General features: G+C 60.8%; 418 protein-coding genes, 1 tRNA gene and 22 pseudogenes (1 of these 441 running past the window's edge). 225 read left to right on the top strand and 216 right to left on the bottom strand.

Translation table 11 applies throughout. The features are described from left to right. Positions 1–221: 221 nt before the first annotated feature. The 5 genes from FZ934_RS12415 to FZ934_RS12395 all read left to right on the top strand — a co-directional run bounded on the left by FZ934_RS12415 (position 222) and on the right by FZ934_RS12395 (position 6,191). Positions 222–1,400: a hypothetical protein gene (locus tag FZ934_RS12415; RefSeq protein WP_153271316.1), complete on the top strand. Its 1,179-nt coding sequence runs from the start codon at positions 222–224 to the stop codon at positions 1,398–1,400. 331 nt (positions 1,401–1,731) lie between these two features. Then, a complete protein-coding gene (locus FZ934_RS12410) occupies positions 1,732–2,784 on the top strand; it encodes a hypothetical protein (RefSeq protein WP_153271315.1) in 1,053 nt (350 codons plus the stop codon). A gap of 116 nt (positions 2,785–2,900) precedes the next feature. Continuing rightward, positions 2,901–3,443: a hypothetical protein gene (locus tag FZ934_RS12405; RefSeq protein WP_153271314.1), complete on the top strand. Its 543-nt coding sequence runs from the start codon at positions 2,901–2,903 to the stop codon at positions 3,441–3,443. Continuing rightward, positions 3,436–5,415 (top strand): ATP-binding protein, encoded by a 1,980-nt coding sequence (locus tag FZ934_RS12400; RefSeq protein WP_153271313.1) that lies wholly within the window; start codon positions 3,436–3,438, stop codon positions 5,413–5,415. The genes FZ934_RS12405 and FZ934_RS12400 overlap by 8 nt, the downstream gene beginning before the upstream one ends. Beyond that, a complete protein-coding gene (locus tag FZ934_RS12395) occupies positions 5,412–6,191 on the top strand; it encodes an ATP-dependent Zn protease (RefSeq protein ID WP_153271312.1) in 780 nt (259 codons plus the stop codon). The genes FZ934_RS12400 and FZ934_RS12395 overlap by 4 nt, the downstream gene beginning before the upstream one ends. A 387-nt stretch (positions 6,192–6,578) precedes the next feature. Here FZ934_RS12395 and FZ934_RS27935 read toward each other — a convergent pair whose 3' ends face one another. The 3 genes from FZ934_RS27935 to FZ934_RS12380 form a co-directional block, all read right to left on the bottom strand. Continuing rightward, the gene (locus FZ934_RS27935) at positions 6,579–6,749 is read right to left on the bottom strand and encodes a hypothetical protein (RefSeq protein WP_246737796.1); all 171 of its coding nucleotides are present in this window, start codon (positions 6,747–6,749) and stop codon (positions 6,579–6,581) included. Between the two features lie 120 nt (positions 6,750–6,869). Then, positions 6,870–8,498, bottom strand: coding sequence for a chaperonin GroEL (gene groL, locus FZ934_RS12385; protein WP_153271310.1), 1,629 nt, complete (start codon positions 8,496–8,498; stop codon positions 6,870–6,872). A 56-nt stretch (positions 8,499–8,554) separates the two neighbouring features. Next, a complete protein-coding gene (locus FZ934_RS12380; RefSeq protein ID WP_153271309.1) occupies positions 8,555–8,869 on the bottom strand; it encodes a co-chaperone GroES in 315 nt (104 codons plus the stop codon). 481 nt (positions 8,870–9,350) lie between these two features. On the opposite strand from FZ934_RS12380, the gene FZ934_RS12375 reads away from it, so the two are divergent. The 3 genes from FZ934_RS12375 to FZ934_RS27810 all read left to right on the top strand — a co-directional run bounded on the left by FZ934_RS12375 (position 9,351) and on the right by FZ934_RS27810 (position 10,895). Beyond that, positions 9,351–9,821: an Hsp20 family protein gene (locus FZ934_RS12375; RefSeq protein WP_153271308.1), complete on the top strand. Its 471-nt coding sequence runs from the start codon at positions 9,351–9,353 to the stop codon at positions 9,819–9,821. Positions 9,822–9,890: 69 nt separating this feature from the next. Continuing rightward, on the top strand, positions 9,891–10,190 hold the full coding sequence (locus tag FZ934_RS12370; protein WP_153271307.1) for a DUF982 domain-containing protein: 300 nt from the start codon (positions 9,891–9,893) through the stop codon (positions 10,188–10,190). Positions 10,191–10,724: 534 nt separating this feature from the next. Beyond that, the gene (locus tag FZ934_RS27810) at positions 10,725–10,895 is read left to right on the top strand and encodes a hypothetical protein (protein ID WP_194273706.1); all 171 of its coding nucleotides are present in this window, start codon (positions 10,725–10,727) and stop codon (positions 10,893–10,895) included. A 253-nt stretch (positions 10,896–11,148) separates the two neighbouring features. Here the strand turns inward: FZ934_RS27810 and FZ934_RS12365 are convergent, their stop codons facing one another. Next, a complete protein-coding gene (locus FZ934_RS12365) occupies positions 11,149–11,454 on the bottom strand; it encodes a DUF982 domain-containing protein (RefSeq protein WP_153271306.1) in 306 nt (101 codons plus the stop codon). A gap of 415 nt (positions 11,455–11,869) precedes the next feature. On the opposite strand from FZ934_RS12365, the pseudogene FZ934_RS12360 reads away from it, so the two are divergent. Next, positions 11,870–12,067, top strand: a pseudogene (locus FZ934_RS12360) (Hsp70 family protein); the annotation flags it as partial. A gap of 85 nt (positions 12,068–12,152) precedes the next feature. Here the strand turns inward: FZ934_RS12360 and FZ934_RS12355 are convergent. The 4 genes from FZ934_RS12355 to FZ934_RS12340 are packed head-to-tail and all read right to left on the bottom strand — an operon-like array spanning position 12,153 to position 15,088. Then, positions 12,153–12,686 (bottom strand): lipocalin family protein, encoded by a 534-nt coding sequence (locus FZ934_RS12355; protein ID WP_153271305.1) that lies wholly within the window; start codon positions 12,684–12,686, stop codon positions 12,153–12,155. A gap of 28 nt (positions 12,687–12,714) precedes the next feature. Next, entirely contained in the window at positions 12,715–13,257 is a 543-nt protein-coding gene (locus tag FZ934_RS12350; protein ID WP_153271304.1) for a hypothetical protein, read from the bottom strand. Further along, the gene (locus FZ934_RS12345; protein ID WP_153271303.1) at positions 13,257–14,300 is read right to left on the bottom strand and encodes an SAM-dependent methyltransferase; all 1,044 of its coding nucleotides are present in this window, start codon (positions 14,298–14,300) and stop codon (positions 13,257–13,259) included. The genes FZ934_RS12350 and FZ934_RS12345 overlap by 1 nt, the downstream gene beginning before the upstream one ends. Then, positions 14,297–15,088 (bottom strand): DUF1295 domain-containing protein, encoded by a 792-nt coding sequence (locus FZ934_RS12340; protein ID WP_153271302.1) that lies wholly within the window; start codon positions 15,086–15,088, stop codon positions 14,297–14,299. Before FZ934_RS12340 ends, FZ934_RS12345 begins: the two co-directional genes overlap by 4 nt. Positions 15,089–15,607: 519 nt before the next feature. Here FZ934_RS12340 and FZ934_RS12335 point away from each other — a divergent pair. The 4 genes and pseudogenes from FZ934_RS12335 to FZ934_RS12320 all read left to right on the top strand — a co-directional run bounded on the left by FZ934_RS12335 (position 15,608) and on the right by FZ934_RS12320 (position 17,526). Next, positions 15,608–15,979 carry a DUF2147 domain-containing protein gene (locus FZ934_RS12335; protein ID WP_194273705.1) on the top strand — a complete coding sequence of 124 codons (372 nt, stop codon included), beginning with the start codon at positions 15,608–15,610 and terminating at the stop codon, positions 15,977–15,979. 17 nt (positions 15,980–15,996) lie between these two features. Further along, positions 15,997–16,266, top strand: a complete 270-nt coding sequence (locus tag FZ934_RS12330) for a DUF2177 family protein (RefSeq protein WP_348649072.1) — start codon at positions 15,997–15,999, stop codon at positions 16,264–16,266. Then, positions 16,199–16,375: pseudogene (locus tag FZ934_RS12325) on the top strand (transposase domain-containing protein); the annotation flags it as partial. The gene FZ934_RS12330 and the pseudogene FZ934_RS12325, both read left to right, overlap by 68 nt. Positions 16,376–16,581: 206 nt before the next feature. Beyond that, positions 16,582–17,526, top strand: coding sequence for an aromatic alcohol reductase (locus FZ934_RS12320; protein WP_153271301.1), 945 nt, complete (start codon positions 16,582–16,584; stop codon positions 17,524–17,526). 148 nt (positions 17,527–17,674) lie between these two features. Here the strand turns inward: FZ934_RS12320 and FZ934_RS12315 are convergent, their stop codons facing one another. Further along, positions 17,675–18,085 carry a winged helix-turn-helix transcriptional regulator gene (locus FZ934_RS12315; protein ID WP_246737890.1) on the bottom strand — a complete coding sequence of 137 codons (411 nt, stop codon included), beginning with the start codon at positions 18,083–18,085 and terminating at the stop codon, positions 17,675–17,677. Between the two features lie 216 nt (positions 18,086–18,301). After that, entirely contained in the window at positions 18,302–21,424 is a 3,123-nt protein-coding gene (locus FZ934_RS12310; RefSeq protein WP_153272442.1) for a response regulator, read from the bottom strand. 160 nt (positions 21,425–21,584) lie between these two features. Here FZ934_RS12310 and FZ934_RS12305 point away from each other — a divergent pair, with 160 nt between their 5' ends. Then, positions 21,585–22,586, top strand: a complete 1,002-nt coding sequence (locus FZ934_RS12305; protein WP_153271299.1) for a sensor histidine kinase — start codon at positions 21,585–21,587, stop codon at positions 22,584–22,586. A gap of 193 nt (positions 22,587–22,779) precedes the next feature. Here FZ934_RS12305 and catE read toward each other — a convergent pair whose 3' ends face one another. The 5 genes from catE to FZ934_RS12280 all read right to left on the bottom strand — a co-directional run bounded on the left by catE (position 22,780) and on the right by FZ934_RS12280 (position 27,622). After that, positions 22,780–24,933 carry a catalase C gene (catE, locus tag FZ934_RS12300; RefSeq protein WP_153271298.1) on the bottom strand — a complete coding sequence of 718 codons (2,154 nt, stop codon included), beginning with the start codon at positions 24,931–24,933 and terminating at the stop codon, positions 22,780–22,782. Between the two features lie 79 nt (positions 24,934–25,012). Continuing rightward, positions 25,013–25,516 carry a ferritin-like domain-containing protein gene (locus tag FZ934_RS12295; RefSeq protein ID WP_153271297.1) on the bottom strand — a complete coding sequence of 168 codons (504 nt, stop codon included), beginning with the start codon at positions 25,514–25,516 and terminating at the stop codon, positions 25,013–25,015. Positions 25,517–25,866: 350 nt separating this feature from the next. Continuing rightward, positions 25,867–26,184, bottom strand: coding sequence for a hypothetical protein (locus FZ934_RS12290; RefSeq protein ID WP_153271296.1), 318 nt, complete (start codon positions 26,182–26,184; stop codon positions 25,867–25,869). Positions 26,185–26,531: 347 nt separating this feature from the next. After that, entirely contained in the window at positions 26,532–27,155 is a 624-nt protein-coding gene (locus tag FZ934_RS12285) for a TetR/AcrR family transcriptional regulator (RefSeq protein ID WP_153271295.1), read from the bottom strand. 2 nt (positions 27,156–27,157) lie between these two features. Then, the gene (locus tag FZ934_RS12280; RefSeq protein ID WP_058321991.1) at positions 27,158–27,622 is read right to left on the bottom strand and encodes a DUF1348 family protein; all 465 of its coding nucleotides are present in this window, start codon (positions 27,620–27,622) and stop codon (positions 27,158–27,160) included. Positions 27,623–27,943: 321 nt separating this feature from the next. Between FZ934_RS12280 and FZ934_RS12275 the strand changes: the two are divergent. The 5 genes and pseudogenes from FZ934_RS12275 to FZ934_RS12260 all read left to right on the top strand — a co-directional run bounded on the left by FZ934_RS12275 (position 27,944) and on the right by FZ934_RS12260 (position 30,213). Continuing rightward, a pseudogene (locus tag FZ934_RS12275) lies at positions 27,944–28,719 on the top strand (IS5 family transposase). Between the two features lie 256 nt (positions 28,720–28,975). Next, complete coding sequence (locus FZ934_RS12270; protein ID WP_183758739.1) at positions 28,976–29,185, top strand: cold-shock protein; 210 nt, start codon at positions 28,976–28,978, stop codon at positions 29,183–29,185. A 120-nt stretch (positions 29,186–29,305) separates the two neighbouring features. Further along, positions 29,306–29,518 carry a hypothetical protein gene (locus FZ934_RS28140; protein ID WP_246737795.1) on the top strand — a complete coding sequence of 71 codons (213 nt, stop codon included), beginning with the start codon at positions 29,306–29,308 and terminating at the stop codon, positions 29,516–29,518. A gap of 124 nt (positions 29,519–29,642) precedes the next feature. Then, positions 29,643–29,765, top strand: coding sequence for a hypothetical protein (locus tag FZ934_RS28680; RefSeq protein ID WP_432443581.1), 123 nt, complete (start codon positions 29,643–29,645; stop codon positions 29,763–29,765). 172 nt (positions 29,766–29,937) lie between these two features. Then, entirely contained in the window at positions 29,938–30,213 is a 276-nt protein-coding gene (locus FZ934_RS12260; RefSeq protein ID WP_153271293.1) for a hypothetical protein, read from the top strand. A 95-nt stretch (positions 30,214–30,308) separates the two neighbouring features. On the opposite strand, the gene FZ934_RS12255 is transcribed toward FZ934_RS12260, so the two are convergent. Further along, positions 30,309–31,349, bottom strand: coding sequence for a substrate-binding domain-containing protein (locus tag FZ934_RS12255; RefSeq protein ID WP_153271292.1), 1,041 nt, complete (start codon positions 31,347–31,349; stop codon positions 30,309–30,311). Between the two features lie 11 nt (positions 31,350–31,360). Further along, positions 31,361–32,713, bottom strand: coding sequence for an ROK family protein (locus tag FZ934_RS12250; RefSeq protein ID WP_153271291.1), 1,353 nt, complete (start codon positions 32,711–32,713; stop codon positions 31,361–31,363). A 185-nt stretch (positions 32,714–32,898) separates the two neighbouring features. Between FZ934_RS12250 and FZ934_RS12245 the strand changes: the two genes are divergently transcribed. The 6 genes and pseudogenes from FZ934_RS12245 (at position 32,899) to FZ934_RS12220 (ending at position 39,004) form a co-directional block, all read left to right on the top strand. Further along, the gene (locus tag FZ934_RS12245; RefSeq protein ID WP_153271290.1) at positions 32,899–33,711 is read left to right on the top strand and encodes a sugar phosphate isomerase/epimerase family protein; all 813 of its coding nucleotides are present in this window, start codon (positions 32,899–32,901) and stop codon (positions 33,709–33,711) included. Between the two features lie 44 nt (positions 33,712–33,755). Next, on the top strand, positions 33,756–34,877 hold the full coding sequence (locus FZ934_RS12240; RefSeq protein ID WP_153271289.1) for a substrate-binding domain-containing protein: 1,122 nt from the start codon (positions 33,756–33,758) through the stop codon (positions 34,875–34,877). A gap of 113 nt (positions 34,878–34,990) precedes the next feature. After that, complete coding sequence (locus tag FZ934_RS12235; protein ID WP_153271288.1) at positions 34,991–36,157, top strand: Gfo/Idh/MocA family protein; 1,167 nt, start codon at positions 34,991–34,993, stop codon at positions 36,155–36,157. Further along, a complete protein-coding gene (locus tag FZ934_RS12230; protein ID WP_153271287.1) occupies positions 36,154–37,728 on the top strand; it encodes a sugar ABC transporter ATP-binding protein in 1,575 nt (524 codons plus the stop codon). Before FZ934_RS12235 ends, FZ934_RS12230 begins: the two co-directional genes overlap by 4 nt. Next, positions 37,721–38,655, top strand: a pseudogene (locus FZ934_RS12225) (ABC transporter permease). Before FZ934_RS12230 ends, FZ934_RS12225 begins: the two are co-directional and overlap by 8 nt. Before the next feature lie 4 nt (positions 38,656–38,659). After that, entirely contained in the window at positions 38,660–39,004 is a 345-nt protein-coding gene (locus tag FZ934_RS12220; protein WP_153271286.1) for a putative quinol monooxygenase, read from the top strand. 18 nt (positions 39,005–39,022) lie between these two features. On the opposite strand, the gene FZ934_RS12215 is transcribed toward FZ934_RS12220, so the two are convergent. Next, entirely contained in the window at positions 39,023–39,466 is a 444-nt protein-coding gene (locus FZ934_RS12215; RefSeq protein ID WP_153272441.1) for a pyridoxamine 5'-phosphate oxidase family protein, read from the bottom strand. 116 nt (positions 39,467–39,582) lie between these two features. On the opposite strand from FZ934_RS12215, the gene FZ934_RS12210 reads away from it, so the two are divergent. Together FZ934_RS12210 and FZ934_RS12205 are read left to right on the top strand one after the other, a co-directional pair. After that, positions 39,583–40,539 carry an SDR family oxidoreductase gene (locus FZ934_RS12210; RefSeq protein ID WP_153271285.1) on the top strand — a complete coding sequence of 319 codons (957 nt, stop codon included), beginning with the start codon at positions 39,583–39,585 and terminating at the stop codon, positions 40,537–40,539. A 190-nt stretch (positions 40,540–40,729) separates the two neighbouring features. Then, the gene (locus FZ934_RS12205; RefSeq protein WP_153271284.1) at positions 40,730–41,017 is read left to right on the top strand and encodes a PRC-barrel domain-containing protein; all 288 of its coding nucleotides are present in this window, start codon (positions 40,730–40,732) and stop codon (positions 41,015–41,017) included. Positions 41,018–41,057: 40 nt separating this feature from the next. Here FZ934_RS12205 and FZ934_RS28555 read toward each other — a convergent pair whose 3' ends face one another. Next, the gene (locus tag FZ934_RS28555) at positions 41,058–41,402 is read right to left on the bottom strand and encodes a response regulator (RefSeq protein ID WP_348649078.1); all 345 of its coding nucleotides are present in this window, start codon (positions 41,400–41,402) and stop codon (positions 41,058–41,060) included. 231 nt (positions 41,403–41,633) lie between these two features. Between FZ934_RS28555 and FZ934_RS12195 the strand changes: the two genes are divergently transcribed. Continuing rightward, positions 41,634–42,434: a Crp/Fnr family transcriptional regulator gene (locus FZ934_RS12195; RefSeq protein ID WP_153271282.1), complete on the top strand. Its 801-nt coding sequence runs from the start codon at positions 41,634–41,636 to the stop codon at positions 42,432–42,434. A gap of 67 nt (positions 42,435–42,501) precedes the next feature. Here the strand turns inward: FZ934_RS12195 and FZ934_RS27805 are convergent, their stop codons facing one another. Beyond that, complete coding sequence (locus FZ934_RS27805; protein ID WP_194273704.1) at positions 42,502–42,801, bottom strand: BA14K family protein; 300 nt, start codon at positions 42,799–42,801, stop codon at positions 42,502–42,504. 298 nt (positions 42,802–43,099) lie between these two features. Between FZ934_RS27805 and FZ934_RS28420 the strand changes: the two genes are divergently transcribed. Beyond that, on the top strand, positions 43,100–43,222 hold the full coding sequence (locus FZ934_RS28420; RefSeq protein WP_281409912.1) for a hypothetical protein: 123 nt from the start codon (positions 43,100–43,102) through the stop codon (positions 43,220–43,222). Positions 43,223–43,232: 10 nt separating this feature from the next. On the opposite strand, the gene FZ934_RS12185 is transcribed toward FZ934_RS28420, so the two are convergent. Further along, positions 43,233–43,466: a DUF6894 family protein gene (locus FZ934_RS12185; RefSeq protein WP_153271280.1), complete on the bottom strand. Its 234-nt coding sequence runs from the start codon at positions 43,464–43,466 to the stop codon at positions 43,233–43,235. A 93-nt stretch (positions 43,467–43,559) separates the two neighbouring features. After that, a complete protein-coding gene (locus FZ934_RS12180; protein WP_246737794.1) occupies positions 43,560–44,267 on the bottom strand; it encodes a Crp/Fnr family transcriptional regulator in 708 nt (235 codons plus the stop codon). A gap of 237 nt (positions 44,268–44,504) precedes the next feature. On the opposite strand from FZ934_RS12180, the gene FZ934_RS12175 reads away from it, so the two are divergent. Genes FZ934_RS12175 through FZ934_RS12165 form a run of 3 tightly spaced genes read left to right on the top strand, consistent with a single transcriptional unit; the run spans position 44,505 to position 46,995 of the window. After that, on the top strand, positions 44,505–45,368 hold the full coding sequence (locus FZ934_RS12175) for a TIGR02587 family membrane protein (RefSeq protein ID WP_153271279.1): 864 nt from the start codon (positions 44,505–44,507) through the stop codon (positions 45,366–45,368). Positions 45,369–45,377: 9 nt separating this feature from the next. After that, positions 45,378–45,782, top strand: coding sequence for a hypothetical protein (locus FZ934_RS12170; RefSeq protein ID WP_153271278.1), 405 nt, complete (start codon positions 45,378–45,380; stop codon positions 45,780–45,782). A 25-nt stretch (positions 45,783–45,807) separates the two neighbouring features. Then, positions 45,808–46,995 carry a low temperature requirement protein A gene (locus FZ934_RS12165; protein WP_153271277.1) on the top strand — a complete coding sequence of 396 codons (1,188 nt, stop codon included), beginning with the start codon at positions 45,808–45,810 and terminating at the stop codon, positions 46,993–46,995. Between the two features lie 9 nt (positions 46,996–47,004). Here FZ934_RS12165 and FZ934_RS12160 read toward each other — a convergent pair whose 3' ends face one another. Further along, complete coding sequence (locus FZ934_RS12160) at positions 47,005–47,388, bottom strand: response regulator (RefSeq protein ID WP_194273703.1); 384 nt, start codon at positions 47,386–47,388, stop codon at positions 47,005–47,007. 59 nt (positions 47,389–47,447) lie between these two features. Further along, complete coding sequence (locus tag FZ934_RS12155; RefSeq protein WP_153271275.1) at positions 47,448–47,954, bottom strand: sigma-70 family RNA polymerase sigma factor; 507 nt, start codon at positions 47,952–47,954, stop codon at positions 47,448–47,450. 291 nt (positions 47,955–48,245) lie between these two features. On the opposite strand from FZ934_RS12155, the gene FZ934_RS12150 reads away from it, so the two are divergent. Further along, positions 48,246–48,614 carry a response regulator gene (locus FZ934_RS12150; protein WP_153271274.1) on the top strand — a complete coding sequence of 123 codons (369 nt, stop codon included), beginning with the start codon at positions 48,246–48,248 and terminating at the stop codon, positions 48,612–48,614. A 374-nt stretch (positions 48,615–48,988) separates the two neighbouring features. After that, on the top strand, positions 48,989–49,261 hold the full coding sequence (locus FZ934_RS28130; protein ID WP_246737793.1) for a hypothetical protein: 273 nt from the start codon (positions 48,989–48,991) through the stop codon (positions 49,259–49,261). A 446-nt stretch (positions 49,262–49,707) separates the two neighbouring features. Here FZ934_RS28130 and FZ934_RS12140 read toward each other — a convergent pair whose 3' ends face one another. Continuing rightward, entirely contained in the window at positions 49,708–50,124 is a 417-nt protein-coding gene (locus tag FZ934_RS12140) for a DUF2267 domain-containing protein (protein ID WP_153271273.1), read from the bottom strand. A 514-nt stretch (positions 50,125–50,638) separates the two neighbouring features. Here FZ934_RS12140 and FZ934_RS12135 point away from each other — a divergent pair. From FZ934_RS12135 to FZ934_RS12125, 3 genes are all read left to right on the top strand, one after another. Next, positions 50,639–51,511 (top strand): bile acid:sodium symporter family protein, encoded by an 873-nt coding sequence (locus FZ934_RS12135; RefSeq protein WP_194273702.1) that lies wholly within the window; start codon positions 50,639–50,641, stop codon positions 51,509–51,511. A gap of 438 nt (positions 51,512–51,949) precedes the next feature. Continuing rightward, positions 51,950–53,035 (top strand): hypothetical protein, encoded by a 1,086-nt coding sequence (locus tag FZ934_RS12130; protein ID WP_153271271.1) that lies wholly within the window; start codon positions 51,950–51,952, stop codon positions 53,033–53,035. Between the two features lie 99 nt (positions 53,036–53,134). Then, the gene (locus tag FZ934_RS12125; protein ID WP_065690765.1) at positions 53,135–53,641 is read left to right on the top strand and encodes a DUF4405 domain-containing protein; all 507 of its coding nucleotides are present in this window, start codon (positions 53,135–53,137) and stop codon (positions 53,639–53,641) included. Here the strand turns inward: FZ934_RS12125 and FZ934_RS12120 are convergent. The 10 genes from FZ934_RS12120 to FZ934_RS12080 form a co-directional block, all read right to left on the bottom strand. After that, entirely contained in the window at positions 53,635–54,816 is a 1,182-nt protein-coding gene (locus FZ934_RS12120) for an acetate/propionate family kinase (protein ID WP_153271270.1), read from the bottom strand. The two genes, FZ934_RS12125 and FZ934_RS12120, sit on opposite strands and share 7 nt — an antisense overlap. A 23-nt stretch (positions 54,817–54,839) precedes the next feature. Beyond that, positions 54,840–55,130, bottom strand: coding sequence for a hypothetical protein (locus tag FZ934_RS12115; RefSeq protein ID WP_065690767.1), 291 nt, complete (start codon positions 55,128–55,130; stop codon positions 54,840–54,842). After that, positions 55,117–56,742 (bottom strand): MBL fold metallo-hydrolase, encoded by a 1,626-nt coding sequence (locus FZ934_RS12110; RefSeq protein ID WP_153271269.1) that lies wholly within the window; start codon positions 56,740–56,742, stop codon positions 55,117–55,119. The genes FZ934_RS12115 and FZ934_RS12110 overlap by 14 nt, the downstream gene beginning before the upstream one ends. Before the next feature lie 97 nt (positions 56,743–56,839). Continuing rightward, entirely contained in the window at positions 56,840–57,562 is a 723-nt protein-coding gene (locus tag FZ934_RS12105) for a CBS domain-containing protein (protein ID WP_153271268.1), read from the bottom strand. Between the two features lie 110 nt (positions 57,563–57,672). Beyond that, a complete protein-coding gene (locus FZ934_RS12100) occupies positions 57,673–58,686 on the bottom strand; it encodes a lysylphosphatidylglycerol synthase transmembrane domain-containing protein (protein WP_246737792.1) in 1,014 nt (337 codons plus the stop codon). Between the two features lie 35 nt (positions 58,687–58,721). After that, a complete protein-coding gene (locus FZ934_RS12095; RefSeq protein WP_246737889.1) occupies positions 58,722–59,660 on the bottom strand; it encodes an ABC transporter ATP-binding protein in 939 nt (312 codons plus the stop codon). Positions 59,661–59,834: 174 nt separating this feature from the next. Next, complete coding sequence (gene mgtA / locus FZ934_RS12090; RefSeq protein WP_348649071.1) at positions 59,835–61,571, bottom strand: magnesium-translocating P-type ATPase; 1,737 nt, start codon at positions 61,569–61,571, stop codon at positions 59,835–59,837. Beyond that, positions 61,538–62,455 carry a cation-transporting P-type ATPase gene (locus tag FZ934_RS28550; RefSeq protein WP_348649070.1) on the bottom strand — a complete coding sequence of 306 codons (918 nt, stop codon included), beginning with the start codon at positions 62,453–62,455 and terminating at the stop codon, positions 61,538–61,540. The genes mgtA and FZ934_RS28550 overlap by 34 nt, the downstream gene beginning before the upstream one ends. 56 nt (positions 62,456–62,511) lie before the next feature. After that, complete coding sequence (locus FZ934_RS12085) at positions 62,512–62,910, bottom strand: DUF5335 family protein (RefSeq protein WP_244499449.1); 399 nt, start codon at positions 62,908–62,910, stop codon at positions 62,512–62,514. 106 nt (positions 62,911–63,016) lie between these two features. Then, the gene (locus tag FZ934_RS12080; protein ID WP_065690771.1) at positions 63,017–63,529 is read right to left on the bottom strand and encodes an Hsp20/alpha crystallin family protein; all 513 of its coding nucleotides are present in this window, start codon (positions 63,527–63,529) and stop codon (positions 63,017–63,019) included. Positions 63,530–64,182: 653 nt separating this feature from the next. Here FZ934_RS12080 and FZ934_RS12070 point away from each other — a divergent pair. Both FZ934_RS12070 and FZ934_RS12065 read left to right on the top strand, forming a co-directional pair. Beyond that, positions 64,183–64,833, top strand: a complete 651-nt coding sequence (locus tag FZ934_RS12070; protein WP_065690773.1) for a BON domain-containing protein — start codon at positions 64,183–64,185, stop codon at positions 64,831–64,833. Positions 64,834–65,089: 256 nt separating this feature from the next. After that, on the top strand, positions 65,090–65,548 hold the full coding sequence (locus FZ934_RS12065; protein ID WP_153271266.1) for a pyridoxamine 5'-phosphate oxidase family protein: 459 nt from the start codon (positions 65,090–65,092) through the stop codon (positions 65,546–65,548). Between the two features lie 81 nt (positions 65,549–65,629). On the opposite strand, the gene FZ934_RS12060 is transcribed toward FZ934_RS12065, so the two are convergent. Continuing rightward, complete coding sequence (locus FZ934_RS12060) at positions 65,630–65,863, bottom strand: hypothetical protein (protein WP_065690775.1); 234 nt, start codon at positions 65,861–65,863, stop codon at positions 65,630–65,632. A 235-nt stretch (positions 65,864–66,098) separates the two neighbouring features. On the opposite strand from FZ934_RS12060, the gene FZ934_RS12055 reads away from it, so the two are divergent. Together FZ934_RS12055 and FZ934_RS12050 are read left to right on the top strand one after the other, a co-directional pair. Beyond that, positions 66,099–66,839 (top strand): Crp/Fnr family transcriptional regulator, encoded by a 741-nt coding sequence (locus FZ934_RS12055; protein WP_153271265.1) that lies wholly within the window; start codon positions 66,099–66,101, stop codon positions 66,837–66,839. 13 nt (positions 66,840–66,852) lie between these two features. After that, positions 66,853–68,760, top strand: a complete 1,908-nt coding sequence (locus FZ934_RS12050; RefSeq protein ID WP_153271264.1) for a hybrid sensor histidine kinase/response regulator — start codon at positions 66,853–66,855, stop codon at positions 68,758–68,760. A gap of 8 nt (positions 68,761–68,768) precedes the next feature. On the opposite strand, the gene FZ934_RS12045 is transcribed toward FZ934_RS12050, so the two are convergent. From FZ934_RS12045 to FZ934_RS11995, 11 genes are all read right to left on the bottom strand, one after another. After that, complete coding sequence (locus tag FZ934_RS12045) at positions 68,769–69,458, bottom strand: CBS domain-containing protein (RefSeq protein ID WP_153271263.1); 690 nt, start codon at positions 69,456–69,458, stop codon at positions 68,769–68,771. A gap of 42 nt (positions 69,459–69,500) precedes the next feature. Next, the gene (locus tag FZ934_RS12040; protein ID WP_153271262.1) at positions 69,501–69,956 is read right to left on the bottom strand and encodes a host attachment protein; all 456 of its coding nucleotides are present in this window, start codon (positions 69,954–69,956) and stop codon (positions 69,501–69,503) included. A 142-nt stretch (positions 69,957–70,098) separates the two neighbouring features. Next, positions 70,099–71,511 carry a trypsin-like peptidase domain-containing protein gene (locus FZ934_RS12035; RefSeq protein ID WP_153271261.1) on the bottom strand — a complete coding sequence of 471 codons (1,413 nt, stop codon included), beginning with the start codon at positions 71,509–71,511 and terminating at the stop codon, positions 70,099–70,101. Positions 71,512–71,650: 139 nt separating this feature from the next. Beyond that, positions 71,651–73,000: a sensor histidine kinase gene (locus FZ934_RS12030; RefSeq protein WP_153271260.1), complete on the bottom strand. Its 1,350-nt coding sequence runs from the start codon at positions 72,998–73,000 to the stop codon at positions 71,651–71,653. Continuing rightward, positions 72,997–73,674, bottom strand: coding sequence for a response regulator transcription factor (locus tag FZ934_RS12025; RefSeq protein WP_153271259.1), 678 nt, complete (start codon positions 73,672–73,674; stop codon positions 72,997–72,999). Before FZ934_RS12025 ends, FZ934_RS12030 begins: the two co-directional genes overlap by 4 nt. Then, positions 73,671–74,237 (bottom strand): cytochrome b/b6 domain-containing protein, encoded by a 567-nt coding sequence (locus tag FZ934_RS12020; RefSeq protein WP_153271258.1) that lies wholly within the window; start codon positions 74,235–74,237, stop codon positions 73,671–73,673. The genes FZ934_RS12025 and FZ934_RS12020 overlap by 4 nt, the downstream gene beginning before the upstream one ends. 1 nt (position 74,238) lies before the next feature. Next, positions 74,239–74,505, bottom strand: coding sequence for a PepSY domain-containing protein (locus tag FZ934_RS12015; protein WP_065690784.1), 267 nt, complete (start codon positions 74,503–74,505; stop codon positions 74,239–74,241). Between the two features lie 96 nt (positions 74,506–74,601). Beyond that, the gene (locus FZ934_RS12010) at positions 74,602–75,393 is read right to left on the bottom strand and encodes a sulfite exporter TauE/SafE family protein (RefSeq protein ID WP_153271257.1); all 792 of its coding nucleotides are present in this window, start codon (positions 75,391–75,393) and stop codon (positions 74,602–74,604) included. A 39-nt stretch (positions 75,394–75,432) separates the two neighbouring features. Then, the gene (locus FZ934_RS12005; protein WP_153271256.1) at positions 75,433–75,873 is read right to left on the bottom strand and encodes a YeeE/YedE family protein; all 441 of its coding nucleotides are present in this window, start codon (positions 75,871–75,873) and stop codon (positions 75,433–75,435) included. Next, complete coding sequence (locus FZ934_RS12000; protein WP_153271255.1) at positions 75,870–76,301, bottom strand: YeeE/YedE family protein; 432 nt, start codon at positions 76,299–76,301, stop codon at positions 75,870–75,872. Before FZ934_RS12000 ends, FZ934_RS12005 begins: the two co-directional genes overlap by 4 nt. A gap of 6 nt (positions 76,302–76,307) precedes the next feature. Beyond that, on the bottom strand, positions 76,308–77,246 hold the full coding sequence (locus FZ934_RS11995) for an MBL fold metallo-hydrolase (protein WP_153271254.1): 939 nt from the start codon (positions 77,244–77,246) through the stop codon (positions 76,308–76,310). A 103-nt stretch (positions 77,247–77,349) separates the two neighbouring features. Between FZ934_RS11995 and FZ934_RS11990 the strand changes: the two genes are divergently transcribed. From FZ934_RS11990 to FZ934_RS11980, 3 genes are all read left to right on the top strand, one after another. Further along, positions 77,350–77,997 (top strand): peroxiredoxin, encoded by a 648-nt coding sequence (locus FZ934_RS11990; protein ID WP_153271253.1) that lies wholly within the window; start codon positions 77,350–77,352, stop codon positions 77,995–77,997. After that, positions 77,994–78,428 carry an ArsR/SmtB family transcription factor gene (locus FZ934_RS11985; RefSeq protein ID WP_153271252.1) on the top strand — a complete coding sequence of 145 codons (435 nt, stop codon included), beginning with the start codon at positions 77,994–77,996 and terminating at the stop codon, positions 78,426–78,428. Before FZ934_RS11990 ends, FZ934_RS11985 begins: the two co-directional genes overlap by 4 nt. Before the next feature lie 152 nt (positions 78,429–78,580). After that, on the top strand, positions 78,581–79,333 hold the full coding sequence (locus FZ934_RS11980) for a response regulator (RefSeq protein WP_153271251.1): 753 nt from the start codon (positions 78,581–78,583) through the stop codon (positions 79,331–79,333). Here the strand turns inward: FZ934_RS11980 and FZ934_RS11975 are convergent. Further along, positions 79,287–79,733, bottom strand: coding sequence for a hypothetical protein (locus FZ934_RS11975; RefSeq protein ID WP_153271250.1), 447 nt, complete (start codon positions 79,731–79,733; stop codon positions 79,287–79,289). The two genes, FZ934_RS11980 and FZ934_RS11975, sit on opposite strands and share 47 nt — an antisense overlap. A gap of 129 nt (positions 79,734–79,862) precedes the next feature. On the opposite strand from FZ934_RS11975, the gene FZ934_RS11970 reads away from it, so the two are divergent. Continuing rightward, positions 79,863–81,725, top strand: coding sequence for a heavy metal translocating P-type ATPase (locus FZ934_RS11970; protein ID WP_246737791.1), 1,863 nt, complete (start codon positions 79,863–79,865; stop codon positions 81,723–81,725). Here FZ934_RS11970 and FZ934_RS11965 read toward each other — a convergent pair. Both FZ934_RS11965 and FZ934_RS11960 read right to left on the bottom strand, forming a co-directional pair. Continuing rightward, positions 81,722–82,534 carry a universal stress protein gene (locus FZ934_RS11965; RefSeq protein WP_153271249.1) on the bottom strand — a complete coding sequence of 271 codons (813 nt, stop codon included), beginning with the start codon at positions 82,532–82,534 and terminating at the stop codon, positions 81,722–81,724. The two genes, FZ934_RS11970 and FZ934_RS11965, sit on opposite strands and share 4 nt — an antisense overlap. Before the next feature lie 75 nt (positions 82,535–82,609). Continuing rightward, positions 82,610–83,443, bottom strand: a complete 834-nt coding sequence (locus FZ934_RS11960) for a universal stress protein (RefSeq protein ID WP_153271248.1) — start codon at positions 83,441–83,443, stop codon at positions 82,610–82,612. 294 nt (positions 83,444–83,737) lie between these two features. Here FZ934_RS11960 and yghU point away from each other — a divergent pair, with 294 nt between their 5' ends. The 6 genes from yghU to FZ934_RS11935 all read left to right on the top strand — a co-directional run bounded on the left by yghU (position 83,738) and on the right by FZ934_RS11935 (position 88,729). Next, positions 83,738–84,634, top strand: coding sequence for a glutathione-dependent disulfide-bond oxidoreductase (gene yghU / locus FZ934_RS11955; protein ID WP_153271247.1), 897 nt, complete (start codon positions 83,738–83,740; stop codon positions 84,632–84,634). Between the two features lie 248 nt (positions 84,635–84,882). Beyond that, a complete protein-coding gene (msuE, locus tag FZ934_RS11950; RefSeq protein WP_153271246.1) occupies positions 84,883–85,440 on the top strand; it encodes an FMN reductase in 558 nt (185 codons plus the stop codon). A 12-nt stretch (positions 85,441–85,452) separates the two neighbouring features. Beyond that, a complete protein-coding gene (locus tag FZ934_RS27800; protein WP_194273815.1) occupies positions 85,453–85,623 on the top strand; it encodes a hypothetical protein in 171 nt (56 codons plus the stop codon). A 248-nt stretch (positions 85,624–85,871) separates the two neighbouring features. After that, the gene (locus FZ934_RS11945) at positions 85,872–86,471 is read left to right on the top strand and encodes an RBBP9/YdeN family alpha/beta hydrolase (protein WP_153271245.1); all 600 of its coding nucleotides are present in this window, start codon (positions 85,872–85,874) and stop codon (positions 86,469–86,471) included. A 239-nt stretch (positions 86,472–86,710) separates the two neighbouring features. Beyond that, positions 86,711–87,370: a peroxiredoxin gene (locus tag FZ934_RS11940; RefSeq protein ID WP_153271244.1), complete on the top strand. Its 660-nt coding sequence runs from the start codon at positions 86,711–86,713 to the stop codon at positions 87,368–87,370. A 30-nt stretch (positions 87,371–87,400) separates the two neighbouring features. Next, entirely contained in the window at positions 87,401–88,729 is a 1,329-nt protein-coding gene (locus tag FZ934_RS11935; protein WP_153272436.1) for an LLM class flavin-dependent oxidoreductase, read from the top strand. 64 nt (positions 88,730–88,793) lie between these two features. Here the strand turns inward: FZ934_RS11935 and FZ934_RS11930 are convergent, their stop codons facing one another. The 7 genes from FZ934_RS11930 to FZ934_RS11900 form a co-directional block, all read right to left on the bottom strand. After that, the gene (locus tag FZ934_RS11930; protein WP_153271243.1) at positions 88,794–90,185 is read right to left on the bottom strand and encodes an LLM class flavin-dependent oxidoreductase; all 1,392 of its coding nucleotides are present in this window, start codon (positions 90,183–90,185) and stop codon (positions 88,794–88,796) included. 34 nt (positions 90,186–90,219) lie between these two features. After that, positions 90,220–91,197, bottom strand: coding sequence for an ABC transporter permease (locus FZ934_RS11925; RefSeq protein ID WP_153271242.1), 978 nt, complete (start codon positions 91,195–91,197; stop codon positions 90,220–90,222). 2 nt (positions 91,198–91,199) lie between these two features. Beyond that, the gene (locus FZ934_RS11920; RefSeq protein ID WP_153271241.1) at positions 91,200–92,219 is read right to left on the bottom strand and encodes an ABC transporter permease; all 1,020 of its coding nucleotides are present in this window, start codon (positions 92,217–92,219) and stop codon (positions 91,200–91,202) included. Continuing rightward, on the bottom strand, positions 92,209–93,750 hold the full coding sequence (locus FZ934_RS11915) for a sugar ABC transporter ATP-binding protein (protein ID WP_153271240.1): 1,542 nt from the start codon (positions 93,748–93,750) through the stop codon (positions 92,209–92,211). Before FZ934_RS11915 ends, FZ934_RS11920 begins: the two co-directional genes overlap by 11 nt. Before the next feature lie 59 nt (positions 93,751–93,809). Next, positions 93,810–94,820 carry a substrate-binding domain-containing protein gene (locus tag FZ934_RS11910; RefSeq protein ID WP_153271239.1) on the bottom strand — a complete coding sequence of 337 codons (1,011 nt, stop codon included), beginning with the start codon at positions 94,818–94,820 and terminating at the stop codon, positions 93,810–93,812. Between the two features lie 119 nt (positions 94,821–94,939). Then, complete coding sequence (locus FZ934_RS11905) at positions 94,940–95,992, bottom strand: ABC transporter permease (RefSeq protein ID WP_153271238.1); 1,053 nt, start codon at positions 95,990–95,992, stop codon at positions 94,940–94,942. Then, positions 95,989–97,473 carry a sugar ABC transporter ATP-binding protein gene (locus tag FZ934_RS11900; RefSeq protein WP_153271237.1) on the bottom strand — a complete coding sequence of 495 codons (1,485 nt, stop codon included), beginning with the start codon at positions 97,471–97,473 and terminating at the stop codon, positions 95,989–95,991. Before FZ934_RS11900 ends, FZ934_RS11905 begins: the two co-directional genes overlap by 4 nt. Before the next feature lie 232 nt (positions 97,474–97,705). On the opposite strand from FZ934_RS11900, the gene FZ934_RS11895 reads away from it, so the two are divergent. After that, entirely contained in the window at positions 97,706–98,749 is a 1,044-nt protein-coding gene (locus tag FZ934_RS11895; protein ID WP_153271236.1) for a substrate-binding domain-containing protein, read from the top strand. Positions 98,750–98,822: 73 nt separating this feature from the next. Next, positions 98,823–100,022 carry an acyl-CoA dehydrogenase family protein gene (locus FZ934_RS11890; RefSeq protein ID WP_153271235.1) on the top strand — a complete coding sequence of 400 codons (1,200 nt, stop codon included), beginning with the start codon at positions 98,823–98,825 and terminating at the stop codon, positions 100,020–100,022. 278 nt (positions 100,023–100,300) lie between these two features. Here FZ934_RS11890 and FZ934_RS11885 read toward each other — a convergent pair whose 3' ends face one another. The 4 genes from FZ934_RS11885 to FZ934_RS11870 form a co-directional block, all read right to left on the bottom strand. Then, positions 100,301–101,518 (bottom strand): SfnB family sulfur acquisition oxidoreductase, encoded by a 1,218-nt coding sequence (locus FZ934_RS11885; protein ID WP_153271234.1) that lies wholly within the window; start codon positions 101,516–101,518, stop codon positions 100,301–100,303. A 166-nt stretch (positions 101,519–101,684) separates the two neighbouring features. Continuing rightward, the gene (locus tag FZ934_RS11880; protein ID WP_153271233.1) at positions 101,685–101,924 is read right to left on the bottom strand and encodes a tautomerase family protein; all 240 of its coding nucleotides are present in this window, start codon (positions 101,922–101,924) and stop codon (positions 101,685–101,687) included. 18 nt (positions 101,925–101,942) lie between these two features. After that, entirely contained in the window at positions 101,943–102,656 is a 714-nt protein-coding gene (locus FZ934_RS11875) for an SDR family NAD(P)-dependent oxidoreductase (protein WP_153271232.1), read from the bottom strand. Positions 102,657–102,797: 141 nt separating this feature from the next. After that, the gene (locus FZ934_RS11870; RefSeq protein WP_153271231.1) at positions 102,798–103,724 is read right to left on the bottom strand and encodes a LysR family transcriptional regulator; all 927 of its coding nucleotides are present in this window, start codon (positions 103,722–103,724) and stop codon (positions 102,798–102,800) included. Between the two features lie 182 nt (positions 103,725–103,906). On the opposite strand from FZ934_RS11870, the pseudogene FZ934_RS11865 reads away from it, so the two are divergent. The 3 genes and pseudogenes from FZ934_RS11865 to FZ934_RS11855 all read left to right on the top strand — a co-directional run bounded on the left by FZ934_RS11865 (position 103,907) and on the right by FZ934_RS11855 (position 106,299). After that, positions 103,907–104,382 (top strand): annotated as a pseudogene (locus FZ934_RS11865) (BON domain-containing protein). Between the two features lie 127 nt (positions 104,383–104,509). Next, positions 104,510–105,214: a GntR family transcriptional regulator gene (locus FZ934_RS11860; RefSeq protein ID WP_153271230.1), complete on the top strand. Its 705-nt coding sequence runs from the start codon at positions 104,510–104,512 to the stop codon at positions 105,212–105,214. 122 nt (positions 105,215–105,336) lie between these two features. Beyond that, positions 105,337–106,299 (top strand): dihydrodipicolinate synthase family protein, encoded by a 963-nt coding sequence (locus tag FZ934_RS11855; RefSeq protein ID WP_153271229.1) that lies wholly within the window; start codon positions 105,337–105,339, stop codon positions 106,297–106,299. Positions 106,300–106,424: 125 nt separating this feature from the next. Here the strand turns inward: FZ934_RS11855 and FZ934_RS11850 are convergent, their stop codons facing one another. Both FZ934_RS11850 and FZ934_RS11845 read right to left on the bottom strand, forming a co-directional pair. Beyond that, a complete protein-coding gene (locus FZ934_RS11850) occupies positions 106,425–107,057 on the bottom strand; it encodes a hypothetical protein (protein ID WP_153271228.1) in 633 nt (210 codons plus the stop codon). 72 nt (positions 107,058–107,129) lie between these two features. Continuing rightward, positions 107,130–108,163, bottom strand: a pseudogene (locus FZ934_RS11845) (Ldh family oxidoreductase). 147 nt (positions 108,164–108,310) lie between these two features. Here FZ934_RS11845 and FZ934_RS11840 point away from each other — a divergent pair. Next, positions 108,311–109,828 carry an aldehyde dehydrogenase (NADP(+)) gene (locus FZ934_RS11840; protein ID WP_153271227.1) on the top strand — a complete coding sequence of 506 codons (1,518 nt, stop codon included), beginning with the start codon at positions 108,311–108,313 and terminating at the stop codon, positions 109,826–109,828. 177 nt (positions 109,829–110,005) lie between these two features. Further along, on the top strand, positions 110,006–111,247 hold the full coding sequence (locus FZ934_RS11835) for an NAD(P)/FAD-dependent oxidoreductase (RefSeq protein WP_153271226.1): 1,242 nt from the start codon (positions 110,006–110,008) through the stop codon (positions 111,245–111,247). Between the two features lie 81 nt (positions 111,248–111,328). On the opposite strand, the gene FZ934_RS11830 is transcribed toward FZ934_RS11835, so the two are convergent. After that, complete coding sequence (locus FZ934_RS11830) at positions 111,329–113,104, bottom strand: cytochrome c biogenesis protein DipZ (RefSeq protein ID WP_153271225.1); 1,776 nt, start codon at positions 113,102–113,104, stop codon at positions 111,329–111,331. Positions 113,105–113,424: 320 nt separating this feature from the next. On the opposite strand from FZ934_RS11830, the gene FZ934_RS11825 reads away from it, so the two are divergent. The 8 genes from FZ934_RS11825 (at position 113,425) to FZ934_RS11795 (ending at position 121,988) form a co-directional block, all read left to right on the top strand. Beyond that, the gene (locus tag FZ934_RS11825; RefSeq protein WP_153271224.1) at positions 113,425–114,468 is read left to right on the top strand and encodes an alpha/beta fold hydrolase; all 1,044 of its coding nucleotides are present in this window, start codon (positions 113,425–113,427) and stop codon (positions 114,466–114,468) included. 104 nt (positions 114,469–114,572) lie between these two features. After that, the gene (locus tag FZ934_RS11820) at positions 114,573–115,313 is read left to right on the top strand and encodes a response regulator (protein WP_113360343.1); all 741 of its coding nucleotides are present in this window, start codon (positions 114,573–114,575) and stop codon (positions 115,311–115,313) included. Continuing rightward, positions 115,310–116,632 carry an ATP-binding protein gene (locus FZ934_RS11815; protein ID WP_153271223.1) on the top strand — a complete coding sequence of 441 codons (1,323 nt, stop codon included), beginning with the start codon at positions 115,310–115,312 and terminating at the stop codon, positions 116,630–116,632. Before FZ934_RS11820 ends, FZ934_RS11815 begins: the two co-directional genes overlap by 4 nt. 172 nt (positions 116,633–116,804) lie before the next feature. Beyond that, positions 116,805–117,221: an organic hydroperoxide resistance protein gene (locus FZ934_RS11810; RefSeq protein WP_153271222.1), complete on the top strand. Its 417-nt coding sequence runs from the start codon at positions 116,805–116,807 to the stop codon at positions 117,219–117,221. 59 nt (positions 117,222–117,280) lie between these two features. Further along, positions 117,281–117,409 (top strand): hypothetical protein, encoded by a 129-nt coding sequence (locus tag FZ934_RS28415; RefSeq protein ID WP_281409911.1) that lies wholly within the window; start codon positions 117,281–117,283, stop codon positions 117,407–117,409. Positions 117,410–117,550: 141 nt separating this feature from the next. Further along, positions 117,551–120,112: a GcvT family protein gene (locus FZ934_RS11805; RefSeq protein ID WP_153271221.1), complete on the top strand. Its 2,562-nt coding sequence runs from the start codon at positions 117,551–117,553 to the stop codon at positions 120,110–120,112. Positions 120,113–120,286: 174 nt separating this feature from the next. After that, positions 120,287–121,321: a CorA family divalent cation transporter gene (locus FZ934_RS11800; protein ID WP_153271220.1), complete on the top strand. Its 1,035-nt coding sequence runs from the start codon at positions 120,287–120,289 to the stop codon at positions 121,319–121,321. A 163-nt stretch (positions 121,322–121,484) separates the two neighbouring features. Further along, on the top strand, positions 121,485–121,988 hold the full coding sequence (locus tag FZ934_RS11795; RefSeq protein ID WP_153271219.1) for an RrF2 family transcriptional regulator: 504 nt from the start codon (positions 121,485–121,487) through the stop codon (positions 121,986–121,988). A 121-nt stretch (positions 121,989–122,109) separates the two neighbouring features. Here the strand turns inward: FZ934_RS11795 and FZ934_RS11790 are convergent, their stop codons facing one another. Both FZ934_RS11790 and FZ934_RS11785 read right to left on the bottom strand, forming a co-directional pair. Then, entirely contained in the window at positions 122,110–123,153 is a 1,044-nt protein-coding gene (locus tag FZ934_RS11790; RefSeq protein ID WP_153271218.1) for a porin, read from the bottom strand. A gap of 340 nt (positions 123,154–123,493) precedes the next feature. Next, a complete protein-coding gene (locus FZ934_RS11785) occupies positions 123,494–124,561 on the bottom strand; it encodes an NAD/NADP transhydrogenase subunit alpha (protein WP_153271217.1) in 1,068 nt (355 codons plus the stop codon). A gap of 257 nt (positions 124,562–124,818) precedes the next feature. Between FZ934_RS11785 and FZ934_RS11780 the strand changes: the two genes are divergently transcribed. The 4 genes from FZ934_RS11780 (at position 124,819) to FZ934_RS11765 (ending at position 128,046) form a co-directional block, all read left to right on the top strand. Further along, positions 124,819–126,870 (top strand): NAD(+) synthase, encoded by a 2,052-nt coding sequence (locus FZ934_RS11780; RefSeq protein WP_153272435.1) that lies wholly within the window; start codon positions 124,819–124,821, stop codon positions 126,868–126,870. A gap of 66 nt (positions 126,871–126,936) precedes the next feature. Then, entirely contained in the window at positions 126,937–127,140 is a 204-nt protein-coding gene (locus tag FZ934_RS11775; protein WP_153271216.1) for a hypothetical protein, read from the top strand. Between the two features lie 50 nt (positions 127,141–127,190). Continuing rightward, complete coding sequence (locus FZ934_RS11770) at positions 127,191–127,397, top strand: hypothetical protein (RefSeq protein WP_153271215.1); 207 nt, start codon at positions 127,191–127,193, stop codon at positions 127,395–127,397. A 184-nt stretch (positions 127,398–127,581) separates the two neighbouring features. After that, the gene (locus tag FZ934_RS11765; protein WP_153271214.1) at positions 127,582–128,046 is read left to right on the top strand and encodes an RrF2 family transcriptional regulator; all 465 of its coding nucleotides are present in this window, start codon (positions 127,582–127,584) and stop codon (positions 128,044–128,046) included. Positions 128,047–128,049: 3 nt separating this feature from the next. On the opposite strand, the gene FZ934_RS11760 is transcribed toward FZ934_RS11765, so the two are convergent. Then, a complete protein-coding gene (locus FZ934_RS11760) occupies positions 128,050–129,153 on the bottom strand; it encodes a monooxygenase (RefSeq protein WP_153271213.1) in 1,104 nt (367 codons plus the stop codon). A 188-nt stretch (positions 129,154–129,341) separates the two neighbouring features. Between FZ934_RS11760 and FZ934_RS11755 the strand changes: the two genes are divergently transcribed. Then, positions 129,342–130,079, top strand: a complete 738-nt coding sequence (locus tag FZ934_RS11755) for a metallophosphoesterase family protein (RefSeq protein WP_153271212.1) — start codon at positions 129,342–129,344, stop codon at positions 130,077–130,079. On the opposite strand, the gene FZ934_RS11750 is transcribed toward FZ934_RS11755, so the two are convergent. The 7 genes and pseudogenes from FZ934_RS11750 to FZ934_RS11725 all read right to left on the bottom strand — a co-directional run bounded on the left by FZ934_RS11750 (position 130,080) and on the right by FZ934_RS11725 (position 138,534). Next, positions 130,080–132,440: a polysaccharide biosynthesis tyrosine autokinase gene (locus FZ934_RS11750; protein WP_153271211.1), complete on the bottom strand. Its 2,361-nt coding sequence runs from the start codon at positions 132,438–132,440 to the stop codon at positions 130,080–130,082. Further along, positions 132,437–133,453, bottom strand: coding sequence for a glycosyltransferase family 2 protein (locus tag FZ934_RS11745; RefSeq protein ID WP_153271210.1), 1,017 nt, complete (start codon positions 133,451–133,453; stop codon positions 132,437–132,439). Before FZ934_RS11745 ends, FZ934_RS11750 begins: the two co-directional genes overlap by 4 nt. Then, positions 133,450–134,376: a glycosyltransferase gene (locus tag FZ934_RS11740; protein WP_153271209.1), complete on the bottom strand. Its 927-nt coding sequence runs from the start codon at positions 134,374–134,376 to the stop codon at positions 133,450–133,452. The genes FZ934_RS11745 and FZ934_RS11740 overlap by 4 nt, the downstream gene beginning before the upstream one ends. Beyond that, entirely contained in the window at positions 134,376–135,371 is a 996-nt protein-coding gene (locus tag FZ934_RS27795; RefSeq protein ID WP_194273803.1) for a glycosyltransferase family 2 protein, read from the bottom strand. The genes FZ934_RS11740 and FZ934_RS27795 overlap by 1 nt, the downstream gene beginning before the upstream one ends. Before the next feature lie 75 nt (positions 135,372–135,446). Next, a pseudogene (locus FZ934_RS28545) lies at positions 135,447–136,580 on the bottom strand (glycosyltransferase); the annotation flags it as partial. Positions 136,581–136,615: 35 nt separating this feature from the next. Further along, positions 136,616–137,407, bottom strand: a complete 792-nt coding sequence (locus FZ934_RS11730; protein WP_153271207.1) for a glycoside hydrolase family 16 protein — start codon at positions 137,405–137,407, stop codon at positions 136,616–136,618. A gap of 5 nt (positions 137,408–137,412) precedes the next feature. Beyond that, positions 137,413–138,534 (bottom strand): acyltransferase family protein, encoded by a 1,122-nt coding sequence (locus FZ934_RS11725; RefSeq protein ID WP_153271206.1) that lies wholly within the window; start codon positions 138,532–138,534, stop codon positions 137,413–137,415. A gap of 537 nt (positions 138,535–139,071) precedes the next feature. Between FZ934_RS11725 and FZ934_RS11720 the strand changes: the two are divergent. Next, positions 139,072–140,039: pseudogene (locus FZ934_RS11720) on the top strand (glycosyltransferase family 2 protein). Here the strand turns inward: FZ934_RS11720 and FZ934_RS11715 are convergent. Continuing rightward, positions 140,036–141,037: a glycosyltransferase family 2 protein gene (locus FZ934_RS11715; protein WP_153271205.1), complete on the bottom strand. Its 1,002-nt coding sequence runs from the start codon at positions 141,035–141,037 to the stop codon at positions 140,036–140,038. The pseudogene FZ934_RS11720 and the gene FZ934_RS11715 sit on opposite strands and share 4 nt — an antisense overlap. A gap of 134 nt (positions 141,038–141,171) precedes the next feature. Next, entirely contained in the window at positions 141,172–141,444 is a 273-nt protein-coding gene (locus tag FZ934_RS11710; protein ID WP_153271204.1) for an exopolysaccharide production repressor protein, read from the bottom strand. A 769-nt stretch (positions 141,445–142,213) separates the two neighbouring features. On the opposite strand from FZ934_RS11710, the gene FZ934_RS11705 reads away from it, so the two are divergent. From FZ934_RS11705 to FZ934_RS11690, 4 genes are all read left to right on the top strand, one after another. Continuing rightward, positions 142,214–142,894 carry a sugar transferase gene (locus FZ934_RS11705; RefSeq protein ID WP_153271203.1) on the top strand — a complete coding sequence of 227 codons (681 nt, stop codon included), beginning with the start codon at positions 142,214–142,216 and terminating at the stop codon, positions 142,892–142,894. Between the two features lie 134 nt (positions 142,895–143,028). Further along, a complete protein-coding gene (locus FZ934_RS11700) occupies positions 143,029–144,240 on the top strand; it encodes a polysaccharide biosynthesis/export family protein (RefSeq protein WP_246737888.1) in 1,212 nt (403 codons plus the stop codon). A gap of 9 nt (positions 144,241–144,249) precedes the next feature. Continuing rightward, a complete protein-coding gene (locus tag FZ934_RS11695) occupies positions 144,250–145,515 on the top strand; it encodes an O-antigen ligase family protein (RefSeq protein ID WP_153271201.1) in 1,266 nt (421 codons plus the stop codon). A 58-nt stretch (positions 145,516–145,573) separates the two neighbouring features. Beyond that, on the top strand, positions 145,574–146,581 hold the full coding sequence (locus FZ934_RS11690; RefSeq protein WP_153271200.1) for an acyltransferase family protein: 1,008 nt from the start codon (positions 145,574–145,576) through the stop codon (positions 146,579–146,581). Here FZ934_RS11690 and FZ934_RS11685 read toward each other — a convergent pair. Both FZ934_RS11685 and FZ934_RS11680 read right to left on the bottom strand, forming a co-directional pair. Beyond that, complete coding sequence (locus tag FZ934_RS11685; RefSeq protein ID WP_153271199.1) at positions 146,576–149,770, bottom strand: efflux RND transporter permease subunit; 3,195 nt, start codon at positions 149,768–149,770, stop codon at positions 146,576–146,578. The two genes, FZ934_RS11690 and FZ934_RS11685, sit on opposite strands and share 6 nt — an antisense overlap. After that, positions 149,767–150,941 (bottom strand): annotated as a pseudogene (locus tag FZ934_RS11680) (efflux RND transporter periplasmic adaptor subunit). The gene FZ934_RS11685 and the pseudogene FZ934_RS11680 overlap by 4 nt, the downstream one beginning before the upstream one ends. Positions 150,942–151,384: 443 nt before the next feature. Between FZ934_RS11680 and FZ934_RS28120 the strand changes: the two are divergent. From FZ934_RS28120 to FZ934_RS11665, 3 genes are read left to right on the top strand one after another with little or no spacing between them, the layout of a single operon-like run. Next, complete coding sequence (locus tag FZ934_RS28120; RefSeq protein WP_246737790.1) at positions 151,385–151,546, top strand: hypothetical protein; 162 nt, start codon at positions 151,385–151,387, stop codon at positions 151,544–151,546. Between the two features lies 1 nt (position 151,547). Further along, on the top strand, positions 151,548–153,065 hold the full coding sequence (locus tag FZ934_RS11670; protein WP_246737789.1) for an HlyD family efflux transporter periplasmic adaptor subunit: 1,518 nt from the start codon (positions 151,548–151,550) through the stop codon (positions 153,063–153,065). Next, positions 153,058–154,599: a DHA2 family efflux MFS transporter permease subunit gene (locus FZ934_RS11665; protein ID WP_113360400.1), complete on the top strand. Its 1,542-nt coding sequence runs from the start codon at positions 153,058–153,060 to the stop codon at positions 154,597–154,599. Before FZ934_RS11670 ends, FZ934_RS11665 begins: the two co-directional genes overlap by 8 nt. 3 nt (positions 154,600–154,602) lie before the next feature. Here FZ934_RS11665 and FZ934_RS11660 read toward each other — a convergent pair whose 3' ends face one another. From FZ934_RS11660 to FZ934_RS11650, 3 genes are read right to left on the bottom strand one after another with little or no spacing between them, the layout of a single operon-like run. After that, positions 154,603–155,193, bottom strand: a complete 591-nt coding sequence (locus FZ934_RS11660; protein ID WP_153271197.1) for a DNA-3-methyladenine glycosylase — start codon at positions 155,191–155,193, stop codon at positions 154,603–154,605. Between the two features lie 28 nt (positions 155,194–155,221). Continuing rightward, positions 155,222–155,542: a hypothetical protein gene (locus FZ934_RS11655; protein ID WP_153271196.1), complete on the bottom strand. Its 321-nt coding sequence runs from the start codon at positions 155,540–155,542 to the stop codon at positions 155,222–155,224. Between the two features lie 46 nt (positions 155,543–155,588). Then, complete coding sequence (locus tag FZ934_RS11650) at positions 155,589–156,479, bottom strand: LysR family transcriptional regulator (protein WP_153271195.1); 891 nt, start codon at positions 156,477–156,479, stop codon at positions 155,589–155,591. 122 nt (positions 156,480–156,601) lie between these two features. Here FZ934_RS11650 and FZ934_RS11645 point away from each other — a divergent pair, with 122 nt between their 5' ends. Then, positions 156,602–157,342 carry an SDR family oxidoreductase gene (locus FZ934_RS11645; protein ID WP_153271194.1) on the top strand — a complete coding sequence of 247 codons (741 nt, stop codon included), beginning with the start codon at positions 156,602–156,604 and terminating at the stop codon, positions 157,340–157,342. Positions 157,343–157,427: 85 nt separating this feature from the next. Continuing rightward, the gene (locus FZ934_RS11640; RefSeq protein ID WP_153271193.1) at positions 157,428–158,327 is read left to right on the top strand and encodes an SDR family oxidoreductase; all 900 of its coding nucleotides are present in this window, start codon (positions 157,428–157,430) and stop codon (positions 158,325–158,327) included. A 241-nt stretch (positions 158,328–158,568) separates the two neighbouring features. Here FZ934_RS11640 and FZ934_RS11635 read toward each other — a convergent pair whose 3' ends face one another. Continuing rightward, positions 158,569–159,480, bottom strand: a complete 912-nt coding sequence (locus FZ934_RS11635) for a LysR family transcriptional regulator (protein WP_153271192.1) — start codon at positions 159,478–159,480, stop codon at positions 158,569–158,571. A gap of 168 nt (positions 159,481–159,648) precedes the next feature. Between FZ934_RS11635 and FZ934_RS11630 the strand changes: the two genes are divergently transcribed. From FZ934_RS11630 to FZ934_RS11590, 9 genes and pseudogenes are all read left to right on the top strand, one after another. Next, the gene (locus tag FZ934_RS11630; protein WP_153271191.1) at positions 159,649–160,470 is read left to right on the top strand and encodes an alpha/beta hydrolase fold domain-containing protein; all 822 of its coding nucleotides are present in this window, start codon (positions 159,649–159,651) and stop codon (positions 160,468–160,470) included. A 41-nt stretch (positions 160,471–160,511) separates the two neighbouring features. Next, positions 160,512–161,702, top strand: a complete 1,191-nt coding sequence (locus tag FZ934_RS11625; protein ID WP_153271190.1) for an efflux RND transporter periplasmic adaptor subunit — start codon at positions 160,512–160,514, stop codon at positions 161,700–161,702. Between the two features lie 122 nt (positions 161,703–161,824). Continuing rightward, positions 161,825–165,025 carry an efflux RND transporter permease subunit gene (locus tag FZ934_RS11620; RefSeq protein WP_153271189.1) on the top strand — a complete coding sequence of 1,067 codons (3,201 nt, stop codon included), beginning with the start codon at positions 161,825–161,827 and terminating at the stop codon, positions 165,023–165,025. 178 nt (positions 165,026–165,203) lie between these two features. Then, positions 165,204–165,653, top strand: coding sequence for a GNAT family N-acetyltransferase (locus FZ934_RS11615; RefSeq protein ID WP_153271188.1), 450 nt, complete (start codon positions 165,204–165,206; stop codon positions 165,651–165,653). Between the two features lie 193 nt (positions 165,654–165,846). Further along, the gene (locus FZ934_RS11610) at positions 165,847–166,530 is read left to right on the top strand and encodes a dimethylsulfonioproprionate lyase family protein (protein ID WP_246737788.1); all 684 of its coding nucleotides are present in this window, start codon (positions 165,847–165,849) and stop codon (positions 166,528–166,530) included. A gap of 80 nt (positions 166,531–166,610) precedes the next feature. Beyond that, positions 166,611–166,826 (top strand): hypothetical protein, encoded by a 216-nt coding sequence (locus FZ934_RS11605; protein WP_153271186.1) that lies wholly within the window; start codon positions 166,611–166,613, stop codon positions 166,824–166,826. A 159-nt stretch (positions 166,827–166,985) separates the two neighbouring features. Next, positions 166,986–167,969, top strand: coding sequence for a D-erythronate dehydrogenase (denD, locus tag FZ934_RS11600; protein WP_153271185.1), 984 nt, complete (start codon positions 166,986–166,988; stop codon positions 167,967–167,969). Beyond that, positions 167,969–168,865, top strand: a complete 897-nt coding sequence (locus FZ934_RS11595) for an NAD(P)-dependent oxidoreductase (protein ID WP_153271184.1) — start codon at positions 167,969–167,971, stop codon at positions 168,863–168,865. Before denD ends, FZ934_RS11595 begins: the two co-directional genes overlap by 1 nt. A 111-nt stretch (positions 168,866–168,976) precedes the next feature. Next, positions 168,977–170,763, top strand: a pseudogene (locus FZ934_RS11590) (putative bifunctional diguanylate cyclase/phosphodiesterase). Positions 170,764–170,772: 9 nt separating this feature from the next. Here FZ934_RS11590 and FZ934_RS11585 read toward each other — a convergent pair. The 4 genes from FZ934_RS11585 to FZ934_RS11570 form a co-directional block, all read right to left on the bottom strand. Then, positions 170,773–171,786 carry an NAD-dependent epimerase gene (locus tag FZ934_RS11585; protein ID WP_153271183.1) on the bottom strand — a complete coding sequence of 338 codons (1,014 nt, stop codon included), beginning with the start codon at positions 171,784–171,786 and terminating at the stop codon, positions 170,773–170,775. A gap of 2 nt (positions 171,787–171,788) precedes the next feature. Beyond that, on the bottom strand, positions 171,789–173,105 hold the full coding sequence (locus tag FZ934_RS11580; RefSeq protein WP_153271182.1) for a UDP-glucose dehydrogenase family protein: 1,317 nt from the start codon (positions 173,103–173,105) through the stop codon (positions 171,789–171,791). Between the two features lie 104 nt (positions 173,106–173,209). Further along, positions 173,210–174,637, bottom strand: a complete 1,428-nt coding sequence (locus FZ934_RS11575; protein ID WP_153271181.1) for a mannose-1-phosphate guanylyltransferase/mannose-6-phosphate isomerase — start codon at positions 174,635–174,637, stop codon at positions 173,210–173,212. 34 nt (positions 174,638–174,671) lie between these two features. Continuing rightward, a complete protein-coding gene (locus FZ934_RS11570) occupies positions 174,672–176,096 on the bottom strand; it encodes a phosphomannomutase (RefSeq protein ID WP_153271180.1) in 1,425 nt (474 codons plus the stop codon). A gap of 154 nt (positions 176,097–176,250) precedes the next feature. Between FZ934_RS11570 and ung the strand changes: the two genes are divergently transcribed. The 9 genes from ung to FZ934_RS11525 all read left to right on the top strand — a co-directional run bounded on the left by ung (position 176,251) and on the right by FZ934_RS11525 (position 186,219). Continuing rightward, positions 176,251–176,952, top strand: a complete 702-nt coding sequence (gene ung / locus FZ934_RS11565; protein WP_153271179.1) for a uracil-DNA glycosylase — start codon at positions 176,251–176,253, stop codon at positions 176,950–176,952. Between the two features lie 138 nt (positions 176,953–177,090). Beyond that, positions 177,091–178,023: a VOC family protein gene (locus FZ934_RS11560; RefSeq protein ID WP_153271178.1), complete on the top strand. Its 933-nt coding sequence runs from the start codon at positions 177,091–177,093 to the stop codon at positions 178,021–178,023. An 11-nt stretch (positions 178,024–178,034) separates the two neighbouring features. After that, the gene (locus tag FZ934_RS11555; protein WP_153271177.1) at positions 178,035–178,643 is read left to right on the top strand and encodes an alpha/beta hydrolase; all 609 of its coding nucleotides are present in this window, start codon (positions 178,035–178,037) and stop codon (positions 178,641–178,643) included. Positions 178,644–178,805: 162 nt separating this feature from the next. Continuing rightward, a complete protein-coding gene (locus FZ934_RS11550) occupies positions 178,806–180,608 on the top strand; it encodes a polysaccharide biosynthesis tyrosine autokinase (RefSeq protein WP_246737787.1) in 1,803 nt (600 codons plus the stop codon). Positions 180,609–180,821: 213 nt separating this feature from the next. Next, positions 180,822–182,021, top strand: a complete 1,200-nt coding sequence (locus FZ934_RS11545) for a glycosyltransferase family 4 protein (RefSeq protein ID WP_153271176.1) — start codon at positions 180,822–180,824, stop codon at positions 182,019–182,021. A 19-nt stretch (positions 182,022–182,040) separates the two neighbouring features. Beyond that, entirely contained in the window at positions 182,041–183,009 is a 969-nt protein-coding gene (locus FZ934_RS11540; RefSeq protein ID WP_153271175.1) for an NAD-dependent epimerase/dehydratase family protein, read from the top strand. Next, positions 183,006–184,307: a hypothetical protein gene (locus FZ934_RS11535; protein WP_153271174.1), complete on the top strand. Its 1,302-nt coding sequence runs from the start codon at positions 183,006–183,008 to the stop codon at positions 184,305–184,307. Before FZ934_RS11540 ends, FZ934_RS11535 begins: the two co-directional genes overlap by 4 nt. After that, complete coding sequence (locus tag FZ934_RS11530; protein ID WP_153271173.1) at positions 184,304–185,629, top strand: hypothetical protein; 1,326 nt, start codon at positions 184,304–184,306, stop codon at positions 185,627–185,629. The genes FZ934_RS11535 and FZ934_RS11530 overlap by 4 nt, the downstream gene beginning before the upstream one ends. A gap of 5 nt (positions 185,630–185,634) precedes the next feature. Continuing rightward, the gene (locus FZ934_RS11525) at positions 185,635–186,219 is read left to right on the top strand and encodes a DapH/DapD/GlmU-related protein (RefSeq protein ID WP_153272433.1); all 585 of its coding nucleotides are present in this window, start codon (positions 185,635–185,637) and stop codon (positions 186,217–186,219) included. Here FZ934_RS11525 and FZ934_RS11520 read toward each other — a convergent pair. Then, a complete protein-coding gene (locus FZ934_RS11520) occupies positions 186,206–188,047 on the bottom strand; it encodes an SGNH/GDSL hydrolase family protein (protein WP_153271172.1) in 1,842 nt (613 codons plus the stop codon). The two genes, FZ934_RS11525 and FZ934_RS11520, sit on opposite strands and share 14 nt — an antisense overlap. 349 nt (positions 188,048–188,396) lie before the next feature. Between FZ934_RS11520 and FZ934_RS11515 the strand changes: the two genes are divergently transcribed. After that, the gene (locus FZ934_RS11515) at positions 188,397–189,242 is read left to right on the top strand and encodes a GNAT family N-acetyltransferase (RefSeq protein WP_153271171.1); all 846 of its coding nucleotides are present in this window, start codon (positions 188,397–188,399) and stop codon (positions 189,240–189,242) included. A gap of 127 nt (positions 189,243–189,369) precedes the next feature. Here FZ934_RS11515 and FZ934_RS11510 read toward each other — a convergent pair whose 3' ends face one another. Next, positions 189,370–190,287 carry a DMT family transporter gene (locus FZ934_RS11510; protein ID WP_153271170.1) on the bottom strand — a complete coding sequence of 306 codons (918 nt, stop codon included), beginning with the start codon at positions 190,285–190,287 and terminating at the stop codon, positions 189,370–189,372. A gap of 197 nt (positions 190,288–190,484) precedes the next feature. Between FZ934_RS11510 and FZ934_RS11505 the strand changes: the two genes are divergently transcribed. Next, positions 190,485–191,780: an adenylosuccinate synthase gene (locus FZ934_RS11505; protein ID WP_113360447.1), complete on the top strand. Its 1,296-nt coding sequence runs from the start codon at positions 190,485–190,487 to the stop codon at positions 191,778–191,780. A gap of 60 nt (positions 191,781–191,840) precedes the next feature. Then, positions 191,841–194,342 (top strand): hypothetical protein, encoded by a 2,502-nt coding sequence (locus FZ934_RS11500; RefSeq protein ID WP_153271169.1) that lies wholly within the window; start codon positions 191,841–191,843, stop codon positions 194,340–194,342. A gap of 71 nt (positions 194,343–194,413) precedes the next feature. On the opposite strand, the gene rpoH is transcribed toward FZ934_RS11500, so the two are convergent. Further along, positions 194,414–195,322, bottom strand: coding sequence for an RNA polymerase sigma factor RpoH (gene rpoH, locus FZ934_RS11495; protein ID WP_113360453.1), 909 nt, complete (start codon positions 195,320–195,322; stop codon positions 194,414–194,416). 161 nt (positions 195,323–195,483) lie between these two features. Then, the gene (locus tag FZ934_RS11490) at positions 195,484–196,518 is read right to left on the bottom strand and encodes an RluA family pseudouridine synthase (RefSeq protein ID WP_153271168.1); all 1,035 of its coding nucleotides are present in this window, start codon (positions 196,516–196,518) and stop codon (positions 195,484–195,486) included. 45 nt (positions 196,519–196,563) lie between these two features. On the opposite strand from FZ934_RS11490, the gene FZ934_RS11485 reads away from it, so the two are divergent. Continuing rightward, positions 196,564–196,950, top strand: coding sequence for a hypothetical protein (locus FZ934_RS11485; RefSeq protein WP_113360630.1), 387 nt, complete (start codon positions 196,564–196,566; stop codon positions 196,948–196,950). 4 nt (positions 196,951–196,954) lie between these two features. Further along, positions 196,955–197,776, top strand: a complete 822-nt coding sequence (locus FZ934_RS11480; RefSeq protein ID WP_153271167.1) for a TrmH family RNA methyltransferase — start codon at positions 196,955–196,957, stop codon at positions 197,774–197,776. On the opposite strand, the gene FZ934_RS11475 is transcribed toward FZ934_RS11480, so the two are convergent. Together FZ934_RS11475 and FZ934_RS11470 are read right to left on the bottom strand one after the other, a co-directional pair. Next, positions 197,777–198,937 (bottom strand): hypothetical protein, encoded by a 1,161-nt coding sequence (locus FZ934_RS11475; RefSeq protein ID WP_153271166.1) that lies wholly within the window; start codon positions 198,935–198,937, stop codon positions 197,777–197,779. It lies immediately after the preceding gene. A gap of 117 nt (positions 198,938–199,054) precedes the next feature. Then, positions 199,055–199,651 (bottom strand): DUF1134 domain-containing protein, encoded by a 597-nt coding sequence (locus tag FZ934_RS11470; RefSeq protein ID WP_153271165.1) that lies wholly within the window; start codon positions 199,649–199,651, stop codon positions 199,055–199,057. A gap of 192 nt (positions 199,652–199,843) precedes the next feature. Here FZ934_RS11470 and chpT point away from each other — a divergent pair, with 192 nt between their 5' ends. Together chpT and FZ934_RS11460 are read left to right on the top strand one after the other, a co-directional pair. Beyond that, the gene (gene chpT, locus FZ934_RS11465) at positions 199,844–200,491 is read left to right on the top strand and encodes a histidine phosphotransferase ChpT (RefSeq protein WP_153271164.1); all 648 of its coding nucleotides are present in this window, start codon (positions 199,844–199,846) and stop codon (positions 200,489–200,491) included. 109 nt (positions 200,492–200,600) lie between these two features. Next, positions 200,601–200,963 carry a response regulator gene (locus FZ934_RS11460; RefSeq protein WP_113360464.1) on the top strand — a complete coding sequence of 121 codons (363 nt, stop codon included), beginning with the start codon at positions 200,601–200,603 and terminating at the stop codon, positions 200,961–200,963. Positions 200,964–201,092: 129 nt separating this feature from the next. Here the strand turns inward: FZ934_RS11460 and ctrA are convergent, their stop codons facing one another. Beyond that, on the bottom strand, positions 201,093–201,794 hold the full coding sequence (ctrA, locus tag FZ934_RS11455) for a response regulator transcription factor CtrA (protein ID WP_003542362.1): 702 nt from the start codon (positions 201,792–201,794) through the stop codon (positions 201,093–201,095). A 441-nt stretch (positions 201,795–202,235) separates the two neighbouring features. Here ctrA and FZ934_RS11450 point away from each other — a divergent pair, with 441 nt between their 5' ends. After that, positions 202,236–202,586, top strand: coding sequence for a flagellar export protein FliJ (locus FZ934_RS11450; protein WP_153271163.1), 351 nt, complete (start codon positions 202,236–202,238; stop codon positions 202,584–202,586). Between the two features lie 108 nt (positions 202,587–202,694). Here the strand turns inward: FZ934_RS11450 and FZ934_RS11445 are convergent, their stop codons facing one another. Together FZ934_RS11445 and FZ934_RS11440 are read right to left on the bottom strand one after the other, a co-directional pair. Beyond that, the gene (locus FZ934_RS11445; RefSeq protein WP_153271162.1) at positions 202,695–202,976 is read right to left on the bottom strand and encodes a GNAT family N-acetyltransferase; all 282 of its coding nucleotides are present in this window, start codon (positions 202,974–202,976) and stop codon (positions 202,695–202,697) included. A 287-nt stretch (positions 202,977–203,263) separates the two neighbouring features. Continuing rightward, positions 203,264–203,539 carry a DUF1153 domain-containing protein gene (locus FZ934_RS11440; RefSeq protein WP_007533628.1) on the bottom strand — a complete coding sequence of 92 codons (276 nt, stop codon included), beginning with the start codon at positions 203,537–203,539 and terminating at the stop codon, positions 203,264–203,266. A 402-nt stretch (positions 203,540–203,941) separates the two neighbouring features. Here FZ934_RS11440 and FZ934_RS11435 point away from each other — a divergent pair, with 402 nt between their 5' ends. Continuing rightward, the gene (locus FZ934_RS11435) at positions 203,942–204,679 is read left to right on the top strand and encodes a helix-turn-helix transcriptional regulator (protein ID WP_153271161.1); all 738 of its coding nucleotides are present in this window, start codon (positions 203,942–203,944) and stop codon (positions 204,677–204,679) included. 7 nt (positions 204,680–204,686) lie between these two features. On the opposite strand, the gene FZ934_RS11430 is transcribed toward FZ934_RS11435, so the two are convergent. Together FZ934_RS11430 and cysQ are read right to left on the bottom strand one after the other, a co-directional pair. Beyond that, positions 204,687–205,724: a DUF2793 domain-containing protein gene (locus FZ934_RS11430; RefSeq protein ID WP_153271160.1), complete on the bottom strand. Its 1,038-nt coding sequence runs from the start codon at positions 205,722–205,724 to the stop codon at positions 204,687–204,689. A gap of 126 nt (positions 205,725–205,850) precedes the next feature. Beyond that, entirely contained in the window at positions 205,851–206,645 is a 795-nt protein-coding gene (gene cysQ, locus FZ934_RS11425) for a 3'(2'),5'-bisphosphate nucleotidase CysQ (protein ID WP_113360474.1), read from the bottom strand. Between the two features lie 396 nt (positions 206,646–207,041). Here cysQ and FZ934_RS11420 point away from each other — a divergent pair, with 396 nt between their 5' ends. The 7 genes from FZ934_RS11420 (at position 207,042) to FZ934_RS11390 (ending at position 213,665) form a co-directional block, all read left to right on the top strand. Next, positions 207,042–207,944 carry a branched-chain amino acid ABC transporter permease gene (locus FZ934_RS11420; RefSeq protein WP_113360476.1) on the top strand — a complete coding sequence of 301 codons (903 nt, stop codon included), beginning with the start codon at positions 207,042–207,044 and terminating at the stop codon, positions 207,942–207,944. Between the two features lie 4 nt (positions 207,945–207,948). After that, positions 207,949–209,340 carry a high-affinity branched-chain amino acid ABC transporter permease LivM gene (gene livM, locus FZ934_RS11415; protein ID WP_113360478.1) on the top strand — a complete coding sequence of 464 codons (1,392 nt, stop codon included), beginning with the start codon at positions 207,949–207,951 and terminating at the stop codon, positions 209,338–209,340. Then, positions 209,340–210,212 (top strand): ABC transporter ATP-binding protein, encoded by an 873-nt coding sequence (locus FZ934_RS11410; protein ID WP_113360480.1) that lies wholly within the window; start codon positions 209,340–209,342, stop codon positions 210,210–210,212. Before livM ends, FZ934_RS11410 begins: the two co-directional genes overlap by 1 nt. Continuing rightward, entirely contained in the window at positions 210,212–210,940 is a 729-nt protein-coding gene (locus tag FZ934_RS11405; protein WP_113360482.1) for an ABC transporter ATP-binding protein, read from the top strand. Before FZ934_RS11410 ends, FZ934_RS11405 begins: the two co-directional genes overlap by 1 nt. Positions 210,941–210,964: 24 nt before the next feature. Beyond that, positions 210,965–211,318: a DUF6867 family protein gene (locus FZ934_RS11400; protein WP_113360484.1), complete on the top strand. Its 354-nt coding sequence runs from the start codon at positions 210,965–210,967 to the stop codon at positions 211,316–211,318. A gap of 121 nt (positions 211,319–211,439) precedes the next feature. Next, positions 211,440–212,561, top strand: a complete 1,122-nt coding sequence (locus tag FZ934_RS11395; RefSeq protein WP_113360486.1) for a branched-chain amino acid ABC transporter substrate-binding protein — start codon at positions 211,440–211,442, stop codon at positions 212,559–212,561. A 132-nt stretch (positions 212,562–212,693) separates the two neighbouring features. Next, complete coding sequence (locus FZ934_RS11390) at positions 212,694–213,665, top strand: 2-hydroxyacid dehydrogenase (protein ID WP_153271159.1); 972 nt, start codon at positions 212,694–212,696, stop codon at positions 213,663–213,665. A gap of 6 nt (positions 213,666–213,671) precedes the next feature. On the opposite strand, the gene FZ934_RS11385 is transcribed toward FZ934_RS11390, so the two are convergent. The 4 genes from FZ934_RS11385 to FZ934_RS11370 all read right to left on the bottom strand — a co-directional run bounded on the left by FZ934_RS11385 (position 213,672) and on the right by FZ934_RS11370 (position 219,713). After that, positions 213,672–214,856: an acyltransferase family protein gene (locus FZ934_RS11385; RefSeq protein ID WP_153271158.1), complete on the bottom strand. Its 1,185-nt coding sequence runs from the start codon at positions 214,854–214,856 to the stop codon at positions 213,672–213,674. Between the two features lie 103 nt (positions 214,857–214,959). Further along, on the bottom strand, positions 214,960–215,370 hold the full coding sequence (locus FZ934_RS11380) for a GNAT family N-acetyltransferase (RefSeq protein WP_153271157.1): 411 nt from the start codon (positions 215,368–215,370) through the stop codon (positions 214,960–214,962). Between the two features lie 49 nt (positions 215,371–215,419). After that, positions 215,420–216,334 (bottom strand): response regulator transcription factor, encoded by a 915-nt coding sequence (locus FZ934_RS11375; protein ID WP_153271156.1) that lies wholly within the window; start codon positions 216,332–216,334, stop codon positions 215,420–215,422. Then, the gene (locus FZ934_RS11370) at positions 216,327–219,713 is read right to left on the bottom strand and encodes a hybrid sensor histidine kinase/response regulator (RefSeq protein ID WP_153271155.1); all 3,387 of its coding nucleotides are present in this window, start codon (positions 219,711–219,713) and stop codon (positions 216,327–216,329) included. The genes FZ934_RS11375 and FZ934_RS11370 overlap by 8 nt, the downstream gene beginning before the upstream one ends. A 216-nt stretch (positions 219,714–219,929) precedes the next feature. On the opposite strand from FZ934_RS11370, the gene urtA reads away from it, so the two are divergent. The 16 genes from urtA (at position 219,930) to ureG (ending at position 233,663) form a co-directional block, all read left to right on the top strand. Beyond that, positions 219,930–221,222 carry an urea ABC transporter substrate-binding protein gene (gene urtA / locus FZ934_RS11365; protein ID WP_113360496.1) on the top strand — a complete coding sequence of 431 codons (1,293 nt, stop codon included), beginning with the start codon at positions 219,930–219,932 and terminating at the stop codon, positions 221,220–221,222. A gap of 193 nt (positions 221,223–221,415) precedes the next feature. Beyond that, a complete protein-coding gene (gene urtB / locus FZ934_RS11360) occupies positions 221,416–223,035 on the top strand; it encodes an urea ABC transporter permease subunit UrtB (RefSeq protein ID WP_153271154.1) in 1,620 nt (539 codons plus the stop codon). Continuing rightward, on the top strand, positions 223,032–224,195 hold the full coding sequence (gene urtC / locus FZ934_RS11355) for an urea ABC transporter permease subunit UrtC (RefSeq protein WP_153271153.1): 1,164 nt from the start codon (positions 223,032–223,034) through the stop codon (positions 224,193–224,195). Before urtB ends, urtC begins: the two co-directional genes overlap by 4 nt. Positions 224,196–224,201: 6 nt before the next feature. Beyond that, positions 224,202–224,957 (top strand): urea ABC transporter ATP-binding protein UrtD, encoded by a 756-nt coding sequence (gene urtD, locus FZ934_RS11350; protein WP_153271152.1) that lies wholly within the window; start codon positions 224,202–224,204, stop codon positions 224,955–224,957. 208 nt (positions 224,958–225,165) lie between these two features. Then, positions 225,166–225,861: an urea ABC transporter ATP-binding subunit UrtE gene (gene urtE, locus FZ934_RS11345; RefSeq protein ID WP_153271151.1), complete on the top strand. Its 696-nt coding sequence runs from the start codon at positions 225,166–225,168 to the stop codon at positions 225,859–225,861. A gap of 180 nt (positions 225,862–226,041) precedes the next feature. After that, a complete protein-coding gene (locus tag FZ934_RS11340; RefSeq protein ID WP_153271150.1) occupies positions 226,042–226,863 on the top strand; it encodes an urease accessory protein UreD in 822 nt (273 codons plus the stop codon). A gap of 20 nt (positions 226,864–226,883) precedes the next feature. Next, positions 226,884–227,186, top strand: coding sequence for an urease subunit gamma (locus FZ934_RS11335; RefSeq protein ID WP_003561955.1), 303 nt, complete (start codon positions 226,884–226,886; stop codon positions 227,184–227,186). 7 nt (positions 227,187–227,193) lie between these two features. After that, the gene (locus FZ934_RS11330) at positions 227,194–227,448 is read left to right on the top strand and encodes a DUF1272 domain-containing protein (protein ID WP_153271149.1); all 255 of its coding nucleotides are present in this window, start codon (positions 227,194–227,196) and stop codon (positions 227,446–227,448) included. A gap of 10 nt (positions 227,449–227,458) precedes the next feature. Beyond that, positions 227,459–227,764, top strand: a complete 306-nt coding sequence (locus FZ934_RS11325) for an urease subunit beta (RefSeq protein WP_056812021.1) — start codon at positions 227,459–227,461, stop codon at positions 227,762–227,764. A gap of 18 nt (positions 227,765–227,782) precedes the next feature. Continuing rightward, positions 227,783–228,193, top strand: a complete 411-nt coding sequence (locus tag FZ934_RS11320) for a lysozyme inhibitor LprI family protein (RefSeq protein WP_153271148.1) — start codon at positions 227,783–227,785, stop codon at positions 228,191–228,193. Positions 228,194–228,209: 16 nt separating this feature from the next. Further along, complete coding sequence (locus FZ934_RS11315) at positions 228,210–228,833, top strand: Urease operon accessory protein (RefSeq protein ID WP_153272432.1); 624 nt, start codon at positions 228,210–228,212, stop codon at positions 228,831–228,833. Between the two features lie 3 nt (positions 228,834–228,836). Then, positions 228,837–230,549 carry an urease subunit alpha gene (gene ureC / locus FZ934_RS11310; protein WP_153271147.1) on the top strand — a complete coding sequence of 571 codons (1,713 nt, stop codon included), beginning with the start codon at positions 228,837–228,839 and terminating at the stop codon, positions 230,547–230,549. 341 nt (positions 230,550–230,890) lie between these two features. Next, positions 230,891–231,730: a GGDEF domain-containing protein gene (locus FZ934_RS11305; protein ID WP_153271146.1), complete on the top strand. Its 840-nt coding sequence runs from the start codon at positions 230,891–230,893 to the stop codon at positions 231,728–231,730. Positions 231,731–231,810: 80 nt separating this feature from the next. Beyond that, positions 231,811–232,296: an urease accessory protein UreE gene (gene ureE, locus FZ934_RS11300; protein ID WP_153271145.1), complete on the top strand. Its 486-nt coding sequence runs from the start codon at positions 231,811–231,813 to the stop codon at positions 232,294–232,296. A 1-nt stretch (position 232,297) separates the two neighbouring features. Further along, entirely contained in the window at positions 232,298–232,969 is a 672-nt protein-coding gene (locus tag FZ934_RS11295) for an urease accessory protein UreF (RefSeq protein WP_153272431.1), read from the top strand. An 82-nt stretch (positions 232,970–233,051) separates the two neighbouring features. Beyond that, the gene (gene ureG, locus FZ934_RS11290) at positions 233,052–233,663 is read left to right on the top strand and encodes an urease accessory protein UreG (RefSeq protein ID WP_113360522.1); all 612 of its coding nucleotides are present in this window, start codon (positions 233,052–233,054) and stop codon (positions 233,661–233,663) included. Between the two features lie 8 nt (positions 233,664–233,671). Here ureG and FZ934_RS11285 read toward each other — a convergent pair whose 3' ends face one another. The 7 genes from FZ934_RS11285 to FZ934_RS11255 all read right to left on the bottom strand — a co-directional run bounded on the left by FZ934_RS11285 (position 233,672) and on the right by FZ934_RS11255 (position 243,459). Further along, positions 233,672–234,355: a Crp/Fnr family transcriptional regulator gene (locus tag FZ934_RS11285; protein ID WP_153271144.1), complete on the bottom strand. Its 684-nt coding sequence runs from the start codon at positions 234,353–234,355 to the stop codon at positions 233,672–233,674. 135 nt (positions 234,356–234,490) lie between these two features. Next, entirely contained in the window at positions 234,491–237,784 is a 3,294-nt protein-coding gene (locus tag FZ934_RS11280) for an efflux RND transporter permease subunit (RefSeq protein ID WP_153271143.1), read from the bottom strand. Positions 237,785–237,794: 10 nt separating this feature from the next. Continuing rightward, positions 237,795–238,985 carry an efflux RND transporter periplasmic adaptor subunit gene (locus FZ934_RS11275; RefSeq protein ID WP_153271142.1) on the bottom strand — a complete coding sequence of 397 codons (1,191 nt, stop codon included), beginning with the start codon at positions 238,983–238,985 and terminating at the stop codon, positions 237,795–237,797. A 400-nt stretch (positions 238,986–239,385) separates the two neighbouring features. Beyond that, positions 239,386–240,357, bottom strand: coding sequence for an ABC transporter substrate-binding protein (locus FZ934_RS11270; protein ID WP_153271141.1), 972 nt, complete (start codon positions 240,355–240,357; stop codon positions 239,386–239,388). Positions 240,358–240,413: 56 nt separating this feature from the next. Continuing rightward, the gene (locus tag FZ934_RS11265; protein WP_153271140.1) at positions 240,414–241,541 is read right to left on the bottom strand and encodes an ABC transporter permease; all 1,128 of its coding nucleotides are present in this window, start codon (positions 241,539–241,541) and stop codon (positions 240,414–240,416) included. Further along, positions 241,538–242,422, bottom strand: a complete 885-nt coding sequence (locus tag FZ934_RS11260) for an ABC transporter permease (protein ID WP_153271139.1) — start codon at positions 242,420–242,422, stop codon at positions 241,538–241,540. The genes FZ934_RS11265 and FZ934_RS11260 overlap by 4 nt, the downstream gene beginning before the upstream one ends. A 206-nt stretch (positions 242,423–242,628) precedes the next feature. Beyond that, positions 242,629–243,459, bottom strand: a complete 831-nt coding sequence (locus tag FZ934_RS11255; protein ID WP_194273701.1) for an ABC transporter ATP-binding protein — start codon at positions 243,457–243,459, stop codon at positions 242,629–242,631. Positions 243,460–243,512: 53 nt separating this feature from the next. Between FZ934_RS11255 and FZ934_RS11250 the strand changes: the two genes are divergently transcribed. Beyond that, positions 243,513–243,926 (top strand): cupin domain-containing protein, encoded by a 414-nt coding sequence (locus FZ934_RS11250; RefSeq protein ID WP_153271138.1) that lies wholly within the window; start codon positions 243,513–243,515, stop codon positions 243,924–243,926. A gap of 9 nt (positions 243,927–243,935) precedes the next feature. Here FZ934_RS11250 and hydA read toward each other — a convergent pair whose 3' ends face one another. Next, positions 243,936–245,390: a dihydropyrimidinase gene (gene hydA / locus FZ934_RS11245; RefSeq protein ID WP_153271137.1), complete on the bottom strand. Its 1,455-nt coding sequence runs from the start codon at positions 245,388–245,390 to the stop codon at positions 243,936–243,938. Between the two features lie 78 nt (positions 245,391–245,468). Continuing rightward, positions 245,469–246,722, bottom strand: coding sequence for a Zn-dependent hydrolase (locus tag FZ934_RS11240; protein WP_153271136.1), 1,254 nt, complete (start codon positions 246,720–246,722; stop codon positions 245,469–245,471). 303 nt (positions 246,723–247,025) lie between these two features. Between FZ934_RS11240 and FZ934_RS11235 the strand changes: the two genes are divergently transcribed. Then, the gene (locus FZ934_RS11235) at positions 247,026–247,682 is read left to right on the top strand and encodes a TetR family transcriptional regulator C-terminal domain-containing protein (RefSeq protein ID WP_153271135.1); all 657 of its coding nucleotides are present in this window, start codon (positions 247,026–247,028) and stop codon (positions 247,680–247,682) included. Here FZ934_RS11235 and FZ934_RS11230 read toward each other — a convergent pair. The 4 genes from FZ934_RS11230 to FZ934_RS11215 all read right to left on the bottom strand — a co-directional run bounded on the left by FZ934_RS11230 (position 247,677) and on the right by FZ934_RS11215 (position 252,464). Continuing rightward, the gene (locus tag FZ934_RS11230; RefSeq protein ID WP_153271134.1) at positions 247,677–250,250 is read right to left on the bottom strand and encodes an HWE histidine kinase domain-containing protein; all 2,574 of its coding nucleotides are present in this window, start codon (positions 250,248–250,250) and stop codon (positions 247,677–247,679) included. The two genes, FZ934_RS11235 and FZ934_RS11230, sit on opposite strands and share 6 nt — an antisense overlap. Continuing rightward, positions 250,247–250,786, bottom strand: coding sequence for a biliverdin-producing heme oxygenase (locus FZ934_RS11225; RefSeq protein ID WP_153271133.1), 540 nt, complete (start codon positions 250,784–250,786; stop codon positions 250,247–250,249). The genes FZ934_RS11230 and FZ934_RS11225 overlap by 4 nt, the downstream gene beginning before the upstream one ends. A 108-nt stretch (positions 250,787–250,894) precedes the next feature. Then, positions 250,895–251,956 carry a glycosyltransferase family 4 protein gene (locus tag FZ934_RS11220; RefSeq protein ID WP_153271132.1) on the bottom strand — a complete coding sequence of 354 codons (1,062 nt, stop codon included), beginning with the start codon at positions 251,954–251,956 and terminating at the stop codon, positions 250,895–250,897. A gap of 94 nt (positions 251,957–252,050) precedes the next feature. Next, the gene (locus FZ934_RS11215; protein ID WP_153271131.1) at positions 252,051–252,464 is read right to left on the bottom strand and encodes a rhodanese-like domain-containing protein; all 414 of its coding nucleotides are present in this window, start codon (positions 252,462–252,464) and stop codon (positions 252,051–252,053) included. A gap of 67 nt (positions 252,465–252,531) precedes the next feature. On the opposite strand from FZ934_RS11215, the pseudogene ftrA reads away from it, so the two are divergent. After that, positions 252,532–253,535: pseudogene (ftrA, locus tag FZ934_RS11210) on the top strand (transcriptional regulator FtrA). A gap of 390 nt (positions 253,536–253,925) precedes the next feature. Here the strand turns inward: ftrA and preA are convergent. From preA to FZ934_RS11190, 4 genes are all read right to left on the bottom strand, one after another. Next, positions 253,926–255,239 (bottom strand): NAD-dependent dihydropyrimidine dehydrogenase subunit PreA, encoded by a 1,314-nt coding sequence (preA, locus tag FZ934_RS11205; RefSeq protein WP_153271130.1) that lies wholly within the window; start codon positions 255,237–255,239, stop codon positions 253,926–253,928. A gap of 15 nt (positions 255,240–255,254) precedes the next feature. Continuing rightward, on the bottom strand, positions 255,255–256,616 hold the full coding sequence (locus tag FZ934_RS11200) for an NAD(P)-dependent oxidoreductase (RefSeq protein WP_153271129.1): 1,362 nt from the start codon (positions 256,614–256,616) through the stop codon (positions 255,255–255,257). Positions 256,617–257,025: 409 nt separating this feature from the next. Next, positions 257,026–258,036 (bottom strand): PAS domain-containing sensor histidine kinase, encoded by a 1,011-nt coding sequence (locus FZ934_RS11195; RefSeq protein WP_246737786.1) that lies wholly within the window; start codon positions 258,034–258,036, stop codon positions 257,026–257,028. 194 nt (positions 258,037–258,230) lie between these two features. Continuing rightward, on the bottom strand, positions 258,231–259,025 hold the full coding sequence (locus FZ934_RS11190; protein ID WP_056811934.1) for a response regulator: 795 nt from the start codon (positions 259,023–259,025) through the stop codon (positions 258,231–258,233). 280 nt (positions 259,026–259,305) lie between these two features. On the opposite strand from FZ934_RS11190, the gene FZ934_RS11185 reads away from it, so the two are divergent. Together FZ934_RS11185 and FZ934_RS11180 are read left to right on the top strand one after the other, a co-directional pair. Next, positions 259,306–259,467 carry a NepR family anti-sigma factor gene (locus FZ934_RS11185; protein WP_246778240.1) on the top strand — a complete coding sequence of 54 codons (162 nt, stop codon included), beginning with the start codon at positions 259,306–259,308 and terminating at the stop codon, positions 259,465–259,467. Between the two features lie 9 nt (positions 259,468–259,476). Further along, positions 259,477–260,031, top strand: coding sequence for an RNA polymerase sigma factor (locus FZ934_RS11180; RefSeq protein WP_056811928.1), 555 nt, complete (start codon positions 259,477–259,479; stop codon positions 260,029–260,031). Between the two features lie 77 nt (positions 260,032–260,108). Here FZ934_RS11180 and FZ934_RS11175 read toward each other — a convergent pair whose 3' ends face one another. The 7 genes from FZ934_RS11175 to hemP form a co-directional block, all read right to left on the bottom strand. Continuing rightward, positions 260,109–260,510, bottom strand: a complete 402-nt coding sequence (locus FZ934_RS11175; RefSeq protein WP_153271128.1) for a hypothetical protein — start codon at positions 260,508–260,510, stop codon at positions 260,109–260,111. 8 nt (positions 260,511–260,518) lie between these two features. Next, entirely contained in the window at positions 260,519–260,869 is a 351-nt protein-coding gene (locus FZ934_RS11170; RefSeq protein ID WP_153271127.1) for a DUF883 family protein, read from the bottom strand. A gap of 148 nt (positions 260,870–261,017) precedes the next feature. Then, entirely contained in the window at positions 261,018–261,809 is a 792-nt protein-coding gene (locus tag FZ934_RS11165) for a heme ABC transporter ATP-binding protein (protein ID WP_153271126.1), read from the bottom strand. A gap of 9 nt (positions 261,810–261,818) precedes the next feature. Next, positions 261,819–262,910: a FecCD family ABC transporter permease gene (locus tag FZ934_RS11160; protein WP_153272428.1), complete on the bottom strand. Its 1,092-nt coding sequence runs from the start codon at positions 262,908–262,910 to the stop codon at positions 261,819–261,821. 20 nt (positions 262,911–262,930) lie between these two features. Beyond that, positions 262,931–263,830, bottom strand: a complete 900-nt coding sequence (locus tag FZ934_RS11155; protein ID WP_153271125.1) for a heme/hemin ABC transporter substrate-binding protein — start codon at positions 263,828–263,830, stop codon at positions 262,931–262,933. Between the two features lie 14 nt (positions 263,831–263,844). Next, positions 263,845–264,894, bottom strand: a complete 1,050-nt coding sequence (locus tag FZ934_RS11150) for a hemin-degrading factor (RefSeq protein WP_153271124.1) — start codon at positions 264,892–264,894, stop codon at positions 263,845–263,847. A 10-nt stretch (positions 264,895–264,904) separates the two neighbouring features. Continuing rightward, entirely contained in the window at positions 264,905–265,087 is a 183-nt protein-coding gene (gene hemP / locus FZ934_RS11145) for a hemin uptake protein HemP (protein ID WP_153271123.1), read from the bottom strand. Positions 265,088–265,230: 143 nt separating this feature from the next. Between hemP and FZ934_RS11140 the strand changes: the two genes are divergently transcribed. The 5 genes from FZ934_RS11140 (at position 265,231) to FZ934_RS11120 (ending at position 268,127) form a co-directional block, all read left to right on the top strand. Continuing rightward, positions 265,231–265,662, top strand: coding sequence for a hypothetical protein (locus tag FZ934_RS11140; protein WP_153272427.1), 432 nt, complete (start codon positions 265,231–265,233; stop codon positions 265,660–265,662). Positions 265,663–265,719: 57 nt separating this feature from the next. Continuing rightward, complete coding sequence (locus FZ934_RS11135; protein ID WP_153271122.1) at positions 265,720–267,015, top strand: cell envelope integrity protein TolA; 1,296 nt, start codon at positions 265,720–265,722, stop codon at positions 267,013–267,015. Between the two features lie 111 nt (positions 267,016–267,126). Beyond that, positions 267,127–267,534 (top strand): DUF2325 domain-containing protein, encoded by a 408-nt coding sequence (locus FZ934_RS11130; protein WP_153271121.1) that lies wholly within the window; start codon positions 267,127–267,129, stop codon positions 267,532–267,534. Further along, positions 267,531–267,800: a hypothetical protein gene (locus FZ934_RS11125; RefSeq protein WP_153271120.1), complete on the top strand. Its 270-nt coding sequence runs from the start codon at positions 267,531–267,533 to the stop codon at positions 267,798–267,800. The genes FZ934_RS11130 and FZ934_RS11125 overlap by 4 nt, the downstream gene beginning before the upstream one ends. A gap of 12 nt (positions 267,801–267,812) precedes the next feature. Beyond that, positions 267,813–268,127 carry an antibiotic biosynthesis monooxygenase family protein gene (locus FZ934_RS11120; RefSeq protein ID WP_153271119.1) on the top strand — a complete coding sequence of 105 codons (315 nt, stop codon included), beginning with the start codon at positions 267,813–267,815 and terminating at the stop codon, positions 268,125–268,127. Here FZ934_RS11120 and FZ934_RS11115 read toward each other — a convergent pair. The 3 genes from FZ934_RS11115 to FZ934_RS11105 all read right to left on the bottom strand — a co-directional run bounded on the left by FZ934_RS11115 (position 268,124) and on the right by FZ934_RS11105 (position 269,270). Beyond that, positions 268,124–268,432: a hypothetical protein gene (locus tag FZ934_RS11115; RefSeq protein ID WP_153271118.1), complete on the bottom strand. Its 309-nt coding sequence runs from the start codon at positions 268,430–268,432 to the stop codon at positions 268,124–268,126. The two genes, FZ934_RS11120 and FZ934_RS11115, sit on opposite strands and share 4 nt — an antisense overlap. Positions 268,433–268,502: 70 nt before the next feature. Continuing rightward, complete coding sequence (locus tag FZ934_RS11110; protein WP_153271117.1) at positions 268,503–268,874, bottom strand: DUF423 domain-containing protein; 372 nt, start codon at positions 268,872–268,874, stop codon at positions 268,503–268,505. Between the two features lie 6 nt (positions 268,875–268,880). Next, complete coding sequence (locus FZ934_RS11105) at positions 268,881–269,270, bottom strand: group II truncated hemoglobin (RefSeq protein WP_153272426.1); 390 nt, start codon at positions 269,268–269,270, stop codon at positions 268,881–268,883. Positions 269,271–269,415: 145 nt separating this feature from the next. Between FZ934_RS11105 and FZ934_RS11100 the strand changes: the two are divergent. From FZ934_RS11100 to FZ934_RS11090, 3 genes and pseudogenes are all read left to right on the top strand, one after another. Next, a pseudogene (locus FZ934_RS11100) lies at positions 269,416–269,978 on the top strand (TetR/AcrR family transcriptional regulator). A 38-nt stretch (positions 269,979–270,016) separates the two neighbouring features. After that, on the top strand, positions 270,017–270,349 hold the full coding sequence (locus FZ934_RS11095; protein ID WP_432443620.1) for an SMR family transporter: 333 nt from the start codon (positions 270,017–270,019) through the stop codon (positions 270,347–270,349). Positions 270,350–270,518: 169 nt separating this feature from the next. Continuing rightward, the gene (locus FZ934_RS11090) at positions 270,519–271,364 is read left to right on the top strand and encodes an aspartyl/asparaginyl beta-hydroxylase domain-containing protein (RefSeq protein ID WP_153271116.1); all 846 of its coding nucleotides are present in this window, start codon (positions 270,519–270,521) and stop codon (positions 271,362–271,364) included. Between the two features lie 35 nt (positions 271,365–271,399). Here FZ934_RS11090 and FZ934_RS11085 read toward each other — a convergent pair whose 3' ends face one another. From FZ934_RS11085 to FZ934_RS11075, 3 genes are all read right to left on the bottom strand, one after another. Then, positions 271,400–271,795: a DUF1236 domain-containing protein gene (locus FZ934_RS11085; RefSeq protein WP_153271115.1), complete on the bottom strand. Its 396-nt coding sequence runs from the start codon at positions 271,793–271,795 to the stop codon at positions 271,400–271,402. A 216-nt stretch (positions 271,796–272,011) separates the two neighbouring features. Beyond that, a complete protein-coding gene (locus FZ934_RS11080) occupies positions 272,012–272,236 on the bottom strand; it encodes a hypothetical protein (protein WP_113360608.1) in 225 nt (74 codons plus the stop codon). 232 nt (positions 272,237–272,468) lie between these two features. Beyond that, positions 272,469–273,884, bottom strand: a complete 1,416-nt coding sequence (locus tag FZ934_RS11075; RefSeq protein ID WP_153271114.1) for an efflux transporter outer membrane subunit — start codon at positions 273,882–273,884, stop codon at positions 272,469–272,471. A gap of 179 nt (positions 273,885–274,063) precedes the next feature. Between FZ934_RS11075 and FZ934_RS11070 the strand changes: the two genes are divergently transcribed. The 5 genes from FZ934_RS11070 to FZ934_RS11050 all read left to right on the top strand — a co-directional run bounded on the left by FZ934_RS11070 (position 274,064) and on the right by FZ934_RS11050 (position 279,022). Beyond that, on the top strand, positions 274,064–274,519 hold the full coding sequence (locus FZ934_RS11070) for a MarR family winged helix-turn-helix transcriptional regulator (protein ID WP_153272425.1): 456 nt from the start codon (positions 274,064–274,066) through the stop codon (positions 274,517–274,519). Next, positions 274,509–276,602 carry an FUSC family protein gene (locus FZ934_RS11065; protein WP_153271113.1) on the top strand — a complete coding sequence of 698 codons (2,094 nt, stop codon included), beginning with the start codon at positions 274,509–274,511 and terminating at the stop codon, positions 276,600–276,602. Before FZ934_RS11070 ends, FZ934_RS11065 begins: the two co-directional genes overlap by 11 nt. Continuing rightward, on the top strand, positions 276,599–276,808 hold the full coding sequence (locus tag FZ934_RS11060; protein ID WP_113364908.1) for a DUF1656 domain-containing protein: 210 nt from the start codon (positions 276,599–276,601) through the stop codon (positions 276,806–276,808). The genes FZ934_RS11065 and FZ934_RS11060 overlap by 4 nt, the downstream gene beginning before the upstream one ends. Further along, a complete protein-coding gene (locus FZ934_RS11055) occupies positions 276,805–277,671 on the top strand; it encodes an efflux RND transporter periplasmic adaptor subunit (protein WP_153271112.1) in 867 nt (288 codons plus the stop codon). Before FZ934_RS11060 ends, FZ934_RS11055 begins: the two co-directional genes overlap by 4 nt. Positions 277,672–277,813: 142 nt before the next feature. Next, positions 277,814–279,022 carry an adenylate/guanylate cyclase domain-containing protein gene (locus FZ934_RS11050; protein WP_153271111.1) on the top strand — a complete coding sequence of 403 codons (1,209 nt, stop codon included), beginning with the start codon at positions 277,814–277,816 and terminating at the stop codon, positions 279,020–279,022. Positions 279,023–279,034: 12 nt separating this feature from the next. Here the strand turns inward: FZ934_RS11050 and FZ934_RS11045 are convergent, their stop codons facing one another. Next, the gene (locus FZ934_RS11045) at positions 279,035–280,036 is read right to left on the bottom strand and encodes a PLP-dependent aminotransferase family protein (protein WP_246737785.1); all 1,002 of its coding nucleotides are present in this window, start codon (positions 280,034–280,036) and stop codon (positions 279,035–279,037) included. Further along, positions 280,033–280,455: a GntR family transcriptional regulator gene (locus FZ934_RS28115; RefSeq protein ID WP_246737784.1), complete on the bottom strand. Its 423-nt coding sequence runs from the start codon at positions 280,453–280,455 to the stop codon at positions 280,033–280,035. Before FZ934_RS28115 ends, FZ934_RS11045 begins: the two co-directional genes overlap by 4 nt. Before the next feature lie 122 nt (positions 280,456–280,577). Between FZ934_RS28115 and FZ934_RS11040 the strand changes: the two genes are divergently transcribed. Beyond that, entirely contained in the window at positions 280,578–281,240 is a 663-nt protein-coding gene (locus FZ934_RS11040) for a GNAT family N-acetyltransferase (RefSeq protein ID WP_153271110.1), read from the top strand. 99 nt (positions 281,241–281,339) lie between these two features. On the opposite strand, the gene FZ934_RS11035 is transcribed toward FZ934_RS11040, so the two are convergent. From FZ934_RS11035 to FZ934_RS11010, 6 genes are all read right to left on the bottom strand, one after another. Beyond that, positions 281,340–281,858, bottom strand: coding sequence for a DUF1269 domain-containing protein (locus tag FZ934_RS11035; protein ID WP_153271109.1), 519 nt, complete (start codon positions 281,856–281,858; stop codon positions 281,340–281,342). Between the two features lie 135 nt (positions 281,859–281,993). Further along, entirely contained in the window at positions 281,994–283,142 is a 1,149-nt protein-coding gene (locus tag FZ934_RS11030; RefSeq protein WP_153271108.1) for an alpha/beta hydrolase, read from the bottom strand. Between the two features lie 289 nt (positions 283,143–283,431). Then, positions 283,432–284,589: a UDP-galactopyranose mutase gene (gene glf, locus FZ934_RS11025; protein ID WP_153271107.1), complete on the bottom strand. Its 1,158-nt coding sequence runs from the start codon at positions 284,587–284,589 to the stop codon at positions 283,432–283,434. Positions 284,590–284,755: 166 nt separating this feature from the next. Continuing rightward, on the bottom strand, positions 284,756–286,813 hold the full coding sequence (locus FZ934_RS11020; RefSeq protein ID WP_153271106.1) for a glycosyl transferase: 2,058 nt from the start codon (positions 286,811–286,813) through the stop codon (positions 284,756–284,758). A gap of 201 nt (positions 286,814–287,014) precedes the next feature. After that, complete coding sequence (locus FZ934_RS11015; protein ID WP_153271105.1) at positions 287,015–290,851, bottom strand: beta strand repeat-containing protein; 3,837 nt, start codon at positions 290,849–290,851, stop codon at positions 287,015–287,017. A 494-nt stretch (positions 290,852–291,345) separates the two neighbouring features. After that, entirely contained in the window at positions 291,346–292,221 is an 876-nt protein-coding gene (locus FZ934_RS11010) for a LysR family transcriptional regulator (protein WP_153271104.1), read from the bottom strand. Positions 292,222–292,323: 102 nt separating this feature from the next. Here FZ934_RS11010 and FZ934_RS11005 point away from each other — a divergent pair, with 102 nt between their 5' ends. Next, a complete protein-coding gene (locus FZ934_RS11005; RefSeq protein WP_153271103.1) occupies positions 292,324–292,539 on the top strand; it encodes a DUF1127 domain-containing protein in 216 nt (71 codons plus the stop codon). 58 nt (positions 292,540–292,597) lie between these two features. Here the strand turns inward: FZ934_RS11005 and FZ934_RS11000 are convergent, their stop codons facing one another. After that, positions 292,598–297,646: a beta strand repeat-containing protein gene (locus FZ934_RS11000; RefSeq protein WP_153271102.1), complete on the bottom strand. Its 5,049-nt coding sequence runs from the start codon at positions 297,644–297,646 to the stop codon at positions 292,598–292,600. 592 nt (positions 297,647–298,238) lie between these two features. Between FZ934_RS11000 and FZ934_RS10995 the strand changes: the two genes are divergently transcribed. Both FZ934_RS10995 and FZ934_RS10990 read left to right on the top strand, forming a co-directional pair. Beyond that, positions 298,239–299,324, top strand: coding sequence for an NAD(P)H-dependent flavin oxidoreductase (locus FZ934_RS10995; protein ID WP_153271101.1), 1,086 nt, complete (start codon positions 298,239–298,241; stop codon positions 299,322–299,324). Positions 299,325–299,365: 41 nt separating this feature from the next. Next, entirely contained in the window at positions 299,366–299,713 is a 348-nt protein-coding gene (locus FZ934_RS10990; protein ID WP_153271100.1) for a hypothetical protein, read from the top strand. Positions 299,714–299,897: 184 nt separating this feature from the next. Here FZ934_RS10990 and FZ934_RS10985 read toward each other — a convergent pair whose 3' ends face one another. From FZ934_RS10985 to xylF, 6 genes and pseudogenes are all read right to left on the bottom strand, one after another. After that, positions 299,898–301,421, bottom strand: a complete 1,524-nt coding sequence (locus tag FZ934_RS10985) for an aldehyde dehydrogenase (NADP(+)) (RefSeq protein WP_153271099.1) — start codon at positions 301,419–301,421, stop codon at positions 299,898–299,900. 287 nt (positions 301,422–301,708) lie between these two features. Continuing rightward, positions 301,709–302,434: a hypothetical protein gene (locus FZ934_RS10980; protein ID WP_153271098.1), complete on the bottom strand. Its 726-nt coding sequence runs from the start codon at positions 302,432–302,434 to the stop codon at positions 301,709–301,711. A 392-nt stretch (positions 302,435–302,826) separates the two neighbouring features. After that, positions 302,827–302,903: transfer RNA gene (locus tag FZ934_RS10975), tRNA-Arg, on the bottom strand. 118 nt (positions 302,904–303,021) lie between these two features. Then, complete coding sequence (locus FZ934_RS10970; RefSeq protein ID WP_016554837.1) at positions 303,022–303,804, bottom strand: ATP-binding cassette domain-containing protein; 783 nt, start codon at positions 303,802–303,804, stop codon at positions 303,022–303,024. Between the two features lie 14 nt (positions 303,805–303,818). Next, positions 303,819–305,128 (bottom strand): annotated as a pseudogene (locus FZ934_RS10965) (sugar ABC transporter permease). A gap of 251 nt (positions 305,129–305,379) precedes the next feature. Next, entirely contained in the window at positions 305,380–306,420 is a 1,041-nt protein-coding gene (gene xylF, locus FZ934_RS10960; protein WP_065690824.1) for a D-xylose ABC transporter substrate-binding protein, read from the bottom strand. 227 nt (positions 306,421–306,647) lie between these two features. Between xylF and FZ934_RS10955 the strand changes: the two are divergent. Next, positions 306,648–307,861 (top strand): annotated as a pseudogene (locus FZ934_RS10955) (ROK family transcriptional regulator). Here the strand turns inward: FZ934_RS10955 and FZ934_RS10950 are convergent. Then, positions 307,858–309,003, bottom strand: coding sequence for an acyltransferase family protein (locus FZ934_RS10950; protein ID WP_153271097.1), 1,146 nt, complete (start codon positions 309,001–309,003; stop codon positions 307,858–307,860). The pseudogene FZ934_RS10955 and the gene FZ934_RS10950 sit on opposite strands and share 4 nt — an antisense overlap. A gap of 252 nt (positions 309,004–309,255) precedes the next feature. Then, entirely contained in the window at positions 309,256–310,248 is a 993-nt protein-coding gene (gene iolG, locus FZ934_RS10945; RefSeq protein WP_153271096.1) for an inositol 2-dehydrogenase, read from the bottom strand. Between the two features lie 152 nt (positions 310,249–310,400). Between iolG and FZ934_RS10940 the strand changes: the two genes are divergently transcribed. Next, complete coding sequence (locus tag FZ934_RS10940) at positions 310,401–310,643, top strand: hypothetical protein (protein ID WP_153271095.1); 243 nt, start codon at positions 310,401–310,403, stop codon at positions 310,641–310,643. On the opposite strand, the gene FZ934_RS10935 is transcribed toward FZ934_RS10940, so the two are convergent. Together FZ934_RS10935 and FZ934_RS10930 are read right to left on the bottom strand one after the other, a co-directional pair. Then, the gene (locus FZ934_RS10935; protein ID WP_153271094.1) at positions 310,640–311,143 is read right to left on the bottom strand and encodes a hypothetical protein; all 504 of its coding nucleotides are present in this window, start codon (positions 311,141–311,143) and stop codon (positions 310,640–310,642) included. The genes FZ934_RS10940 and FZ934_RS10935 overlap by 4 nt on opposite strands. A gap of 56 nt (positions 311,144–311,199) precedes the next feature. After that, on the bottom strand, positions 311,200–312,207 hold the full coding sequence (locus FZ934_RS10930; RefSeq protein ID WP_153271093.1) for a LysR family transcriptional regulator: 1,008 nt from the start codon (positions 312,205–312,207) through the stop codon (positions 311,200–311,202). 274 nt (positions 312,208–312,481) lie between these two features. On the opposite strand from FZ934_RS10930, the gene chvE reads away from it, so the two are divergent. The 5 genes from chvE to FZ934_RS10905 all read left to right on the top strand — a co-directional run bounded on the left by chvE (position 312,482) and on the right by FZ934_RS10905 (position 318,995). Next, complete coding sequence (chvE, locus tag FZ934_RS10925; protein WP_153271092.1) at positions 312,482–313,546, top strand: multiple monosaccharide ABC transporter substrate-binding protein; 1,065 nt, start codon at positions 312,482–312,484, stop codon at positions 313,544–313,546. 95 nt (positions 313,547–313,641) lie between these two features. Next, on the top strand, positions 313,642–315,177 hold the full coding sequence (mmsA, locus tag FZ934_RS10920) for a multiple monosaccharide ABC transporter ATP-binding protein (RefSeq protein ID WP_153271091.1): 1,536 nt from the start codon (positions 313,642–313,644) through the stop codon (positions 315,175–315,177). Continuing rightward, positions 315,177–316,382 (top strand): multiple monosaccharide ABC transporter permease, encoded by a 1,206-nt coding sequence (gene mmsB / locus FZ934_RS10915; RefSeq protein WP_153271090.1) that lies wholly within the window; start codon positions 315,177–315,179, stop codon positions 316,380–316,382. The genes mmsA and mmsB overlap by 1 nt, the downstream gene beginning before the upstream one ends. 111 nt (positions 316,383–316,493) lie before the next feature. Continuing rightward, positions 316,494–317,489, top strand: a complete 996-nt coding sequence (gene araD1 / locus FZ934_RS10910; RefSeq protein ID WP_194273801.1) for an AraD1 family protein — start codon at positions 316,494–316,496, stop codon at positions 317,487–317,489. Positions 317,490–317,561: 72 nt separating this feature from the next. Then, positions 317,562–318,995, top strand: coding sequence for an aldehyde dehydrogenase family protein (locus tag FZ934_RS10905; RefSeq protein WP_153271088.1), 1,434 nt, complete (start codon positions 317,562–317,564; stop codon positions 318,993–318,995). A 57-nt stretch (positions 318,996–319,052) separates the two neighbouring features. On the opposite strand, the gene FZ934_RS10900 is transcribed toward FZ934_RS10905, so the two are convergent. The 4 genes from FZ934_RS10900 to FZ934_RS10885 form a co-directional block, all read right to left on the bottom strand. After that, entirely contained in the window at positions 319,053–320,120 is a 1,068-nt protein-coding gene (locus FZ934_RS10900; protein ID WP_153271087.1) for an HD domain-containing phosphohydrolase, read from the bottom strand. Positions 320,121–320,371: 251 nt separating this feature from the next. Then, positions 320,372–321,196: a transglutaminase family protein gene (locus tag FZ934_RS10895; RefSeq protein WP_153271086.1), complete on the bottom strand. Its 825-nt coding sequence runs from the start codon at positions 321,194–321,196 to the stop codon at positions 320,372–320,374. An 11-nt stretch (positions 321,197–321,207) separates the two neighbouring features. Then, positions 321,208–322,149, bottom strand: a complete 942-nt coding sequence (locus FZ934_RS10890; protein WP_153271085.1) for an alpha-E domain-containing protein — start codon at positions 322,147–322,149, stop codon at positions 321,208–321,210. Next, positions 322,149–323,558, bottom strand: a complete 1,410-nt coding sequence (locus tag FZ934_RS10885; RefSeq protein ID WP_153271084.1) for a circularly permuted type 2 ATP-grasp protein — start codon at positions 323,556–323,558, stop codon at positions 322,149–322,151. Before FZ934_RS10885 ends, FZ934_RS10890 begins: the two co-directional genes overlap by 1 nt. A 355-nt stretch (positions 323,559–323,913) precedes the next feature. On the opposite strand from FZ934_RS10885, the gene FZ934_RS10880 reads away from it, so the two are divergent. Next, positions 323,914–324,825: a DMT family transporter gene (locus FZ934_RS10880; protein ID WP_153272424.1), complete on the top strand. Its 912-nt coding sequence runs from the start codon at positions 323,914–323,916 to the stop codon at positions 324,823–324,825. Here FZ934_RS10880 and FZ934_RS10875 read toward each other — a convergent pair. From FZ934_RS10875 to FZ934_RS10865, 3 genes are all read right to left on the bottom strand, one after another. After that, positions 324,822–325,463: a bleomycin resistance protein gene (locus FZ934_RS10875; RefSeq protein WP_153271083.1), complete on the bottom strand. Its 642-nt coding sequence runs from the start codon at positions 325,461–325,463 to the stop codon at positions 324,822–324,824. The two genes, FZ934_RS10880 and FZ934_RS10875, sit on opposite strands and share 4 nt — an antisense overlap. A gap of 177 nt (positions 325,464–325,640) precedes the next feature. Beyond that, positions 325,641–327,338 carry a DEAD/DEAH box helicase gene (locus FZ934_RS10870; RefSeq protein WP_153271082.1) on the bottom strand — a complete coding sequence of 566 codons (1,698 nt, stop codon included), beginning with the start codon at positions 327,336–327,338 and terminating at the stop codon, positions 325,641–325,643. 333 nt (positions 327,339–327,671) lie between these two features. Continuing rightward, positions 327,672–328,061: a hypothetical protein gene (locus FZ934_RS10865; RefSeq protein WP_153271081.1), complete on the bottom strand. Its 390-nt coding sequence runs from the start codon at positions 328,059–328,061 to the stop codon at positions 327,672–327,674. Between the two features lie 309 nt (positions 328,062–328,370). Between FZ934_RS10865 and FZ934_RS10860 the strand changes: the two genes are divergently transcribed. Then, the gene (locus tag FZ934_RS10860; RefSeq protein WP_153271080.1) at positions 328,371–331,598 is read left to right on the top strand and encodes a response regulator; all 3,228 of its coding nucleotides are present in this window, start codon (positions 328,371–328,373) and stop codon (positions 331,596–331,598) included. Here FZ934_RS10860 and mnmD read toward each other — a convergent pair. Beyond that, entirely contained in the window at positions 331,588–332,304 is a 717-nt protein-coding gene (gene mnmD / locus FZ934_RS10855) for a tRNA (5-methylaminomethyl-2-thiouridine)(34)-methyltransferase MnmD (RefSeq protein WP_153271079.1), read from the bottom strand. The genes FZ934_RS10860 and mnmD overlap by 11 nt on opposite strands. On the opposite strand from mnmD, the gene FZ934_RS10850 reads away from it, so the two are divergent. The 9 genes from FZ934_RS10850 to FZ934_RS10810 all read left to right on the top strand — a co-directional run bounded on the left by FZ934_RS10850 (position 332,303) and on the right by FZ934_RS10810 (position 338,127). Next, on the top strand, positions 332,303–333,478 hold the full coding sequence (locus FZ934_RS10850) for an NAD(P)/FAD-dependent oxidoreductase (protein ID WP_153271078.1): 1,176 nt from the start codon (positions 332,303–332,305) through the stop codon (positions 333,476–333,478). The genes mnmD and FZ934_RS10850 overlap by 2 nt on opposite strands. 113 nt (positions 333,479–333,591) lie before the next feature. Then, a complete protein-coding gene (locus FZ934_RS10845; RefSeq protein WP_113358785.1) occupies positions 333,592–334,314 on the top strand; it encodes a DUF1045 domain-containing protein in 723 nt (240 codons plus the stop codon). Between the two features lie 99 nt (positions 334,315–334,413). Then, positions 334,414–335,337, top strand: a complete 924-nt coding sequence (puuE, locus tag FZ934_RS10840; protein ID WP_153271077.1) for an allantoinase PuuE — start codon at positions 334,414–334,416, stop codon at positions 335,335–335,337. Further along, positions 335,337–335,834, top strand: a complete 498-nt coding sequence (uraD, locus tag FZ934_RS10835; RefSeq protein WP_153271076.1) for a 2-oxo-4-hydroxy-4-carboxy-5-ureidoimidazoline decarboxylase — start codon at positions 335,337–335,339, stop codon at positions 335,832–335,834. The genes puuE and uraD overlap by 1 nt, the downstream gene beginning before the upstream one ends. 44 nt (positions 335,835–335,878) lie before the next feature. Further along, positions 335,879–336,169, top strand: a complete 291-nt coding sequence (locus FZ934_RS10830) for a nucleotidyltransferase family protein (protein WP_153271075.1) — start codon at positions 335,879–335,881, stop codon at positions 336,167–336,169. Further along, positions 336,166–336,528 (top strand): HepT-like ribonuclease domain-containing protein, encoded by a 363-nt coding sequence (locus FZ934_RS10825; RefSeq protein ID WP_153271074.1) that lies wholly within the window; start codon positions 336,166–336,168, stop codon positions 336,526–336,528. The genes FZ934_RS10830 and FZ934_RS10825 overlap by 4 nt, the downstream gene beginning before the upstream one ends. Before the next feature lies 1 nt (position 336,529). Continuing rightward, the gene (locus tag FZ934_RS10820; RefSeq protein ID WP_153271073.1) at positions 336,530–337,030 is read left to right on the top strand and encodes an ureidoglycolate lyase; all 501 of its coding nucleotides are present in this window, start codon (positions 336,530–336,532) and stop codon (positions 337,028–337,030) included. Continuing rightward, positions 337,027–337,383, top strand: a complete 357-nt coding sequence (uraH, locus tag FZ934_RS10815) for a hydroxyisourate hydrolase (RefSeq protein WP_153271072.1) — start codon at positions 337,027–337,029, stop codon at positions 337,381–337,383. The genes FZ934_RS10820 and uraH overlap by 4 nt, the downstream gene beginning before the upstream one ends. Positions 337,384–337,386: 3 nt before the next feature. Continuing rightward, the gene (locus FZ934_RS10810) at positions 337,387–338,127 is read left to right on the top strand and encodes a metallophosphoesterase family protein (RefSeq protein ID WP_153271071.1); all 741 of its coding nucleotides are present in this window, start codon (positions 337,387–337,389) and stop codon (positions 338,125–338,127) included. Positions 338,128–338,134: 7 nt separating this feature from the next. Here the strand turns inward: FZ934_RS10810 and FZ934_RS10805 are convergent, their stop codons facing one another. Together FZ934_RS10805 and FZ934_RS10800 are read right to left on the bottom strand one after the other, a co-directional pair. Then, complete coding sequence (locus FZ934_RS10805; protein ID WP_153271070.1) at positions 338,135–339,277, bottom strand: alpha-hydroxy acid oxidase; 1,143 nt, start codon at positions 339,275–339,277, stop codon at positions 338,135–338,137. A 76-nt stretch (positions 339,278–339,353) separates the two neighbouring features. Then, positions 339,354–340,322 (bottom strand): quinone oxidoreductase family protein, encoded by a 969-nt coding sequence (locus FZ934_RS10800; protein WP_153271069.1) that lies wholly within the window; start codon positions 340,320–340,322, stop codon positions 339,354–339,356. A 94-nt stretch (positions 340,323–340,416) separates the two neighbouring features. On the opposite strand from FZ934_RS10800, the gene FZ934_RS10795 reads away from it, so the two are divergent. Then, on the top strand, positions 340,417–341,268 hold the full coding sequence (locus FZ934_RS10795; RefSeq protein ID WP_153271068.1) for a LysR family transcriptional regulator: 852 nt from the start codon (positions 340,417–340,419) through the stop codon (positions 341,266–341,268). A 69-nt stretch (positions 341,269–341,337) separates the two neighbouring features. On the opposite strand, the gene FZ934_RS10790 is transcribed toward FZ934_RS10795, so the two are convergent. From FZ934_RS10790 to FZ934_RS10780, 3 genes are read right to left on the bottom strand one after another with little or no spacing between them, the layout of a single operon-like run. After that, on the bottom strand, positions 341,338–342,075 hold the full coding sequence (locus FZ934_RS10790; protein ID WP_153271067.1) for an SDR family oxidoreductase: 738 nt from the start codon (positions 342,073–342,075) through the stop codon (positions 341,338–341,340). A 31-nt stretch (positions 342,076–342,106) separates the two neighbouring features. Next, complete coding sequence (locus tag FZ934_RS10785) at positions 342,107–343,096, bottom strand: aldo/keto reductase (RefSeq protein WP_153271066.1); 990 nt, start codon at positions 343,094–343,096, stop codon at positions 342,107–342,109. Between the two features lie 14 nt (positions 343,097–343,110). Then, positions 343,111–343,506 (bottom strand): (R)-mandelonitrile lyase, encoded by a 396-nt coding sequence (locus FZ934_RS10780; protein WP_153271065.1) that lies wholly within the window; start codon positions 343,504–343,506, stop codon positions 343,111–343,113. Between the two features lie 123 nt (positions 343,507–343,629). Here FZ934_RS10780 and FZ934_RS10775 point away from each other — a divergent pair, with 123 nt between their 5' ends. Further along, the gene (locus FZ934_RS10775; RefSeq protein WP_153271064.1) at positions 343,630–344,523 is read left to right on the top strand and encodes a LysR family transcriptional regulator; all 894 of its coding nucleotides are present in this window, start codon (positions 343,630–343,632) and stop codon (positions 344,521–344,523) included. A 56-nt stretch (positions 344,524–344,579) separates the two neighbouring features. Here the strand turns inward: FZ934_RS10775 and guaD are convergent, their stop codons facing one another. From guaD to puuD, 3 genes are read right to left on the bottom strand one after another with little or no spacing between them, the layout of a single operon-like run. After that, positions 344,580–345,887: a guanine deaminase gene (guaD, locus tag FZ934_RS10770; RefSeq protein ID WP_153271063.1), complete on the bottom strand. Its 1,308-nt coding sequence runs from the start codon at positions 345,885–345,887 to the stop codon at positions 344,580–344,582. 38 nt (positions 345,888–345,925) lie between these two features. After that, the gene (locus FZ934_RS10765; RefSeq protein WP_153271062.1) at positions 345,926–346,399 is read right to left on the bottom strand and encodes a hypothetical protein; all 474 of its coding nucleotides are present in this window, start codon (positions 346,397–346,399) and stop codon (positions 345,926–345,928) included. Next, the gene (gene puuD / locus FZ934_RS10760) at positions 346,396–347,634 is read right to left on the bottom strand and encodes a urate hydroxylase PuuD (RefSeq protein WP_153271061.1); all 1,239 of its coding nucleotides are present in this window, start codon (positions 347,632–347,634) and stop codon (positions 346,396–346,398) included. The genes FZ934_RS10765 and puuD overlap by 4 nt, the downstream gene beginning before the upstream one ends. A 331-nt stretch (positions 347,635–347,965) precedes the next feature. Here puuD and FZ934_RS10755 point away from each other — a divergent pair, with 331 nt between their 5' ends. Next, complete coding sequence (locus FZ934_RS10755) at positions 347,966–348,298, top strand: hypothetical protein (RefSeq protein WP_153271060.1); 333 nt, start codon at positions 347,966–347,968, stop codon at positions 348,296–348,298. Here the strand turns inward: FZ934_RS10755 and FZ934_RS10750 are convergent, their stop codons facing one another. Further along, positions 348,299–349,225, bottom strand: coding sequence for a LysR substrate-binding domain-containing protein (locus tag FZ934_RS10750; protein ID WP_153271059.1), 927 nt, complete (start codon positions 349,223–349,225; stop codon positions 348,299–348,301). It abuts the gene before it with no gap. Here FZ934_RS10750 and FZ934_RS10745 point away from each other — a divergent pair. Beyond that, complete coding sequence (locus FZ934_RS10745; protein ID WP_348649069.1) at positions 349,220–349,507, top strand: hypothetical protein; 288 nt, start codon at positions 349,220–349,222, stop codon at positions 349,505–349,507. The genes FZ934_RS10750 and FZ934_RS10745 overlap by 6 nt on opposite strands. On the opposite strand, the gene xdhC is transcribed toward FZ934_RS10745, so the two are convergent. The 4 genes and pseudogenes from xdhC to FZ934_RS10725 form a co-directional block, all read right to left on the bottom strand. Next, positions 349,483–350,334: a xanthine dehydrogenase accessory protein XdhC gene (xdhC, locus tag FZ934_RS10740; RefSeq protein WP_153271058.1), complete on the bottom strand. Its 852-nt coding sequence runs from the start codon at positions 350,332–350,334 to the stop codon at positions 349,483–349,485. The two genes, FZ934_RS10745 and xdhC, sit on opposite strands and share 25 nt — an antisense overlap. 1 nt (position 350,335) lies before the next feature. Beyond that, positions 350,336–352,674, bottom strand: a pseudogene (gene xdhB / locus FZ934_RS10735) (xanthine dehydrogenase molybdopterin binding subunit). Further along, entirely contained in the window at positions 352,674–354,140 is a 1,467-nt protein-coding gene (gene xdhA / locus FZ934_RS10730) for a xanthine dehydrogenase small subunit (protein ID WP_153271057.1), read from the bottom strand. The pseudogene xdhB and the gene xdhA overlap by 1 nt, the downstream one beginning before the upstream one ends. A 32-nt stretch (positions 354,141–354,172) precedes the next feature. Further along, the gene (locus FZ934_RS10725; protein WP_432443580.1) at positions 354,173–355,015 is read right to left on the bottom strand and encodes a 3-hydroxybutyrate dehydrogenase; all 843 of its coding nucleotides are present in this window, start codon (positions 355,013–355,015) and stop codon (positions 354,173–354,175) included. A gap of 117 nt (positions 355,016–355,132) precedes the next feature. Between FZ934_RS10725 and glpK the strand changes: the two genes are divergently transcribed. Continuing rightward, the gene (gene glpK / locus FZ934_RS10720; protein WP_153271055.1) at positions 355,133–356,626 is read left to right on the top strand and encodes a glycerol kinase GlpK; all 1,494 of its coding nucleotides are present in this window, start codon (positions 355,133–355,135) and stop codon (positions 356,624–356,626) included. Between the two features lie 55 nt (positions 356,627–356,681). Here the strand turns inward: glpK and FZ934_RS10715 are convergent, their stop codons facing one another. Beyond that, complete coding sequence (locus tag FZ934_RS10715) at positions 356,682–357,644, bottom strand: hypothetical protein (RefSeq protein ID WP_153271054.1); 963 nt, start codon at positions 357,642–357,644, stop codon at positions 356,682–356,684. Positions 357,645–357,860: 216 nt separating this feature from the next. Here FZ934_RS10715 and FZ934_RS10710 point away from each other — a divergent pair, with 216 nt between their 5' ends. The 7 genes and pseudogenes from FZ934_RS10710 to FZ934_RS10680 all read left to right on the top strand — a co-directional run bounded on the left by FZ934_RS10710 (position 357,861) and on the right by FZ934_RS10680 (position 364,035). Continuing rightward, a complete protein-coding gene (locus FZ934_RS10710; protein WP_153271053.1) occupies positions 357,861–358,793 on the top strand; it encodes an MYG1 family protein in 933 nt (310 codons plus the stop codon). Positions 358,794–358,956: 163 nt separating this feature from the next. Next, positions 358,957–359,331: a YciI family protein gene (locus FZ934_RS10705; RefSeq protein ID WP_113358641.1), complete on the top strand. Its 375-nt coding sequence runs from the start codon at positions 358,957–358,959 to the stop codon at positions 359,329–359,331. Further along, on the top strand, positions 359,328–360,584 hold the full coding sequence (locus tag FZ934_RS10700) for an RNA polymerase sigma factor (protein WP_153271052.1): 1,257 nt from the start codon (positions 359,328–359,330) through the stop codon (positions 360,582–360,584). The genes FZ934_RS10705 and FZ934_RS10700 overlap by 4 nt, the downstream gene beginning before the upstream one ends. Positions 360,585–360,685: 101 nt before the next feature. Continuing rightward, on the top strand, positions 360,686–361,153 hold the full coding sequence (locus FZ934_RS10695; RefSeq protein ID WP_153271051.1) for an SRPBCC family protein: 468 nt from the start codon (positions 360,686–360,688) through the stop codon (positions 361,151–361,153). A gap of 213 nt (positions 361,154–361,366) precedes the next feature. Further along, complete coding sequence (locus FZ934_RS10690; RefSeq protein ID WP_153271050.1) at positions 361,367–362,428, top strand: LLM class flavin-dependent oxidoreductase; 1,062 nt, start codon at positions 361,367–361,369, stop codon at positions 362,426–362,428. Positions 362,429–362,530: 102 nt separating this feature from the next. After that, on the top strand, positions 362,531–363,289 hold the full coding sequence (gene map, locus FZ934_RS10685) for a type I methionyl aminopeptidase (RefSeq protein ID WP_153271049.1): 759 nt from the start codon (positions 362,531–362,533) through the stop codon (positions 363,287–363,289). A 246-nt stretch (positions 363,290–363,535) separates the two neighbouring features. Continuing rightward, positions 363,536–364,035: pseudogene (locus tag FZ934_RS10680) on the top strand (AAA family ATPase). Between the two features lie 34 nt (positions 364,036–364,069). Here the strand turns inward: FZ934_RS10680 and FZ934_RS10675 are convergent. Continuing rightward, positions 364,070–364,642 (bottom strand): PadR family transcriptional regulator, encoded by a 573-nt coding sequence (locus FZ934_RS10675; protein WP_153271048.1) that lies wholly within the window; start codon positions 364,640–364,642, stop codon positions 364,070–364,072. 150 nt (positions 364,643–364,792) lie between these two features. Between FZ934_RS10675 and FZ934_RS10670 the strand changes: the two are divergent. The 6 genes and pseudogenes from FZ934_RS10670 (at position 364,793) to FZ934_RS10645 (ending at position 372,418) form a co-directional block, all read left to right on the top strand. After that, a pseudogene (locus FZ934_RS10670) lies at positions 364,793–365,976 on the top strand (YbfB/YjiJ family MFS transporter). A 156-nt stretch (positions 365,977–366,132) separates the two neighbouring features. Further along, on the top strand, positions 366,133–367,401 hold the full coding sequence (sbmA, locus tag FZ934_RS10665; RefSeq protein ID WP_153271046.1) for a peptide antibiotic transporter SbmA: 1,269 nt from the start codon (positions 366,133–366,135) through the stop codon (positions 367,399–367,401). A 356-nt stretch (positions 367,402–367,757) separates the two neighbouring features. After that, positions 367,758–369,716 (top strand): elongation factor G, encoded by a 1,959-nt coding sequence (locus FZ934_RS10660; RefSeq protein WP_153271045.1) that lies wholly within the window; start codon positions 367,758–367,760, stop codon positions 369,714–369,716. A gap of 637 nt (positions 369,717–370,353) precedes the next feature. Then, the gene (locus FZ934_RS10655) at positions 370,354–371,247 is read left to right on the top strand and encodes an aminoglycoside phosphotransferase family protein (RefSeq protein WP_153271044.1); all 894 of its coding nucleotides are present in this window, start codon (positions 370,354–370,356) and stop codon (positions 371,245–371,247) included. A gap of 179 nt (positions 371,248–371,426) precedes the next feature. Then, positions 371,427–371,912 (top strand): DNA topology modulation protein FlaR, encoded by a 486-nt coding sequence (locus tag FZ934_RS10650; protein WP_246737783.1) that lies wholly within the window; start codon positions 371,427–371,429, stop codon positions 371,910–371,912. A 236-nt stretch (positions 371,913–372,148) separates the two neighbouring features. Next, a complete protein-coding gene (locus tag FZ934_RS10645) occupies positions 372,149–372,418 on the top strand; it encodes a hypothetical protein (RefSeq protein WP_153271043.1) in 270 nt (89 codons plus the stop codon). Between the two features lie 146 nt (positions 372,419–372,564). Here FZ934_RS10645 and FZ934_RS10640 read toward each other — a convergent pair. After that, positions 372,565–372,781: pseudogene (locus FZ934_RS10640) on the bottom strand (polysaccharide deacetylase); the annotation flags it as partial. A 286-nt stretch (positions 372,782–373,067) separates the two neighbouring features. Here FZ934_RS10640 and FZ934_RS10635 point away from each other — a divergent pair. Further along, positions 373,068–374,084: a DUF1214 domain-containing protein gene (locus tag FZ934_RS10635; RefSeq protein WP_153271042.1), complete on the top strand. Its 1,017-nt coding sequence runs from the start codon at positions 373,068–373,070 to the stop codon at positions 374,082–374,084. Positions 374,085–374,156: 72 nt separating this feature from the next. Here FZ934_RS10635 and FZ934_RS10630 read toward each other — a convergent pair whose 3' ends face one another. Then, positions 374,157–375,155 carry a polysaccharide deacetylase gene (locus FZ934_RS10630; RefSeq protein WP_153271041.1) on the bottom strand — a complete coding sequence of 333 codons (999 nt, stop codon included), beginning with the start codon at positions 375,153–375,155 and terminating at the stop codon, positions 374,157–374,159. Positions 375,156–375,273: 118 nt separating this feature from the next. Between FZ934_RS10630 and FZ934_RS10625 the strand changes: the two genes are divergently transcribed. From FZ934_RS10625 to der, 3 genes are all read left to right on the top strand, one after another. Next, positions 375,274–375,858, top strand: a complete 585-nt coding sequence (locus tag FZ934_RS10625; protein ID WP_153271040.1) for an NnrU family protein — start codon at positions 375,274–375,276, stop codon at positions 375,856–375,858. A 105-nt stretch (positions 375,859–375,963) separates the two neighbouring features. Beyond that, positions 375,964–376,647, top strand: coding sequence for a tetratricopeptide repeat protein (locus FZ934_RS10620; protein WP_153271039.1), 684 nt, complete (start codon positions 375,964–375,966; stop codon positions 376,645–376,647). 15 nt (positions 376,648–376,662) lie between these two features. After that, positions 376,663–378,102 carry a ribosome biogenesis GTPase Der gene (gene der, locus FZ934_RS10615; RefSeq protein WP_153271038.1) on the top strand — a complete coding sequence of 480 codons (1,440 nt, stop codon included), beginning with the start codon at positions 376,663–376,665 and terminating at the stop codon, positions 378,100–378,102. A gap of 64 nt (positions 378,103–378,166) precedes the next feature. Here der and FZ934_RS10610 read toward each other — a convergent pair whose 3' ends face one another. Further along, entirely contained in the window at positions 378,167–378,400 is a 234-nt protein-coding gene (locus FZ934_RS10610) for a hypothetical protein (RefSeq protein WP_153271036.1), read from the bottom strand. 257 nt (positions 378,401–378,657) lie between these two features. Here FZ934_RS10610 and FZ934_RS10605 point away from each other — a divergent pair, with 257 nt between their 5' ends. Beyond that, complete coding sequence (locus FZ934_RS10605) at positions 378,658–379,872, top strand: MFS transporter (RefSeq protein WP_153271035.1); 1,215 nt, start codon at positions 378,658–378,660, stop codon at positions 379,870–379,872. Between the two features lie 56 nt (positions 379,873–379,928). On the opposite strand, the gene FZ934_RS10600 is transcribed toward FZ934_RS10605, so the two are convergent. Continuing rightward, positions 379,929–381,074, bottom strand: coding sequence for a glycosyltransferase family 4 protein (locus FZ934_RS10600; protein WP_153272421.1), 1,146 nt, complete (start codon positions 381,072–381,074; stop codon positions 379,929–379,931). A 157-nt stretch (positions 381,075–381,231) separates the two neighbouring features. Next, positions 381,232–382,152 carry a sugar kinase gene (locus tag FZ934_RS10595; protein ID WP_153271034.1) on the bottom strand — a complete coding sequence of 307 codons (921 nt, stop codon included), beginning with the start codon at positions 382,150–382,152 and terminating at the stop codon, positions 381,232–381,234. Between the two features lie 234 nt (positions 382,153–382,386). Between FZ934_RS10595 and FZ934_RS10590 the strand changes: the two genes are divergently transcribed. Then, positions 382,387–384,030, top strand: a complete 1,644-nt coding sequence (locus FZ934_RS10590) for an alpha-glucosidase family protein (RefSeq protein WP_246778214.1) — start codon at positions 382,387–382,389, stop codon at positions 384,028–384,030. 5 nt (positions 384,031–384,035) lie between these two features. Here the strand turns inward: FZ934_RS10590 and FZ934_RS10585 are convergent, their stop codons facing one another. Both FZ934_RS10585 and FZ934_RS10580 read right to left on the bottom strand, forming a co-directional pair. Further along, a complete protein-coding gene (locus tag FZ934_RS10585) occupies positions 384,036–385,391 on the bottom strand; it encodes a GAF domain-containing protein (RefSeq protein ID WP_246737782.1) in 1,356 nt (451 codons plus the stop codon). Continuing rightward, positions 385,388–385,858 carry a pyridoxamine 5'-phosphate oxidase family protein gene (locus FZ934_RS10580; protein WP_153271032.1) on the bottom strand — a complete coding sequence of 157 codons (471 nt, stop codon included), beginning with the start codon at positions 385,856–385,858 and terminating at the stop codon, positions 385,388–385,390. The genes FZ934_RS10585 and FZ934_RS10580 overlap by 4 nt, the downstream gene beginning before the upstream one ends. A gap of 127 nt (positions 385,859–385,985) precedes the next feature. On the opposite strand from FZ934_RS10580, the gene FZ934_RS10575 reads away from it, so the two are divergent. Continuing rightward, complete coding sequence (locus FZ934_RS10575) at positions 385,986–386,798, top strand: arylamine N-acetyltransferase family protein (RefSeq protein ID WP_153271031.1); 813 nt, start codon at positions 385,986–385,988, stop codon at positions 386,796–386,798. A 32-nt stretch (positions 386,799–386,830) separates the two neighbouring features. Here FZ934_RS10575 and ade read toward each other — a convergent pair whose 3' ends face one another. The 8 genes from ade to FZ934_RS10535 all read right to left on the bottom strand — a co-directional run bounded on the left by ade (position 386,831) and on the right by FZ934_RS10535 (position 395,733). Continuing rightward, positions 386,831–388,525: an adenine deaminase gene (gene ade, locus FZ934_RS10570; protein WP_153271030.1), complete on the bottom strand. Its 1,695-nt coding sequence runs from the start codon at positions 388,523–388,525 to the stop codon at positions 386,831–386,833. Between the two features lie 136 nt (positions 388,526–388,661). After that, the gene (locus FZ934_RS10565; protein ID WP_113363136.1) at positions 388,662–389,765 is read right to left on the bottom strand and encodes a branched-chain amino acid ABC transporter substrate-binding protein; all 1,104 of its coding nucleotides are present in this window, start codon (positions 389,763–389,765) and stop codon (positions 388,662–388,664) included. Positions 389,766–390,019: 254 nt separating this feature from the next. Then, complete coding sequence (locus tag FZ934_RS10560) at positions 390,020–391,345, bottom strand: aspartate aminotransferase family protein (RefSeq protein WP_153271029.1); 1,326 nt, start codon at positions 391,343–391,345, stop codon at positions 390,020–390,022. 253 nt (positions 391,346–391,598) lie between these two features. After that, positions 391,599–391,916: an ArsR/SmtB family transcription factor gene (locus FZ934_RS10555; protein ID WP_056823324.1), complete on the bottom strand. Its 318-nt coding sequence runs from the start codon at positions 391,914–391,916 to the stop codon at positions 391,599–391,601. A 98-nt stretch (positions 391,917–392,014) separates the two neighbouring features. Continuing rightward, positions 392,015–392,770, bottom strand: coding sequence for a HugZ family protein (locus FZ934_RS10550; protein WP_153271028.1), 756 nt, complete (start codon positions 392,768–392,770; stop codon positions 392,015–392,017). Between the two features lie 32 nt (positions 392,771–392,802). Then, the gene (choV, locus tag FZ934_RS10545) at positions 392,803–393,852 is read right to left on the bottom strand and encodes a choline ABC transporter ATP-binding protein (RefSeq protein WP_153271027.1); all 1,050 of its coding nucleotides are present in this window, start codon (positions 393,850–393,852) and stop codon (positions 392,803–392,805) included. After that, positions 393,849–394,694 carry a choline ABC transporter permease subunit gene (gene choW, locus FZ934_RS10540; RefSeq protein ID WP_113363132.1) on the bottom strand — a complete coding sequence of 282 codons (846 nt, stop codon included), beginning with the start codon at positions 394,692–394,694 and terminating at the stop codon, positions 393,849–393,851. The genes choV and choW overlap by 4 nt, the downstream gene beginning before the upstream one ends. Before the next feature lie 82 nt (positions 394,695–394,776). After that, on the bottom strand, positions 394,777–395,733 hold the full coding sequence (locus FZ934_RS10535; RefSeq protein WP_113363131.1) for a choline ABC transporter substrate-binding protein: 957 nt from the start codon (positions 395,731–395,733) through the stop codon (positions 394,777–394,779). Positions 395,734–395,970: 237 nt separating this feature from the next. On the opposite strand from FZ934_RS10535, the gene FZ934_RS10530 reads away from it, so the two are divergent. The 3 genes from FZ934_RS10530 (at position 395,971) to FZ934_RS10520 (ending at position 398,941) form a co-directional block, all read left to right on the top strand. Next, complete coding sequence (locus FZ934_RS10530) at positions 395,971–396,573, top strand: thymidine kinase (protein WP_153271026.1); 603 nt, start codon at positions 395,971–395,973, stop codon at positions 396,571–396,573. A gap of 65 nt (positions 396,574–396,638) precedes the next feature. Further along, on the top strand, positions 396,639–397,712 hold the full coding sequence (locus FZ934_RS10525; RefSeq protein ID WP_153271025.1) for a hypothetical protein: 1,074 nt from the start codon (positions 396,639–396,641) through the stop codon (positions 397,710–397,712). A gap of 98 nt (positions 397,713–397,810) precedes the next feature. Further along, entirely contained in the window at positions 397,811–398,941 is a 1,131-nt protein-coding gene (locus tag FZ934_RS10520; protein WP_153271024.1) for a DUF2333 family protein, read from the top strand. Between the two features lie 5 nt (positions 398,942–398,946). Here FZ934_RS10520 and FZ934_RS10515 read toward each other — a convergent pair whose 3' ends face one another. Both FZ934_RS10515 and FZ934_RS10510 read right to left on the bottom strand, forming a co-directional pair. Continuing rightward, positions 398,947–399,666: a helix-turn-helix transcriptional regulator gene (locus FZ934_RS10515; RefSeq protein ID WP_153271023.1), complete on the bottom strand. Its 720-nt coding sequence runs from the start codon at positions 399,664–399,666 to the stop codon at positions 398,947–398,949. Positions 399,667–399,920: 254 nt separating this feature from the next. After that, on the bottom strand, positions 399,921–400,433 hold the full coding sequence (locus FZ934_RS10510; protein WP_153271022.1) for a TIGR00645 family protein: 513 nt from the start codon (positions 400,431–400,433) through the stop codon (positions 399,921–399,923). Between the two features lie 133 nt (positions 400,434–400,566). Between FZ934_RS10510 and FZ934_RS10505 the strand changes: the two genes are divergently transcribed. After that, positions 400,567–402,246: a formate--tetrahydrofolate ligase gene (locus FZ934_RS10505; protein WP_153271021.1), complete on the top strand. Its 1,680-nt coding sequence runs from the start codon at positions 400,567–400,569 to the stop codon at positions 402,244–402,246. A gap of 96 nt (positions 402,247–402,342) precedes the next feature. Here the strand turns inward: FZ934_RS10505 and FZ934_RS10500 are convergent, their stop codons facing one another. After that, a complete protein-coding gene (locus FZ934_RS10500; protein ID WP_153271020.1) occupies positions 402,343–403,209 on the bottom strand; it encodes an extensin family protein in 867 nt (288 codons plus the stop codon). A 267-nt stretch (positions 403,210–403,476) separates the two neighbouring features. On the opposite strand from FZ934_RS10500, the gene FZ934_RS10495 reads away from it, so the two are divergent. The 7 genes from FZ934_RS10495 (at position 403,477) to queF (ending at position 411,392) form a co-directional block, all read left to right on the top strand. Continuing rightward, the gene (locus FZ934_RS10495) at positions 403,477–405,594 is read left to right on the top strand and encodes a TonB-dependent receptor domain-containing protein (protein WP_153271019.1); all 2,118 of its coding nucleotides are present in this window, start codon (positions 403,477–403,479) and stop codon (positions 405,592–405,594) included. Between the two features lie 261 nt (positions 405,595–405,855). Further along, positions 405,856–408,045, top strand: a complete 2,190-nt coding sequence (locus tag FZ934_RS10490) for an anthranilate synthase (protein WP_153271018.1) — start codon at positions 405,856–405,858, stop codon at positions 408,043–408,045. 255 nt (positions 408,046–408,300) lie between these two features. Continuing rightward, entirely contained in the window at positions 408,301–408,711 is a 411-nt protein-coding gene (locus tag FZ934_RS10485; protein WP_246737781.1) for a hypothetical protein, read from the top strand. Between the two features lie 95 nt (positions 408,712–408,806). Beyond that, the gene (locus FZ934_RS10480; protein WP_153271017.1) at positions 408,807–409,058 is read left to right on the top strand and encodes a hypothetical protein; all 252 of its coding nucleotides are present in this window, start codon (positions 408,807–408,809) and stop codon (positions 409,056–409,058) included. A gap of 10 nt (positions 409,059–409,068) precedes the next feature. Next, entirely contained in the window at positions 409,069–409,788 is a 720-nt protein-coding gene (locus FZ934_RS10475; RefSeq protein ID WP_246737780.1) for a DUF2161 domain-containing phosphodiesterase, read from the top strand. A 224-nt stretch (positions 409,789–410,012) separates the two neighbouring features. Continuing rightward, entirely contained in the window at positions 410,013–410,927 is a 915-nt protein-coding gene (gene emfA, locus FZ934_RS10470) for a CDF family cation efflux transporter EmfA (protein ID WP_153271016.1), read from the top strand. Further along, positions 410,928–411,392 carry a preQ(1) synthase gene (gene queF, locus FZ934_RS10465; protein WP_112432626.1) on the top strand — a complete coding sequence of 155 codons (465 nt, stop codon included), beginning with the start codon at positions 410,928–410,930 and terminating at the stop codon, positions 411,390–411,392. Between the two features lie 114 nt (positions 411,393–411,506). On the opposite strand, the gene FZ934_RS10460 is transcribed toward queF, so the two are convergent. After that, positions 411,507–412,301, bottom strand: coding sequence for a DUF2076 domain-containing protein (locus FZ934_RS10460; protein ID WP_153271015.1), 795 nt, complete (start codon positions 412,299–412,301; stop codon positions 411,507–411,509). 211 nt (positions 412,302–412,512) lie between these two features. Between FZ934_RS10460 and FZ934_RS10455 the strand changes: the two genes are divergently transcribed. Both FZ934_RS10455 and FZ934_RS10450 read left to right on the top strand, forming a co-directional pair. Next, on the top strand, positions 412,513–413,097 hold the full coding sequence (locus tag FZ934_RS10455) for an ATP-dependent Clp protease proteolytic subunit (RefSeq protein WP_037184235.1): 585 nt from the start codon (positions 412,513–412,515) through the stop codon (positions 413,095–413,097). A gap of 162 nt (positions 413,098–413,259) precedes the next feature. Next, positions 413,260–414,444, top strand: coding sequence for a benzoate/H(+) symporter BenE family transporter (locus FZ934_RS10450; protein ID WP_153271014.1), 1,185 nt, complete (start codon positions 413,260–413,262; stop codon positions 414,442–414,444). On the opposite strand, the gene FZ934_RS27790 is transcribed toward FZ934_RS10450, so the two are convergent. Further along, positions 414,415–414,717 carry a hypothetical protein gene (locus FZ934_RS27790; protein ID WP_194273699.1) on the bottom strand — a complete coding sequence of 101 codons (303 nt, stop codon included), beginning with the start codon at positions 414,715–414,717 and terminating at the stop codon, positions 414,415–414,417. The two genes, FZ934_RS10450 and FZ934_RS27790, sit on opposite strands and share 30 nt — an antisense overlap. A 58-nt stretch (positions 414,718–414,775) precedes the next feature. On the opposite strand from FZ934_RS27790, the gene leuA reads away from it, so the two are divergent. Beyond that, entirely contained in the window at positions 414,776–416,491 is a 1,716-nt protein-coding gene (leuA, locus tag FZ934_RS10445; RefSeq protein WP_153271013.1) for a 2-isopropylmalate synthase, read from the top strand. Positions 416,492–416,561: 70 nt separating this feature from the next. Here the strand turns inward: leuA and FZ934_RS10440 are convergent, their stop codons facing one another. The 4 genes from FZ934_RS10440 to FZ934_RS10425 all read right to left on the bottom strand — a co-directional run bounded on the left by FZ934_RS10440 (position 416,562) and on the right by FZ934_RS10425 (position 419,686). Beyond that, positions 416,562–417,398, bottom strand: coding sequence for an anti-sigma factor family protein (locus tag FZ934_RS10440; RefSeq protein ID WP_153271012.1), 837 nt, complete (start codon positions 417,396–417,398; stop codon positions 416,562–416,564). Between the two features lie 3 nt (positions 417,399–417,401). Further along, the gene (locus FZ934_RS10435; protein WP_153271011.1) at positions 417,402–417,905 is read right to left on the bottom strand and encodes an RNA polymerase sigma factor; all 504 of its coding nucleotides are present in this window, start codon (positions 417,903–417,905) and stop codon (positions 417,402–417,404) included. A gap of 162 nt (positions 417,906–418,067) precedes the next feature. Further along, the gene (locus tag FZ934_RS10430) at positions 418,068–418,619 is read right to left on the bottom strand and encodes a tetratricopeptide repeat protein (RefSeq protein WP_246737887.1); all 552 of its coding nucleotides are present in this window, start codon (positions 418,617–418,619) and stop codon (positions 418,068–418,070) included. 158 nt (positions 418,620–418,777) lie between these two features. Continuing rightward, positions 418,778–419,686, bottom strand: coding sequence for a metallophosphoesterase family protein (locus tag FZ934_RS10425; RefSeq protein ID WP_432443579.1), 909 nt, complete (start codon positions 419,684–419,686; stop codon positions 418,778–418,780). Between the two features lie 110 nt (positions 419,687–419,796). Between FZ934_RS10425 and FZ934_RS10420 the strand changes: the two genes are divergently transcribed. After that, entirely contained in the window at positions 419,797–420,234 is a 438-nt protein-coding gene (locus tag FZ934_RS10420) for an NUDIX domain-containing protein (protein ID WP_153272418.1), read from the top strand. Between the two features lie 17 nt (positions 420,235–420,251). On the opposite strand, the gene FZ934_RS10415 is transcribed toward FZ934_RS10420, so the two are convergent. Next, positions 420,252–421,238, bottom strand: coding sequence for a glutathione S-transferase family protein (locus FZ934_RS10415; protein WP_153271009.1), 987 nt, complete (start codon positions 421,236–421,238; stop codon positions 420,252–420,254). A gap of 270 nt (positions 421,239–421,508) precedes the next feature. On the opposite strand from FZ934_RS10415, the gene FZ934_RS10410 reads away from it, so the two are divergent. Both FZ934_RS10410 and FZ934_RS10405 read left to right on the top strand, forming a co-directional pair. After that, positions 421,509–422,009, top strand: a complete 501-nt coding sequence (locus FZ934_RS10410) for a GNAT family N-acetyltransferase (protein ID WP_113363140.1) — start codon at positions 421,509–421,511, stop codon at positions 422,007–422,009. Between the two features lie 82 nt (positions 422,010–422,091). Next, entirely contained in the window at positions 422,092–423,405 is a 1,314-nt protein-coding gene (locus FZ934_RS10405) for an MFS transporter (RefSeq protein WP_153271008.1), read from the top strand. Positions 423,406–423,409: 4 nt separating this feature from the next. Here the strand turns inward: FZ934_RS10405 and FZ934_RS10400 are convergent, their stop codons facing one another. The 5 genes and pseudogenes from FZ934_RS10400 to FZ934_RS10380 form a co-directional block, all read right to left on the bottom strand. Beyond that, a complete protein-coding gene (locus tag FZ934_RS10400; RefSeq protein WP_153271007.1) occupies positions 423,410–423,835 on the bottom strand; it encodes a GNAT family N-acetyltransferase in 426 nt (141 codons plus the stop codon). Between the two features lie 67 nt (positions 423,836–423,902). Then, positions 423,903–425,972: a hypothetical protein gene (locus FZ934_RS10395; protein WP_153272417.1), complete on the bottom strand. Its 2,070-nt coding sequence runs from the start codon at positions 425,970–425,972 to the stop codon at positions 423,903–423,905. A 78-nt stretch (positions 425,973–426,050) separates the two neighbouring features. Further along, positions 426,051–428,789, bottom strand: a pseudogene (locus tag FZ934_RS10390) (DUF4159 domain-containing protein); the annotation flags it as partial. Then, on the bottom strand, positions 428,786–429,706 hold the full coding sequence (locus FZ934_RS10385) for a DUF58 domain-containing protein (protein WP_153271006.1): 921 nt from the start codon (positions 429,704–429,706) through the stop codon (positions 428,786–428,788). The pseudogene FZ934_RS10390 and the gene FZ934_RS10385, both read right to left, overlap by 4 nt. A gap of 13 nt (positions 429,707–429,719) precedes the next feature. After that, positions 429,720–430,730, bottom strand: a complete 1,011-nt coding sequence (locus FZ934_RS10380; protein ID WP_153271005.1) for an AAA family ATPase — start codon at positions 430,728–430,730, stop codon at positions 429,720–429,722. Positions 430,731–430,889: 159 nt separating this feature from the next. Here FZ934_RS10380 and FZ934_RS10375 point away from each other — a divergent pair, with 159 nt between their 5' ends. Genes FZ934_RS10375 through FZ934_RS10365 form a run of 3 tightly spaced genes read left to right on the top strand, consistent with a single transcriptional unit; the run spans position 430,890 to position 433,404 of the window. Further along, positions 430,890–431,513, top strand: a complete 624-nt coding sequence (locus FZ934_RS10375; protein ID WP_153271004.1) for a DUF1285 domain-containing protein — start codon at positions 430,890–430,892, stop codon at positions 431,511–431,513. After that, a complete protein-coding gene (locus tag FZ934_RS10370; protein WP_153271003.1) occupies positions 431,510–432,148 on the top strand; it encodes a CoA pyrophosphatase in 639 nt (212 codons plus the stop codon). The genes FZ934_RS10375 and FZ934_RS10370 overlap by 4 nt, the downstream gene beginning before the upstream one ends. Beyond that, positions 432,145–433,404, top strand: coding sequence for a CCA tRNA nucleotidyltransferase (locus FZ934_RS10365; protein ID WP_153271002.1), 1,260 nt, complete (start codon positions 432,145–432,147; stop codon positions 433,402–433,404). The genes FZ934_RS10370 and FZ934_RS10365 overlap by 4 nt, the downstream gene beginning before the upstream one ends. Before the next feature lies 1 nt (position 433,405). Here FZ934_RS10365 and FZ934_RS10360 read toward each other — a convergent pair whose 3' ends face one another. The 3 genes from FZ934_RS10360 to hemF form a co-directional block, all read right to left on the bottom strand. Continuing rightward, on the bottom strand, positions 433,406–433,591 hold the full coding sequence (locus tag FZ934_RS10360) for a DUF1059 domain-containing protein (RefSeq protein WP_153271001.1): 186 nt from the start codon (positions 433,589–433,591) through the stop codon (positions 433,406–433,408). Between the two features lie 111 nt (positions 433,592–433,702). Beyond that, the gene (locus tag FZ934_RS10355) at positions 433,703–433,963 is read right to left on the bottom strand and encodes a hypothetical protein (RefSeq protein WP_153271000.1); all 261 of its coding nucleotides are present in this window, start codon (positions 433,961–433,963) and stop codon (positions 433,703–433,705) included. Positions 433,964–434,063: 100 nt separating this feature from the next. Continuing rightward, entirely contained in the window at positions 434,064–434,978 is a 915-nt protein-coding gene (hemF, locus tag FZ934_RS10350) for an oxygen-dependent coproporphyrinogen oxidase (RefSeq protein WP_153270999.1), read from the bottom strand. A gap of 177 nt (positions 434,979–435,155) precedes the next feature. On the opposite strand from hemF, the gene FZ934_RS10345 reads away from it, so the two are divergent. Beyond that, on the top strand, positions 435,156–435,419 hold the full coding sequence (locus tag FZ934_RS10345) for a hypothetical protein (RefSeq protein WP_153270998.1): 264 nt from the start codon (positions 435,156–435,158) through the stop codon (positions 435,417–435,419). Between the two features lie 9 nt (positions 435,420–435,428). Here the strand turns inward: FZ934_RS10345 and FZ934_RS10340 are convergent, their stop codons facing one another. Both FZ934_RS10340 and FZ934_RS10335 read right to left on the bottom strand, forming a co-directional pair. Continuing rightward, entirely contained in the window at positions 435,429–437,075 is a 1,647-nt protein-coding gene (locus FZ934_RS10340) for a Na/Pi cotransporter family protein (protein ID WP_153270997.1), read from the bottom strand. Positions 437,076–437,276: 201 nt separating this feature from the next. Continuing rightward, positions 437,277–437,738 carry a tRNA (cytidine(34)-2'-O)-methyltransferase gene (locus FZ934_RS10335; protein ID WP_153270996.1) on the bottom strand — a complete coding sequence of 154 codons (462 nt, stop codon included), beginning with the start codon at positions 437,736–437,738 and terminating at the stop codon, positions 437,277–437,279. A gap of 386 nt (positions 437,739–438,124) precedes the next feature. On the opposite strand from FZ934_RS10335, the gene FZ934_RS10330 reads away from it, so the two are divergent. Further along, complete coding sequence (locus FZ934_RS10330) at positions 438,125–439,978, top strand: ABC transporter ATP-binding protein (protein WP_153270995.1); 1,854 nt, start codon at positions 438,125–438,127, stop codon at positions 439,976–439,978. Between the two features lie 50 nt (positions 439,979–440,028). On the opposite strand, the gene FZ934_RS10325 is transcribed toward FZ934_RS10330, so the two are convergent. Then, positions 440,029–440,271, bottom strand: a complete 243-nt coding sequence (locus tag FZ934_RS10325; protein ID WP_153270994.1) for a hypothetical protein — start codon at positions 440,269–440,271, stop codon at positions 440,029–440,031. Between the two features lie 162 nt (positions 440,272–440,433). Here FZ934_RS10325 and FZ934_RS10320 point away from each other — a divergent pair. The 5 genes and pseudogenes from FZ934_RS10320 to FZ934_RS10300 all read left to right on the top strand — a co-directional run bounded on the left by FZ934_RS10320 (position 440,434) and on the right by FZ934_RS10300 (position 446,297). Then, positions 440,434–442,336 (top strand): annotated as a pseudogene (locus tag FZ934_RS10320) (ABC transporter ATP-binding protein). Between the two features lie 539 nt (positions 442,337–442,875). Further along, positions 442,876–443,454 carry a ubiquinol-cytochrome c reductase iron-sulfur subunit gene (gene petA, locus FZ934_RS10315; protein WP_113363092.1) on the top strand — a complete coding sequence of 193 codons (579 nt, stop codon included), beginning with the start codon at positions 442,876–442,878 and terminating at the stop codon, positions 443,452–443,454. Between the two features lie 13 nt (positions 443,455–443,467). Next, entirely contained in the window at positions 443,468–444,745 is a 1,278-nt protein-coding gene (locus FZ934_RS10310) for a cytochrome b (protein WP_153270993.1), read from the top strand. 25 nt (positions 444,746–444,770) lie between these two features. Further along, the gene (locus tag FZ934_RS10305; protein WP_153270992.1) at positions 444,771–445,640 is read left to right on the top strand and encodes a cytochrome c1; all 870 of its coding nucleotides are present in this window, start codon (positions 444,771–444,773) and stop codon (positions 445,638–445,640) included. Between the two features lie 114 nt (positions 445,641–445,754). Beyond that, positions 445,755–446,297, top strand: a complete 543-nt coding sequence (locus tag FZ934_RS10300; protein WP_113361809.1) for an adenine phosphoribosyltransferase — start codon at positions 445,755–445,757, stop codon at positions 446,295–446,297. Between the two features lie 7 nt (positions 446,298–446,304). On the opposite strand, the gene FZ934_RS10295 is transcribed toward FZ934_RS10300, so the two are convergent. Together FZ934_RS10295 and FZ934_RS10290 are read right to left on the bottom strand one after the other, a co-directional pair. Beyond that, on the bottom strand, positions 446,305–446,772 hold the full coding sequence (locus FZ934_RS10295; protein ID WP_153270991.1) for a MaoC family dehydratase: 468 nt from the start codon (positions 446,770–446,772) through the stop codon (positions 446,305–446,307). Beyond that, complete coding sequence (locus FZ934_RS10290) at positions 446,769–447,239, bottom strand: MaoC family dehydratase (protein WP_153270990.1); 471 nt, start codon at positions 447,237–447,239, stop codon at positions 446,769–446,771. Before FZ934_RS10290 ends, FZ934_RS10295 begins: the two co-directional genes overlap by 4 nt. An 81-nt stretch (positions 447,240–447,320) precedes the next feature. On the opposite strand from FZ934_RS10290, the gene FZ934_RS10285 reads away from it, so the two are divergent. After that, the gene (locus FZ934_RS10285; protein WP_153270989.1) at positions 447,321–448,400 is read left to right on the top strand and encodes a hypothetical protein; all 1,080 of its coding nucleotides are present in this window, start codon (positions 447,321–447,323) and stop codon (positions 448,398–448,400) included. Between the two features lie 23 nt (positions 448,401–448,423). Here the strand turns inward: FZ934_RS10285 and ychF are convergent, their stop codons facing one another. Next, complete coding sequence (gene ychF / locus FZ934_RS10280) at positions 448,424–449,527, bottom strand: redox-regulated ATPase YchF (protein ID WP_153270988.1); 1,104 nt, start codon at positions 449,525–449,527, stop codon at positions 448,424–448,426. A gap of 180 nt (positions 449,528–449,707) precedes the next feature. On the opposite strand from ychF, the gene clpS reads away from it, so the two are divergent. Beyond that, positions 449,708–450,019, top strand: a complete 312-nt coding sequence (gene clpS / locus FZ934_RS10275; RefSeq protein ID WP_153270987.1) for an ATP-dependent Clp protease adapter ClpS — start codon at positions 449,708–449,710, stop codon at positions 450,017–450,019. Between the two features lie 3 nt (positions 450,020–450,022). On the opposite strand, the gene FZ934_RS10270 is transcribed toward clpS, so the two are convergent. The 4 genes and pseudogenes from FZ934_RS10270 to FZ934_RS10255 all read right to left on the bottom strand — a co-directional run. Continuing rightward, the gene (locus FZ934_RS10270; RefSeq protein WP_153270986.1) at positions 450,023–450,472 is read right to left on the bottom strand and encodes a GNAT family N-acetyltransferase; all 450 of its coding nucleotides are present in this window, start codon (positions 450,470–450,472) and stop codon (positions 450,023–450,025) included. Positions 450,473–450,474: 2 nt separating this feature from the next. Beyond that, positions 450,475–451,193, bottom strand: a pseudogene (gene pth, locus FZ934_RS10265) (aminoacyl-tRNA hydrolase). Positions 451,194–451,277: 84 nt separating this feature from the next. Then, positions 451,278–452,000 carry a substrate-binding periplasmic protein gene (locus FZ934_RS10260; protein WP_153270985.1) on the bottom strand — a complete coding sequence of 241 codons (723 nt, stop codon included), beginning with the start codon at positions 451,998–452,000 and terminating at the stop codon, positions 451,278–451,280. Between the two features lie 19 nt (positions 452,001–452,019). Further along, positions 452,020–453,058 (bottom strand): annotated as a pseudogene (locus FZ934_RS10255) (EAL domain-containing protein); it runs 1,321 nt beyond the window's last position.

Raw genomic sequence — 453,058 nt, 5'->3', positions numbered from 1 at the left:
ATGAAGTGAAAAATTTCTAGTAATATCGTATATATTGACATTAATTGATTAATGCGTCATTTATACGTAAATATAACCGCCGGAAACTAAAGATGATAATCGAATGTATACTATGAAGATATTTTACTTGAATTTGCATTACATCTGAATTGGCGCGATCATATATTCATCCGATGCGTTTTTCGTCGGATATATTGTAGACGCGTCACACGGAGACTTCCATGCGCACCAGAAATACCAAGACCACTGCGACCGCCGCCTTCTCCTATAACTACGAAGAAGAGGGGATCGGGCACACAACGCGCGATCTGCTCGAAAGCAGCGCGGCCCATATCTTCGACCTCGGGCGCCGCACCACCGAGCAGACTTTCGAGCTCGGCGATCATCTGGCGAAAGCCGCGGACCTGTTGGCCGACGGCCGGTTCGACAAATGGGTAAAGATGCGCTGCGGCCTCGCACCGCGCAGCGGTCGCAACTATATGGCGGTGTTCCGCAACCTCGGCCATGTTCGAGATGAACTGGTCGATCTCTCGGTCGGCGCGACGGTGTTGTTCCACCTGAGTTCGGCAACCGACGATCAGGTGAAGGCGGCCATTGCCTTTGCCGAGGAGAACGGGCGCCTTCAGGTCGCTGACGTGAGGGCCATTCTTGCCGGCGGCGAGGAGGGTGGTGACAAGGCCGAGAAGGCCGATCAGTTCTCGACCGGCGGTGTTGGCGGGCTGAAAGTGTTGATTGCGACCAAGATCCGCGATGGATTGAAGGCGTTCATCGAGCACCTCGTCACGATCTGCAAGGCGGTCGAGGCTGCGTTGGGCAGAAGCCGCGTGATCAAGGAAGCGCTGGCGAAGGAAATCCAGGACATCGCCCGCGTCGCGCGTCAGGAACTCGAAAGCCTGGCCTTGTTCCTCGAGCCGGAGCTCGATTATGGCCGCAACACCCGTCCGACCAAGTTCCCGAAAGGAAGCGGCTGGGCCGAGGTCAACGATACACTCTATAGATTGGGTGGTGTCGATGGCTGGCCGAAGTCGAAAGACATGCGTGACTGGCTTGCGCTGCATGTGCTTCCGGTGCTCGGCTGGGCGGTGTCCAGAGAGCGGAAGCCGGAATGGCCGCTTGCGGCGCCAACTGCTCCGGCTTCCGAACCGGCGGTTCCGGCAGAAGCGGACAGCGTCGGCGATCGTCACGATGTCGAGCCGGCAATGTTGGACGAGATCTCGACTGATGTCGATGTCCCGGATGAGGTGATCGACCGGTTCGGCGCGGCGCTGGAGGAGGCGACGGGCGGCTTCATGACGGTCAGCCGTGAGGCGCCGCGCAACCGCAAGCAGTTTGCCAGGGTGCCGGCGCTTGCCGATGACAGCGTTGCCGAGGCTGGACTCGCACCCGCCGTCACGCCTTAAGATGCAGTTGCATGAAGGCCGGTGAACCGGCCTTCCCGCCAAACTCGAAAGGGCCGCATGTCGGCCCTTTTCCTTTTGTCTGATGACGGCGAGTGAAACGCTGAGGCCGACCGTTGTGATCGCCGGAAGCGTTCATCGTGACCGAACGTTGTGAGCCCGACGTTAACCTTGTACCGGCTTCGTTCTCTTTTTTGTTCCCGGGTCCTTGAGCCCGGCTCCCGGTCCTGCCAGGGTAAGGCCGTTCGGAAGACCGGACGCAAAACGGCCCAAGCCGATGCTGGTAACATCGACAAGGGCCTGACCCTCAGCCTTCTGGAAAAGGAATCGGGCTATGACCACGCATACTCTCTCTGTCCCCGCCGGGGAAGTTCTCCGTTCGACCGCGGCTGCGGCGTCCGCCTTCTCGCAGCGCTCGCTCGGCCTTGGCGCCCGGAGCAGCATCCACGAACCGGCCGTGCTGCGCCGCCATCCGCATATCGTTCGCTTCGCCGAGGTCGAGGCCGATCTTGGTCTGCTGATCGATCGCGCCATTGCCGCCATCGCCGACGGTGAGCCGATCGACGACGAGATCCTCGGTCACTACGTTCACATCGCGTCGCTCGTCCGCGCGGTGTCGTTCCGGGAAGGCAAGCTGCTCGAGCAGGCGGTCGAGCGTCTGGCAAAAGCCAACCCGAACATCACGGTGCTGACCCAGTCGCTGAAATTGCCGCTGGTGAAGGCGGCGCTCGAAGCCGTGTCCGGAAACGACTGGCAGAGTCTTGATGGGGTCAAGCTCGATTGCGAAGCACCCGCGAAGGGCAGCTATACGCCGGACCTGATCGTCGTCAACCGCGCCCGGCACACCGCCTACATCCTCGACCTGAAGCGGTCGTTGGCGTCGTACGGCGACACCAGTCGTCTCGAAGAGTTGAAGCTGAAGATGATGGCGTCGGCGATGGTGCTGCCGGACTGGCTCTATAAAAACCACAAGCGCCTGATGGTCGACACGGTGGAGGTCGCGATCGTCGACGGCGCCAGCCGCCCGAGCGACCACGCCACCGGCATCTGGGCCTTGTCCGAGATCGACGACCTGCTGGAGATCGACGGTGTCGCCACCTGCATGGCCGAACTGCGTCTGCGCTTCGGCCGCCGCGTGCAGCAGCTTCTCCAAGCCGAAGCTAGCAAGGCGCTCGGTGTGATGATGGTCGCTTCGGCCTCGGCCGTTTCCGGCAAGTCGCTGATTGCCTTGAACGGTCCCGCGCGAAGCTACGAGGAAGAGCAGGCGATGGCCGCGCCGGATGAGGATGATGGCCATTACGATCTTGGCTGCTTCGACGATCAGGACGACGAGCCCGAACCGGTCCGTATCCGGGTCGGCTTCGCCCGCCGTCCACGCCGGCACTGACGAGCCGCCAGCTTAACGGTACTGATCGCGGCCGCGCCTGAAACGCGTGGCCGGCTTCTCCAGTCCTTTCCATTCCACCAACGCCGGATGCGATGCGCTCCGGCGAGGAGACAGTCATGTCCATCGATACCCACAGCCCGTCCGTGGCCGGCTTCCGTTGCGAAGCGGTCACGACCGATACCGTCGCGTCGCTCTGCCTTCACGGCAGGCTCGCGAATATCCCTCCTGTACAATCCGATGACGTGGATCGCGGTTCGAGCTATCGCGACGACCCCGCCGTTCTGATCGGGCTGGCGCTCGCCTTCGTCCGGCAAGGTAGTTTGTTGGGTGGCCTTGTGCCGGAACCTCTGATGCTGCGGTTGAGTGCACTTGCCGCCAGCGGCAATGCGGCATGCTGCCTGCTGCTCGATTGGCTGCGAAGCCGCAACCGGGATCTCGATCGGTCCCGGAACGAACACCTGAGCCTGTCTGTCTCGACCGGTTCGTCGGCTGACGCGTATCCATCGCGTCGTTCGCCGCGCGAGCGTGTGTTGGCGCGGATCCCGAATCCCGGTGGCATTGACGGGCGGCGGCGTGGTCGGACGCGTCCGCGCGATCCGGTGCAGAACGCCCAAACGGCAATTATTGCCGCGGAGACGGGAGGTCGGATTGATGGATAAGCTTGCTCGTCTGTTTATCCGCCGCCTCCGTCATCTTAGCCTTCGCGAGGCGCGCCGGATCGCTCTGCGCAACGGTCTGCTGGAAAGCAAGATCGTCGATGTCGATGGTCATCTCACCTGCCGCTACAGCCCGGCTTTCGACACGACACGACTGAGCGGCGATCCGATCCGTGACGATACCTGGTTTCGGCGGAATTTTGGTGACTGGCTTGTCGCACCGAAGGAGACCGGCAATCCGACGCCGGGTTCCGGTGGCGATGGTGTCGTGACCTCCGGGATCGTTCATCCGCCGTTCGCTTCGCAACTCATGGGCCTTCCTCGGGCGCGTCGTGGCGCAATCGCGCAAGACGCGGTGCTGGGCAACAGTATCGATCGGCGTGCCTATGCCGTCGGTCTTGTGGATCGGGCGGCGGCCGAGCCGCTGGTCAGTCACATCGTTGCAACCCTGGTTCTGGCCCGCGCGGTGCAAAGGAGCGGACGGTCGCTTCGGGAGATCGTTTATACGCTGACCCGTGTGACACCGGTCGTCACCCTCCATGCGCCACTTGCAGGCTTCGAGGGGCAAGTGCTGCGGCTCCTTGCAAAATCCCGGCTGGTACCCGGCGGCCCGTTCGCAGTCATCGAGTCCGATCACATGTTCAATGACGATCACTTCGATGTCCTCGAAGCTGAGACACGCAGGCGTCTGATGACCTTCTCGGGCGCCGGCGTGCATCGTGTCACGGGCAATGCCCTGCGCCGGCGGATGCTCAGCGCGCTGTCCCGTGACTTGTCCGTCCTCGCCATCGCGGAGAAGCGATCGGACATTCCCTCGTTGCTACAGATCTCCGCCGACCTGTCGCTGGAAACGGGAAAGCTCGATCGCAGGTTCGTCGCCGACCTGGTCGAGGTGCTTTATCCGGACACGGCAATCGAGATGCTGGGCCTGCCGTCGAATTCCGATGCGCGCTGGCTGTCGCTGGAGGATCTGGTTCTTGCCTTCCGTCCCGGGCGACATGTTCGCGACGTGCTGCATGTCCTTGCAGTGCTCATTGAGCGCAATCGCAGTGACTTCGAGGAAGAGGAGGACGGTGGTGGCGGGAGCGACGACAAGGCATCCGGTTCGGCATCCTCCAGCACATCCACCGAGAAAACTTCAAAACCGGAAGAGAAGCCTAAGTCATCCTCGAGTGAAGGCAACAGCGGCTGGAAGAAGGACAAGCCGTCCGGCGCCGAAGTGATCCGGCCGGAACCTCCGCCGACGGTGGGCGAGATCGGCCACAAGCCGCCATTTACCGTCGAAACGCTATCCGGATATGGCCGAGCGAAGGACTGGGCGCTCGATCTCAAGGCAGATCTGGATGATTACCGCGCCAGCACCCTGGCATGGTCGGAGATGAGCACCAAGCTGCTGCTGACCGGTCCGCCCGGGACCGGCAAGACCACCTTTGCCCGGGCGCTGTGCAACAGCCTGCAAATCCCGTTGGTAGTCACGTCCGTCTCGACCTGGCTGCAGGGCGGACATTTGAACGACGTCATCGACAGGATGAGCAAGACATTTGTCGAAGCGCGGGCCATGGCGCCGGCGATCCTGTTCGTCGACGAGATCGACGGTATCGGCAAAAGGCAGCCGGCCGAGCGGGAATATGCCGACTATTGGAATACCATCGTCAACAAGGCGTTGGAACTGCTCGATGGCGCGATCAAGAACGAAGGGCTGATCGTCGTCGGCGCCACAAACCGGCCCGATCATATCGACGAGGCCATCAAACGATCCGGACGATTGGAGACCCACATCGAAATTGAGAAGCCCGATGTGCCGGCGCTCTCGGAAATCCTGGCCCATCATCTCGGCGACGATGTTCAGTCGCTGATCCGGGAGCCGGTGGCGAAGAGCCAGGCAGAAGCCGATGAAGGGTTCTCGCTGAGGAAGATCGTCGCCGATCACCTGAAGGAAGAGGCGGAAGACGAACGGAAAGGAGCAGGCCGATGACCGCGACCCAGAAGAGCAATACGACGGAGACGCCAGCCGCCGCACAGCAAGTCAATCCCGGCGACGCGATCCTGCGGCGTCTGGCGACACGGGCGATGGGGCTGACGGGCGCCGATATCGAGCGCATCGTCCGGGAAGCGCGATTGAAGGCGCGCCGCGGCAAGCGGGAGATTCGCTACGAGGATATCGAAGAGGGCATTCGCGGCAATCGTCTGCCCGTGCCCTACAATCTGCGTTGGCGGTGGGCGTTTCATGAGGCAGGGCACGCAGTTGTCCATCATGCTCTCGATCTCGGTCCCGTCCGAGGGCTCAATATCGATACCGGGCAGGGTGGTTACAATCTCGTCGGGTTCCACGTCTGGGCGACCGACACCCGTGACTGGTACGAAAATATGCTGACCATGCTGATGGCCGGGCGGGCCGCCGAGCAACTGATGCTCAAGCGCGTCTCGAGCGGCTCCGGTGGTTCCGACGACAGCGATCTGGCGCGGGCCACGCGGCTCGCCTTCGAGTTGGAGCGGACACTTGGCTTTGGGACTGAACACCCGCTGCTCTATCGCCCGCATCGCGATCCCGGCGCGGTTCTCGACAGCGACACCGACCTAGCCACACGCGTTCATGCCAGGCTGGAAGCGGCACTCGATCGGGCGGGAGCAATCCTCAGGCGACGCCGAGCGGTCTTTCATGCCCTCGCCAAGGCGCTGTTCGATGCCCAGGCCATGGATGAAGAGGCCGTGATGCATATCCTGGCGGAGGCGGAGATCTCCATGGGCTAAATGCTCAGCTAGCCCGACCCGGCCCTTTCGCCAAGTTACGTCGGATCGCGGGAGAGGCCTTCTACCTCAAAATTAGGAAAGAAGGTGTCTACAAATCTAGGGGCTATTCACTCCGCCTCTATGCAGGTTCGCTGAAAACTGAGGCTCCTCCGCCTTTGTGGAGGATCAGTCCGGCCAGCTCATTCGGCCTGTCTGGAAGTTTTCTGCCATAGGCGTCGCTACACATCTGGCCTTGTGCCCGTCATGCCTTGAACGTCTTGTGATTTCGAGGCGCTAGGCGGCCGTTTTCTCGAGGAAGAGGCTGCCGACGCAGGGAATCCAACGGTCCGAGCAGCAAGTTGAGAAGTACGGTTCGCAGAACGTTAGGCCTGCGAACCGGGAACGGTCCTAATGGTCCGTAGGCGCGATAATCGGATTGCTCGGCATGCCAGCAGACTTCATCGCGGCCGACATCAGCTCTTCGCGGGTGCGCAGTCCGCTGTTGAAAAGCCGAGCGACCAGAACGGTCAGTTTGCCGATCGCGACAGGATCATCTGCAAGGCTTAGGTCACGGGCCAAATCCCTGACCACACTCGCACATAAGCGCGCTTCATCCTTCGAGGGTAATAGTGTCGGAGTCATGGTTTATCTTGCAAAGTGGCTCGCTCTTACGACAGAAGAGCGAGCCGTTCCTACCGGTTAGAAATCCATGCTGGCGCCTGAAGGCAGCGCCGGTGCGGCGTCCTTCTTCGGTTTTTCGGCGATCATGGCTTCCGTCGTCACCAGCAGACCGGCAACCGAGGCTGCATCCTGAAGCGCGGTGCGCACGACTTTAGCGGGGTCGATAACGCCCTGCGCGTAGAGATCACCATACTCGCCAGTCTGGGCATTCCAGCCATAGGAGAGGTCGGTCTTCTCGCGCAGCTTTCCGACAATGACCGAACCCTCGGCCCCGGCATTCTCGGCGATCTGGCGGACCGGAGCTTCGATAGCACGACGAACGATTTCAACGCCGACCTTCTGATCCTGATTGACCGTTGAAAGCTCGTCGAGCACATTGACCACACGAAGGAGCGCCACGCCGCCGCCCGGCAGGATCCCTTCTTCGACGGCCGCCCGAGTTGCATGCAATGCATCGTCGACACGATCCTTCTTCTCTTTGACTTCGACTTCCGTCGAACCACCAACACGGATGACGGCAACGCCGCCGGCAAGCTTTGCGAGGCGCTCCTGCAGCTTTTCGCGGTCGTAGTCGGAAGTCGTATCCTCGATCTGCGCCTTGATCTGGGCGACACGTCCATCGATTTCGGACTTCGAGCCCACGCCGTCGATGATTGTGGTGTTCTCTTTTTCTATCGCCACCTTCTTGGCGCGGCCGAGCATAGTGAGCGTGACATTCTCGAGCTTGATACCGAGATCTTCGGATATGACAGTTCCGCCCGTCAGGATTGCGATGTCTTCCAGCATCGCCTTGCGGCGGTCGCCGAAGCCGGGAGCCTTGACGGCGGCGATCTTCAGGCCGCCGCGCAGCTTGTTGACGACAAGCGTGGCGAGAGCTTCACCTTCGACATCCTCCGCGATGATCACCAGCGGCTTCCCAGACTGGACCACCGCCTCCAGAACAGGAAGCATCGACTGAAGGTTCGACAGCTTTTTCTCATGGATCAGGATATAGGGATCCTCGAACTCCACGCGCATCTTCTCGGCATCCGTGACGAAGTACGGGCTGAGATAGCCGCGGTCGAACTGCATGCCCTCGACGACTTCGAGTTCCGTTTCGGCCGTCTTGGCTTCCTCGACGGTGATAACACCTTCATTGCCGACCTTTTCCATCGCTTCGGCGAGGAAGCGCCCGATCTCGGTATCCCCATTCGCCGAAATGGTGCCAACCTGGGCGATTTCCGAGTTGCTCGTGATCTTGCGGGCGCGAGACTGGAGCTCCCTGACGACGGTGTCCACGGCCAAGTCTATGCCGCGCTTCAGATCCATCGGATTCATGCCCGAAGCAACTGCCTTGGCGCCCTCCTTCACAATTGCCTGTGCAAGTACCGTCGCCGTCGTCGTGCCGTCGCCGGCCAGATCGTTGGTCTTCGACGCGACCTCACGCAGCATCTGGGCACCCATGTTCTCGAACTTGTCTTCCAGTTCGATTTCCTTGGCCACGGACACGCCGTCCTTGGTGATACGCGGAGCACCGAACGACTTGTCTATGACGACGTTGCGGCCCTTGGGGCCGAGCGTAACCTTGACGGCATTGGCAAGCACATCGACCCCACGAAGCATCCGTTCACGGGCGTCGGCGTGGAATTTGACTTCTTTCGCAGCCATGTCTTTAACTCCTCAATAGGCAGCTATTGTTGACTGATGGTCTCACACGGTCGCATTCAAGCGACTTTTTTCTGCTTCGCCTGGGCGTCGACAATACCCATGACGTCGCTCTCCTTCATAATCAGCAGATCCTCGCCGTTGATCTTGATTTCGGTACCGGACCATTTGCCGAACAGGATTCGATCGCCGGCCGTGACGTCCAGTGCCTGCAGCTGGCCAGCCTCGTTGCGCATGCCTGGGCCGACGGCGATAATCTCCCCTTCCTGCGGCTTCTCCTTGGCAGTATCTGGAATGATGATGCCGCCCTTGGTCCTTTCCTCGGACTCGATGCGGCGGACAAGAATGCGATCATGAAGCGGTCGGAACGACATGTTTTCCTCCGTTGGACAAAAAATATGACGTTGAAATCCCCTCGCGGACAGGATGGAGGTCCGGGAGAAGGCGAACCTCACATGAGCGTTCGCGCTTTTGATTTATTTTCGGGATTTTTCCATTTCAAGAGGATGAAACGAAAAAATTCATGCTCGGCCTCGGTTCCACTAAGACACGGAAAAGAAAGGAAAAAATATCGGAGAATTTACAATTAGGCGAGGGCGCTAGGAAGAGACGCTGCATATTTTCAGCCCGCCATCGCGAGCGATCACCCAGCCGGATAACGCGTTCTGACCTGATCCTTTGCTGCACGTCGAGCGGGATTGTCCGAATGCCGCTAAAAAATTCTGAGGGTCGTACCTTGAAACCGAAATCCGCGAAAACCAGATCAATTTTCGTCAGCCGCTAAACAGGGCTGGCCTTGCTGGGAGCGCTGTCTTTCGGCGCTCATACCCATGTTGCTTCAAGGAGGATATGGCTATGGCAACATCTTATGACTACACACCCCTCTTCCGGTCCAGCGTTGGCTTTGACCGAATCTTTAATCTCCTGGAGAACGCTCAGCGTGCTCGCTCCGTCAGCGACTGGCCGCCGTATGACATCGTCAAGACTGGCGATGATAGCTATCGGATTTCGATCGCTGTTGCGGGCTTCGCGCGCGAGGATATCGACATCACCTTCCAGTCGAACCTCCTGACCGTGACAGGCCAGAAGCAGGACACGACTGCGGAAGGCTATCTGCATCGCGGAATCGCGTCGCGACCCTTCGAACATCGCTTCGAGCTTGCCGATCATGTCAGGGTCAACGGAGCGGAGCTGGTCAACGGTTTGCTGTCAGTCGATCTCACTCGTGAGATTCCCGAAGCTCTAAAGCCGCGGAAAATCGACATTCAGATCGATCAGGCACTACCGAGCCTGATGACCCATATCGAAGGACAAAAGGCTGCTTAATTGAACGCTGAAGAACGAGGCGCCGCTGCGGCGGCGCCTCACAGCATGATGCTTGGGAAGGAGAAAAGCATGACACCCGATACGTTTAGGGAACCTGTATCCGTGCTCGTCGGTCTCGGATTGCCCGTCCAGGTAAAGTCGGTCATGGATGCTTACCGGTATCTTGTTGAGTGGCCAGTCTCGACGAGAGACGCCTCGCACTCGATGGCCATAAATGCCTGCAGGGCTGCGTTGCTCGGTGAAGTCGAAGCAGAAACCGTGCGTGGCCTTTTTACTGCGTTCGCCGAGAAACACGATCTGCTCGCGCCAACGATTGACCCGGTCGTCGCATCTCGGTCCCGTCGTGATCGGGACCCGCACATTCGCTGAGGCTTGATGATGATGGACGCAGTGCTTCAGCAGATAGTCAACGATGCTCTGACGAAAGGGCCAACTTCCTTGGTGCCACGCCATGTAGCGCTTCGACGTCCGATTGATATCGTCAATTCGCGCGTCCTTTCGGCGCATGACAAGAGGGCGATACTCGCGGCGTGGGCATCTGATTACTATGCAGTCGGTTCCGAGCCATCTCTGAGAAAAATACCCGGTACGCCTGAACCGGTAACGGTAGACGAGGTTCATTCGGCTCTCTTGGAACTCGATCGCCGCTTTAGTATCTAGTTGAGATAGTTCATACAGCGGCAGCATAGCCCTTTATGCTGCCGCCGTCCGGTCTCCCTTCTCGGGAGGATCAGCATTCAGATGACCGCCGTCGAACGCGCTAGACGATTCTCGGGATCGCGTGGGAGGTGCAGGGGCTTGGATAATCGGCGGCGGAATTACTCTTGAGCAATCGTGCGAAACGAAATCCGACGCTAGCATTTCGAGAAGATCGAGTGATATGCCGCCGTGCTAGGCACCGGCATGTACTTCGCCATCAAGTGGCATTACGATCAAAAGGAGAAGGGCGAGAGAGGGGCCGTGCTACGCATGGCCGGCAAGATGGCTGCAGTCTTCGTGCTAGTGCTGCTGGGCGTGGGGCTTCTCGCCTTCGTGCTTAGCAGGATGCTCGGTTTGGACCTGAGCTTTCCATGAGCCATCATTGATCGCGCAGCCCAAGTAGCGTCCGGAGAGCCGACGACGCTTCAGTGTGATTGGTCATAGGGAGTCTCGCGGGCCACGTGAAGCTCACGTTCCCAATAACGCGTCGTTGCCATCTCCATCGCCGTGGCTCTCGCTAAAAAGGCCCCGCTAGAAGAGCGGGGCAAGCGTTTGGACATATAGCGGGAGAAGCGGAGCCACTGATCGACAAAGGCGGTTTCCTGCCATTTATTTCATTGTTGTCGGATCAGAAAGGGCGATGCGCGGTTTCCGAAAAGCGTTGGACACTCGCTCGCCTGGGCCCGCCTCGAACCGCAAAGCCTGCCTCCAGGCATGCCGCGAGAAAAAGCTCTTTGCTTACGGCGGGAGGAGTTTGTCGCTTCAGGGCGTTCCGACAACTCGCCACTGCTGCATCGTGATACGCACCGTGCACCTTGGGCCATTGATTTTCAAGCAAATCCAAGGCGTCGTGGATACTGTGTAACGACTTCTCAGTGCCATTCTGAAGCCGAACATTTATCGGGGTATTCCAAAGGATATCTGGCGTCGGCATTTTTTCCTCCTTTTCCTACCAACGACAAACAAACAAAAATTTAGTATTCGAGACGGGCGTGCGCAAGGGCCGGCGGGCGACACCGGCAGGAGGTAAAGCCACTATTTTGGCGGTACGCCGCGAGGGTCTCACAAAGCCGGCCCCTCAGCGAAATGCCTCGGATTTCGCCAGAGTTCGTTCGGCTCCGGCGGGTGGGTCCGTTCAGGGTGACGCGCCGGGTGACGCTCGAGCGCCTGGGCGATCTCCCGCTCTCAAAATTCGATCCAGACCCATGGCTCGGTAGCGAACCGCTGGCTCACCGCTGACGCCGCAATGGTGTGAAACTGACGACCGTCAAGGCCGGTCGCCGCTCAATCGGCAAGACTTTGCACGTGGCGCGGCAGTAACGCTTGCGCCCGACTTGGGAGATACGGCTATGGCAGGCAAGGTGATCGGTATCGATCTGGGCACGACAAATTCCTGCGTCGCAGTGATGGAAGGGGCGCAGGCCAAAATCATCGAGAACGCAGAGGGTGGTCGCACCACCCCGTCCGTTGTGGCGTTCACCAAGGATGGGGAGATCCTCGTCGGGCAGCCGGCAAAGCGTCAGGCCGTGATCAACCCCGAAAATACGATCACCAGATACTTACAAGTCGGAGTTGACCATATTTTGGCCGGGTCCATCGCAACGTTGGGTGCCGAAATCAGCCACTCGTTTCTCAGCGCTGCTCTGGAAATTCAAGCTTCCGCACGTCGTAGCCAAGCTTTCCGGCCCTCAGCACCATCTGCTTCAGATGGCCTTTCGACGGTACCGTTCTCGAATAAATCCAGAGGTCCGTCATCGATGGGTTGGCGCTGATGAACCAGGTTTTGTCGGGAGATTTGTAGAGGACCCAGTAATTGAACGTAATCAGCAGCGGGTAGCGAACGCGCATCTTGGCGTTTGTCGTCCCGAAATCCTCGATTCTTCCTTTTCCGCGGATCGTCTTCAAACGACCCTTCGGCGTATCGACGCGGCAACCGTCCTCGACGATGACCTCATCAGCGGTCTTGCCCTTTCGATAAGTCGAGTACCCGGCGACGCAGCCATCGGTCAGCAACATTGGCGTCCGCCCGATCTCGAGCCAGGTCCCTCGGTAGTGGTCCGGCCCGACCTTGACGACTTTTGGCGCGGCAACGACGTCCGTCGCGCAACCGATAACCAGCGCGAGCGCGGCACCGAGGACTGCCGACAACTGAAATCGTGATGACATGTTGATCTCCTCCAGATGAACAGGTTTTCTATTGATCGTTGGCTTTGGCGGCTTGCCGAACCCCCGCGTAGCGCAGGGCGATGAAGGCCATGAGACTGGCGACGGCAAACGCGTTGAGGTTGATCAGGGTGGAAAGATCGGCGTCGCTCCAGGCATGCAGCGGCGCGCCGATGGCATATCGGGAAAGGACGAAGACCAGGAATACGAATGCGGCCATGCCACGTTGCCACCATGTCTCTTCCGAGCGGAAGGAGAGCGCGGCCAGCATGATGCAAGGCGCCAGGAAAAGCTGCGTGCCGGAACCGGTGCCGAACAGCTTTGTTTCGAATAGCGTATCGAGCGTGCCGACCAACGGCAGGGCGAGGCGGGCGGCCAGTGGCGCGTGGCGGGCAATGAACGGAATGGCGAGGAAAAACGGCGCGGCCAGCAGGGTTCCGAGCGATGCCGTCACACCGTTGCCGACCAGATACCAGACATAGAGCGGATAAAAGGGTTTGTTGGCGAAGATCACCCAGGCGACCGTTACCGTCGCCTGGGTCAGTGGATCGAGTGGCGGCCGCGAGTCGGCCATCAGGTGTGCTGCTCGGTCAGGCTTGGGGCCAGGAGATAATGGCCTACGCCCCAGACATCGCCGTTGTCATGGCCGAACAGCCCGGCTGTGGCGAGGAAGAATAGCCGCCAGCGGCGACGCCAGAGTAAGGCGTCCTTTCCATAGACCTGCCGGAAGATCGGCTTGATGAGGTCGATCCGACGATCGAACGCGGCGAGCCAGTCGAGCGCCGTGCGGCGATAATGCGTGCCTGACCAGCGCCATTCCTGCTCGACTTTGAAAAGATCGCCAAACCGGTGCGGCAGATCGTGGGCCGGCATGATGCCGCCGGTGAAGAAGTGACGTGCGATCCAATCGGTAGGATCGTCATGATCGAAGCGGTAGGAGCGGTCTTTGTGGGCGAATATGTGCAGGAAGAGTTTGCCGTCTGGCTTTACCCAGCCACGAACGCGTTCCAGCAGCATGCGCCAGTTGGACATATGCTCGAACATTTCCACCGAGACGATACGGTCGAAGCGTTCATCGGTCGCGAAATCGTTCATGTCGGCGGTGACCACGGTGAGATTGGTCAATCCGCGGCTGGCAGCAAGGCCCAGGATATAGGCGCGCTGCGAGGCCGAGTTTGACACCGAAGTGATATGGGATCTGGGAAACTGCTGGGCGAGATAGAGCGACAGGGAACCCCAGCCGCAGCCGAGTTCGAGAATGCTCATGCCATCCTCGATCGCCGCGTGTTTCACCGTTTCGGCGAGCGCATAGGTTTCCGCTTCTTCGAGCGTCGTGTCGGGGGTGGGGTAAAGACAGCTGGAATATTTCCGCTGTGGGCCAAGCGCCAGTGCGAAAAACTCCGCCGGTACCTCATAATGCTGACGGTTGGCTTCTTCGGTATGGGTGGCGACGGGAAAGCGTGACATGGTTTCCGCGAAAGCCTGTTCTTCCGCAGCAGGGCTTGCGGCCAGCTTCCGCTTGGTGCGAACGCACAGGAAATCGATGCCCGCCAGCGTCATGCCGTCGGTCAACGGCGCGCGCTCGGCGGTATTGATTGCAAAGGCCAGCATGTTCAAGGCAGTTCTCCGTGTCTACGGGGGCCGGGAAAAAAGGCGTTGACGCGTTTCTGGAGGGCGCGGAACTTGTCTCCGCGCGAGCGCAGCATGTGTTCTTCGAGCGGCGGGATGCCGGAGACATGCACTAGCAGCCAATACATCAGTGTCGGCGCGAGCAGCGCCGCCCATGTCCACGCGGATGCCGTCAGCGCGAAGAGCGGCCAGGCGCACCAGAAAAGCCATTCGAAGAAATAGTTTGGGTGGCGGGAGTATCCCCACAGTCCGACCTCGCAAACCTCGGTCCTGGCGGTAGGCATGTGGCGGAAGCGGGCAAGCTGCCCGTCAGAGATAGCCTCTCCGGCCAATGCGACGATGGCGACGAGGATAGCGAACCCATCCAGCAGGCCCGGGAAGGGTGTATCGTTCGCGGCGGCGAGATAGACGGCCAGCACGAGGATAAAGGCGGCCAACGCCTGGATCTGCAGAAACAGGAACAACCGCCACCCGGCGCTATTGCCCCATTCCTCGATGAACTTGGCATAACGCGGATCTTCCCCGCCGCCATGGGTGCGCGAGCCGATATGGCTCGCAAGCCGTGCCGCCCAGGCAGCAATCAGGACCAGAATCGCCATGCGCCGCCCGAATTCGCCATTTGCGAAGAGCGTGGCCGTGATGCCGCCAAGACCGACGGCTAGCGACCAGATCGCGTCGATCCAGCCGCTCAAACCCGTGGCGCGCTGTACACCCCAGGCGCCAGCCATGGCTACCGACAACCCCATAGCAACCAAGATCAAAAGCTCCACGTCCATCCTTTCGCAATGCGTGGAAGGCGAACCACGCAGCTCATTACGGGACGCGAGTGCAATCAGTTTCGTTCGGCGAATAAAAATCTCAGAAAAAATCCGGCGGCTCAGGAAACCAAGTCGGGCAATGTCTCGTAACTTCGTGATGAACGCGAAAAAGATGATCGGGATACACGGGTGTGAAACGAGAGAAATTGATGACATTCGATCAATTTATCCCGAGCAGGAAGCCCCTGAATTTCAGTCGTGGGGAGCCGTGCAGAGCCGCCAAAGGAACCAACCAAGCACAATCGCGATTTCTAACCGAAGGATCGAAACGCATGGGCCAGCCTGCCGACATTTCTGACACGCTCCGGCAGGCTCGGTTTCGGCGTCCGTGTCGTGGCTCGCCTCATCGCTTCGACGAGCGCGTCAAGCGGCTTTGGCAATACTACCTTTGTTGATGAGACCGGATTCGAGGAAGGAAGCATCGACGACGGCCTCTATTATCTAGCATGCGAAACGATGCCAAAAGGAGGATCATGCATGATGAAGTTGTTGGCGGCTACGACCCTGTCTGCCCTTGCAGCCTTCACTCTTGCCCATGCCGCCGATATTGAGGGCGAATGGGCGCGGGGTGATGGCAATGCCAAGGTCCGCATTGCCTCCTGCGGGTCGGACATCTGTGCCACGAACACGTGGATCAAGCCGGGCACGCCCAAGGAAAAGACGGGCGACACGCTGGTCATGACTATCAAACCGGGTACCGATGGCGTCTATTCCGGTACGGCTTTCGATCCGCAGCGAGACCTGACATACAAACTCACGGTAACGGTGAACGGAGATCAGATGACCACCAAGGGGTGCATCGTGGCCGGTCTTCTATGCAAGGGAGTCGGTTGGACCCGGATCGATTGAGCTTGTAAGATCTAGCGATGAAAGCGATGGGCATGAAGCGTGTTCTCGTCCCATATTTCGTGACGCTTGTCGTCTTCGTCGCAATCGACCCCGTCTGGCCGAGCGTTATGGCAAACAGGCTTTATCAACCGGTCATGGCGGATATGCTTTTCTCCGCCTTCAGGCTTGCGGCCGCCGTCGCCTTCTACCTTTTCTACTCGGTCGGCCTAACGTTTCTGGCGAAGCATCAGACCGACAGCCCTCAATCACAAGAACGCGCTCTTCGCAGGCCACGATGCTGGGGCTGAGAATTGGGCGGCCACAGCCTTACTCATCGAGAAGTGCAAACTCAATGCGGTCGATCCGCAAGCCTATTTAAAAGCCACCCTCACCGCCATTGTAAATGGCCACAAGTAGAACTGGATAGGTCAGTTGTTGCCGTGAAATTTCTTGGTGCGAAGAGACGGCTAAAGTCTGCTTGACCAACGATCAAGTCGGATAGCTGATCCAACGGGAACTGTCGTCCCTCGATTTTGCAGCAGTATCATTCGTGTACCTTCTTTTCTTCGCGGCAGCGCCTTGCCAAATAGCGGCGACACAGGATCTTCGAAGGATTGAAATCGATGAACAAAGCAGTTTCCAACGTGAAGTCACGGAACATTCTCGTGCTTGGTGCCGGGGAACTCGGGATGCCGGTACTACGCAACCTGGCCCGTCGCGCCAAGGATATCGAAGGGGCGAAGATCAGCGTCTTGCTGCGCGCCAGTGCCGTGGAATCCGATATCCCGGCCAAGCAGCGCGACATCGCTGAAATCCGTGAATTGGGTATCGCGATCGTCTTGGGCGATCTGGTGAAAAGTTCGATTGACGAGCTGGCGTCCGTCTTCTCGCAGTACGACACCGTAATCGGCTGTACGGGCTACGCGGCAGGGATCAATACTCCAATGAAGCTCGCCAAGGCGGCGTTGCAGTCGGGCATTCCTCGCTATTTCCCCTGGCAGTTCGGTGTCGATTTCGAGGCGATCGGTCGAGGTGGTCCGCAGGACATCTTCGACGCTCAGCTCGATGTGCGTGAACTCCTGCGCTCTCAAAGCAAGACCGAATGGGTCATCATCTCCACCGGCATGTTCATGAGCTATCTCTTCGAACCAGAATTCGGCGTCGTTGATCTGGAGAAGAGCAAGGTCAACGCGCTGGGCAGCTTCGATACTGCCGTCACGTTGACGACGCCCGACGACATCGGCGTGCTCACCGCTGAAATCGTCTTCTATGAACCGACCATCAGCAACGAGATCGTTTTCCTGGCGGGCGACACCGTCACCTATGGCGAACTTGCGGACAAGCTGGAGGCGGGCTTAAATCGGTCCTTTGACCGGTCCGAATGGACCGTGCCCGTCCTTATGGATGAACTGGCAAAAGACCCCCAAAACATGATGCGCAAGTACCGTGCAGCGTTCGGCATCGGGCGAGGCATGGCATGGGACAAGGCGGGGACGTTCAACGTGCGCGAAGGCATCAAGGTGACGGAAGTGTCGGATTGGATCGTCGCGAACCTGATCGCAAGGTAACGCCGTTCCTTTGGGGCAGAAGTCGACGTGAGCTTGTGATAAGACACGGGGAGCGCGGTATGCCGCACTCTCCCGGTTCGTCCGCTTCGCCCATTCCCCATCCGGTCAAGGTCGTTATGTAATAAAGGAGTGGCGTGTTTCTCGACCGTTAGAACGTTTGCCAGGAAGGCTTCTCCGGCGGCCGGGAATCGAATTCCTCGCGTGACTTTCGGAATCGTTCGGAATTCTCCACAACCCATGTCCACAAGGGGATCATACGAATGAGGAGACCCATTCCCATTTCTGTCAGTTCGTATTCCACCCGAGGGGGCATCTCGACGAGATCGTGGCGCGTGACAAGGCCATCTCTTTCGAGTTGGCGGAGTGTGCGAGTTAGCATCCTCTGCGTTACGCCGTGCATCCGTCTACCGATATCCGCGTGCCGAAGTTTGCCATAAACGCCGAGGGTGTGTATGACGCCGAGCGACCACCTGTTTCCTGCGTGGGCAAGAACCTCGCGTCTCACCCCGTCTTCATCCTCGCGAAGGCCATCACAAACCGCTTGAGAATAGCTCAGCATTTCTTCTCTGTTCATCACTGTTGCCTCCGGTATTCCGGCCGGTTCGTCTTCCCAGCCTTAAGAGCGCATTTCACGTGTCTCTCCGTGTCGCGCACCCTTCGAAGAATTGCGCGGCGATACTGCTAATGGCATGGCCTGATAGCCGAGTTCCAGATATTGTCCATGCATCTCATATGATTGCGCGAAAGGCGCCGATTTCGCTAATGCTGTCCGAAGTCACCGTGATGATTTTGCTTGGTCAAGCACAGCAACCAAATCGTCCAATGTGAACGGCTTGGACAATTGAAATGCGTCCGCAATGCCTGAGGCCGACGTGGCGTTGCTGTCGCCACTGGCGAAGACGATACGCACTTCGGGCCAGTTGTTTCGAACTTTGTGCGCAAGATCGGTCCCTGACATGCCGTGCAGTCCGACGTCCGTAAGCAGTACGTCAACTTTCTCGGTTTCCAATATCGTAAGCGCGTCCTCGGCCGTGCTGGCCTCGAGGACCATATAGCCCAGTTCACTTGCCATATCGACCGTTGACATAAGGATCAGGGGCTCATCTTCCACAACCAGCAGCCGCGTTGGATCGTTGTCGAGCGCTTGCGCGGCGTTGTAGACAGGCGCTTGTTCTTGACGCTCCAGCCGGACCAAGGCGATCTGGTGTTGCCGGGCGTTTCTCAGTACGTGGCGAACCTTGCGCGCCAAGGCTTCACGGGTGTAGGGCTTGGAGAGCAGCTCAACGCCAGCATCGAGTCTGCCGCCGTGCACGATCGAGTTTTCCGTATAGCCGGACGTGTAAAGCACGGCCATCCCGGGACAAAGCGCCTTGGCCTTTCTGGCGAGCTCGGTGCTGCGCATCTGGCCCGGCATCACAACGTCGGTAAACAGCAGGTCGATCCGAATGCCGCTGTTAACGATGGCAAATGCCGACTGCGCGTCGTGGGCTTTTAGAACCCGGTATCCAAGGTCGCTCAGCAGCGCCACCGATGTTTCTCTAACGCCGTCATCGTCCTCGACGACGAGCACAGTCTCCGTTCCCCCCTCTGCCGGACTGGCGTTCACGTCGGTCAAACTGTCTTCGACCTGCATCGTGCGGGGCATATATAGCTTCATCGTGGTGCCGTGACCGACTTCACTGTAGATCTTCAGGTGACCGCCGGATTGTTTCAGGAATCCGTAGACCATGGAAAGACCCAAGCCGGTGCCCTTGCCATCTGCCTTCGTGCTGAAAAAAGGCTCGAGTACTTGCTCGATGATCTCCGGCGAAATCCCCGATCCAGTATCGGTTACGGCCACAAGAACGTACTGGCCGGGCCTCACGTCCTCGTGCTTGCGTGCGTAATCGTCATCGAGAATCGAATTGGCAGTCTCAATCGTCAGCTGCCCGCGGCCATTCATTGCATCTCTTGCATTGATCGCAAGGTTAAGGATCGCGTTCTCCAACTGGCTCGGGTCAATCAGCGTGTTCCAGAGCCCGCCAGAGACGACGGTTTCAAGTTCGATCTCTTCGCCTAGCGCTCGGCGCAGCATGTCGTCCATGTTCTTGACAAGCTTGCTAACGTTGATGACCTTCGGCTCGAGCGGCTGTCGGCGTCCGAACGCCAGGAGCTGGGACGCCAGTTTAGCCCCACGCTCGACGCCTGCCAGCGCGTTTTGGAGCCGCTGCGCAGCGCGCGAATTGCCGTCGACATCCCTGGACAGGAGCTGAAGATTGCCGCCTACGACCTGTAGAAGATTGTTGAAATCGTGCGCGACACCGCCAGTGAGATTACCCAGCGCTTCCATTTTTTGTGCTTGCCTCAAAGCAAGCTGAGCGTTCTCGCGCTCGACTGTTTCCTTTTCCAAATCGAGAAGAGCGGTTCTCAGCTCATGGGTGCGCTGCTCCACCCTTTGCTCAAGGGTATAATTCAGGCTTTGAAGCTGATCCTCGGCGCGTTTCTGGTGCGTGACGTCGAAGCCGTCGACGAAAATTCCGGTGACTGCACCTTCCAAATCGAAAATTGGTTGGTAGATCAAATTGATGAAGCGCTCATCCGGCTTTTGCTCGCCCTCGCGCTTCAACGTGACCTGGAGGTAACGGCCAATGTAGGGCTTGCCTGACTGGTAGACGCCGTCGAGCAATTCGAAGAAACCTTGCCCGGCAACGTCCGGAAGCGCGTCCCTGACGCTTAGGCCCACGAGCTGCCTATTGCCTACGAGTTGGAGGTAGGCATCGTTGACGAGTTCGAATATGTGATTGGGGCCGCTCAGGATACACATAAAGCTCGGCGCTTGTTGAAACAAAGCGCGCATGCGGTCCCGTTCAGCCGTACGAAGTTCGACCTCCGAGTTGAGCTGGCGATTGAGTTGCTCCAGTGCCAAAGCCGCCTTTTCGCGCATTTCGGCAGCGTCGGCTAGCGCCGCAGCCCGTCGTTTTTCCGTTTCGAAAGCTTCAACGCTAGCAAGCCGAGAGGTAATCTGCCCTGCGATCAAACCTAGAAAATCCAGGTACTCATCGTTGAGCGTCCGATGGGGATTGTGTCCGCAGACCAATATCCCTTTCGGCCTGTCACCACCCTGTCCGACAAGGGGAATTATCGCCGCCTTGGACGGTGATTTTGGCCACGGTCCGGATGGGACGTTATCAGTCGCCGATAGGTCTACCAACGCGATGGCCTGTTTGGACCACGCGTCTTCGAGGCTCCAGATGCCTTGGCCACGATGGATTTCGCCAGGCATCAGAGCATGATCTTCCGCAGCCCCGCAGACCCACTTGCGCCGCGCATTGCCTTCGTTGTCGAAAAGATAGAGAGCGCTGAAAGGAAGGTCCTTTAAATTCGCTTCGAGCGCGGAATGCGAGGCGTTGAAGACTTCACATTCCGTGTTTGCCGCCGCTAGTCCCGAAGCAAGCACGCGCATCGTCGACATGCGGCGTTCACTGATGACCCGCTCGGTCTCTTCGGTAACGGCGCAGAAAACACCTTCAACTTTGCCGTCATCTCCAATAAGCGGGCTGTACGAGAACGTGTGATAGGTCTCCTCCGAGTAGCCATTGCGCTCCAGTAAAAGTGGAAGCGCCTTGTCCCATGTCGCTTGGCCGGTCTCATAAACGGTATCGAGGCGGCCTTTGATGTCGTCCCAAATCTCCGACCATAGTATCTTCGTAGGTACAGCCAGGGCATTCGGATGCTTGTTGCCTAGGGTCGGTCGATAAGCGTCATTGTAGAAAAATGCGATATCCGGCCCCCATCCGAGCCACATTTCGAACTTTGACGTCAGCAAAAGGCGAATAGCTACCTTGAGGGCTTCGGGCCATGCGTTCGGCAGACCGAGTGAACTGCTCGCCCAGTCGTGTTGGCGCATCATCTGTGCCATCTCGCCGGTGCCGACAAATATGTCCTGATATTGATCCGAGATTACCGTCATCACATTTCCATCGGGAGATCGCAGAGCTCACTTAGGCCATTGATAACGCTTGTCCAGCCCACTAGTTCTGGGTCCAGGTCAGTTTTGCATCTGCTGGAAGAGATTTATAATGAGCCAAGCAAAGTCGCAGCCAGAATGGAGTGTCGACGAGCTTCGGCGGGCTGTTAAGTCTGCCGGAGTGGCCCTTTGGACTTGGATCGTCGACGACGACACATTCGTGATGGACGCAAAGGCATACGAACTTTGGGACATTCCAGTCGAGACAGACCTCACCTTCGAACATCTTTCCGCCAAGGTCCATCCAGCAGACCGAGACCGGGTGAGGGCGGCGTTCGTTGCGACCCGCGTGATTGATGGCCCCTTCGAAATTGACTTCCGCATTCTGACGAACGCCTCAGACGTTCGATGGATTTCTGCTCGGGGTCAAGGCAACGAAGGCGACGCGACGACCAATAAGATGACCGGCATTTTTCTTGACGTGACGGGCCGCAAGCAGGCGGAGGAGGGGCATGAGTTGCTCGCCGGGGAAATGAGCCACCGTGTCAAAAATCTGCTGGCACTGGCAGCCGGTCTTACGACCATCACCTCGCGGTCGACTGATACGAAGGAGGAGATGGTCAAGCAGTTGACGCAGCGGCTGACGGCACTCGGACGCGCTCACGAACTGGTTCGTCCTCTTCCAGACAATCAGGGAAGCGCTGCCTTGCTAGGCGACTTGCTTAGTGTGTTGCTCGCGCCATACGATGATGTCGGCGCGTTTGCCGGCCGCATCCGCGTCGCGGTTCCACGCATGGGCTTAGGCGAAAGGGCAGCGACCAGTTTAGCGCTCGTCATCCATGAGCTGGCAACAAACTCCCTGAAGTATGGTGCTTTGTCGAATGATGCTGGATTGCTCGATATCTCCGGAACGGTGGTCGAAGACGATATCGAGATCGTATGGAGCGAGCATGGCGGGGTGAGCGCCGAGTCTTCAAATGTACCGGAGGGGTACGGAAGTAAGTTGTTGCATCGAACAATCTCGGGGCAGCTAGGTGGGTCGATCGACTACAACTGGGTCGAGGGGGGCGTGGTGGTCACACTGCGGATGAGGGAAAGCCGGCTCTCCGCCTAAAGCGCTCGCCGTCTGCACCATCAACCTGCCCGGCAAGCTCCTACGGTAGCGGCGACTGTCAGCGCTCTGTTGACTTGGTCGACATCGTATGGGTTGCAAAGGACTACCCGAACGGCATCCCGCACGATCGAAGCGTTGCCGGTCGCAAACCGTGAGAACTGACCGGCGCGGATTGCTCCGCGCCTCGGCCGCGTTAGTCGAGCGGCGGCGATGCTTTTCCAAGCTTCACGGATGGCTCCCGGCCCCACACTCGCAGTTTCCCGAGCTGGCCCACAAAAGCAGAGATGTCCTTCGGGTCCGATAGCTGGATTGTACCCTCATCAAGCGATGCAGCGATGCCGGCCTTGTCCAGCAGGGGCTGGGAAGACGGATCAAAACCGATAAACTTGCAATGCTGGAAGGCGTCGGCAACGAAGTCGCGAGCCGTGGCTTCTTTTGCAACGTCGTCGATCGCCTGGTGAGACGTCAACAGCGCGACGGCGTCGAAGAGGACGGATGGCCCGCCGTCGATCATGTGATGTGCCTCGATCCAATTTCCGTCGTCGGCGGTCACGCCACCCACCTTGGGCGCAATGATCTCGACAGTCCCCTTTTCCGCGGTAACCGCTTTCGTCAGTGCCTTGAGTAGCTTCGCATCCACACCCTCCGAGACGAAAATGCCCAGTTTCCGTCCCTCGAAGCGCTTCGGGCCACGCTCCACAATGCTCAGCGCCGGCGATGCCTCAAGATCTTGGCGGGTCGGTATTGCGGCGTCGGCCGGTCCCGGCATGGAACGAAAGCCCAGCTTCTGGGCCACCGTCGTTGCGAGCGTCTCATCGATATTCAGCAGATGCGCGACCATCCGCTCGCGTATTACCGGTGTCTCCACCTTGCTCAGTTCGAAGGTCAGTGCCATGGCGATGTGCCGCTGTTCGGCCCCGGTCTGGCTAATATAGAACTGGCGAGCCTGGCTGTAGTGATCGGCGAAGCTTTCAGCGCGCAAGCGAACCTTGGTTCCCTGTTCCTGCGCGGCGAAGTGACGGTAGCCCTTCGCGGGCGATTCCCGTGGGCCCTCGCCAAAAGAATTTGGCTGGTAATTGGTGCGCCCGACCGGATTGCGCATGGCCATGTGGCCGTCCTGCTGGAAATGATGGAAGGGACACTTCGGCGCATTGATCGGCAGATGGGTGAAATTGGGGCCGCCAAGACGCTTGAGCTGAGTGTCGAGGTAGGAGAAGTTCCTTCCTTGCAGCAAGGGATCGTTGCTGAAGTCAATGCCGGGAGGAACGTTTTGCGTCATGAACGCCACTTGCTCCGTCTCGGCGAAGAAATTGTCGGGCATGCGATCAAGGACCAATCTGCCAACCGGACGCACCGGCAAGATCTCCTCCGGAATGATCTTCGTCGGATCAAGGATGTCGAAATCGAAGCTATCGGCAAAATCCTGATCGAAAAGCTGCACCGATAGTTCCCATTCGGGAAAGTTTCCCGATGTAATGGATTGCCAGAGATCACGACGATGAAAATCGGGATCGGCGCCGTTGATCTTGACGGCCTCGTTCCAGGCAACAGACTGCAGACCGAGCTTCGGCTTCCAGTGAAACTTGACGAAGGTAGACTGGTCGTCGGCGTTGACAAAGCGGAACGTGTGAACGCCAAAGCCTTCCATGAAGCGGAAGGAGCGGGGGATCGCCCGGTCGGACATGATCCACATGATCATATGCATGCTTTCCGGCGTCAGGCTGATGAAGTCCCAGAAATTGTCATGGGCAGTTTGGGCCTGCGGGAATGCCCGATCCGGCTCCTGCTTAGCGGCATGAACCATGTCCGGAAACTTGATCGCGTCCTGTATGAAAAAGACTGGGATGTTGTTGCCCACAAGGTCCCAGTTGCCTTCCTTTGTGTAGAACTTCACCGCAAAGCCCCGAACGTCTCTTGCGAGATCGGCAGACCCCTTGTTGCCTGCAACGGTGGAGAAGCGAACGAAAACGGGCGTCTTTTCGCCAGCTCGCTGAAAAATATCGGCGCGCGTAACATCGGACAAAGATTCATATGTTTCAAAGAAGCCGTGGGCGCCGTAGCCGCGCGCATGTACGACGCGTTCGGGAATCCGCTCGTGATCGAAATGAAAGATCTTCTCGCGAAAGTGAAAATCCTCGATGAGAGCAGAGCCGCGTGCTCCAACCCGCAGCGTATTTTGGTCATCCGCGACGGGGCCGCCTTGGGATGTCGTCAGGACATCTTGGCGATTTTCGGCAAACTGATGGAGCTCGCCGCCGGCGCCGCGATGAAGGTGCTGGTCATGGATGGAAACAGTATGCGGATCGCTTGTCTTGGACCGGGTCGATTTCGTTAAGCGCTTGGCCATGGTGCTTGTTCTCTCTGAACGATGGTTCGGACGACCAAAAAGGCCGCCTTGTGGGGCGGCCTCTCCAGCAGTTGATAGTTCAGGCAGCTTTGCTTGCGCCCTTGGAATTGGCCTGGGCTTGGGCCAGCTTTGTGAGTTTCTTATCCGTTGCATCTTCTTCGGCGAGGTTTGCCTGGAGAAGCGGCACGGCTTCCTTCAGTCCGAGCTGGTTCGCCCAGGCGATCAAGGTGCCGTACCGGGCGATTTCGTAATGTTCGACCGCCTGCGCCGATGAAATCAGGCCAGCATCAAGGGCAGGCGAGCCCTTGAACTCCTCCATGATCTCTTCGCCCTCGGCGAGGATACCCTGGATCGCTTCGCAGGTTTTGCCGCGCGCTGATTTTCCGAGAGTTTCGAAGACCTGTTCGAGGCGCTCGATCTGATTCTGCGTTTCGTCGCGATGCTGCAGGAAGCCGGCTCTGCCCTCTTCCGACTGAGCAGCCCGGGCCATCTTAGGAAGCGCCTTGAGAATCTGCTTCTCCGCGAAGTAAATGTCCTTGAGGGTGTCGAGAAAGAGGTCGTCGAGAGTTTTAGTGGTTGCCATTTTATGTCCTCCAAATTGAATTGACGGACCAGAACAACGGGCTACCCGAATGGTTCCCTGCAAATGTTGCGAGCGCCGGCGCGCTTCCAGGTGACTTTATGCGGCGTGTAACGAACGGCGATGCAGAAGGGCAAACCGCAACTATTTCGTCGAGGAGGGGGACGATCCGCCTTCATTGCTCAACCAGATCATGCAGATCCTTCAGCTAATTCGGGCACGTGGATTCGTGGGCGGTTTGGATATGGTTCCCGAAGACCAATAACGACAGCGCACTCGCCTGCCTCAGAACGCGCGGAAACGAATTGATTTGTGCGCCGCCGCCAGCCTGTCATGCTCCTGACCGGGTGGTGTCAGATGAGCGGCTGGAAGTTTGCCCCCTGATGATCTTTTCCCTGCGGCGTAATGCCCTGAATTGCAAGTCGATTCATACCGGTGAAGTGAAGGAGTTTGCCTCTGGGAGAGGTGCCGAAGTTTCGATGCAGTGCATTGGCTAGCTGGTCGTGGTCATGGACGCCTCGCCTGAAAAGCTTGATGATCAACTTGGTTGCTGGCGTATCCTGGAGGGTGCGCGACGAGATTTGACTGGTATAGCCGCATGCCGCGAGTACGCCGTGCAGCATTTCAATACTCTTGCCGTCTATGCCATCGATAATGAATTCGGAAGACATACAGTCCTCCTTTCGGTCAGGGCACGGGCGCAAAGCCCGAACGGCAGCGCCCGTTCAATGGCTGCCGAAGCCGGAGTCGTGCAGCGTTTCATACAATTTATCAAACGAATAATTGTGATGTACCGAGATCATCCAGCTAGCCGCCGCCGCTGAAGAACTTTGCAAAGGCATCTCACGTCCACGTCTCCGGCGTCCGAACCAAAGCTAAGGCTCTGTTGACAAGGTTTTGTTCCGTCTCCCTGCGGACGCTTTGCCGAAACTCCGGCCGCTGGCCTTTGACCGCTCATGGAGTGGCAAGATTGCCCGAAATCCTGCCGCTCCGCGTTGTGTTGATATCTCCGCTAATATTAGACAAGCCGACCTTCATTTTGCGGTGAAACGTCGGTTGTGCCCGCGTAGTTAGAGGTATCGTTTTCGATCACCAATCGTCTCCGGAGTTGGTCGATAGCCCGTTGGAAAACGGTTGGATCGTCCATTGCCCGAGAAAGAATAATTGCTCCTTGGATAGCGAGAACTGCCTCTTCCGCGAGGAGGCGCGATTGATCGGCTTCACGGCCCTGCCGAATAAGCGCTGACTGCAATGCGTCCACCCAAGCTACGAAATAACCTCGGATGGCTTGCGCGAAGAGGTCACGCGTATTGGCCACCGCCAAGGCACCGACGAGGCACACGCGCCTGCCGGACCGAAAATATTGGTCCGTCGAGGCGAGCATTGCACGGATGGCACCATTAACATCGCTCTCGTTACGCAACGGGGAATATACGGCATCCTCGAACCATTGGCCGATCTCGCCGAGAACAGCACGCACCATTTCTTCCTTTCCGTTCGGGAAGAAGTGGTAGAGGCTGCCCTTGCCAAGACCGGTAGCCTTGCCGATCAAGGCAAGGCTTGCGCCTTCGTAGCCATGTTCGCGGAAAACTTCGGCCAACGGGGCTATGGCGTCGGCTCTTTCAGCGACCATCCGGGCCATGATTAGAGGCCTAGATCGCTGAGGCTGGCGTGATCATCCGGCCGACGGCCAAGAGGCCAGTGGAACAGACGATCACTTTCAGCAATCGGCATTTCATTGATGCTCGCGTGTCTGTGCGCCATCAGACCGTCCTCTGCGAATTCCCAGTTCTCGTTACCATATGCACGGTACCAGCGGCCGCCATCGTCGCGATATTCATACGCGTAGCGTACCGCGATGCGGTTACCGGTGAAAGCCCATAGCTCCTTTATGAGCCGGTATTCGTGCTCCTTGTTCCACTTACGTGTCAGAAATGCCTGAGCTTCTTCGCGATTGCTCGCGAACTCGACGCGGTTCCGCCAGCGGGTGTCGAGCGTATAGGCCAGAGCGACTTTCGCCGCGTCTCTAGTGTTCCAGCCGTCTTCGGCCAACCGAACCTTTTCGATGGCGCTTTCGCGGGTGAAGGGGGGGAGTGGGGGACGTGACATCTATAGTTCCTTGTTGAATTGATGGGTTTGTACCGAACGGTAATATGTTTACCGATCGGTACAATCTCGTATGAACATTTGGTTGTCAAGTGGCATTTCCGTGTGGCTGTTTGAGATCGATTTGGAGCGGCCCGCGGTAGACTCGTCGGCGGCCGCTACCGACTAGGCCGGAGCGTTCTCACTCTGGCGCGATCGCGAGGGAGGCCGTACGCGACAGCGTATTGTCTTGAAGACGGAGTTAATCTGGCACAGGTCCTGTTACCCAAACTGATTCCCAAGTCAGCGGAAGCGTGATTCAGAACTGCCTTTTAGGAGGCGGTTTTGGCTCGTGGCGACCTGACGGATATGGAGTGGCGGATCATTGAGGGGCTCTTGCCCACCGAACGTGGCAGGAAGTATCGCCCCGCGCACGATAATCGGCTATATCTGAACGGCATGCTGCATGTTCTTCGGGTCGGCTGCCCTTGGCGCGACACGCATGAGCGCTACGGAAAGTGGAATTCGGTCTATGTGCGCTTTCGCCGTTGGGCGGAACAGGGCGTGTGGGATGCTCGCTTGAGACTCTCGTTGAACCGGGGCTGCCGGATGATTGGCAGCACATGATCGACAGCACCAGGGTTCGCGGCCACTCTCAGGCTGCGGGCGCTAAAGGGGGACTTATCAGGAGGCTTTTGGTCGATCACGCGGCGGCTTTACGACAAAATCCACGCCCGTGCAGACGGTCAAGGACGCCCTCTCGGCTTCATCCTGACGGGTGGCGAGGCTTCCGATTACAACGCCATGATCTGCTGGCGATACCAGTCGGCAAGCCGAAGCACTCCCTTGCCGATAAAGGCTACGACGGCGATTTCCTGCGTGAGGAACTCCTGATCCATGAGATCAGGCCGGTCATTCCGCCAAAGGCCAACCGCAAGAACCCGCTTGCCTGCGACTACCGGGCCTACAAGGACCGAAACCGTATTGAGCGGATGTTCAATCGCCTCAAGCAGTTCCGTCGCGTTGCGACCCGATACGACAAGACACGAAAATCCTTCTCAGAATTCCCCGCCCTGGCCGCTGCAAAGATATGGCTGCCATACTTTGTCAACTGGGCCTAGCTTGACGAGCTATATCCCTCGTGTCTGCCTCGATCGCTGCAACCCATGGGGGAGGTGTAGATTAGACAAAAACTAATCGTTGACTTGGTGTTCTCATTGCCTTACTGATGCGTTATCGATCTTTTGCTTGCCGAGCTTTGTTCACCGCGCGATTGGCACCGCGCTCTAAGCGAACTTCCGTTTCAAAAATAGTCGGTTTTTACCCGCGCAGCATCGGCTTCGCGGTTCTTCAATCTATGCTTTGAAAGGGTTCATCATGACCACCGGCACAGTTAAATGGTTCAATTCCACCAAAGGCTTCGGCTTTATCCAACCCGACAACGGCGGCGCTGACGCGTTCGTTCACATCTCTGCTGTCGAGCGTGCAGGAATGCGCGAACTCGTCGAAGGCCAAAAGGTTGGCTTCGAGCTTGAGCGCGACATGAAGTCGGGCAAGATGTCGGCCACAAATCTGCAGTCCGCATAATCGAAATCCGCTTCCCTTTGACCACGGATGTACTGGCACTGCCGGAAGCTATTTCATCAAGGCCAGGCGTTTTGCCTGGCCTTTTTTGTTTCGGCTACAGCCGAACCCGTTGAGGTACTAATGACAGACTCACACAGTAAATCCCGCCAGCGGGCGGAGATAGCCTTCAGTAGCGTGCAAACGCAATTCTTCGCCAGGAGCGGGGCAGTGGAAGAACATGAATCCGTCGCTCGCGCCCGAGACGCGAAGACAGTTCGGTTGCGAGAGGCGCGACTTGCCAAGGAGCTGGCCGATAGCTTGTCGACAGCATCCGCCCGCATCGTGAAACGCTAAACAGCGCGCTGATTTCTGCGAGGATTGCCACCGGGGCAAGAACGAAGAACGCCGGCAATGAAGACGTCTCGGACCGCCACGCTGCATCCGCTGACACCAAAGCGGCTCTTCTTCTGAATGCAAGTTGACCAACCAGGCCGACCGCGCCGCCATCGCCACCGCTGGTGAAGAGCGACGCGTCGAACGCGAGCGTTTGAAGCTCGGTGAGCAAAAGCGCATCGAAATTGACATGGTAGGTCGCCGCTGAGGCGGCAGCAGCCGCCGAAACGCGCGCAGCGCCGGCGATCGAAGATGAGGCGTTACGAAAGGCCGACCGCGACCGGCGCTATGACAATCGCTACGCACGGCGAAGCTAGCTGTTACTGTTACCCGATAGCGTGGCGATGTCATGCGGGGGCACTCAACCGAAGGGGAACCGGATGGCAACGGACACGAGGGAACTCCAGGCGATCAACACGGCCTGGCAAATTGCAATCCAGGAAATTTTGCGCATGGTTATCCGTGACATGTACCATGCCGGCGGCGAGGCCAATTTCCTGTCGCATATCAAACGCATCGAGGAAGCCGCCGTCGACAGCATCTACGCTGATCTGAGACTCCGAGGGACAGATGAGTGGACCGAGGTGCTTGTGAAGGAGCGAGCGAGCAATTTTGTAACGACCCTGCTGACGTCCTTCACCTACGATCGAGCCTGACCGAGGCGTGAAGCTACGTTAGATGGTCATGTGAGGCGATGGTCATCCGGCCGATTCGGGAATCGCGTATCGGCCACTTAACCCCGGAAAGGGCTTCAACTCCCTCTTGGCGGATGCCGGTCCGATCTCTTGAGGCCGACGAGACTGAGCTTGCGGAGAACTTCATGTGGCGCAGGCATGCGCCACACAGTTTGGAAACACTCGACGACATTGCGCGCCGTCACGGCGAGGCCCGGAAGGGCGACCCAGGCCGGAGCGAGGCGTCCGAGCAGGGCGGTGACGGTGATGGAAGCAGCGCTTTCGCCTTGGCGGAATGGCTGCTGGGCGGCAATGGCCACAAGCGGCTCGTTGGCCGCAAGGCTGATTGTGGCCTCCTGGCCAAGATCCACCGTCGCCATCGAAATCTTGCGACCCATCGTTTCGAGAGCCTGGGCGGCCGTCATTGCCGGCGTGTCCCAGACGACAAAGAGTCCGGCAAGTTGGGAGTGGGCTTCGGCAAGCGCCCGCGTGGTTGTTGCGACCCCCGATAGCGCTGGAAAACGCTGTACGTGCAGCGAAACGTCCGGACGGTTGACCTGCATCCATTTCACGAAGGCGATCTCGCGTTCGTTGGTCGCGAAGAAATCGGCGTCATAGCCGAGCACGCCGACCTCGGCGCCCTCCCGCAGATGCGGCGACAAGCCTTCCGCCGCGATCTTCCCGAGCCCGAAATTGTCCGCCGAGACCAGAGAGATATAGTCCTTGCCGGGAAGAAGGCCGGTCGGCACGTTGTCGAGCAGGACGAGTTTTATGCCGGCCGCCGAGACGCGCGAATGGGCCGCCGCCACTTTCGAATTGGCGACGGGCAGCGATATGATCGCGTCAGGCGCTTCGAGGATCAGGCGCTCCAGTGCTTCGATCTGCACCTCCGGGCTGAAGCCGCAATCGATCACGTCGATGACCGCGACCCCGCAATTGCCAAGCGTGCCGACGATGCCCGAAAGCTGCTGCTTGGCCCAGTCGCTCTCAAGCGTGTGCAGCACGATCGCGACGCGGAAGCCGCTTGCCCGTGCCCGCTCCATGTCCTCGGGCAGGAGGAGCACCCGCTCGGGTGCCGACGCGCGCTCGCCGTGAGGGCCAAGACCAGTAATCGCCATTCATTCCTCCCTCACACGTCCGGCGGCCGGACATTGTCTCCCTTGATGGCCTTCCGCTGCGCGATCTCGTGCTTCATCTGCTGGAATAGCGGATGCGCCTGAGGCAGGCCCGACATGATCCAGTCTCGCAGCATTGGTGCTGCGAACAGGCCTTCGGTCGCGACGATGGCGGCCCCGACAAGCCCCGACGAGCTGCCCATCTGGGAGCGGATGATCTGCAGATCGCGGCTGACGAGCGGATGGCAAGCACCGTAGATTGCCTCCCGCGCCGAGGCGAGAAGAATGTCGTTGGTCTGGGCGATCGAACCGGATAACACGATGAGCGCCGGGTTCAGCATGTTGGCGAGCGTCGCGACGACCTGGCCGATCAGCCGGCCACTCTGGGACAGGATCTCGATTGCGGCGGCATCGCCAACCTGGGCGGCCTGAGCGACTTCCAGCGCCGTAATGTCGCCGCCGCGTCGCACAAGCTCGGCGAGGACCGGGCTCGCTCCGTTTTCCGCCGCGAGCCTGCCGTCCTGCGCGATGTGGTCCGATCCCGCCATCGCTTCGAGCGTTCCGGTCCTATCGCCCATCGTCACCGGTACGGAACCGATGAGGCCGACCGTACCCTGAGCGCCGCGAAACAGCATCCCGTCGCTTGCCAGCCCGGCGCCGATGCGTTTGCCGACCTTGACCAGCAGCATTGTGCGTTGATTGCGTCCGGCCCCGGCGTGGAGTTCGCCCATCGTCATCGTTTCGACGCTGGAGCGAAGCCAGACTGGAGCATCGAAGGCTGCAACCAGTGTCTCGACCAGCGGAAAGCTCTCCCAACCCGGGAGGACACCCGGTGTGGCACGCTGAAAAAGCGCCTCGCCGCCGTCGGAAACGGCGCCGGGTACGGAAATGGAGATGCCGTAGAGCTGAGGATTTGACTGCCGCTCGAGAATCCAGCGGAAGAGCGTCACCAGTCGTTCTGCGAGGGCCGAGACCGGCTGAGCGAGTTCGGTCGCCTCGTGATGTTCCATCAGCAGCGAGCCGGCGAGATCGGCAACGCCGACGCCGAGTGCGGTCTGGTCGAGCGTTGCGACGAGAATGCGTCCGCGATCCGCCGAAAACCGCACGAGGCGTGGCGCCCGGCCTCCCGCGGCGGTGCCGAGCTCGCTTTCGTCGACGAGACCCAGTTCGCCGAGCATTCCGAGCCTATCGGCAACGACGGCGCGCCCAAGCTCGCTTTGGCGCTCGATTTCCTGGCGGGTGGTGGCCTGTTCGGTGCGGACAAGATTGAGGATATCGACGAGGCTGGGTGCGGCGGTCTCGGAGACGCGCGGACGGCCTTTGCGGCGCGGATGTCCATCAGTTTGCATGCTCGCCGTCGTCGGCATGGTTTTTCCTTCCTGGCCGCTTCGCCTTCCTTCCCTTGATAAAGCTGCTCGTTTCGACTGGCAACACCATACTTTTGCATTAAAACAGCAAAAGAATGACATGATATGCTGATAAACAATTGACATCGATTTTTCTTCGACGTAAGACGGTTGCAATCCACGACGGTCACTGGGAGGAGGCGCCGATGTCGAACTTCAAGCTCGCTTATCATGCGAATTGCTGGGGCAGCCTTGGCGGGGATGCGGTCGGCGTCACGTCGATCACCAATCTCGCCTACCGGACGTTCGGCGACATGCGCCGCGCCTTCTCTGATATCGCCGCTGCGGGCTACGAGGGCGTTGAGCTTTTCGACGGCAACCTTCTCGATTTCGGTCCCAAGGAGATGCGCTCCCTGCTTGCAGACAACGGTCTCACACTCGTTGCGACCTATGCCGGGGGCAATTTTATCTTTGATGATATCCTGCCGGAGGAGCTTGCCCGGGTCGTTCGTGCTGCCGATCGCGCCGCTGAACTCGGCGCGCCGCATCTCGTCGTCGGCGGCGGCGCGAAGCGCTTCGATGGCATCCGCGAAGCGGACTATCACAAGCTCGCGGCAGCACTCGACCGGGTGAAGGAGATCGCCGAAGCGCGGGGTCTTGCCGCCCACTATCACCCGCATCTTTCGACGATCGTCGAAGGACCGGCGCAAGTGTGCAAGATCTTTGCACTCACCGGTATCAATTTCTGCCCGGACACGGCCCATCTCGCCGCTGCCGGCGGCGACCCCGCGGCGCTGGTCCGCGAGCATGCGGCACGCATCTCCTATGTGCACCTGAAGGGGTTCCAGAGAGAGCCCTTCGCCTTCACACCGATCGATCGCGGCGACGTCCCAACGGACGGGATCATCGCGGCCTTGCGAGAGACCGGCTTCGCCGGCTGGGTTTGTACCGAACTCGATTCCTGGCCCGATCCGCTGGAGGGAGCGAAAGCGAGCATGGCCTATCTTAAATCGGCCTGACGGCCGTGACCGGGGCGGGAGCCCCATTTTCGGGAGGAAAAGTGATGATAAAAAGACGAACTCTGTTAGGCACGGCTGCTGTGCTGGCGCTCACCTTTGCACATGGCGTACCGGCATTCGCGGATCCGGACAGCGCGCTGGCGCAACTTCAGAAGACGGTTCTCTCCAAGGGACCTTCGGGCGAATCTCCGTCGCCGGCCTCCGATGTGACGCTGACCGACGAAGAGCTGACGAAGATCAAGGCGATGAACGCGACGGCTGCGATCGTCATGCACTACGGCGGCAACGACTGGTCGCGCGCCCAGATTAACGGTCTGAAGACACAGTTCGCCGCCATGGGCATCAAGGTGCTTGCCGTGACCGACGCCGGCTTCAAGCCGGAAAAGCAGGTCTCCGACATAGAGACCATCATGGCGCAGAAGCCGAGCATAATCGTCTCGATCCCGACAGACCCTACGGCGACCGCCGGGGCATACAGGGCGGCAGCGGAGGCCGGCACCAAGCTTGTGTTCATGGATAACGTGCCGACCGGTTTCGTGGCCGGGAAGGACTACGTTTCAGTCGTGTCGGCAGACAACTACGGCAACGGCGTCGCCGCGGCACATCTCATGGCGAAGGCGCTGAAGGGAGAGGGCGATATCGGACTGGTCTTCCATGCCGCCGACTTCTTCGTGACCAAGCAGCGCTACGATGGCTTCAAGGCTACGATCGCGTCCGACTACCCCAATATCAAGATCGTGGCCGAGCAGGGCATCGGCGGACCAGATTTCTCGGGCGATGCGGAAAAGGCGGCTTCGGCTATCCTCACCTCCAATCCGACCATCAAGGGCATTTGGGCGGTTTGGGACGTGCCGGCCGAAGGTGTGATCTCGGCGGCGCGCGTTGCCGGTCGAGACGATCTCGCCATCACCACGATCGATCTCGGCGAGAACGTGGCGATCTCGATGGCCCAGGGCGGTTTCGTCAAGGGGCTTGGCGCGCAGCGGCCCTACGACGCCGGCGTGGTGGAAGCCAAGCTTGCCGGCTATGCGCTGCTCGATAAGCAAGCACCCGCCTTCGTCGCGCTGCCGGCGCTACCGGTGACGCGCGAGACGCTGCTCGACGGCTGGAAAGCGGTCTATTCCACCGACGCGACCGACAACATCAAGTCAAGCCTCGGACAGTGACCGACCAGGCCCGGGGCGCGACGACCGTGCCCCGTGCCGAATGATATGATCCGGCTTGCGCCGGCAGATGAACGCGGCTCGTTGCAGCCAACCTCTTTCATTGGAGAAAACTGATGACCAAAGTGATGAACGTCGCCATGATCGGCGGCGGCTTCATGGGCAAGGCGCATGCCATGGCGTATGCTTCCATGCCGATGTTCTTTTGGCCGGCGCCGGCCATTCCCCATCGCAAGGTCGTTGTCGACGTGACAGACGGCATGGCTGAGGAAGCGCGCGAGCGCTACGGTTTCGAAGAAGCGTCCTCTGACTGGCGGGCCGTCGTCAACCGGCCGGATATCGACGTCGTGGACATCTGCACGCCGAACAACGTGCATGCCGAGATCGCCATTGAGGCGGCGAAGGCCGGAAAGCATATCATCTGCGAGAAGCCGCTCGCCCGTACCGTCGAGGAAGCGAGGGCAATGCGCGACGCGGCAAAGGCCGCCGGCATCTTTCACATGGTTGCCTTCAACTACCGCCGTACGCCGGCGGTGGCGCTCGCCAGGAAATATATCGAAGAGGGCCGCATCGGCCGGATCCTGAATTTCCGCGGCACTTATCTGCAAGACTGGTCGGCAGACCCGGATTCACCGCTCTCCTGGCGCTTCCAGAAGAAGATCGCCGGATCAGGTTCGGTCGGCGACATCGCCACCCATGTGGTCGATCTTGCGCACTATCTCGTCGGCCCGATCGCCGAGGTGAACGCGCTGACCACGACCTACAACAAGACGCGGCCCCTCCAGCAAGGCGGCATCGACAAGCTCGGCGCGGCGGAGAAGGCGACTGATGCCGAACGGGGTGAGGTGGATGTCGACGACGAGGTCGTCTCTATGCTGAAATTCGAGGGCGGTGCGATCGGCAGTCTCGAAGCCACCCGTAATGCCTATGGCCGCAACAACTTCATCACGCTGGAAATTCACGGCACCAAGGGCTCGATCCACTTCAATTACGAGCGCCGCGACGAGCTGCAGGTGATGTTCGCCGACGATCCGGGCGATGCCCGCGGCTTCCGCACCATTTATACCGGCCCGGCGCATCCCTATGGCAACGGCCTGTGGCCGATCCCTGGCCTGGGCATCGGTTATTCGGAGACGAAGATCGTCGAGTGCTACGATTTCTTCTCGGCCATCGTGAAGAACCGGCAGCCAAGCCCGAACTTCGAGGACGGCCTGCTGACCGAACTCGTCGCCGACGCCCTTATCCGCTCCGGTGAGACGGGACAATGGGAGAAGGTGGGATGACTGCGAGCGCCGCTGCCGTCCGCATGACCGGCATTTCGAAGGCTTTCGGCGGCGTGCGCGCGCTCGACGACGTATCCTTCGAGGTCCTGCCGGGGGAAGTTCATGCTCTGCTTGGCGGCAATGGCGCCGGCAAGTCGACGATCCTCAAGGTGCTGAACGGGGTGCATCGCCCCGACCAGGGGGCGATCGAGGTCGGCGGCGTGCCTCTGACGACGCATACGCCGGAGGCGTCGCGCGCGGCCGGCATCGCGATGAACTACCAGGAAATGAGCCTGGTCCCGACGTTGACGGTCGCTCAGAACATCTTCCTGACGCGCGAGTGCCGTGACGGAACAGGGTTTATCGATGACCGGGAAGCCGAGCGGCGCGCGGCCGACATCTTCGCACTCCTCGATGTCTTCGTCGATCCGAAGGCCGTGGTCGGCGATCTCGGCGCCGGCCAGAAACAGTTGACGGAGATCGCCAAGGCGATCTCGCAGGATGCCAAGGTGCTGGTTCTGGACGAACCATCGACGGCGCTTGCCGTTTCCGATGTCGAGCGGCTCTTCATCTTCCTGCGCAAGTTGAAGGCGAAAGGGGTGGCGATCATCTATGTCAGCCACCGCATGGACGAGATTGCTCGCATCGCCGATCGCGCGACGATTCTGCGCGACGGTCGCCACGTCATCACTGCGCCACTTAGTGAATTGCCGATCGACACGATGATCGAACATATCGTCGGCCGGCGCTCCAAAGGGCTGTCGGACGTCGAGCGCGGCGAGGCCGTGAAGGGCGAAGTTCTGTTGGAACTCGCGAATGTCAGCGGTCGTCAAAAGCCGGAGAACATTTCCCTGACGTTGCATCGTGGCGAAATCCTTGGGCTTGCAGGGCTGCTCGGGTCGGGCCGTTCGTCGCTTGCCCGGGTGATTGCCGGCATCGACCCGGCCGTCAATGGAGAGATATACATCAAGCGCCGCGCGGTCGCGTTCCGCAAGCCCGGCGACGCGATCGCTGCAGGTGTTGCGCTGGTGCCGGAAGCGCGTGCGACGCAGGGCATCATCCCCGCCCATTCTGTTGCCTCAAACATGATCCTTGCCGTCATTGATCGGCTTTCCACGGGCGGCCTCCTTGATACGAAGGCCGCAAACGAGCTGACCGACGCGCAAATCGAGCGCCTTCGCGTGAAAACGGCGAGCCGCGATCACGCCGTCTCGACGCTTTCAGGCGGAAACCAGCAAAAGGTCGTCATCGGCAAGTGGCTGGCGACCAACCCCGACATCCTCATTCTCGACGAGCCTACCGCAGGAATCGATATAGGCTCCAAATCCGAGATCATCCGCCTGGTGCGCGAGCTTGCCGCCGCCGGCAAGGGCATCATCATGATCTCGTCCGAGCTTTCCGAGCTTTTGACCGCCTGCGACCGCATTCTCGTTATGTCCGAGGGGCGCGTCCACCAAGACCTGGCGCGCGAGGCGCTTGAAGACCCGTCGGTGCCTCGCGATGACCTTGCGCACCGTCTCCAGGCGGCTGAACAGCGGCTGCAGATCGAAATCCAGAAAGCCCTTGCGGTTCAAGAGGTATCCAATGGCTAACGCCATCTTCGCCAACTGGCGCCAGAACATCATCTACATTGGTTTCATCGTCATCTTCCTCGTCTTCGCGGTCGCGTTGGCTGACAAGGGGTTTCTGAATCCCAACAATTTGCTAAACATCGTGCGGCAAACGGCGATGATCGCGGTCATGGCGATCGCCATGACCTTCGTGCTTTCGGCCGGTGAGATCGATCTTTCGATCGGCGCGGTCGCTGGCCTCTCGACCGTCACCGTTGCCATGGCGATTGCCGCCGGAGGTCCGCTCCTCGGCGTCGGGCCGGCATCGCCACCGGGCTTGCGGTCGGCATGTTCAACGGCTGGCTGACCACCCGCATTGGCATTCCCTCGTTCCTCACCACGCTGGCCATGATGGGCATCGCCAAGGGCGTCGCCATGTGGATATCCGCAACGGCGGCGGTACCGATCCTGTCACCCGGCTATGCCTGGCTGTTCGGCGGTGGCAATCTCGGGCCGGTGCCGGTGCTGCTGTTCTGGATGGCCGTGCTTGGCGGAATCGGCCATGTCGCGCTGCGGCGCTCGGGCTTCGGCCGACGGGTGCTGGCAACCGGCGGCGGCGAGACGGCGGCGCGCTATTCCGGCATCGACACGAAGGCAATCAAGTTCAAGGTGCTGGTCATCTCTTCGCTGGCGGCAGCGCTCGCCGGCATGCTCTATGCGGGGCGTCTGCAATCTGGCCGCTTTCAGCTTGGTGAGGGCGACGAACTTTCGGTCATCGCGGCTGCGGTGCTCGGCGGTACAAGCCTATTCGGCGGCAGGGGAACGGTGATCGGAACCATCGTCGGCGCCCTGATGATCGGCCTCATCAACAACGGTCTCATTCTGATGGGGCTCGAATTCAGCCAGCAACTGATCGCCCGCGGCGGCATCATAATCCTTGCCGTCGCGCTCAGCCAGAAGCGGAGCTGATGCCATGACCGTTTCGCTCATTGCGACACTGACAGCCCGCCCGGAAACGCGAGAAGAACTTTTCCGCCTTCTCGTCGAGCAAGTGGAGCCAACCCGGGCCGAACACGGCTGCATAGATTACAATCTTCACGTCGATGCCAGGGATCCACGCGTCTTCGTGTTCTACGAGAAATGGAAGAGCCAGGCGGATCTTGACGCCCACATGGAAATGCCTCACCTGAAGCCGCTGCTGAGCCAGATCGACCGCTTGCTCGCAAAACCGGTCGACATATGGCGGCTGCTTCCGGCGGAGCCCGCTTCTCCTCAACTTACAATGATGACCACAGAAGGGCCGATATCTCAGGTCTGACGTATCGGTTGCGGCAGGCTACCTATCCGGGACGGCGATTTCGCCGTTCTCTTCGCCGTCCCAATAATAGACCGATGAAGCCACCACTTTGAGCAGGACGAGGTCGGTCGTGTCTACGCCTTCCGGAAACCAGCGTTCCAAGCCCGAAACCCAATGTTCCTCGAAGGCCGTTCTGTCTCGAACGATCGACGCCTTTCCCTGAATCGCGATGAAGATGCCCGGTTTACCGAGGAGGCTCGGAGGTTCGGTGAAAGTCAGCGAGACGTGCTCGAATCCTTTGATCTCACCGATTTTTCGAGTGTTCTCGTAGGAAAAGAACCAAGAGTCACCGTCGTATTCCACGTCACCGTTGTTGCTCATCGGACGGCTGGAAATTTTTCCCATGCCGTCGTTCGTCGACAGCATGCAGAAATCGATCTTCTTAATCTTCGATGCAAGGTCTTCGAATCTCATCGTGGACATCGCTGATCTCCCGTTTTCTTGTGCGGGGTATCGTGCGGCAAGCCCGATTGTTCCGCCATGCCGCAAACCTTTTGCTTTTAGCGACGTTAGGCCTTCGAACAACAAGGAGAAGCCAAATGTCATCGGAAGCGACCGCCGCGAAGCAGCGCGAAATCCAGCAACAGGTCGAGAAAGCCGACAAGAAGGAGAAACCTACGGCGGAGGGCGCTATGCAGGCAGGTGCCCGTCGGTATCCGGAGCCACCTTTGCCCGCCGTTCATCAGGATAAGCCCGGTTCCGAAGCAGACCTTCCATTGGCACCGATGTGCGATGCGCCATTTTACAAAGGTTCCGAGAAGCTCAACGGCAAGGTTGCCCTCATCACCGGAGGCGACTCCGGTATCGGTCGTTCGGTCGCCATTCTTTTCGCCCGGGAAGGGGCCGACGTTGCGATCGTCCACCTCGATGAGAGCGAGGACGCGGAAGTGACAAAGGCTTTGGTCGAAAAGGAAGGGCGCAAGTGCCTCGTCATTCGCGGCGACGTGAAGGATCCAGCTTTCTGCCGCAAGGCGGTCGAGAAGACCAAGATGCAGTTTTCGAAGCTCGACATCCTGGTCAACAACGCCGCCTTCCAAGTGCACACGGCGGACATCCAAGACCTTACGGACGCACACTTCGATGAGACGCTGAAAACGAACCTTTACGGATACTTTTATATGGCAAAAGCCGCGATCCCGCATCTGACGAACGGTTCAGCCATCATCAATACCGGATCGGTGACGGGGCTTGAAGGCTCGAAGGAGTTGCTCGACTACTCGATGACGAAGGGCGGCATCCACGCGTTCACGAAGGCGCTGTCCAGCCAGCTCGTGCCCAAGGGCATCCGCGTTAATGCGGTCGCTCCCGGTCCCGTCTGGACGCCGCTAAATCCATCCGACAAGCAGGCGGAGGACGTAGCGAAATTCGGAAGCAAGACGCCTATGCGGCGCGCCGCCCAGCCGGAAGAAATCGCTCCCGCCTACGTCTTCCTCGCGTCACCGCAGATGTCGAGCTACATCACGGGTGAGATTCTGCCAATCGTCGGCGGTTACTAGACCGCCAGTCGTCACGAAAGCAGAGGCACCCACCTTGCCGAAGCGCAATCGAGGCCGGTGTCAGTCGGTTGCCCACGGAAACGCTGAACGCTGCCATTGATGGCGGGAAACGACACCATCGCCGTCGATCTGCCTCCAGGAACAAAGCCGGCGTTTGGAAGTTTTGGCCCAAGTAAAAAGGAGAACCACAATGGATCATTCAAATCATGTCCGTCTGACCGCTGCCGAACTGGCCGCAGAAAACCTGGAAGGCGCCACGGTATACGGTGCCGATGACGATAAGGTGGGATCGGTCGACCATGTTCATGGTAGCAGCTCGGTTGTGATCGATGTTGGCGGATTCCTCGGAATTGGGGCCAAGCCGGTTGCCGTTGCCTTTTCCGATCTCGACTGGATGCGGGATGAGGACGGCGAAATTCATGCTGTTACGAGTTGGACCAAGGATCAGCTGAAAGCCATGCCCGAGCATCGCGACTGAAGACGCTCTCGCAATCCTGTCCGCAGCTTCGTCTCAATTTCTACGATGAACTCTTCAGTGCCACAGTCAGGCAGGCGTGGCACTGAAGTAGCAAGGAGACAAGCAGTGAGCCCGGCCACGAACGCGACTTTATAGGTCGCCACCGGTTAATTCCGCCACGCGCCGAGCCAAGGTGTCGGCGAACTGCATCAGCCAACTGCCGTCCGTTCATTCCATTCGGCGATCCGACGTCGGTTACGAGAAGATCGATATCGGGTCTCGCCTGAAGGATTCTCAAAGCAGTTGGAGCATCCTCTGCCTCGAGAACGGCATACCCCAACTCTTCAAGAATCTCGACCACGACCATTCGGACAAGCGTTTCGTCGTCGTCGACCAATACGGTCATTTGCCCAGATGCTTGAGGTGACGGAGGGCTAGGCGGCAATATTTCATCCTCGGTGGCATCCGCGATGGCGGTCGAAACCGGCAGCGACGACGCAAGCGTTTGTTGCCGACAGCCTGGTGAAATGTCTGCCACCGTACCCAAAAACATGGGTAACAACAGGATGTTATACAGCCGACACATTTCGGCGCGTGGCGCAGGTTCGCCTGCCTCATCCCTCATTATTAAAGTCTCATGCTCGCCTCTGATCAATCGACAATGCAAAACCGGCTTCTGGCGCGTCTGCCCGACGGCGAATTCGATTCCATCCTAGGCCGGCTCGAGACGGTCGACCTTCGCCAGGGCTACGTCATTGTTAAAGCCGATCGGCCGATCGACTACGTCTATTTTCTGTGCAGCGGCATCGGTTCGGTGATTACCGTGTCCTCGGGCGGTCATCAGGCGGAAGCGGGGATGTTCGGACGCGAGGGGTTCTCGCCGACTTCGGCTGGGGTGGGTGGCACGGTCAGCATTCACGAGGTGCTGATGCAGGTTGCCGGGTGGGGTTACAGGATGACGCTGGAAGCGACGATCGATGCGATCGCGCGCCATCCCCATTTCGCCAACCTGCTTGCCCGCTTTATCCAGAGCTTCGCCTCGCAGATTTCCTATACGGCACTGTCGAACGTCAACTATCAGATCGACATCCGGCTCGCCCGATGGCTCCTCATGTCGCATGACCGGGTCGACGGGGACGAGATCGCGCTAACTCACGATTTCATTTCCTTGATGCTGGGTGTCCGCCGACCAAGCGTCACGACGGCGCTTCACGTCCTCGAGGGCGAGAAGTTCATTCGTTCTGAACGTGGGCTGATCACCATTCGTGACAGGCGCGGCATGGAGGAATTCGCCGGCGATTCCTACGGCAAGCCGGAAGAGGAATATCGACGCCTTATCGGCGAATTGCGAGCGGCGTTTCGAACGCCCGTCGGAACTTTGTCGGCAGCGAGCGGTCAGCATTGCACCACGCTAGCACGGAGAAGGCGCACGTGCTGACTGCGCGGCGTCCCAGGACCGCCTAACTGCCATTCCGACGATAAGGTACGAGTCTGGAAATCGAACTTTACCGCGGGGAGCGGCAGGCTGCGCGCGTTCCGCCAGACGAGACGAATGTATCTTCCGTCGGATCATAGGAGCGATACTGTCCCGCGCACCAGCGGATATGCTTGATGTCTGCGGGTGACAGCAGGCTGCCATCGTTGCCCGTGTTTCGGTCTTCCTGGACAAAACCAGCCAACGCGCCGTGCGTTTCTGATGGCGTTGGCCCCGACGAACCAGTCCTGCTCAGGGCCTGCGCCTGTCCGCAAAGCATCGTTGCGACCGCCGACACGTAAAGCACCATGCAGAGGTTTCGCGTTCGCATTTCGATATCCTCATCACTTTGCGCCCTAGACGGCAGGCGAGTTGGCTTGAGCGAGCAGTGTTCGCCCTTGTTGTCGCTAGAAATCGCCCGTGGCGGCAAAAGTTCCGAGGGTGCGCGACACGCGGAATTGCACCGCGATCTGCCGGGCTTTGTACGCTGGCTGACAATCGATTGCCTTTTCATTGCAGCGGTTTACGTTTGAAGGATGTGGAAACCTGAAAACTCAGAGCCTCGTCGTCGTGTCTCCAGAAGCGCCGCTGAGCGGCGTGAACTGCTTGAGGCGACAACGCGGGCAGCGATGGCGGCGATCAACGTCGAAGAGGAAGCGCGCCGGGCAAAGACCGAGCGGCTTCGCATCATTCGGGAGGCTTCGCTCGCACAAAAAGCCGACGGTGCTGCCAGCGGTGGAAAAAGCACGTGATGCCGGTTCCCTAGTCGAATTTGATCACGTCTCTGAACAGAATCGCGGCAAGCACGTCCCCGCTGGAGTCGGTTATCTCGAACCGCATGCCGGCGATGCGCCTGTCGTGCAAGACGAGCTCGGCGACCATCTCACGCGCCGACTTCCTCGCTTCGGATCTCGCCGCCTCCAGTGTCGGAAGATCAACGCCCTCCTCATCGATGTCGTAACTGTTCTCGGAACGTACATTGAAATAGAAAAGCATATCGACCTCCATGCGCTGACGAAACGACAGGCAAGTGGCGCCAGTTCCATAGGAGGAGAGGCGATCTTCAAGTCCAAGGCAGCCGGCGTTGGATCAGGCGCCGATCAGGCGTTCGAACTCACGCTCGGGCAGGCCGTAGCACCCGGCCGTAAACCGCTCCAGGCCCTTGCGGTTAATCACGACGATCGATCCGCGGTTCGAGCGAATAAGCCTGTGCCCCTCCAGGATATGCAGAGCGGTGGTCACGCTGGGTCTCCGGATGCCGAGGAGAAATGCGATGTATTCGTGGGTGATTTCCAGAGTGTCAGATCGTACCCTGTCATGGCACATCAGAATCCACCGGGCGAGCCGCTGTTCCACGCGGAACTTGGCATTGGCGAGCGCCGTGTAGGAGACCTGGACGGCGAAGACGTGCATAAATTTGATGAAGGGAAGCTGAATCGTGGAACTTCTCGCAGTAGCGTCTCGCATCCTGTCGATAGGAATGCGATAGCCGCTCCCTCCAACCTGCATCTCGATCAGATAAGGCACCATCGTGTCGCCGATGATCGTCGACGTCGGGACGAAACCCTCGCGCCCGAACATGCCGGCTTCCGCTCTTTTACCATCCGGAAGCACGCTCATCACGGCGCCGATACCGCTATCGGGGAAATAGATATGCTCAAGCAACGCGTCGGGATGAGCAATCGTGTAGCGTGATGGCAGGTCGACCTTCTCAAGGTGTGGCGCGAGCAATGCAAGATCGCTATCTTGCAGCGATGCCAACATCCGATTGGAAATGTCTATTTCATCGAGTGGCACTCTTTGCTCCCCGCGTAGCCTTCAACGAACATAGCGCAGCTTATTCGGCCTTTCGATCCACGCAAGGTCGACAATCGAAGTCTGCTGCGCCGAGGCGTGGTGCGCCCCGTGGGTGCCTGCGTATCAGACGGCTGTGCGCCGTCGGTCGTTTTTCGGCCGAGAGGATCAAAAGCATCCAACTCTGCCAATTTCAAATAGACCAGTCGCCTTTTCTCGTTTCTCAACTATCTCAATTTCATGAGGTCATCAGCGTCTGCGGAAGCATCGAGTGGTTGGGACGGTTCGCGGTTCGCGGCGGGGATCGGGCGCGGATTTGCCGGCGCGCTGATCTTCGCGCTGCCGATGTTCATGACAATGGAAATGTGGGAGCTGGGCTTCTCGATGGACCGGCTGAGGCTGCTCCTGCTTCTCGTCCTCAACGTCCCTTTGCTGATTATCCTGTCCGACCGGGTCGGCTTCGAGGAGACGACCTGCTGGCGTGACGCCGTTCGGGACGCGATGGTCGCGTATGCGATCGGCATTCTGTCGAGCCTCGTCATCCTGTTCAGCGTCGCCGTTCTCAAGCTTGACCAGCCACTGTCGGAAATGGTCGGCAAGGTTGCCGTTCAATCGGTGCCGGCAAGCATCGGCGCTTTGCTTGGGCGCAGCCAGCTCAACGGAGATGTGGACGACAGCGGGGAGAGCGATGATCCGGTGCAGACGACGAACTACGATTATCCCGGAGAAATGTTTCTGATGGCGCTGGGCGCGCTTTTCCTCGGCCTAAACGTGGCGCCGACCGAGGAGATGATCCTCCTCTCTTACAAGATGACGCCATTGCATGCGCTGGCCGTGGTGATCCTCTCGCTCGCCGTCATGCATGGTTTCGTTTACGCCGTTTCCTTCAAGGGAGGCCACGAGATCGGCGACGACGTTCCGCGTTGGCATACGGTGATCCGCTTCACCCTTCCGGGCTACGTGATCGCGCTTCTAGTGAGCGCCTACGCGCTCTGGACGTTCCAGCGTTTCGATGACACAGCCGCCTCCCAAATGCTTTTGACGACGATTGTGCTCGGCTTGCCATGTTCCATAGGCGCGGCGGCCGCGCGCCTGATCTTGTAAGGAGCCGCGATGTCCCGCCGAAAGACCGCGGCCAATGCTTCACCCCATGTCGTCGAATGGATTGTCGGGCTTGCAAGCACGCTTCTCGTTGTCGCGATGATCGGCTTTATCGGCTTCGAAGTGCTAAGCGAGGAGGGCGGGCCGCCCCGGCTCGCGGTTTCGATCCTGGACCAACGCTCAAAGGCGGCACCAAACGAGCTTCTTTTCGAAGTCGCCAACTCCGCCGACACTACTGCGGCGGCTGTGGTCGTGCGCGGCGAGTTTCATAGCGGTGAGGGAGCCGAAGCGGAAACGTCGGAAGCGCGGTTCGATTACGTGCCGGCCCATTCGAAGGCACGCGGCGCGCTTATCTTCACGTCGCCGGTGGACGGTGGAAACGTCGCCATCCGCGTCGTCGGTTATGCTGATCCATAAAAACAAACCGAAGGAACTGCAATCGATGAGCAAGGCCGATCACAGGCGCCGATGGATCCGTGAGGAGGGGGCGGAAAAGTCCAGGGCGAGCTTTCCGGAACTGTTCTTCGATCTGGTTTTCGTTTTCGCGCTGGTTCAACTTTCCCACACGCTTGCCTCCGATTTTACGTCGGCTACGGCGGGCGAGGCGGCGTTGCTGATCCTGGCAATCTGGTGGGTCTGGATCAATACCACCTGGGTGACGAACCTTCTGAATACGGAGCGCGAGGCGGTGCGCCACATGCTCTTTATTCTGATGTTTGCCGGCATCCTCATGGCGATCGCCTTGCCCGAGGCGTTCGGGGAGCATGCCATGGCCTTCGCCGCGATCTATGCGGCTATGCAGATCGGCCGCTCGATCTTTACTGCCTACGCGTTTTTCGGCGCCGACCGACAGAGCGCCGTGGCGTTCATGCGCATCAGCATCTGGATGGTCGCCACGAGCCTCCTATGGATATTTGGCGCACTGGCGGATTTCGAAGGTCGAGTTGTCTTGTGGGGACTGGCAATCGCCGTGGAGTACGCTGTGCCGCTGATCCGTTACTGGGTGCCGTGGCTGGGAGCAGCGCCCAAGGAGACGTTGAGCTTGGCCGGCGAACACATGGCCGAGCGCTGCGCCCTGTTCGTCATCATCTGCCTCGGCGAAACAATCCTGACTACGGGACGCAACGCGGTGGAGCACATGGGCAGCGACATGACCTTCGCGGTCTTTTGCAGTGCCTTCGTCAGTACGGTGGCAATGTGGTGGATCTATTTCCACCATGGCCAGGAGAAGGCTGCCGAAAAGGCGGAAAACACCGGCACACCGGAAGCAGTTGCCCACAATCTCTTCACATATGGTCATTTACCGATCGTTGACGGCATCATCCTGACCGCCGTCGGCGAGGATTTCTCTCTGTCGCACAGCGAAGACAGGGGCGAGGCAACGCATGTTGCCGCCATCGTTGGGGGCCCGGCTCTGTTCCTGCTCGGCAACATATGGGTGAAAGTCAGCGCCGGGAGCCGCTTTCCACTGTCGCACATTGTCGGCGTTTGTTTGTTGGCCGGGATATCGGTGGCGAGTTTCGCATTGCCAAATTATGCGACCAGCCTATGCGCGACGATCGCGCTGCTGATTGCCGCCTTATGGGAATATGTAGCACTTCGCCGGATGTCTTCGGCCATGCAGGGTTAACCAACGCGATCAGTGCCGCGTGTCGAGCTTGGAAAGGATGACGGCGAGCAGCACCATCATCTCGTCGAGTTCCACCGGCTTTAAGAGCCGCTGCACCGTCTTGAAGCGCTCTGGTATCTCTCCGCCATCGTAGCCGGTCACGAACAGAAAAGGGATTTTGAGCATCGCCAGCCGATCCGCCAGTTCGAACACCCGCTCTGTCCCAAGGCGAATGTCGAGAATCGCGACATCGACCGCCCCGCGGCTGAGCGCCGACATACCACCCTGCAAATCGGAGAACGGCCCGACCACATCGCTTCCATGATCCTCGAGAGCGACTGTCAGATTGCTCGCCTGGAGGTAGTCGTCCTCCATCACGAGAACGCGTCGGCCGAGAAGCTCGCTGAACATCATTGCCATTCCACCAGTGATTCGGCTCCAGGCAGTGTCGCCTTGTCCGAGGGTTTCAACGCTTAGGCGGCAGTCTCGCCAAGATCGTCGGCGATGCGCTGGCGAGCGCGGTTTACCCGGCTCTTGATGGTGCCGGTGGCGCAATGAAAACGTCGCGCGGCCTCCTCGTAGGAGCGGCCCTCTATGAAAACGAACTTGAAGGCCGATCTGAAAGGTTCCTGCAGGCTTCCGCAGGCCCGTTCCAGTTCGTGGCCGCGCACACGCCATTCCTGCTCAGGGGCAACACTGCCGGCGTGGGAAGCGCACTCTTCAAGGCCGATAACCTCCCGCTTGCCGACGCGAAACCGTGTGCAGAACGAGTTTCTCATGATGGTGAAGAGCCACGACTTGAGCTTTGTGCCCGGTCGAAAATGATCGATATTGGACAGCCCCTTGAGGAGCGTTTCCTGAACTAGATCATCCACGTCCACGGGGCTCTTGTGAAAGGTTCTGGCGAAAGCATTTAAAGCGGGAATGAGAAGAACGACCTCCTCTTCGATCGAGCAGGCTTTGGTGTATTCGGAAACCATGTTGGATCCTCCAGTCATCGAAGGAAGCGGTGCAGAGGCGCTTTGTTCCGTGTTGTTGTAGCCGTGTACGCTAACGTACAATCACGCTAGTGCCATGCGCGCGCCTGATCGAACACAGCACGGGCAATATCGCCACGCCCATGCGCTACGCTCTCTCTTTGCTCCATTCACCTGAACCAAACCAAGATCGCATGCCGGGGTTTCCGTCAGGCGGAGATACCGCGGATGTACGGTAGCGTACGCTGCGACCGAACCTCTTGCTGTCGGCCTTTTTCACTATATTTTTGAGGAATGAAGGGATCGGATGGCAATGCTGCGTTGATCGTCGAGGATGAACTCTTCATCGTACTCGAACTCGAGGATATTCTGCTCGAGATGGGGTATGGGAAAGTCAACGCATTTTCCGAGGTCGCTGCGGCGCTCTCCTGGCTTGAACACGGTAAGCCCGCCATCGCGATCGTCGACTATCACCTGAAAGGCGGGACGGCGGAAGATCTGATCGCCGTTCTCGCCGAGGCGAGCGTCCCTACCGTGATCTATTCCGGCCGCTCATACGACCCCCAGATTGATCAAGCTCTTTCCGCCTACGAGTGGTTGATGAAGCCTGCCGATGAAACAATGCTCGCTGCCGCGATCGCCCGCGCATCGGGCGATGTCTAGGGAATTCCCCTAGCGAACGGGCTGGAACTTTTGAAAGACGGCAAGGTTTGGGTTGCTGTGTCTGCAAGGAGAATGAGATGGCCCTCAAGGCAATTGCACTGAACGGCACGCTGACGGATCACGACGTCGGACGGCGATATCCTCCCAGCCGGGATTGATCGGCATCGTGTCAATCACATTTGTGATCCTTCCTGGGACTTGAAATGAGGACGCCACAAACACTGGCTTCGCACGTAACCCCTGATGACATGCCGAGGAGTTAGGGCAGTACGCTCAAAAGCAAGTGATTGTTGAAACGGGATGAATGGCGCTTGGGCGGGAACAATGCTGCCGCGGTCAGTTAAATAGCGAGTTACAGCTGTTTGGATTGCATCATGACCTATGTCGTTTCCCAACCTGTCCCGCGCGCACTTAGATTTCCTCTTCGCGCGATACCCTTCCACTTTGCGGCCGCCTGCTTCATCGGCGCATTGCGGACCGATATCGCCTACTGGCAAACAGTGCTGATGATGTGGACCAACTTTTGCGCTTGGTCTCGTGGCCGGCCTCTGGTGGATGCCTTTCGCGGGATGCTCGTGCTGCGGACCCCGATCGGATGGCTCTACGTCGTGGGTAGTTTGATCGTCCTTGAATTCCTTCGTTCATAGCCGGGACGCCTGGACGTCGGTTATGCCGATGGGGCTCACCCTTTCCTCGGCGACTGCCGTCCTCGTCCTGCTCGTTACCGTCCTCGGCCCTCGGGTTCATCGCTTGGCCGTGGGAGGATGGTAAGATGTTGTTCCAATATTCCCACCCACAAACCATATTCGCCGGGTTGTTTGGCGGCGCCGCTGCATTGTCGCTTGTCGGCTGCAGCGATGATGAGCCCGTGCAAATTTTGCAAGTCTCCGTGGACTCAGGCCCCCGCAACCAAATCTTCACAAACGAAATACCCAGAAACATATCAAAGAAGACCCGCATCGGGCCGTAGAGACGCAAGGGCCGCGGGAAAGAGAAGGTAGTGAGGAAGGGGCCCGCACCCGGGGGAGGCTAACGCGTGACATACGCACGGTATTTGTTGCCCGTCGCGTGATTGGTTTTCATTGCGGATAACTCAGAGCCTCGCGGTGGTTACGCAGTGCCTCAGCGCAATGTCGAGCTTGTTCGATCTTTTACGAGGAAGGCGGGCTTCGAACAGCTGCAGGACCTTCGGCAGCAGCTCGGCGTCTGAGGCAATACTCTTGGGCAAAGCCGCGTTGAGCAGTGTTGGCAGATCGCGAAGATCATCGTGCCCTCGGCTCCTCATCGGATCCCAAGCCTCGAAATAGAGACCGCGAAGCATCATCGGCAAATCGTTGCCAACCTTAGCGTTATCGTCCACCGAAAGCCTGTCTCGCACTCCGTGAAGGATCGTGCGCAGCACCTCATATGCGACGCGCTGCTCGCAGCCGAGCAGTTCCGAGAGTTCCCGGATCCAGACCGTAGCCTCCTGTGCGGCATCCGGAAAGGTGAGAATAGGGCTGTAGCGCATGCGACCCTCCGTATTGCAGTCCTTCGGCAGTTTCGATTTGCAAAAAGAATAAATGTCAGTGTCGTCCTGTAATCTCCGTCCACTACGCGGTCGGCGGCAGGAAAGCGTGGGACGAAGATCGCGTGGCCTCCAGGGCGCGCGCTCACCTCAAGGCGCGTCGATGCGATTGAAATCCTGCACGAGCGACGCGAGTTCGATCAAAGCAACAGCGGGCACGGAGACGAGACGCGCCAGAAGCGGCGCCTGTCGCAGTTCGCCTTTCAGCCGCTTTCTCAACCCGGACGGCTGGGGCGATTTGCTGGACGTTACCCATCGCTACCTGCCAGAGTGCTCATCTGCGACGGAGAGAATAGGAGCACGATTGCAACGCGCATTGACGGGGATCAAAGCGGGGATGCCGTATTGATCAATCCATCGTCCCTAGCCGTGATTTCGCTGCGCACATTGAAGGAGATCAACGACGGGTATCGGACATCGCAGTATGTTTGCCCCTAAAAGCCGGAAGGTGCCGAGGATGTCGGATCTGCTGAACTACACCCTGCATGTGGCGCTGGTCTCATTCATGCTCGGCAGTCTGGTCGATGTAGGCCTCAAGCTCGAGATAAGGGAAGCCTGGGCTGCACTGCACGACAAGCGGTTCGTGATATCCAGCGTTCTAGCGGCTTTCATCGTCGGGCCTCTCCTTGCCCTGTTTATCGCGCGCGCACTCGCATTGCCGGAGCCTTACGCACTCGGGCTGTTGCTGCTTGGCCTGACGCCATGTGCGCCGTTTCTGCCCCTGCTTTCAGATGTCGCGAAAGGTGATCCGGCCTACACGGCAGCGTTCATCGTGATCGCAGCGCTTGGCACGATCGTCGTGATGCCAATCGCGGTGCCCTTCGTCGCGCCGGACCTGCATGCGGGCGCGGGCGTTGTCGTGCGGCCTCTGCTGCTGTTGGTGCTTGCGCCGTTCGCCAGCGGCATCGCCGTTCGAAGCCTCTCAAAGAGATGGGCCGACAGAAGTGATCCGATCATCAGAAAGCTGGTCGCGGTGAACATTGTCATACTTCTTGTCGTTGCCGTGCTGCAGAACTGGCAGGAGATGCTGAGTGCGGTTGGCACCTGGGCGATCGCCGCGCAGTTCATATACTACATCGCACTGGCGGCTTGTTCCTATGCGCTTTCGTTCGGGCTGAGATACGACAAGCGCAGCGTTGTCACGCTCGGAGTGTCCACCAGGAATGTCGGCGCAGCGCTTGCGCCGTTATCCGCCGTTCCAGACGCGGACCCGCGGTCCAGCACAATGTGCATTCTTGCCGCCTGCATCACTCTTCTCGTTGGATTTGCTGTTGCAAGGCTGGTCGGCCGGCTGGCTCCTGCCCCTCGTCTTGAAATCAACCGCGGTTAGCGTGTCTGAACCGTCTTCCGGTGCCGCCCGCATGCATCGGGCCTCATCAAGCGGAAGCTCTCTCATTTTGATTTAACTCAATGTGGGACAGCGTCAGCCTGATAGCCTTTAATCACAAGTTGGCACTCCCGGTTTGCGGGGGCGTGCGCGTCGCGATCAAATACGTCCGAGAGCAGGCATCGAGGGAGCTACGCATGAGCTTCACAAGCAAAACCAAGTACATCTGCGTGCCGACTCGCCATGGTCTTTTCAACGTCGTTGATGCCGCGACCGGCGCGCCTGCTGAAGTCGATGCCACGGCGATCTTTCTTACACGCAGGGAAGCGCATCGCCTTATCGCAAGGCTCGGTAGGGCCGCTTCACATGGAAGCGACGATCAACGTCTGATCGTCCCGCAACAATCCCTCGGGGCTACGCGTGAGTACGAAGGGGAAGGCAATGGTACATGCAGGAGCTGTTGAAGAAGCTGCCGCGGCACCCTCAAAATCGGACGTGCAAGATCAGCTAGACAGGATCCTCGCAAGCGAGGATCTCCGTCTCCCGACGCGTGCGCAGAACTTCCTGCGGTATGTGGTCGAGGAGACGCTTGAGGGACGGTCGCACTACCTGAAGGCCTACACGATCGCCGAGACGGTCTTTGCAAGACGAAACTTCGACGCGCAGAATGATCCCGCGGTCCGCATCGAGGCTTGCCGGATCAGGAGAGAGCTGGAGCGCTTCTATCTGCTGTCGCAACAGCCTGAACCTGTCCTGATCACGATTCCCAAAGGTGGCTACGTTCCGTCATTCGCGACCAATCCGGATTTCGGAGTGCAGATTGCGGCGGTCGCGACGAACCCCCCGCCCATTTTGGTGAGGCGCGCCGAGTGGCTCAATGGTCCTTCGAGGCAATCGGCCGGCCTCAAGAGGGCATTCGTTGGATTTTCGATCATCGGGACCGCGACAATCTCTGTTATTGCCCTGCAACTTGCCTCAACGCCACCGGTACAAAAGCCGGCTGAGGTGCAGGCGGCGCCAACGATCGTCGTGGAGCCTATCGATGATGCTGGCGGCGGCGGCCAGGCAGCGGAGATCTCTCGCTTCCTCAGAGACGAGCTTGTCGTCAAACTCGTGTCGGGCGGAAAGCTGACAGTGATGCTGCAGCCTGCAGCATCCGGCGCCAACGGGGATGAGCGCTACTTGCTGCAAAGCAGTGTAAGGGAGAACGAGGAGCGGCTTCGTCTCACAGCTCGCCTCGTGCGCCAGAGCGATGGAGCCGTCCTCTGGTCGGACAGCTACGACCTGAACCAGCGCCCGGACACATCGCTGGGGACGGAGGAGGCGGTGGCAGACCAGATCGCACATGACATTGCGCAGCCACTCAAGATCGGGTCGTCTCTGACGCTGCCCACAGTTTCGCTATCGGACAAAGGAGACGCCAAGGGTAGCAGCGGGGCGCATATGTCGATGCCCGCAGGCGTTGAACCTCAATCCTTGGCGAGCAACAGGGAAAAACGCACTGCGATGGGCGGTCTATCATTCTAGGGAGCGGCGAAGGTAGGTGAGGCACCCACTATGAACGATGTTTAACTATGGCCATGCGAAGTGCCATGTCATGATCCCGCCATTACCAACAGGTGGACAATGACGAACCTCATAAAGCGTTACGCAACCCCATTCATCACCGGCTTGTTTCTTGTTTCATTGATTTCTGGTATCGCGCTCTTCTTCCATGTCGGCCAAGGCTGGTTTCATGGCATGCACGAGTGGCTCAGTATGGTTCTGATCGCTCCCTTCGCTTTTCACCTCTGGAAGAACTGGAAGGCGTTTTCCAGTTATTTCCGACGGGCGCCGATGGCGATTGCGTTGGTGATCTCGCTGGCTGCCGCCCTCTATTACGCGGTGCCGTCGGGAGCCGAGGGTGGCCGCGCTGGCGGCCCTCCTCACTTCGCCTTTGCCAGCGCCATCCTGAAAAATCCCGCATCCCAGGTCGCGCCGCTTCTAGGGACGACGCCCGAGGCCCTTGTCCAGAAGTTGACCAGTGCTGGATTTGCCGCTGCCGCATCCGAGGCAACCCTTAGTGATATAGCGGTGCGCTCCGGCAAGGATGAGGCGGCGCTTCTTCAGATATTGGTTGCGAAGCCTCAATGATATCCATGTCGATTGATGGTAGCGAGTGCCTCGTCGGCGATGACTTGCTCTTCGTCAGTGGGAATGACGAATGCAGCAATGGTGCTGTCCTTGGCATTCAACACGGTTGCGCTGGTTTTGTTGGCCGCCTCGTTCAGGGAAAGGCCCATCCATAACAGGTGCCGCTCGATCCCCCGGCGGATCTCAGGCTGGTGCTCTCCAATACCGCCGGTAAAGACGATCGCGTCGACGCCGCCAATCGAAACGGCGAGACGGCCGATTTCGCCCGCAACTCTGAAGCAGAACAGATCGATGGCTTCCCTGGCGGCGGGGCGGAAGTCCTCCAGGAGGGCTTGGGTATCGCCGCTTGTCCCCGAGACCCCGAAAAGCCCGCATCGATGATAGAGAAAATCCTCCAGCTTGTCGGCATCCGACAATTCGGATCTGAGTAGATGAAGCAGGACGCCGGGATCCATAGCTCCCGGCCGCGTGGCCATCGGGACGCCATCGAGAGCTGAAAAACCCATGCTGGTGTCAATGCTCACTCCATCGACCATGCCGCAAAGGCTGGCGCTGTTTCCAAGGTGAGCGCAGACAACTCTGCCGCCGCCTATGTCTGGCGCAAGTCTATGCAGACAGGCCGATACATGTTTGTAGGAGAGACCGTGGAAGCCGTATCTCCGCACGCCCGCCTCGTGCATCGAGGTGGGGATTGCCAGTCTCGTCGCCAGGCTGCATTGCGAGGCGTGAAAGGCCGTGTCGAAGGATGCGGTTTGCACGACTGGCGGATAGAGCGAGAAGATGGCGTCGATTACTTGCAGCGCCTGCGACTGCTCCCGAGGCGCCAGTCGTGACAAACCGTCGATTTGGGACATTGTGCTCGCGTTGAGCGGCGTCGGCCCGTTGAAAAGGAGTCCGCCATGTATGATGCGGTGGCCGACAAATGCCATGTGGCAGTCAGCATGCACCAGACGATCGATAACATTCGCGATTACCTTGATGCCAATGCCGTCTGCGATAATCGGCAGGTCGATTTCCTGGATATCCTCGCCCACCTGATATGTGAACCGCGGGCTCTGACCGAAACACAAAGTGCCTCGGCCGACACGCTTGGCCACCCCGGAGCCGACATCGAACACGCCAATCTTCAAACTCCAAGAACCGGCATTGAAGACTACTCCCACTTCCCTGGTCATGCTGAACCTCACTTGGTCGCCAGCTACCGGGAGCTGGCTTCCGCCACGGCGGACTCCAATAGCTGCAAGGCGTAGTCTGCCGTCGACTTCTCATCATCGGCGCAGAGCTTCAACGCGCGGCACCGATTCTTCAGATCTCGCAGGATCCGGCGCCGAACTCTCTCGATGACAGGCGCATGCTCCTTCTTCAGAAGCTCCTGCAGGCAGGCGACGGCGACCAGTTCTGACACCAGAAGCCTGCCTTCCACTTCGCCCTGCGTGGGAACGGCGAAGTGTTCGCCAGCGGGTTTGAAATCCCGGTCAGTGCATAGCATTGTGGTTCTCCTTTGCCTTGATGTCTTCTTCGCCAGGGTCGAGCGCGCGCCTGACCTTGCGAAGGATCACAGCCCGGCCTTTCTGATCGGCGGCTTGGCTCAGACGGTCGGAGAGGTCGAGGACGAAGCTCTGGAAGTCATTATGCCAATCCGGGCGACCAAGTTGCTCGGGTGCAAGCCGGACATGGGCTGCGTCTTCGATCAGGCGCGCGCCCTCCCTGGTCAGGGAGAAGCTGTCATCGAGACGGGGCTCCATCACAGGGACCATCAGGGATTTTGACAGGCGGCTCGTCAGGGCGCTACGCGCTTCCGGCTCACCATGGACCAGAAATACTCCCTTGCCGATCGGCGCCCGGGCCGAAACCCATTCCTCCAGATCCGAGGCATCCGCGTGACCACTATAGGCGTCGAAGGTTACGATCGTCGCCTGCACCTGAATCTCGTCGCCCTGGATCCGCACCACGCGGGCACCATCCTGCAGGATGCGTCCAAGAGTTCCCGATGCCTGGAAGCCCACCAGAAGGACGGTGCATTCCGGTCGCCAGAGCCAGTTTCGCAGACGGTGACGGATACGCCCCGCTTCGCACATGCCGCTCGCCGCAATGATGATGTGGAAACCACGGACCAGATCGAGCGCCTTCGACTGCTCGGCGGACTCGGTGAACCTGACGTTCGGCGCGTTGAGAGCACGTATGAAGGCGGCCGCGTTGGCAAGCTCTCCGGCCTGGGTCTTGAACACCTCGGTTGCCCTCGACGCCAGTGGCGAGTCGATCATGATCGGCAAACGCGGAAGGCTGCCGTCGTCCATCAACGCGATGAGATCCGTCAAGACCTCCTGGGTCCGCTCGACGGCAAAGGACGGGATCAGAAGCGCGCCGCTTGGGCTGTGCGCCTTCGCGACGATTTCCTTCAGGCGGTTGCGGCGTGCATCCTGCGTCAGGTCCTCGCGCTCACGGTCTCCATAGGTGCTTTCGCAGATGAGATAGTCGATGCCTGAAGGAGCCTGGGGCAATCCCTCCAGCAGTTTGAAGCGGGTGCCGACGTCGCCGGAAAATAGCAGGCGTCGCGCATCGTCTGCGCCCGCCACCTCGATCTCTATGGAGGCGGATCCGAGCATGTGGCCGGCGTTCCAGAAGCGGAACCTGATCCCGTCGCCCATGTCCCGCCATTGCAGGTACGGCACGCTGATGAACTGGGGCATCACCATGCGGGCGTCGTCGGCGGTGTAAATGGGCTCCACGGGAGCGCGTGAGCGCCTGCGGCTGCGGCGGTTGAGCTGCTTGACTTCGGACTCCTGGATATGTCCGGAATCCTGCAGCATGACCCCGCATAGTTCCATGGTCGGCCGCGTGGCGTAGATCGGCCCGCTGAACCCCTCCTTCGCCAGCTTCGGAAGGAGACCCGAGTGATCAATGTGAGCGTGTGTCAGGAGAACGGCATCGATCTCCGTCGGATCGAAGGGGAAGGGGCGGTAGTTAAGCTCTTTTTCGCTCTTCGAGCCCTGGAACATGCCACAATCGATCATGATCCGGCGATCTGCAGCCTCCAGAATGAAGCAGGAGCCGGTGACAGATCCGGCTGCGCCATGGAAGGATAATTTGGGGTCCGGCATGTTCCACCTGTCAGCGTTCGGGCAGAGCATAAAGGAGAGGGGCAGGCCGTCCTTGATGAAGGTCAATCTGTGAACGACATGCCGAACTAAAACTGTGTCAGACGCGATCTTCCTCACCGACTGGCGGTGGCAGCGCCACTCCATAGTAGGGGTCGATCCATGTCAGATGGTCGGAAATCGCCGTTACACCCGGCACATTCTCCGCCGCGACCTTCGCAGCCAGTCTTTCCCGTTCGTCGAAGATGGTGCCGGCCAATTCCGCGACCCCGTTTCTAACTATGCAGCGGATGAAGCCATTCTTGCTCCAGATCTGCTTTGCGAGCTCGGCTTCGACGGCGAGTTGTATCTGAGCATCGGCTGTCGATGGAGCCGACGGTCTCTGCATCCTTGTCAGCGCGCGCAGCAGATCCGACCGCGCGATGATCCCGACCAGCTTCCCGTCCGAAATGACCGGCAGTCGCTTCACGTCGTTTCGTTCCATCAACTGGACAGCATCGGACAGCGATGCAGTCGGAGCAACGACGACAACGTGCTCGTTCATCACCTCTGCTACGCGGCGGCCGTGAGAGCGGACATATTCGTCAGCGATCTTGCCGGGGCTGGCGAGCCAGCCTTGCAGCCAGGAGCGCTTGCGGTCCGTGGCGAGCTCATGTCGACGCAGGAAGTCGCCTTCGGTGATCATGCCGACAAGGACGCCCTTGTCGTCCACCACCGGCAGCCCGCTGATCCGGTTGGCGAGCATGATGTCGGCGGCCTCAAGGACCGTGGCGGAAGCATTGACGGTCATCGGGGATGGCGTCATTGCGTTTTCGACGAGCATGTCTTTTTCTCCTGATCATCGCTTCATTTAGAAGCTAGCCCTCCCGTCGCCATGGCGGGAAGAGTCACGAGTACAATCCTGCCTTCGGTCGACCCATGCATTGACGCAGGTCAAAGATCCGCCTGTGCCTCCCGATGGGTCAGCCACATTCCGGGAAGCATCGGGATCCAGAACGACAATCCTCGGAAGATCAGGGTGGCGGCGAGGGCGACCTCGATGCTGACTCCAAAAAGGTGAAGGACTGCTACGCAGCCGCCTTCGAAGGAGCCAAGACCGAGCGGAATGGGGGAAACCGTTGCCACGACCGACGCGAGGACAAAGGCGAGAAACGCAGGTGAAACCGCAATGCTGGTGCCAAGGGCGTAGATGGCAAGCCAAAGCGTTGTCGCGTCCAGGACGAAAATTGCCAGCTGCAGGAAAATCGTGATGCCGAGCATACCGGGAGAACTCACCATGTCGGTCCGAACCTGTTCAAGCGCTTTCGCGAGGCGTGTCACTACCGGCCGCTGCAGGAGCGTGCGGGGGATCCAGCGCCCCTTGCTGACAGTGACGGCGACCAGGCAGGTTGTCATGACGACGATGATCGCGGCGAAGATGATGGAGAGCAGCGGCCAGGTGCCGCTGAGGTCGCCTGTTGACCACAGCAGGGCGAAGGCGAGCGCTGCCATCAGAAAGTAGGCGGCGTAATAGGAGAGGGCGGCAATCAGCAGGGCGGTTAATGCGATCGCGGACGGAATTTGTCGCCGCACCAGACCGCGCGCAACCAGCAGGCTTCCGCTCAGGCCGCCCGTCGGTATCGCCTGGTTTGCGAAAAGCTCCATCACCGCGAGTTTGAGCAGGTCCCGAAGCTCGAGCGGATAACCGGCCCGCCTGGTTACCACCTGCCAAACTGCCGCGGCGCAGGCGTAGGTCGCCATCTGGCATGACAGGGCGGCAAGTATCCAAAGCGGATTGGCGGCTCTCAATACAGCCAGAAACTCGGCCAGATCCGCGAAGTGCAGGAGAAGTGCCATCACGCCGGCGAATATCAGCGCGCCGGTCAGCCAGCCCATGATTGCTCGGCCGGTCGATCGGTCACGCTTCAGCAGGAGGTCGTCAGGTTCGGCCCAATGTTCGTTCGCCACCGGCTGCCTCCGTCGTTAGCCCAACCGCGTCCCGTCTAGTTCGCTCCACCACTCGACGGGCGCTGATCGAGGGCGCTCGCGTCGCGGATCAGTTCGTATTTCACCTGAGTGACGCGCAGGTCGCGATACCAGTCGACGAGCGCGCCCCAAGGGTCAGACACCTTGTTGAGGCCGGCGATGAAAGCGACAACCGTCCCGATCTCGATCTTGCCCGTGATGACGTAGTAGCCACCGAGCGCGAAGATCCCGGCGTATCCGAGCTGAAACATCAGGTTCATCAGGAAGTTGAGCGAGTATTTCAGCTTGTAGATGCTCATATTCGTCGAGAAGAGGCGTTGCACGCGGGCGGCCTGATGCTTCGGTGATTTTGGCGAGGAATGGTCGACCATTTCCTCACTTAGGTGCCGCATGACGGTGATCTTCGTTTTCACGCGCTGATTTATCAGCCCCTGAAGAACCGGGACGAGGATGGCCTGGGGAACGAATACCGCGATGACGGCCAGGGCAAGCAACGGCTGCAGATAGATCATGTAGCTGCCTACGGCGAGGAGCACGCCAGCCTGCAGCACCGGTTCGGTTATGCTGGTGCCAACGAAACCGCCAACCGGCTCGGCCTCTGCGAGCACGATCGACATCTCGATGCCCTCGGCCACCGTCGTGAGCCCCTCGGCATGGCGCTCGCCGGCATCGATGACCACCATGCGTAACCAGCGGATGGCAACTTCACCAATCCAGCCACGATATACGTTGAGAACGAGCTTGATCCCGCCTTCGCTCAAGACGAGCGCCAGGTAGGCTGCGACGAGAGCCAGGATTGCGTTCAGACTTGCTCCCTGCGTCGCGTCATTCACGATCCGCCGCTGGACCTCGAGCGGAAGGATGCCCACCGCAAACAGGAGAACTGACAGCAATACCAGCAGCGCCTGGTGACCCCGCCCCATCCTTGAAATGAAGCCGGAGAGCTTTCGCGGCATCGTCGCATCTGCCTTGTCGGATCGCACATCGGCCTCCGTCTCCTGCTGCATCAGCGCCTCGCGTTGCCTGCTCTCCGCCCCCATCACAGTATCCTTTTGCTAGCACAGTCAGCCAGGTCGCAGCATTCTCTTCATTGATACATCGCAATTGGGCGCCCGCAGGCCGCGCCGCTCCTATAAGCCCCATCTCCGGACAAACCAAAGTTTCGCAAGATGCGCGAATACTGCGTAGAGAAGCAGGATGACCACGAGCAGTGGCCAGTACGGAAGTGGCAGCGGAACGAACCCAAGCGCTGCGCCGAGGCCGGTCGTTGGCAGGATGACACCCACGACCGCAACAAGGAGACTGGCGGTCATCAATGCCGTGCTGGCGGAGCTCTCGATGAAGGGTATGCGCGACGTCCTGATGACGTGGATGATCAGCGTCTGCGTCAGCAGCGATTCCACAAACCATCCTGTCTGGAATAACGCCGGGTTTGCCCAGGCATTGAAGACGAACAGCATCATGGCGAACGTGGCGTAGTCGAAGATAGAGCTTACGGGGCCGAGCAGGACCATGAACCTGAAGACGCCGGCTATTTCCCACCGCCTTGGCGAAGCGACAAATTCATCGTCGACCGTGTCTGTCGGAATGGCTGTCTGCGAGAGGTCGTAGAGCAGATTGTTGGCGAGCACCTGGATTGCGGTCATGGGCAGGAATGGAAGGAAAATGCTCGCGCCCACGACGCTGAACATGTTTCCGAAGTTCGAGCTTGCGCCCATCCTGATGTATTTGGTGATGTTGGCGAATACCTTGCGGCCCTCGATCACGCCATCGCGAAGCACGAGCAGGTTTTTTTCCAGGAGGATGATGTCGGCCGACTCCCGGGCGATGTCGACGGCACTATCGACCGATATGCCAACGTCGGCGCTCTTCAGCGCCGGGCCGTCGTTGATGCCGTCGCCCAGAAACCCGACGACGTGTCCGCTTGCCCGCAGGAGCTGAACGATACGCTCCTTCTGGTCGGGCGTGAGCTTGGCAAACACGGTTGCCCTTGCCGTCGCGGCCGCGACTTCGCCTTCCGTCATCTTGCTGAGCAGTGGGCCGAGAACAATATCCTGCGCATCGATGCCGACGTCACCGCAGATCTTGCGGGTGATGACCTCGTTATCGCCCGTCAGGATCTTTACGCGTACGCCACTGGCTTCGAGCGCGGCGATCGCCTTCGATGCGCTCTCTTTTGGCGGGTCGAGGAACGAGATGTAGCCGAGAAGAACAAGGTCTCTTTCGTCTTCGACACCGTAGCTCGGCTTCGTGTCATTCATCTCCCTGTATGCAACCGCGACTACCCGAAACCCGCTCTTGTTCAGCAGTACGGTCTCTTGCTTTGCCGTCTCCAGGTGCCCGGGATCGAGGGTGCCGATGACGCCGGCGTCTTCGTATCGTGTAGAGACGTCGAATATCTCCTCAACGGCCCCCTTGCAGATGAGAACATGCTTTTCTTGTCCATCGGAGACGATCACGGACAACCGGCGGCGCGAGAAGTCGAACGGGATCTCTCCCACCTTCTTGAAATGCTCGTCAACGCGGAGCGCTTCATGGACGTCACCATGCTCCAGGACGGCGACATCCAGAAGATTCTTCAGTCCGGATTGGAAATAGCTGTTGAGGTATGCGTAGTGCAGCACGCGCGGCGAGTCCTCGCCATGAATGTCGACATGCTGCTTGAGGATGATCTTGTCCTGCGTCAGCGTACCGGTCTTGTCGGTACACAGAACATCCATTGCGCCGAGGTTCTGGATTGCGTTCAACCGCTTTACGATTACCTTGGACTTCGCCATCGCCAGGGCGCCTTTGGCGAGGTTGACCGTCACCGCCATCGGCAGCATTTCAGGCGTCAATCCGACAGCGACCGCCACCGCAAAAAGCAAGGCCTCCAGCCAATTTCCCTTGGTGATGCCGTTGATGACAAAGACGAGGGGCCGAGGACAACGGTCACGCCGATCATCAGCCAGGTGAACCGCCGGATGCCGCGATCGAATGCCGTCTCCTCCTGCTGTGCCGCGACCTTTTCGGCCAGTGCGCCAAAGAAGGTGTTGGCTCCTGTCCGGATCACCAGGGCCCGGGCGAAGCCGCTTACAACGTTCGACCCCATAAAACAGAGATTGCTCCGGTCCAGAGCCCCCTCGATATTGTCATGACAAGGAGCCGCCTGCTTTTCGACCGGCATTGCCTCGCCGGTCAGCGCGGACTGGTTGACGTAGAGATCCGTGGCCTCGAGCAGGCGGACATCGGCCGGCATGAGATCACCCGCCGAAAGCTGCACCACATCTCCAGGCACGAGGTCTTCGACCGCAATTTCTTCTAACGTGGAACGCCCATCCCCGGGTCGATGAACGGTCGCAGTGGTCTTCACCATCGCGCGCAACTGCGCCGCCGCCTGACTGGAACGATGCTCCTGGATGAAGGCCATGCCGACAGAAAGGACCACGATTGCGAATATGACGATCGAGGCTCTGACGTCTCCGAGCGTATAGGACACGAATGCGAGAACCAACAGCAGCGCATTCAGAGGGCTCTTGGCGCGAGACCAGATCTCGGCAAGCAGCGGCATACGCTGCTCCCGGCTGACAATATTCGGCCCGTATTGATCGCGCCGGAGCTGAGCCTCGGACGAAGATATGCCGGCCTGGCTCGAACGAAGCAGGTCGCAAGCCTTGTCCTGCGAGCCCTCGCTTATGGTCGCGAGGTCTTCCGCATCACGCGTGGCGGCGTTGCCCGCCTCGAAGCTCACTGTCCCCGCCCTCACGTTCATCGATCGCGAGCCTCCATTTCATCCGCGCATCGGCCGCCGATCAGATACGGCATCGACTAGGCGAATGTCATGAGTTGATGCCGGTCTCCAACGTCGACCACCTCGATGGCGAGGATCTTGCCGTTGTCGTCCTGCACCGAGACCTTTTGCGGCCGATCAACAACGTGGGTCATTCCCTTGACGGAGATTTCGAGGGCATCCTCCTTCGGTTCGTATGTGGCACCGATAAGCGAAGCCGAGCGCACCAGAACTTGGTCGCCGAGCGCTTCTCCGAGGACCTCGATCTTGATTGTTCTTCCCTCGACGGCCTTTCCAAGCCGCGAGAAGTATGCCGGCCAATCGGCCTTCGAAAGCACAGTGACGCCCATCGTCTCGTCTCCTCCTGATCGCTCCTCAGCGCAGTATCCGGCAGCTGAAAGCAGTGCATCTGTCGTGCGTGATGTCTCGTTGATCATTGGCCTGATCCATTCCTGTGACCTCCGCCAGCGCGGGAAGGCACAGCGCGTCCAAAGGCAGGTAGCGCAGGGTGGTGCCACGGATGCGCGCCACCCTTATGCGGCCTCAGCTGGCTGTGATCTCGATCTTCCGATCATTGCGCTTTGCATTTGGGGTTTTCGGAAGCGTGACCTTGAGAACGCCCTTGGCGAAGGCTGCTTTCACCTTGTCGGCGTCAACATATTCCGGAAGCTGGAAGGACCGCTGGAATGAGCCGTAGTGCCGCTCCGAAACATGATAGGACTTGTCCTTTTCTTCCTTCTCTTCGGACTTTTCTCCGCGGATCGTCAGGACGCCGTTGGCCAGCTTGACTTCGATGTTCTTCTCGTCAAGTCCTGGGACCTCCGCGGTGATTTCGAAGGCATCGTCCTTCTCGACCACATCGACAGCCGGCGACACGACCCATTCGTTTGCAGCCCGCCCTGAGAATGAGCGGGTCAGCGGGCGCCATGAAGACGGACCGAAGTCGTCGAACAGGCGGTCGATCTCCGTTCGCAGTGATTCAAAGGGCGACCAGAAACCGCCTTGAGCCGGAGCTGGCGGTTTGGGTTCTGTTTTGACAGGGAATGTATCTGGCATGATCGTCTCCTGTGTACCGGGAGATCCGGAGGCCGGATCCCACTACAGTTGCGCTCGAAACCGAGCCCAATGATCAAAGCATGTCCGATAATTCGGAACCTTGATCCCGGTCAAAGAAGAAGGCCAGTCGGTTCGCCATACTCCCGCGGTCTCAACGAGCGAGGAGCATAGAGATGTTTGTCCGACATCCCCAACGCCATCAAATGCAGCCTGAGCCGCCACAGACTCTGGAACAGCACAGTTCGCTCCCCGACTTCATTGTTGAAAAGAGCAGCGAGAAACATTGGGAGGTGTCCGTCAGCACTCAACGCGGGCTTCATTGGATTTCAGCTAACTATTCCGACCGTATTGCCGACGAAAGCGGTCGGCTACGCTCGATGTCATTGTTCGAGGTGAACGATTTTCTTCGCCGGGTGCGCAGGAACGGTCTTCGCACTCGGTATTGCGGTCCCCATAGGGTCGAGATGCTGTGATTGTAGTGGCGGAGCAATGGCCTCGCTCTCGATTGGCAAGCCGCATGAAATTCGCGCTGGAGCTATTGCCGGAACCTCGGCGGACAATTTCGTCTGGTTTGATCAAACGCAATGTGACCTCGGCAAAACGGGAGGATTCTCAGCGGAAATCTCGTGGAAGCTGTTCAACGGAGAAGTGTCATGAACGATCTCGCAATACGGCAGGACATCATCGACGAACTTGGCTTTGAGCCGAGCGTCGATGCAGCCAATATCGGCGTCGCTGTGGAGGAGGGCGTTGTCACTCTTTCAGGCCATGTCGGCAGCTATGCGGAGAAGATTGCCGCCGAGATGGCCGTTAAGCGGGTCAAGGGCGTACGCGCGCTCGCCGAGACACTTGAGGTGCGGTACGCGGGGCGCAAGCAGCATGCCGACGACGAGATCGCCGCCCGCGCTCTCGATATCATTGAATGGGATGCGCTTTTACCAAACGGTGCGATTGACGTCAGAGTTCAGAAGGGCTGGGTGACGTTATCGGGCGAGGTTCCGTGGCACTTCCAGCGAATTGCGGCGGAAAAGGCAGTGATGAAGCTCGGCGGTGTCATCGGCGTGACGAATGTCCTGTCGATCAAGCCCGCGGCGTCAATCCCCGACGTGAAAAGCCGCATCGTGGGTGCGTTGAAGCGCAACGCGGAGGTAGAGGCAGACCATATAGAGGTCGCTGTTGCCGGCGGTAATGTCACGCTGAAAGGCGGCGTTGCCGGCTGGCGTGAGCGCACCGCCGCGGAGCGCGCGGCCTGGTCGACGCCCGGTGTTATCAGCGTCACCAACAACCTCGCCGTCACCGGCTGAGCCCAGTCGTACCCTATATTGGTAGGGCTGAAACCAGCCCTGCTGAACACGCGGAGTCGCCAACATGCACGCCCAGGATGGCTATAGATGGCTGCGATGGTTCTTGCTCGACCACGCGTTGCTTCTTGTCCTCATCCTGATGATCGCGACGATATTGAGCGTTCTCTTCTATCGCGCGGATGGCGATTTCACCCGATCAGATTCTCATCTCCAAAGATCGGTCGACGATCGTCTTTGATTGAACGGAGCGATTGAAATGTCGATGGCCCTCAAAAACATGACGCATGCGGAATGCCTTCAAATGCTGACAGCCGCTCATTTCGGCCATTTGGGCTGTAGCAACGACGGGCAGCCTTACATCGTGCCCATCTACTTCGCGTTCCAGTCGAGGGTGGCGTACAGTTTCTCGATGCCGGGGCATAAGGTGGATTGGATGCGGCAGAACCCGAAGGTGTGCCTCCAGGTCGAAGAATGGAAGACCAAGGGAGGCTGGCAAAGCGTGGTGCTGGACGGCACTTTTCAGGAGTTCCCGGACAACGATGCCTGGCACGAGGAGCGGCTTCACGCGTGGACGTTACTCCAGAAACACCTGAACTGGTGGGAGATCGGGTCGTTGAAGCCGGACGAGGTTGCGCCGGCGCACGCATCGCCGCATCTCTTTTACGGCATCTATATGAACGATATCTCCGGCCGCGTTGCGATCCAGACCGACTAGGGTCTTCCGGTTCGTTGTCGTGGAGCGCCACATCGCGAGCGCGCCACTGTCGGACGCTGCTCGGCATGCCGAAGCGCCAGACTACTGGAGGGTTTGGGGCATCTTTGCGGATACCTGCCCGGGCGGAACTCGGGCGATAAGCAATCGCGAGATGTCATCGATGCTGATTGCACCATCCTGGTAGATTGCGATCGCTGCCGCGCAGACGTGGGACGAAATCGTCTCGTCCAGTGGCAGATGATAATGCCTGTACCAGTTCTGCACCGCGACAGACAGTTTCTTGAGGTCGGTTGATGTCAGCGCGGGATGGTTCATCGGTCGTTCTCCGCTTACGTTCTCCTCATTGTTTTCTCATCCGGCCTCGATGGCCTTGACCCATGTCAAAACGTTGCGCGTGGGGTTCTCCTGAGTGGGGAAGATTTGTTCGTCGCAGGGCGGGGCAGCCTTGTCACACAACGTCACACATTTGCACCAAGAGACACAGAAGCGGCATCACGATGTGACGTTGCGGCTCTCTACTGCAGTCATCATGATTGGAGGAAGCAACATCATGCTGGCGAGCAATCTCACTATCCGCCCCCTCTTCGAAGAAGCAGCAACGGTGGACGAACCCTGCGGGCTCGCCATGCTTTTCGTACGCAACCCTATCGAGCGTGCGGCGCCAGGACAGATCGTCTTTTTCGAAGGCGATCGCGCGCTCCACCTTTTCGTGATCCGCGAGGGCAACGTGCGCATCTGCCGCCAGCTTCACGACGGCCGCCGCGTCATCACGGGATTTCTGGCGAAGGGCGATGTCGTCGGTGTCTCGTTCAAGAACCGCTACCTGTATAGTGCCGAGGCCTTGGACAACGTCTCATTCCAGCGGCAGACAAAAGTGGAATTCGAAAAGCAGCTGCTCGCGAGGCCCGACTTGCGCCCGATGCTTCTGACCCAACTTTGCGACGAGGTTGCAGCAGCGCAGGACCAGATGGTGCTCTTGTCGTGCCGCAGCGCGGAAGAGCGCCTGTGCAGCTTTCTCCTCGCCCGCCTGCAGAAAAGCATGGCGCAGGGCTGCGAGCCGAACGTGATCAACCTTCCCATGACGCGGCTGGACATTGCGGACTATCTCGGACTGACGATAGAGACAGTCTCTCGCACGATTACGAAGTTGGCCGGGCAGGGCATCCTGTCGGCTGGACGCAGGCATGAAATACTCGTGCTGAAAAAGTCGGCGCTTGTGCAACGGGCCGGAGAAGACGAAGCTGACGGCGATGACACCGTTGACGATGCGCCAAGGCACTATCATCACTAGAAAGTAGGCTTCAATGCCAGCTGATGTCACAGCTCCGTTTGCCCCCGCGCAGGATCTCGATGTAATCGCGCGCGTCTTCGACGATATCAGCGTCATCATTCACGGCGTGGATGGCGTCATCAGTCACTGGACCTCCGGCTGCGAACGTCTTTATGGCTGGAAGCGGATGGAGGCCGTGGGGCAGGTGGTCCACACGCTGCTCCGCACGAAGCTGCCGCGCTCAATCGAGGATATCCGCAGGGATGTCTACGCCGGCCTGACCTGGGAAGGCGACGTCGTTCATCATCACAAGGACGGCCATCCGATGACGATTGCCACGCGCTGGGTGGTCTTCGACGCGACTTCGCCTGCGCCCGTCGTCATCCAGACGAATACGGATGTTTCGGAAACGCGCAAGGTTCAGGAGGACCTTGCCGGGCGTGAGGCGCACCTGAGATCCATCCTCGCAACCGTGCCGGATTCGATGGTCGTCATCGATGAAACAGGATCGATTGCCTCCTTCAGCAGCGCCGCCGAACAGCTGTTCGGCTACTCCTCCCGCGAGGTGATCGGCCGAAACGTGCGCATGCTGATGCCGTCCCCCTACCGCGAAGAGCACGACAGATACATTGCCGACTACCTGCGCACCGGAAAGGCCAGGATCATAGGGCTCGGACGTGTGGTCAAGGGACGCAAGAAGGACGGATCTATCTTTCCGATGGAACTGTCGGTCGGCGAAACGGTGACCAACGACACACGGATATTCACCGGATTCATCCGCGATCTGACAAGCCGCCAGCGTATCGAGGAAGAGCTTCGGCAATCACAGAAGATGGAAGCCGTCGGACAGCTCACCGGTGGGATCGCCCATGACTTCAACAACCTTCTGACCGTGATCAGCGGCAATCTCGAGATGCTCGAAAGCAGCCTGCACGATGAAGCGCAGAAGGAACTGCTGCGGGAGGCGCAGGATGCCGCGGACGACGGCGCCAAGCTTACCAGCCAGCTCCTTTCCTTCGGTCGGCGTCAGCCCCTCGATCCGAAAAGCGTCGATGTCGGGTCGCTTTTGTCGAGCTTCTCCGAACTTCTCCGGCGGACGTTGGGTGAAGCCATCGAGCTTCGAACCCGCATTCGGGGGAGTGGTCATACGGCATTGGTGGACAGCTCGCAGCTTCAAAGCGCCTTGCTCAACCTGGCGCTCAACGCACGGGATGCGATGCCGACCGGCGGAAGCCTGACGCTGGAGATCTCGCGGGCCCAACTGGATCGGGACTATGCGAACATGTACCCCCAGGTGAGGCCGGGCGATTATATCCTGGTGGCCGTGACGGATACGGGAACCGGGATGTCCGAGGAGGTGAAGGCACGGGCCTTCGAACCGTTCTTCACGACCAAGGGAGTGGGGTCAGGCACCGGCCTTGGTCTCAGCATGGTCTATGGTTTCGTCAAGCAGTTGGGCGGACACATCCAGCTCTATAGCGAGATCGACAAGGGAACGACGATCCGCATCTATCTGCCCGCAGTCGGCGCTGCGCCGATGCGCGATCCCCGGGATGCGGCAAGGCCGGATGCGCAGCGCGGCGGACGCGAGAAAATCCTGGTCGTGGAAGACGACGAGCGCGTGCGGCGGATTGTTGTCGCGAGGCTTACCAAGGCCGGCTACTCCGTTATCGAAGCGTCGACCGGCGCACATGCGCTTGAATTCCTGTCGAAGGACGAGCCGATAGACTTGCTGTTCACGGATATTGTGATGCCAGGGGGGATGACGGGGGACGAACTTGCCCGCAAGGCCGTGTTGCTCAGACCCGATCTGAAGGTGCTGTTTACGTCGGGTTATGCCGAGCCGAGCATAGCCCGTCGCCCGATGCCGAAGGCGAGCTGGTTGAAGAAGCCCTATACCGCGCAGGATCTTGCGATCCGCCTCCGGCAGCTCCTCGACTGATCCCGCCATCAGGCCGACGGCTTCATGCGGCTCACCATATGACGAGCGATCTGGATATCGCTATGCACACCTCTCACACCGGGCACACTTTCAGCCGCGACCCTAGCTGCCTCGCGCTCAAGCGGCGTTTCAACGTCACCGTGAAGGCTTGCCAGTCCGTCCTGCACCGAGACCTGCACGCTCGCGGGTCCAATTGCCAATTCCGCTTCCAGCCTGGCCTTCACGGCCGTCCGGATCGCATCGTCGCCGAGAGCAACCAGGCTCGAAGGCTCGTTCATTATTGCGTGCATGAGGTCACGGCGGCTAATCATGCCGACCAGACGGCCTGCGTCCACGACCGGGACGTGCTTGATGACATGCGCAAGAAGCAGATCGGCAATTTGCGTGATCGTTGCAGTCGGTAGCGCGCTGATGACCGGCGTTGTCATGACGTCCTTGATGCGCCAGCTCCGTGCCTTGATGTAATCCGCCAGCGCATCATTGCGATCCCGCGTGTTCGGAACCGGACGTCTGCCGCCCGCGGAGGAGATGCGGCGCAGGAGGTCGCCCTCCGTCACGATCCCAACGAGTTGTCCCTTGTCATCGACGACCGGGACTGCCCCGATCCTACTTGCGTTGACGATGTCGATCGCACGCCGGACGTTCTGATCTTCTCCGATCGTTTCGACCGGACTGGTCATGATGTCCCTCGCAAACATTGTGGCACCTCCTGTTGGCAGCGCGGCCGATGGCGGAGATCTTTATTGGTTGAAGGCCCGCAATCGGGACTCGATCTCGGGGACCGGCATCTTCGTGAAGTCTTTCGCGATCTCTGCAACAATCGCGCTCGTCGACGCAGGCTTGAGATGTGAGCGCAGAAAACCCATCGCGCGTGGTGGAGCGATCAGGAGAAGCCGCTTGACCGCGCCGCTGGCAATGTCGCTATCCACCTCTGCGGCCACGCCGGCGAGGAAAGCCTGTTCCGCGCGGTCGTGCAGATCAGGAGCCTCGACGGCGCTCCTGATGCCGCTGACGGAGCCGTAGACCCGCCCCGGTCGATCGTCCCCCAGATCGTGTGTTGCTGCGCCTTCGTTGATTGTCGTTCGAACTTCGACAAGGTTGAAGTCTTGCGCATCTCCGTCGTTGCGCAGGAGCAGTGCCTTCGATCCGTCACACACCAGAATCCAATCCTGCGCGCGAATTCGTTCCCTACTCATCTCCTCGTCCTCCTTCGCAGGGCCAGTTTTGACTTCGTAGATCCAATCTACCGATCGAGCAGCGGCGCTGCATTGCACTGGATCAAACTTGCGTCACCAAGCGCCCATGGGCGAGGGCGGCAAGTTTTATCGGCGATGCGGGCTACCGCTTCACCACGACAAAGGTCTTGTGATCGTCCCGAAAAATTCCGAGGAGCAGGACGTCCGTCGCGGCCTTTGACAGGTCGACCACCATCTGCGGTGTCGTCGCGTTGGTCTGGTGAACGCTGATGATGACGTCGCCCGGCTGCAGGCCGGCGGCTCCGGCGGGGCTGCTGTCTGAAATAGAGGAAATCACGGCACCCTGCACCTTTCCGAATGCGTCGGATGTGCTATCGAGGGTCTGCAATATGATCTGGTCGAGCAATCCCACGCCATCCACATAGTCAACAGACCCACTCGTCGCGTCCGCCGCTGAGGCGGTTCCAAGTCTTGCCGTGATCTCGGCTTTGCCGCTGCGTCGTAGGACAGTCAGCTTCACGACGGTTTCCGGCGGAAGGGCCGATATCCGTGCGCTGAGTTGCGCCGCGCCGGAGATCGACACGCCGTCGATGGCAGCGACAATGTCACCTGCGATGAGACCGGCCTTTTCGCCCGGAGATTGAGGGAGGACCTCATTTATCAGGGCTCCGGTGGTGGCATCGACGCCAAGGGCCTTTGCGAAATCCGCGCTGCTATCTTGAACCTGCACGCCAAGCTGGCCACGGCGAATTTCTCCATGAGCAACGAGTTCGCGCATGATCACACTCGCGGTATTCATCGGCACCGCGAATCCAATGCCTATGTTTGCTCCGGACGGTCCGAGGATTGCCGTATTGATGCCGACGACCTTGCCCTCCAGATCCACGAGTGCACCTCCGGAGTTGCCGGGGTTCAAGGATGCGTCGGTCTGGATGAAACCCTCCTGTGAACTCAACCCCAGCCCGGATCGATCCAGCGCGCTGACAATGCCGAAGGTCGCAGACTTGCCCAGGCCGTAGGGGGTGCCGATTGCGACAACGTAATCGCCGACCTTGAGAGAACTGGAATCCCCCAGTACGGCCTGGGCCAAACCCACGGCCTTGATCTTGATAACGGCCAGATCGGTTTGCCCGTCGGTTCCAACGGTCGCCGCGTCGTAGGTTTCGCCACTGGCGATCGTCACCTTGATGGAGGTGGCGCCTTCAATGACGTGGTTGTTCGTCAGGATGTAGCCATGCTGCGCATCCGTTATAATCCCGGCTCCCGTGGTCTCGGAGGTCTGGCCCACGGCGGTGCCACTCGACGACGGTCGGCTCTGTGCTCCTGGTGTCAGGTACAGCGTATCATCCTGTTGGTCCGCCGATTTTCCGCGCACCGATATGCTCACGATCGTCGGAATGACACGGCTGAGCATCGGTGCAAGAGACATCGGCGCAAGAGATGCAGAGAGCGGTTGTCTCGCATCGGCAATATCAAACGAGCCGAGGATGAAGAGCAGTGCACCGACGGCCATTGCCACGCTGCGCAAACGGTAGGGGACGCAATCGCCGGCCATGGCTCATCTCCTGTCTCGAAAGAGTGCAGGAACAGGCATAGGACAAAGCGTGGCAGGCGCATTGATCAAGCGCAAACTGGCCTATGGCAGGCTGTCGACGAGCGGTAAAAGTCGCTTGCCGATCGACTGGCGCCGTCCCCTATTCGTGGCGGAATGGGACGTGTTTGGGCTGGTCGGCGAGAGTGATCTCGAAGACGTGGCCCGACCTAGTCGTCGACTGCCGAAGGACGCCTCCGTGCAATTCGGCGATCCGCGCGACGATTTTCAAGCCGATGCCCAAGCTGTCGGCGTGATCGGTTGTCTTTGCTTCGGCTCGGATTTCGCCCGCATGCTGATCCTCGACGCGGATCTTGTTGCTGCCCACGTGCACAACGATGGCAGTCCCCTTGGGTGTATGGCGTACGGCGTTCTCGACGAGGTTGCGCAAGGCATCCTTCAAGAGAGCGGGTGCGCCCCGGATAGATGCAGTCCGCACCTCGGGGCTGAACTCGAGCGAATGATTGTGCTCGTAGACCCAGGGGGCGAGCTGCTCGACGACGGAGGACGACAGTCCCACTAGATCAATGGCTTCGAAGATGCCGTGGTCAAAGCTATCGAGGCGGGCGAGGGTGGTCAGCTCCGCGACAAAGCGCACGAGGTCGTCCAGATCGGCTTCTGCCCTGCGGGCGCGAGGATGATCGATGTTGCCCAGCTCAAGCTTCATGGCAGCGAGAGGCGTGCGGATCTCGTGCGCGATGCCTGACGTGAATAGCTTCTGCGAAGCCATCAGCTCGCCGACACGCTCAAACGCGCGATTCACGGCGATCGCGAGGTGCGCAACCTCCCGTGGCATTCCATCGAAATTCAGGTGCGAGCGAGCATCCATCGGATCAATGCTGTCGGCAGCGTCCGCAGCGGCGCGGACAGGCTTCAGCGCCTGACGGACGGACAACAGGGTAGCACCGAGTACCAGGACGAGCAGAATGCTCATTGGCACCAGCATATGTTCGATGACTTCGTTCCAGAATACGGAGGAGACAACATTCTGCGGATCATCGATCGTTGCGACATCAACGACGAAGCGTTGATTTCCGATCAGGAACGCGCGGCCGCCGACCAAGGCCAGTGGCTTGCCGGGTCGCAGAGATCGGAGCCAGAAATCCGGCGGGTTGACGTCGGCTGGAAGGAAGCGGTTTTCGCAGGCTTCGTCGCAAGACTCGAATACCAGCGCGCCGCTGGCGTCGCGAATTCGAGCGACGTAGCCGGTCGATCGCTCGTGGTAACGCTGCCTGACGCTATCGGGGAGCCGATATTGCACGCTTTGGCCATCGATGGTGATGCCTGCGGCCAGCCGCTCGGTCTCCTGTTCGACGAACAGACGCGACAGCTCGCCGACATTCCAGTAGTAGTCCGAGAAAATCACTGCCAGCTGGAGGACCATGGCCAGCACGGCGAAGAATGCGATCCGTCTTGTCAGGATCGCGCCGAGGGTAGGGTGGGCGCGGCTCACGCGCGTTCCTCGCGCATCATGTAGCCGACGCCCCGCACCGTTTCGATCGACGAGCCGGTTGGATGGCCTTCAAGCTTCTTGCGCAGCCTGGATACCGCCAGTTCGACGGCATTGGTGCTTCTCTCGTCGCCGTATTCCGAAAATGCGTGCTCTATCTTGGCCTTGGAGACAACCCTGCCGCCATTGCGCATCAGGAGTTCAAGCAGATCCTTCTCTGACGGGGCGAGCGCGATGTCGACGCCTGCACAGGCTACCCGTTGCGAGGCGACCTCGAACGTGAGGTTGGCGAATTCCAATGTCGGCATGGTCGTGTGCGGGGCACGGCGTATCAATGCACGAATGCGCGCGATGAGTTCTCCGTTGTGGAAAGGCTTCGCGAGGTAGTCGTCGGCGCCCGCGTCCAGGCCAGCGATACGCTCGTCGATCGCTCCGCGCGCCGTCAGTACGAGGACGGGCATCTGAACTCTTGCTGCTCGCAGTGATTTCAATACGTCTATTCCGTCTTCATCGGGCAACCCCAGATCAAGAAGCAGCAGATCGTAGTCGGCACCGTCAAGCGCAAGACGGCCCTCCTGTGCTGTCTCGAAAGCGTCGATCTTCCAACCCACGCTTCTGATGGCTTCGCAAAGCAGTTCGCGAAGCCGGAAGCTGTCCTCGATCAGCAGAATTCTCATGCTCTCTTTCGACCAGTAACCATCGACCAGACCAGATTTTCCCTGTGCCTCCAGCTTTCGACGACGGCGGCGCCGGCATGGATGAAGGCGAGCACCATGATGCTGTTGGCGATCGTACCATGCAATTCCTCCAGCCACTTTTCTCCCCAGAAGGCATCGAGCGTCGTCATCCAGCCGGTCAGGGCGGTTGCCGCCAGCAAGGCCATCAGGCAAAGCATCATCACCGAGGCAAGCGGGTTATGGCCGACATATCGCTTCTCGTTTCTGTCGACGATATCGAGGATCTGACCAACCACTTTCGAAGGGGTGGGCAGGAAATCGCTGAAGCGGGAATGCTTCGTGCCGATGAAGCCCCAAACAACACGGATGATGATAGCGGCGGCCACGACATAACCGGTGACGCGATGCCAGTATTTGCCCTCCTCAAGGATGAAGAGGTTGAGCACACATGCGGCGACTACGGTCCAATGAAACGCCCGGACAATGGGATCCCAGACCTTCACCGTGCGCTGGGCGGAGGTGGAGGGCACTGAGCCCTCCTTCTTCTTAGAGACGGATGTCATATCAGTCGCCCTTCTGGGCAATGGCGCCGGACACCGGATTGAAATAGACCTCTGCCCGATTGCCGCTCTTGTCCTTGCCGTAGATCTCGTAGCAATTGCCCGTGATCTCGAAGGTCTTCACCTTGTAGCCCATGGCGTCGATCTTCGCCTTCATGGCGTCTTCCGACATCCACTTGGACTTCGGCTCGGCGGTGCAGCTCGGGCTGGCGAGCGCCAACGCGGGTGTTGCGGATACGATGGCGATAGCGGCGATAAGCTTCAGCGTCATGAAAAATGTCCTCTGTTGGTGCCCGTTGCGGGCGACGGGGACATCGATACGGCTGCCAAGCTGTCGGTTTCCTGTCGGCGTGTCGTTTTGCCGATATCAGGCAACAGAGGGCTGTCCGACGCTCCGATAGATCATGTAGGCGGCGACCGCGAAGATGAGTGTTGCGAACAGGCTGTTCAGAACGCCCTTGCGCGCCGAAAGATGCCTGGCGAGATTGGCGCCGACCAAGCCTCCGACCACGCCGCCAGCTATGAAAACCGCCGCAAGCAGCCAGTCCACATATCCGGACAGGGCATAGTTCAGCGCTGTCGTCAGCCCGAACGCGGTGACCGCGACAAGCGACGAACCGATCGCGAAGATGATGGGCATTCCCGTCGACGCAATCAGGCCGGGAACGATCAGAAAACCCCCGCCGATGCCGAAGAAACCGGAGAAGATGCCAGTCAGTCCGCCAAAGCCGGCGACTTTGTGCACGTTTTCTCGTGAGCATTGCGCCCCCGGGTCGCCGTCTGCGCCCCGCTTGCGGAGCATCAGAATGCCGATGACGAGCATGAGAAGAGCGAAGAGGAAGAGCAGCTTCTGTCCATCGATCATCTTCCCAATACTCGAGCCAATGAACGCACCGATGATGCCTGCTACACTGTAGATGCCCGCGCAGCGCCATTTGACGTTGCCAAGCCTCGCATGCCCGAGAAGGTTGGCGAATGCGTTGGCGGCGACCGCGAAGGCACTCGTTCCGATCGCCAGGTGAGCGCTCGGAACCCCGACGAGGTAGACCATCAGGGGAACAGCAAGGATTGACCCACCACCGCCGAACATTCCGAGTGTGAAGCCGACAAGTGCGCCGGAAACGGCCCCGAGATTATATTGCATTGGATCGAGGTACATGGCGATGATCTTGGGCCGTCGGACGGCCTCTCCTGATACTCAACGCAGCTGAAGCTGCGTGCTTTGCCCGGATTGGACGATGCGGTAGGCGAACATGCCGGCCAGCATGGCGGCGGCGAACAGCGCGGTCTCCCAACGGCCGGTAACGAGCGATGCGATGGCCGGGCCGGGGCAAAGGCCCACGAGACCCCAGCCAAGGCCGAAGAGAGCCGCGCCGAGGACGAGCTTGGTGTCGATGGAGCGGCTGGTCGGCACATGGAATTGGGTATCGAGCGCGGGGCGGGATCGAGACCTCTTGATCGCATAGGCGATGGATGACGGGATCAGTGCACCGCCCATCACAAAGGCAAGCGAGGGATCCCAGTTCCCGCCAACATCGAGGAAGGCGATGACGCGGGCCGGGTTGACCATGTCCGAAACGACGAGGCCGATGCCGAAAAGGATGCCGCAGAGGATCGAGGCGAGAATTCGGTTGCTCATGCCACGCCTCCGATCAGATGACGCGTCACGAAAACCGTCAGTGCCGCGACGGCCATGAAGGTGCCAGTTGCCACAATCGAACGCGGCGACAACCTTGCGAGGCCGCAGACGCCGTGACCGCTGGTGCAGCCCGAGCCGAGCCGTGTGCCGAAGCCCACAAGCAAACCGCCGGCGATCAGCAGCAGCGGCGACGAGGATATCGTGAGTTCGGCGTGCCTGATGTAAGCAAATGCCACCCCGGCGCCGCCAATAATTCCTCCCATGAAGCCGATGCCGAGCGGGCTGACGCCCGCTCCCGTCCACCCGAAGGCTGAGGCGACCAGGCCGGATATGCCGGCGACGCGGCCATCCAGCAGCAGATAAAGCGCCGCCGAGAGGCCTATGAGCAATCCGCCGGAGAGCGGCCATATGTAACTGAGTTGGGACATGTGTGCCTACAGCGCGTTGATCGGGATCTTCAGGTATTGGACACCGTTGTCTTCCGCCGGAGGCAGCTTGCCCCCGCGCATGTTGACCTGCACGGACGGCAGGATCAGCTTCGGCATCGCCAGCGTGGCGTCACGCGCATTGCGCATCGTGACAAATTCGTCTTCGGTCACGCCCTCGTGGACGTGGACATTGCCATCGCGCTCGGCGCCCACGGTCGTTTCCCAGGCGTAGTGATCGCGGCCAGGCGCTTTGTAGTCATGGCACATGAACATGCGTGCCTCCGCCGGAAGCTGGGTCAGACGCTTGATGGAACGGTAGAGCGTCCGGGCGTCACCACCCGGGAAATCGCAGCGCGCGGTGCCATAGTCAGGCATAAAGAGTGTGTCACCCGGGAAAACGGCATCGCCGACGACATAGGCTAGACAGGCCGGGGTGTGGCCGGGCACATGAAGGACTGTGGCCTCCAGATCGCCGATCTTGAAGCGATCGCCATCCTGGAAGAGCTGGTCGAATTGGCTTCCGTCTCGCTGGAATTCTGTCCCGGCGTTGAAGATCTTGCCGAAGACCTCCTGAACGCGAACGATTTCGCGACCGATGGCGAGCTGGCCACCGAGCTCCGCCTGGAGAAGCGGTGCGGCGGAGAGGTGATCCGCGTGGGCATGCGTCTCCAGCAGCCAGTGCACTTCCAGTCCCTCGGACCGCACGTAGTCGATGAGAGCCCTCGCGGAAGCATTCGTCGTTCGACCGGATGCCGGATCGTAGTCGAGCACGCTGTCGATGATAGCGCAGGCCTTCGAGCTCGGGTCGCGAACGACGTGACTAACGGTGTAGGTCGCCGGATCAAAGAAAGACCGAACGATGGGGCGCTTGGAGTGATCCGGCAATGCTTGGCGGACGATCTCGAGTGCGTGGATGAGGTTTGGATCGGTAGCGGCAGTTGGCATGGTACTTTCCATTTGATGATTCTAAAATATATATTTACATTAAATGTGCAAGTGTATATTTTCGTTGTCACCATAATGATGCGTTGAGCAAGCGGAGAGAGACATGGACGGATCGAGCGATAGGGCGGGGATCGTGCCGGCGGCATTGCGGATCAATGACGTCGCGCCCGGGTTCTCGGCCCGCTCCACCGCTGGCGAGATATCGCTTTCACAATATCGGGGGCGTTGGCTGCTGTTTTTTTCCCACCCCGCGGACTTCACCTCGGTATGCACCAGCGAGTTCATCGCCTTCGCACGCGCTCATGAGAGCTTTGCCGGGCTTGGCTGCGATCTCCTCGGGTTGTCGGTCGACAGCCTTTACTCTCATGTTGCCTGGTTGCGGGATATCGAGCGCAGCTTTGGGGTGAAGATACCGTTCCCGGTAATCGAGGACTCGGCGATGGTGATCGCGAGAGCTTACGGGATGCTGGACAGCGCGTCGGCGAACAGCGGAACCGTCCGGGCAACCTATGTGATCGATCCGAAAGGCGTCATCCGCGCGATTGTTTGGTATCCGATGAATGTCGGCAGGTCGGTTGCAGAACTTCTCCGCCTTGTCGAGGCGTTGCAGACATCGGAAAGGGAAGGGGCGGTGACGCCTGAAGGATGGCAGCGCGGAGACGCTCTATTCGAGCCTGCTATGGCTTCCATGGGGGAAATCGACGAGATGCCCGAAGGCGAAAGCTGGTACTATCGAAAGCGGCGCGCATGACCGGCATGGTTCCTTCCCTCGAAGAGATGCAGGACAAGGCCGCGGAGGCTGCGGAGTTCATGCGTGTTTTCAGCACGCCGAGCCGGCTGATGCTGCTTTGCTACATTGCGCAACGCGAGCGGTCCGTCAGCGAAATCCAGGAGGATCTGCACTTCAAGCAGCCCGCGCTGTCACAGCAACTCGCGGACCTGCGCCAAGCGGGCCTCGTCGAGACCCGCCGGCAATCGCGCCAGATCTATTACTCGATCGCCGATGGGCGTGTAGCGATCGTGATGAACATGCTCGTGCATATGTTCTGCGAGACGCCCTCGGCCGCAGACCTGCAATCGGCCGCAGTTCCTCCCGCCGCTCGCCACGCCTCAGGTGGTGGCGGTACCTCCTCGCTGGAGGAGATGGCGCATTGGGCGCGGCTTGATGTGCCCTCTGGCTAGAAGGCGAACGGAAATGAACAACAGCTGATATCGTCGCGAACCGGTCCCACAGGAGGACCGAAAGCCTGATTGACGCAGACGAATCCTGACGTATTCTCGCCCGATCCAGCATTTCGGGTTCGTTAGACAGTAATGATCCAGGGATGGTTCTGATGACGACGGTGAGGTCTCAAGCCAAAACGCAAATTCTTGTTGTCGACGATGATCCGCGCATCCGGCAGATGCTTCAGCGGTACTTCGAACAGGAGGGCTATAAGGTCACCTGTGCCGCGAACGGCAAGGAAATGAGATCCGCCCTCGGCGCGGCGAACTTCGATATCGTGCTCCTCGATCTCGTGCTTCCGGATCAGGACGGGATAGACCTCGCTCGTGAAATACGAAGCGGCTCAAATGTGCCGATCATGATACTCACCGGTCGCGAGGACGTCGTCGATTGCGTCGTCGGCCTGGAGGTGGGCGCGGACGACTACGTGGTCAAGCCGTTTCATCTGCGTGAGGTTCACGCGAGGCTGAAGTCGATCCTGCGCCGCTACAAGGCGTCTCCCAACCCGATTTCGAATGGGGACGACGTACTTGTTTTTGAGGGCTGGCAGCTCGACAGGGATAAGCGCAAGCTCCTCAACCCCGAGAGTATCGAGATCGAGCTTTCCACCGGCGAGTTCGAGATGCTGGACGCATTTGTGCGCAACGCAGGCCGAGTCCTCAGCCGCGACATGCTAATGGACCTGACGAGACACCGTGAGCGTGACGCCTTCGACCGGTCGATCGACACGCAGATCTCGCGGCTAAGGCGAAAGATCGAGATCGATCCGGCTCGACCCGAACTCATAAAATCCGTTCGATCGGTCGGCTATGTGTTCACAGCGAAGCCGGGCCGTGTTCCTGCGGTCGAACGCGATAGATGAGGCCATGATTCCAGCGCCGAAACAGCTCGGGGCCTTCCAACTCTTCAAGGCTTTCCGGCAGCTTGTTCCAAACGCGCATGAACTGGCAGGCGGACGCCTGGACCTCCAGGCTCGCAAACAGGCTCTCGGCAAGATGGTTGTGGTCGGCGGCACTAAGCGCGATGAAGATCGGCACATCCATGAGCCAGCCGACTTCCGGATGCATGAGGAACCGGAACACCGCCAGCCCTCTCACTCTCCCCGCCAGATCGCTCGCTCCGATACACCGCCATCGTCGGCTGCCGTCGAAGAGGCCATGCCAATCCTTTTCCTCGAAGGCTGGCGCCACGCTGCAGATCAGCGCAAACGCCGAAAGCGCATTGTCGGGTTGCAGTTCGCAGATGACATAGTTGTCCAGCATGGCGTCCTCCGCTGCTTTGTGAGCTTCAGTTGTCGCGCAGCCCGCATCCGCGAACATTGTCCTAGATCAATGAACGGCCCGGGCTTCCTGTCACGCTCTGTCGGCCTGGATCTGCACGGGAGGGACGACGTGGACGCACCTGACATCGCTTTGGGCGGCAGTGCCCTTCTCGGAGTTCGCATGATGGATTTCGCCAGGCGCTATTGGCCGCTTGTCCTGATTCTTGTCTCGGCGGCCAGCGTTTTGGTCGGTGTCGCTCTGGAGTTGCTTGGTGTAACCCCGATCGCCAACGCTTTCCTGGTTTTCAGTAACATCCTGGTGCTGTCGTGCCTGGTCATCGAAATCGTGGGCAAGCTTCGGCAGGGAGAATTCGGGCTCGATCTGATCGCGGCCCTGGCCATGGCGGCGGCCCTGTGGTTCGGCCAGTATCTGGCCGGAGCTATCGTCTCCGTGATGTACGCCGGTGGTCATTTTCTCGAGTTTTACGCTCATCGTCGCGCCGAAAGCGGCATGACGGATCTGCTCTCGCGGGTCCCGCGAAGCGCGTTGCGGATCACTGGCGAGGAATTCGCGGAAGTGCCGATCGGTGCGATCGTCTCTGGGGATCGTCTTCTCATTCGACGGGGCGACGTGGTGCCCGTTGACGGGCAGGTGGAGAGCGCCACTGCGCTCGTCGACCAGTCTGCCCTGACCGGCGAGCCGCTGCCCGTTCGCATCATGCAGGGAGAGGCGGTCGCAAGCGGTGCCATGAACGCGGGCGAAGCGTTCGACATGGTGGCATCGATGGCCGCCAAGGATAGCACCTATGCGCATATCCTGCGTCTGGTTGAAAAAGCCAAGGCATCCAAGGCACCTATCTACAGGGTGGCGGACCGGATGGGGCTGTGGTTCCTCGGGCTCACACTGGTGGTGGCGGCCGTCGCCGTCGCCGCCTCGGGAGACAGTGCGAGGGTCCTTGCCGTTCTTGTTGTCGCGACGCCCTGTCCGCTGATCCTTGCAGTGCCCGTTGCGTTGGTCGCAGGCATCTCGAAGGCCGCGCGTCGAGGGATCCTGGTCAAAGGCGCCGGTGTGCTCGAGGCGCTGTCAAAGGTGGATGTCGTCGTATTCGACAAGACGGGAACCCTGACGGTCGGGGCGCCCGAGGTTGCGGAGGTGCTTGGGACGCAGCATCCGGATGAACTGCTGCGTCTGGCCGGATCGGCGGAACTGGCATCGGCTCACAGCCTTGGCCGGGCGATCGTATCGGAAGCGCAACGGCGGGGCCTCGCGCTGAGCAAACCAGACCAGGCCGCCGAAGTCCCGGGGGAGGGTGTCGAAGCGTTGGTCGACGGCAGGAAGGTCCTCGTCGGCGGCCCTGCATTCGTGAGGTCGCGGGGCGTGGAGCCGGATCTTTCTGCAACAGGCGTGTCGGCGAGTGCCTTCGTGTGCGCCGACGGGCGCCTTGTTGGTGCGGTCCGCTTCGAGGATCGTCTGAGGCCGGAGGCCGCCCGGACTGTCGAAGGTCTGCGCGCGTTGGGGGTAAGGCGGACCGTCCTGGCGAGTGGCGATCGGCTTGAGGTCGCCAAGGCGATCGGTGACTATCTTCAATTTGATGCCGTCGAGGCGGATCTCAGTGCGGCCGACAAGGTCGATATCGTTCGCAGGGAGAGCGAGCGCGGCCATGTGATGATGGTGGGCGACGGTGTCAATGACGCACCGGCGCTGGCGGTAGCCAGTGTTGGCTTGGCTGTGGCGCGCGGTAATCTTGCGGCGGCAGCGGAAGCCGCCGACGTGGTCCTTCTCCAAAACGACGTCGGCGGCGTGGCCGAGGGGCTCAGAATAGCCCGGCGCGCCAAATCCATTGCACTTCAAAGCGTGGGAGTCGGTATCGGGCTGTCGAGCATCGCCATGATCGTCGCCGGTGCCGGGTTCTTGCCGCCGGTGCAGGGCGCGCTGATCCAGGAGGCGATCGATGTGGCCGTGGTGCTGAACGCGCTGAGGGCGCTCAGCTAGTGTGACAGGAGCGTTGGGATCCTCAGGTTGTCGAGCAGCCCTCGTGTGACGCCGCCGACAATGGCTTCGCGAAGCTTCGAGTGCCCGTAGGCGCCGGCGACAAGAAGGTCGGCATGGCCTTCAAGCGCTGCATCCTGGATCGCGGTTGGGATGTCGTCTCCGTTGCAGTGCAGGGCGGCCAATTCGACTTGGAGACCGGAATGTCCCAGCGCCTCGAGATACCGATCAAGGATCTCGTCGCTCCACAGTGCTGCGTCGCGGACACGAATGACCGTCGCGCGCGTGGCTGTCTGCATCATCGGATAGGCGTTGGAGAGGGCGCGCGCCGCCGTCGCGCTCCCGTCCCATGCGATCGCGATATTGTCGATGCGGCCGTAGTAGTCGCCTGATGGCAGCAGGAGGAGCGGCCGACCGCTATCGAAGAACAGACCCTCGATAACCGGTCGCGCCAGTTCGGTATTTTCCAGGATCGTGACGTCGTAGGCACGCGCAAATTCTGCCAGCCGCAGCGTTGCCGACATCGCTTCCACCTCAATCGGGATAAGTCTGACATCGAGTGCAACGCGGGCAGCGTGTTCTTTCAAGTGCCTGACGAGCTGGGCGGCAACCTCACGATCGAACCGGTCCGCCTGAAACTCGTCGTCGTCGGAGTAGGTCGCCGCCGCCTCATGGCCGTGACGCCGCGCTGCCGCAAGACTCGCGACGAGATCAGCGCCCTGATGCAAGGCAAACTGGATCGCGTTCTCGATGATCGCAAACGAACTCGCTTCCGGATGCGTCGTTAGTGGCAGATGGAACTGCGGCCTCATTGCGTTCTCCCGCGACCGAGACTGGGACGTTTGAAATCCGGCAGCCCCGGCAGGCGCCGGGGCTGCCGGATGGTGTTACCGCGACAGAAACAGTGGGACCCGGCTATCCTTCAACATCGAGCGGGTGACACCACCGAACAGGCGCTGCTGTATCCGCGGATGATTGTAGGCTCCCATGACCACCATGTCGGCGGCGACGTCAACGGCATGCTGGCGCAAGGTTTCGTCGATCCGGCGGCCGCCGCTTGCAACGCGCTCGACTTCGACCTTGACGCCATGGCGGGTCAGAAACATCGCGATGTCGGCTCCCGGCTCCTCGCCATTTTCCCAACTCCTCGCAACGGGATCCACGAGCGTCACATGCACGGCATCGCAGCCCTTCAGGAATTCCATCGACTGGCGCGTGGCGCGCGCCGCCTCGTCACTGGAATCCCAGGCGAGCAATATCGACTTGGGAGAGGACGAGACCGTTTGCATGCGCGGATTGATCAGGATCGGCGTCGGAGATTGGAACAAGGCGCCATCGACGATACGGCGCTGAAGCGGCTCGTCACCCGCGGCTTGCGCGCCGACCAGCACGAGGTCGGCATAAAGTGCGTGCTGGGCGATATCCTCATCCGCCCACGCGAACTCGGTATAGATTTCCTGCACATCGAAGGAGAGGCCGGAGCGCTCCAGCAATTTCTGAACGGCCCTCGTCTCTTCGGTGAGGCGCTCGATCTCCTTGCGCTGCTCGTCCAGCCATGCGGTCGAGATAGCTTCGTATGTCGCGATCGCCGGTACGCCGCCCAAGCAGACCACCAGCGCGGTCATGTGTGCGCTTTGCGCTTCGCAGAAATCGATCGCCTGCTTGATGTCCTGGTCCCAACGCTCGACGCTGAACACGCACATCACGGTCTTGATGCTCATGGCATTGCCCTCCTTGTTTTGTCATGGAGAGCCTATGCCGTTCTTAAGGGTTGTCTTTGATGTTGGTCAAAGTGGCGGAGCACGAACGCGAGACTACGTCGCCCTCGACGAACGCATGGGCATATTGGTGCACGAGATCGGTACCATCTCGCCTGAATGCCAATGCTCGAACGGCTCATCGCAAAACGCCAGAAAAACAGTTGTCCACTATGGCATCGACGCCTGCTCGACCATACCTATAGCGCTCGTTTGTGGTTCCACGACGCGTGTGTTTCTGAGCAAGGACAGATACTGATGACCGAGAAATCCCCCGCCGACAACTTCCCCGCCGGATACGAGCTTCCCAAGGTTTGGACCTGGGAGAAGGGGAATGGCGGACAGTTCGCCAATATCAACCGTCCGATCGCCGGGCCGACACATGACAAGGAGCTTCCGGTCGGAAAGCATCCGTTGCAGCTCTATTCGCTGGCGACACCGAATGGCGTCAAGGTCGGGATCATGCTCGAGGAGCTCCTGGCGGCAGGCCATTCCGGCGCGGAATATGATGCATGGCTGATCAAGATCGGCGAGGGCGAGCAGTTCGGGTCGGGCTTTGTCGGTGCGAACCCTAACTCGAAGATTCCCGTCCTGGTGGATCATTCGACGACTGAACCGACCCGGGTGTTCGAGAGCGGCGCGATCCTTCTCTACCTTGCCAACAAATTCGATGCGTTCCTGCCGAAGGAGCACAAGGCCCGGACGGAGGCCATGAACTGGCTTTTCTGGCAGATGGCATCGGCGCCGTATCTCGGCGGTGGCTTCGGTCATTTCTACGCCTATGCGCCGATGCTCATCCAGTATGCGGTCGATCGCTTCTCGATGGAAGTCAAGCGCCAGCTCGACGTCCTTGACCGGCATCTGGCCGACCATCGCTATATGGCGGGCAGCGATTACTCCATCGCCGATATCGCCATCTGGCCCTGGTACGGCGCTCTCGCACAGGGCAAGACCTATGGGGATGCGGGTAACTTCCTCGACGTCCAGAGCTATCGCAACCTGCAGCGCTGGACGGCCGAGATCGCGGAGCGTCCTGCGGTGAAGCGTGGACGGATGGTCAACCGGATGTCCGGCGATCCGTCCGAGCAGCTGCACGAGCGCCACGACGCATCCGACTTCGATACCAAGACGCAGGATAAGATCGGCCAAGCCTGATCGCCGGCGCCTGCGGGCAGCCATAATCAAGAGACCGATTTGCGGCTCCGCGCTCGATAAGGGTGTCGGGGCCGCAACTGCTTCTGGAATCCTATTGCCAGGGCGACCCAGTTAGCCTTGGGCCCAACCGTGCCGGGAGCCGAGGCCGGAGCAGTGAATTTCACGGTTTCCGATAATAACGAAACGCGATTTCTTTTGTATATTAAATTTATAGACAATATTTGGCGCAACATAGAAGGAGAGATCACATGTCGTTGCGCCTGGTGGGCATTGCCGGAAGTTTCAACCGCCCGTCGAAGACTTACGCCCTCGTCAAGCACATTGCAGGACTTGCGGCCGAAAGCTACGGCTTCTCGACGACGATCCACGATCTGACGGATGTGGGGCCGTCGCTTGGAACGGCCTTGTGGCCGAACGAGCTGGATGCGCAGGCAAAGGCGGTTGTCGACGACATTGTCAGCGCTGATGTTCTGGTCATCGGTTCGCCGACCTACAAGGGATCCTATCCCGGCCTTTTCAAGCACCTGATCGATCTGATCGATCCCAACGATCTTCGCTCGAAGCCTGTCATCATCAGTGCGACCGGCGGCGGCGATCGTCATGCCCTGATGGTCGAGCACCAGCTGCGGCCGCTGTTCGGCTTCTTCATGGCGCACACCCTGCCGACGGCTGTCTATGCCTCCGACCGGGACTTTGTGGACTATGCGGTCGCATCGGACGCTCTCAGTGGCCGGATCAATTCCGTCGTCGGCGAGCTGTCGACCTTCTTTCCGCCTGCTAAGGCCGCCTTGCAGGCCGCGGAATAGGGAGGGCGTGTGGTGGGCGGCACGGACAAGGCCTCGATGGCAACAGAGTTGTGGAGCGTCTTCGACTTCGCACGGCGTTATCGGCTGACAATGCGCGAACAGAACCGTCTTCTGATGCTGTTCGGTCCGGTTGCCAGCGCCGACGCTCTGCTCTCAACCGCAAGACGGAGCCAGTTGCTCTAAATCCAAAGGGAGACGTGACGATGCGATTGCTTGTGTCCGAACTTTTTTCTCTTGCCGACCGCTGGCTGCTGGTCTGGCGGCAACCGTTGCAAGACGAGGCTTCCGAGCTCGTGATGGACGCGAGGGCGAGCGATTATGAGATCTACTATTGGAACCCGTCGTGTGGGCCCTGGTATTGATGCGGATGTCGCGAAGTGGCCTTCGACTGCGGTTGGCTCCAGGCAATGCGACGAGATGAGGATTTGACGATGACCCCGGTACTCGTTCTTCCCGGCCTGTTCGGATCCGAGGACGCTCACTGGCAAAGCGCTTGGCTGAAGGACCATCCCGAAAGCCGGCTTGTCGAGCAGGATAACTGGGATCGGCCACAGCTCAACGTCTGGCTCGAGAGGCTCGAGGCATCGCTTGAAGAGGCCGGGGAGGCCTACATCGTCGCGCATAGTCTTGGGTGCGTTCTTGCGGCAAGCCTTGCGGGGCGTCCCTCGGCATCACGTGCGAAGGGCGCGCTGCTGGTTGCCCCATGTGACCTGCCGGCGACCGAAAGACTGCACGCCGGCCAGATCGCGTTTGGCACGATGCCCACCGCGAGATTGCCGTTTGCCAGCCTGCTCGTCGGCAGCCTGAACGATCATTACATGTCGCTCGACCGACTGACCCTCTTTGCCCGCCTCTGGGGCAGCGAGTTGCGCAATGTCGGCCTTGCGGGGCATATCAATGTCGCAAGCGGCTATGGTCGCTGGCCCGGCGGATATCGGCTCTTCGAAACGCTCAAGGCCAGAATTCGCCATCTCGACAAGATACCGCCGATGAAGCCTGCGCTTGGGCGGGCGGTTCCTTCTCTTCTGTAACAGCTGGCCAGCGCCTATCTTCTCCTTGACTATGTGCGCAACCTCGCCGATCAATCACACCGCGCCGAAGATGGAGCAGCGCTGCAAGATCATCGACAGAATAGCTGCAGACATCACGACGGCCGATTGGTCCGATCTTGCCGCCCGTCTCGCTCGTTTCCGGCGAAGGCGGTCAAACAGACCGGTTGTCTATCCGATATTGAAATAACCACGCCATTTATCAACAAGGGTCACCGCTCATGAGCCTCCGTATCAACGATATTGCACCTGATTTCACCGCCGACACCACGCAGGGCGCCATCCAGTTTCATGACTGGATCGGCAACGGCTGGGCCGTCCTTTTCTCTCATCCGAAAAACTTCACGCCGGTCTGCACGACCGAGCTCGGTGCGATGGCAGGCCTCGAGCCCGAGTTCCGCAAGCGCGGCGCGAAGATCATCGGCATCTCCGTCGATCCGGTCGAAAGCCACAGCAAGTGGAAGAACGACATCAAGACGGCGACCGGCTTCGACGTGGACTATCCGCTGATCGGCGACAAGGACCTGCAGGTCGCCAAACTCTACGACATGCTGCCGGCTGGTGCGGGCGAGACGTCGGAAGGCCGCACGCCCGCCGACAACGCAACCGTACGCTCGGTTTTCATCATCGGCCCGGACAAGAAGATCAAGCTGATCCTCACCTACCCGATGACAACAGGACGCAATTTCAATGAGATCCTGCGCGCGATCGATTCCATCCAGCTGACGGCCAAGCACCAGGTTGCAACGCCCGCCAACTGGCAGCAGGGCGAGGATGTCATCATCACCGCGGCTGTCTCGAACGAGGATGCGGTCACTCGCTTCGGTTCGTTTGACACCGTGCTGCCGTATCTGCGCAAGACCAAGCAGCCGCAGGCGTAATCAGCGATAGCGACAAGACGGGGAAGCATGATGGCACACGAGCGACAATTGCACCTCGGCGCCTTCATGCGCCCCGTCAGTCTGCATACCGGAGCCTGGCGCTATCCTGGCGGCTATCCGGACGCGAACTTCAATTTCAGCCACATGAAGGAATTCGTGCGGAAGCTGGAAGCGGCGAAGTTCGACGCCTTCTTCATGGCCGACCATCTGGCGGTGTTGAACATGCCCATCGAGGCGCTGAAGCGAAGTCAGACGGTGACCTCATTCGAGCCGTTTACGCTTTTGTCGGCTCTTGCCGCCGTCACCGACCGGATCGGCCTCGTCGCGACAGCTTCGACCACCTTTGACGAGCCCTATCACGTGGCTCGCCGCTTCGCCTCGCTCGATCACATCTCCGCCGGCAGGGCAGGGTGGAACATCGTGACGACGGCAAATCCGGATGCGGCGCTGAATTTCGGGCTTGAGGAGCATGTCGAGCACGGCGAGCGCTACCAGCGCGCCCGCGAATTCTACGATGTCGTGACCGGTCTCTGGGACAGCTTTGCCGAAGATGCCTTCACCCGCGACGTCGAGAGCGGGCAGTTTTTTGATCCGGCAAGGATGCACGTCCTTGATCATAAGGGCGAGGAATTCAGCGTCCGTGGTCCTTTGAACATTGCCCGGCCGCCGCAGGGCTGGCCCGCGATCGTACAGGCCGGCCAGTCCGAGCCGGGCCGTCAGCTTGCTGCCGAGACGGCCGAAGTTGTCTTCTGCTCGCCGCGCGATCTGGAAGCGGCGAAGGCACTCTATGCCGACATCAAGGGGCGGATGCCCGCCATTGGCCGTGATCCACTCTATCTCAAGATCCTGCCCGCAGCCTTCGTCGTCATCGGCGACAGCATCGATGAAGCGCGCGAAAAGCGGGCGAGGCTCGATGGCCTCGTCCACTATGATAGCGCCATCGCATCGCTTTCGATCGCCCTCGGCCATGATGCATCGGGTTTCGATCCGGATGGACCGCTGCCTGAGATTCCGGAGACGAATGCCAGCAAGACCGGCCGTGCGCAGGTCTTGAAGCTGGCGCGTGAGGAGCAGTTGACGGTTCGCCAGCTTGCACAACGTTATGGCGGCTATTCCGGCCTGGCGTTTGTCGGCACGGCGGCATCGATCGCCGATGAAATGGAGCAATGGCTTGTCGAGCGCGGAAGTGACGGTTTCAACGTCGTCTTTCCCTATCTGCCGCAGGGGCTCGACGATGTGGTGAACCTGCTCGTTCCCGAACTGCAGCGGCGCGGGCTCTTTCGATCGGAGTACGAGGGTGCCACCTTGCGCGATCATCTCGGACTGCCACGGCCAGCGAACAGATTCTTTGCCGATTGATCGGCGTATGGCTCGTTAGTGCAACGGACGTGTCGCCACGCCCGTTGTCATGCTCAGGTCGGTTTTAGATCGCGATCTTTCTCGAGGCTTCGCCGAGCACGCGATAGCCGGCGCCGGGATGCGGAGCCTGCAGACGGGGGCCTTGGCCGCCCAGTTTCTCGCGAAGAGTTCCCTGGCGATACTCGGTCTTGTAGACGCCGCGCTTCTGCAGTTCCGGGACAAGAAGATCGACGGCGTCCTCGAAGCTCTCGGGCGTCACGGCGTAGGCCAGATTAAAGCCGTCGACGTCAGTATCCTCGACCCATTCCTGCATCAGGTCCGCGACCGTAGAGGGCGAGCCGACGAAGACAGGTCCGAAGCCGCCGACGCCGACCCAGTCCGCCATTTCGCGCACAGTCCATTCCTTGTCGGGATCGATCGTTGTGAAGGTCTCGACGGCTGACTGCACGGCGTTGGTATGGCGGTGGCGCAGCACCTCATCCGGGCCGAACTGGCCGAAGTCGATGCCCGTCCAGCCGGAGATCAGCGTCAACGCGCCTTCGAACGAGGCGTATTGGCGGTATTCGTTGAACTTGCGCTGCGCTTCGGCATCCGTCTCACCGAGGATGACTGTCTGCAGGTTGAAGGCGAGGATTTCGCGCGGGTTGCGACCGGACCGCTCGGCGGCCTGCCGGACATTCGCGACGTAGCGCTTGAGGACCGGCTTCGACGGCGCGGCCACGAAGATGCACTCGGCATGGGCGCCGGCAAAGTCCTTGCCTCGGCTCGAGGCGCCGGCCTGATAAAGAACCGGCGTGCGTTGCGGCGAAGGTTCGCTGAGGTGGATGCCGGGCACGCTGAAATGCTTGCCCGAGTGGCGGATGGGGTGCACTTTCCGCGGATCGGTGAAAACGCCCTTCTGGCGGTCGCGGACGACGGCGTCGTCCTCCCAGCTTCCTTCCCACAGCTTGTAGCAGACTTCGAGATATTCATCGGCGAGGTCGTAGCGATCGTCGTGTCCCGTCTGCGCCGGCTGGCCGACATTGAGGGCGCCGCTGTTCAGATAGGAGGTGACGATGTTCCAGCCAACCCGGCCCTTGGTCAGATGGTCGAGCGTCGAGATCCTGCGGGCGAAGGTATAGGGGTGCTCGAAGGAGAGCGAAGCCGTCAGGCCGAAGCCGAGATGCTCGGTCTCGTAGGCCATGGTGGGAATGAGCTGCAGCGGGTCGTTGACCGGCACCTGAGCCGAATGGCGAAGGGCGGCATCGACATTGCCGTTCAGCACGTCGTAGACGCCCAACACGTCGGCGATGAAGAGCCCGTCGAATTTGCCGCGTTCGAGCGTTTTGGCAAGATGCACCCAGTAGTCGAGATCCTTGTAGGTCCAGGATTTGTCGCGCGGGTGGCGCCAGAGGCCGGGCGACTGGTGTCCGACGCAGTTCATATCGAAGGCGTTCAGCCTGATTTCTCGGCTCATGTCATAGTTCCTGGATTGTCCGGGTTGCGTCGGCTCAGGCGCCGACTGCTTTCCTGTTGATGAAGCTGAAGGCCAGCACTGCGAAGATGAGGCTGCCGGTACCGACCTGCTGCCAGTAGAAATTCAGGCCGGTCAGAAGCAGCCCGTTGGCAACGATGCCGAGCAGCAGAACGCCAAGCACGGTTCCGGCGACATTCGGGCGCCCGAGCGGCGAGAAGGTCGTGCCGATGAAGGTTGCGCCGATGGCGTTCAGCAGGAACGCGTTGCCTGAGGAGGGGATGTAGACCGTGACCGTCGATGTCAGGATGATCCCGGCGATTGCTGCGACCACGCCTGCAAGGATGAAGGTCACAGCGACATGCCGGCCGAGACCGATGCCTGAATAGCGTACGACACTCGGCTGGATGCCGATCGAAAGCACGACCCGCCCAAAGCGCGTGAACGCGAACAAGATGGCGGCGCCCGCGATGACCGCCGCTGAGATCAGTAGCGGAACAGGGATGCCGGCAATCGTTCCATGGCCGACGAAGCGAAAGGCATCCGGAACGCCTGTTGGTGGCAGATAGACCGGGTTGCCGCCATTCGTCAGCAGCTGCTGGATGCTGCGGCCGATAAAGAGCGTACCGAGCGTTGCCAGGAATGGCGAGACGCCGATCGCGGAGATGAGGATCGCGTTGAAGGCTCCGACCAGGGCACCGGCCAGAAGTGCGGCAAGCAGCGCCAGCACGACGGGCTTTCCGGCAAGGACCAGCGACACGAAGGCGAAGCTTGCGAAATCAACCGCGGTGCCGACCGAGAGGTCGATCCCGCCGGCGGAAACCGCGAGCGTCATCGCTATGGAGACGATGGCCAGCAGAGTGAAATTGTTGACGAGAATGCTCTGCAGGTTGCCCGGCGTCAGGAACGTCGGGGCGGCTGCCGAGAAGATGGAGAAGACGGCGATGAGAGCGAGTATCAGGCCATAGCGGGAGAGATTGGCGAGCGGTCGCCCTGATGTAATTGAGGCGGACAAGATCAGATCTCCCGTTTGCGCAGCAGGGTCGTGGCGGAGACGACGATCAGGATGAGGACGCCCTGCACGCCGCTGACGAGGGTGCTCGGGAGGTTCAGAAGCTGGAAGCCATTGACAAGGAAGCCGACGAAGAGCGCCGATATCAGGGTGCCGGTGATCGTCGGCACCAGGCGGCCCGAAAAGACAGCACCCAACAGAGCGGTGACGACAACAGGCAGGAGCATTTCTCCGGAGCCGGTCGTGCTGCCGCTGAGGTAGGACACCGAGAGAATGCCGGCTATGCCGCCGCATAGACCGCTTGCGACGAATGCGCCGGCGACAAGCCGCTTCAAGGGAAGGCCGGCCGCACGGGCCGCGTCCGGAAACTCACCGACTGCATAGAGTCTGAGCCCAATCGGCGTGTACTGGACGATTGCCGCGACGATGGCCGTGAAGCCGATGAGGATATAGGCGAGGACGGGGATGCCGAAGCCGTCTGACGTCGAGATCGCGGTCAGTAGGTCGGTCGAGGCCGGTACCACGGTATTCTGCGTCAGGACCAGCTCGAGGCCGGCGACGATATTCATCACGGCAAGGGTGGCCAGGAGCGGTACGATGCCTGCGAGCACGACCGCCGCCGCGTTGACGGCGCCGATCGCAAGGCCGGTGAGGATCGCGCCGACGGCTGCCGTCGCATCGCCGTAACCGAACTGGATCAGCGAGGCATAGACCGCGGCACTCAGGCCCATATTCGCGGCCAGCGACAGATCGATGCCGCCGGTCACCACATTCGAACCACCGGCGATCAGCACAATCGTCAATCCGATGGCGAGAACGCCCGCGATTGCCGACTGGCCGAGAACGTTGCCGATATTGCCGATGGTGAAGAAGTAGGGTGCCGTCAGCGAGAAGATGACAAGAATCGAGGCAAAGGCGAGCAGCGAGCCGAAGCGAAGTGCTGCCGCCGCGAGATTGCCTTTCGACCTCGGCGCATCGTCGCCGGTAATGGCGGGCAGGGAACCGAACTGAATATCAGCCGACATGACGTAATCCTTCCGAAGCGCCTGTCGATGCCGCCAGCACTTCATCCGTTGTGGTCTCCGAGGAGACGAGTTCGCGAACAACGCGTCCGCGGAAGAAGACGAGGATCCGATCGGTGATGCCGACGAGTTCTGGCAGATCGGAGGACAACACGATGACGCCGGCACCGCGGGCGGCGAGTTCGCCGATCAGCGCGTAGATCTCCACCTTCGAGCCGATATCGACGCCGACTGTCGGCTCATCCAGGAGGTAGACTTCCGATTGCCGGCTCAGCCATTTGGCGATCGCGACCTTCTGCTGGTTGCCGCCGGAGAGCGTGCGCACCAGAGCGTCTCGTCCTGCCGTCTTGATCTGCAGGCGCCGGATCAGATCATCGGTGTCCGAACGTTCGCGTTTCCGCCTCAGGAAGCCGAAGCGGGTGTATCGCGCAAGACTCGATAAGGTGATGTTTTCTGACAGGCTGAGATCGAGCCCCACGCCATGACCGCGCCGATCCTCCGGCACCAGCGCGACGTCCTGATCGACGGCCTCGATCGGATTGCGCAGTTTGGCGGGCTTGCCGCCCATCTCGATCAGGCCGGAAGCTGCCTGCTCCAGTCCGAAGAGCGTGCGGATAAGATCCTTGGCGCCGGATCCAAGCAAACCGGTGACGCCAAGCACCTCGCCACGGCGCAATGTGAAGCTCACCTCATCGTAACGGTTCGGTGCCGAGAGGTTTTCAACCTTGAGGATTTCAGCGCCCGGCTCGACATGGGATTTGGGGAACATCTCGGTGATGTCGCGCTCGATCATCAGGCCAGCGATGGCCTTCGCCGAGGTTTCGGCAATTGGCAGTGAGGCGACGTCGAGCCCGTTGCGGAGCACCGTCACATGGTCGCACAATTCCTCGATCTCGTTGAGATAATGCGAGATGTAGATGATGGTGACACCTTCGTCGCGAAGGCGCCGGATCAGCCGGAAGAGGGTTTCGGCCTCGCGCCGGACGAGCGCCGCCGTCGGCTCGTCGAAGACCAGGACCTTTGGCTGATTGAGCAGGGCTCGGGTGATCTGCACGATCTGCCGCTCGGCGGTGGAAAGCTCGCCGATCAGGGCATCCTTCGGCAGTCGCAGGCCGAAATAGTTGAGAAGGATCTCTTCGGCTCGCCGCTGCATGGTGCGGCGATCGAGAAACGGTGTTCCCGGAAGGCGGGCCTCGCGGCCGAGAAAAAGCGCCTCTCCGACGGTGAAGGTCGGCACCAGCAGCCGGTCCTGATGGATGAAATGAATGCCAAGCTCTTCGCAGAGGTGCGGCGTCAGGCTCTCATAGGCGCGCCCTTCGACCTCGATGCGGCCTTCGTCCGGCCGGTGCAGGCCGGCGAGGATCTTGATCAGTGTGGATTTGCCGGCGCCATTCTGGCCGACAAGACCGTGCACGGTGCCGCGTCGAACCGCGAGCGAGGCGCCTGCCAGCGCCTGCGCGCCGCCGAAGCGTTTCACGATGCGTTCAAAACGGATGATGTCGCTGCCGGTATCGGCGGGTTCAGCTGCGGTCATGGTGCTGGCTCTTCAGAGAAAGGGATGCGATGCGGCGATGCCGCATCGCGAGACTGCTATCAGCCGATGCCGAGCTTCTTGGTGATTTCGCCGACGTTCTCCTTGTTGGCGAGGAGAGCAGGGACGTAGGTTTCCCGCGGCAATGTCTGACCTGCCAGCAGCTTGGCAACGTTGCGGATCGCGACGCGACCGATCTCGGCCGGCTGCTGGGCCGCATCGGCTCCTGCCGGAGACTTCGGATCGGCAACGAGCTGCAGGACCTCGGGGCTGCCGTCGACGCCATAGGTGCGGATCTCGTTGCGGCCGGCTGCGGCAATCGCCTGCGTGGCGCCGAGCTGCGGAATATCCCAGGCTGACCAGACGGCCTTGATCGAACCCTTTTCCGGATACTTGTTGAGGATCGCGGTGATCTGCGTGAAGGCGTCCTGAACAGTGTTCGGGATGACGTCGCGCAGTTCCGGCTGAATGATCTTCACCTTCGGGAAATACTTGATGACGTTGACCAGCTGGTCGTAGCGGATGGCGCAGGGCGTCACACCGTAGAACCCGTTGAAGACGACAATGTTGCCTTCGCCGCCGATATCGGAGACGAGCTGCAGGGCGAGGTCCTTGCCGATGCCCCAGTTGTCCGAGGTCGTGTTGTTGAGCGAATTGGTCGAACCGACATCGACGGTCAGCACGGGAATGCCCGCGTCGCGGGCCTTCTTCAGCCACGGATCGATGACGCTGAGCGTACCCAGGATCTGCACGATGGCGTCGGGCTTCTGGGCAACCAGCGTCTGCAGCTGGGCAATCAGCTTGCCGTCGTTGCGGCCGGCGTCGACGGCAATCGGCTCGCCGCCGAGGCGCTTCACTTCTTCGATCTGGGCGTTGTAGACCTGCAGGTCGAAATAGTGGTCGGTGCCGGTGGCGCTGATCGCGACGCGCTTGCCCTTGAGCGAAAGCCCGTCTTCAGCCGCGTTGGCCGACGCCGAGGCTAGGACGCCGGCGCCTGCAAATGTTGCACCGGCAACTGCCGCCAGCTTCAGGATTTCGCGGCGCCCCAGGCCGGATACAGTCGATTCACTCATTGAAATAAACCCTCTCGTTTCAATTAGTATATAAAATATATAGATTTATCGTGTTAAAGAGGAACGTTATTCCAAATGCGCGGGGCGTCGGGAAAATTTCGGCAGGCGAGAATGCCGCCTCAGCGATCTCCGTTGCGACCAAGTCCATAGGTGAGGGCCAGGGCTCCGACGAGCACCGCGCCCTTCACGAAATCCTGCGTGTAGTAGGGCGCATTGAGCATGGTCAGTCCGTTGAGGAGAACGCCGACAAACACGGCGCCGACGATTGTGCCAAGCACGTTGGGGCGGCGAAGGTTGAGCACCGCAAAGCCGATCAGCGCGGCGGCTACCGCATCCATGAGAAGGGAACCGCCGGATGAGACATCACCACGACCGACACGGGCGGCAATGACGATGCCGCCAAGTGAAGCGAGCGCTCCTGAAATGACGTAAGCGAGTGTTTTCAGCCGCGCGGGCGAGGCTCCCGCGAGCCGCGTCGCCACTTCGTTGCCGCCGGTCGCAAACAGCAGCCGGCCAATGCGCGTCCTTTCCGTCAGGACGTAAAGAACGAGAGCCACGAGCGCCATCAGTACGACGGAGACCGGCAGGGTGGCGAAAAGGCTGTAGCGGCCGATGAGAAGGAAGGCGGGATCATAGGCGCCCGCCGCCTTCGAACCATCCGGCAGAGTGAGCCCTGCCGAGATCGAGCGGCCGGCTGTGGGGATGAGCTGCAACCCGGACAGTAGAAACATCATGGCAAGCGTGGCCAACAGATCAGGGACACGCAGGCGCACGATGAGGAAGGCGTTGATCAGGCCGATCGCCGCGCCGAAGGCGAGGACCAGCGGCACCGTTGCGAAGGCATCCAGTTGCCAGACGATCATGGCGTAGCTCGCAGCCATGACGCTGGAGGCGGCGACGGCGCCGATCGAGAGATCGAAGCCGCCGACGGCGAGCGTCACCGTGACGCCGGCCCCCAGGATCGCAACCACCGAGACCGCCTGCAGGATGCTCATCAGGTTGCTGATGTTGATGAAGGCGGGCTCTGCGAGTGCGAAGCCGACAAGCAGCAGGCCGAGGAGCAGAAACACTGCGCCGGCACGCAGAGTTCCCCCGAAGGAGCCGCGCGGTGTACCGGATGCGTCTGGTATCGCGACTCGCTCCGGTAGCGCGGTATCGTCCAATGTGGTCATGCATGTGTTCCTTGAAACGCTGGATTGACGGTCGCGTCGACGGCGATCGGTTGCAGGGTGTGGCGATCGATGCTCAGAATGCGGTCGGCGACCTCGTGGGCTTCCTCCGGATCCGAGGTGGCGATCAGGGTGGCGCGGTCGCTGCGTGCGCGGATCGCTTCGATGATGTCGCGGCGCGCGCCGACATCGACGCCCTGAAACGGCTCGTCGAGAAGCAGCAGCCGGCTTGGCTCAGCTTCCCAACGCGCGATCACGGCTTTCTGCTGGTTGCCGCCGGAAAGGCTCCAAACGGAGGCGAGCGGATCGGAGGCTTTTATGCCGAGGCGGGTGATGGCGGCTGCAGCCTCGCGCCGTTCGCGCCCACCGAACAGGAGGCCTTGCGGATACCATGTCTTCAGATGTGGGAGGCTGATGGTGGCGGCAAGCGAGTGCCCCGGCCATCCCGATGGCATCAACGAGGAGCGGTGGCGGTCTTCCGCGGCCATCGCAACGCCCGACGCGATCGCTTCGGCAGGCGAGCGCGGCGCATAAGGCTTGCCGCCGAGCAGCATTGCACCGGCCGCGAGTTTGCTTGCGCCGAAGATCGCGGAAAGCAGGCGGCTCTTGCCGGCGCCAAGCACGCCGGTGACGGCGACGACCTCGCCTTCGCGGATCGAAAGGTCGAAAGGGCTGCTTGTCGGCAGAAGCCGGGCTTCACGCATCTCGAAGACGGTGGTTGCGGCTTGCGGGCGAACGGCAGGCTGGAGCGCGTCCAGTCTGCGGCCGATCATCGCTTCTATGGCGCTTGAGAAGTCGATCGGACGCGCGAAACTGCCGACGACCCGGCCGCCGCGGATGACAATGGCGCGATCGGCGATCGCTTCGAGATCGGCGGTACGGTGCGAAATATAGAGGATGGCAAGACCCTGAGCCCGCAATCGGAGGAGGATGTCGAACAGCCGCCGGCTTTCCTCGCCGGAAAGGCTTGCGGTCGGCTCGTCGAGGATCAACAGGTCGGCGCGGTTGGCCAGCGCTCGGGCGATCGCCACAAGCTGGCGTTCGGCGGCCGAGAGATCGCCGAAGTCGCGATCGAGCGGCAGCGAGAATCCCGCCGTCGTAAGCATTGCGTCTGCCTGGCGGCGAAGGCTGCGGCGTGAGACGAAAAACGGTGTGCCGCCCTCGGCGAAGCGATGCAGGAGGAGGGCGTCGGCAACGGTCTGTCCCGGTGCGCCGACGATATCCGTCGATTGATGGACCGTTGCGATGCCGGCGCGCGCAGCGTCGTGCGGTGTCTTCGGCGCGATGGTGCTGCCGTTCAGGGTGATGGTGCCGCCGTCGGCGGCGATCGCGCCTGACAGAATCTTGACCAGCGTCGACTTTCCTGCGCCGTTGGCTCCCATCAGGGCGACGATCTCTCCGCGCTCGACCGATATGTCGATACCGGCCAGGGCGCGTGTCGCGCCGAAGCTTCGGGTGAGATTTTCAATGTGAAGAACTGGCATCGTGATTGTCCCGATCGGCTTCGCGTGCCTGATATTGGCCCGGCGGACGGGAGATTTTCCAGGCAAGCCTTTGCCGGCCGGGTCTTCCCGACGAAACAAAGAATCTCCGCAGGCCGGTAAAAACGGACGTTTTAATCTACTAAAAACATAGAGATTATATCTAATAATTCCTGCGTCGCGGGGATCTGCCGTCCGTCAGACGACGCTTTCGATTGTTTAGAGGAACGCGACGATGAAACTTCTTCTGCGGCTGGCCCTGAGCGCTGCCATTCCACTTTTCGTATCCCAGGCAGCTTTCGCCGGCGGTGTCAGCGGTGCGCCCGCTCCATTCGACAAGGGCGGCGTCAAGATTGCTCTGATCAGCTATATTTCCGCTGGCGACTTCTTCCAGTCGTACCAGGCCGGCGCCGAGGCTCAGGCGAAGTCACTCGATATCGATCTGCGCGTCTTTCCCGGACGCCAGGATGCTGCCCAGCAGCGTGAACAGGTGCTGCAAGCCATCAACCTCGGCGTCTCCGCCATCGTGATCGATCACGGCCTGCCGGAGTCTCTCGGTGACGTTGCCCAGCAGGCGCTCGACAAGGGCATCAAGGTCGTCGCCTTCGACGTGAACCTCAACAATCCAAAGATCCCGCAGGTCGAACAGAGCGACCATGAACTTGCGAAGCTCGCGCTCGAACAGGCGGCAAAAGACAACGGCAAGAGCTTCGTGGCGGGCTATGCCTACGTCGCCGGATTTGCACCACTCGATCGCCGCAATGAGGTCTGGGAAAAGTTCAGATCGGAAAATCCTGGTGTCGTCGAGAAGGCCCGCTTCGGCGTCGTGAACGATACGACGGCGACTTCCACGGCCGACCAGGCCAAGGCGGTGCTCTCGGCCAACCCCGATATCACGGTTGTCTTCGCGCCCTATGACGAGTTCGCGCGTGGCGTCAAGCTCGCGGCAAATGATCTCGGCATCGCGAAGAAGCTGAAGATCTATTCCGCTGACGTCTCGACCGCCGATATCCAGGAGATCACCGAAGAGGGCAGCCCGTGGGTCGCGACAGTTGCCACCAATCCGGCGGTCGTCGGGGCGGTCTCCGTGCGGGCTGCGGCACTGCAGGTCGCAGGGCAGGATCTTCCTCACCAGATTACCGTGAAGCCGACGCTGCTGACCCAGGAGAGCCTGCGCGCTGCCGGCGTCAAGACGATCGAGGAACTGGCCCAGAAGGTGCCGGCCTTCAGCGTAAGCGACGCGGCGACCGCAAGCTGGATTCCGGACAAGCTTTTCTAAGCGGCCTGCCTCGACCAGCCGGCGGGAGCAGCGATGCCCCCGCCGGCATCTTTTCAAAAATGGAGTTCCGACCATGAGCCAATCCAACGTGCTCTTTGCCACCAATCGCAACACCAGCCGGGAGGCTCTTTTCGCGCGCGCTGAGGAGATTTCCGCCGATCTTTCCAGGCGGGCTGCCGAGCTTGATCGCGACGGCCAGCCGCCGCTTGCCGAGATCGTCAAACTCAAGAGCGCCGGCCTCCTGAACGCATTGCACGCACCCGAAATCGGTGGCGGCGGACTGGACTGGGTGGACGGCCTGAAGCTGGTGCGGATCCTCGCACGTGGCGAGAGTTCCATCGCGCAGTTGCTCGGCTATCACTTCGTCAACAGCCAGTTTATCTACTGGGCGCTCGACGAGGTGAGGGCCCGAGTGCTTGGGAGCGAGACGGTTGCCAAGAACCTTTATTGGGGCGCCGCCGTCAATCCGCGCGATCCCGGTCTGGTACTGACGCGACGCGGCAGCGGCTATGTGCTCAACGGTCGCAAGTCGTTTTCCACTGCGGCGCATGTCTCTGACTACATCAATGCGAATGCAAACCTTGACGGCAAGATCGTCGGTTTTGCGGTGCCGACAAGCCGCCCGGGCTATACCGCCAACGACGACTGGGACAATTTCGGCCAGCGTCTTTCCGATAGCGGCAGTGTCGAGTTCCACGATTTTCCCGTTTACGAGGAGGATTTCGTCGGAGCGCCGGATGCACCGCCGCCGGTGCTTGCGACCTTCAACACGCCGCTGATCCAGCTGGTTTTCGTCAATTTCTACCTCGGCACTGCCGAAGGGGCATTGCAGGAGGCACTCAACTACGTGCGAACGACGACGCGGCCGTGGGTTACATCAGGCGTCGAGCGCGCTGCTGACGATCCGTATATTCTCGAGCGCATCGGCGAGTTCACGGCTGCGTTGAAAGCGTCGGCAGCCCTGGCGGACAGTGCGGCGGCGGCCGTTCAGGCAAGTCTTGCCCGAGGCCAGCACGTTACGGCACGCGAACGCGGCGAGGCGGCGGCGGAAGCCTATGCGGCCAAGGTGAACGCGACGCATGTTTCGCTCGACATCACGTCACGCGTCTTCGAACTGACGGGCGCCCGTTCGACAGCGGAGCGATATCGCTTCGATCGCTACTGGAGAAACGTTCGGACGCACACGCTGCACGATCCGGTCTTCTACAAGGCCAAGGAGGTCGGCGAGTTCGTTCTGAACGACAAGGTTCCCGAGGTCAGCCTCTACAGCTGAGGCACGTCATTCCCAACAACACAAAACCCCGTTCCCGGGCCGGGAATGGGGTTCAGCTGTTGATAAAACCTCGGGCGTATCACGGTGGATGCTCTATCCACCGTCACCCCGGCCGATGAGCCGGGTCCAGCGCGCGCAAGTCCTTGCGTGCAAAGAAGATCTTTCGCACCGCTGACGCGGCGCCGCTGGATGCCGGCTCAAGGCCGGCATGACGAAGAAACAGATCGTTTAACCCCATTTCCGGTCCGGGAATGGGGTTTTGTTTTGGCTGAGTTTTTTTAAAGCGCGCCGCTCTTCGGCGGTATGACGCCATTCAGATGGTAGTTGCCGACGACGTGGTGCTTCCAGCGCACGGGATCGTGCAGCGTATGGGTTCGCGCGTTACGCCAGTGGCGATCGAGATTGAGATCGAGCTTCACCGACGCGGTGCCGGCAAGCTCGAAGAGCGCGTTGGTCGCTTCAAGGGCGATCTCGGTCGTCAGAACCTTTGCGGCCGCCACAGCAAGCGACGCGTCCACGACGTTTTCTTCCGTGGTGTCGATCTGTGCCACGTCGACCTTGCGTCCGGCCCGCTCGACGGTTGCTAGAGCGGCTTCCAGCCGGACGGCGAGCTGGCCGACCTTGGCGATCGTCAACGGGTCATCCGCAGCATTGTCGACGCCGCTGTTCGTCCAGGGGCGCGACTTGGTCCGAACGAAATCCAGGGTTTCCGCAAAGGCGGCACGGGCGATCCCGAGGTCGATGCCCGCATGAATGATCTGTCCGACCGAGCCGATGGTCGTCGGTCGCTCGAACCCCTTGTGATGATGTACGACCGAATCCGCGTGGACGTAGACATTGTTGAGCAATGTCGTGCCGCTGCCGGTCACGCGCTGGCCGAAGCCATCCCAGTCGTCGATGATTTCGACGCCTTCCGTGCCCTTCGGCACGAAGGCCATGACCAGACGCTCTTCTTCGTCGAGTGCGAAGACCGTGATCCAGTCGGCGAAGAGAACGCCCGTCGAGTAGTATTTGCTGCCGTTGACCCGATAACCGATGCCGTCACGGGTGATGCGCGTGTTGTAGTGGCCGACGGTCTTTGTCCCGCGCTCCGAGAGGGCGTTGCCGAACCGGTCGCCGGCGAGCGCGCGGCCGAAATAGTAGCGCTTCTGTTCCTCGGTGCCATCAGTGCGCAAGGCCTCCAGAATATAGAAATGGTTCTGGGGGATCTGGCCGATCGATCCATCGGCTTCGGACAGGATGGCCGTGATCTCGGCCAGCACGGTATTCGAGACGTCGAGGCCGCCATACTGCTCCGGCACGGTGATGCCGAGCAGGCCGGACTGTGACAGCGCGTCCAGTTCCGCAAACGGCAGAAGCCGTTCCTTGTCCCGTCGGGAGGCACTGGCCTTGAAACGTTGGGCAAGCGCCCGCGCAGCGGCGATCGCTTCATGTTCGTTGTCCAGCTTCGCGGTCGCTATCCGATCCGGCGTGATGTGGTGCAGCTGCGCATTCATAGGTGACTCCCGTTACTTTTCAGGCGTCACGATGCAGCATTCATCCGGCATCTGCGAGAAACGGCTTTTCCTTTTTGGCCAGTCTCTCCGGCATTTATTTCTTTGTCTATAGAAATAATAAATAACCCGCTGCCTCGGAGGCAGCGGGTTAACGTCGACGGTGGTGTCAGGATTTAGCGGCGGCGGCTCTTTGCTTCCGGTATTGGACCGTTGGCAGGCCACCCCATCCCCAGTTGTCGAGATCGACTTCTTCGATCACCACATAAGTCGACTCCAGCGGCTTGTTGAGGACGTCGAGCAGGACCTGGCTGACGCCCTTGATGATGGCCGCTTTCTCCTCGGCGGAGACCGAGCTACGATCCGGCGTCGTACCTTCGCGAGTGACCTGGACAGTTACGATAGGCATTACGATCTCCTTCCGTGGTTACCAGCGGCCGGCGTTCTGGCCGCCATCGACATGCAGGATTTCGCCGGTGACGAAGCCCGCGCTTTCAAGATAGAGGACGGCATCAACGATATCCCGGATTTCGCCCATGTGGCCAACCGGATGCAGGGCGGAAAGGCCTGCGTGGGTTTCCTCCGGGTGCATCGGGGTCTTGATGATGCCGGGGGACACGGCATTCACACGGATACCGCTCTTGGCATATTCGATCGCCAGCGATTGTGTCACCGAGTTCAATCCGCCCTTGGTCAGCGCGGCAAGGGCTGCGGGAACGCCGGCGATCGGCTGGTTGACCAGGCTCGTGGTGATGTTGACGATATGGCCTGAGCCCTGCTTCAGCATCTGAGCGGCGACACGCTGGGTAATGTGGAAGAAGCCAGCGACGTTCACGCCCATGTTGTGATCGTAGTCTTCCTGCGTGAAGTCCACGAAGGGCTTGGCGAGAAAGACGCCGGCGTTGTTGACAAGCGTGTCGACGCGGCCGAAACGCTCGATGGCTTCGCGAACGGCGCGCTCCGCCGTTTCCGGCTTGGCGATGTCGCCGGCGACGGCAATCACGCCCTTGTCGGCACTTTCGCTGATCGAGCGCGAGGTGGCGACGACGCGGTAGTTCCGATCCCTGTAGGCCTGAACCAGTGCAGCGCCGATACCCTGCGATGCGCCGGTGATGATAGCGACCTTCTGTTCCGTGCTCATGATATGATCCTTTCAAGGTGCGGCGGTCTGTCGAGACCGTCCCCAAGCCCTCGGCGTTGGTGCACCTGATTTAGATCCATCCGCATGGCGAGAGAATTGCCACGCATTGAACGACAATCATCCGAAATTCGGCATAATCAGTTAGAATGACGCTTCGGAAGCCATTCGCGCAAACTCCGACCGCAGGCGAGGCACCGCAAAATCGACGAACGTACGCACTTTCGGAACGGACATGCGCCCCTGTGGCGCCAACAGATGTGCGGGCAGGGCGGGGTGCTCCGCCTCGGGCAATACGATCTTCAAGCGGCCTTCGCTGACATACCGCGCCACATGGTACGAATAGAGACGCGTGATACCCACGCTGGCCGCAGCTGATGCGGCTGCCGAGCGCACGCTGTTGACGATGTACCGGGGCGTGAAGTGGACGGTGCGGGCAATGCTTGAGCCCGGAGACGGGGTGAAGCTCCAGGAATCGAGGCCGAAATTGCTGAAGGCGACGATCTCGTGTGTCGCCAGATCTGACGGCTCTTCGATTGGGGAATGCTTGGCGAGATAATCAGGCGAGGCGACGATGACGCGCCGGACGTCGCCGCCGAGCCTGGTCGAGATGTGTGACGAATCCTGCAGTTGGCCGATGCGGACGGCGAGATCCACGCCTTCATCCACGAGGTTCACAAAGCGGTCGAGCATGAGGAGGCGGACAGACACGGCTGGATGCAGGCCGAGGAATTCGTCCACGATCGGCCGCAAGATTTCCTCGCCGAGGATCGGCGGCGCGGAAATGCTGAGGGTGCCGCGTGGCGCAGACCGTTCTCCGGCGGCCAGAATGTCCGCCTCCTCGAGATCGACAAGCACGCGCCGACAGGCAGCCAGATAGCGCTGACCGGCCTCGCTCAGCTTCAGGGTTCGGGTGGTTCTGTGCACCAGTTCCACGCCCACATGCGCTTCCAAGAAGCCGAGTGCGCGGCTGACGGCGGTCGGCGATCGTTTCAATGTGCGGGCAGCGCCGGCAAGGCTGCCCTCGTCGATGGCGGTGACAAAGACTTTCATTGCGTCGATGCGATCCATTCTGCCGTTCCTCGGTATAGTCGTGATGGAAGTTCGACTATTGCTCCGAATTCGGAATGGCGCAACGAGCCGGACAGCGAGGCGATCCGGAAGCTATCCGAAAGTCTGGCGGCGTGACGCCGAACAATTCAGGGACCGATGAGTTTCTCTTTTCGACAGTGCAACGGAACGGAGAAACCGAGATGGCCAAGGACAAGGACGACCTATCCCGCGAGGAGGATTATCGCGACTTCGAGGAACGGGATATCGAAGAGGGCTGGCCCTATGCGGATAAGGGCCGAACCCGGGTGCTCCCGCCAACCGGCCCTATGGTGCCGAAGATGCTACCGGCAACAGCGGTTTTCGCATCGATGGCGTCGATGATAAGGGCAACGAGAACGGTTTGAGAGACAGTCTTCGCCCCGGAATGATCGACCGAGAGGATAGCGACGAGTTGGAGGCCAAGGTGACCGATAATCTCGAGAACATTCCTGATGTCGACATCGACAGCATCGATGTGCATGCGGAAGGTCATACGGTCACGCTGGAGGGGCATGTTGAAACGATCGGCATGGCCAGAAAGGTCGAGCTTGCGGCGCTCGCTGTCGATGGCGTGCATCACGTCAGGAACAACATCGAAACGACTGGCGTCGATTCTCGTATCCCCAACGAAGATTGACGGTTCTCGATCGGTTAGACGCAAAATTTCGCCGGAGTGGGTGGATACGCCCCGATATCTCGACGAAATCTGTTGATCGGGCGAAGATCGGAACTTACTCGATGTTGTCGAGATAAGGATTCGCCCGATGACCAACACCGATGCAAGTTTTCCCCCTGAGCGCAAACGCGGTTCCGGCGTGAAGGTGGTCTACGAGGTCCTGCGCGACGAAATTCTCGATCTGGTGCTGCCGCCCGGCAGCCCGATCGATGAGTTGCAGTTGGCGGAACGTTTCAAGATGTCGCGCACGCCGATTCGTGAAGCGCTCGTGCGGCTCGCCGGCGAGGGGTTGATCGATACGCTTCCCAATCGATCGACGATGGTGGCGAACATCGACTTCCTCAACATGCACACCTTCTTCGACGCGCTTGTTCTGATGTATCGCGTCACGACGAAGCTCGCCGCCCAGTATCATCGCCCCGAGGATATTGCCATCATCAGGGCGCATCAGGCCCGGTTTGCCGCTGCTGCCGAAGCGCAGGATGCGCTTGCGATGATCGCGACCAACGCGGCGCTTCATTCGGCGATCGCCGATGCTGGCCGAAATCCCTATTTCACCGGGCTCTTCAATCGCTTGCTCGATGAAGGCCGGCGGATACTCCGGTTGTACTACCAGTCCTATGGTGACCGCCTGCCGAAGCAGTTCGTCGACGAGCACGAGGACATGATCGCCGCCATCGCCGCCCGCGACGCCGAGACCGCGGACCGCTTGGCGAAAGTGCATGCCGAGCAGATTGTGAAACAAATTCAGACGTTTTTCTCCAGAAACGAGCGCATCGACATCGCCCTGTGAGGGGCTGTCGATTTTTTGTCGACAAATAAAATACAAGACGCTATTGTGTCTCTCGAGGGCACGGCTCCCGCGTGGGCTTATAGCCACGGCGATGTCAGTCCATTCGGCCAACAGGAGTTAGCATGAAAGCCAAGATTTTCTCCGGTGTCATTCCGGCATTGATGACGCCTTGCAAGGAAGACCGCAGCCCGGATTTCGAGGGTCTGGTCCGCAAGGGCAAGGAACTTATCGCTCAGGGCATGTCGGCGGTCGTCTATTGCGGCTCGATGGGCGATTGGCCCCTTTTGACGGACGCCCAGCGCATGGAAGGCGTCGAGCGCCTCGTTAAGGCCGGCGTACCCGTCATCGTCGGCACTGGCGCCGTCAACACGGCTTCTGCCGTCGCCCACGCTGCCCATGCGCAGAAGGTTGGCGCGCAGGGCCTGATGGTCATCCCGCGCGTTCTCTCCCGCGGTTCGTCGGTTGTCGCCCAGAAGGCGCATTTCAAGGCGATCCTGGCGGCGGCTCCCGACCTTCCTGCCGTCATCTACAACAGCCCCTACTACGGCTTCGCGACCCGCGCCGACCTGTTCTTCGTGATCCGCGCCGAGCACCCGAACCTAGTCGGCTTCAAGGAGTTCGGCGGTCCTGCCGATATGCGTTATGCGGCCGAGTACATCACCAGCCAGGACGATGGCGTTTCGCTGATGATCGGTGTCGATACGGCCGTTTTCCACGGCTTCGTCAACTGCGGCGCGACCGGCGCGATCACCGGCATCGGCAACGTTCTGCCGAAGGAAGTGATCCATCTCTGCAATCTGTCGCAGGCAGCCGCCAAGGGCGACGTCGATGCACGTCAGCGCGCCCAGGAACTGGAGCAGGCCTTGGCGGTTCTGTCGTCCTTCGACGAAGGCGCCGATCTTGTTCTCTATTTCAAGCACATGATGGTGCTGAAGGGCGACAAGGAATACACGCTGCACTTCAACGAAACCGACGCGCTGACACCTAGCCAGCGTGGCTACGTCGAAGCCCAGTTCGAGCTTTTCAACACGTGGTACGCCACCTGGAGCAAGCTCCCGGGCGCCGTCGAAGCCTACAAGGCCTAAGCCTTCAGGCAACGAAAAGGGGCCGGCCGTTTTGGCCTGCCCTATGGATAAGCATCGGCCGCAAATGAACTTTTGCGCCGATGCTTTCAGTCAAATTCAGAGCGGCATTAGGCCTTCGCAGCCTGCTATCCGCAGGAGAATTCTAGGCCGAGGCGCGGTTCGGAGCTCTTGTCTGCCGGAGTAAATCCGACGTCGCTGCCACGTTCCTCCGATCTGATCAGCCCAAACTTCCCGAGATAGACGAGGTTTTCGTAGTATCTCGAACTGAGCGGCAGTGACGGGAGCGTCCCCTGCTGGTCTGCCTCGATATAGTTGAACAGGTGCTGCGCTCCGGGGTCCAGCGCTTCAATGCGCTCGTGCCCTATCCGTTTTGAAAGCTGCATGCCGAGTTCGGTATGGGTGGGGATGTCATCGGGGTTGCACGATGATTTCAGATATCCGGATGACGGCCTGAACGTGAAAAGCTTATAGCCCAAGCCAAGATAATAGGTTGCGCCGTCGACGGAACGGTAGAGCGCGAGCCCTGAGTTGTATGGCTTCTTCCATATGTCGATCGATCCGCTCGATGGTCCCGATACCGACGAACCCGTACGCGCGAAGCTGAATTCCTGATCCATGCCGAAGCCCCAGGTCATCGTGTAGGTCAGATCGTATCCGGTTGGTTCCAACCCGATCGTTGTCGACCGGGTCATCTCAAGCGTCCAGAAGCTGTAGCCCGCGCTGGCCAACGACAGGCCTATGACCAAGAGCAGTCGCATGCGGTCCCTCGCTCGGTTGCCAGGAACCTCGCTTTCCTGCGAGGCCCGCGAACGTCTTTTCGTGACTGGCCTTCAGGCGATGGCGTCGAGGCCGAGTGCCTCCAGCCGATCGAGTTGCGCGACCTCCGCTGCCGTCAAAGCAATGCCGTTGGCAACCGACTTCGAACGTGCGGCATAGCGGCGCTCGGAGGGCAGGCGGGCGCCCTGGCCGACGATCGCCTCGAACAGCAGCTCGGCGCGCGCAAAGGGATCGCCGCTGCGGCCGGACGCAAAGGCCTTTGGCGAAAAGGCGAGGATGAGTTCGCCGTGCCGCGGCGCGAGCGTCGTCGTGCCGAGATAGTCCAACACCTCGGGCTCGTCAGATCGCCGATCATGATGCCGGCAAGCAGCTCGATCATCGTTCCGATCGCAGATCCCTTGTGTCCGCCGAAGGGCAGCATGGCGCCCGCGAGCGCCTCCTGCGGATCGGTCGTTGCATCACCGTCGGCATCGATCGCCCAACCCTCGGGGAGAGGCTTGCCGGCGCGTCGATAGAGCTCGATTTCACCGCGCGCGGCGACCGAGGTCGCGAAATCGAAGACGTATGGCGACCCGTTCGGACGCGGCCAGCCGAAGGCAAGAGGGTTGGTACCGAGCAGCGGCTTGTTGCCACCTGTCGGAGCCACCGTAGCGTAGCTCGGGCACATGACGAGACCGGCAAGGCCCTGCGCCGTCACGGCTTCAACCTCTGGCCACAAGGCGGAGAAGTGTGTGCAGTCATTGATGACAAGTGCGGCCAGACCGGACTCCCGAGCGCGTTCGACCAGCGCCGACAGGCCGAGTTCGAATGCGGCGTTGGCAAAGCCGCCCTTCGCGTCGACGCGAACGATCGATGAATGCTCCTGTTCCAGCAGAACCGGGAGGGCATCTGCGCTGACCTTGCCAGCCTTGACGGTGCGCAGGACGCCCTCGATCCGGTAGATGCCGTGCGACTTACAGGCGTCACGTTCGCCCGCGATGATGACGCGCGCGATCGCGCCGGCTTGAACGGAGTTGAGGCCTGCCTTGGCGAAGATCGCTTCGACGCGCTGCTGCAGGGCTTCGACGGTAATGGGGAGGTCGGTCATGACATGCCTTTCTCAAGCGCCATTCTGCCGGAGACGGCGCGATTGAATTCTGAATACATAAAGTATACAAGGAAATCGCAAGTGCAATTCGGCTATGAACCGATTCTCGCTGAAACGCGCCAAAAGATACAGAGAAAGGATCGGCTTATGGTCTTCGTTCCCACAGGAAAACACCTTGTCGCAGGCGAATGGCTGGACGGGGAAAGCACTTTTCAATCCTCACCCGCTCATGGCCCGTCGCATAGCTTTGCCGCCGGCACTGTCGAGCACGTAAACCGTGCGTGTGAAGCCGCCGAAGACGCCTTCTGGACATACGGTTACTCCACGCGCGCCGAGCGCGCCGCGTTCCTCAGAGCGATCGCCGAGGAAATCGAAGCCCGCGCCGAAGCCATCACCGAAATCGGCAGCCAGGAAACCGGTTTGCCGGAAGCGCGCCTGCAGGGCGAACGCGGCCGCACGACCGGCCAGCTGCGGCTTTTCGCAGATCACATCGAGAAGGGTGAATACTTGGACCGCCGTTTCGATCAGGCGCTGCCGGATCGCCAGCCGGCGCCGCGCCCGGAAATCCGCCTTCTGCAGCGGCCGATCGGTCCGGTGGCGGTATTCGGTGCCTCGAACTTCCCGCTCGCCTTCTCCACCGCCGGCGGCGATACTGCTGCTGCGCTTGCCGCAGGTTGCCCGGTCGTTGTGAAGGGTCACTCCGCGCATCCGGGCACCGGCGAAATCATCGCGCAGGCGATCGATGCCGCCATCCGCCGCACCGGCGTTCATCCGGGCGTTTTCTCGCTGATCCAGGGCGGTAGCCGCGACGTTGGCCATGGCCTGGTCAAGCATCCGCGCATCAAGGCGGTTGGCTTCACCGGTTCGCTCGGCGGCGGTCGCGCCCTGTTCGACCTTTGCGCCGCACGTCCGGAGCCAATTCCGTTCTTCGGCGAGCTCGGCTCGGTCAATCCGATGTTCCTGCTGCCGGAAGCCCTCAAGGCGCGCGCCGAAACGCTCGGCCAGGGTTGGGCGGGATCGCTGACGATGGGTGCCGGCCAGTTCTGCACGAACCCGGGCATCGCCGTAGTCGTCAAGGGCTCCGATGCCGACCGCTTCACGGCTGCGACCGTCGAAGCACTCGGCAAGGTCGCTCCGCAGACGATGCTGACCGACGGTATCGCCAAGGCGTACCGCGACGGGCAGGAGCGCTTCTCGACGCGCAACACCGTCAAGGCGCTGCTAACGACCGAGTCGTCCGACCGCAAAGCCTCGCCGAACCTCTATGAGACGACAGGCGAGCAGTTCCTCGCGGACCACGCGCTCGGCGAAGAGGTGTTCGGGCCGCTCGGTCTCGTCGTGCGTGTCGACACGCTCGATGAGATGGAGAACCTCGCACGCGGCTTCGAAGGCCAGCTGACGACGACCATCCACATGGATGGCGGCGATCTCGACGCCGCGCGCCGCCTGCTGCCGGTGCTCGAGCGCAAGGCAGGACGCGTTCTGGTGAACGGTTTCCCGACCGGTGTCGAAGTCGTCGATTCCATGGTTCACGGCGGCCCTTATCCGGCGTCGACGAACTTCGGCGCGACCAGCGTCGGAACGATGTCGATCCGCCGCTTCCTGCGCCCGGTTTCCTACCAGAACCTGCCGGAAGGCCTGCTGTCCGAGAATTTCCTCGGCTGATTGCCGTTTGAACATAGGGAGGGCTTTCGCGAAAGCCCTCCTGAACCGGCTGATATCGTCATGCAACGGCCGTGGATCACCGAGCCGGCGGGCCGGTCCATGCTGCGAAATTCTTTCCTTTCAAGAAAATGACGTTGGCCGATTGCCTCGGCTTCTGATGTCTGCGGAGATAATGCAGTGGTTGAACGTGATGTGATCGTGATCGGTGCCGGTGTCGTCGGCCTGTCGGCAGCCATTGCCGCGCAGGCTCGCGGTTTTTCCGTCACCGTGCTTGATCGTGTCGGACCGGCTGCCGGCGCTTCCGCCGGAAATGCCGGCGCCTTCGCGTTTACCGACATCCTGCCGCTCGCTTCGCCGGGTATTCTGAAGAAGGCCCCGAAATGGCTGCTCGATCCGCTCGGCCCGCTGACGGTGCCGCCGGCTTACGCGCTGCAGATCGCGCCGTGGATGTTTCGCTTCTGGCGCGCCTGTGCGCCTGACCGGGTCGCGCAATCGACCGCGATGCAGACGGCCTTGATGGATCTCTCGAAGGCCGAACTCGAGCCCTTCCTGAATGCCACGGGCACCGCTGACATGCTGCGCAAGGAAGGCAATCTGCAAGTCTACGAAAGCGATGCGGAGTTTCGCGGATCGCTGCCGGGCTGGAAGGCCCGCGAAGATCACGGCGTCGAGTTCCGCCACGTCAAGGGCGACGAGATGGCGGCGATCCAGCCGGGCTTGGCGTCCCGGTTCATCCTCGGCACTTTCACCCCCGGTTGGTATTCGATCGCGGATCCGAAGCTCTACACCCTTGCGCTTGCCGATCACTTCCGCGCCAAGGGCGGGCTGATCGAAACGGGTGAGGTCGTCGATCTGAAGCCTGCCGACAGCAGCGTCGAGATCAGGACGGCTGATGGCATGACGCGCAAGGTCGGTCAGGTCGTTCTTGCCGCCGGTGCTTTCTCTCACCGGATCGCCAAAACCATCGGCGAGAACATCCCGCTCGAAACGGAGCGTGGCTACAATACGACGCTGCCGACCGGCGCTTTCGATCTGCGCACGCAGGTGACCTTCGGCGGCCATGGCTTCGTCGTGACGCGGCTGTCGACCGGCGTTCGCGTCGGCGGCGCGGTCGAACTTGGTGGCCTACAGTTGCCGCCGAACTTCAAACGGTCGCAAGCGATGCTGAAGAAGGCCGCGATGTTCCTGCCGGGATTGAAGGCGGAAGGTGGGGTCGAGTGGATGGGCTTCCGCCCGTCGCTTCCCGACAGCCTGCCGGCGATCGGCCGGGCTCGCGCGACCAGTCGCGTCATCTATGCCTTCGGTCACGGCCATCTTGGGCTGACGCAGTCTGCGGGAACGGCGAGGATCGTTGCCGACCTGCTCAGCGGACAGGCACCGTCGATCGACATCAGCAGGGTTTCCCCGCAGCGTTTCTAATTGAGGGACCTTAAGGCCCAACAAATGAGTGCGGCCCGGATCGGTTGATCGCGGGCCGCTTCCGTTTTTGCGTGGGTGGGCTCAGCCGAAGGTGAAAGCGTAGGCGTCGACGCCGGGATCCAGGAACTTGATCTCGAAGTTGCGCGCCGTGACGGTGCCGGACTGGCGAACCAGCTGGTACAGTCTGGTTGCCGTCACCATGCCATTGCCGTCGGCATCGACGTCGGCTCCGTGGTCGGCTCCGGGCGGCTTCCCGTCAACGGTGACCTTGAACCGGATCGGCTTGCCCGCTTTATCCGGCCCGAGCACGAGATGAAGGTCGCGGGCGCTGAAGCGGTAGGTGATGCCGCCATCAGGCTGGTCCAGTGTCGCGGCCTCTGCTCCGACGGTCCATGTTCCGGACAGACCCCATTCGTTCAGGTGCGGATTGCTGATCGAGTAGAGATGGGGTGCGTCGGAATGCAACCCTTCGGGCGACACGAAGTTCGATGCCTGCTGGTAGCCGATGTAGGTTTCGCCGGACCGGATGGCGGCGAGATCCGGTGCCATTTCGGCACCCTTGGCATCCGGGGCGACGATCGGGGTATTCTGGGCGGTCTTGCTGCCGGCCTCATGCAACAGGTCCTGGATGGCCTGTTCCGTCTCGCGATAATCGCCTTCGCCGAAGTGATGGTAGCGAATTTGTCCATCGGCATCGATCAGGTAATGGGCCGGCCAGTAGTTGTTCTCGAATGCCCTCCAGATCCGGTAGTCGTTGTCGATCGCAACGGGATAGTCGATCTTGAAGTCCTCGACTGCCTTCTTGACGTTGTCGATCTTCTTCTCGAAGGCGAATTCGGGCGTGTGGACGCCGATCACGACGAGGCCCTGATCCTTGTACTTCTCCGCCCATTCCCGGACGTAGGGGAGGGTGCGGATGCAGTTGATGCAGGAGTAGGTCCAGAAATCGACAAGCACGACCTTCCCGCGAAGCTGCTTTTCGGTAAGCGGCGGCGAGTTCAGCCACTGGACGGCGCCGTCAAGCGACGGGGCGCGGCCTTCGATGCCGAGCGAGCTGTGATAGGGCTGCTTGTTGTCGACGAGCATGGCGGTCGAGTTGCTGGCGACCTCCGTTGGTGCTGAGCTCAGCGAACGGGCATCCAGCCGGTTGAGCACGGCCTGTTCAAAGGAGGCGGTGCTGGCATAAGAGAGCCGTGCCAGCAGCGTCGTGTCCAGACCCGAGGCGATGATCGCAACGCCTGCGAGCACAGCAACACCGAGCCCCTGGCGGATACGTTCGCCGATGCCAAGCGACCGCTTCATCGCCGCGAAGATCTTGCCGCCGAGCAGAAGTGCGGCGGCAAGCGACGTAGCCGCGCCGGCGGCATAGGCAAGCAGCAACAGAGTGGTGATCAGGTTCGCGCCGTGCAGGGCGGCACCGGTGAGAACAAGCCCGAGGATCGGGCCTGCGCAGGGGGCCCACAGCAGACCGGTCGCGACGCCGAGCAGGAGAGAACTTCTGATGGTCGAGGCTGCGCCGCGATCACCGGTGGCGGCCAGAAGGTCATTTCCAAGACCGACGACCGGCTGGGTGATGCGCGTTGCAAAGCGTGGCGAAAGCAGGCTCAGGCCGAAGAGTGCCAACACAACGATGGCGACGATGCGGCCGTATTCGTTGGCCTGAATAACCCAGGCACCACCGACTGCGGCGAGTGTTGCCACGACTGCGAAGGTGGCCGCCATGCCGACGAGCATCGGAAGCGTGCTTTTTAGGAACGGCTGCCCGGCGCGCGCGAAGACGAAAGGCAGGATCGGGAGAATACACGGGCTGAGGATCGTCAGCGCGCCTCCAAGATAAGCAATGATAAGAAGCGTCATCGTCGTTTTCCTTTAGTGCCGATAGGTCGGGTTCTGGTGACGCGATGTGCCAAGACCAGAAAACGAGATGCATATGGCTGCGTGCTGGTATCCCCGATGTGTCCGGTACTTCGGTGATTTGTAGCGGAGTGTCTGTTTCGGCGGCCTCGCTACAAAGCGATACAAAGTCGTGCTGCAGCGGGCTTTCCAGATGTCGAATGTATCTCATTGTATCCGGAGGGCCGCTCGCTACATCTCCATTCAAAAAAGGTCGGGTGCGACACATCGACGATACACGCAGGCTGTTTTCTCCGGCTCACATTCAAACGCAGGAGAGATCAATGTCCCAGGGGATCAATCGCCGCCGCTTTTTCGGCATCACTGCCATGGCTGTCGCCGCAGCCGAAATCGGCATGTCAGGCCTTGCAGGCGGCGCAGCGCAGGCGGCACAGTCTGCAACACCTGTCTCGAAGGCAGGAAAGCACAGCTCCTTCGAACCGCTGAAGCAGATCAAGGCTGGGGTTCTGGACATTGGTTACGCCGAAGCAGGACCGGCGAATGGTCCCGTCGTGCTGCTGCTGCACGGCTGGCCCTACGACATCTATAGTTATGTGGACGTCGCACCGCTGCTTGCCGACGCCGGCTACCGCGTTCTCATTCCCTATTTGCGCGGCTACGGGACCACCCGGTTCCTTTCAGCCGAGACCCCGCGAAACGGTCAGCAGGCGGCGCTTGCTGCCGACATCATTGCATTCATGGACGCGCTGAAGATCGAAAGGGCTGTCGTTGCCGGATATGACTGGGGCGCACGTACCGCCGACATCATGGCGGCGCTTTGGCCCGAGCGTTGCAAGGCGCTGGTCTCGGTCAGCGGTTATCTGATCGGCAGCCAGGAGATCAACCGCAAGCCGCTTCCGCCGAAGGCCGAGCTTGCCTGGTGGTATCAGTTCTACTTCGCGACCGAGCGCGGCCAGCTTGGCTACGAGAGCAACCGCAGCGAATTCGCGCGGCTGATCTGGCATACGGCATCGCCGAAGTGGGATTTTGACGATGCGACCTTCGAAAGATCGGCGGCCGCCTTCGACAATCCCGATCACGTCGCCGTCGTCATCCACAATTATCGCTGGCGTCTCGGGATCGTCGAAGGCGAAGCCAAGTACGACGCTTACGAAAAGAGGCTGGCGATGGGCCCGTCGATCTCTGTGCCCACGATCACCATGGAAGGCGATGCCAACGGCGCACCGCATCCGGAACCCGCGGCCTATGCCAACAAGTTCACCGGCCGATACGAGCATCGGACCATCACCGGCGGTATCGGACACAACCTGCCGCAGGAAGCACCCGAGGCCTTCGCCAAGGCCGTGATCGACGTCGATCACTTTTAAGCCGGAGTGCCGGGGCGAGGTGCGAAGCGCGGGATATTCAATTTGCGCTTCGCAGGCTAAAGAGAGTCGAGGCTGCCTTCTGGTTGCGCAGCGTGGAGAAGTTCATGGAGCATGTCGATCATATCCTGATCGTTGACGACGATCGCGAAATCCGCGAGCTGCTGTCGGGCTATCTGACGAAGAACGGGCTGCGGGTCACCGTTGCCGCGGACGGACGCCAGATGCGCAGCTTCCTGGACGGCAACACGGTCGATCTGATCGTGCTCGACGTGATGATGCCCGGCGATGACGGGCTTGTCCTCTGCCGCGAGCTGCGTGCCGGAAAGCATAAGGCGACGCCAATCCTGATGCTGACCGCGCGCAGCGACGAAATGGATCGCATTCTCGGGCTCGAAATGGGCGCCGACGATTACCTCGCCAAGCCGTTCGCGGCGCGCGAGCTTCTCGCCCGCATCAAGGCGGTGCTGCGCCGGACGCGGATGCTGCCGCCCAATCTGCAGATCAGTGAAGCGGGGCAGCTATTGATATTCGGGGAATGGCGTCTCGATACGGTCTCGCGACACCTTCTCGACAAGGACGGCACCGCGATCGCATTGAGCGGTGCGGAATACCGTTTGCTGAAGGTCTTCATCGATCATCCGCAGCGTGTTCTCAATCGCGATCAGTTGCTGAACCTGACGCAGGGTCGGGATGCCGATCTTTTCGATCGGTCGATCGACCTGCTTGTCAGCCGCTTGCGTCAGCGCTTGGGCGACGATGCGCGCGAGCCGACCTACATCAAGACGGTGCGCAGCGAAGGCTATGTGCTGTCGGTTCCGGTCGAGATCGCGGAGACCAGGCAATGAGCAGCCGAGGCGCCGTCAGCCTTGTCGGGTTCTGGCCGCGAACCCTGAGGTCCCGGTTGTTCATCATCCTGCTTGCCGGGCTAGCGGTTGCCTACGGGCTTTCCTTCAGCGTTCTCTATACGGAGCGCTCGATGTCGGCGAAGGCGGTGATGCTCGGAACGCTCGAGAGCGATGTCGCAACGTCGATCGCCGTGCTCGACCGGCTACCGGCCGACGAGCGCGCAGCCCTGGTCGATCGATTGGGCCGCGGTAACTATCAATTCGTTCTCGGACCGGGAATCGCCGGCGTTCCGGACACCTCCAGCCGCGGCGCGGAAATCGCCGCCAAGATCGAGGATGCCGCGGGCAGCCGCTTTCCGATCCGCATGGAAAAGATCCCCGGGGATGTGACCCGGCTGCAGGCGCATCTGACGTTGAGCGACGGGAACCCGCTGACGATCGACATCACACCAAGGGGCGTCATGCCGATTGCGCAGTGGCTTCCTTATGTGTTCGGCATCCAGATGCTGCTCGTGGTGCTCTGTGCGTGGTTAGCGGTTCGGCAAGCCATTCGTCCGCTTGCCGATCTTGCGGCGGCTGCCGATGCTCTTGATCCGAATACCAAGGCGCCGCTGCTCAGCGATACCGGACCCAGCGAAGTCGCGAATGCGGCACGCGCCTTCAACGCGATGCGCGATCGTATCGCCCACTATCTCGAAGAGCGCGTGCAGATCCTGGCGGCGATCTCGCATGACCTGCAGACGCCGATCACGCGCATGCGTCTGCGTGCTGACATGGCGGATGATTCAACGGAGAAAACCAAACTTCTGCAGGATCTCGGAGAGATCGAGCGACTTGTGCAGGACGGTATTGCTTATGCGCGCAGTTCGCATGGAAATGGCGAGAAGCTTTCCCGCATCGATCTGGCATCGTTTGTCGAGAGCATCTGCTACGACTATCAGGACACCGGCAAAGCGGTGTCGCTCGTCAGCGCGGTCAGCGGTACGGCGGCAACCAAGCCGCATGCCTTGCGGCGCATTCTCTCCAACTTCATCGACAACGCGCTGAAGTTCGCCGGATCGGCCGACGTTAGCGTCGAGCGCAAGGAGGATGGCCAGATCGCGATCACGGTGATGGATCGAGGGCCAGGCATTCCAGTGGAGCAGTTGGAGGCGGCGATGCAGCCATTCTTCCGGCTGGAACAGTCGCGCAACCGCGAGACGGGTGGGGCGGGGCTCGGCCTTGCCATCGCCCAGCAGCTGGCCGCCGCGATCGGCGGCTCGGTCAGGCTCTACAACCGCGACGGCGGCGGGCTGGCGGCGGAAATCACCATCGGCTGATGCGCGCGCCCCGCAGGGGCGCGTTGCATTTGTAGCGTATCGTATCCACAAAACCGGCCGCTACGCTTTGTGACATTTCTCCATGTTTCCGAAACATGCGGGATACCTCGACTTGGCAAAACCCACTTCGTCAACGCAGCCGCAGAGAGCGGCGCAACCAACGGAGTGTTCGATGACTAAGATCGAGAAGGTTCTCTACACCGGCAAGACCCATACCACCGGCGGCCGTGATGGCGCTGCGCGCAGCGACGACGGCGAACTGGATATCAAGCTTTCTCCTCCCGGAAGCACCCGTGCCGGCACCAACCCGGAGCAGCTCTTCGCCGCCGGATGGTCCGCCTGCTTCATCGGCGCCATCGGGCTCGCAGCCGGCAAGCACAAGGTAAAGCTCCCCACCGACCTTTCTGTCGATGCCGAAGTGGATCTTGGAACCACCGACGGCGCCTACTTCCTGCAGGCGCGGCTGAACGTTCGTCTGCCGGGCCTCGATGCCGAGCTGGCGCGGACGCTGGTCGAGGAAGCGCACCAGACCTGCCCTTACTCAAAAGCGACACGCGGCAACATCGCCGTCGAGCTCAATATTGTCTGATTGCAAATCGGTTCGTCGCGGTCTCCCGCCGCGGCGAACCCCGCAAACAGGAGCTACCAATGAAGCTGTTCATCATTCTTCTTCTGGGGGCGACAGTGTTCGCTACCCCTTGCATCTATGACATCAGCTCGCGCGAGCCATCGCCGTTCGGCGGGTTCGTTGCGGCGGTCGGCGCCGGCGATTGGTGACCGGCTGTCCGGATGAGGCGGGGCGCTCCGCGATGATCGTGATGGCAGTCGCGCGGTTTGCGAATAGTGTCGCAGAAAGGCTGCAATTTTGCTTCGGCAAGGCTTACAGTCGCGCCACATCCTCATTCGGAGTCATAGGCAATGGCAGAATTTCCTCAGAAGGCAAAGGTCGTCATCATCGGGCTAGGCGGCATCGTGGGGGCGTCCATTGCCCACCATCTGGTCGAGCGCGGCTGGGACGATATCGTCGGCATCGACAAATCAGGCATTCCGACCGATATCGGCTCGACGGCACACGCCTCTGACTTCTGTTACACGACAAGCCACGACAATCTCTCGGTCTGGACGACGCTCTACTCGATCGATTTCTACGAAAAGATGGGGCACTACGCTCGTATCGGCGGCCTCGAAGTCGCGCGTACCGGCGACGATTCCTGGATGGAAGAAATCAAGCGCAAGCTGTCCTCGGCAAAGGCTTTCGGCACGCGCGCGCATTATGTCAGCCCCGCCGAGATCAAGGAAAAGTTCCCGCTGATCGAGGAAGACCAGGTGATGGGCGGCATGTTCGACCCCGACGCCGGCCTCGTCATTCCGCGCTCCCAGACCGTTGCCGGCAAGCTGGTCGATGCCGCTGAGAAGGCTGGCAAGCTCAAGGTTTTCGCAAATACCCCGGCAAAGTCGCTGATCGTCGAAGGCGGTCGCATCAAGGGCGTCGTAACGCATCGCGGCACGATCATGGCCGACCATGTCATCGTCTGCGCCGGTCTCTGGGGCCGCCTCATTGCCGAGATGGTCGGGGAAGATCTTCCGGTCATGCCTGTCGACCACCCGCTGACCTTCTTCGGGCCGTATAACGAGTTCGAGGGGACCGGCAAGGAAATCGGCTTCCCGCTCCTGCGCGACCAGGGCAATTCCGCCTATATGCGCGACACTGGCGATCCCAAGACCACCGAAGGTGGCCAGATCGAATGGGGTTACTACGAAACGACCAATCCGCGCATGTGCCATCCGCGCGAGCTTCTCGAAAAGCATGAGGCGCGTCTGTCTCCGTCCCAGCGCGACCTCGAAATGGAGCAGATCATCGAGCCTCTCGAGCGCGCGATGGAGCTGACGCCGATCCTCGGAGAGCTAGGCTACAACGAAGGCCACTCGTTCAACGGCCTGCTGCAGGTTTCGGCCGGCGGCGGCGCTTCCTGCGGCGAAAGCCAGAAGGTGCGCGGCCTCTGGTATTGCGTTGCCATCTGGGTCAAGGACGGCCCGGGCTACGGCAAGCTGATCGCCGACTGGATGACCGATGGCCGCACCAAGATCGATCACGCCAGCATCGACTATTCGCGCTTCTACCAGCACCAGCTGACGGAAAATTTCATCGCTGACCGTTGCTTCGAGGCGGCACAGAAGATCTATTTCCCGGCCGTGCATACGCGCGAGCCCTACGCGTCCAGCCGCAACATCAAGCGCTCGCCCTTCTATGAGCGCGAAAAGGAACTCGGCGGCTATTTCATGGAGCTCGGCGGTTGGGAGCGTGCGCACGGCTATGCTGCCAACGAGCACCTGCTTGAGAAATACGGCGACCGCGTTCCTGTCCGCGCGAACGAGTGGGACAGCCGCCACTTCTGGCGCGTTTCCAATGCCGAGCACCTGGCGATGAGCGAGGACTGCGGCATCGTCAACCTCAGCCACTTCTACATGTTCGACGTCGAGGGCCCTGACCATGTCGAGCTGATGGAATGGGTTGCCGCTGCCAAGATCGGCGGCGATGCCAACATCGGCAAGGGGATCTACACCCACTTCCTCGATGATGAGGGAATGGTGCGCGCCGACCTTACCATCATCCGCATGGCTGACCGCTGCCGCGTCATCGACGGCGCGGATGCCGGCCCGCGCGACTTCAACTACATCAAGCGCATCGCCGAGGATAAGGGCTTCAACGTCACGGTGACCGACGTATCGGAGAAGTTTGTCACCATCGGCATCTGGGGTCCGAATGCCCGCGAAACGCTGAGGAAGGTGGTTGCAGACCCGGCTGGTCTCGATGCGGAGAACTTCGCATTCGCGGCGATCAAGCCGATCGAGATTGCAGGCAAGACCGTTACCGCCTTCCGCATTTCCTATGTCGGGGAACAGGGCTGGGAACTTCATATGAAGTATGAAGACGGACTGGCTGTATGGGATGCGCTGCGTTCCACCGGCGTCATGGCGTTCGGTGTCGAAACCTATGCGAACTCGCGCCGCATGGAGAAGAGCCTTCGCCTGCAGAACGCCGATCTCCTGACCGAGTACAATCTGCTGGAAGCAGATCTCGCTCGTCCGAAGGTCAAGGAAGCAGACTTCCGTGGCAAGGCGAAGCATCTGGAATACAAGGCGCGCGAACATCAGCCGGCCATGCTCTGCACGCTTGTCATGACTGAGAATGTCGATGCGAAGGGTGTCGCCCGCTATCCTGTTGGCAGCATGCCGGTTCTCGATCCAGAGACAGGCAAGACGCTGGTGGATGAACTCGGCCGCCGCTCGTTCACGACGTCTGTCGCCTTTGGCCCGACCGTTGGCAAGAACATTGCCCTTGCCTACCTGCCTTGGGACTATTGTCAGGTCGGCCGCAAATTGCAGGTCGAGTATTTCAGTGAAACCTATCCCGTCGAGGTCGTCGGTGTCGGTTACAAGCCGATCTACGACCCCGAAAATCTCAAGCCGCGCAGCTAAGCTGACGGCAAAGGAAACGCCCGCCAAAACGGCGGGCGTTTTTGTTTTGCGCTCCTCGGATCGGGCTGACAAGAATCGCTGACTTCGGGGTCAATGATATTGCGCGACTCATACGAGGTGTTAGAATCACGGACGGCAAGCTTCTGTGTTTCCTGCATTTTTGAGGTTCGGCGAATGGAGACGACAGCTGCAAAGATCTCCCGGATCAGCTACGGGGCCGAACCCGGAATACGCTTCGCCTTGCTCCTGGATGGCAAGGGTGGCTGTCGGCAGCTCGACATGGCAGGCATGTGTGCCTGGAAGCCCGCTGATGGTGTGATCTGGCTTCATCTCGAGCGCGATCATCCGGCGGCGGCGGCCTGGGTCAACGTCGAAGGGCGCTTCGATCCGCTTGTCTCCGAGGCTCTGCTGGAAGAGGAAACGCGGCCGCGCGTCGAGCCTGTCGAGGAAGGGCTGCTGATCATTCTGCGCGGTGTCTGCGCGACGTCACCTGAGGAGGCGGAAGAGCCGCATCCGGACATTGACCTTGTGCCTCTGCATTTGTGGGTCGACGTCAACCGCGTCGTCTCGTTGCGCGACAGCGGGCACTACATAACGGCTCTTCGCGATATCCGTGCCGCGCTCGAGAAAGGGAAGGGGCCGCAACGCAGCGGCGACCTTCTGGCTCTCATCGGTGACAAGCTCGTGCGCGATCTAGAGCCAGTGCTGGATGCGATGGACGAGGAAGTCGACGAGCTCGACGAGATGATTTTCCATGGTGACGCGGGCGAGGTTCGCGAGCGGCTGAAGCTGCTGCGCAGGCGTTCTGTTCAGCTGCGTCGCTATCTCGCGCCGCAGCGTGACGCGCTCAGCCGCATTGAGCATGATGACGCAACCTGGCTTGTCGAGCGCGACAAGTTGCGGTTACGCGAGGTCATCGACAAGCTCATGCGCTTCATCGAGTATCTCGACGCGATCCGCGACCGCACCGGCATTCTGCACGACGACCTTTCGACGGTGATCAGCGAGCGAATCGCGCGCAATTCCAACCGTCTCGCGGCCCTTGCAGCTCTTCTTCTGCCCCCGAGTGTCGTCGCCGGCCTGTTCGGCATGAATGTCGGCGGCATTCCTGGCGTCAACGACACCTGGGCCTTCATCATCATCGTCGCCTTCGTGACGATTTCGTCCGTCGCGACACTGTGGGTTCTCAGGCGCATCGGCTGGCTTTAGGAAAAGCACATCGCTGTTTCGGGGCGACTGGGCATTCAAACAACCGTGATTTTAGTTCCCAATTCTTGACAACCAAATTTTCACGGAAATATCTGTTCTGGGAGAAAAAATCCGCGGCGGTTGACGCCGTCGGATGGGGATTAGGACAGGACTACAGTTCGAGATGATCGATACTCGTTTCTCGACCGCCATGCAGATCGTGATAAGCGTCGCGGTGAACGATGAAGCGGGTGTTCGGACCACAAGCCAGTCGCTGGCGCAGGCGCTCGATACGAGTTCCAGTTTCGTGCGTAAACTTCTTCTGCCGTTGGCCGAAGCAAATATTCTGGTCGCGTCGGCGGGTGGCAAGGGCGGGGTGCGGCTAGCACGCCCGAGGAACGATATCCAGCTTGCCGAGATCTACGCTGTCGTCACTGGCAACAAACGGCTCTGGGCAACCCGGCACGAGATTCCGCACGAGGGGCTGGTCGGCGAAAACATCTGCGATCTCTCCGAATATCTTTGCGATCGCGCCGAGCAGGCGGTCGTCGATATGCTGGGATCGGTAACGATAGAAGATAGCGTTGCGGAATTGAGAAGGCTTGAAGCGCAGAAGCACCCGTCGGGGGCTGATGAGCAGGAAGCGGCGTCGGAGCGCGTCAGCCAGGAACGCCATGCTGCCGAGTAAGCCATAAAAGCAAGAGAAGCGGCCCGGCAGGGAACCAGGCTGCTTCTCCCAAACTGATCGGAGGTCAATCTGATCAGAATTCCTTGAAAACGGGCGCCGCTGTTGCGGCGCCCTTCTTGTCTCAGAACGCGCGCTGCAGGCGGAAGAAGCCCGTCGTTACGCCGTCAGCGTTGTCGGCGTCGAGGTAGTTGACGGTCGCCTTTGCATAGAGGTTGTCAACGATCTGGTAGTCGACGGTTACGCCGTACTTCCAAGCATCAACGTTAGCGAAGTCCGTGTTGCCGTTGATCGCGCCGTAGTTGCCGTAGTACTGAACGGCCGGGGTGATCTTCAGCTTGTCGGTTGCCTTGACGGCGTATTCAGCAACGATAGCCCACTCAGACTTGCTGTAGTAGGAGTTCGGGTTGCTGGAGTAGACGCCTGCGAGACCGAGGGTGCCAGGACCGATTGCAACGGTACCCATGGCGCGAACAGCGCCCTCTTCGTTGTCGGTGTCGTAGCCAGCAGTGATCTGGTACGTGAAGATGCCAGCCTTGCCGCCGAGGCCAACTGCGATGCCAATGTTGTTGCCGTTTTCGCCGGTCTTGAAGACGCCGTCTTCCAGTTCGTCGGCGCTGATGCCGGCGTAGAAGCTGTCAGCTTCGTACTGGTAGCGGAACGAGTTGTGCAGCGTTACCTTCGAGCCGATATCGTCGGTTTCGCCGGAGAGACCATCGTCCCACCAGCTGTAGAACAGACCGGCGCGGATGCCTGCGATGTCGATGTAAGCGGAGTCGAGGACAGCAGCCTGCGACGAAGCGTTGTCCGCATTGGTCTGCAGAACGATAACGCCGGTGAGCGGGCCGTATTCAGTGTCGCTCTTGGCGGTGAACTGAACCTGACCGCGGGTGTACATGTCCCAGTCCGAATTGTTAGCGACAGTCGAGCCGTTGCCGGTCGTCGCGCTAGCGTTCGGGCCTGCGTTGACCTGCGTACGGATGTAGCCGCTAATCTTCAGGCAGGTTTCCGTGCCCGGGATGTAGAAGTAGCCGGTGCCGTAAGCATCGCAAACGCGAACGTATTCTACAGCTTCCGGTTCAGCAGCGACGATAGCGTCTGCAGCCTGAGCGCCCGATACGGCTGCGAGAGCCGCTGCCGAGCTGATGAGCATCATACGAATAGTCATAGTTGAGTCCAATCTATTTAGGATCGGGCACAGGTCATTGCTGCCGAGAACGGCCCCTACCTACCCCAATTTCAAAACAAGCCCTCACGGGGACGTGATGTTCCCGTGACCGGCAAATTACATTTTCGCTTAAATGTATCAATTATAGATACAGTCATTATTTGTTTTATTTGCAATGCAATATCGGGATGTTGCAGAAAGGCAACTATCGCAAAAGCCGCAACAATGCCTTTATTAGCCATTCAGAAAACACAATGTTCTCAATGGCATGGAAGAAATCTCTTTGCCGACGAACAATGTTGCAATGCAGCATTCCGTCGGGCGAGGCGTGCTTTTCCGGTTATGAAACCCGTGGGTTCTCTCCGTCAGATCGGCCCTTCAGATGATCCAGGAGGGGATCCTCACGGTCCAGCCGAAGGTGTTCCCCAGGTTGGACCAAGTGTTCGAGCAGCCGCCGGACACAATCACTGAACAATCGACTTGCTTCGGCGGCTTCGTTGCTTGCGAGCAGCGTAGAGCCGACAATGCTGACCGCGTGGGCGGTCACTGTCTGATCGATGCGTGTGAATGCGCAGTTTCCGCCGTGCGCGGCTGCAAGGTCGATGATGACCGAGCCGGCGGGAAGAGAGCTGAGCGCTTCCTCATCGATCAGAACCGGGGCGGCGCTGCCTGATTCGTGAAGGTTGGTGACGATCATCTGCATCGAGGCAAGCTGACGAGCGAGTTGCCGGCGAGCTTGCTCACGCTTGGGGCCGGCCGCCAGAATTGCCGTGTCTATCGCCGAGAATTTTGCTCCCAGTCGCTCCACCTTCGCGCGATCGCTCTCGTTCAAACCGAGAACGTGGGTCAATGCGCCCAATTTTCTGGCGGTTGCAATCGCTTGCAGGGATGCCGTGTTAACGCCGATGGCTGCCATTCTGATCGGGCGAACGAAGCTGCCTTCCAGGGTCAGCATCGAATGTCCGGCCCTCATCAGCCGTACGCCTTCGAGGACGGCCGCGTGACCGAGAACTGTCGCCTGGATGGTCGCCGCATCCATTGCAGCGGCATCCGCAAAGCCTTCCAGGCGCGCAAGATCGAGCTCGAGCGACTGGTCGGGCGACGCGTTCGCACCGCGTACTGAGCTTCCGAGAAAGAGAGAGGCCGCGCTGCTGGGGATAGACCTGTCCGGCCTGCGGACGCTGACGACAAGATCGCATCGCACAACATCGGCCGGCGTCGCGGCGCGCGCGCCGGCTCTTGCGTAGTCGTCATCGCTGTGACCGGCGAGCTCGCCGCATCCGGGCTCGAACAGAAAGCCGAAGCGGCTGGACAGTCGGCGAATGTCGCCCGGTGTCAACGCGACGCGGCGCTCACCGGGAAAAGCTTCCCGAAGCAGTCCGGCGCGGACATGGGCAGGTTCAGACATTCATCGCTCTACTAGAAGACATAAAATAGGGGGCGCGGGAGTGCGATATAGGCCGCGTCGCCCATAGTTTTATGACAGTTTTGTAATTTTTTGCCCTTAATCGCAGTTGATCTCTCGAGTGTGCAACTTGCGGTCATGCAAGCGTGTGCAACCTTTCGGCAGGCTTGCAGAGCAAGGGCGTCGTCGGCAGATATGGTTTTGCCGTAGCGCGTTTGGATGTAATGGTTGAGCAGAGCGCGTTGCTGCTGGAGGCATTGGTGAATTTCTATTCGGTTTACGATCAAGGATTTGTCCGCGTGGCGGCATGCACGCCCAGCTGCGAGATCGGCGATCCGGATTTCAATGCAGGAGCAACGCTCGAACTTGCGCGGCAGGGCCATGCGCGCGGCGTCGGCTTGATGGTCTTTCCGGAGCTTGGCATCTCCGGCTATTCGATCGACGATCTGCTTGGACAGGATGCGTTGCTGAGATCCGTCGATGCGGCGATCGCCGACATCGTCAAGGCAAGCAAGGATCTGACACCGGTGCTGCTCGTCGGTGCTCCGCTGCAAAGCGGCGGACGTCTTTATAATTGCGCGATTGCGATCCATGCCGGCAAGGTTCTCGGCGTCGTGCCGAAGACGCATCTTCCGAACTACCGCGAATTCTACGAGAAGCGCTGGTTTGCGTCGGGGCGGGATGTCAGAGGTCGCAGCATCACCGTCGCCGGCCATGCCGTGCCGTTCGGCACGGATCTGATTTTTGCAGCCGAGGAGCTGCAGGATTTCATCTTCCATGTCGAGATCTGCGAAGACCTTTGGGCGCCGGCACCTCCGAGCGATTTCGGTGCGCTGGCCGGCGCGTTGGTTCTCGCCAATCTCTCCGCAAGCAATATCACCGTCGGGAAGGCTGATACGCGCAAGCTGCTTTGCTCAGCGCAGTCGGCCCGTAGTCTCTCGGCCTACATCTACTCCGCCGCAGGCCCCGGCGAATCGACCACCGATCTTGCCTGGGACGGCCAGGCCTGCGTTTACGAGCTCGGCAACATGTTGGCGGAAACGGATCGCTTCCCCACGGAGTCGCAGATGTGCGTCGCCGATGTCGATCTTGAGCGGCTGCGGCTGGAACGGCTGCGGACCGGGACGTTCAACGATGCCGCGACGCTCAACCTGACGGCGGACAGGCAGTTCAGAACGGTCAGTTTCTCGTTTGCGAAGCCTGCCGGAGATATCGGATTCGAGCGTGACGTCGCGCGCTTCCCGTTCGTGCCGGCCGATGCCAGCAGGCTCGACCAGGACTGCTACGAGACCTTCAATATCCAGGTGCAGGGGCTGATGAAGCGGTTGAGCTCGACCGGCATCAAGCGGCTTTGCCTCGGCATTTCCGGAGGCCTCGATTCGACCCACGCTCTGCTCGTCGCCGCGCGCGCCTTCGATCGGCTGGGTTGGCCACGCACGGATATCCTTTGCTTCACGATGCCTGGATTTGCGACCGGCGACGAAACCAAGTCGAACGCCTGGGCCCTGATGCGAAGCATGGGGGTGTCGGCCGAGGAAGTCGACATCAAGCCGTTGGCGCTGCAGCTGTTGCGGGATCTCAAGCACCCGTTCGCCGGTGGCGAGCCCGTCTACGATACGACGTTCGAGAACGTTCAGGCGGGCCTGCGCACCGATTTCCTGTTCCGGTCGGCCAACCAGCGCAACGCGTTTGTGCTCGGCACCGGCGACCTGTCGGAAATCGGTCTTGGCTGGTCGACCTACGGTGTCGGCGACCAGATGAGCCATTACAACGTCAATGCATCGGTGCCGAAGACGTTGATCCAGCACCTCATTCGCTGGGTTATCCGCACGAGCGATTTCGACGCGGAGACCAAGGCCACGCTGGAGCGTATTCTGGGCACGCTGATTTCGCCGGAGCTGGTTCCGGCCGACGAAAACGGCGTGATGCAGAGCACCGAGGACAAGATCGGCCCCTACGATCTGCATGATTTCTTCCTCTACTATACGACGCGATTCGGTCTGCGGCCGTCCAAGGTCGCGTTCCTCGCCTATCAGGCATGGAGCGATGCGAAGTCCGGTGTCTGGCCGCCGCATTTTCCGGCTGACAAGCGCAGGAGCTTCGACTTGGCGACAATTCGCCGTTGGATGGAGGTTTTCCTCTTCCGCTTCTTCACGATCAGCCAGTTCAAGCGATCGGCATCGCCGAACGGCCCGAAGGTGACATCGGGCGGATCGCTTTCGCCCCGAGGCGATTGGCGCGCGCCCTCCGACGGCAATGCACGGATTTGGATAAAGGAGCTGAAAACCAACGTTCCCAACGACGAAAGTTAAGCGCCGTCCTTGTCGGGCGAGCGGGTCGCGACACATATCGTAGCGAGTATTTGCGAGGTGGCCGAGATGACATGCGACGAGCCCGAGGAGCTTCCACGCTACCAGGTGCGCAGGGAGATGCCCGGCGGATGGTCGGTCATCGACACCTTTACCTCGTTGCCGGCCGCGACCGACGGGCGCGATCTCGTCGGTCTCAGCAAGCAGGATGCGGAAGATATCGCCGCGGAACTCAATGACAGTGCTGCGGAAGGACGAGATCCGCTGGTCTGAGGACTGGGACCGATCGTCCTCTGTCGACGTTCTGGCTGCAGAGGCATGTCATGGCGCAAGATGAACCAAGAGCAGACAATTCCTCTCCGCGACCTGAGCCGACCGTCGCGCGTGAAGAGCATCTGATCGCCGAAGGGCGCCGGCTGTCTATCTGGGCTGTGCTCGGCGCGATCATCTTCGTGATCCTCATGGTCGCGCTTGCGCTTGGTGTCTTCATGAGCGGAGGACCCACCCCTCCCGGCACGGGACCGGTTTAGACAGCGAGGCTTTCGTATAGCGCTGCCCGCCAAAGTGCGGAACCGGAGTATTCTTCAGGTCTACTAGCCCGGTGCCCGCTACAAACATAAACTATATAAATGATAGCTATTTGTTGTGTGTTCACTCTTTTGGCGTTATTTGCTGATTGATGGGGATGGATACAGGGCGGCAGGGCAATCGAACATGCTGACGAAAAAAGGAAAGTATGGCTTGAAGGCATTGGTGGATCTCGCGCGTCTTGCGCCGGGAGAAACGGCCTTCATCAATGACGTTGCCGCTCGCAACAATATTCCCAAGAAGTTCCTCGACACCATCCTGCTGGAACTTCGTAACGTCGGCATTCTGCGCTCCAAGAAGGGGCCGGGCGGCGGTTATTCGCTGTCAAAGCCTGCATCGGACATCCGCATCGGGCATGTGATCCGTACGCTGGACGGGCCCTTGGCCCCTATCCGCTGCGCCAGCCGCACTGCCTTCGAAGCATGCGACGACTGTCTTGATCCCGAGACCTGTCAGGTGCGTCGTTCCATGACCGAGGTCCGGGACGCGATCGCTGACATCCTCGACAACATGACGCTCGAGCAATTCGTCGCATCGGGCAACAAGATCGATGAAGACGAAGATGCGGCTCCACTGAAGGCCGCAAAGTAAGCATCACCCATCGGTGCGTTGCAGGTTGCCGACGCGGCTGTAGATTTCCGCTACTGTGTGACCTGCGCCGTGCAGGCGCGCATTGCGCCAATGCCGGTCCAGATTGAGGCCGATGCTCGTTGTCGCGGTCGATGACAGCTCGAACAGCAGACCTGATGCTTCGAGCGCTGTCGTTCCTGCAATTGCTTTTGCTGCCATCGCCGAAAAGGTTGCCGCTTCGATCGAGCGAGTGGAGGGGCCGACTTGGGCGAGGTCGATACGTCCGCCAGCGCGTTGGATCAGCGCGGCTGTCGCCTCGATGTCGACCATCAATTTTCCCAGTCGCGAAGAGCTTTGAGGCTCCCGCAGGCCTGCCAGCACGCTGCGCGCTATTCCGAGCGCGGTTCCTGCATGCATCAGGGCTTCGAGTGCCGGCACGAGAGAGGGTGTCGACCGATCGACATGAGCCGTGGTGTCGCCGGCGGCGCGCACGTCGTTTGCAATCAGTGTGCCGGTCCCGTTGGTTCGTTGGCCAAAGCCATCCCAATCATCGAGACACTGCAGCCCACCAGCATCCCTCGGCAGATAGACCTCCACCCCTTCGCCTGCCTGACCTGCTTCGATGACGGCGATCCAGTCGGAAAAGAGCAAGGCGGTGGCGGGCAGGCTTCGACCGGTGATCCGATGAGCGAGCTGGTCGGACTGGATGGTTGTCGTGTCCTGAAGGACTGCCGTCGTAAATCTCTCTCCAGCCAATACGCGCTCATATGAGACTTGCTGCAGGCTCTCGCTTCCCGTTGCCCTCAGGCGCTCCAATGTCGAGAAATGCGCTTCGAGGCATTCACCGATCGAGGGATCGCCCTCGGCTATGATCGCCACGATTTCGCCGAGCAGCGCGTTGCCGATGTCGAGCCCGGCAAACTCCGGCGGCACGGTGATCGCGCCCAGTCCCGAGGCAAAAAGCGCGTCGATTTCGGTATGAGGCAGGATGCGGTTGATGTCGCGTTCGCTCGACTGCAGCGCGAAGGACGCGGACAGTTGCCGGGCGATCGTCAAGGCTTCCTCTTCGCTTTCGATGCGATGAGCGAGGGGCCTTTCTCCGTTGTGAAACTGCGATACGCTTCCCATCGGTTGCCTTCAAACATGCCAAGGATCTAAGGAATGCGGCATCGCTCATGCGATGGTAAGACTGGTTTTTCTAGAAATACGCGTGCCGCTGGAATTTTATTACGCGCTTGATTGTCGTAAGCAGCTGGATAGTTATGTGACGCTGGCAGCATTCCACAGCAGCGACCGACGATAATGCGAGGTTTTCTATGGCATCGACCGCCCGAACGCGGCTCCACATCGATCCAGGCGATATGCCGATCTACGCCATAGGCGACATTCACGGCAGGCACGATCTGCTTGAGCGCGCCGAACAGGCGATTGTCGAAGACGCTTCGAAGCTGCCGGGCCGCAAGCTCATCGTCACGCTCGGTGATTACATAGACCGCGGGCCTTCGTCGGCGCAGGTGATTTCCCATCTGCTGGCGCCGCCGCCGCAAAACTTCGACCGCATCTGCCTGACCGGCAACCATGAGATCGTCATGCTCGACTACATCGACGGACGAATCTCCTTCAACGACTGGCTGCCGATGGGCTCGGACGAGTTGCTGCGGTCGTACGGGCTGGATGCGGATCAGTTGCCGTTGATCTTCCCGACGGCTGCCAAGCTTGATGCGTTCATCCGGCAGTCGCTGCCGAAACCGCATATCGACTTCCTGCGATCGCTGCCGATTCTTGTCGATACGCCTGATATTCTCTTCGTGCATGCGGGCATCGAACCGAGCCTGCCGCTTGAGGAGCAGAATGATGACGATCTCGTCTTCATCCGCCACCGCTTCTTCGAAAGTCCAGTGCCGCTTCCCAAGCTTGTCGTTCACGGACATACGCCGGTGGAGAAACCCGATGTGCAGCCGGCCCGCCTCAATCTCGATACCGGTGCGTTCCGTAGCGGACGGTTGACGGTGGCGCGGTTCTGGCAGGGCCGCGTCCACCTTTTTTCGACCTGATCAGGTGCCGGCTTCGGCCGGTTCGCGCTTCTTCGGCGTTTCGTCCGTGTAGTAGCTCACATATTTCGAGCGATAGCGCTCGGCCGCGCCGAAGTTCGTGAACTTGCCAAGTTCGGTCATGTCAGTCTTGTTGAGGATCACGCCCAGAACCTTCGATTTGATCTGCGGCTCCGCGTTCAGGATATCGCGCACGACGTTGGTCGGCGTCGATCCCCATTCGGTCACGAACAGGAAGCCGTCGACCTGCGGGGCGAAAGCCTTGGCGTCGATGACAGGACCGAGAGGCGCAAGGTCGACCACGATATAGTCGAACATCTTGCGGGCATTTTCCATGAGATTGAACATGCCCTGCGATGCCAGCAGTTCGCTGGTATGCATCAGGTGATCATTCGGCAACACAGGCAGGATGGCGAGCTTGCTGACCGGGTCGATCTTTACGGCACTCGCCCACGGAACTTCCCCAAGCACAGCTTCCACCAGACCGTACTGCGGCGGCTTTCGCAGCATGCGGGTAAGGCCGGGATTGCGAAGGTCGGCGTCGATGAGGAGGGTTCGCTTGCCGCTAGAGGCAAGCAGCGCGGCGAAGTTCGCCGCCGTCGTGGACTTGCCTTCTCCCGGCATCGCCGAGATGACGCCGATGACGCGATCCGTCTTGCTCTGGAACATCACGTCGCTGGCGAGCTTGGCGTTGCGGAGCGTTTCCGCGAAGACGGAGCGCGGTGCCTCAAGCACCACCCGCATGATGCGCTCGAAGGTGGCGCCATCGTCCGCGACCGGATCGCTCTGCGGCGGCGGGGTCTGCGCGGATTTCGGCCGGAAGACCTTCTTCTCGCGCGGCCCTTTTCCGACGAGCGGCAGGTAGCCGAGGAATTTCAGACCGAGAATCGTGCGAACGTCGCCTTCGACGCGGAAGAAGCGCTCGCGGAATTCCTGGAATGCCGTCAGCGCACCGCCAGCCATCAGGCCAAGCACGATGGCGAGGCCGAGCGTCATCGTCTTCTTCGGGCTGGACGGAGAAGCCGGGACGCCAGCTTCCGAGATGACGCGCGCCTTGGCGATCGGGAAGGACTGCTGCTGTGCGGCTTCCTCATATTTTCCGAGGTAGGACTCGTAAAGCGTCTTCAGAGCGGCGGCGCGCTGTTCAAGATCGTTGAGCTGGACCAGCGACTTGTCCGCCTCGGAGTTCTTGCCCGTCAGGTGATCGATGTTGGTGCGCAACGATGCCTCGCGCGAGCGCGCGACCTCGAACTCGTTGCGATAGCTTGCGGTAAGCTGCTGCAGTTCCTGGTAGATCTGGCGGGAGACGTCCTGTTTCTCGGCGCGCAGTGCGACGGCCTGGGGATGATCCTCGCCAAAGTTGGTCGTCACTTCCTGTTCGCGCTTGCTGACAGTGATGTAACGGGTTCTCAGATCCTTGATGACGCTGTTATCGGCCTGGCCTGATGACACGGCCGCGTTATTCACGGCGCTCTCCGGGCCAAGCTCGATGATTGACTTGAACTGGTTGTAGCGGGCGGAAGCGCTGGCAGTGTCGGCCTGGGCGACGATCAGCTGCTTGGTGAGGTCGGCCAGCTGCTGCTCCGACATCAACTCGCCGTTGGCTGATGTCAGGCCGTTCTCGGCCTTGAACTTGGCAACTTCGAGGGCTGCCTGCTGTGAGCGTTCGCGCAGGTCCGCGAGGCGCTGCTGCAGCCAGACGGATGCGCTTTCGGTCGCATCGAAGTTGGCGTTGAGCTGGTCACTCAGATAGGCGGTCGCATAGGCTTTTGTGATGCGGGCCGCGAGCAGGCGGTCGGTCGAGCGGAACGAAACGGCGAGAACCGCGCTTCGGTTAACGCGCGATACTGTCAGCGCGTCCTGCAACAGAGCCGCGGCCTTCTGCCGGCGGCCGTTGCGGGCATCATTTTCGCTTGCGGGAAGCTTTCGCGGCAGCAACGCGCTTGCAATCAGTTTGACGCCGGCCTTCACCAGGGCGGCGGGAGACTGTGGCGGCTCGAGGATGGTGTCGTTGTCCTGCAGCTTTTCGGCGTCGACGACCCTGAGGGCCAATTCGTTGGACTTCAGGATTTCGACGGCGCTTGCGATCTGCATGTCGACCTGCTGCGAATTCGCGACAGGCGGGGCATCCTGCGCATAGCGCGTCATGCTGTCGTCGAGCAGGATCTGTGTCATCGACGTGTATTGCGCCGTCGCAAACAGCAGATAGACAACGGCGATTGCCACCATGGCGCCGACGCAAAGGGCAACCGAGCCCGCTCTCCGGATCACAATTGCGATCAGCCGATCAATGTCGATGAAGGAGTCGGAATCGTCGGCCGGTTTCGCCAATGTGCTGTGCAAGGTGAGGTTCCGTTGGTTCATGGCTCTATCCTTTGCGAGGAGCGGGTCGTGCCATCGATGGCTGGGAGATCGGTATCGGCACCAGTCAGTTTCCGCAGGGGCATCATCGCGCGGTTGAGCCGGGCAACAACGGGCATGCGTAGGTGAGCCAACGCGCCCGGATCGTTCCAGGCAGTTCTGATCGCGCTGAAAACCGATCGATCTTTAATGTTCTGGACGAGGACGAGAAAGGCGCGTCCCTTGTGAAGGCTTCGTGTCCGAAATGTCTGCGCTGCCGCAGCTTCGGCATCCAGCCGGTGATGTTCGAGGAAATTCTTATCGCCCTCAATCATGTCGTCGATGTGATGAAGGGCGAGTACGCGCGAAATGGAGCCCTCGCGGATGTGATAATCGTAGCCGACCGCGGGCTCGATGACGCAGCGACCGCCGAGCGCCAGTGCGGCAGCGAGGAAGAGGTAGTCCTCGCCGATCCGCAATGCCTCGTCGAATTCGAGGCCGTGGCTTTCGATGAAGCTGCGGAGAAAGACCGGCTTCAGGTAGCCGAAATTGTGGGTTGCCTCGAAGAGGGCGTTGGACCGAATGAACGCCGACAGGGTGAGTTCAGGCGTTTCCTGCAGCGTACGCTCGGCAAACATCGTCTCGGCGGGCGTGCCGTCTGCCCTGATAACGCGAAGGTTGTCGACGGCGATCTGGGTTCCCGCCTTTTCGGCACGCGCGATCAACCGGGCCATCCGCTCCGGCGTCACCGCATCGTCGGAGTCAAGCACCGCCAGCCAACGGCCTTTCGCTTCGGCGATTGCGGCGTTCCGCGCCACCGATGGTCCGCCGTTGCGGGGCAAAGCCAGCAAGCGGACGTTCGAGCCGGCATAGCTCTCTGCAACCGCTCTCGTCTCGTCCGTTGAGCAATCGTCCGCGACAATGACTTCGACGGAAACGCCGGTCTGTGCCAGCGCGCTGTCGATCGCCCGGGCGAGCGTGTCGGCCGCGTTGTAGGCCGCGATGATGAAGGTGACATCAGGTGCCGATGGCGTCATGCAGCCTCCGCCGTGCCGTATTGACGGATTTCGCGAATGCCAAGCAACCCGCTGACCACGCCCGAATGCATGACGCCGCGAAGGCCGTAGCGATAGCGCGTGACGGGGATGACTATGCAGGCGAGGGCCGCAGCATAGCAGAACGCGGCCTTTGCTCCGGCCAATCCGATCTGTTGCAGGCGCCGTGCGCCGGTACTCTTCTCGAGCAGCAAACGGCCATGCGTCTGGCCGAAACGGAAGCGGCGCTTGGCGAGCCAGACCAGATCCGCACGGTTCTCCGTTACCGGTTCGTAGACGTAGGCATTCTCCGCGTAAGCGATGGTGCCGCCAGCTCCGTGCATCTCACTAAAGAATTCCGTGTCCTCGCCGCCCGTCCGGCCCAATGCCAGGTTGAAGCGGCGGCCAGCCACATGTGGCGAGCCAAGCCGCAGCAGGACATTGCAGGTATAGCCGGTGCGGATTTCACCCCCGACCCAGACGGGAAGGGTGGAGTGGAAGTCGCCGTGGCGCATCCAGTCCGGCGCGGTCGACGAATAGACGCTGCGCACCGGACCGAGAACCGCGTCCGCCTTGGTCGCGAGCGCGGTGGCGAGAAGCTCGGAAATCCAATCCTCGCTGGCATCCTCGTCGTCGTCGATGAAAGCCAGAAAATCGCCGGTCGCGGCTTCGAGGCAGGCATTGCGCGCGATCGAGATGTTCGACGCGGGGCAGTGGACGTAGGCGATTTCATGCGGGATCGTCGCGCGCAGAGCCTCCACGCGTTCGCGGGCGCTTGGCACCTTGTCGTTGTCGGCAACGATGATGCGCAGATCCACATTCTCGGGGACGGACAACACCGCGAGCGAAAGCAGCGCCTCGTCGAGCGAGGCGCGGCGATAGGTGCAGACGCCGATATCGATTCGGGTCGTATTGCGTTCGTCCATCACGAGGCCTTTCGTCCGCGGAACTTCAGAAGCTCCATCCAGAAGCCGGCCGACCAGGCAAAATGCATGACCATGGCCGAGAGAGCCGCGAGCGGCCCATAGGGGTTGCGTTGTCCAACGGCCATCCAGAAACCATAGCCGACGCAGACAACCGCCCAGAGGCTGAACGGAATGACCGCGGCCCAGTTGAGAACCGCAAGGAAGGCGCCGATAAACACGGGAACGACCAGAAGCGGCAGCCACTGTCGAAGGCTTGGCATGCTGCCGTGCTTGAGAATGTTCTTGGCTCGGCCACGCCCATAGCCGATGTACTGACGAAACAGCGTCGCGATGGTTGATCGCGGATAGTAGATCATCCGCGTCCTGTCGGTCATCCAGATGCCGAAGCCGGCTTTCTTGAGACGATAATCGAGCTCGGCGTCCTCGTTGTGACTGAAGGTTTCGTCGTATCCGCCAACCGCATCATAGGCCGCGATCCGCATGAGCGCATGGTGGCCGTGGTCGGCCCAGTGGCCCTTGGCACCCTGGCGATGCTTGGAGCCGCCGTTGCCGAGTTTCGAATTCTGCGCAAAGGCGGTCGCCTTCTGGAACATTCCGAAGCCGACCGTTTCCATGGCGACAACGACGGAGTCGGCCTGTGTGCGGATCGCCTCGTGGACGAGCTGGCGGCAGTAGTCGTCAGGATAGTCGCCATGGGCGTCGATGCGGATCAGATAGTCGTAGTCACGCCCGAAGGTGGCGACGGCAAGGTTGATTGCAGCGCTCTGGATGCGACGGGGATTGTCGAGCAGCAGGATACGCGGATCGCTTGCGCTGCGCGCGGCGACAATGTCCCGGGTCGCATCCTTGCTGCCGCCGTCGGCGACGACGATCTTCGCATTCATATGATCGAGTTCGGCGCCGAGCTTGTCGAGCAGCGCGCCGATATGTTTTTCTTCGTTCAGGCAAGGGATGATGATGAGACTGGAGACGCTCTTACACACATCAGACTTCATGTTTGTCCACCCTTCTTCAGATACGATTTGCTCAGGGATCACACCGGTTTCGCCCCTCTCTGCGAAGTCCGGTACGAGGCGGGAAAGGCTGTCAACGAGCGCTTCGAAGTCGCTGCGGTCGGCGAGCCATGTCTTGCGGTCTTTGGAAGCGACCGCTTCGGCAAGGCTCTGGTAGCGCTCGCCGGTCATGCTGGAAAACAACGCGTCCAGTGCTGCGGGGCTGGCTTCCGGGAGAGCAAGGCCGATGTCCTGCTCGTTCAGAAAGTTGGCGGTCTGGGTGCCTTCAAGGGCAATTGGAACAGCACCATAGAGGCACCCCTCATACAGTCGGTTCGGCAGCAGCCAGCTCGAGTTCAGGCCTTCTTCGAAAAAGTCGATCGCCCATGAAAAGTGGACGTCGTCGTAGATCGCCCGGAGATCCTCCGGATTGCGATAGGGGCCTTCGAACCGCATGTAGGGTTCGGCGGCGACGAAGCCATCGAAGTCTTCGAATTCCGAATAAGCCGGGCGACCGCGAAGAACGATCTCGACGCGGCCCTGCATGCGACGGGAGAAATCGGCGAGCAAATGCAGGGACTTGCGGCAGCGCAGGGCGCCGAACCATCCGATTTTCCACGGCTGTCCCGGCTGCTTCAACGGGCGCGCGAAGGAGGGTTCGATGGCGTTGTCATCCAGGGTGATCACCTTGTTCTCGACAAGCAGCGCCGGCGCGCGGACGCCGGACCGGGGCTCGAAATATTTATCGATGAAGGCCGGCGAACTCGTGAGGATGAGCTTTGCACCGCGGCCGAAGCGGGCTTCGGCGCCGCGGATTACCTTGCCGATCGCGTCGTCCCTGGTCAGCAGACGATGGATGTCAAGGCACTCGTAGACAACGGGAACATCGCCGCCGTAGAGGGCGTTGGCCCGGTGAGCGACGGCAAGCGCCTCAAGGTTGCGACCGATGATGACATCTGGTTTGGCGATGCCCGCAAGCTTGGTCTTCAGGCCAGCTATGGCGCTGATGACTGCGCCGATCCGCTGGGCGAACTTGGCGTCGCTGGTCTTCCCGAGCTCGATTGGGCGCACGCCATGCACCTCTGCCAGCGCGTTGTCCCCACGTCGGAAACCCGCCAGAGTGACGTCGGCTCCTCCCTCGCGCAGCATCAGCACCCGCCGGCGAACGGCTGGATCGGCTAGATCATGCACGAGGTAGAGGATTTTCAGCATCGAGCGTCCTTTTCCGGTTTGAAAGCGCAATCGGCTTAGTTCAGCGCGCATGCGATGGAGTCGGGGAACTGGCACTTGTCGCCGGTCGCCGTATAGGCGATCCGGTCGATCTGCATCGTGGCCGGCGCGGTGTAGGAGAACCTGCCCATCCAGTCCGAAAGCGTATCCGTGCCCCACAGGCTGAGGAAAATCTTCTGCGGGCTAGTTGGAATCTTCGAGGCGTCGGTGACGTCCTGAACAAGCTTGCCGTTCAGGTAGTAGCGCAACCGGCCGGGCTCCCAGACGAAGGCGTAGTCGTTGAAGCCGTCATCGGCCTTGCTACCGACAGGCACCAGCTTCTCGTGGCCGCCTTTTGCCTTAACATACTGGTTTACCTGGACTTCGGATGTGTTCTTGCCGAGCACCTCGAAGTCGATCTCGTCGTGTTCCTTCTTGTCGGCAGGGCCGATGTAGGTGAAGAACGCGGAATTCAGGCCCGAGCCGGTAGCGGCTTTCAGCCGGGCTTCGTAGACGCCGTAGCTGTAGCGCTTGGTGGTCTGGATCTCGCCGCAGAGATAGCTGCGGTCCTTGGATTTTCCTTCCGCAAAGCTCAGGTTCAGAGAACCACCGTCGACCTTTGCCTGGCTCTTGGACCAGGTGCAGTTCTGGTGGGCGCCATTGTTCCAGCCATCGGACGTGTACCAGAAGGCCTTGTCGAGCTTGTCGAAGTTTTCGACGAACGAGGTTCCGCTTGCCTGCTGCGCGTTGGCTGCCGATGCAGCCGCAAACGCGGTGCCGGCGATGACAAGAGCGGAAGAAAGAGTTCGTGCGCGGGTGAGTTTAATCATGACGATCACCTCTGCTGAGAAACGAGTTCGGGACGGATGGTGCCGGCGGACGGTGTTCTGTCCGTCGGCTTCTTGGTTCGTCCGCCGGTCAGGATCGCGTAAAGCCTGGGAGCAATCCTGCGGCACGCGGCGTTCGAGACGGCGAGAAACGGAAAGAGAAGTGCAAGCGAGAGCACGAAGAAGATCGGGTACGTGTCGATCCCCGACTTGCCCCAGACGATCCAGAGCAGGATCAGAAGCGGGTAGTGGGCGCAGAAGATCCAGAAGCTCAGGCTCCCGGTCTTCGAGAGACGCTGGCCGATCTGGGTCTTGATCAGCGGCGCCGACAACAGCCAGAAGCCAAGGGCGCCGGCGATTGCGAGCGTGTTGCGCAGGAGCTGGATCCAGTCCGGCACCTGCGGTCCCGCCAGATAGATCGCGGTCGCAAGCAGAGCCGAACTCGCCAGCAGCAGGGCGATGCCGACAGGCGCGAACCGGTCGAGAGCCTTGAGGTCGATATTGTAGAGCCCGACATAGATGCCGAGGCTGAAGCTGAACAGGATCGAGCGCTTGAGGACGATGTAAAGCGGCAGCTCGGGAACGAGCGCCAGCAGCAGAAGCGCGGCCAGGGTGATCAGCGGCACGCGGCTGATCAGCAGCGCCAGCAGCGGCGAAATCAGAATGCACACGAAGAGATCGCGCAGGAAATACAGCGGGACGTTGACCGGGAAATCCTCGATGCCAAACAGATGCGTGAGCAGGTCGCGCGCTGAGGCATGCCACGGATCCGGCACATATCCATCACCGATGCCGAGAGCGAGTGCCGCAAGGATGGCCAGGAAGAAGGCCCCGTTCCAGATCAGGAACGGCAGCAGCACGGTCTGCGATTTGGTTCGCACCGTCTTCAGATAGCTGAAGTTCTCAAGCCCGCCGCGAAACAGCAGGTAACCGGAGATCGCACTGAGGCACGGAACCCCGACGCGAAACAATGCTTCGGTCAGAAAAACCCTGAACCAGTCGAACGCGCCGTACGTCCCGTTGAAAGGACTGCTTTTGACGTCGAATGGTATGTGGACGAACACGATGCCCGAAATGAGCACGATGCGCATCAGGTTGATCCGCGACGATACGTTGGAGTCAACAGTCACGTTGTCAGTCACCCCTTTTGGGTCGCATCCCCCAATGCGGCCGTTTCAATCAGAGCAGACTCGAGCCCGCGTCTCAAAAGCTAGAGCGAATTCCCGGAAGAAAATATGGCGCTGCAGCAAAAACTCGTGGAGGGTCCCGGTTCGGCACGCCTGCTACCTACCGTTACGGAAGGTAAAAAACTCGCCGTGAGCGCGTCTCGGAGTGTCCGCAAAGCCATGGTGACCAGTGTATTGCAGAAATCGATTATATTCATTTGGTTAGCGTTTTTGCCGAGGCCGAACACGCTAAAAGTTTTTCCGCGTTGGTGAAAAATATCCGCATCGATGGGCGGCCAAGCTGTGCCGATTGTGGCCAGAATGTGGAAATCGGCGTTGGGCAGGATTGTTTTGATACAGGCGGCCTCCGTCGCCGAGTCCGGAGACTTTGACAAAATTCGGACGAAATGACCCTGATGCTTTCGCACTGCAGCAGCTTGTCCGCGGGATCGCGCCGACTAGATGCAGCAGCAGATAACTCGAACCCTTCAGGGAGAGCGCATGGCGACGTTCACGATCATCATTCCTTTCTACCAGCGCGAGGACGGTATCCTCCGCCGCGCCTTGGCATCTGCCTTTGCGCAGAGTTTCCAGGATTTCGATGTCATCGTTGTCGACGATCAGTCGCCATACGCGCCTTCCGACGAACTGAAACCGCTGCCGTTGTCGGAGCGCGAGCGCATCACGGTTATCAGCCAGCCGAACGCTGGCCCGGGGGGGCGCGCAATACGGGGCTCGATCATGTCCCGGCTGCCACTCGGTATGTCGCCTTTCTCGATTCGGACGATGTCTGGGCGCCCGATCATCTCCAGAACGCTCTTGCGGCCACGGGGACGCTCGGCGGCGATTGCTATTGGGCGTCGATCGAAGGTGGGGAGGAATTCGACTATCACTTCGGGATCGGGGCGCTTGAGCAGATCGAGGGTGCGAAGCGCCTGATGGATGGTCCGCTCATTCTCGAAGTCCCCGATATAGCCGGCGTGATGATCGGCAACTGGGCCTTCCTGCATATGTCCTGCATGGTGATCGGGCGTCCGCTGATCGAAACGGTGCGCTTCGACGCGGCTCTGCGGCTGGCGGCCGAAGATGTCCTCTTCTTCTGCGATTGCATTCTGGCTGCCCGCAGGGTGCTGCTCTGCGCCGATGCCGGGGCGCTGCGCGGGGAGGGGATCAACATCTTCCACGGCGTCGACAACACGTCGCCGGAATTCCTGAAACAGCAATTCATCACCTGGATGGCGCTCGATCGGCTTGAGAGCCGCTTCCGCAGCCGGCCGCGCGAGATCGCCGCAATCAAGGCGCACAAGAGCACGACCCGGCGGCAGGCTCTGTGGAGCCAGGTGGGCCTGCTTCGACGGCGCCGCCGCCCCGATTTCGGACTGCTGGCGCGTTGGGCCTTCCAGGATCCGCGTCTTCTGCAGAGCGCGCTTGAACTTGCCGCCGGAAAACTTGTGAAGTCGCCTTCCTAGGCGGCTGTCGCCTCGAGAAGGTATCTCAGGCGTCCGCTTCCCGCAGTCGCCGAGACACCGGAGGGATTGCGCCACCGTTCCGTCTTGTCGGCAAGGATGCCGCCGGCGATCGCCGGGAAGGCGGTCGGGTGCCCGACAAGATAGGCCAGAGCCGCCGCCGGGCCGTTCTGCGCCTTGAGGTCGAGGAAATGGCGCAGCTCGTATTTATCGCGCACATGCTTTTCGTGCCGGCTGACGGCTGCCTTTGCATCCGGCGTCAGCGTATGAGTGTCCAGAAGCGCGCGGTCGGCTTCGTAGAGCCGGCGCAGATCTTCCGTGCGGTGACGTCCGCTGAGCGAGTCGCCTCGAACCACGGCGCCGTAGCCGCAGCTATGGATGATCTTGTAACGCGCACCCAGAGCCAGAGCCCGGATGTAGAGATCGTAATCCTCGCCGAGCCGCATCTCTTCGCGGTAGCGCAAGCCATGCTGGTTCAGGAAGCTGCGGCGCATGACCGGCTTGAGGAAGCCGATCTCGCCGCGCCGGACACCGCGTTTCGAGATGTTGCCTTCGACGAAGGCGGCCAGATCGAAAAAGCGAGGGTTCTCGGCAAAAGCGTCGAGATGGCGAGGGGCTTCGGCGGCAGTGTCCGCATCGACAAAGGCGATGTTGTCGGCAACGAACTCCCAATCGTCAGCGGCGATCATGCGCTGGAAGCGTCCGGCAAAGAAGAAATCGTCGGCGTCGAGGATTGCGATCAGCGGTGCGGACGAGATTTCGATTGCATGATTGCGGGCTGCGGATGGCCCTTTGTTCTGTTCGAATCGGGCAACAATCAGCCGGCCGGTGGCATCGTCTGCGCGTTTGGCCGCCTCCGCCGTACCGTCGTTCGACCCGTCGTCTACGACCACGACCTCGGCCACTTCGGGCTCGCGCAGTGCAGATATTACAGCGGTTTCAATGGTGTCGGCCGCGTTCTTGGCGGCGATGATGACGCAAATATTAGCCGTTGGAGCCACGCTTTACCTCCGTTGTTTCGCCCAAGAACTAGGACGTCGGAGCGCGGCAGACAACGCAGAAGGAGTCACTTCATGTTACGATACGGTCGGCGGACGCCGATCCGACGTGCGAGACGCAATACGCGTCAGAAGGCTCAGCGATTGAAAGGTTCGGAGTTTTTGAAAGGCGTTACCGAAAGCTTTTCAGGCTCTTCGCCACGGTTTTGAGACGGCTGGCGCGCGCGACGTTCCCTGCTTTCCTTCCAGACGAGATAGAGCACGCCACCGAAGTATCCGGCCTGCAAGAGAATCGCGCAGATCACGGTCTTGATGATCATTCCGGAAAGAGAGCCGCTCAGCCAGTACGTCGCCACAGCAAAAACGCCGAGGGCGCCGAGCATGCTGATAAAAACGCGAGGTGCATACATGTGTTGCCTCCCCATCGAAGCGTTGCTCAATGAACTTTCACCGGACGCAATCGCTTCACCAGGCTATTAGTGCGGTTCTGTTTTACAGGACTTCTGCGTACAACTGAAGCACTGGCGTCGTTTTTTGCGTCGCGGCGTCGGTAGTACAAGCGTGATCTTAATCGTTTGTTCCGAGGACTGGTAAAAATGCCACTGACCAGTATGGCAACCTCGGAAAAGCCGAAAGATGATTAAGGATCGGTTATTTCTTCTGGTTGTGGTGAATTTGACAATACACGCAGATGTTTTGCCTTAATCGACCTGTCCACGACGCTCTCAGAACGGTTTTGCGTTCAACTTTTATTACAAAGTTTTAATTTAAAACGATTTGTGAGTGCGGCGCAAAATCCGTGTTGCGATGCAATAAATCGGGCGTTGCAAAGATTAAATTGGTCGTTCCAACAGAAGCAATTCACGATTGCCATGACTTCGCAACGATGCATCGCAACAACATAACCTTCAGTATCTTTGAGTGCTACAGAGATTGGCGAAAGTTTTATTCAGCGGCGTTGTAATTTTTTCAAAAGACAACCCCAGCTTTAAATATGTTTAAGCATGTGCTGAAGAAATAAAATGCTGAATGAACGGTCGTAAAACATGCGTGAAACGGTCGGTCTTAAAAATGTGGCTTAAAAAAACAAAATCCGCTCATACACTTCGATCTCGTCAGCGCCAGATAAGCGGCCTGAGCCTACCCGACCAAACGGCAAACATAAGTGGAGTTACCTCTATGAAGTCTGCGACGAGATCGGACAGTTCGCCATTCTATGGCGCAGTTCATGAACGCGTGTTCCCGCCCACGGGCGGTTTCGCAAAACGGGCATTTGACGTGTCCGCCGCCTGCCTCGGGCTCCTTCTTCTGAGCCCGATCCTTCTGATGGTGATGTTGCTGGTGAAGCTCTCGGACAAAGGTCCGGCCTTCTACGGGCATCGCCGTATCGGCCATAACGGCCAGGAATTCCGTTGCCTGAAGTTCCGCACCATGGTGACGGATGGCGACAGGGTTCTGCAGGACTACCTGCGTAACAATCCGCAGGCCATGGATGAATGGCGCAGCACGCGAAAGCTGCAGAACGACCCGAGGGTAACTGCCGTCGGTACCGTACTGCGCAAGCTGAGCCTTGATGAGCTGCCACAGCTCTTCAACATCATTCGCGGCGAGATGAGCATCGTTGGCCCACGACCTGTCGTGCGCGACGAGCTTGAAATGTACGAGCATGCTGCGGTCTACTACCTGCAGTCACGCCCGGGGCTTACCGGCCTCTGGCAGATCAGCGGACGCAACGACGTTTCCTATGCGGCACGCGTTGCCTTCGATACCCACTATGTCGAGAACTGGTCTCTGGTTCGGGATGTCGTGATCATCGCTCGCACTATCCCGGCCGTCTGCGCTCAACGCGGCAGCTACTAAGCGGATTCTTCTTCTACCACCGAGCCACTGCACGACATGGCCTGGCCGAGTCGTGCCGAAACACGGGGAAATTCATGAAAGATTGCTTCATCGAGAGCAGAGCTGGCCGAAAGCGCGCTTTGCAATCGGGCATCATGCTGGTCGCCGGATTGACTGGCGTCTTGCTTTCTTCGTCCATCGCCAGTGCGGATGATTACCGCCTTGGGGTCATGGACAAGCTCAAGATTCGCGTTGCCGAATGGCAAACGGCGGATGGGACGATAAGGGACTGGTCGGTCGTAAGCGGGGACTATACCGTCGGACCCTCAGGGAGCATCTCGATTCCGTTCGTGGGCGACATGCCTGCCTCCGGAAAGACGACGGATGCCATCGCCCAGGAAATCGGCGTAGCACTGCAGAAGCAATTTGCCTTGAAAGATAGGCCGTCCGCCTCCGTCGAACTGTCGGAATACCGGCCGGTCTATCTGTCCGGCGACGTGGAGAAACCGGGAGAATATCCGTTCGCCCCCAACCTTTCCGTCGTCAAGGCGGTGAGCCTTGCCGGCGGTCTGCGTCGTGCGGATGCCGGCCAGCGCTTTGCCCGCGATTTCATCAATGCCAAGGGCGATGCTGTCGTTTACATGGCGGATCGCGCTCGTCTGCTGGTGAAGCAGGCTCGACTGAAGGCCGAGGCTGCCGATCAGGAGAGCTTCGAAACACCGAAGGAACTTCAGGACAAGCCTGAGGCAAAGGCTCTGGTCGCCAGCGAAACGGCGCTGATGAAGTCGCGCAAGAAGCGACTGACGCTGCAGCTGCAGGCGCTCGACGATCTCAGGGCACTGCTGCAGAGCGAAGTCGAAACGCTCGGCAAGAAAACGGAAACGCAAAGCCGCCAGTTGCAGCTTGCGACTGAGGACCGTGACAAGGTCGAGGATCTTGCCGAAAAGGGCCTCGCGCTCAGCGCCCGTAAGATGGCCGCCGAGCAGCGCGCCGCCGACATCGAGGCGACACTTCTCGATATCGATACCAATTCGCTGAAGGCCAAGCAGGACATCAGCAAGGCCAACCAGGACGAGATCACGCTGCGGAACGATTGGGACGCACAGCTGGCCCAGGAGCTGCAGAGCACCGAAGCACAGCTCGACGAACTCGATCTGAAACTTCAGACCAGCAACTCGCTGATGTCCGAAGCCCTGACGCAATCGACCGACGCAGCGCGGTTCGACAACACCAGTGGTGCGGCAAGCATTGCCTATTCCATCATTCGTGAAGTCGATGGAAAGCCGCAGGAAATTCCGGTTCAGGAAAACACCGCACTGCAGCCCGGCGATCTGATCAAGGTCACCGCCGGACTGTATATGAGATAACGAGGCAGCATGCGTATCGCAAAGTCGGCTCTTATCCAGCCGGGCAGGAACGCGATGTATGCGATTCCGGCCGTGGCACTATCGCTGTTCTGTTTCGCCTACTCGATCAGGTTCGGGCAGGCAGCGATCCTGCTTTACTATGCGCTCTGGCTGCCTCTGATCGCGGTCGATTACCGCAAGGTGCTCGGCAGCTACAGTCGTTATCTCTGGCTTTTCGCCTTTGCGACGCTTGCCTTCCTTTCTGTCTTCTGGTCGGCGGTTCCGAGTGTCTCGCTCCGCGCCAGCATCCAGTATCTGACGCAGGTCATCTGCGCGCTGATTGCCGTCAGGGTACTCGACGTTCGCACCTTGACGCTCGGGATGGTCGCGGGCGTCGGGATCGTTCTCGTTTATTCCGTCCTGTTCGGCTACTACGAATACGATCCGCTCGACGGGACCTTCAGCTTCGTTGGAGCCTTCGCCTCCAAAAACCAGCTTGGATTCTATGCCTCTCTCGGGCTGCTCGTCTGCTTCTCGGCGGTATTTATTTTCGGCGAGCGTCGAATTTGGATGATGGCGGCGGGCGTTGTCGGCCTGCTCTCGGCCTATTGCCTTGCCGTCTGCCAGTCGGCGACATCGGTGCTCACCACTGTCGTCGTCCTGGGGCTGGTCATGGGGTTGCGCGTCGTTCTCGAGCTTGCGCCTGGCCATCGCAAGCTGCTGATCATCGGGGGCGGTGTGGCGGTCATCGTTCTTGCCGTCGCAGGGGTTTATCTCGGTGCCGTGGATGCCGTGCTCGGGATTTTCGGCAAGGATTCCACCCTGACCGGCAGAACCTATCTCTGGCAGCAGGGTATCGAGGCCGCAGGTCAGAACCCCATTTTCGGCGTAGGCTATCAGGCCTATTGGGTTCAGGGCTTTTCCGAGCCGGAACGGCTGTGGGAGGAGTTCTTCATCGGCTCGCGCAGCGGCTTCCATTTCCACAATACCTATATCGAGACCGCGGTGGAACTGGGCCTCGCCGGGGTGCTCACGCTTGCGCTAACGCTGCTCAGGATATTGTGGGGCCATCTGCGGCGGTTCATCGAAGATTTCAGGAACGACGAATCCTACCTGCTGTTTTCGATCGCCGTGCTTCTGACGATCCGCTCCTTCGTGGAGATCGATATCCTGACGCCGTACAACGTCGGAACATTCCTCTTCTATTTTACGGCCGGAAAACTCGCGACCTCGTCTCGCGTTCCCGCCCCCGGAATCTGGCGGCGACAACGACCGTCAGAGCCGGTTCTGTCATAGCAGCTTACATCATTTCGTAGTTTTCGGCCGGGATTGACCGGCCGCTTGAGGTTCCCGGATGAAAACTCTTTACGGCATCCAATATCTGCGCGCGTTTGCCGCTTTCGCTGTCGTCGTGTTTCATGCGGCGGAAAGGGCGGGCGAGCATTTCGCGATCGGCGCTGCGGGCGTTGACGTGTTCTTCGTCATCAGCGGCTTCATCATGTGGGTCATCAGCGACCGCCGGCCGATCACGCCCCAGGGCTTCCTTCTTGATCGCGTCAAACGCATCGCTCCGTCCTATTGGCTGGTGACGGCGGTCATGATCGCGGGGGCGATGGCTGGGCTCTTCCCCAATCTGCAGCTGACGGCCGAGCACATCTTCGCATCGCTGTTCTTCATTCCCATGCGTTCGCCGAGCAGCGGAGAAATCTGGCCGGTGCTTGTCCAGGGATGGACGCTGAACTTCGAGATGTTCTTCTACGCGATCTTTGCTGGAGCCCTATTCCTGCCCAGACACCTTAGGCTGGCGTTCCTCTGCGTGGTCTTCGGCGGCTTTTTCCTGATCGGCGTTTTGATACATCCGACTTCACCGGCGCTTTATACCTACACGCGTCCGATCATTCTCGAATTCCTCGGCGGCGTTATGCTCGCCGAGCTTTGGCTTCGCCGATGGATCGCGGGCACCAGCCTTGGTCTTGCTTGCGTGGGGGCTTCGCTCTCCGGCTTCGCAGCGATCTTCCTGATGGGGGCCGAATTCGATGAGACGATCTGCGGGCCGCTCGCGATGGCGCTTGTCTACGGCATGGTGTCTCTCGAGGCCGACGGCAGCATCGGTCGCGTGCCGTTGCTGACCTATCTCGGCGATGCGTCCTATTCGATCTATCTCTGGCACACGCTTGCGATCTCGGTGATCGTAAAAGGCGCGGGCCTGCTCGGGCTGTCAGCCACGACCACCATTGGAGCGGCCGTCATTGGCGGCACGTTCCTCGGGGCCGTTGCCTACGAGTTTGTGGAGAAACCCTTCAGGCGGATCATTTCTCGCGCGAGTTCAAAGAATGCCGAACTCGCGCGGCGGGCCTCATGAGGCGGTTTCGGACGCCGCGTTCTCGGTTGCGGCAGCGTCGTCAGGGTGCGAAGCAGGCTTTTTCCGGCGGCCACGCAGGACGACATAGAAGACTGGCGTCAGGAACAGGCCGAAGATCGTTACGCCAAGCATCCCGGAGAAGACGGCCGTCCCCAATGATTGACGCATTTCGGCGCCGGGGCCGGTGGCGATCGCGAGCGGCAGCACGCCGAAGATAAAGGCGAACGCCGTCATCAGGATCGGGCGGAGGCGAAGGTGGCTGGCCTCGACGGCAGCCTCCACCGGTGACTTCCCTTCCTCCTCGGCCTGCCGTGCGAATTCGACGATCAGGATGGCGTTCTTCGCGGCAAGGCCGATCAGCACGATCAGACCGATCTGCGTGAGGACGTTATTGTCCATTCCTCTCAGCCAGACACCGATCAGAGCCGCCAGCACGGCAAGCGGGACGATGAGGATGATCGCCAGCGGCAACACCCAGCTTTCGTATTGAGCCGCGAGCGCCAGGAAAACAAAGACGACCGACAGGATGAATATGTAGATCGCCGTGTTTCCGGTGTGCGTTTCCTGGTAAGCCAACTCCGTCCATTCGAACGTGGTTCCCTGTGGCAGGATCTGCGCCGCCAGCGCTTCCATCTTCTTGATGGCATCGCCGGTCGAGGTGCCGGGGGTCGGGTTTCCTTGCAGCGGCACAGAGACATACATGTTGTAACGCTGGACAAGGGTTGGGCCGCTCGCATCCTGAATTTCCATCAGGGTTCCGAGGGGCACAAGCGCACCGGTCGCCGAGCGGACCTTCAGCGCGAGGATGTCTTCCCTGTCCATTCTATACTGCCGGTCGGCCTGCGCCCGGACCTGGTACACGCGGCCGAACGCATTGAAATCGTTGACGTAGGAAACGCCGAGGTTGATCGACAGGGCGTTGAAGATGTTGGGGATCGGCACATTCAGGAAGCGAGCCTTGTCGCGGTCGATCGCGAGATAGTATTGCGGGCTGGCATCCGAGAATGTCGTGAAGACGCCGGTCAGTCCTGGTGTCGTGGCCGCTGCACCCATCATCTGGCGCGCGAGGCCGAGCACCCGGGTCATGTCCGCGTTATCAAGATCCGAGATCTGCATCTTGAAGCCGCCGGAGTTACCGACGCCACGCACAGATGGTGGCGGGATAGCGATGATGAAGGCTTCCTGGATATTCTGCAGCTTGCCGTACAGCTCGCCAATGATCTTGTTGGCGGTCTCGCCGCCTTCCTCTCGCTCCGCGAACGACTTGAACGGGACGAAGACGACACCGGCATTCGAGGCATTCGTGAAGGTCGCACCGCTGAAGCCCGCGAACTGCACGGCATTGCCGACGCCGGGAACTTGTCGGGCAATGTCGCCGACCTGCTTGACGACGGCATCCGTACGCGCCAGCGATGCGCCGTCCGGAAGCTGTACGACAATGATCGCGTAGCCCTGGTCCATCGTCGGAATGAACCCTGACGGGACCTTTGTGCCCATGAACCAGGTTGCGCCGAGCAATCCCGCGAAGACCAGCAGTGAGGCGGTAAGACCAACCCAACTGCTGACGAGATGCCGGATGATCCAGGAGTAGCCGGCACTCATTCGATCGAAGCTGTGATTGAAGCCGTTGGCCAGCCCGCGCACAAAACGCGTCGCGATGCTGGCACGTTTGGCCTCGTGGTCATGGCTCCTCAACAGGATCCCCGCCAGCGCCGGTGAAAGCGTCAGTGAGTTCAGCGCCGAGATCGCCGTGGTCACCGAGATCGTGACGGCGAACTGCCGGTAGAACTGGCCGGATATGCCGGGAATGAAGGCAGTCGGCACGAACACGGCGATAAGGACCAACGAAATCGCAACGACTGCGGTGCCGACTTCATCCATGGTGACGTGAGAAGCTTCCTTCGGCGTCATGCCGCGCGCCAGATTGCGCTCGACGTTTTCCACCACGACGATCGCATCGTCGACCACGATACCGATCGCGAGCACGAGGCCGAACAAGGTCAGCATGTTGAGCGAGAAGCCGAAGGCTAGCAGCACCGCAAAGGTGCCGATCAACGATACCGGTATCGCAACGATGGGAATGATCGCCGTTCGCCAGGATTGCAGGAAAACAAGGACGACAATCGCCACCAGAATCGCGGCTTCGGCGATGGTTCGATAGACCTCCGAAATCGAATCCGAGATGAACTCGGTCGTGTCGTAGACGATCCGATACTCCAATCCGGGCGGAAAATTCTTCGCGACGTCCTTCATGAGCGTCTGAACCTGATGCGCGGTATCCAGCGCATTGGTTCCGGGACGGGCGAAGACGCCGAGGGCAACGGCCGGATCGTTGTTCAGATAGCTGTTGGTAACGTAGTCCTGTGCGCCGAGTTCGATACGGGCGACATCCTGCAACGCGACCAGCCGGCCGCTGTCGGTTGATTTGACGATGACGTATCGAAACTGACGGACATCGGAAAAGCGCCCTTCGGTTCGCACCGTATATTCAAACGCATTCTTGCCGGTGACCGGCGGCGCGCCGATCTTGCCGCCCGACACCTGGACGTTCTGGTCACGAAGCGCCGAGACGACGTCATCCGATGTCATCTGGTAGGCAGAGAGCTTTTCCGGATCGAGCCAGATTCGCATCGAATATTGGCGTTCACCGAAGATCTGCACGTCACCAACGCCATCGAGGCGAACCAGGGTGTCGCGGATTCGGTTTCGCGCGTAGTTCGAGACGTAAAGCTGGTCGTAGCGATGCGAGGGCGACAGCAGATGCACGACCATCATCAGGTCTGGCGAGCTCTTGTCGGTGGTGACGCCGAGCCGCTGCACTTCTTCGGGAAGGCGGGGCAGGGCGATCGAAACGCGGTTCTGGACAAGAACCTGCACCTTGTCCAGATCGGTGCCCAGCTTGAAGGTGATCGTCAGCGACATGGCGCCATCGGCGCTGGAATAGGAGGACATGTAGAGCATGTCCTCGACGCCGTTGATCTGCTGCTCAAGCGGCGTCGAGACGGTGTCCGCGATCGTCTGCGGATCGGCGCCCGGATAGGACGTCCGCACCACGATCGTTGGCGGCGCGATCTCCGGATACTGCGCGACCGGCAATTGCGTGTAGGCAATGCTGCCGACAACGAGGAAGACGATCGAGATGACGGCCGCGAAGATCGGCCGGTCCACGAAGAAATGGGCAAATCTCATTGTCCGCTCTCCGTGACGGCGGAATCGGGCGGCGTATCACGCCGTTCCTGCGGCAGTTCTATCATCTTCGGCGTGATCGCTGCGCCGGGCCGGACGCGCATCAGGCCATTGACGACGATCGTCTCGGTGCCGTCCAGACCCTCGCGAATGACCCGGTAGCCATAGAGCCGCGGACCCGGTCGCACCGGCATGGTCGAAACCTTGCCGTCGGGGCCGACCACATAGACGACGCGCTCATTCTGGTCGGAGCCGATTGCTTCGTCAGGGACGAGGACAGCTTTGTAGGTGTTGGAGGCCTCGACCTGGATGCGTCCGAACAGGCCGGGCTGAAGGACGAGATCCGGGTTGGCGAAGCGAGCGCGCAGCCGGATCGTGCCGCTCTGGTTGTCGATCCTGTTCTCGGCAAAGTCGAGCTTGCCCATGAAGGGCTTGGCGTTTGGATCGCTGATCGTCACGCTCACGTCGACGCCGCCACCGCCCTCTTGAAGGACCTGGCCTTTCTGGCGCGCAGTCTCGGCGAAATTCAGCAGCCGGCGCTCATCGACATCGAAGTAGAAGTCGATTGGGTCGAGGGAAACGATCGTCGTCAGAATCGATTGGTCGGCCTGGACCAGGTTTCCGACCGAGATCAGGCGGCGATCGATACGACCGCTCAAGGGTGCCGTGATCTTGGTGTACTCCATATCGAGAGCGGCGCGATCGGCTGTAGCCTGAGCGCCGCGGACGTTTGCCTGTGCTGAAAGCCATTCGCGGCGACGGTCGTCGAGGATCGAGACAGACTGACTACCGCTCGTGGCCAATGACTCGGCGCGTTTGAATTGCGCATCGGCGTAGGTGAGGGTGGACTTGGCCACTTCGAGCGCGGCGTTTGCCTCGTTCAATGTCGTGATGAAGGGCCGCTGATCGATAACGAAAAGCAGGTCGCCCTGCTTGACTATGGCGCCGTCTGTGAAAGCCACTTCCTGCAGGTAGCCGCCGACACGGGAACGGACAGAGACCTCGTCCACCGGTTCGAAGCGACCGATGAATTCGTCGTTGTCGACGACATCGCGTACGACGGGCTTGGCGACGGTGACTGGAGGGGGGCTGGGGCTCCCTGGGCAAGAGCGCCCGCAACGGGCAGCAAGACCGCAGCGCCAAGCACCAAAGCGTGTCGAAGCAGGGAAAGCATCGCAGTCCTCCGGTTAAGGCGGCGCATGCCGCTTTCAGGTCGAAGAAGTCAAATTGTTCATAGGCTGCTGGTTCGGATGAGTAGGGCTTCATCCGCATGTCTGCTGCTGTCGGCGCGAGTGTCGTTATGCGAGACCCGAGATGCACTTGCATTCTTACTGGTGCAGTATCGCGTGATGACCGGCGCGAGCGGCTGTAAGTATCTGTAGAAGGTATATAAACGGCCTCCGTTGCAAAATGCAAATGCCGGATGGTTGCAATTCTGTGGAGCTGGGAAATCAATGCGTGCGTCCATCCGGACCGCCAGACATCCTGGACGTTGGTGCACAGCGCTGCGGCATTTTGGTCGCGTTGCATGAATCTGTAGCCGACGTACTTGTGCGCTGCACACGCTTAATATATCTGAGCACATTATAAGTGTGCTTATGATTGGCGCAGATATCAATGAACGACAATCCGACCCTCGGTTTCCTGCTGCACGACATCGCGCGCTTGCTTCGCAAGCGTTTCGAGCAGCGTGCGCGCTGCCTCGGCCTGACGCGATCGCAGTGGCAGACGCTGGCCTACCTCGCCAACAGAGGGGATCCATCAGGGCGGATTGGCTGAGATGCTTGAGATCGAGCCGATCACACTTGTTCGTATTCTCGACAAGCTCGCGGATCGTGGGCTTATCGAGCGCCGGCAGCATCCGACCGATCGCCGCATCTGGCTGCTCTATCTGCGGGACGAGGCTCGTCCGCTGATGGGGACGATGCGGGACATCGGCGACCTGACACGCGGCGAAGCATTGGATGGCATGTCCGCCGAGGAGCGCGAGCAGCTGTTCGAAATACTGTCCTTGATGAAAACCAACCTAGTGAATGCGTGCCGGACCCCCTGGCCGAAAACGAGACCAACCATGGCTGACAAGTCCTCCCTGCGCGTCGTTGCAGACGCAAATGCCAAGAACCCAGTTGAAGAAAACGAGGCCTTTCCCCGCGAGGAAACGGTGGCCGAAGCGCCTTCATCCAATTCAGCGCCCGCCACCGCAGTGGCTGCGCCCGGCGGCACCAAGGTCCGCCGCCGGCGCAGTCTCACGCGGCCCGTTCTCTTCGCCCTGCTGCCGATCGCGCTCGTCGTCGGCGGATATTATTATGTCAATGGCGGTCAGATCATGTCGACCGACAATGCCTATATTCAGGCTGACATGGTGGGGCTGACGACCGACGTTTCCGGTATCGTCGACCAGATCAACGTGCATGAGAACGAGGCGGTGAAGAAGGGCCAGGTGCTCTTCAGCCTGCAGCAGGATGCCTTCAAGATTGCGCTTGAAGGCGCCGAGGCGCAGCTTGGCGCGGTGCGTAACCAGATCCTGAATATGCAGGCCAGCTACCAGCAGTCGCTTGCCGAGATCACGCAGGCGGAAGCCGACATTCCCTACTATCAGACCGAGTTCGATCGCCAGCAGAGCCTGCTGAACAGCTCTGCCGCGACGCGGACCGCCTATGATCAGGCCAAGCACAATCTCGACGCCGGCCACCAGAAGGTCGCCGTTGCCAAGGTCGAAGCGGCCGCGACGCTGGCACAGCTCGGCGGCAATGCCGATCAGCCGGTGGACCAGAACCCGCTTTACCTCGAGGCCAAGGCGAAGGTCGACGACGCTCAGCGCCAACTCGACCACAGCGTCGTCAAGGCGCCGTTCGACGGTATTGTGACGAACGTCAACTCACTGCAGCCGGGCTCCTACCTTGCGGCCTCCACGCAGGCGTTCTCGCTGGTATCCGGCAACAATCTCTGGATTGCGGCGAGCCCGAAGGAAACCGAGCTCACCTATGTGAAGCCCGGCCAGCCGGTGACGATCTATGTCGATACCTATCCTGGCGTGGAGTGGAAGGGCAAGGTCGAGAGCATCAGCCCGGCCTCCGGTTCAAGCTTCTCGCTGCTGCCGGCGCAGAACACGACGGGCAACTGGGTGAAGGTCGTGCAGCGCATTCCGATGCGTGTAAGCATCGATGACGCTGCCGGCAAGCCGCCGCTTCGCGTCGGCATGAGCACGGTGGTCGACGTTGATACCGGTCGCGCCCGCGGTCTTCCGGATTTCGTTTCCAAGCTTTTGGGCCGCTCGGGCGGCAAGGACCATGAGTAACGCTGCATCATCTCCGGCCACCCCGGTTGCCAATCGCGGCGCGATCACGGCCTGCGTCATTCTCGCCGTCATCATGCAGGCGCTGGATACGACGATCGCCAACGTCGCGCTGCCCTATATCCAGGGCAGCGTTTCGGCGAGCGCCGACCAGATCAACTGGGTGCTGACCTCCTACATCGTGGCGGCTGCGATCATGACGCCGCCGTCGGGCTTTCTCGCGGCCAAGTTCGGGCGCAAGCGGGTGCTGCTGGCGGCTATCGCCGGCTTCGTCTTCGCTTCCGTCCTCTGCGGCCTTGCACAATCGCTGAACCAGATCGTCGCCTTCCGCCTGTTGCAGGGCCTGTTCGGCGCGTCTCTGGTTCCTCTCTCTCAGGGCATCCTCCTCGACATCTATAGTGCCGAGGAGCGCGGCTCGGCCATGGCCTTATTTGGCGTCTCGGTCATGGTCGGGCCGGTCTTGGGACCTGTCATCGGCGGCTGGCTGACCGATAACATCAGCTGGCGCTGGGTGTTCTACATCAACATCCCGATCGGCGCGCTGGCGTTTGCCGGCATCGTGATCTACGTCACCGAAACGAAGCTGGACGCGCTGGCGAAGCTCGACTGGTTCGGCTTCGGGATGATGAGTCTCGGTATCGCGTCGCTTCAGCTCTTTCTCGATCGCGGCGAACAGCTCAACTGGTTCGCATCGGGCGAGATCGTCATCGAGGCGATCATCTGTGCCGCCGCTTTCTACCTGCTGATCGTGCACACGCTGACGACCGAAAAGTCCTTCGTGAATCCCCGGCTGTTCCTCGATCGGAATTTCGCGGTGAGCATGCTCTTCATCTTCGTGATCGGCATTACCTATCTCGCCTCGCTGGCGCTGATGACTCCCTATCTGCAGACACTGATGGGCTATCCCGTCATCACCGCGGGTATCGTCATGGGGCCGCGCGGGCTTGGCACGATGCTTTGCATGTTCATCGTCGGCAAGCTGATCGGCAAGGTCGATACGCGCCTGCTGTTGGTGCTGGGCCTCGGGCTGACGGCCTGGGCTATGTACGACATGACCGGCTGGACGCCCGATGTTTCGCAGTGGACGATCGTATCCGTCGGATTCATTCAGGGCGCTGGGCTTGGCTTCCTGTTCGTGCCGCTGACGACGATCGCCTTTTCGACGCTGCCTGCGCACATGCGCGGCGACGGCACCGGTCTTTACAACCTGTCGCGTAACATCGGTTCGAGCGTTGGTATCTCGATCGTTTCGGCGCTGCTGGTGGAGAACGCACAGGTCAACCATGAGAACATCGCCGCTTATGTGACGCCGTTCAACCGCGCCTTCGAGGCAACGGCGGCACAGGGGATGAACCCGCTGACCGCAGCCGGTCGCGCGGCGCTCAACGAAGTGATCACGCTGCAGTCGACGATCATCGCCTATATCGACGATTTCAAGCTGCTGATGCTGATGTCGCTCGCGGTCATTCCGCTTGCGCTGCTGCTGCGCAAGCCGAAGGTAGCGCCGGTGATGGACCACAGCGCCGTCATGGAATGATGCTCAGCGAAACGGTTTGCTGAGATAACGAGATCCGGAGATGCCGAAGCGCCAAGGTGCTTCGGCATTTTTCGTTATGCCGATGCGTTTGCCGGTGACAATCTCGACGGGGGCGGAAGGGGCGATCGAGAAGGGCGGCTCGTCGAGGAGCCTGTCGTTCAGGGACAGATCGATGCCGAGCGCCTGGCAGAGCTTGCCAGGGCCGCTGCAGAGCTGCGTGAGCTTATCGTTGTTGCGGCGTTCGATCATGGTCGCGATGCCGGCTTCCGGCTCGAGTGCGCGGATCAGCACCGCGGAGCCCGTCGTGCAGACGAAGTTCACGCACCAATGCATGCCGTAGATACGGTAGATGTAGACGTTGCCCGGTTTGCCGAACATGGCGCGGTTGCGCGGTGTCGGACCGCGGAAGGCATGCGAGGCTTCGTCGTCGGGGAAATAGGCTTCGGTCTCGGTTATCCGACCGCCGACATCGCCGACGCGCAGATGGCAGCCAAGCAAGTCCCGCGCAACGACAATCGCATCGCGCTCGAAAAAGCGCGTGAGATCCGGGCCGGCAAGGGGAGCGGCGCCGATCGCACCGGCGGCATGGGTCATCTGCTTCAGGCTCTCCATCCCTTGGGTACTAGTGGCCGACCTTGGGGTCGTGCGCGGGAATAGAGGATCCGGTGACTGACACGGGATCGCTGGCTGGGAAAGTGTCCTCGAGACCTTCTTCGAGTTCCTCTTCCAGAAGTGCGGCATCCTTGCCGCGGGCGCCGTCGACCTGCGAACTCTGCAGCGTTGCTGAAAGCAGAGCCCTGGCGCGGGTGATCGCGTTGTCGCTCGTCAGGCCGGGAGAGGCCGCCGCATAAAGCGTGACCGATATGTTGTTGCCGGATTGATCCGTAAAGATGACAACGAAGCTGCCGTCCTTCGGATGTACGGTGACGTCTGTGATGGCCATGGAAATCTCCCGGTTCTGACAGTTGCTCCAACTCAAACGCTTTTCGCTAGGATTGTCGAGCAAAGACCTTCACCAGCCAATCGATGAAAACGCGAACGCGCGGAGAAAGCTGCCTGTTTCGGGGATAGAGAAGGGAGACAGGTGTCTCGGTCAGCGGAAAATCCGGAAGTACGTGGGTCAGCGTACCATCAGCCAGGTCTTTCTCCGCGTGGTATCGCGGCACCTGAATGAGACCGAGGCCGAGCCGGGCCGCCGACATGTAGCTTTCGGCAGCGTTGACGGTGACCGTAGCGGGCAGGGTGACGTTGCGGATATTGCCGCCGACAAGGAACTCCAGGGGAAGGACACCGCCCGTCGCGGTCGAGCGGAAGCCCACCATGCGATGACCGTCGAGCCTGTCGGGATTTTCGGGCACGCCATGTTTCTCAAGGTAGCCGGGAGACGCGAGTGTGATCTCTTCCAGCATGGCAACCCGTCTCGCCACCATGTCGCTGTCCTGTGGAATGCCCACGCGCAACACGCAATCTATGCCCTCGCGGACAAGGTCGACCAGCCGATCCCCCTCACTCATGTAGAACTCGATATCCGGATAGGTCTCGAGGAAGGACGGCAGGCTTGGCAGCACGAAATGGCGGGCAAGGGTGCCGTGCACGTCGACGCGCAGCATTCCCTTTGGCTTGGCTCCGGCGAAGGCTCCTTCGGCATCCTCGATATCGGCCAAGATGGAAAGGCAGCGCTGATAGTAGGCTTCGCCGTCGAGTGTCGGGCTGACATGGCGTGTCGTTCTCTGCAGCAATCTCACGCCGAGGCGGGACTCCAGCTGCTTGACCGCATCCGTGACAGTCGAGCGCGGCAGGCCGGTGTCCTCGGCGGCGAGCGTGAAGCTCCGCCTTTCCACAATGCGGGAAAACACCCGCATGGCATCAAATCGGTCCATATTATCTGTTCGCTATATCCGGATAGTGATACCGAATAATGACCGATTATCCGCCATTCGAAAAGGGGCATCTTCTTCTCATCGAAAACGCGGAAAGCCGCATCGATCGAAGGAGAAAGACAATGAGCAGCAACGAAAACAAGGTCGCACTGGTGACGGGTGCATCGAGAGGCATCGGCGCAGCAATCGCCGAACGGCTCGCAAAGGACGGTTTCACCGTCGTCGTCAACTATGCCGGCAACGCCGCACTTGCCGAAGCTCTGGTCGAGAAGATCGAGCAAAATGGGGGCAGGGCGCTGACGGCTCAGGCCGATGTCAGCGATCCCGCAGCCGTCCGCCGCATGTTCGACGCTGCGGAAGCTGCCTTCGGTGGCGTGGATGTGCTGGTCAACAATGCGGGCATCATGCAGCTCGCGTCGATTGCCGATGCCGACGATGCGAATTTTGACCGTCAGGTCAGCGTCAACTTGAAGGGCACCTTCAACACTCTGCGGGAGGCTGCAAAGCGTCTGCGCAACGGCGGCCGCATCATCAACTTTTCGACGAGCGTCGTCGGGCTGAAGCTTGAAAACTACGGTGTCTACGCCGCGACCAAGGCGGCCGTCGAGACGCTGACGGCGATCATGTCGAAGGAAATGCGCGGTCGCGACATCACCGTGAATGCCGTGGCTCCGGGACCGACGGCAACCGACCTTTTCCTCGACGGCAAGTCGGATGAGTTGATCGCCCGCATGGCCAAGATGAACCCGCTGGAGCGCTTGGGAACGCCTGAGGATATCGCCGCTTCCGTTTCGTTCCTGGCAGGCCCGGACGGCTCCTGGATCAACGGCCAGGTGCTGCGCGCCAACGGCGGCATCATCTGATTTCCAGCCTTGCAGCGGCGGGTTTGCCCCGCCGTCCACTCTCCAACATCAGACCTTACCAGTCATTATTCGAAGGAACGGAACAATGGAAAAGCAGGTCATCGTCATAACAGGCGCATCCAGCGGCTTCGGTGCTCTCACCGCCCGCACGCTCGCCAGGGAAGGGCATGTCGTTTACGCCGGCATTCGCGATACGGCCGGCCGCAACGCAAAGGCTGTCGGGGACATTGCGGCGTTCTCGCGGGACAACAATGTCGATCTCCGCTCGGTCGAACTCGATGTCGTCTCGGACGCATCCATCGAAGCCGGCATTGCGAAGGTGCTCGAAGAGGCGGGCAGGCTGGATGTGATCATCCACAACGCCGGTCACATGTCCTTCGGACCGGCAGAGGCATTCACGCCGGAGCAATATGCCGAATTGTTCGACATCAACGTGTTGTCGACGCAGCGGGTGAACCGCGCCGTGCTTCCCCATATGCGCAAGCGCGGCAAGGGGCTCGTCGTCTGGGTGTCTTCATCCAGCACGCGTGGCGGCACGCCTCCCTATCTCGCACCCTATTTCGCGGCAAAGGCGGCGATGGACTCGCTTGCCGTCTCTTACGCGTCGGAGCTTGCCCGCTGGGGCATAGAGACCGCGATCATCGTGCCCGGGGCCTTTACCAAGGGTACCAACCACTTCGCGCATTCCGGCTCGCCGGCTGACGCGGCGCGCGCTGCCGAATACAACGACGGACCCTACAAGGGTGTGCCGGAGCAGGCGCTGCGGGGACTTGCCGCACTCGAACCTGCCGACGCGGATGCGGGTGCCGTTGCAACTGCGATCGCGAAGGTCATCGCCATGCCTTTCGGCAAGCGTCCGTTCCGTACGCATATCGATCCGTCGGAAGATGGTGCGGAGGTGGTCAATGGTGTTGCCGATCGGGTTCGCGCCGAGATGTTCCGGCGCATCGGCCTGGAGGATTTGCTCAAGCCCGCCGTTCACTAAACCGTGATACCTGCCATTGTTCCGTTTTTGCGAACCTTTTATGCACGAATCAGCACTTAACAAACGGCAAAAAGCAGGCTTATATTAGCGCTGTAAAGGCGACTGGAAGACCTCCAAGTCCTGGCGCCAACCTCAGATACCGGCCGAGCCATTTCCCTGGTGACGCGGCAGGGTCTGAAAGGAATTTTATGATAGACAGTTGCGGCCCGTCGAAGGAACCCCCTTCCGGGCCGCAACTGCGTCATGGATCATTCAGCTTCGCATCCGAGAGCAGCTTCACCAGCCAGTCGACGAAGACGCGCACCTTGTTGCTGAGGTGGCGGTTCGGCGGATAGACGATGTAGAGCGGCAGTGGTTCGCGGCTCCACTCAGGAAGAAGCTCCACGAGGCTTCCCTTGGCTAGCTCGTCGCGGATCATGAAGCGCGGCAGTTGCGCGATTCCAAGCCCGTTCAAAGCCGCGTTGACGAACGTCCGGCTGTCGTTGACCGAGACCAGATAGCGTGGATTGATCTCCAGATCCTCGTTGTCCTTGCGGAACTCGAAGGGAACCGTCCGGTTGGTCTGTGCACGAAAATAGCTCACAGAATAGTGTGAATTTTCAAGATCTTCCGGCCGCTCCGGCTTGCCGAACTTCTCGACATAGAGGGGCGCCGCGCAGGTGATGAGGTCCACCTCCGACACCCGTCTTGCGATCAGCGACTGATCGGCGGGCGTACCCGCGCGGAGAGCGCAATCGACGTTTTCCGCCAGATAGTCGACGGTGCGGTCACCGACGCCGAGGTCGATGCGGATATCGGGGAACTTCTGGTAAAAGTCACAGAGCGCCGGGATGACGATCCAGTCGGCAAAGGCGCCAGCCATTTCGACCCGCAAGCGGCCGGTCGGCAGGCCTTGCGAGTTCGATAGGCTGCCATCCAGCTCCGCGAGTTCGGAGACGATCTGCGCCGCTCGCTCGTAATAGAGTGCGCCGTCTGTCGTCACCATGACGCGGCGGGTGGTGCGGTTGAGAAGCTTGGTGTGCAGATGCGCCTCAAGCCCCTGTATGAGATTGGTCACCGTCGCCTTGGGCATGGCGAGTGTGTCGGCGGCCCGTGTGAAATTGCCCGTCTCTACGACGCGGATGAAGGCGCGCATTGCCGAGAGCTGGTCCATCGGAAATCACCTAAGCAGGTTGCACTGCGGTATTGTTCGAAATTCGGAATAGTGTAATCGCTACGAAGCTTCTTATTCCGTCGGGGGAATAACAATATCTTTTTTTCAGAAATTGCAAGCGGCCGTGGCTCGCAATACGTTATGTCGGTGAAACGAGAGTCCGAAACAATGACGGTGCAGGTGAAAGATATCGTGTTTGAAAAGGTGGCCACCGGCCCCGTTTCGACACGCGTCTATCAGGGCGCCGAGTTTGGCAAGGGTTCGCCGATCGTGTTGTTCTTCCACGGCGGCGCTTTCCTGCAATCCGGCGTCAGAGACAATGTGGTTGCCGAGTGCCTGGCGAAAGCCGGGGCCATCGTTGCGGTCCCCGACTACAACGCGCCGCTCGGCAACGTCTTTCCGAAGCCGCTCGAGGTCGGTTACTCGATCTTTTCCTATCTCGCCAACAAGCGCGCATCCGGCATCGGCGACCGTAATTCGCTCCTGATCGTGGCCGGCGAGGAAGCGGGCGGCAATATTGCTGCCGGCGTCGCCTTCAAGGCGCGCGACCATTATGCGGATGCGCTGAATGGTCAGGTTCTGATTTCGCCCCTGCTCGATCCTTTCATGGGCACGTCGTCGATCCGCAAGGCGGATGGCATCGGCATGCGTCAACGTTGGGCCGAGGGCTGGAGCCATTACCTCAGCGGCGGTGGTTGCCATCCCTATGCTGCGCCGTGCCTCTGTTCGCGTATTTCAGGGGTCGCGCCGGCACTTGTTCTGACGGCCGAGGATGATCCGCTACACGACGAGACCGTCGGTTACGCCGATCGCCTGACACAGGCTGGTGTTCCAGTTCGCCGGAATGTCCTCCCCGCCGGGGCAGGCTGGCCGTTGCTTTATGGCGGGAAGTGCGAACAAGCGCCGAACTGGCAACAGACGATCACGGATCAGTTCGAGAGCTTCGTTCAAGAAATTAGCAGCCAACCTATTGCATTGAAGACGAACTGATTGAATTCGGCCACTGAGAGAAGGCCGTAAGGAGAGTACCAATGACGTCCAGTAAAAAGCGCTGGGCCCTTGTGGGCGCCGGTCTGAGCGTTGCTGCGTCCGTTTCGGCCGCAGCCATCTTTTTCGAACTGCCGATGAGCGCGACTGCAACGGCGGCTTCCACACCTGCGCAGGCTCCCGCTGTGCCGGTGACCGTTGCCGTCGTCGCCAGCCGTGATGTCACGACCTGGCAGGAGTTTTCGGGACGGCTCGAGGCCGTCGATCGCGTGCAGGTCCGTTCACGCGTGGCCGGCGCCGTCCAGTCCGTCCACTTCCGCGAGGGCGCACTGGTGAAGGCCGGCGATCTGCTCTTCACCATCGATCCGGAGCCCTACCAGGCGGCGGTTTCGCAGGCTGAAGGACAGACCGCCTCTGCCGAGGCCAAGGTCAATCTTGCTCAGATCGAACTCGAGCGCGGCCGCCGGCTTTCTGACAACAAGACGATTTCGCAGAGCGATTTCGACCAGCGGCAGAATGCATTCACCGAGGCTCAGGCCGGTCTTCGCACCGCTCAGGCGGCGCTTCGCTCGGCCCAGCTTGAGCTCGGCTACACCGAGGTCCGCGCGCCGGTTGCCGGCCGCGTCGGCAAGATCGAGGTGACCGTAGGTAACCTTGTTGCCGAAGGCAGTGCATCTCCGGCTCTGACGACGCTTGTTTCCGTCGATCCGATCTACGCCAGCTTCAATGCCAGCGAAGAGATGGTGACGAATGCACTTGCCCAGCTTCCTGCTGGTGATGGCGCGGTGCCTGCGCTCGAAGAGATCCCCGTCGAAGTCGGCACGCTCGCCGATCAGGGTACGCCGATCAAGGGCAAGCTGCAGTTGATCGACAACCAGGTTGATGCGGCCAGCGGCACGATCGGCGTTCGCGCCGTCTTCGACAATCCGGGTGGCAAGCTGATCCCCGGCCAGTTCGTCCGCGTCCGCATGGGCGAGCCGAAGGCCGAGAACAAGATCCTGATCAGCGACCGCGCGATCGGCACCGACCAGGACAAGAAGTTCGTGTTCGTCGTCGATGCCGAAAACAAGGTCAGCTATCGGCCGGTCCAGCTTGGTCCGTCTGCGGACGGCCAGCGTATCGTCGAAAGCGGCCTGACTGTTGGCGACAAGATCGTCGTCAATGGCTTGCAGCGTATCCGTCCGGGTGCAGTGGTTGCCCCGCAGGCGGAAGAGAAAGTCGCGACGGCTCAGTAAGCCGACATATCTGGAGCGTTTCGGCGCTCCGTGCAATTCCGAAATGACCTGACCCACCGGCGGCATCCCAACCGCCGGAGAGGGTCGTTGCATCCCGATTTCATCCCGGAGAGGGCTTTGAAATGAATTTCTCCAGATTTTTTGTCGACCGCCCGGTGTTCGCCGGAGTTCTATCGGTCCTCATCGTGGTCGCAGGCCTGCTTGGCCTGCGTTCACTGCCGATTTCCGAATATCCGGAAGTCGTTCCGCCATCGATCGTCGTGCGCGCCACCTATCCCGGGGCAAACCCGGAGGTCATCGCGCAGACTGTCGCCACTCCGCTCGAAGAGCAGATCAACGGCGTCGAGGGCATGCTCTACATGTCCAGCCAGGCGACATCGGACGGCGTCATGACGCTGACGGTCACCTTCAAGCTTGGCACCGACCCCGACAAGGCACAGCAGCTCGTCCAGAACCGCGTGTCGCAGGCCGAACCGCGCCTGCCGGAAGAGGTGAAGACCATCGGTATCACGACGGTCAAGAGCTCTCCCGACCTGATGATGGTCGTGAACCTGATCTCGCCTGACAACCGCTACGACATCACCTATCTGCGCAACTATGGCGTCCTCAACATCAAGGACCGGCTGGCGCGCATCGATGGCGTCGGCCAGGTGCAGGTGTTCGGTTCGGGCGACTATTCGATGCGCGTCTGGATCGACCCGCAGAAGGCGGCCGAGCATGGCCTTGCCGCAAGCGATGTCACCAACGCGATCCGTGGCCAGAACGTCCAGGCCGCAGCCGGCACCATCGGCGCTTCGCCGAGCCTGTCGGGCGTCGACCTGCAGCTGAACGTCAATGCGCAGGGCCGTCTGCAGACGCCCGAGCAGTTCGGCAACATCATCGTCAAAACAGGATCGAACGGCGAGATCACCCGCCTGCGCGATGTCGCCCGTATCGAGCTCGGCGCCGCCGATTACTCGCTGCGCTCGATCCTCGACGGCAAGCCGGCGGTCGCCATCCCGGTCTTCCAGTCCCCAGGTTCGAACGCCATCACCATCTCGGACGAAGTCCAGAAGACGATGGAAGAGCTGAAGACCGCCATGCCTGACGGCGTCAGCTACGAGATCGTCTATGACACGACGAAGTTCGTTCGTTCGTCGATCGAGAAGGTCGTCGACACGCTGCTCGAAGCCATCGCGCTGGTCGTCATCGTCGTCATCCTGTTCCTGCAGACATGGCGCGCCTCGATCATCCCGCTGATTGCCGTTCCGGTCTCGATCATCGGCACGTTCGCGGTGATGTATGTCTTCGGTTTCTCGATCAACGCGCTCAGTCTCTTCGGCCTCGTGCTGGCGATCGGTATCGTGGTGGATGACGCGATCGTCGTTGTCGAAAACGTCGAGCGAAACATCGAAAACGGGCTCAGCCCACGGGCTGCCACCTACAAGGCCATGAAGGAAGTGTCCGGTCCGATCATCGCGATCGCGCTGGTGCTTGTCGCGGTCTTCGTGCCGCTCGCCTTCATCTCCGGTCTGTCCGGACAGTTCTATCGCCAGTTCGCGCTGACGATTGCGATCTCGACGGTCATTTCGGCCTTCAACTCGCTGACGCTGTCTCCTGCTCTGGCTTCGCTGCTGCTGCAGGACCATCACGCCAAGCGTGACTGGCTGACACGCGCCATGGACGCCGCCTTCGGCTGGTTCTTCCGTGGCTTCAACAAGGCCTTTGGCGCCGGTTCGCGAGGCTATGGCAAGGGCGTCGGCGGCCTGCTGTCGCGCAAGAGCATCGTCATGCTGGTGTATGTCGTGCTGGCAGGCGCGACCTACGGGCTCTTCAATGCAGTGCCGGGCGGTTTCGTGCCGGCGCAGGACAAGCAGTATCTGATCGGCTTTGCCCAGCTGCCGGATGCCGCCAGCCTTGACCGCACCGAAGACGTCATCAAGCGGATGAGCGATATCGCCATGGCTGAGCCTGGCGTCGCGCATGCGATTGCCTTCCCGGGCCTGTCGATCAACGGCTTCACCAACTCCTCGAACGCCGGCATCGTCTTCGTGACGCTGAAGGATTTCGAGGAACGCAAGTCGCCGGCGCTTTCGGGCGGTGCGATCGCCATGTCCCTGAACCAGAAGTTCGCGGCAATCCAGGATGCCTTCATCGCGATGTTCCCGCCGCCGCCGGTCAACGGCCTCGGCACGACGGGTGGCTTCAAGATGCAGCTCGAGGACCGCGCCGGTCTCGGCTATCAGGTGCTCGACGAGGCCAACAAGGCGATGATTGCCAAGGCCTACCAGACGCCTGAGCTGACGGGCATCTTCTCTGCCTACCAGATCAATGTTCCGCAGCTCTATGCCGACCTCGACCGTGAGAAGGCGGAACAGCTGGGCGTTCCGGTGACCGATGTTTTCGAGACGCTGCAGATCTATCTCGGTTCGCTCTATGTCAACGACTTCAACGCCTTCGGCCGCACCTACAGCGTGCGCGTCCAGGCCGATGCCAAGTTCCGGGCCCAGCCCGAGGATATCGGCAAGCTGAAGGTGCGTTCGGCATCGGGCCAGATGATCCCGCTGTCCGCTCTCCTGAAGGTGAACGCGACAACCGGGCCGGAGCGGACCAACCGTTATAACGGTTTCCTCTCCGCCGATATCAACGGCGGTCCTGCTCCGGGCTTCTCCTCCGGCCAGGCTCAGGCAGCGATCGAGAAGATCGCCGACGAGACCTTGCCGAAGGGCATCAGCTTCGAATGGACGGATCTGACCTATCAGCAGATCCTGGCGGGTAATTCCGGCGTGGTCGTCTTCCCGCTGGCGCTGCTGCTCGTGTTCCTCGTGCTCGCAGCTCAGTATGAGAGCCTTGCCCTGCCGATCGCGATCATCATGATCGTACCGATGGGCGTGCTGGCGGCGTTGACAGGCGTCTGGCTGACCGGTGGAGACAACAACATCTTCACGCAGATCGGTCTGGTGGTTCTTGTCGGCCTCTCGGCGAAGAACGCGATCCTGATCGTGGAATTCGCCCGCGAGCTGGAATTCGAAGGACGGACTCCGGTTCAGGCCGCCATCGAGGCAAGCCGCCTGCGTTTGCGCCCGATCCTGATGACTTCCATGGCGTTCATCATGGGCGTTGTCCCGCTGGTCACCTCGACCGGCGCGGGTGCCGAGATGCGTGCGGCCATGGGTGTGGCCGTGTTCTCGGGCATGATCGGCGTCACCTTCTTCGGCATCTTCATGACGCCTGTCTTCTACGTGATGGTTCGCAAGCTGTCGGGCAACCGCCCGCTGATCCAGCACAAGGAACACGAGCACGACGAGGAAGAAGCCGAAATCATCCGACTCGCCGCCGAATAACCCCCACTCAGCGGCGAGACGTGGAAAGGCGGAGCATTGCTCCGCCTTTCTTGATTCGTGATGCGTTCCATCTTCTGCTTGAACGTCTGGCGCAAAGGCGTGGGCTATCGGCCCGAAGGGGCCGAACTGCCGAAACTATCGACTAGACAATGGCCATCCCCTCACACATTCTGCCGCGATGATTGCCATCCTAGAAACCCTCCCGGCCGAGCCGACTGCAGACGAGCTTGACCGCCTCCTGAAACCGCTCGTGGACTTCAATAGCCGCCACACCGCGACCATAGCGGAATGGCCACATCTCGGTATCGTTTTAAGGCAATCGGAGACTGCAGAGATCGTCGGCGGCCTGTACGCGTTCGATGAACTCAATTGGCTATTCGTCAAGTATCTAGTCGTGCCTGAAGCACTCCGAGGAAAGGGTCTTGGCCGTCAGTTAATGGGAGAGGCGGAGCGCATTGCCTGCGAGCGCGGATACCTGGGGATCTTCCTAGACACCTACGACTTCCAAGCAAAACCGTTTTACCTGAAGCTTGGTTACGAGCAGTTCGGGGAACTCGAAGGGGATGACCGTACGCCTCGACGGTTTTTTCTAAGAAAGGTGCTTTCTGCGGAAACCCTGAAAACCTGAGACTAGGCGACATAACGCTTTGCCATCGTGTCAAATGGTCGGAACATGACCACTGATGACGTAGCGCGGCCAACAGACCGATTCGCCGGCCGTTTGTGCGGCGCGCGATGAGATACTGAAACCATGGGATGACCGTTCCCTTTTTGGTCGCTTCGCGATAAGTGATCTGCGCGCGGTAACAAAGGAGTCTTCCGTGGCGAGCTTGAAATCCCGGCTGAGACGGGAGGCAGACCTTCTTCTGCATCGCGGAACGAGAGCCACCCAAGGGGACTATTCCGTTCGCCGTGCGAGCAGGCCGGTTGCCGTTCAGCGGCTGATCGGTGCCTTGGGAAATATCATGCTGTCGGACAGCACGCCGATGATGGAGAAGTTCGTCGCCGGCAAGGTGTTTCACCGCCTTCAGGAGCCCGGTGCCGTCGCCAACAAGCCTGTTGCGGCCATGCCGCTCGCGACACAGATGCAGTTTGCGCTCCGCCACCTATCACAGAAGGGGCCCGCCTTCGCGGAAGTCGCGTCCGCGATCGGCGATCTTGCAAAGAGCCTGGAATGGGTTGCCAGCAAGACAGGGCCGTTCGCAAGCCTGAATATCGAGCACACGCACGCGCATGCCGTGGTGGCGGGGGTCTCTGGCGTTGAAGAGAGAGACGACGTTGCCCTCGGCCTGACGATCATGGCGCCTTACACTCGTTTCCCTGACCATATCCAGTATCGTTCGAGGGTGTTTCTCGCGCTGTCGGATTGCGAATTCTCCTGCGACGACAAGGGCTGGCAGCGCGGATCGGTCGGATCCATCTTCTTCAATGACGCTGGCCACAACGTGGCGATGCGTTGCACCGCGCGGCCGCTCCTCGCGGCATGGTGCCATGTCGAGCGCTGAGTAGCCCACGCGTTCCGGCATCTTCCGTTCACGTAAGGTTCATCTCCAGGGGTATTAGCTATTGTCGAGGAGGTGCTGTCATGACCAAGGCAATTCCGAATTCCACAAAAGCACCACTTGAGGACCACGAAGTCGCACTTTGCCAACGCGTGTTGCACCGGTTGAGCGAAAAAGAAGCGATGGATGCCGGCGATCTCGATGATCTCGCCTGCCTGGTTCTGCATCTTTATCAGGATGGCGTGCGAAGCGAAGCCGCGCTCGAGTATCTGCTGACTCCCGTGCCGAAACTCGCCTGATCGCCAGGCCGTTACGCTCTTGTGTGCGTGAGCCCTGGATCGGCTGGGCTATCTCCATCAGCCCCTATTTTTCTGTTCCCATGATCCTTCAGATGTGCCTTGATGAACGTACGTCGGGCGAAGGGAGTCGCGCCGCGAGCCAAAGCTTGGAGGAGCGTGATGCACATCGCAGTTGTCGGCGCCGCAGGTATGATCGGGCGCAAGCTCGTCGCGCGCCTTGTATCGGACGGAAGTCTTGGCGGTCATCCGCTGACGCGTCTTTCACTCGTCGATGTTGCCGAACCGGAGCGCCCGCAAGCTTTCGCGGGGCGCGTCGACAGCAGCGCGGTGGACATTTCCCAGGCTGGCAATGCCACAGCACTGATCGCCGCCAGGCCCGATGTCATCTTTCATCTCGCAGCGATCGTCTCCGGCGAGGCGGAACTCGATTTCGAGAAAGGCTACGGCATCAATCTCGAAGGTACGCGATCGCTGTTCGAGGCGATCCGGCTCGCGCATCTGAAGGACGGCTATCGCCCCTGCGTCGTCTTCACATCGTCCATCGCCGTCTTCGGAGCACCGTTCCCTGATGTCATTCCCGATGATTTCAATCTCACGCCGTTGACGAGCTACGGGACGCAGAAGGCGGTGGGTGAGTTGCTGCTTGCCGATTACACACGTCGCGGTTTCCTGGATGGCATCGGCATCCGCCTGCCAACGATTTGCGTGCGGCCAGGCAAGCCCAACAAGGCGGCATCCGGCTTTTTCTCCGGGATCGTGCGCGAGCCGCTCGCCGGGCAGGTCGCGATCCTTCCTGTTGCCGATACGGTGCGCCACTGGCACGCGTCGCCGCGCTCCGCCGTCGGCTTCCTCATCCATGCTGCCAGCATCGATCTGCAGTTATTGGGTTCGAGACGCAGTCTCACCATGCCCGGCGTCAGCGTCACGGTCGGCGAGCAGATCGAGGCACTGCGTCGCGTTGCGGGGGAAAGAGCCGTCGCTCTCATCCGTCGCGAGCCGGACGAGCTGGTGATGAAGATCGTGCAAGGCTGGCCGCAGGCATTCGAGCCGAAGCGAGCGAGCGAACTCGGGTTCGTCGCCGATCGTTCGTTCGACGACATTATCCGGGTTCATATCGAGGATGAAATGGGAGGAAAGCTCTGATGGGCGCCGCACCGCGTAGTATCGCGTTTCTTGGCACCGGCCTCATGGGAGCGCCGATGGCGCGGCGTCTGCTCGATGCGGGCTTTGCGGTAACCGTCTGGAACCGCGATGCCACCAAGGCGCAGGCGCTTGCCAAGGACGGAGCCGTCGTGGCCGAAACGCCGTCGCTTGCAGCCAGAGGTGCGGCGGTCGTTTTCACGATGCTTTCAGACGGGAAGGCGGTCGAAGATGTGCTGTTCCTGCAGGGCGTTGCGGAGGCTCTGCCACAAAACGCCACGGTGATCGATTGCAGCTCCATCGCACCCGCGCAGGCGCGAGATCACGCGACACGGCTTGCCGCGCGCGGGATCCGGCATCTCGACGCCCCAGTCTCCGGCGGTGTCGTCGGCGCGGCGGCCGGTACGCTTGCGATCATGGCGGGCGGGGATGGAACGCTCATTGCCGAGCTGGCTGACGTCTTCGCGCCGCTTGGCCGTGTCACGCATGTCGGGCCGAGCGGCACCGGGCAGCTGGCCAAGCTCGGTAATCAGCAGATCGTCGCCGTTACGATCGGCGCCATTGCCGAAGCCATGATGCTGGTGCAGGCAGGCGGAGGGTCGCCCGAGGCCTTCAGGCGTGCCATTCGCGGCGGATTTGCCGAGAGCCGGATACTCGATATTCACGGGCAGAGAATGGTCAGTCGGGAGTTCGGCCATGCCGGGCCCTCGAAGCTTCAGTTGAAGGATCTCAACAACATCCTTGCGGTTGCCGAAGACCTGTCGCTGGTCCTGCCATTGACGGAGGCTGTTCGCGCGGAGTTTGCCGCGTTCGTCGAGGATGGCGGCGCGGACGTCGATCACAGCGGCCTGCTGTTGCAGCTTGAAAAGCAGAATGCGGGTGGTCGGGGTCCCGCATGAGGAGGCGACTTGCCAAAATAGCGGTGGTCTCTGCGGCACAATCATTGATGGATTTTTAGTTTGTTCTAATTAACATCTCGCGCGACGGTTGGTTTAGCCAAGCCTGTCGCAGTGGGATTGCATGAGGCTGAGACGGTTTTGGTACCAAACGACACCACACGGTCGGAGCGGGAATTTCGGGATCTCCTGAGACGCCTTGAACTGGCGCTCGACGCGTCACAGATCGGTGTGTGGGAGCATGATCTTCGGAAGAACGAGATCTCCTGGATCTGCAGATGCATCGCCTCTACAAGACTGGCTTGACCAGTGGCAAGGTGTCGACGGCCGTTTGGGCGGACGCAATCCACCCCGACGATCGCGAGCGGGCCGAACGGGACTTCAGCGATGCGGCGGCGCGGAGGGGGCAGTATAATTCCGAATTTCGCATCATCTGGCCGAATGGCGAGATACGCCATATCCGCTCACGTGCCCATTTCTACATCAGCGACGATGGCGCCCCTTCGTTCATCGGTGCGGAATGGGATGTGACGGCCGATGTGCTTCTGACTGACGAGGCCGCCCGGCAGAGGGCGGTCGCGGAGGCGCGTGCACTCGATCTGGAGAAGAGTGCGGCGCGGGTCGAATATGCCGCCGAGCATGATTATCTCACGGGTCTGCCCAACCGGCGGCTTTTCGACAAGCGTCTGGCGCAGCTGAAGGATGACGTTGATGTCCTGAAACTCGCCGTGCTGCATCTCGATCTCGACGAGTTCAAGCAGATCAACGACACATACGGACATGCCGCCGGCGACGTCGTGCTGCGCGCCGCCGCGACCCGGATCAAGGCTGCCCTGCCGCAAGGGGCGGTCGCGGCCCGGATCGGGGGAGACGAGTTCGTCATCATCCTCGTCAACTTTGGAAGCGTTGACGAGCTTCGCGATGTTGCCCGGGATCTGCAGCGCCGACTGCGCAAGAAGATACGCTTCGGTCGCGAGCAGTTGCAATCCGGCGCGTCGATCGGCGTTTCATGTTCCATCGATCGCAAAGGCGCCAATCTCCTGGCCGAGTCGGATATTGCGCTTTACCAGGCGAAGGCCTCCGGCCGAGATCGTATCGAGTTCTTCACGCAGCAGCTGAAGGACGACCTTATGGGGCGTCGGCGGATTGCCGAAGAACTGAGGACGGCGCTGACGGAAGGCGAGATCGTGCCCTTCTATCAGCTGCAGGTGGACGCGCGCACCCGCGAGGTCGTTGGGCTCGAGGCGCTGGCGCGGTGGAAGCATAAGGACAGGGGTCTGTTGCTTCCGGGAGAGTTCCTCAAGGTTGCCGACGAATACGGGCTGACGGCAGAGATCGACTCCATCATGCTACGGCGCGTGCTGGAAGACCGTAGAACGTGGGAAGGGCGCGGCGCACAGGTGCCCCGGATCGCCGTCAACATCTCGGGACAGCGACTTTACGATCCGCTGCTTTCCAAGGAGCTGCTGGCGCTAAACGTGCCGCGTAATGCCATCGTCTTCGAGCTGATCGAGACGATCTTTCTCGACGACTGCGATGACGAGTTGCTGGAGAGCGTCGATCGGATCAAGCAGATGGGTATCGAGATCGAGATCGATGACTTCGGCTCAGGTCACGCTTCCCTGATTGGACTTGTCCGGCTTCGGCCGACGCGTCTCAAGATCGATCGCCAGCTCGTCGATGCCGTCGATACGTCAGACGAGCAGCGCCGCGTCGTGAAGTCGATCATCGAGATCGCCAAGGCGCTGGGTGTCAAGGTGATCGCCGAGGGCGTCGAGACGGAGAAGCATGCGGAGACGCTGGCGAAACTGGGCTGCGACGCCCTGCAGGGTTTTGCCCTCGGGCGGCCGGCGCCGGCTTCCGAGATCGACAGGCTGTTCGAGGCGGCCACCGTCGAATAGATCGGTCGTCTAGTCGAGCTCGGCGCGCGCCTCGACATACCAGTCGACGAATGCCTTCACGCCTTCGCGCAAGGTCGTCTCGGGCTTGTATCCGGTCAGTGCGACGAGCAGGTCGGGGCTTGCGAAGGTTCTGGGGACGTCGCCCTTCTGCATCGGCAGCATCAGCCGTTTTGCCGGCTGGCCAAGTGCCTTTTCGACCGTTTCCACGAAGTCGAGAAGGCTGACCGGCTGTCCGCCGCCAATGTTGACGACGCGGAACGGTGCCTGATGCGACAGCGTATCGGTATTCTCGCCAGCCACGCGGTTCGCTTCCGACGGGGCGACTGCCGAAAGCCTGAGGATCGCTTCCACGAGGTCATCGATATAGGTGAAATCACGGCTCATCTTGCCTTCGCCGTAGATTTCGATCGGCTGGTCTTCCAGCATGTTCTTGACGAACTTGAACAGTGCCATGTCGGGGCGGCCCCATGGGCCGTATACCGTGAAGAAGCGGAAGGCGGTCGTCGGCACCTTGTGAAGATGGGCATAGCTGTGCGCCATCAACTCCATCGACTTCTTCGTCGCCGCATAAAAGGTCAGCGGCTCGTCGGCGCGGTCCATTTCATGGAACGGGACGGTCGGATTGGCGCCGTAGATCGAGGAGGTGGATGCCAGCATCAGATGCTGGACGCCGACGGTCTTTGCGATCTCCAAGATATTCCAGGAGCCTTCAAGGTTCGACGTCAGATAGGCTTTGGGGTTTTCGAGGCTGTAGCGAACACCGGCCTGGGCGGCCAGATGAACGATCACATCAGGCTTGGCGGAGGCAACCGCATCCTCCACGGCCTTGCGATCTTCCAACATGGCCGTCACGGCACGAAAGCCCGGGAACTGCGCCAGGGCGGCGTTGCGCATCTGCTTCAGCTTGATGTTGTAGTAATGCGTCATTCCATCGAAGCCGACGACCTCGTGCCCGTCCTGAAGCAGGCGGCGGGCAAGATGAAATCCGATAAAGCCGGCGGTTCCCGTGATGAAATAACGCATGCTCAGTTCTTCTCGCTCTTCTTGCCGACCGCGAAATAGCTGAAGCCGTGCCTGACAACTTCGGCGGTCGGGTAAATGTTGCGAAGATCAACGAGCACCGGCGTACGCACCAGGCCCTTCAGCCGCTTGAAGTCAAGCGCGCGGAACTGGTCCCACTCCGTTACCAGCACGAGGGCATCGGCGCCTTCGGCAATCTCATAGGGGTCGCTGCCATAGGTGACTGGGCCCAGAAGGTCCTTGGCGGCGTCCATTCCCTCGGGGTCGTAAACGTGGACTGTCGCGCCGCCGTCGAGCAATGCCTGGACGATGGTGATCGAGGGCGCGTCGCGCATGTCGTCGGTATTCGGCTTGAAGGTCAGGCCGAGAACCGCGATCTTCTTGCCGCGCACGCTGCCGTCACAGGCGGCAATCACCTTGCGTCCCATCGCCCGCTTGCGATTGTCGTTGATGGCCACGGTCGTTTCGATCAACCGGACGGGGCTGTCGTAATCCTGTGCGGTCTTGACGAGGGCAAGCGTGTCTTTCGGGAAGCAGGATCCACCATAGCCGGGACCGGCGTGCAGGAACTTGTCGCCGATGCGCTTGTCCATGCCTATGCCCTTGGCCACCTTCTGGACATCGGCACCGATCTGTTCGCAGAGGTCGGCGATCTCGTTGATGAAGGTGATCTTCATTGCAAGGAACGCGTTGGCTGCGTATTTGATCAGCTCCGAGGTCCGGCGTTCGCAGAAGTAGAGCGGGGCTTCGTTGAGATAGAGCGGACGGTAGACTTCGCGCATGACTTCCATCGCGCGGGGGTCTTCCGTTCCGATGACGATACGATCCGGACGCTTGAAGTCGGTGATCGCGGCGCCTTCGCGCAGGAATTCCGGGTTCGATACGACGGCGATCTCCTTGTCGGGAAACTCTTCCCGGAAGATCCGTTCGATTTCGTCGCCGGTGCCGACAGGAACCGTCGATTTGGTGACGACCACGGTGAAGCCGGTGACCGCTGCCGCGATCTCACGCGCCGCCGCATAGACATAGGTCAGGTCGGCGTGTCCATCGCCTCGGCGCGACGGCGTTCCGACGGCGATGAAGACGACATCCGCTTCCGCGACGGCTGGCGCGAGATCGCGCGAAAAGTCGAGGCGGCCGGAACTGCGATTGTGCTCGATGATCGTGTCGAGACCGGGTTCGAAGATCGGAACCTCTCCGGCCTCGAGCGCATCGATCTTTGCCGCGGATTTGTCGACGCAGGTGATATGATGGCCGAAATCGGCAAGGCAGGCGCCGGAAACGAGACCGACATAGCCCGAACCAATCATCACAATACGCATGGAGTCATTCCCTGAGAAAAACGATCACGACCCGCCGGTCGGGCGGGTCGTGACGGTGTACAGGGGTAGTTTTATAAGTTCAAGACAAAGGCTCGGCTGGCGGATCAGCTACGCCCGAACTCGTCGACAATCCGGATGATATCGTCTTCGCCGAGATAGGAGCCGGTCTGAACTTCGATCAGCTCCAGCGTGATCTTGCCGGGGTTCGCGAGGCGGTGGACCTCTCCGAGCGGGATGTAGACGGATTCGTTTTCGCGCAGCATCTGCACGTTTTCGCCGATCGTCACTTCCGCCGTCCCCCTTACGACAATCCAGTGTTCGGAGCGATGGTGATGCTTCTGCAGGGAAAGCTTCTTTCCCGGCGTGACGAAGATCCGCTTCACCTGGAAACGGTCGCCGTTCAGCACCGAAGTATAGCCACCCCACGGGCGATAGGATGTCGGGTGGAACTCCGTCAGCTTCGATGTCGCCGGCGCCGAGGCCAGCATCTTCACGATCGTTCCGACTTCCTGGCTGTCCTGCAGACGGCCGACATAGACTGCGTCTTCGCTGGCGATGACGGCGATGTCGTCCATGCCCTGGACGGCAAGGTGCACCCCATGGGTCATTACCAGCGAGTTCTTGGTATTGATCAGCGTCGTGTTGGCTGCAGCGAGGTTGCCGTATTCGTCGCGGCTGCCGCTTTTCCAGACGGAATCCCAGCTACCGAGATCAGACCACTTGAAGGGCGAGGGGATAACCGCGGCGTTCTTCGTCTTCTCCATGATCGCGTAGTCGATCGAGATGTTCGGGCTTTCGGCGAAGGCCGTCTTGTCCAGCCGGATGAAATCGAGGTCCTTCAGACCCTTGGCGACGGCATCGCCGGCGGCCTTCAGGACGGTGGGGGCGTAGGTGCCCATTTCGTCGAGCAGCTGCGCGGCGGAGAACATGAACATGCCGGAATTCCAGTAGAAGCCGCCAGCGGCGAGCATCTCTTCGGCCTTTGCCAACGGCGGCTTCTCGATGAAGCGGGCGACGACCTGCGCGCCGCTCTGAAGGGTCTCGCCGCCTTCGATATAGCCGTATCCGGTCGCCGGTTCGGTCGGTGCGATGCCGAAGGTGACGAGGCGGCCGTCGCCGGCCGCTGTCGCTGCCTTTTTCACGCAGTCGAAATAGACCTCGTCTGCGACGATCTCGTAATCGGAGCCCATGATGTGCATGAGCGTTGTGTCGTCGAAACGCTCCCGCACGAAAGCGGCCGCGGCGGCAACCGCCGGCGCGGTGTTGCGGGCGAGTGGTTCAAGCAGGATGGCGGAGAGGCTGAGGTCCAGTTCACGGGCCTGTTCGGCGACGAGGAAGCGAAACTCTTCGTTGGTCAGGACAATCGCGGGCTCGTAGATCGCCGGGTCGGAAACGCGAAGCAGCGTTTCCTGAAAAAGCGTGCGGTCTCCGATAAAGCGGATGAACTGCTTCGGGGCCGTCGCCCGCGACAGTGGCCAGAGGCGGGTGCCTTTTCCGCCTGCCATGATGACTGGGACGATCTTCTTACTCATCGGTCGTATCCTTGAACAATCTGTACGCGGTCAATCAATTGGTACTGGCCCATTGCCGGATGCGGCCGAGGCCGGCTTCGAGCAGGGCGGATGCGGCGGTTTCACTTGCGGCTTCGACGTAGCATCGCATTTCCGGCGCGTTGCCGGAGGGCCTGAAATGGACGATGCTCTTATCCTTTAGCGTTACCCGCAATCCATCGATGTCGCTGGTGCTGCCAACTTCGCCGATCGGCTGCAGGAAGGACGACAGATTTGCCGGGCTGGCTCTGAGATATGCCATCAGCCGTGCGCTGGTCTCGACGGGAAAGTTTTCGAGCCGGTCGGCTGCGGCAAACGGCAGGCGGTAGCTCTCCGCGATCAGCGACAGAGGCTGTTTCTTCGATGCGGCGAGAAGCAGGGTCGCCAAGATCGGCAGGAAGCAATCGCGGGTGGGGAGGGCCTGTAGGCGCGCGCCTCGCACGGAAAACTCACTGGCCGTGAGGGTGCCGCCATTTGCCTCGAAACCGGCCACGCCGCCATCTCCCGCGGCAACAGCTTCCTGCATGCCAGCTATCACGAATGGCGAGCCGACGCGGGTTCTCACGGTTTTGAAGTTGCCCGATGCTTCGATGCCGGAGTTCGAAGTGACAGGAGTGACGACGACGCTGGCGCCGAGGAAATTGGCGGCAATCAGGCCCAGGAGATCACCGCGCAGCGGGTGGCCGGTTTCGTCGCTGACAAGCGGGCGATCGCCGTCACCGTCAGCCGAGACGATCGCATCAAGCCCATGCTCCCGCGCCGCAACCTTGAGGATGGCAATCGTGTCCTGCGAGACGGCTTCCGTATCCACCGGGATGAAGGAGTGCGAGCGGCCGAACGCGACGACCGTTGCTCCAAATCCTTGCAGAATCTCGACGAGAAGATCGCGCGCCACGGTGCTGTGCTGATAGACGCCGACTTTCAGCCCGCGCAGGGCGTCTGGCTCGAGAAGAGCCGTATTTCTCTTTGCAAACAGGGAAAGGCATTCGGACACACGGTTCTCGGGTGCTGCATGGCTGGGGACGAAACTGAAGCCGCCTTCATCCAGCACTGCCGCCGCCGCTGTGATGGCTGCCTCGTCACCCTTGTCGATTTCTCCGTCCGGTCGGTAGAACTTGATGCCATTGCGGTCGGCCGGAATGTGCGAGCCTGTCACCATGATGCTGGCTGCCTTCTCCTGAAGGCCGTAGAGAGCGAGCGCGGGTGTCGGCAGTGTGCCGCAGTCGGCAACCTTGAAACCGAGGCTGGTCAGTGCGTCCACGCAGTTGGCTGAAATCTCGGGGCTCGAGTCGCGGAAGTCGCGGGCTATGAGGATGGCATCGCCAGGCCGGGCCAGACCGCTATCCAGCAAATGCCGACCGAAGGCCGTCGCGTAGAGTGCCGACGCGCGCCCTTTGAGGTCCTCAGACAGGCCGCGAAGCCCGCTCGTGCCGAATTTCATATTGAATAAGCCCTCGGATGCGGTTGAATTTACCGGTCTTTTCGAAACAAACTACGTATAGTTCGTAAATTTTGACGACTGACGACGAATAAAATGTCTGCGAATTCCGTTTTCGAGGCAAGTCGAAAGCGTTTTGCAGCGGCGGAGGCATTTCATGGCTGAACAGACGATCGCGCTCGAGGAAAGCTGGAAAGCGGCGCTCGCCACCGAATTCGACAGCTCCTACATGCTGCAGCTGAAGGCTTTCCTGCTGACGCAGCGCGAGGACGGGAAACGGATATTCCCGAAGGGCTCGGAGTATTTTCGGGCGCTGGATCTGACGCCGCTGGCCGACGTCAAGGTCGTGATCCTCGGGCAAGACCCCTACCACGGCTTCGGGCAGGCACATGGGCTTTGCTTCAGCGTGCGTCCCGGCGTTCGGATCCCGCCATCTCTCGTCAACATCTACAAGGAACTGCAGACAGATCTTGGCATTGCGCCAGCGAAACACGGCTTTCTGGAGCACTGGGCACGGCAGGGCGTACTCCTGCTCAACAGCGTTCTGACAGTCGAGGAATCAAGAGCTGCCTCGCACCAGGGGCAGGGCTGGGAAAAGTTCACGGATGCGGTCATCCGCAAGGTCAACGACGATTGCGATTCTGTCGTGTTCATGCTCTGGGGCTCTTATGCGCAGCGGAAGGCCGCATTCGTCGATACATCGCGGCATCTGGTGCTGAAGAGCGTCCACCCTTCGCCGCTCTCCGCCCACAACGGCTTCTTCGGCAGCCGGCACTTTTCCAAGGCCAACGCATTTCTCGAAGCGCATGGCCGTACGCCGATCGACTGGACGCTGCCGGCAAATCCGGAAGCAGTGTAGTTCATTCTGAACGAAGTCTTTTCATCGTTCACAAATAGGAGACAATGCGTTCCGACTGGTAGGGCTATGCCCCGGCAGGTTTAAGGGCCATCTATCACCCATCGAAAGCCCGCACGGCGGGCCAGAAAGGGGTCTCAAATGTTAGATCAAATCAAAGGCTTGCATCACGTTACGTCGATGGCGGAAGACGCCCGGACCAACAACCAGTTCTTCACGAACACGCTTGGTCTGCGCCGCGTCAAGAAGACCGTGAACTTCGATGCGCCTGACGTCTACCACCTCTACTACGGCGACGAGACCGGCGCCCCCGGCACGATCATGACGTACTTCCCGTTCCCGAAGATGGCGCAAGGTCGTCCGGGCACCGGCGAGGTCGGTACGACCGTTTATTCCGTCCCGCAGGGCTCGATCGGCTACTGGAGCGACCGTCTCTCCAAGCTGAACGTTGGCGGCTTGAAGACCGAGGAAAGCTTCGGTGAAAAGCGGCTCAATTTCGCCGGTCCCGATGGTGACGGCTTTGCGCTGGTCGAGGTCAAGGACGATACGCGCCTGCCGTGGACCCATGGCGGGATCAGCGAGGATCACGCAATCCGTGGCTTCCATTCGGTTGCGATGCGGTTGCGCGACGATGGTGCAACCAGTGAGCTGCTGAAGTTCATGGGCTACGAGCTCCAGGAAGAGCGCGACGGCGTCAAGCGCCTGACGATCCCTGGCGGCAACGGCGCGCATCTGGTCGACCTTGAAACGATGCCGAACATCTCGCGTGCGCTTCCGGGCGCGGGCTCTGTCCACCACGTCGCCTTCGCGGTTGAAAACCGCGAGAAGCAGCTCGAGGTGCGCAAGGCGCTCATGGATACCGGCTATCAGGTTACGCCTGTTATCGACCGTGACTACTTCTGGGCGATCTACTTCCGCACGCCGGGCGGTGTGCTGTTCGAAATCGCCACCAACGAACCCGGTTTCGATCGCGACGAGGATACGGCGCATCTCGGCGAAGCCCTGAAGCTGCCGCAGCAGCACCAGCACCTGCGGGGTCTGATCGAACAACATCTGCAGCCGCTCGAAGGCTAAGGAGAGAAAATATGAACGCCAATAGTTATGTGCACCGGCTGCATGCCGGTGCACGCGGAAAACCTATACTTTTCACCCTGCACGGCACCGGTGGCGACGAAAATCAGTTCTTCGATTTTGGGCGGCAACTGCTGCCCGATGCGACGATCGTTTCGCCGCGTGGGGACGTCTCCGAGTTTGGTGCCGCCCGCTTCTTCAAGCGTACCGGCGAGGGCGTCTACGACATGGCGGATCTGGCGCGCGCGACGGAGAAGCTCTCGGACTATGTGACAAACCTTGCCCGCGAGCATGATGCATCCGCCATTCTCGGCCTCGGATTCTCGAATGGCGCAAACATTCTTGCCAACGTGCTGATCGAAAAGGGATTGTTCGACGTATCCGCGCTTCTGCATCCGCTTATTCCGTTCAAGCCGAGGGCAAACGAGGCGCTTGCCGGTCGGAAGATACTGATCACCGCCGGCGAGCGTGATCCGATCAGCCCAAAGGCCGTGACCGAGGCTCTTGCCGATTACTTCGAGGCGCAGAAAGCTGCTGTCGTGACGGATTGGCACGCGGGCGGGCATGAAATCCGCCCGAATGAAGTGGACGCGGTTCGCAATCTTTTCCAGGCATATCTCTAGCGACAAGAATGGCCAGTCTCGGCAGCGAGGCTGGCCATTGTCTGCCGAAACGGTGTCGTTGAGGGAATTTCTCCCTGTAGTGTATCGGTGGTTGTTATTTCAATCATTTATGGTATTTACTTGTCGGCGTGACCATGGGTTTCGCTGGCGGGTTTGCATCGTATGAACGAAATTGCCGACCTTCGAATGCTGCCCGGCATAATACGCCGCCAGACACGCGCAATTCTTGTTACTGCCGCCGTGATATTCTTGAGCGCCGTCGCCATTACCTTCTCATTGACGCCTCAATATAGCGCGCAGGCGCTTCTGCTCGTCGATACAAGCTCGAAGAACCTGCTTGATCCGGATGCCGATGCTGCGAGTGGGGTTACCGACAATTCGCGCGTCGAGGGCGAGGTTCGCATCGTCCAGTCCGATGCGGTTCTGCTCGAAGCCGTTCGCGAGGGCGGGCTCGTCGGAGATGCGGAATTTCAACCTGATACCCATCTCAGCGGGCGGTTGTTGCGCTGGCTGGGCGCCAGCCAGAGCGTTGCGGAAGACGGGTCTCATATCGAAGGCAGGGTTCTTGATGCCTTCCGGGAAGCAGTGAGAGTCAGACGCGAAGGATTGACCTATCTCATCGGCGTTTCCGTTACCTCCGCGGACCCGGCCAAGGCGGCGAAGCTCGCCAATCTGGTCACCGACGTTTACATGAAGAAGCAGGTCGAGGCGAAGGTCGCCGGCACGATTACGGCACGCAACAGCCTGCAGCATCGGGTAACGGAGGCGCGCGAGCTGCTCTCCGAATATGAAACGAAGCTGGAGGCCTTTTCCGCGGCCCACGGCGGTCTCGTTGGCGCATCGGCGGACGCCGGCGCCGTGCTGAGATTGACCGGTGTCGCCATCGATGACGCCGGGCCGCGCGTTGCGCCTGATGTCGTTACGCAATTCTACAGCCTTCAGCAATCTGCCGAGATCGCCAGAAACCAGTATCAGACGCTGCTGACGCGATTGCAGGATTTCGAAACGCAGGTGAGCCTTCAGCTCGCCGACAGCCGGGTCGTTTCGCCGGCACTTCTGCCGATCGAGCCTTCCTACCCGAAGGTGCCGCTCATTCTTGCGGTCATGGCATTGGTGGCGCTTGCTGCCGGCATCGGGGCGGGCCTGCTGCGGGAGTTCGTGATCGGCGGCTTCACGGCCGATGACCAGGTGAATGCGGTTCTCGGCCTGCCGCTGGCTTCCGTCGTTCCGCACGAGCAGGGAAGCGAGCTCGAGCGACCGCATGGGCGGGGTCTCTCCGACATCATCATTGCCTCTCCGCTATCGGTGTTTTCCGAATCCATTCGGCGAATTCGCGTGTCGATCGAGCAGACGCGGACGGGAGCGTTGACCTTCCGGGACGATCGGCAGCAGGAATGCATGGTGCTGATGGTGTCGTCCGCGCAGCACGGCGACGGCAAGTCGACGCTCGCCACTTCGGTGGCGCGCACCTATGCGCTGGCCGGAAAGCGAACCCTGTTGATCGACTGCGATCTGCGCAAGCCAAGCATCCACAAGCACGTGGACCGCGAGCCAACGTCTGCTTTCATCGATCTTCTGCGCGGCGAGCCGGATCCGGGGCTCGCCAACATGGTCCTGACCGATCAGTCGACGAACCTCTCGGTCATCATCGGCGCGCGGCCGGCCGAATTTCCGACCGATGACCTGCTGATGGGACCGACCATCCGGACGCTGCTTGGTCGCGCGCGTCGGCATTTCGACTATATCGTGATCGACACGCCGCCGGTCGAGTCGGCTGTTGATGCGCTTTACCTCGCGCGGCTGAGCGATGCCGTTCTGTTCGTCGTTCGTTGGGCCAGCACGCCCCAGAGTGCGGCACGCCGGGCCGTCGCCGCGCTCAAGGAGAATGTTCGGGACGGTGCGGCGGTCGTCGCCATCCTGAACGGTCAGGACCGGCGCAAGCTGTTCGGCTTCCTTGCGCGATAGCCGCTGCGGGATGTGGCGACGGAAAAACGCTCGCAGTACGCAATCTTTTCTGCAACTTTCGCGCAAGTATTGACAAACAGGTTGTTTGTGTAATGGTTTAGTCAATTCATAAATACAACCATCGATCTAGCTGTTGCGGCCAGCTGGAAGCGCTCGGTTTATTGTCTGAGGAATTTCAAAGGATCCGTTTTACTTGTTTTCGCGAGAGTTCGCATGGCCGTGGCGAAGCGCATACTTGTTCATGACTATTCAGGACATCCGTTTCAGGTTCAGCTTTCCCGGTCCCTCGCAAAACGAGGGTACCATCTCAGGCATGTTCATTCAGCCAGCTTCCAAACGCCGAAAGGCGATCTGAAGCCAGGCGAGAACCCTGCTGACAAAATCGAGATCGTCGGCCTCTCGCTAGATCAGCCTTTTCGAAAAGACAGCTTCTTCAAGCGGCGATCGCAGGAAATAGAGTTCGGTCGGCTGGTGGCCGAAGAGATCCGACGCTTCAGGCCCGATATCGTGGTGTCTTCGAATGCGCCTCTGGATACGCAGGCGGTGATACACAAGGCGGCACACAGCGCCGGCGCGCATTTCATCTTCTGGCTTCAGGATATCTACAGCGAGGCAATCACCCGGCTTCTGCCGAAGAAGCTTCCATTGATCGGGGAGGCAGTCGCGAAGCGCTATCGTCGGCTGGAATACGGGCTGTTGCGGGAGAGCGATCATGTGATCGCCATTTCGGAAGATTTCGTGCCGATGCTGGCCGCGCGAGGCGTTTCACCGCCGATATCGGTGGTCGAAAATTGGGCGCCGCTGGCTGAAATGAATCTGCGTACGACCGGTAAAGAGCCAAAGCGTGGGGCAGGTGAAGTGGGGGCGGTTTACGCCGGCACGCTTGGCTACAAGCACAATCCCGGCCTGCTCCTTGCCGTTGCGAAGGCGCTGCCGATCACGCTCGATATCTTCTCCGAGGGAACGGCGGCTTCGACCTTGCAGCATGCAGCAGCCGAGTGCGCTCCAAATTTGCGGGTCCATCCGTGGGTCCCGTTCGCGGAGCTTCCGGGTGTTCTCTCGAATGCGGATATTCTGATCGCCATGATCGAGGAGGAGGCCGGTGTGTTCTCCGTGCCATCAAAGGTGCTGACCTATTTCTGCAGTGCGCGCCCGGTGCTCGGATCCATACCGAACGGCAATCTGGCGCGTCGTATTATCGAGCGTGAGAAGGCGGGCTTGGTCGTCGACCCGGGTAACGAGACCGCGTTCATCAGCAACATGCAGAGGCTTGCCGAGGATGCGGGTCTGCGCGCGGCGCTCGGCGCCAACGGTCTGGCCTATGCGGAGAGGGCCTTCTCGATCGACCGGATCACGGATCGCTTCGAGGGTATTTTCGACAATCTCGCTTGGAAGGAACTAAGGGCTATCTAGCGCTGGGGGGCGTTTTGCGATGAAGACTGCGCTTGTTTGTGGTGCCGGAGGGTTCATCGGCAGCCATCTTGTTCGACATCTGAAAGATCAAGGGTTCTGGGTTCGCGGCATCGATCTCAAATATCCCGCCTACGAGCAAACACACGCCGACGAATTTATCCTCGGCGATTTGAGGCAGCAGGCGATCTCAGAGCGTATCATCGATCGGCGATTCGACGAGGTTTACCAGCTTGCCGCCGACATGGGTGGCGCCGGGTACATCTTCACCGGCAACCATGATGCCGACATCATGTACAATTCGGCGATCATCAATCTCAACATCGCGAGTGCATGTCTGCGGCACCGTGTCGGGCGTGTTTTCTACTCTTCATCCGCCTGCATCTATCCTGCCTACAACCAAGATGACCCTGACAATCCTGATTGTGCGGAGGCTTCGGCCTATCCGGCAGCGCCCGACAGCGAGTACGGCTGGGAGAAGCTGTTCTCCGAGCGTCTGTTTCTGGCCTATGGCCGGAATTACGGAATGCACAGCCGCATTGCGCGTTACCACAACGTCTTCGGCCCGCTCGGCACCTGGGACGGCGGCAAGGAGAAGGCGCCAGCCGCCATCTGCAGAAAGGTGGCTGCAGCGCGCGATGGCGGTGAGATCGAGATCTGGGGCGATGGCCTGCAGACGCGGTCGTTCCTCTACATCGACGAATGCATCGAAGGGTCGATCCGCTTCATGCGCTCGGATTTCGAGGGACCGCTGAACATCGGCTCGGACGAGATGGTCAGCATCAACCAGCTTGTCGACATGGTCTGCGACATTGCCGGCAAGCGGCTGCACAAGCGCCATATTCCCGGGCCGACCGGCGTGCGCGGACGCAATTCGGATAACAGGCTGATCGAGGAAAAGATCGGCTGGCGGCCCTCGGCGGGCCTCAGGGCAGGGCTTGAAAAGACCTATGACTGGATCGAGCGGCAACTGATGCGGGATGCTGCATGACAGCCAGCTTTCAGCGCTCGGATGCAGCGCGGAGGAGTTACTCGTTCTCGGCGTCCGTGAACGCGGGTCTGCTCATCGCAAGCTTCGTTCTCGGGCAGGGATCGATCTTTGCGGCGCAGAGCTGGCTCGTCGCGCGAAACTCGCTCGACCTGCTGGCGGATTTCGGCGCGCATTTCTCGTTTCTCATTCTGGCACTGATGGTTGTCGACTGGGGAACGAGGATCGTGCTTGCGCGGCGCATTTCGTTGGCAGGTGAAGGCGAGCTGCGGGATGAGGTTCGGCGGTCCTATTGGTCTGCCTGTGGTGTCAGGCTGTGCGCGGCGGTTGCCGTTGCGACCGTCTGCGCCGTCTATGCCTGGAGTTGGGGAGACGTCTTCTCGCGATGGTACCTACTGGGCGCAGCGCCCGCCCTCGCGGTCTGGTCCTTCAATGCGACCGGCATACTGGATGGTATCAAGCTTAGCGGCATGAGCGGGCTGACCGCGATGCCTGCCTATCTCGCGTCCGCAGTCGGCCTCGTTCTTTCGGAAGCGTTTGTCAGCCAATCGAATGGGTTGCTCCTCGGGTTCGCGGCATCGTTTGGCTATGCCGTGAGTGTCGCCGCGCAGATGATGGCGTTACATCGCGTCGGGCTTTTCCCCTTGGCTCCGCTTGGAGATAGAGAGCGCTCGAAGAGCATCATGCGTGAGGGCGTTGCGGTTCTGCTTTCCATGCTGCCCGGGCAGGTTTCGTTCCGGTTCCAGATCGTCATCTGCGCCCTGGTGCTGGGGCCTGCTGTGACGGGCTTGTTCCTGTATGGTCGGCAGGTTGCCGTGGCAGTGTCGCAGGTGCTCGAATTCTGCCGACGTGCCAGTTTCGCGCAGCTGGTTGTCGATGTCAGGTACAGCGAGACGCCTGTCGCAACGGCATTCAGGACGCAGCGCACGGCGACCATGCTGGCAGTTGGCCTAAGCTCCGGACTGCTGATTGCAGGTGTATTCGGGATGATCCTGTTGGGTGGGGCACCTGCACAGGCCTGCCATGTGCTGGCGCTCTTTTCGATCGGGATCTTATCGGGGTCGCTGTCGCAAACGGTGGTGCAGGCCACTCAGGCGCGAGGCGATTACCGGGCCGTTGCACTCGCGGCGAATGCGGCGATGGTCGTCGGTCTCGGCGCGACGGCGTTGTTCGGCACCCTGTTTCATCTTCCCGGGCTCGCCGTGTCTGAGGTACTTACCCATATTGTCGTGGTTTTTCTGCTTTTGTCGATGACGTTCAGGCGCAAGCTTCCGTCTTCCCGGACGAGGGTGGCAGCATGACACGGCTTTGCGCGGTGCTTCTGCTTTATCTCCTCAACCTGCCGTTCGCCGACAGTCTGTTCGTTGTGCTGCTCACCCTACCGATGCTTCTTTTGGTGCTGACCGGCATGATCCGCATGCGCTCGCCGGTGTTTCAGATCGGCGATGTCTTCTGGTTCTGCCTGTTCGTATTCTTCGTTCTTTCACCGCTGCAGCGAATGCATGGCGAAATGATTGGCGGCACGACCGCCATCACCTTTTACGCCTACGAACCCTACGAATACGTCGAGGCGATGTTGATCGTCCTTCTCTTCTGTGTGCCATTCCTGGCTGTCAGGATGGAGCGAGACGCAAGTCCGGTGGCAAAAGCAGGACTGCCGTTTCTGACAACCCTCCTGTTCTTGAATGTGGCTGCCTTTGGCCTGTTCGTGGTTTCGGAAGGTGGGTTTGAGCGGCTGCTGTCGTCGCGCCTTGAACAGGACCCCGCCGAGGCTTTCATCGCAAGCATGCTGTTTCTCGGCGTGCAATCGATAACGACCTGCCTGGTCTCCATTCACCTGCGCGCCTTTCCGTCAAGGCTTGCGCCGCTCGGCGTATTTGTCCTCGTCATCTGCCTGCTTTCGATCTCCCGAAATCCGTTCAATTCACCGCGCTTCATGCTGCTTGCCGTATGGGGGCCGGTGCTGCTGGCGCTAGTCGGAGGCCGGATCTCCGCGTGGAAATTTTACGCAGTTGCCGTGATCGCTCTGACAGTGCTCTTCCCCGTTCTCAGCGTCACGACCCGATTGGGGCTTGAGGGGGCGGCAGGCATCTCCGAGATATCGTTTGCCGGCAACTTCTTCGATGTTCCCGCGGTCGATGTCTTCGACATGGCCGTTCATGCCGTGCGGTTCATGCAGACGCATGAGCACATGTGGGGTGCGAAGTCCGTCGCGGTCATTCTGTTCTTTGTGCCGCGTGCTCTCTGGCCGGGAAAGCCGATCGTCGGAGGGCTCGATATCGGCAATGAGCTGTTTGCCGCCGGAATGTACGGCACACCGAACCTCTCCTTCTTTCTCGGCTGTGATCTCTTCATGGACTTTGGCTTCGTGGGCGTTGTCTTCGGCGGGATCGTTGTCGCGGCTCTCCTGCAAAGGGGCATGAAGACCAATGTCGGGCTGTTTGCGGGCCAGCCGGTCACGCAGTTCGTCATCGCGTCGTCGCTGCCGATATTGCTGAGGGGGCCGGTGGGAGCCGTCCTGCCGCTGTTCTGTTGTCAGATGTTCGCCGTCGTTGTCTTGTCGCTCCTGACGCGAAGTCATCAGTCGCTTTCCACCGATGCGCGGGAGGCGCACGCGCTATGATCGAGATGGATCAGGCAAGCCTTGGAATCCTGAATGCGCAACACCATCGCTCGCGGTTTGGCGGTCCGAGCTTCACGCTTCGTCATCGTCTCCTGAGGGCACTATGGATGTTAGTCTGGGCGCTGCTCGGGCGTTATACGCCCGCGCCGATGCACCGATGGCGGGCCTGTCTGCTCCGGCTTTTCGGCGCGCAATTGGGCGCCAATGCCCGGGTGCATGGATCGGCGATGATCTGGTATCCGCCAAATCTTTTCATGGGCGATAATGCGCTGATCGGCCAGCGCGTCATCTGCTACGCGATGGCGCGGATCCAGATCGGCCGCAATGCGATCGTCTCTCAAGGCGCGCATCTCTGCACGGGCACGCACGACATCGACGACCCGGCCTTTCAGCTCCAGGCTCGCCCGATCGTCATCGGCGCCGATGCCTGGGTGGCGGCTGATGCCTTTGTCGGTCCGGGCGTCGTCATCGAGGACGGTGCCGTTCTCGGTGCGCGTGCGGTTGCCTTCAAGGACCTTCCGGCCTGGACTGTTCATGTCGGCAACCCTGCGCGGTTTGTTCGAGAGCGAGGCCGCTTCACCAGCGCATAGCCAGGGTCGCATCGACCCACGCTGCGGCAACCACGGCATAGCCCGTATCGTTCAAATGTAAGTCGTCAGACCGGAGCGAGCGCGGAACCAGCCCTGCCGCGATGTCCGCTTGATCGCCGGTTGTGATACTTGCAGCCGCGACGAGCGCGGCATGCAGGTCGACGTAGCGCGCGCCGTATCGAACGGCGAGATCGGCGTTGAGATCGGCAATCGCCTGCCTAATCTCGGCCCCATCGGCCGCGGAAGGCAGCACCGAACCGACGAGGAAGCGATTGCCCGCGACAGCAGGGGCCATCGCGGCAATATCAGAGAGAACAGTCTCCCGGTCGGTTGCGTTGTTGCGACCAGCCCATATCCATTGCACATCATGGCGAAGCGCCATGGCGTCTTCAGGTTTGAATGCCGTGCCATAGGCCACGGAGATTGCCCCGCCTTCGCCGGTGCGGGTGAAATAGAGATGGCCGTTGCTTCCCTTGGTGATCACGCCCGATGTTTCCATGATCGTGCCCGCAATGCTGCTCGTGCCGTTCAGGGCATCGATAGAGGCATAGGCGATCGCGACCTGAGGATCGTCGTCGCCTGATGACACCAGAACATTGTCGAGCGACCAGCTGAGAAGGCTGCCGCTGGCAAGAAAGGCAATGGCGGCGCAGTTGATGTTGCCGAAGGCTGCATTGCCGCTGGTAAAGATCAGCTCGTGATGACCGGCGGTGGAAATTGGCCACGTCGGGTCGCCCTCCCGGGTCGTTGTCGCCCAGCTGCCGCCGGCAGCCTGCAACCCGCCGATCTGGATCTGGCCGGCGCCGGAGACGAATTCGAGATCGAACGCCACGCGGATTGTCTTGCCCTCAGGGACTGGCGCTATCTCGAGCTCGCATCCGCGCAATGCGCCGCCATCGTCGTTGGCGGCGATAAGCTTGCCAGCTTGTAGGAAGAGAGGCCCCGTGTGGCCGCCCTGATTGCGGGAAGCCCAGCCGGCCATGCCTTCGTCGAAACGACTGATGACCACGGCCTCGGGGCGATAGGCCGGAATTTCACCCGTGCCGGGTGTCAGCACCAGTTCGGTTGCCGCAGAGCCGGCCTCGAACTGGCCGGGAAACACACGGATGGTGATATCGACGGCGCTCCCGGGGATGACGTCGAGAAGATGTGTCGACCTGATGTAGGGATGGATTGCCACTCCGGTCGCGGATACCGAATGGCGCGCGCCATCGAGTCCAAATGCGACCGTTGCGATCTCGTTGAGGTAGCCACCGAGATCGTCGGCCTGGATGAGCGTGAGACGAAGGCTTGATATCCCCGCCGTGGTACCCGCGATTTTCTGAATGTCGCCGGATACCGTCCAGGCGGAGCCGGAAGCGGCGGCGTGATTGGTCGCGATGGCGCCGTAAATCTGTCGACCGAAGTCTGTGAAAGCGGCATCGGCAGTGCCGTGTATCCTGACGTCGCCGTAAGGCAGGCCCGTTTCGTCGCTTCCGGTATTGACGAGTTCATGTGTGAGCCCGTTGACGGTGCCGGTTTCAAAGGACTGCATCCAGTCGCGGGTGCGTGGGAAGAGGTTCTTCGGATTGTTTTCCTTGATTGCGATCAGCAACTCACGTCCGCCCTGTCGCGCGGCAATCTGCGTCGAGGTCTGGCCGCCGATGCCCCGGTTGATCAGCGTGCGGGGAGGGTCAAACAGGTTGGCCGCAAGCGCCGGAAAGCTGTGAGATGGCGCGGAAGCTCCAGCGCCTTCCGTGAGGCTGTCGCCGAAGGCCGCGATTGAAGTGGGGTGTAGGCTATGAGGGCAAAGAGCGCTGTCAGCAGCGAGACCAAAACCGATAAGCATGATTTATCTCCAGGGCGAAATGGGCCCTGATCCTAAATCAGCCTGAGCGAGTGGGGACGGCAACGGACATTGGAGAACAACTACCTCTCCGCGAGGATGCGAAGAGCAGAGTCGACAAGCTGTCGCAGGCTTCACTTTCTCTTAAGTAATTGCCTTGAGATTAGAGATTCGTTGTTCCATGATGCTTTCGGCGTGAAGAATTTCGTGTCGCGCTTCATGACGATCGATGTAGATCGCGTCAGCCATGAACATGAATGTCGTTATCGGTTACGCTTTGCGGCCGCTGAACCCTTATATTGTCGTTGAATGCCGCCTGCGCGCGTGCAGTTGATCTGATTGGGACGTTTGCATGAATTCGGAGTTTGCCGTTCGCCCGATGCGACCCGGTGAGTTGGAGCTGGTGCTGGAGTGGGCACGCCAGGAGGGGTGGAACCCCGGGCTTGACGATTCACTTGCATTCCATGCGGCAGATCCCTCCGGCTTCTTTGTCGGCGCATTGGGCGAAGTCCCTGTCGGATCGATTTCGGTTGTCAAATATGGCGATGTCTTCGCTTTCGTCGGCCTCTACATGGTCCACCCCGATTTCCGTGGCAAAGGCTATGGAAAGGCGATCTGGGATGCCGGCATCGCCTCTGCCGAAGGGCGCAGCATCGGGCTCGACGGTGTCGTCGCGCAGCAGGAAAACTACCGCAAGGCCGGTTTCGAGGAAGCTTACAAGACCGTTCGATACGGCGGCGTGATTTCGTCCGTCCCCGCTTCGACGCTGACGGCCAGTATCGTGTCGGACAAGCTCGACGGCTTGCTGCGCTATGATGCCGGAATCTTCACCGTGCCGCGGCCCGACTTTATCTCGTCGTGGTGCACGAGCCGCAAGAGCCGCCGAACGGCTATTGTCCGCAAGAGCGGGAAGATCCGTGGCTACGGAACGATCCGAAGATGTTATGAAGGCTACAAGATCGGGCCGCTCTTCGCGAGCGATGCCGATGCGGCCGCTTCCGTGCTGGCTGTGCTGGCAAAAGAAGCCGCCGGCGCCCGTGTTTTCATCGACATTCCTGCTGACAATAAGGATGCCGTCGCGCTTGCGCAGGGCATGGGTCTTGAGCCCGTCTTCGAAACCGCCAGAATGTATCGCGGGAAAGCGCCTGAAGTGCCGCTGAAGAACGTGTTCGGCGTGACGACGCTGGAACTCGGCTAGAGCGTCCTTTGTGCGTCCTTAAGGGCGTACAAAGGACGCTCTATCTTATTGAATCTACGCATCAGGCCTTCCGAAAATCGATTCCGATTTTCGGAAGGCCTGATGCTGTAGGCGGTTCTTTCCGATCTCAATCCATGGCTGAGGCGGGCGCTGTCGGTGCGGAGCTCTTGGGACGACCCTTTTCGGCGATTGCAATTCCGCCGAGGGTCAGAACAAGCGCGATCACATGAAAGAGCTGCAGCTGTTCGCCGAGAAGCACGACCGAGAGCAGGGTTCCGAAAACCGGCACCAGATTGATGAACAGACCGGCGCGATTGGCGCCGATTGTCTCGACGCCCCTGATGTAAAACACCTGCGCCAGCAGGGACGCGAATATCGCGGTATAGAAGGCAATGACCCAACCGCGTGCGTCAGGCACCTGCACGCTGCCTTGCATGCCCTCCCACAACAGCAGCGGAACCGCGCTCAAGGCTGCGCCAAGCGCTGGGACCGCCATCAGCGTGCGCCAGTCGAGCGGCGGCTTCCAGCGCAGGAAGATCGTGTAGATGGCATAGGCCACGACCGCAATCAGCATCAGTCCGTCGCCCCTGTTGAGGCCGAGCTGAAGAAGGCTTGCAAGGTCGCCATGCGACGCCGTCAGGGCAACACCGACGAGGGTCATGGCGAAGCCGGTGATCTGGGCGAGGGATACGGCGGTGCGGAAGAACATGAAGTTCAAGAGAAAGATCAGCATCGGAATGCCGGCTTGCTCAATCGCGACGTTGATAACGGTCGTGTACTTCACCGCCGAGTAAAGCATGGCATTGAACAGCGTATAGCCGACGATGCCATAGAAGAAGAGGAGCGGCAGGTTCCGCCTGACGACGGGCCAGTCGCGCTTCAGCTGCGGCATCGATATCGCGGCGATCAGGGCCGTGGCGAGAAACCAGCGCAGAAAAGTCAGCATCATCGGGCTGACATGACCGAGGGCGAGTTTGCCGGCCACAGCGTTTCCGCCCCAGCAGAGCGCGGCCACGATGAGACATATATAGGCGGCAAGCTGCATCGCCGATTCTTCCAAATGGGAGGCGAATACTGCCTCGAAGTTCAACGCTAGCCGCGAACTAGCGTGTGCCGGCCTGATTTGTCACGTAAAAAGCCCATTCGGCTGTCAATACAGGGTCGCTTTCCCAAAAACAAAGTTTTATAGATGCGCGGGTTTATGCAGATGCGGTTCCATCCGCTGTTAACAGGAAGACGTGAATGACGAACGTAGTCGTGGTCGGTTCGCAATGGGGTGACGAAGGCAAGGGCAAGATTGTCGATTGGCTTTCCGAACGTGCGGATGTGATTGTCCGCTATCAGGGCGGCCACAATGCCGGTCATACGCTCGTCATCGATGGTGTCAGCTACAAGCTGGCCCTGCTGCCGTCTGGCCTCGTGCGCGGCAAGCTCAGCGTCATCGGCAACGGTGTTGTCGTCGATCCCCACCATTTCGTCGCTGAAGTCGCGAAGCTGCGCGCTCAGGGTGTCAACGTAACGCCCGAAGTGCTGCGCATCGCCGACAACGCGCCGCTGATCCTGTCGCTGCACCGCGACCTCGATGGCTTCCGTGAAGACGCTGCCTCCAACAGCGGCACGAAGATCGGCACCACCCGCCGCGGCATCGGCCCTGCCTATGAAGACAAGGTCGGCCGCCGCGCGATCCGCGCCATCGACCTCGCCGACAAGGAAGCGCTGCCGGCCAAGATCGACCGTCTTCTGACGCACCACAATGCGCTTCGTCGCGGCCTCGGCCTGCCGGAAATTTCGGTGGAATCGCTCGAGCAGGAACTGAACGAGGTCGCCGATCAGGTTCTGCCTTATGTCGATCAGGTCTGGCGTATCCTCGACGATCAGCGCAAGGCCGGCGCCCGCATCCTGTTCGAAGGTGCGCAGGGCGCGCTGCTCGACAACGACCACGGCACCTATCCCTTCGTCACGTCGTCGAACACGGTTGCCGGTCAGGCCGCCGCCGGTTCGGGTCTCGGCCCGACTGCGATCGGTTATGTTCTCGGCATCACCAAGGCTTACACGACGCGTGTGGGCGAAGGTCCGTTCCCGTGCGAGCTGGACGACGAGGTCGGCAAGCATCTTTCGACCGTCGGCCGCGAAGTCGGCGTCAACACCGGTCGTCCGCGCCGTTGCGGCTGGTTCGATTCTGTTCTGGTCCGCCAGACGGTGAAGACATCCGGCATCACCGGCATCGCGCTGACCAAGCTCGACGTTCTCGACGGTCTCGATGAACTGAAGATCTGCGTTGCCTACAAGCTCGACGGCAAGGAGATCGATTACCTCCCGGCTAGCCAGGCTGCTCAGGCTCGTGTCGAGCCGGTTTACATTACGCTCGAAGGTTGGAAAGAATCGACCGTTGGCGCCCGTAGCTGGGCTGATCTGCCGGCTCAGGCGATCAAGTACGTTCGTCAGGTCGAAGAGCTTATCGGCGCGCCGGTCGCTCTCCTGTCTACAAGTCCTGAGCGAGATGACACCATACTTGTGACCGATCCTTTTGAGGATTAAGGTTTCGTGTCATTACTTGTGCGGTTCGCTTGCTGAGCCGCACTTCTAGAGAAAGTACGTATGGCGGATTTTATCGCAGTTATCCGGCGGGCGGTTGACGGCCTGACCGACAATACGCCCGAGATGCGGGTCAAGGTCTACGAGCGCGCGCGCGGTGCCGTGCAGCGGCAGCTCGAGAACATGAAGCCGCGTCCGCCGGAAGCAATGCTGCAACGGCAGCTTGAAAAGCTTGAAGCCGCAATCCGCGAAGTCGAAGCCGAGCACGCCGTGGCGTTGCCGGCTGACGATGTCGTCGCTGAAGAAGAGGTCCTTGTCGCGACTGCCGAAGGCGTCGCCGAGGAACCGGCTGTTGTCGCCGAACCGGAGCCGCAGGCGGACGAACCGGAAACGGTGGTTGTAGCCGCTGCGCCTGTCCAAGAGCCGGAAGCGCCTGTCGAGGAAGCCCCTGCCGAAGAGCCGGTCCATCATGAGCCGGTTTACGCGCAGCCGGTCGAGGCGGAAGAGTCGGTCGTTTCGAGCGAGCCCGCTTATCCGGCGGAGCCTGTCTACGAAGAGCCGACGCATCACGCTGACGATGCGCGCTACGAAAAACCGGAAGAAACCGCGCGCGACGTTGCCATTGCCCAGCACGATGCCGCCTGGCAATCGCAGGAGCAGCAGCCCGAGCCGGTTTCGGTTCCGGAAGAGGTCGAAGCGTTCGAGCCCTGGCAGGCAACCCATGAGGAAGAAGCTCCGCTAGAGGCTTACGAGCCTGCGGCGGAGACGCGTGAGGCCGCTCCTGAGCATCATGCCGCCTTCGAAGAGCATATTCCGGAAGAGCTTCCGCCTGCTGCCGAACCGTATGAGGCGGCGGAAGCGCCTGTTGAGCCCGCATCGCAGCCGGCACGGGATTTCGATCTCAGCAACCGTCTCGTCGAGCCCGTCTATGCGTTCGACAAGGAGCCCCAGGCTTTCGTGCAGCATAGCCGCGAGGAGCCGCTTCACGCTGAAGCCGCGGCACACTTCGATCCCGTTTGGGCCGAGCATGCAGAAGAAGTGCCGGAACCGCCGTCGAGGTTGGAACCAACGGATTGGGCGCTCGAAGAGCTTCGGCAGTTCTCCGATACATCACATACCGCGCCAGCGAACGACGCCGCGCGCGCCTTTGACGATCTCGTCGCCGGGCTCGGCAACGCGGCTGCCACCCAGCCTGCGCCCACCGGTAACGAAGCGTTTTCGTGGGAGGCCGCCGCGTTCGACGATCTTCCACCGATCGAGAACAACCAGAAGCCGGCAGCTACCGCGCATTTCGATGATGGCGATCTGTTCTCCGAGGTGCACGGCGGTCAAAGCCAGAAGCCTGAGAACCCAGATGACTCCTGGCAGGAAGCAACACAGCTTCGCGGCTACAACAATCGAGGCGTCGTTGCGGAAGATGACGACGGTACGGCGCAGAACGACATCGACAGTGTCATCGCTTCGAAGTTCCAGGGCCGCAATCTTCGGATGGAACCGAAGCGTCGCCGCTTTGGCATCGGCTCGATCATCAGCGTGCTCATCGCGCTTGGTGTCGTGGCTGGAGGAGCGTATGCCGCCTGGACGCATCAGGACGCTCTGACCGAAATGGTCAAGGGGTTGGTAAGCGCGGCTCCGTCGCAGACAGCCAAGACGGAAACACAGACGACCTCGCAGTCTGACACGTCTACGCCCACGCCGCAGACGGCCGATGCTGGGGCGACAAAGCCTGCTGAAGCCCAGAAGGAAGTCGCGTCGCTGAATGACGGTTCTTCCGTTAGCAACAAGTTCACGCAGCGCCTGCTCGCTGACGGCACCGAAGTCGACAATGGCGCTGCCGCTATCCCCAGCGCACAGGCTGCCGAGGGCAAGTCGGTCGCGCCGCAGAATGTCGCGTCTTCGGATGCTACGCCGCCCACGACCGCAACGACACCCGCAGCCACCGGTACGGCGCCTGCCGCTGCTGCAGCAACGGCTCAGGAAGCGCAGCAGGCTGCGCCTGTCGGTTCAAGCGAGAAGATGTTCCTGTATGAGGAGCGCATCGGCCAGAGTTCGCCGACGGCGATCCAGGGTTCTGTTGCCTGGACCGTCAACCATGAGGCCGGTACAGATGGCAAACAGGAAGCCGTCGTGCAGGGAACCGTTACTGTTCCGGAGCGCAATCTGACGGCGCAGGTCAATTTCAAGCGGAACTCCGACCCGTCGCTGCCGGCAAGCCATATCGTCGAGGTTGTGTTCTCGCTTCCGGCGAATTTCGAAGGCGGCGCGATCGAGAGCGTTCAGCGCATCGCGATGAAGCGGACCGAGCAGGATCGAGGCGACCCGCTGATTGCGGTGCCCGCGAAGATCACCGACGACTTCCATATGATCGCCCTCAACGACTATCCGGATGCCCGCAAGGCGAACCTGGATCTGCTCGAGAACCGGGACTGGATCGACATTCCGATCACCTACCGAAACGGTCGCCGTGCGCTGATCACGATGCAGAAGGGTACGACGGGTGCCCAGGCGTTTACGTCGGCAATTAAGGAATGGGCCGCTTCGGGCGACGTTTCGACCAGCCAGTAAGGCTTCGGATCGTGAATATAAAAAGGGCGGATCTTTCGATCCGCCCTTTTGCTTTTCCAGTGCAGTAATTCCTATGCCGTGGCTTCGACGACGCGAACTGCCTTGGCGCGTTCAAGCGCTTCTTTGCGGACGGCGTCCTGAACCTTCTCGAAGGCACGAACCTCGATCTGGCGCACGCGTTCGCGGCTGATGTCGAACTCGGACGACAGGTCTTCGAGCGTCACCGGATCTTCAGCCAAACGGCGGGCTTCGAAGATGCGGCGCTCACGGTCGTTCAGCACGCTCATTGCCTTGGTGAGCATGCGGCGGCGTGTGTCGAGTTCGTCCTGTTCGATCAGGACCGCTTCCTGGCTGTCGTGATCGTCTACAAGCCAGTCTTGCCACTGCCCGGACTCGCCTTCGGACGCCTTGATCGGGGCATTCAGAGAGGCGTCGCCGGAAAGGCGGCGGTTCATCGAGACGACCTCCTCCTCGGAGACCTTCAGCTTGGTTGCGATCTCGGAGACGTGCTCCGGCCTCAGATCACCTTCGTCAATCGCCTGGAGACGGCCTTTCAGCCGACGCAGGTTGAAGAAGAGGCGTTTCTGATTGGCCGTGGTGCCCATTTTCACGAGCGACCACGAACGCAGGATGTATTCCTGGATCGATGCCTTGATCCACCACATCGCGTAGGTCGCCAGACGGAAACCACGTTCGGGGTCAAATTTCTTGACGGCCTGCATGAGGCCGACGTTACCCTCGGAAACGACTTCGCCGATCGGCAGGCCATAGCCGCGATAACCCATGGCGATCTTCGCCACGAGACGCAGATGGCTTGTTACCAGCCTGTGGGCTGCTTCGCGGTCGCCATGCTCCGAGTAGCGCTTGGCGAGCATGTATTCTTCCTGGGGTTCCAGCATCGGGAACTTGCGGATTTCGTCCAGGTAACGATTGAGACCGGCTTCACCGGCAGTAATCGACGGCAAACTATTTCGGGCCATGATGCACCCTCCTATGGAAAATCCGGCTCCCGATGCGACGCGCTAAGGCGTCAAAAAGGCAAACCGGGACATTGCGCCTCTGATCGAGCCCGCACTAGGTCAATGTACAGATAAGTATGGCGGAACAGCGGTTCAAGACTTGGACCGCTTTCACGAAGCCGTTACTCGGGAAGCAGGCGCAAAGCTTCGACCAATGCTTCCATGTCATCAGGAAGAGGGGATTCGAAGCGCATGATCTCGCCGCTTCGTGGATGCTCGAACTGGAGCATGTAGGCATGCAGAGCCTGACGGCCGAAGCCGTTGACGGCTTTCTTCCCGGCTTCCGGCAAAAGGTTGGCCTTGGTCTTGAAGTGCGCGCCGTAGACAGTGTCGCCGAGAAGCGGATGGCCGATATGGGCCATGTGGACGCGGATCTGATGCGTTCGGCCGGTCTCAAGGTGGCATTCCACCAGCGACGCCAGCGACGTCGCATCCGGGTTCTCGTGGAAGCGCTCCAGCACTTCGTAGTGTGTGATCGCCTCATCGGCATCCTGGCTGTCAGCACGCTTGACGGCGCGGCGCGTACGATCGCCAGTGGCTCTGCCAAGCGGCGCGTCGATCGTGCCGGTCAGGGTGCGTGGCCGGCCCCAGACGATTGCCTGGTAAGCGCGCTCGAGCGGCATGGTGCGGCCGTGGTCGGCGAACTGTGCCGACAGGTGGCGGTGAGCGATGTCGTTCTTCGCCACCACCATGATGCCGGTCGTATCCTTGTCGAGGCGATGCACGATGCCAGGCCGGCGCACGCCGCCGATGCCTGACAGGCTGTCGCCGCAATGATGGATCAGCGCATTGACCAGTGTGCCAGTCCAGTTTCCGGCCGCCGGATGCACGACCATTCCGGCCGGCTTCGACAGAACGATGACGTCGTCATCCTCGTAGAGAACATCCAGCGGAATATCCTCGCCCTTCGGCGTCGGGTCTTCGGGTGCGGGAAGGGTGATCTCGAAGACGTCGCCCGGACGGACTTTCTTCTGCGGATCGGCGACGACGGCGCCCTTGGCCGAAACCTGCCCTTCCTTGATCAGTGCCTTGATCCGGCTGCGCGAGAACTCCTCGCCCAGTTGCGCCGTCAGCCATGCGTCGAGCCGGCCTGTGGCGTTCTCATCCGCCATCAGCACTTTCATAATGTCCGATGCTTGTTTAAAGGGGTCGCTCAAGACGCTTCTTCTCCGAATTATTTTACAAGAATGGAACGCCAAAAGATGACGAATATCCAGCCTGAAGACGAACAGGAAGAAAAGCCACTCGATCCGGCGATGGAAAGTGTCCGCCGCAAGATGATCCGCCTGCAGATCGTTTCGGGCGTCATCATGTTCGTGAGCCTTATGGCGGTCTTCGGCGCGGTTGTCTACAAGACGATGCGCGCTCCCGCGAAGGAGCCTGTCGCGGTCTCCAGCAGCGCCGTACCGGCGGATGGACCGATCTCGGCCACCGCAAACCTCCCGGCCGGTTTCATCATCCAGTCCTCGTCGCTTTCAGGCGGCCAGATCATGTTCTTCGGGTCGACATCGGATGGCGTGATGAAGGCGCTGGTGTTCGATATCAAAGCCGGACGCATCGTTGCCGATGTAACGATCAACGGCGGTTGAGAGGATGGCGGCCGCGCCGATAGTGATCGATGACGCCGACGATCCCCGCATTGCCGAATTTCGCGATATCAAGGAGCGCGATCTGACGGGAAGGCAGGGCCGGTTTATCGCCGAGGGCACGGTCGTTCTTCGCATGCTGGCGGTCGCCCACGTCAACGACGGCGATTTTGTCGCGGAGAAGATCCTTCTCCTGCGCAATCGCGCGGACGGCGTTTCGGAGATACTGGCGCAGTTGCCTGATGACGTGCCTGTCTTCATTGCCGAAGCCGAGGTTCTCGATCGTATCGTCGGCTTTCATATGCATCGCGGTGTCCTGGCGCTCGGTCGGAGACGGGTCTCCGCGACCTCGCTGATCGACCGGCTGCCTGAGACTGCGCTTGTGCTGGTAGGTGCCGGTATTTCCAACCACGACAATGCGGGCTCGATGTTCCGCAATGCCGCGGCGTTTCGGGCCGATGGCGTCTTTCTCGATGAGACCTCGTGCGATCCGCTCTATCGCAAGGCGCTGCGGGTTTCCGTGGGCTCGGTGCTCAGCGTTCCCTACGAGCGGGGAGGCACGGCCGAAGCGCTGCTGGCGCAGCTGGCAGCCCGGGATTTCGCGATCTGGACGCTATCGCCGCGTGGCGAGACGGATATCCGGTCGATACCGCCGTCCGGCCGCATGGCGCTTGTCGTTGGCACGGAAGGAGAGGGGCTGCCGCAGGAGATCCTGTCGCGTTTCCGCAGCGCACGAATTCCGCAGTCCGAGGGGTTGGACAGCCTCAATGTGGCGACGGCAACGGGTATCGCGTTGTTCGCAATGTCATCAGCCGCAGGGCGGATCTGATCAGCCGGGTTCGGAGAGTACGGTGGCCGCGCGTTGTGCTAGGTCGATACGCTCGCCTTCCTGCGGATCGCTTGCCTCAGGCAGAAGATCGCGGATCGGAGACGACGCGCCTTCCTGAAGCGCCGTCAGGGCAACCATGTTGGCTGCAACGGATGCTATGTCTTCCCTGATCGCGTCATCCTGCGACGAATCGTTCTTCGCCTTCAGCAGCCGTTCGGAGACCGCAGCGCTGCGGGAGCGGACTTCTTCGGCCAGTCGAGCGGTGGCGGCAGCGGCATCGAGCGGCGCCGCAATGCTCGCTTCCTTCGGCGCCTTTTCCGCGTCCGGTTCGGACAGAACCGGTGCCAATCCGGCGCTGCGCAGGGCGCGGTTTGCCTTGCGCAGGTCCCCGTTGGCGGCCTTCAACTGATCCTTCAACTTGGCGATTTCCTGTTGTTTCCGGGCAAGGAGCGCGTCGCGGTCGGCAAGCGCTGTCGTATCGCGTTGCGTCTTATCTTCCAGGCGGACGACCATATGTTCCTGGTGCGTCAGCTTCTTCTCCGCGTCCTTCGCCCGCTTCTGGACGAGATCCACATCCTGGCGCAGCGTGTCACGTTCGGTGCGAAGCGCGTTTGATTTGAACATGAGGTTTTCCACCTCGGTCTCGCGCGCGGCGATATCGATCTTCAGGTTATCGGCCTGTTCGGTGATCTTGTTCAGTCGGATCCGCAGCGCATCGAGTTCGCCTTCCTTGGCGGCACTTGCCTGCTCGGCGATGTGAAGGCTGGTCTTCAATTGGCTGATATAGTTCTCGTCCTTGCGCAGATGCGAGCGAAGATCCGCTGCCTCGACGCTCATGTCGGCGATCTGGGCCTGCAGTCCACCGATCTCGGACGCGAACTGGCCTGCGTCGCGGGCTGCCGAATCATGCTTCAGCTGTAGCGAGAGGGATTTTTCGCGTTCGCGGAGCAGGTCCTGCGCGGTGCGGGCGTTTTCTGCAGCATAGAGGGCGCGGACCATGTCCTTCTGCGCACGGACTTCCTGCGGACTGAGCGGCATGGTCGCCCGCATGCGGTTTTCCGTGTACCAGACGACGCGGCGGTGGACGGCGGGCGATACCAGGAAGACCAGAAACGCCGCGGTCAGAAAGCCCAGTCCGAACAAAAGAGCGTATTCGATCACGACAGGGCCACTGCTTCCGGAAGTTGATTTGCGTCAAGCCAATCATTAGGCGCACGGCGCCGATTGGGCAAGTGGCGGAAAGGTGACGGTGAACCGGGGTGCGCCGTCACGCTTGCCTCAGAAGGGGTTCCAGGTCGGGCTCGGCGTCACCTTGAGGTAGCCGACGTTCAGGCCGAGGCGGGCGCCGACACCGGTGCGGATCGGCACGATGAGAACGTTGTTGTTCTTGAGAAGTGTCATTCCGAATCCGGCGAGGACGAAAGCCTGGCCGCTGACGCCGCCGAAGCGGGCGTAGATGGCATCCGTGGAGGGCAGATCGTAGACCAGCATCATCACGCGCGTGCCCTGGCCACCGTAGTCGATGCCGAGCGACGGGCCCTGCCAGTACAGCGGATGCTCGCCTGCGTTCTTGGTGTTGAGCTGGCCTTCGCCGTAAGTCAGGCCGGCTATGAATGCGCCGGAGCCTTCCTGGCCGAGAATGTATCCGTTCGGCAGCCCGTATTTCTGGAAGGCCGCTTCGATGACCTTGGCAAGGCCGCCGCTGGTGGATCCGAAGAAGGAATGGCCGGCGTCGACGATCTCCTGCATCGTATATTGGCCACTGTTTGCTTCCTGCGCCGAAGCCTGCGTCGTCGACAGCATTGTCGAGGCGACTGTGAGGGCGAGGATCAGGCGGCCAAGTGCCCGAAATCTTCCGAAGATTGAGGAGTGCATGGTGTCATCCGTTCATCATGGTCGGTCGTTTGAGCCGTTTCCGGCATTTACTGCATTTTGCGCGGATGGTCTTAACAATCGGTTTACCAAATATGGTGTCATTATGGCGCCCGAGTACGCTCGCAAACTTCGTGCAATTTAGATGAGGCAAGATCTGCGGCGGAATGATTATACCGCCCTCAGGAGACGATGATGTCGAAAAATCCAAACCTTACCTTGACCGGCCCAGACCTGGCCGCGCTTCTCTGCAGCCGCGTTTGCCATGACGTCATCTCTCCCGTAGGAGCGATCAACAACGGCCTCGAGCTTCTCGACGAAGGCGGAGCCGATGCCGATGCGATGGATCTTATCAGAACAAGTGCGCTCAATGCTTCGGTTCGCCTGAAGTTCGCGCGCCTGGCATTCGGCGCGTCCGGTTCCGTCGGCGCATCGATCGACACCGGCGAAGCCGAGCGCGCCGCTAAGGATTTCGCGGCTGCGGAAAAGAAGACCGAAGTGACCTGGAACGGGCCACGTGCGATTATCCCGAAGAATCGCGTGAAGCTGCTGCTGAACCTCTTCCTGATTGCCTATTCGTCTATCCCGCGCGGTGGTTCGCTCGAGATCACGCTCGAGAATCCGGAATTCGATGCGATCTTTAAGATCGTCGCCAAGGGCAAGCTCATGCGGCTTCCGCCGAAGTTCGTCGAGATTTCCACCGGCGAGATCGAAGAAGCGATCGATGCCCATTCGATCCAGCCTTATTACGCCGTCCTGCTCGCTGAGGAATGCGGCATGCGGCTCAGCCACAGCGCCAGCCCGGAAGAGATCGTTTTTGGTGCAGAACTGATCGCTGCCTGATAGCGGAATCGGGACGAACCGCTGATCGAGGTAATAATTCCTTAGCCTAATGTTCCTATCCTGACGGTTGAAATGCCCGCCAGGACAGAAGCTGGGCTAAGGAGCAGCCATGCAGAGGTTCATGATTACCGACTCTTCGGACGTGGTTCGCAAGGTCGGAAGGCGCATTCTCTCCGAACTGGACTTCCTGGTCAGCGAGGCCTCCAATGCCAGCGAAGCGCTGTCGCGCTGCCAGATGGAGCTGCCCGACTATCTCATCGTCGATTCCGGCATGGACGGCGCGATCGATCTCATCGTTGCTATCAGAGCCATGGAAGGCGGCAAAGAGGTGAAGATCTATTACTGCGTCATCGAGGCCGACCTGAAGAAGCTGATGATGGGCAAGCGCGCCGGCGCGACCGATTTCCTCCTGAAGCCGTTCGACCGCAAGATTCTGACCGCCGTTTTCGGCAATCGCGCGATAGCCGCTTAACACCGCATACCAATCGCCGAAGCCTGCAAGCCGCCTACGAGGGCGGCTTTTCTGCGTGCGAGTAGGCTGCAAGACAAAAAAATCCCGCCCAGAAGGGCGGGATTTTCATCGGTAAGGGGTTGGCTAATTTCAGGCGGTTTCGGCGTATTCGGCGCCATCAGGCTCGCGCAGCACATAGCCGCGGCCCCAGACGGTTTCGATGTAGTTCGCGCCACCGGCGGCGTTTGCGAGCTTCTTGCGCAGCTTGCAGATGAAGACGTCGATGATCTTCAGTTCCGGTTCGTCCATACCGCCATAAAGGTGGTTCAGGAACATTTCCTTGGTGAGGGTCGTACCCTTGCGGAGCGAAAGCAGCTCCAGCATCTGGTATTCCTTGCCCGTCAGGTGAACGCGCTGGCCGCCGACTTCGACGGTCTTGGCGTCGAGGTTGACGATCAGTTCGCCGGTCATAATGACCGACTGGGCGTGGCCCTTCGAACGACGGACGATCGCGTGGATGCGGGCGACGAGCTCGTCCTTGTGGAACGGCTTGGTCATGTAGTCGTCGGCGCCGAAGCCGAGCCCGCGGACCTTATCCTCAATGCCGGCCATGCCGGAGAGAATCAGGATCGGTGTTTTGACCTTGGACAGGCGGAGAGTGCGGAGCACTTCATATCCGGACATGTCGGGGAGGTTCAAATCGAGAAGGATGATGTCGTAATCATACAACTTCCCGAGATCGACGCCTTCCTCACCGAGATCGGTGGTGTAGACGTTAAAACTTTCTGACTTGAGCATCAATTCGATGCTCTGCGCTGTCGCGCTGTCATCTTCAATAAGTAGTACCCGCATTCTTATCCCCTTTACCGCCGCCGAAAGGTGGTCTGGCCCCTACGCGATACCGAATATGTCACTGCGTGATTTGGAACCTGCCACGAAATGGTTAACAAATTCTGATTCACTCTGGCAAGAGGGTGAGAATTTATTAAATATTTTGTCCATTCCGCTGTTTTCCAACGAGAATCCGCAAAGCCAACTTCTCAACTGTTACATTAAGAATGGCCGGTAAGCGATTCATTCGACTCACCAATGAACAGGTACCGGAAATCGCGTAGTTGTGTTTACCGACCCTTAAATCATCGGGACTATCATTAACGATGCCCGTAAACGAAAGGTTACCAACGGTAGGTTTTTGTTAACACCGAAGGAAATTTTTTGAGCAAATCGCGTCAAAGCGGTTCGCAGAGGGCTGTGTAAGTGGAGCAGGGGTCTCGCATCACTGGAGTAATGCGTATGAAGTCGCGTGAGAGCCTAGTTCGTCTGAAAGAGTTTCAGGTGAACGAAAAACGTCGTCAGCTGCAGCAATTGCAGATGATGATGTCTGAATTCGACCGGATGACGAAGGATCTGGAGAGTCAGATCGTAATCGAAGAGAAGAAATCCGGAATTTCGGACCCGAATCATTTCGCCTACCCGACTTTCGCGAAGGCAGCTCGCCAACGCGCCGACAATCTTCAGGTCTCGATCAAGGAGCTGAAGATGCAGGAAGAGTCACTCGAGCAAGCGCTCGAGGAAATGCAGGCGGAATATGCACGTGCGGCCGCGCTGGAAGAGCGCGATGGTGCCGTGCGCGCACGGGCCTGACAAAAAAAGGCAGGCGCCAGAGTGCTGGCGCCTGGGGGATGCCTGAAAAAGCCATGCATGATGGGCTGTCGTGTCCGTCATACATGGCTTTTGGCGTTACTGGCCGCTTCAGAGATTGACGACGTCGCGCCATTCTTCGTGTCGTTGAGCCTGAGCCTTGAAGAACGGGCACAGCGGAAAGATCCTCCAGCCGCCGCGTCTGGCTTCGTCGATTGCGTGAGCGGCGAGGGCTTGTCCGACACCTTTGCCCCTTAAGGCATCCGGCACGCCGGTATGATCGATGATGATCAGCTTCGCATTGGTGCGCGAGAACGTCATCTCAGCCTGATGCCCGTCGAGCTCCGCGACATAGCGGCCGCCAGAGGTGTTGTCTTCGTTCTTGATTTCCATCGATTATCTTCCTCGCAGAGAGTGCAGGAAGAACTTCGCACGGGACCTTGCGTGCGCCAAGCCGGCACCTGAGGACACACTGTTCGATAAAGGAGAGGGGCGCGATCGAGGTACGGCGAGGTTTTGCCTGCCGCCGGCGGCGTGGACGTCCAAGTGGTCTTTGAAGGACGTTGACACGCGCCGACTCTGGCGAGTCATGATGCCACTGTCGGCATCAACGGTTTCGGGCCGCTGTAGCACCGGGGTGCTTTCGGCCCGAAACGAAAATCGTTGCTCGGATGAGCTGTCTAGTGACGATACTGCTGGATACGTGTGGTGCGCAGCCCGGCCAGGCCATGGCTGTTGATCGACGACTGCCAGGAGAGAAACTCCTCGACGGTCAGGGTGTAACGTTCGCAGGCTTCTTCCAAGCTCAACAAGCCACCGCGAACAGCCGCGACAACCTCTGCCTTGCGACGGATTACCCAGCGCCGGGTATTCGGCGGTGGAAGATCCGCAATCGTCAGCGGGCTGCCATCGGGGCCGATGACATATTTCACTCGGGGACGTATCATTTCGGTCATTGGACTCTCTACACAACTCAAGACCACGGCAGCCACTCTAGCTTGTCACATTTAAAAATTGCCTAAGCACATCGTAAGACTTTGATAAGAAGTTTAGTTGCTGCTGATGCGAAGCAGTAAAACGGTCCCGGCAACCTCCCGTTACGTAAATTTGTAACAAATGCATGGGAGCCATGCGCATTGCGCGTTGGGCATTTGATCTTCGTCATCTTATAAGCACCGCAACATAGAATGTAAGCGCCAGACCCCGTCTCCGTTCTTATCCTCATGTCCGGAATGACTTCAGGCCATCTGCTCCATCCCGTTATCGGGACTGGAGTCGTCGGCTTTTTCCGGTTTTCGTGAAGGCTGCCACCATACGGCAAGGACATCAGACGACGCCGGCAGCCGTGGGAAGTCTCGATGGGAAAGCAAGTGCGCGCCGTCTCCGACAGCGCCGACGATGCCGTTTTACGCCCCGATATGCCGGCGCGGACCATGCCAAGTGCGCCGGACGAGCGCATGGAAGCAATGGCGAAGTCGGGCGGCTTTCAATATTACTTGCTTGCTGCCTTTCCCCGTGGCGACCGCGCCAGCTTCTCAGCCAACTGTCTTTCAAGCAACTGGCCGGAGGAGCTTCTGTCCTTCTATGACGGGGCCGATCTTTTCTATTATTGTAAGCTTGTGAATAGGATACGGCGATCGATCGTTCCCGTTTTCTGCGATCAGGCGCCGTTCGAAGCAACCGCGGCCAACCAGGAAAACTCGGCGCTTACGGCGCTTTTTCGCGAGCGCGGACTGAAGAGCACATTCGCATTTTCGCTGCATGACGCCGAGCTGCGGCAGTATATTTTCGCCTTTTCAGGCGAGCGGCCGAAGATCGGACGCGAAGAGGCCATGGCGATGGTCTTCCAGAGCATCGAGTTTCTGGAGTTGTTCGCAAAGGATCATCCGACCGAACAGCCTCCCGAAAGTCTCAGCAGCCGTGAAATCGAGTGTCTCCGGTGGTCAGCCGCCGGCAAGAGCAGCGACGAGATCGCGATTATCCTCAACCTCTCGTCGCACACCGTTGTCGGCTATCTGAAGAGCGCGATGCGCAAGCTCGACTCGGTCAATCGCATGCAGGCGATTGCCCGAGCATTCCGCTACCGTCTGCTCTGAAGACAGGTCAGAGCAGCGCAATGGCGAGCTCTGTTTTGGATTCTCCGAATTCGTAGAGCGCTGTGCCGGTATGGCGCAGGGCAAGCCAATCACCTGCCTCGAGCCGCGCAAGAGCCGTTACGGATTGCCGGGCAGGGGAGGCTGATGCCTGACCCTCGAGCGCGGCGAGCACCGTCGCTCCGTTCGCCTCGATGGCGAGGCCATACCCGGACGAGCTCAGCGTGCGGACGTTCAGCGAAAGAATGTAGAGGCCAGCCGAGGGAACGACGAGGCGCTGTCCGTTGCCCGAAGGCACCGCTGCCCCGAGCTGTATGCTCCCCTGAAGAAGGCGAAGGGCGTCGAAGCCCGTCAGGCTGCCTGAGGTGGGTGTTGCCGTGCCTGCAGTTCGCGATGCCGCCGCTGCCGGCCGCTCGGGAGTCTCGACAATTCCAGTGCCGGAGATTCGCAACGCCGTCTTCCAGTTGCTGCCGTCACTGCTGACCTTGATCGAGAAATCGTCATTACCGGCCAATCCCATTTCGGCCCGCCCGGCCCAGGCCGTCTGGAAGAGAATCGTGCCGGTCTCGCCGACCGCAGCCTTGTTGAGTTTCAGCTGATGGCCATATCCTTCATGGCTGAAGAGGCTCGCCGGTGACGAGACCGCCAGCCGATTCGTGTCGTCGGGCGCGGCGTTGATCCCGATCATGGCAACCGATCGGTCGCTTCGGAGCGAAATCGCCTGCCATACAGCGCCGTCGAAGCTGCGCATTTCGCCGGTTTCGCGGAATAGTGCGCACCAACCGCTTTTGGGGGAGAGATAAAGCCAGGCCGCGTCCTGGCGCATCGCAAGTTGGCCGTCTTTTCCAGCCCAAGCTGCGGTGGCGCCAGGCAGAACGAGGTAGCAATCCCCCTCCGCAGGGGTGGCGGGCGGCGCGGTCAGTTGTTGATGCACCGTCAATTGCACGGCGGCGTCGAGGCGCTGCAGGGCCTCGTTATGTGTCACGTGCTTCTGTGCCTGCGAGGGCAGTATGTAGGGCAGGGCAAGGTTGGCTGTCTGGTCCGACATCAAGGCGCTCCGTCTTGGCATCGGTGTTTCCGATGCTGCTTCGTTGCGCTGAATCCTAGAGAGTTAGCGGCGGACGGGGAGCAAGGCGCTGTGGAGCTGTTGATTAACCTTGGTTTTCTCGAAGAATCATGCGCCTGACAGCACCGGCGGACGCCCGCCCCAGGATATGAAGTTGGGGTTGGCGAAATCGCTATCCTCGGTTTGACCGACCTTGCCGTAGGTGAGCGGTGCGCCGTCGAGCGTTACCGTGGTTCCGCCAGCCGCGCGCAGGACTGCATCGCCGGCGGCCGTGTCCCACTCCATCGTGCGTGTGAAGCGCGGGTAAACGTCCGCGCCGCCTTCTGCCAGCAGACAGAATTTCAGCGACGAGCCGATGTTGGTGCAGCGTGAAATGGCATTCTCGGCGAGAAAACGTTCGGTCTGGGGGCTGTTATGCGAACGGCTGGCCAGCGCGGACCGATCCGACGGCTGTGTCCGAACATTGATGAATGCACGCCGCTCGACGCGAAAGGATGCATCGATGAACATCTTCTCGGCGCGATTGCCTTCGCCGGAGAAGGCAAGGCTCAAGGCCGGCGCGTAGACAATGCCCGCAACCGGTGCGCCATCGACGATATAAGCGATGTTGACGGTGAACTCGCCACGCCGGTCGATGAACTCACGTGTACCGTCGAGAGGGTCGACAAGGAAGAAGGCATGGCCAATCGCGGGGACGATCCCCGCGGCAACCGATTCCTCGGCGATGACGGGTATGTCCGGAAAATCTTCGTGCAGGTGGCGAAGAATGATGCGCTCCGCTTCCTCGTCGGCGATCGTGACCGGGCTGTCGTCGGCCTTCTTTGCGCTGGCGCAGCCGCGCGCATAGATTTCCAGGATGGCTTGCCCTGCCTCAAGAGCAGCGCGTTCGAAGGTTTGGAGCATTTCGCTTTGTGTTCGGTATATTGCTATCGATGCAGATATAGGTGATTTCACTTCGGATTGCACGCCGCATCCTTAGCGCACATTCGCGTGCATTCTGTCCGCACGAAGCCTGCGATACCTGCTCTCGTGTCCTTGTAAGCATGCTTCAAAGCGAACCGCAATCTCCGGCAAATGCAATCAAATCCGGCGTTTTCCGGGCAGTGCATGTTAAAAAAATCAACTTATTGAGTTAAAAAAAGTCATTTTCACCAAAAAGGCAAAGAACTTTGGGGCATTGCGATTTTGCGCTTCCCTTTTGGTTTGAAAGCAGTATGAAATCCTTAATCAAGAGCTCAATAAGGGTTCTAATAACAAGAGATGCAGGTTGATCTGACCGGCATCCAGGGGAAATGACATATGGAATATTTTGTCCAGCAGCTCGTCAACGGGCTGACTCTTGGATCCATCTATGGCCTTGTGGCTATCGGCTATACGATGGTTTACGGCATCATCGGCATGATCAACTTCGCCCATGGCGATATTTTCATGATCGGTGGCTTCGCAGCCCTTATCGTTTTCCTCGTTCTCACATCGATTTTCGCCGGTCTGCCGGTCGCGGTTTTGCTTCTCGCAATGCTGCTCATCGCGATGTTGATGACGAGCCTGTGGAACTGGACCATCGAGCGCGTCGCATACCGTCCGCTCCGCGGTTCCTTCCGTCTGGCGCCGCTGATTACGGCGATCGGCATGTCGATTACCCTGTCGAACTTCATTCAGGTCACGCAGGGACCGCGCAACAAGCCGATCCCGCCGCTCGTCAGCACAGTTTACAATATCAGTGGCATCTCGATCTCGTTGAAGCAGATCGTGATCATCATCATCACGGCCGTTCTGCTTACGGTGTTCTGGTACCTCGTCAATCACACCGCGCTCGGCCGCGCCCAGCGCGCAACCGAGCAGGACCGCAAGATGGCGGCTCTTCTCGGGGTTAATGTCGACCAGACGATCTCGGTTACCTTCATCATGGGCGCCGCTCTCGCAGCCGTCGCCGGCACGATGTATCTGATGTATTATGGTGTGGTGAACTTCAACGACGGCTTCGTGCCCGGTGTGAAGGCATTTACCGCAGCCGTTCTCGGTGGGATCGGCTCGCTTCCGGGCGCCGTTCTCGGCGGCCTGATGATCGGCCTGATCGAGTCCCTGTGGTCGGCTTACTTCACCATCGCATACAAGGATGTCGCGACCTTCGCCATCCTCGCTTTCGTGCTGATCTTCAAGCCGACAGGTATCCTGGGCCGGCCGGAAGTCGAGAAGGTTTAACGTCATGGCAAATGTTGGAAACTCCGCTGGCAAGCCCGCACCCGGACTTGTCCAGACGGGTATTAAAGAAGCTATATTCGCAGGCCTGATCTCGTTCGGCATGTTCGTTCTCTATGTCGGCCTCGGCACGCAGCAGAACATCAGCAACGAACTGATCGTCGTTCAGCGCTGGGGCCTTCTGGCGATCTTCGTCGCCATCGCCGCAGTCGGCCGGTTTGCCGTCGTCGTCTTCCTGCGCCCGCATCTCGATGCCCGCAAGCTCGCCAAGGCGCGCAGCGGCGAACTCGATATCTCCGAGAAGAAGGGCTTCTTCCACGCGCACTTCCTGAAGATCGCGCTGGTGGCGCTGCTGCTCTATCCGATGGTCATCGTCGCGCTTGTGGGCGCACAGGGTTCGCTGAAGTGGGTCGATAACTTCGGCATCCAGATCCTGATCTACGTGATGCTGGCCTGGGGTCTGAACATCGTCGTTGGTCTCGCCGGTCTGCTCGACCTCGGTTACGTCGCCTTCTATGCGGTCGGCGCCTATTCCTACGCGCTGTTGTCAAGCTATTTCGGCCTGTCCTTCTGGGTTCTGTTGCCGTTGTCGGGCATTCTCGCCGGTCTCTGGGGCATCATTCTCGGCTTCCCGGTCCTGCGTCTGCGCGGTGACTACCTGGCGATCGTGACGCTGGCATTCGGCGAAATCATCCGCCTCGTGATCATCAACTGGACCGATCTGACAAAGGGCACGTTCGGCATCTCGAGCATCCCGAAGGCAACGCTTTTCGGCATTCCCTTCGATGCCAGCCCGCACGGCTTCGCCAAGCTGTTCCACCTGCCGATCTCGTCGGCCTACTACAAGATCTTCCTGTTCTATCTGATCCTGGCGCTCTGCCTGCTGACGGCTTACGTGACGATCCGCCTGCGCCGCATGCCGATCGGCCGTGCGTGGGAAGCGCTTCGCGAAGACGAGATCGCCTGTCGTTCGCTCGGCATCAACACGGTGACGACCAAGCTCACGGCATTCGCCACGGGTGCAATGTTCGGTGGCTTCGCCGGCTCCTTCTTCGCCGCTCGCCAGGGCTTCGTATCGCCTGAATCCTTCGTGTTCCTGGAATCGGCCGTCATCCTCGCCATCGTCGTTCTTGGCGGCATGGGCTCGTTGACCGGCATCGCGATTGCAGCGATCGTCATGATCGGCGGCACGGAAATGCTGCGCGAGATGGAGTTCCTGAAGCTCATCTTCGGGCCCGACTTCACGCCGGAACTCTACCGCATGCTGCTCTTCGGTCTGGCGATGGTCGTCGTCATGCTCATTAAGCCACGCGGCTTCGTGGGATCGCGTGAGCCGACGGCCTTCCTCAAGGAGCGGAAATCCGTTTCCGGCAGCTTCACCAAGGAGGGCCACGGCTGATGAGCCCTCAGGAAAACACCATGACCAGCGATACCCTGCTCAAGGTCGAGCACCTGTCGATGAAGTTCGGCGGCCTGATGGCGATCAACGACTTCTCGTTCGAAGCCAAGCGCGGCGATATTACCGCGCTGATCGGACCGAACGGCGCCGGCAAGACCACCGTCTTCAACTGCATCACCGGCTTCTACAAGCCGACCATGGGCATGATCACCCTGCAGCAGAAGAGCGGCAAGGAATACCTGCTGGAGCGTCTGCCTGACTTCCGGATCACCCGCGAAGCCAAGGTCGCGCGTACGTTCCAGAACATCCGGCTGTTTTCCGGCCTGACGGTTCTCGAAAACCTTCTGGTCGCGCAGCACAACAAGCTGATGCTGGCATCGGGCTACACCATTCTCGGCCTGCTCGGCATCGGCCGCTACAGCGCGGAAGCCAAGAACGCGATTGAGGTTGCCCGCTACTGGCTGGAGAAGGCTGATCTGATCGATCGCGCCGACGATCCCGCCGGCGACCTGCCATACGGTGCGCAGCGTCGCCTGGAAATCGCGCGCGCCATGTGCACGGGGCCGGAACTCCTCTGCCTGGACGAGCCGGCTGCCGGTCTGAACCCGAAGGAATCGCTGACGCTGAACGCGCTCCTGCGCGGGATCCGTGACGAGGGCACGTCGCTGCTCCTGATCGAACACGACATGTCCGTGGTCATGGAAATTTCCGACCATGTCGTCGTGCTCGAATACGGGCAGAAGATTTCAGACGGCACGCCTGACCATGTGAAGAACGATCCGAAGGTCATCGCGGCCTATCTCGGTGTCGAAGACGAGGAAGTGGAACAAGTGATCGCAGACGTCGAGAACCTCGAAGGAGGTACGCACTGATGACCGGTCAGCCACTTCTCAAGGTCCAGGGTGTCGAAACCTACTACGGCAACATCCGCGCGCTTGCCGGTATCGACGTCGAAGTCAACCAGGGCGAAATCGTCAGCCTGATCGGTGCCAATGGCGCCGGCAAGTCGACACTGATGATGACGATCTGCGGCAGCCCGCAGGCGCGTAGCGGCTCGGTCGTCTTTGAAGGCCGTGACATCACCAGGATGCCGACTCACGAAATCGCCCGCCTGCGCATCGCGCAGTCGCCGGAAGGGCGCCGTATTTTCCCGCGCATGAGCGTGATGGAAAATCTGCAGATGGGCGCCGGCCTCGACAACCTGAAATACTTCAAGGAAGACGTGGAGAAAATCTTTGCGATGTTCCCGCGCCTGAAGGAGCGCCAGACGCAACGCGGCGGCACGCTTTCGGGCGGCGAGCAGCAGATGCTGTCGATCGGCCGCGCGCTGATGGCGCGCCCGAAGCTTTTGCTTCTCGACGAGCCGTCGCTCGGCCTCGCGCCGCTGATCGTCAAGGGCATCTTCGAGGCGATCAAGAAGCTGAACAAGGACGAGGGGCTGACCGTGTTCCTCGTTGAGCAGAACGCATTCGCAGCGCTGAAGCTGTCCGACCGGGCCTATGTCATGGTCAACGGCAAGGTGACGATGTCGGGCTCCGGCCAGGAACTGCTTGCCAATCCCGAGGTTCGCGCCGCCTATCTCGAAGGCGGACGGCATTGAGCATGACGAAGAGGAGACTTTGATATGCAGGGACTTTTCTTTGAAGGCGATACCGGCGTTCGTAGCGTCATCCGCCTCGTCGTCGTGCTGATCGGCTTTTGGACTGCATGGCGTGCCGGTCGCGCCGCGGCCGAAGGCTGGAGCGAATACCCGCTGGTGGTTGCCTATACGCTTCTGCTGGGAGTCGCGATGCAGTTTCTGCATCACGCGCTCTTCGATGGGCCGTTTCTCAGCGCCTTCTACTACGTCATCGACGTAGTGCTTCTTTTGATCTTCTCGACGGCCGGCTACCGCTATCGCCGCACCAACCAGATGGTCAATAACTACTACTGGCTATACGAAAAGACATCCCCCTTCTCCTGGAAGGCAAAACATTGACAGCCGGTTGAAACTAGGGACAGACTGCCCCTTGGAGTGGAACAAGTTTCCTGGCGCGGTAAGGTGGGTACTGCGTTGGGTTCGTGGAACGGAACCCGCTAAAAAAATTGGGAGTAACGGAATGAAAAAGTCTCTCCTGTCGGCTGTAGCTCTGACGGCGATGGTCGCCTTCAGCGGCAACGCTTGGGCCGACATTATCGTGGGCGTCGCTGGTCCGCTGACCGGCCCGAACGCCGCTTTCGGTGCGCAGCTCCAGAAGGGCGCTGAGCAGGCCGCTGCCGACCTCAACGCTGCTGGCGGCATCAACGGCGAGCAGATCAAGGTTGTGCTCGGCGACGACGTCTCCGACCCGAAGCAGGGCATCTCGGTCGCGAACAAGTTCGCAGCTGACGGCGTCAAGTTCGTTATCGGTCACTTCAACTCGGGCGTTTCGATCCCGGCTTCCGAAGTTTACGCTGAAAACGGCATCCTCGAAATCACGCCGGCTGCTACCAACCCGCAGTTCACCGAGCGTGGCCTGTGGAACACGTTCCGTACTTGCGGACGTGACGACCAGCAGGGCGCTATCGCCGGCAAGTATCTTGCCGACCACTTCAAGGACGCCAAGATCGCTGTCGTTCACGACAAGACGCCTTACGGTCAGGGTCTCGCTGACGAAACCAAGAAGGCTCTGAACGCTGCTGGCGTTACGGAAGCTCTCTACGAAGGCATCAACGTTGGCGACAAGGACTTCTCGGCCCTCATCGCCAAGATGAAGGAAGCCGGCGTTTCGATCATCTACTGGGGTGGTCTCCACACCGAAGCTGGCCTGATCATCCGTCAGGCTGCCGACCAGGGCCTCAAGGCTACGCTGGTTTCCGGTGACGGTATCGTCTCGAACGAACTGGCATCGATCGCTGGCGACGCAGTTGCCGGTACGCTGAACACCTTCGGCCCCGATCCGACACTGAACCCGGCCAACAAGGACCTCGTTGCGAAGTTCAAGGCTGCCGGCTTCAACCCGGAAGCTTACACGCTGTACTCCTACTCTGCGATGCAGGCGATCGCCGGCGCTGCCAAGGCAGCTGGTTCGACGGACGCAGAAGCCGTTGCAGCCGCAATGAAGGCAAAGGGCCCGTTCCCGACCGCCCTCGGCGATATCTCCTTCGATGAGAAGGGCGACCCGAAGCTTCCTGGCTACATCATGTACGAGTGGAAGAAGGGCGAAGACGGCAAGTACAGCTACTTCCCGAAGGCTGACTAAGCCATATCGCTACATGCATAGATCGAAGCCCGGCCAACCGCCGGGCTTCTTTTTTGGAAGATGGTGGCTCCTTGGCTTGCGCCTAGCCGTTGCTTATCGCATCGTCCGGCCCTCAACATGCAAGGAGTCGACATGTCTCGTCCGACGATTCTTCTTACCCGGCGCTGGCCGGCTGCCGTCGAGGCGGTGCTCGCCGAACGTTTCGATGCAACGTTCAATGTCGATGATCAGCCCATGACGCCGGAGGCGATCGCCCAGGCACTGCAACGTTACGACGGCGTTTTGCCGACCGTTTCCGACAAGCTGCCGGCCACGGTCTTTGCGGGTGGCGACATCAGGACGAAGATCCTCGGCAACTTCGGTGTCGGCTACAATCATATCGACGTTGCGGCTGCAAAGAGCCAGGGCATCGTCGTTACCAACACGCCTGGCGTTCTGACCGACTGCACCGCCGATATCGCGATGCTGCTGCTTCTGTCGGTTGCGCGTCGCGCCGGGGAGGGCGAGCGACAGATACGGGCCGGCGAATGGCAAGGCTGGTGCCCGACCCACATGATCGGCACGAAGGTAACGGGAAAGACCGTCGGTATCATCGGCTTCGGCCGGATCGGCAAGGCCTTCGCGCGGCGTTGCCATTTCGGTTTCGGCATGGATGTCGTTTTCTATAACCGGTCGCCCGTGGATCCCGCCGAGGCCAGCCGATACGGCGCCCGTCAGCTTCCGACCGTCGAGGACGTGCTTGGCGCTTCCGATTTCGTGTCGCTGCATTGCCCGGGTGGTGCCGAGAATAGGCATCTGATGAACGCCGAGCGCCTTGCCGCCATGAAGCCGGGCGCATTCCTCATCAACACCGCCCGTGGCGACGTGGTCGACGAGGCTGCATTGGCTGCCGCGTTGAAGAATGGGGTCATCCGGGGCGCCGGGTTGGATGTCTATGAGGCCGAGCCGCATGTGCCGGAGACGCTGCGCACGTTGGAGAACGTCGTGCTCCTGCCGCATCTCGGCAGCGCCACGGAAGAAACGCGAACGGCCATGGGCATGAAGGTCGTCGACAACATCACGGCCTTCTTCGACGGCAAGGAACCGCCTGATAGAGTTGCCTGATCCCGTCTATCGCTCCGCGCCGACGGTTCTGCGCTCGCCCGATGGTTTCCGCGGTTTGGCCTCGAGGCCGAAGAGCAGGCGGGCGGGGCCGGGAATGAGATCCACGGCGACGGCGAAAAGAACGGAGAGGACGAAAGTCGCGGCAGCGACGATGACGAAGCTCGGCATTGCCGGAAGGCCGAGTGGCAGCACGTAGTAAAGCGCGCCGACGATCACCGTCTGATGGATGATGTAGAGAGGGAAAACGAGCCTGTTGACGGTGACCAGCCGCACGTCCGGCTGATTGAAGTGACGGGCGGCGAAACCGATCAGGGTCAGGATCATCGACCAGGCGAGCAGGAAGATCGCGGCCTTGAAGAGCGGGGTTTCATTGGCGTAGCTGCCAATTGCCTGTTCGGCCGGAGCAAGCCAGGCGAAGGCGTAGAGAAAAATCGTCACTGCCACCGCGATCGTGGTGCTGACAAAACGCTTCGCGATGATCGGCTCGATCAGGCTGCGATGATTGCGGGCGATCAGAAAGCCGAGGCCGAACCAGCTTGCCCAGACCGCGAACCAGGCGCCGTCATTGTAGAGTGCATTGGTTTCCTTGGGGTAGATCGGCGAAAGCGCGAGGTTCAGCAGCAGCGGCAGCAGGAAGAACAGGTAGATGGCGCCTGATTTCGCGATGTGCTCGAACCAGGCCATGATCCTGTTTCCGGGCCGGCTCAGATAGAGAAAGATCGGGTAGCAGATTACCGACATGACGAGCAGGTAGGCGACGAACCACATGTGCGCCCAGGTGAAATTGCCGGTGGGATAGCGACCCTCGGTGAAATAGCGGGTTAGCCAGAAGGTCAGCAGCGAGCCGTCATAGCCATCCTCGTACATGCGCTCGTACCAGACCTGTGGGACGACGAGCACGGCCATGGCGAAGAGCAGGGGCACGAGGAGCCGGATGGTGCGCTTGCGCAGGAAGGCGAGGCTGGAATCCGAGCGGAATGAGAAGGCCGCGCCCATGCCTGACACGAAGAAGAGCAGGGCCAGCCGCCAGGCGCGCGGGAACTCCATGATGAGCGACAGGGCAGGGCTGGTGCGATCGCTATGGATCAGCCAGCCCATGTCGGTGAAGAAGGCGGCCGAGGAATGATAGAGGATCAGGATCGCGAAGGCGGAAATCCGCAGCCGATCTACATAGTAAAGCCTGTCCTTCATGACCCGCCAGATATCATCTTGATGCCATGCCCACCGAGAGGCACGCCCAATCTACCGCGCGAGGCTTTAAGAATGTCTGTTCGTGCCTGGCAAAGTGCGCGCGCTAGATTTCCATCTCGAAGAGCAACTCGTTGTCCTGCTCGCCGATCAGCTGCCAACCGGCCCTGCGATAGACACGTTCTGCCCGTGTCCCGGGGTCGGTCGTCAGCCATATGCGGGTGAAGCCGGCATCCTTGAGGGTTCCGCACGCCTTGTCGAGCAGCGCGCGCCCGATACCACGGCCGGCAGCCGCGTTATCGACGAACAGAGCCCAGACGTAGCCGTTGCGTGGGTCGGCTGCGGAAAAGCCGCTAATGTCGCCGCCCTCTTGCCATACCCATAATCCGGGGTTGGCAATGAACCACCGGATATCCGCGATCGTCACCTTGGACGGATCGGAGAGCCGATTTTCCTGAACACTGGCCCGGATTTCGACGATACGCGGGATGTCTGCGTCGGTGGCTCTGCGGATCACGGTTGCCTCCAGCCCTTATTGCCTTGGCTATTTTTACCCGAGGAGCAACCTACGTTTCGTGCAGAACATGGGCCGCCTTCACGGCAGCAGAGGCGCGGTTTTCGACGCCAAGCTTCACATAGATCTGCTCAAGATGCTTGTTCACCGTCCTTGCCGACAGTCCGAGAATTTCGCCGATATCCCGGTTCGCCTTGCCCTTGGCGATCCAGAGCAGCACTTCGGATTCGCGGTGGGTGAGCGCGAAACTCTGGCGCAACGTCTCGTCGTCGGGGCGCCGGTTGTTTGCTGTCAGTCGGAAAAGATACTCGTCGGGACCGATCGTACCGAGAAAGGCGAGGCCAAGGACATCCTTGCCTTCGTGAGAAACCGAGATCGAGCTGTCGATCGTGGCGGAAGCGGAGCGCTTCTTCATCCATTCCGCAATCCGGCCAACGACGACATCAAGGCTGTCGTCGCCGCCAAGCGCCGTGTTGATCAGCCTCGTCGCCTGCGGGGTTGACCAGTGGATTTCGCCATCGCCCTTCACGGCGAGCAGGTGACGGCCGGCGGCATCCAGCGCCACGCGGGCGCTTTGCGCCGACCGGGCGTTGCGCAGATGGACGCCGATGCGGGCGCGCAGTTCGTCGATGTTGATCGGCTTGGTGAGGTAGTCGACGCCGCCGGACTCCAGCGCATGCACGACATGCTCTGTTTCCGTCAGTCCGGTCATGAAAATGACAGGGATCTGGCTGATCGCCGGGTTCGCCTTCAGTCTCCGGCAAGTCTCGAAACCGTCCATCGAGGGCATGACGGCGTCGAGAAGGATCAGGTCTGGCGTGATCCGCTCGACGATCCCCAAGGCCGCCGTACCCGAGGTGGCGATCAGCACCGAGAAGCCCGATTGCTCGAGCGCGTCGGTCAGAAACCCCAGCGCTTCCGGTGAGTCATCCACCAGCAGGACGATATCGCGGGGATGTTCAGCCAAGGGTCTCTACCTTTTCATCGAAGCGGTGCAGGAAGTTCGTGGCGCCATCGAGATCGAAGGCACCGACGTAGGAGTGGAGTTCGTCGGTAAATGGCTGATTTGCCTCCGATTTGGCAAGGTCGGCCAGCTTCGCTTCGATGCCCCTGATGTAGCCGATTTCAGCAAGGCGCAGCAGTTCCTGCACGTGCGCGGCGCCCGGGCTGCGCATTTGCCGCTCCGGTTTCGAAACGGGCAGGGCTGTGGGCTCGGCATATGTCCATTTCAGGCCGAGATGCAAAGCAAGCTTGTCGCGCAGGCGGCGGATGTCGACGGGCTTGCCGATCGCGTCATTGTGGCTGTCGTCGCTGTCGCCATGGGCGGCGGCGTCGCCGATGTTGGCCGACAGCATGACGATCGGCGCGGTCTGGCCGGCTTCGCGCAGGCGAGAGACCAGCTGCCAGCCGTTCATCCCCGGCATCAGGATGTCGACGAGGAAGAGATCGGGCTGGATACCTTCGATCAGCGTCAGGCAATCGGTGCCGCTTGCGGCCGTCAGCACCACGAAATCGAGCGGCACCAGGATCTCGCGCATCATCTCGCGGTGATCCTCGTTGTCGTCGACGACGACGATGGTGCGGCGCGGGCCGTCGTAGCTGACGATCTTCTTTTCCTGCGGCGGCGCGGCCATCTCGCGCAGCACGGCCGAGAGCATCAGGCGCACCTTGAAGGTCGAGCCCTTGTCCTTCTCGCTGGTCACGGAGATTTCGCCGCCGAGGGTATTGGTCAGAAGCCGGGTGATCGTTAGGCCAAGGCCGAGGCCGGGCATGGGCCGGATGCTATCGGCCTCGCCGCGCTGGAAGGGCTCGTAGATGCGGCTCAGGTCCTTCTCGGCGATGCCGCGACCGGTATCCGTCACGGTGAAGGTGGCGACCTGGCTGCGATAGGCGACGTCGAAGGTGACGGTACCCTCATCGGTGAACTTGATGGCATTGGAGAGGAGATTGACGAGGATCTGGCGCAGGCGTTTCTCGTCGGTGCGCACGAACTGGGGCAGGGCAGGTGCACGCTGGTGGTTGAAGATCAATCCCTTGGCGAGCGCCTGCGGACGGAACATGTCGACGATCTGGTCGAGGAAATCCTGGATGTTGATCTCGTTGGAATAGACCTGCAGGCGGCCGGCCTCGATCTTGGAGATATCGAGCAGGCCGTCGATCAGGCCGGAGAGGTGTTCGGCCGAGCGGCGGATGACCTTGATCGAGGATTGGCGCGGCGTCGGGATGGTCTCGTCGCGCTCGAGGATCTGGGCGTAGCCGAGCACGGCGTTGAGCGGCGTGCGCAGCTCGTGGCTGAGGCCGACGACATAGCGGCTCTTGGCGCGGTTGGCGGCCTCGGCGGTTTCTTTTGCGGCCTGCAGGGCGGCGTCGGTTTTCTTGTGGGCGGCGATTTCCTTCAGCAGCAGGGTGTTCTGGCGCGAGGATTCTTCCTCGGCGACGACGCGGCTGTCATGGGCCAGCACGTAAAACCAGCAGACGACGCCGGCGATGACGGCGAAGACGAAGAAGACGATCAGGATCGTGCCGTTGACGACCTCGGCGGTCTCCGGCGAGGCCGCGGAGACCTGGTGGGCGATCATGGCGAGGATGGCGCCGACAGCGGTCAGCGCCAGAATGACGGCGATGCCGTAGCGGCCGAGGCGGGTGGTGAGCTTCTGGACGATGGTTTCCGGCAGGACAGCCTTGGCGACATAACCGACCTGCGCGTTCAGATGCGCATTGGGCTTGCACATGTCGTGGCAGCGGCTGTCGAGCGAACAGCAGAGCGAGCAGATCGGCGCGGCATAGGCGGGACACCAGGCCATGTCCTCGGGCTCGAAGGGGTGCTCGCAAACGGAGCAGGTGATGTTCGTCAGGTTCTTCCAGCTCTGGCGCGGCTTGCGGGCGAGGTAGAACTTGCCCTTGGTGGCCCAGGCAATCGCGGGCGAGGCGATGAGGGCGACGATGAGGGTGATGTATGGGGCGAGCGAGGCGGCGACCGTGCCGAAGGCGCCGAAATGGGCGATGAGCGCGATGGTTGCCGACAGCGTCATGGCGCCGAGGCCGACGGGGTTGATGTCGTAGAGATGGGCGCGCTTGAACTCGATGCCGGGAGGGGCAAGGCCGAGCGGCTTGTTGATGAAGAGATCGGCGGAGATGGTGCAGAGCCAGGCCATGGCGATGATCGAGAAGATGCCGAGCGTTTCCTCCAGCAGCCGGTATATGCCGAGCTCCATCAAAAGCAGCGCGATCGCCACGTTGAACACCAGCCAGATGACGCGGCCGGGGTGGCTGTGGGTGAGGCGGGAGAAGAAGTTCGACCATGCCAGCGACCCGGCATAGGCGTTCATCACGTTGATCTTCAGCTGCGAGACCATGACGAAGGCGGCCATCAGCAGAAGGGCGGCGTTGTGCCAGGGGATCATGTAGCCGAAGGCGGTCAGATACATCTGCGCCGGATCGGCGGCGCGGTCGGCGGGAACGCCGGAGGCGAAAGTCAGCACGACGAGGAAGGAACCGGCCAAGAGCTTCGGCGCGCCGATGATGACCCAGCCGGGGCCGGCGAGGAAGACGGCGAGGCGGTGGCGCCACTTGGTCTGCTTTTCCGGAGGCAGGAAGCGCAGGAAGTCGGCCTGTTCGCCGATCTGCGACATCAGCGCCAGGATGACGGCGGAGGCGGCGCCGAACTCGACGAGATCGAAGGGGGCGATGGTGCCGGGCGGCCCCGACGCATGGCGGATGCCGGAGAAGGCGCGCCAGAGGTCGAACTTCTCCCAGTCCATCACGGCGATGAAGAGGAAGGGCAGGATGTTGAGGACGATCCAGAAAGGCTGCGTCAGAAGCTGGAAGCGGCTGATCAGCCGGACGCCGTGGGTGACGAGCGGTATGACCATGACGGCGCTGATGATGTAGCCGATCCAGAGCGGTATGCCCAAGGTCAGCTCCAGCGCGCCGGACATGATCGACGCCTCGATCGCAAACAGCATGAAGGTGAAGCTGGCATAGATCAGCGAGGTGATAGTCGAGCCGATATAGCCGAAGCTCGCACCGCGGGTCAGAAGGTCGATATCGACGCCGTGGCGGATCGCATAACGGCTGATCGGCAGGCCGATGGCGAGCATGGCGATCGAAGCGACGATGATGGCGTAGAAGGCGTTGGTGGTGCCGTAGGAGAGCGTGATGGCGCCGCCGATCGCCTCCAGCGCCAGGAAGGAGATGGCGCCGATCGCGGTTTGCGAGATGCGCTGCGAGGAGAACTGCCGGGCGCTCTTGGCGGTGAAGCGCAGCGCATAGTCTTCCAGCGTCTGGTTGGCGACCCAGCGATTGTATTCGCGCCTGACCGGAATAATGCGTTGCCGCGCTGCCATGCCCGTAATCGGCCCCTTCGTTCCCCTTGTCATGCGTTCGTAACATGGAACAGTGCGGGGCTTAAGAGTGCGGTGCAACGCAAAACTGCACATTTCGCCCCGTCACCTACGTCATATCACGTATACGCTTTCGCAGTGCAGCACCGGATAGTCCCTTAAGCAACAGTTAACTTCCGTTTTCGGCCTGTTGTCTAACAAGAAGAGGGGATCAACCAGATGAATCTCAAGTCCTATATCACGGGCGCCGCACTCGGCGCCGTCATGTCGGCCACGGCCGCATTCCACGGAGCCGTTGCGGCTGACGACACCATCAAGGTCGGCGTTCTGCATTCGCTGTCCGGCACGATGGCGATCTCCGAAACGACGCTGAAAGACGCCATGCTGATGCTCATCGATGAGCAGAACAAGAAGGGTGGCCTTCTCGGCAAGAAGCTCGAAGCCGTGGTCGTCGACCCGGCATCGGATTGGCCGCTGTTTGCCGAAAAGGCACGCGAGCTGATCGAAAAGGACAAGGTCGCGGCTGTCTTCGGTTGCTGGACGTCGTCCTCGCGCAAGTCGGTTCTGCCGGTTTTCGAAGAACTTAACTCCATCCTCTTCTACCCGGTTCAGTATGAAGGCGAAGAGTCCTCGCGCAACATCTTCTACACGGGTGCCGCTCCGAACCAGCAGGCCATCCCGGCTGTCGACTACCTGATGGAGAAGGAAGGCGTTAAGCGCTTCGTTCTCGAAGGCACCGACTATGTCTATCCGCGCACGACGAACAAGATCCTGGAAGCCTATCTCGAGTCCAAGGGCATTCCGAAGGAAGACATCGTCATCAACTACACGCCGTTCGGCTTCTCCGACTGGCAGACGGAAGTGAAGAAGATCAAGGAATTCGGCGCTGCCGGCAAGAAGACTGCCGTGGTCTCCACCATCAACGGTGACGCGAACGTTCCTTTCTACAAGGAACTCGGCAACCAGGGCATCAAGGCAACCGACATCCCGGTCGTCGCCTTCTCGGTCGGCGAAGAAGAGCTTGCCGGTCTCGACACCAAGCCGCTCGTCGGTCACCTCGCTGCCTGGAACTACTTCGAGTCGGTCGAAAGCCCGGCCAACAAGAAGTTCATCAAGCAGTGGCACGACTTCACCAAGAACGACAAGCGCGTGACCAACGACCCGATGGAAGCTGCCTATATCGGCTTCAACGCCTGGGTTAAGGCTGTCCAGGCTGCCGGCACGACCGACACGGACAAGGTTCTCGACACGATCATCGGGACCACGGTTCCGAACTTGTCGGGCGGCTATGCCACCGTCATGCCGAACCACCACATCACCAAGCCGGTTCTGATCGGTGAAATCCAGGCGAACGGCCAGTTCGAAATCGTCCAGCAGACCCCGGCAGTTGTCGGCGACGAATGGTCCGATTTCCTGCCGGACTCCAAGGACCTCATCTCCGATTGGCGCAAGCCCATGAACTGCGGCAACTTCAATGTTGCCACGGGCAAGTGCGGCGGCAAGGGCTCCTGAGTGCTGATCACCCCGTCACTCTGACGCCTGAAGACTTCCGCCCGGTCTCTCCTGTCCGGGCGGAAGGTCCATCTCCGGAGCGCAGCCTTGATGCTTCGGACGGCGCCGGTTCCACATCGGATCGATGCCGACTTAAGGGCTTATTTTTCTCGATTGCGCCGGAAGGCCAACGATAACCGAGGCAAGAAAGCCGATGTATCGCGCCATCAAGATTTTGCTTTTGACCTTATGCCTGGCCATGCCGGCTTTTGCGACCGTGCTCAAAGCGCAGGAAGATATTCACCCGCTTATCGATGCGCTTGGCGTCGGCGATTTCCCTGAGCGCGAAGCCGCGATCAAGGCACTGGTCGCCTCCAAGGATCCGCGTGTCGGCGAGATCCTCAAGCTGCTGAGCGACGGCCAGCTTTACGTGAATTCTGAGACCGGCGGTCCGGTGCTGGTGCAGGGCGGCACCGAGGACGAGCCGACCTATGCCGACCCGATTTCCGGCGAGGTCGTTTCCGACGTCGATCCCGACTACATGTCCAAGGTCAAGATCAACAATTCGCTGCGCACGGTGATTGCCACCGTCACGAGCCAGCTGACGCTCCTGAGCCCGGATCGTGGCGCGCGGCTTGCTGCAGCCCAAGGACTGCTCAAGGACGCCGATCCGGCAAATCTCGATTTGCTCACTTCGGCGCTGGCCGAGGAGAAGGACGCCGAGGTCAAGAATGCGATGGAAGCGGCGCGCGCCGTCATGGTGCTGAAGAGCGATGTCAGCGCCGAAGAGAAGAAGGCCGCGATCGATACGGTCGCTGCGCGCGGCGGACGCGATGCGCTGACCATCCTGAATTCGGCGATGGCGACAGCGCCTGAGGAGCTGAGGGGGGCGATCCAGACCCATATCAACGCGATCAACCGCAGCCTGGCGATTTGGGATGTCGGGCAGAACGTCTGGTACGGGCTGTCGCTCGGCTCGGTGCTGCTGCTCGCCGCGATCGGCCTTGCCATCACCTTCGGCGTCATGGGCGTCATCAACATGGCGCATGGCGAAATGGTGATGATCGGCGCTTACACGACCTACGTCGTGCAGGAGTACATCAGCTCCGCATTTCCTGAACTTGGAAACTACTCGCTGGCTTTCTCCGTGCCGGTGGCCTTCGTCTTCACCGGCTTTGTCGGTCTTGTCATCGAGCGCGTCGTCATCCGCTATCTCTATGGCCGGCCGCTGGAAACGCTGCTTGCCACCTGGGGTGTGTCGCTGATCCTGCAGCAGGCGGTTCGCACGATCTTCGGACCGACGAACCGTGAGGTGCGCAATCCGAGCTGGATGTCCGGGGCGTTCGAGCTGGGCGGGCTCTCGATCACCTGGAACCGCCTCTGGATCATCGTCTTCTCGATGGCCGTATTCTTCGCGCTGCTCGTTCTCCTGAAGCGCTCCGCCTTCGGTCTGCAGATGCGCGCGGTCACGCAGAACCGCCGCATGGCCTCGTCAATGGGTATCCGCACCGGCTGGGTCGATGCATTCACCTTCGCGCTCGGCTCCGGCATTGCCGGTATCGCGGGCGTCGCGCTCAGCCAGATCGACAACGTGTCGCCGAACCTTGGCCAGAGCTACATCATCGACAGCTTCATGGTCGTGGTCTTCGGTGGGGTCGGCAATCTCTGGGGCACGCTCGTCGGCGCGCTGTCGCTTGGCGTGCTCAACAAGTTCCTCGAGCCTTTCGCCGGCGCCGTGCTCGGCAAGATCCTGGTGCTGGTTCTCATCATTCTCTTCATCCAGAAGCGTCCGCGTGGGCTCTTCGCACTCAAAGGAAGGGCGGTGGAAGCATGATTACGGCCTTCCTGCTCCGGTCTCTCGACCGCAAGATCATTGCTGCGATCGTCATTCTGCTTGCCGTCGCCGTGCTGGTGCCGGTGCTCAACCTGATGACTGCGCCGACCAACCCGCTGCATATCCCGACCTACATCATGGCGCTGTTCGGTAAGTATCTGACCTATGCGCTGCTGGCGCTGGCGCTTGATCTTGTCTGGGGCTTCTGCGGCATTCTCTCGCTCGGCCACGGCGCCTTCTTCGCGCTCGGCGGCTATGCGATGGGCATGTATCTGATGCGCCAGATCGGCTCGCGCGGCGTTTATGGCGACCCGATCCTGCCTGACTTCATGGTGTTCCTGAACTGGAAGGAACTGCCGTGGTTCTGGTACGGCTTTGACAAGTTCTGGTTCGCGGCGCTGATGGTTCTTTTGGTGCCGGGACTACTGGCCTTCGTGTTCGGCTGGTTCGCCTTCCGCTCACGCGTCAACGGCGTCTACCTCTCGATCATCACGCAGGCGATGACCTACGCGCTGCTGCTCGCCTTCTTCCGTAACGACATGGGCTTCGGCGGCAACAACGGCATGACCGACTTCAAGGAAATCCTCGGCTTCAGCGTGCAGGCGGATGGCACACGTGCTGCGCTGTTTGCCGCGACCGCCATCTTCCTTGCCCTGTCGCTCATGATTGCCTCCGCTATCGTCCGCTCGAAGTTCGGCAAGGTGCTGGTTGGCGTGCGTGATGCGGAAAGCCGCACGCGCTTCCTCGGCTATCGTGTCGAACATTTCAAGCTCTTCACCTTCGTGGTCTCCGCGATGATGGCGGGCATTGCCGGGGCGCTCTACGTGCCGCAGGTCGGCATCATCAACCCAGGCGAATTTGCGCCGGCCAACTCCATCGAAGTGGTCATCTGGACGGCGGTTGGCGGACGCTCGACGCTGATCGGGCCGATCATCGGCGCCATTCTGGTCAACGGCGGCAAGACGATATTCACGGGTCTCTTCCCAGAATTCTGGCTGTTCGCGCTCGGCGGTCTGTTCGTCCTCGTCACGCTGTTCCTGCCGAAGGGGATCGTCGGGACCATCGGCCAGTATTTCACGCGCCGCAAGCCGAAGACGGAGGCGCCGCCGCCCGCCCTTCAGGAAGAGGGCGTCGATGCAAAAATCCAGCCGGCGGAGTGAGCGATCATGATCCCTGACGTCAAACCAAACAGCGTTCTCTATCTCAACAACGTCTCGGTTTCCTTCGACGGCTTCAAGGCGTTGAACTCGCTCTCGATCGTCATCGAGCCCGGCGAACTTCGAGCCATCATCGGCCCCAACGGCGCGGGCAAGACGACGATGATGGACATCATCACCGGCAAGACGCGACCGGATGAAGGCGAAGTGTTCTTCAACGGGCAGACCGATCTCACCAAGCTCGACGAAGCCGACATCGCGCAGCTCGGGATCGGCCGCAAGTTTCAGAAGCCGACGGTTTTCGAAAGCCATACGGTCTGGGACAACCTCGAACTCGCCTTGAACCGCAAGCGCGATGTCTTCTCGACGCTGTTCTACCGGCTCTCCACGGAAGACAGGGGGCGCATCGAGGAAATCCTTGAGACGGTGCGGCTGACGCATCGGCGCGACGAACTCGCGGCCAACCTCTCGCATGGCCAGAAGCAGTGGCTGGAGATCGGCATGCTTCTGGCACAGGAGCCGAAGCTGCTGCTGGTCGATGAGCCGGTCGCCGGTATGACGGACGCGGAAACCGCGGAAACGGCGATCCTGCTCAAGGAGATCGCCAAGACCCGCTCGGTGGTCGTCGTCGAGCACGACATGGGCTTCATCCGCGATCTCGGAGTCAAGGTGACCTGCCTTGCCGAAGGTTCGGTGCTGGCCGAGGGATCTATCGATTTCGTGAGCTCCGATCCGAAGGTGATCGAGAACTATCTGGGGCGGTGAGGGATGGGCGGCGTCGAGTTCATGATACCCCCCTCTGTCCTGCCGGACATCTCCCCCTCAAGGGGGGAGATCGGCTGGGCGCACCCGCCCGCTCCAACTTTAATTGTCTGGCCTAGGTCTGACCACGAGTCGATCTCCCCCCGTGAGGGGGAGATGCCCGGTAGGGCAGAGGGGGTAACGCCTCCGCAAACATGAACGGAGTTGCCCTATGCTGACAGTCGAAAATGCAAACCTTCACTATGGCGCGGCACAGGCGCTGCGCGGCATTTCCATCAAGGCGGAAATGGGCAAGATCACTTGCGTGCTGGGGCGTAACGGCGTGGGCAAGAGTTCCCTTCTCCGCGCCGTTACCGGCCAGCATCCCTTGTCGGGGGGAACGGTGACGTTCAACGACACCAGGCTCAACGGCCTGCCGCCCTATGCACGCGCCAAGCAGGGCATCGGCTATGTGCCGCAGGGGCGCGAGATCTTTCCCTTGCTGACGGTCAAGGAAAATCTCGAGACCGGCTTTGCGCCACTCTCACGCGGTAGCAAGAATATTCCCGATGATATCTTCAGCCTGTTTCCTGTGCTGCAGACCATGCTTGGACGTCGCGGCGGCGACCTTTCCGGCGGACAACAGCAGCAGCTGGCGATCGGTCGGGCAATGGTGACGCGACCGAAGATCCTCGTGCTCGACGAGCCGACCGAAGGCATCCAGCCGTCGATCATCAAGGATATCGGCCGAGCAATCCGGTATCTGCGCGACAGTACCGGGATGGCAATCCTGCTGGTCGAGCAGTACCTCGATTTCTGCCGCGAACTTGCGGACTACGTCTACATCATGGATCGCGGCGAAATCGTGCACGAGGGTCTTGCGGAAACGCTGGATACGCCGGAAGCGCGTCGTCATCTGACCGTCTGATCCGGCGGCTATCTCTTGGGCAGATGCTGTTTTTCTCGGCAGTTTCCGAGCGGGCTCGTTGGCGCGGGTCCGATAGCCGATAGCGTCTCCGCACGGCACGGGAATTGCTTGCTTTCTGCAAGTTAGTGACTTCAATGAAAACGGCCGGAACCAACCGGCGGTGCATTGGGAAGGGACGGAATGACGAACGCGGCGGCAGCCACGAGACCGCAGAGAGCCGAGGGGCGCGGGCATCTGGCTGCGAAGACGCTCGACGGGCGCACGCGCCTGCAAGAGCTCTATCAGGAGGGAGCGGCCAAGATCCGGCTTCCGGATACGTTCGATTCCTCCATGGAGGCCGTCATCATCAATACGGCAGGCGGGCTCACCGGCGGCGACCGGATGAACTGGAGCGTCGCGGCGGCGCCCGGTGCCCGCATCGACGTAACCACGCAGGCCTGTGAGAAGATCTACAAGGCATCGGCTGGAACGGCCGAGGTCACCACCAGCATTACCGTCGGCGCAGGCGCGCGGGTGGACTGGCTGCCGCAGGAAACCATTCTCTTCGATCGTTCGTCACTGTTTCGTCGGCTCGACGTCGATCTCGATGACGATGCCGAATTCCTGGCGGTCGAGGCCATCCTGCTTGGCCGCAAGGCGATGGGGGAGGTGGTGGATACCGGCCTCTTTCGCGACCGCTGGCGCATCCGCAAGGCTGGCAGGCTCTGCCATGCCGAGGATCTGCAGCTTGAGGGCAATGTCGCATCGCTTGCCGGTGTTGATGCCGTACTCGGCGGCAAGGTTGCTTTTGCGACGCTGCTCTATGTCGGGCCGCGGGCTGAAGCCTACCTTGGCGCGGTACGACCGTTGCTCGAGGGGCATATGGGCGGCGCCAGCAGCTGGGCCGGCAAGCTCGTCGTGCGTCTTTCGGCCTCCGATGGTTTTGCGCTCAGAAAAATTCTCATCCCGATCATTTCGACCTTGCGCAATGGAGCGCCGGTACCGAAAGTCTGGAATCTCTAGTTCAAGCAGATGGATGCACGATGAACCTCACACCGAGAGAAAAAGACAAGCTGTTGATTTCGATGGCGGCGATGGTCGCGCGGCGGCGGCTGGAGCGGGGCGTCAAGCTCAACTATCCGGAGGCGATCGCGCTGATTTCCGATTTCGTCGTCGAAGGCGCTCGTGATGGGCGTCCGGTGGCGGAGCTGATGGAGGCGGGAGCCCATGTCATCGGTCGTGACCAGGTGATGGAGGGCATCGCCGAGATGATCCACGACGTGCAGGTCGAAGCGACTTTCCCTGACGGCACAAAGCTTGTGACCGTCCACGAGCCGATCCGCTGAGGTCCCGATGCTGGAGCTGCGCCCCAATTGCGAATGCTGCGACAAGGATTTGCCGCCTGACAGTTCAGAAGCGATGATCTGCACCTTCGAGTGCACGTTCTGCGCCGATTGTGTCGCGGATGTCCTCGGCGGCGTCTGCCCGAACTGCGGCGGCGAACTCGTGCGCCGCCCTGTGCGTCCGGCTGCCAAGCTTACCAAATACCCCGCGTCGACAAAGCGTGTTCTGAAGGCCGAGGGCTGCGCGCCCATCAAGGCCGCGTGAGGAGAAGATCATGATCCCAGGAGAAATCATTGCCGCAAGCGGCGACATCGAGCTGAACGTCGGCGCGCCGACGATAACGCTCGACGTCTCGAACACCGGCGATCGCCCGGTGCAGGTCGGCAGCCACTATCATTTCGCGGAAACGAACGCCGGTCTGTCGTTCGACCGGGACAAGGCGCAGGGCATGCGGCTCGACATCCCGGCTGGAACAGCCGTCCGCTTCGAGCCAGGCCAGACGCGTTCGGTGACCCTCATTCCGCTTTCCGGCAAGCGCGAGGTCTATGGCTTCCGCCAGCTCGTCATGGGCAAGCTCTGAGGGATCGGGGAGGAAACGATGCGCACGAGCTTGTATCTCCTGGTGGCCGGTATCGGCACGTTCATCGCCTTCGGCGCCAGGGCGGAAGATGTGGATTGCAATAATCCGGTCACGCAGACCGACATGACAGCTTGCGAGCAGGAGCGTCAGGAAACCGCCGACAAGGCATTGAACGTGCAATACAAGATCACCCGCGCGGCGCTTGCTGCGGTCGACAAGGACCTCGAGGGCGACATGCGCGGCGCCGAAGAGGCGCTGGTGAAGGCGCAACGCGCCTGGGTGAATTTTCGCGATGCGGAGTGCGAGGCGGCCGGCTTCCAGGCGCGCGGCGGCACGATGGAACCGATGCTCGTTGCCGGCTGCATTGCGGAGCTGACGGACGAGCGCACCAAGCAGCTCAAGGAACTCGCAGAGACGATGGGCAACTGACGTGACTGACAGGATCATGATCGTCGGCAACGGAGAGATCGGCGCGAAAGCGGCGGCCGCTGTGGCGGATGCCTCTTTCGTTATCCGCTTTAACGAATGCCGGTCCTATGAGGCAAGCCCGGGCCGCACCGATGTCGTCGCGGTCTGCAATACCGGCCGGCCGGGCAAGGCGATGGTCGCGTCGCAGGCGTGGCGCGAGCATCCAGGCGTGCGTGAAGCTGCGGCGATTTGGAGCGTGCGCGATCCCCGGAAGTTTGCCGAGCTGAAAGCGCCGCTCGCCGTATCGCATCCCGAACTCGACGATTTCTGCGACGACTACACGAGTCAATTCAATGCGTTCTGTGCGGATGCTGGCAAGACGCATGTGGTCGTTGACAAAGCGATTCATGAGGCCGTGGACGCTGCACTCGCTGCCTATCACCCGGCGCCCTACGTCGTGCCGAGCAGCGGCATGATCGTTATTGCTGAAGTGATGAACAGATTTCCCGAGGCGGCCATCGATCTTGCGGGCTTCGGCCATGCGGGGTGGGAATGGCATCCCTTCGCTGCCGAGCGGCAGCTTGTCGATCTTTATGTCGCCGAGGGCCGCGTTACGCGGCTGCCGGCGAACGCATCCGTTTCTTCCTCCCAAGGAGCCTGACATATGCCTTACAAGATTTCCCGCGCCGCCTATGCCGGCATGTTCGGCCCGACCACCGGTGACAAGGTACGCCTTGCCGATACGGAGCTCTTCATCGAGATCGAGAAGGACTTCACGACCTACGGCGAAGAGGTGAAGTTCGGTGGCGGCAAGGTGATCCGCGACGGCATGGGGCAGAGCCAGGTAACGCGCGCCAACGGTGCCGTCGATACCGTCATCACCAATGCGGTCGTGATCGACCACTCCGGCATCTACAAGGCGGATATCGGCCTGAAGAGCGGGCGCATCGCGGCGATCGGCAAGGCGGGCAATCCGGACACGCAGCCGGGCGTCAACATCATCGTCGGCCCGGGCACCGAGGCAATTGCTGGCGAGGGCAAGATCGTCACGGCCGGCGGCATGGACAGCCACATCCACTTCATCTGCCCGCAGCAGATCGAGGAAGCACTGATGAGCGGTCTGACCTGCATGCTCGGCGGCGGCACGGGGCCGGCGCATGGCACGCTGGCAACGACCTGCACGCCCGGCCCCTGGCACATCGCCCGCATGATCGAGGCAGCAGATGCGTTTCCGATGAACCTTGCCTTCGCCGGCAAGGGCAATGCCTCACTGCCGGGCGCGCTCGAGGAAATGGTCCTTGCGGGTGCCACGTCGCTGAAGCTGCACGAGGACTGGGGCACGACGCCGGGCGCGATCGATTGCTGCCTGACCGTTGCCGATGAGTATGATGTGCAGGTGATGATCCACACAGATACGCTGAACGAAAGCGGCTTCGTGGAAGACACGATCGGCGCGCTTAAGGGGCGCACGATCCACGCCTTCCACACGGAAGGAGCCGGCGGCGGCCACGCGCCCGATATCATCAAGATCTGCGGCCAGTCGAACGTCATTCCGTCGTCCACCAATCCGACGCGGCCCTATACGGTCAACACGATCGCCGAGCATCTCGACATGCTGATGGTCTGCCATCACCTGTCGCCGTCGATCCCCGAAGACATTGCGTTCGCGGAAAGCCGTATCCGCAAGGAGACGATCGCGGCGGAAGACATTCTGCACGACATCGGCGCCTTCTCGATCATTTCCTCCGACAGCCAGGCGATGGGCCGTGTCGGCGAGGTTGCGATCCGCACCTGGCAGACAGCCGACAAGATGAAGCGCCAGCGTGGCCGGCTTAAGGAAGAGACCGGCGAGAATGACAACTTCCGTGTTCGCCGCTATATCGCCAAGTACACGATCAATCCGGCGATCGCCCACGGCCTCAGCCACGAAATCGGCTCGATCGAAGTCGGCAAGCGCGCCGACCTCGTGATCTGGAACCCGGCCTTCTTTGGCGTGAAGCCCGACATGGTGTTGCTTGGCGGTTCGATCGCGGCAGCGCCCATGGGCGACCCGAACGCGTCGATCCCGACGCCGCAGCCGGTGCACTACCGTCCGATGTTCGCCTCTTACGGCAAGAGCCTGACGAACAGCTCCGTGACCTTCGTCAGCCAGGCCTCGCTCGATGCCGGCCTGAAGGGCAAGCTTGGTGTCGCCAAGGATCTGCTTGCGGTCAGGAACACGCGTGGCGGCATCTCCAAGGCGTCGATGGTCCACAACAACCTGACGCCTCACATCGAGGTCGATCCGGAGACCTACGAGGTGCGCGCCGACGGCGAGTTGCTGACGTGCGAACCGGCGACGGTACTGCCGATGACACAGCGCTATTTCCTGTTCTGAACGCGATCGAAGACCGGTGCGTTTGCGCCGGTCTTCTCACCTGAAATATTAAGTCCGATTTCCACCGTTTGTTTGCCTGCCCGTCGAGTGCGCCACAATGAGGCGGAACGTCCGCTATGATACATGCCCATCGACGGCCCACGGAAATCGGAATGAAAATCAATGTGTTGGTTTTTTCAGTTTTTTCTTTGATTCAACCCTGAAATCGTAGCGTTTTTGGGCATTTCCCTACGCCCTTTCAATTTACCAAATTCATTCGAATCTTAACAATTCACTTAAGAACCCGGCAGGAATTGGCCTCTATCCAATGTGCTTGGCGCTGGGCAAAAAGGTCGATTCGGATGAAAATTTCTCTCCAGGCAGAGCTTGGCGATTTTCAGAATCGCGGCACGATTTACACGTTCGCTCTCAAGATGAGCTTTCTCGCGGTGACGCTGTCGTCGGCCGTCATCGTTCTTGTTCTGCCGGTTGTCGGCTGGCTGGGGCTGTTGCCGATTCCGCTCGCGCACGCCCTGCTTTACGGTGTCGTGTTTTCCTGGCTGATCGGCGGTCTGGTTTCCGGCAGCCTCGCGCTTCTGGCCGGACACGCCATGCATCAGCTCAGCGTTTCGCGGGCAGAATTCGAACGGCTCAGCCGGACGGATATGCTGTCAGGGCTCCTCAATCGGCGGGCTTTCACGGAGGCGCTGAGCTGCGCTGACGAGGGGGCGTGTCTCGCGATCTTCGACGTCGATCGGTTCAAGGCGATCAACGATCGTTTCGGCCATGCATGCGGCGATGCCGTTATCGTTGCGGTTTCCGCCACGCTCGCCACTTCTTTCGGCGGCAGCTCGGTCGCGGCCCGTCTCGGGGGCGAGGAGTTCGGCGTCATCGTGGCCGGCAGCAAGCGAGACGAGCGTATTGCCCGGGTCCGCCTGGTCTGCGCCGAACTTGCGGAACATCCCGTGTGCGCCGAGGGCTGCTCGATCGGCATTACTGTCTCCGCCGGCATCGCTGAATTCGCGCCCGGTCGCAGCAAGGAGGCCGTCTATTCCTCCGCCGACAAGGCGCTTTATCTCGCCAAGGCGCTTGGGCGCAACCGCGTGGTTCACGAGGAGGATGGATTGCAGAGCCGCTTTCGGCATCTGGCCGAAAAGGCGGCCCCTGAACCCGATTATCCTACGGCAAAGAACGCAGGATAGTCAGGCGCTTCCGCACTTTGCCGCTTGCATCGCAAGGGGGTATTTTGCATGGTCACAGTCTCAATGAAAATGGACATGTCATGCAGCGCGTTACCTCCTATCTTCCCGCCGGCACGCCTTCCTCGAACCCAACAGGCAAGGTCGTTCTGCCACATGATCTGAGGCATTTGCGCAGGAAACTCCTGCATCTCGACAATGGCGATATGGTCATGCTCGACTTGAAGGAGCCGGTGCTTTTTGCGAATGGCGACATGCTTGTGCTCGAGGACGGCGAACTGATCGAGATCGTCGCGGCCGATGAAAAGCTTTTCGAGATCAAGCCGAAGGATCGGCTGCATCTCATCGAACTCGCCTGGCATCTCGGCAATCGGCACCTCGGCGCACAGATCGAGGACGACCGTATCCTGATCCTTCGCGATCATGTGATCCGTTCGATGCTGGAAGGGCTCGGAGCTACGGTCAACGAAGTGACGGAACCGTTCCAGCCCGTCCGTGGCGCCTATCATTCCCATGGCAGCCATTCGCACGGCCACGATCATGGCCATCACCATCATTCCCACGACTGAGATGACCGAGAATACTGATCTTCAGGCCCTGCTGCGTCTTATGGCATGGCTTTCGCCCGCCTTTCCCGTCGGCTCCTTCGCCTATTCGGGCGGGCTGGAGCGCGCGGTGGAAGATGGTCTTGTTCGCGACGTTGCCTCGCTCAGGGACTGGGTCTCGACGCTTATTGCGCGTGGGACTGTTTGGAACGACATCGTATTGCTGGCAGCGGCGCATCGCGCTTACGCCGATGCCGAAGCGCTGGGATCGGTCTGCGAACTGGGCGAGGCGCTTGCCGGCTCTCGCGAACGCTACCAGGAGACGACGTTGCTGGGAGATGCGTTCCTGACGTCCGCGCGTGCCTGGCCGGATCCTGTTTTCGATCGTTTGCCGCGCAGCGTGGTCTATCCGATCGCGGTCGGAGCGGTGGCCGGCGCGCATGGTGTCTCCCTTGAACAGGTGATCGCTGCCTTCGTGCATGCCTATCTCTCGCAGGCTGTGTCGGCGGGGATACGCCTCGGCGTTGCCGGGCAGAAGGATGGCGTGGCGGTACTTGCGGGGCTCGAGGCTGATATCGCAGCACTTGCCGCGCGTGGAGCCGTCGCTTCGCTCGACGACCTGGGCTCAGCGACCATTCAGGCCGATATCATGTCGCTGCGCCATGAGACGCAGCAGACGCGACTCTTCCGGTCGTGACATCGGCCTTGGCCATACGTCATTTGCAGGTGGTCGCTCCGCGGACGCCGCGCTATCATCGATCCCGATTGGAGTTTTCAGCATGAAATCAGGAAATGGACCTTTGCGGGTCGGTATCGGCGGCCCTGTCGGCTCCGGCAAGACGGCGCTGACCGAGAAGCTTTGCAAGGCGATGCGCGACGACTACTCGGTCGCCGTTGTTACCAACGACATCTACACGACCGAGGATGCCGAAGCGCTTATGCGGATGCAGGCGCTTCCATCCGAGCGGATCGTCGGCGTCGAGACGGGCGGTTGCCCGCATACGGCAATCCGCGAGGATGCGACGATCAACCTGCAGGCCATTGCTGGCCTCAGCGAGCGCATCCCCGACCTTGACGTGGTCTTCATCGAATCCGGCGGCGATAACCTAGCGGCGACCTTCTCTCCGGATCTTGCCGATATCACCATCTATGTGATCTCCGTCTGCCAGGGCGAAGAAATCCCGCGCAAGGGTGGCCCTGGTATCACCAAGTCGGACCTGCTCGTCATCAATAAGAAGGACCTTGCGCCCCACGTCGGTGCCGATCTCGAGGTGATGGACCGCGACGCGACGCGCATGCGCCAGGATCGCCCCTTTGTCTTCTCCGATATGAAGCGGGGCGATGGCATCGGTTCGATCGTCAGTTTCCTGAAAGAGCATGGCGGTCTCTGACCGCCGCGCTAGATCTGCTGCAGCATGTCCATGTTGCTGATTGCGATCGAGCGTCCGCTGACGGTGACGCCGGCGGTCCTCAGCGCTGAGAAGGCGCGTGATAGCGCCTCGGGCGCGAGGCCAAGCTTGCGAGCCAGCAGGCTCTTCTGGAACGGAAGCCGCAAGGACGCAGTACCGCCATTCGGCGTGCAGTGCGTCAGCAGATAGCTTGCGACGCGCTGCGGCGCCGTCTGCATCCGGTCGCTGGCGAGGCAGTCCATTGTCGACAGCAAGTGTTGCGACAGACTGCGCACGATGGCGATGCCGATGCGCGGCTGATCTTCCAGCAGTTCGCGAACTTTCTCAAGATTGAACCGCGCGAGAATCGCGGGTTCCATCACCTGGGCGCTGTAATTGTAGTCACAGCCGTCCAGAATGAGACATTCGCCGAAACTGTCGCCGGGCTCGCAGATGCGGATATCCGCTTCACGGCCATCGCTTCCGGGCCGGTAAAGGCGGACATAGCCGCTCAGCACGCTGTAGAAGTAGTCCGCCGTGTCACCGTCATGGAAGAGGATGTCCTGGGGTTGGCAACGGACGGCCGTCGCGCACGCAAGCAGTGCCTCCCGTTCGTTCCGGCTCAGGCTCGACACGATCAGGGCTTTGCCAAGCGTCGCTTTCTGCGCGTTGCTCAGTTTCAAGGCCGTAGTCATCTCTTTCTCCGTTGATGGTCATACAGGCGAACTCCGCCTGCAACCTCAGACTAGCCGAAGACGAGAATTTACAGCTTGATATGGATCAATTTCTCGAAGGAAGAGAAAAGCCGGGGCGATGCCCCGGCTTAAACGCTACTCTGCAGCAAAGGGCGGCAGGCGGACGACATTGCCGCCCGACTTGCCGTGCTTTTCAGGTTTCTCGATCGCATCGATGCGCTCGCCGAGCGTGTTGACCGCGTCGGTCAGCTCTTCACGAGACAGCGCCAATTCCTCCTGATCCTTCTTGCCGACGAGGCGGCCGAACATCCAGCCGAGCAGGCGGGACAGATCGTCCATGATCAGGAAGAAGGAGGGGACGACCACGAGCGACAGCACCGTCGAGACGATGATGCCGCCAATGACCGCGATGGCCATCGGTGCGCGGAACGAGCCGCCTTCGCCGACGCCCATTGCCGAAGGCAGCATGCCAGCCGACATGGCGATCGAGGTCATGATGATCGGGCGGGCGCGCTTGCGGCCGGCCTCCACCATGGCTTCGACCCGTGCCATGCCGCGATGGCGCATCTCGATTGCGAAGTCCACGAGCAGGATCGCGTTCTTCGTGACGATACCCATCAGCATCAGGATGCCGATCAGAACAGGCATCGACAGCGGATTGTTGGTGACCAGCAGGCCAACCGCGACGCCGCCGATTGCCAGCGGCAACGAGAACAGAATGGTGAAGGGCTGGATCACGTCCTTGAAGAGCAGGATCAGCACCGTCAGCACCAGCATCAGGCCCATCAACATGGCGTTGACGAAGCTCTGCTGCATTTCCTTCTGCACCTTGGTGTCGCCGCTTTCGACGAGGTGGACCGTCGACGGAATCTTGGCATCGGCCACGATTGCCCGGAAGCGGGCAGAGGCGGTATCGAGCGCGACGCCCTGCGGCAGGTCTGATCCGATCGCAACAACGCGGTTGCGGTTGTTACGCTTGATCGAGCTTACACCTTCCGAATAGTCGATGTCGGCGACCGTCGACAGGGGAACGGTGCCGCCGCTTGCGGTCTGGATCTTCAGAGCCCTGAGAGCCGCAAGGTCCCGGCGCATGTCGACGGAGGCTTGAACCCGGATCGGGATCTGGCGGTCGTCGAGGTTGATCTTGGCCAGCGACGCATCGATATCACCAATCGTCGCAACGCGGATCGTCTCGGAGATCTGCTGCGGCGTGATGCCGAGGCGAGCGGCCTGATCCTTGCGCGGGCGGACCTGCAATTCCGGACGGGGCAGGGCGCCATCGGCACTGACGTTGGCCAGTGCGGGATCTGCACGCAGTTTCGATTCAAGAATACCAACCGCGTCGCTCAGATCCTTCTCGTTCTTCGAGAGGAAGTTGAACGACAGGTCGCGTTCACCACGGTCGTTAAGCTTCAGGATGCGGACGTCGGGGATATGGCGGAGCTTGGCGAAGACTTCCTTTTCGATATCCCACTGCGGGCGCACGCGGCCATGAAGCTCAACCTTCGGCAGATGCGGGCCGATGACCGGGATCGAGCCCAGTACGTCATTGACGAGCTTTTTCACCAGCGACTGGTCAAGCTTCTGCAGGGCGAGCGTGACGGTCGCGCGGCGCAGTTCGAGATCACCCTTCGGCGAGGCACCGCCCAGCACGAAGACGCTTTCAACGCCGTTGATGTCCTTGACGTTCCTGTAGACCTCGTCGGTCGTTGCCTCCGTGTCGTCGAGCGTCGCGTTCGGCGGCAGTTCGACTGACAGAACGATGCGGGATGCATCTTCCGGCGGCAGGAAGCTCCCGGGAACCTGCGCCAGCAGCGCCATCGAGCCGATGAGGAAAGCGATTGCCGCGATCAGCGTCGCGTAGCGTGTCCACCAGCGGCTGGTCGTTGCCTTCACAAGGCGGGTGTAGCCACCGAAGAACCAGCCGTCATTGTCGTGGTGGTCCTCCATGCCGTCTTCGGCACGCATCAGATAGGCGGCCATCATCGGCGTGATGAGACGGGCCACCATCAACGAGAAGAAGACGGAGAAGGCGACGGTCAATCCGAACTGGATGAAGTACTGGCCGGGGATACCCGGCATGAACGACACCGGCACGAAGACCGCGATGATCGTGAAGGTCGTCGCGATGACGGCGAGGCCGATTTCGTCGGCAGCCTCGATCGCGGCGCGATAGGGCGTCTTGCCCATCTTGATATGACGGGCAATGTTCTCGATTTCAACGATCGCATCGTCGACGAGGATACCTGTCGCCAGCGTCAGAGCAAGGAAGCTGACGAGGTTCAGCGAGAAGCCCATCAGATCCATGATCCAGAATGTCGGGATCGCGGAAAGGGGGAGGGCGACTGCGGAAATAAGGGTGGCGCGCCAATTGCGCAGGAACAGGAAGACGACGACGATCGCCAGCAGCGCGCCTTCAAGCAGCGTGTGCATGGCGGCTTCATAGTTGCCGTATGTGAAATAGACGGAATCGTCGATGAGCTCGATGTTGACGTTCGGGTTTTCTGCCCGGACGGTTGCGAGGCTCTTCGAGACCGTTTCGGCAACGCTGACTTCGCTAGCGCCCTTGGCGCGGAAGACGCCGAAGGTGACGACCGGGGCGGCATTGAAGCGCGAGAAGGACTTCGGCTCTTCGTAGGTGTCCTTGATGGCGCCGAGATCGGAAACCTTGACGAAGCGGCCGTTGGGGAGCGCGATCGTCGTATTGGCAAGCTCTGCTACGTTGCGGGCGTCACCGAGAACACGGATCGCCTGCTCGTTGCCGGCCACCTGGCCGCGGCCGGAGCCGAGGTCGACGTTGGTGCCGCGCAGCTGCTGGTTCACGCTGGCGGCGGTGATGCCATAGGCGTTGAGCTTGTCGGGATTGAGTTCGATGCGCACTTCGCGCTCGGCGCCGCCGTAGCGGTCGACGCGGCCGATGCCGGCCTGGCCCTGAAGCGAGCGCTTGACGGTATCGTCCACGAACCAGGAGAGCTCTTCCAGCGACATGTCGGGCGAGGACACGGCAAAGGTCTGGATTGCCTGGCCTTCGACGTCGATCTTGGAGACGATCGGAACGTCGACGTTCGCCGGCAGATCGCCGCGGATACGGTCGATGGCGTCCTTGGTGTCCTGCACCGCCTGTTCGGTCGGCACTTCCATGCGGAACATGACGACCGTCTGCGACTGGCCGTCGGTTACCGTCGATTGGATTTCATCGATACCGTTGATGCTGGCGACAGCATCTTCGATTTCCTTCGTCACCTGCATTTCGAGTTCGGCAGGGGAGGCGCCGCTCTGCGTCACGACGACCGAAACGAGCGGAACGTCGATATTCGGAAAGCGGGTGATCGGCAGCTTGTTGAAGGCCTGAATGCCCACGAAAAGCAGAAGTGCGAAGGCCAGAAGCGGCGCGACGGGATTTCGGATTGACCAGGCTGAAAAGTTCATCGGTCGTCCCTTAGTTGGAAGCCGCAGGCTGTTCGCGAACCGGCGTGATATGGTCGCCGTCGCGGACATAGGCGCCCGCCTTGGCAACGACTTCCTCGCCGTCCTTCAGCCCGTTGGTGATCTCGATATAGGCGCCATCCTGAATGCCCGTCTCGACCTTCGCGAATTTCACGACATTGTCCTCGACCTTGCGGGCGGAAGAGCCGTCGGTGCTGGTGAGGACTGCAGAAAGCGGCAGGGACACGTTTTCAGTGGTGCGCACGACGATATCGGCGCTGCCGTACATGCCGGAGCGGGCCTTGCTGCTGTCGTCGATTAGGATATGAACGAGGCCGAGGCGCGTGACGGGATCGACGGTCGGGGATACGAGGCGAACCGAGCCGCTGATCTTGTCGCGGCTGCCGGAAAGCGAAAGCGTCGCCTTCTGGCCGGGCTCGATCTTGACGATATCGCTCTCGTTAACTTCGGCCACCAGCTCGATCTTGTCGTCGCGGATGATGGTGAAGAGGGGCTCGCCGGTTCCGGATGCAATCGCGCCGACCTTGGCGTTCTTGGCGGAAACCGTGCCGTCAACCGGCGTCTTGACGTCGGTGCGCGCGAGCTTGAGGTTGGCATCGGCAATTTGGCTGTCGGTGACCTTGATATCGGCCACAGCCACCTGGATGGCTTGCTCCGCCGAGGATACGCGTGCGTTGGCGGAGGCCGCGGCAGCATCCGCCTGCTCGACAGTCGCCGTCGAAACGGTTCCCTTCTTGCCCATTTCCTGGGCGCGGGCCTGCTGCTGGCGAGCCTGTTCGGCATTGGCCTGCGCTTCGATCAGCTGCGCGCGCAACTGCGCCTGGCTGGCCTCATTCTTGGCTCTCGTTGCCTGCAGTTGGCTCTTTTCAAGTATGATCGCATCGTCGTTGAGCGTCGCAAGGACGCTGCCGGAGCGTACGTGGTCGCCAACATCCGCGGCGAGCGCGCGGATCGACAGGCCTTCGACCTGTGGCTGCAGATAGATCTCTTCGACGGGTTTTACGGTGCCGGTGGCGACGACGCGATCAACCAGCGTGCGGGTCGCGGCCTTGGTGACGACGATCGCCGGCAAGTTCTGCTGCGGTTTCGAGACGGCTGCCTCCTGGGCAAATGCCGTCGATGCCGCGAATGCAGCGATGACGAGGGTGGAGGCGCGTAGAATGTCAAGCGGCGTGTGTGCCATGCGTCTTCGTCCAATTTTGCCAAGGCCGGCCAAAATCGCGCGTTGTCTCAGCTCGCGAATGCCCGTACCGAATTTTGCAGTCCCAGAGGTATTTCCCGCCTCTTTTGCCGACTCTTACTTCAGAAGTCCCTCATCCGGCAAAATTGGACAAATACGTGGTATTGTTTTGTCCGACGCGCAAGTCCAGCGGAAAATAATTCCTTTCTAAAGCACAATAATTACCGAGTTGCACCGGATCAATCACCATGCGGTTATGCAAGCATTCCGATCGTTGATTATGATCCCGTCATTCGTATGACGAACGAGATCGACAGCATGCGACACCTGCGGGCCGATTATTTGCAGAAAAGCAAAAGCGCGCGGTCGAAACCGCGCGCTCCCGCATTTCATGTTCCCACTATTACTTGGAAGCAGCGTCTGTAATGTCGTGCGTCCAGGCGCCTGCCGGCTCCTTGGTGATGATCTTCTGATCGAGCAGCGCCTTGGCGGTGCGGTCGTAGAGCGTCGTGTCGAGCTTGCCCGATCCGTCGCCGATCAGCTTGGCAACTTCGCCCATCATGCGCTTCTGGTGGTTTTCGTCCTGGCCACCGGCATCAACGACGATCTCGGCAGCATCGTCCGGATTCTCGACGGCGTACTTCCAGCCCTTCATCGAAGCCTTGACGAACTTGGCCATCTTTTCCTTGAAAGCCGGGTCCTTGAGCTTGTCTTCAGAGGCGTAGAGGCCGTCTTCGAGAAGATCGTTGCCCATGGCGGTGTAGTTGAATACAGTCAGTTCTTCCGGCTTGAAGCCGGCATCGATCGCCTGCCAGTACTCGTTATAGGTCATGACGGAGATGCAGTCGGCCTGCTTCTGCAGGAGCGGCTGCACGTCGAAGCTCTGCTTCAGCACGGTCACGCCATCGGCGCCACCTTCTGTCTTCAGGCCGAGCTTGTTCATCCAGGCGAAGAACGGGTATTCGTTGCCGAAGAACCAGACGCCCAGCGTATGGCCCTTGAAGTCGGCTTCGGTCTTGATCGGTCCATCCTTGCGACAAATCAGTTCCATGCCTGATTTCTGGAAGGGCTGGGCGATATTGACGAGCGGAACGCCCTTCTCGCGCGCAACCAAGGCACCACCCATCCAGTCGACGATGACATCGGCGCCACCGCCGGCGATCACCTGTTCCGGTGCGATGTCAGGGCCGCCCGGCTTGATCGTGACATCGAGGCCCTCCTCGTCGTAGTAGCCCTTTTCCTTGGCGACGTAGTAGCCGGCGAACTGCGACTGCGTCACCCACTTGAGCTGCAGCGTCACCTTGTCGGCAGCCATTGCATGGGCTGCCGCGAGCGACATCCCGCTCGCCATCATCGCAACAATCAGTTTTTTCATTTTCTTGTTCCCTCTGAAGTTATGCCCCAATCCCATTCGCGGGAAGAAAGCGACGCCTAGCCACCACGGATAGACGGATGCCAGAAAGTCACCGCCCGTTCTGCAAGGGCGACGACGCCGTAGAAGATCGAGCCGACGAGCGCCGCAACGGCGATTTCGGCCCAGACCATGTCGACATTCATGCGGCCGATCTCCGTGGAGATGCGGAAGCCCATGCCGACGATCGGCGTACCAAAGAACTCCGCGACGATGGCACCGATCAGCGCCAGCGTCGAGTTGATCTTCAATGCATTGAAAATGAAGGGCATCGCTGCAGGAAGCCGAAGCTTCAGCAGCGTCTGCCAGTAGTTGGACGCGTAGGTCTGCATCAGGTCGCGTTCCATCGGGCCGGATGCGGCGAGGCCGGCGACAGTGTTCACCAGCATCGGGAAGAAGGTCATGATGGTAACGACCGCCGCCTTTGACTGCCAGTCGAAGCCGAACCACATCACCATGATCGGCGCGACACCGATGATCGGCAGCGCCGACACCATGTTGCCGATCGGCAGCAATCCGCGACGCAGGAAGGCGACACGATCGGCAAGAATGGCGACGGCAAAGCCTGCACCGCAGCCGATGATGTAACCAGCGAAAACTGCCTTGAAGATCGTCTGGCGTACGTCGTCTGCCAGGATTGGCAGCGAGCCGGCGATCCTGGCGCCGATGGCGCTCGGCGGTGGCAGCAGAACGAAAGGAATGCCGGCGCCGCGCGTCAGCGCTTCCCAGATGATCAGGATCCAGGCACCAAAGATTGCCGGGATCAGCAGCCGTAGGAACGACCGGCCGAAACTGGAACCTGGCGTCATTGCCGAAAGCTCGGTGACGCAGCGCCATGCAAGCAGCCAGCAGGCTGCTATCAGCAGGAAGAAGGATCTGGTGGCCAGACCTTCGTTTCCGGTCACGTCAGCGAGCAGCACCCATGCCGCCCAATGCGCGCCGACCAGCAATACGGCGGCAACGTACGGCTTTGGCAATGGCGCGAAGGAAATAAAGGCAAGGGCGACGATCAGGGTGATCGTCAGACCCACCGTGAGTGGTGACACGGGGTCCGGCGCGCCTTCGGCCATGAGCGGCAAGGTGATGATTGCGATCGCGGTCAGCACGAGGGCAAGAACGCCTTGCCAGGAGAAAGACATCTTCTTCATGCCGGTCTCCCGCCCATCGAGCGATCCACGATCTTGGCGATGAGGCCGACGATGGCGACAAGGCTTGCGGCAAGCACCGAGCCCGCAATGAGGGCAGCCCAGATGTCGATTGTCTGGCTGTAATAGGAGCCGGCGAGCAGCTTCGAGCCGATACCGGCGACAGCGCCGGTCGGGAGCTCGCCGACGATGGCACCGACGAGGCTTGCTGCGATCGCAACCTTCATCGAGGTGAAAAGAAACGGCACGGAGGCTGGAACGCGCAGCTTCCAGAAGGTTTGCGCTGAGGTCGCGTTATAGGTTCGCATCAGGTCGAGGAACATGACCTCGGGCGAGCGCAGTCCCTTCACCATGCCCACCGTGACCGGGAAGAAGGAGAGGTAGGTCGAGATCAGCGCCTTCGGGATCAGGCCGGTGATGTTGATGGCGCCGAGAACGACGATCACCATCGGCGCGATCGCCAGGATCGGTATCGTCTGCGAAGCGATGACCCATGGCATCAGGCTGCGGTCCAGCGCCTTGATATGAACGATACCGACGGCGATCACGATGCCGAGCAGCGTGCCGAAGCCGAAACCGAGCAGCGTCGAGGAGAGCGTCACCCAGCTGTGGTAGACGAGGCTGCGATTGCTCGAGAGCTTCCGCAGGAATGTGTTCTCGAAGACGTTCTGCACCACCTGATGCGGCGCAGGCAGCAATGGCTTCGGCTGTGAGAGCGTGTTTTCAATGAATTCCATGGTACCGGGCGTCTGGTTTGCCCGCTGATCCATATCGCGCTGGAAGGAGGCGTTCATCAGGACTGCCGCGACGTACCAGACTGCGATGAGGACCGCGAGGATGGTGGCGACCGGTATGATCTTGTCTCTAAGGGTGTCGGACGTCATACGGCATGCCTCGGGGTGGAGGGGTTGTGCCGTGGGATACCCCCCTCTGTCCTGCCGGACATCTCCCCCTCAAGGGGGGAGATCGGATGGGGGCACCCGCTCACTCGACGCTCGTTGTTTGGCGAAAAGTCCGCCGCGAGTCGATCTCCCCCTTGAGGGGGAGATGTCCGGCAGGACAGAGGGGGGTGGCCATGAACTCCAAAGCCTCAATGCTCATAGCTATGCCCCGCTCTCAGGCCGTCGCGCACGCGATGGGCGATTTCGAGGAATTCGGGCGTCTCGCGAATGTCGAGCGGGCGTTCGCGTGGCAGCGTTGAATCGATGATATCGGTCACGCGACCGGGGCGAGGGGACATGACCACGATCTTCGTGGAAAGGTAGACCGCCTCGGGGATCGAGTGGGTGACGAAGCAGATCGTCTTGTTGGTGCGCGCCCAGAGCTTCAGAAGCTCCTCGTTCAGATGGTCGCGGACGATTTCGTCGAGCGCACCGAAGGGCTCGTCCATCAACAGCAGATCGGCATCGAAAGCCAGCGCGCGGGCGATCGAGGCGCGCTGCTGCATGCCGCCGGATAGCTGCCAGGGGAATTTCTTCTCGAAACCGGAGAGATTCACGAGATCGAGCGCGCCGGCAATGCGTTTCTTCTGGTCGGCCGATGCGTAGCCCATGATCTCGAGCGGCAGGGCGATGTTCTTCTCGATCGTGCGCCACGGGTAAAGAGCCGGCGCCTGGAAGACATAGCCGTAGGCGCGGGCCTTGCGGGCTTCCTCCGGCGTCATGCCGTTGACGGTGATTTCGCCCGATGTTTTCTTTTCGAGATCGGCGATCACACGCAGGAAGGTCGTCTTCCCGCAGCCCGATGGCCCGATGAAGGAGACGAAGTCACCCTTGCGAACGTCGAGATTGACGTTTGTCAGCGCGTGCACGGGAGCATCGCTGGCATCATAGGTCAGACAGAGGTCCTTTGCGGATACGACGGAGGCAGCTTGCGTCAATGCTTGTGTATCCTGTTTTCCCCGCGCTTCTGCGCTTTGCATGATAGTATGAGTAGCTGTTTTCATTGTTCCGGCAAGGTCCATGGAGGATGACGATGGACGCGACATCAAAGCCCACCTGTCACATTGTGCGCCCCAGTCATGCCTATGACGGCAAGCAGGGGCTGAGTTACTTCGAAGGCATCGCGGCCGAGACGGTCGGCGCCAAGGGCATCTGCATGCATCTGCTGACGATTCCGCCCGGCGTTCGCGCCAAGGCGCATCTGCACGAAGCGCATGAAACGGCGATCTACATGCTCTCCGGCGAGGCTCACACCTGGTACGGCGATGAGCTGGAGCATCATGTCGTCGTGCACACCGGCGAGTTGTTCTACATCCCCGCCGGGGTGCCGCATCTGCCCGCCAATCTCAGCAGTACCCCTTGCACCGCGATCATCGCCCGCACCGATCCGAACGAGCAGGAAAGCGTCGTTCTGCTTCCGGAGCTTGATCGGTTGGTGCAGGAATGATGACAAGGATCAGACCCCCGTCGCCGGGATGCCTGACCGTTCGACCTTTCGCGGTGCGACGAGTTCCTTCCATGTCGACAGCGCCTTGTTGACAGCCTGGAACGGCTCGCGCTTGACGAACTGGCCGTGCCCTTCCTTGGTCTTGACGGTGCTCTCCTCGATCGCGACTTTGCCGCGCGTCAGTGTGAAGCGCGGCAGGCCGGTGACCTGCTTGCCCTCGAAGACGTTGTAGTCGATCGACGATTGCTGCGTCTTGGCCGAGATCGTCTTCGAACGTTTCGGATCCCAGACGACGATATCGGCATCGGCGCCGACGAGGATGGCCCCCTTCTTCGGATAGACGTTGAGGATCTTGGCGATATTGGTCGAGGTGACCGCAACGAACTCGTTCATGGTCAGGCGTCCGGTGTTGACGCCGTGAGTCCACAGCATCGGCAGCCGATCTTCCAGACCGCCGGTGCCGTTCGGGATTTTGGAGAAGTCACCGACGCCGAAGCGCTTCTGGTCGGTGGTGAAGGCGCAATGGTCCGTCGCCACGACCGAGAGCGAGCCTGATTGCAGGCCTGCCCAGAGGCTGTCCTGGTGCTGCTTGTTGCGGAAGGGCGGGGACATGACGCGGCGGGCGGCATGGTCCCAGTCCTTGTCGAAATATTCGCTTTCGTCGAGCGTCAGATGCTGGATCAGCGGTTCGCCGTAGACCCGCATACCCTTCTGGCGGGCACGGCGGATCGCTTCATGCGCCTGTTCGCAGGAGGTGTGCACGACATAGAGCGGCACGCCTGCCATGTCGGCGAGCATGATGGCGCGGTTGGTTGCCTCGCCTTCGACCTCGGGCGGGCGGGAATAGGCATGGGCCTCGGGGCCGTTGTTGCCGTCGGCGAGCAGCTTTGCTGTCATCGAGGCGACGACGTCGCCGTTTTCGGCATGGACGAGTGGCAGCGCACCCAGTTCCGCACAGCGCTGGAAGGAGGCGAACATCTCGTCGTCGTTCACCATCAGCGCGCCCTTGTAGGCCATGAAGTGCTTGAAGGTGTTGATGCCCCTGTCCTTGACCACCGTTTCCATCTCGTTGAAGACGCGCTCGTTCCAGCCGGTGATCGCCATGTGGAACGAGTAGTCGGCGTTGGCGCGGCTCGTCTTGTTGTCCCACATCTGCAGTGCTTCGAGCAGCGACTGCTCCGGTCCCGGCAGGCAGAAATCCACGACCATGGTCGTGCCGCCGGCAAGGCCCGCGCGCGTGCCGCTTTCGAAGTCGTCGGAGGAATAGGTGCCCATGAACGGCATTTCGAGGTGGACATGCGGGTCGATACCCCCCGGCATGACGTAGCAGCCGGTCGCATCGAGCGTCTCCGTGCCGGAGAGGTTCGGGCCGATCTCGACGATCCTGCCGCCCTCGATCTTTACGTCCGCCTTATAGGTCAGGTCCGCGGTGACGATGGTACCGCCCTTGATGACTTTGCTCATGATCAGTTCCCTTGCATTGATTGCTCGCGGCTCTTCGTCCGCTGATAAAAGAAAAGGCGGGAATGATCCCGCCCTTGATTATGCAACGATTTCAGCGGTCTCAACGACGGCGTGGAAGAGGACGTCAGCGCCTGCCGTTGCCCACTCCCTGGAGATCTCCTCCGCCTCGTTGTGCGAGAGGCCCCCGACGCAGGGGCACATGACCATGGTCGTGGGGGCGACCTTGGCCGTCCAGCAGGCATCGTGGCCGGCGCCGGAGATCAGGTTCATGTGGCTGTAGCCGAGCCGTTCGGCAGCGCCACGCACGCGGGAAACGAGGGTCGGGTCGAAGGTCACTGGAGCGAAGTGGCCGATCGCCTCGATCGCGCAACCGACACCGAGCGCTTCGCAGATGGCAGGCGCTTCCGCCTCGATCCGGGCGCGCATGCCGTCGAGCTTCGCCTGATCCGGCGAGCGGATGTCAACAGTGAAGACGACCTTGCCCGGCAGGACGTTGCGCGAGTTCGGGGTGAAGAACACCTGGCCGACGCCGCCAACGGCGCCCGGCTGGTTCTCCATCGCCACGGTCTGCACCATTTCCACGATGCGCGACATGGCAAGGCCGGCGTTGACGCGCATGTTCATCGGAGTTGAGCCGGTGTGGGCTTCCCTGCCGGTCAGCGTGAATTCAAGCCACCAGAGGCCCTGACAGTGCGTGACCACGCCGATCTGCTTGTTCTCGACCTCGAGGATCGGACCCTGCTCGATGTGATACTCGAAATAGGCGTGCATTTTTCGCGCGCCTACCTCTTCCTCGCCGACCCAGCCGATGCGCTTCAGTTCGTCGCCGAAGGTCTTGCCTTCGGGATCCTTGCGGCCATAGGCATATTCCAGCGTATGAACACCCGCGAAGACACCGGAGGCGAGCATGGCGGGCGCAAAGCGAGCACCTTCCTCGTTGGTCCAGTTGGTAACGACAACAGGGTGCCTGGTCTTGATGCCGAGGTCGTTCATCGTGCGCACGACTTCCAGGCCTGCAAGCACGCCAAGAACGCCGTCGTACTTGCCACCGGTCGGCTGGGTGTCGAGGTGCGAGCCGATATAGACGGGCAGGGCGTCCGGATCGGTGCCGGGCCGGGTCGCGAACATCGTGCCCATCTTGTCGATACCGAGCGTCATGCCTGCGTCTTCGCACCATGTCCTGAAGAGGCTGCGCCCCTCGGCATCGGAATCCGTCAACGTCTGGCGGTTGTTGCCGCCAGCAATGCCCGGGCCGATCTTTGCCATGTCCATGAGGCTGTCCCAAAGACGGTCCCCGTTGACGCGCATGTTCTCGCCTGGTGCTGCCACCATCTCCAAAATCCTCACCTGTTTTTTGCGGCCATGCTATTCACATGTCCGCCTGTTCCCGTGGTCAGTATCCGAGCGCCCTTGTTTGTTTTGTTAGCGCCGGAAAATCGCCAGTTGCCTTTGTTTAGCATCTGATTGATAATTTGACCGATTGGTAAACATTACAACTTCCGGCGCTGGGCTCAAGACGAAAATCAGGAAAAATACAGACAAAATTGCCGGCATCTGCTCATTTTTGCAGCACGACGCCGCGCCTGTCCAATCTTGAGTGAAACAGTTGAATTTGAAGGGGAAAACAAGGTCGACATGACAATCCCGAGAGCAGCCAGGACCCAGCGGCGCACGCGCATTCAGGAAGCCAAGGAAGAGCAGATCCTTGAAGCTGCGCTCGATGTGTTTTCGGTCAGCGGTTTTCGCGGTTCCACCATCGATCAGATCGCCGAAGTTGCCGGCATGTCGAAACCGAACCTGCTCTATTATTTCCGCACCAAGGAAGCGATGCATCGGGCGCTGATCGACCGGGTGCTGTTTACCTGGCTGGAGCCGCTGAGAGCCTTCGATGCGGAGGGAAATCCGGAGAGCGAAATCCGCAGCTATATCCGCCGCAAGCTTGAAATGGCGCGCGATTTTCCGCGTGAAAGCCGGCTGTTTGCCAACGAAATGCTGCAGGGGGCGCCGCATGTCGAGGATGAACTGAAGGGTCCGCTGAAGCAACTCGTCGACGAGAAGGCCGAGGTGATCCGCAGTTGGACGAAGGCCGGGAAGATCGCCAAGTGCGATCCCTACCACCTGATCTTCTCGATCTGGTCGACAACGCAGCACTATGCCGACTTCGACGTCCAGGTAAGGGCCGTGCTTGGGCAGGAACATGCCGGCGCCGGCCGTTTCGAGGACGCGGCGCGCTTCCTCGAGCAGCTGTTCATCGACGGGCTGAAGGTGAAGCCGGCACCCGACGCCTCATGATTTGGCGATCGGCATGATCCGGCTGAGAAGTGCGGCAACACTCTCGATCGTGTAGGGCTTCTGAAGCAACTCGACGTCAGCAGCACTGCCGGCCTGGATCATCGCCTCGCCGTAGCCTGTCGCGAAAATCAGCGGTGTCGATTTTTCTCTCAACTTCGCTGCCACCGGCTCACTCGTCTCTTCGCCCAGATGGACGTCGAGCACGGCCAGGTCGAAATGCCTGGCATCGATGAGTTCGAGGGCATGCGCGACGTTTGGCGCCAGCGCCACTTCGGCCGCGCCGAGCTGAAGCAGTATGTCCTCACCGTCCATGGCGATGATCAGATTGTCCTCCACCAGCAGGATCTTCAGACCGGCAAGAGGTTGATGGACGACATGTGAAAGGATCTCCAGCGCGGGATCGTCGTTGCGGCTCGGCACAACCGAGACCGGCCCGGTGGCGAAGGTCACGAATTTCGCCGGAATGCTGAAATGCGCGCGCAGCCCGGCAGGATCATAGATGACGTCGGCCTTGCCGCCGAGATCGTAAGGGATCGAACGCCGGATGATGGTGGTACCGAAGCCCTGGCGCTTGGGCTCATGCACCGGGGGGCCGTCGCTTTCCTTCCAGTCGATCAGCAGGTTGCCTGCCTCGTCTTTTCGCCAGGAGGCCTCGACGGTGCCGCTGTCGCAGAGGCTGCCGTATTTCGCGCTGTTCGTCACAAGCTCGTGGAAGACCAGGGCTGTCGTCGAAAAGGCCTGCGGCGCGAGAAGCGCATCCTCGCCATGCATGACGATGCGAGCGGCATTCTTGCCGAGATAGGCTGCGGCCTCAGCCTGCAACAGCGCGCGCAACGACGCCGGCGCCCAATGATCTCGGGTGATCTGGTCGTGAGCGCGCGCCAGAGCTTGTATGCGGCCTTCGAGGTGGTCGACAAAATCGGACACTTGGTTGGTCGTGCCGCGCGACTGACGGATCAGGCCGCTGATAAGGCCGAGAATGTTGCGGACGCGGTGGTTCAGTTCAGCAATCAGGACTTCCTGACGCTCGTTGGCCTGCTGGCGAACGACATTGGCTTCGTCGGTCAGTCTGAGCACGACCTCGATCAGCGTCACGCGAATGGTTTCGGCAACACTACGCTCGGCGGCTGCAAAGGGCAGGGAGCGGCCACGCACCAGTTCTGACCAGGTCTCGAAGCTCTTTCGCGGCGTCAGCCGCGGTCCGTTCGGGCCGTATTCCAACGGCTTGTGCGGGTCGCCTGCCCAGCGGACCGTGCGGACGATCTCCTGTCGGAAGAGAACCACGTAGTCGCGTGGCGATCGCGATATCGGGATGGCGAGGAAGCCGGCGACGATGCCACCAGGATCGACCTCGGGCCAGAAGCTTTCGATATGGTCGGTTGCGAACACACGACCGGACGCATTGCGATTGAGTCTCCGCACCAGTTCCGCAAACTGCGCCTGCGACGGCGTGACCCCCGTCAGGGCCGAGCGGCCATTGATCCAGACGCCGATACCATCGGCAGGGATCGCGTCCGCAAGCGCATCGATGAGCCAGGTCGGGTCATCGAGCAGGCTCGCATTGTCGGCGACCGAGGTGAGCAGCTTGTCTGCAATGCGCCGGGCCTTGGTCTCGAAATCGAGCGCCAGGCGACGTTCGCGGCTTTCCAGGCGCGAGGCGAACATCTGGCCGAACAGTTCCGACGTCGTGCGCCGCTCGAATGAGGGGAGGCGGGCGGAGTAGTGGTGGCAGGCAAACAGCCCCCACAGCTTGCCGTCGACCACGATCGATATCGAAAGCGAGGCTCCGACCCCCATGTTCTTCAAGTACTCGATGTGAATGGGCGAGACGGAACGGAGGATCGACATCGAGAGATCGAGCGGCCGGCCGTGCTCATCGAGTTCAGGAAGCACGGGGACATTCGGTGCGGCGATATCGGCAATGATGCGAAAGAGGTTGCGGGTGTAGAGCGCGCGGGCCTGCACCGGAATATCCGAGGCCGGATAGTGAAGGCCGAGAAACGAGCCTATGCCGGCGCGTGCCGCTTCAGCCACGACTTCGCCGGACCCGCTTTCATCGAAGCGATAGACCATGACGCGGTCAAAGCCGGTCAAGGCGCGCGCCTGCCGGGCACCCTCGCGAAAGAAGGCCTCAAGCGTCTCGGCCTGGTCGAGTCGGGCCATCATGCTGCGGATCGACATGGTCGAACCGCCTTGGGTGCCCTCCTGCGAGGGTTCGCCCTCGATGACGACCTGGCCGTCGCTCAGGTGAATTGCGATATCGACTATCAGCCCATTATCCGAGAGCGTCACGCCAAAGAGGCGTTCCACCACGTCAGGGCCCCGCATGATCGTCAGTCGGTTGCGCAGGGCATGCATCGTCGGGGAGTGAATGATCTTCGAGATCGGCTGGCCAAGCACGTCGTTGTGGGACAGGCCGATGAACTGCTCGAGATTAGCGGATGCGCGCACGACCAGCCAATCGGTGGAGGCGACGATCAGAAAGCCGAACGGCTGGATGGCGCCCAATCTGTGAATGGGCTCGCGGTCGCAGTTGGTCAGGTCGACCTTTTCCCCAGGCTCGTTCACGAGACGACGAGCTCCAGTTCAATCTCAGCGGCCCGGCGGAAGAGCGCAAAGACATCGCGTGCTGCGGAAATTGCGGTCTCGGGGTCGGCGATGGCTGCCTCGTCAAGGCGGTCCATGAAGACCTTGATGCTGCCGCGTGGGCCATTCGGCGTCAGGTATCGGGCGGGAAGGCCCGCGGTGACGGATTTCGCGAGCATCGCGCCCCCTAGCTTCGAACCTTCCAGCACATAGGCGGCGCCCCAAAGCTCCGCCTCCTGCTGAACAATGAAACCTTCCAGCAGCGGAGGCGGTTTGACGCCGAGGTCGGCAAGGTCGGCCGTCAGGAGTTCGCGGCGGCGTCGCTCCGGCCAATCGGGAAGAAGCTCGATAATCCCGGCGTGCTCCAGCGCCATCTCCACCACCGGAACGATCCGGGCATGTGCGGACAAAAACAAACTGTACTGCGGCGGATCTGACAGGTCGAAGCGGCCAAAGATTGTGTCTACTTCAGCGTGGCAATCGCTGGTCTGTGCGCGAAGGGCGCTCCTGAGTGACATACTGTCAAATTTCCAATGTCTGGTGGTCTAAACCTTTGGCGATATTGGACATATGCTGCACGGTGTCAGTAAATCCAGCCATGGCGCGAAATTTCTTCCGCCGCGAGGCTAGTCATCCCGGTCAAACAGAACACTGACCGAAGCACGCGCCTTGGCGTGGCGGGCGCGATAGGCTTGCCGGATTGCGGTTCGCCGTGGTCCGCGCGCGGGCTCCGGCGACAGGGCCGACAACCAGGCCAAGGCGGTCGGTACGAATTCACCGCCGGCGGGGATCAGCAGGTCATATTCGTCGAGCTGCCGTCGGATACAGCCGCGATCGAAGGAAATGACGGCATTTCCCGCTGCTTTTGCCTCGAAGATCACCAGGGGTTGGGCTTCGTTGGTATAGGTTGTCGGAAAGATAAAGACGTCGATCTCGCGATAGAATGAAGCCTTCGCATCCCCATAGAGCGGTCCACGGTAATCGAGCATGCCGCCGAGCTCGGCAACGGCTGCATCGATGGCGGCGCGCTCTGTGGGATCGGCCGGACCTGCGAGCAGTGCCTTGATCTCAGCGCCCTCCGCGCGTGCCTGTCTTGCCAGCGCGAGGAAAGTATCGAGCCCCTTTTCGCGCGTAAGGTTGCTCAGCATGCCGATCACCAGATGCGTGTGGTCGACAGGTGCGTCGCTCGCTTCCATGGGGGCCACGAAGGCCGCATTGGAGGCAATGTTGCAACGGGCGCGATGTTCATAGGTCTCGGTGAAGCGGTCCCGCATGATGTCGCACAGGAAGATATGTCGCAGCTCGCGACCACCAAACATCAGGGCGCATCGCATCAGCAGTTGGGGACGATCGATGTAGCTGAAACTATGGTGATGCAGATGGGTGCGGTAGCCGAGGAGCCGCGCTGCAAGCACGATAAGGGACACATAGATCATGCCAAGGCCGCCGTCGCAGCCAAGGTAGCAGATCCGGCCTTCCTGCTTGCGATCGCGAAACAGCTGCAGGCAAGCGGCGAGCGTGCGGACGAGCCGGATCGGATGCTTGAGCAGTCTACTTGACGGCGGGGCGATGTTGCGAACCGTGACGTCGTTCGCCTCGGAAAGAAGCGCGATCATGTCCCTGGTCGCGAACGAGAAGCCGTTGAGCGGCGGAGGCAACTGACCGATCGCAACAATATGATGTTTCATGCGGGAGGCTACCTCTTTGCGCCTCCCGACTATCGCATTGGCGGAAGAAAATTCAATCTCCCGTATATCCGCCTTTCCCTGAGGACCAAGCGCTTCAGGCGGCCTTGGTTTCCGAGTTGCTTTGGAACGTAAAGCCCTCGTCGGCCCAACCTGTCATCCCGCCGATCATCACCTTCACCTGAAGGCCAAGCCGGGCAAGGCGGAGGGCTGCCTTGTCGGTGCCGTTGCAGTGCGGGCCGGCGCAATAGACGACGAAGAGTGTCTCGGCGGGCCATTCCGACATGCGATGCGCCGTCATCTTTCCATGCGGCAGGTTGATGGAGCCGGGAATGTGAGAGACGGCGTAGAGGGCCGGGGAGCGCACATCGAGCAGCACGAAATCGCGATGCCCGGCGGTAAGCGAGGCGTGGACATCCCAGCAGTCGGTCTCGAAGGCGAGCTTGCGGGCGTAGTAGGCAGTGGTGGCTTCAGGCGAGGCGGCGGGGGTTTCGGCAACGAAGCTCGGCATGACGGTTCCTTTCGGTTCGGTTGTCAGCTGTTGTCGCCGATGTTATGGCTTGGCGAAATTGGCCATAATGACGGATAGCGTAAAGATCATGCCAAATGCCCTTCCAAAATCCGGTCCGCAGGTTGCCGTGCTCGCCTACGATGGTCTCTGCACCTTCGAATTCGGCATTGCCTACGAGGTATTCGGGCTTCCGCGTCCGGAGATGGGAGAGGATTGGTATCGCTTTGCGGTCTGCGGCATCGAGCCGGGCCCTTGCGGGCGGCCGGCGGGCTGACGGTCAGCGTCGATCGCGGCCTCGATGTTCTCGAGGAAGCCGATCTGATCGTCGTTCCGGGCTGGCGCGGCATCGAGGCGCCGGTGCCGGACGATCTCATCGGTGCGTTGCGCGCGGCCCATGAGCGCGGCGCGCGGGTGATGTCGCTCTGTTCGGGGGTAGCGGTTCTTGCTGCCGCCGGTCTTCTGGCCGGCAGGCGGGCCACGACGCATTGGCGTTACGTCTCCTCCGTCGCCGCGCGCTACCCTGAGATCACGCTGGATGCGAGCGTCCTCTATATGGACGAGGGGAGCATTCTGACCGCGGCCGGGAGTGCTGCCGGTATCGATCTCTGCCTGCATGTCGTCCGTGGCGATTTCGGCGCCGAGGCAGCAAACAGCGTTGCGCGCCGCCTCGTGGTGCCGCCGCATCGCGAGGGAGGGCAGGCGCAGTTCATCAGCGCGCCGGTGCCGCAGGAACGCGAAGGCGTCCGGCTCGGACCGTTGATCGAGTGGATGCGGGCACGGCTCGACGAGGAGCAGCCGATCAGTCTTCTGGCGGCCAAGGCAGGCATGAGCCAGCGTACGTTCCAGAGGCGCTTCGAGACGACGACTGGATCGAGCGTTGGCGAATGGTTGCTGAAGGAGCGATTGCGTCATGCGCGCGAGTTGCTGGAGAGACGCGGCGACGCGTCGCTCGACGATATCGCCATCGCCTGTGGCTTCGGCACACCGGCGACGATGCGCCACCACTTCCGCAAGCGGCTTGGGACCAGCCCGGGTGCCTACCGTCGCTCATTTGCAGGTGGGGAACGCTAGCGCGGAGACAAACGCACGGTTTCCGTGCGTTTGTCGGATGTAATCTATTCGCGTTCTCTAAAAGTAGTGGTGGCGGTGGATGCCATCAAAGCTGCCTGAAATCAGGCAGCAGTTCTTGAAAACACCTCCGCGAACCGCACGGGCAGGGATCGTTGCGGCCGAGTTTTGCTCGACGTCGCCGTGGACGAACTGGCGGCCGGTTTTAACACGGGTTTCCGATGGATAGGATTTGCGTCGCTTGACCTCAAAAGCTGAGATCGGTGAGGTGTTTGCGAGCCATGGCTGCCTCCTCTTGAAAGAGCGCTGCGACAATGCAGCGAGGCATCGATAGCATAAGGCCTTCCATAGGCAACGCCGCGAAAGACAGTCCTCCGCGGCGTTGCAAAGCGGTTACTCCGCGGCCTGGCGAGCCATTGGGTTGTTCGGATGCGTCGTCCAGTTGGCGTAGTTCGGGTCAACAGGACGGCCCGTGCGCTGGTCGAGTTCGCCTACGGGCAGCTGTTCCATCGTGATGCAGTTCTCGACAGGACAGACGTTGACGCAGAGATTGCAGCCGACGCATTCGTCTTCCATCACTTCGAAGTGCCTGACGCCATTGACGAACTGGGTGATCGCCTGGTGCGAGGTGTCCTCGCAGGCGATGTGACAGCGGCCGCACTTGATGCAGGCGTCCTGGTCGATCTTCGCCTTGGCGATGTAGTTGAGGTTGAGATACTGCCAGTCCGAGACATTCGGCACGGCGCGGCCTGTGATGTCGTCCAGATTACGATGGCCCTTGGCATCCATCCAGTCCGAGAGGCCCGATATCATCTCCTGCACGATCTTGAAGCCATAGGTCATCGCGGCGGTGCAGACCTGCACGTTGCCGGCGCCGAGCACCAGGAACTCGGCGGCGTCGCGCCAGGTGGTGATGCCACCGATGCCCGAGATCGGCAGGCCGTAGGTCTCAGGATCGCGGGCGATCTCGGCGACCATGTTGAGCGCGATCGGCTTGACCGCCGGGCCGCAATAGCCGCCATGGCTGCCCTTGCCGTCGATCGATGGCTCGGGGGAGAAGGTGTCGAGATTGACCGATGTGATCGAGTTGATCGTGTTGATCAGCGAGACCGCATCCGTGCCGCCGGCCTTTGCCGCGCGGGCCGGCTTGCGGATATCGGTGATATTGGGCGTCAGCTTGGTGATGACGGGCATGCGCGTGTACTGCTTGCACCAGCGAACGACCATCTCGATGTATTCAGGCACCTGGCCGACGGCGGCACCCATGCCGCGCTCGGACATGCCGTGCGGACAGCCGAAGTTGAGCTCGATACCGTCGGCACCGGTTTCCTCGACGAGCGGCAGGATTGCTTTCCAGCTTTCCTCCTCGCACGGCACCATGATCGAGGCGATCAGGGCGCGATCCGGCCAGTTCATCTTCACCTGCTTCATTTCGCGCAGGTTGGTATAAAGGTCGCGGTCGGTGATGAGCTCGATGTTGTTGAGCCCGAGCAGACGACGGTCAGCGCCCCAGATCGCGCCGTAGCGCGGGCCGTTGACGTTGACGACAGGAGGACCTTCCTCGCCGAGCGTCTTCCAGACCACGCCGCCCCAGCCTGCCTTGAAGGCGCGCTCGACGTTGTAGGCCTTGTCGGTCGGCGGCGCGGAAGCCAGCCAGAACGGGTTCGGAGACTTGATGCCGACGAAATTATTGCGGAGATCAGCCATTGTTCATTCTCCCCTTCACGCCACGGCAACGGCTGGCTGCGTGCCGGCAGCAAGCATACGATTGATGGATTCAGCGGCGTCGCGACCCTGCGCGACTGCCGAAACGGTCAGGTCGTTACCGCCGAAGACGCAGTCGCCGCCGGCCCACACGCCATCAAGCGAGGTCTTTCCATCGCCATCGATGGCGATGCGGCCGGATTCCATGCGAAGCGCACCAAGGCCCGAGGCATCGAAGGTCTGGCCGATCGCCTTGAAGATCTGATCGGCAGCAATGACGCCGGTCTCGCCCGTCGTCGACAGGCGGCCATCGACCAGCTTGGTGTACTCCACCTCGATCGCGGCGACCTTGCCGTCCTGCGCGAGAATGGACTTCGGCGCCAGCCAATGGCGAATGATGACGCCCTTCGATGTCGCGAGATCCTGCTCGAATTCCGAGGCGTTCATATGTTCCTTGCCGCGGCGATAACAGATCGTGACTTCCTCCGCGCCGAGGAGTTTCGCCTGCACGGCGGCGTCGATGGCGGTCATGCCGCCACCAAGGACGACGACGCGGCGACCGATGGCAATCTCGCCCTTGTCTTCGGCCTGGCGCAGGCCGGCGATGAAGTCGACGGCATCATCGACGCCGGCGAGGTTTTCGCCTTCGACGCGCAGAGCATTGACGCCCGCGAGCCCGATGCCGAGGAATACGGCGTCATACTGCGATTGCAGATCGGCGAGCGAAAAATCGCGGCCGAGCCGCTGGTCGTGACGGACTTCAATGCCGCCGATCGCCAGCACGTAGTCGACTTCCTTCTGGGCGAAGTCATCGACAGCCTTGTAGGTGGCGATGCCGTATTCGTTGAGGCCGCCGGACTTTGCCTTGCCATCGTAGATGACGACGTCATGGCCCTTCACGGCGAGGCGGTGGGCAGCAGCGAGGCCGGCGGGGCCGGCGCCGACCACGGCGACCTTCTTTCCGGATGAGGCGGCGCGGCTGTAGAACTGCCTGTCAGCCTGCATGGCCGTGTCAGTCGCGTAGCGCTGAAGGCGACCGATTTCGACAGGGCGTTCCTCTGCGGTGTTGCGCACGCAGGCCTGCTCACACAACTCTTCGGTGGGACAGACTCGGGCGCACATTCCGCCCAGAATATTCTGGTCGAAGATCGTCTTGGCGGAGCCAAGCGGATTTCCCGTCGATATCTGCCTGATGAAAAGCGGGATATCGATGGAGGTGGGACAGGCCGTCATGCACGGCGCGTCATAGCAGAAGTAACAGCGGTCAGCTGCGACCAGCGCCTCGTGCTTGTCGAGGCGCGGATGAAGATCGGAGAAGTTCGACTCGTACTCCGCGGGCGAAAGCCGGCCAGCACGAATCCCAGTTCCCAGTCGTTCCATTGAAGTTCCCTCATTATTGGTAAACGGCCAGTGAGGGAAAGCGTAACTCAGCTTCAAAAATTTATCAAACGGTAAAATTTCGGGCAATTCGCCCTTGTATCAGGATGCCTGAAGGCAGTTTTTCCGAGCTTGGCGAAGGCGCGAGGCGGCGTATGCAGGTTGGCTTTCGCGAAAATCAAGAAAATTGATAAAACGCAGAAATACAGGGAACCAATCCGTTACCGGCTCGTTTAAGCGATATCCGAACGGTGATCGCATCGACCCAAAAATGCGCGCCCCCAACCCATCGTTCGGATCTACACTCACGGTCCCCTCCCGGTGAGTGAAGACAGCCGGTGCGCCGCCCTCGCACTGGCTGTTCTTCGTTTGGGGTCCCGCTGGTCGCGTCGAGGTGTCGTTCTTTCCTGATTTAGCGGATGGAGGCCGGTTGTGCTCGTCGAAGGATTTCAAACTCGGCATCAGGAATCAGCAGATCATATTCGATGCGCGTCGCTGTCAGGCGCAGCTCCGCGCGGCCATTGACCGAGGAAGGAACGACGCGTTCGAGCACGGTCCGTCCGAAGCTGTTGTCGCTGAGATCGTGGGTGGGGGTTTCGTGCGGCAGCATCTCGATCCAGGACATGAGGATCGCCTTGCGATCACCGATCGTCGTCTCGCGGCAGTCGATTGCCACTGACGTCGAGCCGTTGGCGATAGCGCCCGACGTCGCGGAGTTGACGATCAGCTCATGGAGAGCGAGGCCGACGTGAACGGCGGCGTTCGGCGTCAGATGGACGTTAAGGCCGCTGACAGGGATATGCCCAGCTGCTTCCGGCCAATAGGGCGCGAATTGCTTCTGAGCTAGTTCGAAGAGGAACGCGCCGCGCCAGCTCGAATCCGTAATCAAATCCTGGGAATTCGACAGGGATTGCAGGCGGCCACGGAATTTCACGAGGAAACCGTCCAGCGATATGGTGTTGCGCGCAGTCTGCGTCGCAATTCCCTGAATGATCGCCAGGAGGTTCTTCGAGCGATGCGACAGCTCGCGCAACAGCGATTTCAGGACCTTCTCGCGATGCCGCGTTTCGGTGATTTCGGTCACGATCGACAGGATGCCGGCCTGGTTGCCGACGTTGGCGCGCTCGATCTTGATCTCGTAGGTACGCATTTCGCCTTCGATGGCGATATCCGCCTCCGTGGTGGTGGAGGTGCCGCTTTCGAGGACAAGCCGCTTGATCTGCTCCAGTCGGTGGCCGTGCGCGGTGCCGAAGAGATCGGCATCGCTGCCGCCGGCGGAATGCAGGCTGAAATGCGGAGGGAGATTTTCGGTGTAGACGATCGCGAGGTCTGGGTCTTGATAGACAAGCGCAATTCCGGCGCTGGCGAGCGCGCGACCCATGAGCAGTTCTTTACTTTCCAGTTCGAAAGAAGCGCCGGCCAATGGTCCAGTCCTGTTCACCCGGCCGCCTTTCCCTCGATCCTTATGCGCATGAGAAGTAGGCCAAAAATGCACGGCTCACGCCGCCCACTTCTCTTTAGACGCAAGCACTGCACAAAATCTTAAAACCGAAAGCGTTTCAGATTGACTGCAACGCTTTCCGTTTGTCTTTGTTCCGCATTCGCTCGATTTTTATATCAGGCGGCCGCCTTGGTGGTCTCGTTGAAGAAGAGAGCCTGGCTGATCAGCGCCTTCACCATGTCGGGATTAAACGGCTTGGTGACAAGGAAGGTCGGCTCCGGCCGCTCGCCGGTCAGGAGGCGTTCAGGGAAGGCGGTGATGAAGATGACCGGTACGCTTGATGTTTTCAGGATGTCGTTGACGGCATCGATGCCCGAGCTGCCATCGGCAAGCTGGATGTCGGCAAGCACCATGCTGGGCTTCGTGCGGTTATAAAGCGCAACGGCTTCGGCATGCGTGCGGGCAATGCCGGTGACGCGATGGCCGAGGCTTTCCACCATTTGCTCGATGTCCATCGCGATCAGCGGTTCGTCCTCGATGATCATGATGTCTGTGGCAACCTGCCGAGAGATCTCGCGCGAAGCGCTGTCGAGAAGGCCTGCAATGTCGTCTTCGCTGGTCGCGAGAATCTGTGCGATTTCGCCGACACGGAAGTTTTCGACCGAGGCGAGGATGAATGCCTGACGGGCGCGCGGCGAAACCTTGCCGAGATTGAGTGTTGCGCGCTGCTCCCAGGCGTAGGGCGAGGACGGCTCCGGAATCTGTACTGTCGAGGAACCAAACATCGTTGTGAACAGTTTGTAGAGTGCGACACGATCATCTGCCGTATCCGGGAAAATGGATATGTCGGCGATGATCGCCTCAAGAACAGCGGCGACGTATGCGTCTCCAGACGTCTGAGTGCCGGTCAGCGCGCGAGAATAGCGGCGCAAGTACGGAAGGTGCGGCGCAATTCGGGTAGAAAGTGTCATAGAAAGCTCCCATCTGCAGGGCCGCAATACGGCTCCAGTGAAAAGGGAACGCATCGTGCTGCAAAAAAGTTCCTCACCTTTGGGAACTTTTTTTCAGCCACGGCATTTTCTCCGCGATGATCGGAGGGCAATCGACGTTTTGTTGAGTATTTTGAGGTTCGCTCGACAAGACGGATTACCGATAGGCGTCAGTATGGGAATGGCGCCAGAGAAAGAGACGGGAAGTGGTTAAGTGATGACAACCAGACAGAAAGAAGACATGGACGGCCATCGGTCAGAGATGCGCGCGGGGGACCTACTGGATCCGAATAGCCAGATCGGCGTCCGGTTGCGGTCCCTCTACGCAGCCGTCCAGGAAGAGGCGATTCCGGATCGTTTTCTGGATTTGCTGGAAAAGCTCGATCAGGCCGAGCTGATGGCTTCGGCCAAAGCCGTAAAGTAAGGTGAGCCGATGGATAATCAGCAGCCAAGCTTCAAGCGAGAGCTTCTTTCAGCGCTTCCCAGCCTCCGCGCTTTCGCGATATCCCTGATCGGTCGCCACGACCGGGCGGACGATCTTGTCCAGGACACCATCATGAAGGCATGGGCCAAGCAGGACCATTTCGAGATGGGAACGAACATGAAGGCGTGGCTTTTCACGATCCTTCGAAACGAGCTTTACAGCCAGATGCGCAAGAGCGGTCGCGAGATCCAGGACAGCGACGGCCTGTTCACTGAATCCATGGCGACGCATCCCTCGCAATACGGCGCACTCGATCTTCAGGACTTCAAGAAGGCCCTGGAGCAGCTGCCGCCGGACCAGCGCGAAGCCATCATTCTGGTTGGCGCCTCCGGCTTCTCTTACGAGGAAGCGGCAGAGATATGCGGCTGCGCGGTCGGAACGATCAAGAGCCGCGTCAACCGTGCGCGCCAGCGTCTGCAGGAACTGCTCAAGATCACCGGAGAGGCCGATTTCGGTCCGGATGCAACGTCATCGCCACTGACTTCGAAGGCGTTTGCCTTCTGACAATCCATAAAGGGAGGAAAAAGGCCGGCTGCCTTCGGGCGCCGGCTTTTTTGTTGTCGGAGATTGTCGCGACTTTATCAGTCGCGGCTCTTCGATCCCATCAGGCTCGATGCAACAACTGCCGCGATGATACCGGCGGTCATAAGCGGTTGGGTACGAAGAAGGCCGATGCCCGTGGCGGCAAGCGATTCCAGTGCATCGCGCCGTTCCTTGGCGCGGCGAGCTTCCTGCGCGTTGATAACGGTCATCACGATCAAAACGATGATCGCAACGAGCAGCGCACAGGCGGCGAGGAAAAGCGATGCGCCGATCGGGCCATAAATCCCGGCGAGCCAGATGGCGCCGGCAACCACCGCGAGGGCGTACGCCGTCAGGATGAAAATGACTGCAAGGGCAATGAAAATACCGTTGCGCTTGGTTCGCGCAACGGTACGACTGACGCTCGTGCCAACAAGAAGGCTGAGAATCGGAAACAGCATCTAGCCTCCTAACGGCGTGCAAGAAGCGCGAGGACCAGCCCGAAGGCTGCCGCCGCGCCGATGGTGGCGACCGGATGTTTGCGCACCGTGTTTTTCACCTCGTTGGCGCCGCGCAGGTATCCGTCCTGAAGGTCCCGAAGCAGATCTTCGCTTCGCCCGATCAGTTCATCATATCCAGCGGCGGCCTGGTAGCGAATCTTATCGCTTTGCCGGCGCGAATTTTTTCCGAGTGCCTGTGTCAGGGCTGCAATCTCATCCCTCAAGGATTCGATCTGCTCTTCGACGGTTGCTTCGATCGAATGAAGTGCTGCGCTTCCGTTGCGGCGGTTGCGTGCGGAGTGAAGAAAGGAATGCGCCACGAGTCTTCTCCATTGCTGCGGCGTTATCAACGCCGTCGGTTCAACACAGGATCATCACGGAAGTTCGCATGAAGAATGATGCCCGACAATGACCCAAATCAAAGGCTTAACGCCCTTGCCGCGCAAAAGTTCCGAGGGGGTGGTGGCGTCAGGCCTGCAGTGCGCTGTGTGCAAGCACGAAAGGAGTTCCGTCGGTCGGAACCTGATTGATCCTGAGCGGGCAGCCGAAGACATCGTGCATCGTCGCGTCGGTCAGGACTTCCGAGGTTGTGCCGACGGCGGCCAGTTCACCGGATTTCATCAGCAGGATCTGGTCGGCAAAAAGGGCGGTCAGGTTGAGGTCGTGCATGACGGCGATCACGCCGCCGCCGGCGTCGCAGAAGGCGCGCGCAAGGCGCATGATCGTCAGCTGATGGCTGATGTCGAGGGAGGAGACGGGTTCGTCGAGCAGGAGCCAGGATGGCTTGCCGTCGACGACGGGCTCCGGAATCTGGCAGAGAACGCGGGCAAGCTGGACACGCTGCTGTTCGCCCCCTGATAGCTGCTGGTAGAAGCGCCCTTCGTATCCCTCTAGATCGACAGCGGCGAGCGCCTTGGTTGTCGTGCGCTCTGCCTTCTCCGGATTTCTGTTCAGCCCCGAGGTGAGGCCGATGCGGACGATCTCGCGCACCGTAAACGGAAATGAAATGGCACTCGCTTGCGGGAGAACGCCTCGCACGGCCGCCAGCTGCCATGGCTCGAGCGATTTGACCTCGCTACCATTGATGCGGACGCTTCCTTCGTAGCCAAGCTCGCCGGATACCGCTTTCATCGTCGTGGTCTTGCCGGAGCCGTTCGGGCCGGCGATAGCCGTCAATTTGCCGGCGCTGGCAACGAAGCCGACGTTGCGCACGATGGTCTTGCCCGACAGGCGGATCGAAACACCGGATACTTCAATCATTGCATGTACTCAAAGTGCGAGACGGGCGCGCTGGCGCAGCAGGATCCAGAGGAAGAACGGTCCGCCCACGGCGGCCGTGATGATACCGATCGGCAGCTCCGCGGGGGAGACCAGTGTCCGTGCGAGAACGTCCGCAAAGATCAGCAGCGAACCGCCGAGCAGGGCAGAGGCAGGCAGCAGGAAGCGATGATCCGGGCCGATGACCATGCGGAGCACATGCGGAACAACGATGCCGACAAAGCCGATACCGCCGCTGACCGCGACGGATGCGCCTGTCGATGCGGCGACGGCAACGATTGCGATATTCTTCAGCCGCTGCACCGGTACGCCCATGTGAAAGGCTGCGGCTTCGCCGAGGGTGATGGCGTTGAGGCCGCGGGCCAGGAAAGGCATCACGGCGAACGACAGAAGGATGATCGGGCCGGCTGCGGCGATCTTCGTCCAGGTCGAGCCGGCAAGCGAGCCCATGCCCCAGAAGGTGAGATCGCGAAGCTGCTGGTCGTTCGCCATGTAGATAAGGACGCCCGTCAAAGCGCCTGCGAGCGAGCCGAGCGCGATGCCGGCAAGCAGCATCGTCGCGACGGATGTCTGGCCGTTGCTGGTCGCGATGCGGTAGAGCAGCATCGTCGTGACCAATCCTCCGGCGAAGGCGGCCATCGGCAAGGCATAGATGCCGAGCAGGGTGAAGAGCGGTGCTGCGATCGAGCCGCCGAGAACGATCATGACGACGGCGCCGAAACCGGCACCTGACGATACGCCGACGAGGCCAGGATCTGCTAGCGGATTGCGAAACAGGCCCTGCATGACTGCGCCCGAAACGGCGAGCGAGCCACCGACCAGGAAACCCAGGATCGCACGCGGCATGCGAATGTCGAAGATGATGATCCTGTCACGGGCATTCAGCGCGTCGCCGGAGCCCGTGACATTGATCACGACATCGAGAAACGAAGCATCGGATGCGCCTGTCGTCACCGAAAACAGCAGCGACAGGATCGAGCCGGCGAGGAGCAGGACGATGACGAGCAGGGCGAGCGGTGCCCGGTTGCCGGCGCGATGCGATTCCCGCAACATCGTAGGCGACCATGAGTGCGGTCTTGTCATGACGTCCTGCAGAGCCACGCTCAGCCTCCGTAGATTGCCGTGTTCAGCTCGCGGACGGTGCTGGCCGTGCGCGGACCGAAGCCGAGCAGATGCAGGCCGTCCATACGGATGATGGCCTTGTTCTGGGCCGCCGGCGTCAGGGCGAGCGCCGGCTGCTTCAGGAGGTCGTCGTTCTTGGTCGATGCGCCGTCGCCGCGGTCCATCATGAGGATGACGTCGGGCTTGGCCTCGATGATGGCCTCGTCCGTCAGCGGCTTGTAGCCTGGAAAGGCCGCAACCGCGTTGGTGGCGCCGGCGAGCTTGATGATGCCATCGGCAGCGGTGCCGCTGCCTGAGGCCATGACCTTGCCGCCCTGGAGGCTGAGGATGAACAGGATGCGCTTGCGCTCACCCTCCGGGCGCTTGGCGGCATCGGAGATCGCGGCATCAAGATCGGCGCTGACCTTTGCCTCGAGCGCCTTTGCCTTGTCATCGACGCCAAGAAGCGCGCCGACGCGGTCGATCTTTGCCAGGATGCCGTCGCGGGTGTAGGCGTTCGGCACGGACTCGAACGGAACGCTGGCGCTCTTCAGAACGGTCAGGGCTTCCGGCGGGCCGGAGCCTTCGATCGCGATGATGGCCGTCGGGTTCATGGCGAGAATGCCCTCGGGCGAGAGCGCACGCATGTAGCCGACGTCAGGCAGCTTCGTCGCCGCTTCCGGATAGGTGCTTGTCGTGTCGCGGGCGATCAGCCGGCCTTCCTCGCCGAGCGCATAGATGATCTCCGTGACATCGCCGCCCACCGAAACCAGCCGCGAGCTGTCCACCTTGTCGTCGGCCATGGCCGGTGCCGCAACGGCGCCCAGGAGCAGCGATGCGGCGATCGGCAACGCCTTCAGACCACGGGTGAAAGCCGGCATCTTGACTGGATGCTTGTTCATTCCAGGCTCTCCGTTCAGGCCGCGACGCTGGCTGCGACAGGCAGTGCTTCGACGATGTCGCGCCATTCGGTGCGCTCGCCCGAGCCTTCCTTGCGCTTGCCGAAGAACTGGATGATCATCTCGCCTTCGGCATTGTAGGCTTCCAGCGACGTCACGTGGCCGTCCTTGGTCGGCTTGCGCACGGCCCAGGTCTCGGCGATGTGATCCTGCCGCAGGTGCAGGTGGAAGGTCGGGTCAAGCACATTGATCCAGGGACCCATCGGCTGCACGTTGAAAATCGGGCCGGAATGGATCTGGACGATGCCGTCGTTGGCAACGAAGCACATGATCGGCAGGCCGGCCTTGACCGTGGCCTGCATCATTTCAGCGGTTGCGCTGTTGTCGAGTTTCCAGGCGTAGTCATCGCCCACCGTCCGCAATGCCGTCTGGCGATCGATCTTCAGCTTGCGCAGCATACCGAAGAACTCATGCGTGTCGGTCATCTTGCTCCAGTGATCACGCAGTTCGTCGCGGCTGACGTCGCCGGTCTCGCCCGGCTCGGAAACCGTTTCGTCGGCGATGAAATCCTGGGACTGATCCTCAAGCTTCAGCTCCTCGACCATCGCGCGGTAAGCTTCGACGTTGGAATCTGGGCGAAGGTGAACCTTGTGGACGGCGTTGCCGGCCTTGTCGAAATACTGGAGGCTCAGGCGCTCCTGCTCGCCGTCCTTCTTGGTGACGGCAAAGGCGTGCACCCAGCGGCTCGGGAAAATGCGCAGGTCGATGTTTTCGCCGAGAACGATGGAGGCGTGCTTGCCGAAGTTGATATTTTCGTAGACGCCAATCTTCTCGTGCACGGCGCTTTCGTTGCGCGACAGCGCCATGACCTCGCCGAGCGCGGCGATGCGCTCAAGAAACTTCTCGACGCTGCCGTCGATGCGCGTTGCCGTCAGGCCAACCTCGGCGGCCACGAGGGCAGCTTCCGAAATCTTCAGTTGGGCTGCGATGTCGCGCTCGCGCATCTTCGGGTTTTCGGCACGGAATGCGCGGATGTCGGCTGGCGACGGCTTGGTGTTCTCGGTCATGGTTTAACCCCTACTTGTTCAGAATAAGTTTGCCCTGACGGGTGATTTTCATGCGGTAGACCGCGCCTTCGTGGCGAATCATGATCTCGCTGGCACCCTGAAAAATCTCGCCGCTTTCCAACACCCGCACTTCGGCTGGGGCTTGGCCCGCTACGGGCGCATGCTCGAACGTTTCCGGCTTCTGGATCATCATTTCTGTCGGTTTGTTCCGCGTTATTCAGGGGCTTAGCGCCCCAAATCCCTACATTTATCTTGACTTTCATAGTCATCATTTTTTAAAGACGCAATAGCGGACTTGCTAAGTCAAGTTTTAGGAATTTGTGGAGAAGCGACGTGTTGACATCGAGGTTTGCGGCGGTTTTGGCAGGCGGTCTTCTTGCGGTTTCGAGCTTTGCGCAGGCCTATGCGCAGGACGCTTCGGCGGCCGCCAGCCTCGACGTGGAGCTGAATGCGCTGGCACCGTCGCAGAAGGGGTGCATGATGACCTTTGTGGCGCTGAACAAGCTGCCGGCGCCGATCAACAAGGTCTCGTTCGAACTGGCTTTCTTCAACGACAAGAACGCCGTCGACCGCATCACCGTTCTCGATTTCCGCGATCTGCCGCAGGGCAAGAAACGCGTTCGCCAGTTCGATATGCCGAACATCAAGTGCGAGAGCGTCACCCGTTTGCTGATCAACGATACGCCGGTCTGCGACGGTCCGGCGGCGGGCGAGTGCATGAAGGGCCTCGTCACGCGTTCTCAGGTTTCAGTTCCCTTCGAAGGTTGATTATCCAGCCGGGATGATCCCGGCCGGCTTCCGTTTTAGTGGCCGAGGCAGGTGCGCATGGTGGTTTCAGCAAGAGCGAAGTCGAGACTTGATCTCGCTGATCCGGCCGCAGACGGCGGTTTGAACGACAACAACCCGGGTATGCATCCGGGTCATGAAATGCCGGAGCTGAAGAATGCGCAGCGCCAGCCGGCTGGCGAAGCCGTTCTGCACTACACCCGCCTGACCCATATTGAGTCCTTTCCGCAGGACCCTCGTACCGCGAGCAACGGCGGAGCCGAGGCGCCATCGGTCGACGAGAGCGTCGAACTGCCGGTGTCGCGTTCGGTTGGTCGCAAGCGTGGCGTCGTCATCGCCTGCCTTAGCTCGTGCTTTTTCCATTTTGCCGTGATCGCTGCCTTGCTGGTGGGCTTCGTCGTGACGCCCCAAGCGCCTGTCGAGGAAGCCGGCGCGGTTGTCAGCGTCATCATCCTTGGCGATTCAGAAGCGGATCAGGCTGCGGCCGGGGAAGAGGCGGAAGAGCCTCAGCCGGAAGAGATCGTCGCCGAGAGCGTCCAGCCGCAAACAGTTCAGGCTACTGAAACGCAGCCGACGGAAACCGTCCAGCCCGAGGCGGTTGCGCCGACACAGGAAGTGACGCGCGTCTCGCCGGAGAATGTCGTGACGGCCGAGCCTGAAATTCTGACATCGCAGTCGCCTGCGGAGACCTCGGTGGTGCAGCCGATGGCGACCGAGGTTCCGGCTGAAGTTCCGCCCGAGACGCCGCCGCCGGTCGCGCAGGCAACGCCGGCGGAGGTTTCGCCGGTACAGCCGACAGAGACGGCTGAGGTCGCCCCGGAGCCGGAACAGGTGCCGACGCCGGAAGCAAAGCCGGTTGCGCAGAAGCCGGTGCAGAAAGCGAAACCGGTCGAGAAGAAACTGCCTCCGAAAAAAGAGAAAGTAACCGCCGGCTCCAGTGGTGAAAACAAGCAGGACAGCCGGCGCGGTAGCTCTGACGGCAACGAGGCTGCCCAGTCCGACCAGAATTCGCGTAGCGCCGGAAGCAACGGTGGTGCCGGCAGTGCCGCCGTCGCCAACTATCCGGGCAAGGTACAGTCCCGTATCCGCCGGTCCGTCAAGGTTCCTTCCGAATACAAGCGAATGACTGCTTCGATGAATGTGCGCGTGCGGCTGACGATTGGTTCCAGCGGCGCGCTGAGCGGGCTTTCGGTCGCCCGAAGCTCTGGAATTCCGGAGTTGGATCAGGCTGTTGTTGACGGCGTCCGCCGCGCTGCGCCGTTCCCGCCTTTGCCTGCGGAATGGGGAAAACCGAGCTGGTCCTTCACCCAGGAGGTGCAGGTGACTGGCCGATAATGAAATATGATAAAAATAATCAACTTTATACTTTACTCTAAAAATCAAGTTTAATAAGGTCCGTTCGCACACGCAGGAATCGTGTGGGATCAACGAGCGAACGGGTGGTAAATGGCTCGCAAGGCAAAGAAGGGTTCGAACCGGGATATCCGCGTTTCCGCGGTTTCCGAAGCGGCGCAGGATAGCGCCGGACGGTCCAAACTCGATGGACGTAGTTTTCTCTATGTCGGCGGCCGGGATTGCCAGGTTGCGCATCTTCGTCAGATCGCAAGCACGTTCGGTGCTGAACTGATCCATCACGATGGCGGACTGCGCGAAGCGGTATCACGTATCGATACGGTCCTGCCTTCGGTCGACTGCGTCTTCTGCCCGATCGACTGTATCAGCCACGATGCCTGCCTTCGCGTGAAGACCGGCTGCAAGAAGTTCGGCAAGGCCTTCATCCCGTTGCGAAACGGCAGCAAGTCCAGCCTCGAGCGTGCGCTGCACACCATGAACGAACGAGATTCTACCCGATGACTGATAAGCGCCCGGAAGGGTTCATGATGATCGGCTTGCACAAGCTTGCCGCACAGAATGGGGATGGCCTGGTGCCTGAGCTCTATGACCTGATGGTTCGACATGCCGAGATGCGTGAGCACTATCCCAACGTGACGGAGTTTCCGGTCTGGGATGCCCGCATGCCGGGACAGCTGCCGGAGAAGCCGCTTGGCCTTGAGGCCGCGAACGGCAATAATGTCGTTGCTTTTGCGCGCGCGAGCGCGAACGGCAAGCGAATGGCATAAGGGGTTTCGCCGATGTATATCGCCATGAACCGTTTCAAGGTTGCCGTTGGGCAGGAAGCTGAGTTCGAGACCGTCTGGCGCAACCGGGATTCCAGTCTCTCGGAGATGCCGGGCTTCGTGGAGTTCCGCTTGCTGCGCGGCAGGACGAATGCTGAGGAGGGATACACCTTGTTTGCCTCGCACACGATCTGGCGCAGCGAAGAGGACTTTCGGAACTGGACGACCTCGGAGAACTTCCGTGCCGCTCATCGCAATGCCGGCGAACGCAAGGCGATGTATCTCGGCCCGCCGGTTTTTGAGGGTTTCAACGTCGTCGAGGGCGTCTAATCGCGGTCTCCTCGACTGACGCCGACCGCATCAAGGGGCTGCCGGTCCTTTTGTCGTTTGATATCGACGACACGGCCGCATTCTACCGCGATCTGCTCGGTCTGCGGAGAGTGTCCACCCTTGTCGCGGATTATCTCATCCTGCAGCACCCGGGCATGGAATTGCACTTCTGGTGTCCCTTGATTGCTCCCTTTGTGGGAGGACGTCGGTGTATCCTCGCCGGACGGGATCGTTGATCTGTACGCGGAATTCCGCGACAGGGATCTTCCGTGCTTCTCGTCATTCGAAGCGAGCGCCTGGAACATGGAAGAGTTCCATGTTCCCGAGCCCTCGGCAATACCCTGCGGTTCGACTGGATACCGCTGAACTGAACGCTTATGCCCGCTTGCGGATGAATGCGCCGACCGCGACGGCAAGCCAGCCAAACATCATCGCAAAGCCGCCGGTGGGGGCCGCCATCGGGAAGAGGCCGGATCCGGCGTATCGCGCCATCGTCAGGTCGCCCGCGAAAAGCAGGGTGCCGATAGCGAGCAGAACGCCTGCCACCCATGCCGTTCTGAGCTTGTCGATGCCGATTGCCAGCGCCAGAAGGGCAGGGGCATGCGCAAGGCACATCGCCGAGGCTGACGAGACGAGGTGGGCATCGCCGCCTCCATGAGCGGCAGCGGCGGCGAGCGCCACGCCCGCAAAGCCGAACAGGCCGGCGAAGATATAGAGAAGCGGCGCGACGCGCTCGTTCATGGTCATGGCCGGCTATTCCTTGTTTTGCATGTGGTAGGCAAGCCGCTCGACCGGCGGCCAGATGATTTCGCGCAGCTTCGGATTGTCGATGGTCTCATCCAAAGCGCGGCGGAAGCACAGAAGCCACTCGTCCCGCTCCAGCGGCCCGATCTCGGCGACGAAATGCCTGCTGCGGAGGCGCGGGTGCCCGCGCTTGTCGGTATAGAGCGGCGGACCGCCCAGGTAGCCGGTGATGTACTCGTAGAACTTCTCTTCGCTTCCATCGAGTGTGGGCGGATGCACCGCGCGGACGTGTGTGGCCTCCGGCAAGGTGTCCATCAACTCGTAAAAGCGGCGTGACAAGGCGCGTACGGCCTCATCGCCGCCGATCGCCTGATAAAGCGTAATGACTTCTTCGCTCACTGCATCTTTCCCATAACCTACATGCTTCATGCACTGCCGCGCCGCTAATCGCAACCGCAGCCGACTGTCGCAGGCGCGCGTGTCACCAGAGGTCCGAATATCAATATTTCTTGACAAAACCGTCTGGACGGTATCTTTATAGCTCATGTCACTCGCTCATCATCGCCGCAAACAACCTGCCCTCGTTCGCCAGCAGTTGCTGGATGTCGCCGCACGGCTGACGCTGGAGCAGGGTATGGGTGCCGTTACCCTCGATGGCGTTTCCAGCGCCTCGGGCGTCAGCAAGGGCGGGTTGCTGCATCACTTTCCGACAAAGAATGCGCTGCTCGATGCGTTGTTCGACAGTCTTCTCGAGCGTTTCGATGCCGATATCGACGAGCGCATGCGTGAGGATCCTGTCTCGCATGGGCGCTTTTCGCGTGCCTATCTGCGCGCGGTCGTCGAACTCAAGGACAATCCGGGGAGGCGGCCCACTGGGCGCAGGTCACCATCGCGATCCTAGCGGAGCCGCGGTTGCGGGCGCGATGGCGGGATTGGGTGCAGGATCGCGCCGATGAATATGTCGGTACGGATTCCTCGATCGACGCCCAGATCGTCCGTTTTGCCGCCGATGGGCTGTGGCTCGCCGACATGGTCGATAGTCATGGCGCCGGTGCCGTTGATCGGCAGGGCCTCGTTACCCGCCTGATCGAACTGACCGGCAAGTAAGCAAATCCTCCCGTGAAAGACAGACGCTGATGGCCCCGATCGCCGTATATTCATTGTTGCTCGTTGCAATCGTGCTCGAGGTCATCGGGACGACGGCGCTGCAGTTGTCGCAGCAGTTCAGCCGGATCGGGCCGAGCGTCGTGATGGTTGTCTGCTATGCCGCGGCGTTCTACTGCCTGTCGCTGACGCTGAAGGTGATCCCGGTCGGGATCGCCTACGCCATCTGGAGCGCGCTCGGAATCGTGCTGATCTCGCTGGTCGGGCTTGTCTACTTCAAGCAGCGCCTGGATCTGCCCGCGATGCTTGGGCTTGGATTGATCATTGCCGGCGTTCTGGTGGTCAACCTGTTCTCCAAATCGGTCTCCCATTGATTTCGAGCTGATTGCGCTTTATGCCGCGTTCCGCCCCGGCAATTGGCGGGACGAAGACATGTAGAGCGACATTTGGGCTCACCGGGTGGTGCCGCTCTTGCGAAACAGGTCGCCATGTCCATATCCTGAGTGACTTTTGACAGTTTCGCATTCGCGTATTGGAAAACCCATGACAGACGGCACTGCTGACGCAACCCTTTCCCAAGCATCTCATTCCAAGACAGACGGCCAGGCCTTCGGCACCAGCGGTATCGCCCCGATGGGCCGCCCGAGCGCCGTTACACGGTTCTTCATGGGCATCGTCGCATGGGCGGAGAAGCTGAATTTCAAATATGCCAAGCTCGGCAACCCGCCGGTCTACGAGAACGCGACCTTTCCCTGGGCCGCTGAGGTGGAGAAGGCCTGGCCTGAAATCCGCAGCGAGCTTGATCGCGTCCTTGTGCGCCAGAGCGAACTGCCGACCTTCCAGGACATCTCCACCGACGTAAAGACGATCTCGACCGATTCAGGCTGGAAGACGTTCTTCCTGCTCGGCTTCGGCGTCAAAGCCGAACAGAACATTGCTGCTTGCCCGAAGACCTGGGAAGCAGTGCAGAAGATCCCGGGGCTGAAGACCGCGATGTTCTCGATCTTCGAGCCGGGCAAGCATCTGCCGGCGCACCGCGGTCCCTACAACGGCGTGCTGCGCCTGCATGTCGGCATGATCGTGCCGGAACCGGCTGACAAGCTTGCAATTCGCGTCAAGGACCAGATCTGCCATTGGCAGGAAGGCAAGGCGCTGATCTTCGACGACGCCTATGAGCACGAAGCGTGGAACCATACGGACAAGACGCGCGTGGTTCTGTTTGTCGACTTCGTCAAGCCTCTGAAGTTCCCAGCGCGCTTCGTCAATTGGGCGCTGATGAACCTTGCCGTTTTCACGCCGTTTATTCGCGAGGGGCTGGATAACCACAAGGAGTGGGAAAAGAAGTTCTATGCCGAAGCGGAAGCGCTGAGAAATCGGCCGCAGGCATAAAGAAAAGCCCCGCGTTTGCGGGGCTAAGTCTTCCATCATTCGATGACCTGGACGACACGGTGCGTCTGCGGCTCCACGATCACGTGGCGGTCGTTGACGATTGTGTAGGCGTAGTGCGGATTGTCGGGAACCGGGGTCACGACGACATCGGCTGGAATAGGTTTGCCGACCACGATCGGCTGCTCGATCACGACAGGGGTTGTCGGCACTGGCTGCGCTTCGACATAGGTCACGACTTCGCGTGGCGGGGGATCGATAGCGGCACCTGCGACGGCGCCTGCAACACCACCCACCGCAGCGCCAATCGGGCCGCCCACGATGGCGCCGGTTACCGCACCGCCAGCAGCGCCGGTCAACGTTCCATCGGCCCACGCATTCGTGGCCAGGGAAGACAGCGCGATCGCACCGCCGACAAGTAGAGCCTTGTACATTTCGTTCTCCTTAGCTCGAGTTTGCGGGGGATTTAACGAGCACGGTTGCTCGTTGTTCCGCGGTAGACGGGCTTTGGGAACACGCTTGGTTAGGCGGTGTCGTATGTCGTGATCTGGGTTGCGTTCAGCAATCTGGCGGCGGTTGGGGCGATCGCGATGCGGTCTCTCGCCGTATTTCTGGAGGCGCAAGAGTTAGCTCTGCGGAGCGTCTTGGGATCAGTTGTTGTTTGCCGCGATCCGTCTGCGGTCCGGTCGCTTGGCCAGATACATGACGTAATTCTCGGCTGCATCTGCAAGGTGAAGGGCGAATTCCTCTTCACGCCATCCCGCCGCTACCGCGCGACGGACAACATCGGTTATGGCGCTGTCGCAGGCTTTTGCGCATTCGCGCAAGCGGGCTGCATCTTCGGCGCTGTATCTGGGAGAGCGGATGTTCGTCATGGCTGGACCTTGCCATAACCATGTGTGTTTTCAAGGGGATGCTAATGGATTGGTTAGCTGGTAAGGTTAAGGCTGCGGGGTTGAGGGATGCGACCGCCGAGGTTGCGTCCAAATGAAACGGCGGTCGCTTCTATGCCCTATTTCAGTACTTCCAGCTGTTCTAATATATAACAGATTCCTTAACGACAGGCTAACGCCTCGGTGGCGTCCTGCCGCCCGGAAGGCTGCGTGATCAGCTTGCCTTTGGCGGGGCGACGGTTGGTTTTCCGTCTGGTGTGTACCCGCCGCCGATGGCGATGTTGAGGGAGACGTAGTCCTTGGCCATCTGCTGGACGGCTGCGGCCAGGCTTGCCTGGGCGAGCGAGACCTGACGCTGGGCGTCGAGGACGTCGAGCAGCGAGGAGGCGCCGTCCTTGTAGCTGGCGGTCGACAGATCCAGCGTCTCCTGGGTCGTCTTGACCTGGGCACGCAGCGACTCGACCGTCTGCGCATCGCGGCGCACCGCCGACAGCGCGTTTTCGACTTCCTCGACCGCTTCCAGAACCGTCTGCTTCCAGGCGAGGTATTGGGTCTTGGCCGTCGACTTGGCGATGTCGACATTGGCGCGCAGGCGACCGCCGTCGAAGATCGGCAGCGTCAGCGTCGGGCCGAAGGACCAGGTCGTCAGGCCGCCATTGGCGCCGACAGGGCGCACGTAGGAGGGCGAGATCGCACCCGACAGGGTGATGGTCGGGTAGAGCTGCGAGATCGCAACGCCGATATCTGCGGTCGCCGCAGCCAGATTGCGCTCGGCAACGCGGATGTCGGGACGGTTGCGGATCAGGTCAGCCGGAACGCCCGACTTGATGCCGCCGCGGAAGATCGGCTGTGTCGAGCCGCGCAGCAACTCGTCGACCATCGAGCCGGCAGGCTTGCCGAGCAGGGTGGCGATATGGTGGGCCGAGACGCGGGCATTGGTTTCGAGGCCGGGGATTTCGGCCTGCGTCGACTGCACCAGACCCTCGGCCTGGACGACGTCGAGGCGCGAGGCGGCGCCGGCATCGAGCTGGAACTTGGTCAGCTCGTAGGTTTCCTGACGCGACTTCAGGTTCGCCTTCGAGAGCGCGATGCGCTCCTGATAGTAGCGCAGGTCGATGTAGGAGTTCACCAGATCCTGGATGTAGGTGAGCTTGGCGACATCGGCGGTCGAGTAGGCGGCATCGAGCGAAGCCTGGGCGCTTTCCTTCGAACGGCGGTATTGGCCGAACAGGTCGAGCAGCCACGAGACGCTGGCCGTGCCCGTCGTGGTGTTGGTGGCGCCGATCGAGGTGCGGCGCTCGCCCATGCTGCCGCTGACCGTGTGGTCGGCTCCGACCACCAGGCTCGGCAGCGAGCCGGCGCCGGCAACCGTCACGTTCGACGCTGCGGCATTGATGCGCTCCAGCGACTGCTGGATCGACAGGTTCTCATTCAGGCCCTGGCCGACAAGACCGTTCAGGCGCGTGTCGCGATAGGCCGTCCACCAGGTGGCCATCGCAACGTCGCCGTCGCTCTTCGTGCCGCCTTCCTTGAACTTGGCCGGAAGCGGCATCTCCGGAGGCACGTGATCCGGACCGCTCACGCAGCCCGCGAGAACAGATAGTGCGGCGAGGGCTGCGTACTTGCGCATTGGGTCTCCGTCGATCTCAGGCGATTCACTAACGAAGGATTTCCGATCATGGTTAATATTTCCCTTCCGACGAGCGTTTTTGCCAAATCGAAAGGCTTTGCTAACTAAAGTCAGCCGGCAGCGATCAATACCATTGAATTCTAATCGATAGGATGTTATCTAATTTCATGACCAAACAAATGAACAAGACGTGGGCCGAGTTTGCGCCTTTGCTGATGATCTGCGGGCGCGGTTGGCGCCGGGCGTTGAACGCCGTTTTGACCGAACACAAGCTTTCCGATGCCAGCGCTGCGCCGCTGATTACGTTGCTGCGCCATGGTGACCGGATACCGCAGAATGTGCTGGCCGAGCGCGTCGGCGTGGAAGGGCCGACGCTCGTTCGCGTTCTCGACAGTTTGGAGAATGACGGCTTGATCTGCCGGGTCCCCGATGAGGCGGACAGACGGATCAAGCTGGTGCAACTCACCGGAGGGGGCACAGCGGTCGCCGAGCGCGCCGAAAGCTGTGCGGCAGAGCTGCGAGAGCAAATCCTTAGCGACATCGATCCCAACAAGGTCGAAGCCGCTCTGATGGTTCTGCGCGCCATCGCGGACAAGACCGCGGCCCTAACCGGAATGCAGGATAATGAAGAATAACCAGAGTGTCGTCGCCCCGACCGTGGGCGACGTTCTTTTCTCACTGAAGACCTTTGCCGCAGCGATGCTTGCGCTTCTGATCGCGCTCTACTTCGACCTGACGAACCCATATTGGGCCGTCGGAACGGTCTATATCGTTGCGCATCCGCTGTCGGGTGCGAACACCTCCAAGGCGATCTATCGACTGCTCGGGACCGCGCTCGGTGGCACCATGACCGTTATCATGATCCCCAATCTTGTCAGCTCGCCTGAGCTGCTGACGCTGGCGATCTCCTTGTGGATGGCATTCTGCCTTGGCGTCAGCCTGCTTGATCGCACGCCGCGCAGCTACACCTTCATGCTGGCCGGATACACGACGGCGCTTACCGGCTTTCCGATCGTTGCGAGCCCGGATACGGCGTTCACCTACGCGACTGCCCGCGTCGAGGAAATCGCGCTCGGGATCATTTGCGCGGCAGTCGTCAATCGCATTTTCTTTCCGCGCCACGCCGGTCCGGTGCTGTCGGCGCGTATTGACGCCTGGCTGAAGGACGGCGCCGAACTGGCGATCGGCACGCTGAAAGGGAAGGGCCGCGAGCTTGAGCTCCAGGCTGCCGCCCGCCGCCTTGCCGCCGATGCCGTCGATCTGCACAGCTTCACAACGCATGTCGCCTACGACACGTCCGATCTGCGCGATATGGTCGGCCGCGCCAGAACGCTGCAGCAGCGCATGGTCGCCATGCTGCCGATCGTTTCCGGGCTTTCCGATGTGCTGCATGCCTTCGACAAGGCGACCGACGGCAAGCTGACGCCTGCCGTCAATGAACTGATCGAGCGCGTCACGGTGTTCATCACCTCCAAGACCGTTCTCAGCGAGGACGAGCGGCAGCAGCTGCTTGCCCTGATGGATACCGCTGAACAGGAAGGTCGCGAGCTGCAGGAATGGACCGGGCTGCTTGCCCATAACTTTGTGGCTCGCCTGCGCGATCTGCTGCAGATCTGGGGTGACTGCCTGGTGCTGCGCCAGGATATCGAATCCGGTACGCGGCATGATCTGCGCTGGAAGCGTTTCGGCACTCTTTTCGATCACACGCCGATCCACAAGGACTACGGGATGGCGATCCATTCCGGCCTCTCCGTGATGCTCGCGACGTTCGTTGCGACAGGCATCTGGATCTACACCGGCTGGCCGCAGGGAAGTGCCGCAGCGATGATGGCCGGCGTGCTCTGCTGCATCTTCTCGACGATGGACGATCCGGCGCCGATGATGCTGAAGTTTCTTTACGTCGCCATCGTCACCGTCGTCGTAGCCTTCATCTTCGAATACGGCCTGATGCCGCTGGTGCATGGCTACGTTCCGCTTGCCGCGGCGCTGGGTCTGGTGCTGGTGCCGGCCGGTCTGATGATGACGCGACCCAGCCTTGCCCTCTATGGCCTGGGATTCTGTGTGAATTTTCCGAACATGCTGAGCTTGCAGGATCGGCTCAACCTCGATCTCGCTTCCTTCCTCAACTCGAACCTGGCCATGATCGTCGGCCTGATCATCGCTTGCGGAACGACTGCACTTGTTCGCTCCGTCGGAGCCGAATGGACAGCCTACCGGGTGCTGCGTTCGGGCTGGGCTGACATCGTGGCGGTTGCGCGCAAGGCAGACAGCCCTGATTTCACCAAGCTTCTCTACCGCATGGTGGATCGGTTCGGGCTCGTTGCACCGCGTCTGGCAATGATCCCGGCGGAGTCGGCCGTTGCCCAGGCCGATATCCTGCGCGATCTGCGCAATGGCCTGAACACGATGGAACTGCAGCGGCACCGGCAGTTGCTGTCACTCGACAAGCGCGACGCCATCGACATCGTGCTCTCGGGTGTTGCCGCCCATTACCAGCAGAAGCAGAAGCAGCGCGACGCGCAGCCCGGCGAAGGTCTGCTCGATGCGCTCGACCGGGCGCTGATGCAGCTGATCGGTCTTACGCGGTCGTCGGCCGTGGAAGGCGCATGCCGTGCGATCACGGCGCTTCGCTACAGCCTTTATCCGGATGCCGCCGCGACGCTGCCGATCGTCGGCAGCAGGGCAGGCCTCCACATCGTCAAGGAGAACGCAGCATGAGACCGGAAGTCGATCTTTATGGCGTCTTCATCCCCACGCTCGGCGCCATCGCCGTTGTCGCTTTTGTCCTCAATGCCATCCTGAGACGCGTGCTGGCCTATGCCGGTTTCTATCGCCTCGTCTGGCATCGGCCGCTCTTCGATACGGCGATGTATTTCTGCCTGCTCGGTGCGCTGGCCCTCTATCTCAATAAGGTGTCGTTATGAAATCGCTTCTCGCATACTCCGGCCGTTTCCTGCTCACTGGCGCTGTCGTGGCGCTGGCCGGTGTTCTTGGCTGGCATCTTTGGGACTACTACATGGACGAGCCCTGGACGCGTGACGGCAAGGTGCGCGCCGATGTCGTGCGTATCGCCTCCGACGTCTCGGGCATTGTCAGCGAAGTCGATGCTTCCGACAATCAGGCTGTCCACAAGGGTGACGTGATCTTCCGCATCGACCAGGCTCGTTTCGAGCTGGCGCTGCGGCAGGCCGAAGCGCAGATGGAAAGCGCCAAGGCGACGCTCGACATGGCCAACAGCGACCTCGATCTCTACCGCAAGCTGGGCGAGAGCTCTGTGACCCGCCAGAAGATCCAGCAGGCCGAGACGACCGTCCAGCAGGATGAGGCCGCCTATCACCAGGCTGTCGTCAGCCGCGATACTGCCCAACTCAATCTGGACCGGTCCGTCGTCCGTGCGCCCGTCAACGGCATACTCACGAACTTCTCGATGCGGCCTGGCAACTACGTGACGGCGGGCAGTGCCGTCACGGCGCTGATCGACAGCGATTCCTACTACATCTCCGGCTACTTCGAGGAAAACAAGCTCGATCGCATCAAGGTCGGCGATGAGGCGCTTGTCTATCTGATGGGCAGCAAGACACCGCTCAAGGGCCACGTCGCCGGTGTTGCCGGTGGCATAGAGGACCGCGAACGCAGCGACACCGCCGCCCAGCTCGCGAACGTCAATCCGACCTTTACATGGGTTCGGCTCGCGCAGCGCGTGCCGGTGCGTGTCGCGCTCGACGATCTGCCTCAAGGGACGGCGCTTGTCGCCGGCCGCACGGCAAGCGTGACCATCACCGAATGATCCAGCGGCGACCATTGCGGTCGCCTGCTTTCAAGCTCCCGTTCCGAGCGTCCCTCGTCTGGGCGGGTGCGTAGGCGAGCCTGTCGATATCGCCAGGCAAGCCTGACACACAAAAGGGACGCTCGGGACCAAGGAGACAACCGTGGATGATCGCCACGTCATAGAAATCACCGCATGGCTGATGCAATGCGGGCTGAAGGGGCTATCGGAGGCCGACCTGCTTGCTGGTTTTTGCGAGCGCTGCCGCGCAAATGGGCTGGCGATCGAACGCTCGGTCGCCGTCATCGATGCCCTGCACCCGATCTACGAACGCCGCGCCTTTCGCTGGGACAGCACCCGCATCGTCGAGCGGGTCTCGCAATACGAGCTCGCCAATCCCGGCGAGTTTGCCGACAACTGGCTGCGCTCGGCGTTCCATGAGCTTGAGACAAGCGGCGCAAGCGAAGTGCGTCGCAGCTTTGGCGCGGGCGCGCCGGCTGATTTCTATCTCCTGCAGGAGCTGAAGAACGAAGGTTACACCGATTTCATCGCGATGGCGCACCGCTTCGGCGAAGGCGGGTCGATCGGCGACATCGACTGCTTCTTCTCGCATTTCGCGACACGCGCTCACGGAGGCTTCAGCGATGGTGATCTTGCCTCGCTGCGTGAATTGCTGCCCTGCCTCGCGCTGGCGGTGAAATGCGTCACGGTCAGCGGGGTTGCCGGCACCATCGCCAAGGTCTATCTCGGCCAGGACGCCGCCGACCAGGTGCTGCACGGCAAGATCACGCGAGGACGAAGCGACCGTATCTCGGCCGCGTTGTGGTTCTCGGATCTGGCGAACTTCACCTATATTTCAGACACGGTGGATCCCGAAGAGATCATTCCGATGCTCAACGACTATGCCGACGCGGTCATCTCCTCGATCCAGGAGGCCGGTGGCGAAGTTCTGAAGCTGATGGGTGATGGCACGCTCGCAATCTTCAAGGGACAGAAGCCGAGCGAAGCATGCGCTGCCGCGCTGACCGCGCGTGCGCTGCTCGACCGGCGCTTGTCTGATCTCACCGCCCGGCGCCGGATCGAGGGGCGGCCGGTAACGGACGTCTATCTCGGACTGCATATGGGCGACGTCTTCTACGGCAACATCGGCAGCAAGGATCGGCTCGACTTCACGGTCATCGGCCCGGCCGTGAACGAGGTCAGCCGTATCGTGTCGCTTTGTCGTTCACTGCAGCGTCAGGTGCTGATGTCCGCCAGTTTCGCGGCCATCGTGCCGCCGACGCAGATGGAGAGTCTCCTGTCGATCGGCCAGCACGTTCTTCGCGGCGTCAACCGGGCACAGGAACTCTTCACGATGCTGCCGGGCATCTAAGGCTAGGCCGCCTCATTCCCTTGCCAATACGTCCGCGATCGTCTGCGCCAGCTTCTCGGCATTCTCGGGCAACGAACGCGCAATACCGAACAGCAAGCCGGGGCGAGGGCGGCCCTCGAAGAAGCGTGACATGGCTTGTGGTGCAATGCCCTTCTCGTGCAGTTTTCTGACGACGGCAGTGTCATCGGTGCTTTGGTCATGAAACCAGCTGGCGAGCTGGAGACCGCCGGAGCCGCTTTCCAGCGAAAGGAGGTGGCCGCACCGGTTGCTCAGGGCCTCCCGCGTCGCATGCATGCGCTCGGCATAACGCGTGTTCCTCTGCCTGAGATAGGCCCGCAACCGACCGTCGCGAATGAAATCCGCAAGGGCTGCCTGGATGTGAACCGGCACGGCAATACCGCGAAGCCGCAAGGTTTCCACTGCCTGTGGTAAAAGCCAGCGTGGCAGCACGGCGTAGGCAACACGAATGCCGGGGGCGAGGATCTTCGAAAAGGTACCGAGATAGGCGACCGTTGCGTGGCGATCGATGCCCTGCAATGCGGCGATCGGTCGGGAACCGTACTGAAAATCGCTGTCGTAATCGTCTTCAAGAATGAGCGCGCCGCTCTTGTGCGCCAATTCCAGCAGCGCAAGCCGCCGCTGAAGGCTCATCGTCGCTCCGGTCGGGTATTGGTGGGACGGCGTGACATAGATGAGGCCGGGCGGCGGGCCCTCGGCGCGGGTGACGTCAATGCCTGCCTCGTCACAAGGGACGGGGACGATCCGTGCGCCGGCCGTCGTCAGAAGGGCTTTAGCCGAGGCATAGCCTGGTTCCTCCACCCATGCGACGCTGTTGCCGGATGCTCGCAACTGGAGGAAGGCGAGCAGATCGATGGCGGTTCGCGTCGAGGGCAGGATCACAACCTGGTCGGGGTGGGCGATGACCCCGCGTATCGCCGAGAGATGTTCGACGATCGCCTCTCGCAAATTCGCCACGCCGCCGGCTTCGCCGTAGCCGAGTTCCAGGACCCTCATATTTCGCGCGCGACCGCCGAGGTATCGGGCCCAGGTCCCCGTGGAAAGTCTTCAAGATCCGGAACACCGGGCTCGAGCATCATGGGATGGGATTGCGGGGCAGCCGCCGAAGCAGACGCCGGTCTTTCGCGGGGTGGCGTGACGGCCGACATGGAGAGCGCGGCGACGCGACAACCTGAGCCAGTTGCCGCCTCAAGGAAGCCGTCGGCTTTCAGCCGTTCATAGGCGCCGACAACGGTTGAACGCGCAATGCCGAGCGACGACGCCAGAGCGCGCGTCGAGGGCACGCGGTGTCCCGGTCCGATCTGTCCGCTGAGGATGCGATCCCTGATGCCGCGATAGACCTGCCCCTCAAGATCGCCCGCATCACGATCCAGGGATAGCCACGCAGGGGTATTGTTTGAGCTTGCAGCTTTCAAAGTGGTATGCCTGAAATAGATAAAGTGGACGTGGATAGCATACCTCTTCTGTAGCAGAGAGGAGTTGGTGGTGAAACTGGCGCAGCGCGCTTGCGCTGCCGAGCACCTGATGAGGAATGACCATGGAACTCTCGCACTGGAATGGCGTCGCACGCCCCGATCGGATCGTCATCGAAGGCCGTTACACGCGGCTGGAACCGCTCGATGTCGCCAAGCATGGGGCCGATCTGTTTGCCTCCGCCCAGCAACCGGGCGCGGACGATCGTTTCCGCTATCTTTTCGAGGACGCGCCAGCCGATATGGCCGCCTTCACGACATGGCTGGAAAAGGCCGCCGTTTCGCCGGATCCGATGTTCTTCGCGGTCATCGACAAGAAGACGGGTCGCGCCGAGGGCCGGCAGGCGCTGATGCGGATCGACGCGGCCCATGGCGTCATTGAGATCGGCAGCATTCTCTGGGGTCCGGCAATCGCGCGCAGCCGCGTTACCACCGAAGCGCTCTACCTGTTTGCCAGCCTTGCCTTCGACACGCTGGGCTACCGGCGCTTTGAATGGAAATGCAACAACCTGAACGAACCGTCGAAGCGGGCGGCGCTTCGCTTCGGCTTCAGCTTCGAAGGTGTTTTCCGCCAGCATATGGTGGCAAAGGGAAAGAACCGCGATACCGCCTGGTTTGCGATCATCGATGCGGATTGGCCGCGCCTTAAAGCCGCGTATGAAGCCTGGCTGAACCCGGATAACTTCGATGCAGCGGGCCAGCAGAAAACGAAGCTGCGCTTCGATTGAACGCGCCGCGATAGAAAAGCGCGCCCCGGATCGAGGAGCGCGACGATCGCGAATGAAGGTGGCCGCGCCCCGCTTGGTTGGCGAATACCTTTCCCGTCCTTAGGTAGCGTTTGCCCCGGAGAGAGCCTTTCTCAGCCGCTCTTCCTGCTCAGGCGCAAGCGAGGTCTTGAGAACACGCCCACGCAGTCCTTCGAACTCGGCCATGACCTTTTCAGGCTGGACCTTGCGGATCAGCACGAAAAGCGCCGAGGAGGAGTTTGGAATGGTCGAGCCGAGCGACTTGATGAACTCGTCGTCGATCCCGTAATCGGCAAGCGACCCCGAGATCGCGCCGGCGCCGGCGCCCACCAGTCCGCCGATTGCAAAGCCGGCGAGGGGATTGAGGAAGAGCAGCCCCACGAGGCCGCCCCATATCGATCCGGACAGCAGGCCGGACGTCGCGCCGATCGCCGTCAGGTTCATGCTTTGTTTGAGATGAACCTTGCCCGTCTCGTCGCGCACGACAACCACGGCATCCTCGAGATCAACCAGATATTCCTTCTTCAGACCGGCGAGCTTCACCAGCACCTTGTCCGCTTCGTCCATTGCATCGAAGCCGATGACTACGAGTTCCGACATTTCTGCTTTCCTTTCCGCTTCCGTTTCGAATGGCATGCTGGATGTGGCCCTGTTCGCAGTGCAAAGGAGCATTGCTACGACCATGGGAATGCTATGTTCGAATGGCGATCGATGCCGGAATGGCAGCGATGGCGCTTATTGTGTCAGAGGCTGAGGCACGAGATCGCCTTGAAGTGTTTCGTCTGCCTTCTTGGGCTTTTTCTTGAGCTGAAGTGGTTGTTCGATGATCGTGACGGGGGCAGCGACAGCCGTTGCGGTGACATTGCCGATCGTGGTCACCGTGCCGCCGACGACGGCGGTCAGGCCCTGTCCGAGAGATACGTTCGAATCCGTCAGCGGTTGTCCGGCGATCAGGCGCTGGCCGATCAGCTGAACGATTTCGGGGCTCTCGGCGAACTTGCCGTGGTTGAGCCGGTCGCCGCCCTTTACCTTTGTCAGATCGATTGCGGTGATGCCAGCTTCCTCCAGCTTGGTTCGATAAGGCTCGACGGTCGGATCGATCGCGCCGAGGCGAGAAACCTTGCCGGTAATGAAACTGGAGACCGCAAGCGCCTTGTCGTCCTGCGAGACGAAGATCGTGAACTTGGGATGCGGCGTTCCCATTTCGGCATACTGCTTCGCGAAGACCTGAATATCGATATCGGGTGAGGCGAGGATCACGTTTTGGATCTTCGAGTTGACGCGACCGTCGCGGATTCCCATCTGCCGGAGCGATTCCATCGCCAGCCAGGTGCCCATTGAGTGGGCGAGAATGGTGATGTCCTTGACCGCAGGGTCCTGCGCCAGCGTCCGCAGCGTCTGCTCAAGGGCCGTGCGCGAATAGTTGGTGCTTTCCTTGTCGTATTCGTAGGCGGTCAGCTGAGCGCGGGACGGCCACGTGAAAAGGATCGGCGTTGCCTGCATGCCGCTGTCGTGGACGATCTGGGCAAGGCGGAAGACGGAGTCTTCGTACTTGTTGTTGAAGCCATGCACGAAGACCAGCGCGCGTCCGCCTTCGCTATGGGTGCGGAACCAGGCCCGGCCTTCCGGCACGGTCGCGATCTGCTTGACGCGCGTAACGGCGAAATCCGTGGCAGGGTTCGGCGGCAGCCGTCTTGGCCATTGAACCGTGCCGGATTCGCGCTTTGGCGGGATCGAGACGGCAACGTCGGTCAGGTATGGCTTCGGGCTGCGTTCGCCATTGAAGAGCGTCGTCGGGTCGCCCGATGGCTCTCGCGTGGTGGCGACCAGCATATCGACCTGGGTGGTCTTGGGCGTTGCTGCCGTCAGCTGAACCGGTTCCATGACCCCAGTCGGATGGCCGCATGCCGTTAGAAACACGGCGGCAAGAAGTGGCGCTAGCCTCCGAAGAGCCCGGGCTGCTATCACGTTTTCGATCCCCTCATTGAAGCGGGCCATCCTTAGGAGGCGGCTGCGCCGAACGAAAGTACGTTACAGTAACGACAGTGATGTTACATCCCATTTTCGGCGAGGACGTGCGCGACGGGATATCTGCAACGCGGCAAACGATTCCTGAACGCAAAAACGCCGGGAGCGGCGGACCGCTTCCCGGCGACAATGGCGATGATTGATCTTAGACCGGAGAGTGCAGGAAGGCCGGCATCCTGCTGCCTTCCGCTGTTCTGGCGAGGTAGAGACGGGCGGTGTCGAGCGCTTCGCGGATCGTCACGTCCATATCGAGATAGCGATAGGTGCCGAGGCGGCCGACGAAGGTTACCGAGGCTTCCTGCTCGGCGCGGGTGACGTATTCCGCCAGCTGTGCCTTGTCCTCGACAAGTCGTACGGGGTAATAGGGAATGTCCTGCGGGCCGCATTCGCGCGAGAATTCCCGATAGCAGACCGAGCCGGCGTGCTCTTCCCATGGCGAGAAGTGCTTGTGTTCGGTGATGCGGGTGAAGGGCACATCGACGTCGCCGTAGTTCATGACGGCGCAGCCCTGATAGTCGCCCTGATAGCTGAAGCGTTCGAAGTCCAGCGTGCGGTAGGCCAGCCGACCAAGCTCGAAGTCGAAGTAGCCGTCGAGCGGGCCTGAGTAGAACACGTGTCCGGCGTCCGCGCCTTCGCTGCGGTGAAACTGGGTTTCCAGCTTCACAGTGATGTTCGGATGATCAAGGATGCGTCCAATCATGTCGGTGTAACCGTTCTCCGGCATGCCCTGATATTTGTGGAAGAAGTAGTTGTCGTCGTAGTTGAAGCGCACCGGCAGGCGCTTCAGGATCGAGGCTGGCAGATCGGTCGGCGAGCAGCCCCATTGCTTCTGGGTGTAGCCCTTGAAGAAGGCCTCGTACAAATCCTTGCCGACGAAGCGCATGGCCTGTTCTTCGAAGGTCTGCGGATCGGTGATCGACTTGTCGGCCTTCTCGTCGATGAATGCGCGGGCTTCATCGGGCCGGAACGTCTTGCCGAAGAACTGGTTGATCGTGTGCAGGTTGACCGGCAGCGAATAGACCTGCTCGCCGCTCGTCGTCTTCACGCGGTTCTTGTACGGCATGAAGGTCTGAAAGCTGTTCACGTAGTCCCACACTTCCGAGTCGTCGGTGTGGAAAATGTGCGGGCCGTAGATATGGATCATCACGCCCGTCTCGGCATCGCGCTCGGTGTGGCAGTTGCCCGCGATGTGCTTGCGGGAATCGATGATCTCGACTTCATGACCCGCCTGCGCGAGTTCGCGGCCGATGACAGCCCCCGAAAGCCCGGCGCCAACAATGACGATCTTTTCCTTCAATGGCATTGCAAAACTGATCCTGTCTGAAGTTTCCCTATCCGGATCGTGTGCGGCGTGATCGCCATGGCCCTGATCCGGCTTTCCCCTCGGCGCCGCTTCTTCCGACGGCCGAAGCTGTCGCAAAGCGCGAGCCGCAAGCCGATCCATCCGATCCGACTTGCGGCGCCGTTGATTATTTCGCGTGCGATGCCGGCTCCGACCACAGCCGCTTGTCGCGGGGGATCGGCGAGTAATCGTGCCACTTTGCGAGCTTGTCGAGGTAGCGCTGCCGATGCACCTGCTCGTTCTCGAACTCGATGTTCTCGAGCGCGATCTCGGCACCGATCTCGTAATAGATGTCGAGGTTGGTGAGGTCGGGCACGGGAATCTCGCCGCGCTCGCCTTCGCCCTGCATCTGCCAGAAGAGTTCCTCCAGGCGGCGGGCAAGCGCAGGGATATCGCGCAGCACGCTGGTTTCGCGCTGGCGTTCGAGCGAGGCCCTGACATCGGCGAGGCTCTTGCGGTCCCGCTCGAAGGCGATGGCGCGGGTGACATATTCTTCCGGCGTTGCGCAGATCATCTCCGGGATACCGGCGGCGGCGACGATGCTGGCGCAGAAGCGGGCCGCGAAGGTCTTGCCGGGTACGGTGAGAATCGGAAGGCCCGACGTGATGGCGTCGGCGGCCGTCGAATGCGCGCCATAGGGGAAGGTGTCGAGGAAGAGATCAGCGAGACCGATACGCGCAAGGTGGTTCGGGTTCGTGGCCTTCGGCGCGAAGATGAGCCTCTCCGGTGAGACGCCGCTCTTTTCGGCGGTCTGGCGCAGGCGCTCGTTCGCAACCTCGTCTCCCGTCAGCAGCCAGAGCAGGCTGCCAGGCGTCGCGGCGAGGATCTTCATCCAGCGGCCGAAGCATTCCGCCGTGATCTTCTGCATGCCGTTGAAGCTGGCGTAGACGAACGCATCGTCCGGCAGACCGACTTCGGCGCGCGTCGGGCGCGGGGCAATCGCGCGCTTGCGGTCGAGCGGCTGATCGCAGGCGATCCGCAGGACCTTCTCGGTGTAATAGATCTCGTTCTCGGGCGGAACGATGTGGTTGTCGGTGATCAGATACTGGTGGAACGGGCTCGCCATCGAACCCGGATAGCCGCAGAAGTTCACGATGATGGGTGCCGGACGATAGGCGAAAATCTTCGTGCGGGCGTGTTTCGTGTAGCCGTTCACGTCGATCAGGATGTCGATCTCGTCGGCGATGATCTGCGTGGCAGCGGCGACATCGTCGATGTCGCGGATGTCGCGCCATGTATGCACGGCGTTCTTGATCCGCTCCTGCGTGGAATCGCTGGTGCGGACATCGCCGCAGTAATAGGCGAAGATCTCGACGCTGCTCTTGTCGTGCAGTTCCAGAACTTCGCAGAGTGCGAAGCCGACCGCGTGGTCGCGAAGATCCGAGGAAAGGTAGCCGACGCGCAGCGGCTTGCCGGTGCCTACCTTTGCCTTCGCCGTCCGGCGTGGAAAGCGGCTGAGATCAGGCCGGTTGCCGACGAGCGTCTTGTTGTAGCGGTAGGCCTTGGCCAGCTGGAACATCGGGTCGTCGGAGTAGCAGCTGAGCGTCAGCGAGGACATCGCGTCGAGCATCTTGCGAGCCGGAATATGCGCCGACGGCGCAAGGATCGGCCACTTGCACTGGCGCTGGCGCAGCGATGCCCAGTGCTGGCCGGATTCGGCGTGCTCGGGCTGCAGAGAGAAGGCTTGCAGCAGGGCGGTTTCCGCCTCTTCAAGCTTGCCGGCGCCCTCGAGCACGCGGCCAATGTTCTGCAGGACCATATGGCGATGATTGAGGCCGTCGGGCGTGATCTGGGAGGTCGCGTCGGCGTACTGGCGCCATTGCTCGACGGCGGCGCCGATCTGGCCGAAATCCTCTAGCGCGCGGCCGAGGTTGACGTGTGCCGGACCGAACTGCGGATTGAACTTCAGGCAGGTTCGCAGCGCCTGGATAGCGCCGGCACGATCGCCGGCCTGCGTCAGCGCGACAGCGTAGTTGAAGTAGACGAGATGAACGGCGGGGTTGCTGTCGTTGAAGGCGACCCAGTTCTTGTAGAGATCGGCGGCGGCGGCGTGCTGTCCGGCCGCGCCCAGCGTCTCTGCAATATGCAACAGATCCACGAGGGACAGTCGCTGGCTACGGGCAAGTTCCACGGCACCTGAGGCGGCAGGAATCTGGTTCTGAGTATGTGCGTGATTGGCGTTCATGGACATCCTGCGGCAAGGCGACCGAGTCGGTCGGAAGTAGATAAAACGGAGCGGTGCTCGCTTATTTAGCTACTGCGGATAGCTTGCCTGGAACTGGATGCCGTCTGGTGGAAAGTGCCGCTGGGGCAGGGGAAGCAGGGTGTGGAAGGTTCGTCGCAAAAGGGATGCGGCGCGGATTTCTCCGCGCCGCAGGATTTCAGATTACTGGTAGCGGGCTGCGATGAGAGCCGCGACCTGATCGGCGTTCAGCGAGCTGACCTGCTGGCTGGTGAAGGCCTCGAGCTGGTTGCTTGCCAGGCCGGCGATATCGTCGGTCGACAGTCCGGCCAGAGCCTTCGTGCTGATCGCTGCGATTTCGTCGGTCAGGAAGGTCGCAACTTCGTCCGAGGACATCGCGGCGAGCTGGGTGGAGCTCAGAGAGCCGATCTGCGAGCTCGTCAGAGCTGCGACCTGATCGGAGTTCAGCGCTTCTACCTGGCCGCTGCTCAGTGCAGCGATCTGGTTTGCCGTCAGAACCGCAACCTGGCTGCTGCCGAGGCCTGTGACGGCATCGGTGGTCAGCGAGGTAACCTGAGCCGCCGTCAGCGCGCCGACCTGCTCGGTCGTCAGGGAGCCGATCTGGCTGGAGGCCAGGGTGGCAACCTGCGTCGTCGTCAGAGCGGCGACCTGAGCCTTCGAGAGAGCGACGAGCTGGGAGGATTCCAGTCCGGCGATCGTGCTGGTCGAGAGGCTGGCCAGGGCCTTCGTGTTGATGGCAGCAAGCTCATCCGTCGTGAAGGTAGCGATATCGTCGGTGCTGAGACCGCCGATCTGCGTTGCCGACAGGACCGCGATCTGGCTGCTGGTCAGTGCCGAAACCTGTGCGGTGTCGAGCGAGGCCAGCTGATCGCTCTTCAGACCGCCAACCTGAGCCGAGGACAGCGCGCTGATCTGGCTGGAAGCAAGACCTGCGAGAGCATCGGTTGTGAGGGCACCGACCTGAGCTGCGGTGAGGGCTGAGAGGTGAGCGGTGTCGATGGCGCTGATCTGTGCGGAGACGAGGGCTGCAACCTGACCTGTGGAGAGGGATGCAATCTGCGTCTTGGTGAGAGCAGCGACCTGCGAGGAGGCCATTCCCGACAGGATGTCGGTTCCGAGACCGGCAAGTGCCTTGGTGCTGATGGCGGCGATATCGTCGGTCGAGAAGGAGGCGATATCGTCGGAGTTCAGCGCCTGCAGCTGGCCGGAGCTGAGAGCGGCGACCTGGGCACTGCCGAGGGCTTCGATCTGGGTGGAGTCGAGCGCCTGCAGCTGTGCCGAGTTCAGGGTTGCGACCTGGGTTGCGGTCAGCGCGCCGATCTGAGCGGAGGTGAGGCCGACAACCGCATCGGTTGTCAGAGCCGCGACCTGCTTTGCCGTCAGGGCGGTGATCTGCGAGCTGTTGATCGCTGCCAGCTGCTCGGAGCCGAGGACGGCGACCTGACCGGTGCCGAGGGCTGCGAGCTGCGCCTTGGTGAGGGCGGCGATCTGCGAGGAGGCCATCGTCGAGAGCGTGTCGGTCTGCAGGCCACCAAGGGCGCCGGTGCTGATGGCGGCGATCTCGTCGGTGGAGAAGGTTGCGATCTCGTCGGAGGACATGGCCGCCAGGTCACCGGAGGTCAGGGCCGCGATCTGAGCGCTCGACAGGGCGTCGACCTGCGCGGAGTCGAAGGCTGCGACCTGATCGGTGGTGAGAGCCGCGATCTGGACCTTGGTGAGGCCGGTGATCTGGTTGGTGCTGAGGCCGGCGACGGTATCGGTGGTCAGGGCGGCAACCTGCTTGGCGGTCAGGGCGCTGATCTGCGACGAGGCAAGACCAGTGATCTGCGAGGAGCCGAGGAGGTGGACCTGATCGGTGGAGAGAGCAGCGATCTGTGCGGTCTTGAGGGCCGCGACCTTGTCGCTTGTCAGCGACGAGACCTGATCGGTGGTCAATCCGGAGAGCGACTTGACGGCGATGGCGGCCACTTCGTCCGTGGTGAAGGTGGCGATATCGTCGGTCGAGAGCGATCCGAGCTGGGTAGCGCTGAGGGCGCTGACCTGGCTGCTGGTCAGGGCCGATACCTGCGAGGTGTCGAGGGCCGAGAGCTGGCCGGAGGTGAGGCCGGTGATCTGGGCGTTGGAGATGGCGGCGACACCTTCGGTGGTCAGGCCGACGATGGCGTCGGTGGTGAAGGCGGCAACCTGCTTGGCGCTAAGACCGGCGATCTGCGCGGAGGAAAGCGCACCAACCTGATCGGAGCCCATGGCCGCGACCTGGCCGGTGGAGAGCGCCGCGATCTGAGCCTTGGAGAGGGCTGCGATCTGCGAGGAGGCGAGCGAGGTGACCGTTGCGGTGTCGAGGCCCGAGAGGGACTTGACGTTGATGGCGGCGATCTCGTCGGTTGCGAAGGCAGCGAGGTCGTCGGTCGAGAGCGCCTTGACCTGGGCTGCCGAGAGCGATGCGACCTGGCTGCTGGTCAGGGCTTCGAGCTGGGTGGATTCCAGCGAGGTGATCTGGTCGGAGGTCAGGGCCGCGACCTGAACCTTGGAGAGCGAGGCAACCTGGCTGGTGGTCAGACCGACAAGCGCATCCGTCGTCAGGGACGCAACCTGCTTGGCGCTGAGGCCAGCGATCTGCGAGCTGTTGAGGGCGGCGACCTGGTCGGAGCCCATGGCGGCGACCTGGCCGGTTGAGAGCGCCGCGATCTGAGCCTTGGAGAGGGCTGCGATCTGCGAGGAGGCGAGCGAGGTGACCGTTGCGGTGTCGAGGCCCGAGAGGGACTTGACGTTGATGGCGGCGATCTCGTCGGTTGCGAAGGCAGCGAGGTCGTCGGTCGAGAGCGCCTTGACCTGGGCTGCCGAGAGCGATGCGACCTGGCTGCTGGTCAGGGCTTCGAGCTGGGTGGATTCCAGCGAGGTGATCTGGCCGGAGGTGAGGGCTGCGACCTGAACCTTGGAGAGCGAGGCAACCTGGCTGGTGGTCAGGCCGACAAGCGCATCCGTCGTCAGGGACGCAACCTGCTTGGCGCTAAGACCTGCGATCTGCGAGCTGTTGAGGGCGGCGACCTGGTCGGAGCCCATGGATGCAACCTGAGTCGTGCTCAGTGCTGCGAGCTGCGTCTTCGTCAGAGCTGCGACCTGCGAGGAAGCGAAGGTCGAGATGGTTTCGGTGCTGAGGCCGGCAAGAGCCTTGGCCGAGATGGCAGCGAGCTCATCGGTGGTGAAGGTTGCGATATCGTCCGAAGACAGGGCCTTGATGTCTTCCGCCGTCAGAACAGAGATCTGAGCGGAGCTCAGGGCCTGAACCTGCACCGTGTCGAAGGTGCTGAGCTGCGTCGTCGTCAGAGCAGCGATCTGAACCTTGGAGAGGGCGCCGACCTGGCCCGACGTTAGGCCGACAATGCTATCGGTCGTCAGAGCGGAGACCTGCTTGGCGCTCAGCGAGGTGATCTGGGAGGTCGTGAGAGCGCCGAGCTGTGCGGAGTCGAGTGCCACGATCTGGCTCGTTGCGAGCGCTGCGAGCTGCGTGCCCTTCAGAGCCACCAGCTTGTCGGTGGTCAGCGATGCGACCTGTTCCGTCGTCATGCCGGCCAGCGCCTTGACGCTGATGGCGGCAATTTCATCGGTGGAGAACGTTGCGAGCTCGTCCGTGGACAATGCCTTCAGCTGGTTGGCGCTGAGAGCGGCGATCTGAACGGAAGAAAGCGCTTCAACCTGGGAGGAGGAGAGCGCTTCGACCTGGCTGGTGTAAAGTGCGGTAACCTGGGCAGCGGAAAGGCCGCCGATCTGGTTGGAAGACAGAACTTCCATCTGGCTGAGGCTGAGGCCTACGACAGCGGCGGCCGAAATGGCGCCGATCTGCGACGAGCTTAGTGCAGCAACGTCATCAGTGCTGAGTGCCGAAACCTGGCTCGAGCTAAGCGCCTTGATCTGGCTTACGCTCATTGCCGCAATTTCGGAAGACGCAAGCGCAGCTATCGAAGCGGTCGATAGCGACTTGATTTGGTTGATGGTCAACGATGAAACAATGGTGGTCATGGACGCGCGCCCCTGGTGTTAACTGATCAAAACGTCATTCCCTGCCATCGACCTCGTAGACGGACACAATGCCATCCATCGCGGCCTGGAGCGCGTCCTGCGCCCACGGGCAGCTTACCTGCACGCCGAAGCCCCCAAGGCATCGACAACGCAAGCGTCCTGTCGGAGAAAAGAATGCTGCATGGAACATGGCTCGCACGAGCCAGCGCATCGGAAGGGCATCATGCGCCCAGGGCCAAAACGACCCTGATCCCTACGCCAGTGGACGCAGGCTTCTGGAGTTGGCTACAGCGCTTCGCAACCTTGCCTAAGCAAAACGGCGGGCGTCGTCCTTCGACAGAACCCTCACGACCACCACGATATCTATTCATTAGATTTTAATTTTGGATTAACGGGGGACACAGCCGTTCATCTATGAGACAGCGGCTTTTCTACCATTTTTGGGGAAATCGAAGCCCTGTGTGACTTTGTGACAGGGCTTCAGGTCGACTTCGTCAGCTCTCGACATTGCGAAGACACTTGATCACTTCGCGGAGCCCGCGCGTCAGATGCTTGTCGCGCCGCATCACCATGCCGAGCTTTCGGATGAGAGGAGGGCGGACCGACGACGTCACCAGCGCGCCGGCGGTATCGCGCTTCAGCGCCAGCCCTGGGAGCAGCGACCAGCCGAGCCCGGCGGCGACAAGCTCCTTGATCGCTTCGACGCTGCCGAATTCCATCATCGGCTCGCAGCCGACGCCTGATGCCTCGAACCAGTTGTCCGTCGCAGCCCGGGTGTTGCCGCCATCATAGAGCATCAGGACCTTGTCGCGCAGGAAGGCGGCATCGGGTCCGCCCGCCGGCATGGCGCTCCCGGCCGGCGCTACGGCCAGCATCTCGTCTTCATAGAAAGGCTCGACCTCAAGCGACCGGCCGGACGCGGGGAGTGTGACGACCGCGAGATCGAGCGCGTTTGCTTCGAGTGCCCGCAGGATCTCGTCGGTATTGCCGATCCGGACGATCACCTCGAGGCCCGGCATGCTCTTCCTGACGGCCGATATGGCGCGCGGCAGCAGGTGGACGGAGGCAGTTCCGCCGCTACCGATCCTGACGCGTCCGATTGAACCTTCCCGATAAGGCGCCATCGCTTCGCTCGCTGCTTCGCATTCGGCGAGAATACGCCGCGCGTGGGCGATCAGTTCGGCACCGGCAGGCGACGGCTGCGCCCGCCTGCCGACGCGTTCGATCAGTCGGACGCCGAGCTGCTGCTCCAACTGCTTTACCTGCAGACTGACGGCTGGTTGCGTCAGGCCGATCTTCTCGGCGGCTGCGGTGAAGCTGCCGTGTTCGATGACGCTGACGAAGGTCGCAAGCTGGTCCAGATTTAGCAATAAAAGAAATCCTTATGATTTGCATTAAAACCATAATCTTCATTGGCGAGCGGAACCAGCGTTATCTCGAACGATCATCTTGATTGCAGTTTGGAGAGTGCCATGGCTGATAACGTCGGAGAACAAACGAGAACGGGCGTAGAAGCAGGGACGGCCGCCGGGCTTTGGGGGCGGGTCGTCCGCTATTTCAGGCAACTGGCTGAGAAGCGGCAGGGCCGCCGTTCACTCGCCGAGCTGACCGGCGACCAGCTTGACGACATCGGGGTCACGCGCAGCGAGGCGCGTGCGGAAATCGGCAAGTCGTGGTTCCGGGACTAGATCGAACCGATCAATTTGGCCGGGTGGCGGCACGCAGATCGCGTGCCGCGAGCTCCGTTTAGCTGTCCTGATAGCGCGCCGCGACAAGAGCCGCCACCTGATCACCGCTCAGCGCCCCGATCTGCTGGCCGGTGAAGGCTTCCAGCTGCTCGGTCGTCAGGCCGGCAATATCTTCGGTCGTCAGACCCGATAATGCCTTGGTGCTAATCGCGGCGATCTCGTCGGTCTGGAATGTACCGATTTCCTCGACCGACATCGCTCCGATCTGATCGGCGCTGAGGGCGGCGATCTGCAGGCTCGTCAACGCTGCCACCTGGTCCGAGTTCAGCGCGTCGACCTGTTCGGAGCTCAGCGCTGCGACCTGCTTTGCCGTCAAAGCGCTGATCTGGCTGGAAGCGAGACCTACGAGAGCATCGGTTGTGAGGGCACCGACCTGAGCTGCGGTGAGGGCTGAGAGGTGAGCGGTGTCGATGGCGCTGATCTGTGCGGAGACGAGGGCTGCAACCTGACCTGTGGAGAGGGATGCAATCTGCGTCTTGGTGAGAGCAGCGACCTGCGAGGAGGCCATTCCCGACAGGATGTCGGTTCCGAGACCGGCAAGTGCCTTGGTGCTGATGGCGGCGATATCGTCGGTCGAGAAGGAGGCGATATCGTCGGAGTTCAGCGCCTGCAGCTGGCCGGAGCTGAGAGCGGCGACCTGGGCACTGCCGAGGGCTTCGATCTGGGTGGAGTCGAGCGCCTGCAGCTGTGCCGAGTTCAGGGTTGCGACCTGGGTTGCGGTCAGCGCGCCGATCTGAGCGGAGGTGAGGCCGACAACCGCATCGGTTGTCAGAGCCGCGACCTGCTTTGCCGTCAGGGCGGTGATCTGCGAGCTGTTGATCGCTGCCAGCTGCTCGGAGCCGAGGACGGCGACCTGACCGGTGCCGAGGGCTGCGAGCTGCGCCTTGGTGAGGGCGGCGATCTGCGAGGAGGCCATCGTCGAGAGCGTGTCGGTCTGCAGGCCACCAAGGGCGCCGGTGCTGATGGCGGCGATCTCGTCGGTGGAGAAGGTTGCGATCTCGTCGGAGGACATGGCCGCCAGGTCACCGGAGGTCAGGGCCGCGATCTGAGCGCTCGACAGGGCGTCGACCTGCGCGGAGTCGAAGGCTGCGACCTGATCGGTGGTGAGAGCCGCGATCTGGACCTTGGTGAGGCCGGTGATCTGGTTGGTGCTGAGGCCGGCGACGGTATCGGTGGTCAGGGCGGCAACCTGCTTGGCGGTCAGGGCGCTGATCTGCGACGAGGCAAGACCAGTGATCTGCGAGGAGCCGAGGAGGTGGACCTGATCGGTGGAGAGAGCAGCGATCTGTGCGGTCTTGAGGGCCGCGACCTTGTCGCTTGTCAGCGACGAGACCTGATCGGTGGTCAATCCGGAGAGCGACTTGACGGCGATGGCGGCCACTTCGTCCGTGGTGAAGGTGGCGATATCGTCGGTCGAGAGCGATCCGAGCTGGGTAGCGCTGAGGGCGCTGACCTGGCTGCTGGTCAGGGCCGATACCTGCGAGGTGTCGAGGGCCGAGAGCTGGCCGGAGGTGAGGCCGGTGATCTGGGCGTTGGAGATGGCGGCGACACCTTCGGTGGTCAGGCCGACGATGGCGTCGGTGGTGAAGGCGGCAACCTGCTTGGCGCTAAGACCGGCGATCTGCGCGGAGGAAAGCGCACCAACCTGATCGGAGCCCATGGCCGCGACTTGGCCGGTGGAGAGCGCCGCGATCTGAGCCTTGGAGAGGGCTGCGATCTGCGAGGAGGCGAGCGAGGTGACCGTTGCGGTGTCGAGGCCCGAGAGGGACTTGACGTTGATGGCGGCGATCTCGTCGGTTGCGAAGGCAGCGAGGTCGTCGGTCGAGAGCGCCTTGACCTGGGCTGCCGAGAGCGATGCGACCTGGCTGCTGGTCAGGGCTTCGAGCTGGGTGGATTCCAGCGAGGTGATCTGGTCGGAGGTCAGAGCCGCGACCTGGACCTTGGAGAGCGAGGCAACCTGGCTGGTGGTCAGGCCGACAAGCGCATCCGTCGTCAGGGCAGCAACCTGCTTGGCGCTGAGGCCAGCGATCTGCGAGCTGTTGAGGGCGGCGACCTGGTCGGAGCCCATGGCGGCGACCTGGCCGGTTGAGAGCGCCGCGATCTGAGCCTTGGAGAGGGCTGCGATCTGCGAGGAGGCGAGCGAGGTGACCGTTGCGGTGTCGAGGCCCGAGAGGGACTTGACGTTGATGGCGGCGATCTCGTCGGTTGCGAAGGCAGCGAGGTCGTCGGTCGAGAGCGCCTTGACCTGGGCTGCCGAGAGCGATGCGACCTGGCTGCTGGTCAGGGCTTCGAGCTGGGTGGATTCCAGCGAGGTGATCTGGTCGGAGGTCAGAGCCGCGACCTGGACCTTGGAGAGCGAGGCAACCTGGCTGGTGGTCAGACCGACAAGCGCATCCGTCGTCAGAGACGCAACCTGCTTGGCGCTCAGGCCGGCGATCTGCAGTGCCCCGAGCTGTTCGGAATTCAATGCATTGACTTGATCGGTGCTCAGCGCCGCAACCTGCGTCTTCGTCAGGGCCACGATCTGTGACGAGACGAGCGTTGCAAGGGTATCGGTACCGAGACCAGAGAGTGCCTTGACCGAAATTGCGGCAAGCTCATCCGTCGTGAAGGTCGCGATGTCGTCAGCGGAGAGAGCCTTGATGTCATCGGCCGTCAGAGCGGCAATCTGCGGCGAGGTCAGCGCTTCGATCTGCGACGATTCCAGCGCGCCGAGCTGAGCCGTGCTGAGTGCTGCGACCTGAACCGCCGACAGCGCCGTGATCTGGCTTGTCTTGAGGCCGACAAGGGCATCGGTCGACAGCGCCGTGATCTGCTTGGCGCTCAATCCCGTGATCTGCGAGCTTGTCAGGGCGCCGAGCTTTGAGGAGTCCAGGGCTGTTATCTGGCTGGTGCCGAGGGATGCGATCTGCGTCTTCGTCATTGCCGCAATCTGCGACGAGGCAAGCGAGGCGATCGTGTCGGACGAAAGACCCGATAGCGATTTTACGGCAATCGCAGCGATTTCATCAGGTTGGAACGCTGCCAGGTCTTCGGCGCTCAGCGCCTTGATTTGCTCGGCCGAGAAGGCCGCGACCTGGCTGCTGGTCAGGGCTTCGAGCTGGCTCGATTCGAGCGCGGCGACCTGGTCGGTCGAGAGGGCCGCGACCTGGACCTTGGAGAGCGAGGCAATCTGGCTGGTCGTCAGGGAAGAGAGTGCGTCGGTGGTCAGTGCCGCGATCTGCCTGGCGCTGAGGCCTGCGATCTGCGAGCTCGACAGCGCGCCCAGCTGTTCCCCGACGATCCCGGCCATCTGGCTCGTGCTGAAGACGGCAATCTGCGTCTTCGTCAGCGCGGCGATCTGCAAGGAGGCAAGCGAAGCGAGTGTCTCGCTGGATAGTCCGGTCACGGATCTTGCCGCGATCGCCGCGATCTCATCCGGGCGGAACGTTGCAAGGTCTTCTGCGCTCAGCGCCTTGATCTGGTTCGCCGACAGCGCTGCCACCTGGCTGCTCGTCAGGGCTTCCAGCTGCGACGATCCCAGCGCGACGATCTGATCGGTCGTCAGAGCTGCGACCTGGGCTTTCGACAGCGACGCGACCTGGCTGGTGGTCAGGCCGGCGAGCGCATCCGTGGTCAGGGCCGTGATCTGTCTGGCACTGAGGCTTGATATCTGCGAGGCCGCGAGGGCGCCCAGCTGCTCGCCGTCAAGGGCGCCAACCTGACCTGTGGCGAGGGCCGCGAGCTGGGTCTTCGTCAAGGCGGCGATCTGCGAGGAGGCAAGCGAGGCGAATGTTTCGCTGGTCAGTCCGGAAAGGGACTTTGCCGCGATAGCCGCGATCTCATCCGGGCGGAATGCGGCCAGATCCTCGGCGGACAGAGCCTTGACCTGGCTTGCTGAAAGAGCAGCGACCTGGCTGCTGGTCAGGGCTTCGAGCTGACTGGATTCCAGCGTCGAGATCTGCTCCGAGGTCAGTGCTGCGACTTGGAGTTTGGAGAGCGATGCGACCTGGCTGGTGGTCAGGCCTGCAAGCGCCTCGGTTGGCAGCGCTGCAACCTGCTTGGCGCTCAGGCCCGCGATCTGCGAAGCCGAGAGGGCGCCCAGCTGCTCCGGTCCCATGGCCGCGAGCTGCGTGGTGCTGAGGGCCGCAACCTGCGCCTTCGTGAGCGCGGCGATCTGCGAGGAGGCGAAGCCCGCGAAGATTTCGGTCTGAAGGCCGGTAAGGGCCTTGGTGGAGATTGCGGCCAGCTCGGCGGTCGTAAATGTGCCGATATCCTCCTGGGACAGAGCTTTGATGTCGTCGGCACTCAGTGCCGAGATCTGCGCCGAGGTGAGCGCCTGGATCTGCGACGTCTCCAGCGCGCCGAGCTGTGCGGTCGTCAGTCCCGCAATCTGGACCTTCGAGAGCACGCCGATCTGGCCGGATGTGAGGCCGGTGACCGCGTCGGTGGTAATCGCGGCAATCTGCTTTGCGCTCAACGAGGTGATCTGCGAGGTGCCGATCGCGCCGATCTGCGATGCGCTGAGCAGGGCAATCTGGCTTGTCGTCATCGCCGCGAGCTGGGTGCCCTTCAATGCGGCAAGCTTGTCGGTTCCGAGCGAGGTGAGCAGTTCTTCCGAGAGCCCTGCCAGCGCCTTTATGCCAATTGCCCCCATCTCTGCTGCGGAGAAGGTTGCCAGTTCGTCCGGCGCCATGGCGTTGAGCTTTTCAGCCGACAGCGCCCCGATCTGCGTGGCGGAAAGCGCTTCGACCTGCGAGGCCGACAGGGCTTCGATCTGGCTGGCATAAAGTGCGGTGACCTGAGCGGCGGAGAGACCGCCGATCTGGCTCGCGGAAAGCACCTGCATCTGGTCGAGCCCGAGACCGACGACCGCCGAGGCCGAAATCGCGCCGATCTGGGACGAGCTCAATGCGGCGACATCTTCGGCGCTCAGGGCCGCGACCTGGCTCGAGCTCAGTGCCTTGATCTGGCTGATGCTGAGGGCGGCGACCTCGGAGGCGGAAAGTGCAGCGATCGCGGATGTCGCAAGCGACTTGATCTGCAGCGAAGAAACGATTGAGGTCATGGACGCGGGCCCCCCGGCATTAACTTATCAATATCTCATCTTCCACCCTCGGCGCTGAAACGGCCGGTTGAGCGCGGCTTGCGCTCATGGGCAGATCACCCGCATGCGCGCGCGAAAGCGCCGCGATCCAGGCGGTGGCTAGAATGCAATGCGGAACATGGCTCGCTGGAGCCGTTAGATCGAAGGGGCATCATGCGCCCGTGGCCGCGGAGCGACCGTGATCCTTGGACTATCCGGACGCAAAACGGGACCGGCAGGTAAGATCCCTCACGCTGCCTGAGCAGCATTGCGGGCGACGCGCCGGCAGGAGCCTTTGCAACTGTAGGAATATCTATTCATCAGTTTTTAATTTTGTATTAACGCTATTTGCAGGTTTTATCTGTCGGGCTGCGGATGGGAACATTCGTGGGCTTAGCGGCCCTCCCGCTCTTCTACGAGACTGGCGACGCTGCCGTCCTTCGCGGCAAACGGGGCGCGGCAATAGGTCTCTTAGACAAGAGCCGATCTACCGCCGACGAACACCAAGGTGCAATGGACCGATGCGGGATCGGACGGTATGACATTGCAATGCTCGCATAGACTGGAGACCGACATGACGCGTTGGACCGACCGCCGCATCCTTGACCTTTTCGGCATCGAACTTCCCATCATCCAGGCGCCGATGGCCGGATCGACGACAATCGAGATGGTCGTCGAGGCGGCGCGGGCCGGCGGCTTGGGCTCCCTTCCGAGCGCGCAGCTTGGCGTCGGCCAGTTGAAAGATGCATTGGTCAAGATTCGTGCGGCGACCGACGCGCCTGTTAACGTGAACTTCTTCGCGCATGTGACGCCACCGGCAGACCCGGTGGCGCAGATGCGCTGGAGGGCGGCGCTGGCTCCCTATTACGTCGAGTTTGACCTCGATCCTGCCGCGCCTGTTGCCGGCGCCGGGCGCGCGCCGTTCGATGCGGCGTTCTGCGAGGTGGTGGAGGAATTCAAGCCGGAGGTCGTCAGCTTCCATTTCGGCTTGCCCGACAACGCGCTGGTAGACCGCGTGAAGGCGACCGGCGCCAGGATCGTATCCTCGGCCACGACCGTCGCCGAGGCCCTCTGGCTGGAGGACAACGGGGTCGATGCCGTTATTGCGATGGGCTTTGAAGCGGGCGGCCATCGCGGCAACTTTCTGACGCACGACATGACGACGCAGGTCGGGACGATGGCGCTGGTGCCGCAGGTGGTCGACGCCGTGCGGGTGCCCGTCATTGCTGCCGGCGGTATTGCGGATGGGCGAGGGGTGGCGGCGGCGCTGATGCTTGGCGCCTCCGCGGTGCAAGTCGGCACCGCCTATCTGTTCTGCCCCGAAGCGAAGATACCGGCAGTGCATGCGCAGGCGCTTGCCGACGCCGGCGATGACAGCACCACCGTCACCAACGTCTTCACCGGCCGCCCCGCGCGAGGCGTCGTCAATCGGCTGATGCGCGAACTTGGTCCCCTATCGGAGAACGCGCCGGCGTTTCCGACAGCCGGTGCGGCTCTTGCGCCGATCCGGGCAAAGGCCGAGGCGGCGTCGCGGAACGATTTCACCAATCTCTGGTCGGGGCAGGCCGCGCGCCTGGCACCGAGAATGGGGACGGCGGAGTTGACCAGAACGCTCTACCAGAGCGCACTCGAGGTCATCGAGGCCCGAACGGCGCGCTAGGCGCGACCTGCGGCGCGTTGTGATCCCTATATGGTCAACGGATGACAACGCTTCCTTGCCAAGTCTACCTTTTCAGAAGTGCGGGTTTCGCGCCTTCCGCGGGCACGGTGGTCAGCGTTGCACAGCTGGACCGTGTCGTTGCGGTCTACGGCGCCGGTGGCGTGTTTGGCGAAGGCGGCCTGTCTTCCGCATTTGATGGTGCGGCGGTTTTCAAGAATTATGCGTCCGGGGCATGCTTCATCGGCGTATGGGGAGCCCGCAACGCTTCGCGCTTTCGCAGCAAGCTTCGCGCGCATATGGAAATCGCTGTCTACAATGAAGCGCCGGATGCGCGGCTCAGTTTCTGGGGAGCGGCGAAAGAACGCCCTAAGAAACCCGCGCACAAATGAAGGGCGGCCGCCTTACACCGAGGTAAGCGCCGGCGAATACGCCTTCGTCTTGTCCTAACGCGTTGGCCGAGGATGCGACCATCAAAGACGAATCTTCGGCCAAAAAAGAAAGCGCCGACAATGCCGGCGCTTTCGGATGCAGCAAGGCTTTGGCGTCGATCGTCTCGACCGACGCCTTTTGCGCTTAGCGGAGAGCGTCCGGCAGCAGCGCGCTCGTGAAGTCCTGGTAGGAGACCGGCCGCAGGAACCTGTAGATCGCCAGTGTCCCGACCGAGGTCGAGCGGCCGTCGGCGGTCGCCGGGTAGGGGCCGCCGTGAACCATGGCCGGCGACACCTCGACGCCGGTTCCAAATCCGTTCACAAGCAGGCGTCCCGCAAGCATCTCGAGCTTCGGAACGAGGCGCCGGGCTTCGGGCTCGTCTTCGCCGGCGATGTGAAGAGCGATGGTGAGCTGACCCTCCAGGCTGTCCAGCACCTGCTCGAGTTGAGCGAGGTCGCTGCAGCGAACGACCAGCCCGGCTGCGCCGAACACCTCGTCCTGCAGTTCATGGTGCGCGAGGAATGCGTCGGCCGACGTCTCGAACAATGCCGCCGTGCCTTCGAACTCGCTTCCGGATTTGCCGGCGGCGACGGCCCGAACCTCGGGATGGCGCTGCAGCCTTGCGACGCCCTCGCTATAGGCCTTGGCGATCGAGGGTGTGAGCATTGCCTGCGGCCCGACGCCGGGCAGCAATTCCGCCGCCTTGGCGATGAAGGCGTCCAGATCCTCGTTGCCGACGGCAAGGATGAGGCCGGGGTTCGTGCAGAACTGGCCGGCGCCGAGGACGAGTGACGACACGAACGAGGCGGCGATGTCGGCGGCGCGGCTCTTCAAGGCGCCCGGAAAGAGGATGACCGGGTTGATGCTGCTCATCTCGGCATAGACGGGAATGGGCTGCTTCCGGCGCGAGGCGATGTCCATCAGCGCCGTGCCGCCGCGACGCGACCCGGTGAAGCCGACAGCGCGAATTCTCGGATCGGCGACCAGCGACTGCCCGACCTCGAAGCCGGTGTCGAAAAGAAGCGAGAAGGTTCCGGGATGGAGACCGGCACTGGCGACAGCACGCTGGACGGCGCGGCCGACGAGTTCCGATGTTCCAGGATGCGCCGAATGCGCCTTGACGACCACGGGGCAACCGGCGGCGAGCGACGAGGCCGTGTCACCGCCCGCCGCCGAGAAGGCGAGCGGAAAATTGGATGCGCCGAACACTGCGACAGGTCCGACCGGGATGTTTCTCAACCGCAGATCCGGCTTCGGAACAGGCTTGCGGGACGGATCGCCGGCATCGAAACGGAGCTCCTGGAAACGCCCGGCGCGCACTTCCTTGGCAAACAGGCGAAGCTGGCCCGTCGTTCGCGCCCGCTCGCCTTCCAGCCGACCGCGCGCAAGGCCGGTCTCTGCCATGGCGCGGACGACCAGCTCATCGCCGATGGCCTCGATTTCCTCGGCGATCGTTTCCAGGAAGCGTGCCCGCGTCTCGAGGTCGGTTTCACGGTAGGAAGCGAAAGCCTCCCACGCCTGCGCAGCGGCCGCCTCGACATCGTCCGGCGACGCCCCGCCGAACGAGATCGGAAGCGATTTGCCGCTGATCGCCTCGACGCCGGAGAACTCGCCAGCCGTGCCGCGCTTCTGCGACCCCGCGATCAGCAGGCTTCCGTTGATGGTCATGTTCGATTTCCTTTTCAGATTGCAGGCACCGCATATAGGTGGTCGGCTGGCGGGTTTCACTACAAGCGGGGCGGTTTATTTGGGGGCGTTGGGTTGGTGAGGGTGGGGACAGATGGTCGTATGCCGGACACGGTTTGACGTTCACGGAGTAATTCAATCACCAGTTTACGGTTTATTGGTCCGGACGAGCTAGGACGTGAAGCGATGATCCGAGTTTGAAGAGTGTGGAGAAGGTTCTGTCAGTGCCTGTGCCCGGCACCGTCATTACCTCCTGATACGATGCACCCCTATCTACTCCCACTTCCAAAAAAGTGTGCTGTTGTGATGTGGTGACCGATTAGGGGGTCGCTTAAATGCGCGAGCCCACTAGGCGGCCTTTCGAAGACCTGCTGCTTTGAATTCAGCCATGGAAGTCTCGCACGAAGCCGCTCTGTAACCGGCTGGTCAGTGATCTCGACTTCAAGGCTCTGAAATGTGGTGCCGAAAAACTTGCGCCCGAGATTTTGCGGATCAACTTCGACGATTGACTTTGGGTCGTGTTCATCATCGAACGATATGAAAGCCGGGAATCGTCCAAAATATTGAAACGGCAATCGTCCGGAGGCCGTCGATAGCCGGATGAGATCTGCGTCGCTAAGACTACCAATGCCGCTTGTTACTCCGAGAGTCCGAAGAATTGCAGTCTCCCAAACAGAAACCAATGCGTTGGTCTCTTGATGTTCAATCGGCAAAATGAAAAAGGTGCGACCGCCCGGTAGATCGAAGATCAAAGCCTCGCCGTAAAGCCGGGTTGCGCCGCCTGCTCCAGACAGGCTGTGCTTCACACGGACATATCTGGCCTCCATGACAGTAGACGCCTGCACGAGCTTATGATCCACGTTGACCGTTGCAATGACACGATAGCGCACCACGGCAACTTCCGAGTCCGCACAACCGACCACGGGAAGAGCCGCCAACCCGGCGATAAAGCTCCGCCTCGGCAATTCATATCGAGGCTCCTTGTCGGGGATCATTTCTACTCCGCGTACTAGCGCAATGTCAGGAAGGCGCCGATTTCAGATTTAACTCTAAGCCTTGATAGGCGGGCATAAGACCAATGCGGTCGTATCGCGTATTGCGCCTAACGCTTGCTGCAAACGAGCCCCGAAGTTACTCTTTATGCGGGAATTTTAAAGGCCGAGGTTGTCATTCTTTTGAATGCTGATCTGAGCCAAAATCTGTCATAAAATGTTGAGAGAATGGTTTGTCTGATTTGAGCCGAGTGCCCGACACTCACGGATCCTGTTTTGGTGTCCAAAAGCTGGCGCTGATCTGTCCACAAGACAGCGCCGCGCCACAGAATGTCTAGAGCGGTGCCAAGCGCGAAGGCGTAGCCCACTTGTCCCTGGTCAATGCCGCGAAATGGTGGCGCACCCGACAGGATTCGAACCTGTGACCTTTGGAATCGGAATCCAACACTCTATCCAGCTGAGCTACGGGTGCATGCCTGAGGCGGTTTGAATCGCCTGTCCGATGGGTGGTTCTTAGCCTAGCTTCTCGCCAGCATCAATCTCCAAAATTGAAAAGTGCGCCGTTCTTGCAAACGGCGCACCGATTGTTGTCAGACCTGCATGGCGCCGGGGCCGGGGATGGCCTTGGGGGGCACCTTGCCGAGGATGATCATCCCGAGCACCTCGTCCTTGGTCACGTCCTCGGTGCGGGCGTGGCCGACGACCTGGCCGTTCTTCATGACCGAGACGCGGTCGGCGAGGTCGAAGACGTCGTGGATGTCGTGGCTGATGAGGAAGATGCCGATGCCTTCCTTCTTCAGCTGCTTGATCAGCTCGCCCACCTGAGCCGTCTCCTGCGGCCCAAGGGCTGCCGTCGGCTCGTCCATGATCAGGATGCGGGCGTTGAAGAGGATCGCGCGGGCGATCGCCACCGACTGCCGCTGGCCGCCCGAGAGCGCCTTCACCGGCTCCTTGAAGCGGCGGAAGTTGGGGTTGAGGCGACCCATCACCTCGCGCGTCGAGGCCTCCATGGCGACGTCGTCGAGGGTGCCCCACTTGGTGCGGATCTCGCGGCCGAGATAGAGGTTGGCGGCGGCGTCGACGTTATCGGCGACGGCGAGCGTCTGGTAGATCGTCTCGATGCCATACTTTTTGGCATCGCGCGGATTGCGTATGTCGGCCGGCTCGCCGTTGATCAGGATCTCGCCGCTGTCGCGCTTGTAGGCGCCCGACAGGATCTTGATCAGCGTGGACTTGCCGGCGCCGTTATGGCCGAGAAGGGCGACGACTTCGCCGGGGTAGAGATCGACCGAAGCATTGTCCACGGCATGGATGCCGCCGAAGGAGATCGAGATGTTTTTCAGTTCCACAAGGGGAGCGCGTTGATCAGTCATATCTAGGACTCCTCTTACTTCGACCGCGAGCGATAGACGGTGTCGAGCCAGACGGCTACGACGAGCACGGCGCCCACGACGACATTTTGTATGGGGGTATCGACGTTCGCGAGACCCATGCCGGACTGCAGCGACTGCATGACCAGAGCGCCGAGCATCGCGCCGGCGATGGTGCCGGTGCCGCCGGCAAGCGAGGTGCCGCCGATGACGGCCGCCGCGATGGTGTAGAGCTCGTAAGTCGTACCCTGCGAGTTGGCGGCGGCGTTGAGGCGGGCCGTCGAGATCGCCGCGGCAACGGCTGCCAGGAAGCCCATCAGCGCGAAGATGCGGACCGCGACCCAGCGGGTCTTGATGCCGGCAAGTTCTGCCGCTTCAGGGTTGCCGCCGATCGCGAAGACGTAGCGACCGAAGCGCAGGCGGGTGGCGATGAAAGTCATGACGATGCCGACGAGAACGGCGATCAGCACAGGCACCGCGATGCCGTAGGAGATGAAGAGCCCCGTTTCCGGCCAGGCGATACCGTTGGCTTCGGCGTATTTCTTGGCGATCGCAACCGGCCAGTAATAGATGGTCGAGACCCAGATGGCGCCGAGCACCAGCGCGCAGCCGAGAACAACAAGGAAATACTCGGCCCAGAGCGGCCGGCGCGGGAAGTTGAAGCGCTTGCGCTGGTGGCGCGAGCCGATGATGCCGACGATGATCAGCACGCAGGCGACAAGGCCGATGATCCAGCTCCATGTGGCGCCGACGGAGCCTTCGGCACCGCCGCCCATGATGCGGAAGGTGGTGTCGAGGGGGCGACCGTCTGGCCCGATGTCACGTACCAGGCAAGGCCGCGCCAGGCGAGGAAGCCGCCGAGCGTGACGATGAAAGAGGGGACGCCCAGGAAGGCGATGATGACGCCCTGGAAGAGGCCGATCAGCGTTCCGGCGATCAGGCCGCAGACCAGCGTGATGAGCCAGGTCCAGGAATTGTCGAAGCCGAGATATTGCGGCAGGAACTTCGCCTGGACGACGCCCATGATCATGGCGACGAGGCCGAGCATCGAGCCGATCGACAGGTCGATGTTGCGGGTGACGATGACGAGCACCATGCCGGTCGCGAGAACCGCGATCTCGGTGGTCTGGACCGAGAGGTTCCAGAGGTTGCGTGGCGTCAGGAAGAGCCCGCCGGTGTAGAGATGAAAGCCGATCCAGATGACCAGCAGCGCCGCGACCATGCCGAGCAGGCGCGTGTCGATCTCGGTTGCGCGCAGGAAGCGCGTGAAAGCGTTGCCCTCCGCCGAGCGCGGATGGCCCGATGAGGATTGTGTGATGTTTGCCATGGGTTTGCCGTTTCCCCCACTGTTTGGGCTCTGGCGCGGGGGCCGAAAGCCCTTGCCGAGGTGCCCTGTTCTTCAAATCGACCACCGAGAGACTTCCGAAGCGGCCGCCCGAGGGGCGGCATCGTTGCGGCAGGGAATCAAAGCGTTCGCGGTGCGTTGCGAGGCGGGGAGCGCTTCATTGGGGCTCCATCCGCATCCGGCGCCGCGGCGAGATCGCCACGGCGCCGGTGTGTTGGTTCAGCTGGCGAGGATTAGTCGCAAGCCTTGACGCTGCCGGCCTTTACGCCCTGGCAAGCTTCAGCCTTGGAGATCCAGCCGGCGTCGATGACGACGTTCAGGTTGTCCTTGGTGATTGCCTGCGGCTTCAGGAAGATCGACTGCATCTTCACCTTCTTCGGGCCGCCATCGAAGGTGGTTACACCGTCGATCTTGTCCATGGTCTTGCCGCCAGCGAGGTCGAGCGCGATTTCTGCAGCGCGCTTGCCGAGTTCGCGGCTGTCCTTCCAGACGGAAACCGTCTGGGTGCCGAGCGCGATGCGGTTCAGAGCAGCCTTGTCGGCGTCCTGGCCGGACACCGGAACGGTGCCTGCCATGCCCTGTGCGTCGAGAGCAGCCACAGCGCCGCCGGCGGTGCCGTCGTTGGAAGCAACAACGGCGTCGACCTTGTTGTTGTTGGCGGTCAGGAACTGTTCCATGTTGCGCTGCGCGTTCTGCGGCAGCCAGCCGTCGGTGTAGGCTTCGCCGACGTTCTTGATCTTGCCCGCGTCAACAGCGGCCTTCAGGACTTCCATCTGGCCGGCGAACAGGAAGTCCGCGTTCGGGTCGGAAGAAGAGCCCTTGATGAAGACGTAGTTGCCTTCCGGCTTGACCTTGAACACGCCTTCAGCCTGCAGACGACCAACTTCCTTGTTGTCGAAGGTGATGTAGAAGGCAGCGGGGTTTTCGATCAGGCGGTCGTAGCCGACGACAGGAATGCCTTCAGCAGCAGCCTTTTCGATGGCCGGGCCGATTGCGTCACTGTCCTGAGCGAGAACGATGAGTGCGTTTGCGCCCTGCGAGATCAGCGATTCAACGTCGGTGAGCTGCTTTGCGGCAGACGATTGTGCATCAGCGGAAATGTACTTTGCGCCCTTGGCTTCGAGGGCCTTCTTGATGGCGGCTTCGTCAGTCTTCCAACGTTCTTCCTGGAAATTCGACCAGGAAACGCCGACGACGAGGTCGGCAGCCATTGCGGCGGTATGCACCGATACGAGGATGGCAGCACCTGCCATCAGCTTCAAAATTGACTTCATAATGTCCTCCCGAGTGGATTGCGGCCAGCCCCAGCCAGTGGTTCCTCCGGCCGCCGCGGTTCGCTGACGAGAAGGTTCAAATTATTTTCTCGACAGTCGAGAAATTTAGTGTCAGAGATTTTTTCAACTGTCAACACCGCACTACCAGCTTAATTTTCTACGCGGAAAGGTTGCTGGAGATACGGTGTGAACGAGGGCGGAATGCAAGGGGGAGAGGGCCGGCATATATGCTGACCAAGTCGAGCACGGAGTTGGTCCGGCAGAGAAACAGCGTGCTCGTGCTGTCAGCGCTTCGCAGACACGGCGCGCTGGCGCATACCGAAATTGCGGACTTCACGAAGCTGTCCTCGGCGACGATCTCGGCCATTACCGCCGACCTGGAAAAGGCTGAGATCATTGAGAAATCCGAGCAGCAATCGGCCAGCGGGCGAGGCCGTCCGCGGGTGCTGTTTCGGCAACGGCGCGACTGCGGCTACCTGATCGTCGTGGTCATTTCATCGGACGGTGTGCAATATTCGCTGGTCGATTACGCCGGCAAACTGATCGACCGCTTCAGCGAGGAACGGTCGCATGATCCGGCGGGCGCCGAGCGGTTTGTCGCCTCCGTCCAGGAGGGGCTTGCGCGCATTCTTTCGCGCTCGAAGCTTCGCCAAGAGAAGGTGCTGTTGATCTCGATCAGCAGCAAGGGGCTGGTGCATGCGACCGACCCCGTGCTCGTCTGGTCGCCGATCTTCGGCGGCGATCAGATCGATTTCGAATCGGCTCTTCGGCCCGCCTGGCAGGCGAGGATCATCCTTGGTAACGAGACGCAGCTTGTCGCCGCAGCGCTCGGCGCGCATGAGGAGAATGCGCGGCCGGCCGAGTTCAGGTCGCTTGCGGCGCTGTCGCTCGGACATAGCATCGGTCTCGGTATTGTCAGGCGTAGCGGACCGGGGGAGCAGGAAATCTCGGCTCCAAATTTCGGACATATGCTGCACATGGCCAATGGGGCCTTTGTCGTTGCGGCAGCAAGGGGTGCATCGAGGCTTATGCCGGCTTCTATGCCATTCTGCGCATGGCCTTCGAGGTGCCGCTCGATACGATCCCGGCGAAGTTCGTGCCGGTTGCCGAGCTGGACAAGATCGCGGCGCGGGCGCGGCAGGGCCACCGGATGTCGGCCTTTGCCTTTCGGCAGGCGGGCGTGGCGCTCGGAAACGGCCTATCGCGGCTGCTCAGCCTCACCGAACGGATGCCGGTCGCGATCACCGGGCCCGGCACGCGCTACTACGATCTCCTCAGGCCGGGGATCGAGGAGGGGCTTGCCCAGTCGCACATGGTGCGGATGCAGGGCATGCCCGAGCTGCGCGTCGTGTTCGACGAACCGCTGCTGGTGTTCGAGGGCCATCTCAACCAGGCACTGTCCGTCATCGACGGCGATATTGTGCAGGGGGGCCCCGGCTAAGCCGCAGATGTCCTGCGTCGGGTGAGTGTCCTGCCGATCTTCTGTCCCTGCATCTCGATGAATTTGTGCCCCACCGCCGACAGCGCATAGACGATCGGGATGGTGATCACGATCGAGAGCAGAAAGCGCCGGAAGTCGCTGATGTCGTGCCCGTGCGCCTTGATGAGGTAGGCGATGACGGGCTGCATGACCAGCAGATGGATCAGATAGGCGCCGAAGGACAGCTCGCCGAGCTCGTGGCAGAAGCGATTGCCCATGAAATCGGAAATCCGGTTCAGCGGGTTTGCCAGCGGGCGCGGCAGATGCGCGTGGAAGATCAGCGCGAAGAAAGCGACGACGAGGCCGAGGCGCACGACTTCGCGCAGCATCGTCATGCCGCCGCCGATCGGCAGGGCAACGAAGGCCAGCGCCAGGAGGAAGTGGACGAAAGCCCTTCCGCTCGAAACGTTGAGGGCTCCCGCGAGCAGCATGCCGGCGGCGAAGACGTGCATCTTCAGCGGCAGGAAGGCCGGCATCGGGAAATTGATCCCGACGAGGCGCGTCGCCATGGCGATCGCGATGCCGGTTACAACGATGCCGATGCTGCCGCGCAGCCACCCGAGCCTGTGGATGAAGAGCATCAGGAACGGCAGGACTGCATAGAACTGCATTTCCAGGCTGATGCTCCAATCCGGCAGCGGCGTGCGGAAAGCGTGCGCCGGAGACAGGCCGAAGAGGAAGCTCACATGCAGCAGCACATTCTCGAGGCTGCCGTCCAGATAGCGTTCGGGCTGCTGCGGGGTGACCTCAAGGAAATGGTCGATCACCATGCGGCTTTCGAAAATGACGGGGCCGAGCGCAATGGCGATTGCCAGCATCACGTAATAGAGCGGCGCGATGCGGAAGAACCGGCGGGTCCAGAAATTCGACCATGTCGAGATCTCCGACCACGGCTCCTTTTCCTGGCGCAGCTGATAGTGAAACACCATCAAAAAGCCCGACAACATGATGAAGAGATCGACGCCGAGATCGGGATCGCCGATCAGCGGCAAATGCCAGCCGGTGAGCAGCATTGCGTGCCCGATCAGCACCCATAAAGCGGCGATGCCGCGCAAGCCATCGAGACTGCCAATTCGCCCCGAAGAGCCAGATACATCCGCCATCGTCTGGTTTCCCATTTATCGGAGGTTGCGATAAGTTGGCGATCTTTTGAGGGAAACCAAGTCAATAATATGAATAGCGCGCTGTAGAATGCACGGCAGACGTGCGTAAAATCCGCTAATGTACAAGGCGCATCAGGCGGCTGGCAGTGCCGGACGAGGGCGCATTTTTTTGTTTGCCAATACTCTTGAACGAGAAATGGCCGGGCAGGGACCCGGCCATCTCACAGTTGGCTTTCGGTCGGGAGAGGGCCGTCAGCCGATCTTGATGAGCTTGCCTTCCTTGACAGACTGCACTGCCGCATCGGCAAGCGCGAGCGCTGCGAGGCCGTCGGCGCCGGAGGGCGAGATCTTCGCGCCCTTCTCGATCGCAGCGATGAAGCTTGCGATTTCGTTGGCATAGGCTTCGGTGTAGCGGGTCATGAAGAAATCATGCAGCGGCGGGCGGGTGTAGCCTTCGCCGTTGGCGAGCTCGATGGAAACAGGGCGCTGGTTCTCGGCCGATACCATGCCCTTCGAGCCATGTACTTCGATACGCTGGTCGTAGCCGTAGGTGGCGCGGCGGGAGTTGGAGATGATCGCCTGCTTGCCGGATTTCGTCTGCAGGATAACCGAAACGCTGTCGTAGTCGCCGGCATCGCCGATCGCCTTGTCGACGAGAACGGCGGCCGTGGCGCTGACGGCAACCGGCTCTTCGCCGAGCAGGAAGCGGGCCATGTCGAAGTCGTGGATCGTCATGTCGCGGAAGATGCCGCCCGAACGCTTGATGTAGTCGACCGGCGGGGCGCCAGGATCGCGGGACGTGATCGTCACCATCTCGACGTCGCCGATTCGGCCGTCGTCGATGGCCTTGCGCACAGCCATGAAGTGCGGGTCGAAGCGGCGGTTGAAGCCGACCATCAGCTTTGCCTTGGTCTCGTCGACGACCTTGATGCAGGCCCGGACGCGATCGACGTCGAGATCGACAGGCTTTTCGCAGAAGATCGCCTTGCCGGCGCGGGCGAAACGCTCGATCAGATCGGCATGGGTGTCGGTCGGGGTGCAGATGACAACAGCGTCGATGTCCTTGGCAGCCTCGATCGCCTCAATCGTGCGGACCTCGCAGCCATAGGCGGATGCGATTGCGTCAGCCGCCTGCGGGAACGCGTCGGCAACGGCGACGAGCGTGGCATTGGCATCGCCGCTGACGGCCTTTGCATGCACCTTGCCGATGCGACCGGCGCCGAGAAGACCAAATCTGACTGTCATGAGAACCTCCCTTGGATTCGGAACAAATGAACCGAATTGTGCTCGTTGTGGAATTTTCATTCCATTTTATCCTCGCCGCGTCAAGCCCGGCGCTCTTTCACATTTTTGAAATTCACCTTAAAGACGTGTGACAATTCAGACATGGGAACGCAATGCAGCTGATCGATCCACAACATCCGGCCTACCGTCCGCTCTGGGCGCGTATCCTCATTGTCGCCGTCTGCCTCGGATGGGCGGTGGTGGAAATCGTCACGGGCGACCCCTTCTGGGCCGTGCTCGCCGGAGGGGCCGGTGTCTATGCGGCCTACATGCTGCTCTGGAGCTACAAGCCTCCTGCGGAAACAACGGATGCTCCGCAGCAGGAGAGCCCTGCGGCCGACAAGGACGAAGACTAGGATCTGAGCCGCGACAGTCGCCGGATCGCCTCGTCGATCAGGAGATTTGCGATCGTCATTCGCCTGGTCGCATTCGGGCGAAACGCGGGTGCGACGCTGTCCGGATGGTTGGCCTTTGCGAAGGCGCGGCGCTTTTCACCAAGGCTCTTCAGCGTGTCGCGGGACGAAATGGCGATCTCGGCCGCGATCTCTTGGGGCAATATCCGCGTCAGGCGTTCGGGGATGATGGGTTCCGGCTCCGGTTCTGGTGGTACAGGCTCGGGCTCGGCAGCCGTTTCCGGCGGCGGTGCTGGGCGCGGTTCCTCGATTTCGAGATTTTCGAAATAGGCCTGCCCGGGCCGTGCTGCGCTGGCCGAGACGCCTTCCATGACGTCGAAGGCAAGTCCGGTGTTGAAGCCGTGAACGCGCGCTGTGGAATGGGCCTGATGCTCTTCGGCTTCCTCGTCTTCGCTTTTCAGGCGATCGAGGACGGACTGGAAGACCGATTGACCGAACAGCATTGTGCATCTCCTTCGGGGAAGGCGCACTAAAGCCGAGGAAGATGGAGCAAGGCTTGTCAGCCCGCCGCGGCCTTCTGACTTTCCTGCAGCACGAGATTGTAAAGCAGCCGCGCGCTCGGCGGCAGTTCACGCTCCTTGACGGTGATCAGGCTGTAAGGCCGGACGTTGATCTCGAAGTCGATCGGCAGGACGTGCACATCCGAGGCCTTCGACTTGTGGCTCGCCAGGAACTGCGCGACGTCGATCGCGATCGGAGCAATCGCGTCCGTCTGGCAAACGGTGGCGCAGGTCAGCAGCAGCGACGAGGTGTTGACGATATTTTCCGGCAGCGGGACCTCGTTCGTCAGGAAGAGATCCTCGATCGTCCGGCGCAGCAGCGTGCCCGGCGGCTGGAAGACCCAGTCGTATTGCGGCAGGTCGGCGAGCGACGCGACCTTCTTCTTCAATAGCGGGTGCCCGCCCCGGACGATCAGGCAGGCTCTTTCGACACCGATCTCCTGAACCTGGAAGAGGCGCGGGTTGAGATCATCGGGTATGCGGCTGATGATGAAGTCGTGGCGGGCCGCGAGGAGTTCCCGGGCAAGCACATTGCTCGTCTCGACCTGAATACTGACCTCGATCCCGGGAAGAGCCTTTCTGACATGCTTGATGGCAGGCACGACCAAGCTCATGGCCGGAGCCGTCACCGCGCCAATGAAGACGGCGCCGCCTTTTCCGGTCTTCAGTTCGCCGATTTCGCGGCTGGCTTCCCTGAGTTCCAGCATGATCTTGCGGGCGCGTCTGGCGAGGGCCGCGCCGAAGGTTGTCAGCACCACGCCGCGGGCAACCCGCTCGTAAAGTGGTGTTTTGAGAATCGATTCCATTTCGGACAACATGCGCGAAGCGGCGGGCTGGGAGACGTTCAAAGCCTCGGCTGCCGCCGATATCTGCCCGCTATCTTCGATTGCGACGATCATGCGCAGGTGATTCAGCTTAAGTCCCGACCGAAGCAGGCCGTCGTCCCCAAAAATTTCTGTCTGAATGTCCACGTGATCGGTCGCCAACGGCCCTGAAATAATCGTCATGGTTGCAGCCTCCCAACTGCGTTCCATCAAAAGTAATACTTTTTAACGATATACCAAATTTGTTATGCAATTTGCCAGTTATTCTATTTGACAGTTATAGGAATCCATACCAGTTTGCCGCCGTGTGCTGGTTGGCACTCAACACGTGTGAGAGCGTGGAGGAGACCTACTTCGTTTCTCACCATCTGAAGTATTATCCAAGACGGAACCTGCCACAGTTTCGGGGCGGGCGATTTTTCGTCCGTGCGTTTATTTAACTAAGGGAGAGAGAGATATGAAATCCATTATCTCATTGATGGCAGCGGCGGCCTTCGGCGTCGCGTCGTTCGTTGTACCGGCTATGGCAGCCGATAAGGGCGCTGTAGGCATTGCAATGCCGACGAAATCGTCCGCTCGCTGGATCGATGACGGCAACAACATCGTCAAGCAGCTCCAGGAAGCCGGTTACACCACCGACCTGCAGTACGCCGACGACGACATTCCGAACCAGCTGTCTCAGATTGAGAACATGGTCACCAAGGGCGTCAAGGTTCTCGTCATCGCCGCTATCGACGGCACGACGCTTTCCGACGTTCTTCAGAAGGCTCACGACGCAGGCATCAAGGTCATCGCTTATGACCGTCTGATCCGCGACTCGGGCAACGTCGACTACTACGCGACGTTCGACAACTTCAAGGTTGGCGTTCTGCAGGCAACTTCCATCGTTGACGCGCTTGGCCTCAAGGATGGCAAGGGTCCGTTCAACATCGAACTGTTCGGCGGTTCGCCTGACGACAACAACGCCTTCTTCTTCTACGACGGCGCAATGTCTGTTCTGCAGCCTTACATCGACAGCGGCAAGCTCGTCGTAAAGTCCGGCCAGACCGGCATGGACAAGGTCGGTACGCTGCGTTGGGATCCGGCAACGGCCCAGGCTCGTATGGATAACCTGCTCTCGGCTAACTACACCGACGCGAAGGTCAATGCAGTTCTGTCGCCTTACGACGGTCTGTCCATCGGCATCATCTCGTCGCTGAAGGGCGTCGGCTACGGTTCTGGCGATCAGCCGCTCCCGGTCGTTTCCGGCCAGGACGCTGAAGTTCCGTCGGTCAAGTCGATCATCGCTGGCGAGCAGCACTCCACGATCTTCAAGGACACCCGTGACCTCGCAAAGGTTACCGTCGGCATGGTCAACGCTCTGATGGAAGGCAAGGAGCCTGAAGTCAACGACACGAAGACCTACGACAACGGCGTCAAGGTCGTTCCGTCCTACCTGCTGACCCCGGTCGCAGTTGACAAGACCAACTACGAGAAGATCCTCGTTGAAGGCGGTTACTACAAGGCTGACCAGCTGAAGTAATTGTTCCAAGTTGGCCGGAATCCGCTGCTTGCGGGTTCCGGTCTTCACTTTTATGATCGCCGCGCCCCTTTGGCTGCTGGCGCTGGATTATGACCATGGACAATACAATCCTCGAAATGCGGAACATCACCAAGACGTTCCCAGGCGTGAAGGCGCTTGAGAATGTGAACCTCAAGGTTCGACAAGGTGAGATTCACGCGTTGGTGGGTGAGAATGGGGCCGGCAAGTCGACCCTCATGAAAGTTCTCTCCGGCGTATACCCTGCCGGAAGCTATGATGGCGATATCGTCTACGAAGGCGACGTCCGTCATTTCAAGGCGCTCAAGGACTCTGAAGAGATCGGCATCGTCATCATTCACCAGGAGCTGGCGCTGGTGCCGCACCTGTCGATCGGCGAAAACATCTTCCTCGGCAATGAGAACGCCCAGAATGGCATCATCAGCTGGGAACAGACCTTCAACAAGACCAAGACGCTTCTTGCCAAGGTTGGATTGCGTGAATCGCCCAACACTCTGGTGACGGATATCGGCGTCGGCAAGCAGCAGCTGGTTGAGATCGCCAAGGCATTGTCGAAGAGCGTCAAGCTTTTGATCCTCGACGAGCCGACCGCCTCGCTCAACGAAAAAGATTCCGATGCGCTGCTGAACCTCCTGATGGAGTTCCGCAACCAGGGCATCACTTCTATCATCATTTCCCACAAGCTGAACGAGATCCGCAAGGTCGCCGACCAGATCACCGTTCTGCGAGATGGCATGACCGTCAAGACGCTCGACTGTCACACCGACGAGATCAGCGAAGACGTGATCATCAAGAACATGGTGGGCCGCGATCTGGCTGACCGTTATCCGCCGCGCTCCGTGCCGATCGGCGAGACGATCCTCGAGGTCAAGAACTGGAACGCCTACCACCAGCAGCATCGCGACCGCCAGGTGCTGCACGACATCCACGTAACCGTTCGCAAGGGCGAAGTGGTCGGCATCGCCGGCCTGATGGGCGCCGGACGTACTGAATTTGCCATGAGCGTGTTCGGCAAGTCCTACGGCCACAAGATCACCGGTGACGTGATGGTCAACGGCAAGGCCGTCGATACCAGCACCGTGCGCAAGGCGATCGACGCGGGCCTCGCCTACGTCACCGAAGACCGCAAGCATCTCGGTCTGGTGTTGAATGACAACATCATGCACAACACCTCGCTTGCCAATCTGGCAGGGGTTTCCAAGAACGAAGTCATCGACGACATCAAGGAAATGAAGGTCGCGACCGACTACCGCTCGAAGCTGCGCATCCGCTCTTCCGGCGTGTTCCAGGAAACGGTCAATCTCTCCGGCGGCAACCAGCAAAAGGTCGTGCTGTCGAAGTGGTTGTTCTCGGATCCGGAGGTGCTGATCCTCGACGAGCCGACGCGCGGTATCGACGTTGGCGCAAAATACGAAATCTATACTATCATCAACCAGCTTGCCGCCGATGGAAAGGGCGTTCTGATGATCTCGTCGGAAATGCCTGAACTGCTCGGTACGTGCGACCGCATTTACGTCATGAATGAAGGACGCATCGTCGCCGAACTGCCAAAGGGAGAAGCAAGCCAGGAAACTATCATGCGCGCTATCATGCGCTCAGGGGAGAAGAAGTAATGACGCCGGTCAACCAAACAACCGAAGAAAGCAACGTCGTTTCCGTTACCGACTATATCCGCGGTAACATTCGCGAATACGGCATGCTGATCGCGCTGGTCGCGATCATGGTGTTCTTCCAGTTCTATACCGGCGGCATCCTGTTCAAGCCGGTCAACCTGACGAACCTCGTGCTGCAGAACTCGTTCATCGTCATCATGGCGCTGGGCATGCTGCTGGTTATCGTCGCCGGGCATATCGACCTTTCGGTCGGCTCGATCGTCGCCTTTGTCGGCGCGCTGGCGGCCATCTTCACCGTTACCTGGGGCATGAATTTCTGGCTTGCAGCGCTGATCTGTTTGGCCGTCGGCGGCCTCATCGGCGCGGCGCAGGGGTATTTCATTGCCTACCACCGCATTCCGTCGTTCATCGTCACGCTTGCCGGCATGCTGGTGTTCCGCGGCCTGACACTGACGGTGCTGAACGGCAAGAACATCGGACCGTTCCCGAAGGAATTCCAGGTCATCAGCACAGGCTTCCTGCCTGGTGACATGATCGATCTGTTCGGAACGCCGGTACAGTCGACCTCGATCGTTCTGACCGTCATCCTGCCGGTTATCCTGTTCTACCTCGCCTGGCGCCGCCGCAAGGTGAACGAGAGCCACGGCATCGATGTCGAGCCGACCAGCTTCTTCATCGTCCAGAACATGATCGTTTCCGCGGCTATCCTGTGGATCGGTTATCTGCTGTCGAGCTATCGCGGCCTGCCGAACGTGCTCGTCGTCATGCTGGTGCTGATTGCGATCTACGCCTTCGTTACCCGCAAGACGACGATCGGTCGACGCATTTACGCCCTGGGCGGCAATGAAAAGGCCACCAAGCTCTCCGGTATCAACACCGAGCGCCTGAGCTTCCTGACCTTCGTCAACATGGGCGTGCTCGCCGGTCTCGCCGGCATGATCATCGCGCTGCGCCTGAACTCGGCAACCCCGAAGGCCGGCGTCGGCTTCGAACTCGACGTTATCGCGGCCTGCTTCATCGGCGGTGCTTCGGCATCGGGCGGCGTTGGCAAGATCACCGGTGCTGTCATCGGCGCGTTCATCATGGGCGTCATGAACAACGGCATGTCGATCGTCGGTCTCGGCATCGACTTCCAGCAGATGGTCAAGGGCCTCGTGCTCCTCGCTGCCGTCTTCTTCGACGTCTACAACAAGAACAAGGGCTAAGCGCTTCGGCGCTGCCCAGGCATTCGCAGTCATGTGAACTTACCAATCCGGCTCATCTGAGGGCCGGATTGGCGGAGCATTTTCCGCGTTATCGAAAAAAGGATGAAGACCGTGCTCATTTCGCAGATCAAGGGTTCGAACGGAGAGATCGTCGTCGCCGTGCGCGAGCCGGGCGGTACCGCGAAAGCCGTCAACAACGCTGGCAGCGTCTATGCGCTCGCCATGGAAGCCGCAAATGGCGGCAAGTCGCTCGCAGCGGTGATCGAGGCGCATGGTCTCGGGGATGCAGTCGATCTCGAAAAGGCTTATGCCGAAGGCAAGTTCCTGCCGCCGATGACGCATCCCGACGCTGCGCATCTGCACCTGACGGGCACCGGTCTGACGCATCTGGGCTCGGCCGCAACGCGCGACTCCATGCACAAGAAGACCTCCGAGGCTGCCGAGGAAACCCTCACGGACTCGATGAAGATGTTCAAGATGGGTCTTGAGAACGGCAAGCCGGAGGCTGGCGAAAAGGGCGTTCAGCCCGAGTGGTTCTACAAGGGCAACGGCTACGGTTCGGCTGCTCCGGGTGCGCCGCTGGTTTCTCCGTCCTTCGCGCTCGATGGCGGCGAAGAGCCCGAAATGGCCGGCATCTACGTGATCGCTCAGGACGGCACGCCGTTCCGCATCGGCTTTGCGCTGTCGAACGAGTTTTCCGACCACGTCACGGAGCGCCAGAACTATCTCTACCTCGCGCACTCCAAGCTGCGTCCGGCAAGCTTCGGCCCGGAGATCCGCATCGGTGCCGCGCCTGACGATATCCGCGGCACTTCGCGCATCAAGCGCGGCGACAAGGTAATCTTCGAGAAGCCGTTCCTGTCTGGTGAAGCGAACATGTCGCACACCTTCGCGAACCTCGAATACCACCACTTCAAGTACGGCCTGTTCCGCGTGCCCGGCGACGTTCACGTCCACATGTTCGGCACGGCGACGCTGTCGTTTGCGGAAGGCATCAAGACGGAAGAGGGCGACCTCTTCGAAATCGAAGTCGCCGACTTCGGCCTGCCGCTGCGCAATCCGCTGAAGATCGACGCCGAAGAAGACATCGTCGTCAAGCAGCTCTGAGTTGGCATTGGCCCGGCCGCCGTTTCGGCGGCCGGACCGTTTTCCTGAACGGTATTGGAGGCCAACCAGCCCATGACCATCTATCAGAACCTCATCGGCGGCGAATGGGTCGGTTCCGATGCGACCAGGAATATCAATCCGTCCGACACCAACGAGGTGGTCGGCCTCTATGCGGATGGTACGGTCGAAGACACCAAGAACGCTATTGCCGCCGCGAAGGCCGCTTTTCCCGCATGGTCGCGCTCCGGTATCTGGGAACGCCACGTCATCCTGAAGAAGGCCGGCGACGAGATCATGGCCCGCAAGGACGAGCTCGGCGCGCTGCTTGCCCGCGAAGAGGGCAAGACACTTCCCGAGGCGATCGGCGAGACCATCCGCGCCAGCCAGATTTTCGAATTCTTCGCCGGTGAAGCGCTGCGCCTCGCAGGCGAAATCATTCCGTCCGTTCGCCCGAACATCGGTGTCGAGATCACCCGCGACCCGCTCGGCGTCATCGGCATCATCACGCCTTGGAACTTCCCGATTGCCATCCCGGCTTGGAAGATCGCGCCGGCGCTCTGCTATGGCAACACCGTCGTCTTCAAGCCTGCCGAACTCGTTCCAGCCTGCTCCTGGGCGATTGTCGATATCCTCAATCGTGCAGGTCTGCCGAAGGGCGTTCTGAACCTCGTCATGGGCAGAGGCTCGGTGGTCGGTCAGACCATGCTCGACAGCCCCGACGTTACCGGCATCACCTTTACCGGCTCTACCGGTACAGGTCGTCGCGTGGCTGCTGCCTCGATCGAACATAACCGCAAGTTCCAGCTGGAAATGGGCGGCAAGAATCCGATGGTCGTGCTCGACGATGCGGACCTCAGCGTTGCCGTCGAGGCGGCCGCCAATTCCGGCTTCTTCTCCACCGGCCAGCGCTGCACCGCATCCTCGCGCCTGATCGTTACTGAAGGCATCCACGACAAGTTCGTGGCGGCGCTGACGGCCAAGCTGGAGACGCTTGTGGTCGACAACGCTCTGAAACCCGGCACGCATATCGGCCCTGTTGTCGATGAAAAGCAACTGAAGACCGATACCGACTATATCGAGATCGGTCGCAAGGAAGGCGCAAAGCTCGCCTTCGGTGGCGAACTCATCAAGCGCGAAACGCCCGGTTTCTACCTGCAGCCGACGCTGTTTACGGAAGCCACAAACCAGATGCGGATTTCGCGCGAGGAGATCTTCGGCCCTGTCGTCTCGGTCATCCGCGTCAAGGATTACGAGGAAGCGCTGGCAACCGCCAACGACACGCCGTTTGGCCTGTCTGCCGGGATTGCGACGACGAGCCTGAAGCACGCAACGCACTTCAAGCGCAACTCCGAAGCCGGGATGGTGATGGTCAACCTGCCGACGGCGGGCGTCGACTTCCACGTCCCGTTCGGCGGCCGCAAGGGATCGTCCTACGGTCCTCGCGAGCAGGGCAAGTACGCGGCGGAGTTCTACACCAGCGTCAAGACGGCTTACACGCTGGCGTAACTGCTTCGCAGATTTAGGTAAGACGAAAAAGGCGGGACTTGGTCCCGCCTTTTGTTGTTAGATGGCTTCGGCGATCAGAGCGGTCCGTCCGCGCTCCATGCCATTGCCGTCGAAGAGGCTGCGGATCTCCGGCCACTTGCGCCGGAAAGCAGCGACGCAGGCGGGATCGAAATGCGTTCCGCTGCAGGCGATGATCTCCTCGTAAGCCCGTTCCGGCTCCCAGGCAGACTTGTAGGGCCTGTCGGAGCAGAGTGCGTCGAAGACATCCGCGACGGCAACGATGCGGGCCTCGATCGGAATGTCTTCGCCGGCGAGGCCGTTCGGATAGCCCGTGCCGTCCCATTTCTCGTGGTGTCCGCCGATGATGGCGACGGCGACGCGCGAGAGTTCGGCGGTGCTGTTCTGCAGGATGCCGACGCCGATCGGCACGTGCTGGCGCATCAGTTCGATTTCATGCGGATCGAGCTTGCCGGGCTTCTGCAGGATGGCATCGGGAATGCCGATCTTGCCGATGTCATGGAGCGGTGCGGCCAGGAAGATGTTGCGGCGCTGGATACGGTCGAGGCCGACGCCATCAGCGACGAGTTCAGCGATGGTGGCGACGCGCTCGATATGGTCACCGGTGTTGCCGTCCCTCGATGCCATCGCTTGCGCGAGGCACCAGATGATCTCCTGCTCGCGCATGTCGGCCTGCCGGCTTGCATGGCGGAAGGCGACATGCAGCGCCTTGGCGCGATCGGCAAGTGCGACCTGCGCCGTGCGCAGAGCCAGAAGGTTGACGATGCGTGCCTGCAGTTCCAGCGGGTCGAAGGGCTTATTGAGGAAATCGGTGGCGCCGGCGTCGAGTGCTTCCAGGCGAATGGCGCGCTCGGTTTGCGAGGTGACCATGACAACAGGCACATTCTTGTAGCCGTGTTGTGCGCGGAGATGACGGATGAGTTCTACGCCGTTCAGTCCCGGCATCATGTAGTCGACCATCACGAGGTCGAACTCGACGGCGCGGCTGCGTTCCAGAGCGGCACGCGGATCGGAAAAGCTTTCAATGTCGTGGTCGCTGAAGCTGCGGACGGCCGTCTCCAGCGCCAGCAGGCTTGATTTGCTGTCGTCGACGATAAGAAGATGCATGAAAAGACCCGATGAAATTCTGCTGCAGGCGGCTGGCTGGCGCCAAGTCTCGAAACCCTGATGCATCAGGGTTGAATTCATTTCGATCGAAACCGTCGCGACTGAGGATGCCGCGTTCACCGTCCCTAGGATCAGGGCGGGGCGCTTAACATCGGGTTATTTCAAAGGACAGGATTTTCTCTAGCGCGCAAAAGAAACGGGCGCATCGAGCGCCCGCTGCAATCAGGATTAAGGAGCGGTAACCGCAGCGCTTAGCTCTGGCTTTGGCTCTGCATCTGCCCCTGATCCTCGACCTTGACCACAACCGAGAGTTTTTCCCCGGGTGTGCCGATGCGCATGCCTGAAACAGGGGCTGCATCACGATAGCAGAGACCGGAAGCAACGCGCACATAGCGGGCATCCGGGCAGAGGTTGTTCGCCGGATCGAAACCGACCCATCCGAGGCCGAGCACATGGGCTTCGCCCCAGGCATGTGTCGCCGCCTGCTCGACCTTCTCTTCCATCATCAGATAGCCGGAAACGTAACGGGCGGGGACGCCGAGGCTGCGCGCGGCGGCAACGAAGACATGAGCGTGATCCTGGCAGACGCCGCTCTTCTTCTCCAGCACTTGCTCCGCCGTCGTCTCGGTATCGCTGGTTCCTGGCCGGTAGGCCACCGTCGCGTGAATGGCGGCCATCAGCGCGTGCATGCGCGACAGCTCGTTCTCGCCGCTGACGTCCCTGGTCAGCTCCCGGACGAGCTTCCCGGCCTTCGTCCGTGGTGTCTCGCGCAGGAAAAGCCATAGCGGGCAGAAGCCGCTGTGGGCACCGAGCACGCCGTTCCGATCTTCGGTCTCGACTTCGCCTTCGGCGACGATACGGGTGGTGCGCTGCTCGCCCTCCAGCGAGACGAGGTTGATGTGGTTGCCGAACTGGTCGTCATACTCGACCTCGGGCTTGGCGCCCTCGACGTGCAGCGACCAGTTGAGGATCGTCTGCCCGGCGACGGTCGGCGGTGTCAGCCGCAACCGCTGCAGTGAAAAGACGGACGGTTCCTCGTAGTGATATTCGGTGACGTGGCTGATCTTAAGTTTCATGTCGTGCCCACCTAAGCATAGAACCGGTAACCGTCGGAAATTTCCATGCCGAGCTGGTTGTTGCGCGTGACGAAATCCTCGAGAAACTCGTGCAGTCCCTGATCCATGATCTCCTTGATGGCCCGCGTCTGGAGCGTCTTGCGGATCGCGTCCGCGGTATCGTGCGCGGGCAGCCGTTCGCCGTACTCCTTGGCGAGGTAGCCGAGTTCGCTGACGATCTTTTCGTAGCAATAGGCAAGCGAGCGCGGCATCTGGCCATTGAGGATCAGGAAGTCGGCGATATTCATCGCCCGGTATTCGCCGTCATAGGCCCAGCTGTAGGAGCGATGGGCGGAGACGGAGCGCAGGATCGACTCCCACTGGATGTTGTCGATCGATGTGCCGACGGCGGAGACCGAAGGCAGCAGCACGTAATACTTCACGTCGAGAATACGGCTGGTGTTGTCGGCGCGCTCGATGAAGGTTCCGATGCGCGCGAAGTTGTAGAGTTCGTTCCTGAGCATGGAGCCATGGAAGGCGCCGCGGATCAGCCCGGCACGATGCTTGATGGCGTCGATCGCCTCCGGCAACTCCGCTGCCTTCAGACGCTTGGACAGCAGCGCCTTCAGTTCGATCCAGAACTCGTTCGTTGCCTCCCAGGTTTCCCGGGTCAGAGCGGTGCGCACCATGCGGGCATTGTTTCGCCCGTAATCGACGCAGGACATGACACTTGACGGGTTACTCCGGTCGCGCAGCAGGTAGTCGATCGCATCGGCGCTCGTCAGCTTGCTATGGCCCTCGTCATAAGCCTCGCGGACGCCGGCGCTTTGCAGGACGCCATCCCAATCGTCGTCACCGGTTCCGCTTCTCGTCAGCGACATGCGCAGACCGGCATCGATGAGGCGCGCGATGTTTTCGGCGCGTTCGAAATAACGGAACATCCAATAGAGTCCGTTTGCAGTTCTTCCGAGCATCAGTCCTCCAATACCCAGGTATCTTTTGTGCCGCCGCCCTGGCTGGAATTGACCACCAGCGAACCCTGCTTCAGGGCTACGCGGGTCAATCCACCGGGGATGATCTGCACCTTGTCGGAGACGAGAACATAGGGGCGCAGGTCCACGTGGCGCGGCGCAATTCCCTTGTTGACGAGGATCGGCACGGTCGAGAGCGAAAGCGTCGGCTGCGCGATGTAGTTGGTGGGCTTCGCCTTCAGCTTTTCAGCGAAGTCGGCGCGTTCCTTCTTCGAAGCTGTCGGGCCGACCAGCATGCCGTAGCCGCCGGAGCCGTGGACTTCCTTGACCACCAGTTCCTCCAGATGCTCGAGCACGTATCTGAGGCTTTGCGGCTCCGAACAGCGCCAGGTCGGCACGTTTTCGAGGATCGGCTTGCGCCCGGTGTAGAACTCGACGATCTCGGGCATGTAGGAATAGATCGCCTTGTCGTCCGAGATGCCGGTTCCCGGCGCATTGGCGATGGTGATATTGCCGGAGCGGTAGACGTCCATGATGCCGGGGATGCCGAGTGCGGAATCCGGCCGAAAGGTGAGGGGATCGAGGAAGTCGTCGTCGACGCGGCGATAGAGCACGTCGATCGCCTCGTAGCCGCGGGTCGTGCGCATCTTCACCTTGCCGTCGATGACACGCAGATCCGAGCCCTCGACGAGCTCGACGCCCATCGTGTCGGCCAGGAACGAATGCTCGTAATAGGCGGAATTGTAGATGCCGGGAGTGAGGACCGCGACGCGCGGTTTGCCCTTGCAGCCGGGAGGCGCCAGCGATGCCAGGCTCTGGCGCAGCAGATAGGGATAGTCCTCGACCGGCCGCACCTTGTTGGCATGGAACAGGTCCGGGAACATCTGCATCATCGTTTCGCGGTTTTCCAGCATGTAGCTGACGCCTGATGGTGTGCGGGCGTTGTCCTCGAGTACGTAGAATTCGTCCTCGCCTGTTCGAACGATGTCGGTGCCGACGATGTGCGTATAGACGCCGCCCGGTGGCCTGAAGCCGATCATCTCCGGCAGAAAGGCGTCGTTCCTTTCGATCAGTTCGCGCGGAATACGACCGGCGCGGATGATCTCCTGCTTGTGGTAGATGTCATCGAGAAAGGCGTTGAGCGCGATCACCCGCTGCTCGATGCCCTGCGCGAGCTTGCGCCATTCGCGGCCTGAGATGATGCGGGGGATGATGTCGAAGGGGATGAGCTTTTCGGAAGAGTCTGCGTGTCCGTAGACCGCGAAGGTAATGCCGGTCTTTCGGAAGATGTTTTCCGCGTCCCGGGATTTGGCAATCAGATGCGCTCGATCTTGGTTGTTGTACCACTCAAAGTATTTTTCATATGGCTGACGAGGACTTTCGTCCCCGGTGATCATTTCATCAAATGCCAAAGGTGTGGCTCCCCTTTTTTGTTCATTTGAATACAACGCAATAAGCAATGCAAGAACCATGCACAGTTCGAGGGCGATATTCGTAAAATCCTCCGGAACGGCGAAAAGAGCCGAAAAACTGGGCATTTATCAAAATCTGGCCTGACCGCTGCCACTGTCAATCCCTGGCGGTCGCTCAAAATATAAGCAGCTGATTATTTTCGGTTCGTCGTCCGATTGAATTTCAAGCCGAGACGGACGCGGCTGCTCGAGTCACTGATCAATGAAACTGCAGGTAAGCATCAATGCTTCGCCTTTGACGGCGGAGCGGTCTGTCGGCTATCAGTGCGGCAATCCCTTGCCCCAGGATCCATTCATGTCGCTTGATCGCATTGCTCCTGCCATCTTTGTTCTTCTCTGGTCGACCGGCTGGGTCGTGGCCAAATATGCCGCCATCCACTCGGAACCCTTCACCTTCCTCGTGGTGCGGTATGCGCTATCGGCGCTGGCGTTTCTCAGCCTCGCTCTTGCCATGCGTGCGGCTTGGCCGCGTAGGGCGGTTGCCTTCAGGGCTGTCTATTCCGGCATGTTCCTGCACGGCTTCTATCTCGGCGGCCTGTGGTGGGCGATTGCGAATGGGGTGCCGGCCGGCATCTCCGGTATCATTGCCGCCCTGCAACCGCTGTTGACGGCAATGGCCGCGCCCCTCCTGATCGGCGAGCGCTTGCAGGGCATCCAGCGGTTGGGTCTGCTGCTGGGCTTTCTCGGCATCGCTATTGCCATATCGCCAAAGCTTCTCGATCCGGCCACGGCAAATCTGGCGCGTGCCGTCGTGCCTCTCGGGATCAATCTGATCGCGATGTGTTCCGTCACTTACGGCACGCTCTATCAGAAGAAGCATCTGCAGACGGGCAGCCTGCTGCCGATCGCGACGTTGCAGTATGTCGGTGCCATCATCGTCACCGTGCCGCTGATGCTCTCCTTCGAGCGCATGCATTTCGACGGATCGGTACAGGCCATTGCCGCGCTCATCTGGTCGGTCGTCGGACTGTCGATGGGCGGCGTCGGGCTGCTGCTTTATCTCATCCGCCGCGGACAGGTCTCGCGGGCGGCCTCACTCATCTATCTTATGCCGCCGACCGTGGCGCTCGAAGCTTTCATCGCTTTCGGCGAGCCGCTGACGCTTCCGCTGATCCTCGGCACCATCGTGGTCGTGATGGGCGTCTATTTGACAAACCGGCGAGCGAAGGTCGCTCCACAAGATATGACCGAGCTGCAGCGGACCTAGGTAGCTTCACCTGAAAAGGCGATAAGGTTTCCATCGGGGTCCTGCACGATGAAGGTGCGGGCGCCCCATGGCTCGGCCCGCAGAGGCTGATGGAATGGGGCGCCGGCAGCCTGATATTCCAGGAACAACTGTTTCGGATCATCGATCGTCAATGTTGCGGAGAGGGCGTCGACCTCTCGCGCTCGGAAGCCCGCGTCGAAGACAGGCGCGTGCACCTTTCGCAGGTTCAGGCGTGCGCCATCGCGAAACACCTGGGCATAAAATGGCGGTTCTCCGTAATGGAATGCCACTTCAAAACCCAATTTTCGAACATAGAACTGGCATGAAGCATTGATATCGGAGACGAAGAGTTGCGGCTCGGCGGAGAGGACGAGCGGACGTCTCCCGTCAGATGCTGTCGGTTTCGCAATGGTTTCGATCCCTTTGACCAGCGCGGGCCAATCCGCAAAGCCATGCTTTCGGGCAACAAGCTCCTGTGCGTCGCTGAGCTTGAAGTCGGCGTCCAATATCTCTCGATCGCTTTGATCTCGATATCTCGGCAGGATCCACCTGATCTGGGCAGCAACCGGATAGTACCGTTCGCGATGCCATCGCAGGTATGACTTGGCTTGTTTTTTGAGGTTTTCGATATTTGGCATGGGTGCGGCCTACGTTTGACTTTGTCGTACGTAGGCGGGCAATGCCCCTCCGGCCCGAAGCCGACGCGCCCTACAGCAGCATCATCATGCTAATGCAGCGGGCTGATCACCACAAGGCGAGACCGCCATGAGATGGGTATTGCAAAGGGCGGGATTTTTCCCGCCCTTTCTTTCGAATTAGGCGCGTTCGCGGCGCTGGCCGCCATTGCCACCGCGCGAAGGACCGCCACGGCGGTTGCCGCCATTGCCTTCGCGACGTTCGCCGCGCTCACCGCCGCCATGGGCCTGCGCGCCACGATCTTCACCGTGCTTGCGAGCCGGACGGCCATGTGCGTTGCGGGCGCCGCCGCCCGGATGATGCCGGTTTTCGCCGTTCGAGTTGGCATGGTTGCCATGCTGCGGGCGCTGCTGCTTGCGAGGCGCACCTGCACCACGGAAGTCCGACGTCGTCGCCAGATCGTTATCCGGGCCTGCCGTCACCGGCGTAGACTCGCCACGGCGCTGGCCGCGGAAGTCTTCGTTGCGCTGGGTCTGGCGTTCCGGACGCGGACGACGCTCGCGGCGCTCCTCGTTGTTGGCGCGAACCTCGTTGCCGGCTTCCGGGCGTGCACGACGCTCCGGACGGCGGGCACGGGCATCGCCGCGACCTTCGCCGCCACGGCCTTCACCATTGCGACCTTCACCACCGCGACCCTGGCCGCGATTGTTGCCGTTACCGCGCTTCGGTGCCGCATTCATGTTGGCCGGGGCTTCGCCGCTCGCAACCGCGATGGAGATGTTCATCAGGCGTTCGATGTCGCGCAGCAGGCGGGTTTCATCGGGAGCACAGAAGGCGATCGCGATGCCGTCGCGGCCGGCGCGGGCCGTACGGCCGATGCGGTGCACGTAGGCGTCGGGAACTTCAGGCAGGTCGTAGTTGTAGACGTGGCTGACGGCCGGGATGTCGATGCCGCGGGCGGCGACGTCGGTGGCGATCAGCGTCTTGATGTCGCCGTCACGGAAAGCCTTGAGGGCACGCTCGCGCTGGCCCTGGCTCTTGTTGCCATGGATCGACGCAACGGAATAGCCGACGTGCTCGAGGTGCTTCATCAGCTTCTCGGCGCCATGCTTGGTGCGCAGGAAGACGATGGCGCGGCCATCGGGGTTCTCGGTCAGCGACTTCTTCAGGAGGTCGGTCTTGTCGTTCTTGCCGTTGACGAAGTGAACATACTGCTCGACCTTATCGGCAGCCTTGCCGGGAGGCGTCACTTCGACGGTAACCGGGTTCGTCAGATATTCGCCGGCGAGGTCGGCGATCGACTTCGGCATGGTGGCTGAAAACAGCATGGTCTGGCGCTTCTTCGGCACCATCTTGGCGATCTTGCGCAGGTCGTGCACAAAGCCGAGGTCGAGCATCTGGTCGGCTTCGTCGAGCACGAGATAGCGCACAGCGGTCAGGCCGATGGCGCGGCGGGCAACGAGATCGAGCAGGCGGCCGGGGGTGGCGACCAGGATGTCGGTGCCCTTTTCAAGCTGCAGCTGCTGCTTGTTGATCGATACGCCGCCGACGACGACGTTGATGCGCAGGTGCGACTTGCGCAGGAAGTTCTTCAGGTTCTGGGCGATCTGGTTCACCAGTTCGCGGGTCGGAGCCAGGATCAGCGTACGGGTGGTACGGTTGTCGGGCCGGCGTTCTTCCGGGATCAGCTTTTCGATGAGCGGCAGGCCGAATGCGGCCGTCTTGCCGGTGCCGGTCTGGGCGAGGCCGATCAGGTCGCGGCCTTCGAGAAGAAGCGGGATCGCCTTTTCCTGGATGGGGGTCGGCGTTTCGATGCCGAGCTGGAACAATGTGGCGACGATCGGCTTGGAGACACCAAGCGATTCAAAATTGGTCAAGTCATAACCTTTTCAGGGGCGCCAAAACAAATTCGCCGGAACGCGGGTCTGCGGTCCGGTGTTACTCTGGCGTCAAGAACCCCGCGTGAAGTGGGAACTTGTCTTGTTGGAAAAAGCTTTCCAGCGCTTCTGCCGCGTCTTCTAGATGCGGTCTATTCGAAATGCGCTTTTGTCCTTCTTCCTGCATCCTATTTGCTGGCAGGGGCACGCTCACGCGGCGGCCGGAAGGTGAAAGCTGGCCTGCATTTGGTCCAGTTTTGCTCAAAAGTCAAGAGAGGCGAGGGATCATCGGCTGACGCCACGCCAAAAAAGAACTCGTTCGGTCATCCCTGCTCAGTAGGGGCATACCCTTACGCGATAGGCTTCACCCCAGCCGTTGCGCCTCCATTCCAGGCGGCAATGACGAGCCTGATAATAGGCCGGCCGATAGGCGGGATAGGGCCGATAAGCGCGATAATAGGGCCGGTACGGATAGTAGGCTCGATAGGCCGGATAGCCGTAGCGATAGCCATAGGCATACGGATAGCCGTAGCCATCGGGATAGCCGTATGTGTAGGGATACGGGCGCATGGCGGAACCGAGCAGGATCCCTCCGACGGCGCCTGCCGCGACACCGCCCCAGAAGTAATCATGAGAGTGAGCCTGCGCGGAACCTGCCGGCATAGTAGTGGCTAACGTGATTGCCATCAGGCCCGCTGCCACGCCTTTGTGAACTACGGACATTGTCGTCTCCTTTCATGGATGACGTGCCTATTGAAATCGTTAGTAAAATCGACGTCGATCAGCAGCCTGACGGATGCGGCTTCACTACCTGTCGGTAAACGAATGAGAAGCTGCTGCAGTTCCTCTATTTTGGTCAGTTGTCCGGCAATTCTACTCCGATCGAAGAAAGATTTCGATGGCTTAGACTTGGCGGTTTTCTGCATACTCTTTCGTTTCGCCGGACGGTCATAGTTAATGCGTTGTTAAAGTGCGGGTGACTATAGTCGCCTCAAACAGCTTTCCTTAATTTCTTTGCTGCGGAGTGATTTGTTGACATTCACGGGCGACCTTCTCGAGCTGGCGTGCCGCCGGATCGTTGATCTGGTTAGTCCCGCCTATGTCAAGAATAGCGAACTTCGCTATGTGGCGGTGAACCGCGCTTATGCCGAATTCTTCGGCATGGAGATTTCGGACTTTATCGGCCGCCGCAGCCGCGAGCTTTTCGACCGGCCGGAAGAAGAGGATCGTGAGGACAAGGAACGCCGCGCGCTCGTTTTTGCCAGCGAGGAAACCGCGATCTGTTTCGATGCCGCCGGCGAAGCCCACGATCGCGTGCGGATCGAAAGCTTCACGGTGTCGGAAGACCGCGTGTACGTGTTCGGTCTTTTCGAGGCCGCCGGTCGTACGAGGCGACGGGAAGCGCCGACCATCCCGGCCATCGATTATGATACCGAAGCGGAACTGCTGCGCTCCATCATGGAGGCACTGCCTGTTGCAGCCTTCGTCCGGGATGCCGACCATCGGCTGATCTATGCGAATGCCTGCTACGAAGCCTTCACCGGCAAAGTGCGTGCCGAAATGCTTGGCAAGACGGAGCAGGAGATGTTCGGCGAGGCCGCCGGTGGCGTCGTTCACCGCGGCAACCTCGCAGCATTGGAAACGGGCGAGGCGGCCGAGGTCGAAAGCCTGCTGCCCGGTGCCGGCGGCAAGCTCCACCCGGTTCTCGCCCGCATCAACCGTATCGACCGGCCGGAAGGAAAGCGCTACGTCGTCGGCTCGTTCTCGGACGTCTCGCTATTGAAGGACCGTGAGCGCGAGCTGATCGCTTCCCAGGTGCAGACCGAGATCCTGCACCGCGACATGGCCAGCATTCTGAATTCACTGCCGGTCGGGGTGCTCATTCTCGAGAGCGATCTGACGATCCTCTACGGTAACGAGGCGTTCTATACGATATCGGACCTGCCGTTGAGCCGCTTCGAAGGGCGTCCGTTCATGGAGCTCATCGAGTATAATCACGGGCTTGGCCGCTATGGCCCCGGCGTGACGGCGGAAGAGATGTTCGAGCGGCGAGTCAGCCAGTTCCGTTCGGAAATCCAGTTGCCGCCCGCCGAGATCAATTGGGGCAGCCGCTCCCTGCTCGTTGAAAGCCGACGCATATCGAAGGATCGTATCCTTCTGACCTATGCCGACTTCTCGACGGTTCGCCGGCACGAGCAGGAAATCCACGCAGCGCGCGAGGCGCTGGAAAGCCTCGGCGAGTTGATGGGCGATGCGACGCTTGCGATGTCGCAGGGCCTTCTGGTGGTGCAGGATGAGGAAATCCTGCTGAGCAACGATGCGCTTGCCGGCATGCTCGACATTCCCGCCGAAATGCTGGCGATCGGCCGTGACTGGAGCGGGCTGTTCGCCTTTTGCTCCGCGCGCGGCGATTTCACGGAAGATGCTGCGGGTGTGCTCGACGGGCTGCGCGGTTCGCTCGCTCAGGGCCTTCCCGCCTCGCAACTCTTTCGCGTTGGCGATAGCCGCTGGGTGAAGATGGAGGTCAGTGTCAGCGAACGTCGGCACTGGGTCGCTGTATTCACGGACATCACTTCGATGAAGATCCGCGAGGAGGATCTGACCGTCCTGCTCGAGCGTGCCGAAGCGGCCGACAAGGTGAAGTCCGAATTTCTGGCGAACATGAGCCATGAGATCCGGACACCAATGAACGGCGTGCTCGGCATGGCCGAACTGCTGGCGAAAACCAACCTCGACACCCGGCAGAAGACGTTCATCGACATCATTGTGAAATCGGGCAATGCGCTGATGACCATCATCAACGACATCCTGGATTTTTCGAAGATCGACTCCGGCCAGATGACCTTGCGCCGAACAACCTTCGACCCGGTCGAAGCGGTCGAGGACGTGGTAACCCTGCTTTCGTCTATGGCTGCGGAGAAGGGAATCGAGCTTCTGGTACGCGCGGCGCCAGGATTGCCTATGGCGATCATCGGCGATGCGGGCCGTTTCCGGCAGGTCGTCACCAATCTTGTCGGCAACGCCGTCAAGTTCACCGAGCGCGGCCATGTCCTCGTCGATCTCGACTATAAGAGCGGTGCGGCTGACGAAATCATGGCGATCCTGCGGATAGAGGATACTGGGATCGGCATGCCGAAGGATCGTCTCGACTCCATCTTCGGCAAGTTCTCGCAGATCGATTCCTCCTCGACCCGCCGTCACGAGGGGACCGGCCTCGGTCTTGCGATCACGTCTGGTCTGGTCGACCTCTTTGGCGGATACATCGACGTCGACAGCGCGCCCGGCCAGGGCTCTGTCTTCACCGTCAGCCTGCCGTTCACGATCGCGGCTGCGCGCCTTGATCCGAAGCCGCTTCCGATCAACGTCAAGAACGCCCGCGTTCTTGTTATCGATGACAATGCCGTCAATCGTCAGATCCTGACCGAGCAGCTTTCGCTGTGGGGGTTCGATGGCGCGGCTGCGGAGGACGGCATCGAAGGCCTCACCATTCTCGAGGCGGCGCATGGATGCGGCATGGAGATCGACGCAATCGTTCTCGACTACCAGATTCCCGGGATGAACGGTGCTGACATTGCCCGCAATCTTCGGGCTGATCCGCGATACTGCGACCTGCCGATCGTCTTCCTGACATCGATGGATATCTCAGGCACGGAAAAAGAGTTCGCGGCGCTGAATGGCCAGGCGCATCTGATGAAGCCGGCGCGTGCCAATGTCCTGCGCAACACGATCGTCGAGGTCGTCAGGGCAAACCGCATCCGCAAGGCCACCGAAAGCGGCGCCCGGTTGACAGTCGAGGCCCCCGAGCCCGCACAAGAGGTTCGGCAGGACGTATCGGTTCCCTCGTTCATCGATGTGCTTGTGGCCGAGGACAACGACGTCAACCAGATCGTCTTCACACAGATCCTGCAAGCCACCGGCCTCAAGTTTCTCGTGGTCAACAACGGGCAGGAAGCCGTCGATGCATGGGAGGCGCATACGCCGCGCATCATCATGATGGATGTTTCCATGCCTGTCCTGAATGGCCACGATGCCACGCGCAGGATCAGGGAACTTGAACGGGGTCAGGGGCATCGGGTGCCGATCATCGGCGTGACGGCGCATGCTCTTGAGACCGACCGCGAGCTTTGCTTCGATGCCGGGATGGACGACTACATGTCAAAGCCGATCAGCCCGGAACTCCTCGAAGAGAAGATCGCACACTGGCTTGGCATGGCCGAGGCACCGGGTAGCGACCTACCCCTGAGGGGTTCTAGGCCCTGACGCCGCACAGCATTTCGCGCTTGCCCGCGAAACCGCTCCTGCGTTCGACCGTAAAACCCGCAGCAATCAGATTTCTGCGTACGAAGCCCGCCGCGGCATAGGTCGCGAAGGTGCCGCCCGGTGTGGTTTTTTCGCAGACGAGCCGCATCAGGTCTTCAGACCACATCTCGGCGTTGCGCGATGGGGCAAAACCATCCAGATACCAGGCGTCGAAGCCTGGAGAGGCAGCCGATACGCCGGCGAACGCATGTCCGCAGACAACATTCAGCGTCGTCTGGTCGTCGAGCATCAACGACACGGTCTCATGCGGTACGTCAGGCCAGGCGACTACGAGCGCGATGCGTTCGGCATCGATCTCGGACCAATGCGCAAGCGCGCGGTCGATTTCCTCTCTCCGCATCGGGTAAAGCTCGAACGAGGTGAAGTGCAGATGCTGGCCGGGCGCGCGGATATGTTTCCACTGCCTCCAGGTTTCGGCAAAGTTCAGTCCGGTGCCAAAGCCGAGTTCACCGATCCGGAAGCTCGCCGCATCCTGCCACCGCGCAGGCAGGCCGTTGCCGGAAAGGAAGACATGGCCGCACTCGAGCCGCCCGTCCGTCTGGCAATAAAAGTGATCGCCAAAGGCGGTCGAATAGGGCATATCGCCGTCGCGCCATTCCAGTGGCTGCTGCGTCATGCCAATCTCATCGGGATCCGTAACTGTCATGCCAACAGCCGATAGTCCGGCCTTGCCTTCTGGTCAATCGTCCGCCTCGCTGCTGATCGTCGGCGGCGGCGTGATGGGGCTTTGGGCGGCAGTTCATGCCGAGCGTCTCGGCATCGATACGGTGCTGATCGAGGCGGGCCGATTGGGGCAGGGAGCAAGCGGCGGCCTGCTCGGCGCGCTGATGCCGCACATGCCTGACAAATGGAACGCGAAGAAGCAATTTCAGTTCGACGCGCTGGTATCGCTGGAAACGGAAATCGCGGATTTGCAGGAGCAGACGGGCCTCTCAGCCGGCTATCGCCGATCCGGGCGCCTCATTCCGTTGCCGAAGCCACACCTCCGGCAGATCGCCCTTGGTCATTCTGCGGACGCCGAAACGCGCTGGCATGCCTCGGAGCGCCGCTTTCACTGGCACGTGCTCGACAGGCCGCCGGTCAATGACTGGCTCGATGCCGACGACAGCGCGGGCTCCGTCTACGATACTCTTGCCGGTCGCGTCGCACCACGGTCACTCATTGCGATGCTGACGGCCTTCCTTCGGGCCGCAAGCCATGTTCGGATACTGGAAAACGCCGCGCTCGAGAGCATCGATCTCGATCGACGTCTTGCGCAATGCGGCGCGGGCCCGATCGCGTTCGGACATTGCATCGTTGCTGCCGGATACCAATCGTTTCCGTTGCTGGCGGAGCTGACGAGCGGCCTCACCAAACCGCTCGGCCAGCCGGTCAAGGGACAGGCGGCTCTTCTCAAGGCAGACGTCGATCCCTCTTTGCCGACGATCTTCCGGGACGGTCTCTACGTCGTCGCGCACGAGGGTGGGCACGTGGCGGTTGGCAGTACGAGCGAGAACCGCTTCGAGACGCCATTCACCACCGATGATCAGCTCGATGCTTTGCTGGTGGCTGCGCAAGAGCTTGTGCCGGCGCTTCGAGGTGCCGAGGTTCTGGAGCGCTGGGCCGGATTGCGGCCGAAAGCAATCGATCGCGATCCGATGGTCGGGGCGCATCCTGCCTGTGACAGGCTCCTGGCATTGACGGGCGGCTTCAAGGTCAGCTTCGGCATCGCGCACCGATTGGCGGAAGCGGTCGTGCGCACCGTTGCGGGGCAAAGGCCTGCCTTCGAGCTTCCGGAAAGCTTCCTTTTGTCCAGCCATATCGACGTCGCTTCGCGTTAGGCGTGAATTAGCAGTCGCTGCCTTTCGTCAATCTGTCATGCAAATCACCTATCTGCTTGCGCAGCAGCGGAGAGGATATGATTCAGGATCCGCTGGCCGACGGAGGACTGGTCATGCGTTACGCCATTTGTTTCACGCCCCCTGCGAGCGATCCGCTGTCGCATGTGGCTGCAAATTGGCTCGGCAGGAATGTATTTTCAGGCGAACTGGTCGAGCCGAGCGCTATTCGCGGCTTGGGTATCCATGAGATCGCCTTCCATACCGCTGTCCCCCGTCGATATGGTTTTCACGGTGCGTTGAAGGCGCCGTTCCGGTTGGCGTCCGATATGTCGGAGGCGCAGCTTCTTCGGGAACTCATGCGGTTCTGCGGCACTTTGGCGCCCTTTCGTATCTCGCAATTAGAAGTTGCCAGGACGGGCGATTTTTACAGCCTTGTGCCGTCTCTCCCATGTGAGCAGATCCACTACCTCTCGTCGGCCATCGTTCAGCATTTCGACCATTTTCGCGCGCCGCTCAGTGATGCCGACATCGAGCGCAGCGATCCGGGCGGGCTTTCGGCCGCGCAGTTCGCCAACCTGCATCGCTGGGGATGCCCCTATGTGATGGATGAGTTCCGTTTTCACATGCCGTTATCGGGGCCGATCGATCATAAAGACATGCCACGGGTCGAGCAGGCGCTGCGAAGTGTGTTCGAGCCGGTTCTTTCCTCGCCGATCCAGGTCTCCAACGTGGCGCTGCTGATGGAAGAGGGCAATGGCGGGCCGTTTCGTGTGCATTCGCTGCATCCGATCGGCAAAGTCAGCGCGCGCAAGGAGCGCGTCGCCGTCCCCGCCTAAAGGGTTGTGCCGTAAAGGCAAAACTCTGTTGCGTACTTTCCGTCTCGACATTCCCTGCGTGGGTGTTACCGTTTCGCCGACTTTCAGGAAGGTGATTTCATGGTATCCGAGACTTATCCGCGCAATCTGATCGGCTATGGACGCAACACACCCGACCCGAAGTGGCCGGGAGACGCGCGCGTCGCCGTCCAGTTCGTCATCAATTACGAAGAGGGCGGCGAGAGCTGCATCCTTGATGGCGATCCGGCTTCCGAGAACCTTCTGTCGGAAATCGTCGGTGCTGCCGCCTGGCCGAGCCAGCGCAACCTCAACATGGAATCGATCTACGAATATGGCTCGCGCGCCGGTTTCTGGCGCTTGTGGCGCATGTTCACCGAGCTCAACGTTCAGGCCACCGTTTATGGAGTGACCCTGGCGATGGCGCGCAATCCGGAGGCGGTTGCGGCGATGAAAGATGCCGGCTGGGAAATCGCGAGCCACGGCTACCGCTGGTTGGAATACAAGGACTTCCAGGAAGATGTCGAGCGCAAGCACATTCAGGAAGCCGTGCGTCTGCACACGGAACTGACAGGCGAGCGCCCCTACGGCATGTATCAGGGCAAGCCCTCCGACAACACGCTGCGTCTCGTCATGGAGGAGGGCGGTTTCCTTTATTCCTCGGACTCCTATGCCGATGACCTGCCGTTCTGGGTGAAAGGCGTCGACGACAAGCCGTTCCTGATCATTCCCTACACGCTTGAGACCAACGATATGCGTTTTGCGACGCCGCAGGGCTTCAACTCGGGCGACCAGTTCTTCACCTATCTCAAGGATGCCTTCGATACCCTCTATGAAGAAGGTAAGGCCGGCAGCCCGAAGATGATGTCGATCGGCCTGCATTGCCGTCTCGTCGGCCGTCCCGGGCGTGCCGCGGCGCTGAAGCGCTTCATGGAATATGTGCTGAAGCACGACAAAGTGTGGGTGCCGACGCGTCTTGATATCGCAAAGCACTGGCATAACCACCACAAGCCGGAGACGATCTGATGCTGTCGCGTGACGAGTTTGTATCGCGTTACGGCGGTGTTTTCGAACACTCGCCCTTCGTTGCCGAGCGTTCCTATGACGACGGATTCATTGGAGACGAACTGACAGTCGACCGGGTGCATACGGCGCTGGTCGCGATTTTCCGGGCGGCAAGCCCGGAGGAGCGGCTGGGGGTCCTGCGCGCTCACCCTGATCTTGCCGGACGCCTGGCGATCGCAGGCGAACTCACCGAAGATAGCAAGAAGGAACAAGCCGGTGCCGGGCTCGACCGACTGAGCGCGGCCGAGCATGCCAGGTTCACCGAGCTCAACACCGCCTATGTCGAGAAGTTCGGCTTTCCCTTCATTATTGCCGTCAAGGGCTTGAACAAGGACGACATCCTGGCCGCCTTCGAAAAGCGCATCAACAATACGCGCGATGAGGAGTTCGAAACCGCCACCGCTCAGGTCGAACGTATTGCGCTCTTGCGTCTCGAAGCTCTGCTGCCGACACGCTAGGTGGCGCGCTTTTCTCTTGTTGATCCGTGACCTATAGTTGTCTCATGAAGCCGTCAGAAGTACTGGAGAAGAACAGGCAGGCGATCCGCGAAGCGACGAAGCGCTTCAACGCGGCGAATCCTCGTGTCTTCGGCTCAGTGGCACGGGGCGAGGATCGGGCTGACAGCGATCTCGATATTCTTGTCGATACGTTGCCCGGCACGTCGCTGTTTGATCTCGGGGGACTGCTGGAAGAGTTGAAGGATATTCTGGGGGTGAAGGTGGATCTGGTGACATCAGGCGGCTTGCCGGAAAAGATTCGCGAGCGTGTTCTGGCGGAAGCGACCCGTATATGAGCGCGGAGAGGCTGGCCGATTATATCGACAGAATGCACGCCGCCGCCGAGCAGGCGCGGATGCTGACCGAGAATATGGACGAGGAAGCCTTCCTGTCCGACCTGCGGACGCAGCTTGCAGTCACCATGTCGCTGGTGTTGCTCGGGGAGGCGGCATCACGGATCGCCACCAGTCATCCCGACTTTCTTGAAGAGCATCAGGAGCTACCCTGGGCCCGAATCTGTGGCATGCGAAATCTTATCGTCCACGACTACTACAGGGCCGATCTCTCGGCTATCTGGACCACTGTGCGGCGCGACCTGCAGACGCTGATTTCCGAGCTCGAATCCTTGCGCCACTGGCGCATACAAGGCGAATGACGTGACAGAATTCCTCAATGTGCAGCTGCTGACCAAATCCGCATTTGCGCCTTTCGGTGATGTCATCGAGGCCGATCCGGCCACGATGCGCTATATCAATAACGGAACAACGGAGCGCTTCCATGCGCTCGCAGCCCCACAAGCGGTCGGTGAGGGCGCGCGCGTCATCATCAACCTGTTCCGGGGGCAGCCCCGTGCCTTTCCTTATGAGATCGGCATGATGGAGCGGCATCCTTTCGGCAGCCAGAGTTTTTCGCCGATTTCCGCTCACCCTTACCTTGTCGTCGTTTCCGAGGACGAGGATGGCAAGCCGGGCCGGCCGCAAGTGTTCCTGGCGCGTGGCGATCAGGGCGTGAACTATCGCCGCAACGTCTGGCATCATCCGCTGATGTCGCTTCGCGCCGTCAGCGATTTCGTCGTCGTCGATCGCGAAGGGCCAGGCAACAATCTGGAAGAATATTTCTTCGAAACACCCTTCATCATCAGCGAGCCCTGCCTATGACCGGACTGACCACCCACGTACTCGATACCGCATCCGGCAAGCCGGCCGAGGGATTGCGGATCGATCTCTTCCACCTCGACGGTGATAGCAGGCATCACGTCAAGACGGTCACGACCAATTCCGACGGACGCGTCGACGGCGGGCCGATCCTGATCGGCGATAGCTTCAAGGCGGGGACCTACGAACTCCTCTTCCATGCCGGCGACTATCTGCGCGCAGCGGGTGTCGCGTTGCCGCATCCGGCGTTTCTGGACCTTGTCCCCATCCGTTTCGGCATCGCCGACGTGGCCGCGCACTACCACGTGCCGCTGCTGATCTCGCCCTACGGCTATTCGACCTATCGCGGAAGCTAAGCCATGCGGTTTGCGGCGATCGCGGATGTTCACGGCAATCATCTGGCGCTCGAGGCCGTGCTGGCCGACATCGCGGCTCAGGGTGTGACCGACATCGTCAATCTCGGCGATTGCTTCAGCGGTCCGCTGACGGCAGGGCGCACGGCCGAGGTGTTGCGGGCACGGGATATGCTGACCGTTCGCGGCAATCACGATCGCTATCTGATCGACCGGCCGCGTGAGACCATGCATGCGTCGGATGCAGCCGCGTTCGATCAGCTGACAGCCGACGACCTGCATTGGTTGCGTGGGTTGCCGACGAGCGCTGTCTATCGTGACGAGGTGTACCTCTGCCACGCGACGCCAGCTGACGATAACACCTATTGGCTGGAGTCGGTGTCAGCGGATGGCCACGTCTTCCTGAAACCGCTGGCGGAAATCGAGGCGCTGGCTGTGGGAGCGGATTTTTCGCTTGTTCTCTGCGGCCACAGCCACATTCCGCGCATGGTTCGCCTCAGCGACAGCAGGCTGATCGTCAATCCCGGCAGTGTCGGTTGCCCCGCCTATGACGACGACCTGCCGTACTACCACAAGGTCGAAACCGGCCACCCGATGGCGTCCTACTGCATCCTCGAGAAAGGTGAAGGCGGCTGGCTTCCGGAGTTCCGTACGGTTGCCTACGACCACATGGCCATGTCGCGTCTTGCAAAAGAAAACGCCCGCCCGGAATGGGCAGGCGCGCTTGCGACAGGCTGGTTGCCGTAGCTCGTTCTTACTGACGGCCGAGCAGGATCGACCGGTTGACGTCGTTGATGTCGCGCTTGCCGCAAAGCGCCATGGTGACATCCATTTCCTTGCGCAGGATGTTGAGGGCGAGCGTTACGCCTTCCTTGCCCATGGCGCCGAGGCCGTAGAGGAAGGGGCGGCCGATATAGGTGCCCTTGGCGCCGAGGGCGATTGCCTTCAGGACGTCCTGGCCAGAGCGGATGCCGCCGTCCAGATGCACTTCCACCTTGTGGCCGACGGCATCGACGATCGGCTCCAGCATGCTGATCGACGACGGAGCGCCGTCGAGCTGGCGGCCGCCGTGGTTGGAGACGATGATCGCGTCGGCGCCGGTTTCAGCCGCAGACTTGGCGTCCTCGACATCGCAGATACCCTTGATGATCAGCGGGCCGCCCCACTGTTCCTTGATCCAGGCAACGTCGGCCCAGGAGAGCTGCGGGTCGAACTGCTCGGCCGTCCAGGAGGAGAGCGAAGAGAGGTCGGAGACGTTCTTCGCATGGCCGACGATGTTGCCGAAGCTGCGGCGTTTCGTCTGCAGCATGTCGAGGCACCAGAAGGGGCGCGTCGCCATCTGCCAGATGTGCTTTGGGGTGAATTTCGGCGGGGCGGAAAGGCCGTTGCGCAGGTCCTTGTGGCGCTGGCCGAGGATCTGCAGGTCAGCGGTCAGCACCAGGGCCGAGCATTTCGCAGCCTTTGCGCGGTTGATGAGGTTCAGCACGAAATCCTTGTCGCGCATGACATAGAGCTGGAACCAGAAGGGCTTCGTGGTGACCGAAGCGACGTCCTCGATCGAGCAGATGCTCATCGTCGACAGCGTGAAGGGGACGCCGGCTTCCTCGGCGGCGCGGGCTGCCAGCATCTCGCCGTCGGCGTGCTGCATGCCGGTCATGCCGGTCGGCGCGAGCGCCACCGGCATCGAGACCTTCTGGCCGATCATGGTCGTCTCCAGCGTACGGTTCGTCATGTCGACGAGAACGCGCTGGCGAAGCTTGATTTTGGCGAAATCGCTCTCATTTGCCTGATAGGTCGACTCCGTCCATGCACCGGAATCCGCATAGTCGAAAAACATCTTCGGGACACGGCGCTGTGCGAGGTTCTTGAGATCGGCAATTGTGAGAGGATTGGCCATGGATAAGACTTTCACATCTGAATAATGCCATGGCCCTTAACATGATTTCCGAGGCTTTGTGTATCTCTTTCGTCGCCTATGGAACAAGAATCAGGCTGCCTGCGGCACGTCCGTCCTCGAGGAATTGCTGGGCTTGCGCAGCCTCCTCGAGAGGGTATTCGCGGGCAATCGTCGCAGTGATGCCTGATGCCAGCATTCCGACCACGGCCTCAGCCGCCGCCAGGTATGCTGGCGTGTCCGTGATGTAAGCCATGATGCTTGGATGCGTGAGCGATTTTCCGGGACGAAGCGCGTCGACCGCGACGGGCGGGATCGGTCCGCCGGCCTGTCCGATCGTCGCCACGACGCCGAACGGACAGACGGATGCTATGGATTTTGCAAGCATGCCGGCACCGATCCCGTCGTAGGCGACATCGACGCCGCCGTTGTTGGTGAGCGCCTTGGCCGCCGCGACGACATCGGCGTCGCGACCTACGATCAGATGGTCCGCACCGTAGGCGCGGGCGAGATCGGCCTTCTCCTCCGAACTCACCGTGCCGATGACGGTGGCACCGAGATGTTTTGCCCACTTCACGAGAATACTTCCAAGCCCGCCGGCGGCAGCATGGATGAGAACGGTGGTTCCGGGCTCGACGCGATATGTCTTCGTCAGCAGCATATATGCCGTCAGTCCTTTCAGCATGGACGCGGCCGCGACCTTGGAAGGCACGTCATCGGGCAGGCGAACGGCGCGGGCTGCCGGCAGGAGGCGCGTTGCGGCATAGGCGCCAACGGGCGCGCCGGCATAGGCAACGCGGTCGCCGGGCTTCAGGGCGGTGACCGCGCTCCCCACGGCTTCGATCGTGCCGGCGCCTTCGACGCCGAGGACGGCGGGATATGCCGGCAAGGCGTAGAGCCCGCGTCGGTGGTAGATATCGAGGAAATTCATCCCGATCGCGTCGTGGCGGATGCAGATCTCGTCTGCAGCGGGCGTCTGGGGCGCCTGTTCCGAAACCTGCAGTTGTTCGATGCCGCCGGGGGCGAGAAGTGTAACGACCTTGTCCATGGGTACTCTCCGATTGCTATTGCCGGCATCATCGCGCATGGTGTTGTGATCGAAAATTCCCTATTACTTCTCATTGACTGGGAAAAATTGAACAATGATCGATTGGGAAAGCCTTCGCCATTTCGCGGCGCTCGCTCGCGCCGGGACGTTGCTCGGGGCCGCTCGTGACCTTGGCGTGGAGCACGCAACCGTCGCCCGTCGGGTTGCCGGGCTTGAGGAACAGATGGGCTTGAAGCTGGTCGACCGGCGCGGCCGCCGCATCGTGCTGACGCCGGAGGGCGAGCGGGTCGCGGGAATGGCGGAGCGGATGGGCGAGGAGGCGCAGGCCGTTGAACGGCTGGGGCTTGCCGCCGGTGCGACGCTTGCCGGAGAGGTCAGGATCAGCGCGCCGCCGACCCTTGCGGCGGCGACGTTGCCGGCAGCGCTCGTCGCCTTGCGAACCCGGCATCCGGATATCGGCATCACCATCGTCGGAGAGACGCGCTATGCATCGCTCGACAGGCGGGAGGCCGATATTGCGGTTCGCATGACGAAACCGGAGCAGGGCAATTTCGTCATCAGCAAGCTCGGAGAGATCGGCTTCGGCTTCTATGCCACCGCTGATTATCTGGCCGCCACGCCGGAGGCGCAGAGAACCTTTATTGCCTATGACGAGACGATGGCCAGCGCACCTCAGTCGATCCGGCTTGCCGAGGCAACCGAGGGGAGGAGGGTGGCGCTAAGGGCCACGACACTGGAATTCCAGCTGGCGACGGCGCGCGCCGGCGGCGGCATCGCCATGCTGCCGAACTTCATGCTTGCGGGTGTCGATGATCTCGTCGCGGCGATCCCGCAGCCGCAGCCTCTGATGCGGGAACTGTGGCTCGTCGTGCACGCGGACATCCGTAATGTGCCGATCATCCGGGTTGTCATGGAGGCGCTGAAATCGATCGCGTGGTCAAGTTAGCAGCTGCGCGCATTTCGCGGGCAGAGGTGGTCGGTGGTGATAGGCGGCCTGTTGCGGCCGCCTTCTATTTCAATATTCCTGCCTAGTTGGCCTGAACAGGATTTCGTTGACGTCGACATCCTCCGGCTGGCTCATGGCGAAGGCCACCATGCTCGCGAAAGAATCGGCCGGGATCGCCATCTCGTAGACCTTGCGGACGCGCTCGGCGACGTCAGGTTCGGTGATGCTGTCGGGCAGTTCGGTGGCAACGGCGCCCGGCGAGATGATCGTCGTGCGGATGTTGTAAGGCTTTACCTCCTGCCGCAGCCCCTCCGAAATGACGCGCACGCCATGCTTGGTCGCGGCATAGACGGCGCCACCCGGATTGACCTTATGGCCGGCCACCGACGAGACGTTGATGACATGGCCGCTTTTCTGCTCCTTCATATGGGGCAGCGCCGCGGCAATGCCGTAGAGCACGCCCTTGAGGTTGACGTCGATCATGCGGTCCCAATCCTCGACCTTGCCGCGCTCCAGCGGAGAGTGCGGCATCAGGCCGGCATTGTTGATGATGACGTCGATGCGGCCGTGCAGCCGAACAGCGTGATCGACCAGGCGTCTGACCTGATCGACCTTGGTTACGTCGGTCTCGACGACGGCATCCGAGGCGAGGCCGAGTTCATCAGCGATCGCATTCAGCCGGTCGAGACGCCGGGCACCGAGAACGAGTTTGGCACCGTCCCTTGCCAGGCGCCGGGCCGCAGCTTCGCCAAGGCCGCTGCTTGCGCCGGTGATCACGACGACCTTGTCCTTGATGCCGTCAGTCATGACAGATCCTTTCCCTTCGCTTCGCCGCCGCTCAGCGGTCGACCCTTGCCTGGAGATGTGCCGGGTAACGGTCGCCCTCGACCTTGATGCCGGCGAGCGCGGTTTCGATGGCGGCAAGATCGTCACCCGTCAGCTGGACTGCGGCTGCGCCGATGTTCTCTTCCAGACGGTGCATCTTTGTCGTACCCGGGATCGGAACGATCCAGGGCTTGCGCGCCAGCAGCCAGGCAAGCGCGATCTGCGCCGACGTTGCTCCCTTGTCGCGGGCGATCTCGCCGAGGCGATCGACGAGCGCTTGATTGGCCTTGCGAGCTTTGGCGGAAAAGCGCGGAACGACGTTGCGGAAGTCCTTGCTGTCGAAGGCGGTCGCTTCGTTGATCGCGCCGGTCAGGAAGCCCTTGCCGAGCGGGCTGAACGGAACGAAGCCGATGCCAAGTTCCTCGAGCGTCGGAAGGATGTCCTGTTCCGGCTCGCGCCACCACAACGAATACTCGCTCTGCAGGGCGGCGACGGGCTGCACCGCATGTGCGCGGCGGATCGTCCTGGCGCCCGCTTCGGAGAGGCCGAAGTGCTTGACCTTGCCTTCGGTGATAAGGTCCTTGACCGTACCGGCGGCATCCTCGATCGGCACATCGGGATCGACGCGGTGCTGGTAGAAGAGGTCGATCACGTCGGTGTTGAGGCGCTTCAGCGCCGCGTCGGCAACCTCCCTGATATGGGCGGGGCGGCTGTTCATGCCGCTCTGGCCGCCATCGGGGCCGAAGTTGAAGCCGAATTTGGTGGCGATGACGACCTTGTCGCGGAACGGCGCAAGCGCCTCGCCGAGCAGGGTTTCGTTCTTGTAGGGGCCGTAGGCTTCCGCGGTGTCGAAGAAGGTGACGCCGCGTTCGAAGGCGGCGCGGATCAATTTGATTGCGTCTGCAGTGTCCGTTGCCGGGCCGTAGCCGTAGCTCAGGCCCATGCATCCGAGGCCGAGGGCGGATAGTTCGAGGCCGCTATTTCCGAGTGTGCGCTTTTGCATGGAATTTCCCTTTCCTAGCCCTGGTATTGTTCGTCGCTGACCTTTTCCATCCAGTCGACCACCTTGCCGTCGAGGGCTTCGGCGATCGCGATTTGGGTCATTGCGGTTGTTGCGGATGCACCGTGCCAGTGCTTCTCGCCCGGTTCGAACCAGACGATGTCGCCGGCGCGGATGTCTTCGACAGGTCCGCCGTCGCGTTGCGCGCGACCGCTGCCGGAGAGGACGATCAGCGTCTGGCCGAGCGGATGGGTGTGCCAGGCGGTGCGGGCGCCGGGCTCGAAGGTCACTGTCGCGCCGCCGACGCGCGCCGGTGCCGTCCCCTCGAATCGTGCATCGATGCGGACCGTCCCGGTGAAATAATCCGCGGGTCCCTTGGCGGATGGATCGGAGCCGTTTCGCTTGATTTTCATCTTTCGTCCTTTCGTGAGCTCAGGAGCGTGCCGCTCGGCTGACGTTCGGAAGAAGATTTAGTGCGGATGCTTTCCTACGATTAGATGGTATAAACGGCATGATCTTATGAGCAGGATTCATGAATGACGCGGCAATCGATCAACGACCTCATCGCCTTTCTGGCCGTGGCCCGGGAGAGAAGCTTCACGAAGGCCGCGGCCAAGCTCGGGGTCTCGCAATCGGCGCTCAGCCATACGATCCGCGGTCTTGAAACACGTCTCGGTCTGCGGCTGCTGACGCGCACGACGCGCAGCGTGTCGCCGACGGAGGCAGGCGAGCGGCTACTGGGTTCGATCGGGCCGCGTTTCGACGAGATCGAGAGTGAGCTGGCAGCCCTCAGCGAATTTCGCGAGAAGCCGGCGGGTACGATACGCATTACGGCAGGAGAGCACGCCGCCGACGCTATTCTCTGGCCGGCGCTGGAAAAACTGTTGCCTGATTATCCCGATATCAATGTCGAGATCATCGTTGACTACGGGCTGACCGACATTGTCGCCGAGCGTTACGACGCTGGCGTCCGCCTTGGCGAGCAGGTGGCAAAGGACATGATCGCCGTGCGCATCGGGCCTGATATGCGGATGGCTGTCGTCGGAGCACCTGTATATTTCGAACGGCGCCCGAAGCCGCAGACGCCTGCCGAGCTTACCGACCACAACTGCATCAACCTGCGCCTGCCGACCTATGGCGGGGTCTATGCCTGGGAGTTCGAGAAGGAAGGGCGCGAAGTGAAGGTGCGCGTGGAGGGGCAGCTCGTGTTTAACAACGCGCAGCTACGGCTGAACGCAGCCCTTTCGGGGCTCGGTCTGGCGTTCGTGCCGGAAGCGCTGGTGCGGCAGCCTCTGTCCGATGGGAGACTCGTTCGCGTGCTTGAGGATTGGTGCGCGCCGTTCCCCGGGTATCATCTCTACTATACGAGCCGCCGGCAGACGTCGCCGGCCTTCGCCCTGCTGGTCAATGCGCTTCGCTATCGAGGGTAAGATGCGCGAAAAATCCGCCCGCTGCTTGCGGGCGGTCTGTCGGATTGCCTCGGACCTCAGATCGCGCTCTTGGCTGCGACGCCCGCCACATAGGTCTCCACGATCGCGCGGTCATCGCCCATGGTCTGCAGCAAGAACAGTTCTTCCGGCAGCGTCTTCACGACCTCCATCTTCAACGCCATGGCGGGCGTCGCGGCGGCGTTGAGGACGACGATATCGGCGTCGGAGCCGACATCGAGCGTGCCGATCCGGTCGGCAAGCGACAGCGACCGGGCGTTGCCAAGCGTCATGTGGTAGTAGCTTTCCAGCGGGTTCAGGCGTTCGCCGAGCAGCTGCTGGATCTTGTAGGCCTCGTCCATGGTGCGCAGCATCGAATAGCTGGAGCCACCGCCGATATCTGTGGCGACGCCAATTCGCACCGGTTTTTCGCGGCGACCGAGCGCCTTCAACGGGAAGAGGCCGGAGCCGAGGAAGAGGTTCGAGGTCGGGCAATGGACCGCGACCGAGCCTGCCTCGCTCATCGCATCGGCTTCGCGATCCGAGAGATGGATGCAGTGGCCGAAGAGCGTCTTGTCGCCGAGGAGACCATAGCGGGCATAGATATCGGTGTAGTCGATCGCCTCGGGATAAAGCTCGCAAGTGAACTTGATCTCGTCGTGGTTCTCGGAGAGATGCGTCTGGATGTGCAGGTCGGGAAACTCGCGGGCGAGCGCCTGGGTGGCTTCCATCTGCGCCGGCGTCGAGGTGATGGCGAAGCGCGGGGTGATGGCGACGTGGTTGCGGCCCTTGCCGTGCCATTCGGCGATGATCTGGCGGGTTTCGTCATAGCCCATCTGCGGCGTGTCGAGCAGGCCCTGCGGGGCGTTGCGATCCATCATCACCTTGCCGCCGACCATCCGCATGTTGCGCTTCAGCGCCTCGGCAAAGAAGGCGTCGGCGGAGGTCTTGTGGACGGAGCAGTAGGCGACCGCCGTCGTCGTGCCGTGGCGCACGAGTTCGTCGTAAAAATGTCCGGCGATACGTTGCGCATGGGCGCTTTCAACGAAGCGGCATTCCTCGGGGAAGGTATAGGTGTTCAGCCATTCCAGCAGGTTTGCCGCGTAGGAGGCGATCACCTGCATCTGCGGGAAGTGCAGGTGCATGTCGATGAACCCAGGCATGATCAGGTGCGGGCGGTGGTCGATCTCAACCGCATCGGCTGTAACCTTCGCCTTGACCTCGGCATATGGGCCGCTCTCGACGATCAGGCCGTTATTGATTAGCAGGCCGCCATCGGTCTCATAGCGATAGCTTTCGCTGTCGGTGAGGCTCTCAGGTGCCTTGACGAAGGAGAGCAGGCGGCCGCGGAGGAGGGTTTGGGTCATGGGCGTTCGCCTTTATCGATTGCGTGTCGTCGTCAGTCTCAGGGAGCAGGCTTGGCTGGAAGGGCTGCCACCGATGCGGCGCAGCCGTATAGTGTCCTGCCCTGAAATACCAGCTTTGCCGCGAGATCGTAACGCCTCCCGGATGCGCCGTCGACGCAGGTCTCCCTGGTCAGCGTCAGCGTGTAGTGCGACGGCGGGTGGGTGATGGTCCATGTCGCGCTGTCTTTAGTCGGTGCCATTGGGCCGGGGTTGATGGTGATGACGTCGTTCTTGCCCGCCCGGCTGAAGGTGATCTGATCCTCGCGGATGCGGAATGCCCAGAAGGGGCTGGTGCCCAGCACATTGATCTCGCCCCAAAGATCGGTGGGGGCCGTGATATTAGCAGGCACGGTGCCCGTCGTTCTCACGTCTTCCTGTTTTGCATTGGCCTCCTCAGCCCGCGCTTCCGTCCACGCCAGCCCTGGAAGGGCTATGAGATTGGCCAGAAGCACGGTTGGGAGGCCTTTTATCATTCCGGCTTGCCCTCGACCGCGCTTTCGAACCAGGCGACGAGCAGCTTGCGCTCGTCCGGCGTGATATCGGTCACGTTGCCGGGCGGCATGGCGTGGCTGCGGCCCGCCTGAATGTAGATTTCGCGCGCATGCGCGGCGATCTCCGCATCGGTTTCAAGAACGACATTCTTCGGCGGCCGCGCCAGCCCCTCGTAGACGGGCTCGGCGGCGTGGCACATGGAACAGCGCGTCCCGACAAGCTGCTTGACGGCGGGGAAGTGTGCGTCGCCGGCGAATTGCTGGAACGCGGGCGCGACAGCCTGTGCATCCTTTTCGCCGGTCAGCACCTTCGGCACCGTCGACAGCCACATGATCAGGATGAAGAGGATGACGGTGACGATCCAGGTCCAGGTGGGGCGACCCTTGCGGGCATGCGTGGTGTTGAACCAGTGGCGGATGGTGACGCCCATCAGGAAGACGAGAGCGGCGATCACCCAGTTGTAGGCCGTGCCGAAAGCCAGTGGATAGTGGTTCGACAGCATGAAGAAAATGACAGGCAGCGTCAGGTAGTTGTTGTGAAGCGAGCGCTGTTTGGCGATCGCGCCATACTTCGCATCGGGCGTGCGCCCGGCGATCAGGTCGGCGACCACGATCTTCTGGTTCGGGATGATGATCATGAAGACGTTGGCCGACATGATCGTCGCCGTGAAGGCGCCGAGATGCAGGAAGGCGGCGCGGCCAGTGAAAAGCTGCGTATAGCCCCAGGCCATGAACACCAGCACTGCGTAGAGCACGACCATCAGGCCCCAGGTGTTCTTGCCGAGCGGCGACTTGCACAGGAGATCATAGACGAGCCAGCCGACGGCGAGCGAAGTCAGCGAGATCAGGATCGCCACCGGGGAGCTGATGTCGAGCACATGCCGGTCGATCAGAAAGAGATCAGCACCGCCATAGTAGACGATACAGAGCATCAGGAAGCCGGAGAGCCAAGTGAAATAGCTTTCGTATTTGAACCAGGTCAGGTGCTCGGGCATCTGTGCCGGAGCCACGAGATATTTCTGGATGTGATAAAAGCCGCCACCGTGAACCTGCCATTCTTCGCCATAGGCGCCGGGCGGAAGATGCGGGCGCTTCACAAGGCCGAGATCGAGCGCAATGAAATAAAAGGACGAGCCAATCCAGGCGATCGCGGTAATGACGTGGAACCAGCGGGCCGCAAAGGCCAGCCATTCCCACGCTATGGCGTATTCATACATCTAGTTCCCCTGTTCTTCCTCCGACTCGCTACTTTGCAGAGAGTCGCGGTTGGAGGAAAGGGGATAAAGGTGCCATCCCTCGCTGTTGCCGGCAATAAGGCAGATCCGACCGTGGTAACGAAGTTTTGAGACCCACGGGCGATGCCTGCCAGCACCCTGAGCCATGCGTGAGCAGGGCCTTCAGCGCCTGTGAACCGTTGCCGTCGCTCTATTCCGCTGAGACGAGCGCGGCTTGAAATGTAACGATTCGATTACAGTTTCATTTGAGGCCGCCGGGATGAGGTGGAAGCCGCTTGTCCCGGCGGCGCATTCATCAACGGAGAAGATGCCCATGCGCAGTATTCTTGTGTGTATGATGATTGCGTTCGCGTCCTGCGCCGAGGCTCACGACGCACCGTCGGGTTGGAGTTACGAGCCTTTCTGTTGCAATGGTGACAACGAGACTGGGGACTGTCAGATGATCCCCCCGAAGAGCGTCGCCGTCACGCCGCAGGGGTATCGCGTGACGTTGCTGCCGGGAGATCACCGTCTCGTCACTCATGCCCATATCTTTCTGCTGCCGATGGGCAAGGCCATGCGCTCCGGCGATGGCGATTATCATCTCTGCCTGTTTCCCAACGAGGATACGCCTCGCTGTTTTTACGCGCCTCAGATGGGCTATTAGCTAGGCCCCAGTATCGCCAGTGTTCATCTCCTCAAGAATCCAGTTTCTGAATGCCTTGATCTTGGGGACGTTGCGACGGTTCTCGGGATAGGCAAGCCAATAGTCCCAGTCGTCGTCCCGGCAGACGAGCGGGAACGGCTGGACCAGTCGGCCGGCCGCGAGGTCGTCGCGATAGAACTCAGGCGTCAGGATAGCCACGCCTTGTCCGGCAATTGCGGCACTGGCTTCGAAGGATTGCGCGCCGAGCCGGCTGCGCGGTCGCCCTGCAAGGTCCGGATCGGCAACGCCGGCTGCCTCGAACCACGTCGCCCACCAGGGATCTCCGGCGTCGATCAGGCGCAGCTTGAGAAGGTCGCGCGGGTGGTTTATCCCGCCGCTGCTTGCAACAAGCTGCGGGCTCAGCATCGGCGTGAAATCGATGGTCATCAAACGGTGGCAGGTGAGGCCCGGCCAATTGCCCTTGCCGCTGCGGATGGCGATGTCGGCGGACTCCCGGGCGAAATCGATCAGAGTATCCGAGGTGATCAGGCGCACAGCTGTTGCGGGATGCCTGAGGTGAAACGAGCCGAGGCGGCGTGCCATCCATTGCGACGCGAAGGTCGGCGTCGAATGGATGAGCAGTGTCTCCTCCGACGCGCCGCGAACGGTCGCGACGGCTTCGTGCAGTAGCGCGAAGGCCTCCGTTACCTTCGGCGCCAGCCGCTCGCCGGCGTCGGTCAGGGCGATGTGACGCGGACGGCGCAGGAACAGGGGCTCGCCGATGTTCTCTTCCAGCAATTTCACCTGATAGCTGACGGCGGTCTGCGTCATGCCGAGCTCATCGCCCGCCTTGGTGAAGCTGCCATGCCGCGCGACGGCTTCGAAAACGCGCAAGGCATTCAACGGAAACTGCTTCGACAGCTTCATGGATAAGTTCTCTTTATGCATCCAGACGGTCGTTCGATTGGAATTGCAGCATTAATCGGCGCAATCTGCAAGCCAATGGATCAAATAACAGGTGATGTCATGGATTGCATTGCTATCGAAAGCCAGAGCCGGGCGAAAGCGCCGCGGGTTTCTGAAAGGCTTGTCGCCTTGGGGCGCAGGGTGCTGCGCCGGCTTTACGGATGGGACCGGCTCTACCTCGACGACATGCCCGACCGGATCAAGCGCGACCTTGGTTTTATGGATGGGCGAGAGCCGCGCTACGAGCCTAAATACCGGCGATAGGCGGCAAGAGCGGTCAGAATTTCGGCTGCCGTCATGGCGGCAATGACTTCCGGGCGCTTGTCCCTGACGGTAGAACCACCGATCGGCAGGGTCAGGCGGTCCAGCCAGTTGCGTTCACCACTGCCTTCACGCGTCAGCCAGCTTGCGAATGTCGCCCGCTTGGTCGCGGAACCGATCATGCCGGTATAGGCGAGGTCGCTACGCGCAAGCGCCTCGCGAGCAATGAGGAAATCGAGCGCGTGATCGTGCGTGACGATGACCACGACAGCACCATCAGGAAGATCGCGGACCAATGACTCTGGCATGGCGACGAGCCGTGTGGCGGTCGCGACCGGCAGGTTCGAAAGCTCGTCTTCGCGGGTTTCGATGACGGTCACCGATACGGGCAGGGGTGACAGAGCGGCGGCCAGTGCCCGCCCGACATGGCCAGCGCCGAAGATATGGACCTCCGGTTGCTCGATCTCATCGCCTTTCTGGCGGCGATCGAGCTCCGTCTGAACGGTGTCGTTCACATGACGAAATCGCAGCTGTGTTCGTCCGCCGCAGCATTGGCCGATCTCGGGTCCCAGCGGAATGTCCATGACGTCGACGCCGCCGGTTCCGGCGAGCAGCTGGCGAGCGTTCCGGATCGCGATGTATTCGAACTGGCCGCCGCCGATCGTTCCCCAAGCCGCCTTTTCGGAGACGAGCATGAAGGTTCCGGCTTCGCGCGGGGTCGACCCTTGCGTGCCGGTGATCTCGATCAGGATCGCCTCAGGCTGAACGGCGAGGAAGGCGCGAAAGTCGCTTCCAGGAATGAAGCCCGAGAGGATTTCGCGCCGGGTCATCCTACACCTTCTTCATCCGCTCGACGGCCATCAGAACGCGCTCGGGCGTGGCCGGTGCATCGAGGCGAGGGCAGACGCGGTAGTCGGCAACGCTTGCAACCGCCATCGACAGCGCTTCGAGAACCGAGATGCCGAGCATGAACGGCGGTTCGCCGACGGCCTTGGAGCGGCCGATGGTGGCTTCGGCGTTTTCGGACCATTCCGTCAGCCGGACGTTGAAAATCTTCGGGCGGTCGGACGCGAGCGGGATCTTGTAGGTCGAGGGCGCATGCGTACGCAGTCGGCCCTTTGCATCCCACCAGAGTTCTTCGGTCGTCAGCCAGCCCATTCCCTGGACGAAGGCGCCTTCGACCTGGCCGATGTCGATCGCCGGGTTCAGCGAGCGCCCGACATCATGGAGAATGTCGGTGCGGTCGATCAGGTATTCGCCCGTCAGCGTGTCGATCGACACTTCCGAGCAGGAGGCGCCGTAGGCAAAATAGTAGAACGGCGTGCCGCGACCAGCCGCCCGGTCCCAGTGGATCTTGGGGTCTTGTAGAAACCGGCCGCCGAGAGCTGAACGCGGGCGAAGTAGGCCTGCTTGATGAAATCCGGGAACGGGATTTCCTTGTCGCCAACACGAACCCGGTTCGGCAGGAAGACCACCTCGGTTGCCGGCACGTCGAACTTCTCGGCCGCAAAGGCGACAAGGCGCTCCTTGATCTGCCGTGCCGCGTCGTAGGCGGCCATACCGTTCAGGTCCGAGCCCGAGGAAGCCGCGGTCGCCGAGGTGTTCGGTACCTTGGCCGTCGTCGTCGCCGTGATCTTCACGCGCTCGATGTCGACCTGGAAGCTGTCGGCGAGAACCTGGGCGACCTTGGTATAGAGGCCCTGACCCATCTCCGTGCCACCGTGGTTCAGATGGATCGAGCCGTCCTGGTAGACGTGCACCAGCGCGCCGGCCTGATTGAAGGCGGTCATGGTGAAGGAAATGCCGAATTTGACAGGCGTCAGGGCTATGCCCTTGCGGATGTAGCGGCTGTTGCGGTTGAACTCGATGATCGCGTTTCGGCGCGCCTGATAGTCGGCGCTCTCTTCCAGTTCGCCGACGATCCGTTCGAGAATGCTGTCCTCGACCTCCTGATGGTAGGGCGTCAGCGTCCGGCCGGAGCCCGGTTGGCCGTAGAAGTTCAGCTTGCGAACGTCGAGCGGATCCTTGCCGACGGCGTAAGCGATTTCCTCGATGAAGCGTTCGGCGCCGAGCATGCCCTGCGGGCCGCCGAATCCGCGAAACGCCGTGTTCGAAACCGTGTGGGTTTTCAGCGGCTTGGAGGTCAGGTGCACATGCGGATAGAAGTAGCTGGAATCGGCGTGAAAAAGCGCGCGGTCGGTAACCGGCCCGGAGAGATCGGACGAGAAGCCGCATCGCGCCGCGTAGGTGGCATCGACCGCGTGGATCCGTCCCTCGTCGTCGAAACCAAGCTCGTAATCGACCAGGAAGTCGTGGCGCTTGCCAGTGGCTGCCATGTCTTCATCGCGATCCGGGCGGAACTTGATGGCACGCTTCAGCTTCTTGGCTGCAATGGCGGCGAGGGCGGCAAACTGGTTGCCCTGCGTTTCCTTGCCGCCGAAGCCGCCGCCCATGCGGCGCACGTTCACCGTCACGGCGTTCGACGGAATATTCAGCACATGACCGACGATATGCTGGATCTCGCTGGGGTGCTGCGTCGAGGACCAGACGGCTACTTCATCATCCTCGCCCGGAATCGCCATGGCGATGTGGCTTTCGAGATAGAAATGCTCCTGGCCGCCGATGCGCATCTGCCCGGTCAGCCTGCGCGGGGCATTGGCTATCTCGGCCTTGGCGTCGCCGCGCTTCAGCGTCATCGGGGTGATGACCAGCGGGCTGCCGTTGGCAAGCGCCCCGTCGATGTCGCTCCAATGGGGAAGGTCACGATATTCGATCTTGGCCTTGCGGGCGGCGCGGCGGGCGATGTCGCGAGTCTCCGCAATGACGGCAAAGATCGGCTGGTTGTGAAATTCGACCTTGGTTTCCGCCAGCAGCGGCTCGTCGTGACTACCGTTCGAGCTGACGTCGTTGACACCGGGCACGTCCTTGCCGGTGAATACCCAGACGACGCCCGGGGTCTTGGCGACTTCGGACAGGTCCATGCTGAGAATTTCGGCGTGCGCCCGGTCCGAGAGGCCGAGGGCACCGTGCAGGAGGCCGGCGGGCTCCGGCAGGTCGTCGATGTAATCGGCAGTGCCGGTGACGTGCTTATGCGCAGAATCGTGGCGTAGCAAACCGTGCATGGCGCCGTTGATGATGAATTTGGGCTCGGGGGATGTCGACTTGTCCATTACGCGACCTCCTCGAAGCGCTGCAGTTCGGCCGGCGTGCCTGACGTTTCGAGATAGAAGCGCGTTAGCAGGTTCTTGGCTGTCAGCTGGCGGTACTCCGCCGTTGCCCGCCAGTCGCTGAGCGGCTGGTAATCCGTATCGAAGGCTTCGCGGGCGGCTTCGATGGTCTCTTCGTTCCACTGCCTGCCCATCAGCAGATTCTCGACCGCACGGGCGCGCTTCGGCGTTCCCGCCATGCCGCCGAAAGCAATCCTGATATCGTTGACGTCGCCCTCGGAATCCAGTGTCAGGTAGAAGGCGCCGAGGACGGCCGTGATATCCTCATCGCGGCGCTTGGTGATCTTGTAGACGGCAAACCGTGTGTCTTCGGCGGGGTAGGGCACGAAGAGGCTCTCGACGAACTCGCCGGGACGGCGGTCCTGCTTGCCGTATTCGATGAAGAAGTCTTCCAGCCGCAGCATGCGCGTGCCTTCGACCGAACGCAGCTTGACGGTCGCGCCGAGCGCGATCAGCGGCGGCGGACTGTCGCCGATCGGGGAGCCGTTGGCGATGTTGCCGCCGATGGTTCCCATGTTGCGGACCTGTTCGCCGCCGATGCGATTGATCAGGCGACCGAGCGTCGGCACCTTGCGGGCAATGGTTTCGAAGGCGCGCGTATAGGTCACGCCGGCGCCGATCGTGAAGCCGCCGTCACCGGCGGTAATCGTCTGCAGTTCCGTAAGATGATTGATGAAAACGACCGGGTTCAGACGGCGCATCTGCTTCGTGACCCAAAGGCCGACGTCCGTCGATCCGGCGACGACAGTTGCCTTCGGCTCTTCCGCAAGGATCCGCGCTAGGTCTTCTTCCGACTCCGGAACGAGCAGGCGGTCGTCGCCCTTGGTAATGGAAATGGTCTCCGTCGGCTGCATTGCCCACAGGCGCGCGACGACATCCGACCGGGTGCGTTCCAGCGGGTCGAACAGCGCGCTTGGGCGCGCGCGGCTGACCATCTCGGCCGCCTTCACGATCGGCTCGTAGCCGGTGCAGCGACAGAGATTGCCCTGCAGCGACTTCTCGATCTCGGCGCGGCTCGGCTTCTCGTTCGAGAGCCAGAGGCCGTAGAGCGACATGATGAAGCCCGGGGTGCAGAAGCCGCACTGCGAGCCGTGGCAATCCACCATGGCCTGCTGGACCGGATGCAGCGTTCCATCCTTGGCGGCAAGGTGCTCGACCGTCACCACATGTGTTGCATTCAGCGAACCGAGGAAGCGGATGCAGGCATTGACGGATTCGTAATGCAGCTTGCCGTCGACAAGGCGTCCGACCAGCACCGTGCAGGCACCACAGTCTCCCTCCGCGCATCCCTCCTTCGTGCCGGTAAGACGGCGCTTCAAACGAAGAAAATCGAGAAGCGTCTCGGTCGGAGCGATATCCCGGAGCGAGATGTCCTCCCCGTTGAGGATGAAGCGGATGCAGTCGTTCATGTTGTTCCTTGTTATTGTCTTTTTCTGAATGGTTATGCCGCTGTCCAGCCACCGTCAATCGAGATGTGGGTGCCGGTGATCTGACGGGCTTCGTCGCTTGCGAGATAGAGTGCCAGCGCGCCAATCTCTTCCGCCTTGACGAACTCACGGGTCGGCTGGGCCTTCAGGATAACCTCGGTCTTGACCTGTTCCTCAGTCATGCCGCGGGCCTTGGCCGTATCGGGTATCTGCTTTTCCACCAGGGGGGTCAGCACATAGCCCGGGCAGATGGCGTTGACGGTCACGCCGAACTCGGCAAGTTCCAACGCCGCTGTTTTCGTCAACCCCATTATACCATGCTTTGCCGCCACATAGGCGGATTTGAAAGGCGAGGCCACCAGCCCGTGGGCGGACGCGATGTTGATGATCCGTCCGTGCTTCTTCGCCTTCATCGAGGGTATCGCGGCGCGCATGGTATGAAATGAACTCGACAGATTGATGGCGATGATCTGGTCCCACTTTTCGATAGGGAAGTCTTCGATCTTCTCGACGTGCTGGACGCCGGCATTGTTGACCAGCACATCGACCGAGCCGAAGGTCCGCGTCGCCGTCTCGATCAGATCCGCGATTTCGGCCGGTTTCGTCATATCGGCTGGATGATAGATTGCCCTGGCCTTGGAAAGTGATTCAAGGCGGTCCGTTATGGCCTTGATTTCTTCGGCTTTTCCGAAGCCGTTGATGACAACGTTGTCGCCCTTGCCGGCAAAAGCGGTCGCGATCGCAAGCCCGATGCCGCTTGTGGATCCGGTGACGACGACTGTCCTGGTCATGCTCTTCTCCCGATACTCGCGCTTTTGCGACGCAATGAAACCCGAGGTTATGCCCAAAGCGGTCATGCTGGCAATTGCACCGCCGGCAAATCTCTTGTGTCCAAACCGACAGGAAGCGCTTCCTTCTCTGCCTGTGCTGTCTTATTGATTTGGCATCATAATCGCCGGTGAGGGAGGACAGGCATGGGCGGATACGTTCTGGCAATCGATCAGGGGACGACATCGACGCGGGCGATCATCTTCGATGAGGAGATGAAGATCGCCGGTGCGGGCCAGAAGGAGTTCACCCAGCACTATCCACGCTCGGGCTGGGTCGAGCACGATCCGGAAGAGATTTGGGACTCGGTGGTCTCCACGATCCGGATGGCGATCCGCGAGGCGAAGATCAAGGCGAGCGACATTGCCGCGCTCGGGATCACAAACCAGCGCGAGACGGTGGTCGTCTGGGAGCGGGAGAGCGGGAAGCCGATCCACAACGCCATCGTCTGGCAGGATCGCCGGACGGCGAGCTATTGCGACAAGCTGAAGAAGCAGGAACTCGAGAAGACGTTCACCAAGAAGACTGGCCTGCTTCTCGACCCGTACTTCTCGGGGACGAAACTGTCCTGGATGCTGGCGAACGTCAAAGGCGCCCGCGCCCGTGCCGCGAAAGGCGAGCTCTGCTTCGGCACCATCGACACGTTCCTGATCTGGCGGCTGACCGGCGGCAAATCGTTTGCCACCGATGCGACCAATGCTTCGCGCACGTTGATGTACAACATCTCGGAAAACCGGTGGGACGACGACCTTCTCGACATATTGCGGGTGCCGGCCGCGATGCTGCCTGAGGTCAAAGACTGCGCGGACGATTTCGGGACGACGGAGCGGGATATTCTCGGGGCCGAGATCCCGATCCTCGGCGTCGCCGGTGACCAGCATGCGGCGACCATCGGCCAAGCCTGCTTCGAACCGGGCATGATGAAATCCACCTACGGTACCGGCTGCTTTGCGCTGCTGAACACCGGCAGCGATATCGTGCGGTCGAAAAACCGTCTTCTGACCACCATCGCCTATCGCCTGAACGGCGAGACGACCTATGCGCTTGAGGGTTCGATCTTCATTGCCGGGGCGGCGGTACAGTGGCTTCGCGACGGGCTCGGCATTATCGATACGGCTTCGCGGACCGGCGAACTTGCCGATGCCGCCGATCCGACGCAGGACGTCTATCTGGTGCCTGCTTTCACCGGCCTCGGCGCTCCGCATTGGGACGCGAACGCGCGTGGCGCGATCTACGGGCTAACGCGCAACAGCGGCCCCAAGGAATTCGCCCGGGCCGCTCTCGAGGCGGTTTGCTATCAGTCGCGTGATCTCCTCGACGCCATGCACAAGGACTGGAAGGGCGGCACCGACAATACCGTGCTTCGCGTCGATGGCGGCATGGTCGCTTCCGATTGGACGATGCAGCGGCTTGCCGACATTCTGGACGCGCCCGTGGATCGGCCGGCTATCCTGGAGACGACGGCGCTCGGAGCGGCTTGGCTCGCCGGCAGCAAGGCCGGGGCCTGGCCGGATCTCGCAGGCTTTTCGAAGAGCTGGAAGCGCAACCGTCGTTTCGAACCCGATATGGATGAGAAGACCCGAGCCGCGAAGCTGAAAGGATGGCGAAGCGCCGTCAAGCGAACGCTTTCTGACGCCTGATCGGTTCTCCCTCGACCGAAGGAGGCAGGCGCGGCCTGCCTCTCAAAGACTTGCTTCAGCGATGCAGCCAGGGCGTTGCGGTGCTCCAGAAGATGATGTCGGCGCCTAGGTAGTTATCGGCAAAGTCGACGAACTCGTCCTTGGTGAACGGCTTCTTCGTCTTCGGATTCTTGTAGGTCAGGGTCGGCTCCTGCACGGCGAGGCCGACGAAGGACAGTTTGCCCTTGTACTTGTTGAAGAAGGGGTATGAGTTCTTCATCTGGCCCTTGCGGTAGGGGACGATATCGGGCCCACCGAGGCCGATGTCATTCTTTGCCGCGAACTCGAAAAGCCGACCCATGTAATTGTGGTCGTTCTCCCATTCGCAGGGCCAGAAGTTGACGTACTGAACGACCTTGCTCTTGCTGAAGGCCTTTCGGGCGAGGGCGAGATTTTCCATCTCGCCCTGGAAGTAGGCGTCGCAGCTATAGCCCGCGGGCTCGTGTTTCGGATCGAGGTCGATCGCGGTTTCCGGCAGATTGACGCCATAGACCTTGCCGTCGAATTTTGCTGCGAGCGCGGTGAGCAGGGCCTGGTAGCGCTGCCGTACGGCGGGATCCCATTGCTGCGCCACCCAGCCGGAGCCGACGGGCTTGCTCTCACCCGGATTATCGAACTGCGCCGTGATGCCGCCGCCGTACTCCTTGTCGGTCATCAGATAATCCGGAACGTTCCGTGCCTTCGGTTCAAAGAAGCGGTCCTGGATCTGAATGAACAGCTTCCGGTTCAGGCCATCGAGGATGGCAAGGTCCGCCTCGATCGCGGAGAAATCATACTGGCCCTTCGCTGTTTCCAGTTGGCGCCAGTTATAGACGATCTGTGCGCCGCCAATGTCGGGCCGGCTGAGAAGCGGGCGCGCCGCTTCGAGGTCGCCGGAACTCGTGTAGATGAAGTTCTCTGGAGCGGACGCGGCAAAGGCGGTGTCATGGAGGCAGGAAAATAGCGCAAAGGCGGCAAGGAGGCGTAACGCGGATTTCATTCTTGTCTCGGTTGTGAGGCGTTTGAGATTGCAGACCAATTCCGGCCAAACGTGGCGGCTTGATGGCGTGGAAGGCGGTGCCGTCGCCTTGTTGGGGCGCTCTTTGAACACCAACGAAAGCCGTATTCGGGCCGTTGACGGGTTGAGATGGCCGCTGGCAACGGCTATGTGGGGCGGGCGCAAGACCGCTTCCCCAATCAACAAGGCACTCCCGGTATGAATCCTGATTTCCTCGTCACCCATTCCGGTGGCTTCCATGCCGATGAAGTGCTGTCGAGCGTCATTCTGACCCGGCTCTTTCCGCAGGCGCGGGTTGTCCGCAGCAGGTCGCCGGAGTGGATCACCCCGAACACTGACCGTATCATTTACGATGTCGGCGGTGCCTATGATGCAGAGGTTGGCATTTTCGACCACCATCAGCGTGGCGCGCCATTGCGCGACGACGGGCAGCCCTACAGCTCGTTCGGCCTGATCTGGAAGCATTATGGTCGAGACTATCTTATTGCCACGGGCATTCCAGCCGCCCATGTCGAGGCATTGCACGCCTCGTTCGATCTCTCGTTCGTGCTGCCAATCGATCTGACCGACAATGGTGCGCTCAGCCCATCCGGCCCGTTGGCGGGGTTGACGTTGCCGGCTCTGCTGGAGACCTTGAAGCCGGTGTTCGACGATACCGACCCTGACGCCGACGATCGGCGGTTTCAGGACGCCGTTTCCATCGCCCGTAGCTTCGTCGAGGCGAAGATCGCTCAGAGCGCTTCAAAATTGCGCGCCGAGACGCTGGTGCTGGAAGCGATCGCGCGCACCGGACAGGGGCGAGTGCTCGAATTGCCGATGGGGATGCCTTTCCGCCCGGCGATCGTGAAGGCGGGGGCGGATCATCTGCTCTTTGTCGTTCATCCGCGGGAAAAGGACTGGTGCGTGACCGGCATTCGCCGCGGCGACGAGGGCTTCGAACTGCGAGCCGATCTGCCTGCTGCCTGGGCAGGGCTGACCAATCACGATCTTGAGGCCGTCTCCGGCGTCGCGGGCGCAACCTTCTGCCACAACGGTCGCTTCGTCGCAGCCGCCAAAACGCGCGAAGCGGCGCTGGCGATGGCAGAACTGGCGGTGGAGGAAGCCGTCGGATCGGGTCAGCAAGTCGCCTAAGGCTCTTCCGCCGATCGGGCCACGGCGCCAACGCCGCGCTGTCTCTATTGCGTTTGCCGCCTTCGCGGCCATGTTCAGCATCTCGTTCCACGCGCAGTAATTTTTTGCTGCGTCCTGTCGGATGTCGCGCTACTCCTTCGTCATCAGGGAAGAGGAGTAAGAGATGCTTTATGCAATCCTTTGTTATGCCAATGAAGAGACCGTGTTTTCCTGGACCAAGGAGGAAGAGGACGCCGTGATGGCGAAGCTCTACGCGGTCCAGGCGCCCTTGGCAGAGCGTGGCAAGCTTGGCCCGGTTGGCCGGCTAATGCCGACGACGGCGGCGACCACCGTGCGCAAGGGCAAGGAAGAACCGCTCGTTCTCGACGGTCCCTTCGCGGAAACGAAGGAAGCGCTCCTCGGCTTCTACGTGGTTGATTTCGACACTCTGGAGGAGGCGGTGGCCTTCTCCAAGGAGCTGTCTTCGGTCAATCCGGGTTCGACGTCCTATGAAATTCGGCCGTTCTACGTGTTCCGACCGGGAGACGCTTCGACATGACAGACATTGCCTGGATCGACGTGACGCTTGCTTCGGCCCGACCGAAGGCGCTTGGCGCGCTGCTGAGATACTTCCGCGATCTCGATATCGCGGAGGAAGCCTTCCAGGAGGCCTGCCTGCGCGCCATCCGCACCTGGCCGGACAAGGGGCCGCCGCGCGATCCGACGGCATGGCTGATCTTCGTTGGTCGCAACAGCGGCATCGACGCCGTGCGCAAGCGCTCGAAGACGCAAGCGCTTCCGGATGAAGAACTGATCTCCGACACCGGTGATGCCGAAAGCGATATTGCCGATCGGCTCGACGATTCCAACTACCGCGATGATATCCTGCGGCTGCTCTTCATCTGCTGCCATCCGGACCTGCCGGCCACACAGCAGATCGCGCTGGCGCTGCGCATTGTCTCGGGGCTATCAGTACAGCAGATCGCACGGGCCTTCCTCGTCGGCGAAAGCGCCATGGAGCAGCGGATCACGCGGGCCAAGGCGCGCGTTGCCAAGGCTGGTGTACCCTTCGAGACGCCGGATGCACAGGAACGCGCCGAGCGGCTCTCGATCGTCAGCACGATGATCTACCTCGTGTTCAACGAGGGCTACAGCCAGGCCGATCCGAAGCACGATGCCTGCGCCTTTAGCGACGAGGCAATCCGGCTTGCGCGGCTTCTGCTGCGAATCTTCCCCGGCGAGCCCGAGTTGATGGGGCTGCTGGCACTGATGCTCTTACAGATCTCGCGGCGCCAGGCCCGCTTCAATGGCGAAAACGACATCGTGCTGCTCGAGGATCAGGATCGTTCGCTGTGGAACCGAGAGCTGATCAACGAGGCACTAGCACTGCTCGACAAGGCGATCCGTCATCGCCAGCCCGGTCCTTATCAGCTGCAGGCGGCGATCGCGGCGCTGCATTCCCGTGCCAGGCGTGCCGAGGATACGGATTGGGAAGAGATCGAGCTGCTCTATCGGGCGCTGGAGCGTGTCCAGGCGTCGCCTGTCATCACGCTCAATCGTGCCGTTGCGGTTTCCAAGCTCAGGGGGCCGGAAGAAGCGCTGGCGCTGGTCGAAACACTTGGCGAAAAGCTCGATGGCTATTTCTATTACCACGGCCTGCGCGGCGGCCTGCTGAAACAGCTCGGCCGCGCCCGCGAGGCACATGCCGCCTTCGACCGCGCCATCGCGCTCGCTCACTCGGCCGCTGAAGCCGCCCATATTCGTCAACAGATCGACAGTCTCGCTCATGCCGCGCAGCCGGCGGTGAAATAGTTCCCGAAAATAACGGTGCGGTTGTCGGAACCGGATCGCCTCCCACGTCCTTGTAACAACCTGATCGAAAACAGGTTTCGCTCAACAGGAGGAATGCTGAAATGACCGTAGACGCCGAACATGAACTGTTTCTCGTGCGCGAATTCGATGCGCCGCGCGAGAAGATTTTCAAGGCCTGGACCGACCCGGTCCTGATGAAGGAGTGGTTCGTGCCGCGTCCGTGGAGCATCGCGGAAGCGAAGCTGGACGTGCGTCCCGGCGGCTCGAACCTGATTGTCATGCGCAGCCCCGACGGCCAGGAATTTCCGAACCGCGGCGTCTATCTGGAAATCGTCGAGAACGAGAAGATCGTTTTCACCGACGCCTTTACCAGCGCCTGGGTGCCGTCGCAGAAGCCGTTCTTCGTGGCGATCATCCTGCTCGAGGACCTCGGCAATGGTCGCACGAAATACACCGCCACGGCACGTCACTGGACGGCCGCTGACAAGGAAGAGCATGAGAAGATGGGCTTCCACGAAGGTTGGGGTAAATGCGCCGACCAGCTCGCGGAACTGCTTGCCCGGGCATAAGTCAGTCCGTGCTCATCGGCTTCACGATTTGCGTGAAGCCGTTTCGTCGGTGATTCCGGCAATGGCCGGAAGCTATTGAAATCGGATTCAAAACTTCGTCTCTCGTGATCGAGCGCGCCCATCAACATTCTCGAAGATTTCGTTCTAGAATTTGTATTTGCGCCTTCTCTGCCCCATCCTTATGTCCAGAGCGAATTCAACGGGATGCAAGCGATGGAACTGGGCCTTTATACCTTTGCTGACGTCAATCCGAATCCGAGCCGCAGCAAAGGGGCGGAGGGCGCGGAGCGCCTCAAGCACCTGATCGAGGAGATCGAGCTTGCCGATCAGGTCGGGCTCGATGTCTTCGGCTTGGGCGAACATCACCGTCCCGACTATGCGGCATCGGCGCCGGCGGTTGCGCTTGCGGCGGCTGCGGTAAAGACGAAGAACATTCGTCTTACCAGCGCCGTCACCGTGCTCAGTTCCGATGATCCGGTGCGCGTCTTTCAACAGTTTGCAACGCTCGACCTTCTCTCCGAGGGGCGGACGGAGATCATGGCGGGTCGTGGTTCGTTCATCGAGTCCTTTCCGCTCTTCGGCTACAATCTCGAGGACTACGACCAGCTGTTCGAGGAAAAGATCGATCTGCTGATGGCGCTGCGTAGCCAGGAAGTCGTGACGTGGTCTGGCGAGATGCACGCGCCGATCAATGGGCGTGGCGTCTATCCGCGGCCGTTCCAGGATCCGTTGCCGCTCTGGATCGCTGTCGGCGGAACGCCTCAGTCGGTCGCGCGGGCAGGGGCCATGGGGCTTCCGGTGGCGCTCGCGATCATCGGCGGCGAGCCACGCCGTTTCGCGCCTCTCTTCGATCTCTATCGGGAGGCCGCGCGCCGCGCCGGGCAGGACGCCGCAAAGCTCAAGACCAGCATCAACGTGCACGGCTTCATTGCCGACACGACCGATGCGGCGGCCGACCAGTTCTACGGGCCGCAGGCCGAGGTTATGAACCGTATCGGCCGCGAGCGCGGCTGGGGCGCGACCACACGCGCCCATTTCGATATGTCTCGCGGACCGAACGGCGCGCTGTTCGTCGGCGATCCCGAGCTCGTCGCGGAGAAGATCATCGCGCATCATCGCCTGTTCAAGAACGATCGTTTCCTGCTGCAGATGGCGATCGGATTGATGCCGCATGCGCAGATCATGCGCGGCATCGAACTCTACGGAACGAAAGTCGCGCCGATCGTCAGAAAGGCATTGACTGAAAGCGGCGAAGGCGCGAAAGCCTCCGCCTAAAGCGAGAGCATGATGCCGTAAAGGATGAGTTGGATTTCTCCCGTCATCGTGTTGTGATTTTACGAGAGCCGGCCCTCCGGCCGCAGGGCCGGGAGCGGATCGATGATCGTAGAGAATGAAGACGAACTCCTGAAACTCAAGGAAATCGGCCGTATCTGCGCCAATGCGATGCAGGTCATGGCAGCGGCTCTCGAGCCCGGTATCACCACGGAAGAACTCGACAGGATCGGTCGCAAGGTGCTGGAAGATGCCGGTGCGCGCTCGGCGCCCGAGTTCTGCTACCAGTTTCCCGGCGCAACCTGCATCAGCGTCAACGAAGAGGTTGCGCACGGCATACCGGGCTCGCGGATCATCCGGCCTGGGGATCTCGTCAACATCGACGTCTCCGCTGAAAAGGACGGTTTCTTTTCGGATACCGGCGCCTCGTTCAGCGTGCCGCCGCATAAGCCGAAGATGGAAAAGCTCTGCCGCGACGGCAAGCGCGCGCTCTGGATCGGGCTCAACCAGATCAAGGCCGGTGAACCACTTGCCAAAATCGGCCAGGCGATCGGCGCCTTCGCTGTCAAGAACCGCTATACGCTGGTGGCCAACCTGGCGAGCCACGGTGTCGGACGCTCCTTGCATGAAGAGCCGGGCGAACTGTCGACCTGGCCTGACCCCTCGGAAAAGCGGATGATGTCGGAAGGGCTGGTGTTCACCGTCGAGCCTTTCCTGTCGCTCGGGGCCACATGGGCCGAGGGCGGTGACGATGCATGGACGCTCTACTCGGATCCGCAGGCACCGACGGTGCAGTATGAACATACAGTTGTCGCGACCCGCAACGGGCCACTGATCCTGACCTTGCCTGATGGCGCTTCCTGATCGAAAAAGGCAGGGTCCTGTGTCTCGGGTGCAGGACCCTGCCTTCGAGATGCACGCCGGGGGAGGTCGCTGGCATCCATCTCAAGGTCTCAAACGTTCTGTGAAGGCAAGCGCGTAAGCGCTGTTCGAAGGTCTCCCGCCACTCCTCGACTTTGTTCATACGCAAGAACGCGTCGAAAGGATCATTGTGGAGGACGCGGGAGAGAGGTCCGGATAGGATGCTTCCCTCAAGGATGAGGTTTTCGCATGTTCATCATTTTCGGCGGGTTGCCTGGCGCCGGCAAAAGCACGATCGCGCAAAGCCTCGCAGCGCGAATGAAGGCCGTTTATCTCAGGGTGGATTCCATGGAGCAGGCCGTGCGTTCAGCCGCCGCGCTCGCGCCGGGTTCGACGTCGGCCCGGCTGGATATGTGGCGCTCTATCGTGTCGCCGCCGACAATCTCCAGCTTGGTAATGCTGTCGTTGCCGACACGGTGAACCCGATCGAAATCACCCGTGCCGCCTTCCGGGCCGTTGCGGCTGAAGCCAATACGGGATTTGTCGAGATCGAGGTCGTCTGCTCCGACCCGGAGACGCATCGCCATCGCGCCGAGACGCGGCCGCCGACGGTCGAGGGGTTGATCCCGCCCACATGGGTGGAGATCAGTGTGCTTCACTATGAGCCTTGGGAACACCCGCATCTGCGTATCGATACCGCGGTATCGACGGTTGAGGATAGTGTCGCAAGGATCATGGCGCTCCTCTGATCGTCGGAGCCGGGGATCAGGAGAAGTCTCCCAATCAGGAAACGTCGCGCTGACCGCCCTGCAGGATTTCGGCTGCGGCCCGCTCGAGGATGCCGGCAATGCGCTTGGCTTCTTCCTTCGACCAGGGATGGCGCAGCCGTAGCGCCGACTTCAGCAGCATGCGCGCTGCACTGACTTCGCTCCGGTCGTCCGGGAACGGGTCTTCTTCGCGTTCGCTGCCGCGGCTCTCGGGATCGAAGATCCGCCGCACGTGAGCCATCTTCGCGCCGATCTTCTCCAGCTTTCCTAGTGTCATCTCCAGCATCGACTGGTTTTCCTCGACGAGTTTCCGGCCACTTTCTGTGATGCTGTAGAGTTTCTTGGTGCCCTCCGTCTCGACGTCGGCAAGGCCGGTCTCTTCGAGATAGGTCAGCGCCGGATAGATCACGCCGGGGCTCGGAACATAGAAGCCGCCCGAGCGCTCTTCCAGCAGCTTGATCAACTCGTATCCGTGGCGCGGTTGCTCGGAAAGCAGCGCGAGAATCACCAGTTGAAGATCACCCGCTGCAAACTTGCGGCCCATGCGGAAACCGCCGCCGCCCATCATGCCACCTCTGAAACCTCTCATATGTCACTCCTTAGATGTATCTTTCACTATGTCTTAAAACATATATCGTAAGATAATCGATTTCAAGAGGGGGAAGAATGTCAGCGCATTTGATGGGTCGATCAGAAAATCTCGCTTGTCCGTACCGCTAGGCGGCGCGATAAGCGGCGGATGCTCGCACGCAACGATACCTCCCCCCACATCTCTTTCGGACTGCTCTCGCCGGCGCGATCGCCATGGCGGCAGCGATGGGATTCGGGCGGTTTTCATACACGCCGATCCTGCCAGGCATGATGAGCGGCGTTCCGCTGTCGTCGGCCGACGCGGGGTTCATCGCATCGGCGAATTTCGTCGGCTATCTCGCCGGCGCCGTGCTTGCCGCCTACGGATGGGCGCAGGGGCGTGAGCGCAGCATCGCGCTTGCGGCGCTCGCGGCCAACGCCATCCTCTTGGCCGCGATGGCGGCGACAAATTCGGTGATGCTGTTTGCCGCTATCCGTTTTCTGGCCGGTCTCGCCAGCGCCTTCGCGATGATCTTCACCTCCTCCATCGTGCTTAGCCACGGTGCGGCTGCCGGCAACGATCACGTGCAATCAGCGCATTTCGGCGGGCCGGGCGCGGGGATTGCCCTGTCGTCGGTCATGGTCTTCCTCGTTGGCCTCGTCTATCACGGCGGCCCGGACGCATGGCGGATCGACTGGATCGGTGGGGCGATCTATTCGGCGATCAGCCTCGGGATCGTCTGGCTGCTCCTGCCGTCGGGACCGATGGGCGGTGGGCAGACCGGAAAGGAGCCGGCGATCGTCTGGAGCCGCCCGATGCTGCTCGTGACCTTGTCCTACGGCTTGTTCGGTTTTGGCTATGTCATCACCGCCACCTTTCTCGTGACCATCGCCCGCATGGCGGCGGCCGGCGCTGTCGTCGAATTCCTGTCCTGGTTCATTGCCGGGCTGACGGCGGCGGTCGCGCTGTTTCTGTGGAAGCCGCTGGTCAGGCCGCTCGGGCTTGGCTGGATCTACGTTACGGCGCTGCTGATGGAGGCCGTCGGCGTGCTGGCGACCGTCGTGTTGCCGCACTCCGTGGCGCCGATGATCGGCGGGGCGCTGTTCGGCGCCACCTTCCTGGCGATCACGGCCTACGGCTTGCAGGTCGGGCGTAGACTGGTGCCGGCAAGTCCGCGCCGGGCTTTCGCAACGATGACGGCGGCCTTCGGGCTCGGGCAGATCGTCGGTCCCGTGGTTGCCGGCTCCCTGGCGGAGCGCACAGGCAGCTTCGTCGCGCCGACCTATGTCGCGGCTGCGGCCCTCGTCATCTGCGCGGCGCTGGTCATTCCCGTGGCCCGGAAACTTTCCTAAAATTATTTCCGTTTGGTAATAAACGCCTGTAAGCGGTTACAATTGCGTTAGAATGTGGTGAGGCCATTGCCGCCCTTCGCGAACTGCCTTAGTTTCCGGCGCAATCGCTCTTTATAGAGCTTCCGAAGACACCCGTTCAGGAAAGCCATCCCTCCCGTGTTTCTATCCTTTTTCCCGAAGCCGAAACTGTTCTTCATCTCTGCCGTCATCTGGGCGTTGCTCGGCGTCCTCTTGTGGTACTTCGGAGGCTCCGGCCTCGGTGCGGTGATCGGGCTGCCGCCGCTGCCGGCAGGGCAGGAGGCGCCGATCGGCGTTTCCGTTTTCTGGTCGAAGCCGTTCCTGTGGTTCTATATCTACTACATCGTCTTCGTCGCCCTGTTTGCGGGCTTCTGGTTTACCTACAGCCCGCATCGCTGGCAGATGTGGTCGGTGCTCGGCTCGGCGCTGATCATCTTCAACACCTATTTCTCGGTGCAGGTGAGCGTCGCGATCAATGCGTGGTACGGACCTTTCTATGACATGATCCAGCGGGCGTTGGCGCGCCAGGAGCCGATCCCGACAGCTGCCGATCTCTATTGGGGCATGACAGGCTTTGCGGGGATCGCCTTCGTTGCGATCACCGTCGGCGTGCTGAACCTGTTCTTCGTCAGCCACTATATCTTCCGCTGGCGCACGGCGATGAACGAGTTCTATATGTCCTACTGGCCAAAGCTGCGACATATCGAAGGTGCTTCGCAGCGCGTCCAGGAAGATACGATGCGGTTTTCGACGACGGTCGAAAGCCTCGGCGTCAACCTGGTAAGCTCGATCATGACGCTGATCGCGTTCCTGCCCGTGCTGTTCAAGTTCTCCAGCACGGTGACGGAGCTGCCGCTCATCGGCGAGGTGCCGCATGCGCTCGTCTGGGCGGCGATTTGCTGGTCGCTGTTCGGAACGGTGTTTCTGGCGGCCGTCGGGATCAAGCTGCCGGGCCTCGAATTCCGCAATCAGCGCGTCGAGGCGGCCTACCGCAAGGAACTGGTCTACGGCGAAGACCATGACGATCGTGCGGATCCGATCACGGTGGCGCAGCTGTTCGCCAACGTCCGGCGCAACTATTTCCGCCTCTATTTCCACTACATGTATTTCAACGTCGCCCGCATCTTCTACCTGCAGGCGGACAATCTGTTCGGCACCTTCGTCCTCGTGCCGTCAATCGTGGCTGGCAAGCTGACGCTCGGCGTGATGAGCCAGATCCAGAACGTCTTCGGGCAGGTGCGGGAGTCGTTCCAGTATCTCGTCAATTCCTGGACGACGATTGTCGAGCTGCTGTCGATCTACAAGCGCTTGCGCACCTTCGAAGCCGCGATCGACGGGGAGCCCCTTCCCAGTATCGATCAGCGTTACCTGGAACGCGAAGCGGACATCATCCACGCCGACGGCTGATGCCGTCGGCCATCCGCCCTCTGGGCTCGGGCGTTGTCGCTCTGATTTACGTCAGAGCGAGCGGATGAGCTTCGACGCTGAAAGGCCGCTGGTGCGCGGCGGGCGCACACTTCTCCGCCGCTTTTGGGCCGACGGCCGACATCGCCCGTCGAGGGACATTCGAACTGAAAACGGGCCGCGTCGGCATCCAGATGCGGCTATTTATCCAAGCTTGACGTTTCCAAGATCTGCAAATTACATTGATACGGCTGCGCCTCCATGAGAGGCAGTCAGTATCTCTCCATCCAGTGAGGTCCCAATGCGCCGAGTCCCTTCTCAAGAAACCCAGAACGGAAATTTTGAGAAGATGATTGGATATGCGTATTTTGAACCTGGGCATTCTGGCCCATGTGGATGCGGGGAAAACTAGCCTCACAGAACGGCTCCTCTTCGATACCGGCGCGATCGCCAGACTTGGCAGCGTCGATGACGGCAACACGCAGACCGACAGCCTTGAGCTCGAGCGGCAGCGCGGAATCACGATTGCCGCGGCCGTCGTGTCGTTTCGGATCGGCGACCTCGCTGTCAACCTGATCGACACGCCCGGACATCCGGATTTCATCGCCGAAGTCGAGCGCGTGCTGCGAATGCTCGACGCCGCGGTCGTCGTCGTTTCCGCGGTGGAGGGCGTGCAGGCGCAAACCCGCGTGCTGGTGCGGGCTTTGAAGCGGCTCGCTATCCCGTTCGTGTTTTTCATCAACAAGATCGATCGAGCGGGTGCCCGCTATGAGGAGCTGCTTACCGATATCGAAAGCAAGCTCGGAACCCGCACGCTCGCAATGTCGAGCGTGCGCAATGCGGGTAGCAGGAATGCGGTCGTCACGCCTGTTGATCTCAGCCGCGATCCCGGTCTCTCGACGATCTGCGAGGGGCTCGCAGCCCATGACGATGCGCTGCTGGAAGATTATGTTCTGGCGTCCGACGGGATCGACAGCAGTCGGCTTCGTTCCGCACTTGCGGATCAAGTGGCCGCGGGTCTCCTGCACCCGGCATATTGTGGAGTGGCGATGACCGGCGAAGGTATCGCTGACCTGATAAACGCCATGGAACACATGCTGCCGTGCCGAATGCCGAATATCGAAGCTCCGCTTGCCGGCAGCGTTTTCAAGATCGAGCGAGGATGGGGCGGTGAGAAGATCGCCTATCTCAACCTGACCGCCGGGACGCTCCTGGAGCGAGGCCAGATCGAATTGCCTGGCGGTGTCGGCAAGGTCACGCGCATTCAGGTCTTCGATGACGGTGCGCTGAGGAAGCAGGGGGAGGCGCACGCGGGCCAGATCGTCAAGGTCAGCGGGTTGCCGGCAGCGAGGGTCGGGGATCGGTTCGGAACGGCAGGCGGGCGGCCGCATGAGCCGCAGTTTGCCGCTCCAACTCTGGAAACGCGCATCCTTTCCGCCAAGCCATCCGAAAACGGCGCGCTCTGGACTGCCCTGCAGCAATTGTCAGAGCAGGACCCGCTGATCAATCTGCGCACCAGCGCCGATGCCAGCGACATGTTTCTTTCGCTTTATGGGGAGGTACAGAAGGAGGTGATCCAGGCGACGCTGCTGCACGATTTCGGCGTGGACGCGCGATTCGAGGAAAGCACTGTCATCCATGTTGAACGACCTGTGGGCATCGGGGAAGGGATCGAGGTCATCTTCAAGGAGCCCAACCCATTCCTGGCCACTGTCGGCCTGCGCATCGAGCCGAGGCCGGAAGGCTCCGGCAACACCTTCGCACTGGAAGTGGATGTCGGGCAGATGCCCGTCAGTTTCTACCGCGCTGTCGAGGAGGCGGTGTCGGAAACACTGAAGGCAGGCTTGTCCGGCTGGCATGTGATCGATTGCCATGTGGCGGTCACCGCCTTGAAGCACAGCTCGCCTTCAAGCACGGCAGCCGATTTTCGCGGCCTGACGCCGCTTGTGCTGGCCACCGCTCTTGTCGGGGCGGGGACGGTTATTTGCGAACCGTTCGAGCGATTTCAGCTCGAGGTTCCGGTTGCTGCGCTCCCGGCACTCCATGTGATTTTGTCGAAGTCGGGAGCGGCGGTGCAGGCAACCGGGATCGATGGCAGCATCGCCCGGCTGGAGGGGGTGATGCCCTCGGCCAGAGTGCAAGGCATCCGCCAGCAATTGCCGGGGCTTTCAAGTGGTGCGGGCGTCATGGAAACCGCCTTCGATCACCATGCTTCACTCCCGGGAACACGACCGACGCGAGCCCGTGTGAGTGCCAATCCGTTCGACCGTTCGGAATATCTGTCGCGGCTGCGGCAAGGCGGAGTTGGTGGCGGGTAGTCGGGGCCTGGCGGTCACCGCATAGTAGGGGAGGCATCGTTCGCGATGCCTCCTTGGCATTGCGCCGCTGGCCGACCGCTTTGCATCAATTGGAGACAGCAGCTTGGTGGTTGTGGCTTAGTCAAAAAGTTGCAATGCTCAGATGTTTTCCGATGAGGTGGCACTATCATGCGCTTAGAAGAACAAACGCCCGCCATTCAAATGCTCCTCTGCGTTCTGATGGTTCTTGTCGCCCTGGGCGTGATAAGTGGCATCATCACTAATGCCCTTATACTCAGGCACACCAAATCACTTTCAACCCTTGCGGGGGAGGGTAGCCTTCCTTGGGGAGAGCGTAAGGGGCGCCAATTCTCTCGTGCCACGTCTTTCTTCATTGATAGTCGACTCAAGCGGCTGCGAGCAGCAATGTTCGGCAGTATGGGCCTATCGGTTTCCGCCTTTGTGCTGATAGCCATTATCGATAGATTTTCGAGATAACGCGGCAAGGTGGTCTTCCGAGGACGTCGTGCAGCGCTATTCCAGGGTTTGAGCCTTAGGCTTTGGCGCATGGGGCAACGTTGGCACATCTTAAGAGAAATCTGGATATGGCTGTGAAAGTTGTCGGTTGGACAGCAAGTCAGACTGAAAAGAGCCGCGGATGCACAGTGATCAGATAAACATCAATGCCGGACACGCGCGTGACCTCATTGCTGATCAGTTCCCGCAGTTTCGAGCCGAAGAGATCATCGAACTGGACACGGCGGGCACCGTAAACGCGATCTTCCGAATTGGCGATCGGCACGCGGCTCGCTTTCCCTTGCGGATGATGGACCCCGCCGAATGTGCCCGGATGCTGGAAACAGAAACCAAGCGGAGCGCGGAGTTTCACAAATGTTGCCCCTCTCCAAGTCCGCAGCCGGTCGGTGTCGGGCGGCCCGGTTCTGGGTATCCGCTGCCATGGCTCGTGCAGACGTGGATCGACGGGCAAGTCGCCACGCCGACCGCGCTAGCCAACTCATCCGTTTTTGCACTCGACCTTTGTCGGCTGATCGCCGAACTTCGCACGACCGATCTCAATGGGCGGACGTTCGACGGCCAAGGTAGAGGCGGCGCTCTCGCCGCCCATGACGGGTGGATGGAAGTGTGTTTCTCAAAGAGCCGGCACCTTCTGGATGTTGAACGACTGCGCCGCATGTGGAGTGGGCTTCGCGAATTGCCGTCTTCAGGTCGGGAGGTGATGAGCCATAAGGACCTTATTCCTTCGAATCTACTGGTTGAGGGAGAGAGGTTGGTTGGAGTGCTCGACACCGGAGATTTTGCTCCCGCCGATCCGTCGCTCGATCTCGTCGCCGGATGGCATCTGCTCGATCGGGAGACGCGAGCTATCTTTCGCGAGGCTCTGCAAACCGACGATCTTGAATGGCGGCGAGGTGCTGCATGGGCATTCGTGCAGGCGATGGGTCTGGTCTGGTACTACGAGGGCACGAACCACATCATGAGCGAACTGGGACGCAGCACGATTTCGCGCCTCATCGAAGACGGTGCAGGATAGCTATCCTGCACCGTTTCGGTAGTTGGTGTCATCAATCACGGCTGCCTCCTGCCAGAGGCGGTCATTGCGGTGTCGTCGCAACCGGCTAGTTTGCGGCCGCCAAGCTGGATCTTCTATGTAGGACAATGATGCTGCGGAAGTTGATCATAATCGGCCCAAACGGGGCTGGCAAAAGCCACTTGGCCGCGCGGTTGGCGGCGGCACGCCCGGATGTGCCGGCTGTTTCTTTCGATGCAGTGAAGCTCACCACCAATTGGCGGCAACGTCCTCGAGCCTTGATTGAAGCCGATTTGTATGAAGCCCTCCAAAAGGACAGCTGGATTATCGAGGGCGGTCCGAGCTTGCTTCCCTTCGCGATCGATCATGCCGACAGCCTCATGTGGCTGGACCCTCCAGAATGGCTCAGGGCTTGGCGACTGATTGTCAGGCCATTGCGCAATATCGGGAGAACTCGTCCGGAACTGCCGCAGGGCAACATCGACTGGCCATGGGAGCAATACAACTTCGCCATGCGCAGTCTGAAGAACCGGGCCGGCTTTCGAACGAAGATTTCGACACAACTTGCCGCGACCCCGGGACTCCGAGTTTGGCGGATCAGAAGCTCGGCCGACGCTTCCTCCGCTATCGAGCAGTGGCTCGGCGCAGCGGATAGACCTGACGTTTAGCTGTCAACGGGACGCCACAATAGACTGCTGCCCCAATATCGACGGCTGTCGCTTCGCGCCCAAAGGAGCAGGCGATGACATCTAAGCGGTCCGGCCCGTCTCGCTCTGGAACAAATAGAACCTGCTTGCATTTAGGAGCTAGAGGCTGCTCGCCTCGACCCTTCCAAAGTCCCAACGCTTGCCCCGCTTTTTGAGCGGGGCCCTTTAGCGAAGGCAACAGCATAAAGGATGTTGTGATGTCTCGCAGGTACTTCAGCCGCCATAATGAGCCACTGGATTGCGACGATCTGCGCCGATGCCGCCTGGTCTTGGACGCCATCTGCGCCGAATTCGGAATAGAGCAGGGCTCCGAGGAGGCAACCCGGATCGCTGCGATCACAATCGAACTGTATCAGCAGGGCGTTCGAAACATCGGACAACTGAAGCACCTCGTCGATGCGGCGCGTGGTCTTGATCTCAGCGAGCATGCCATCTCCGAAGGCCCTCCGACGCAAACCTCTGCGTAGCATGTGTGGTTGCAGGAGCGCTTGGCATCATGCGGCGATGCGTATCACTTTGGCGGCGCGGCCGTGCTTGGCAACCGAGGCTGCATGGAATTTGATGAACTCCACAGCCGGGAGCGGCCTCGAGAGAGCCATCACTCCGGGCGCGATTACAGCCCCAAGGCCTGCGCCTGCGGCTGCAGTTTGCCGCGTGCCTCGATGATCGGGATCGCTTCCGAATAGCTCGCAGGCGACGTCGGCGCGATGGCAGACGTCGCTGACCAGCCGGTCAAGTGCGCGCCAGTAGGCGCCACCGTTCATCTCGACGAAGTGGAAGCCGAGCTGCAGCGGAATGCGATTGCCGGTGTACTGGTTGTCGAAGGCCTCCTGCCCAAGGAGAAGATGCCGACGGAGGCGTCAGGCATGTTGAAACCGGGTATGTGGAGGGTCGCTGCTGTTTCAGCTTCAGGCCCGCCACGTATTCTCCATTCCCGAGTGCGGCAACGTTCGACTTTTCATCCCGTTCGCCGCAGCAGCGGCTCCACTGTTACGGCCGGTAACGATCTGCGGTTACAGTAACGTACTTCCCACAGGCGACGCCTCAAGGCATCGTTCACCAGCTTCGACGGATTGCGTCTCAACAGTCGATATGCGGCACGAATGGGGATGAAGAATGAGAGTTCAAAAGACACTGCTCGCAAGCCTTTTGCTGATAGCCGGCGCAGCTGCTGCCGCCGATGCCATCAAGGTGACGCCCGATAACTTCGTGCGCGCGGAAACGGACATGTATTTCACGGTTTCGGCCAAGGAGGCCGGCCTTGGGAAACTCTTCCATCGTCGCGATCCATTCGACGTCGCTCATCAGACCGTGGTTCGGGGCAATCGCGATACGCTCTATTCGAGCGGGGTTTTCGATCTCGATGCCGGCCCGGTGACGATCACCATGCCGGATGCTGGAAATCGCTTCATGTCGTTGATGGTGGTGAACGAGGATCACTACGTTACCGGTGTCTTTCACGGCGCCGGAAGTCATACCCTGACGCGCGACGGCGTTGGCACACGATACGTCCTTGCAGCTGTCCGGACCTTGATCGATCCCGGCAAGGCCGGCGATTCCGACGAGGTGCACAAGCTTCAGGATGCCGTCAAGGTGGATCAGCCAGGTGGTCCCGGCAAGCTGGAGTTACCGGTCTGGGACAAGGCCAGCCAGGACACGGTGCGTAGTGCGCTTCTGGAACTTGCATCGACCATGAGCGGCTTTAATCGGGCGTTCGGCAGCAAGGAACAGGTCGATCCCGTCCATCACCTCATCGGGGCTGCTGCCGGTTGGGGCGGCAATCCCGACAGCGAAGCAACCTATATCGCCTTTACGCCATCGAAGAACGACGGAAAGACCGTGTATACGCTTCACGTTCCCTCAAGCGTTCCGGTTGATGGCTTCTGGTCGATCAGTCGTTACAATGCCAAAGGCTTCTTCACGCCCAACAAGCAGAATGCCTATTCGATCAACAATCTAACGGCCACCAAGGCCGGAGACGGTTCCATAGACGTCCAGTTCGGCGATTGCGATGGCAAGGTGCAAAACTGCCTGCCCATCGAGCCCGGCTGGAACTACACCGTTCGGCTCTATCGGCCGCAGCCGCAAGTGCTGGATGGCAGCTGGAAGTTTCCCGATCCGCAGCTGCGGTGAGGCAATCGTTGCTCAAGGTGGCAGGTCTGGTATCGGCCTCGGGTTCCCTCCGGAGAGGCTGCCCGGTGGGGCCTAAAGGCCTGAAGCCTGCGCCTGCGGCTGCAACTTGCCGCGTGCCTCGATCATGGGGATCGCTTCCGAATAGCTGACGCAGGCGACGTCGGCGCGGTGGCAGACGTCGCTGACCAGCCGGTCGAGCGCGCGCCAGTAAGCGCCGCCGTTCATCTCGACGAAGTGGAAGCCGAGCTGCAGCGGAATGCGGTCGCCGGTGTACTGCTTGTCGAAGGCTTCCTTGAATGCGGCATAGGAGCGCTCTTCGAACGCCTTCGAATCCACCTTGTCCTCTGTGCCGTTGGAGTGGCGGACGAAGAGGTTGTAGTCCATGCCGATGATCGGCTTTTCGCGCGGGCCTTCGGGGATCAGCGGCAGGCCGAAGCGAACGATGCCTGCTTCCTCGACCGGCATGGCCGGGCCCTTCGTCACCAGGCTCGCGTCATAGGTGAAGCCGGCCTTCTTCTCGGCGGAGATCATATCGGCGCCGGGCGTTGCCGAGAGATAGGGCGCGCGGAATCCGTGGATGCCGTGGTCGACCAGATCCTGCCAGCCCTTAGGCTCTTCGAGGTCGACGCTCTTCCAGGCATTTTTCAGCGTGGCGCGAAAGGTCGTAAACTCCTTGCTCCAGTCAGCCTCGCTCCACTGGCGGCCGTCGAAATGGCCGCAGGCGTGGCTCGAGATGTCGTGTCCCTCAAGATGGGCGTGCCAGATGTTGCCGAGCCGCTCGCGAATTTCGTCGTCGCTTTGCGCAAAGCCGACATTGGATTTGCCGAGCTTCTGGTGCGGCGCCTGATAGGCCTTCTTGGCGGCCTGGTTCATCAGGAAGGTGCAGGAGAGGAAATAGGTGAAATGGGCGCCGTTCCTTGCCGCCATCTCGCGGCTCTTCTGCCAGAGCGCGTTGTCATGGGCGCCATCGAACGAGATGATCACCAGCTGCTTTGGCTGGTCGTTCGCCGCCGCCACGCCTGGGACGAGCAGGGAAAGGGCGAAGGATGCTTTGAGGAAAGAGCGAAACATGGGGCACCGCGACAATTTGTTTGCGGCTTTCCTGTTACAGAAATGCGGCGAAGCTGCGGTGACGCTGGCGTTTTTGTGTCGCTTTGACTAAGTCTCGGAAAACGCACAGGAGATCGCCATGGCATTGCTCATCGTCGGCATCATCATTTTCCTCGGCCTGCATCTGATCCGCGTCATCGCGCCGGGTCTTCGGCAGTCGCTGATCAACAGTCTCGGCGAAAATGGATGGAAGGCCGCCTATTCCGTCGTCAGCATCCTCTCGCTTGTCCTGCTGATCTACGGCTTCGGCCAGGCCCGTCAGGTCACGGGCATGCTCTACACGCCACCGGTCTGGATGGCGCATATCACTATTACCCTGATGCTGATCGCCGTGATCTGTCTGGTCGCCTCGCTGCTGCCGGCGGGGCACATCGCGGTCAAGACGAAGCATCCGATGGTGCTGTCGGTGAAGATTTGGGCTTTCTCGCACCTGCTTGCCAATGGCGAGACCTCTTCGGTGCTGCTGTTCGGCGCCTTTCTGGCATGGGGTGTCATCCTGCGCATTGCGCTGAAGCGTCGCCAGCGTGCCGGCGAACTTACGCTTCGTCCCTTCGTATCCGGCAAGTACGATCTCTACGCCGTTATCATCGGCATCGTGGCCTGGGCGCTCATCACGTTCAAACTGCACGAGCTGTTGATCGGGGTAGCTCCAATCGTTATGTGACGAATCTTTCCAATCCCCCTTACAACTGCTGAAAAATGGGGTAGAAGGCCCCGATAATGTGCGTGCAACCCGCATGCCGAAGCATATCCGCGGCCGGAGACGAGAATGGCATTCAACGACGACAGCTTCATTCGTGAAGTCAATGAGGAACTGCGGTCCGATCAGGTGAAGGGCGCATGGCGCCGGTTCGGCCGTTACCTGATTGCGCTCGCCGTCCTGATCGTCCTCGGTACCATCGGCTACAAGGTCTATGAATACTGGGACGACAATCAGTCTTCCGGCACCGGCGACAAATTCATCGCCGCCATGAAGCTTGCCGATGAAAACAAGAATGACGAAGCGCTGGCCGCGCTCGAGACGCTGGAGAAGGAAGGCCACGGCGCCTATCCGATCCTCGCGCGCCTGCGTGCCGCAAGCGTTCTCGCCCAGAAGGGCGACACGGCGGGTGCCGTTGCAGCCTTCGATGTCATCGGCAAGGACAATGCCGCTCCGGCAGCTGTTCGCGATGCCGCCAAGATGCGCGCCGGCTGGCTGCTGATCGAAGGCGGCACCTATGAGCAGGTGTCGGCGCATGTCGAGGAAATGGCAGTTCCCGGCAATGCCTTCCGTCACTCGGCTCGCGAAGCGCTCGGCCTTGCCGCCTACAAGGCAGGCAACATGGCGCAGGCACGCCAGTGGTACCAGGCGATCGCAGACGACGCGCAGAGCCCGCGCAATGTTGCCAATCGTGCCCAGATGATGCTTGATAACATCACCGCATCCGGCAAGGCGCCCGCCGCACAGGGCTGAATGTAAGGAATTTCAATGAGCTTCACGGTCGCCATCGTCGGTCGCCCGAACGTCGGCAAGTCGACGCTTTTCAACCGTCTGGTTGGAAAGAAGCTGGCGCTCGTCGATGATACGCCAGGTGTTACCCGCGACCGCCGTCCCGGCGATGCGCGCCTCATGGGTTTGCACTTCACCATCATCGATACAGCCGGTCTCGAGAAGGCCGAAGCCGAGAGCCTGCAGGGCCGCATGCGCGCCCAGACGGAAGCGGCGATCGACGAGGCCGATATCTCGCTCTTCGTTGTCGATGCCAAGTTTGGCCTGACGCCTGTCGACAAGGAACTGGCAGAGATGCTGCGCCGCCGCGGCAAGCCTGTCGTGCTCGTCGCCAACAAGTCGGAAGCCAAGGGCTCTGATGGCGGATTCTACGATGCCTATACGCTGGGGCTCGGCGAGCCGGTGCCGATTTCGGCCGAACACGGGCAGGGCATGCTCGATCTGCGTGATGCGATTGTCGATGCGATCGGCAAGGAGCGCGCTTATCCGCCGAAAGAAGATGTCGCCGAGACCAACGTCAGTCTTCCCCGCGAGATGGAAGAGGACGAGGACTACGAGCCCGAATACGACGACACCAAGCCGCTGCGCGTGGCGATCATCGGTCGCCCGAATGCCGGCAAGTCGACGCTGATCAACCGCTTCCTCGGCGAGGACCGGCTGCTGACCGGTCCCGAGGCCGGCATTACCCGCGACAGCATTTCCGTCGAGTGGGACTGGCACGGCCGCACCATCAAGATGTTCGACACGGCCGGCATGCGCCGCAAGGCGCGCGTGACTGAGAAGCTTGAGAAGCTGTCGGTCGCCGACTCGCTTCGCTCCATCCGCTTCGCTGAAACTGTCGTCATCGTGTTCGACGCGACCATTCCCTTCGAGAAGCAGGACCTGCAGCTGGTGGATCTGGTGGTCCGCGAGGGACGCGCCGCCGTTCTCGCCTTCAATAAGTGGGACCTGATTGACGAGCCGCAGGCGCTGCTTGCGGATCTGCGCGAAAAGACCGAGCGGCTGCTGCCGCAGGCGCGCGGCATTCGCGCCGTGCCGATCTCCGGCCAGACGGGACGCGGGCTCGACAAGCTGATGCAGTCGATCATCGATACCGACATGACGTGGAACCGTCGCGTGTCGACCTCCAAGCTGAACCGCTGGCTGGATTCGATCACGACGCAGCATCCGCCGCCGGCCGTCTCCGGCCGTCGCCTGAAGCTGAAGTACATGACACAGGTCAAGGCCCGCCCGCCGGCTTTCATGATCTCCTGCACCCGCGCAGACGCGCTGCCGGAATCCTATACGCGCTATCTGGTGAACAGCCTGCGCACGGATTTCAACATGCCCGGCGTGCCAATCCGGATCATGTATCGGGAAAAGGACAATCCGTACGAATCCAAGAGCGGCGGACGACGCAAGCCCCAGCCGGCCAAGTAAAGGATCGGGTGCAGCCCAAGGCTGCGTCCGCACTCTGCTTCTTCAGCTATCAGGATGGGCTGTTTCAGCCGTCGAAGTAATAAATCGGTTCGCGGGTGAGTTCGCCGTTTCCGACGTGGCCGTAGACGTCGTTTCCAAGAATCCAGAAGCTTATCGCCTGGGTTTCCATGGAAAAGATGTAGTCTCCCGATATCCAGTGCTGGGCCTTACTTCCGGATAGCGAAAACAGATGTTCGCCGGCCTGGTACATGACCGCCTTGTGCGACTTGGAATCGTATAAATACCGCTCCGCGGCCATCATGCCTCCGAATCTATTCTTCAAAGAATTCCACGGAGGATTTACTTTGTCTAATAGTAGTATCTCGATATATCGAGCCTGTCGCATCTTGGCCGCGGTTAAACGATTTACTTGCGGGCCGTGGCGTTACTGTTCAGAAAAATAAATGCGCGGATGTCGAAAAGGCGGGAGCACAGACGTCCTAGTAGCGAATGCCGCAAGCGCTTGAGAGACGGCGAGCATTCGTTTTGGTGTGAGCGACAAGGAGGGTCTGCATCATGCGCGTGTCTTATGGGTGGGTGATCGTCGGCGCGGGTGCGTTGATGACATGCGTCGCGCTCGGCGCGATGTTCTCGCTGGCGATCTTTCAGGAGCCTATCGCGACGGCAACCGGATGGTCGCATGTCGGGATCGCGAGCGCGATGACGCTGAATTTCATCGTGATGGGGATCGGGGGCTTCGTCTGGGGCGCGGCGAGCGATCGCTTCGGTCCGCGCCCGGTCGTCTTCGTCGGCGCCGTCCTGCTGGGCCTGGCGCTCATTCTCTCCAGCCGGGCAACGACGTTGCTGCAGTTCCAATTGACCTATGGTGTCCTCGTTGGCATCGCGGCAAGCACGTTCTTTGCGCCAATGATCTCAGCCACCATCGCCTGGTTCGATCGCAACCGCAGCCTGGCGGTTTCGCTCGTTTCAGCGGGCATGGGCGTTGCGCCGATGACCATCTCGCCGGCAGCCCGCTGGCTGATTTCGGCCTATGACTGGCGTCCGGCCATGCTGATCATCGGCATCTCGGTCTGGGTGCTCTTGCTGCCCGCCGCTCTGCTGGTGCGACAAGCGCCGGCCGAGGGTGCGGAGCAAGAACCGGGGACGGCTGCCAACGGTTCGAAGCCTGCTCTGTCCGCCGTTTTCCGCTCTCCACAGTTCCTGGTGCTCGGGCTCACCTTCTTTGCCTGCTGTGCAGCGCATTCGGGCCCGATTTTCCACATGGTGAACTATGCGACGATCTGTGGCGTGGCGCCGATGGCGGCGGTCAGTATCTACAGCGTTGAGGGGCTTGCCGGGCTTGGAGGGCGCTTGCTCTATGGCGGGCTCGCCGACAGGGTCGGCGTCAAGCCTGTGATCGTCGCCGGCTTGCTCGTGCAGGCCTGTGCGCTGGCCGCCTACCTCTTCGTCAGCAGCCTTGGCGAATTCTATGCGCTGGCGGTCATTTTCGGCAGTGCCTATGGCGGGGTCATGCCGCTCTATGCGGTGCTGGCGCGCGAGTATTTCGGGCCACGGATCCTCGGTACGGTATTCGGCGCGGCGACGATGCTCTCCAGTCTCGGCATGGCGTTCGGCCCGCTGATCGGCGGCTGGATCTTCGATACCTTCGCCAACTATTCCTGGCTCTTCATCGGCTCGGCGATGGTCGGCCTTGCGGCTGCGGCAATAGCGCTTGCTTTCCCGGCTCTGCCGCGTGAGCGAACCGAACCGGCATTGGGAATGTCGTCCTGATCGCGGCTTGAGATGGCGGGCAGCGTCGCTGCCTGCCACGATGCGGTTGCAGCGGTTCAGGCGGGCTTGCGAGCGCGTGGCAGCGTCTTGGCGAACTGCCAGGCCTTCTTCCATTTCGGCGTGATGACGCCGTTGGCGGCCCGGATGTTGTTGATGAATTGCTGCGTGGCGGCCTCCCAGGAATACTGGACGGCCAGTTCGCGTGCCTTCTCGCGTGAGCAGGCAAGGGCCGCGAGGCAGGCTGCCCGCAGGTCTTCATCGAGGGCGCCGACGTCGCTGTCCTCGCCGATGATGTCGAGAGGGCCGGTGACCGGATAGGCGGCGACCGGCACGCCCGAGGCCAGCGCCTCGAGGATGGTGTTGCCGAACGTGTCGGTCAGTGACGGAAAGACGAAGACGTCGGCCTGGGCATAGATCCTTGCCAGTTCCTCGCCGAATTTCAACCCGGTGAAGAGTACGTCGGGGTGACGCTTTTCAAGCTCGGCGCGAGCAGGGCCGTCTCCGACCACGACCTTGGAGCCCGGAAGATCGAGGTCGAGGAAGGCCGGTAGGTTCTTCTCCAGGGCGACACGACCGACCGTCATGAAGACCGGCCGTTGCAGGCCGAAGGGACGATCCTCCAGCGCCGTCGGGTGGAACTGATTGGCGTCGATGCCGCGGCTCCACGGCACGAGATTGCGGATGCCCTTGTCCGACAGCTCGCGCGCAAGGCTTGGCGTTGCCACCATGCAGCCGGCGCCGGAGTTGTGAAACCATCGTACGAAGCTGTAGAGCCAGCTTTTCGGGATAGGCAGGCGGGCAGCGACATATTCCGGAAAGCGGGTGTGGTAGCTGGTCGAGAACGGCATGCGGTTCTTCAGGCACCAGCGCCGCGCGGTCAGGCCGAGCGGGCCTTCCGTCGCGATATGAACGTATGACGGGTTGTGCTGACGGATTTGCCGGGCGACCTGCCCATATGTCGCGATCGAGAGCCGGATCTCGGGATAGGTGGGGCAGGGTACGCTTCGGAAACCCTGAGGTGTCACCATCGCCACTTCGACGCCGAGCTTGGCGAGCTCGCGGTTGGTGTTCTCGATGGAGCGGACGACGCCGTTGACCTGCGGATGCCAGGCATCCGTGACGATCACGAGGCGTTCCGGCTTCCCGAGCGGCAAGGCGCCACCGATATCTTCATCTTCAACGTTCGACAGCCGCTGCAGCATGACCCGACTTCCATCCGCGCCGGGCAGTTGGACGGCGGCGCTCACTTCCGTGCGGACGCCGGACAAGCGATTCCCGCAACGCTTATTGTGGCGGCGTCAGATGATGGAAATATTACAGCCCGTTTGATCCCCGAGAATGCGGCACAAGCCGATCGCGTCAGGCCTGCTCGACCTGCAGCTTCTCTTTCGCGACAAGGGCGCCGTGTTCGCTGACCACGCGGGCGGCGATCCTGGCGGCAAAGCGCGCCGCAGCGACAGCATCCTGAGTTTCAAGATAGCGGGCAAGGAAGGCGCCGTTGAAGCTGTCGCCGGCGCTGGTTGTGTCGACGACCACCTCGACCTTCTCTGCCGGTACGAAGGTTTGCTCGCCGGCAAAGTTCAGCGTTGCACCGTCCGCGCCGTTCTTGACAAGAACATGGTTGGCACCAAGCGCACGGTAGCGCTGGATCGTCGCGTCGATCGAGGCGTCACCGAAATGGGCCGCTTCGTCGTCGAAACCGGGCATGACGAGGGTTGAGGCCCGAGCGCCTTCGCCGATCGTCGTATGCATGGCGTCGTAGCTCGCCCAGAGACGGGGGCGGATATTGGGGTCGAAGGCAACGATCTTGCCGGCGGCCTTGGCGCGGCGCACTTCGGACAGAAGCGTATCAACATCGTCCCGCGGCAGGATGGCGAGCGTGATGCCGGAAAAGTAGACGACGTCGCTGGCCTCGATCGCTCGACGTAGGGCGTCCGGATCCGACGCAAGCTGGCGGGCGGCGGAGCTGTCCCGCCAGTAACTGAAGGAGCGTTCGCCGTCCTTGAGGCTGATCATGTAGAGCCCCGGCGCCTTGCCCTTGATGCGGCGGATGCTGTCGGTACCGATTCCCGCCTGCTTGAAGAAGGCTACCATCTCGTCGGACATGGCATCATCGCCGAGAGCGGTGAAATAATCGACGGACCATGATGGCGGCAGGCAGGCGCGGGCATACCAGGCGGTATTCAGGGTGTCACCGGCGAAGCCCTTGCGCAGCAGGCCAGCTCCCGCCTGCGAAAGCTCCACCATGCATTCACCGATCGATAGAAAACGCCCGCTCACAGAAAGCCTCCCTGTATTTTCCCAGTTTGCTGATACGCGGAGAGCCGATTGCTGACAAGCGCCGCGCGCCGCGACCTGCGGCTTTAGTTGGTCGCCGAGATAGGGAAACGCGCTTCCGTGCCGTCTCTATAGAGACAGGAAAGAGAGTCCGACCGCTCGACGGGTGTTTGCCGACGGTTGTTTTTTATCCAGCCCGCTTTAGTCTTGGCCTGATTTGAGATGCGGGAGATGAATGTGGCGGTTGCGGGCAAGACGGCAGACTGGTGGCGGGGCGCGGTTATCTATCAGGTCTACCCTCGTTCCTTTCAGGATACGAACGGAGACGGTCTCGGCGACCTGAAGGGCATCACCCGGAAATTACCTTACATCGCCAGTCTCGGCGTCGATGCGATCTGGCTCTCACCGTTCTTCAAGTCGCCGATGGCCGACATGGGTTACGACGTTTCCGACTATTGCGACGTCGACCCGATCTTCGGCACGCTTGATGACTTCGACGAGATGATGGCGACGGCGCACGGCCTCGGTATCAGGATTGTCATCGACCAAGTAATCTCGCATACGGCCGACGTTCATCCGTGGTTTGTCGAAAGCCGCTCTAGCCGCACCAATCCCAAGGCGGACTGGTATGTGTGGGCAGATCCGAAACCGGATGGCACGGCGCCCAACAACTGGCTCTCGATCTTCGGTGGGCCGGGATGGGAATGGGACGGCGTTCGCCGGCAATATTACCAGCACAACTTCCTCACATCGCAACCGGATCTCAATTTCCACAGTGCCGAGGTTCAGGACGCCGTGCTCGCCACCGTGAAGTTCTGGCTCGACCGTGGCGTCGACGGCTTCCGCCTCGATACGGTGAACTATTACTTCTGCGACAAGCTGCTTCGAGACAATCCACCGCATGCTCCCGATGCGAGCGACGGAGGCCTTGATGCGCCTGACACCAATCCCTACGGCATGCAGAACCACCTCTATGACAAGACGCAGCCGGAGAATATCGCATTCCTCCAGCGCTTCCGGGCGCTGCTCGACCGCTACGAAGCACGCGCGACGGTCGGGGAGGTTGGCGACGGAGCACGCTCGCTGAAGACGGTCGCCGCCTATACCGCCGGCGGCGACAAGCTGAACATGTGCTACACCTTCGACCTGCTCGGACCGGAGTTTACCGCTACCCATATCCGAAGCTGCGTCGATGCCTTCCAGAAGTCGGTTGCCGATGGCTGGGTCTGCTGGGCGTTCTCGAACCACGACGTCAACCGTCACGTGAGCCGTTTTGCCAAGACCCCGGAGGAGCGACCGGTCGTTGCCAAGCTCGCCATGTCGGTGCTGGCGGCCCTGCGCGGTTCGATCTGCCTCTATCAGGGCGAGGAGCTTGGTCTTCCGGAGGCGGAGCTTGCCTTCGAGGATCTTCGTGATCCCTACGGCATCCGCTTCTGGCCGGCCTTCAAGGGACGGGACGGATGCCGTACGCCGATGCCCTGGGAGGCTGCGAAGGCGCACGCCGGCTTTACCACGGCCGAAAAATCCTGGCTGCCGGTGCCTTACGAGCAGGCAGCATTGTCCGTCGATACCCAGGAGAGCGATCCGCATTCCGTGCTGAACCACTACCGGCAGACGCTCGAATTCCGCAAGAACCATCCGGCGTTGCTTGATGGCACGATGGAGTTCATCGGGACCAATCAAGACCTTCTCGCCTTTACGCGCACCAGTGGAAGCGAGACGCTTCTGTTCGTCTTCAATCTGACGCGGGGCGCCCAGGATTTCACGCTGCCCGATGGCTTTGCGAATGCACGGCCCGTCGAGCTACCGGGCTTCATTCCCCGGGTGGAAAAGGGCGTGGTGAAGCTGAAAGCGCTGGACGCGTTCTGCGCGCGGATGTGAGCTAACTAGCGCCCGTCCTCTTCCGTTTCAGCGATGAAGGCCGGGCGCCCGTCGAATTCCAGCGAGAACTGTCCGCGTCCGGTCGGTACCAGCTGGATGGGCGAGGCCTTGTCGGCAAGGCGGCGGCGCAGGAGCAGCAGCCGGGTTTCGAGATTGTCCTTGAATTCGGGAAGCTTGAGCGATGTGGAAAGCCGCAGCTCGCGGTTTGTGAAGCCGGTGCGGCCGGTTTCCGCGTGGGTTTTCAGCATGTGGTTCAGCAGGCGGCCCGCGATGCCCTTGATGATGTAATCCCCGGCGATGAAGATGCTGTCGTCGAAGGCGAAGTATCGGATATCGATCCGGCGGGCGCTTCGGTCCGGCGGCGAGGCGGGCGGGATCGGTCGCTGGTCCTCGGGCGAGGCTTCCGACAGCGCGATGAAGGCGGCCAGATGCTGAGCGGCGAGCGTCAGTGCGGCCTCGTGAACGACGCTGAAGGCAAGCCGCTGACGGCTTTCGGCGCCGAGAACGCCCACCAGGCGACCGCCGGCCACCATCGGCACGGCGATCTGGCTCATCGTCTCGGCATCCATCGGCGGGGCGATGGTGCGGGTGAGGTTTTCATTACCGGCCGAGGCTTTCACGGCGGCGCTGTAGCGGCGGGCGCGGCTAAGGTCGCTGATCTTGACGATCTGTCGTTCGCGGGCGGCGCTGCCGAATACGCCGTCGCCGAAGGGAATTTCCGAGCCGACACCCGAGCGCTCGTATCCGAGGCTGCCGGCGGTGGCCAGATGGCCGGTGTTTTCGTCGGCGAGGAATATCGCTGCCTGGCCGCATGCGAGCGTGTCGCGCATCCATTCCAGCGTTGCGTCAAGCGCCGCGTCGACCTGCCCAGGAAGACCGGCCAGCGTCATTGCCAGGCTCGCGCTTGCTTCGAGAAGCGGTTCGCTCGCGACCGGCTCGATCGGCGCGGCCACGGGCGAGGGGTATACCGTGATATCGAGCACCCGGAAGATATCGACGCCGCGCAGCCGCATGATGCCCGCCATTCCTACCTGGGCGCTGGTCGCGTCGAGCTGGGTCGAAACGCGGCTGAAGAGCGGGCCGTCGAAGACGGTCTCTTCGTAAACGGCGCGCAGACGGCACTGGCCGCCACGCGCGCCATCGACAAGCAGGATCGCAGCCTGCGGGTTTTCGGAAAGGTTCGTCAGCGTGGTGTTGAAGAACTGGTTGGACAGGCCGACATGCTCGTCATCGACGAGCACCACGTGCGAGAGATAGGATACGTTGGGAATGCCCCGCGCCGAAGAGGTGGCGATGATCGATGGGACGATGCCTTCGAAAAAACGCTCCATGTCGCGAAGCCGAGGCGCGATTCCGGTCATGCCTGGGCTCCGACAAGCGAGCCGGCGCTGCTGCCGGGGGTCTTGATGGAGACGGCGCGGACGTCGAGCCTGGCTATCGCCAGCTCGCGGTTCGTCAGCCAGACGTCGATCATCGATGACGGGACACCCTGCTCGGCGAGTGCGGTCGTGACGCCTGCGATGTAACGTTCGCAGAGCGCCAGATCGTCGGCCGTCGGCTCACGCAGGCTGGCGGCTCCCTTCAGCTGAAGCGAGCGGTAGTCGGATGGGCGAACGAAGGTAAAGGCGGCTTCGCCCGTTTCGCGAATATTGGCAACGGTATCCGGCCACTGCCAGCCGGAGATCAGCACCTCGATGGCCTCAGTGCCCAAAAGAACGCGGCAGCCGACACCGCGGCCGACATCCGGCTGGTTGGCGCCATCGCAGGTGCCGATGACCATCATGACCGGACCGGCAATGAACTCGGCGATTTCCTCATCAAAACGCACGCGGCCGACCCTCCAGCGTCCCCGGAGCGAGCATAGGCGAGGGGCCGGTCGGTTAGCAAACTTTTAGGGAGCGGTCGTGGGCGGTCGATTGTAGGAAATTGGCGTTACAACGGATGAGGTATGAGGAATGTTTGACTTTGACCAATATGCGAGGCGGATCGGCCTCGTGCACACCGAAACCACCCAGGCAGGGCTCGTTGCCCTGCAGCGTGCGCAACTTGCGGCCATCGCCTTCGAAAGCATCGATCCTTTTCTCGGCAAGGCACCCAGCCTGCAGCCCGGCGATATCTGGACGCAGCTGGTCGAGAAGAAGCGTGGCGGCTATTGCTTCCAGCTGAACTGGCTTTTCGGCGAGGCGCTGAAGCATCTCGGCTTTGAGGCACGCTCGATACTCGGCCGCGTTCGCATGGGCGCGCCTGTCGGCGGCGTCAGGGCGCATCTTGCCTGGATCGTGACGATCGACGGGCAGGAGTGGCTGGCGGACGCAGGCTTCGGCGGTCCGGGGCCGCGCGATCCGGTTGCCATTCGCGCCGGCGAACAACTGATCGGCGGCATGATCTTCCGCTTGCGGGAGGATGACGCGACGGGCGAGCTGGTGTTGGAATGGCAGGCGCCGGACGGATGGTTTCCGCTCTTCGGCTTCGATGAAAGCCGCTTTGCGCAGGCGGATCTCGAAGGCGCCAACCAGCTCTGCACATTCTGGTCGGCTCTGCCGTTCCGCGACAACCTGATGATGAGCATCCGGCTGCCGGATGGGGATGTCGCGTTGATGAACCGTGGCCTGAAACGATCGAACGCTCAGGGGACGAAGAGCTTGCAGATCGGATCGGTCGGTGAACTGGCGACCTATCTGCGTGAACTCTTCGGGCTGGATTGCGACGGGGAGATGGTGTCGCGGATCTGGGAGCGGCTCGAGGGGCCGGTGCGGGCGGCGGCCTGACAGGTTAGTCCAGCCGCCGGACTCGGTGGGTGTCAGATCAGCATGAACCGATCGACATCCACCATGCCCCTGTCGGAGATCTTCAGGTGCGGGATGACGGGGAGCGGAAGGAACGCGACCTGGAGAAACGGCTCTTCAAGAGTCGTTCCAAGGGCATAGGCGGCCTTTCTCAAGTGATGCAGCGTGTCGCGCACGGTCTCGTAGGGCTCGAGGCTCATCAGGCCGGCAACGGGCAGGGCAATCTCGCCCGTGACCTTGCCATCCTCGACGACAACAAAGCCGCCCTTGATCTCGCCAAGGCGATTGGCGGCGAGCGCCATGTCGTCCTCGCTGACACCGACGACGCAGATGTTGTGGCTATCATGGCCGACGGTCGAGGCGATCGCACCCTTCTTCAGGCCGAAACCCTGAACGAAGCCGTTGGCATGGTTGCCGTTCTTGCCGTGGCGCTCGATGACGGCGACCTTGATGATGTCGTTGCCGAGATCGACGTCGGTCTGGTTACCCTTGACGGGCAAGCGGTAGCGACGGTGCTCGGTAATGATCTTGCCGGGCATGACGCCGATGACAGGTGTCTCGCCATCGGCGACCGGCACGCCGAAATGGGCGGCATTGACGGGGCGGGCCTTGACGCTGTCGAGGCCGACGGGCTCGACAGGCTTGCGCGTAGCGAAGAGTTCCGTGGTCACCTGACGACCGGCGGCAAAGACGAGATCCGCTCGGCAGTTTTCGAGGCTGTCGATAACCACCAGGTCTGCGCGCCAGCCGGGGGCAACGAGGCCGCGATCGCGCAGGCCGAAGGCGCGGGCAGCCGAGATCGAGGCGGCGCGGTAGATGGCAAGCGGCTCGACGCCGTGCTTGATCGCAGTGCGGATCATGTAGTCGAGATGCCCTTGCTCGGCGATGTCGAGCGGGTTGCGATCATCGGTGCAAAGGGCGATGTAGGGCGACAGGCGTTCGTTGATGATGGGCATCAGGGCGGCGAGGTCCTTCGACACGGAGCCTTCGCGCACGAGGATGTGCATGCCCTTGCGGATCTTTTCTAGCGCTTCGGCGGCACTCGTGCATTCGTGCTCGGTGCGAATGCCGGCGGCGAGATAGCCGTTGAGGTCGTTGCCCGAGAGCAGGGGCGCATGGCCGTCAATGTGCTCGCCTTGGAAGGCGTCGAGCTTCGCCATGCAGACTGGATCCTTGTGGATCACGCCCGGGAAGTTCATGAATTCGGCAAGGCCGATCACCTTTGGATGATCGCGGAAGGGAAGCAACCGCTCGATCGGCAGATCGGCGCCCGACGTTTCCAGATGCGTCGCAGGCACGCAGGAGGAGAGCTGGACACGGATGTCCATGATCGTTTCGAGAGACGAATCCAGGAAATACTGAATGCCTTCGGTGCCGAGCACATTGGCAATTTCGTGCGGATCGCAGATGACGGTCGTGACGCCATAGGGCAGGACGCAGCGGTCGAATTCGTGTGGTGTCACCAGTGACGACTCGATGTGGAGATGGGTGTCGATGAAGCCCGGTACGACGATCTTTCCCGAGATATCGATCTCGGTGTCGCCGTCGTAGCTGCCGCAGGTGCCGACGATGCGATCCTGGGCGATGGCGATATCAGACGCCACGAGCTCGCCGATCACGAGGTCGAAGAAGCGTCCGCCTTTGAGAACGATGTCGGCGGGCAGGCGGCCCGTTCCCTGGTCGATAAGGCGTTCGAGCTTGGCAGTCATGGCATCCTCGTGCTGGCGTTTTATCACTTATAGCCCATGTGCCCGACAAAGCGAGATCGGCTTGCTATCGGGTCCACAAACGAAAACCGGGCGCCCCAGAGGGACGCCCGGCGATCGAAATCGGGAGATCGAAGGCTTATTCGGCCGGAACGATCTTGCCACCTTCCCACTTGTAGAGCGCGAAGCTCTGCGAGGTCAGGTCGCCGGTTTCGCCGTAGGTCAGCTTGCCAATGGCGGTCGAGATCGGTTCGCCGCCCTTCAGCGCCTTGGCAACGGCTTCGGAGTCCTCGGCGCTGCCGGCCTTCTCGATGCCTGCCTTCAGGACTTCGACCGCTGCATAGGCGTTGAGCGTGAAGGCTTCAGCCGGGATGTTCTTGGCGGCAAGCGCGTCGGCAGCTGCCTTGGAGTCCGGGCTCTTGGTTGCGTCCATGGCGTTGGTGAAGATCGTACCGGCGGCTGCGTCGGTGCCGATGTTCCAGAATTCGCTGTTCGACAGGCCGTCGCCGCCGATGATCACAGCGTTGACGGAAAGGTCATGCAGCTGACGGGCGAGCAGGCCCCCTTCCGGATGGTAACCGCCGAAATAGACGACGTCGACCTTCTCGGCCTTCAGGCGGGTGGTGAGCGCGCTGTAGTCCTTGTCGCCTGGGGTCAGCGAGTCGTCGAGCACTTCCTTGATGCCGCCTGCGTTGAGCGTCGCCTTGAAGGAGTCTGCCAGACCCTTGCCGTAGGCACCCTTGTCGTTGATGATCGCGACGCGCTTGTCCTTGAAGTTCTTCAGAACGTAGTTGGCGGCGACTTCGGCCTGCTGGTCGTCGCGGCCGCAGGTGCGCAGAACGTTGGCGAGGCCACGCTTGGTGAGGTCAGGGGCGGTTGCCGTCGGGGTGACCATCAGCACGCCGTTTTCAGCGAGAACGTCGGAAGCCGGGATGGCAACGCCTGAAGTGACGGGGCCAACGACGAAGCGGATGCCATCGCCGACCAGCTGGTTGGCAGCGGAAACGCCCTGCTTCGGTTCGCCAGCGTCGTCGGCGTATTTGAGGATGACTTTTTCGCCGAGGATGCCGCCCTTCGCGTTGATCTCGTCGACAGCAGCCTGCGCGCCATTCTTCACCTGATCGCCGTAGGCGGCAACCGGTCCTGTCAACGGCGCGATGAGGCCGATGGTGATGTCTGCATGGGCGAGCGGCGCAAAGGCAAGCGAGGCGACGAGGGCCGCCGACAAAGTCTTCAGACTCATTTTCTTTCTCCTTGGGTGGGTTCCAAACCCGCGATTTAACTACCGCCGCGGTGAGCCCGGATCGTACAACAGCCCTTGCGGGATGCGCCAAGAGACGATGAGCAGCCGCGCGGCCGAGGCATCCGCCTGCCATGTTTGGCTTCGGCGAGTGCGCAGCAAGTTTCTTAGGAATTTACCGCTGATTTCGCAAGAAGATAAAGAAATAGGGCCCGTTTTTGCCTGATCTGGCAAAAACGGGCCCTGAAACGCATCGATCAGATGTTGTTTTGAAGGATTTCGCGGAGTTTTCCGAAAAGCTCGTCGATGTGGTGCTTTTCGATGATCAGCGGCGGCGAGAGCGCGATGATGTCTCCGGTGGTGCGGATCAGCAGGCCCTTCTCATAGGCCTTCAGGAAGGCGGTGAAGGCCCGCTTGGTCGGTTCGCCGGCAATCGGATCAAGTTCGATGGCGCCGATCAGGCCAGTGTTCCTGATGTCGATGACATTCGGGCAATCCTTCAGGGAGTGCAGCGCATCGGCCCAGTAGTCGGAAAGCTCGGCTGCGCGGGTCAGGAGCCCTTCTTCCTTGTAGGTGTCGAGCGCGCCGAGTGCTGCGGCGCAGGCGATCGGGTTGCCCGAATAGGTGTAGCCGTGGAAGAACTCGATCATGTGTTCCGGGCCGTTCATGAACGCGTCGTGGATCTCCGACGTCACGAAGACCGCGCCCATCGGAATGACGCCGTTGGTCAGGCCCTTTGCGGTGGTGATCATGTCGGGCTTGACGTCGTAGTACTGCGCGGCGAACGGAGCGCCAAGGCGGCCAAAGCCGGTGATGACTTCGTCGAAGATCAGCAGGATGCCGTGCTTGGTGCAGATTTCGCGGAGCTTCTGCAGGTAGCCCTTCGGCGGGATCAGCACGCCGGTCGAGCCGGCGATCGGCTCGACGATGACGGCAGCGATCGTCGAGGCGTCGTGCAGGGTGACGATGCGTTCGAGTTCCGTCGCCAGATCGCCGCCATGCTCCGGCTGGCCGCGGGTGAACGAGTTCTTGCCCGGCTGGTGGGTGTGCGGCATGTGGTCGACGCCCGTCAGCAGCGTGCCGAACATCTTGCGGTTGGAGACGATGCCGCCGACGGAGATGCCGCCGAAGTTGACGCCATGATAGCCACGCTCGCGGCCGATGAGACGAAAGCGCGAACCGTTGCCCTTCACGCGATGGTAGGCAAGCGCAACCTTCAGCGCAGTCTCGACCGATTCAGAACCCGAGTTGGTGTAGAGAACGTGGTCCATGCCCTCGGGCGCGATGTCGACGAGGCGGTTCGCAAGCTCGAAGGCTTTCGGATGGCCGAGCTGGAAGGCCGGCGCATAGTCAAGCTCGCCAGCCTGTTCGCGGATCGCCTCGGTGATCTTCGGGCGGCAGTGGCCGGCATTGACGCACCACAGACCGGCGGTGCCGTCGAGCACCTGACGGCCGTCATGGGTCGTGTAGTACATGTCCTTTGCGCCGACGAACATGCGCGGCTCCTTCTTGAACTGCCGATTCGCCGTAAACGGCATCCAGAAGGCGCGAAGGTCGTTTGGGGTGTTGAGGCGATTGGACATGCTGTTCTCCTGGCCGTTTCGGAGGCCGTTCCCGGTATTGGCTGAAGCGGTTTTTTTACTGCCCGGTCAAATTATCAGGGACTGTCCGGGCGTCAAGCAGACTTGCAAAGCGCCTTGCGGGCACAAAAACGGCGACCGACAAATCAGATTTGCCGGTCGAAAAAATATAGCAAAGGTGCTGAAAAATAGAGTGCCACTCCATTTCGTCGGCGGAGCGGCTTATCGGCAGACCCAATTGGCTGCCGGCGTATTGTTACGCGGCCGACTTGGCGCGCAGCGGCGCGGCATAGATTTCGGTCAGCGTTTCGAGAATGCGGATAACCTGCTCGGAGCTGCTGGAATAGTAGATCGTCTGGGCATCGCGGCGGGTCTTCACCAGCTTCTGGGCGCGCAGCTTTGAGAGGTGCTGCGACAGAGCCGACTGGCTGAGGCCGACTTCGGTGGCAAGCGCGCCAACCGGAATTTCGCCTTTGACGAGATTGCACAGGATAAGCAGTCGCTTCGGGTTCGCCATCGCTGACAGCAATGCAGCTGCAACGTTGGCGTTCTCACTCAAATCAATTGAGTCCATAATGATCTTCCCTTTGAAACAGATTTCAAAAACGCATGCGCCGGCCCAAAATTGGGGGACGGCGAAAACTATCAAGACCCTCTCAAGATTGTATATAGCTAAATTTCAGGTATTGAGTATTTTATGTTAGATATATGTGAATAAACTGCTTCGACGGTCAGTGCGATATCGCCAAACTCCTGACGCAGCAGGGAATCTCCCGAAATAACGTCAAAACCTGCACAGTCGATTCCACATATGTACCAGTCGGTACCGTTGTGTTTTTTAAGCGCGCGCGCAGTGCGTGTTGGTAACTCGGGGTCGGCGGCTATTAATTCTTGCACTATGGCGGCTGCCCGCTCGGCGAGAGCCTCATTCGCGGGAGAACGAATCGTCAGATCGTCAGCCGGCAGGATGTAGGCGCGGCCGAACCCGCCATTGAGGCTGGCGGTTTGCGGCACGAGACGGAAAAAGCGGAAGTCGGGAAAATCGACGTAGAGCTTTGCCTTCGGATGCCTGTTGAGAAAGCGCGTGCGGATGCGATCGTGTGTGGCACTGTCGCGCTCGACCGGCTCGGCGATGCATTGCGTGCTCAATCGCGCATAAGCGAGCGGATCGCCCTTGCCGGGTTCGCCCGTCAACAGAGAAGCACGCTTGTCGACCTGCAAGGCGCGGGTGTGCGTCGAAAGGCCCGAAACCAGGATGACGGGCACGCCGTCCATATCGGTGCCGAGCAGAACGCGGCTGGAGAAGGGGAAGCCGGTGTCGGGGTCGAGAACGGCAATGGCTGCATAACGAGCGGAACGAAGCAGAACGCGCGCAAGTTTGCGCGCGTCGTCGTCGGTGTCTCTCAAAACGGAAGCTTGATCTTTCATGTCCACTTTTCTGGCGGAAGCGGACGGAAGGATCAAGCCTGTTCTTTGCGGCGGTGCTGCGTCAGACCGTTGACGATATCCTGGGAGGAGATCGTGCCGATGATCGCGCCGTTTTCGACGACGCCGATGCTGCCGGGATTGCGCGACAATGCATCGAGGATGTCGATGAGCGGCGTTTCCGCGCGAGCGGTACCGCTGACGCTGGCGCCGGCGGCTTCGCCGAGGCCGGGCTGCATCACGTCCTGTGCCGTCAGCATGCTGATCGGGTTCATGTGCTGCACGAAGTCAGCCACGTACTGATCGGCCGGGTTCTTGACGATCTCCTGCGGCGTGCCGCACTGGATGATGCGCCCACCCTCCATTATGGCGATGCGGTTGCCGATGCGGAAGGCCTCGTCCAGGTCGTGGCTGACGAAAAGGATCGTCTTCTTCAGCCGCCGCTGGAACTCCAGCAACTCGTCCTGCAGGCGCGTGCGGATCAGCGGGTCGAGGGCCGAGAACGGCTCGTCCATCAGGAGGATCGGCGCGCCGGTGGCGAATGCACGCGCCAGACCGACACGCTGCTGCATGCCGCCCGAGAGCTCGTTGACCTTGCGGTCGGCCCACTTCGTCAGGTTCACCAGTTCCAGCTGTTCGGCGACGCGCTTCTTGCGCTCCGCTTCGCCCATGCCGGCCAGCTCCAGGCCGAAGCCGACATTGTCGGCAACGGTTCGCCACGGCAGCAGCGCGAACTGCTGGAAGACCATGGAGACGGTGTGCATGCGCAGGTCGCGCAGGCCCTTGGCGGTGGTCTTGTACGGGTTGCACGGGCCGCTTGCTGTCGAGACGGTGACCTCGCCGCGAACGACGGGGGCTAGCCCGTTGACGGCGCGCAGCAGCGTCGATTTACCCGAGCCGGACAGGCCCATCAGGACCAGGATCTCGCCCTCGTCGATCGAGAGGGAGGCATCGGCGACACCGAGAACGAGGCCGGTCGCGGCGCCGATCTCGTCACGTGTCTTGCCCTGATCTGCCAGCGCCAGCGCGCCTTCCGGCTTGTCGCCGAAAACGATGCTGACATTGTCGAAACGAACAGCCGTCATGCGCCGTCTCCTTCACCCGCGGTGCGGAACATTCTGTCGAGGATGATTGCGAGGATGACGATGCAGAGACCTGCCTCGAAGCCCTTGGCGACGTTGACGGTGTTGAGTGCCCGGACGACCGGTACGCCGAGGCCGTCGGCGCCGACCAGGGCCGCTATGACCACCATCGACAGCGACAGCATGATGGTCTGGGTCACACCGGCCATGATCTGCGGCGTGGCGTAAGGGAGTTCGACCTTCCGCAGCACCTGTATCGGCGTCGCGCCGAAGGATTCGGCGGCTTCGACCAACGAAGGCGGTGTCGAGATGATGCCGAGCCGCGTCAGGCGGATGGGGGCGGGGATGGCGAAGATGACCGTTGCGATCAGGCCCGGCACCATGCCGAGGCCGAAAAGAATAAGCGCGGGAATGAGATAAACGAATGTCGGGATGGTCTGCATCAGGTCCAGGATCGGACGCAGCAGCGAGTAAACCCAGGCACGCCGCGCCGCGGCGATGCCGAGCGGAATGCCGACGATCATGCTGACGAACGTCGAGGCAAGCACGAGTGCCAGCGTTTCGGTCGTCTCCTTCCAGTATCCCTGGTTCATGATCAGCAGCAAGCCAAGACAGGAGAAGACCGCGACGACGAGCGACCGGCGCAGCCAGTAGGCGATCCCGCCGATGGCCAGGATCACGATCAGCGGGTGCGGCTTCTGCAGGACGAACAACAAACCGTCGATGACGTGCGAGAGCACGAATGCGAGCTCGTTGAAGAACCAGTCGGCATTGGAGGTCAACCAGTCCACGAAAGCTTTCGCCCACGGGCCAATCGGAATTTTAGCGTCAGTGATCCAGTTCAAGGGCTCGCCTATCCAGAAAGAACAACAATCAGTGCGGTGACAGGACGAGCGGGGCGGCCTGAACCACCCCGCCTGTCGTCAATCAGAGCCCGAGACTTTTCTTGACGGCGGGCAGGCCTTCGCCGCTGCCGTCACGAGTCTTGACGCCTGCAAGCCACGGATCAAGCGCGGTCGGGTTGGCTTTCAGCCATTCCGTCGCAGCCTTTTCCGGCTCTTCGCCGTCGTTCAGGATCTTGCCCATGATCTGGTTTTCCATCTCGAGAGAGAAAACCATGTTCTTGAGGAGCGCGCCCACATTCGGGCAGTCGTTGAGATAGCCGGCCCGAACGTTGGTGAAGACCTTGGCGCCGCCGAAGTCGGGGCCGAAGACGTCGTCACCACCGGTGAGGTAGGTCAGCTTGAAGTTCTCGTTCATCGGATGGGGCTCCCAACCGAGGAAGACCACGGCCTTGCCTTCCTTTTCGGAGCGAGCGACCTGCGCAAGCATGCCCTGTTCGGAAGACTCGACGACCTCCATGCCCTTGAGGCCGAAGGTGTTCTTGTCGATCATGTCCATGACGAGGCGGTTGCCGTCGTTGCCGGGCTCGATGCCGTAGATCTTGCCGTCGAGGTCATCCTTGTGGGCAGCGATGTCCTTGAAGTCCTTGATGCCGAGTTCGGCGCCCTTGGCATTGGTTGCCAGCGTGTACTTGGCGCCAACGAGGTTGGGACCGAAGGACTCGACCGACTTGTCGTCGAGGAAGGGACGAACGTCCTTTTCCTGCGTCGGCATCCAGTTGCCGAGGAAGACATCCATGTCCTTGTTCTTCAGCGACTGGTAGGTCACCGGAACGGAGAGAACCTTGATATCAGGGGTGTAGCCAAGCCCCTTGAGGACCACGGCGGCAGTCGCCGTCGTGGAGGTGATGTCCGTCCAGCCTACATCCGAAAAGTGGACGGTGGAGCAGCTGTCGGGATCTGCGGAAAAAGCGGCGGTTGCGACGGAGAGAGCGGCAACTGCTGTGGCGGTAATCAGTTTGAATGCGCTTGTCGTTTTCATTTATAGACTCCCAGTCTTACGTTCCCAAGCCAATCACCAATAGCCGAGTTTTACAAGCGACCACAGCGCATTTGCGCCGCATTGCAGTATCCGATTGCGACGCGTCGCTTTTTCCTCGAATGCCGTGAATTGCCGGGCTTTCGAGAATACACACGGGTGAATTTCCTGTGGCTAATCGAAACTCCTCACTTTTCATCGCCGTTTCGAACTTCCAAGAAGCATGGGACGGAGACAGTGATGGCTAAACTCTATTTCAACTACTCGACCATGAACGCCGGCAAGTCGACCATGTTGCTGCAGGCGGCCTACAATTACGAAGAGCGCGGCATGCGCGTCGTCATGCTCATCGCAGCCTTCGACGAGCGGGTTGGACGCGGGATCATCGGGTCGCGGATCGGTCTGCAGGCCGAGGCGATCGCCTTCGAACCGGACACCGATCTTTTCTCGCTGATCGAGGATATGAACGGCGGAGAGGGCCCGATTGCGTGCATTTTCGTCGACGAGGCGCATTTCATGACGCGCGAGCACATCTGGCAGCTTGCCCGGATCGTCGACCGCATGAACATCCCTGTCATGGTTTATGGCCTTCGCACCGATTTCCGTGGGCAGCTTTTCCCGGCCTCGCAGGAGCTCATGGCGATCTCCGACGAGATGCGCGAGGTGCGGACGATCTGCCATTGCGGCCGCAAGGCGACCATGGTCGTGCGTCTCGATGGGAGCGGACAGGTGGTCCGGGAAGGTGCGCAGATCGAGGTGGGTGGCAACGAGAAATACGTTTCGCTCTGCCGGCGTCACTGGGACGATGCGATCAACGGCGAGTGGATTGCCGAGGCGGTTTGACGCCGGCTGTTTTCTTTGGCCGAGCGAAAGGCTAATTTCGGCCATTCGATTCCTGGGGGCGTCCTGTGCGCAAGCCTTTCTCGTTCGACAGCTTATTTGAAGCCGCTCAGGTGCTGGCCGCTGAACTGCCGGGAACGGCAGCGCTGTGCAACGAATTCGTCGGCGAGTTCGCCCGCGATCCGGCGGCGAGCGACGACGAGCGCTTTCTTGCGGAGAACACCCGCTTTCACGCCTTCATATCCGACGGCAGGGGATTGACCGATCTTCTGGCGGAACTCGTGTCGAGCCTCGATGCGCTGACGGTCAAGGTATCCGCCGATCTCGACAGTTTCCGCGGGCTGACGGCCTCCGAGCGGTTCATCGGGCGTTTCTCGCGCCAGCGGATGTGGCGCCGGCATGGCGCGCGGGTCCGCGCGGCGCCGGTCGTTCAACGTCTGCAGGACCTGCTGGTCAAATCGAATGCGATTGCCGGGCTGATCCATACTTATCGTGGAAGCGCACAGGCCTATCACAAGGCCGCCGAGCGCAACCTCGTCGACATTGTCGAGCGCCGGCGCCGGCTTGTCGACGAGATCGACATTGCCCGCATCCGCATCAAGGAGCTGAATGCCAAGGCGCTGACGACGCAGGGCCGGATCGGTCTCTACGGCAGCAAGGCTGAGTGGGACCGGATGGAGCAGGAGCGCAGAGCCCTGAAGGACGAAGCGGAGCGTATCTCTTCACGCGAGCACGAAATGCGCGACGATAGCGAAAGACGCGAGCGTTTCATCAACATCTTCCAGCTTTTCGTCGACGAACTGAACATTCAGATCGGGCGCTGCAACGCCCTGATCCGGAAACTGACCATCGACACCGAGGAACGCCTGCTCATCTACCAGGCGCAGGTGGACACCGACATTCCCGGCTCCAAGGTGCAGATTTCCGCGGAACTGTTCCCCAACATCGCCGAAGAAATCTCGCTGTTCGAGCGGAGCATGCTCCTGCCTCACGAACTGGAGCATCGCAAGCGGGCTGCCGATGCCGCATTCGACGAGCGCTTTCCCGCATTCGGCCAGGAACACAAGGGCGAGGCGCATGCGCCGCTCATCGACACGACCGGGATTTCGTCGCGCCTGCGGTTTCGTTTCCTTCGCTCGTAAGCCGCGCCGAAGAAACAAGAATATCAGCATGATATTGTGATTTGCCAGGCAACGACATATTTCAATGCTCGAAACCTCTCGCCGCATAGGAGTGGACGATGCTTGATCGGATTGCCGGCTTTTTCAGATCGATCGGACGTGTGATCGGTCGCTGGTTGCGGCTTTTCGTGGCATGGGCTTTCTGGCCGTTCATGGCCGCGCGCGGCTGGTATGTGAAGCGGACATGGATGGTAAGGCTGCCGATCCTCGCGCTGGTGGTGCTGCTTGCCGGGCTCTACGGCTACTTCTTCTGGCAGACGCAATCGTGGTCGGGATTCAATCCGTCGTTCGTGGACCAGTACCGCCTCTCCGAACGGACCGTTCCGGCGGGGCAGGAAATACCGCCAGCTGCCGGGGCTGCTCCGACGGCGGCGAAGACCTGCCAACGCTCGGCCATCGTCGATGTCGCGGCGGACCTGACCGACTTCAATGTCAACCAGAACGCATGGATCTCCTCCATGCTGCTCTACCGCCTCGGCTTCTTCGGAATCGACTGGGATCACACGCCCTTCCTCGACAACAAGGCGTCGTTCCAGCGCGGCATCAATCAGGCGATCCGGCGTACATCCGTCGAGCTTGTCGACACGCTCGGACGCGTGCGCGGGACATCAGGCATCAATAACGACCTGCAGAATGCACGCGGCAATCTCCAGTTCGACGAATACAGCTGGTATTTCGGTTTGAACCCCTTCGGGCCAAAGACGCCAACCCCGAGCTATTACCGCTCGGCGATCGAAAGCCTGCGCAAGTTCAACGCCGACCTTGGCACCTGTAACGCCGTCTTCGACGGTCGCGCCGACAACCTGATCCAGTTCATCGACCGGATTGCCAACGATCTCGGCAGCACGTCCGATGTGCTTGCCGAGCGGTCCGCCAATCATTCGCGCGGATGGTTCGACACGCGCGCCGACGATCGCTTCTGGTTCGCCTACGGTCAGCTCTACGCCTATTATGCGATCCTCACAGCGGCGCAGTCCGACTTCTCCAGAGTGGTGGCCGAACGCAACCTCGGTGCGATTTTTTCAGCCACGACGAAGCAGTTTCAGGCGGCGCTGCGGATTCAGCCGGCGATTATTTCGAACGGTCGCGAGGACGGCTGGATCATGCCGAGCCATCTTGCGACCATGGGATTCTATATTTTGAGGGTGCGTTCTAACCTGGTCGAGATGCGGTCGGTACTCGACCGCTGATCGGATCAGGTGATGAGCTTGAGGCGGATCGCCTTGGCAACCAGCTGGGTGCGGTTGACGCAATCGAGCTTTTTGATCGCGCTCGTCATGTAGGCATTCACGGTATGATCGGACAGGGACAGGATCTGGCCGATCTCGATCGAGGTCTTGCCCTGTGCGGTCCAGCGCACCACTTCGCGCTCACGCGCCGAGAGCGCCGGATAGTCGCCGCCTTTCGTTGAGCTGACCTGATTATATGCCTCGATCGCATGCAGCATGATCATCATCAACTCGTTGACTTCCATCTGGCCGAGCGGCGCGCGATTGCCCGCCATCCAGAAGAGAAGCCTGTTTCCATCGAGCGAACGGCATGGAATGGCGATGCCAACCTGCATGTCGAAGGCGTATTTCAACGTCTGCAGTTCCGGCGGAAACACACAATTGGCATCCGAGAGGTTCCAGACCCGGGGCAGGACCGAGTCAGAAACGCCCGAAGAGAAGAGCGGAAGTTGCATGAAGCGGGCGCGATCGAACTGATTTATGTAGGCCGTCGGAAGCGACGTTTCGATCAACAGGGGTTTCAGCAGGAGGTTATCCGGCGAGGGCGCGTCCATCAGGGTGATGTGCTTGAACCCGAACGCCGAGGCAATCCGACAGAGCGTTTCGCCAAACGCCGGTTTGCTTTTGACCGCGGAAATCTCCGCAGTAAGAAGCAACTGTCTTTCCGAAGTCGCTATGTAAGACATCCACGATTCCCTGCCTGCCTGCATTTCAAATCATAAGATATACAAACTGATATATTTGCTAGCGGGAATTGACGCCGTGCACAGTGATTAAATTACACTGTCGTAATTTAATCACCGCCTGATGTGCGAAAACTCGTCTCTGTGACGCGGTTTTCTCAACCTAAAGGAGATACGACTTATCGGGCACTTGGGATGCGGGTGACGACTTTGGGTAGAGTGCGCTCCGCGGATGCCGCGGAGCGAATCAGTCGTAATCAGAGCTTCGTGTCGCCTTTGGGCTTCCTCGTCAGTTGCTCTAGAAATCCGAGCATGACGGCGGATACCACGAAAGCCAGATGCATGACCGTCAGCCACATGATCTTGCTGTCGGTGTATTGATCGGCATTGAGGAACACCTGCAGCAGGTGGATCGACGAAATCGCCACGATCGAGGAGGCGACCTTGATCTTCAGGCTGCCCGCGTCGAGCTTGCCGATGAAGGACACGTCATCCTCGCTCTCATCAAAGCGGCTGACGAAATTCTCGTAACCCGAGATCATGACCATCACGATCAGGCTGGCGACGAGGGCTGCGTCGATGAGGCCAAGCATCGCCAGGATCATTTCACCTTCGTCGAGCAGGAAGACATTGCCAGCGACCTTCATGAACTTGTAGCCAAAGGAGACTGCGTAAACCGCGAGCGACAGCGCCAGGCCGAGATAGAAGACAACGAGTATCCAACGGCTTGAAAGAATGATGCGCTCGACAATGAGCTCGAGTGATTTCATGGTTTCTTCTCGCAAATACGGAATCGATGTGCGCTGATAGACGGGATGACAGTGTCTTCGCAACGCTGCTGCTCTTCAAACTTACGGCATAGTTCGCTATTTCGCTTCAATAAACAGCGCATCCGGAGGGGATATGACAGAGTATAAGTCCGACATCGAGATCGCGCGTGCAGCCACAAAGAGGCCGATCTTCGAGATCGGTGAGAAGCTGGGTATCCCGGCCGCAGATCTGGCTCCCTACGGGCACGACAAGGCCAAGATCAGCGCGGAGTTCATTGCGGCGCAGGACGGAAAGCCGGACGGGAAGCTCATTCTCGTCACGGCGATCAATCCGACGCCGGCAGGCGAGGGCAAGACGACGACGACGGTCGGCCTCGGCGACGGGCTGAACCGCATCGGAAAGAAGGCGATCGTCTGTATTCGCGAAGCCTCGCTCGGGCCGTGTTTCGGCGTGAAGGGTGGCGCGGCCGGCGGCGGCTGCGCGCAGGTCATCCCGATGGAAGACATCAACCTGCATTTCACCGGTGATTTCCATGCGATCACCTCCGCGCACAATCTGCTCGCGGCGATGATCGACAACCATATCTACTGGGGCAACGAGCTCGACATCGATCTCCGCCGCGTCACCTGGCGGCGGGTGATGGATATGAACGACCGGGCGCTGCGCGAGATGGTCTCTTCGCTGGGTGGCGTGGCTAACGGCTTCCCACGGCAGAACGGCTTCGATATCACCGTTGCCTCCGAGGTGATGGCCATCCTGTGCCTTGCCTCTGACCTCAAAGATCTTGAACGGCGTCTCGGCAACATCATCGTCGGCTATCGGCGCGATCGGACCGCCGTCTATGCGCGCGACCTGAAGGCGGATGGGGCGATGGCCGTTCTGCTGAAAGACGCAATGCAGCCGAACCTTGTTCAGACGCTGGAGAACAATCCCGCCTTCGTTCACGGCGGTCCTTTCGCCAACATCGCGCATGGCTGCAACTCTGTCATCGCCACGAAGACGGCGCTGAAGCTCGGGGAATATGTCGTGACCGAAGCAGGCTTCGGCGCCGACCTCGGTGCGGAGAAGTTCTTCGACATCAAGTGCCGCAAGGCAGGGCTGCGGCCTGATGCCGCCGTCATCGTCGCGACCGTGCGCGCATTGAAGATGAATGGCGGCGTGAAGAAGGAGGATCTCGGTGCCGAGAACGTTGCGGCGCTGAAGAAGGGCTGCTCCAATCTCGGCCGGCATGTGGCCAATGTCCGGAAGTTCGGCGTTCCCGTCGTGGTGGCGATCAATCATTTCGTCACCGACACCGATGCGGAAGTCGCGGCGGTGAAGGATTACGTCTCGCGGCTGGGGGCGGAGGCGATTCTTTGCCGTCACTGGGCCGAGGGGTCGGCGGGCATTGAAGAGCTTGCCTATAAGGTGGTCGAGCTTGCCGAATCTGGGCAGGCACGCTTCCAACCGCTCTATCCCGACGATGTGTCGCTCTTCGAGAAGATCGAGATCGTCGCCTCCAAGATCTATCACGCGGGTGAGGTGACGGCCGACAAGGCTGTTCGCGACCAACTTCGCGCCTGGGAGGAGCAGGGCTACGGCGAGCTGCCGGTCTGTATGGCAAAGACGCAATATTCCTTCTCGACCGATCCGAGCCTCAGGGGAGCACCCGAAGGGCATGTCGTGCCGGTGCGCGAGGTTCGGCTGTCGGCCGGTGCCGGTTTTGTCGTGGCGATCACCGGCGAGATCATGACGATGCCCGGCCTGCCGAGATCGCCTTCCGCGGAGCGGATCTATCTCAACGATCAGGGATACATCGAGGGGCTATTCTGAGCCAGGCCACAGGCGGATAGCTGGCTCGATCTTGTTGCCGGCTTGATTCAAGTCGCTGAGGAACCGATTCCGCCGCTACCGCTAAGTCATTGGCGATCAATGGCAATAGCGATAGCCGCCTTTACGCTGCAACACATCGAGATGAAAATGCGTCTCGTGAGCGGCATCGCTTTCGGGGTCGAGCACCGTCGTGAAATAAAGACAGCCGGCGGCGCTGACGGTGCGCTGGAAGGCGCCGACAAGCGTTGAGTCCTCTCGGCGTGGCTGAACGGCGATGTCGTCGCCTTTCTCGAAGCTGAAGCTCGCGACATCGATGGCATTGCCCCGCGCGTGCTCCGATATCTTGCCGGTCTCGGCGCTGTTGCGCAGGCGGCAGATATAGGAGGAGGCCTGGTTGACCGAGACGATCGCACCCTGATCCTTCGCCGCGACGGCTGCCGCGGGAATGACGCTTTCCTTCATCCAGCGGGCAAGCGCGAGAGCGACGGGGCAACGGAAAACGCCATCCGGCTTCAGCTTGATGCCGGGCAGTGCCTCCGAAACCTTGATCGGCTTGTCGATACCGCAGCCATTGCCATCATCGATGCGCGAGAGATCCGTGAAGACGACGCCGAGGCTCTGTAGTTCCCTGACGCATTCGGAATGCTCGGCATCGCTTTCGGCTTCGATCGTCAGGTGCTGTTCTTCCAGCGACTGCTGTGACGGGAGCTTTGGGCCTTGTTTTTCTGGTTGGGCGGCATCTGTTCCTTTGGCTTTCGCGTCTTTATCAATAGGGTTGTCCGGGTTCGTCGTTATACCTTCCGGTTTGGGCTGAGGCTTCGGCGCGGTCTCGATCGCACGAGTATCTATTGTCTCCTGTTGCTGTGGTTTTGTGTCAGGCTTTGGTCCGATTTGCGGAAGCTGAGCACCGCTCAAAACTAGGAGGCACACGATTGCCGCTGCGATTCCCAAAATCTTTTTCACGCTTCCATCCGTCGTTTTGTCCCAGCGGAGCTACAACGTATGGAGGTCGATTTCGTTGCAATTTCGCAACGTTGAGGCTTGCGATTAAAACATGATTTCCAAAGTCAGGATATTTTGAACATTGTATATTGACAGAAATAGTCATGTTTTTTATGCGGCAGAAAGAAGGCGAAAATCTTCGTCAAAAATACCTAGCCAGCCCCTCAAAGCGCTCCTGCGTGAAGACCAGCCAGCCCGGTAAAATCATCATTCTCAGGGGTTGATTTCATGGTTGTCCGGCATTCGCGCTCGGTTCTTCTTGCTTGCACCGCAATTGCTATTTTTATGCCTTATAACGCTGCATTCGCACAGGATGCTGCTTCCTCCAAGCCGGCTGTGACCGACGAGCAGGCCAAGAAGGACGAGGATACGTTCCTGTCTCCGATCGTAGTGAAGGGAAGCCGTAGGGCGGCAGATGACCCGTACGATAAAGCTGGCCCTTCTAGCACTGTAACTGCCGATGAAATCGATCTCCAGGCAGGCCAAGGGCCGGACGATCTTTTGCGCAACGTGCCAGGCACCTCTACCGCCAATAACCCTCAAAATCCGGGTATCGCTGTGAACATCCGTGGCTTTGAAGGCTCGGGGCGTGTCAACATGTCGATCGACGGTGTTCGCCAGAACTTTCGTTTCACGGGCCACGAGGCTCAGGGGCTCGCGTATATCGACCCGGCGTTTCTGGCTGGTATCGACATCACGCGTGGTGCCGTGAACGGAATCGGCGGTGGTGCGCTTGCCGGAACTGTCAATTTCAAGACCTACGATATCGATGACTTGATTCAGGAAGGGAACAGCTACGGCGGCATCGTTTCCACGACCTTCGGTACCAATCGTACCGGTTGGTCTGAATCTGCAATCGGCGCCTACCGCTTCAATGACGTCTTCGCCGTTCTCGGTGGCATCAGCAAAAGCGATCCGGGTAATTTCCAGAATGGCGACGGGATCACCGTACCTTACACGGAGCAGGACCTGCTATCCGGTATGCTGAAGGCTGAGATCACACCCGATGCCGAGAACACGATCAAGTTCGGCGCGATTAGCTATGATAACGACTTCCTGGCAAACTCCTACTTCCAGAACCTGAAGAACAAGACGTTCAGCGCCAGCTACGAATATAAGCCTGGCGACAATGACTTGATCGATTTCAAGGCCGACTTCTATTACAATCAGACCGAAATGAAGTACAAGACGCTGGCGACGGGCGGCGGCAGCGCTGCAGGTCGTCGGATCACTGACGATGGGATCGGCTTCGATGTGTCCAACACGTCAAATTTCGATCTGGGCGACGTTGCAGTTTCATCTAATTACGGTGTTGAGTACTTCCACGACGACTACGACGTCTTCAACAGCACGGCACAGCCGGCGGGTGGCGTTAACGGCAGCGGTAAAAGCTCCAATCTCGGTGTCTTCAATACGACGAAATTCTCTTACGGCATCGCTGATTTGACACTTGGCTTGCGCTACGACCACTTTACGCTGAATGGTTCGGGCTCCGTAACTGCAGCCAACCCGCTTGGGATGGCGGTCGGCCCTTACAGTGTGGACAAATCCGACGGTCGCCTGAATCCAAGCGTGACATTTGCGCTTAATCCGACCGATTGGTTTCAGCCGTACGTAACTTATGCCGAAACGCAGCGGGCACCGACGATCAACGAAACGTTCGTGGGTGGTGCGCATCCCGGCGGTACGATGCGCTTCTTCCCGAACCCATTCCTTGAGCCTGAAACCTCCAAGGGTTGGGAAGTTGGCGCCAACGTGAAAGTTGACGGACTGCTGAATGCCGACGACAGCCTGCGTTTCAAGGCGAACTATTTCTACACCGACATCGACAATTACATAACGGGAGCCTTTACCCCGTCCTTTGCCAGCTACTTCATCAACAATCCCGGCACTTCGACCGTCAAGGGCATTGAAATTCAAGCTGGCTACGACACTGGCTTTGCGTTCGGCGAACTGGCTTACACACATAGCGACACAAACCTTCCGCCCCAGACGAATGGCTTTGGTATGCAGAGCTATCTGCCGGACGATATATTCTCGATGACGCTCGGGGCGCGCTTCCTCGAAGATCATCGACTGACTGTTGGAACGCGCTTGTATGCTGCCGGCAAAGCAGATATCGGACAGGTCAATGCGACCAACTTCGGTCGTGACCGGTATATGCCCGGCTACGCCATTGCTGACGTTTTCGCCAACTACAAATGGGAGAACGGTCTCGAGTTGACGGCCAGCGTCACGAACATGTTCGACAAGACCTACACGCCGGCTTCCAGCACAATTCAGAGCACCGCGATTGATACTGGCCGTGGCCGCACCTTCATGGTGACCGCGCGGGCGAGATTCTAAGCGCCTAATTCGAAACAACAAAAGGCCGGCCCCGCGCCGGCCTTTTTCGTTTGCGGATTGGCCTCTTGCGCTCATCCTCATCTCACGCTAACAATTTCGCCCATGAACATGTCCTTGAACATTGCAGTTTGGTGGTGGGCTCGCTGAGGCGGCCTCGACCAATCGTGTCCAAAGACGACGATGAGCCGCCCGGAAAAACCCAGGCGGCTTTTTTTGTTTTAAGGCTGCCTGTCGTCCGGGCCCCGATAACGGAGTGGAACAGTGGTAACGATCATCAGGGATGACGGAGCGGAAATCTACGAGACGAAGGGCGGCATCACAGTCACCCGGCAGCGCAGGGCTATCCCTTATGCCGATGCCGTCTCGTCCTATATCGACAAGCTCGATGAGCGCCGTGGCGCGGTGTTTTCGTCGAACTACGAATATCCGGGCCGTTACACGCGCTGGGATACGGCTGTCGTCGATCCGCCGCTCGGCATTTCCTGCAACGGTCGCCAGGTCTGGATCGAAGCCTATAACGAGCGCGGCGAGGTCATCCTCGGTTTTGTCACCGAACGGCTGAAGACCATCTCCGATCTCGAACTCGGCGCGTCGACGGCGCGGCGGCTTGATCTAACCGTAAAGACACCGGAGCGCGCCTTTACCGAAGAGGAACGTTCGAAGATCCCGACGGTCTTCACGGTGCTGCGCGCGGTCACCGATCTCTTCTATTCGCAGGCGGATGCCAGCCTCGGCCTTTACGGCGCCTTCGGCTACGACCTTGCCTTCCAGTTCGATGCGATCAACCTGAAGCTCGTGCGCCCGACTGACCAGCGTGACATGGTGCTCTACCTGCCGGACGAGATCCTCGTCGTCGACAACTATTCCGCCAAGGCCTGGATCGATCGCTACGATTTCGAGAAGGGCGGGCTTTCGACCGAGGGCAAGGCCGGCGACATTCCGGCCGAGCCGTTCCAGCGAACCGATACCATTCCGCCGAAGAGCGATCACCGCCCCGGCGAATATTCCGAGCTGGTGGTCAAGGCCAAGGAGAGCTTCCGCAAGGGCGATCTGTTCGAGGTGGTGCCCGGGCAGAAGTTCATGGAGCGCTGCGACAGCAAGCCGTCCGATATTTCGAAGCGCCTGAAGGCGATCAATCCGTCGCCCTATTCGTTCTTCATCAACCTCGGCAATCAGGAATATCTGGTCGGTGCCTCGCCTGAGATGTTCGTGCGTGTTTCCGGTCGCCGCATCGAGACCTGCCCGATCTCGGGCACGATCAAGCGCGGCGACGATCCGATCGCAGACAGCGAGCAGATCCTGAAGCTTTTGAACTCCAAGAAGGACGAATCCGAACTGACGATGTGCTCGGATGTCGACCGCAACGACAAGTCGCGCGTCTGCGAGCCGGGTTCGGTCAAGGTCATCGGCCGCCGGCAGATCGAGATGTATTCCCGTCTGATCCATACGGTCGACCACATCGAAGGTCGCCTGCGCGACGATATGGATGCGTTCGACGGCTTCCTTTCTCACGCCTGGGCTGTGACGGTCACCGGCGCGCCGAAGCTCTGGGCCATGCGCTTCATCGAAAGCCATGAGAAGAGCCCGCGTGCCTGGTATGGCGGCGCGATCGGCATGGTCGGCTTCAATGGCGACATGAACACCGGGCTGACGCTGCGCACCGTGCGCATTAAGGACGGGATCGCTGAAGTGCGGGCAGGGGCGACTTTGCTTAACGACTCTATCCCCGAGGAAGAAGAAGCCGAAACTGAACTGAAGGCCTCCGCCATGCTTTCCGCCATCCGCGATGCCAAGGCCGGCAATTCCGGCAAGGTCAGCCGCGACGTCGCTGCTGTCGGCAAGGGCGTCAAGATCCTGCTCGTCGACCACGAAGACAGCTTCGTTCACACGCTCGCCAATTATTTCCGCCAGACGGGCGCGACGGTTTCGACCGTGCGCACGCCGGTGCCGGAAGAAATCTTTGACCGGCTGGATCCGGATCTCGTCGTGCTCTCGCCGGGACCGGGCAATCCGAAGGACTTCGATTGCAAGGCGACGATCAAGAAGGCGCGGGCGCGCAATCTGCCGATCTTCGGCGTCTGCCTGGGCCTGCAGGCGCTGGCGGAAGCCTATGGCGGCGAGCTCCGGCATCTGGCGCTGCCGATGCACGGCAAGCCGTCGCGCATTCGTGTTCTGGAGCCCGGTATCGTGTTTTCGGGGCTCGGCAAGGAAGTGACGGTCGGGCGCTATCACTCGATCTTTGCCGATCCATCGACGCTGCCGCGTGATTTCATCATCACGGCTGAGAGCGAGGACGGCACGATCATGGGCATCGAGCACGAGAAGGAGCCGATCGCTGCGGTGCAGTTCCATCCGGAATCGATCATGACGCTCGGCGGCGACGCCGGCATGCGGATGATCGAGAACGTCGTTGCGCATCTTGCGCGCAAGGTGAGCACCAAGGCGGCTTGAGGCTACGCGCCGGGCGAGGCAGGCTCTGCCTCGTTCAGCGCGGCGACCGCCCAGTCCGGGGTCTATCTTCGCTTGCGCGGTGTTCGCCATCTCAGCGCAAACGCCAGACCATTTTTGGGTTGGCGCGGCTTATGCTGCGCCTCTCCATTGACAATGGATCGCCCGAGCGAGCAAGGCTGCCGAGACTTGCGGGGGAATGGCAGCGCCAACGTCTTGCACGTTCAGGATCGGGCGGTTGATGAGGAGTGAGAAGCGTTGAAACTCAAGGTGCTTGGCTTGGCTCTGGTTGTCTCCGTGACATGGTCGCTTGCAGCCTATGGCGATGACTATACGGCCTACAGCAATACGGCTGAGAGCGTCACGGGCGATATCTCCTTCGACGATTTCGGTATCACGTTCGCCAATGGCGAAAGCCTGGCCTTTTCCGATCTTGTGGCCGATCACTTTACTGTCGACGGCAGGCGTGTCCCGGCATCGGTCTATCGCGTCGAGGAGCCCGATGATCCGGTGCTTCTCAACGGCAATGCGTTGTGCGGCGCTGGCGATGTCACCTATGTGGCGTCGTGGACCGCGGGCGAGGGGCTTTCCGCCGTCGCAGTGTTCACGGGCAACCGACCTCCTCGCGGTTCCGACGAGATGTGTGCATCCTATATCTTCCAGGATTGAAGCAGCGAACTGGTCGCCGCGGCGAGCAGTAAAGAGCGGTACTGCAGACGTCGGTTGACTTCTGGCAGCAAATCAGAACATTTCCGGAACATGAAGTGAGGGATATTGTTGTGGCTGCTGAGAAGTTTATCGTCCTGCCGTACCGCAAGAACCGTGGCAATCTCGTGCCTGCCGAGATGCGGCAGGCGTCCAACGCCATCAGCGCCGAGAAGATCGCAACCGCGATGGCCGCGCGCTTCGTCGGTGTCGCGGCTTATGCTGTGATGGTTGACGAGGAAACGGGCGACATGTCGTCTCCGCGCCTGCTGGCCCAACACGGCGAGATCGCCGACATCAATCCGGCGTAGCCAAGTCCGGATGGAAACCTCGCTCTATCTGCCGGTCAAAGCATTTCTGGAGGCTGCTGGCTATGAGGTCAAAGGAGAGATCGGCGGCTGCGATCTCGTTGGCCTCAGTGAGGGGGAAACGCCCGTTGTGGTCGTGTGCGAACTGAAGCTCAGCTTCAACCTCGAGCTTATCCTGCAGGCAGTCGATCGGGCCGCGATAAGCGACGAGGTCTGGATTGCTGCCCGCGTATCCGCAAAGGGACGTGGACGCGAGGCCGACAAGCGTTACCGCGATCTTTGCCGGCGGCTTGGGATCGGGATGCTCGGCGTTTCCGATACCGGCGAGGTCAGCGTCATCGTCAGCTCTGTCTCGCCGATGCCGCGCACCAATCCGAAACGCCGGTCACGTCTTGTCAGGGAGCATCAGCGTCGGCGGGGGGACCCCGCGATCGGCGGCAGCACGCGCGCGCCTGTGATGACTGCCTATCGCCAGCGGGCGCTGCTCTGTGCCGCGGCACTGCAGCAGGGGCTGGTACGACCGCGAGACATGAAGGCGCTGGCGTCCGATGCCGGCACGATCCTGCGCGGCAATGTCTATGGCTGGTTCGAGCGGCAGGACAAGGGTATCTATGCCCTGACGGCGGCGGGCGAGGCGGCGCTGTTGCGCTGGCCGCAATCGATTGGCACGACCGGCGAGATCACAAGTCCTGCGCTGCCCGATTCCGACGGCCTCTGCGAAAAGTCATCGTAAGTCTTGCCCGGGTCCGCCCGCCGCATGGATGCGACGGCAGCCTGGCCGCAAAAACACGTGGTCTTTCCAGATTCTTCCGAGTCCGGTTTGACAAAATATGCGCTATCACACATATGAGCCCCATTGGCCGCCTGCGCGATTTTCGCGCGGGCGGTTTTGCGTTTGAATGGGCTGGTTTCTGCAATTCATTCGCATCCGCACCGATATCTGCGCAGGGGATGAAAATGGACGAAAAGGGCAATCTCACGGTTCGGCGGCTGGCGCTTTGGGGGATCCCGATGTCGCTCGGCGTCATGGGCCTGAAGATGGTGGCATGGTGGGTGACCGGCTCGGTCGCGCTGCTTTCGGACGGGCTGGAGTCGACGGTCAACGTCGTCGCAGCCTTCATCGCCTTCTTCGTGATCCGCTATGCGCAAAAGCCCGCGGATCACGACCATCCGTTTGGCCACCACAAGGCCGAATATCTTTCGGCGGTGACCGAGGGTGTCCTGATCGTTGTGGCGGCGCTTCTGATCGTCAACGAGGCGATCGGCCATCTCGCCGATCCCCGCATGCTCGATGCGCCGGTCCTCGGTCTGGCGATCAACTTCGTCGCCGGCGTCATCAACGCTATCTGGGCGCGACTGCTGATCACGACAGGGCGCAAGTATCGCTCGGCGGCGCTTACGGCGGATGGTCAGCACATCATGTCCGATGTCATCACGTCGGTTGGCGTCCTGATCGGCCTGTTGCTGACGCTTGCCACCGGCTATGCGATCTTCGACCCGCTGCTCGCCATTCTGGTTGCGCTGAACATTCTTTATCAGGGTTGGAAAGTGATCTCTCATTCGATCGGCGGCCTGATGGACCAGGCGGTCGAGCCGGATGAAGAAGAGGCGATCAAGCAGGCGATCGCGACCCATGCGGCAGGCTCGATCGGGGTGCACGACCTGAAGACGCGCCGGGCGGGCGCGGTCACCTTTGTCGATTTCCATCTTGTCGTACCGGCTGCGATGTCTGTAAGGCAGGCGCACGATATCTGCGATCGCCTTGAAGATGCCATTCGCTCCGTGCATCCGGGCTCCAGCATCGCCATTCACGTCGAGCCGGAGGGTGAAAAGGCCCACGGCATCCGCGTCAAAGTCATCAAGGAGGCTTGAATGCCCAATACCGACGTTTCCAGCCTGTCCATGCTGGGAAAGCAGACCGAAGCGCCGACCTCGCCCGAGGAGGCGGTGCTGGAGAAGGTCCCGTCCAATCACGCCGGCACCGATTATGTCGTGCGGTTCACCGCGCCTGAGTTCACGTCGCTCTGCCCGATGACCGGGCAGCCCGATTTCGCGCACATCGTCATCGACTACATCCCGAACGAATGGCTGGTGGAATCGAAGGCGCTGAAGCTCTTTCTGCATTCCTTCCGCAATCACGGCGCTTTCCATGAGGATTGCTCGATCTACATCGCCAAGCGCCTGGTCGAACTGCTCGATCCGAAGTGGCTGCGGATCGGTGCCTACTGGTATCCGCGCGGCGGCATTCCGATCGATGTCTTCTGGCAGACCGGCAAGCCGCCGGAAGGTGTGTGGCTGCCGGATCAGGGCGTTGCAACCTATCGCGGTCGTGGCTGAAGTCCGGTAAGGCCGGAGTGACATGAGGGTCGCGTTTGACCGCGTCACAGTCGATGAGGATCTCTCTCCTGAACGCCGGGCCTATGTCCGGCGTTTCAAGTTTCCGCTTGGAACTCAGGCGTTGAAGCTGTCGTCGCTGTTGTCGAAGTCGGGCATGTCATTGTCGTCATCGCTTGGATCGTAATCAGCCTGCTGCACCCCGGCGTCGTTATTGTCGTCGTTGTTATCCTGAGTGTTGTCCGCTGCCTGCTGCTTGTCGCCATCGTTGCTGAAATAGTTGTTGATGACGGTTTCCTCGGTGGGTGCGTTTCCGAAGGGGTTGTTGCCTGCAAGCGGCGAGCCCAAGCCGAGCGACGACATGTGATTTCCAAAGATTCCGCTCAGCGAATTGGCGAGCAACATGCCGCCCGCGACGCCGGCGGCCGTGCCGAGAGCCCCTTGCAGAAAGCTGCCGCCGGCCGAGGGAGCTGCTGCCTGGGTGTTCCACGGGCCGCTTGGCTGCTGCGGCATGGCGCGAGGCGCGTCAAAACCCCGATCCTGCTGGATTTGCTGGCGCGGCGCGCTTCCCCAGGGGCCTGAAGAGGACTGAGGTGTGGATGGCTGCTGCGGGGTCTGGCTGCTGCCGAAGATCGAGCTCAGGAAGCCGCCGCCCTGTTCAGCCTTGTGGTAATCGCTCTGGTCGGCTTCGAGCAGGCGAATGCGCTCTTCCAGCTGCTTGATGTGGTTGGCTGCCGCCTCGAGCCCTTTTTCCTGCACGATCACGGCCTGCGCGAGGTAATATGCGGCATAGGGCTGCTCGCGCGTGCCCTGATCGACCAGCGCTTCGGCGTCATGGTCACGCGGCGTTGCCGATGCGGTGCGGACACGCTCGAAAAGAGCCGTCAGCAGTTGGCGTTCTTCGGGTGACATGGCCAGTCTCCTTGTTTCTTGCGATCTTTCGCTAAGAAGGACGTAGGAATGGATTTCGACTTTTCAAAGCCGCGCCAAGTTACATTTCCGTAAGTCGTAGGCGGCCTAACCATATGTTCACCCGTTCCGTGGCTTGTCTTTTTCTCGCATTGTTTTACGCATTGAGTCGCACTATGTGCGGGGAACCCGAATTCACGTGAGAGAGGTTCGAATGAACGACGAAGACCAGGACGACAAGACGAAGGAACTGCCGCTCGGCAAGGAAACGGAGGCGAACCTTTTCAAGTCGCGTTCCATCTTCATCTATGGACCGATCAATCAGGAACTGGCGCAGAAGGTCTGCTCGCAGCTCGTGGCGCTTGCCGCGGCCAGCGACGACGACATTCGCATCTACGTCAATTCGCCCGGCGGCCATGTCGAGTCCGGCGATTCGATCCATGACATGATCAAGTTCATCAAGCCGAAGGTCTGGATGATCGGAACGGGCTGGGTCGCATCGGCCGGCGCGCTGATCTATGTCGCGGCTCCGAAGGAGCAGCGCCTTTGCCTGCCGAACACGCGCTTCCTGCTGCACCAACCCTCCGGCGGCACGCGCGGTATGGCATCCGACATCGAGATCCAGGCTCGCGAGATCATCAAGATGAACGAGCGCCTGAACAAGATCATGTCGGCGGCTACAGGCCAGCCCTACGAGAAGATCGCTGCCGACACCGACCGCGATTACTGGCTGTCGGCTGAAGAAGCGAAGGCTTATGGCCTCGTTTCGCGCATCGTGACGTCGCAGTCCGACATCTGATTTTGTGCTATGAGAAGCGCCCTTGCTTGCCGGATGGCGGGCGAGGGCGCTTTTTGTTTGTGGTGACCTACCCATAGCAGGGCGATTTGGCATGGATTTGCACTTGCGCAAGTCCGCTTGATCCGGCTTCCATGCGGACTTTCCGCTCGCCCGAGTCTTGCCATGCTCAAAGACTTTTCCATCCAGGCCCTCTTCATGGGCATCCTCACCACCTTCGTGGGGTTTGCCAGCTCCTTTGCGGTCGTCCTCCACGGCCTGCAAAGCGTCGGCGCGACGGATGCGCAGGCGGCGTCGGGCCTCATGGCATTGTCGATCGCGCTGGGGCTTTGCGCGATCGTGCTCAGCACCGCGACGCGGCTGCCGATCAGCATTGCCTGGTCGACGCCGGGCGGCGCTTTGCTTGCCAGTACCGGTGTCGTCGAGGGTGGGTTCAATGCTGCGGTCGGGGCGTTTCTCATCTGTGCGCTGCTGATCGTCATTGCCGGCCTGTTCAAGCCGCTTGGTCGCGCGGTTGCGGCAATCCCTGCGCCGCTTGCCAACGCGATGCTTGCCGGCGTGCTGATCGGTTTGTGCTTTGCGCCCGTCAGGGCGATTGGGTTCAATCCTCTGCTTGGCCTCCCGATCGTGCTGGCGTGGATCTTCGTCGGCGCGTTCAAGCGTCTCTGGGCGGTGCCGGCAGCCCTTGCGGCTTTCGTGCTGGTCGTTGCCTTCGGCGTCGATATACCCGATGGAGCGCTCGGGTCGCTCGAGCAGGCGCTGCGGCCACCGGTCGAGTTCGTGATGCCTGTCTTCAACCTGCCGGCTTTCGTTTCCATCGCCCTGCCGTTGTTTATCGTGACGATGGCGTCGCAGAACATTCCCGGCATCGCGGTCCTGAAGGTGAACGGCTTCGAGCCGAAGCCCGGCCCGCTATTCTCGGTGACTGGCCTGTTTTCGATCCTCGCGGCACCGTTCGGCGGCCATGCGGTTAATCTCGCGGCCATCACCGCGGCGATGTGCGCCGGCCAGGATGCGCACCCTGATCCGGCGCGGCGCTACTGGGCCGTTCTCGTTTCGGGGATCTCCTATGTCATCCTCGGGCTGCTCGCAGGGGCCGTGACCACTTTCGTCGCTCTCGCTCCGCCGATCCTGATCCAGGCGGTGGCTGGCCTTGCGCTGGTCGGTGCCTTCTCGGGTTCGGCAATGGCCGCCTTCCAGGCGCCGGAGTCGCGGGAGGCTGCGGCCATCACCTTCCTGGTGACGGCATCGGGCGTTTCCTTCGCTGGTATCTCCGGAGCCTTCTGGGGATTGCTTGCCGGCGGATTGATGCTGGCGCTGTCACGTTTTGTGCAAGCGGCGAAAAAATAGACGGAGGGATTGCCAGTTTTTTGTACCCCGGTTATACACGCTGCCATGAAGAACACGGGCATCATGATTTCTGAGCAGATTGCACGCGGGCGCATCGCCCTGCGCGACAATACGCGCGCCCTGACCTCGCTTCTTCTCCTCGGCCTTACGCGCGGTTGCCGGGTCCGTTGAGGAGCGCCCGGCGGCCGAAAGCCCGCCCAGGCCATCGCTCCTCGTGACCAATCCCGAAAACTGATCAACCGGATGCATCAGCACCGGATTCGTCATCGCCAAGCCAGACCCGATACGCTATGACGCGGCTGGCCAGATGACGGGAAGAGGAAGAGAAGACATGGACACGAACACCCGCTCCCAAAACAAAGGCATGCCCGAGGCGGCGATCAAGTATCGCGCCTATCCGCAGGTCAACATTCCCGACCGTACATGGCCGACCAAGACGCTGACCAAGGCGCCGATCTGGTGTTCGGTTGATCTGCGCGATGGCAATCAGGCGCTGGTCGACCCGATGGGCCACGACCGCAAGGCCCGCATGTTCCAGCTGCTGCTCGACATGGGTTTCAAGGAAATCGAGATCGGTTTCCCGTCCGCGTCACAGACCGACTTCGATTTCGCGCGGTGGTGCGTCGAGCAGGGCAATGTGCCTGACGATGTCTCGCTGCAGGTACTGGTGCAGTGCCGCCCTGAATTGATCACGCGCACGTTCGAGGCGCTGGAAGGCGCAAACCGTCCGATCGTTCACTTCTACAACTCGACCAGCGAGCTGCAGCGTCGCGTGGTGTTCGCCAAGGACGTCCAGGGCATCAAGCAGATCGCCGTCGATGCGGCGAAGATGATCTCCGACATGGCGGCGAAGGCAGGCGGCGGCTACCGCTTCGAATACTCTCCGGAAAGCTTTACCGGCACCGAGCTCGACGTGGCATTGGACATCTGCAACGCCGTCATCGAGGTGATGAAGCCGACGCCTGACAACAAGCTGATCATCAACCTGCCGTCGACGGTCGAGATGGCGACGCCGAACGTCTATGCCGACCAGATCGAGTGGATGTGCCGCAATCTCGACAATCGCGAGAACCTGATCATTTCGCTGCATCCGCATAACGACCGCGGCACCGGCATCGCCGCCGCCGAACTGGCGCTGTTGGCCGGAGCGGACCGCGTCGAAGGCACGCTGTTCGGCAACGGCGAGCGCACCGGCAATGTCGATGTCGTCACCATGGCGCTGAACATGTTCACGCAGGGCGTCGATCCCGAGATCGACTGCTCCGACATCGTGCGCATGAAGGAAGTGTTCGAATATTCGAACCAGATGCCGATCGGCGAGCGCCATCCTTACGTCGGTGAACTGGTCTATACGGCTTTCTCCGGTTCGCATCAGGACGCCATCAACAAGGGCATGAAGGCGATCAAGGTCGCCAACCATCCGGTCTGGGAAGTGCCTTACCTGCCGATCGACCCGCAGGATGTCGGTCGCTCTTACGAGGCGATCATCCGCATCAACTCGCAGTCAGGCAAGGGCGGTATCGCCTATATCCTGCAGCAGGATTACGGCCTGAACCTGCCGCGCAACCTGCAGGTGGAGTATCGCGAGGAAATCCAGCGGATCACCGACGAAGAGGGCAAGGAACTGCCGTCAAAGCGGATTTACGAGCACTTCATCGAGCGCTACGTGACGCAGCCGAAGAGCCGCATCAAGTTCGTCGATCACCAGACCTTCGCCGATCCGGAGCACAAGGGCATTCGCGTGGTTTCCGCCGAGATCACCGACAATGGCGTGACGAAGACGATCGAAGGCCGCGGTAACGGTCCCATCGACGGCTTCATCAATGCGCTCTCGGATTATCTCGGGGTCGAGATGGCGGTGCAGGATTATTCCGAGCACTCGCTGCAGCACGGCTCTAACGCCTCGGCCATCTCCTATGTCGAGACGTCCTATCCCGGTGGCAAGCTCTTTGGCGCGGGAATCAGCACCAACATCGTCGGTGCCTCGCTGGAGGCGATCGTCTCTGCGGCCAACCGCGTGCTCGAGGTGAAGGCCGGAAAGGCCTGAGCGTAAGGACGTAGATAAGGCAGGCGCCGCAGCGGTGCCTGCCTGCTAGAGCTTTCGAAAGGCTCCAGAATCAGAGGGCCGTGGCGATCTGCATGGCGAGCTGACTGAGCGAGGCCTCCGAGGACGGGCCGACCAGAACGTAGGACGTTCCAGCATTGTGCCACGTCACCAGACCGATCTCGTCATGGATCGTTTCCCGAAAATCCTCGGTGTCGTCAGGCTGGGAGTCCTTGCGGAAACAGATCGTCGCGATATCGCCGTCGGAACTCGTGTAGATGAGCTGACCAACAGGGCGGCCGTCTCCCAACACAACGCGTGCGCCCTGGAAGGTCCAGCCGCTGGCGACGAGATCGGGAATGCGGAACGCAACGCCAACCGTCGACGTCAGCCAGCTCGAGATTTCTTCGGCCTGAAATGCCGGAACTTCGACGAGGTGGCGAGGCTGGCGCGAGATCAGCCTCTGATAGGCGACCACGTCCGTCAGCCATTCGCTTCCCGCGCCGGGTGTTTCGGTGACCTGCTGCGTGGATGTGTTGTTGCGGCTGTTTGCCGCGAAGTAGCCAATAGCGCAGCCGGCAATTAAAAGAATGATCGCGGCAGCCAGCGACTGCCGGCCCGTCGGCGCAAGCTTCAGCGAGGGGCGAGCCGAACGCGGCGCCAGCGGTGCCTTGGGTGGCTGCACGCTCTTGATGGAACGGACCAGCGCCAGTGGAACCGGCTCCTTCAGGACGTCGTCCAGTCTATGCCGGCCGAAGTCAGCGCCGTTGCGCATCTTGTCGTAGAGTCTTCTGGCGCCCTCATCGGCTGCGAGGCGTTCTTCCAGCTCTTGCTTCTGCTCCGGCGTCGTCTCCCCGTCGAGGAGGGCGGTCAATTGAGCGTCGAGCGGCAGTTTCTTGAAATCGAGCAAAACTCAGTACCTGTGCGGGTGTTCGTCGGCCAAGCTGGCGAAGTGCAGTTTGGCGAGGGCCAATTGCGAAACGATGATTGCGGCGGTGACGCCCATGATGTCGGCCGCCTGCTGGTAGGTGTGGCCCTCGACCACGACCAGCAGAAAGGCGCTGCAAATGCCCTCGGGCATTTCGGCAATCATTCGATGAATAGCGTCAGGATCGAGCGCTGATGTCCGTTCGCGTGCCTGACGGATATCCGTGACATTCGATCGTGACGCTGAATGCGGCCTGCGGCGGCGATTTTCCTCGGTCCACTGCTGGCGCAGCAGCCCGTAAACCCAGCTTTCCAGCCGGCCTTCGCCATTCCACTGGTTGCTGCGCGCGACCGCGCGTTGACAGGCGCCCTGGACGAGCTCATCGGCCCATGCTGCATCACCGGCAATCGCTATCGCAAACCGGCGCAGCCTGGGAAGCAACCCTACAAGGTCACGCCTGATATCGATTGTCGTCGCGGGTTGACGCATAGTCTTTCCAAAAGATGCGCGGGCGCCTGATTGTCGCCCGGCATGAAATCGCTTTTCCGGTCTCTGTGTCCTTTATGAAACAACTCGCCTATGCTTCGCAAGCACATGGCGCCTTATCTCACGGGTTCTTAAGGCATTTCTTCATTCAGCCCGCAGGTCCGGTCAGTAGGTGCGGTAGCCGTTCAGTGACTGAAGAAGCGAGCGGTATGCCCAGCTGTTCTCGCCGCCGCGATCACGGATCTCGACCAGCTGGACGCGCGCTCCCTGTACGTCTCCCTGTTCCATCAAAGCTTGTCCCATGTATGACCGCGCCAGAATATAATTGGCATCGGCCTGCAATGCCTTGCGGTAATACGACATTCCAAGCTCCATCCGGCCGGCCTTGCGATTGGCGTAACCTAGATAGTTGAGGATGCGAGGGTCATTCTGGTCAGATGCAAGCGTCAGGACGTTGATGGCGTTCTGGTATTGGCCCGCATAGGCAAACTCGCGCGCTGCCTTGTAGAGGTCGTCGTCGTTGAAGCTGCTCTTCTTGGGGGTGACGCATTCCTTGCGCTTCTTGTCCCAGATCTTGCCGTCCGCGCACTTCGTTGTCGTTTCGGTTTTCGGCGGCGGTTTCGTCTCGTCGCTCTCTTCTCCGGCGGCAAATGCCGGGGCGGAAAACGCGACAGTGATGCAGCCTGCGAGAAGGAGACCGCGGAACCGGCGAGGCATTGAATGCATGCTGAGACTCCCTTGGAAAACTGCGTCGATTTGAGAATTGTACGCCGAGATTGAGAAATACCAAGGGGGAAGTGCGCCGGCGCTGATGCGGCCGCCGCCATCTTCACAAAATGATTCAGCTTGCGGCGAAACTGATTCCGCCAACTCGCCTAAGTATCGAGAACGACGACGCTTTCCTGCTGAACATCGTCTCCGGTCACGTTAAGGCTGAAGCGCTCGGCCTTGAGTTTCCAGGCACCCGGCGAGCCGTCGATGCTGAAGAGGTTGTATGCAGCGGCCGGTTTGATGCCCCCAGGTCCCTGGGAGGCCGACGCGATGCCGACGACCGGAACTGGGCCGGTCTGTCCGCGCAGCCAGTGCAATGTGTTGAGGTGGGTGTGGCCGTGCAGGACGAGTTCCGCCCCACCGGTCGAGATCACCGCAGCGAAGCGACGTATGCCGATCATTCGCTTGTGAAAGGACGTTGCGCCACGGATCGGCGGATGATGGATCATCACGACGCGAAACAGGCCGGCCTCGCCGGCGGCGCGCAGCATGTTGACCGTATCACGCGCCTGCCGGCTTCCGAAGAAGCCGCTGGCGGCAAAGGGCGGTGTCGCGACTGCAGTGGAGCAGCCGACGATCGCGACCTTTCCGCGGATTCTGAGATAGGGGAAGATATGGCGATCTTCCTGCCATTCGTCGGGCGCAAGATCGCCGCGCACGTAGTCGTACCAGGCACGCATCGATTTTTCGTAGGCGCCGGGGACATAGGCATCATGGTTGCCGGGCACGACGGAATTGTCCCGGGGGTCGCCGAGTTCCTGCAGCCAGCTGGCGGCCGCGCGTATCTCGATGCCGCTTGCGAGGTTCACGAGATCGCCGGTCACCGCGAGATGATCGACCTCCCTAGCCCTGATATCGTCCAGCAAAACATCCAGCGTACCGCCGAAAAGATGCTTGCGCCGGTTCCGATGCCAGTTCACAAAGCCGGTAATGCGTTTGGAAAAGAGTTCGCGAATGGACAGCCGAGGCAGGGGGCCGAGGTGGACATCCGATATGTGTGCAAGCTTGAACATGTGTGCACACATAGCCCAGGATGATCGCAATTCAAACACATCTGCTTGAACGGATTGATAGAATTGGAAGTCGCGTGAAAGAGATCCGCCAGTGGCAATCACGATTGTTGATGCGCTTTGTCCATGTCTATTTCGCGATGACGCGCGGAATGACCGTCGGGGTCAGGGCTGCGTGCTTCGATGCGCAGGGGCGTATCTTCCTTGTTCGCCATAGCTACGTCCCCGGCTGGCACATGCCGGGCGGCGGGGTGGAGCGCAACGAAGTCGCACAGGAGGCGCTGGTCAAGGAGCTGCGGGAGGAGGGGAACCTGCGGATCGTCGGCCGGCCGGAGCTGTTCCACGTCTATTTCAACACGTCATCCAGCCGGCGCGACCATATCCTCTTTTATCGCGCGACGGTCGAGCAGACCGCGCCGCGCCCGCCGGATCGCGAGATCGTCGAATGCGGTTTCTTTCAACTCGACAACCTTCCTGCCGGAACGACATCGGCGACCCATCGCCGGATCGCCGAGCTGACGAGCGAGCACGAGCCCGCTCATATCTGGTAGTTCGCTGTTTGGTAGCCTCAGGCCGCGGCCTTCGCGCTGCGGCCATGCGGGCGATCGAGATCGAGCGCCGGTCCAACAGGCACGATTCCGGTCGGATTGATCGTCTTGTGGCTGCGGTAGTAGTGGTCCTTGATGTGACGGAAGTCCACCGTCTCCTTCACGCCTGATGTCTGGTAGAGGTCGCGCAGGTATCCCGACAGGTTCGGATAGTCGTCGATCCGGCGGATGTTGCACTTGAAGTGGCCGACATAGACGGGGTCGAAGCGCACGAGCGTCGTGAACAGGCGCCAATCCGCTTCCGTCAGGCGGTCGCCGAACAGGTACCTGCCTTTGCCCAGGCGATCTTCCAGCATGTCGAGCGTCTGAAAGAGCGTCGCGACACTTTCGGCATACGCATCCTGCGTCGTTGCAAAGCCTGCCTTATAGACGCCGTTGTTGACCGTGTCGTAGACGGTTGCGTTCAGATCATCGATCGCAGAGCGCAGATCGTTCGGATAGAAATCCACGGTCGAGCCGGTCAGATGATCGAAGGCGCTGTTGAACATGCGGATGATTTCGGCGGACTCGTTGTTGACGATCGTGCCTTTCTGCTTGTCCCACAAAACCGGCACGGTCACACGACCGGAGTAGTGCGGATCGGCTTTCACGTAGATCTCCCAGAGCGTCCTGGCGCCGAAGAGGCTATCGCCTGTCGCGCCGTCTCCGACCTTGAACTCCCAGCCGTTCTCCAGCATCAGCGGGTCGACGACAGAGACCGATATGAAATCTTCCAGCTTCTTCAGCTTGCGGAAGATGAGGGTCCGGTGCGCCCAGGGACAGGCGAGTGATACATAGAGATGATAGCGGCCTGCCTCTGCCTTGAAGCCCGCTTCGCCGGACGGACCCGCACTGCCGTCCGGGGTTATCCAATTGCGAAACTGGGAAGCCGCGCGCTTGAAATGCCCTTTCGTCTCCTTGGTGTCGTACCAGACGTCCTGCCATACTCCATCGACCAGCTTGCCCATCGGCTTAATCCTTCAATCTTCTGTTGAGCAACTAGATATCGCAGATGCGGATCTTTTGCAGGGCGGTAAAAATTGAACAGTGCGTCACGGCGCGCGGGTGTTCCGCGTTTTTCCATTGGACGAGCGAATTTTTTCCTGCTATCGGCCATTTCACATTTTTGGAACCGATTGATGTTTGCACCACGAAACCTGCGACGACGCTGATGCTCCCGAACGCCTAAGGGCGTGTTCGAGATCCTCTTTATTCGTCTATCCGGTTTCTGTCTCATCATGCACAAGCACGATCTGGTCTACCTCACTGAGGACGCGTCGCACGACGCCGCCATTGAACACATCAACGAAGAAGCATTTGGTCCCGGTCGGCATACACGTGCCGCCGCGCGGATTCGCGAGCAGGGGCCTCATGATCTGGCCCTCTCCTTCATCTGCGCTGACGACGGCGAGACGATCGCCTCGGTGCGAATGACGCCTGTCGTCGCCGGTGGGGTGCAAGGACATCTGCTGGGGCCGCTGGCCGTCCGTCCCTCGCACAAGAGCCGTGGTATCGGTCGCGAGCTGGTCCGGATCGCGGTGGAAGCTGCCCGGCGCAAGGGTTCGGAAGCCGTCATCCTAGTCGGAGATCCGCCCTATTACGGCCCGCTCGGCTTTGAGAAGGTTGCCTATAACGCACTGACGTTTCCTGGTCCTGTCGACCCGGCGCGCGTGCTTGTCGTGCCGCTTGCCGACGATGTTCATGCACGTCTCAAGGGAAATATCGGCTGGCGCGCATAGCACGCTTGCGCTAGAGCGCTTATGTACGGTTGTCGCGGGCTTCGGGAGCGACAGGGAGGATCGGCCGCGCTGGGGGAGAAAAATGGCTCGGATTTCGATGGACGAAGCGCTGGATCGGGCAGGGACCGGCGTATTTCAATGGCGGCTTCTCGGCGTGTTCGGCCTCGTCTGGGCGGCCGATGCCATGCAGGTTCTCGCGGTCGGGTTTACTGCGGCGTCGATTGCCGCGACATTCGGCCTCTCGGTGCCGCAAGCCCTGCAGACAGGTACGCTGTTCTTTCTCGGAATGCTGATCGGCGCGTTCGCCTTCGGTCGGATTGCCGACAGGATCGGGCGCCGGAAGGTGTTGATCCTGACGGTGGCTGCGGATGCGCTGTTCGGCGCGCTCTCGATTTTCGCGCCAAGCTTTCCCGTTCTGCTCGCCCTGCGTTTCTTCACCGGAATGGCTGTCGGCGGTACCTTGCCGGTCGACTATGCGATGATGGCGGAGTTCCTGCCGGCGAAAAGCCGCGGCCGCTGGCTGGTGGCGCTTGAGGGATTCTGGGCGATCGGCACGTTGATCGTGGCACTTGCCGCCTGGGCCGCAAGTGTCGCGGGCGTTGCCGACGCATGGCGCTATATTTTTGCTGTGACGGCGCTGCCGGCGCTCATCGGCCTGGTTCTGCGGCTGTTCGTGCCTGAATCACCGCTCTACCTGCTGCGGACCGGCCGGACGGACGAGGCCAAGACGATTGTGAACCGGATGATGGCCTTGAACGGCAGGACGCCGCTCGGCCCACAGGACGAAATCGTCTCTGTCCATTCACCGGTCTCCGAGGGATTGTTTTCGCCTGCGCTTCGTCGGCGCAGCATCCTCATCCTCGCGATCTGGTTTCTCGTGTCGGTCTCCTATTACGGCGTCTTTACCTGGATGCCGGCGAAGCTTTCGGGCGGCGGCTTCGGGTTCGTGCGCGGCTACGGCTTCCTGGTTTTTGTCGCGCTTGCACAGATCCCGGGCTATGCGCTGGCAGCCTACGGCGTGGAGCGTTGGGGTCGCCGGCCGACGCTTGTGGCGTTTTCGCTGCTTTCGGCCGCCGGCTGCCTGCTGTTCGTCGCGGCTACCAGCGATCTGCTGGTCGGCACTTCGCTGCTGCTGATGAGCTTCGCGCTGCTCGGCACCTGGGGCGCACTTTACGCCTATACGCCGGAGCTTTATCCGACTGCGTCGCGGGCAACGGGGATGGGAACTGCAGGCGCGATTGCAAGACTCGGTGGCCTCGTCGCGCCGTCCCTGATGACGCTGGTCGTTTCCGAAGGGCTCGGCATAGCGATCGGGCTTTTCGCCGGGTTCCTCGTTGCTGCCGCCATTGCCGCATTGGCAATCGATGCCGAGACGCGCCAGGTCTCCTTGAGCTGAGTGCTTACGAGAAACGCTTCTTCAGCCATGTAAGTGAGTGGCCGCCTGTCATCTCTTCCAGAGATCCGACGGGCTCATAGCCTTGGCGCTTGTAAACGCCGAGCGCGAGCGGGCTCATGGTGTCGATATAGGCGCCAACACAGCCGCGGCGTCGCGCTTCGTCTTCGGCCATCTGCAGGAGTCGTCCGGCGAGCCCCTGTCCGCGCATCTCTTCCGGCACGAACAGCATTTCCACGTATAGCCATCCGCGGGCAGTGTAGCCAACCAGTCCGCCTGAAAGCATGCCCGCATCGTCGCGCAACCGGATTGCCAGCTTCTGGCGATCGCTCTCTCCGAAATGCTCGATATTATAGGCGATCAGCCTGTCGGCAATCTGCTTCCTGTCCTTCTTGGACAGGACCTTGGTAACCTTGAGCTTTGGCGAAGGCATGAGAGAACGTCCGGGCGGTGTCTTAGAGACTAGCGGATATCAGAGTCCCCGAGGATGCGCAAAACCGTCAACGTCCTTCCCGCCACCACATGGCGCCGAATGCGAGGAGCAGGATGCCGACACCGGCAAAGCCGGCAAAAAGCGGCAAGGTGTTGATGCCCTTCAGTACGGTCTCGTTGGTCAGGCGAATCTGCATGCGCTCGTCGTCGCCGGTGCGAACCTGGCCGCGAACAGGCAGGATTGGCGGAATGGTGATCCCGTCCTTGCCATCCGAAACGCGTGCCACCAGTCCCTTGCTCTTGTCGGTGATCGGTTTCAGCAGGCTGCTGGTCGATATCATCGCCTTGAACTCGGGGGCATCGACGGCACCCACATGGACGAGTGTCGTGAGATCGCCGTTGCGGATTTCGAAGAGACCGATTTCATCCATCTTCTTGTCGGCCTTGAAGAGACCGGGTTCCGACTGCGTGAGCGGAAGTGTGTCGGTGCGACCGGAAGGATAGCGAACCTCCGCGCTTCCCGGATTGTCGCCGATCGTCTGGCGGGTGATCTCGAGCGTGCGGCCCGAGGCGCGCGCAGTCAGCGCTTCTTCTTCGAGCGCCGGCTCCTTCATCAGCCAGTGGGCGATCCGGCGGTAGAGCGAGACGTGGGGACCACCGCCTTCGAAGCCCCGGGCCCAGAGCCAGCCCTGGTCGGACAGCAGCATGGCGACGCGGCCCTGGCCGGCGCGGTTCAGCACGAGCAGGGGATGGTTGTCGGCGCCGACCATCACCGTCTGTCCCTGCGGCGGCTCGACATCGACACTGCGGAACCAGCGTCCCCAATGCGGCGGCTCGTCGCCGGAGCCGTCGAGGCCGCGCGTAACCGGATGTTTCTTGCCCTCGTCCGAGAGGCGGGGATAGAAGGCCTTCTCGATCATCTGGCCCGTGGGCGCTGCCGGCAGGACCGACGAGAGCGGCGTCAATGCAATGGAGTCCTGTCCGGCATGCTCGGGGCCTGCCGCGATCAGAAGAGCGCCGCCGTTTTCGACGTATTGGGCGATGTAGTCGTAGTAGAGGATCGGCAGCACGCCGCGGTGCTGATAGCGATCGAAGATGATGAGGTCGAAATCCTTGATCTTGTCGACGAACAGTTCGCGCGTCGGGAATGCGATCAGCGACAGCTCGTTGATCGGCGTGCCATCCTGCTTTTCCGGCGGGCGCAGGATCGTGAAGTGCACGAGGTCGACTGCGGCATCGGACTTCAAAAGATTGCGCCAGGCCCGCTCGCCGGCGTGCGGTTCGCCGGAGACGAGAAGAACGCGGAGGTTTTCGCGGATGCCATCGATGACGTGGACGGCGCGGTTGTTTGCGTCCGTCACTTCTCCCGGAAGCGGCGCGACGGAAAATTCGAGCACATTGCTGCCGCCACGCTCGACCTTGAACGAGAAGGGCGTGTCGCGCCCGGGCGTCGCCTGCAGCGTGGCGATCTCGTCGCCGTTCAGCTTGACGGTGACATTGGCCGTTCCGCCGGGGCTGGGGCCATCATCGAACACCCGCAGGATCAGCTGCTGTTCCTCGTTGACGATCCCGAAGCGTGGCGCCTTGATGACTTCGATGCGGCGATCAAACTCGTTGGCCTTGCCGGTGATCAGCCCGTGAATGGGAGCGTCGAAGCCGAGTGCCTGGTTGACGCCGGGAACGTCGTGGACTTCGCCATCAGTCAGCATGATCGCGCCGCCGATACGCGCCGGCGGCACGTCGGCGACGGCGGCTGAAAGCGCGTTGAACAGGCGGGTGGACGGAGCGTCGGACTCTTCCGGTTCCGTTGCATCGACATAACGCGGCTCGATGTTCGGGAAGCGGGCCAATCGATCCTTGAGCTGTGCCAGCGCGTCGTTGGTCATCTTGACGCGTTCCGGTGTCTGCTGGCTCTGGCTGCGGTCGACGATGACGGGCACGACGGTCGACAGCTGTTCGCGATCCTCCTGCAGCAGTAGCGGATTGGCGAGGGCGGCCAGGAGCGCCAGCGCCGCAATGCTGCGGATCCAGGCGCCGCGAACGGACCGCCAGATCGCGAAGGCCGCAAAGGCGAGCACGACAACGGCGATCACCGAAAGGATCGGCCAGGGAATGAAGGGCGAGAAATCGACTGTCATAAAACTACTGCCCAGTCTTTCCAGCAGGGCAGGTACGTGTACCTGGTCCGTCTTGTAGTTGCCGGTCAGCATATACATCATGATGTTGACGCCGGTTCGATAGGCATATTCGCGCTGTGTCTCATCTGGCGGCACTGTCGGCAGCAGCGGCGCACCGTTGTCGTCCACCGCCCAGGCGCCCGCGAAATCATTGCCGGTAATCAGGATGGGGGAAACACCGTCGGCCGTCGCCGCGGACTTGGCGTTTGCAGAACGGTTGTCCTGCCGCGCCTCGATCCAGAGCGGGCTGCCGGCATAGCGACCCGGGAAGCTCGACAGGAGATAGAACGATTTTGTCAGCACGTGGTCCGAGGGGACCGGCTCCAGCGGCGGTATATCAAGCCCGGCGAGAATCTGCTGCAGGCGCTCGCCATTGGCGCTGCTTGCACCGGCATTGTTGTCGAGGGCGTTGAACTGATCCTTCGTATCGAACAGCACGGTTCCGCCCGAGCGCATATAGGCGTCGATCTTGTTGATCGCCGCGGCTGACGGCATCGGAGCGGTCGCCGACACCGGCCAGTAGATGATCGGGTAGAATGCGAGCTCGTCCTTGGCGAGATCGAGGCCGACAGGGGGCGCCGGTTCGAGCGTCGTGCGGTAGGTCAGGAAATCGGTCAGGCCTTCCAGCCCACGCTCGGAAATCCGGTCGATCTCGGCTTCACCGGTGACGACATAGGCGAGGTGGGTGTTATCGAGACGCTGCAGGATCTGCTCGTCGCCCGGCTTGGAATCGTCGGCCCAGGAAGAGGACGGATGTACGAGCGCAAGCGCGCCGAACGCAACGGCCAGCACGGCAGCGGCGCGGCTGGCGCCACGAACGCGCGAGAAGGCGCCGCCCATGAACATCACGATTAGGCTGTCCAAGACCAGCAGCAGCAGGGCGATCAGGAACAAGGCGGGTTTCGCGGACCACGTCTCGCCGCCGATCAGGCCCTCGCGAACCAGCGTGACCCCTGACGTATCGAGTGGCTTCAGTTCGGCGTTTGCCGGCAGCACGTTCAACGCGGTGAAGCCTTCTTCCGACCCGTAGAGGCCCGGCGGATTGTCAAAGCTGGCGAGCGGTGTGGTCTTGGCGTTCGGGATCAACGGGCGAGCGGCGCCGGTTTCCGTCGTCAGGGCGCCCTTGGCTGTCAGAAGGCGGAACGGCGATAGCGCTTCAGCGGTGCTTGCAGCACCTGTCTCCGAGGTCACTCCACCGGATCTCGACAGCTGCACGATCCGCCGCAGCATCTCGACGAAGTTTCCCGATATCGGCAGGTCGGACCAAGTTGCTTCGGCGCTGACGTGGAAGAGAACGATACGTCCGGCGTTGATCGGCTTTGTGGTCACCAGCGGCGTGCCATCGGCAAGGCTTGCCCAGGTGCGTTCGGCCAGATCCGGCGTCGGCTCCGCGAGCACCTGCCGCTTGACGGTCACATCAGTCGGCTTTGCCATGCCCGCGAATGGGCCGAAGTTCGGGAAGTCAGCGAGCGGCTGGGGTTCGGCCCAGGAAAGGGCGCCGCCGAGCGCGCGTTCGCCCTGGCGCAGCGTGACGGGAACGAGCGGATCGTCGGCGGGAGCTGCGGCGAGGCGCGGTCCGGCAAAGCGGATGAGCGTGCCGCCATTGGCGATCCAGCGCTGCAGCGGCTCGTAGGTCTCCTGCGGCAGCCGGCCGATATCGGCCATGATGATGACCGAGGGGTTCTGCGAGAGCAAATCCGGGATCGCGGTCGCAAGATCAGGCGAGTTCGGTTCGATCAGATCGGCATACGGCTGAAGCGCACGCTGGATGTAATAGAGCGGCGATAGCAGCGGCTGGAAATCGTCGCGTGCTTCGCCCGAGAGCAGCACGACGCGACGGCGCTTGAAGCCATCGTCGAGCAGATGCACGGCTCCTGCCGTCGCATGATTGTCGATGCTGACGCGGGCGAAGTCGTTGCGCATTTCGAAGGGGGCGGCGATGGAGCCTGTCGCGACCGACTGGCCGGGTTGAAAGTCAACCGTTCCAGCCGCGATCGGCCGGCCCTGCGCGTCCTGCGCCGTCAACGGCAGGGACGCGGCCAGCGCGCTGTCGAGGCGCGTCGCCGTCACGCTCATGGAGTCCGCGGCGTTGCCTGCTGCAGTGATGGCGACCGTGTCTTTCTCGTCGCCGGTCACCAGACGCAACTGGCCGGGCTGCAGGTCGGAGAGCTGTTTCACCGTCGCATCCGCGTCTTTCGAGGCGGCACCATCAGTCAGAAACGCGAGGGTGCCAGGGTGAACACCATTCAATGCCGCACGCAGGGCTTCGAATGCACGCTGACGATCCGGCACGAGAGGCTTCGGCTCCGCAGCGCGTAGCTTGTCCCTTGCAACAGCTGCGGTTCCGGCCACGGCGTCGTTGGTCGGATCGGCCGTGAAGGCGATCGAAACCGGGATGCCGGCGGATTCCGCATCGTCTATCAGCGCATCGGCTGTCTTGACGCGACGTTCCCAGTCCGGAGAGGTGGCCCAGCCATTATCGACGAACAAGACAAGCGGGCCGCCTGCTGCAAGCGAGCTGGTGCGCGGATTGAAGACGGGGTCGGCGATCGCAAGGATTACGGCGGCCGCCATCAGCATGCGCAGCAATGTCAGCCACCATGGGCTTTGAGCCGGGGTTTCCTCCCGCTTGAGAACGGTGGCCAGGATCTTCAGGGGCGGGAAGACTTCGCTTTGCGGCCGCGGGGGCGTCAGGCGGAGCAGCCACCAGATGATCGGCAGCGCGATCAGCGCGCCGAGAATGGCCGGATAGGCGAAAGCGAAGGGGAGTGCGCTCATAGTTGCCCTCCGTGAGTTGCCTTGGCCGGCATTCCGGAAAGGTACATGTGCACCGCGACCAGCGCCTCGGACGCAAGATGGTCCGTGCGATGGCTTGTAAAGGTCCAGCCAAGATGGCGAAGCGCCTCGCCGAGACCGGCGCGGCGGGAAAGATACGCATTTGTGTACGCTTCGCGCAGGCTCTCGGCTCGGCCCGAGGTGAGCTTCGATCCGGTCTCGGGATCGGTGAACTCGGTGCGGCCGCTATAGGGAAACACTTCCTCGGCGGGATCGGCAATCTCGATGACGTGCCCACGCAGACCGCGGCGAGCCAACGGGCCGATGCGCGCCATCACGGCCTGAGCCTCGTCGAGGAAGTCGCCGATCAGAACCAGATCGCTCCAACCGCGGATCATGGCGGTATCCGGGAGACCGCCAGCGAGCGGCGCATGCATAAGGGCTGTGGCGAGACGTTCTGCGGCGTTGCGCGCGGACACGGGCTCCATCACGCCGGGGCAGCCGACGCGCTCACCCGAGCGGGCGAGGATTTCGGCAAGGGCGAGCATGATGACGAGCGCGCGGCTCTCCTTCGACACGTTGCCGAAGCTCGATTTGTACATCATGGACGGCGACATGTCGGCCCAGAGCCAGATGGTATGGGCCGCTTCCCATTCGCGGTCGCGGATGTAGGTGTGATCGTCCCGGGCGGAACGCCGCCAGTCGATCCGCGAGAGGCTTTCGCCGTCCGTATAGGGGCGGAACTGCCAGAAATTCTCACCGATGCCGCGTTTGCGGCGACCATGCCAGCCGGCAATGACAGTATTTGCAATGCGCTTGGCTTCCACCAGGCAATCCGGCACCAGGCTCGCGCGTTGGCGTGCGCGGGCTAGGGCATCGTTGCCTGAGGTCGGATTAACGATCTGTCCGATAGGTGCCACGCGTCAGGCTTCCTTATCCCTTGGCTTGCTTGACGAGGTCGGCGATGACATCGCGGACGGACATTCCCTCTGCGCGAGCCGCAAAGGTCAGCGCCATGCGATGCTGAAGAATGGGTTCGGCCAAGGCGTAAACGTCGTCGAGGGACGGGGCGAGGCGGCCTTCGTAAAGCGCTCGGGCTCGCGCGCAGAGCATCATCGCCTGGCCGGCACGCGGGCCTGGACCCCATGCGACATTCTTGTCCGTCGATTGATTGCCCTGGCCGGGACGGGCGGAGCGCACCAGTGCGAGGATCGCGTCGACCACCCGATCGCTGACCGGCATCTGGCGGATCAGCGTCTGAATCTCGACAAGCCGTTCCGCGTTCAGGACGGATTGCGGCTTGGTCTCGCTGAGGCCGGTTGTTTCCAGCAGGATCTGACGTTCCGCAGCCAACTCGGGATAGTGGACGTCGACCTGGAGCAGGAAGCGGTCGAGCTGGGCTTCCGGCAGCGGATAGGTGCCTTCCTGCTCGAGCGGGTTCTGCGTAGCAAGAACGTGGAAGGGCGAGGGCAGGTCGTAGCGCTGGCCGGCCACGGTGATGTGGTACTCCTGCATCGACTGCAGCAGGGCGGACTGGGTGCGCGGCGAGGCGCGGTTGATTTCGTCGGCCATCAGCAGCTGGGCGAACACCGGCCCCTTGACGAAGCGGAAGGACCGACGACCGCTGTCGTCCTGATCCATCACTTCGGAACCGAGAATATCGGAGGGCATGAGGTCGGGGGTGAACTGAATTCGGTTGGCGCCGAGCCCGAGCACCTCGCCGAGCGTGGTCACCAGCTTGGTCTTGGCAAGGCCCGGCACGCCGACAAGCAGAGCATGCCCGCCCGAAAGGAGGGCTAGCAGGGTATTCTCGACGACGCTTTCCTGGCCGAAGATGACCTTCGAGACCTCCGCGCGGACGGCGGCGATGTCGGCAAGTGCTTTTTCGGCCGCAGCGACGATCGCCTTCTCATCAAGCGGGGCTTCGGTCTTTATCATACCCATCAGGCATCTCCAGCGGCTGAAATCACTCGTCGCGAATCGACGGACTTACACGTCTCACCCATACCCGATAGAGTTATGAAGATGTTGCGGGCTGACAAGTTCGTTTCGAATGACTATCTCGTGACGATACTTGAGTTAAGAGTAAACCGGGACGGAAGAATGGCAGCCGGAGAGATCAGCGAAAAGACGGATGCGGCCGGTCTGGCTGCCCTGATTGCGCGCGCTGCCGGCGACGGTGGCGAGGGAAAACGCGGGCTTCCGCCGGTGGATCGCTGGAATCCGCCCTTCTGCGGCGACATCGACATGGAAATTCGCGCCGACGGAACCTGGTTCTACATGGGGACGCCGATCGGCCGCGCGCCGCTGGTTCGGCTTTTCTCGACGGTGCTGCGCAAGGATGACGACGGCAAGACATACCTGGTAACTCCTGTGGAAAAAGTAGGGATTAGGGTCGCCGATGCGCCATTCCTTGCCGTCGAGATGAACCTGTCCGAACGCGATGGAGAGCCGCTGCTGACCTTCCGCACGAATGTCGGCGACGTCGTGGAGGCGGGAGAAGAGCACCCGCTTCGCTTCGTAATCCAGGGCGAGCACGATGAGCTCAAGCCTTATCTGTTGGTCCGCGGGCGTTTGGAAGCGCTCGTTTCTCGGGCCGTGATGTATGAACTGGTCGAGCTCGGCGAGGTTTGCGACGTGGACGGGGTGGAGATGTTCTGCATTCGCTCCGGCGGCCGACGCTTTGCCGTCATGCCGGCCGAGGAACTGGGTGCCCTTTCACGATGACCGACCGTCCTTCCCTTTACACAGCGGCGGAATTTCGCCGCCGCGCGCTTCATCAGAACGGCGGACCGATTGAATCGTCCTGGCGCGACCATGGCGATCACATCCTCAATCCAGACATCGTGGAACAGGTCGCGACCTTCAAGCTGCGCGATGCCGCGGTGCTTGTGCCGGTGATTGATGACGGCGACCGGGCGAGCGTGATCTTTACCCAGAGGACCGCAACGCTGCGCAAGCATTCGGGGCAGATCGCCTTTCCCGGCGGCAAGATCGATGAGGTCGATCGCTCGCCGGAGCAGGCGGCGATCCGTGAGACCAGGGAAGAGATCGGTCTGGACGATACGTTCGTGGAGACGGTCGGGCGGCTGCCGAACTACCTTGCCTCGACGGGGTTTCGCATAACGCCCGTGCTTGCGGTTGTTCGACGCGGTTTCGAACTGCACCTTAATCCGAGTGAAGTCGACGATGTGTTCGAGGTGCCGCTGTCCTTCCTGATGGATCCTGCCAATCACACCAGGGACAAGCGGATGATTGACGGGCTGGACCGGCACTTCTACCGCATGCCCTATGAAACACGGATGATTTGGGGCATTACCGCCGGCATTGTCCGCACGCTTTACGAAAGGCTTTACGCATGACCAACCTTGCTGACGAGGCATGGTTCAAGGATAACTCGCTGAAACGGGCATTTGACCTGCTCAATGCGGACGGAGGCGAGGGCCGCGTGGTGGGCGGTGCGGTGCGCAACAGCCTGATGGGCTTGCCGGTCAGCGATATCGACATGGCAACGACGCTGACGCCCGATGTTGTGATGAAACGTGCCGAGGCGGCGGCGATCAAGGCTGTTCCGACGGGCCTTGCCCATGGAACGGTCACGCTTGTCATCTCCGGCAAGCCGTTTGAAGTCACCACGCTTCGTGCGGATGTCGAGACGGACGGGCGACGTGCGAAGGTGGCGTTCAGCAACGATTGGCGCACCGACGCGGAGCGGCGGGATCTGACGATCAACGCGCTTTACGTGGATGCGGAAGGCGAGGTGATCGACCTCGTCGGCGGGCTTGCGGATATCGAGAAGCGCAACATCCGCTTTATCGGCGATGCGCCGACCCGGATCGCCGAGGACTATCTGCGCGTCCTGCGGTTCTTCCGGTTTTTTGCCTATTACGGTTCGGGACGACCGGACGCCGAGGGGCTGAGGGCTTCCGCGGCAGCACGCGCCAAGCTGAAGACGCTGTCGGCCGAGCGGGTCTGGTCGGAACTGCGAAAGCTGCTTTCGGCATCCGATCCGGGCCGTGCCCTGCTCTGGATGCGTCAGATGGGCGTTCTGACCGAAATATTGCCGGAAAGCGAGAAATGGGGGATCGACTCAATCCCCGCACTGATTGCGACGGAGGTGGCGCTTGATTGGACACCGGATCCGCTGCTTCGGCTTGCGGCGATCGTGCCGCCCGATGTCGACAGGATCGGAAAGATGGCGGCGAGGCTGCGGCTGTCGAACGCGGATGCCGATGTTCTCAAAACATGGGCACGAACACAGCCCGTCGATGACGAACTGTCATCGGCCGCGTTCGATCGCTTGCTTTACCGGGAAGGAACGTCGGGAATTGCCATGCGTCTCAAGCTCGCGCTTGCGGTCGCGAGAGGCAAAGCCGAGGGGGATGTCAAGGAAATGGCACGCTCGGCGCGGCTCGGAAAACTGCTGGATCACGTCCAGCGTTGGCAGAAGCCCAGTTTTCCTATCAGTGGCGGCGATGTGCTCGTTGCCGGCGTCGAGCCAGGAAAGCTGGTCGGCGAAAAGCTGTCGATGCTCGAAAAGGAGTGGATCGACGGCAATTTCAGACAGGACCGGGCGGCGTTGCTCGCCCGGCTGAGTGATGTGATCAAGGATAACTAGGTCAGGCGGCCGTCGCTTCGTTGCGGATGCGGGCCTTGATGTTGTCCACCATGTTTTCACGGATGATGGTTTCGCCGTGCGCTGTCCGCATATGCTCGACAACCCGGCGAACGACTTCCGCATCGTCGCTTGCGCGGGTATGCCAATCGCACCCCGGTACAAGCGTTCCACATTCGAAAAGTCTCATTCCGTCCTCCTGTCTTGGGTCTACCCGATGTCACGCGGGTGACGGTCCAGGTCAATGCTCGAAGGGGCAAGAAGGTTCCGGCCGGTTGCTGCGCCGGCCGGCAACTGGATGCTATTCGGGCATAGCCCAGGCGCGGTAGCATTCCGTGTTCACCTGATTGTCCTGGCCCTTGGCCAGATTGGACAGTTCTTCAGGGGAACGGCCGCTGGCGAGTTGTAGTTTCACTTGCTCGACATAGCAGGAAAGGGGCAGGTCGGACCCGCTTTTCGCTCGCATCTGTTCCGCAATTCTTTGCAGGAACTCAGGTGCGTCGATAATGCGCGGTGTCTGCTGAATCCCCGCCGCCGACGGTGATCCACTTTGTATCGTCATGACAATCCTCCTCCGATTGTTACGCACGAACGTTTGCTAGGTTACTACTCAACCCTCCGAATTGAAAGCATTCCGAGCACCTCGATCACACTTTCCCCGATTACGGCCAGCGCACCATAGGGGGCAGTGATGAAAGAATGGACTCGACATTTCCTCCCGTCTTCAGGCCGAAGATCGTTCCACGATCATAGAGGAGATTGAACTCCACATAGCGTCCTCGGCGAATCAATTGTTCTTCACGATCCTGTTCTGTCCACTGTTTATTGAAGTTGGCGCGAACAATCCGTGGATAAACCATGGAAAACGCGCGGCCGACGTCGCGCGTGAAGGCGAAATCGGCGTCCCAGCCACCGATCTCCTCGCCGGAATGCAGCCAGTCGTAAAAGATCCCACCGATGCCGCGATGCTCGTTCCGATGCTTCAGAAAGAAGTAGTCGTCGCACCACTGCTTGTATGCCGCGTAGTCGGCGACAGCGGAGTGGCTGCGACAGGCAATTTCCATCGCCTTGTGGAAGAGGCGGCTGTCCTCGTCTTCCTGGTCGCGCCGCCGATCGAGCACGGGGGTCAGGTCCGCTCCGCCGCCGAACCAGCGGCTGGATGTGACGACCATGCGGGTGTTCATGTGAACGGCAGGAACGTTCGGATTGACGGGATGGGCGATTAGCGAAATCCCCGATGCCCAGAAGCGTGGATCTTCCTTGGCGCCCGGCATTTGCGCGCGCAGATCCGGTGCGAATTCGCCGTAGACGGTGGAGGTATGGACGCCCACCTTCTCGAAAACGCGGCCGTGCATCATCGACATCCGCCCGCCGCCACCGGCGCCGTTCTCTCGCTCCCAGTCCTTAGCCACGAAGCGGCCAGGATCGCGATCGGAAAGCGGACCTGTCAGCTCGTCCTCGAGCGTTTCGAAGGAGGCGCAGATCGCATCGCGGAGCCCTTCGAACCATGTCCGGGCGGCCGTCTTCTTTTCCTCGATGTCCTCAGGCAAGCCGATCGGCAGGTCTGGTCGTTCCATAATCGTCGTCTCCGGTGAGCCTGCATCCTCGATACGACTCGTCGTCTGTCACTGTTGCTTCCTGATAGCAGTTGCATTCCGCGCTCGCCAGCAGCGGGAACCACGCCGTGAGGCCGGCTCAGATTCGACTCGCAAAAAGCGTTTTTCAATACTACCTTTTCTCTCAGAGGTAGACTTATGACGAAAATCCCTGGACCGCCGTCCTTCGACGGGTTGAAGCGACGGATTGCTACCCACCGGGCGGAAGGTACTCCCGCCCGGACGAATCAACGTTTCGTGCGGCAGACATATTGCCTCAATTTGCTTGAGGCGCGGGCCAAGGCGCGTGAGTGGTTCGACGAGTATCCCAAGGCGGCATATTGGACCGAAGTAGAAAGCTGGCGGCAGCTTGATGGCGACCGCATCGAGTTCACCATGCGGCGCCTTCCTTCAGCCGATTGAGGGTTCTCTTTACTCGGCGGGATTGCGCAGGCGGCTTTCGATCAGAAGGCCGCTTTCGTCGAGGATTGGATGCGCGACGGAAACGATGTGGGCGTTGATGCGCTTCAGGTCGCGCAGCATGTCCAGATGCAGTGAACTTGTCTGCAGGCTGTCGGCGCGGCCATCCCTCAGTCGTTCCAGATGGCGCTCCGAGGACCTCTTTTCCATGTGTCTCACCTCCACCTTCACCTCCATCAATTGCTTGGCGAGGTTGAAGTCGCGCGTGACGAAGATTGTCTGGGCAATGCGCAGGTTGTCGATTGTCAGGTGGAACAGCTTTGTCAGTTCGGCGTAGCCGTCGTCGGAGAACTTGAGGCCGAGGGAGACTTTCTTGGTGATCTGCGGCAGCAGTCCCTTCTCGATGATGTCGCCGATATGCTCTAGGTTGATAGCGTAGTCGATGATGACGATGGAGCGGCGACCGTCCTCCTCGCTGAGGCCGGCGCGGCCGAGTTTCGACAGGTAGATCTTGACCTCCTGCTGAAGCTTGTCGACCCGCCGTTCCAACGACGGAATTTCGCCTAGCTTTTTCAGATCGTTTCGTTCGAAGGAGGCAGATGTCCGCAACAGCATGCGCTCGATCAGGTCGCCGACGCCGAGCACTTCCCGCGTCGCGCTGGCGAGTGCCACGACAGGCGTCGCCAGTTCGTGCTCGTCGAGGTATCGCGGCGCGTCGTCGGGTTGCGCATCGTCAGAAACGAGCTTCTGCATCAGTTTGGACAGCAACGGCGCGAACGGCCAGGCGAGGGCGGCCAGAAGGACGTTGAAGCACAAATGGATGTCCACCGGCAGCTTGGCGGGCGCCAGCGACAACATTTCCAATGCTTCGGCAGCGTAGCCGGCAATCGGAAGCATCAGAAGGCAGCCGATCGCGCGAACGATGAGGTTGCCGATTGTGACCCGTCTTGATGCCGCGGAGCCGGTAAGAGAGGCGATGACCGGTGGAATGGCGCCGCCGAGGTTCGCGCCGAGCACAAGCACGACGATCAGCCCGGCGGACAGGATCCCGGTCGAAGCCAGTGACAGGATAAGGACAACAGCGGCGAGGCTGGAAGAGGAGATGAAAGCGATACCTGCCGAAAAGGCCAATGCAACCGGCCAGGCATTGTCGAGCAGGCCGATGAAGGCTGCCAGGGCAGGTGACTGGCGCATCGGTTCTGTGGCGCTGCTGAGCAGATGTAGGGAAAGAAGCATGAGGCCAATGCCGATCAGCGCCGTGCCTGCGCCCTGCCGGGAGGACGAGCCGCTTCTGTAGAGAACGATGCCGGCAAGGATGACGAGCGGCGACAGCCATTCAATGCCGGTTGCCACGATCCACGCCGTCACCGCCGTGCCGACATTGGCGCCGAGCAGCACGATCTGCGCCATGCGCGGCCTGACCAGCTCGCGCTCGACGAAGGACGAGACCATCAGGGCCGTGGCGGTCGAGCTCTGCAGGGCGATTGTGGCAAGGAAGCCTGACAGGAAGGAGCGCGCGCCGCTGCGCGTGCCAGATGCAAGGCCTGTCCTCAGCTTGGCGCCGAACGCGCGCGACACGCCATCCTTCACCTGCGCCAGGCCGAACAGCAGCAAGGCCACGGCGCCGAACAGGTTGATCATGACGATAGTGGATTCCATGCCGACGCGTCTTTTTCTTTCCTTCGGCATGATGAAGGCGGCTCACGGCGTCGAGCGCGGATGCGCTCAAAGCACTGAAATCACAGCGATTCACATGCATCTTTTGTTGTCCGGCTAACAACTATACGCGCCTTTGACGGATTCACAATGCCGTCTGCGACATATTCTGGGACAGTACCGGCGCTGGCCTGCCGCAGCTTCTCAGGACCAGGCTGTCTGTCGCATTGCCTCGCCGACAATCATTGCTGCCGACACGGCGACGTTGATCGATCTCTGTCCTTCCACCATTGGAATAAGGATCCGCGCGTCCGACCGATCATGCACATTGTCAGGAACGCCAGCGCTTTCGCGGCCGAAAAGCAGGATATCATCTGGGCGAAAGGCGAAGTCGGTATAGCGGCCGGATGCCTTGGTCGAGGCAAGAACCAGACGGCGGTTCGTGGTCTGCCGCCACGTGTCGAAATGGCCCCAGGTTATGTGACGGGTCAACGCCGCGCTGGCAATATAGTCCATGCCCGCGCGCTTCAGGTTCCGGTCTGAAATGTCGAAGCCCGCAGGCTCGATGATATCGACCGCAAAACCGAGGCATGCGGCAAGCCGGAGGATCGTCCCCGTATTGCCGGCGATATCAGGTTGGTAGAGTGCTATCCGGAGATCTGTCATGTCGCTGCTGCCATGTTGTCTTGCGAAAATCTACCTATTGCAGCAGTGCTGCAGGCGCAACAGCCCCCGTATTGGTGGCTATTTGCCCGTTTTTCGGCAAATAGGGGCTGGAATTTTGGGCGAATTCGCGTTATCGGTGCACATCTTTTAATCGCCAGAAGGGAGCGCCAAGATGGAAGTATTGCCGCGTATGCGCTCTCGATGCGTGAATCCACGACTGGCGACCTGGCACGCCTAGTGCCATTTCCTTCCTGAATCCCCATTTTTGATCCATTGCGCGGCCGGGACGGCCTCGCCCTTTGAACGTCCGGTTCCCGATTTGTGCCTTCGCGCGGCGTTTTGCGCGGGCAGGGCGGCCGGAACGCTGAAGTTTCGGAGCATTTTCAATGTTTGGCTGGTTTGAACAGCGCCTTAATCCCTTCCCCGTAGAGGAACCCAGCGTTCCGCCGAGGGGACTCTTTGCCTTCTGCTGGCATTACACCAAGCCGGCGGCGCCGTGGCTCGGCATGATGGCCGTGCTGACGGCATTCATCGCCATCGGTGAAGTGGCTCTCTTCCAGTTCCTCGGCGATGTCGTCGACTGGCTGACCAAGGCCGACAAGGCAACGTTCCTGCAGAATGAATGGCCGCGCCTTGCGTGGATGGGTGGCTTGATCCTCATCGGCCTGCCGCTTGCGGCGGGGCTGGACTCGCTCATCATGCACCAGGTGCTTCTCGGCAACTATCCGATGATCGCACGCTGGCAGATGCACCGCTTCCTGCTGCGCCACAGCATGACCTTTTTCGCCAACGAGTTCGCCGGACGCGTCGCGACGAAGGTGATGCAGACGTCGCTCGCCGTGCGCGAGACCGTGATGAAGATCCTCGATGTCTTCGTCTATGTGGTCACGTACTTCCTGACGATGATCATCGTCATTGCTGCCGCGGACTGGCGGCTGATGATCCCGATCCTCGTCTGGCTCGCCGTCTACGTCGGCATCGTTTCCTATTTCGTGCCGCTCCTTCGCAAGATCGCGGCACAGCAGGCCGATGCGCGCTCGATGATGACCGGACGCGTGGTCGACAGCTACACGAACATCGCCACGGTGAAGCTGTTTTCGCATGCAGGCCGGGAAGAGTCCTATGCTCGCAGCGGCATGGAAGAGTTCCTCGGAACGGTCCATGCACAGATGCGCCGCGTGACGCTCTTCCACATCTCCGTCTACATGAACAACTGCGTTGCGCTGTTCGTGATCTCGGGTCTGTCCATCTGGTTCTGGCTGAATGGCCAGATCTCCGTTGGCGCCATCGCGATTGCCATTGGTCTTGCGATGCGCGTCAACGGCATGTCGCAGTGGATCATGTGGGAGGTCTCGGCGCTGTTCGAGAACATCGGCACGGTCTATGACGGCATGGAGATGATGACGAAGCAGCACGACATCATCGACAAGCCCGGTGCGCCACAGCTTGCCGCGAAGAAGGGAGCGATCCACTACGATCACATCCGCTTCCACTACGGCAAGGGCAAGGGCGTCATCGACAACCTCTCGCTGGATATCAAGCCCGGCGAGAAGGTGGGTCTGGTCGGCCGTTCGGGCGCGGGCAAGACGACGCTGATGAACCTGCTTCTCCGCTTCTACGATCTGGAGGCAGGCCGCATCACGATCGACGGGCAGGACATTGCCGGCGTTTCGCAGGAGAGCCTGCGCGAGTTGATCGGTGTCGTCACGCAGGATACCTCCCTGCTGCATCGCTCGATCCGCGACAACATCGCCTACGGTCGCCCCGACGCCTCGGACGCCGACGTGATACAGGCGGCAAAACGCGCCAATGCCTGGGACTTCATCGAGGGCTTGGTCGACATGCAGGGGCGCACGGGGCTCGATGCGCAGGTCGGCGAGCGTGGTGTGAAACTGTCAGGTGGTCAGCGCCAGCGGATCGCGATCGCCCGTGTGTTCCTGAAGGATGCTCCGATCCTCGTCCTCGACGAAGCCACGTCGGCACTCGACTCGGAGGTCGAAGCAGCGATCCAGGAGAACCTGTTCGCGTTGATGGAAGGCAAGACGGTTATCGCCATTGCTCACCGGCTCTCGACGCTGACGGAAATGGATCGCCTGATCGTGCTCGACAACGGCAGGATCATCGAGGCGGGAACGCATCTGGGTCTGGTTCAGCAGGGTGGGGTCTATGCCGATCTGTGGAACCGGCAATCGGGCGGCTTCATAGCCGATTCCGAAGACGCCGAAGCGGCGGCCGAATAAGAAAAGCCCTCCCTGATCCGTTCAGGGAGGGCTTTTTCAATTCATGGATATCAGTGGCTGTCGCCTGACAGGCTGTCGGCCCAGTCGATGATCCGATGCCCTTCCACTGCTATGCTATTGGCGGAGGCAAGGGCGCGCAAGGCGGCAAGGCGCCGCTCCTGCTCGTTATCTATCCAGGCGGTGATCGCCTCCGTCACAATCTGATCGTAGGGTATCTCGAACTGTTCGATAATCGCATCGAGCCTCTCCGCCAGCGGCAGGGGAATACTCGACGTAAACGTCTTCGTCTGCATTGCGGCCGTCTCCCGTGAAATGCTACCCTACGCCGAGATTGTGGCGAGTTATGCTTCATGCAACGGCGATGCCGTTGATGTTACCGAAAATTACAAAAATATAAGGTTTGTCCGGCGGGCGTTTTTCTTCCCCGGGCCGACTTATAAGCCTATACCGCAAATATGATCCTGAATCGACTCTTTAGTATCTTCGAAAATTGGATTGAGCCCTTTGCTCCGCGCGACAATATTCAGCCGCCGCGATCAACCCTGGGGTTCATTTCGTTCTACATCGGCCAGGCGAAAACACCGTTCATCGCCATGCTCGTGCTCGGGGACTATCGGCCGCGATCGAGGCGGCGCTGTTCTGGTTCGTCGGTCGTGTCGTCGATATTCTGGCGACCATTACTCCTTCTGCAGGGTGGAGCGGACTTCTGGCCGCACATGGTGCCGAACTGTTCGGCATGCTCATCCTGATCGGCATCGTCCGTTTCGTCGTGGCTCTCCTGATCGCGCTCGTCGATCAGCAGGTGATCACGCCGGGCTTCTACAATCTCGCCCGCTGGCAGTCCTACCTGCACGTTTCCCGCCAGTCGCTGTCGTTCTTCCAGAGCGACTTTTCCGGCCGCGTCGTCAACAAGGTCTGGTCGGCGGGGCAGGCTGTCGGCGACCTCGTCACGTCGCTGATGGAGAGCGTCTGGTTCGTCGGAATCTATGCGGTCACGACGCTGGTTCTGGTCGCGCGCCTGGATTTTACGCTAGCCGCCGTGGTGCTGGCCTGGCTTTGCGCCTTCGGCCTGCTGGCGCGATACTTCGTGCCGCGTATCCGCTTTCATTCGCGCGAGACCGCCGAGGCTGCCTCGATGCTCAACGGCCGCATGGTGGACGCCTACAGCAATATCCAGACGCTGAAACTCTTCGCCCGTGACGAGGAGAGCGACCGCTATATGCGGCAGGGTTTCGATTTTTACCAGGAAACCGTTCTGCGCTTTACCCGCTTCATCACCGGTGTTCGTGCGTCGATGGCGCTGGTCTCCGGCATCATGATCGTCAGCATGTCGGCGCTCAGCGTTCATCTGTGGCTTCAGGGGCTGATCAGCGCCGGCGCCGTGGCGTTTTCGCTGGCGCTGGTGCTGCGCCTCAACTTTCTGCTCGGGCGCCTGATGACCCAGTTCAACGGTATCATGCGCAATCTCGGGACGATCCAGAACTCCGCTGAGCTGATCTCCCAGCCGCTGGGGCTGGTGGACCGGCCGAATGCGCCCGACCTTGTTATCAAGGAGCCCGGCATCCGCTTCGAGCATGTCTCGTTTCACTATGGCAGAGGCAAAGGCGTCATCGACGATTTTTCGCTGACGGTTCGTCCCGGTGAGAAGGTCGGCATCGTGGGGCGGTCGGGGCCGGAAAGTCGACTCTCGTGAACCTTCTGCTCAGGCTCTATGACCTCGAAGGCGGGCGGATCCTGGTCGATGGCCAGGACATCGCCGCAGTCCGGCAGGAGTCGCTTCGGATGCAGATCGGTGTCGTCAGCCAGGATACGTCGTTGCTGCATCGTTCCGTGCGAGACAACATCCTCTTCGGACGACCTGACGCGGGCGAGGGGCGGTTGATCGAGGCCGCCCGGCGGGCCGAGGCGCTCGGCTTCATCGAGCGCCTGCAGGATCAGCAGGGTCGCAAGGGTTTCGATGCGCATGTGGGAGAGCGCGGCGTCAAACTATCAGGTGGTCAGCGGCAGCGCATCGCGATCGCCCGCGTGATGCTGAAGGATGCGCCGATCCTCGTGCTCGACGAGGCAACGTCGGCCCTTGATTCCGAGGTCGAGGAGGCGATCCAGTCGAACCTCAACCGGATCATGGACGGAAAGACGGTAATCGCCATCGCGCACCGGCTGTCGACCATCGCGGCGCTTGATCGTCTCATCGTCATCGATGGCGGAAAGATCATCGAGGAGGGGACGCACGAAACACTTCTGCAGAAGCGCGGGCTCTACGCCGAATTGTGGGCGCGACAGTCCGGCGGGTTTCTCGCGGCCGACCTGCCGGAGGATGCGGTTCGCAGCTCCGGTGAGGAGATCAAGGTCCTCTGAGCGAGCCTCGCCGCTAATTCTGGCGTCCTCGCGCGTTGCTGCGTTCGCGAGCAGAAATGTCGCGGACACCACGCCCGGGCAAGCAAACCTTGCTGTTCGCGCAGCAGCGGAGCGACATTCGGCATTATAGACTTGCAAGCAATGCCAGCCCGGAAGCTATAGGCGAAGCCGGACGGCCAGTATTGTATTTCGCTCTGGAAGGATATTGCTGACTGCAGCCAAGAGACACGCACAGAATAAAGTCTCTTTCGTGGAGCTGCGCCGATAGTCTAGCGGCAGTATTTCCGCGCGCCGCCGCGCCGTAGTGTTTTGTGCGTCGCAGCAATGTTGCAAGCATGTGATTGTCTTTAAAAATCGACCTGAAATTACCGCGACATTGTGGCCGGATGGCCTTGCCAAGGCTGGACATAATTTGCGATCAAGCATAGAACGCGCCGGATTGGTGGGGAATCTATGGTCGAATTGTGTCATGACAGATTCGCCGCTGTGAGGGGCAAGGCGGAGTTCCGCAAAACTTTGCGTAGAGGATGGTTTAAGCCGTGAGCGAACACGAAACGACAAGCGAGGTCACGGGCGAGCCCACTCGCCGTGATTTCCTTTATCTCACCACTGGCATGGCGGGCGCCGTTGGCGCCGTTTCGGTCGCATGGCCGTTTATCGATCAGATGCGTCCGGATGCCTCGACATTGGCTCTGGCATCCATCGAAGTCGATGTTTCCAGCCTTGAGCCCGGTATGTCGCTGACCGCCAAGTGGCGCGGCAAGCCGATTTTCATCCGCAACCGTACACCTGAGGAAGTGAAGGCTGCGGACGAGGTTCCCTTGGCGGAGCTCAAGGATCCGATCGCGCGCAACGCCAATCTCGCGGCTGACGCGCAGGCAACGGGTATCGACCGTTCTGCCGGCAAGGACAAGGAAAACTGGATCGTCATGATCGGTTCCTGCACCCATCTCGGCTGTGTGCCGCTCGGCCAGGCCGGCGAATACAACGGATGGTTCTGTCCCTGCCATGGCTCGGTCTATGATACGGCCGGCCGCATCCGAAAAGGCCCGGCGCCGCAGAACCTGGCGATTCCGACCTATTCGTTCGTTTCCGATAAAGTAATCAAGATCGGTTGAGGGGGACTGATTTATGAGTGGCCATTCCAGCTACGAGCCATCAACCGGCCTCGAGAAGTGGATCGATGCGCGCCTTCCGCTGCCGCGTCTCGTCTACGACAGCTTCGTTGCATATCCGGTTCCGCGTAACCTGAACTATGCCTACACCTTCGGCGCCATGCTGTCGGTCATGCTGATCGTTCAGATCCTGACCGGTGTCGTGCTCGCGATGCACTACGCCGCCGAAGCGACGGTTGCGTTCAACTCGGTCGAAAAGATCATGCGCGACGTCAACCACGGTTGGCTGCTGCGTTACATGCATGCCAACGGCGCGTCATTCTTCTTCGTCGCCGTCTACCTGCACATCGCCCGTGGCCTTTACTACGGTTCCTACAAGGCGCCGCGCGAAATTCTCTGGATCCTCGGCGTTCTCATCTATCTCCTGATGATGGCGACCGGCTTCATGGGCTACGTTCTTCCCTGGGGTCAGATGTCCTTCTGGGGTGCGACTGTCATCACCGGCTTCTTCTCGGCATTCCCGCTGGTCGGCGAATGGGTGCAGCAGTTCCTGCTCGGTGGCTTCGCGGTTGAAAACCCGACGCTGAACCGCTTCTTCTCGCTGCATTACCTGCTGCCGTTCGTTATCGCCGGCGTCGTCGTCCTGCACATCTGGGCGCTGCATGTCACCGGCCAGACGAACCCGACGGGCGTCGAAGTCAAGACGAAGACGGACACGGTTCGTTTCACGCCTTACGCAACGCTCAAGGATGCGCTCGGCGTTTCGATCTTCCTGCTCGTGTACGCCTACTTCGTCTTCTACCTGCCGAACTTCCTCGGTCACGCCGACAACTACATTCCGGCAGACCCGTTGAAGACGCCGGCTCACATCGTTCCGGAATGGTACTTCCTGCCGTTCTACGCGATGCTGCGTTCGATCACCTTCAACGTCGGCCCGATCGACTCGAAGCTCGCAGGCGTTCTCGTCATGTTCGGCGCGATCATCGTGCTGTTCTTCCTGCCGTGGCTCGACACCTCGAAGGTTCGTTCGGCGGTCTATCGTCCGTGGTACAAAATGGCTTACTGGCTGTTCGTGATCAACGCGATCATCCTCGGCTGGCTCGGTTCGCAGCCGGCGGAAGGCCTCTACACCACGATCTCGCAGATCTGCACGCTGCTTTACTTCGCCTTCTTCCTGGTCGTCATGCCGGTGCTTGGTCTCGTCGAGACGCCGCGCCGTGTCCCGAACTCGATCACGGAAGCCGTGCTTGAAAAGCGCAACAAGACTGCCTCGGCTGCAACGGCCAAGGCATAAGCGGGCGACGAGAGGGAATAAAAACATGAAAAAGCTTGTTGCAAGCATTCTGTCGCTCGCAGTCGTCGCCGGTCTCGGAACCGCAGCTCTCGCTGAGGAGGCTGCAAAGCCTGCTGAGCACCACGAGGCCGCGACCCCGCACTATCCGTTGAAGGAGCCGAAAGAAGTCGACTGGTCCTTCGCCGGCCCGTTCGGCACCTACGACAAGGCTCAGCTTCAGCGCGGCCTGAAGGTCTACACGGAAGTCTGTGCCGCCTGTCACTCGATGAAGCTGGTGCCGTTCCGCATGCTGGGCGACCTCGGCTACTCGGACGCGCAGGTCAAGGCTTTCGCGGCGAACTACGAAGTGCAGGACGGTCCGAATGCCAGCGGTGACATGTACACCCGCAAGGCCGTGCCTTCCGACTACTTCCCGTCGCCGTTCGCGAATGCCGAGGCAGCCGCAGCGTCGAACAACGGTGCTGCGCCGCCGGACTTCTCGCTGATCGCGAAGGCACGCGAAGTCGAGCGCGGCTTCCCGCGTTTCGTCTTCGATATCTTCACACAGTACCAGGAAGGCGGCCCGGATTACATCTACTCGCTGCTGACCGGCTACGAAGAGCCGCCTGCCGGGTTCCAGGTGCCGCAGGGCGCCCACTACAATCCGTACTTCCATGCCGCCGCGGTTTTCGCGATGCCGAAGCCGCTGTCGGATGGACAGGTGACCTACGACGATGGGTCGCCGGCGACGGTCGACCAGTATGCCAAGGACGTCTCGTCCTTCCTGATGTGGGCTGCAGAGCCGCATCTGGTTGAGCGCAAGCACACCGGCTTCATGGTCATGGTGTTCCTGCTGATCTTCTCGGTGCTGATCTATCTGACGAAGCGCTCGGTTTACGCGAACAAGGAACACTGAGAGTTTCGCTCTCACATTCCTGAAAGGCGACCTTCGGGTCGCCTTTTTTGTTGGTTCCGTCTGTCGCAATTGATAGGGTGCGCCAACTTTCGACCCTGCAGATATGGATCTTCCATGAACGACAAGACCTCGGAGCTTGCAGCCAGCATTCGCTCCATTCCGGACTATCCCAAGCCCGGCATCATCTTTCGCGACATCACGACGCTTCTCGGCAATGCGCGCGCATTTCGTCGCGCCATCGATGAGCTCGTCCAGCCGTATGCCGGCATGAAAATCGACAAGATTGCCGGAATGGAAGCCCGTGGCTTCATTCTTGGCGGTGCCGTGGCGCACCAGCTTTCGGCAGGTTTCGTGCCGATCCGCAAGAAGGGCAAGCTCCCACACGACACAGTGCGGATTGCCTACAGCCTGGAATACGGTGTCGACGAGATGGAAATGCACCGCGATGCGGTGCAGCCGGGCGAGAAAGTCATCCTCGTCGACGACCTGATTGCCACCGGCGGGACGGCGGTCGGCGCGACGCAGCTTCTCCGTCAGATCGGCGCCGAGGTCGTGTCTGCTTGCTTTGTTATCGATCTGCCGGATCTCGGCGGCCGCAAGAAGCTCGAGGAACTTGGCGTCGACGTGCGCACACTGGTCGAGTTTTCCGGCCACTAAAGGCCGGTTACTCGAACTCGATGACCGTGCTTTCGAAGCGGACGACCACCGTGCCGTCCGCGATCGTGCCCTCGCAGAGAATGCTGTTCAGCCTTCGTCCCGGACGCGATGCAAGGGCGCGGCTGGATAGAAACGTCACGGTGTAAGTGACTTCCTCACCGGCAAACACCGGCCGTATCCATTGAAGCGTGCGGAAACCGGGTGAGGGGCCGAGCTTCGGCGGCTCGATGCCTTCCGAGAAGAGCCGCAGGCATTCCCGTTCCCAATAGGCAACAAAGGTGTGCATCCAGGCCGCGCAGGTATGCCAGCCCGAAGCACAAAGCCCGCCGAAAAGCGATTGCCTCGCCGCGTCCTCATCGAGATGGAACGGTTGCGGGTCGAAACGCTCGGCGAAATGAACGATCCGTTCCGGTGTGAAGAGATAGCTGCCGATTTCGACCTTCTCGCCGACGGCGTAGCGTTCCGCCATGATCATGCCGGCTTCTCCTGTGGCTCGCGCAGGACGAACATGATCGAATTCTCCGCCACGCAGACAAGCTCGCCCTTCTGGTTCTCGACCTCATGGCGGAATTTCACCATGCCGATACCCGATCGCGAGCGGAGCGGGCGTGCCTCCAGCACCGTCGAGTATCCGGAGATGGTATCGCCGGCCAGAACAGGCTTGCGCCATTCCATGAAGTCGACGCCGGGAGCGCCTTGCGAGTTGGAGCGAAGGAGGAAGCTCTCCGCCATCATCCGCATGAAAAGAGCGGAGGTGTGCCAGCCGGAGGCGGCAAGGCCGCCGAGGATGCTTGCGCGGCCGGCGGTCTCGTCGACATGCATCGGCTGCGGATCGAATTCTTCGGCAAACTCCACGATCTCGGTCGCGGTTACCGTCTTCGGCCCCAGCGCGAAACGTCGGCCGGGCTGAAAATCCTCGAAGGCAAGTTTGGGATCGGACAAATTCGTCTGCACCTCATAGGAGTTTCATATCGATTACAATAGCATCGCCTGAGTTACAACGATTCCAGCGAAAACTTGTCCATGACCGAACTGAAGCAGATACTCGACGATGCAGCGCGCGAAGGGATCATGCCGACGCAAACGATCGATCGCCTCTTGCCATTCCTTGTGGCGCGTGGGGTGAAAGTCGACATGCCTTCGGCCGTTGCGCGCCCTGGAGAGGTGCCGTTTTCGGATACGGAAACGCCGAGCTTCGTGCGCGGCTTTCATGATGTACTGATAACGATCGGCATCGTCGTCGCGCTCGCGGGCCTGTGGGGACTGGCTTCTACCTATGCCGTCCTGCCGGCGATCGTCGTGCTTGCCGAAATCCTTGTCCGGCGGCAGCGGCTGGCCTTGCCGGCTGTCGTCCTCAGCCTTGCGCTCGCGGCGTGGACCGCGGTGATGTCGGCAAGCTGGGTCGGCAGCGGCTTCACCAGCATGAACCTTGGCGGCAGCGATACACTGCAGTTCACGCTCGCGTTTCCCATCGTGATGGGGCTCTTCTATCTCGTCTACCGCGTTCCGCTTTCGCTTGCGCTGTCGATCATGGGAGCGGCAGTCGTTCTGTTGCAGCTTGTCCTGCGGTCCCTCGCGTGGCTCTCCGGTGATCCTCTCTTCGAACTCAATCACCCAGGAGTTCTGTCGATCATCGCGATCGTTTGCGCCGTCGGGCTTTTCGCGCTGGCGATGAGCTTTGACCTGAAGGATCCGATGCGTCGCACCGTCAGTTCCGATGTCGCCTTCTGGCTGCATCTCGGAGCAGCACCGGCCTTGCTTTACAGTGTGCTATCGCTGCCCGGCCTGACAGGCGGAACCCTGAGCGTCCTGCAGACCATGTCGGCGCGCACGCCTTTGGTCGTTGCAACGGTCGTGGCGCTGATGCTCATCGGCCTGATTATCGATCGCCGGGCCTTCGTGACATCGGGATTGCTGTCGCTGGGTTTCGCGCTCTATGGCATCTTCCGCCGTGGGGACGCAAGTATCGATACCTACGTCTTCATCACGCTCCTGACGGTCGGCGTGATCGTCCTCATCATCGGTACCGGATGGATGCCGCTTCGGCGCTTCGTCATGCGCCGTCTGCCTGAGGGCATGCAGGTGAGACTGCCGCCCGCGTAGGCGGCAGTCTTTTCAATTCGGTATCAGGTGTTGAAGCGGAAGTGGATGACGTCGCCGTCCTGGACGACGTATTCCTTGCCTTCGTCGCGGCCCTTGCCAGCTTCCTTGGCGCCGACTTCACCCTTGAAGTTGATGTAGTCGTCGTAGCCGATGGTGAAGGCGCGGATGAAGCCGCGTTCGAAATCGGTGTGGATGACGCCAGCGGCCTGCGGGGCCTTGGTGCCGCGCACGATGGTCCAGGCGCGGGTTTCCTTGGGGCCGACGGTGAAATAGGTGATCAGGTCGAGCAGGTGGTAGCCGGCGCGGATCAGACGGTCGAGACCGGCTTCTTCCAGGCCAAGCGCGGAGAGGAACTCGGTGGCTTCCTCTTCCGGCAGCTGTGCCACTTCGGATTCGATCGCAGCCGAGATGATGACGCACTCGGCGCCCTGCTTCTCCGCCATCTCCGCGACGGCCTTGGTGTGCTCGTTGCCGGTGGAAGCGTCGCCCTCGGCGACGTTGCAGACGTAGAGGACGGGATGCGACGTCAGCAGGTTGAGGCTCTTGAGGATCTCGATCTCCTCAGGTGCCAGCGTCTTCAGGAGAAGACGGGCGGGCTTGCCTTCGTTCAGCAGCTTGATGACCGCTTCCATGACCGGCAGCTGAGCCAGCGATTCCTTGTCCTTGGAGGCGGCGCGCTTGCGGGTCTGTTCGACGCGGCGTTCCAGGCTTTCGAGGTCGGCGAGCATCAGCTCGGTCTCGATGGTGTCGGCATCGCCAACAGGATTGATGCGGCCCTCGACGTGGGTGATGTCGTCATCCTCGAAGCAGCGCAGTACATGCACGACCGCATCGACTTCGCGGATGTTGGCGAGGAACTTGTTGCCGAGGCCTTCACCCTTGGACGCGCCGCGGACCAGGCCGGCGATGTCGACGAAGGAGATGCGGGTCGGAATGATTTCCTTGGAGCCGGCGATAGCAGCCAGCTTCTGCATGCGTGGATCCGGAACCGCGACTTCGCCGGTGTTCGGCTCGATCGTGCAGAAAGGATAGTTTGCCGCCTGCGCCGCCGCCGTCTTGGTCAGCGCGTTGAAGAGTGTCGACTTGCCGACATTCGGCAGACCGACGATACCGCATTTGAAGCCCATGGCCTGAAACCTGCTGTTCTTGAATTCGTTGGTGCTGGCTATGGGGTAAAAGGCGCCTTGCGGTCAAGCTTTTCACGCAAGTCTCTTGCATTCGGAGGGTTGAACCTCAGCCTTTGCAGCGCGATATAGGTATCGGCGAGCCATTCTCGCCTCTCCATGTCATCAACGGGTGGGTTTGCGATGAGTGATAACGATATTGCTCAGAAGCCGAAGACCAAGTCGAAACCGAAGCTGGATCGGCCGAAGCTCTACAAGGTCATCCTTTTCAACGACGACTACACGCCGCGTGAATTCGTGGTGATGATCCTGAAGGCGGTCTTCCGGATGGGCGAGGAAGCCGGCTACCGCGTCATGATGACCGCGCACAAGCTGGGATCGAGCGTTGTTGTTGTTTGCACGAAGGATATCGCCGAGACGAAGGTCAAGGAGGCGATGGATTACGCCAAGGAGGCCGACTTCCCTCTGATGTTGACGGCAGAGCCGGAAGAATAGCCGTCAGCGCCGGATCTGGTATCCGGTCTTGTCCTGGGTAAAGCCGCAGTTCTCGTAGAAGCGCAGCGTCGCAGGATCCTTCGAACCGGTAAGAAGCATGACCTTATAGCAGCCCGTTTCCCAGGCCGCGTTGACGGCATGGCGGATGAGCGCGCCCGCATGGCCACGTTTCCTGTGATCACCATGGGTGACGACATTCTCTATCAATGCGTAGGGCGCGCCGTTTCGCGTCAGGTTCGGCACGACGATCAGTGTAACCGTGCTGGTCGGCACAGCGCCGAGAAAGCCGATAAAAACCGTCATTCCGGGCTGGGCGAGCATCGCGGCGTAGCGTTCTTCCGCTTTGGCAGGGCTGAGCGCGGGATCGCTGGAATTCAAGTGGCCGTAAAGCTCGAGCAGACTTTCAAGATCGCCCGCCGCAGCCGCGCGGATCGAAAACGCCGAGCCGGCCACCGTCACTCTCCCTTGTTCCCGAACATCTTCTTCAGCATTTCGGCCATGGGACCGGTCGTCGGGAGAGCCTTCGGCTGGGCATGGTTCCGTGCCTGATGAATGTGCGACTTGGCGGCGGGCTTTTTCTCCGCCTTCGGGTTGTCCTCGTCGGCCTTGGCGCCGACGGCGAGGGCCAGCTTGTTCATGAGCTGCGAATCTTCCTTCCGCACAAGCATCTCGGCGTTGTCGGCGAGCGCATCCAGCATCGGTTCGAGCCAGGTCTGGTCGACCTTGGCAAAATCGCCGAGTACATAGTGGTGCACCAGATCCTTGTTGCCAGGATGGCCGATGCCGAGGCGCAGACGGCGATATTCCTTGCCACAATGGGCGTCCAGAGACTTGATGCCGTTATGGCCACCGTGCCCGCCACCGGTCTTGATACGGGCCTTAGCGGGGGCAGGTCGAGTTCGTCGTAGATGGCAATGAGGTCGGCGGGTTGCAGCTTGTAGAAGCGCATGGCCTCGCCAACGGATTCGCCCGAGAGGTTCATGTAGGTCTGCGGCTTGATGAGCAACACCTTCTCGCCGCCAAGCTCGCCTTCGGAGATCTCGGCCTTGAACTTCTTCGACCATGGCGAAAAGCTGTGGCGCCGGTAGATGGCGTCGACGGCCATGAAGCCGATGTTGTGTCGGTTGCCGGCATACTTGCTGCCGGGGTTGCCGAGGCCGGCGATGATCAGCATGGGTCTTCGTTCCTTGCGAGGTCGGTTGCCTGTCACCACCGCGAAACGGCGCCGGTGTCAAGCATTCCGTGCTGCTTGGCAGCCTTACTCGGCCGTATGTAGGCCGTACCGAGCGAAAATCTCTTTCTGCGTGCCATCGGCAATGAGCTTGCTCAAGGCATCCTGCATTTTCGCCCGCAGGTCTTCGGGAAAGCTCTTTTCGCAGGCGATGCCCATTGCCTGCGATGCGAGCAGCGCCACGCGCCGCAGCGGCTGCTCCGCCTTTATCTTTTCGAAATAGGGCTCCGAAATTGGCATGAGATCCACGCGACCGTTGAGCAGCTTACGCAGGGTGCCGTTGAAGTCGCTGGCGAGATCGATCCGGGTGAAGCCTTTTTCCTTCAGAAGCGTCTCGGTGTAGTCGCCGCGATGGGTGCCAACCGTGTACTTCTTGGCATCATCAAGATCGGTTGCGGAGACGCTCGATCCTACCTTGGCGACGAGGATGTTGCGGTCGACCAGAAGCGGTTCGATCCACTTGAAGATCTGATCGCGCTGCGGGCTGTGGGCCGTCGTGAAAACGCAGCTCATCGGTGTCGTCTGAGCCTGGCTGTAGGCGCGTGTCCAGGGCACCATCTCGATCGAGTAATCGACGCCGACAGCAGTCATGATCTTGTCGACCTGCTCTATGGAGGCGCCTTTCAGCACCTTGCCCTCGCGGTAGCTGAAGGGCGAGTATTCCTCGGTTAGAAGTGTGACGGTCGCGGCCTGTGCGGCGACAAACGAAGGAAGGCAAAGCAGCGCGAGTAGCATCAAGCGTTTGAACATCAGGCCTTCCTCGGGGTTGTCAGGATGCGCGCGCCACCACAGGCGTTGCATCAGCGAGTATCTCGATCAGGCGATCGGCATTCTGGGGCGATGGAAGAGATAACCCTGCCCGAAATCGAGGCCCATGTCATGCAGCGTTCGGCATTCGTCTTCGGTCTCTATGCCTTCGGCGATGACGGCGCAGCCCATCTTGTGGGAGAGCGTCGTGATGCTCTCGACCAGCGTCCGGCTCTTTTGGCGCACGCCTTCGTTTGCGTCGTTGATCGACCGCGTGAAGGACTGGTCGACCTTGATGATATCGACAGGGAAGCGGTTCAGGTAGCTCAGCGACGAATATCCGGTACCGAAATCGTCGAGCGCGATGCGGCAACCAAACCGGCGAATCTCGCCGACGATCGTTCGGATTTCCGGGTTGTTGTGCATGAGCACGGCTTCGGTGATCTCGACGACAATCCGCTCCGGCCGGATACCGTGGCGTCCGAGCAGCGAGGCCAGGCGCGCGGGGAGGGCTGCTTCGAACTGCAAGGGCGAGAAATTGATGGCGAGATAGCTGTCCTGCATGCCGGGCAGCCGCGATATGCGCGCCAGATGCGAGATTGCCTTTTCCATGATCACATTGCCGACGCGAACGATCCTGGAGGTTTCTTCGGCGACCTCGATGATATCGGCGGGCGCCATCAGGCCTTTCTGCGGATGGTTGAGGCGCATCAGAGCTTCGAAGCCGGCAATGCCGCGGCCGTTCAGGTTCACGATCGGCTGCAGATAGGCGTCGAACCAGTTTTCCGACAATCCGGTTTCGATGCAGGTCTCGATCTCGGCGCGGGCCCGGGCGTGGTCCAACATGCTGTTGTCGAACAGCTGCGCACCGTTCTTTCCGTCGCGCTTCTTGGCGTACATCGCCATATCGGATTTCTGCAGCAGCTCGGCAGCATTCATCGCATGGTGCGGGTAGATCGCGATGCCGACGCTGGCGCTCAGATGCAGGTCGGAACCGAACGGGTCGTGGAAGACGGAGGCGATCTGCTCGGCCATCGCGGTGGCGCGTCGTACGGCGTCCT

Source organism: Rhizobium grahamii (assembly GCF_009498215.1).
In the GTDB taxonomy this organism is placed as follows: domain Bacteria; phylum Pseudomonadota; class Alphaproteobacteria; order Rhizobiales; family Rhizobiaceae; genus Rhizobium; species Rhizobium grahamii_A.
The sequence above is the reverse complement of the archived record's forward strand: the minus strand, read 5'-3'. Positions and strand labels throughout refer to the sequence as shown.

What these genes read in the sequence shown, in the direction of transcription:
- FZ934_RS12415 (WP_153271316.1), top strand. Translation starts at nt 222, where the DNA reads ATGCGCACCAGAAATACCAAGACCACTGCGACCGCCGCCTTCTCCTAT.
- FZ934_RS12410 (WP_153271315.1), top strand. Translation starts at nt 1,732, where the DNA reads ATGACCACGCATACTCTCTCTGTCCCCGCCGGGGAAGTTCTCCGTTCG.
- FZ934_RS12405 (WP_153271314.1), top strand. Translation starts at nt 2,901, where the DNA reads ATGTCCATCGATACCCACAGCCCGTCCGTGGCCGGCTTCCGTTGCGAA.
- FZ934_RS12400 (WP_153271313.1), top strand. Translation starts at nt 3,436, where the DNA reads ATGGATAAGCTTGCTCGTCTGTTTATCCGCCGCCTCCGTCATCTTAGC.
- FZ934_RS12395 (WP_153271312.1), top strand. Translation starts at nt 5,412, where the DNA reads ATGACCGCGACCCAGAAGAGCAATACGACGGAGACGCCAGCCGCCGCA.
- groL (WP_153271310.1), bottom strand. Translation starts at nt 8,498, where the DNA reads ATGGCTGCGAAAGAAGTCAAATTCCACGCCGACGCCCGTGAACGGATG.
- FZ934_RS12380 (WP_153271309.1), bottom strand. Translation starts at nt 8,869, where the DNA reads ATGTCGTTCCGACCGCTTCATGATCGCATTCTTGTCCGCCGCATCGAG.
- FZ934_RS12375 (WP_153271308.1), top strand. Translation starts at nt 9,351, where the DNA reads ATGGCAACATCTTATGACTACACACCCCTCTTCCGGTCCAGCGTTGGC.
- FZ934_RS12370 (WP_153271307.1), top strand. Translation starts at nt 9,891, where the DNA reads ATGACACCCGATACGTTTAGGGAACCTGTATCCGTGCTCGTCGGTCTC.
- FZ934_RS27810 (WP_194273706.1), top strand. Translation starts at nt 10,725, where the DNA reads ATGTACTTCGCCATCAAGTGGCATTACGATCAAAAGGAGAAGGGCGAG.
- FZ934_RS12365 (WP_153271306.1), bottom strand. Translation starts at nt 11,454, where the DNA reads ATGCCGACGCCAGATATCCTTTGGAATACCCCGATAAATGTTCGGCTT.
- FZ934_RS12355 (WP_153271305.1), bottom strand. Translation starts at nt 12,686, where the DNA reads ATGTCATCACGATTTCAGTTGTCGGCAGTCCTCGGTGCCGCGCTCGCG.
- FZ934_RS12350 (WP_153271304.1), bottom strand. Translation starts at nt 13,257, where the DNA reads ATGGCCGACTCGCGGCCGCCACTCGATCCACTGACCCAGGCGACGGTA.
- FZ934_RS12340 (WP_153271302.1), bottom strand. Translation starts at nt 15,088, where the DNA reads ATGGACGTGGAGCTTTTGATCTTGGTTGCTATGGGGTTGTCGGTAGCC.
- FZ934_RS12335 (WP_194273705.1), top strand. Translation starts at nt 15,608, where the DNA reads ATGATGAAGTTGTTGGCGGCTACGACCCTGTCTGCCCTTGCAGCCTTC.
- FZ934_RS12330 (WP_348649072.1), top strand. Translation starts at nt 15,997, where the DNA reads ATGAAAGCGATGGGCATGAAGCGTGTTCTCGTCCCATATTTCGTGACG.
- FZ934_RS12320 (WP_153271301.1), top strand. Translation starts at nt 16,582, where the DNA reads ATGAACAAAGCAGTTTCCAACGTGAAGTCACGGAACATTCTCGTGCTT.
- FZ934_RS12315 (WP_246737890.1), bottom strand. Translation starts at nt 18,085, where the DNA reads ATGCTGAGCTATTCTCAAGCGGTTTGTGATGGCCTTCGCGAGGATGAA.
- FZ934_RS12310 (WP_153272442.1), bottom strand. Translation starts at nt 21,424, where the DNA reads ATGGCACAGATGATGCGCCAACACGACTGGGCGAGCAGTTCACTCGGT.
- FZ934_RS12305 (WP_153271299.1), top strand. Translation starts at nt 21,585, where the DNA reads ATGAGCCAAGCAAAGTCGCAGCCAGAATGGAGTGTCGACGAGCTTCGG.
- catE (WP_153271298.1), bottom strand. Translation starts at nt 24,933, where the DNA reads ATGGCCAAGCGCTTAACGAAATCGACCCGGTCCAAGACAAGCGATCCG.
- FZ934_RS12295 (WP_153271297.1), bottom strand. Translation starts at nt 25,516, where the DNA reads ATGGCAACCACTAAAACTCTCGACGACCTCTTTCTCGACACCCTCAAG.
- FZ934_RS12290 (WP_153271296.1), bottom strand. Translation starts at nt 26,184, where the DNA reads ATGTCTTCCGAATTCATTATCGATGGCATAGACGGCAAGAGTATTGAA.
- FZ934_RS12285 (WP_153271295.1), bottom strand. Translation starts at nt 27,155, where the DNA reads ATGGCCCGGATGGTCGCTGAAAGAGCCGACGCCATAGCCCCGTTGGCC.
- FZ934_RS12280 (WP_058321991.1), bottom strand. Translation starts at nt 27,622, where the DNA reads ATGTCACGTCCCCCACTCCCCCCCTTCACCCGCGAAAGCGCCATCGAA.
- FZ934_RS12270 (WP_183758739.1), top strand. Translation starts at nt 28,976, where the DNA reads ATGACCACCGGCACAGTTAAATGGTTCAATTCCACCAAAGGCTTCGGC.
- FZ934_RS28140 (WP_246737795.1), top strand. Translation starts at nt 29,306, where the DNA reads ATGACAGACTCACACAGTAAATCCCGCCAGCGGGCGGAGATAGCCTTC.
- FZ934_RS12260 (WP_153271293.1), top strand. Translation starts at nt 29,938, where the DNA reads ATGGCAACGGACACGAGGGAACTCCAGGCGATCAACACGGCCTGGCAA.
- FZ934_RS12255 (WP_153271292.1), bottom strand. Translation starts at nt 31,349, where the DNA reads ATGGCGATTACTGGTCTTGGCCCTCACGGCGAGCGCGCGTCGGCACCC.
- FZ934_RS12250 (WP_153271291.1), bottom strand. Translation starts at nt 32,713, where the DNA reads ATGCCGACGACGGCGAGCATGCAAACTGATGGACATCCGCGCCGCAAA.
- FZ934_RS12245 (WP_153271290.1), top strand. Translation starts at nt 32,899, where the DNA reads ATGTCGAACTTCAAGCTCGCTTATCATGCGAATTGCTGGGGCAGCCTT.
- FZ934_RS12240 (WP_153271289.1), top strand. Translation starts at nt 33,756, where the DNA reads ATGATAAAAAGACGAACTCTGTTAGGCACGGCTGCTGTGCTGGCGCTC.
- FZ934_RS12235 (WP_153271288.1), top strand. Translation starts at nt 34,991, where the DNA reads ATGACCAAAGTGATGAACGTCGCCATGATCGGCGGCGGCTTCATGGGC.
- FZ934_RS12230 (WP_153271287.1), top strand. Translation starts at nt 36,154, where the DNA reads ATGACTGCGAGCGCCGCTGCCGTCCGCATGACCGGCATTTCGAAGGCT.
- FZ934_RS12220 (WP_153271286.1), top strand. Translation starts at nt 38,660, where the DNA reads ATGACCGTTTCGCTCATTGCGACACTGACAGCCCGCCCGGAAACGCGA.
- FZ934_RS12215 (WP_153272441.1), bottom strand. Translation starts at nt 39,466, where the DNA reads ATGTCCACGATGAGATTCGAAGACCTTGCATCGAAGATTAAGAAGATC.
- FZ934_RS12210 (WP_153271285.1), top strand. Translation starts at nt 39,583, where the DNA reads ATGTCATCGGAAGCGACCGCCGCGAAGCAGCGCGAAATCCAGCAACAG.
- FZ934_RS12205 (WP_153271284.1), top strand. Translation starts at nt 40,730, where the DNA reads ATGGATCATTCAAATCATGTCCGTCTGACCGCTGCCGAACTGGCCGCA.
- FZ934_RS28555 (WP_348649078.1), bottom strand. Translation starts at nt 41,402, where the DNA reads ATGACCGTATTGGTCGACGACGACGAAACGCTTGTCCGAATGGTCGTG.
- FZ934_RS12195 (WP_153271282.1), top strand. Translation starts at nt 41,634, where the DNA reads ATGCTCGCCTCTGATCAATCGACAATGCAAAACCGGCTTCTGGCGCGT.
- FZ934_RS27805 (WP_194273704.1), bottom strand. Translation starts at nt 42,801, where the DNA reads ATGCGAACGCGAAACCTCTGCATGGTGCTTTACGTGTCGGCGGTCGCA.
- FZ934_RS28420 (WP_281409912.1), top strand. Translation starts at nt 43,100, where the DNA reads ATGGCGGCGATCAACGTCGAAGAGGAAGCGCGCCGGGCAAAGACCGAG.
- FZ934_RS12185 (WP_153271280.1), bottom strand. Translation starts at nt 43,466, where the DNA reads ATGCTTTTCTATTTCAATGTACGTTCCGAGAACAGTTACGACATCGAT.
- FZ934_RS12175 (WP_153271279.1), top strand. Translation starts at nt 44,505, where the DNA reads ATGAGGTCATCAGCGTCTGCGGAAGCATCGAGTGGTTGGGACGGTTCG.
- FZ934_RS12170 (WP_153271278.1), top strand. Translation starts at nt 45,378, where the DNA reads ATGTCCCGCCGAAAGACCGCGGCCAATGCTTCACCCCATGTCGTCGAA.
- FZ934_RS12165 (WP_153271277.1), top strand. Translation starts at nt 45,808, where the DNA reads ATGAGCAAGGCCGATCACAGGCGCCGATGGATCCGTGAGGAGGGGGCG.
- FZ934_RS12160 (WP_194273703.1), bottom strand. Translation starts at nt 47,388, where the DNA reads ATGATGTTCAGCGAGCTTCTCGGCCGACGCGTTCTCGTGATGGAGGAC.
- FZ934_RS12155 (WP_153271275.1), bottom strand. Translation starts at nt 47,954, where the DNA reads ATGGTTTCCGAATACACCAAAGCCTGCTCGATCGAAGAGGAGGTCGTT.
- FZ934_RS12150 (WP_153271274.1), top strand. Translation starts at nt 48,246, where the DNA reads ATGAAGGGATCGGATGGCAATGCTGCGTTGATCGTCGAGGATGAACTC.
- FZ934_RS28130 (WP_246737793.1), top strand. Translation starts at nt 48,989, where the DNA reads ATGACCTATGTCGTTTCCCAACCTGTCCCGCGCGCACTTAGATTTCCT.
- FZ934_RS12140 (WP_153271273.1), bottom strand. Translation starts at nt 50,124, where the DNA reads ATGCGCTACAGCCCTATTCTCACCTTTCCGGATGCCGCACAGGAGGCT.
- FZ934_RS12135 (WP_194273702.1), top strand. Translation starts at nt 50,639, where the DNA reads ATGTCGGATCTGCTGAACTACACCCTGCATGTGGCGCTGGTCTCATTC.
- FZ934_RS12130 (WP_153271271.1), top strand. Translation starts at nt 51,950, where the DNA reads ATGGTACATGCAGGAGCTGTTGAAGAAGCTGCCGCGGCACCCTCAAAA.
- FZ934_RS12125 (WP_065690765.1), top strand. Translation starts at nt 53,135, where the DNA reads ATGACGAACCTCATAAAGCGTTACGCAACCCCATTCATCACCGGCTTG.
- FZ934_RS12120 (WP_153271270.1), bottom strand. Translation starts at nt 54,816, where the DNA reads ATGACCAGGGAAGTGGGAGTAGTCTTCAATGCCGGTTCTTGGAGTTTG.
- FZ934_RS12115 (WP_065690767.1), bottom strand. Translation starts at nt 55,130, where the DNA reads ATGCTATGCACTGACCGGGATTTCAAACCCGCTGGCGAACACTTCGCC.
- FZ934_RS12110 (WP_153271269.1), bottom strand. Translation starts at nt 56,742, where the DNA reads ATGCCGGACCCCAAATTATCCTTCCATGGCGCAGCCGGATCTGTCACC.
- FZ934_RS12105 (WP_153271268.1), bottom strand. Translation starts at nt 57,562, where the DNA reads ATGCTCGTCGAAAACGCAATGACGCCATCCCCGATGACCGTCAATGCT.
- FZ934_RS12095 (WP_246737889.1), bottom strand. Translation starts at nt 59,660, where the DNA reads ATGCCGCGAAAGCTCTCCGGCTTCATTTCAAGGATGGGGCGGGGTCAC.
- FZ934_RS28550 (WP_348649070.1), bottom strand. Translation starts at nt 62,455, where the DNA reads ATGAACGTGAGGGCGGGGACAGTGAGCTTCGAGGCGGGCAACGCCGCC.
- FZ934_RS12085 (WP_244499449.1), bottom strand. Translation starts at nt 62,910, where the DNA reads ATGATCAACGAGACATCACGCACGACAGATGCACTGCTTTCAGCTGCC.
- FZ934_RS12080 (WP_065690771.1), bottom strand. Translation starts at nt 63,529, where the DNA reads ATGCCAGATACATTCCCTGTCAAAACAGAACCCAAACCGCCAGCTCCG.
- FZ934_RS12070 (WP_065690773.1), top strand. Translation starts at nt 64,183, where the DNA reads ATGAACGATCTCGCAATACGGCAGGACATCATCGACGAACTTGGCTTT.
- FZ934_RS12065 (WP_153271266.1), top strand. Translation starts at nt 65,090, where the DNA reads ATGTCGATGGCCCTCAAAAACATGACGCATGCGGAATGCCTTCAAATG.
- FZ934_RS12060 (WP_065690775.1), bottom strand. Translation starts at nt 65,863, where the DNA reads ATGAACCATCCCGCGCTGACATCAACCGACCTCAAGAAACTGTCTGTC.
- FZ934_RS12055 (WP_153271265.1), top strand. Translation starts at nt 66,099, where the DNA reads ATGCTGGCGAGCAATCTCACTATCCGCCCCCTCTTCGAAGAAGCAGCA.
- FZ934_RS12050 (WP_153271264.1), top strand. Translation starts at nt 66,853, where the DNA reads ATGCCAGCTGATGTCACAGCTCCGTTTGCCCCCGCGCAGGATCTCGAT.
- FZ934_RS12045 (WP_153271263.1), bottom strand. Translation starts at nt 69,458, where the DNA reads ATGTTTGCGAGGGACATCATGACCAGTCCGGTCGAAACGATCGGAGAA.
- FZ934_RS12040 (WP_153271262.1), bottom strand. Translation starts at nt 69,956, where the DNA reads ATGAGTAGGGAACGAATTCGCGCGCAGGATTGGATTCTGGTGTGTGAC.
- FZ934_RS12035 (WP_153271261.1), bottom strand. Translation starts at nt 71,511, where the DNA reads ATGGCCGGCGATTGCGTCCCCTACCGTTTGCGCAGCGTGGCAATGGCC.
- FZ934_RS12025 (WP_153271259.1), bottom strand. Translation starts at nt 73,674, where the DNA reads ATGAGAATTCTGCTGATCGAGGACAGCTTCCGGCTTCGCGAACTGCTT.
- FZ934_RS12020 (WP_153271258.1), bottom strand. Translation starts at nt 74,237, where the DNA reads ATGACATCCGTCTCTAAGAAGAAGGAGGGCTCAGTGCCCTCCACCTCC.
- FZ934_RS12015 (WP_065690784.1), bottom strand. Translation starts at nt 74,505, where the DNA reads ATGACGCTGAAGCTTATCGCCGCTATCGCCATCGTATCCGCAACACCC.
- FZ934_RS12010 (WP_153271257.1), bottom strand. Translation starts at nt 75,393, where the DNA reads ATGTACCTCGATCCAATGCAATATAATCTCGGGGCCGTTTCCGGCGCA.
- FZ934_RS12005 (WP_153271256.1), bottom strand. Translation starts at nt 75,873, where the DNA reads ATGAGCAACCGAATTCTCGCCTCGATCCTCTGCGGCATCCTTTTCGGC.
- FZ934_RS12000 (WP_153271255.1), bottom strand. Translation starts at nt 76,301, where the DNA reads ATGTCCCAACTCAGTTACATATGGCCGCTCTCCGGCGGATTGCTCATA.
- FZ934_RS11995 (WP_153271254.1), bottom strand. Translation starts at nt 77,246, where the DNA reads ATGCCAACTGCCGCTACCGATCCAAACCTCATCCACGCACTCGAGATC.
- FZ934_RS11990 (WP_153271253.1), top strand. Translation starts at nt 77,350, where the DNA reads ATGGACGGATCGAGCGATAGGGCGGGGATCGTGCCGGCGGCATTGCGG.
- FZ934_RS11985 (WP_153271252.1), top strand. Translation starts at nt 77,994, where the DNA reads ATGACCGGCATGGTTCCTTCCCTCGAAGAGATGCAGGACAAGGCCGCG.
- FZ934_RS11980 (WP_153271251.1), top strand. Translation starts at nt 78,581, where the DNA reads ATGACGACGGTGAGGTCTCAAGCCAAAACGCAAATTCTTGTTGTCGAC.
- FZ934_RS11975 (WP_153271250.1), bottom strand. Translation starts at nt 79,733, where the DNA reads ATGCTGGACAACTATGTCATCTGCGAACTGCAACCCGACAATGCGCTT.
- FZ934_RS11965 (WP_153271249.1), bottom strand. Translation starts at nt 82,534, where the DNA reads ATGAGGCCGCAGTTCCATCTGCCACTAACGACGCATCCGGAAGCGAGT.
- FZ934_RS11960 (WP_153271248.1), bottom strand. Translation starts at nt 83,443, where the DNA reads ATGAGCATCAAGACCGTGATGTGCGTGTTCAGCGTCGAGCGTTGGGAC.
- yghU (WP_153271247.1), top strand. Translation starts at nt 83,738, where the DNA reads ATGACCGAGAAATCCCCCGCCGACAACTTCCCCGCCGGATACGAGCTT.
- msuE (WP_153271246.1), top strand. Translation starts at nt 84,883, where the DNA reads ATGTCGTTGCGCCTGGTGGGCATTGCCGGAAGTTTCAACCGCCCGTCG.
- FZ934_RS11945 (WP_153271245.1), top strand. Translation starts at nt 85,872, where the DNA reads ATGACCCCGGTACTCGTTCTTCCCGGCCTGTTCGGATCCGAGGACGCT.
- FZ934_RS11940 (WP_153271244.1), top strand. Translation starts at nt 86,711, where the DNA reads ATGAGCCTCCGTATCAACGATATTGCACCTGATTTCACCGCCGACACC.
- FZ934_RS11935 (WP_153272436.1), top strand. Translation starts at nt 87,401, where the DNA reads ATGGCACACGAGCGACAATTGCACCTCGGCGCCTTCATGCGCCCCGTC.
- FZ934_RS11930 (WP_153271243.1), bottom strand. Translation starts at nt 90,185, where the DNA reads ATGAGCCGAGAAATCAGGCTGAACGCCTTCGATATGAACTGCGTCGGA.
- FZ934_RS11920 (WP_153271241.1), bottom strand. Translation starts at nt 92,219, where the DNA reads ATGTCGGCTGATATTCAGTTCGGTTCCCTGCCCGCCATTACCGGCGAC.
- FZ934_RS11915 (WP_153271240.1), bottom strand. Translation starts at nt 93,750, where the DNA reads ATGACCGCAGCTGAACCCGCCGATACCGGCAGCGACATCATCCGTTTT.
- FZ934_RS11910 (WP_153271239.1), bottom strand. Translation starts at nt 94,820, where the DNA reads ATGAGTGAATCGACTGTATCCGGCCTGGGGCGCCGCGAAATCCTGAAG.
- FZ934_RS11905 (WP_153271238.1), bottom strand. Translation starts at nt 95,992, where the DNA reads ATGACCACATTGGACGATACCGCGCTACCGGAGCGAGTCGCGATACCA.
- FZ934_RS11900 (WP_153271237.1), bottom strand. Translation starts at nt 97,473, where the DNA reads ATGCCAGTTCTTCACATTGAAAATCTCACCCGAAGCTTCGGCGCGACA.
- FZ934_RS11895 (WP_153271236.1), top strand. Translation starts at nt 97,706, where the DNA reads ATGAAACTTCTTCTGCGGCTGGCCCTGAGCGCTGCCATTCCACTTTTC.
- FZ934_RS11890 (WP_153271235.1), top strand. Translation starts at nt 98,823, where the DNA reads ATGAGCCAATCCAACGTGCTCTTTGCCACCAATCGCAACACCAGCCGG.
- FZ934_RS11885 (WP_153271234.1), bottom strand. Translation starts at nt 101,518, where the DNA reads ATGAATGCGCAGCTGCACCACATCACGCCGGATCGGATAGCGACCGCG.
- FZ934_RS11880 (WP_153271233.1), bottom strand. Translation starts at nt 101,924, where the DNA reads ATGCCTATCGTAACTGTCCAGGTCACTCGCGAAGGTACGACGCCGGAT.
- FZ934_RS11875 (WP_153271232.1), bottom strand. Translation starts at nt 102,656, where the DNA reads ATGAGCACGGAACAGAAGGTCGCTATCATCACCGGCGCATCGCAGGGT.
- FZ934_RS11870 (WP_153271231.1), bottom strand. Translation starts at nt 103,724, where the DNA reads ATGGATCGCATCGACGCAATGAAAGTCTTTGTCACCGCCATCGACGAG.
- FZ934_RS11860 (WP_153271230.1), top strand. Translation starts at nt 104,510, where the DNA reads ATGACCAACACCGATGCAAGTTTTCCCCCTGAGCGCAAACGCGGTTCC.
- FZ934_RS11855 (WP_153271229.1), top strand. Translation starts at nt 105,337, where the DNA reads ATGAAAGCCAAGATTTTCTCCGGTGTCATTCCGGCATTGATGACGCCT.
- FZ934_RS11850 (WP_153271228.1), bottom strand. Translation starts at nt 107,057, where the DNA reads ATGCGACTGCTCTTGGTCATAGGCCTGTCGTTGGCCAGCGCGGGCTAC.
- FZ934_RS11840 (WP_153271227.1), top strand. Translation starts at nt 108,311, where the DNA reads ATGGTCTTCGTTCCCACAGGAAAACACCTTGTCGCAGGCGAATGGCTG.
- FZ934_RS11830 (WP_153271225.1), bottom strand. Translation starts at nt 113,104, where the DNA reads ATGACGCTTCTTATCATTGCTTATCTTGGAGGCGCGCTGACGATCCTC.
- FZ934_RS11825 (WP_153271224.1), top strand. Translation starts at nt 113,425, where the DNA reads ATGTCCCAGGGGATCAATCGCCGCCGCTTTTTCGGCATCACTGCCATG.
- FZ934_RS11820 (WP_113360343.1), top strand. Translation starts at nt 114,573, where the DNA reads ATGGAGCATGTCGATCATATCCTGATCGTTGACGACGATCGCGAAATC.
- FZ934_RS11815 (WP_153271223.1), top strand. Translation starts at nt 115,310, where the DNA reads ATGAGCAGCCGAGGCGCCGTCAGCCTTGTCGGGTTCTGGCCGCGAACC.
- FZ934_RS11810 (WP_153271222.1), top strand. Translation starts at nt 116,805, where the DNA reads ATGACTAAGATCGAGAAGGTTCTCTACACCGGCAAGACCCATACCACC.
- FZ934_RS28415 (WP_281409911.1), top strand. Translation starts at nt 117,281, where the DNA reads ATGAAGCTGTTCATCATTCTTCTTCTGGGGGCGACAGTGTTCGCTACC.
- FZ934_RS11805 (WP_153271221.1), top strand. Translation starts at nt 117,551, where the DNA reads ATGGCAGAATTTCCTCAGAAGGCAAAGGTCGTCATCATCGGGCTAGGC.
- FZ934_RS11800 (WP_153271220.1), top strand. Translation starts at nt 120,287, where the DNA reads ATGGAGACGACAGCTGCAAAGATCTCCCGGATCAGCTACGGGGCCGAA.
- FZ934_RS11795 (WP_153271219.1), top strand. Translation starts at nt 121,485, where the DNA reads ATGATCGATACTCGTTTCTCGACCGCCATGCAGATCGTGATAAGCGTC.
- FZ934_RS11790 (WP_153271218.1), bottom strand. Translation starts at nt 123,153, where the DNA reads ATGACTATTCGTATGATGCTCATCAGCTCGGCAGCGGCTCTCGCAGCC.
- FZ934_RS11785 (WP_153271217.1), bottom strand. Translation starts at nt 124,561, where the DNA reads ATGTCTGAACCTGCCCATGTCCGCGCCGGACTGCTTCGGGAAGCTTTT.
- FZ934_RS11775 (WP_153271216.1), top strand. Translation starts at nt 126,937, where the DNA reads ATGACATGCGACGAGCCCGAGGAGCTTCCACGCTACCAGGTGCGCAGG.
- FZ934_RS11770 (WP_153271215.1), top strand. Translation starts at nt 127,191, where the DNA reads ATGGCGCAAGATGAACCAAGAGCAGACAATTCCTCTCCGCGACCTGAG.
- FZ934_RS11765 (WP_153271214.1), top strand. Translation starts at nt 127,582, where the DNA reads ATGCTGACGAAAAAAGGAAAGTATGGCTTGAAGGCATTGGTGGATCTC.
- FZ934_RS11760 (WP_153271213.1), bottom strand. Translation starts at nt 129,153, where the DNA reads ATGGGAAGCGTATCGCAGTTTCACAACGGAGAAAGGCCCCTCGCTCAT.
- FZ934_RS11755 (WP_153271212.1), top strand. Translation starts at nt 129,342, where the DNA reads ATGGCATCGACCGCCCGAACGCGGCTCCACATCGATCCAGGCGATATG.
- FZ934_RS11750 (WP_153271211.1), bottom strand. Translation starts at nt 132,440, where the DNA reads ATGAACCAACGGAACCTCACCTTGCACAGCACATTGGCGAAACCGGCC.
- FZ934_RS11745 (WP_153271210.1), bottom strand. Translation starts at nt 133,453, where the DNA reads ATGACGCCATCGGCACCTGATGTCACCTTCATCATCGCGGCCTACAAC.
- FZ934_RS11740 (WP_153271209.1), bottom strand. Translation starts at nt 134,376, where the DNA reads ATGGACGAACGCAATACGACCCGAATCGATATCGGCGTCTGCACCTAT.
- FZ934_RS27795 (WP_194273803.1), bottom strand. Translation starts at nt 135,371, where the DNA reads ATGAAGTCTGATGTGTGTAAGAGCGTCTCCAGTCTCATCATCATCCCT.
- FZ934_RS11730 (WP_153271207.1), bottom strand. Translation starts at nt 137,407, where the DNA reads ATGATTAAACTCACCCGCGCACGAACTCTTTCTTCCGCTCTTGTCATC.
- FZ934_RS11710 (WP_153271204.1), bottom strand. Translation starts at nt 141,444, where the DNA reads ATGTATGCACCTCGCGTTTTTATCAGCATGCTCGGCGCCCTCGGCGTT.
- FZ934_RS11705 (WP_153271203.1), top strand. Translation starts at nt 142,214, where the DNA reads ATGAAGTCTGCGACGAGATCGGACAGTTCGCCATTCTATGGCGCAGTT.
- FZ934_RS11700 (WP_246737888.1), top strand. Translation starts at nt 143,029, where the DNA reads ATGCTGGTCGCCGGATTGACTGGCGTCTTGCTTTCTTCGTCCATCGCC.
- FZ934_RS11695 (WP_153271201.1), top strand. Translation starts at nt 144,250, where the DNA reads ATGCGTATCGCAAAGTCGGCTCTTATCCAGCCGGGCAGGAACGCGATG.
- FZ934_RS11690 (WP_153271200.1), top strand. Translation starts at nt 145,574, where the DNA reads ATGAAAACTCTTTACGGCATCCAATATCTGCGCGCGTTTGCCGCTTTC.
- FZ934_RS11685 (WP_153271199.1), bottom strand. Translation starts at nt 149,770, where the DNA reads ATGAGATTTGCCCATTTCTTCGTGGACCGGCCGATCTTCGCGGCCGTC.
- FZ934_RS28120 (WP_246737790.1), top strand. Translation starts at nt 151,385, where the DNA reads ATGAACGACAATCCGACCCTCGGTTTCCTGCTGCACGACATCGCGCGC.
- FZ934_RS11670 (WP_246737789.1), top strand. Translation starts at nt 151,548, where the DNA reads ATGCTTGAGATCGAGCCGATCACACTTGTTCGTATTCTCGACAAGCTC.
- FZ934_RS11665 (WP_113360400.1), top strand. Translation starts at nt 153,058, where the DNA reads ATGAGTAACGCTGCATCATCTCCGGCCACCCCGGTTGCCAATCGCGGC.
- FZ934_RS11660 (WP_153271197.1), bottom strand. Translation starts at nt 155,193, where the DNA reads ATGACCCATGCCGCCGGTGCGATCGGCGCCGCTCCCCTTGCCGGCCCG.
- FZ934_RS11655 (WP_153271196.1), bottom strand. Translation starts at nt 155,542, where the DNA reads ATGGCCATCACAGACGTCACCGTACATCCGAAGGACGGCAGCTTCGTT.
- FZ934_RS11650 (WP_153271195.1), bottom strand. Translation starts at nt 156,479, where the DNA reads ATGGACCGATTTGATGCCATGCGGGTGTTTTCCCGCATTGTGGAAAGG.
- FZ934_RS11645 (WP_153271194.1), top strand. Translation starts at nt 156,602, where the DNA reads ATGAGCAGCAACGAAAACAAGGTCGCACTGGTGACGGGTGCATCGAGA.
- FZ934_RS11640 (WP_153271193.1), top strand. Translation starts at nt 157,428, where the DNA reads ATGGAAAAGCAGGTCATCGTCATAACAGGCGCATCCAGCGGCTTCGGT.
- FZ934_RS11635 (WP_153271192.1), bottom strand. Translation starts at nt 159,480, where the DNA reads ATGGACCAGCTCTCGGCAATGCGCGCCTTCATCCGCGTCGTAGAGACG.
- FZ934_RS11630 (WP_153271191.1), top strand. Translation starts at nt 159,649, where the DNA reads ATGACGGTGCAGGTGAAAGATATCGTGTTTGAAAAGGTGGCCACCGGC.
- FZ934_RS11625 (WP_153271190.1), top strand. Translation starts at nt 160,512, where the DNA reads ATGACGTCCAGTAAAAAGCGCTGGGCCCTTGTGGGCGCCGGTCTGAGC.
- FZ934_RS11620 (WP_153271189.1), top strand. Translation starts at nt 161,825, where the DNA reads ATGAATTTCTCCAGATTTTTTGTCGACCGCCCGGTGTTCGCCGGAGTT.
- FZ934_RS11615 (WP_153271188.1), top strand. Translation starts at nt 165,204, where the DNA reads ATGATTGCCATCCTAGAAACCCTCCCGGCCGAGCCGACTGCAGACGAG.
- FZ934_RS11605 (WP_153271186.1), top strand. Translation starts at nt 166,611, where the DNA reads ATGACCAAGGCAATTCCGAATTCCACAAAAGCACCACTTGAGGACCAC.
- denD (WP_153271185.1), top strand. Translation starts at nt 166,986, where the DNA reads ATGCACATCGCAGTTGTCGGCGCCGCAGGTATGATCGGGCGCAAGCTC.
- FZ934_RS11595 (WP_153271184.1), top strand. Translation starts at nt 167,969, where the DNA reads ATGGGCGCCGCACCGCGTAGTATCGCGTTTCTTGGCACCGGCCTCATG.
- FZ934_RS11585 (WP_153271183.1), bottom strand. Translation starts at nt 171,786, where the DNA reads ATGCGTTATTTCATCACGGGAACCGCCGGCTTTATCGGATTTCATCTT.
- FZ934_RS11580 (WP_153271182.1), bottom strand. Translation starts at nt 173,105, where the DNA reads ATGCGTATTGTGATGATTGGTTCGGGCTATGTCGGTCTCGTTTCCGGC.
- FZ934_RS11575 (WP_153271181.1), bottom strand. Translation starts at nt 174,637, where the DNA reads ATGAGTAAGAAGATCGTCCCAGTCATCATGGCAGGCGGAAAAGGCACC.
- FZ934_RS11570 (WP_153271180.1), bottom strand. Translation starts at nt 176,096, where the DNA reads ATGAAATTCGGCACGAGCGGGCTTCGCGGCCTGTCTGAGGACCTCAAA.
- ung (WP_153271179.1), top strand. Translation starts at nt 176,251, where the DNA reads ATGGCTGAACAGACGATCGCGCTCGAGGAAAGCTGGAAAGCGGCGCTC.
- FZ934_RS11560 (WP_153271178.1), top strand. Translation starts at nt 177,091, where the DNA reads ATGTTAGATCAAATCAAAGGCTTGCATCACGTTACGTCGATGGCGGAA.
- FZ934_RS11555 (WP_153271177.1), top strand. Translation starts at nt 178,035, where the DNA reads ATGAACGCCAATAGTTATGTGCACCGGCTGCATGCCGGTGCACGCGGA.
- FZ934_RS11550 (WP_246737787.1), top strand. Translation starts at nt 178,806, where the DNA reads ATGAACGAAATTGCCGACCTTCGAATGCTGCCCGGCATAATACGCCGC.
- FZ934_RS11545 (WP_153271176.1), top strand. Translation starts at nt 180,822, where the DNA reads ATGGCCGTGGCGAAGCGCATACTTGTTCATGACTATTCAGGACATCCG.
- FZ934_RS11540 (WP_153271175.1), top strand. Translation starts at nt 182,041, where the DNA reads ATGAAGACTGCGCTTGTTTGTGGTGCCGGAGGGTTCATCGGCAGCCAT.
- FZ934_RS11535 (WP_153271174.1), top strand. Translation starts at nt 183,006, where the DNA reads ATGACAGCCAGCTTTCAGCGCTCGGATGCAGCGCGGAGGAGTTACTCG.
- FZ934_RS11530 (WP_153271173.1), top strand. Translation starts at nt 184,304, where the DNA reads ATGACACGGCTTTGCGCGGTGCTTCTGCTTTATCTCCTCAACCTGCCG.
- FZ934_RS11525 (WP_153272433.1), top strand. Translation starts at nt 185,635, where the DNA reads ATGGATCAGGCAAGCCTTGGAATCCTGAATGCGCAACACCATCGCTCG.
- FZ934_RS11520 (WP_153271172.1), bottom strand. Translation starts at nt 188,047, where the DNA reads ATGCTTATCGGTTTTGGTCTCGCTGCTGACAGCGCTCTTTGCCCTCAT.
- FZ934_RS11515 (WP_153271171.1), top strand. Translation starts at nt 188,397, where the DNA reads ATGAATTCGGAGTTTGCCGTTCGCCCGATGCGACCCGGTGAGTTGGAG.
- FZ934_RS11510 (WP_153271170.1), bottom strand. Translation starts at nt 190,287, where the DNA reads ATGCAGCTTGCCGCCTATATATGTCTCATCGTGGCCGCGCTCTGCTGG.
- FZ934_RS11505 (WP_113360447.1), top strand. Translation starts at nt 190,485, where the DNA reads ATGACGAACGTAGTCGTGGTCGGTTCGCAATGGGGTGACGAAGGCAAG.
- FZ934_RS11500 (WP_153271169.1), top strand. Translation starts at nt 191,841, where the DNA reads ATGGCGGATTTTATCGCAGTTATCCGGCGGGCGGTTGACGGCCTGACC.
- rpoH (WP_113360453.1), bottom strand. Translation starts at nt 195,322, where the DNA reads ATGGCCCGAAATAGTTTGCCGTCGATTACTGCCGGTGAAGCCGGTCTC.
- FZ934_RS11485 (WP_113360630.1), top strand. Translation starts at nt 196,564, where the DNA reads ATGACGAATATCCAGCCTGAAGACGAACAGGAAGAAAAGCCACTCGAT.
- FZ934_RS11480 (WP_153271167.1), top strand. Translation starts at nt 196,955, where the DNA reads ATGGCGGCCGCGCCGATAGTGATCGATGACGCCGACGATCCCCGCATT.
- FZ934_RS11470 (WP_153271165.1), bottom strand. Translation starts at nt 199,651, where the DNA reads ATGCACTCCTCAATCTTCGGAAGATTTCGGGCACTTGGCCGCCTGATC.
- chpT (WP_153271164.1), top strand. Translation starts at nt 199,844, where the DNA reads ATGTCGAAAAATCCAAACCTTACCTTGACCGGCCCAGACCTGGCCGCG.
- FZ934_RS11460 (WP_113360464.1), top strand. Translation starts at nt 200,601, where the DNA reads ATGCAGAGGTTCATGATTACCGACTCTTCGGACGTGGTTCGCAAGGTC.
- ctrA (WP_003542362.1), bottom strand. Translation starts at nt 201,794, where the DNA reads ATGCGGGTACTACTTATTGAAGATGACAGCGCGACAGCGCAGAGCATC.
- FZ934_RS11450 (WP_153271163.1), top strand. Translation starts at nt 202,236, where the DNA reads ATGAAGTCGCGTGAGAGCCTAGTTCGTCTGAAAGAGTTTCAGGTGAAC.
- FZ934_RS11445 (WP_153271162.1), bottom strand. Translation starts at nt 202,976, where the DNA reads ATGGAAATCAAGAACGAAGACAACACCTCTGGCGGCCGCTATGTCGCG.
- FZ934_RS11440 (WP_007533628.1), bottom strand. Translation starts at nt 203,539, where the DNA reads ATGACCGAAATGATACGTCCCCGAGTGAAATATGTCATCGGCCCCGAT.
- FZ934_RS11435 (WP_153271161.1), top strand. Translation starts at nt 203,942, where the DNA reads ATGGGAAAGCAAGTGCGCGCCGTCTCCGACAGCGCCGACGATGCCGTT.
- FZ934_RS11430 (WP_153271160.1), bottom strand. Translation starts at nt 205,724, where the DNA reads ATGTCGGACCAGACAGCCAACCTTGCCCTGCCCTACATACTGCCCTCG.
- cysQ (WP_113360474.1), bottom strand. Translation starts at nt 206,645, where the DNA reads ATGCTCCAAACCTTCGAACGCGCTGCTCTTGAGGCAGGGCAAGCCATC.
- FZ934_RS11420 (WP_113360476.1), top strand. Translation starts at nt 207,042, where the DNA reads ATGGAATATTTTGTCCAGCAGCTCGTCAACGGGCTGACTCTTGGATCC.
- livM (WP_113360478.1), top strand. Translation starts at nt 207,949, where the DNA reads ATGGCAAATGTTGGAAACTCCGCTGGCAAGCCCGCACCCGGACTTGTC.
- FZ934_RS11410 (WP_113360480.1), top strand. Translation starts at nt 209,340, where the DNA reads ATGAGCCCTCAGGAAAACACCATGACCAGCGATACCCTGCTCAAGGTC.
- FZ934_RS11405 (WP_113360482.1), top strand. Translation starts at nt 210,212, where the DNA reads ATGACCGGTCAGCCACTTCTCAAGGTCCAGGGTGTCGAAACCTACTAC.
- FZ934_RS11400 (WP_113360484.1), top strand. Translation starts at nt 210,965, where the DNA reads ATGCAGGGACTTTTCTTTGAAGGCGATACCGGCGTTCGTAGCGTCATC.
- FZ934_RS11395 (WP_113360486.1), top strand. Translation starts at nt 211,440, where the DNA reads ATGAAAAAGTCTCTCCTGTCGGCTGTAGCTCTGACGGCGATGGTCGCC.
- FZ934_RS11390 (WP_153271159.1), top strand. Translation starts at nt 212,694, where the DNA reads ATGTCTCGTCCGACGATTCTTCTTACCCGGCGCTGGCCGGCTGCCGTC.
- FZ934_RS11385 (WP_153271158.1), bottom strand. Translation starts at nt 214,856, where the DNA reads ATGAAGGACAGGCTTTACTATGTAGATCGGCTGCGGATTTCCGCCTTC.
- FZ934_RS11370 (WP_153271155.1), bottom strand. Translation starts at nt 219,713, where the DNA reads ATGGCAGCGCGGCAACGCATTATTCCGGTCAGGCGCGAATACAATCGC.
- urtA (WP_113360496.1), top strand. Translation starts at nt 219,930, where the DNA reads ATGAATCTCAAGTCCTATATCACGGGCGCCGCACTCGGCGCCGTCATG.
- urtB (WP_153271154.1), top strand. Translation starts at nt 221,416, where the DNA reads ATGTATCGCGCCATCAAGATTTTGCTTTTGACCTTATGCCTGGCCATG.
- urtC (WP_153271153.1), top strand. Translation starts at nt 223,032, where the DNA reads ATGATTACGGCCTTCCTGCTCCGGTCTCTCGACCGCAAGATCATTGCT.
- urtD (WP_153271152.1), top strand. Translation starts at nt 224,202, where the DNA reads ATGATCCCTGACGTCAAACCAAACAGCGTTCTCTATCTCAACAACGTC.
- urtE (WP_153271151.1), top strand. Translation starts at nt 225,166, where the DNA reads ATGCTGACAGTCGAAAATGCAAACCTTCACTATGGCGCGGCACAGGCG.
- FZ934_RS11340 (WP_153271150.1), top strand. Translation starts at nt 226,042, where the DNA reads ATGACGAACGCGGCGGCAGCCACGAGACCGCAGAGAGCCGAGGGGCGC.
- FZ934_RS11335 (WP_003561955.1), top strand. Translation starts at nt 226,884, where the DNA reads ATGAACCTCACACCGAGAGAAAAAGACAAGCTGTTGATTTCGATGGCG.
- FZ934_RS11330 (WP_153271149.1), top strand. Translation starts at nt 227,194, where the DNA reads ATGCTGGAGCTGCGCCCCAATTGCGAATGCTGCGACAAGGATTTGCCG.
- FZ934_RS11325 (WP_056812021.1), top strand. Translation starts at nt 227,459, where the DNA reads ATGATCCCAGGAGAAATCATTGCCGCAAGCGGCGACATCGAGCTGAAC.
- FZ934_RS11320 (WP_153271148.1), top strand. Translation starts at nt 227,783, where the DNA reads ATGCGCACGAGCTTGTATCTCCTGGTGGCCGGTATCGGCACGTTCATC.
- FZ934_RS11315 (WP_153272432.1), top strand. Translation starts at nt 228,210, where the DNA reads ATGATCGTCGGCAACGGAGAGATCGGCGCGAAAGCGGCGGCCGCTGTG.
- ureC (WP_153271147.1), top strand. Translation starts at nt 228,837, where the DNA reads ATGCCTTACAAGATTTCCCGCGCCGCCTATGCCGGCATGTTCGGCCCG.
- FZ934_RS11305 (WP_153271146.1), top strand. Translation starts at nt 230,891, where the DNA reads ATGAAAATTTCTCTCCAGGCAGAGCTTGGCGATTTTCAGAATCGCGGC.
- ureE (WP_153271145.1), top strand. Translation starts at nt 231,811, where the DNA reads ATGCAGCGCGTTACCTCCTATCTTCCCGCCGGCACGCCTTCCTCGAAC.
- FZ934_RS11295 (WP_153272431.1), top strand. Translation starts at nt 232,298, where the DNA reads ATGACCGAGAATACTGATCTTCAGGCCCTGCTGCGTCTTATGGCATGG.
- ureG (WP_113360522.1), top strand. Translation starts at nt 233,052, where the DNA reads ATGAAATCAGGAAATGGACCTTTGCGGGTCGGTATCGGCGGCCCTGTC.
- FZ934_RS11285 (WP_153271144.1), bottom strand. Translation starts at nt 234,355, where the DNA reads ATGACTACGGCCTTGAAACTGAGCAACGCGCAGAAAGCGACGCTTGGC.
- FZ934_RS11280 (WP_153271143.1), bottom strand. Translation starts at nt 237,784, where the DNA reads ATGAACTTTTCAGCCTGGTCAATCCGAAATCCCGTCGCGCCGCTTCTG.
- FZ934_RS11275 (WP_153271142.1), bottom strand. Translation starts at nt 238,985, where the DNA reads ATGGCACACACGCCGCTTGACATTCTACGCGCCTCCACCCTCGTCATC.
- FZ934_RS11270 (WP_153271141.1), bottom strand. Translation starts at nt 240,357, where the DNA reads ATGAAAAAACTGATTGTTGCGATGATGGCGAGCGGGATGTCGCTCGCG.
- FZ934_RS11265 (WP_153271140.1), bottom strand. Translation starts at nt 241,541, where the DNA reads ATGAAGAAGATGTCTTTCTCCTGGCAAGGCGTTCTTGCCCTCGTGCTG.
- FZ934_RS11260 (WP_153271139.1), bottom strand. Translation starts at nt 242,422, where the DNA reads ATGACGTCCGACACCCTTAGAGACAAGATCATACCGGTCGCCACCATC.
- FZ934_RS11255 (WP_194273701.1), bottom strand. Translation starts at nt 243,459, where the DNA reads ATGCAAAGCGCAGAAGCGCGGGGAAAACAGGATACACAAGCATTGACG.
- FZ934_RS11250 (WP_153271138.1), top strand. Translation starts at nt 243,513, where the DNA reads ATGGACGCGACATCAAAGCCCACCTGTCACATTGTGCGCCCCAGTCAT.
- hydA (WP_153271137.1), bottom strand. Translation starts at nt 245,390, where the DNA reads ATGAGCAAAGTCATCAAGGGCGGTACCATCGTCACCGCGGACCTGACC.
- FZ934_RS11240 (WP_153271136.1), bottom strand. Translation starts at nt 246,722, where the DNA reads ATGGTGGCAGCACCAGGCGAGAACATGCGCGTCAACGGGGACCGTCTT.
- FZ934_RS11235 (WP_153271135.1), top strand. Translation starts at nt 247,026, where the DNA reads ATGACAATCCCGAGAGCAGCCAGGACCCAGCGGCGCACGCGCATTCAG.
- FZ934_RS11225 (WP_153271133.1), bottom strand. Translation starts at nt 250,786, where the DNA reads ATGTCACTCAGGAGCGCCCTTCGCGCACAGACCAGCGATTGCCACGCT.
- FZ934_RS11220 (WP_153271132.1), bottom strand. Translation starts at nt 251,956, where the DNA reads ATGAAACATCATATTGTTGCGATCGGTCAGTTGCCTCCGCCGCTCAAC.
- FZ934_RS11215 (WP_153271131.1), bottom strand. Translation starts at nt 252,464, where the DNA reads ATGCCGAGCTTCGTTGCCGAAACCCCCGCCGCCTCGCCTGAAGCCACC.
- preA (WP_153271130.1), bottom strand. Translation starts at nt 255,239, where the DNA reads ATGGCTGATCTCCGCAATAATTTCGTCGGCATCAAGTCTCCGAACCCG.
- FZ934_RS11200 (WP_153271129.1), bottom strand. Translation starts at nt 256,616, where the DNA reads ATGGAACGACTGGGAACTGGGATTCGTGCTGGCCGGCTTTCGCCCGCG.
- FZ934_RS11190 (WP_056811934.1), bottom strand. Translation starts at nt 259,025, where the DNA reads ATGACACTTTCTACCCGAATTGCGCCGCACCTTCCGTACTTGCGCCGC.
- FZ934_RS11185 (WP_246778240.1), top strand. Translation starts at nt 259,306, where the DNA reads ATGCGCGCGGGGGACCTACTGGATCCGAATAGCCAGATCGGCGTCCGG.
- FZ934_RS11180 (WP_056811928.1), top strand. Translation starts at nt 259,477, where the DNA reads ATGGATAATCAGCAGCCAAGCTTCAAGCGAGAGCTTCTTTCAGCGCTT.
- FZ934_RS11175 (WP_153271128.1), bottom strand. Translation starts at nt 260,510, where the DNA reads ATGCTGTTTCCGATTCTCAGCCTTCTTGTTGGCACGAGCGTCAGTCGT.
- FZ934_RS11165 (WP_153271126.1), bottom strand. Translation starts at nt 261,809, where the DNA reads ATGATTGAAGTATCCGGTGTTTCGATCCGCCTGTCGGGCAAGACCATC.
- FZ934_RS11160 (WP_153272428.1), bottom strand. Translation starts at nt 262,910, where the DNA reads ATGACAAGACCGCACTCATGGTCGCCTACGATGTTGCGGGAATCGCAT.
- FZ934_RS11155 (WP_153271125.1), bottom strand. Translation starts at nt 263,830, where the DNA reads ATGAACAAGCATCCAGTCAAGATGCCGGCTTTCACCCGTGGTCTGAAG.
- FZ934_RS11150 (WP_153271124.1), bottom strand. Translation starts at nt 264,894, where the DNA reads ATGACCGAGAACACCAAGCCGTCGCCAGCCGACATCCGCGCATTCCGT.
- hemP (WP_153271123.1), bottom strand. Translation starts at nt 265,087, where the DNA reads ATGATGATCCAGAAGCCGGAAACGTTCGAGCATGCGCCCGTAGCGGGC.
- FZ934_RS11135 (WP_153271122.1), top strand. Translation starts at nt 265,720, where the DNA reads ATGGTGGTTTCAGCAAGAGCGAAGTCGAGACTTGATCTCGCTGATCCG.
- FZ934_RS11130 (WP_153271121.1), top strand. Translation starts at nt 267,127, where the DNA reads ATGGCTCGCAAGGCAAAGAAGGGTTCGAACCGGGATATCCGCGTTTCC.
- FZ934_RS11125 (WP_153271120.1), top strand. Translation starts at nt 267,531, where the DNA reads ATGACTGATAAGCGCCCGGAAGGGTTCATGATGATCGGCTTGCACAAG.
- FZ934_RS11120 (WP_153271119.1), top strand. Translation starts at nt 267,813, where the DNA reads ATGTATATCGCCATGAACCGTTTCAAGGTTGCCGTTGGGCAGGAAGCT.
- FZ934_RS11115 (WP_153271118.1), bottom strand. Translation starts at nt 268,432, where the DNA reads ATGTTCCAGGCGCTCGCTTCGAATGACGAGAAGCACGGAAGATCCCTG.
- FZ934_RS11110 (WP_153271117.1), bottom strand. Translation starts at nt 268,874, where the DNA reads ATGACCATGAACGAGCGCGTCGCGCCGCTTCTCTATATCTTCGCCGGC.
- FZ934_RS11090 (WP_153271116.1), top strand. Translation starts at nt 270,519, where the DNA reads ATGACAGACGGCACTGCTGACGCAACCCTTTCCCAAGCATCTCATTCC.
- FZ934_RS11085 (WP_153271115.1), bottom strand. Translation starts at nt 271,795, where the DNA reads ATGTACAAGGCTCTACTTGTCGGCGGTGCGATCGCGCTGTCTTCCCTG.
- FZ934_RS11080 (WP_113360608.1), bottom strand. Translation starts at nt 272,236, where the DNA reads ATGACGAACATCCGCTCTCCCAGATACAGCGCCGAAGATGCAGCCCGC.
- FZ934_RS11075 (WP_153271114.1), bottom strand. Translation starts at nt 273,884, where the DNA reads ATGCGCAAGTACGCAGCCCTCGCCGCACTATCTGTTCTCGCGGGCTGC.
- FZ934_RS11070 (WP_153272425.1), top strand. Translation starts at nt 274,064, where the DNA reads ATGAACAAGACGTGGGCCGAGTTTGCGCCTTTGCTGATGATCTGCGGG.
- FZ934_RS11065 (WP_153271113.1), top strand. Translation starts at nt 274,509, where the DNA reads ATGAAGAATAACCAGAGTGTCGTCGCCCCGACCGTGGGCGACGTTCTT.
- FZ934_RS11060 (WP_113364908.1), top strand. Translation starts at nt 276,599, where the DNA reads ATGAGACCGGAAGTCGATCTTTATGGCGTCTTCATCCCCACGCTCGGC.
- FZ934_RS11055 (WP_153271112.1), top strand. Translation starts at nt 276,805, where the DNA reads ATGAAATCGCTTCTCGCATACTCCGGCCGTTTCCTGCTCACTGGCGCT.
- FZ934_RS11045 (WP_246737785.1), bottom strand. Translation starts at nt 280,036, where the DNA reads ATGAGGGTCCTGGAACTCGGCTACGGCGAAGCCGGCGGCGTGGCGAAT.
- FZ934_RS11040 (WP_153271110.1), top strand. Translation starts at nt 280,578, where the DNA reads ATGGAACTCTCGCACTGGAATGGCGTCGCACGCCCCGATCGGATCGTC.
- FZ934_RS11035 (WP_153271109.1), bottom strand. Translation starts at nt 281,858, where the DNA reads ATGTCGGAACTCGTAGTCATCGGCTTCGATGCAATGGACGAAGCGGAC.
- FZ934_RS11030 (WP_153271108.1), bottom strand. Translation starts at nt 283,142, where the DNA reads ATGGAACCGGTTCAGCTGACGGCAGCAACGCCCAAGACCACCCAGGTC.
- glf (WP_153271107.1), bottom strand. Translation starts at nt 284,589, where the DNA reads ATGCCATTGAAGGAAAAGATCGTCATTGTTGGCGCCGGGCTTTCGGGG.
- FZ934_RS11020 (WP_153271106.1), bottom strand. Translation starts at nt 286,813, where the DNA reads ATGAACGCCAATCACGCACATACTCAGAACCAGATTCCTGCCGCCTCA.
- FZ934_RS11015 (WP_153271105.1), bottom strand. Translation starts at nt 290,851, where the DNA reads ATGACCACCATTGTTTCATCGTTGACCATCAACCAAATCAAGTCGCTA.
- FZ934_RS11005 (WP_153271103.1), top strand. Translation starts at nt 292,324, where the DNA reads ATGGCTGATAACGTCGGAGAACAAACGAGAACGGGCGTAGAAGCAGGG.
- FZ934_RS11000 (WP_153271102.1), bottom strand. Translation starts at nt 297,646, where the DNA reads ATGACCTCAATCGTTTCTTCGCTGCAGATCAAGTCGCTTGCGACATCC.
- FZ934_RS10995 (WP_153271101.1), top strand. Translation starts at nt 298,239, where the DNA reads ATGACGCGTTGGACCGACCGCCGCATCCTTGACCTTTTCGGCATCGAA.
- FZ934_RS10990 (WP_153271100.1), top strand. Translation starts at nt 299,366, where the DNA reads ATGACAACGCTTCCTTGCCAAGTCTACCTTTTCAGAAGTGCGGGTTTC.
- FZ934_RS10985 (WP_153271099.1), bottom strand. Translation starts at nt 301,421, where the DNA reads ATGACCATCAACGGAAGCCTGCTGATCGCGGGGTCGCAGAAGCGCGGC.
- FZ934_RS10980 (WP_153271098.1), bottom strand. Translation starts at nt 302,434, where the DNA reads ATGATCCCCGACAAGGAGCCTCGATATGAATTGCCGAGGCGGAGCTTT.
- FZ934_RS10970 (WP_016554837.1), bottom strand. Translation starts at nt 303,804, where the DNA reads ATGACTGATCAACGCGCTCCCCTTGTGGAACTGAAAAACATCTCGATC.
- xylF (WP_065690824.1), bottom strand. Translation starts at nt 306,420, where the DNA reads ATGAAGTCAATTTTGAAGCTGATGGCAGGTGCTGCCATCCTCGTATCG.
- FZ934_RS10950 (WP_153271097.1), bottom strand. Translation starts at nt 309,003, where the DNA reads ATGGCGGATGTATCTGGCTCTTCGGGGCGAATTGGCAGTCTCGATGGC.
- iolG (WP_153271096.1), bottom strand. Translation starts at nt 310,248, where the DNA reads ATGACAGTCAGATTTGGTCTTCTCGGCGCCGGTCGCATCGGCAAGGTG.
- FZ934_RS10940 (WP_153271095.1), top strand. Translation starts at nt 310,401, where the DNA reads ATGCAGCTGATCGATCCACAACATCCGGCCTACCGTCCGCTCTGGGCG.
- FZ934_RS10935 (WP_153271094.1), bottom strand. Translation starts at nt 311,143, where the DNA reads ATGCTGTTCGGTCAATCGGTCTTCCAGTCCGTCCTCGATCGCCTGAAA.
- FZ934_RS10930 (WP_153271093.1), bottom strand. Translation starts at nt 312,207, where the DNA reads ATGACGATTATTTCAGGGCCGTTGGCGACCGATCACGTGGACATTCAG.
- chvE (WP_153271092.1), top strand. Translation starts at nt 312,482, where the DNA reads ATGAAATCCATTATCTCATTGATGGCAGCGGCGGCCTTCGGCGTCGCG.
- mmsA (WP_153271091.1), top strand. Translation starts at nt 313,642, where the DNA reads ATGGACAATACAATCCTCGAAATGCGGAACATCACCAAGACGTTCCCA.
- mmsB (WP_153271090.1), top strand. Translation starts at nt 315,177, where the DNA reads ATGACGCCGGTCAACCAAACAACCGAAGAAAGCAACGTCGTTTCCGTT.
- FZ934_RS10905 (WP_153271088.1), top strand. Translation starts at nt 317,562, where the DNA reads ATGACCATCTATCAGAACCTCATCGGCGGCGAATGGGTCGGTTCCGAT.
- FZ934_RS10900 (WP_153271087.1), bottom strand. Translation starts at nt 320,120, where the DNA reads ATGCATCTTCTTATCGTCGACGACAGCAAATCAAGCCTGCTGGCGCTG.
- FZ934_RS10895 (WP_153271086.1), bottom strand. Translation starts at nt 321,196, where the DNA reads ATGAAACTTAAGATCAGCCACGTCACCGAATATCACTACGAGGAACCG.
- FZ934_RS10890 (WP_153271085.1), bottom strand. Translation starts at nt 322,149, where the DNA reads ATGCTCGGAAGAACTGCAAACGGACTCTATTGGATGTTCCGTTATTTC.
- FZ934_RS10880 (WP_153272424.1), top strand. Translation starts at nt 323,914, where the DNA reads ATGTCGCTTGATCGCATTGCTCCTGCCATCTTTGTTCTTCTCTGGTCG.
- FZ934_RS10875 (WP_153271083.1), bottom strand. Translation starts at nt 325,463, where the DNA reads ATGCCAAATATCGAAAACCTCAAAAAACAAGCCAAGTCATACCTGCGA.
- FZ934_RS10865 (WP_153271081.1), bottom strand. Translation starts at nt 328,061, where the DNA reads ATGTCCGTAGTTCACAAAGGCGTGGCAGCGGGCCTGATGGCAATCACG.
- FZ934_RS10850 (WP_153271078.1), top strand. Translation starts at nt 332,303, where the DNA reads ATGCCAACAGCCGATAGTCCGGCCTTGCCTTCTGGTCAATCGTCCGCC.
- mnmD (WP_153271079.1), bottom strand. Translation starts at nt 332,304, where the DNA reads ATGACAGTTACGGATCCCGATGAGATTGGCATGACGCAGCAGCCACTG.
- FZ934_RS10845 (WP_113358785.1), top strand. Translation starts at nt 333,592, where the DNA reads ATGCGTTACGCCATTTGTTTCACGCCCCCTGCGAGCGATCCGCTGTCG.
- puuE (WP_153271077.1), top strand. Translation starts at nt 334,414, where the DNA reads ATGGTATCCGAGACTTATCCGCGCAATCTGATCGGCTATGGACGCAAC.
- uraD (WP_153271076.1), top strand. Translation starts at nt 335,337, where the DNA reads ATGCTGTCGCGTGACGAGTTTGTATCGCGTTACGGCGGTGTTTTCGAA.
- FZ934_RS10830 (WP_153271075.1), top strand. Translation starts at nt 335,879, where the DNA reads ATGAAGCCGTCAGAAGTACTGGAGAAGAACAGGCAGGCGATCCGCGAA.
- FZ934_RS10825 (WP_153271074.1), top strand. Translation starts at nt 336,166, where the DNA reads ATGAGCGCGGAGAGGCTGGCCGATTATATCGACAGAATGCACGCCGCC.
- uraH (WP_153271072.1), top strand. Translation starts at nt 337,027, where the DNA reads ATGACCGGACTGACCACCCACGTACTCGATACCGCATCCGGCAAGCCG.
- FZ934_RS10810 (WP_153271071.1), top strand. Translation starts at nt 337,387, where the DNA reads ATGCGGTTTGCGGCGATCGCGGATGTTCACGGCAATCATCTGGCGCTC.
- FZ934_RS10805 (WP_153271070.1), bottom strand. Translation starts at nt 339,277, where the DNA reads ATGGCCAATCCTCTCACAATTGCCGATCTCAAGAACCTCGCACAGCGC.
- FZ934_RS10800 (WP_153271069.1), bottom strand. Translation starts at nt 340,322, where the DNA reads ATGGACAAGGTCGTTACACTTCTCGCCCCCGGCGGCATCGAACAACTG.
- FZ934_RS10795 (WP_153271068.1), top strand. Translation starts at nt 340,417, where the DNA reads ATGATCGATTGGGAAAGCCTTCGCCATTTCGCGGCGCTCGCTCGCGCC.
- FZ934_RS10790 (WP_153271067.1), bottom strand. Translation starts at nt 342,075, where the DNA reads ATGACTGACGGCATCAAGGACAAGGTCGTCGTGATCACCGGCGCAAGC.
- FZ934_RS10785 (WP_153271066.1), bottom strand. Translation starts at nt 343,096, where the DNA reads ATGCAAAAGCGCACACTCGGAAATAGCGGCCTCGAACTATCCGCCCTC.
- FZ934_RS10780 (WP_153271065.1), bottom strand. Translation starts at nt 343,506, where the DNA reads ATGAAAATCAAGCGAAACGGCTCCGATCCATCCGCCAAGGGACCCGCG.
- FZ934_RS10775 (WP_153271064.1), top strand. Translation starts at nt 343,630, where the DNA reads ATGACGCGGCAATCGATCAACGACCTCATCGCCTTTCTGGCCGTGGCC.
- guaD (WP_153271063.1), bottom strand. Translation starts at nt 345,887, where the DNA reads ATGACCCAAACCCTCCTCCGCGGCCGCCTGCTCTCCTTCGTCAAGGCA.
- FZ934_RS10765 (WP_153271062.1), bottom strand. Translation starts at nt 346,399, where the DNA reads ATGATAAAAGGCCTCCCAACCGTGCTTCTGGCCAATCTCATAGCCCTT.
- puuD (WP_153271061.1), bottom strand. Translation starts at nt 347,634, where the DNA reads ATGTATGAATACGCCATAGCGTGGGAATGGCTGGCCTTTGCGGCCCGC.
- FZ934_RS10755 (WP_153271060.1), top strand. Translation starts at nt 347,966, where the DNA reads ATGCGCAGTATTCTTGTGTGTATGATGATTGCGTTCGCGTCCTGCGCC.
- FZ934_RS10745 (WP_348649069.1), top strand. Translation starts at nt 349,220, where the DNA reads ATGCATCCAGACGGTCGTTCGATTGGAATTGCAGCATTAATCGGCGCA.
- FZ934_RS10750 (WP_153271059.1), bottom strand. Translation starts at nt 349,225, where the DNA reads ATGCATAAAGAGAACTTATCCATGAAGCTGTCGAAGCAGTTTCCGTTG.
- xdhC (WP_153271058.1), bottom strand. Translation starts at nt 350,334, where the DNA reads ATGACCCGGCGCGAAATCCTCTCGGGCTTCATTCCTGGAAGCGACTTT.
- xdhA (WP_153271057.1), bottom strand. Translation starts at nt 354,140, where the DNA reads ATGAACGACTGCATCCGCTTCATCCTCAACGGGGAGGACATCTCGCTC.
- FZ934_RS10725 (WP_432443580.1), bottom strand. Translation starts at nt 355,015, where the DNA reads ATGACCGCTTTGGGCATAACCTCGGGTTTCATTGCGTCGCAAAAGCGC.
- glpK (WP_153271055.1), top strand. Translation starts at nt 355,133, where the DNA reads ATGGGCGGATACGTTCTGGCAATCGATCAGGGGACGACATCGACGCGG.
- FZ934_RS10715 (WP_153271054.1), bottom strand. Translation starts at nt 357,644, where the DNA reads ATGAAATCCGCGTTACGCCTCCTTGCCGCCTTTGCGCTATTTTCCTGC.
- FZ934_RS10710 (WP_153271053.1), top strand. Translation starts at nt 357,861, where the DNA reads ATGAATCCTGATTTCCTCGTCACCCATTCCGGTGGCTTCCATGCCGAT.
- FZ934_RS10705 (WP_113358641.1), top strand. Translation starts at nt 358,957, where the DNA reads ATGCTTTATGCAATCCTTTGTTATGCCAATGAAGAGACCGTGTTTTCC.
- FZ934_RS10700 (WP_153271052.1), top strand. Translation starts at nt 359,328, where the DNA reads ATGACAGACATTGCCTGGATCGACGTGACGCTTGCTTCGGCCCGACCG.
- FZ934_RS10695 (WP_153271051.1), top strand. Translation starts at nt 360,686, where the DNA reads ATGACCGTAGACGCCGAACATGAACTGTTTCTCGTGCGCGAATTCGAT.
- FZ934_RS10690 (WP_153271050.1), top strand. Translation starts at nt 361,367, where the DNA reads ATGGAACTGGGCCTTTATACCTTTGCTGACGTCAATCCGAATCCGAGC.
- map (WP_153271049.1), top strand. Translation starts at nt 362,531, where the DNA reads ATGATCGTAGAGAATGAAGACGAACTCCTGAAACTCAAGGAAATCGGC.
- FZ934_RS10675 (WP_153271048.1), bottom strand. Translation starts at nt 364,642, where the DNA reads ATGAGAGGTTTCAGAGGTGGCATGATGGGCGGCGGCGGTTTCCGCATG.
- FZ934_RS10660 (WP_153271045.1), top strand. Translation starts at nt 367,758, where the DNA reads ATGCGTATTTTGAACCTGGGCATTCTGGCCCATGTGGATGCGGGGAAA.
- FZ934_RS10655 (WP_153271044.1), top strand. Translation starts at nt 370,354, where the DNA reads ATGCACAGTGATCAGATAAACATCAATGCCGGACACGCGCGTGACCTC.
- FZ934_RS10645 (WP_153271043.1), top strand. Translation starts at nt 372,149, where the DNA reads ATGTCTCGCAGGTACTTCAGCCGCCATAATGAGCCACTGGATTGCGAC.
- FZ934_RS10635 (WP_153271042.1), top strand. Translation starts at nt 373,068, where the DNA reads ATGAGAGTTCAAAAGACACTGCTCGCAAGCCTTTTGCTGATAGCCGGC.
- FZ934_RS10630 (WP_153271041.1), bottom strand. Translation starts at nt 375,155, where the DNA reads ATGTTTCGCTCTTTCCTCAAAGCATCCTTCGCCCTTTCCCTGCTCGTC.
- FZ934_RS10625 (WP_153271040.1), top strand. Translation starts at nt 375,274, where the DNA reads ATGGCATTGCTCATCGTCGGCATCATCATTTTCCTCGGCCTGCATCTG.
- FZ934_RS10620 (WP_153271039.1), top strand. Translation starts at nt 375,964, where the DNA reads ATGGCATTCAACGACGACAGCTTCATTCGTGAAGTCAATGAGGAACTG.
- der (WP_153271038.1), top strand. Translation starts at nt 376,663, where the DNA reads ATGAGCTTCACGGTCGCCATCGTCGGTCGCCCGAACGTCGGCAAGTCG.
- FZ934_RS10610 (WP_153271036.1), bottom strand. Translation starts at nt 378,400, where the DNA reads ATGGCCGCGGAGCGGTATTTATACGATTCCAAGTCGCACAAGGCGGTC.
- FZ934_RS10605 (WP_153271035.1), top strand. Translation starts at nt 378,658, where the DNA reads ATGCGCGTGTCTTATGGGTGGGTGATCGTCGGCGCGGGTGCGTTGATG.
- FZ934_RS10600 (WP_153272421.1), bottom strand. Translation starts at nt 381,074, where the DNA reads ATGCTGCAGCGGCTGTCGAACGTTGAAGATGAAGATATCGGTGGCGCC.
- FZ934_RS10585 (WP_246737782.1), bottom strand. Translation starts at nt 385,391, where the DNA reads ATGACCGGAATCGCGCCTCGGCTTCGCGACATGGAGCGTTTTTTCGAA.
- FZ934_RS10575 (WP_153271031.1), top strand. Translation starts at nt 385,986, where the DNA reads ATGTTTGACTTTGACCAATATGCGAGGCGGATCGGCCTCGTGCACACC.
- ade (WP_153271030.1), bottom strand. Translation starts at nt 388,525, where the DNA reads ATGACTGCCAAGCTCGAACGCCTTATCGACCAGGGAACGGGCCGCCTG.
- FZ934_RS10565 (WP_113363136.1), bottom strand. Translation starts at nt 389,765, where the DNA reads ATGAGTCTGAAGACTTTGTCGGCGGCCCTCGTCGCCTCGCTTGCCTTT.
- FZ934_RS10560 (WP_153271029.1), bottom strand. Translation starts at nt 391,345, where the DNA reads ATGTCCAATCGCCTCAACACCCCAAACGACCTTCGCGCCTTCTGGATG.
- FZ934_RS10555 (WP_056823324.1), bottom strand. Translation starts at nt 391,916, where the DNA reads ATGGACTCAATTGATTTGAGTGAGAACGCCAACGTTGCAGCTGCATTG.
- FZ934_RS10550 (WP_153271028.1), bottom strand. Translation starts at nt 392,770, where the DNA reads ATGAAAGATCAAGCTTCCGTTTTGAGAGACACCGACGACGACGCGCGC.
- choV (WP_153271027.1), bottom strand. Translation starts at nt 393,852, where the DNA reads ATGACGGCTGTTCGTTTCGACAATGTCAGCATCGTTTTCGGCGACAAG.
- FZ934_RS10535 (WP_113363131.1), bottom strand. Translation starts at nt 395,733, where the DNA reads ATGAAAACGACAAGCGCATTCAAACTGATTACCGCCACAGCAGTTGCC.
- FZ934_RS10530 (WP_153271026.1), top strand. Translation starts at nt 395,971, where the DNA reads ATGGCTAAACTCTATTTCAACTACTCGACCATGAACGCCGGCAAGTCG.
- FZ934_RS10520 (WP_153271024.1), top strand. Translation starts at nt 397,811, where the DNA reads ATGCTTGATCGGATTGCCGGCTTTTTCAGATCGATCGGACGTGTGATC.
- FZ934_RS10515 (WP_153271023.1), bottom strand. Translation starts at nt 399,666, where the DNA reads ATGTCTTACATAGCGACTTCGGAAAGACAGTTGCTTCTTACTGCGGAG.
- FZ934_RS10510 (WP_153271022.1), bottom strand. Translation starts at nt 400,433, where the DNA reads ATGAAATCACTCGAGCTCATTGTCGAGCGCATCATTCTTTCAAGCCGT.
- FZ934_RS10505 (WP_153271021.1), top strand. Translation starts at nt 400,567, where the DNA reads ATGACAGAGTATAAGTCCGACATCGAGATCGCGCGTGCAGCCACAAAG.
- FZ934_RS10495 (WP_153271019.1), top strand. Translation starts at nt 403,477, where the DNA reads ATGGTTGTCCGGCATTCGCGCTCGGTTCTTCTTGCTTGCACCGCAATT.
- FZ934_RS10475 (WP_246737780.1), top strand. Translation starts at nt 409,069, where the DNA reads ATGGAAACCTCGCTCTATCTGCCGGTCAAAGCATTTCTGGAGGCTGCT.
- emfA (WP_153271016.1), top strand. Translation starts at nt 410,013, where the DNA reads ATGGACGAAAAGGGCAATCTCACGGTTCGGCGGCTGGCGCTTTGGGGG.
- queF (WP_112432626.1), top strand. Translation starts at nt 410,928, where the DNA reads ATGCCCAATACCGACGTTTCCAGCCTGTCCATGCTGGGAAAGCAGACC.
- FZ934_RS10460 (WP_153271015.1), bottom strand. Translation starts at nt 412,301, where the DNA reads ATGTCACCCGAAGAACGCCAACTGCTGACGGCTCTTTTCGAGCGTGTC.
- FZ934_RS10455 (WP_037184235.1), top strand. Translation starts at nt 412,513, where the DNA reads ATGAACGACGAAGACCAGGACGACAAGACGAAGGAACTGCCGCTCGGC.
- FZ934_RS10450 (WP_153271014.1), top strand. Translation starts at nt 413,260, where the DNA reads ATGCTCAAAGACTTTTCCATCCAGGCCCTCTTCATGGGCATCCTCACC.
- leuA (WP_153271013.1), top strand. Translation starts at nt 414,776, where the DNA reads ATGGACACGAACACCCGCTCCCAAAACAAAGGCATGCCCGAGGCGGCG.
- FZ934_RS10435 (WP_153271011.1), bottom strand. Translation starts at nt 417,905, where the DNA reads ATGCGTCAACCCGCGACGACAATCGATATCAGGCGTGACCTTGTAGGG.
- FZ934_RS10430 (WP_246737887.1), bottom strand. Translation starts at nt 418,619, where the DNA reads ATGCCTCGCCGGTTCCGCGGTCTCCTTCTCGCAGGCTGCATCACTGTC.
- FZ934_RS10425 (WP_432443579.1), bottom strand. Translation starts at nt 419,686, where the DNA reads ATGTTCAAGCTTGCACACATATCGGATGTCCACCTCGGCCCCCTGCCT.
- FZ934_RS10420 (WP_153272418.1), top strand. Translation starts at nt 419,797, where the DNA reads ATGCGCTTTGTCCATGTCTATTTCGCGATGACGCGCGGAATGACCGTC.
- FZ934_RS10415 (WP_153271009.1), bottom strand. Translation starts at nt 421,238, where the DNA reads ATGGGCAAGCTGGTCGATGGAGTATGGCAGGACGTCTGGTACGACACC.
- FZ934_RS10410 (WP_113363140.1), top strand. Translation starts at nt 421,509, where the DNA reads ATGCACAAGCACGATCTGGTCTACCTCACTGAGGACGCGTCGCACGAC.
- FZ934_RS10405 (WP_153271008.1), top strand. Translation starts at nt 422,092, where the DNA reads ATGGCTCGGATTTCGATGGACGAAGCGCTGGATCGGGCAGGGACCGGC.
- FZ934_RS10400 (WP_153271007.1), bottom strand. Translation starts at nt 423,835, where the DNA reads ATGCCTTCGCCAAAGCTCAAGGTTACCAAGGTCCTGTCCAAGAAGGAC.
- FZ934_RS10395 (WP_153272417.1), bottom strand. Translation starts at nt 425,972, where the DNA reads ATGACAGTCGATTTCTCGCCCTTCATTCCCTGGCCGATCCTTTCGGTG.
- FZ934_RS10380 (WP_153271005.1), bottom strand. Translation starts at nt 430,730, where the DNA reads ATGGGTATGATAAAGACCGAAGCCCCGCTTGATGAGAAGGCGATCGTC.
- FZ934_RS10375 (WP_153271004.1), top strand. Translation starts at nt 430,890, where the DNA reads ATGGCAGCCGGAGAGATCAGCGAAAAGACGGATGCGGCCGGTCTGGCT.
- FZ934_RS10370 (WP_153271003.1), top strand. Translation starts at nt 431,510, where the DNA reads ATGACCGACCGTCCTTCCCTTTACACAGCGGCGGAATTTCGCCGCCGC.
- FZ934_RS10365 (WP_153271002.1), top strand. Translation starts at nt 432,145, where the DNA reads ATGACCAACCTTGCTGACGAGGCATGGTTCAAGGATAACTCGCTGAAA.
- FZ934_RS10360 (WP_153271001.1), bottom strand. Translation starts at nt 433,591, where the DNA reads ATGAGACTTTTCGAATGTGGAACGCTTGTACCGGGGTGCGATTGGCAT.
- FZ934_RS10355 (WP_153271000.1), bottom strand. Translation starts at nt 433,963, where the DNA reads ATGACGATACAAAGTGGATCACCGTCGGCGGCGGGGATTCAGCAGACA.
- hemF (WP_153270999.1), bottom strand. Translation starts at nt 434,978, where the DNA reads ATGGAACGACCAGACCTGCCGATCGGCTTGCCTGAGGACATCGAGGAA.
- FZ934_RS10345 (WP_153270998.1), top strand. Translation starts at nt 435,156, where the DNA reads ATGACGAAAATCCCTGGACCGCCGTCCTTCGACGGGTTGAAGCGACGG.
- FZ934_RS10340 (WP_153270997.1), bottom strand. Translation starts at nt 437,075, where the DNA reads ATGGAATCCACTATCGTCATGATCAACCTGTTCGGCGCCGTGGCCTTG.
- FZ934_RS10335 (WP_153270996.1), bottom strand. Translation starts at nt 437,738, where the DNA reads ATGACAGATCTCCGGATAGCACTCTACCAACCTGATATCGCCGGCAAT.
- FZ934_RS10330 (WP_153270995.1), top strand. Translation starts at nt 438,125, where the DNA reads ATGTTTGGCTGGTTTGAACAGCGCCTTAATCCCTTCCCCGTAGAGGAA.
- FZ934_RS10325 (WP_153270994.1), bottom strand. Translation starts at nt 440,271, where the DNA reads ATGCAGACGAAGACGTTTACGTCGAGTATTCCCCTGCCGCTGGCGGAG.
- FZ934_RS10310 (WP_153270993.1), top strand. Translation starts at nt 443,468, where the DNA reads ATGAGTGGCCATTCCAGCTACGAGCCATCAACCGGCCTCGAGAAGTGG.
- FZ934_RS10305 (WP_153270992.1), top strand. Translation starts at nt 444,771, where the DNA reads ATGAAAAAGCTTGTTGCAAGCATTCTGTCGCTCGCAGTCGTCGCCGGT.
- FZ934_RS10300 (WP_113361809.1), top strand. Translation starts at nt 445,755, where the DNA reads ATGAACGACAAGACCTCGGAGCTTGCAGCCAGCATTCGCTCCATTCCG.
- FZ934_RS10295 (WP_153270991.1), bottom strand. Translation starts at nt 446,772, where the DNA reads ATGATCATGGCGGAACGCTACGCCGTCGGCGAGAAGGTCGAAATCGGC.
- FZ934_RS10285 (WP_153270989.1), top strand. Translation starts at nt 447,321, where the DNA reads ATGACCGAACTGAAGCAGATACTCGACGATGCAGCGCGCGAAGGGATC.
- ychF (WP_153270988.1), bottom strand. Translation starts at nt 449,527, where the DNA reads ATGGGCTTCAAATGCGGTATCGTCGGTCTGCCGAATGTCGGCAAGTCG.
- clpS (WP_153270987.1), top strand. Translation starts at nt 449,708, where the DNA reads ATGAGTGATAACGATATTGCTCAGAAGCCGAAGACCAAGTCGAAACCG.
- FZ934_RS10260 (WP_153270985.1), bottom strand. Translation starts at nt 452,000, where the DNA reads ATGTTCAAACGCTTGATGCTACTCGCGCTGCTTTGCCTTCCTTCGTTT.